At 29.2% G+C, this 461,373-nt stretch carries 490 protein-coding genes, 3 tRNA genes, 2 other RNA genes, 8 pseudogenes, 1 CRISPR repeat array, 4 riboswitches and 5 other annotated features (1 of these 513 cut by a window edge); of the genes and pseudogenes, 426 read left to right on the top strand and 77 right to left on the bottom strand.

Annotated elements, in window-relative coordinates; genetic code table 11:
- Positions 1-147: 147 nt before the first annotated feature.
- The 4 genes from lon to JWYL7_RS07235 all read left to right on the top strand — a co-directional run bounded on the left by lon (position 148) and on the right by JWYL7_RS07235 (position 5,811).
- On the top strand, positions 148-2,496 hold the full coding sequence (gene lon / locus JWYL7_RS07250) for an endopeptidase La (protein ID WP_066071085.1): 2,349 nt from the start codon (positions 148-150) through the stop codon (positions 2,494-2,496).
- The gene (gene yihA, locus JWYL7_RS07245) at positions 2,486-3,094 is read left to right on the top strand and encodes a ribosome biogenesis GTP-binding protein YihA/YsxC (protein WP_066071082.1); all 609 of its coding nucleotides are present in this window, start codon (positions 2,486-2,488) and stop codon (positions 3,092-3,094) included. The genes lon and yihA overlap by 11 nt, the downstream gene beginning before the upstream one ends.
- Positions 3,095-3,213: 119 nt before the next feature.
- Positions 3,214-4,332 (top strand): aminopeptidase, encoded by a 1,119-nt coding sequence (locus JWYL7_RS07240; RefSeq protein WP_066071079.1) that lies wholly within the window; start codon positions 3,214-3,216, stop codon positions 4,330-4,332.
- A 144-nt stretch (positions 4,333-4,476) separates the two neighbouring features.
- A complete protein-coding gene (locus JWYL7_RS07235; protein WP_066071076.1) occupies positions 4,477-5,811 on the top strand; it encodes an APC family permease in 1,335 nt (444 codons plus the stop codon).
- A 35-nt stretch (positions 5,812-5,846) separates the two neighbouring features.
- On the opposite strand, the gene JWYL7_RS07230 is transcribed toward JWYL7_RS07235, so the two are convergent.
- Positions 5,847-6,725 carry a hypothetical protein gene (locus JWYL7_RS07230; RefSeq protein ID WP_066071073.1) on the bottom strand — a complete coding sequence of 293 codons (879 nt, stop codon included), beginning with the start codon at positions 6,723-6,725 and terminating at the stop codon, positions 5,847-5,849.
- 217 nt (positions 6,726-6,942) lie between these two features.
- Here JWYL7_RS07230 and JWYL7_RS07225 point away from each other — a divergent pair, with 217 nt between their 5' ends.
- Positions 6,943-8,025 (top strand): PRK06851 family protein, encoded by a 1,083-nt coding sequence (locus JWYL7_RS07225; protein WP_066071070.1) that lies wholly within the window; start codon positions 6,943-6,945, stop codon positions 8,023-8,025.
- Between the two features lie 27 nt (positions 8,026-8,052).
- Here the strand turns inward: JWYL7_RS07225 and JWYL7_RS07220 are convergent, their stop codons facing one another.
- Entirely contained in the window at positions 8,053-8,535 is a 483-nt protein-coding gene (locus tag JWYL7_RS07220) for a hypothetical protein (protein WP_066071067.1), read from the bottom strand.
- Positions 8,536-8,645: 110 nt separating this feature from the next.
- Here JWYL7_RS07220 and JWYL7_RS07215 point away from each other — a divergent pair, with 110 nt between their 5' ends.
- The 18 genes from JWYL7_RS07215 to JWYL7_RS07135 all read left to right on the top strand — a co-directional run bounded on the left by JWYL7_RS07215 (position 8,646) and on the right by JWYL7_RS07135 (position 26,265).
- Positions 8,646-9,248, top strand: coding sequence for a hypothetical protein (locus tag JWYL7_RS07215; RefSeq protein WP_066071064.1), 603 nt, complete (start codon positions 8,646-8,648; stop codon positions 9,246-9,248).
- A 1-nt stretch (position 9,249) separates the two neighbouring features.
- Positions 9,250-9,444: a hypothetical protein gene (locus JWYL7_RS07210; protein WP_066071062.1), complete on the top strand. Its 195-nt coding sequence runs from the start codon at positions 9,250-9,252 to the stop codon at positions 9,442-9,444.
- A 46-nt stretch (positions 9,445-9,490) separates the two neighbouring features.
- Complete coding sequence (locus tag JWYL7_RS07205) at positions 9,491-11,290, top strand: heme NO-binding domain-containing protein (protein WP_066071059.1); 1,800 nt, start codon at positions 9,491-9,493, stop codon at positions 11,288-11,290.
- Between the two features lie 12 nt (positions 11,291-11,302).
- Positions 11,303-13,327 (top strand): methyl-accepting chemotaxis protein, encoded by a 2,025-nt coding sequence (locus tag JWYL7_RS07200; protein ID WP_066071057.1) that lies wholly within the window; start codon positions 11,303-11,305, stop codon positions 13,325-13,327.
- An 85-nt stretch (positions 13,328-13,412) separates the two neighbouring features.
- Entirely contained in the window at positions 13,413-14,108 is a 696-nt protein-coding gene (locus JWYL7_RS07195; RefSeq protein WP_066071054.1) for a DUF881 domain-containing protein, read from the top strand.
- Positions 14,109-14,123: 15 nt separating this feature from the next.
- The gene (gene pilM, locus JWYL7_RS07190; protein ID WP_066071051.1) at positions 14,124-15,026 is read left to right on the top strand and encodes a pilus assembly protein PilM; all 903 of its coding nucleotides are present in this window, start codon (positions 14,124-14,126) and stop codon (positions 15,024-15,026) included.
- A gap of 11 nt (positions 15,027-15,037) precedes the next feature.
- Positions 15,038-15,568, top strand: coding sequence for a PilN domain-containing protein (locus JWYL7_RS07185; protein WP_066071048.1), 531 nt, complete (start codon positions 15,038-15,040; stop codon positions 15,566-15,568).
- The gene (locus tag JWYL7_RS07180) at positions 15,561-16,136 is read left to right on the top strand and encodes a PolC-type DNA polymerase III family protein (protein ID WP_066071046.1); all 576 of its coding nucleotides are present in this window, start codon (positions 15,561-15,563) and stop codon (positions 16,134-16,136) included. Before JWYL7_RS07185 ends, JWYL7_RS07180 begins: the two co-directional genes overlap by 8 nt.
- Before the next feature lie 102 nt (positions 16,137-16,238).
- Positions 16,239-16,916: a hypothetical protein gene (locus JWYL7_RS07175; protein ID WP_066071043.1), complete on the top strand. Its 678-nt coding sequence runs from the start codon at positions 16,239-16,241 to the stop codon at positions 16,914-16,916.
- Between the two features lie 63 nt (positions 16,917-16,979).
- Positions 16,980-18,002 (top strand): YecA family protein, encoded by a 1,023-nt coding sequence (locus JWYL7_RS07170; RefSeq protein WP_153011570.1) that lies wholly within the window; start codon positions 16,980-16,982, stop codon positions 18,000-18,002.
- A gap of 26 nt (positions 18,003-18,028) precedes the next feature.
- Positions 18,029-18,397, top strand: a complete 369-nt coding sequence (locus tag JWYL7_RS07165; RefSeq protein WP_066071037.1) for a hypothetical protein — start codon at positions 18,029-18,031, stop codon at positions 18,395-18,397.
- Between the two features lie 54 nt (positions 18,398-18,451).
- On the top strand, positions 18,452-18,769 hold the full coding sequence (locus JWYL7_RS07160; protein ID WP_066071034.1) for a hypothetical protein: 318 nt from the start codon (positions 18,452-18,454) through the stop codon (positions 18,767-18,769).
- A 34-nt stretch (positions 18,770-18,803) separates the two neighbouring features.
- Positions 18,804-18,965 (top strand): aspartyl-phosphate phosphatase Spo0E family protein, encoded by a 162-nt coding sequence (locus JWYL7_RS10310; RefSeq protein WP_149683687.1) that lies wholly within the window; start codon positions 18,804-18,806, stop codon positions 18,963-18,965.
- Between the two features lie 124 nt (positions 18,966-19,089).
- Positions 19,090-20,613, top strand: a complete 1,524-nt coding sequence (locus tag JWYL7_RS07155) for a phosphoenolpyruvate carboxykinase (ATP) (RefSeq protein WP_066071031.1) — start codon at positions 19,090-19,092, stop codon at positions 20,611-20,613.
- A gap of 86 nt (positions 20,614-20,699) precedes the next feature.
- Entirely contained in the window at positions 20,700-22,295 is a 1,596-nt protein-coding gene (locus tag JWYL7_RS07150; RefSeq protein ID WP_066071028.1) for an NAD(P)/FAD-dependent oxidoreductase, read from the top strand.
- 108 nt (positions 22,296-22,403) lie between these two features.
- The gene (locus JWYL7_RS07145; protein ID WP_066071024.1) at positions 22,404-24,029 is read left to right on the top strand and encodes a Na/Pi cotransporter family protein; all 1,626 of its coding nucleotides are present in this window, start codon (positions 22,404-22,406) and stop codon (positions 24,027-24,029) included.
- Positions 24,030-24,079: 50 nt separating this feature from the next.
- On the top strand, positions 24,080-24,901 hold the full coding sequence (locus tag JWYL7_RS07140) for a carbon-nitrogen hydrolase family protein (protein ID WP_066071019.1): 822 nt from the start codon (positions 24,080-24,082) through the stop codon (positions 24,899-24,901).
- 11 nt (positions 24,902-24,912) lie between these two features.
- Positions 24,913-26,265, top strand: coding sequence for a glucose-6-phosphate isomerase (locus tag JWYL7_RS07135; protein WP_066071017.1), 1,353 nt, complete (start codon positions 24,913-24,915; stop codon positions 26,263-26,265).
- A gap of 15 nt (positions 26,266-26,280) precedes the next feature.
- On the opposite strand, the gene JWYL7_RS07130 is transcribed toward JWYL7_RS07135, so the two are convergent.
- A complete protein-coding gene (locus JWYL7_RS07130) occupies positions 26,281-27,144 on the bottom strand; it encodes a patatin-like phospholipase family protein (protein WP_066071014.1) in 864 nt (287 codons plus the stop codon).
- Positions 27,145-27,249: 105 nt separating this feature from the next.
- Between JWYL7_RS07130 and JWYL7_RS07125 the strand changes: the two genes are divergently transcribed.
- Both JWYL7_RS07125 and brnQ read left to right on the top strand, forming a co-directional pair.
- Positions 27,250-27,531 (top strand): DUF2325 domain-containing protein, encoded by a 282-nt coding sequence (locus JWYL7_RS07125; RefSeq protein WP_066071010.1) that lies wholly within the window; start codon positions 27,250-27,252, stop codon positions 27,529-27,531.
- Positions 27,532-27,653: 122 nt separating this feature from the next.
- Entirely contained in the window at positions 27,654-28,940 is a 1,287-nt protein-coding gene (brnQ, locus tag JWYL7_RS07120; RefSeq protein ID WP_066071007.1) for a branched-chain amino acid transport system II carrier protein, read from the top strand.
- A 28-nt stretch (positions 28,941-28,968) separates the two neighbouring features.
- Here brnQ and JWYL7_RS07115 read toward each other — a convergent pair whose 3' ends face one another.
- Entirely contained in the window at positions 28,969-29,769 is an 801-nt protein-coding gene (locus JWYL7_RS07115) for an ABC transporter permease (protein WP_066071004.1), read from the bottom strand.
- On the bottom strand, positions 29,747-30,508 hold the full coding sequence (locus JWYL7_RS07110; RefSeq protein WP_066071001.1) for an ABC transporter ATP-binding protein: 762 nt from the start codon (positions 30,506-30,508) through the stop codon (positions 29,747-29,749). Before JWYL7_RS07110 ends, JWYL7_RS07115 begins: the two co-directional genes overlap by 23 nt.
- A 134-nt stretch (positions 30,509-30,642) precedes the next feature.
- On the opposite strand from JWYL7_RS07110, the gene JWYL7_RS07105 reads away from it, so the two are divergent.
- Positions 30,643-31,158 carry a GNAT family N-acetyltransferase gene (locus JWYL7_RS07105; protein ID WP_066070998.1) on the top strand — a complete coding sequence of 172 codons (516 nt, stop codon included), beginning with the start codon at positions 30,643-30,645 and terminating at the stop codon, positions 31,156-31,158.
- 28 nt (positions 31,159-31,186) lie between these two features.
- Here JWYL7_RS07105 and JWYL7_RS07100 read toward each other — a convergent pair whose 3' ends face one another.
- Positions 31,187-32,545 (bottom strand): NCS2 family permease, encoded by a 1,359-nt coding sequence (locus JWYL7_RS07100; RefSeq protein WP_066070995.1) that lies wholly within the window; start codon positions 32,543-32,545, stop codon positions 31,187-31,189.
- A 17-nt stretch (positions 32,546-32,562) separates the two neighbouring features.
- Positions 32,563-32,664, bottom strand: a riboswitch (purine riboswitch).
- A 193-nt stretch (positions 32,665-32,857) separates the two neighbouring features.
- On the opposite strand from JWYL7_RS07100, the gene JWYL7_RS07095 reads away from it, so the two are divergent.
- The 7 genes from JWYL7_RS07095 (at position 32,858) to JWYL7_RS07070 (ending at position 37,274) form a co-directional block, all read left to right on the top strand.
- On the top strand, positions 32,858-34,006 hold the full coding sequence (locus JWYL7_RS07095) for a 5-(carboxyamino)imidazole ribonucleotide synthase (RefSeq protein ID WP_066070992.1): 1,149 nt from the start codon (positions 32,858-32,860) through the stop codon (positions 34,004-34,006).
- A gap of 12 nt (positions 34,007-34,018) precedes the next feature.
- Positions 34,019-34,492 carry a 5-(carboxyamino)imidazole ribonucleotide mutase gene (gene purE, locus JWYL7_RS07090; protein WP_066070989.1) on the top strand — a complete coding sequence of 158 codons (474 nt, stop codon included), beginning with the start codon at positions 34,019-34,021 and terminating at the stop codon, positions 34,490-34,492.
- Positions 34,493-34,624: 132 nt separating this feature from the next.
- The gene (locus tag JWYL7_RS07085; RefSeq protein ID WP_066070986.1) at positions 34,625-35,158 is read left to right on the top strand and encodes a PTS sugar transporter subunit IIA; all 534 of its coding nucleotides are present in this window, start codon (positions 34,625-34,627) and stop codon (positions 35,156-35,158) included.
- Between the two features lie 80 nt (positions 35,159-35,238).
- On the top strand, positions 35,239-35,613 hold the full coding sequence (locus JWYL7_RS07080) for a NusG domain II-containing protein (protein ID WP_066070982.1): 375 nt from the start codon (positions 35,239-35,241) through the stop codon (positions 35,611-35,613).
- A 9-nt stretch (positions 35,614-35,622) separates the two neighbouring features.
- Positions 35,623-36,156 carry a Gx transporter family protein gene (locus tag JWYL7_RS07075; RefSeq protein ID WP_066070979.1) on the top strand — a complete coding sequence of 178 codons (534 nt, stop codon included), beginning with the start codon at positions 35,623-35,625 and terminating at the stop codon, positions 36,154-36,156.
- Positions 36,157-36,208: 52 nt separating this feature from the next.
- Entirely contained in the window at positions 36,209-36,370 is a 162-nt protein-coding gene (locus JWYL7_RS10185; protein WP_331721829.1) for an aspartyl-phosphate phosphatase Spo0E family protein, read from the top strand.
- A 91-nt stretch (positions 36,371-36,461) separates the two neighbouring features.
- Positions 36,462-37,274: a mechanosensitive ion channel family protein gene (locus JWYL7_RS07070; protein ID WP_066070976.1), complete on the top strand. Its 813-nt coding sequence runs from the start codon at positions 36,462-36,464 to the stop codon at positions 37,272-37,274.
- An 18-nt stretch (positions 37,275-37,292) separates the two neighbouring features.
- Here JWYL7_RS07070 and proC read toward each other — a convergent pair whose 3' ends face one another.
- Complete coding sequence (proC, locus tag JWYL7_RS07065; protein WP_066070974.1) at positions 37,293-38,105, bottom strand: pyrroline-5-carboxylate reductase; 813 nt, start codon at positions 38,103-38,105, stop codon at positions 37,293-37,295.
- 97 nt (positions 38,106-38,202) lie between these two features.
- Between proC and JWYL7_RS07060 the strand changes: the two genes are divergently transcribed.
- From JWYL7_RS07060 to gdhA, 9 genes are all read left to right on the top strand, one after another.
- The gene (locus JWYL7_RS07060; protein WP_066070971.1) at positions 38,203-38,868 is read left to right on the top strand and encodes an MgtC/SapB family protein; all 666 of its coding nucleotides are present in this window, start codon (positions 38,203-38,205) and stop codon (positions 38,866-38,868) included.
- A gap of 31 nt (positions 38,869-38,899) precedes the next feature.
- Positions 38,900-40,684 carry an oligoendopeptidase F gene (gene pepF, locus JWYL7_RS07055; protein ID WP_066070968.1) on the top strand — a complete coding sequence of 595 codons (1,785 nt, stop codon included), beginning with the start codon at positions 38,900-38,902 and terminating at the stop codon, positions 40,682-40,684.
- 138 nt (positions 40,685-40,822) lie between these two features.
- Positions 40,823-42,118, top strand: a complete 1,296-nt coding sequence (locus tag JWYL7_RS07050; protein WP_066070965.1) for a sensor histidine kinase — start codon at positions 40,823-40,825, stop codon at positions 42,116-42,118.
- Positions 42,099-42,329, top strand: a complete 231-nt coding sequence (locus tag JWYL7_RS10800; RefSeq protein ID WP_331722120.1) for a response regulator — start codon at positions 42,099-42,101, stop codon at positions 42,327-42,329. The genes JWYL7_RS07050 and JWYL7_RS10800 overlap by 20 nt, the downstream gene beginning before the upstream one ends.
- Before the next feature lie 2 nt (positions 42,330-42,331).
- The gene (locus JWYL7_RS07045) at positions 42,332-42,931 is read left to right on the top strand and encodes a response regulator (RefSeq protein ID WP_331722119.1); all 600 of its coding nucleotides are present in this window, start codon (positions 42,332-42,334) and stop codon (positions 42,929-42,931) included.
- Between the two features lie 116 nt (positions 42,932-43,047).
- Positions 43,048-44,316, top strand: a complete 1,269-nt coding sequence (locus tag JWYL7_RS07040) for a dicarboxylate/amino acid:cation symporter (protein WP_066070962.1) — start codon at positions 43,048-43,050, stop codon at positions 44,314-44,316.
- Between the two features lie 74 nt (positions 44,317-44,390).
- Positions 44,391-45,125: a metal ABC transporter ATP-binding protein gene (locus JWYL7_RS07035; RefSeq protein WP_066070959.1), complete on the top strand. Its 735-nt coding sequence runs from the start codon at positions 44,391-44,393 to the stop codon at positions 45,123-45,125.
- A gap of 10 nt (positions 45,126-45,135) precedes the next feature.
- Positions 45,136-45,960, top strand: a complete 825-nt coding sequence (locus tag JWYL7_RS07030) for a metal ABC transporter permease (RefSeq protein WP_066070956.1) — start codon at positions 45,136-45,138, stop codon at positions 45,958-45,960.
- Between the two features lie 94 nt (positions 45,961-46,054).
- Positions 46,055-47,389, top strand: coding sequence for an NADP-specific glutamate dehydrogenase (gdhA, locus tag JWYL7_RS07025; protein WP_066070954.1), 1,335 nt, complete (start codon positions 46,055-46,057; stop codon positions 47,387-47,389).
- A 29-nt stretch (positions 47,390-47,418) separates the two neighbouring features.
- Here gdhA and JWYL7_RS07020 read toward each other — a convergent pair whose 3' ends face one another.
- Positions 47,419-48,423, bottom strand: a complete 1,005-nt coding sequence (locus JWYL7_RS07020; RefSeq protein WP_066070951.1) for an ABC transporter substrate-binding protein — start codon at positions 48,421-48,423, stop codon at positions 47,419-47,421.
- A 131-nt stretch (positions 48,424-48,554) separates the two neighbouring features.
- Between JWYL7_RS07020 and JWYL7_RS07015 the strand changes: the two genes are divergently transcribed.
- The 4 genes from JWYL7_RS07015 to JWYL7_RS07000 all read left to right on the top strand — a co-directional run bounded on the left by JWYL7_RS07015 (position 48,555) and on the right by JWYL7_RS07000 (position 51,811).
- Positions 48,555-49,247, top strand: a complete 693-nt coding sequence (locus tag JWYL7_RS07015) for an MBL fold metallo-hydrolase (protein WP_066070948.1) — start codon at positions 48,555-48,557, stop codon at positions 49,245-49,247.
- A gap of 68 nt (positions 49,248-49,315) precedes the next feature.
- The gene (locus tag JWYL7_RS07010; RefSeq protein ID WP_066070946.1) at positions 49,316-49,660 is read left to right on the top strand and encodes a hypothetical protein; all 345 of its coding nucleotides are present in this window, start codon (positions 49,316-49,318) and stop codon (positions 49,658-49,660) included.
- 43 nt (positions 49,661-49,703) lie between these two features.
- Complete coding sequence (locus JWYL7_RS07005) at positions 49,704-50,573, top strand: FUSC family protein (protein ID WP_066070944.1); 870 nt, start codon at positions 49,704-49,706, stop codon at positions 50,571-50,573.
- A gap of 14 nt (positions 50,574-50,587) precedes the next feature.
- On the top strand, positions 50,588-51,811 hold the full coding sequence (locus JWYL7_RS07000) for a BaiN/RdsA family NAD(P)/FAD-dependent oxidoreductase (protein ID WP_066070941.1): 1,224 nt from the start codon (positions 50,588-50,590) through the stop codon (positions 51,809-51,811).
- Positions 51,812-51,838: 27 nt separating this feature from the next.
- Here JWYL7_RS07000 and JWYL7_RS06995 read toward each other — a convergent pair whose 3' ends face one another.
- Positions 51,839-52,726, bottom strand: coding sequence for a LysM peptidoglycan-binding domain-containing protein (locus JWYL7_RS06995; protein ID WP_066070938.1), 888 nt, complete (start codon positions 52,724-52,726; stop codon positions 51,839-51,841).
- A 108-nt stretch (positions 52,727-52,834) separates the two neighbouring features.
- Positions 52,835-53,051: a binding site (T-box leader), on the top strand.
- A gap of 37 nt (positions 53,052-53,088) precedes the next feature.
- Between JWYL7_RS06995 and JWYL7_RS06990 the strand changes: the two genes are divergently transcribed.
- The 5 genes from JWYL7_RS06990 to argH all read left to right on the top strand — a co-directional run bounded on the left by JWYL7_RS06990 (position 53,089) and on the right by argH (position 61,124).
- Entirely contained in the window at positions 53,089-55,758 is a 2,670-nt protein-coding gene (locus JWYL7_RS06990; RefSeq protein ID WP_066070936.1) for a valine--tRNA ligase, read from the top strand.
- Between the two features lie 22 nt (positions 55,759-55,780).
- Positions 55,781-57,100 (top strand): bifunctional folylpolyglutamate synthase/dihydrofolate synthase, encoded by a 1,320-nt coding sequence (locus tag JWYL7_RS06985; RefSeq protein ID WP_066070933.1) that lies wholly within the window; start codon positions 55,781-55,783, stop codon positions 57,098-57,100.
- Positions 57,101-57,214: 114 nt separating this feature from the next.
- Positions 57,215-58,222 (top strand): peptidoglycan-binding domain-containing protein, encoded by a 1,008-nt coding sequence (locus JWYL7_RS06980; RefSeq protein WP_066070930.1) that lies wholly within the window; start codon positions 57,215-57,217, stop codon positions 58,220-58,222.
- A gap of 104 nt (positions 58,223-58,326) precedes the next feature.
- Positions 58,327-58,537, top strand: a binding site (T-box leader).
- Positions 58,538-58,590: 53 nt separating this feature from the next.
- Positions 58,591-59,814, top strand: coding sequence for an argininosuccinate synthase (locus JWYL7_RS06975; RefSeq protein ID WP_066070927.1), 1,224 nt, complete (start codon positions 58,591-58,593; stop codon positions 59,812-59,814).
- Positions 59,811-61,124, top strand: a complete 1,314-nt coding sequence (gene argH / locus JWYL7_RS06970; protein WP_066070925.1) for an argininosuccinate lyase — start codon at positions 59,811-59,813, stop codon at positions 61,122-61,124. Before JWYL7_RS06975 ends, argH begins: the two co-directional genes overlap by 4 nt.
- A gap of 22 nt (positions 61,125-61,146) precedes the next feature.
- Here the strand turns inward: argH and JWYL7_RS06965 are convergent, their stop codons facing one another.
- Entirely contained in the window at positions 61,147-61,407 is a 261-nt protein-coding gene (locus JWYL7_RS06965) for a TIGR03905 family TSCPD domain-containing protein (RefSeq protein ID WP_066070922.1), read from the bottom strand.
- Between the two features lie 119 nt (positions 61,408-61,526).
- On the opposite strand from JWYL7_RS06965, the gene JWYL7_RS06960 reads away from it, so the two are divergent.
- Positions 61,527-62,390 (top strand): YncE family protein, encoded by an 864-nt coding sequence (locus JWYL7_RS06960; protein WP_066070919.1) that lies wholly within the window; start codon positions 61,527-61,529, stop codon positions 62,388-62,390.
- A 26-nt stretch (positions 62,391-62,416) separates the two neighbouring features.
- Here JWYL7_RS06960 and JWYL7_RS06955 read toward each other — a convergent pair whose 3' ends face one another.
- From JWYL7_RS06955 to JWYL7_RS10580, 3 genes are all read right to left on the bottom strand, one after another.
- A complete protein-coding gene (locus JWYL7_RS06955; protein WP_066070916.1) occupies positions 62,417-62,950 on the bottom strand; it encodes a DUF4364 family protein in 534 nt (177 codons plus the stop codon).
- 98 nt (positions 62,951-63,048) lie between these two features.
- Positions 63,049-63,252, bottom strand: a complete 204-nt coding sequence (locus tag JWYL7_RS06950) for an alpha/beta-type small acid-soluble spore protein (protein ID WP_066070911.1) — start codon at positions 63,250-63,252, stop codon at positions 63,049-63,051.
- Between the two features lie 229 nt (positions 63,253-63,481).
- The gene (locus JWYL7_RS10580; protein WP_161937491.1) at positions 63,482-63,646 is read right to left on the bottom strand and encodes a hypothetical protein; all 165 of its coding nucleotides are present in this window, start codon (positions 63,644-63,646) and stop codon (positions 63,482-63,484) included.
- Positions 63,647-63,762: 116 nt separating this feature from the next.
- On the opposite strand from JWYL7_RS10580, the gene pdaB reads away from it, so the two are divergent.
- From pdaB to JWYL7_RS06895, 9 genes and pseudogenes are all read left to right on the top strand, one after another.
- Complete coding sequence (gene pdaB, locus JWYL7_RS06945) at positions 63,763-64,527, top strand: polysaccharide deacetylase family sporulation protein PdaB (RefSeq protein ID WP_066070910.1); 765 nt, start codon at positions 63,763-63,765, stop codon at positions 64,525-64,527.
- Between the two features lie 71 nt (positions 64,528-64,598).
- Positions 64,599-66,347 carry a sigma-54 dependent transcriptional regulator PrdR gene (gene prdR / locus JWYL7_RS06940; protein ID WP_066070907.1) on the top strand — a complete coding sequence of 583 codons (1,749 nt, stop codon included), beginning with the start codon at positions 64,599-64,601 and terminating at the stop codon, positions 66,345-66,347.
- Positions 66,348-66,582: 235 nt separating this feature from the next.
- The gene (gene prdC / locus JWYL7_RS06935) at positions 66,583-67,866 is read left to right on the top strand and encodes a proline reductase-associated electron transfer protein PrdC (RefSeq protein ID WP_331721830.1); all 1,284 of its coding nucleotides are present in this window, start codon (positions 66,583-66,585) and stop codon (positions 67,864-67,866) included.
- A gap of 13 nt (positions 67,867-67,879) precedes the next feature.
- Positions 67,880-69,772: a D-proline reductase (dithiol) proprotein PrdA gene (gene prdA / locus JWYL7_RS06930; protein ID WP_066070900.1), complete on the top strand. Its 1,893-nt coding sequence runs from the start codon at positions 67,880-67,882 to the stop codon at positions 69,770-69,772.
- Positions 69,773-69,778: 6 nt separating this feature from the next.
- Positions 69,779-70,039, top strand: coding sequence for a CBO2463/CBO2479 domain-containing protein (locus tag JWYL7_RS06925; RefSeq protein ID WP_416386112.1), 261 nt, complete (start codon positions 69,779-69,781; stop codon positions 70,037-70,039).
- A 13-nt stretch (positions 70,040-70,052) separates the two neighbouring features.
- A complete protein-coding gene (gene prdB, locus JWYL7_RS10305) occupies positions 70,053-70,778 on the top strand; it encodes a D-proline reductase (dithiol) protein PrdB (protein ID WP_083528326.1) in 726 nt (241 codons plus the stop codon).
- 52 nt (positions 70,779-70,830) lie between these two features.
- A pseudogene (gene prdD, locus JWYL7_RS10965) lies at positions 70,831-72,081 on the top strand (proline reductase cluster protein PrdD).
- A complete protein-coding gene (locus tag JWYL7_RS06900; RefSeq protein WP_066070880.1) occupies positions 72,078-73,085 on the top strand; it encodes a proline racemase in 1,008 nt (335 codons plus the stop codon). The pseudogene prdD and the gene JWYL7_RS06900 overlap by 4 nt, the downstream one beginning before the upstream one ends.
- 99 nt (positions 73,086-73,184) lie before the next feature.
- Positions 73,185-74,066, top strand: a complete 882-nt coding sequence (locus JWYL7_RS06895) for a sulfite exporter TauE/SafE family protein (protein ID WP_066070877.1) — start codon at positions 73,185-73,187, stop codon at positions 74,064-74,066.
- A gap of 29 nt (positions 74,067-74,095) precedes the next feature.
- On the opposite strand, the gene JWYL7_RS06890 is transcribed toward JWYL7_RS06895, so the two are convergent.
- Complete coding sequence (locus JWYL7_RS06890) at positions 74,096-75,268, bottom strand: CD0519/CD1768 family membrane protein (RefSeq protein WP_066072436.1); 1,173 nt, start codon at positions 75,266-75,268, stop codon at positions 74,096-74,098.
- A gap of 155 nt (positions 75,269-75,423) precedes the next feature.
- Between JWYL7_RS06890 and JWYL7_RS06885 the strand changes: the two genes are divergently transcribed.
- The 6 genes from JWYL7_RS06885 (at position 75,424) to hpt (ending at position 80,742) form a co-directional block, all read left to right on the top strand.
- On the top strand, positions 75,424-76,062 hold the full coding sequence (locus tag JWYL7_RS06885; protein ID WP_066070874.1) for a single-stranded DNA-binding protein: 639 nt from the start codon (positions 75,424-75,426) through the stop codon (positions 76,060-76,062).
- 111 nt (positions 76,063-76,173) lie between these two features.
- Entirely contained in the window at positions 76,174-76,683 is a 510-nt protein-coding gene (locus JWYL7_RS06880) for a class I SAM-dependent methyltransferase (RefSeq protein ID WP_149683689.1), read from the top strand.
- Positions 76,684-76,790: 107 nt separating this feature from the next.
- Entirely contained in the window at positions 76,791-76,934 is a 144-nt protein-coding gene (locus JWYL7_RS10700; RefSeq protein WP_169794329.1) for a hypothetical protein, read from the top strand.
- Entirely contained in the window at positions 76,934-78,706 is a 1,773-nt protein-coding gene (locus tag JWYL7_RS06875; protein ID WP_066070867.1) for a sigma-54 interaction domain-containing protein, read from the top strand. Before JWYL7_RS10700 ends, JWYL7_RS06875 begins: the two co-directional genes overlap by 1 nt.
- 145 nt (positions 78,707-78,851) lie before the next feature.
- The gene (locus JWYL7_RS06870; RefSeq protein WP_066070864.1) at positions 78,852-80,138 is read left to right on the top strand and encodes an L-cysteine desulfidase family protein; all 1,287 of its coding nucleotides are present in this window, start codon (positions 78,852-78,854) and stop codon (positions 80,136-80,138) included.
- 64 nt (positions 80,139-80,202) lie between these two features.
- Positions 80,203-80,742: a hypoxanthine phosphoribosyltransferase gene (gene hpt / locus JWYL7_RS06865; protein WP_066070860.1), complete on the top strand. Its 540-nt coding sequence runs from the start codon at positions 80,203-80,205 to the stop codon at positions 80,740-80,742.
- A gap of 22 nt (positions 80,743-80,764) precedes the next feature.
- Here hpt and dapD read toward each other — a convergent pair whose 3' ends face one another.
- The 4 genes from dapD to JWYL7_RS06845 are packed head-to-tail and all read right to left on the bottom strand — an operon-like array spanning position 80,765 to position 84,146.
- Positions 80,765-81,472: a 2,3,4,5-tetrahydropyridine-2,6-dicarboxylate N-acetyltransferase gene (dapD, locus tag JWYL7_RS06860; RefSeq protein WP_066070857.1), complete on the bottom strand. Its 708-nt coding sequence runs from the start codon at positions 81,470-81,472 to the stop codon at positions 80,765-80,767.
- A gap of 15 nt (positions 81,473-81,487) precedes the next feature.
- The gene (dapB, locus tag JWYL7_RS06855; protein WP_066070854.1) at positions 81,488-82,240 is read right to left on the bottom strand and encodes a 4-hydroxy-tetrahydrodipicolinate reductase; all 753 of its coding nucleotides are present in this window, start codon (positions 82,238-82,240) and stop codon (positions 81,488-81,490) included.
- Between the two features lie 10 nt (positions 82,241-82,250).
- The gene (gene dapA / locus JWYL7_RS06850; protein WP_066070851.1) at positions 82,251-83,132 is read right to left on the bottom strand and encodes a 4-hydroxy-tetrahydrodipicolinate synthase; all 882 of its coding nucleotides are present in this window, start codon (positions 83,130-83,132) and stop codon (positions 82,251-82,253) included.
- 15 nt (positions 83,133-83,147) lie between these two features.
- The gene (locus JWYL7_RS06845; protein ID WP_066070848.1) at positions 83,148-84,146 is read right to left on the bottom strand and encodes an aspartate-semialdehyde dehydrogenase; all 999 of its coding nucleotides are present in this window, start codon (positions 84,144-84,146) and stop codon (positions 83,148-83,150) included.
- Positions 84,147-84,286: 140 nt separating this feature from the next.
- Here JWYL7_RS06845 and JWYL7_RS06840 point away from each other — a divergent pair, with 140 nt between their 5' ends.
- The 7 genes from JWYL7_RS06840 to megL all read left to right on the top strand — a co-directional run bounded on the left by JWYL7_RS06840 (position 84,287) and on the right by megL (position 91,424).
- Complete coding sequence (locus tag JWYL7_RS06840) at positions 84,287-85,435, top strand: M20 metallopeptidase family protein (RefSeq protein ID WP_066070844.1); 1,149 nt, start codon at positions 84,287-84,289, stop codon at positions 85,433-85,435.
- Positions 85,413-86,291, top strand: a complete 879-nt coding sequence (locus JWYL7_RS06835) for a type II CAAX endopeptidase family protein (protein WP_066070841.1) — start codon at positions 85,413-85,415, stop codon at positions 86,289-86,291. Before JWYL7_RS06840 ends, JWYL7_RS06835 begins: the two co-directional genes overlap by 23 nt.
- 376 nt (positions 86,292-86,667) lie before the next feature.
- Positions 86,668-86,868: an alpha/beta-type small acid-soluble spore protein gene (locus JWYL7_RS06830; RefSeq protein ID WP_066070839.1), complete on the top strand. Its 201-nt coding sequence runs from the start codon at positions 86,668-86,670 to the stop codon at positions 86,866-86,868.
- Positions 86,855-87,598 carry a class I SAM-dependent DNA methyltransferase gene (locus tag JWYL7_RS06825; protein WP_066070835.1) on the top strand — a complete coding sequence of 248 codons (744 nt, stop codon included), beginning with the start codon at positions 86,855-86,857 and terminating at the stop codon, positions 87,596-87,598. The genes JWYL7_RS06830 and JWYL7_RS06825 overlap by 14 nt, the downstream gene beginning before the upstream one ends.
- A gap of 16 nt (positions 87,599-87,614) precedes the next feature.
- Entirely contained in the window at positions 87,615-88,493 is an 879-nt protein-coding gene (gene hslO, locus JWYL7_RS06820; protein ID WP_066070831.1) for an Hsp33 family molecular chaperone HslO, read from the top strand.
- Positions 88,494-88,497: 4 nt separating this feature from the next.
- Complete coding sequence (locus JWYL7_RS06815) at positions 88,498-90,066, top strand: sigma 54-interacting transcriptional regulator (protein WP_066070828.1); 1,569 nt, start codon at positions 88,498-88,500, stop codon at positions 90,064-90,066.
- 164 nt (positions 90,067-90,230) lie between these two features.
- Entirely contained in the window at positions 90,231-91,424 is a 1,194-nt protein-coding gene (gene megL / locus JWYL7_RS06810; RefSeq protein ID WP_066070825.1) for a methionine gamma-lyase, read from the top strand.
- A 32-nt stretch (positions 91,425-91,456) separates the two neighbouring features.
- Here megL and safA read toward each other — a convergent pair whose 3' ends face one another.
- Positions 91,457-92,083, bottom strand: a complete 627-nt coding sequence (safA, locus tag JWYL7_RS06805; protein ID WP_083528324.1) for a SafA/ExsA family spore coat assembly protein — start codon at positions 92,081-92,083, stop codon at positions 91,457-91,459.
- Between the two features lie 208 nt (positions 92,084-92,291).
- Here safA and JWYL7_RS06800 point away from each other — a divergent pair.
- The 17 genes and pseudogenes from JWYL7_RS06800 to ssrA all read left to right on the top strand — a co-directional run.
- Positions 92,292-92,653 (top strand): annotated as a pseudogene (locus tag JWYL7_RS06800) (IS607 family transposase); the annotation flags it as partial.
- Between the two features lie 167 nt (positions 92,654-92,820).
- Positions 92,821-93,873, top strand: coding sequence for an RNA-guided endonuclease InsQ/TnpB family protein (locus tag JWYL7_RS06795; protein WP_331721832.1), 1,053 nt, complete (start codon positions 92,821-92,823; stop codon positions 93,871-93,873).
- Between the two features lie 120 nt (positions 93,874-93,993).
- On the top strand, positions 93,994-95,301 hold the full coding sequence (gene rpoN / locus JWYL7_RS06790) for an RNA polymerase factor sigma-54 (RefSeq protein WP_066072430.1): 1,308 nt from the start codon (positions 93,994-93,996) through the stop codon (positions 95,299-95,301).
- 135 nt (positions 95,302-95,436) lie between these two features.
- Positions 95,437-96,459, top strand: a complete 1,023-nt coding sequence (locus tag JWYL7_RS06785) for a sugar-binding transcriptional regulator (protein WP_066070822.1) — start codon at positions 95,437-95,439, stop codon at positions 96,457-96,459.
- A gap of 47 nt (positions 96,460-96,506) precedes the next feature.
- The gene (gap, locus tag JWYL7_RS06780) at positions 96,507-97,511 is read left to right on the top strand and encodes a type I glyceraldehyde-3-phosphate dehydrogenase (RefSeq protein WP_066070818.1); all 1,005 of its coding nucleotides are present in this window, start codon (positions 96,507-96,509) and stop codon (positions 97,509-97,511) included.
- A 91-nt stretch (positions 97,512-97,602) separates the two neighbouring features.
- Positions 97,603-98,802, top strand: coding sequence for a phosphoglycerate kinase (locus JWYL7_RS06775; RefSeq protein ID WP_066070815.1), 1,200 nt, complete (start codon positions 97,603-97,605; stop codon positions 98,800-98,802).
- A gap of 12 nt (positions 98,803-98,814) precedes the next feature.
- Entirely contained in the window at positions 98,815-99,561 is a 747-nt protein-coding gene (gene tpiA / locus JWYL7_RS06770) for a triose-phosphate isomerase (protein ID WP_066070812.1), read from the top strand.
- Between the two features lie 12 nt (positions 99,562-99,573).
- Positions 99,574-101,100, top strand: coding sequence for a 2,3-bisphosphoglycerate-independent phosphoglycerate mutase (gene gpmI / locus JWYL7_RS06765; protein ID WP_066070809.1), 1,527 nt, complete (start codon positions 99,574-99,576; stop codon positions 101,098-101,100).
- 24 nt (positions 101,101-101,124) lie between these two features.
- Positions 101,125-102,417, top strand: coding sequence for a phosphopyruvate hydratase (gene eno / locus JWYL7_RS06760; protein ID WP_066070806.1), 1,293 nt, complete (start codon positions 101,125-101,127; stop codon positions 102,415-102,417).
- A gap of 135 nt (positions 102,418-102,552) precedes the next feature.
- Positions 102,553-102,780, top strand: coding sequence for a preprotein translocase subunit SecG (gene secG / locus JWYL7_RS06755; protein ID WP_066070804.1), 228 nt, complete (start codon positions 102,553-102,555; stop codon positions 102,778-102,780).
- Positions 102,781-102,838: 58 nt separating this feature from the next.
- Positions 102,839-104,857 carry a sodium-translocating pyrophosphatase gene (locus tag JWYL7_RS06750; protein WP_066070801.1) on the top strand — a complete coding sequence of 673 codons (2,019 nt, stop codon included), beginning with the start codon at positions 102,839-102,841 and terminating at the stop codon, positions 104,855-104,857.
- 130 nt (positions 104,858-104,987) lie between these two features.
- Positions 104,988-105,383 (top strand): PspC domain-containing protein, encoded by a 396-nt coding sequence (locus tag JWYL7_RS06745; protein WP_066070798.1) that lies wholly within the window; start codon positions 104,988-104,990, stop codon positions 105,381-105,383.
- Position 105,384: 1 nt separating this feature from the next.
- Positions 105,385-105,588, top strand: coding sequence for a LiaI-LiaF-like domain-containing protein (locus JWYL7_RS06740; RefSeq protein ID WP_066070794.1), 204 nt, complete (start codon positions 105,385-105,387; stop codon positions 105,586-105,588).
- Between the two features lie 44 nt (positions 105,589-105,632).
- On the top strand, positions 105,633-106,262 hold the full coding sequence (locus tag JWYL7_RS06735; protein WP_066070791.1) for a toast rack family protein: 630 nt from the start codon (positions 105,633-105,635) through the stop codon (positions 106,260-106,262).
- Positions 106,263-106,341: 79 nt separating this feature from the next.
- Positions 106,342-108,468, top strand: coding sequence for a ribonuclease R (gene rnr, locus JWYL7_RS06730; protein ID WP_066070788.1), 2,127 nt, complete (start codon positions 106,342-106,344; stop codon positions 108,466-108,468).
- A gap of 80 nt (positions 108,469-108,548) precedes the next feature.
- Positions 108,549-109,007, top strand: coding sequence for an SsrA-binding protein SmpB (gene smpB / locus JWYL7_RS06725; RefSeq protein ID WP_066070785.1), 459 nt, complete (start codon positions 108,549-108,551; stop codon positions 109,005-109,007).
- 6 nt (positions 109,008-109,013) lie between these two features.
- Positions 109,014-109,364, top strand: a transfer-messenger RNA (tmRNA) gene (ssrA, locus tag JWYL7_RS06720).
- Positions 109,365-109,436: 72 nt separating this feature from the next.
- Here ssrA and JWYL7_RS10575 read toward each other — a convergent pair.
- The gene (locus JWYL7_RS10575; RefSeq protein ID WP_161937490.1) at positions 109,437-109,604 is read right to left on the bottom strand and encodes a hypothetical protein; all 168 of its coding nucleotides are present in this window, start codon (positions 109,602-109,604) and stop codon (positions 109,437-109,439) included.
- A 366-nt stretch (positions 109,605-109,970) separates the two neighbouring features.
- On the opposite strand from JWYL7_RS10575, the pseudogene JWYL7_RS10930 reads away from it, so the two are divergent.
- From JWYL7_RS10930 to JWYL7_RS06690, 7 genes and pseudogenes are all read left to right on the top strand, one after another.
- Positions 109,971-110,159: pseudogene (locus tag JWYL7_RS10930) on the top strand (CZB domain-containing protein); the annotation flags it as partial.
- Positions 110,160-110,177: 18 nt separating this feature from the next.
- A complete protein-coding gene (locus JWYL7_RS06715; RefSeq protein WP_066070783.1) occupies positions 110,178-111,503 on the top strand; it encodes a methyl-accepting chemotaxis protein in 1,326 nt (441 codons plus the stop codon).
- A 147-nt stretch (positions 111,504-111,650) separates the two neighbouring features.
- A riboswitch (SAM riboswitch) is annotated at positions 111,651-111,754 on the top strand.
- 75 nt (positions 111,755-111,829) lie between these two features.
- Positions 111,830-113,170, top strand: coding sequence for a Na+/H+ antiporter NhaC family protein (locus JWYL7_RS06710; RefSeq protein WP_331721833.1), 1,341 nt, complete (start codon positions 111,830-111,832; stop codon positions 113,168-113,170).
- Positions 113,171-113,342: 172 nt separating this feature from the next.
- Positions 113,343-115,283 (top strand): diguanylate cyclase domain-containing protein, encoded by a 1,941-nt coding sequence (locus JWYL7_RS06705; protein WP_161937489.1) that lies wholly within the window; start codon positions 113,343-113,345, stop codon positions 115,281-115,283.
- Between the two features lie 42 nt (positions 115,284-115,325).
- Positions 115,326-116,078, top strand: coding sequence for an EFR1 family ferrodoxin (locus JWYL7_RS06700; protein WP_066070775.1), 753 nt, complete (start codon positions 115,326-115,328; stop codon positions 116,076-116,078).
- Positions 116,079-116,169: 91 nt separating this feature from the next.
- Positions 116,170-116,420: a binding site (T-box leader), on the top strand.
- Positions 116,421-116,474: 54 nt separating this feature from the next.
- The gene (gene asnA, locus JWYL7_RS06695; RefSeq protein ID WP_066070772.1) at positions 116,475-117,482 is read left to right on the top strand and encodes an aspartate--ammonia ligase; all 1,008 of its coding nucleotides are present in this window, start codon (positions 116,475-116,477) and stop codon (positions 117,480-117,482) included.
- A gap of 97 nt (positions 117,483-117,579) precedes the next feature.
- A complete protein-coding gene (locus tag JWYL7_RS06690; protein WP_066070769.1) occupies positions 117,580-117,831 on the top strand; it encodes a cysteine-rich small domain-containing protein in 252 nt (83 codons plus the stop codon).
- Between the two features lie 5 nt (positions 117,832-117,836).
- Here the strand turns inward: JWYL7_RS06690 and JWYL7_RS06685 are convergent, their stop codons facing one another.
- From JWYL7_RS06685 to JWYL7_RS06675, 3 genes are read right to left on the bottom strand one after another with little or no spacing between them, the layout of a single operon-like run.
- The gene (locus JWYL7_RS06685) at positions 117,837-118,883 is read right to left on the bottom strand and encodes a flavodoxin family protein (RefSeq protein ID WP_066070766.1); all 1,047 of its coding nucleotides are present in this window, start codon (positions 118,881-118,883) and stop codon (positions 117,837-117,839) included.
- A gap of 20 nt (positions 118,884-118,903) precedes the next feature.
- Positions 118,904-120,151, bottom strand: a complete 1,248-nt coding sequence (locus JWYL7_RS06680) for a Rossmann-fold NAD(P)-binding domain-containing protein (protein ID WP_066070763.1) — start codon at positions 120,149-120,151, stop codon at positions 118,904-118,906.
- A gap of 10 nt (positions 120,152-120,161) precedes the next feature.
- Complete coding sequence (locus JWYL7_RS06675; RefSeq protein WP_066070760.1) at positions 120,162-124,955, bottom strand: cytidyltransferase; 4,794 nt, start codon at positions 124,953-124,955, stop codon at positions 120,162-120,164.
- A 294-nt stretch (positions 124,956-125,249) separates the two neighbouring features.
- Here JWYL7_RS06675 and JWYL7_RS06670 point away from each other — a divergent pair, with 294 nt between their 5' ends.
- From JWYL7_RS06670 to JWYL7_RS06655, 4 genes are all read left to right on the top strand, one after another.
- Positions 125,250-126,497, top strand: a complete 1,248-nt coding sequence (locus tag JWYL7_RS06670) for an HlyC/CorC family transporter (RefSeq protein WP_149683691.1) — start codon at positions 125,250-125,252, stop codon at positions 126,495-126,497.
- A 74-nt stretch (positions 126,498-126,571) separates the two neighbouring features.
- The gene (gene pepT / locus JWYL7_RS06665) at positions 126,572-127,801 is read left to right on the top strand and encodes a peptidase T (RefSeq protein WP_066070753.1); all 1,230 of its coding nucleotides are present in this window, start codon (positions 126,572-126,574) and stop codon (positions 127,799-127,801) included.
- A 38-nt stretch (positions 127,802-127,839) separates the two neighbouring features.
- Positions 127,840-128,118 carry a hypothetical protein gene (locus JWYL7_RS06660; protein ID WP_066070750.1) on the top strand — a complete coding sequence of 93 codons (279 nt, stop codon included), beginning with the start codon at positions 127,840-127,842 and terminating at the stop codon, positions 128,116-128,118.
- Positions 128,119-128,201: 83 nt separating this feature from the next.
- Positions 128,202-129,485 (top strand): glycoside hydrolase family 18 protein, encoded by a 1,284-nt coding sequence (locus JWYL7_RS06655; protein ID WP_066070748.1) that lies wholly within the window; start codon positions 128,202-128,204, stop codon positions 129,483-129,485.
- A 14-nt stretch (positions 129,486-129,499) separates the two neighbouring features.
- Here JWYL7_RS06655 and splB read toward each other — a convergent pair whose 3' ends face one another.
- Together splB and JWYL7_RS06645 are read right to left on the bottom strand one after the other, a co-directional pair.
- Positions 129,500-130,510 (bottom strand): spore photoproduct lyase, encoded by a 1,011-nt coding sequence (splB, locus tag JWYL7_RS06650; RefSeq protein ID WP_066070745.1) that lies wholly within the window; start codon positions 130,508-130,510, stop codon positions 129,500-129,502.
- 4 nt (positions 130,511-130,514) lie between these two features.
- Positions 130,515-131,300, bottom strand: coding sequence for an NAD(P)/FAD-dependent oxidoreductase (locus JWYL7_RS06645; RefSeq protein ID WP_066070742.1), 786 nt, complete (start codon positions 131,298-131,300; stop codon positions 130,515-130,517).
- Positions 131,301-131,726: 426 nt separating this feature from the next.
- Between JWYL7_RS06645 and JWYL7_RS06640 the strand changes: the two genes are divergently transcribed.
- The 10 genes from JWYL7_RS06640 to JWYL7_RS06595 all read left to right on the top strand — a co-directional run bounded on the left by JWYL7_RS06640 (position 131,727) and on the right by JWYL7_RS06595 (position 140,996).
- On the top strand, positions 131,727-133,262 hold the full coding sequence (locus JWYL7_RS06640; RefSeq protein WP_066070739.1) for a glutathione ABC transporter substrate-binding protein: 1,536 nt from the start codon (positions 131,727-131,729) through the stop codon (positions 133,260-133,262).
- Positions 133,263-133,393: 131 nt separating this feature from the next.
- Positions 133,394-134,320, top strand: a complete 927-nt coding sequence (gene nikB / locus JWYL7_RS06635) for a nickel ABC transporter permease (RefSeq protein ID WP_066070737.1) — start codon at positions 133,394-133,396, stop codon at positions 134,318-134,320.
- Between the two features lie 27 nt (positions 134,321-134,347).
- On the top strand, positions 134,348-135,244 hold the full coding sequence (locus JWYL7_RS06630; protein ID WP_066070734.1) for an ABC transporter permease: 897 nt from the start codon (positions 134,348-134,350) through the stop codon (positions 135,242-135,244).
- Between the two features lie 28 nt (positions 135,245-135,272).
- Entirely contained in the window at positions 135,273-136,250 is a 978-nt protein-coding gene (locus tag JWYL7_RS06625) for an ABC transporter ATP-binding protein (protein ID WP_066070731.1), read from the top strand.
- 12 nt (positions 136,251-136,262) lie between these two features.
- Entirely contained in the window at positions 136,263-137,210 is a 948-nt protein-coding gene (locus JWYL7_RS06620) for an ABC transporter ATP-binding protein (protein ID WP_066070728.1), read from the top strand.
- Between the two features lie 56 nt (positions 137,211-137,266).
- Positions 137,267-138,628: an MATE family efflux transporter gene (locus tag JWYL7_RS06615; RefSeq protein WP_066070725.1), complete on the top strand. Its 1,362-nt coding sequence runs from the start codon at positions 137,267-137,269 to the stop codon at positions 138,626-138,628.
- 43 nt (positions 138,629-138,671) lie between these two features.
- Complete coding sequence (locus JWYL7_RS06610) at positions 138,672-139,514, top strand: patatin-like phospholipase family protein (protein WP_066070721.1); 843 nt, start codon at positions 138,672-138,674, stop codon at positions 139,512-139,514.
- A 68-nt stretch (positions 139,515-139,582) separates the two neighbouring features.
- On the top strand, positions 139,583-140,320 hold the full coding sequence (truA, locus tag JWYL7_RS06605) for a tRNA pseudouridine(38-40) synthase TruA (protein WP_066070718.1): 738 nt from the start codon (positions 139,583-139,585) through the stop codon (positions 140,318-140,320).
- 19 nt (positions 140,321-140,339) lie between these two features.
- Positions 140,340-140,579, top strand: a complete 240-nt coding sequence (locus tag JWYL7_RS06600) for a DUF1292 domain-containing protein (protein ID WP_066070715.1) — start codon at positions 140,340-140,342, stop codon at positions 140,577-140,579.
- A gap of 12 nt (positions 140,580-140,591) precedes the next feature.
- The gene (locus JWYL7_RS06595; protein WP_066070711.1) at positions 140,592-140,996 is read left to right on the top strand and encodes a DUF6762 family protein; all 405 of its coding nucleotides are present in this window, start codon (positions 140,592-140,594) and stop codon (positions 140,994-140,996) included.
- A gap of 14 nt (positions 140,997-141,010) precedes the next feature.
- Here JWYL7_RS06595 and yfcE read toward each other — a convergent pair whose 3' ends face one another.
- Together yfcE and JWYL7_RS06585 are read right to left on the bottom strand one after the other, a co-directional pair.
- Positions 141,011-141,556 carry a phosphodiesterase gene (gene yfcE, locus JWYL7_RS06590; protein ID WP_066070708.1) on the bottom strand — a complete coding sequence of 182 codons (546 nt, stop codon included), beginning with the start codon at positions 141,554-141,556 and terminating at the stop codon, positions 141,011-141,013.
- Positions 141,557-141,570: 14 nt separating this feature from the next.
- Positions 141,571-142,371 (bottom strand): NAD(+)/NADH kinase, encoded by an 801-nt coding sequence (locus JWYL7_RS06585; protein ID WP_066070705.1) that lies wholly within the window; start codon positions 142,369-142,371, stop codon positions 141,571-141,573.
- Between the two features lie 127 nt (positions 142,372-142,498).
- Between JWYL7_RS06585 and JWYL7_RS06580 the strand changes: the two genes are divergently transcribed.
- Complete coding sequence (locus JWYL7_RS06580) at positions 142,499-143,407, top strand: RluA family pseudouridine synthase (protein ID WP_066070702.1); 909 nt, start codon at positions 142,499-142,501, stop codon at positions 143,405-143,407.
- A 4-nt stretch (positions 143,408-143,411) separates the two neighbouring features.
- Positions 143,412-144,416, top strand: coding sequence for a nucleoid-associated protein (locus tag JWYL7_RS06575; RefSeq protein WP_066070697.1), 1,005 nt, complete (start codon positions 143,412-143,414; stop codon positions 144,414-144,416).
- Between the two features lie 20 nt (positions 144,417-144,436).
- Here JWYL7_RS06575 and acpP read toward each other — a convergent pair whose 3' ends face one another.
- Positions 144,437-144,664 carry an acyl carrier protein gene (gene acpP / locus JWYL7_RS06570; protein ID WP_066070694.1) on the bottom strand — a complete coding sequence of 76 codons (228 nt, stop codon included), beginning with the start codon at positions 144,662-144,664 and terminating at the stop codon, positions 144,437-144,439.
- Between the two features lie 234 nt (positions 144,665-144,898).
- On the opposite strand from acpP, the gene JWYL7_RS06565 reads away from it, so the two are divergent.
- The 12 genes from JWYL7_RS06565 to JWYL7_RS06530 all read left to right on the top strand — a co-directional run bounded on the left by JWYL7_RS06565 (position 144,899) and on the right by JWYL7_RS06530 (position 154,338).
- Positions 144,899-145,342, top strand: a complete 444-nt coding sequence (locus tag JWYL7_RS06565; protein WP_066070691.1) for a hypothetical protein — start codon at positions 144,899-144,901, stop codon at positions 145,340-145,342.
- A 32-nt stretch (positions 145,343-145,374) separates the two neighbouring features.
- Positions 145,375-145,566, top strand: a complete 192-nt coding sequence (locus tag JWYL7_RS06560; protein WP_066070688.1) for a hypothetical protein — start codon at positions 145,375-145,377, stop codon at positions 145,564-145,566.
- 146 nt (positions 145,567-145,712) lie between these two features.
- A complete protein-coding gene (locus tag JWYL7_RS10695) occupies positions 145,713-145,886 on the top strand; it encodes a hypothetical protein (protein ID WP_169794328.1) in 174 nt (57 codons plus the stop codon).
- 107 nt (positions 145,887-145,993) lie between these two features.
- Positions 145,994-146,167: a hypothetical protein gene (locus JWYL7_RS10690; RefSeq protein ID WP_169794327.1), complete on the top strand. Its 174-nt coding sequence runs from the start codon at positions 145,994-145,996 to the stop codon at positions 146,165-146,167.
- Between the two features lie 138 nt (positions 146,168-146,305).
- Complete coding sequence (locus JWYL7_RS10685) at positions 146,306-146,470, top strand: hypothetical protein (RefSeq protein WP_169794326.1); 165 nt, start codon at positions 146,306-146,308, stop codon at positions 146,468-146,470.
- Positions 146,471-146,498: 28 nt separating this feature from the next.
- Positions 146,499-146,663, top strand: a complete 165-nt coding sequence (locus JWYL7_RS10680) for a hypothetical protein (protein WP_169794325.1) — start codon at positions 146,499-146,501, stop codon at positions 146,661-146,663.
- Between the two features lie 159 nt (positions 146,664-146,822).
- Entirely contained in the window at positions 146,823-147,824 is a 1,002-nt protein-coding gene (locus JWYL7_RS06555; protein WP_066070685.1) for a LacI family DNA-binding transcriptional regulator, read from the top strand.
- Positions 147,825-147,936: 112 nt separating this feature from the next.
- Positions 147,937-149,463 (top strand): histidine ammonia-lyase, encoded by a 1,527-nt coding sequence (gene hutH, locus JWYL7_RS06550; protein ID WP_066070682.1) that lies wholly within the window; start codon positions 147,937-147,939, stop codon positions 149,461-149,463.
- A gap of 12 nt (positions 149,464-149,475) precedes the next feature.
- On the top strand, positions 149,476-151,506 hold the full coding sequence (hutU, locus tag JWYL7_RS06545; protein WP_066070679.1) for a urocanate hydratase: 2,031 nt from the start codon (positions 149,476-149,478) through the stop codon (positions 151,504-151,506).
- 16 nt (positions 151,507-151,522) lie between these two features.
- Complete coding sequence (gene ftcD / locus JWYL7_RS06540; RefSeq protein ID WP_066070676.1) at positions 151,523-152,419, top strand: glutamate formimidoyltransferase; 897 nt, start codon at positions 151,523-151,525, stop codon at positions 152,417-152,419.
- A gap of 7 nt (positions 152,420-152,426) precedes the next feature.
- A complete protein-coding gene (hutI, locus tag JWYL7_RS06535) occupies positions 152,427-153,686 on the top strand; it encodes an imidazolonepropionase (protein ID WP_066070673.1) in 1,260 nt (419 codons plus the stop codon).
- Between the two features lie 10 nt (positions 153,687-153,696).
- Positions 153,697-154,338, top strand: coding sequence for a cyclodeaminase/cyclohydrolase family protein (locus JWYL7_RS06530; protein ID WP_066070670.1), 642 nt, complete (start codon positions 153,697-153,699; stop codon positions 154,336-154,338).
- Between the two features lie 23 nt (positions 154,339-154,361).
- Here the strand turns inward: JWYL7_RS06530 and JWYL7_RS06525 are convergent, their stop codons facing one another.
- Positions 154,362-154,565, bottom strand: coding sequence for a hypothetical protein (locus JWYL7_RS06525; protein ID WP_066070667.1), 204 nt, complete (start codon positions 154,563-154,565; stop codon positions 154,362-154,364).
- A 115-nt stretch (positions 154,566-154,680) separates the two neighbouring features.
- Between JWYL7_RS06525 and JWYL7_RS06520 the strand changes: the two genes are divergently transcribed.
- The 7 genes from JWYL7_RS06520 (at position 154,681) to JWYL7_RS06490 (ending at position 159,487) form a co-directional block, all read left to right on the top strand.
- Positions 154,681-155,187: a hypothetical protein gene (locus JWYL7_RS06520; RefSeq protein ID WP_066070662.1), complete on the top strand. Its 507-nt coding sequence runs from the start codon at positions 154,681-154,683 to the stop codon at positions 155,185-155,187.
- 99 nt (positions 155,188-155,286) lie between these two features.
- Positions 155,287-155,469: non-coding RNA, 6S RNA (ssrS, locus tag JWYL7_RS06515), on the top strand.
- A 149-nt stretch (positions 155,470-155,618) separates the two neighbouring features.
- The gene (locus JWYL7_RS06510) at positions 155,619-156,467 is read left to right on the top strand and encodes a hypothetical protein (RefSeq protein WP_066070659.1); all 849 of its coding nucleotides are present in this window, start codon (positions 155,619-155,621) and stop codon (positions 156,465-156,467) included.
- Positions 156,468-156,508: 41 nt separating this feature from the next.
- Positions 156,509-156,979, top strand: coding sequence for a hypothetical protein (locus tag JWYL7_RS06505; protein ID WP_153011569.1), 471 nt, complete (start codon positions 156,509-156,511; stop codon positions 156,977-156,979).
- Positions 156,980-157,037: 58 nt separating this feature from the next.
- Positions 157,038-158,081 carry a hypothetical protein gene (locus JWYL7_RS06500; RefSeq protein ID WP_066070654.1) on the top strand — a complete coding sequence of 348 codons (1,044 nt, stop codon included), beginning with the start codon at positions 157,038-157,040 and terminating at the stop codon, positions 158,079-158,081.
- A 404-nt stretch (positions 158,082-158,485) separates the two neighbouring features.
- Positions 158,486-158,854, top strand: coding sequence for a hypothetical protein (locus tag JWYL7_RS06495; protein ID WP_066070651.1), 369 nt, complete (start codon positions 158,486-158,488; stop codon positions 158,852-158,854).
- A gap of 210 nt (positions 158,855-159,064) precedes the next feature.
- A complete protein-coding gene (locus JWYL7_RS06490; RefSeq protein ID WP_153011568.1) occupies positions 159,065-159,487 on the top strand; it encodes a hypothetical protein in 423 nt (140 codons plus the stop codon).
- Here the strand turns inward: JWYL7_RS06490 and JWYL7_RS06485 are convergent.
- Complete coding sequence (locus tag JWYL7_RS06485; RefSeq protein WP_066070645.1) at positions 159,484-160,809, bottom strand: oligosaccharide flippase family protein; 1,326 nt, start codon at positions 160,807-160,809, stop codon at positions 159,484-159,486. The two genes, JWYL7_RS06490 and JWYL7_RS06485, sit on opposite strands and share 4 nt — an antisense overlap.
- 116 nt (positions 160,810-160,925) lie before the next feature.
- On the opposite strand from JWYL7_RS06485, the gene JWYL7_RS06480 reads away from it, so the two are divergent.
- A complete protein-coding gene (locus JWYL7_RS06480; RefSeq protein ID WP_066070642.1) occupies positions 160,926-162,197 on the top strand; it encodes an amidohydrolase in 1,272 nt (423 codons plus the stop codon).
- 8 nt (positions 162,198-162,205) lie between these two features.
- On the opposite strand, the gene JWYL7_RS06475 is transcribed toward JWYL7_RS06480, so the two are convergent.
- Positions 162,206-163,006, bottom strand: a complete 801-nt coding sequence (locus JWYL7_RS06475) for a histidinol-phosphatase HisJ family protein (protein ID WP_066070640.1) — start codon at positions 163,004-163,006, stop codon at positions 162,206-162,208.
- Between the two features lie 259 nt (positions 163,007-163,265).
- Here JWYL7_RS06475 and JWYL7_RS10570 point away from each other — a divergent pair, with 259 nt between their 5' ends.
- The 7 genes from JWYL7_RS10570 to JWYL7_RS06450 all read left to right on the top strand — a co-directional run bounded on the left by JWYL7_RS10570 (position 163,266) and on the right by JWYL7_RS06450 (position 168,960).
- Entirely contained in the window at positions 163,266-163,436 is a 171-nt protein-coding gene (locus JWYL7_RS10570) for a hypothetical protein (protein WP_161937488.1), read from the top strand.
- A gap of 63 nt (positions 163,437-163,499) precedes the next feature.
- Entirely contained in the window at positions 163,500-164,933 is a 1,434-nt protein-coding gene (pdxR, locus tag JWYL7_RS06470) for a MocR-like pyridoxine biosynthesis transcription factor PdxR (protein ID WP_066070637.1), read from the top strand.
- A gap of 14 nt (positions 164,934-164,947) precedes the next feature.
- Positions 164,948-165,115: a DUF896 domain-containing protein gene (locus tag JWYL7_RS10175; RefSeq protein WP_072280196.1), complete on the top strand. Its 168-nt coding sequence runs from the start codon at positions 164,948-164,950 to the stop codon at positions 165,113-165,115.
- Between the two features lie 14 nt (positions 165,116-165,129).
- Positions 165,130-165,576, top strand: coding sequence for a chemotaxis protein CheW (locus JWYL7_RS06465; protein ID WP_066070634.1), 447 nt, complete (start codon positions 165,130-165,132; stop codon positions 165,574-165,576).
- A 116-nt stretch (positions 165,577-165,692) separates the two neighbouring features.
- The gene (locus tag JWYL7_RS06460; RefSeq protein WP_066070631.1) at positions 165,693-166,847 is read left to right on the top strand and encodes a sensor histidine kinase; all 1,155 of its coding nucleotides are present in this window, start codon (positions 165,693-165,695) and stop codon (positions 166,845-166,847) included.
- A complete protein-coding gene (locus JWYL7_RS06455) occupies positions 166,837-167,490 on the top strand; it encodes a response regulator (RefSeq protein ID WP_066070629.1) in 654 nt (217 codons plus the stop codon). Before JWYL7_RS06460 ends, JWYL7_RS06455 begins: the two co-directional genes overlap by 11 nt.
- Before the next feature lie 84 nt (positions 167,491-167,574).
- Positions 167,575-168,960, top strand: a complete 1,386-nt coding sequence (locus JWYL7_RS06450; RefSeq protein WP_066070625.1) for an aminopeptidase — start codon at positions 167,575-167,577, stop codon at positions 168,958-168,960.
- A gap of 27 nt (positions 168,961-168,987) precedes the next feature.
- On the opposite strand, the gene JWYL7_RS06445 is transcribed toward JWYL7_RS06450, so the two are convergent.
- Positions 168,988-169,887, bottom strand: a complete 900-nt coding sequence (locus JWYL7_RS06445; RefSeq protein WP_066070622.1) for a selenium metabolism-associated LysR family transcriptional regulator — start codon at positions 169,885-169,887, stop codon at positions 168,988-168,990.
- A 115-nt stretch (positions 169,888-170,002) separates the two neighbouring features.
- Between JWYL7_RS06445 and JWYL7_RS06440 the strand changes: the two genes are divergently transcribed.
- From JWYL7_RS06440 to JWYL7_RS06420, 5 genes are all read left to right on the top strand, one after another.
- Entirely contained in the window at positions 170,003-171,169 is a 1,167-nt protein-coding gene (locus JWYL7_RS06440) for an RNA/DNA-binding domain-containing protein (protein WP_066070620.1), read from the top strand.
- Between the two features lie 484 nt (positions 171,170-171,653).
- Positions 171,654-174,923 (top strand): helicase-related protein, encoded by a 3,270-nt coding sequence (locus tag JWYL7_RS06435; RefSeq protein WP_066070617.1) that lies wholly within the window; start codon positions 171,654-171,656, stop codon positions 174,921-174,923.
- Between the two features lie 11 nt (positions 174,924-174,934).
- Positions 174,935-175,660, top strand: a complete 726-nt coding sequence (locus JWYL7_RS06430; protein WP_066070614.1) for a DUF4391 domain-containing protein — start codon at positions 174,935-174,937, stop codon at positions 175,658-175,660.
- Positions 175,657-177,567 (top strand): site-specific DNA-methyltransferase, encoded by a 1,911-nt coding sequence (locus JWYL7_RS06425; RefSeq protein ID WP_066070611.1) that lies wholly within the window; start codon positions 175,657-175,659, stop codon positions 177,565-177,567. The genes JWYL7_RS06430 and JWYL7_RS06425 overlap by 4 nt, the downstream gene beginning before the upstream one ends.
- A gap of 16 nt (positions 177,568-177,583) precedes the next feature.
- Positions 177,584-180,583: a type III restriction-modification system endonuclease gene (locus tag JWYL7_RS06420; RefSeq protein ID WP_066070606.1), complete on the top strand. Its 3,000-nt coding sequence runs from the start codon at positions 177,584-177,586 to the stop codon at positions 180,581-180,583.
- 241 nt (positions 180,584-180,824) lie between these two features.
- Here JWYL7_RS06420 and JWYL7_RS06415 read toward each other — a convergent pair.
- Positions 180,825-180,910, bottom strand: a tRNA-Leu gene (locus JWYL7_RS06415).
- A gap of 141 nt (positions 180,911-181,051) precedes the next feature.
- Here JWYL7_RS06415 and polA point away from each other — a divergent pair.
- From polA to JWYL7_RS06385, 6 genes are all read left to right on the top strand, one after another.
- Positions 181,052-183,688 (top strand): DNA polymerase I, encoded by a 2,637-nt coding sequence (gene polA / locus JWYL7_RS06410; RefSeq protein WP_066070603.1) that lies wholly within the window; start codon positions 181,052-181,054, stop codon positions 183,686-183,688.
- A 9-nt stretch (positions 183,689-183,697) separates the two neighbouring features.
- Positions 183,698-184,294 carry a dephospho-CoA kinase gene (coaE, locus tag JWYL7_RS06405; RefSeq protein WP_066070599.1) on the top strand — a complete coding sequence of 199 codons (597 nt, stop codon included), beginning with the start codon at positions 183,698-183,700 and terminating at the stop codon, positions 184,292-184,294.
- Between the two features lie 43 nt (positions 184,295-184,337).
- Entirely contained in the window at positions 184,338-184,859 is a 522-nt protein-coding gene (locus JWYL7_RS06400; RefSeq protein ID WP_331722117.1) for a lytic transglycosylase domain-containing protein, read from the top strand.
- Between the two features lies 1 nt (position 184,860).
- Complete coding sequence (locus JWYL7_RS06395; RefSeq protein ID WP_066070594.1) at positions 184,861-186,375, top strand: ABC transporter substrate-binding protein; 1,515 nt, start codon at positions 184,861-184,863, stop codon at positions 186,373-186,375.
- A gap of 75 nt (positions 186,376-186,450) precedes the next feature.
- Positions 186,451-186,536: transfer RNA gene (locus JWYL7_RS06390), tRNA-Leu, on the top strand.
- A 54-nt stretch (positions 186,537-186,590) separates the two neighbouring features.
- A complete protein-coding gene (locus tag JWYL7_RS06385) occupies positions 186,591-187,115 on the top strand; it encodes a DUF2284 domain-containing protein (RefSeq protein ID WP_066070591.1) in 525 nt (174 codons plus the stop codon).
- A 45-nt stretch (positions 187,116-187,160) separates the two neighbouring features.
- Here JWYL7_RS06385 and JWYL7_RS06380 read toward each other — a convergent pair whose 3' ends face one another.
- Entirely contained in the window at positions 187,161-187,736 is a 576-nt protein-coding gene (locus tag JWYL7_RS06380) for a lytic transglycosylase domain-containing protein (RefSeq protein ID WP_066070588.1), read from the bottom strand.
- Between the two features lie 84 nt (positions 187,737-187,820).
- Here JWYL7_RS06380 and JWYL7_RS06375 point away from each other — a divergent pair, with 84 nt between their 5' ends.
- The 29 genes from JWYL7_RS06375 (at position 187,821) to JWYL7_RS06235 (ending at position 214,127) form a co-directional block, all read left to right on the top strand.
- A complete protein-coding gene (locus tag JWYL7_RS06375) occupies positions 187,821-188,594 on the top strand; it encodes an SPOR domain-containing protein (RefSeq protein ID WP_066070585.1) in 774 nt (257 codons plus the stop codon).
- A gap of 158 nt (positions 188,595-188,752) precedes the next feature.
- Positions 188,753-190,078: an electron transport complex subunit RsxC gene (gene rsxC / locus JWYL7_RS06370; RefSeq protein ID WP_149683693.1), complete on the top strand. Its 1,326-nt coding sequence runs from the start codon at positions 188,753-188,755 to the stop codon at positions 190,076-190,078.
- A 15-nt stretch (positions 190,079-190,093) separates the two neighbouring features.
- Positions 190,094-191,026, top strand: a complete 933-nt coding sequence (locus JWYL7_RS06365) for an RnfABCDGE type electron transport complex subunit D (RefSeq protein WP_066070578.1) — start codon at positions 190,094-190,096, stop codon at positions 191,024-191,026.
- Positions 191,026-191,583 (top strand): RnfABCDGE type electron transport complex subunit G, encoded by a 558-nt coding sequence (locus tag JWYL7_RS06360; RefSeq protein WP_066070575.1) that lies wholly within the window; start codon positions 191,026-191,028, stop codon positions 191,581-191,583. Before JWYL7_RS06365 ends, JWYL7_RS06360 begins: the two co-directional genes overlap by 1 nt.
- 15 nt (positions 191,584-191,598) lie before the next feature.
- Positions 191,599-192,195, top strand: a complete 597-nt coding sequence (rsxE, locus tag JWYL7_RS06355; RefSeq protein WP_066070573.1) for an electron transport complex subunit RsxE — start codon at positions 191,599-191,601, stop codon at positions 192,193-192,195.
- Positions 192,196-192,207: 12 nt separating this feature from the next.
- Positions 192,208-192,783, top strand: a complete 576-nt coding sequence (gene rsxA / locus JWYL7_RS06350) for an electron transport complex subunit RsxA (protein ID WP_066070569.1) — start codon at positions 192,208-192,210, stop codon at positions 192,781-192,783.
- A 14-nt stretch (positions 192,784-192,797) separates the two neighbouring features.
- On the top strand, positions 192,798-193,775 hold the full coding sequence (rnfB, locus tag JWYL7_RS06345) for an RnfABCDGE type electron transport complex subunit B (protein ID WP_066070564.1): 978 nt from the start codon (positions 192,798-192,800) through the stop codon (positions 193,773-193,775).
- Between the two features lie 99 nt (positions 193,776-193,874).
- Complete coding sequence (locus JWYL7_RS06340; protein ID WP_066070561.1) at positions 193,875-194,453, top strand: nucleoside triphosphate pyrophosphatase; 579 nt, start codon at positions 193,875-193,877, stop codon at positions 194,451-194,453.
- A gap of 36 nt (positions 194,454-194,489) precedes the next feature.
- Positions 194,490-195,167 (top strand): RadC family protein, encoded by a 678-nt coding sequence (radC, locus tag JWYL7_RS06335; RefSeq protein WP_066072427.1) that lies wholly within the window; start codon positions 194,490-194,492, stop codon positions 195,165-195,167.
- A 15-nt stretch (positions 195,168-195,182) separates the two neighbouring features.
- Complete coding sequence (locus JWYL7_RS06330; RefSeq protein WP_334292124.1) at positions 195,183-196,229, top strand: rod shape-determining protein; 1,047 nt, start codon at positions 195,183-195,185, stop codon at positions 196,227-196,229.
- A gap of 5 nt (positions 196,230-196,234) precedes the next feature.
- Positions 196,235-197,107 (top strand): rod shape-determining protein MreC, encoded by an 873-nt coding sequence (gene mreC, locus JWYL7_RS06325; RefSeq protein ID WP_066070555.1) that lies wholly within the window; start codon positions 196,235-196,237, stop codon positions 197,105-197,107.
- Between the two features lie 13 nt (positions 197,108-197,120).
- Complete coding sequence (gene mreD / locus JWYL7_RS06320) at positions 197,121-197,609, top strand: rod shape-determining protein MreD (RefSeq protein ID WP_066070552.1); 489 nt, start codon at positions 197,121-197,123, stop codon at positions 197,607-197,609.
- A gap of 11 nt (positions 197,610-197,620) precedes the next feature.
- On the top strand, positions 197,621-200,416 hold the full coding sequence (locus JWYL7_RS06315) for a penicillin-binding transpeptidase domain-containing protein (RefSeq protein WP_066072425.1): 2,796 nt from the start codon (positions 197,621-197,623) through the stop codon (positions 200,414-200,416).
- A gap of 60 nt (positions 200,417-200,476) precedes the next feature.
- On the top strand, positions 200,477-201,136 hold the full coding sequence (gene minC / locus JWYL7_RS06310; RefSeq protein WP_066070549.1) for a septum site-determining protein MinC: 660 nt from the start codon (positions 200,477-200,479) through the stop codon (positions 201,134-201,136).
- The gene (gene minD / locus JWYL7_RS06305) at positions 201,133-201,930 is read left to right on the top strand and encodes a septum site-determining protein MinD (protein WP_066070547.1); all 798 of its coding nucleotides are present in this window, start codon (positions 201,133-201,135) and stop codon (positions 201,928-201,930) included. The genes minC and minD overlap by 4 nt, the downstream gene beginning before the upstream one ends.
- Before the next feature lie 11 nt (positions 201,931-201,941).
- A complete protein-coding gene (minE, locus tag JWYL7_RS06300; RefSeq protein ID WP_066070545.1) occupies positions 201,942-202,226 on the top strand; it encodes a cell division topological specificity factor MinE in 285 nt (94 codons plus the stop codon).
- Between the two features lie 64 nt (positions 202,227-202,290).
- Complete coding sequence (gene mgsA, locus JWYL7_RS06295; RefSeq protein WP_066070542.1) at positions 202,291-202,701, top strand: methylglyoxal synthase; 411 nt, start codon at positions 202,291-202,293, stop codon at positions 202,699-202,701.
- Between the two features lie 109 nt (positions 202,702-202,810).
- Complete coding sequence (kal, locus tag JWYL7_RS06290; RefSeq protein ID WP_066070539.1) at positions 202,811-203,191, top strand: 3-aminobutyryl-CoA ammonia lyase; 381 nt, start codon at positions 202,811-202,813, stop codon at positions 203,189-203,191.
- A gap of 9 nt (positions 203,192-203,200) precedes the next feature.
- Positions 203,201-204,025, top strand: coding sequence for a 3-keto-5-aminohexanoate cleavage enzyme (gene kce, locus JWYL7_RS06285; RefSeq protein ID WP_066070536.1), 825 nt, complete (start codon positions 203,201-203,203; stop codon positions 204,023-204,025).
- Positions 204,026-204,029: 4 nt separating this feature from the next.
- A complete protein-coding gene (locus tag JWYL7_RS06280) occupies positions 204,030-204,683 on the top strand; it encodes a 3-oxoacid CoA-transferase subunit A (RefSeq protein WP_066070533.1) in 654 nt (217 codons plus the stop codon).
- Position 204,684: 1 nt separating this feature from the next.
- Positions 204,685-205,353, top strand: coding sequence for a 3-oxoacid CoA-transferase subunit B (locus JWYL7_RS06275; RefSeq protein WP_066070530.1), 669 nt, complete (start codon positions 204,685-204,687; stop codon positions 205,351-205,353).
- 2 nt (positions 205,354-205,355) lie between these two features.
- Entirely contained in the window at positions 205,356-206,393 is a 1,038-nt protein-coding gene (gene kdd, locus JWYL7_RS06270) for an L-erythro-3,5-diaminohexanoate dehydrogenase (protein ID WP_066070527.1), read from the top strand.
- A 13-nt stretch (positions 206,394-206,406) separates the two neighbouring features.
- Positions 206,407-207,660 (top strand): lysine 2,3-aminomutase, encoded by a 1,254-nt coding sequence (gene kamA, locus JWYL7_RS06265; RefSeq protein ID WP_066070524.1) that lies wholly within the window; start codon positions 206,407-206,409, stop codon positions 207,658-207,660.
- Complete coding sequence (gene kamB / locus JWYL7_RS06260) at positions 207,653-208,678, top strand: lysine 5,6-aminomutase reactivase subunit KamB (RefSeq protein ID WP_066070521.1); 1,026 nt, start codon at positions 207,653-207,655, stop codon at positions 208,676-208,678. Before kamA ends, kamB begins: the two co-directional genes overlap by 8 nt.
- Positions 208,671-210,146 (top strand): lysine 5,6-aminomutase reactivase ATPase KamC, encoded by a 1,476-nt coding sequence (gene kamC / locus JWYL7_RS06255; protein ID WP_331721835.1) that lies wholly within the window; start codon positions 208,671-208,673, stop codon positions 210,144-210,146. The genes kamB and kamC overlap by 8 nt, the downstream gene beginning before the upstream one ends.
- A gap of 1 nt (position 210,147) precedes the next feature.
- Positions 210,148-211,704 (top strand): lysine 5,6-aminomutase subunit alpha, encoded by a 1,557-nt coding sequence (kamD, locus tag JWYL7_RS06250; protein WP_066070518.1) that lies wholly within the window; start codon positions 210,148-210,150, stop codon positions 211,702-211,704.
- A complete protein-coding gene (gene kamE, locus JWYL7_RS06245; RefSeq protein ID WP_066070515.1) occupies positions 211,704-212,492 on the top strand; it encodes a lysine 5,6-aminomutase subunit beta in 789 nt (262 codons plus the stop codon). The genes kamD and kamE overlap by 1 nt, the downstream gene beginning before the upstream one ends.
- A 12-nt stretch (positions 212,493-212,504) precedes the next feature.
- Positions 212,505-213,269 (top strand): enoyl-CoA hydratase-related protein, encoded by a 765-nt coding sequence (locus JWYL7_RS06240; protein WP_066070514.1) that lies wholly within the window; start codon positions 212,505-212,507, stop codon positions 213,267-213,269.
- 15 nt (positions 213,270-213,284) lie between these two features.
- Positions 213,285-214,127: a 3-hydroxybutyryl-CoA dehydrogenase gene (locus tag JWYL7_RS06235; RefSeq protein ID WP_066070512.1), complete on the top strand. Its 843-nt coding sequence runs from the start codon at positions 213,285-213,287 to the stop codon at positions 214,125-214,127.
- A 23-nt stretch (positions 214,128-214,150) separates the two neighbouring features.
- On the opposite strand, the pseudogene JWYL7_RS10300 reads toward JWYL7_RS06235, so the two are convergent.
- Positions 214,151-215,529 (bottom strand): annotated as a pseudogene (locus JWYL7_RS10300) (IS1182 family transposase).
- Positions 215,530-215,895: 366 nt separating this feature from the next.
- On the bottom strand, positions 215,896-217,077 hold the full coding sequence (locus tag JWYL7_RS06225) for an FprA family A-type flavoprotein (RefSeq protein ID WP_072280193.1): 1,182 nt from the start codon (positions 217,075-217,077) through the stop codon (positions 215,896-215,898).
- A 164-nt stretch (positions 217,078-217,241) separates the two neighbouring features.
- Here JWYL7_RS06225 and JWYL7_RS06220 point away from each other — a divergent pair, with 164 nt between their 5' ends.
- The 5 genes from JWYL7_RS06220 (at position 217,242) to JWYL7_RS06200 (ending at position 222,597) form a co-directional block, all read left to right on the top strand.
- Positions 217,242-217,529, top strand: coding sequence for a hypothetical protein (locus tag JWYL7_RS06220; protein ID WP_066070507.1), 288 nt, complete (start codon positions 217,242-217,244; stop codon positions 217,527-217,529).
- A complete protein-coding gene (locus tag JWYL7_RS06215) occupies positions 217,507-219,357 on the top strand; it encodes a TIGR03960 family B12-binding radical SAM protein (protein WP_066070502.1) in 1,851 nt (616 codons plus the stop codon). Before JWYL7_RS06220 ends, JWYL7_RS06215 begins: the two co-directional genes overlap by 23 nt.
- 165 nt (positions 219,358-219,522) lie before the next feature.
- On the top strand, positions 219,523-220,320 hold the full coding sequence (locus tag JWYL7_RS06210; protein WP_066070499.1) for an RNA-guided endonuclease InsQ/TnpB family protein: 798 nt from the start codon (positions 219,523-219,525) through the stop codon (positions 220,318-220,320).
- A gap of 184 nt (positions 220,321-220,504) precedes the next feature.
- Complete coding sequence (locus tag JWYL7_RS06205; RefSeq protein ID WP_066070496.1) at positions 220,505-221,194, top strand: TIGR03936 family radical SAM-associated protein; 690 nt, start codon at positions 220,505-220,507, stop codon at positions 221,192-221,194.
- Positions 221,195-221,205: 11 nt separating this feature from the next.
- Positions 221,206-222,597 (top strand): Rne/Rng family ribonuclease, encoded by a 1,392-nt coding sequence (locus tag JWYL7_RS06200; RefSeq protein ID WP_066070493.1) that lies wholly within the window; start codon positions 221,206-221,208, stop codon positions 222,595-222,597.
- 15 nt (positions 222,598-222,612) lie between these two features.
- Here JWYL7_RS06200 and JWYL7_RS06195 read toward each other — a convergent pair whose 3' ends face one another.
- Positions 222,613-222,792 carry a DUF1540 domain-containing protein gene (locus tag JWYL7_RS06195; RefSeq protein ID WP_066070490.1) on the bottom strand — a complete coding sequence of 60 codons (180 nt, stop codon included), beginning with the start codon at positions 222,790-222,792 and terminating at the stop codon, positions 222,613-222,615.
- Positions 222,793-222,997: 205 nt separating this feature from the next.
- On the opposite strand from JWYL7_RS06195, the gene rplU reads away from it, so the two are divergent.
- The 6 genes from rplU (at position 222,998) to yhbY (ending at position 226,200) form a co-directional block, all read left to right on the top strand.
- Positions 222,998-223,309, top strand: coding sequence for a 50S ribosomal protein L21 (gene rplU / locus JWYL7_RS06190; protein WP_066070488.1), 312 nt, complete (start codon positions 222,998-223,000; stop codon positions 223,307-223,309).
- 4 nt (positions 223,310-223,313) lie between these two features.
- Positions 223,314-223,646, top strand: a complete 333-nt coding sequence (locus tag JWYL7_RS06185) for a ribosomal-processing cysteine protease Prp (protein WP_066070485.1) — start codon at positions 223,314-223,316, stop codon at positions 223,644-223,646.
- A gap of 5 nt (positions 223,647-223,651) precedes the next feature.
- On the top strand, positions 223,652-223,942 hold the full coding sequence (rpmA, locus tag JWYL7_RS06180; RefSeq protein WP_066072419.1) for a 50S ribosomal protein L27: 291 nt from the start codon (positions 223,652-223,654) through the stop codon (positions 223,940-223,942).
- Between the two features lie 109 nt (positions 223,943-224,051).
- Positions 224,052-224,603 (top strand): Spo0B domain-containing protein, encoded by a 552-nt coding sequence (locus JWYL7_RS06175; RefSeq protein WP_066070482.1) that lies wholly within the window; start codon positions 224,052-224,054, stop codon positions 224,601-224,603.
- 11 nt (positions 224,604-224,614) lie between these two features.
- Entirely contained in the window at positions 224,615-225,892 is a 1,278-nt protein-coding gene (gene obgE / locus JWYL7_RS06170) for a GTPase ObgE (protein ID WP_066070478.1), read from the top strand.
- A 14-nt stretch (positions 225,893-225,906) separates the two neighbouring features.
- Entirely contained in the window at positions 225,907-226,200 is a 294-nt protein-coding gene (gene yhbY / locus JWYL7_RS06165) for a ribosome assembly RNA-binding protein YhbY (RefSeq protein ID WP_066070475.1), read from the top strand.
- 16 nt (positions 226,201-226,216) lie between these two features.
- On the opposite strand, the gene JWYL7_RS06160 is transcribed toward yhbY, so the two are convergent.
- Together JWYL7_RS06160 and recX are read right to left on the bottom strand one after the other, a co-directional pair.
- Entirely contained in the window at positions 226,217-227,149 is a 933-nt protein-coding gene (locus JWYL7_RS06160) for a M14 family metallopeptidase (RefSeq protein ID WP_066070472.1), read from the bottom strand.
- A gap of 61 nt (positions 227,150-227,210) precedes the next feature.
- A complete protein-coding gene (gene recX, locus JWYL7_RS06155; RefSeq protein ID WP_066070469.1) occupies positions 227,211-227,849 on the bottom strand; it encodes a recombination regulator RecX in 639 nt (212 codons plus the stop codon).
- A 176-nt stretch (positions 227,850-228,025) separates the two neighbouring features.
- Here recX and nadD point away from each other — a divergent pair, with 176 nt between their 5' ends.
- The 12 genes from nadD (at position 228,026) to sdaAA (ending at position 239,814) form a co-directional block, all read left to right on the top strand.
- The gene (nadD, locus tag JWYL7_RS06150; RefSeq protein ID WP_083528313.1) at positions 228,026-228,712 is read left to right on the top strand and encodes a nicotinate-nucleotide adenylyltransferase; all 687 of its coding nucleotides are present in this window, start codon (positions 228,026-228,028) and stop codon (positions 228,710-228,712) included.
- A 4-nt stretch (positions 228,713-228,716) separates the two neighbouring features.
- Positions 228,717-229,289, top strand: a complete 573-nt coding sequence (gene yqeK, locus JWYL7_RS06145; RefSeq protein ID WP_066070466.1) for a bis(5'-nucleosyl)-tetraphosphatase (symmetrical) YqeK — start codon at positions 228,717-228,719, stop codon at positions 229,287-229,289.
- Between the two features lie 11 nt (positions 229,290-229,300).
- Positions 229,301-230,206 carry an LCP family protein gene (locus JWYL7_RS06140; protein ID WP_331721897.1) on the top strand — a complete coding sequence of 302 codons (906 nt, stop codon included), beginning with the start codon at positions 229,301-229,303 and terminating at the stop codon, positions 230,204-230,206.
- A gap of 13 nt (positions 230,207-230,219) precedes the next feature.
- On the top strand, positions 230,220-230,573 hold the full coding sequence (gene rsfS / locus JWYL7_RS06135; protein ID WP_083528311.1) for a ribosome silencing factor: 354 nt from the start codon (positions 230,220-230,222) through the stop codon (positions 230,571-230,573).
- Between the two features lie 169 nt (positions 230,574-230,742).
- Entirely contained in the window at positions 230,743-233,157 is a 2,415-nt protein-coding gene (gene leuS, locus JWYL7_RS06130; protein ID WP_066070463.1) for a leucine--tRNA ligase, read from the top strand.
- Positions 233,158-233,200: 43 nt separating this feature from the next.
- Positions 233,201-233,884 carry a DUF554 domain-containing protein gene (locus JWYL7_RS06125; RefSeq protein WP_066070461.1) on the top strand — a complete coding sequence of 228 codons (684 nt, stop codon included), beginning with the start codon at positions 233,201-233,203 and terminating at the stop codon, positions 233,882-233,884.
- A gap of 49 nt (positions 233,885-233,933) precedes the next feature.
- Positions 233,934-234,043: riboswitch (TPP riboswitch) on the top strand.
- Positions 234,044-234,136: 93 nt separating this feature from the next.
- Positions 234,137-234,661, top strand: coding sequence for an energy-coupled thiamine transporter ThiT (gene thiT / locus JWYL7_RS06120; protein WP_066070458.1), 525 nt, complete (start codon positions 234,137-234,139; stop codon positions 234,659-234,661).
- A 67-nt stretch (positions 234,662-234,728) separates the two neighbouring features.
- Positions 234,729-234,898: riboswitch (Lysine riboswitch) on the top strand.
- A 159-nt stretch (positions 234,899-235,057) separates the two neighbouring features.
- Positions 235,058-236,350, top strand: coding sequence for a diaminopimelate decarboxylase (gene lysA / locus JWYL7_RS06115; RefSeq protein WP_066070455.1), 1,293 nt, complete (start codon positions 235,058-235,060; stop codon positions 236,348-236,350).
- Positions 236,351-236,537: 187 nt separating this feature from the next.
- A complete protein-coding gene (gene ilvA / locus JWYL7_RS06110) occupies positions 236,538-237,761 on the top strand; it encodes a threonine ammonia-lyase (RefSeq protein ID WP_066070452.1) in 1,224 nt (407 codons plus the stop codon).
- A gap of 31 nt (positions 237,762-237,792) precedes the next feature.
- Positions 237,793-238,176 carry a RidA family protein gene (locus JWYL7_RS06105; RefSeq protein WP_066070449.1) on the top strand — a complete coding sequence of 128 codons (384 nt, stop codon included), beginning with the start codon at positions 237,793-237,795 and terminating at the stop codon, positions 238,174-238,176.
- A gap of 67 nt (positions 238,177-238,243) precedes the next feature.
- Complete coding sequence (gene sdaAB / locus JWYL7_RS06100; RefSeq protein ID WP_066070446.1) at positions 238,244-238,918, top strand: L-serine ammonia-lyase, iron-sulfur-dependent subunit beta; 675 nt, start codon at positions 238,244-238,246, stop codon at positions 238,916-238,918.
- Between the two features lie 23 nt (positions 238,919-238,941).
- Positions 238,942-239,814, top strand: coding sequence for an L-serine ammonia-lyase, iron-sulfur-dependent, subunit alpha (gene sdaAA / locus JWYL7_RS06095; RefSeq protein ID WP_066070443.1), 873 nt, complete (start codon positions 238,942-238,944; stop codon positions 239,812-239,814).
- Positions 239,815-239,836: 22 nt separating this feature from the next.
- Here the strand turns inward: sdaAA and JWYL7_RS06090 are convergent, their stop codons facing one another.
- Complete coding sequence (locus JWYL7_RS06090) at positions 239,837-241,075, bottom strand: D-alanyl-D-alanine carboxypeptidase family protein (RefSeq protein ID WP_066070439.1); 1,239 nt, start codon at positions 241,073-241,075, stop codon at positions 239,837-239,839.
- A gap of 50 nt (positions 241,076-241,125) precedes the next feature.
- Here JWYL7_RS06090 and JWYL7_RS06085 point away from each other — a divergent pair, with 50 nt between their 5' ends.
- The 7 genes from JWYL7_RS06085 to JWYL7_RS06055 all read left to right on the top strand — a co-directional run bounded on the left by JWYL7_RS06085 (position 241,126) and on the right by JWYL7_RS06055 (position 249,181).
- On the top strand, positions 241,126-241,716 hold the full coding sequence (locus JWYL7_RS06085) for a helix-hairpin-helix domain-containing protein (RefSeq protein WP_066070437.1): 591 nt from the start codon (positions 241,126-241,128) through the stop codon (positions 241,714-241,716).
- A 104-nt stretch (positions 241,717-241,820) separates the two neighbouring features.
- A complete protein-coding gene (selD, locus tag JWYL7_RS06080) occupies positions 241,821-242,831 on the top strand; it encodes a selenide, water dikinase SelD (protein WP_149683748.1) in 1,011 nt (336 codons plus the stop codon).
- 106 nt (positions 242,832-242,937) lie between these two features.
- On the top strand, positions 242,938-244,341 hold the full coding sequence (gene selA, locus JWYL7_RS06075; protein ID WP_066070433.1) for an L-seryl-tRNA(Sec) selenium transferase: 1,404 nt from the start codon (positions 242,938-242,940) through the stop codon (positions 244,339-244,341).
- Between the two features lie 13 nt (positions 244,342-244,354).
- Entirely contained in the window at positions 244,355-246,235 is a 1,881-nt protein-coding gene (gene selB, locus JWYL7_RS06070; protein ID WP_066070431.1) for a selenocysteine-specific translation elongation factor, read from the top strand.
- Between the two features lie 9 nt (positions 246,236-246,244).
- A complete protein-coding gene (locus JWYL7_RS06065) occupies positions 246,245-246,928 on the top strand; it encodes a response regulator transcription factor (RefSeq protein WP_066070426.1) in 684 nt (227 codons plus the stop codon).
- 25 nt (positions 246,929-246,953) lie between these two features.
- On the top strand, positions 246,954-248,273 hold the full coding sequence (locus tag JWYL7_RS06060; RefSeq protein WP_066070422.1) for a sensor histidine kinase: 1,320 nt from the start codon (positions 246,954-246,956) through the stop codon (positions 248,271-248,273).
- An 11-nt stretch (positions 248,274-248,284) separates the two neighbouring features.
- Positions 248,285-249,181, top strand: coding sequence for a GerMN domain-containing protein (locus tag JWYL7_RS06055; RefSeq protein ID WP_066070419.1), 897 nt, complete (start codon positions 248,285-248,287; stop codon positions 249,179-249,181).
- Between the two features lie 26 nt (positions 249,182-249,207).
- On the opposite strand, the gene JWYL7_RS06050 is transcribed toward JWYL7_RS06055, so the two are convergent.
- Complete coding sequence (locus JWYL7_RS06050; protein WP_066070416.1) at positions 249,208-250,296, bottom strand: nucleoside hydrolase; 1,089 nt, start codon at positions 250,294-250,296, stop codon at positions 249,208-249,210.
- 165 nt (positions 250,297-250,461) lie between these two features.
- On the opposite strand from JWYL7_RS06050, the gene JWYL7_RS06045 reads away from it, so the two are divergent.
- Positions 250,462-250,558, top strand: a tRNA-Sec gene (locus JWYL7_RS06045).
- Between the two features lie 15 nt (positions 250,559-250,573).
- Here the strand turns inward: JWYL7_RS06045 and JWYL7_RS06040 are convergent.
- Entirely contained in the window at positions 250,574-251,383 is an 810-nt protein-coding gene (locus JWYL7_RS06040; RefSeq protein ID WP_066070412.1) for a hypothetical protein, read from the bottom strand.
- 231 nt (positions 251,384-251,614) lie between these two features.
- Here JWYL7_RS06040 and JWYL7_RS06035 point away from each other — a divergent pair, with 231 nt between their 5' ends.
- On the top strand, positions 251,615-252,646 hold the full coding sequence (locus tag JWYL7_RS06035) for a sodium:calcium antiporter (RefSeq protein WP_331721896.1): 1,032 nt from the start codon (positions 251,615-251,617) through the stop codon (positions 252,644-252,646).
- Between the two features lie 18 nt (positions 252,647-252,664).
- Here the strand turns inward: JWYL7_RS06035 and JWYL7_RS06030 are convergent, their stop codons facing one another.
- Positions 252,665-252,880, bottom strand: coding sequence for a DUF3006 domain-containing protein (locus JWYL7_RS06030; RefSeq protein ID WP_072280191.1), 216 nt, complete (start codon positions 252,878-252,880; stop codon positions 252,665-252,667).
- Between the two features lie 4 nt (positions 252,881-252,884).
- Positions 252,885-253,763 (bottom strand): ComEC/Rec2 family competence protein, encoded by an 879-nt coding sequence (locus tag JWYL7_RS06025; protein WP_066070409.1) that lies wholly within the window; start codon positions 253,761-253,763, stop codon positions 252,885-252,887.
- Between the two features lie 199 nt (positions 253,764-253,962).
- On the opposite strand from JWYL7_RS06025, the gene JWYL7_RS06020 reads away from it, so the two are divergent.
- The 7 genes from JWYL7_RS06020 (at position 253,963) to holA (ending at position 259,927) form a co-directional block, all read left to right on the top strand.
- Complete coding sequence (locus JWYL7_RS06020; protein ID WP_066070406.1) at positions 253,963-254,793, top strand: DUF2156 domain-containing protein; 831 nt, start codon at positions 253,963-253,965, stop codon at positions 254,791-254,793.
- 1 nt (position 254,794) lies between these two features.
- Entirely contained in the window at positions 254,795-255,952 is a 1,158-nt protein-coding gene (locus JWYL7_RS06015) for a GNAT family N-acetyltransferase (protein ID WP_066070403.1), read from the top strand.
- A 56-nt stretch (positions 255,953-256,008) separates the two neighbouring features.
- On the top strand, positions 256,009-256,245 hold the full coding sequence (locus tag JWYL7_RS06010) for a phage holin family protein (RefSeq protein ID WP_066070399.1): 237 nt from the start codon (positions 256,009-256,011) through the stop codon (positions 256,243-256,245).
- 80 nt (positions 256,246-256,325) lie between these two features.
- Entirely contained in the window at positions 256,326-256,835 is a 510-nt protein-coding gene (locus JWYL7_RS06005; protein WP_066070395.1) for an ECF transporter S component, read from the top strand.
- A gap of 87 nt (positions 256,836-256,922) precedes the next feature.
- A complete protein-coding gene (locus tag JWYL7_RS06000) occupies positions 256,923-257,660 on the top strand; it encodes an MBL fold metallo-hydrolase (protein ID WP_066070393.1) in 738 nt (245 codons plus the stop codon).
- On the top strand, positions 257,650-258,945 hold the full coding sequence (locus JWYL7_RS05995) for a ComEC/Rec2 family competence protein (protein WP_066070391.1): 1,296 nt from the start codon (positions 257,650-257,652) through the stop codon (positions 258,943-258,945). The genes JWYL7_RS06000 and JWYL7_RS05995 overlap by 11 nt, the downstream gene beginning before the upstream one ends.
- Positions 258,923-259,927 carry a DNA polymerase III subunit delta gene (gene holA, locus JWYL7_RS05990; protein ID WP_331722116.1) on the top strand — a complete coding sequence of 335 codons (1,005 nt, stop codon included), beginning with the start codon at positions 258,923-258,925 and terminating at the stop codon, positions 259,925-259,927. The genes JWYL7_RS05995 and holA overlap by 23 nt, the downstream gene beginning before the upstream one ends.
- Before the next feature lie 53 nt (positions 259,928-259,980).
- Here the strand turns inward: holA and rpsT are convergent, their stop codons facing one another.
- Positions 259,981-260,253, bottom strand: a complete 273-nt coding sequence (gene rpsT, locus JWYL7_RS05985) for a 30S ribosomal protein S20 (protein WP_066070384.1) — start codon at positions 260,251-260,253, stop codon at positions 259,981-259,983.
- A gap of 247 nt (positions 260,254-260,500) precedes the next feature.
- Between rpsT and gpr the strand changes: the two genes are divergently transcribed.
- The 45 genes from gpr (at position 260,501) to JWYL7_RS05760 (ending at position 298,718) form a co-directional block, all read left to right on the top strand.
- Complete coding sequence (gpr, locus tag JWYL7_RS05980) at positions 260,501-261,454, top strand: GPR endopeptidase (RefSeq protein ID WP_331721895.1); 954 nt, start codon at positions 260,501-260,503, stop codon at positions 261,452-261,454.
- A gap of 48 nt (positions 261,455-261,502) precedes the next feature.
- The gene (gene spoIIP / locus JWYL7_RS05975) at positions 261,503-262,516 is read left to right on the top strand and encodes a stage II sporulation protein P (RefSeq protein ID WP_066070381.1); all 1,014 of its coding nucleotides are present in this window, start codon (positions 261,503-261,505) and stop codon (positions 262,514-262,516) included.
- A gap of 4 nt (positions 262,517-262,520) precedes the next feature.
- Positions 262,521-262,730 (top strand): hypothetical protein, encoded by a 210-nt coding sequence (locus tag JWYL7_RS05970; protein ID WP_066070378.1) that lies wholly within the window; start codon positions 262,521-262,523, stop codon positions 262,728-262,730.
- A 101-nt stretch (positions 262,731-262,831) separates the two neighbouring features.
- Positions 262,832-264,634, top strand: a complete 1,803-nt coding sequence (gene lepA / locus JWYL7_RS05965; RefSeq protein WP_066070375.1) for a translation elongation factor 4 — start codon at positions 262,832-262,834, stop codon at positions 264,632-264,634.
- 42 nt (positions 264,635-264,676) lie between these two features.
- Complete coding sequence (gene hemW, locus JWYL7_RS05960) at positions 264,677-265,804, top strand: radical SAM family heme chaperone HemW (RefSeq protein WP_066070372.1); 1,128 nt, start codon at positions 264,677-264,679, stop codon at positions 265,802-265,804.
- A gap of 93 nt (positions 265,805-265,897) precedes the next feature.
- On the top strand, positions 265,898-266,929 hold the full coding sequence (gene hrcA / locus JWYL7_RS05955) for a heat-inducible transcriptional repressor HrcA (RefSeq protein ID WP_066070369.1): 1,032 nt from the start codon (positions 265,898-265,900) through the stop codon (positions 266,927-266,929).
- 3 nt (positions 266,930-266,932) lie between these two features.
- Positions 266,933-267,475 (top strand): nucleotide exchange factor GrpE, encoded by a 543-nt coding sequence (gene grpE, locus JWYL7_RS10795; protein ID WP_083528304.1) that lies wholly within the window; start codon positions 266,933-266,935, stop codon positions 267,473-267,475.
- Between the two features lie 21 nt (positions 267,476-267,496).
- Positions 267,497-269,326 carry a molecular chaperone DnaK gene (dnaK, locus tag JWYL7_RS05945; RefSeq protein ID WP_066070362.1) on the top strand — a complete coding sequence of 610 codons (1,830 nt, stop codon included), beginning with the start codon at positions 267,497-267,499 and terminating at the stop codon, positions 269,324-269,326.
- A gap of 57 nt (positions 269,327-269,383) precedes the next feature.
- A complete protein-coding gene (gene dnaJ, locus JWYL7_RS05940; RefSeq protein WP_066070359.1) occupies positions 269,384-270,532 on the top strand; it encodes a molecular chaperone DnaJ in 1,149 nt (382 codons plus the stop codon).
- A 178-nt stretch (positions 270,533-270,710) separates the two neighbouring features.
- Positions 270,711-271,652 carry a 50S ribosomal protein L11 methyltransferase gene (prmA, locus tag JWYL7_RS05935; protein ID WP_066070356.1) on the top strand — a complete coding sequence of 314 codons (942 nt, stop codon included), beginning with the start codon at positions 270,711-270,713 and terminating at the stop codon, positions 271,650-271,652.
- Between the two features lies 1 nt (position 271,653).
- Positions 271,654-272,406: an RsmE family RNA methyltransferase gene (locus tag JWYL7_RS05930; RefSeq protein ID WP_066070351.1), complete on the top strand. Its 753-nt coding sequence runs from the start codon at positions 271,654-271,656 to the stop codon at positions 272,404-272,406.
- A 1-nt stretch (position 272,407) separates the two neighbouring features.
- A complete protein-coding gene (mtaB, locus tag JWYL7_RS05925) occupies positions 272,408-273,700 on the top strand; it encodes a tRNA (N(6)-L-threonylcarbamoyladenosine(37)-C(2))-methylthiotransferase MtaB (RefSeq protein ID WP_066072394.1) in 1,293 nt (430 codons plus the stop codon).
- A 41-nt stretch (positions 273,701-273,741) separates the two neighbouring features.
- Entirely contained in the window at positions 273,742-274,077 is a 336-nt protein-coding gene (locus JWYL7_RS05920; RefSeq protein WP_066070348.1) for a histidine triad nucleotide-binding protein, read from the top strand.
- 134 nt (positions 274,078-274,211) lie between these two features.
- On the top strand, positions 274,212-274,388 hold the full coding sequence (gene rpsU / locus JWYL7_RS05915; protein ID WP_066070345.1) for a 30S ribosomal protein S21: 177 nt from the start codon (positions 274,212-274,214) through the stop codon (positions 274,386-274,388).
- Positions 274,389-274,403: 15 nt separating this feature from the next.
- Positions 274,404-274,847, top strand: coding sequence for a GatB/YqeY domain-containing protein (locus tag JWYL7_RS05910; RefSeq protein ID WP_066070342.1), 444 nt, complete (start codon positions 274,404-274,406; stop codon positions 274,845-274,847).
- Between the two features lie 77 nt (positions 274,848-274,924).
- Positions 274,925-275,329 (top strand): secondary thiamine-phosphate synthase enzyme YjbQ, encoded by a 405-nt coding sequence (locus JWYL7_RS05905; RefSeq protein WP_066070339.1) that lies wholly within the window; start codon positions 274,925-274,927, stop codon positions 275,327-275,329.
- Between the two features lie 68 nt (positions 275,330-275,397).
- Positions 275,398-276,246, top strand: a complete 849-nt coding sequence (aroE, locus tag JWYL7_RS05900) for a shikimate dehydrogenase (RefSeq protein ID WP_066070335.1) — start codon at positions 275,398-275,400, stop codon at positions 276,244-276,246.
- A 3-nt stretch (positions 276,247-276,249) separates the two neighbouring features.
- On the top strand, positions 276,250-276,963 hold the full coding sequence (locus JWYL7_RS05895) for a prepilin-type N-terminal cleavage/methylation domain-containing protein (RefSeq protein ID WP_066070332.1): 714 nt from the start codon (positions 276,250-276,252) through the stop codon (positions 276,961-276,963).
- A gap of 4 nt (positions 276,964-276,967) precedes the next feature.
- Positions 276,968-278,065, top strand: a complete 1,098-nt coding sequence (locus JWYL7_RS05890) for a hypothetical protein (protein ID WP_066070329.1) — start codon at positions 276,968-276,970, stop codon at positions 278,063-278,065.
- A gap of 39 nt (positions 278,066-278,104) precedes the next feature.
- Complete coding sequence (locus JWYL7_RS05885) at positions 278,105-278,518, top strand: pilus assembly FimT family protein (RefSeq protein ID WP_153011567.1); 414 nt, start codon at positions 278,105-278,107, stop codon at positions 278,516-278,518.
- On the top strand, positions 278,505-279,005 hold the full coding sequence (locus tag JWYL7_RS05880) for a PilW family protein (protein ID WP_066070323.1): 501 nt from the start codon (positions 278,505-278,507) through the stop codon (positions 279,003-279,005). Before JWYL7_RS05885 ends, JWYL7_RS05880 begins: the two co-directional genes overlap by 14 nt.
- Positions 279,006-279,021: 16 nt before the next feature.
- Positions 279,022-279,534, top strand: coding sequence for a shikimate kinase (locus tag JWYL7_RS05875; protein ID WP_066070321.1), 513 nt, complete (start codon positions 279,022-279,024; stop codon positions 279,532-279,534).
- A 39-nt stretch (positions 279,535-279,573) separates the two neighbouring features.
- Entirely contained in the window at positions 279,574-280,014 is a 441-nt protein-coding gene (aroQ, locus tag JWYL7_RS05870; protein WP_066070318.1) for a type II 3-dehydroquinate dehydratase, read from the top strand.
- 2 nt (positions 280,015-280,016) lie between these two features.
- Positions 280,017-281,084 (top strand): M24 family metallopeptidase, encoded by a 1,068-nt coding sequence (locus JWYL7_RS05865; protein ID WP_072280189.1) that lies wholly within the window; start codon positions 280,017-280,019, stop codon positions 281,082-281,084.
- Positions 281,085-281,109: 25 nt separating this feature from the next.
- Entirely contained in the window at positions 281,110-281,667 is a 558-nt protein-coding gene (gene efp / locus JWYL7_RS05860; RefSeq protein ID WP_066070315.1) for an elongation factor P, read from the top strand.
- Between the two features lie 147 nt (positions 281,668-281,814).
- Entirely contained in the window at positions 281,815-282,243 is a 429-nt protein-coding gene (locus JWYL7_RS05855) for a CD1247 N-terminal domain-containing protein (protein WP_066070313.1), read from the top strand.
- 73 nt (positions 282,244-282,316) lie between these two features.
- The gene (gene rnc / locus JWYL7_RS05850) at positions 282,317-283,012 is read left to right on the top strand and encodes a ribonuclease III (protein ID WP_331721893.1); all 696 of its coding nucleotides are present in this window, start codon (positions 282,317-282,319) and stop codon (positions 283,010-283,012) included.
- Positions 283,009-284,073 carry an elongator complex protein 3 gene (locus JWYL7_RS05845; protein ID WP_066070309.1) on the top strand — a complete coding sequence of 355 codons (1,065 nt, stop codon included), beginning with the start codon at positions 283,009-283,011 and terminating at the stop codon, positions 284,071-284,073. The genes rnc and JWYL7_RS05845 overlap by 4 nt, the downstream gene beginning before the upstream one ends.
- Positions 284,074-284,089: 16 nt before the next feature.
- Positions 284,090-287,650 (top strand): chromosome segregation protein SMC, encoded by a 3,561-nt coding sequence (gene smc, locus JWYL7_RS05840; RefSeq protein ID WP_066070306.1) that lies wholly within the window; start codon positions 284,090-284,092, stop codon positions 287,648-287,650.
- Between the two features lie 184 nt (positions 287,651-287,834).
- On the top strand, positions 287,835-288,062 hold the full coding sequence (locus JWYL7_RS10675) for a helix-turn-helix domain-containing protein (RefSeq protein ID WP_066070303.1): 228 nt from the start codon (positions 287,835-287,837) through the stop codon (positions 288,060-288,062).
- Positions 288,002-288,754, top strand: a complete 753-nt coding sequence (locus JWYL7_RS05830; RefSeq protein ID WP_072280188.1) for an RNA-guided endonuclease InsQ/TnpB family protein — start codon at positions 288,002-288,004, stop codon at positions 288,752-288,754. The genes JWYL7_RS10675 and JWYL7_RS05830 overlap by 61 nt, the downstream gene beginning before the upstream one ends.
- 186 nt (positions 288,755-288,940) lie before the next feature.
- Positions 288,941-289,972: a signal recognition particle-docking protein FtsY gene (ftsY, locus tag JWYL7_RS05825; RefSeq protein ID WP_072280187.1), complete on the top strand. Its 1,032-nt coding sequence runs from the start codon at positions 288,941-288,943 to the stop codon at positions 289,970-289,972.
- Between the two features lie 117 nt (positions 289,973-290,089).
- The gene (gene ylxM / locus JWYL7_RS05820) at positions 290,090-290,431 is read left to right on the top strand and encodes a YlxM family DNA-binding protein (RefSeq protein ID WP_416386124.1); all 342 of its coding nucleotides are present in this window, start codon (positions 290,090-290,092) and stop codon (positions 290,429-290,431) included.
- Positions 290,428-291,777 carry a signal recognition particle protein gene (ffh, locus tag JWYL7_RS05815; RefSeq protein WP_066070294.1) on the top strand — a complete coding sequence of 450 codons (1,350 nt, stop codon included), beginning with the start codon at positions 290,428-290,430 and terminating at the stop codon, positions 291,775-291,777. The genes ylxM and ffh overlap by 4 nt, the downstream gene beginning before the upstream one ends.
- Positions 291,778-291,804: 27 nt before the next feature.
- The gene (gene rpsP / locus JWYL7_RS05810; RefSeq protein WP_066070291.1) at positions 291,805-292,077 is read left to right on the top strand and encodes a 30S ribosomal protein S16; all 273 of its coding nucleotides are present in this window, start codon (positions 291,805-291,807) and stop codon (positions 292,075-292,077) included.
- Between the two features lie 26 nt (positions 292,078-292,103).
- Positions 292,104-292,331 carry a KH domain-containing protein gene (locus JWYL7_RS05805; protein ID WP_066070288.1) on the top strand — a complete coding sequence of 76 codons (228 nt, stop codon included), beginning with the start codon at positions 292,104-292,106 and terminating at the stop codon, positions 292,329-292,331.
- Positions 292,332-292,362: 31 nt separating this feature from the next.
- Entirely contained in the window at positions 292,363-292,893 is a 531-nt protein-coding gene (gene rimM / locus JWYL7_RS05800; protein WP_331722115.1) for a ribosome maturation factor RimM, read from the top strand.
- The gene (trmD, locus tag JWYL7_RS05795; protein ID WP_066070281.1) at positions 292,893-293,600 is read left to right on the top strand and encodes a tRNA (guanosine(37)-N1)-methyltransferase TrmD; all 708 of its coding nucleotides are present in this window, start codon (positions 292,893-292,895) and stop codon (positions 293,598-293,600) included. The genes rimM and trmD overlap by 1 nt, the downstream gene beginning before the upstream one ends.
- Before the next feature lie 126 nt (positions 293,601-293,726).
- Positions 293,727-294,086, top strand: a complete 360-nt coding sequence (gene rplS / locus JWYL7_RS05790) for a 50S ribosomal protein L19 (RefSeq protein WP_066070278.1) — start codon at positions 293,727-293,729, stop codon at positions 294,084-294,086.
- Positions 294,087-294,145: 59 nt separating this feature from the next.
- Complete coding sequence (gene ylqF, locus JWYL7_RS05785) at positions 294,146-295,060, top strand: ribosome biogenesis GTPase YlqF (protein ID WP_066070275.1); 915 nt, start codon at positions 294,146-294,148, stop codon at positions 295,058-295,060.
- Between the two features lie 44 nt (positions 295,061-295,104).
- On the top strand, positions 295,105-295,905 hold the full coding sequence (rnhB, locus tag JWYL7_RS05780) for a ribonuclease HII (protein WP_066070272.1): 801 nt from the start codon (positions 295,105-295,107) through the stop codon (positions 295,903-295,905).
- On the top strand, positions 295,886-297,034 hold the full coding sequence (locus tag JWYL7_RS05775) for a coiled-coil domain-containing protein (protein WP_066070269.1): 1,149 nt from the start codon (positions 295,886-295,888) through the stop codon (positions 297,032-297,034). Before rnhB ends, JWYL7_RS05775 begins: the two co-directional genes overlap by 20 nt.
- Before the next feature lie 4 nt (positions 297,035-297,038).
- Positions 297,039-297,314, top strand: coding sequence for an EscU/YscU/HrcU family type III secretion system export apparatus switch protein (locus tag JWYL7_RS05770; protein ID WP_083528302.1), 276 nt, complete (start codon positions 297,039-297,041; stop codon positions 297,312-297,314).
- Positions 297,298-297,651, top strand: coding sequence for a YraN family protein (locus JWYL7_RS05765; protein ID WP_334292123.1), 354 nt, complete (start codon positions 297,298-297,300; stop codon positions 297,649-297,651). The genes JWYL7_RS05770 and JWYL7_RS05765 overlap by 17 nt, the downstream gene beginning before the upstream one ends.
- An 11-nt stretch (positions 297,652-297,662) precedes the next feature.
- Positions 297,663-298,718 carry a YifB family Mg chelatase-like AAA ATPase gene (locus JWYL7_RS05760; protein WP_066070257.1) on the top strand — a complete coding sequence of 352 codons (1,056 nt, stop codon included), beginning with the start codon at positions 297,663-297,665 and terminating at the stop codon, positions 298,716-298,718.
- A 1-nt stretch (position 298,719) separates the two neighbouring features.
- Here the strand turns inward: JWYL7_RS05760 and JWYL7_RS05755 are convergent, their stop codons facing one another.
- The 5 genes from JWYL7_RS05755 to JWYL7_RS05735 form a co-directional block, all read right to left on the bottom strand.
- Positions 298,720-300,294 carry a recombinase family protein gene (locus JWYL7_RS05755; protein WP_066070254.1) on the bottom strand — a complete coding sequence of 525 codons (1,575 nt, stop codon included), beginning with the start codon at positions 300,292-300,294 and terminating at the stop codon, positions 298,720-298,722.
- Positions 300,295-300,382: 88 nt separating this feature from the next.
- Positions 300,383-300,844: a hypothetical protein gene (locus tag JWYL7_RS05750; protein WP_066070251.1), complete on the bottom strand. Its 462-nt coding sequence runs from the start codon at positions 300,842-300,844 to the stop codon at positions 300,383-300,385.
- Positions 300,845-300,888: 44 nt separating this feature from the next.
- Positions 300,889-302,121: a 3'-5' exonuclease gene (locus JWYL7_RS05745; RefSeq protein ID WP_066070248.1), complete on the bottom strand. Its 1,233-nt coding sequence runs from the start codon at positions 302,119-302,121 to the stop codon at positions 300,889-300,891.
- 10 nt (positions 302,122-302,131) lie between these two features.
- Positions 302,132-302,569, bottom strand: coding sequence for an ImmA/IrrE family metallo-endopeptidase (locus JWYL7_RS05740; protein ID WP_072280186.1), 438 nt, complete (start codon positions 302,567-302,569; stop codon positions 302,132-302,134).
- Between the two features lie 13 nt (positions 302,570-302,582).
- Entirely contained in the window at positions 302,583-303,002 is a 420-nt protein-coding gene (locus JWYL7_RS05735; protein WP_066070244.1) for a helix-turn-helix domain-containing protein, read from the bottom strand.
- A 164-nt stretch (positions 303,003-303,166) separates the two neighbouring features.
- On the opposite strand from JWYL7_RS05735, the gene JWYL7_RS05730 reads away from it, so the two are divergent.
- The 50 genes and pseudogenes from JWYL7_RS05730 to JWYL7_RS05525 all read left to right on the top strand — a co-directional run bounded on the left by JWYL7_RS05730 (position 303,167) and on the right by JWYL7_RS05525 (position 335,455).
- Entirely contained in the window at positions 303,167-303,400 is a 234-nt protein-coding gene (locus JWYL7_RS05730; protein ID WP_066070241.1) for a helix-turn-helix transcriptional regulator, read from the top strand.
- 57 nt (positions 303,401-303,457) lie between these two features.
- Complete coding sequence (locus JWYL7_RS10790) at positions 303,458-303,598, top strand: BRO-N domain-containing protein (protein ID WP_331721905.1); 141 nt, start codon at positions 303,458-303,460, stop codon at positions 303,596-303,598.
- Positions 303,599-303,682: 84 nt separating this feature from the next.
- Positions 303,683-303,838, top strand: coding sequence for a phage antirepressor KilAC domain-containing protein (locus JWYL7_RS10785; protein WP_331721906.1), 156 nt, complete (start codon positions 303,683-303,685; stop codon positions 303,836-303,838).
- Between the two features lie 11 nt (positions 303,839-303,849).
- A complete protein-coding gene (locus tag JWYL7_RS10560; RefSeq protein WP_161937487.1) occupies positions 303,850-304,011 on the top strand; it encodes a hypothetical protein in 162 nt (53 codons plus the stop codon).
- The gene (locus JWYL7_RS10555) at positions 303,986-304,147 is read left to right on the top strand and encodes a hypothetical protein (RefSeq protein ID WP_161937486.1); all 162 of its coding nucleotides are present in this window, start codon (positions 303,986-303,988) and stop codon (positions 304,145-304,147) included. The genes JWYL7_RS10560 and JWYL7_RS10555 overlap by 26 nt, the downstream gene beginning before the upstream one ends.
- Positions 304,132-304,296 carry a hypothetical protein gene (locus tag JWYL7_RS10550; protein WP_331722114.1) on the top strand — a complete coding sequence of 55 codons (165 nt, stop codon included), beginning with the start codon at positions 304,132-304,134 and terminating at the stop codon, positions 304,294-304,296. Before JWYL7_RS10555 ends, JWYL7_RS10550 begins: the two co-directional genes overlap by 16 nt.
- A gap of 20 nt (positions 304,297-304,316) precedes the next feature.
- Positions 304,317-305,123 carry a phage recombination protein Bet gene (bet, locus tag JWYL7_RS05725; RefSeq protein WP_066070238.1) on the top strand — a complete coding sequence of 269 codons (807 nt, stop codon included), beginning with the start codon at positions 304,317-304,319 and terminating at the stop codon, positions 305,121-305,123.
- 54 nt (positions 305,124-305,177) lie between these two features.
- The gene (locus JWYL7_RS10625) at positions 305,178-305,930 is read left to right on the top strand and encodes a helix-turn-helix domain-containing protein (RefSeq protein ID WP_066070235.1); all 753 of its coding nucleotides are present in this window, start codon (positions 305,178-305,180) and stop codon (positions 305,928-305,930) included.
- Positions 305,917-306,309, top strand: a complete 393-nt coding sequence (locus JWYL7_RS05715) for a hypothetical protein (protein ID WP_066070232.1) — start codon at positions 305,917-305,919, stop codon at positions 306,307-306,309. The genes JWYL7_RS10625 and JWYL7_RS05715 overlap by 14 nt, the downstream gene beginning before the upstream one ends.
- Positions 306,310-306,323: 14 nt before the next feature.
- The gene (locus JWYL7_RS05710) at positions 306,324-306,698 is read left to right on the top strand and encodes a single-stranded DNA-binding protein (protein ID WP_066070229.1); all 375 of its coding nucleotides are present in this window, start codon (positions 306,324-306,326) and stop codon (positions 306,696-306,698) included.
- 13 nt (positions 306,699-306,711) lie between these two features.
- A complete protein-coding gene (locus JWYL7_RS10545; RefSeq protein ID WP_161937484.1) occupies positions 306,712-306,873 on the top strand; it encodes a hypothetical protein in 162 nt (53 codons plus the stop codon).
- Positions 306,839-307,189, top strand: coding sequence for a MazG nucleotide pyrophosphohydrolase domain-containing protein (locus JWYL7_RS05705; RefSeq protein ID WP_066070226.1), 351 nt, complete (start codon positions 306,839-306,841; stop codon positions 307,187-307,189). Before JWYL7_RS10545 ends, JWYL7_RS05705 begins: the two co-directional genes overlap by 35 nt.
- Positions 307,173-307,589: a RusA family crossover junction endodeoxyribonuclease gene (locus JWYL7_RS05700; protein WP_066070221.1), complete on the top strand. Its 417-nt coding sequence runs from the start codon at positions 307,173-307,175 to the stop codon at positions 307,587-307,589. Before JWYL7_RS05705 ends, JWYL7_RS05700 begins: the two co-directional genes overlap by 17 nt.
- A gap of 60 nt (positions 307,590-307,649) precedes the next feature.
- Positions 307,650-307,901 (top strand): hypothetical protein, encoded by a 252-nt coding sequence (locus JWYL7_RS05695; protein ID WP_066070216.1) that lies wholly within the window; start codon positions 307,650-307,652, stop codon positions 307,899-307,901.
- Positions 307,885-308,385 carry a DUF5651 domain-containing protein gene (locus JWYL7_RS05690; protein ID WP_066070213.1) on the top strand — a complete coding sequence of 167 codons (501 nt, stop codon included), beginning with the start codon at positions 307,885-307,887 and terminating at the stop codon, positions 308,383-308,385. Before JWYL7_RS05695 ends, JWYL7_RS05690 begins: the two co-directional genes overlap by 17 nt.
- 13 nt (positions 308,386-308,398) lie before the next feature.
- Positions 308,399-309,034: an FAD-dependent thymidylate synthase gene (gene thyX / locus JWYL7_RS05685; RefSeq protein ID WP_066070210.1), complete on the top strand. Its 636-nt coding sequence runs from the start codon at positions 308,399-308,401 to the stop codon at positions 309,032-309,034.
- Positions 309,028-309,375 carry a hypothetical protein gene (locus tag JWYL7_RS05680; RefSeq protein ID WP_066070207.1) on the top strand — a complete coding sequence of 116 codons (348 nt, stop codon included), beginning with the start codon at positions 309,028-309,030 and terminating at the stop codon, positions 309,373-309,375. Before thyX ends, JWYL7_RS05680 begins: the two co-directional genes overlap by 7 nt.
- Before the next feature lie 11 nt (positions 309,376-309,386).
- A complete protein-coding gene (locus JWYL7_RS05675; protein ID WP_066070206.1) occupies positions 309,387-309,839 on the top strand; it encodes a DUF722 domain-containing protein in 453 nt (150 codons plus the stop codon).
- Positions 309,814-310,563 carry a hypothetical protein gene (locus JWYL7_RS05670; RefSeq protein WP_066070203.1) on the top strand — a complete coding sequence of 250 codons (750 nt, stop codon included), beginning with the start codon at positions 309,814-309,816 and terminating at the stop codon, positions 310,561-310,563. The genes JWYL7_RS05675 and JWYL7_RS05670 overlap by 26 nt, the downstream gene beginning before the upstream one ends.
- On the top strand, positions 310,535-310,981 hold the full coding sequence (locus tag JWYL7_RS05665) for a hypothetical protein (protein ID WP_066070200.1): 447 nt from the start codon (positions 310,535-310,537) through the stop codon (positions 310,979-310,981). The genes JWYL7_RS05670 and JWYL7_RS05665 overlap by 29 nt, the downstream gene beginning before the upstream one ends.
- Entirely contained in the window at positions 310,974-311,801 is an 828-nt protein-coding gene (locus JWYL7_RS05660; protein WP_066070197.1) for a hypothetical protein, read from the top strand. Before JWYL7_RS05665 ends, JWYL7_RS05660 begins: the two co-directional genes overlap by 8 nt.
- Positions 311,798-312,574 (top strand): phosphoadenosine phosphosulfate reductase family protein, encoded by a 777-nt coding sequence (locus tag JWYL7_RS05655; RefSeq protein WP_066070195.1) that lies wholly within the window; start codon positions 311,798-311,800, stop codon positions 312,572-312,574. The genes JWYL7_RS05660 and JWYL7_RS05655 overlap by 4 nt, the downstream gene beginning before the upstream one ends.
- 69 nt (positions 312,575-312,643) lie before the next feature.
- A complete protein-coding gene (locus tag JWYL7_RS05650; protein WP_066070192.1) occupies positions 312,644-312,844 on the top strand; it encodes a hypothetical protein in 201 nt (66 codons plus the stop codon).
- A gap of 49 nt (positions 312,845-312,893) precedes the next feature.
- Positions 312,894-314,195: a DUF3440 domain-containing protein gene (locus tag JWYL7_RS05645; protein WP_072280185.1), complete on the top strand. Its 1,302-nt coding sequence runs from the start codon at positions 312,894-312,896 to the stop codon at positions 314,193-314,195.
- Entirely contained in the window at positions 314,185-314,859 is a 675-nt protein-coding gene (locus JWYL7_RS05640; protein ID WP_066070186.1) for an IbrB-like domain-containing protein, read from the top strand. Before JWYL7_RS05645 ends, JWYL7_RS05640 begins: the two co-directional genes overlap by 11 nt.
- A complete protein-coding gene (locus tag JWYL7_RS05635; RefSeq protein WP_066070183.1) occupies positions 314,852-315,523 on the top strand; it encodes a hypothetical protein in 672 nt (223 codons plus the stop codon). The genes JWYL7_RS05640 and JWYL7_RS05635 overlap by 8 nt, the downstream gene beginning before the upstream one ends.
- Before the next feature lie 188 nt (positions 315,524-315,711).
- A complete protein-coding gene (locus JWYL7_RS10670; protein ID WP_169794324.1) occupies positions 315,712-315,876 on the top strand; it encodes a hypothetical protein in 165 nt (54 codons plus the stop codon).
- Between the two features lie 10 nt (positions 315,877-315,886).
- The gene (locus tag JWYL7_RS05630) at positions 315,887-316,255 is read left to right on the top strand and encodes an HNH endonuclease (protein WP_066070181.1); all 369 of its coding nucleotides are present in this window, start codon (positions 315,887-315,889) and stop codon (positions 316,253-316,255) included.
- Between the two features lie 96 nt (positions 316,256-316,351).
- Positions 316,352-316,816 (top strand): phage terminase small subunit P27 family, encoded by a 465-nt coding sequence (locus JWYL7_RS05625; RefSeq protein WP_066070178.1) that lies wholly within the window; start codon positions 316,352-316,354, stop codon positions 316,814-316,816.
- Entirely contained in the window at positions 316,813-318,510 is a 1,698-nt protein-coding gene (locus JWYL7_RS05620; RefSeq protein WP_066070175.1) for a terminase large subunit, read from the top strand. Before JWYL7_RS05625 ends, JWYL7_RS05620 begins: the two co-directional genes overlap by 4 nt.
- Before the next feature lie 13 nt (positions 318,511-318,523).
- Positions 318,524-319,807 carry a phage portal protein gene (locus JWYL7_RS05615; RefSeq protein ID WP_066070172.1) on the top strand — a complete coding sequence of 428 codons (1,284 nt, stop codon included), beginning with the start codon at positions 318,524-318,526 and terminating at the stop codon, positions 319,805-319,807.
- Positions 319,770-320,495, top strand: coding sequence for a head maturation protease, ClpP-related (locus JWYL7_RS05610; protein WP_066070169.1), 726 nt, complete (start codon positions 319,770-319,772; stop codon positions 320,493-320,495). The genes JWYL7_RS05615 and JWYL7_RS05610 overlap by 38 nt, the downstream gene beginning before the upstream one ends.
- The gene (locus tag JWYL7_RS05605; RefSeq protein ID WP_066070166.1) at positions 320,492-321,592 is read left to right on the top strand and encodes a phage major capsid protein; all 1,101 of its coding nucleotides are present in this window, start codon (positions 320,492-320,494) and stop codon (positions 321,590-321,592) included. The genes JWYL7_RS05610 and JWYL7_RS05605 overlap by 4 nt, the downstream gene beginning before the upstream one ends.
- A gap of 44 nt (positions 321,593-321,636) precedes the next feature.
- Positions 321,637-321,933, top strand: coding sequence for a head-tail connector protein (locus JWYL7_RS05600; RefSeq protein ID WP_066070163.1), 297 nt, complete (start codon positions 321,637-321,639; stop codon positions 321,931-321,933).
- Positions 321,934-321,946: 13 nt separating this feature from the next.
- Positions 321,947-322,267: a phage head closure protein gene (locus JWYL7_RS05595; protein WP_149683754.1), complete on the top strand. Its 321-nt coding sequence runs from the start codon at positions 321,947-321,949 to the stop codon at positions 322,265-322,267.
- A complete protein-coding gene (locus tag JWYL7_RS05590; protein ID WP_066070157.1) occupies positions 322,267-322,671 on the top strand; it encodes an HK97-gp10 family putative phage morphogenesis protein in 405 nt (134 codons plus the stop codon). Before JWYL7_RS05595 ends, JWYL7_RS05590 begins: the two co-directional genes overlap by 1 nt.
- Entirely contained in the window at positions 322,661-323,050 is a 390-nt protein-coding gene (locus tag JWYL7_RS05585) for a DUF3168 domain-containing protein (RefSeq protein WP_066070152.1), read from the top strand. The genes JWYL7_RS05590 and JWYL7_RS05585 overlap by 11 nt, the downstream gene beginning before the upstream one ends.
- Positions 323,043-323,420 (top strand): phage tail tube protein, encoded by a 378-nt coding sequence (locus tag JWYL7_RS05580; protein WP_066070149.1) that lies wholly within the window; start codon positions 323,043-323,045, stop codon positions 323,418-323,420. The genes JWYL7_RS05585 and JWYL7_RS05580 overlap by 8 nt, the downstream gene beginning before the upstream one ends.
- 7 nt (positions 323,421-323,427) lie before the next feature.
- On the top strand, positions 323,428-323,730 hold the full coding sequence (locus JWYL7_RS05575) for a hypothetical protein (RefSeq protein ID WP_066070146.1): 303 nt from the start codon (positions 323,428-323,430) through the stop codon (positions 323,728-323,730).
- A gap of 38 nt (positions 323,731-323,768) precedes the next feature.
- Positions 323,769-324,023, top strand: coding sequence for a hypothetical protein (locus tag JWYL7_RS05570; RefSeq protein WP_066070142.1), 255 nt, complete (start codon positions 323,769-323,771; stop codon positions 324,021-324,023).
- A gap of 18 nt (positions 324,024-324,041) precedes the next feature.
- Entirely contained in the window at positions 324,042-325,853 is a 1,812-nt protein-coding gene (locus tag JWYL7_RS05565) for a phage tail tape measure protein (RefSeq protein WP_066070139.1), read from the top strand.
- Positions 325,847-326,542: a distal tail protein Dit gene (locus JWYL7_RS05560; protein WP_066070136.1), complete on the top strand. Its 696-nt coding sequence runs from the start codon at positions 325,847-325,849 to the stop codon at positions 326,540-326,542. Before JWYL7_RS05565 ends, JWYL7_RS05560 begins: the two co-directional genes overlap by 7 nt.
- A 20-nt stretch (positions 326,543-326,562) precedes the next feature.
- Positions 326,563-330,105, top strand: coding sequence for a phage tail spike protein (locus tag JWYL7_RS05555; RefSeq protein WP_066070134.1), 3,543 nt, complete (start codon positions 326,563-326,565; stop codon positions 330,103-330,105).
- Positions 330,105-332,435, top strand: coding sequence for a DUF859 family phage minor structural protein (locus tag JWYL7_RS05550; protein ID WP_066070131.1), 2,331 nt, complete (start codon positions 330,105-330,107; stop codon positions 332,433-332,435). The genes JWYL7_RS05555 and JWYL7_RS05550 overlap by 1 nt, the downstream gene beginning before the upstream one ends.
- Before the next feature lie 19 nt (positions 332,436-332,454).
- Positions 332,455-332,877 (top strand): phage holin family protein, encoded by a 423-nt coding sequence (locus JWYL7_RS05545; RefSeq protein ID WP_066070128.1) that lies wholly within the window; start codon positions 332,455-332,457, stop codon positions 332,875-332,877.
- A complete protein-coding gene (locus JWYL7_RS05540; RefSeq protein ID WP_331721908.1) occupies positions 332,874-333,566 on the top strand; it encodes an N-acetylmuramoyl-L-alanine amidase in 693 nt (230 codons plus the stop codon). Before JWYL7_RS05545 ends, JWYL7_RS05540 begins: the two co-directional genes overlap by 4 nt.
- Before the next feature lie 262 nt (positions 333,567-333,828).
- The gene (locus JWYL7_RS05535) at positions 333,829-334,263 is read left to right on the top strand and encodes a hypothetical protein (RefSeq protein WP_066070123.1); all 435 of its coding nucleotides are present in this window, start codon (positions 333,829-333,831) and stop codon (positions 334,261-334,263) included.
- A gap of 60 nt (positions 334,264-334,323) precedes the next feature.
- Entirely contained in the window at positions 334,324-334,920 is a 597-nt protein-coding gene (locus JWYL7_RS05530; RefSeq protein WP_066070120.1) for a helix-turn-helix domain-containing protein, read from the top strand.
- A gap of 64 nt (positions 334,921-334,984) precedes the next feature.
- Positions 334,985-335,104: pseudogene (locus tag JWYL7_RS10780) on the top strand (ATP-binding protein); the annotation flags it as partial.
- Positions 335,096-335,455, top strand: a complete 360-nt coding sequence (locus tag JWYL7_RS05525) for a magnesium chelatase subunit ChlI family protein (protein WP_331721909.1) — start codon at positions 335,096-335,098, stop codon at positions 335,453-335,455. The pseudogene JWYL7_RS10780 and the gene JWYL7_RS05525, both read left to right, overlap by 9 nt.
- 30 nt (positions 335,456-335,485) lie before the next feature.
- Here JWYL7_RS05525 and JWYL7_RS05520 read toward each other — a convergent pair whose 3' ends face one another.
- Positions 335,486-336,217 (bottom strand): hypothetical protein, encoded by a 732-nt coding sequence (locus tag JWYL7_RS05520; protein WP_066070114.1) that lies wholly within the window; start codon positions 336,215-336,217, stop codon positions 335,486-335,488.
- 230 nt (positions 336,218-336,447) lie between these two features.
- Here JWYL7_RS05520 and JWYL7_RS05515 point away from each other — a divergent pair, with 230 nt between their 5' ends.
- Complete coding sequence (locus JWYL7_RS05515; RefSeq protein ID WP_072280183.1) at positions 336,448-337,668, top strand: IS5/IS1182 family transposase; 1,221 nt, start codon at positions 336,448-336,450, stop codon at positions 337,666-337,668.
- Between the two features lie 888 nt (positions 337,669-338,556).
- On the opposite strand, the gene JWYL7_RS05510 is transcribed toward JWYL7_RS05515, so the two are convergent.
- The gene (locus JWYL7_RS05510) at positions 338,557-339,372 is read right to left on the bottom strand and encodes a DUF169 domain-containing protein (protein ID WP_066070108.1); all 816 of its coding nucleotides are present in this window, start codon (positions 339,370-339,372) and stop codon (positions 338,557-338,559) included.
- A 28-nt stretch (positions 339,373-339,400) separates the two neighbouring features.
- Positions 339,401-340,348, bottom strand: coding sequence for a TDT family transporter (locus JWYL7_RS05505; protein ID WP_066070105.1), 948 nt, complete (start codon positions 340,346-340,348; stop codon positions 339,401-339,403).
- Positions 340,349-340,440: 92 nt separating this feature from the next.
- On the opposite strand from JWYL7_RS05505, the gene JWYL7_RS05500 reads away from it, so the two are divergent.
- The 9 genes and pseudogenes from JWYL7_RS05500 (at position 340,441) to JWYL7_RS05460 (ending at position 352,529) form a co-directional block, all read left to right on the top strand.
- The gene (locus JWYL7_RS05500) at positions 340,441-340,959 is read left to right on the top strand and encodes a transposase (protein WP_083528297.1); all 519 of its coding nucleotides are present in this window, start codon (positions 340,441-340,443) and stop codon (positions 340,957-340,959) included.
- A gap of 69 nt (positions 340,960-341,028) precedes the next feature.
- Positions 341,029-342,284, top strand: a protein-coding gene (locus tag JWYL7_RS05490; RefSeq protein ID WP_432264168.1) for an IS3 family transposase whose coding sequence is annotated in 2 segments (ribosomal slippage) — positions 341,029-341,323 and positions 341,323-342,284 — 1,257 coding nt in all. Because the reading frame shifts where the segments join, the coding sequence is not laid out codon by codon here.
- A gap of 82 nt (positions 342,285-342,366) precedes the next feature.
- Complete coding sequence (locus JWYL7_RS10405; RefSeq protein ID WP_149683779.1) at positions 342,367-342,591, top strand: hypothetical protein; 225 nt, start codon at positions 342,367-342,369, stop codon at positions 342,589-342,591.
- A 45-nt stretch (positions 342,592-342,636) separates the two neighbouring features.
- Positions 342,637-343,374, top strand: a complete 738-nt coding sequence (locus tag JWYL7_RS05485; RefSeq protein WP_066070096.1) for a DUF8727 domain-containing protein — start codon at positions 342,637-342,639, stop codon at positions 343,372-343,374.
- Positions 343,349-345,697 carry a DUF2357 domain-containing protein gene (locus tag JWYL7_RS05480; protein WP_066070093.1) on the top strand — a complete coding sequence of 783 codons (2,349 nt, stop codon included), beginning with the start codon at positions 343,349-343,351 and terminating at the stop codon, positions 345,695-345,697. Before JWYL7_RS05485 ends, JWYL7_RS05480 begins: the two co-directional genes overlap by 26 nt.
- A gap of 153 nt (positions 345,698-345,850) precedes the next feature.
- On the top strand, positions 345,851-347,728 hold the full coding sequence (htpG, locus tag JWYL7_RS05475) for a molecular chaperone HtpG (protein WP_066070090.1): 1,878 nt from the start codon (positions 345,851-345,853) through the stop codon (positions 347,726-347,728).
- Positions 347,729-348,084: 356 nt separating this feature from the next.
- Positions 348,085-349,418: pseudogene (locus JWYL7_RS10290) on the top strand (IS1182 family transposase).
- A gap of 890 nt (positions 349,419-350,308) precedes the next feature.
- Positions 350,309-351,319 (top strand): ThiF family adenylyltransferase, encoded by a 1,011-nt coding sequence (locus tag JWYL7_RS05465; RefSeq protein WP_331722113.1) that lies wholly within the window; start codon positions 350,309-350,311, stop codon positions 351,317-351,319.
- Positions 351,225-352,529, top strand: a complete 1,305-nt coding sequence (locus JWYL7_RS05460) for an MFS transporter (RefSeq protein WP_066070085.1) — start codon at positions 351,225-351,227, stop codon at positions 352,527-352,529. The genes JWYL7_RS05465 and JWYL7_RS05460 overlap by 95 nt, the downstream gene beginning before the upstream one ends.
- 407 nt (positions 352,530-352,936) lie before the next feature.
- Here JWYL7_RS05460 and JWYL7_RS10665 read toward each other — a convergent pair whose 3' ends face one another.
- Together JWYL7_RS10665 and JWYL7_RS10660 are read right to left on the bottom strand one after the other, a co-directional pair.
- Positions 352,937-353,500 carry a hypothetical protein gene (locus tag JWYL7_RS10665; RefSeq protein WP_331722138.1) on the bottom strand — a complete coding sequence of 188 codons (564 nt, stop codon included), beginning with the start codon at positions 353,498-353,500 and terminating at the stop codon, positions 352,937-352,939.
- Between the two features lie 7 nt (positions 353,501-353,507).
- Positions 353,508-354,098 carry an IS5/IS1182 family transposase gene (locus JWYL7_RS10660; RefSeq protein WP_072280178.1) on the bottom strand — a complete coding sequence of 197 codons (591 nt, stop codon included), beginning with the start codon at positions 354,096-354,098 and terminating at the stop codon, positions 353,508-353,510.
- Between the two features lie 182 nt (positions 354,099-354,280).
- Between JWYL7_RS10660 and JWYL7_RS05445 the strand changes: the two genes are divergently transcribed.
- The 19 genes and pseudogenes from JWYL7_RS05445 to JWYL7_RS05360 all read left to right on the top strand — a co-directional run bounded on the left by JWYL7_RS05445 (position 354,281) and on the right by JWYL7_RS05360 (position 373,468).
- Complete coding sequence (locus tag JWYL7_RS05445) at positions 354,281-354,745, top strand: hypothetical protein (protein ID WP_066070079.1); 465 nt, start codon at positions 354,281-354,283, stop codon at positions 354,743-354,745.
- Positions 354,746-354,767: 22 nt separating this feature from the next.
- Positions 354,768-355,652 carry a hypothetical protein gene (locus JWYL7_RS05440; protein WP_066070076.1) on the top strand — a complete coding sequence of 295 codons (885 nt, stop codon included), beginning with the start codon at positions 354,768-354,770 and terminating at the stop codon, positions 355,650-355,652.
- 707 nt (positions 355,653-356,359) lie between these two features.
- The gene (tnpA, locus tag JWYL7_RS05435; protein ID WP_083528295.1) at positions 356,360-356,671 is read left to right on the top strand and encodes an IS66 family insertion sequence element accessory protein TnpA; all 312 of its coding nucleotides are present in this window, start codon (positions 356,360-356,362) and stop codon (positions 356,669-356,671) included.
- On the top strand, positions 356,665-357,015 hold the full coding sequence (gene tnpB / locus JWYL7_RS05430) for an IS66 family insertion sequence element accessory protein TnpB (RefSeq protein ID WP_066070073.1): 351 nt from the start codon (positions 356,665-356,667) through the stop codon (positions 357,013-357,015). The genes tnpA and tnpB overlap by 7 nt, the downstream gene beginning before the upstream one ends.
- 152 nt (positions 357,016-357,167) lie before the next feature.
- A complete protein-coding gene (locus JWYL7_RS10280) occupies positions 357,168-357,923 on the top strand; it encodes an IS66 family transposase (RefSeq protein ID WP_066070070.1) in 756 nt (251 codons plus the stop codon).
- Positions 357,917-358,321 (top strand): IS66 family transposase, encoded by a 405-nt coding sequence (locus tag JWYL7_RS10275; RefSeq protein ID WP_066070067.1) that lies wholly within the window; start codon positions 357,917-357,919, stop codon positions 358,319-358,321. Before JWYL7_RS10280 ends, JWYL7_RS10275 begins: the two co-directional genes overlap by 7 nt.
- A 176-nt stretch (positions 358,322-358,497) precedes the next feature.
- Positions 358,498-358,752 (top strand): annotated as a pseudogene (locus JWYL7_RS10270) (IS66 family transposase); the annotation flags it as partial.
- Positions 358,753-358,982: 230 nt separating this feature from the next.
- Positions 358,983-359,939 (top strand): helix-turn-helix transcriptional regulator, encoded by a 957-nt coding sequence (locus tag JWYL7_RS05415; RefSeq protein ID WP_331721925.1) that lies wholly within the window; start codon positions 358,983-358,985, stop codon positions 359,937-359,939.
- A gap of 67 nt (positions 359,940-360,006) precedes the next feature.
- Complete coding sequence (cas6, locus tag JWYL7_RS05410; protein ID WP_066070061.1) at positions 360,007-360,741, top strand: CRISPR-associated endoribonuclease Cas6; 735 nt, start codon at positions 360,007-360,009, stop codon at positions 360,739-360,741.
- An 11-nt stretch (positions 360,742-360,752) separates the two neighbouring features.
- Positions 360,753-362,546 (top strand): type I-B CRISPR-associated protein Cas8b1/Cst1, encoded by a 1,794-nt coding sequence (gene cas8a1 / locus JWYL7_RS05405; protein WP_066070058.1) that lies wholly within the window; start codon positions 360,753-360,755, stop codon positions 362,544-362,546.
- A gap of 2 nt (positions 362,547-362,548) precedes the next feature.
- Positions 362,549-363,469 carry a type I-B CRISPR-associated protein Cas7/Cst2/DevR gene (gene cas7i, locus JWYL7_RS05400; protein ID WP_066070055.1) on the top strand — a complete coding sequence of 307 codons (921 nt, stop codon included), beginning with the start codon at positions 362,549-362,551 and terminating at the stop codon, positions 363,467-363,469.
- A 2-nt stretch (positions 363,470-363,471) separates the two neighbouring features.
- Entirely contained in the window at positions 363,472-364,146 is a 675-nt protein-coding gene (gene cas5b / locus JWYL7_RS05395; RefSeq protein ID WP_066070052.1) for a type I-B CRISPR-associated protein Cas5b, read from the top strand.
- Between the two features lie 103 nt (positions 364,147-364,249).
- Positions 364,250-366,541: a CRISPR-associated helicase/endonuclease Cas3 gene (locus JWYL7_RS05390; RefSeq protein ID WP_066070049.1), complete on the top strand. Its 2,292-nt coding sequence runs from the start codon at positions 364,250-364,252 to the stop codon at positions 366,539-366,541.
- A gap of 25 nt (positions 366,542-366,566) precedes the next feature.
- A complete protein-coding gene (gene cas4, locus JWYL7_RS05385; RefSeq protein WP_066070046.1) occupies positions 366,567-367,082 on the top strand; it encodes a CRISPR-associated protein Cas4 in 516 nt (171 codons plus the stop codon).
- Positions 367,083-367,084: 2 nt separating this feature from the next.
- Entirely contained in the window at positions 367,085-368,071 is a 987-nt protein-coding gene (cas1b, locus tag JWYL7_RS05380; RefSeq protein ID WP_066070042.1) for a type I-B CRISPR-associated endonuclease Cas1b, read from the top strand.
- A 1-nt stretch (position 368,072) separates the two neighbouring features.
- A complete protein-coding gene (gene cas2, locus JWYL7_RS05375) occupies positions 368,073-368,336 on the top strand; it encodes a CRISPR-associated endonuclease Cas2 (RefSeq protein WP_066070038.1) in 264 nt (87 codons plus the stop codon).
- Between the two features lie 195 nt (positions 368,337-368,531).
- Positions 368,532-370,163: a CRISPR direct-repeat array (repeat unit 29 nt; unit sequence GTTTTATATTAACTATGTGAGATGTAAAT).
- A gap of 118 nt (positions 370,164-370,281) precedes the next feature.
- A pseudogene (locus JWYL7_RS10400) lies at positions 370,282-371,418 on the top strand (IS3 family transposase).
- 110 nt (positions 371,419-371,528) lie between these two features.
- Positions 371,529-371,807: a DUF4352 domain-containing protein gene (locus JWYL7_RS10135; protein WP_083528291.1), complete on the top strand. Its 279-nt coding sequence runs from the start codon at positions 371,529-371,531 to the stop codon at positions 371,805-371,807.
- Between the two features lie 197 nt (positions 371,808-372,004).
- On the top strand, positions 372,005-373,468 hold the full coding sequence (locus tag JWYL7_RS05360) for a protein adenylyltransferase SelO (protein WP_066070033.1): 1,464 nt from the start codon (positions 372,005-372,007) through the stop codon (positions 373,466-373,468).
- 20 nt (positions 373,469-373,488) lie between these two features.
- Here the strand turns inward: JWYL7_RS05360 and JWYL7_RS10540 are convergent, their stop codons facing one another.
- Entirely contained in the window at positions 373,489-373,656 is a 168-nt protein-coding gene (locus JWYL7_RS10540) for a hypothetical protein (protein WP_161937483.1), read from the bottom strand.
- 111 nt (positions 373,657-373,767) lie between these two features.
- Here JWYL7_RS10540 and JWYL7_RS10535 point away from each other — a divergent pair, with 111 nt between their 5' ends.
- The 6 genes from JWYL7_RS10535 (at position 373,768) to JWYL7_RS05335 (ending at position 379,705) form a co-directional block, all read left to right on the top strand.
- A complete protein-coding gene (locus JWYL7_RS10535) occupies positions 373,768-373,938 on the top strand; it encodes a hypothetical protein (protein WP_161937482.1) in 171 nt (56 codons plus the stop codon).
- Between the two features lie 122 nt (positions 373,939-374,060).
- On the top strand, positions 374,061-374,255 hold the full coding sequence (locus tag JWYL7_RS05355) for a hypothetical protein (RefSeq protein ID WP_066070030.1): 195 nt from the start codon (positions 374,061-374,063) through the stop codon (positions 374,253-374,255).
- A gap of 11 nt (positions 374,256-374,266) precedes the next feature.
- Positions 374,267-375,358, top strand: a complete 1,092-nt coding sequence (gene dprA / locus JWYL7_RS05350; protein WP_066070028.1) for a DNA-processing protein DprA — start codon at positions 374,267-374,269, stop codon at positions 375,356-375,358.
- Between the two features lie 29 nt (positions 375,359-375,387).
- Positions 375,388-377,454, top strand: a complete 2,067-nt coding sequence (topA, locus tag JWYL7_RS05345) for a type I DNA topoisomerase (protein ID WP_066070025.1) — start codon at positions 375,388-375,390, stop codon at positions 377,452-377,454.
- Between the two features lie 130 nt (positions 377,455-377,584).
- Positions 377,585-378,364, top strand: coding sequence for a GTP-sensing pleiotropic transcriptional regulator CodY (codY, locus tag JWYL7_RS05340; RefSeq protein ID WP_066070022.1), 780 nt, complete (start codon positions 377,585-377,587; stop codon positions 378,362-378,364).
- Between the two features lie 78 nt (positions 378,365-378,442).
- Positions 378,443-379,705 (top strand): replication-associated recombination protein A, encoded by a 1,263-nt coding sequence (locus JWYL7_RS05335; RefSeq protein ID WP_066070019.1) that lies wholly within the window; start codon positions 378,443-378,445, stop codon positions 379,703-379,705.
- Positions 379,706-379,746: 41 nt separating this feature from the next.
- On the opposite strand, the gene JWYL7_RS05330 is transcribed toward JWYL7_RS05335, so the two are convergent.
- Together JWYL7_RS05330 and JWYL7_RS05325 are read right to left on the bottom strand one after the other, a co-directional pair.
- Positions 379,747-380,025 (bottom strand): spore coat protein, encoded by a 279-nt coding sequence (locus JWYL7_RS05330; protein ID WP_149683718.1) that lies wholly within the window; start codon positions 380,023-380,025, stop codon positions 379,747-379,749.
- Between the two features lie 20 nt (positions 380,026-380,045).
- The gene (locus JWYL7_RS05325) at positions 380,046-380,258 is read right to left on the bottom strand and encodes a ferritin family protein (RefSeq protein ID WP_066070014.1); all 213 of its coding nucleotides are present in this window, start codon (positions 380,256-380,258) and stop codon (positions 380,046-380,048) included.
- 126 nt (positions 380,259-380,384) lie between these two features.
- Between JWYL7_RS05325 and JWYL7_RS05320 the strand changes: the two genes are divergently transcribed.
- Positions 380,385-381,464: an alanine/ornithine racemase family PLP-dependent enzyme gene (locus tag JWYL7_RS05320; protein ID WP_066070012.1), complete on the top strand. Its 1,080-nt coding sequence runs from the start codon at positions 380,385-380,387 to the stop codon at positions 381,462-381,464.
- On the opposite strand, the gene JWYL7_RS05315 is transcribed toward JWYL7_RS05320, so the two are convergent.
- Entirely contained in the window at positions 381,426-381,983 is a 558-nt protein-coding gene (locus JWYL7_RS05315; RefSeq protein WP_066070008.1) for a DUF2238 domain-containing protein, read from the bottom strand. The genes JWYL7_RS05320 and JWYL7_RS05315 overlap by 39 nt on opposite strands.
- Before the next feature lie 105 nt (positions 381,984-382,088).
- On the opposite strand from JWYL7_RS05315, the gene JWYL7_RS05310 reads away from it, so the two are divergent.
- The 13 genes from JWYL7_RS05310 (at position 382,089) to JWYL7_RS05250 (ending at position 396,983) form a co-directional block, all read left to right on the top strand.
- Positions 382,089-385,517: a pyruvate carboxylase gene (locus tag JWYL7_RS05310; protein ID WP_066070004.1), complete on the top strand. Its 3,429-nt coding sequence runs from the start codon at positions 382,089-382,091 to the stop codon at positions 385,515-385,517.
- A 163-nt stretch (positions 385,518-385,680) separates the two neighbouring features.
- Complete coding sequence (locus JWYL7_RS05305) at positions 385,681-386,112, top strand: RrF2 family transcriptional regulator (RefSeq protein ID WP_083528287.1); 432 nt, start codon at positions 385,681-385,683, stop codon at positions 386,110-386,112.
- Positions 386,113-386,125: 13 nt separating this feature from the next.
- Complete coding sequence (nifS, locus tag JWYL7_RS05300; RefSeq protein ID WP_066069998.1) at positions 386,126-387,313, top strand: cysteine desulfurase NifS; 1,188 nt, start codon at positions 386,126-386,128, stop codon at positions 387,311-387,313.
- A 1-nt stretch (position 387,314) separates the two neighbouring features.
- On the top strand, positions 387,315-387,755 hold the full coding sequence (gene nifU / locus JWYL7_RS05295) for a Fe-S cluster assembly scaffold protein NifU (RefSeq protein ID WP_066069995.1): 441 nt from the start codon (positions 387,315-387,317) through the stop codon (positions 387,753-387,755).
- A gap of 75 nt (positions 387,756-387,830) precedes the next feature.
- A complete protein-coding gene (mnmA, locus tag JWYL7_RS05290; RefSeq protein ID WP_066069992.1) occupies positions 387,831-388,916 on the top strand; it encodes a tRNA 2-thiouridine(34) synthase MnmA in 1,086 nt (361 codons plus the stop codon).
- 75 nt (positions 388,917-388,991) lie between these two features.
- Positions 388,992-389,174, top strand: coding sequence for a hypothetical protein (locus JWYL7_RS05285; protein WP_066069988.1), 183 nt, complete (start codon positions 388,992-388,994; stop codon positions 389,172-389,174).
- A 59-nt stretch (positions 389,175-389,233) separates the two neighbouring features.
- Positions 389,234-389,451, top strand: a binding site (T-box leader).
- Between the two features lie 52 nt (positions 389,452-389,503).
- On the top strand, positions 389,504-392,146 hold the full coding sequence (gene alaS, locus JWYL7_RS05280) for an alanine--tRNA ligase (protein ID WP_066069985.1): 2,643 nt from the start codon (positions 389,504-389,506) through the stop codon (positions 392,144-392,146).
- Between the two features lie 89 nt (positions 392,147-392,235).
- Positions 392,236-392,493, top strand: coding sequence for an IreB family regulatory phosphoprotein (locus JWYL7_RS05275; RefSeq protein ID WP_066069982.1), 258 nt, complete (start codon positions 392,236-392,238; stop codon positions 392,491-392,493).
- 9 nt (positions 392,494-392,502) lie between these two features.
- Positions 392,503-394,653, top strand: coding sequence for a hypothetical protein (locus JWYL7_RS05270; RefSeq protein ID WP_066069979.1), 2,151 nt, complete (start codon positions 392,503-392,505; stop codon positions 394,651-394,653).
- Positions 394,654-394,681: 28 nt separating this feature from the next.
- Positions 394,682-395,632, top strand: coding sequence for an aldo/keto reductase (locus JWYL7_RS05265; protein ID WP_066069976.1), 951 nt, complete (start codon positions 394,682-394,684; stop codon positions 395,630-395,632).
- Positions 395,633-395,641: 9 nt separating this feature from the next.
- The gene (ruvX, locus tag JWYL7_RS05260) at positions 395,642-396,061 is read left to right on the top strand and encodes a Holliday junction resolvase RuvX (protein ID WP_066069973.1); all 420 of its coding nucleotides are present in this window, start codon (positions 395,642-395,644) and stop codon (positions 396,059-396,061) included.
- 69 nt (positions 396,062-396,130) lie between these two features.
- Positions 396,131-396,394, top strand: coding sequence for a DUF1292 domain-containing protein (locus JWYL7_RS05255; RefSeq protein WP_066069970.1), 264 nt, complete (start codon positions 396,131-396,133; stop codon positions 396,392-396,394).
- Between the two features lie 154 nt (positions 396,395-396,548).
- A complete protein-coding gene (locus tag JWYL7_RS05250) occupies positions 396,549-396,983 on the top strand; it encodes a Fur family transcriptional regulator (RefSeq protein WP_066069967.1) in 435 nt (144 codons plus the stop codon).
- A 23-nt stretch (positions 396,984-397,006) separates the two neighbouring features.
- On the opposite strand, the gene JWYL7_RS05245 is transcribed toward JWYL7_RS05250, so the two are convergent.
- Positions 397,007-397,744, bottom strand: a complete 738-nt coding sequence (locus JWYL7_RS05245) for a metal-dependent hydrolase (RefSeq protein WP_066069962.1) — start codon at positions 397,742-397,744, stop codon at positions 397,007-397,009.
- Between the two features lie 220 nt (positions 397,745-397,964).
- Here JWYL7_RS05245 and JWYL7_RS05240 point away from each other — a divergent pair, with 220 nt between their 5' ends.
- Both JWYL7_RS05240 and JWYL7_RS05235 read left to right on the top strand, forming a co-directional pair.
- Positions 397,965-399,629 (top strand): ribonuclease J, encoded by a 1,665-nt coding sequence (locus tag JWYL7_RS05240; RefSeq protein WP_066069959.1) that lies wholly within the window; start codon positions 397,965-397,967, stop codon positions 399,627-399,629.
- 123 nt (positions 399,630-399,752) lie between these two features.
- Positions 399,753-400,895: a D-alanyl-D-alanine carboxypeptidase family protein gene (locus tag JWYL7_RS05235; protein WP_066069957.1), complete on the top strand. Its 1,143-nt coding sequence runs from the start codon at positions 399,753-399,755 to the stop codon at positions 400,893-400,895.
- Between the two features lie 23 nt (positions 400,896-400,918).
- On the opposite strand, the gene JWYL7_RS05230 is transcribed toward JWYL7_RS05235, so the two are convergent.
- Complete coding sequence (locus tag JWYL7_RS05230) at positions 400,919-401,800, bottom strand: nucleoside hydrolase (protein ID WP_066069954.1); 882 nt, start codon at positions 401,798-401,800, stop codon at positions 400,919-400,921.
- A 311-nt stretch (positions 401,801-402,111) separates the two neighbouring features.
- Between JWYL7_RS05230 and JWYL7_RS05225 the strand changes: the two genes are divergently transcribed.
- The 10 genes from JWYL7_RS05225 to JWYL7_RS05180 are packed head-to-tail and all read left to right on the top strand — an operon-like array spanning position 402,112 to position 409,945.
- Positions 402,112-402,795 carry a YeeE/YedE thiosulfate transporter family protein gene (locus JWYL7_RS05225; protein ID WP_066069951.1) on the top strand — a complete coding sequence of 228 codons (684 nt, stop codon included), beginning with the start codon at positions 402,112-402,114 and terminating at the stop codon, positions 402,793-402,795.
- 17 nt (positions 402,796-402,812) lie between these two features.
- Positions 402,813-403,037 carry a sulfurtransferase TusA family protein gene (locus JWYL7_RS05220; protein WP_066069948.1) on the top strand — a complete coding sequence of 75 codons (225 nt, stop codon included), beginning with the start codon at positions 402,813-402,815 and terminating at the stop codon, positions 403,035-403,037.
- 13 nt (positions 403,038-403,050) lie between these two features.
- Positions 403,051-403,572: a YeeE/YedE thiosulfate transporter family protein gene (locus JWYL7_RS05215; RefSeq protein WP_066069945.1), complete on the top strand. Its 522-nt coding sequence runs from the start codon at positions 403,051-403,053 to the stop codon at positions 403,570-403,572.
- Between the two features lie 55 nt (positions 403,573-403,627).
- The gene (locus JWYL7_RS05210; protein ID WP_066069942.1) at positions 403,628-404,863 is read left to right on the top strand and encodes an ABC transporter substrate-binding protein; all 1,236 of its coding nucleotides are present in this window, start codon (positions 403,628-403,630) and stop codon (positions 404,861-404,863) included.
- Between the two features lie 4 nt (positions 404,864-404,867).
- Positions 404,868-405,725 (top strand): ABC transporter permease, encoded by an 858-nt coding sequence (locus JWYL7_RS05205; RefSeq protein WP_066069939.1) that lies wholly within the window; start codon positions 404,868-404,870, stop codon positions 405,723-405,725.
- Between the two features lie 5 nt (positions 405,726-405,730).
- A complete protein-coding gene (locus JWYL7_RS05200) occupies positions 405,731-406,540 on the top strand; it encodes an ABC transporter permease (protein ID WP_066069936.1) in 810 nt (269 codons plus the stop codon).
- Between the two features lie 14 nt (positions 406,541-406,554).
- Positions 406,555-407,589 (top strand): ABC transporter ATP-binding protein, encoded by a 1,035-nt coding sequence (locus JWYL7_RS05195; protein ID WP_066069933.1) that lies wholly within the window; start codon positions 406,555-406,557, stop codon positions 407,587-407,589.
- Between the two features lies 1 nt (position 407,590).
- On the top strand, positions 407,591-408,265 hold the full coding sequence (locus JWYL7_RS05190) for a TIGR04283 family arsenosugar biosynthesis glycosyltransferase (protein WP_066069930.1): 675 nt from the start codon (positions 407,591-407,593) through the stop codon (positions 408,263-408,265).
- Entirely contained in the window at positions 408,265-408,966 is a 702-nt protein-coding gene (locus tag JWYL7_RS05185) for a TIGR04282 family arsenosugar biosynthesis glycosyltransferase (RefSeq protein WP_066069928.1), read from the top strand. The genes JWYL7_RS05190 and JWYL7_RS05185 overlap by 1 nt, the downstream gene beginning before the upstream one ends.
- A complete protein-coding gene (locus JWYL7_RS05180) occupies positions 408,944-409,945 on the top strand; it encodes a phosphotransferase (RefSeq protein WP_066069925.1) in 1,002 nt (333 codons plus the stop codon). The genes JWYL7_RS05185 and JWYL7_RS05180 overlap by 23 nt, the downstream gene beginning before the upstream one ends.
- A gap of 356 nt (positions 409,946-410,301) precedes the next feature.
- Here the strand turns inward: JWYL7_RS05180 and JWYL7_RS05170 are convergent, their stop codons facing one another.
- The gene (locus JWYL7_RS05170) at positions 410,302-411,189 is read right to left on the bottom strand and encodes a LysR family transcriptional regulator (protein ID WP_066069920.1); all 888 of its coding nucleotides are present in this window, start codon (positions 411,187-411,189) and stop codon (positions 410,302-410,304) included.
- A 342-nt stretch (positions 411,190-411,531) separates the two neighbouring features.
- Here JWYL7_RS05170 and JWYL7_RS05165 point away from each other — a divergent pair, with 342 nt between their 5' ends.
- The 5 genes from JWYL7_RS05165 (at position 411,532) to scpB (ending at position 415,240) form a co-directional block, all read left to right on the top strand.
- Positions 411,532-412,494: a sulfurtransferase gene (locus JWYL7_RS05165; protein ID WP_066069918.1), complete on the top strand. Its 963-nt coding sequence runs from the start codon at positions 411,532-411,534 to the stop codon at positions 412,492-412,494.
- 47 nt (positions 412,495-412,541) lie between these two features.
- Positions 412,542-413,243, top strand: a complete 702-nt coding sequence (locus tag JWYL7_RS05160) for a TVP38/TMEM64 family protein (RefSeq protein ID WP_066069915.1) — start codon at positions 412,542-412,544, stop codon at positions 413,241-413,243.
- Between the two features lie 146 nt (positions 413,244-413,389).
- A complete protein-coding gene (locus JWYL7_RS05155; RefSeq protein ID WP_066069912.1) occupies positions 413,390-413,989 on the top strand; it encodes a site-2 protease family protein in 600 nt (199 codons plus the stop codon).
- Positions 413,990-413,999: 10 nt separating this feature from the next.
- Positions 414,000-414,701, top strand: a complete 702-nt coding sequence (locus tag JWYL7_RS05150; RefSeq protein WP_066069909.1) for a segregation and condensation protein A — start codon at positions 414,000-414,002, stop codon at positions 414,699-414,701.
- 5 nt (positions 414,702-414,706) lie between these two features.
- Entirely contained in the window at positions 414,707-415,240 is a 534-nt protein-coding gene (gene scpB / locus JWYL7_RS05145) for an SMC-Scp complex subunit ScpB (protein ID WP_066069906.1), read from the top strand.
- Between the two features lie 24 nt (positions 415,241-415,264).
- Here scpB and speB read toward each other — a convergent pair whose 3' ends face one another.
- The 4 genes from speB to JWYL7_RS05125 form a co-directional block, all read right to left on the bottom strand.
- Complete coding sequence (gene speB / locus JWYL7_RS05140) at positions 415,265-416,113, bottom strand: agmatinase (protein WP_066069903.1); 849 nt, start codon at positions 416,111-416,113, stop codon at positions 415,265-415,267.
- Positions 416,100-416,957, bottom strand: coding sequence for a polyamine aminopropyltransferase (gene speE, locus JWYL7_RS05135; RefSeq protein WP_066069900.1), 858 nt, complete (start codon positions 416,955-416,957; stop codon positions 416,100-416,102). Before speE ends, speB begins: the two co-directional genes overlap by 14 nt.
- 99 nt (positions 416,958-417,056) lie before the next feature.
- A complete protein-coding gene (gene speD, locus JWYL7_RS05130; protein WP_066069897.1) occupies positions 417,057-417,470 on the bottom strand; it encodes an adenosylmethionine decarboxylase in 414 nt (137 codons plus the stop codon).
- Positions 417,471-417,495: 25 nt separating this feature from the next.
- Entirely contained in the window at positions 417,496-418,035 is a 540-nt protein-coding gene (locus JWYL7_RS05125; RefSeq protein WP_066069894.1) for a helix-turn-helix domain-containing protein, read from the bottom strand.
- Between the two features lie 194 nt (positions 418,036-418,229).
- Here JWYL7_RS05125 and JWYL7_RS05120 point away from each other — a divergent pair, with 194 nt between their 5' ends.
- The 8 genes from JWYL7_RS05120 to JWYL7_RS05085 all read left to right on the top strand — a co-directional run bounded on the left by JWYL7_RS05120 (position 418,230) and on the right by JWYL7_RS05085 (position 424,462).
- Positions 418,230-418,847: a hypothetical protein gene (locus JWYL7_RS05120; RefSeq protein ID WP_066069891.1), complete on the top strand. Its 618-nt coding sequence runs from the start codon at positions 418,230-418,232 to the stop codon at positions 418,845-418,847.
- Positions 418,834-419,262, top strand: coding sequence for a GerW family sporulation protein (gene ytfJ / locus JWYL7_RS05115; protein ID WP_066069888.1), 429 nt, complete (start codon positions 418,834-418,836; stop codon positions 419,260-419,262). The genes JWYL7_RS05120 and ytfJ overlap by 14 nt, the downstream gene beginning before the upstream one ends.
- A gap of 93 nt (positions 419,263-419,355) precedes the next feature.
- Entirely contained in the window at positions 419,356-420,306 is a 951-nt protein-coding gene (locus JWYL7_RS05110) for a sulfide/dihydroorotate dehydrogenase-like FAD/NAD-binding protein (RefSeq protein ID WP_066069885.1), read from the top strand.
- Positions 420,303-421,583, top strand: coding sequence for an FAD-dependent oxidoreductase (locus JWYL7_RS05105; RefSeq protein WP_066069882.1), 1,281 nt, complete (start codon positions 420,303-420,305; stop codon positions 421,581-421,583). Before JWYL7_RS05110 ends, JWYL7_RS05105 begins: the two co-directional genes overlap by 4 nt.
- A 719-nt stretch (positions 421,584-422,302) precedes the next feature.
- Positions 422,303-422,617, top strand: a complete 315-nt coding sequence (gene trxA, locus JWYL7_RS05100) for a thioredoxin (RefSeq protein WP_066069879.1) — start codon at positions 422,303-422,305, stop codon at positions 422,615-422,617.
- A gap of 12 nt (positions 422,618-422,629) precedes the next feature.
- The gene (locus JWYL7_RS05095) at positions 422,630-423,490 is read left to right on the top strand and encodes an NAD(P)/FAD-dependent oxidoreductase (protein ID WP_066069875.1); all 861 of its coding nucleotides are present in this window, start codon (positions 422,630-422,632) and stop codon (positions 423,488-423,490) included.
- 184 nt (positions 423,491-423,674) lie between these two features.
- A complete protein-coding gene (locus tag JWYL7_RS05090; RefSeq protein ID WP_066069873.1) occupies positions 423,675-424,013 on the top strand; it encodes a YtrH family sporulation protein in 339 nt (112 codons plus the stop codon).
- Complete coding sequence (locus JWYL7_RS05085) at positions 424,001-424,462, top strand: sporulation membrane protein YtrI (protein WP_066069870.1); 462 nt, start codon at positions 424,001-424,003, stop codon at positions 424,460-424,462. The genes JWYL7_RS05090 and JWYL7_RS05085 overlap by 13 nt, the downstream gene beginning before the upstream one ends.
- A 26-nt stretch (positions 424,463-424,488) precedes the next feature.
- Here the strand turns inward: JWYL7_RS05085 and JWYL7_RS05080 are convergent, their stop codons facing one another.
- Positions 424,489-425,502: an asparaginase gene (locus JWYL7_RS05080; RefSeq protein WP_066069867.1), complete on the bottom strand. Its 1,014-nt coding sequence runs from the start codon at positions 425,500-425,502 to the stop codon at positions 424,489-424,491.
- 170 nt (positions 425,503-425,672) lie between these two features.
- Between JWYL7_RS05080 and JWYL7_RS05075 the strand changes: the two genes are divergently transcribed.
- The gene (locus JWYL7_RS05075; RefSeq protein WP_066069864.1) at positions 425,673-426,437 is read left to right on the top strand and encodes an exodeoxyribonuclease III; all 765 of its coding nucleotides are present in this window, start codon (positions 425,673-425,675) and stop codon (positions 426,435-426,437) included.
- Between the two features lie 43 nt (positions 426,438-426,480).
- Here the strand turns inward: JWYL7_RS05075 and JWYL7_RS10655 are convergent, their stop codons facing one another.
- Complete coding sequence (locus tag JWYL7_RS10655; protein WP_169794323.1) at positions 426,481-426,636, bottom strand: hypothetical protein; 156 nt, start codon at positions 426,634-426,636, stop codon at positions 426,481-426,483.
- Between the two features lie 201 nt (positions 426,637-426,837).
- Here JWYL7_RS10655 and JWYL7_RS05070 point away from each other — a divergent pair, with 201 nt between their 5' ends.
- The 3 genes from JWYL7_RS05070 to JWYL7_RS05060 are packed head-to-tail and all read left to right on the top strand — an operon-like array spanning position 426,838 to position 428,332.
- The gene (locus JWYL7_RS05070; protein ID WP_066069861.1) at positions 426,838-427,047 is read left to right on the top strand and encodes a hypothetical protein; all 210 of its coding nucleotides are present in this window, start codon (positions 426,838-426,840) and stop codon (positions 427,045-427,047) included.
- 4 nt (positions 427,048-427,051) lie between these two features.
- The gene (locus JWYL7_RS05065; protein ID WP_072280176.1) at positions 427,052-427,681 is read left to right on the top strand and encodes a DNA-3-methyladenine glycosylase family protein; all 630 of its coding nucleotides are present in this window, start codon (positions 427,052-427,054) and stop codon (positions 427,679-427,681) included.
- A gap of 9 nt (positions 427,682-427,690) precedes the next feature.
- Complete coding sequence (locus tag JWYL7_RS05060) at positions 427,691-428,332, top strand: cyclase family protein (protein WP_066069858.1); 642 nt, start codon at positions 427,691-427,693, stop codon at positions 428,330-428,332.
- Between the two features lie 34 nt (positions 428,333-428,366).
- On the opposite strand, the gene JWYL7_RS05055 is transcribed toward JWYL7_RS05060, so the two are convergent.
- Positions 428,367-429,041, bottom strand: coding sequence for a uracil-DNA glycosylase (locus JWYL7_RS05055; RefSeq protein ID WP_066069855.1), 675 nt, complete (start codon positions 429,039-429,041; stop codon positions 428,367-428,369).
- 403 nt (positions 429,042-429,444) lie between these two features.
- Here JWYL7_RS05055 and JWYL7_RS05050 point away from each other — a divergent pair, with 403 nt between their 5' ends.
- A complete protein-coding gene (locus JWYL7_RS05050; RefSeq protein ID WP_066069850.1) occupies positions 429,445-430,833 on the top strand; it encodes a sucrose-specific PTS transporter subunit IIBC in 1,389 nt (462 codons plus the stop codon).
- Positions 430,834-430,861: 28 nt separating this feature from the next.
- Here the strand turns inward: JWYL7_RS05050 and JWYL7_RS05045 are convergent, their stop codons facing one another.
- Entirely contained in the window at positions 430,862-431,104 is a 243-nt protein-coding gene (locus JWYL7_RS05045) for a hypothetical protein (RefSeq protein ID WP_066069847.1), read from the bottom strand.
- Between the two features lie 148 nt (positions 431,105-431,252).
- Between JWYL7_RS05045 and JWYL7_RS05040 the strand changes: the two genes are divergently transcribed.
- From JWYL7_RS05040 to JWYL7_RS05035, 3 genes are all read left to right on the top strand, one after another.
- The gene (locus JWYL7_RS05040; protein WP_066069842.1) at positions 431,253-431,507 is read left to right on the top strand and encodes a hypothetical protein; all 255 of its coding nucleotides are present in this window, start codon (positions 431,253-431,255) and stop codon (positions 431,505-431,507) included.
- Positions 431,508-431,552: 45 nt separating this feature from the next.
- Complete coding sequence (locus tag JWYL7_RS10530; RefSeq protein ID WP_161937480.1) at positions 431,553-431,720, top strand: hypothetical protein; 168 nt, start codon at positions 431,553-431,555, stop codon at positions 431,718-431,720.
- Between the two features lie 89 nt (positions 431,721-431,809).
- Positions 431,810-432,007 (top strand): asparagine synthase, encoded by a 198-nt coding sequence (locus JWYL7_RS05035; protein WP_066069839.1) that lies wholly within the window; start codon positions 431,810-431,812, stop codon positions 432,005-432,007.
- A 31-nt stretch (positions 432,008-432,038) separates the two neighbouring features.
- Here the strand turns inward: JWYL7_RS05035 and JWYL7_RS05030 are convergent, their stop codons facing one another.
- Both JWYL7_RS05030 and JWYL7_RS05025 read right to left on the bottom strand, forming a co-directional pair.
- Positions 432,039-432,269 carry an alpha/beta-type small acid-soluble spore protein gene (locus JWYL7_RS05030; protein WP_066072379.1) on the bottom strand — a complete coding sequence of 77 codons (231 nt, stop codon included), beginning with the start codon at positions 432,267-432,269 and terminating at the stop codon, positions 432,039-432,041.
- Positions 432,270-432,283: 14 nt separating this feature from the next.
- On the bottom strand, positions 432,284-432,463 hold the full coding sequence (locus JWYL7_RS05025; RefSeq protein WP_066069836.1) for a hypothetical protein: 180 nt from the start codon (positions 432,461-432,463) through the stop codon (positions 432,284-432,286).
- A 180-nt stretch (positions 432,464-432,643) separates the two neighbouring features.
- On the opposite strand from JWYL7_RS05025, the gene JWYL7_RS05020 reads away from it, so the two are divergent.
- From JWYL7_RS05020 to JWYL7_RS05010, 3 genes are read left to right on the top strand one after another with little or no spacing between them, the layout of a single operon-like run.
- Positions 432,644-435,127: a heavy metal translocating P-type ATPase gene (locus JWYL7_RS05020; RefSeq protein ID WP_331722111.1), complete on the top strand. Its 2,484-nt coding sequence runs from the start codon at positions 432,644-432,646 to the stop codon at positions 435,125-435,127.
- 57 nt (positions 435,128-435,184) lie between these two features.
- Complete coding sequence (locus JWYL7_RS05015) at positions 435,185-435,844, top strand: TIGR01906 family membrane protein (protein WP_066069834.1); 660 nt, start codon at positions 435,185-435,187, stop codon at positions 435,842-435,844.
- A gap of 30 nt (positions 435,845-435,874) precedes the next feature.
- Positions 435,875-436,333, top strand: a complete 459-nt coding sequence (locus JWYL7_RS05010) for a spore coat protein (RefSeq protein WP_066069831.1) — start codon at positions 435,875-435,877, stop codon at positions 436,331-436,333.
- Positions 436,334-436,434: 101 nt separating this feature from the next.
- Here the strand turns inward: JWYL7_RS05010 and JWYL7_RS05005 are convergent, their stop codons facing one another.
- Entirely contained in the window at positions 436,435-436,617 is a 183-nt protein-coding gene (locus tag JWYL7_RS05005; RefSeq protein ID WP_066069828.1) for a hypothetical protein, read from the bottom strand.
- A 128-nt stretch (positions 436,618-436,745) separates the two neighbouring features.
- Here JWYL7_RS05005 and JWYL7_RS05000 point away from each other — a divergent pair, with 128 nt between their 5' ends.
- The 22 genes from JWYL7_RS05000 (at position 436,746) to JWYL7_RS04895 (ending at position 453,388) form a co-directional block, all read left to right on the top strand.
- Positions 436,746-437,450, top strand: coding sequence for a pseudouridine synthase (locus JWYL7_RS05000; protein ID WP_066069825.1), 705 nt, complete (start codon positions 436,746-436,748; stop codon positions 437,448-437,450).
- Between the two features lie 12 nt (positions 437,451-437,462).
- A complete protein-coding gene (locus tag JWYL7_RS04995; protein WP_066069822.1) occupies positions 437,463-437,906 on the top strand; it encodes an N-acetyltransferase in 444 nt (147 codons plus the stop codon).
- A gap of 89 nt (positions 437,907-437,995) precedes the next feature.
- Positions 437,996-439,393: an oxaloacetate decarboxylase subunit alpha gene (locus JWYL7_RS04990; protein WP_066069819.1), complete on the top strand. Its 1,398-nt coding sequence runs from the start codon at positions 437,996-437,998 to the stop codon at positions 439,391-439,393.
- A 12-nt stretch (positions 439,394-439,405) separates the two neighbouring features.
- A complete protein-coding gene (gene surE, locus JWYL7_RS04985) occupies positions 439,406-440,185 on the top strand; it encodes a 5'/3'-nucleotidase SurE (RefSeq protein ID WP_066069816.1) in 780 nt (259 codons plus the stop codon).
- Positions 440,186-440,326: 141 nt separating this feature from the next.
- Positions 440,327-440,521, top strand: a complete 195-nt coding sequence (locus JWYL7_RS04980; RefSeq protein ID WP_331721869.1) for a ferredoxin family protein — start codon at positions 440,327-440,329, stop codon at positions 440,519-440,521.
- 18 nt (positions 440,522-440,539) lie between these two features.
- On the top strand, positions 440,540-441,673 hold the full coding sequence (locus JWYL7_RS04975) for a 2-oxoacid:acceptor oxidoreductase subunit alpha (RefSeq protein ID WP_066069809.1): 1,134 nt from the start codon (positions 440,540-440,542) through the stop codon (positions 441,671-441,673).
- Positions 441,673-442,494, top strand: a complete 822-nt coding sequence (locus tag JWYL7_RS04970; protein ID WP_066069806.1) for a 2-oxoacid:ferredoxin oxidoreductase subunit beta — start codon at positions 441,673-441,675, stop codon at positions 442,492-442,494. Before JWYL7_RS04975 ends, JWYL7_RS04970 begins: the two co-directional genes overlap by 1 nt.
- A 2-nt stretch (positions 442,495-442,496) precedes the next feature.
- On the top strand, positions 442,497-443,036 hold the full coding sequence (locus tag JWYL7_RS04965) for a 2-oxoacid:acceptor oxidoreductase family protein (protein ID WP_066069803.1): 540 nt from the start codon (positions 442,497-442,499) through the stop codon (positions 443,034-443,036).
- 40 nt (positions 443,037-443,076) lie between these two features.
- Positions 443,077-443,940 (top strand): MurR/RpiR family transcriptional regulator, encoded by an 864-nt coding sequence (locus JWYL7_RS04960; RefSeq protein ID WP_066069800.1) that lies wholly within the window; start codon positions 443,077-443,079, stop codon positions 443,938-443,940.
- A gap of 50 nt (positions 443,941-443,990) precedes the next feature.
- Positions 443,991-444,599 carry a histidine phosphatase family protein gene (locus tag JWYL7_RS04955; protein WP_066069797.1) on the top strand — a complete coding sequence of 203 codons (609 nt, stop codon included), beginning with the start codon at positions 443,991-443,993 and terminating at the stop codon, positions 444,597-444,599.
- Positions 444,600-444,646: 47 nt separating this feature from the next.
- The gene (aroH, locus tag JWYL7_RS04950; protein WP_066069794.1) at positions 444,647-445,027 is read left to right on the top strand and encodes a chorismate mutase; all 381 of its coding nucleotides are present in this window, start codon (positions 444,647-444,649) and stop codon (positions 445,025-445,027) included.
- On the top strand, positions 445,024-445,677 hold the full coding sequence (gene cmk / locus JWYL7_RS04945; protein WP_066069791.1) for a (d)CMP kinase: 654 nt from the start codon (positions 445,024-445,026) through the stop codon (positions 445,675-445,677). The genes aroH and cmk overlap by 4 nt, the downstream gene beginning before the upstream one ends.
- 5 nt (positions 445,678-445,682) lie before the next feature.
- The gene (locus JWYL7_RS04940; protein WP_083528285.1) at positions 445,683-446,273 is read left to right on the top strand and encodes a lysophospholipid acyltransferase family protein; all 591 of its coding nucleotides are present in this window, start codon (positions 445,683-445,685) and stop codon (positions 446,271-446,273) included.
- 80 nt (positions 446,274-446,353) lie between these two features.
- The gene (locus JWYL7_RS04935) at positions 446,354-447,193 is read left to right on the top strand and encodes a 4-hydroxy-3-methylbut-2-enyl diphosphate reductase (RefSeq protein ID WP_072280173.1); all 840 of its coding nucleotides are present in this window, start codon (positions 446,354-446,356) and stop codon (positions 447,191-447,193) included.
- Between the two features lie 34 nt (positions 447,194-447,227).
- Positions 447,228-448,004, top strand: a complete 777-nt coding sequence (locus JWYL7_RS04930) for a CheR family methyltransferase (protein WP_066069788.1) — start codon at positions 447,228-447,230, stop codon at positions 448,002-448,004.
- A 126-nt stretch (positions 448,005-448,130) separates the two neighbouring features.
- Positions 448,131-448,571: an acetyl-CoA carboxylase biotin carboxyl carrier protein gene (accB, locus tag JWYL7_RS04925; RefSeq protein ID WP_066069786.1), complete on the top strand. Its 441-nt coding sequence runs from the start codon at positions 448,131-448,133 to the stop codon at positions 448,569-448,571.
- 16 nt (positions 448,572-448,587) lie between these two features.
- Positions 448,588-449,937: an acetyl-CoA carboxylase biotin carboxylase subunit gene (gene accC / locus JWYL7_RS04920; protein WP_066069783.1), complete on the top strand. Its 1,350-nt coding sequence runs from the start codon at positions 448,588-448,590 to the stop codon at positions 449,935-449,937.
- Between the two features lie 21 nt (positions 449,938-449,958).
- Positions 449,959-450,819 (top strand): acetyl-CoA carboxylase, carboxyltransferase subunit beta, encoded by an 861-nt coding sequence (accD, locus tag JWYL7_RS04915; protein WP_149683723.1) that lies wholly within the window; start codon positions 449,959-449,961, stop codon positions 450,817-450,819.
- 2 nt (positions 450,820-450,821) lie between these two features.
- Complete coding sequence (locus tag JWYL7_RS04910; protein ID WP_066069780.1) at positions 450,822-451,757, top strand: acetyl-CoA carboxylase carboxyltransferase subunit alpha; 936 nt, start codon at positions 450,822-450,824, stop codon at positions 451,755-451,757.
- A 101-nt stretch (positions 451,758-451,858) separates the two neighbouring features.
- On the top strand, positions 451,859-452,119 hold the full coding sequence (locus JWYL7_RS04905; protein ID WP_066069777.1) for a stage V sporulation protein S: 261 nt from the start codon (positions 451,859-451,861) through the stop codon (positions 452,117-452,119).
- 171 nt (positions 452,120-452,290) lie between these two features.
- Positions 452,291-453,154, top strand: coding sequence for a DMT family transporter (locus tag JWYL7_RS04900; RefSeq protein ID WP_066069774.1), 864 nt, complete (start codon positions 452,291-452,293; stop codon positions 453,152-453,154).
- 15 nt (positions 453,155-453,169) lie between these two features.
- Positions 453,170-453,388, top strand: coding sequence for a hypothetical protein (locus tag JWYL7_RS04895; protein WP_066069771.1), 219 nt, complete (start codon positions 453,170-453,172; stop codon positions 453,386-453,388).
- 80 nt (positions 453,389-453,468) lie between these two features.
- Here JWYL7_RS04895 and JWYL7_RS04890 read toward each other — a convergent pair whose 3' ends face one another.
- Positions 453,469-454,665, bottom strand: coding sequence for a pyridoxal phosphate-dependent aminotransferase (locus tag JWYL7_RS04890; protein ID WP_066069769.1), 1,197 nt, complete (start codon positions 454,663-454,665; stop codon positions 453,469-453,471).
- A gap of 178 nt (positions 454,666-454,843) precedes the next feature.
- On the opposite strand from JWYL7_RS04890, the gene JWYL7_RS04885 reads away from it, so the two are divergent.
- Both JWYL7_RS04885 and JWYL7_RS10130 read left to right on the top strand, forming a co-directional pair.
- Positions 454,844-455,677 (top strand): sulfurtransferase, encoded by an 834-nt coding sequence (locus tag JWYL7_RS04885; RefSeq protein WP_066069765.1) that lies wholly within the window; start codon positions 454,844-454,846, stop codon positions 455,675-455,677.
- Between the two features lie 46 nt (positions 455,678-455,723).
- The gene (locus JWYL7_RS10130) at positions 455,724-455,888 is read left to right on the top strand and encodes a CDIF630_02480 family spore surface protein (RefSeq protein WP_072280172.1); all 165 of its coding nucleotides are present in this window, start codon (positions 455,724-455,726) and stop codon (positions 455,886-455,888) included.
- 44 nt (positions 455,889-455,932) lie between these two features.
- Here the strand turns inward: JWYL7_RS10130 and JWYL7_RS04880 are convergent, their stop codons facing one another.
- Positions 455,933-456,376 (bottom strand): hypothetical protein, encoded by a 444-nt coding sequence (locus JWYL7_RS04880; protein WP_066069762.1) that lies wholly within the window; start codon positions 456,374-456,376, stop codon positions 455,933-455,935.
- Positions 456,377-456,702: 326 nt separating this feature from the next.
- Positions 456,703-456,951: a binding site (T-box leader), on the top strand.
- A 61-nt stretch (positions 456,952-457,012) separates the two neighbouring features.
- Here JWYL7_RS04880 and asnS point away from each other — a divergent pair.
- Both asnS and JWYL7_RS04870 read left to right on the top strand, forming a co-directional pair.
- Positions 457,013-458,404 carry an asparagine--tRNA ligase gene (gene asnS, locus JWYL7_RS04875; protein WP_066069759.1) on the top strand — a complete coding sequence of 464 codons (1,392 nt, stop codon included), beginning with the start codon at positions 457,013-457,015 and terminating at the stop codon, positions 458,402-458,404.
- 128 nt (positions 458,405-458,532) lie between these two features.
- Positions 458,533-459,015: a C-GCAxxG-C-C family protein gene (locus JWYL7_RS04870; protein WP_066069754.1), complete on the top strand. Its 483-nt coding sequence runs from the start codon at positions 458,533-458,535 to the stop codon at positions 459,013-459,015.
- Between the two features lie 15 nt (positions 459,016-459,030).
- Here JWYL7_RS04870 and JWYL7_RS04865 read toward each other — a convergent pair whose 3' ends face one another.
- The gene (locus tag JWYL7_RS04865) at positions 459,031-460,839 is read right to left on the bottom strand and encodes an NADH-dependent [FeFe] hydrogenase, group A6 (RefSeq protein WP_066069751.1); all 1,809 of its coding nucleotides are present in this window, start codon (positions 460,837-460,839) and stop codon (positions 459,031-459,033) included.
- Positions 460,840-460,853: 14 nt separating this feature from the next.
- Positions 460,854-461,373, bottom strand: partial view of an NADH-quinone oxidoreductase subunit NuoF gene (locus JWYL7_RS04860; protein ID WP_083528282.1) — the 3' portion only. The gene runs 1,379 nt beyond the window's last position; 520 of the gene's 1,899 nt are visible here — the last part of the coding sequence; the start codon falls outside the window, past its right edge — the gene reads right to left on this strand; the stop codon is at positions 460,854-460,856.

The raw sequence follows: 461,373 nt of genomic DNA, 5'->3' as shown, positions 1-461,373 counted from the left end.
ATATCATTATAAATAGAATCTATAATATTGAAAAAATTTTATGGGAAATATATAATAGTATAAGTATTTTATAACACATAGGAAATTATGAACTTTATCTTTATATACCTAATTTAAAAAAGTAGTCACAATTTAAGGAGTGATTTTATGCAAAGCTATACATTTAAGGAGCATACATTACCGCTTATACCTTTAAGAGGGCTTGCTGTATTTCCATATATGGTTATTCACTTTGATGTAGGAAGAGAAAAGTCTATAAACGCACTAGAAAATGCAATGGTAGATGAGCAATTAATATTTCTAACAACACAAAAAGAAGCAGAAATAGATATACCTACTGTAGATGATTTTTACCATGTAGGAACCATTTGCAAAATAAAGCAAATGCTAAAACTACCTGGAGATACTATAAGAGTATTAGTTGAAGGTATATCAAGAGCAAAAATTAAAGAAGTTATTCAAGAGGATCCATATTACAAAGTAACTATACAAGAAGCTGTATACGATAAAATAGAAATAGATAAAGAATTACAGGCATTAATGAGAACTGTGTTAGATACATTTGAAGAATACATAAATATAGGAAATAAAATATCTCCAGAAATATTATTAGCTTTATCTGATATGGAAGATCCAAATAGATTTGTAGACACTATGTGTGCAAACATACTGCTAAAACCTAGTCAAAAACAAGAAATATTAGAAATATTTGATCCAAAAGAAAGATTAGAAAAAATATATAAGATCCTTTTAGAAGAAATAGAAGTTTTAGAAATAGAAAAAAGAATAAGCATAAGAGTTAAAAAACAGATAAATAAAGTTCAAAAGGAATATTATTTAAGAGAACAACTAAAGGCTATTCAAAGAGAACTAGGAGAAGATGAAGAGACATTAGATGAAATAGAAGAATACAAAAATAAACTTAAAAAACTAAAATTAAAGCCAGAAATAAAAGAAAAAATATCAAAAGAAATAGACAGATTATCTAGAATGTCTCCTTCTTCAGCTGAGGGAGTTGTAGTAAGAAACTATATAGACACTATATTCTCGCTTCCTTGGGATAAAGAAACTAAAGAAAAACTTGATATAAAAGAAGGAAGAAAAATATTAGATGAAGACCACTATGGGCTTGAAAAAGTAAAAGAAAGAATACTAGAGTATCTTGCTATAAGAAAACTTTCTAAATCTATGAAGGGACCTATACTTTGTTTAGTTGGACCTCCAGGAGTAGGTAAAACATCTATAGCAAAATCTATAGCAAGAGCATTAAATAGAAAATTCGTCAGAGTATCACTTGGTGGAGTAAGAGACGAAGCTGAAATAAGAGGTCATAGAAGAACTTATGTAGGAGCTATACCTGGAAGAATAATAAATGCAATAAAAGAAGTAGGAAGTAAAAACCCTGTATTATTATTTGATGAAATAGATAAAATGGCATCAGATTTTAGAGGAGATCCTGCTTCTGCAATGCTTGAAGTTTTAGATCCAGAACAAAATAAAGAATTTACTGATCATTACTTAGAAATACCATTTGATTTATCTAAAGTTTTATTCGTAACTACTGCAAATAGCTTAAGTACTATACCAAGACCACTTCTTGATAGAATGGAAGTTATAGATATATCAGGATATACTGAAGAAGAAAAAGTTAAAATAGCAACAAGATATCTTCTTCCTAAGCAAATAAAAGAGCATGGATTAAAAGAAGATTTTCTAAAAATAAGTGAAGAAACAATAAAAGACATAATATCTTACTATACAAGAGAATCAGGAGTTAGAAATTTAGAAAGAAAAATAGGACAGGTATGCAGAAAAGCAGCTACAAGATATGTAGAAAATCCAAATCTAAAAATGATAAGAATAAATAAATCAAATCTTGAAAAATATCTTGGAAAACCTATATTTAAGTTCCAGTTAGCAAAAGAAAAACCAGAAATAGGTATAGTAACAGGACTTGCTTGGACTCCTGTTGGTGGAGATACTCTTTCAATAGAAGTTACTTGTATGAAGGGAACTGGAAAACTTGTATTGACAGGTCAGTTGGGAGATGTTATGAAAGAGTCTGCTCAAGCAGGAATATCTTATATAAGATCTAATTGCAACAAATACGATATAGATCCAAATTTCTATAAGGAAATGGATATACACATTCACATTCCAGAGGGAGCAATACCAAAAGATGGTCCTTCAGCTGGTATAACTATGTGTAGTGCTGTTATTTCAGCTTTATCACAAATTCCAGCTAATAATCTAGTAGCAATGACAGGTGAAGTTACTTTAAGAGGTAGAGTTTTAGCTGTTGGAGGAATAAAAGAAAAAGTTTTAGCTGCATATAGAGCAGGAATTAAAAAAGTTTTACTTCCTGAAGAAAATAAAAGAGATTTAGAAGAAATACCTGAGAATGTAAGGAAAAATATGGAATTTGTGTTAGTAGAGAGCATGGACCAAGTATTAGAACATGTATTAGTTAGGAATGGTGAAAAAAATGAAAATTAGACATGCACAACTAGTTGTAAGTGCTATAAATAAAGATCAATATCCAAATGAAGGTATGCCAGAGATTGCATTTGTAGGAAGATCAAATGTAGGAAAATCATCAACTATAAATTCTCTTTTAAATAGAAAATCATTTGCAAGAGTAAGCCAAACACCGGGAAAAACCAGAACAATAAATTTTTATCAAATCAACAAAGAGTTTTACTTTGTTGATTTGCCTGGGTATGGATATGCTAAGGTATCAAAGACAGAACAAGCTCAATGGGGAGCAATAATGGAGAGGTATTTAAAAGATAGAAAAGAGCTTTGTAATATATTTTTACTTGTAGATATAAGGCATGAACCAACAGATCAAGACAAACAAATGTATGACTGGATAAAATACTATGGATATGATTGTACGATTATAGCAACAAAATCAGATAAAATATCTAGAGGACATTATCAAAAGCATTTTTCTATGATAAGAAAAAAACTTAATCTATCAGATGAAAAAATAATACCTATATCATCTTTAAAGAAAACTGGCATACAAGAGCTTTGGGAAGAAATAATAGATATATATACAAAAAATGGATATACAATAACTGTTGAATAGACCTTTAAGGTCTATTTTTTTGGTTTGTCTTGTTTAAATTTTTTTAAAATTCTTTACATTCTTAAATATGTATAATATATTATACATATAAAAAAAATTATACGAAGGGAGAATAAAAGGTGTTAGATCCAAGAGTAACTCAATTAGCAAAAAACCTTATAAACTATTCTGTAGAACTAAAAGAAGGTGAAAAGATACTAATTGATGTTTTAGGGCTAGAGCTTCCATTAGTTAAAGAGCTAATAAAAGAAGCTTATAACGTTGGAGCATATCCATTCGTTTCTATAAAGGATTATAAGATTTTAAGAGAATTACTAAAGGGAGCTTCTAGAGAACAATATAAGTACATAGCAAAGTATGAATTAGAAAGAATGAAAGATATGGATGCTTACATAGCGATAAGAGCAGGGGATAACATAACAGAGCTTTCAGACGTTCCACAAGAAAAAATGAAAATATATATGGAAGAGTTTGTAGGACCTGTTCATATAAAAGAAAGAGTAGAAAACACTAAATGGTGCATATTAAGGTGGCCAAATGATGCTATGGCTCAATCAGCAGGAACTAGTACAGAAGCATTTGAAGATTTTTATTTTAATGTATGCAATTTAGATTATTCAAAAATGTCAAAAGCTATGGATAAGTTAGTTGATTTGATGGAAAGAACTGATAAAGTAAGAATTGTAGGACCAGGAACAGATCTTTCTTTTTCCATAAAAGGGATTTCAGTTGTAAAATGTGACGGTAAAATGAATATACCAGATGGAGAAGTATATACAGCTCCTGTGAAAGATTCAGTAAATGGAAAACTATCATATAATGCTCCTGCTGTATACAATGGGTTTACATTTGAAAATATAGTATTAGAATTTAAAGATGGAAAGATAATAAAAGCAACAGCTAATGATACAGAAAGAATAAATAAAATATTTGATACTGATGAAGGTGCAAGATATATAGGTGAATTTGCCATAGGGGTTAACCCATATATAGAAAAACCTATGAAAGATACATTGTTTGATGAAAAAATAAAGGGAAGTTTTCATTTTACTCCAGGAAATAGCTATAAAGATGCTTACAATGGAAATAATTCTTCTATTCATTGGGATTTAGTTTGCATTCAAACTCCAGAATTTGGAGGAGGAGAAATTTATTTTGATGATGTATTAATTAGAAAAGATGGAGAATTTGTGATAGATGATCTAAAAGAACTAAATCCTGAAAACCTTAAAAAATAGAGGAACTCTCCTCTATTTTTTAAGGTCAAGAAAACGTTATCAAAAACTATTAAAAATTAGTTGATTTAATTTTCTGATGATGTTAAAATAAATCAGGCTACTAAAACAGACAAAATATTAATATTTTCGACAAGGAGGACAAAAATGGAAAATAAAGAGCTAAAAAAAGATATAGGGTTTGTAACTGCTATATCTTTGGTTGTTGGTATGGTTATAGGCTCTGGAGTATTCTTTAAGCCTACAGATGTATTTAGTGCAACTAAAGCCCCTGGACTAGGTATAATAGCTTGGATATTAGGAGGGGTTATATCTATAGCAGCAGGTCTTACAGCTGCTGAAGTTTCTGCAAGTATAACAAAACCAGGTGGAATGATGACTTATCTTAAAGAAACTTATGGAGATATTTGGGGATACATGCTTGGATGGGCTCAAACAATAGTGTATTTCCCAGCTGTAATAGCAGCTCTTGGTATTATATTTGCAACTCAGGCAGTTAGCTTATTAGGAATAAATGATACATTAATAATACCTATAGCAATGATAACTATAATATTTTTAGTATTTATGAATTCATTAGGATCAAAGACAGGTGGAATCATTCAAACAATTTCTACAATAGGAAAGTTAATACCATTATTTGCAATAATAATTATAGGATTTACAAATGGTGATGGAACATCTGCAAGATTATTTCCAATAGTATCTAAGGAGCATAACTTCGTTACAGCACTTGGATCGGCACTTGTAGCTACAATGTTTGCTTATGATGGTTGGATAATGGTTGGAAATATAGCATCAGAAATGAAAAATCCAGGAAAAGACTTGCCTAAAGCTATAGTTGGTGGATTATCTTTAGTAATGGGAGTTTATGTTCTTATAAATATAGCATACCTTTATGTTCTTCCAGCAGATGTATTAGCAGCAACATCTACACCAGCTGCAGATGTTGCAAAAGTTATATTTGGTTCATCTGGTGGTAAAGTTATAACTATAGGTATATTAGTATCTATATTTGGAGCGTTAAATGGATATATACTAACAGGGCCAAGAGTTCCTTATGCTTTAGCACTTGAAAATAAATTACCTGGTAGTGAATGGTTGTCTAAACTACATCCAAGATTAGAAACACCAGTAAATGCAAGTATATGTCTTACACTACTTTCAATGGTTTATGCACTTTCAGGACAATTTGGAATGTTAACAGACTTATTAACATTTATAATATGGATATTCTATGTTATGACTTTTGTTGCAGTATTTGTTCTTAGAAAAAATAGACCAGAATTAAAAAGACCTTATAAAGTTCCTTTATATCCAGTAGTGCCTATGATAGCAATACTTGGAGGATTATATATCATAGTAAATACATTATTAACTCAGCCATTATATGCAGGATTAAGCTTAGGAGTTACTCTATTAGGACTTCCTGTTTATAATGCAAGAAAATCTAAATTTAAACAATTACAAGAAAATCAATAAGGAAAAACCGTCATCACAGTGTGATGACGGTTTTTTTATTGTAATGTATAACTGTAAGTTATGTATTGATCTGTATTCCAAGGTGTATAAAAAGAGATAGTAATTTTATTTAAATCGTTATTTTGGATATATTTTTTAGATTCTGAATTAGATTTTAATTTTTCATATAAAGATTCACTTATGTTTTGTAGATTATTTAAAATAGCGCTTTGGCTGTTCTTTTCATAAATGTCATATATGGGAATTTCTATATATAATTCTTTCGTGTTGGCAATAATTCCAAACTTTCTTAGTATAAAATTTTTATTTTCATGTACAAAATTATATACTATAGTTTGAGTTTCTAATTCTTCTGTAGATTGCTCTATATTAGCAATTTCAGATAAAAAAGTTTGACCTGTTGTGTATTCATAATTTGACATATTCTTGTTATCTATAAAATTAGTATAAAGTGTATTTAATTTTAAAAATCCATAAGTATCATTAATACATAACTGGAATATCTCTTTATTAATTTCATTTGATATATTTTCAGCCTCTTCTCTACTCATGTTTTCATGATTAATAGATAATTCAAGACTGATAAACAAATTATTAAATTGTTTTTTGTTTTGGTTTTCATACATCAATAGATTATCTTCATAAATATCTATTGTAATTAAATCTAGTAGTTTTTTATTATTAACATAATCTGCTATTTTTCCTTCAAAATAGTTACCTACATAATCCATAGGTATAGAATCTATTTTTTTCATCAGCTTTATTTGTTCAGATTGAGGTAATTTTCGAAAATCTGATAGATTTGGAAGGCCTTTAAAATCATCAGAGTCTTTTATATCTGTTTTATAATTTATACTGAAGATAAACAAAAGTAAAAGAAACATGAAAAATATAATTTTTGCTGTACTTTTCAAAAACAACTCCCCCCTTTATACATATATTTACAAATATTATATATTAATATACAATATTTGTAAATATATGTATTGTTTGTAAATAAGATCTTGAATCAAGAAAACTATGGTTGTTAAAGGTCAATCTTAAAGGATTTTGATACAAGCACATAATATAGCACACTCTAATACTATGAAATTAAGGAAAAATATTCAAGTATAAGAGGAGCTGATTGTAATGAGTGGCAAAGTTAAAAAAGTATTTCCAGGAGGAAATACATCAGAAGGCTTTTTTTCATTTTATGATTATATGATCGACAAAGATACTGCAAACAGAATATTTGTAATAAAAGGTGGGCCAGGAGTTGGAAAATCCTCGATGATGAAAAGAATAGGTCAGGAATTTGCTAAAAGAGGATATGATGTAGAGCTTCACTTTTGCTCATCAGATAACAATTCAATAGATGGAGTAGTAATACCTAAACTAAAAGTAGCACTAGTTGATGGAACGGCGCCTCATGTGATAGATCCTAAAAACCCTGGGGCTGTAGATGAAATAATAAATTTAGGGGAATATTGGGACCAAGATAAAATGGAACAGGTAAAAGAAGATGTATTAAAAACAACTAAACAAGTAAGTAGATATTTTTTAAGAGCGTATAAATTTTTACAATCTTGTAGACCAATAGTGCTAGATATACAAGAAAAATATAAAGAAGCAATGGATTATGGAAAAGTTAATTTTGAAACATCTAAACTAATAGAAGAAGTATTTGAAAACGTACCTTATAGATTAAAATTTGGAAAAGCAAGACATTTATTTGGAAGTGCAATAACTCCAAATGGACACGTAGAAATTACAGAATCTATATTACAGGGAATAGATAAGATATATTATATAAAAGGGGAAGTAGGAACAGGAAAATCTACTTTATTAGAAAGAATATATAATCAAGCACTATTAAGAGGAATAGATGTTGAAGTTTATCATGCGCCTTTAATTCCTCAAAAGTTAGAAACGGTTGTTATAGAAAGTTTAAAAGTTGCCTTTACAACAAGCAATTTATTCAAAGAAAATAACTATAAGACTATAGATTTAAATGAATATCTAGATAAAAATATAATCAAAAAATATGAAGAAGAAATAGAATACGACAAGAAAATACTCAATGAATTATTTAATAAAGGAATTGAAAATGTTAAAAATGCGAAAAAAGAACACGATGTATTAGAAAAATATTATGTTTCAAATATGGATTTTGAGGGTATAGAAAAATTAAGATACGATATAGTTGAAAGAATATTAAAATATGCAAAATAATATAAGAGACCTTTAAAGGTCTCTTATTTAAATAGAATCAGGATCTTTTTTGAAATAAACCCTTTTACTTTTTTCTTTAAACTCTTTTACAAGATTTTCTATTTTACTAATTTCATCTTTAAGATCATCAAATATTTCGTGAGGAACGTTGTAGTATAAGTACAAATCTTCAAAGTGTTTAAGTGATTCATTAAATCCTTTGTGAATTTCAATAAACTTTTCAAACATGCTAGATTTAGCAGCATTTCTGAATTGATCTACATCAAACTTTATCACCTGAATGAGTTCATCTTTAGTAGAAAAAGTTCCAAGAATCATAGGATATGGAGAAATTCTCTGAAGAAAATAATTGTCAGTATTGTTTATATGATAAACGTATTCTATTGAGGTTTGTTTTACATCAAATTTTACATATACCATAATTCCTCTAATAGCTTCTACATGGGCTCCCATTTGATTTAGCAGCATTTCGTGTTGACTCATTTCAGTTTTTAGATAGGTAAATTTCATATAAATCCCTCCATGTATGTATAAAAAGCGATAGTTTAATCTATATATCTATTATATTCCAAATTTTATTTCTTTCATATAAATTTTAACAAATAAAGGGGATGATTAAATTGAACGATATTCTATATGAAATAGAAAGACTCATAAAAGTAATAAAAGATATAAATAAGATAGAGCGAAAAATAAAATATATAAAGCGAAAAAATCTAAAAAAAGGTGAATACAGCTTAGCCGAAAAAATTATAGGATTTATATTAGTATTATTAAATATATTTGGTATATTAATCTTTTTTACAAATAGTAAAATGTTTATAGGAATAGATCTTGTACAGATATTTTTTTATAGTAACAATATTGTGTTAACTATTTTAATAATAATTTTAGTAGTTTTTTCGTCTATTGAAATTACTATATTCATGATAGAATACATAGGATTTAAACATATAAGAGATGAGATGAGAATTAGAAGATGGGAAAAAAAGTATAAATATAAATTAGAGTATATGAAAAATAAAAAAAATGAGCAAATCAAATTTTTAAAATCTGACAAAATTCCGCAAGATTACGTAAATATAAAGATGTTGTATTTTTTAAAATACAATATAAAACTCGAAAATTTAAAAAATGGAAAGAAAATTGTAGAAGCATATAAATACAATGTGATAAAATATTTATGGGTTAATATTTTGATTTTAAGAAATAGAGGTAGATAAAATGGTTTTTTTATTATCAATAGTAAATATAATTATAATTTTAGTCATGATAATAATACCAGTTTCAGCAGGATATTTTGTTATAAATTACTTAAAAAACAAAGAAGAAAGCAGGGATGAAATTTTAGGAAGAATTATAATGTTAGAAAAAAGGGTAAAAGAAATTGAAGATTATATAAATGATTCCGAAATATAAATAGGGGTATATTTATACAAAAAGCAAAATAGGGAGGAACATATATATGAAAGGTACAGTTGTTTCTACATGGCTTAAAACTTGTAGAAAATTGTATGGGGAAGATATAGTAGATAAAGCTATGGAAAGTGCAGGTATGTCTAAAGACAGAGTATTTTCCCCTATTGAAGATGTAAGTGATGATTTGATCAATAATATTGTTTTAAAAATATCAAACATTAAAAATATTAAGGTAACAGACCTTTGGAGAGAAATAGGAAAAGATAATATAATTACTTTTACAAGTGATTATCCTGCATTTTTTAGACATGATAATTTGTACCACTTTTTAAAGTCTATGAACGATGTTCATAAAATAGTTGTTAAAAGAATTCCAGGTTCAAAACCTCCAATACTAGATGTTGAAGTTATATCAAATGATGAGATAATTTTTACTTATAAATCAAAAAGAGGAATGTTTGATTACTTTTTAGGATTACTTGATGGTGCTGCAAAATACTACAATGAAAAAATAGATGTAAATGAAATTTCAAGGACAAGTGATGAGCTAAAAATAAAAATCAAGTTTGACAAAAATATATATAATAAGCAAACCTTTATTTTAAACAAAATGTTATCATTCTCAATCATAAAAAGTTTAGATATTAAAATAGCTATTTTATCTGTTTTATTATTTATATTAATAAGTATTCCAATTAGCTTTTTACCTAAACAAATATCAAGTTTTATATATCCTTTAGTAGTATTTATGTCTACGTTTTTATCTTCTAAAATGTTAAATAAACCTATCAATTTTATTATAGATCAAATACAAATGATAAAAGATAGAAACTACATAAATAATAATAAATTAGTAACATGTGATATTTATGAAAAATTAAATGAAATGCTAGAAGAATACAAAGATATTATAAGAAAAGATTTTGTTGGATTTAAGGGATTAACAGATGAAATGAATACATTCAGCAGTGTATTAAATCAAATATCTAACAAAATGGGATACACATCAGAAGAAATATCTAATGTTGTAGAACAAGTTGCAACAGCAGCTATTAATCAGGCAAATGAAACTGAAAGTGCAGTCTATCTTTTAAATCAAAATATAGATTCTATAAAAGAAGTTGCAAGAGTTGAAAATGAAAACAAAGAAGATCTTGAAAAATCTGTTAAAAGAATACAAAAAAGTTATGAAAATATGAAAGTTACTGCAGATAAACTAAATGATATACTGTTAAATTTTGAACAAGTAAAAGAAAACAGCATAGAGCTTCAGCAAAAAGGAAAGAACATAACAGATATAGTTTCTTTGGTATCTTCAATTGCATACCAAACAAATCTTTTAGCACTAAATGCATCGATAGAGGCAGCACGTGCTGGAGAAATGGGAAGGGGCTTTGCTGTTGTTGCTGAAGAGGTTAGAAAGTTAGCAGAGCAATCTCAAAAGGCTGTTGAAGATATAAATGGAAATTTAACAGAATTTATATCTGAAATTGACTCTTTAGTAGGATCTGTTGAAGAACAGTTTGAAGTTTTAAGAGAAGAAAATGATAAAATAAAAGGGGCAGTTGATGAAAGTAGCATAGCAAATGATACAATAAAACAAGTAGCTAATAAAATGATAGAAACAACTTCAAGACTTCAACAAGAGACAAATTCTATAGCATCTGTATATGAAAATATAGAATCATTAGCTGCAATAGCTGAGGAAAATTCAGCTTCATCTGAGGAAGTAAGCTCAAGTGTTACAACTTATGCAGAGGAAATTAAAAAGCTTACAAATAGCATAGCAGACTTTAAGAAAATAGCTGAAGATTTTGCAAAAGATATAGATATATATAGAATTTAAGGAGGATAACAAATGAAAAAGCTTTTAAGAAACAGACAATCTATAAAGATAAAAATACTTATAAATGTATTTATTACATTTTTTATAACTATGTCAATACTTACAGGAGCAAGTATATATTCAATAAATAAAAAAATGACTCATCAAATGGAAACTTTAAGTTTGTCTTTAATTGAAAGTATGGTATCTAGAATAGAAAATAATAGACAGGCATTAGATGCAATACAAGAACTTTTTGATCAAAAAATAGTAGTAGCTTCAAAACTAATAAATAGTTACCCAAATATGTCTAATGATGTTTTAAAAAGGCTAGCTAAAGAATTAGATGTTGCAGAAATAAATATATCAGATTCAAATGGAGTTATAATATATTCAAATTTAGATGAAAACATAAACTATAAATATCCTAGTGAACATGCAGTTTCGGATATATTATCTGGAAAAAGCAATAGTGTAATAGAAGATGTAAGACAAAGTACTGTAGATAATAACTACTATAAATATGGAGCTGCAAAGCTTAATAACGGTGGAGTAGTTCAGATAGGAATTTCAGCAGATACTATAAAAACAATTAGTGATTCAGTTGATGTTCAAAATATACTTGAAGATATAGCTTCAAGAGATAATATAGTTTATGCACTTGTAATAAGTAAAGATTTAAAGGCAATAGCTCACAGTAATAAAGACAGAATAGGAATACAGCTTGATGATGAAGGATCTAAAACTGCAGCAGTAGAAGGAAAGTCTTATTTTGATAAATTCTACTACGAGCCAGCAGGTGCTGTTGTATTTGATGCTCTTGTTCCGCTTTATAGAAATGGCGAGCATATAGGAGCTGTTAGTATAGGTATATCTACTAAAGATTTAACAGATGCTATAAAAGAGACTATTATAAATTCAATTATAGTTGCTTTGGTAATGTTTGCTTTAGGGTTTTTAGTTTTAATTTATTTATTAAATAGATTAACAAAACCTTTAAATGATCTTGTATATGCTGCTGATAAAATATCTAATGGAGATTTAACTGTAAATATAGACATAAAAAGCAATGATGAGGTAGGAAAAGTTGCAAATAGCTTTAATAATATGGTTGAAAAACTAAGAAGTATGACAGGAAAAATGAAAGATATAGCTATTAATATATCTTCATACAGCGAAGAATTGTTTTCGATTTCTCAACAGGCATCTTCAGTATCAGAACAAATAGCTATGTCTACTCAAGATATGGCACAAGGATCTGAAGAGCAAGCTCGTGCAACAGCAGATGTTTCTGAAAACATAAAAAATGTAGTATCTAATATAGAAAGTATAAATAAAGAAGTAGAAAATGTTGTTAATACAGCAGATGAAACAGGAAAATTAGCACAAGATGGAACAAGCAAAATGAATAATATGATAAATCAGATGAATACTATAAAAAATAGTGTAAATTATTCATCAGATGTAATACAAAACTTACAGGAAACTTCGCTTGAGATAGGAAATATAGTTGAGGTTATAAATAATATAGCAAACCAAACAAACTTACTAGCTTTAAATGCAGCTATAGAGGCAGCTCGTGCAGGAGAGGCAGGACGAGGATTTGCAGTTGTTGCTGAAGAAGTAAGAAAGCTAGCAGAGCAATCTATGAGATCTGCAGATTCTATAAAAGAATTAATAGCTAAAACTCAAGAAAATACTCAAAAAGCATTAGTATCTATAAATGAAGGTAATAGTCAAGCTCAAAGAGGAGAAGAAATAGTTAAACAAGTAGAGGCAGCATTAAACGAAATACTAGATGGATTTAATGATACTAAAGATAAATTATATTCAGTAAGTAAAAATGTAAAAGAAGCAAATGACAATGCACAGGTTATAATAAGTTCTGTAAGTAAGATAGAATCTATAGCTCAAGATGCAGCAGCTAATTCTGAGCAAATAGCAGCATCTACAGAGGAGCAAGCATCTTCTATAGATGAAATAGCAAAATCAATACAAATGCTTACAGATATGTCTAAGGAATTAGAGGATATGGTGTCTGGATTTAAACTAAATTAAAGGTCTACATATGTAGATCTTTAATTTTTATTTTTTATGTATTATATTTATATAGTATAAAGATAATATAAAAATAGGTGATGGTATGAAAAATAAATATATGTCGATAATAGTATTGTCTATCCTAACTGGAGTTTTAATAGGAATACAATTTAAAAGCGATTATCAAGAAAAGCTCCAATTATCTTTTGTTGATAGACAGTTTATAGGAGAGATAAATGCAGTTAAAAGAGAAAATATGGAACTTACGAAAAAACTTAATACATTAAATCAAAATCTTAAATTTCTAGAAAAAAATAAAATTTCAGATGAATCCAATCAAAAATTAAAAGAGCAGGTTGAAAGCCTAAAGACTATATTAGGATATAAAGATTTAAAAGGTCCAGGACTTATTATAAGAATTGATACAAAAGAAGATCTAAATCTAGCTTTTATGATGGAAGAAAGAAAAATATTGATAAGTTTAATAAATGAAGCAAGAATATACGGAGCAGAAGCAATATCTATAAACAATCAGATAATAACTCAATATACAGAAGTAACTTTAGCAGGAAACCATATAAATATAAATTCAGTTGCAGTAGATCAGCCTTATGAAATAAAAATAATAGGAAATATAGATAGATTAAGAAGCTATATAAATGAAAATAATGTTTTGATAGATACAATGATAAATATGTATGGACTAAATGTAAATATAACAGAACATAGAGAAATTATAATAAATAGACTAGAAAAAGAAAAGAAAATTAGACATATGCATATTGATGAAGATGTTTAAGTGTGAGGTGTAGGTGTGATAAACGACTTTATCTTGTCTATAGATATAGGAAGTAAAAATACGAAGTTAGTATTAGGAAAAAAGTATGGAAAGAAACTAACAATAAAAAAATGTATAAATATAAAAACTCCTGAAAATACATTTGAAGACGGAAATATATTAGACATCAAACTTATAACAGAAAATATAAAAAAGGTATTACAAACTGAAGGAATCAAGGCAAAATATGGTGTGTGTACAATACAAAGCACCTCTATATTATTAAAAGAAGTGTATTTGCCAGTTGTATCTAAAAGTAATCTTAATAAAATCTTAAAATATGAAATAAATCAGCAGATGAATATTAGTTTAAAAGATTATTCCATAGATTATAAAATTTTAGACAAAGTAATGCTAGACGGCAAATGTAAGTATAAAGTCTTAGTCGTAGCTGTATTAAAATCTATAATAAAAAATTATTTAGATTTATTAAATGAATTAAAGTTAAAACCACTAGCACTAGATACACACTTTAACTGTATATTAAAAATATTTTCTGATAGAGAATTTAAAGATAAAAGTGTAGCTGTAATTGATATGGGATATAACTTTTTTAATGTAGTTATATTGTGTAACAATAAATATGAATTTAGCTACATGATAAAATCAGTAGTAAAAGATATAAATTTACTAAATGATCAAAATGAAAATTTACAAAACTACATTGAAAAATGGAGTGAGGATATATTAAGAGTATTTAGATATTATATATATAAAAAGGCCGAAAATAAAATAGATTGTGTATTTATACATGGAGGATATTCTCAAGTTGAAAATATAGATCATTACATGGAAAATACTCTAGATTTACCTGTTTACAAAGAAAATTTAGATAATATGTTTTATTTAAATGCTTTAGGTGCATTGATAAGAAAGTAGGTAAGACTTTTATGGATCTAAACTTTTTTTTAGAGCATAGAAAACAAAATGAAAAGATAAAAAAATATACTTTAATAGTATGTTTAGTATTTGCTTTTTTATTTACATATTTTTACATATCTTTAGATAATAAGCATAAAAAAATACAAAGCGATATCTTTACTATAAAAGAAAATTTAAATAAATATAATATAGATGCCCTTAAAACAAAAATAGATAATCTAGAAAATTTAAAAAAATATGAAGAAGAAATAAACAAGATAAATGTGATAATACAAAACAAAAAAACATTAACAAAGCAAGTATTAAACGGTTTAATAGATATAGAAATAAAAGATATAATGATAGAAAAACTTACTATAAATGAAGATTTAATAAGCATAACTGGAAGAGGAACAAGCAAAACTTCAGTAGCAGTATTTAGTAAAAAATTAAAAGAAATAAAGTACATAAATTCTATAAACATAAAAAACATAACCGAAGACAATGGAAGCTATAAATTTTATATAACTTGTAAACTAGGAGATGTTTCAATTGAATAGTTTAATGTTAACTAGAAAAAAATTATTGTTTTTATTTACTTTTATTCTCGTAATAATAAGTATTCACAAGTTTATTTTTGAGATTAAGCTAAGAGAAATAGAAAATTCAAAGCAAACGTTAAAACAGTATAAGTTTGAGATGAAAAATGTTAAAGAAACATTTGAAAAATATAAAAATATAGATAAAGAATTAATTAAAATAAATGATGTTATTTATGAAAAAAGTGAAAAGTTGCTCGATTATATAGGCCAAGAAGAAATACTACTGATATTAAATGAGATAATAGAAAAGTCAAAATTAAATACAACTAAAATAGAGTTTTTAGAAGAAGAAAATATTTATATAAGTGAAGATGAAAGTTTATTAAATCCTAAAACTATAAATGTAAACATAACTTATTCAGATAAGTATGAAAGTTTATTAGACTTTATAGCATATGTGAATAACTATTCAAAAAGCATAACGATAGAAAATTTATCGATAGATATAGATGAATACGAAAATTTAACAGGAAAGATTATTCTTAAATTTTATTCTGTTTCAAAGATACATAAACAAAAAACCTAAACTTAGCTTTTAGGTTTTTCTTTTTTTGTTAAAAATCTAAAGGAAAAGTACATATAATTATAGAAATATAAATAAAGTAAACGGTTAGGACAGGTGGAATGTATGGGTATTGGAAAAGTCATATCTTTAGATGATACTATCGAAAAGATGAAATTAGACTATTTATATAATGGAAATGAAAGGTATTTAAAATTTATAAAGAGGTTGTACTCTATTGATTACAACAAATGGAGTTTGTATTTTTGGGAACTTTATATAGTAAAGCTTTTTGAAGAAGAAATAAGGGAAAGATTAAGTTATATAAAAGATATAAATAAAATAGCAAAAGAAATAGCAAATGATATAAAAGTTGAAAGAGAAAGAATTATAATTTTCAACTATGTACAAGGAGCTGTTTTAGGGTACAAAAGTTTAAGATTAAACAAAGAGATAACTAAAATATGTGAAAAGATATTAAATGAGAGAAAGAGCAAAAAAATACATATAAGTGAGATAATGAGAAATAAGTATATAAGAGTTTACAATGAACTTTTAGCAAGAGAAATAAGAGAAGCTAATGCTCAAAATCAGATTGATGAAACTTTAATTATGTATTGTAATGACAAAATTTATGATAAACTAACAAAGTATAATTTAAATTATGATCTAAACGCTGTTCAAAGTGAAATATATTTTATATTAAAAAAAGATTGCTTAGAAAAATATAAAGAAGGGGTATGGGATGGAGTAATATCTAGAGTTGTAAAGGATATAGATAAAAAATATAGAATAATATTGTAGTATGATATTAAAAAAAATGTTATAATCATTAATTGTTATGACTAAAGAAGAACTTACAAAGGAGTGAATTTTAATTTGATGGGGAGAAATGATCTTTGTAAATGTGGAAGTGGAAAAAAATATAAAAAATGTTGTCTAAACAAGGAAAAAAAACTAAATATATTAAGAAATAAAATTGAACTTTCACAAAAAGCTGAAACAGATCTTGTAGAAAAAATATATAATTATTCAAAGAATGAAAAATTTAATAATGAATACATAAAAGCAAGTGAAAAATTCTATGTAGTAAATGATATACCAGAAAATGAAAAATTTTATAAACTATTTTTAACATATTATTTGAACGATTATATAACTGAACACAATAAGCCAATAACTTTGATGTTTTATGAAGAAAATTTTAACAATCTAAATTTAGTTGAAAAAGAAATACTAAAAGAAAGACTTATGTCTTATATAAGTGTATATGAAGTTATAAATGTAGATGAAGATAAAGTTTTAATGAAAGATCTATTATGTGAAGATGAAGTAGTTATAGAAGATATAAATGTGATAGAAAACGTAAATGCAGGAGAAATACTGCTTGGAAGAGTTGTTAAAATAGCTAATGTAAATAGATTTTTAGATATAGTAATATCTATATCTAAAAAAACTAGCGACTTATTGATAAAAGATATATTAAATGTTTATAATAAAACTAAAGAAAGTTATAAAGATATAAAAGAATTTCTAATTTATAATAGACTTATGATGTATAAATACATGCAACAGCTAATAGACCCGAAAGTATTAGAAAAATTTAGACAACAAAAAGATAAGGTCAATGAAGATTTATGTAGTGTAGAAAAAATCATATGTGATAGCCTAGAAAGTGAATATATCGAAGAAGGAATAAAAGTATGGAGAAATTATAAACTTAAGTCTAAAGATATAAAAGGAAACGAAAATAGTTGGGCTGCAGCTATTGAATACCACATAAAAAAAGAAAATAAAGTCAATATAACACAAGCTGTTCTAGCTGAAAAATATAAAATCGGTGTTAGTACTTTAGGAAAAAGATATAAAGAACTTAAACAGTATATATAAAATAAAAAGTAAAGGAAGGTATAAAAATGAGCTTAATACTAGGAAAACAAGTAGCAGTTACCACTAATTATATAAAATCTAACCCAGCTATACCTATATATAAAGGCGGAGAAGATGTTAAAAATTTATTTGCTTACATATACCATATAGAAATAGGATATAGTGAAGAAAACAAAGAGAAAATAAAAAATTATCTAATTATAGATTACAAGGAATATAAATTAAGCGAAGAAGACAAAAACGAACTTATAAGCAAGGCTAAAGAATACTCATGTTCAAATGGTATACAAAATGTAGAGATTTTTTTAATAGACAATGAAGAAGCTGAAACATTTGTTGAAAAATTATTTGACAATATGAAGATAATAAGAGGATTAACTCAAAAAAGAGTTTAATTCTCTTTTTTGTTTGTATGATATAATATATTTATATTTAAAGGTGGTGATAAAATGAGATTTATAGGTTTAGAAGAAATTCATCCATATAAAAATCTATATCAGTTTAAAATATTTGAATACGATGATGAAATAAATTTATCAGAAAAAGGAAAGTATATATGTGATTTAAAAGTATTTAAACTGGATATAAATGATTCATACATAAAAAAGGGGTTTAAAGAAACTTATTATGTACTATTACAAAATATAAACAAAGATATAAAATTAACTGCTGATGAGATAAAAAAAGGCATACAAAACTTTATAAAAGAAGAAATAATAGATATAAAAGATGAAGATGTATGCATATTTAAACTAGATGAAATATAGTAAGTTTCTATCGAACACCATAGGAGGTGTAAATATGATAGAGGTATTAAAATTAAAGCTAGATATAGAAAAACTAAGAGAAAAACTAAATAATTTAATAGTAGATAAAGATTATAATTTAGATAGTGATGAAGTGATAAAATTAAGTCAGGAACTAGACAAGCTTTTAAGTTTATATGAAAAAATAAAAAGGTGATTAAATCACCTTTTATTTTTTTGAAAAATTTTCTTAAAAGTACTATACAAATAAAATAAATATGATATACTATTTAATGTAATGAGACGATTAGTATATAACAAAAGGGTGGAGGTAATAAAAAATGCTACGTTTTTTAAAGGAAGATATCTTTAAAAATGTTATAGTAAATCCAAGTGTTGAAGAACTAAGAAGTATGAGTAAAGACATGGAAATAACAACTGAGTTTGGTAGCCCTTGCTATATAACAAATGTAAGAAATAGAAGTGCTAAAAACTCTTTTATAGTGGATGATGTTTGCTTAGGTGTAGATCAACAAGGTATAAAAAGAGAAAAGGCAGATGAAATTATTGATAAGGTAAATAAATATTTATTAGATACAGAGCTAGTTAGGATAGATAGAAAGATGGGAATGCATGATAAATTTTCATTCAATTGTAGATTATATATAACTAAAAAGTATAGCAGAATAGGATATATGTGGCATAATACATTATTTGATCCAGTAGATACAGAAAATCCAGATTTAGTAAGTGTATATGTTCCAGAGTGGCCAGAAAGAATTATTATCGTATATCCTGAAGAAGGAGTAACTTATATATTAGGAACAGATTATTTTGGAGAATCTAAGAAATCGTTTTTAAGAATGGCTATGTACAAAGTTAAAAAGATGGGTGGAATAGGTCTTCACGCAGGAAGTAAAATACTTAGGGTAAAAGATAAAAGTAATAATTTGAAAGATGTTGGCTTTATAATGTTTGGACTGAGTGGAACAGGAAAAACAACACTTACTATACACGATCATGATTTAAAAGGAGAAGAAAAAGCTATAATAAGACAAGATGATGTAATATTTATGGATGAAAATGGATATTGTGCAGGAACTGAAAATGGATTTTTCATAAAAACAGAGGGGCTTGATGAAAGTCAAAAGGTTTTATATAAAGCTGCTACAAGTAAAAATTCTATATTTGAAAATGTTAAAGTATATGAAGATGGGAAAGTTGATTTTAATGATACACAACTTACATCAAATGGTAGAGGAGTAGTTTTAAGAGAAGAAATAGAAAATACAGATGATAGTATAGACTTAAAAAAGGCAAATAGGCTTATATTTATAACTAGAAGAAAAGATATAGTTCCTCCTGTTGCTAAACTTACACCATCTCAAGCAGCTACATTCTTTATGCTAGGTGAGTCTATAGAAACATCTGCAGGGGATCCAACAAAAGCAGGTCAATCTAAAAGATGTGTGGGAACTAATCCATTCATAATAGGTTTAGAAGCAGAGGAAGGAAATAGAATATATCAAATATTAAATCAAAATCCTGATATGGAGTGCTTTATATTAAATACAGGAAGTGTAGGAGCAAGTGAAAACTTTGAAGGAGAAAAAATAACTATAAAGGTATCTACAACTATAATGAGAGAGATTGCAAAAGACAATATCGAATGGGAAGTAGATAAGGATTGGGGATATCTAGTTCCAAAAAATATAGAAGGTATAGACATTGAAAAATATAATCCTAGGAAGTATTATTCAGATATTGAATATAAAAATCTTGTAAATAAACTAAAAGAAGAAAGAAAAAATTGGATACTAAGATTTGAGACTTTAAGTGAAGAAATAGCAAGTACTATAGAATAAGCTGGGATTTCCCAGCTTTTATTTTTTTATTTTTCTTGATATAATTTATTGTATTTTGCACATCATTTAATTAAAGGAGTGGTACAGTGATAAGAATATCGAATATAAGAATGAATATAAATGAGGATATATCTGATATTAAAAAATATATTCTAAAAAAACTAAATATAAACAAAGAGCAATTAATTGATTACAAAATATATAAAGAATCGATAGATGCAAGAAGAAAAGGAAAGATAGATTTTATTTATACAGTAGATGTAAAAGTTTTTGATGAAGAAAATATATTGAAAAAAATAAAAGATGCAGATGTAAGAAAAACTCCAGATCTTGAATATAAAGATGTTCCAAGTGGAAATAAAAAAATAAAACAAAGGCCTATAGTTATAGGTATGGGACCTGCAGGAATGTTTGCAGCGTTAATATTAGCACAAAGAGGATATGCCCCTATAGTTTTAGAAAGAGGAAAAGATGTAGATGAGAGAACTAAAGATGTGAATATTTTTTGGAAAGAGGGAAATTTAAATAAAAATTCTAATGTTCAATTTGGAGAAGGTGGAGCAGGAACGTTTTCTGATGGAAAGTTGACAACTAGAATAAAGGATTTAAGATGTAGAAAAGTTTTACAAGAGTTAGTCCAAAGTGGAGCTCCTGATGAGATACTATACTCTCATAAGCCTCATGTTGGAACTGATATACTAAAAGATGTAGTAAAAAACATAAGAAATAGAATAATTGAGCTAGGAGGTAGTGTAAGATTTAACTGTAAAGTTACAGATTTTATCATAGAAGATAATTGTATAAAAGGAGTTGTAGTAAACGAAGGTGAAGTTATAAAGTCAGATATAATAGTACTAGCTATAGGGCATAGTGCAAGAGATACATATCAAGTGTTGTATGAAAAAGGAGTTAAGATAATTCAAAAGCCATTTGCGATAGGAGCAAGAATAGAGCATCCTCAAATCCTTATCAATAAATCTCAGTACAAAGAATTTTATAACCATCCAAGACTTGGAGCAGCAGATTACAGATTAATATACCATGCTCAAAATAAAAGAACTGCATATACATTTTGTATGTGTCCGGGAGGAAGTGTTATTGCATCATCATCAGATGAGAAGTTGGTAGTAACAAATGGAATGAGCGAACATAAAAGGGATAAAGAAAATGCAAATAGTGCGCTACTTGTTAATATAGTTCCTGAAGATTTTGGCAGTGATCATCCTCTTGCAGGGGTATATTTTCAGGAAAAATATGAAAAATTAGCCTTCAAATTAGGTGGAAGTAATTACTATGCTCCTGTTCAATTAGTAGGAGACTTTTTGAAAGAAAGAAAGTCAAATGATTTGGGAAAGGTATATCCAAGTTATACTCCTGGATTTAAACTAACAAATTTAAGGGAATGTCTTCCTGATTTTGTAGTAGATACGATGAAAGAAGCTATACTTAACTTAGATAAAAAACTTAATGGATTTGCCTTATATGATGCTATTTTAACAGGAGTTGAAACAAGATCATCTGCACCTATAAGAATAGTAAGAGATGAAAAAACTTTTGAATCAGTAAACACAAAAGGACTTTATCCTTGTGGTGAAGGGGCAGGATATGCAGGAGGAATAGTATCAGCGGCAGTTGATGGAATAAAAATAGCGGAAAGCATAATAAGTGAGTATACTTTCTAATAAACTTTACAAGCTCTTAACAAATTTAACATAAACTTAACACATAAAATTTAATATTTTGATAAAATTAGACAGGATGTGACTATAATACCTAAAGGGAGGATATTTATGGCTTTACAAATATTACTTGGAGTATTAGGAGGCCTTGGGTTATTTCTTTATGGAATGAACTTAATGGCAGAGGGTCTTCAAAAAGTTGCAGGAAGCAAACTTAAAAGAATAATTGAGCTTCTAACAAAAAATACTTTGACAGGAATAATAGTAGGGGCATTTGTTACTGCTGTAGTTCAAAGTAGTAGTGCAACTACTGTTATGGTAGTTGGATTTGTAAACGCAGGTATAATGAATTTAACTCAAGCAGTAGGACTTATAATGGGAGCTAATATAGGAACAACTATAACAGCTCAGCTTGTGGCATTTAAACTTGAAGATATAGCACCAATAGTAGTTGGACTAGGTATGATGCTTTATCTATTTAGTAACAAGCCAAAAACAAAACAAGTAGCTGAAGTACTGATAGGATTTGGTATATTATTTATTGGTATGGGATATTTAAGTAAGGCAGTTAAGCCACTAAGAGAAGTACAAGCATTTAAAGATTTACTAGTAAGTTTTGGTCATAATCCAATACTTGGAATACTTATGGGATTTGCACTTACTGTTATGGTTCAAAGTAGCTCAGCGTCAATGGGTATACTTTTGGCTTTAGCATCTCAAGGACTAGTTCCGCTTACATCAGCACTTCCTATTTTATATGGACAAAATATAGGAACTTGTGTTACAGCATTAATATCTAGTATAGGAGCAAATAAAAATGCAAAAAGAGCTGCTTTAATTCACTTAATATTTAATATTATAGGAACAGTACTGTTTGCAACTATATTAGTTATACCTATAAGAACACTGGTTGTATCACTAAGTCCAAATGATGTAGTAAGACAAATAGCAAATACACATACACTGTTTAACTTTATAAATGTTATAATTCAATTCCCATTTGCTGCACTTTTAGTTAAGGCTGTAATGCTTATTCTTCCAGAAGAAGAAGGAGAAAAAGATATAAATAAGGTTACAAAATATCTTGATGATAGAATACTTCAAACTCCATCAATTGCTCTTGAAAATGGAATAAGAGAATGTCTTCGTATGGGTAAATTAGCTAGAAATTCACTTGAAAGTGCTATGGATGGATTTTTCAATAAATCAGAAGAAAAGGTAAAAGAGACTTTTGAAAAAGAAAGAATAGTTAATGAATTAGAAAAAGCTATAATAAACTATATGATAAAACTTTCAAATACAGCTATGTCTCACAGAAATAGAGAGATGATAAATGGATTATTCCATACAGTAAATGATATAGAAAGAGTAGGAGATCACGCAGATAATATAGCAGAACTTGCTTTAGTTGCCATAGAAAAAGATCTTCCTTTCTCTGAAGAAGCTATACAAGATTTAAAGAAAATGTATACTAAAGTTTTAGATACTTATAAATATTCATTAGAATGTATGAAAACAGGAAATATAGATTTAGCATTTAATGTAATAAAAATGGAAGAACAAGTAGATATAATGGAAAAGACTTGTAGAACAAATCATATATATAGATTAAATACAAGTTCATGTAATGCAGAATCTGGGGTAATATTCTTAGATTTAATAAGTAATATGGAAAGAATAGCAGATCATGCTTCAAATATAGCAAGAGCTGTTATAGATGCTAGTAAATATGAATAAAGTTAAGGGATAGCTAATTGGCTATCTCTTTTTGCAAAGGGGGATAACGCATGTTTAAAATAGCACTTTGTCAAATAAAAGTAGAAGATGATAAATACAAAAATCTAAATAAAGCAATAAGTTACATAAAGGAAGCTAAAGAAAATAAAGCAGACTTAGTTTGTTTTGGAGAAATGTTTATATGCCCGTATAGAAAGTCATTATTTAAAAGTTATGCACAAGAAGAAAAAAATAGCTATATTCTAAACGAGTTATCTATAGCAGCTAAAGAAAATAATATATATATAGTTGCAGGGTCTATCCCTGAAAAAGAAAATGACAAATATTACAATACATCATATGTATTTGATAAACAAGGAAATATTATAGCAAAGCATAGAAAAGTTCATTTATATGATGTAGAAATAGATGGAAAAATTACAAATAAGGAATCAGATATATTTTCATATGGAAACAATATAACAGTATTTGATACACAGTATTGCAAAATAGGCCTTAGCATATGTTATGACATTAGATTTCCTGAAATTTTTAGAATAATGGAGCAAAAAGGAGCAAAACTTATAATAATTCCTGCTGCATTTAATACTATAACAGGTCCTATGCACTGGGATATACTTTTGAAAAGTAGAGCAATAGATAATCAGGTCTATATAGCAGGTGTAAGTTGTGCTAGAGATTGTAAAGAATCTTATGTTGTATATGGTCATAGCAAAGTAATAGATCCCCTTGGAAATACAGTAGGTTCTTTAGATGAAAAAGAAGGAATACTTTACAGCGATATAAATTTAGATTATATTAGTAAGGTAAGAAAACAGCTTCCGATACTAAATCATAAAAGATCAGATCTATATGAAACAAAGATTAAATAGGAGGAACTAATATGGAAAAATTAACTTTTGACTACTCAAAAGCGAGTAAATTTGTAAAAGATCATGAAGTAGAGTATATAGCGCCACTTGTAAAACAAGCTCATGATATGCTTCATGAAAAAAAGGGTCCAGGAAATGACTTTTTAGGATGGCTTAATCTTCCTTTAGATTACGATAAAGAAGAATTTGAAAGAATAAAAAAAGCAGCTCAAAAGATAAAAGATACTTGCGATGTACTTCTTGTAATAGGTATAGGAGGATCTTACTTAGGAGCAAGAGCTGCAATAGAAATGCTTGGTCATACATTTAGAAACAATCTTTCTAAAGAAGAAAGAAAAGGACCAGAAATTTACTTTGTTGGGCATAATATAAGCTCTACATATATGATGGATCTGTTAGATATTATAAAAGATAAAGATGTATGTATAAATGTAATATCAAAATCAGGAACAACAACAGAGCCTGCAATAGCATTTAGAATATTCAAAGAGTATTTAGAAAATAAATATGGAAAAGAGGAAGCTAAAAATAGAATATTCGCTACAACAGATAAAGAAAAAGGAGCACTTAAAAAACTTGCTGATGCACAAGGTTATGAAACTTTTGTAATTCCAGATGATGTAGGGGGAAGATTCTCAGTTTTAACTGCTGTAGGATTACTGCCAATAGCTGTTTCTGGAGCTGATATAGACAAAATAATGCAAGGAGCGCAAGATGCTCTAAAAGAATATTCAAACCCAGATTTAAAACAAAACTATTGCTATCAATATGCTGCTGTTAGAAACATTCTTCACAATAAGGGTAAAAATATAGAGCTTATGGTAAACTATGAGCCTTCACTACACTATATCGCAGAGTGGTGGAAACAACTTTATGGAGAAAGTGAAGGAAAAGATCAAAAGGGAATATTCCCAGCGTCAGTAGATTTTTCAACAGATTTACATTCTATGGGACAATATATACAAGATGGAAGAAGAGATCTATTTGAGACAGTATTAAATGTTGAAAACTGCACAAGAGATATAATTTTAAAACAAGAAAATGAAGATTTAGATGGTTTAAATTACTTAGCGTCAAAGACAGTAGACTTTGTAAATAAAAAAGCATTTGAAGGTACATTGCTTGCTCATACAGATGGAAATGTTCCAAACTTAATAATAAATATACCACATCTTAACGAATATCACTTTGGATATTTAATATATTTCTTTGAAAAAGCTTGTGCTATAAGTGGATATATTTTAGGAGTTAATCCATTTGATCAACCTGGAGTTGAAGATTATAAAAGAAATATGTTTGCTTTACTTGGAAAACCAGGGTACGAAGAACAAAGAAAAGAATTAGAAAAAAGACTTGAAAAGTAGTAAGGGTTATCCTTGCTACTTTTTCAAGAAATTTAATATATCATTTATATGTCTTTTAGCTGCAATCTCGCCCCTATATATACATTCATTTATTTTTTCTTTATCTAAAAGTCCTACATCCCAAATTTCAGGATTCATAACATATGAAATATTAGAATATTTATTATATCTTAGTTTTGTTATTTCATACATCATTATATCTAAAGACTGGCCTAAAACTTCAAATCCGTTGTCAACATCTTCTCTGAGCATACCGTTATAACCTAAATTCACTCCTAATACCTTATCAGCACCCATGTGTATTAAAACTTCTAGCGGAAGATTATCTAATACACCACCATCTACAAGTCTTACGAGATTGTCGTTTATATTTATCATCTTTGGTTTGAAAATTAAAGGTATAGAACAACTTGCTCTAACAGCATCTGAAATAGCAATATCTGTAATTAGCTCATAGTTTACAGCTATGTCAAATATTTGCTTAGAGCAAAATACTATCTTTTTACAATTGTTAATATCTACAGCTGTAACAGCAAGAGGAATTCTAGTTTCGTACATTTTTTTGTTGTTCATTAACTTATTGAGGCTTTCTTCTAATTTATCCCCATTTAGTATCCCTGTTATTTTGCTTTTTTTGAAAAATAATATAGCTTTTATTAAACCAAAGTAATCTATATCTATAAAGTCGTTAAATAGATAAGTAGAATTTTCTATTTCTTCTACTGAATATCCAAGAGCATATAAAGATGCTACAATACTACCGCTACTTGTTCCAGCTATAAAGTCAGGTCTTATTCCATAGCTTTCTAAAACTTTAAGAACCCCTATATGAGCAGCCCCTCTTACTCCTCCACCAGATAGAGCTAATCCTATTTTCATAAAAACACCCCTTAGACAATATATTCAAAAAGTATTGACTTTGTTATATTGGTAATATATAATCTAATTAATAATAATTATCAATATCATTGAAGGAGGATAATTATGAGTATAGTTATATTTGGTGGACATGATAGAATGGAGAGAATTTACATAGATGAAGCTAAAAAAGTTGGTATAAAAGCTAAAGTTTATACTTATGGAAGAAATGATATAGATAAGTCAGTAGGAAAAAGTGATGGGATCTTAATATTTACAGATACAATATCTCATAAAATAGCAAGTACAGTTTCAAAAGAAGCTAAAAAAAGAAATATACCAGTTATAGTATGTCATAATAGTAGTAAAAGCTCTTTCAAAAAAACGATACAAGGACTTAAAAGTTAAATTTTACGAATAATTTATTTATTTCATATATTCCGGATATTACTAAACCTATTGATAAAATATTATCTAAAGTTTAAAATCAAACTTGAAGGTAGGTTTAAGATAGCCGGAGGTGAAAACTTGTGATAAAGAAAATATCAGATGTAGTGATTGTGGGCTTTGCTTTATTTGCTATGTTTTTCGGCGCAGGAAACTTGATATTCCCCCCTTTTTTAGGATTTATAAGTGGAGATAGATGGTTGGTTACATTTGTAGGGTTCTTTTTAACAGGAATATGTATGCCACTGCTTGGAATAGTAGCTGTATCTAAGGCAGGTGGAAGACTATCTGACTTAGCAGATAAAGTAAGTCCAACTTTTAGTAAGATTTTAGGAACTATTATAATGCTTGCACTAGGTCCGCTTCTTGCAATACCTAGAACTGGTGCAACTACATTTGAAATGGGTATAAAGCCTATATTTCCTAACTTTAGTCCAATAGTTGCATCGATAATATACTTTTTTATAACTTATATTTTAGTTATAAAGCCCTCATCTGTTATAGATACAATAGGAAAGTTTTTAACACCTACTTTATTAATAATATTATCTGTAATTATATTTAAAGGAGCTACAAACCCTATTGGAGATCTTGTTAATACAGGAATAGAAAACCCTTTTTCAACAGGATTTACAGAAGGATATCAAACTATGGATGCACTAGGGTCTATAGTAATAGGAGGAATAATAATAAAGACCTTAGTATCTAAAGGATATACTAAAAAAGATGAGCAAATAAAACTTGCCGTAATGTCTGCAATAGTTGCAGCCTTAGGACTTACATTTGTATATGGTGGACTTATGTATTTAGGTTCAACTGCAAGTGAAATGTTTGATTTTGATATTTCTAAAACAGAATTAACAATTCAAATTACAAATGCTATATTAGGAAATGCAGGAAAAGTAGCTATAGGAATTGCTGTATCGTTAGCTTGTCTAACTACATCAATAGGGCTTACAGCAACTTGTGGAGAGTTTTTTAATAGTCTAACAAATGGTAAATTAAGTTATAAATCTATAGTAACTGTGATAATAGTATTTAGTACAATAATTTCTAATTTTGGAGTAGAAAAAATAGTAGGGCTTGCCATACCTTTACTAGTTACTGTTTATCCTGTTGTTATAATATTAATAATAATGAATTTATTTGATAGATATATACCTAATAAAGCAGTATATCCAGGAGCAGTTATAGGTGCTGTATGCATAAGTATATTTGAAGCGTTGTCGGCTGCTGGGGTCAGAGTATACAGTATTCTCGATATAATAAAGAGACTTCCTCTGTCGGATCAAGGTTTTTCTTGGATAGCTCCTGCTTTACTTGGTGCTTTATTTACTGGTATAGTAGGTAGAAAAAAACATAATTATTAAACTAAGAAAGGATGCTTTGTGCATCCTTTTAGTATTTTTGAATCTTTTTTTCTATTATGTTTACAAATTGATACATAAAAAGTGCACATACTGCAAGTATTATAACACCCATCATTACAAGATCTAGCTTGAAAACTTGACCTCCATAAACTATCAAGTATCCTATGCCGTATCTAGAAACTAAAAATTCTCCAACTATTACACCAACCCAAGAAAGACCTATATTAATTTTGATAATATTGATTATATTACCTATGTTAGAAGGAAGAATTAATTTAACTAATATTTGATATTTGTTTGCTCCAAAGCTTTTTAGCATTTTAATTTTTTCTTCATCTACTGTCTTAAAGTAGTTATATGCTGAAAGGATAGTAACTATTATAGATATGGTTACAGCTATAACAATTATCCCATTTACTCCAGCTCCTGCCCAGACAATTATTATAGGAGCAAGTGCTGTTTTAGGAAGTGCATTTAATACAACAAGGAAAGGATCTAGAATTTCTGCAAGAAGGTCATTCCACCAAAGAATAATTGCTATAATTATTCCTCCTAGTGTACCTAATGTAAATCCCATAACCGTCTCGTAAAAGGAAATTCCTATGTGCTTAAATATTTCTCCGGTTTTAAAAAACCTTATCATCAAAGTCAATATAGCAGAAGGTTTACTAAACAAAAATTGATCAATAATCTTTAGATTAGCCAAAACCTCCCAAAGAACAAGAAATGCAATCAATATAGAAATTCTGTATATATTTATTTTAATTTTTCTTAGTTTTATAGAATTTATATACTCTATATATTCTTTAGAGTAGTCTTGTTTTATCATCTATCTCCAGCTCCTTCCATATCATATTAAAATAATCTTTAAATTCAGGAGCTTCTCTAGCTGACATAGGAGTTTTAACTTCATTTACACTCAAAATTATATCGTGAATACTTTTTATAGTAGCAGGTCTTTTGGATAAAACAGCTATTTTATCACCCATAGATATAGCTTCTGATATATCGTGAGTTACAATTATAGTAGTTTTATTTTCTCTTCTTATTATTTTAGTTATATCATCGCAAACTAAAAGTCTTGTTTGATAATCAAGAGCAGAAAAAGGTTCATCTAAAAGAAGTATATCTGGATTAACTGCAAGTGTTCTGATAAGAGCAACCCTTTGTCTCATTCCACCAGATAACTGTCTAGGGTAGCTATCTTTAAATTCCCAAAGTCCATATGTTTTTAAAAGGTGTTCTATCCTTTTTATTGATTCATTGGTTAGTTTTTTTTGTATTTCAAGACCGATTTTGATGTTGTCCATTATAGTTCTCCATTCTAAAAGGCAATCTCTTTGAAACATATATCCTATTTTTCCACTAATATTAACTTGCCCCTTAGTAGGTTTTAAAAGGCCTGATAATATATTCATAATTGTGGACTTTCCACAGCCAGAAGGACCTACAAGAGCTAAAATTTCCCCTTTTTTTACAGTTAAGTTTATATCTTTTAAAACTTCAAGCTCTCCGTTTAAAGTGTAGTATGTCATTGAAAGATCTTTTATTTCTACTATAAAGCTCACAATCTCACCTCCTGTTATTTTAGGAAATCTTATATTTATACTATTAAAAATTAGGATATTTTGTACCATATTAGAAGGTTTTTAATACTTTTATGTAGAACTTTAAAAGACTTAAATCTTAAGGGGGATATGTTATGGTAAGGCTAATAAAACCTGATACTAGTTTTAAAAGTGAATTTTTAGATATGATATCAGAATGGAAAGAGTCAGGCGAGGAACTTATTCCTTGGAGTTTGAATTTTAATACAACTGATTTTAATGAAATGGTAGAGAAAATAAATGGATATAGTAATGGTATAGGACTTAAAGATGGTTTTGTAGAATGTTCAACTTATTGGTTAATAAATGAAAACAACAAAATTCTAGGTGCTATTGATATTAGGCATAGGCTCAACGAAAAATTACTTTATAGAGGCGGACATATAGGGTATGGTATAAGGCCTAGTGAAAGAAAAAAAGGATATGCTACACAAATGTTATCCTTAGCACTTAATATATGCAAAACTATAGGTATACCAAAAGTTTTAATAACTTGTGATAAAAATAATATTGGATCTAGTAAAGTAATACTCAATAATGGTGGAATTTTAGATTCTGAAGAAATAGAAAATGGAGAGGTTTTCCAAAGATACTGGATTGATCTAAGTTAAATTTTAAAAAGGGCAGATCTGCCCTTTTTTATCCAAGTATTATTTTTATTAAGAACATAAAAGATACTATATACATAACTTTAGATACTTCTCTTTGTCTTCCTGTCAATAACTTAAGTATAACATAGCTTAACATACCAAACACGATACCTTCAGCTATACTATAAGTAAGAGGCATCATTATTATAGTCAAAAATACTGGGATAGCTTCAGTAAAATCATCAAAGTCTATTTCCTTAACAGGAGAAATCATAAATAGACCAACTAATATTAATGCAGGTGCAGTAGCAGCTGCTGGAATCATTATGAAAAGTGGAGATAAAAATAAAGCTATTGCAAACATCATAGCTGTAGATAAAGCAGTAAGGCCTGTTCTACCGCCATCTGCAACTCCTGAAGCACTCTCAACATAAGTTGTAACTGTACTAGTTCCTAAAAAAGCTCCTATTGTAGTTCCTATTGCATCTGCAAATAAAGCTTGTTTTGCATTTGGAATATTACCGTCTTTATCTAACATATTAGTTTTAGTAGCAACTCCAACTAAAGTTCCTACAGTATCAAACATATCAACAAATAAGAAAGTAAATAATATTACAAGCATATCTATAGAAAATATATTTGACCATTCAAATTTAAACATTATAGGACTTAAAGATGGAGGAGTGCTTATAAATTTTAAACCTTCAGGAAGTGTAGTAACTCCCATAGGGATTCCTAAAACTGTTGTAATTAATATACCTAAAAGTAAAGCTCCTTTAACATTTTTTGCTAATAAAAATCCTGTTATTATAATTCCTATTATAGCTAAAAGACCTGATCCAGAAGATATATGTCCAATAGTTAATGGTATTCCATCTAACTTTCCATCTCCAACGTGAAACATTCCGCTTACAACTATTCCTGAATTAAAAAGTCCTAAAAACGCTATAAATAGTCCTATACCAGCAGAAACTGCTTTTTTTATGCCTATAGGAATCGAGTTTATTATAGCTTCTCTTACATTAAAGAAAGAAAGAATTATAAATATTATACCTTCTAAGAATACTGCAGTTAAAGCCATCTCCCATGAATAACCCATTCCTAAAACTACCGTAAAAGCAAAGAATGCATTAGGTCCCATGGCAGGAGCTAAAGCAAATGGAAGGTTTGCATAAAGTGCCATTATAAGAGTTGCTACAACTGAAGATAAGGCAGTTGCAGTAAATAATGCTCCAAAGTCCATACCTGTAGCAGATAATATGCTAGGGTTAACTATTAAGATATAAGCCATTGTCATAAATGTTGTCATACCTGCTAGTATTTCAGTTTTAGCATCTGTATTATGCTTACTTAGCTCGAAAGTTCTTTCTAAAATAGAAGTTTTAATACGTTGTTTAACAAGTTCCATTATGTATCCTCCTTTTGACTAATAAGTATTTAGTCCATAGCAAGGCGATTTACGGTCGCCTAGTAGAAACTTCGCATCCTTATTATGCGAATTATATGGAACTTTGCCGTTTGACATATAGATGATAATATAGGAAAGGTTATAAGTCAATACAAAAAATAAAAAATATAAATAAAAGTTCGGTTAAATACGAACTAAAATAAAAATATAAACAATAAAGTTGACTACATATAATTATGAATGTTAATATTTAATATATAGGTTATCTTAAAGTATTGTAACTATGTTACTAGAATAAAGAGAGGGATATTTATGCTAAATAAAAAGGTAGGGATAATAGGTGGTGGACAGCTTGGGAAGATGCTTATAATTGAAGCATTGAAAATGGGGGTATACACTGTAATTTTAGATCCTGATCCTAAATGTCCTGCAAGTTATATAGCTAATGAACATATCATAGCAAGCTTTTATGATGAGAATGCTTTAAGAGAATTAGCTAGCAAAGTTGATGTTGTAACTTATGAATTTGAACACATAAATGCAAATATACTTAAGAATTTAGAAAATGAGGGATTTAGAATATATCCTAGTCCTAATACTCTTTGTATAATTCAAAACAAGTATAGTCAAAAAAAATATTTCAAAGAAAATAATATTCCTGTAGGAGATTTTAGAGAAATTAAGTGTATAGATGATATAGAAAAAGTATCTAAAGAATTTGGATATCCTGTTATGTTAAAGAGTGCACTTGGTGGATACGATGGAAAAGGCAACAGTTTGATTAAAAGTCAAAATGAAATAGATATTTTTTATAAAGAGCTTGGTGAAGGAAAAATTCCTTTATATATAGAAAAATATATTCCTTACAAAAAAGAAGTTTCTGTTATATGTTGTAAAGGAATTAATAACGATATAAAGATATATCCAGTAGGAGAAAATGTTCATAAAGATAGTATACTGTTTGAGACATCTGTTCCTGCTGATATAACGAAGGATGAATATGAAAAATCGATAAATATTTCTAAGGATATACTGAATTTATTTGATGATATTGGAATATTTTGTATAGAAATGTTTATAACCAAAGATGGAGATGTTTTAGTCAATGAGGTTGCGCCAAGGCCTCATAACTCGGGTCATTATTCTATAGAAGGGTGCGTAACTTCGCAATTTGAAAATCATTTAAGGAGTGTATTAGGCATACCCCTTGGAGATGTGAGTTTAGTTAGGCCAGTTGTTATGAGAAATATTTTAGGAGAAGATGGATATAAAGGAAAACCTACAGTAGTTGGAGTTTGCAATGCTCTATCTATAGAAGGTGTAAGTCTTCACATATATGGAAAAAGTGAAACAAATCCAAAAAGAAAAATGGGACATGTTACTGCTATAGCTGATACATTAGATGATGCAAGAAATAAAGTAAGTAGTGCTTATAATTTTATAAAAGTTATTTCAAAATAAGGGGGGATTTATATGAAAATAGGGATAATAATGGGAAGTGATTCGGATTTACCTGTGATGAAAGAGGCTGCTCAGATTTTAAATGAGCTTCAAGTAGACTATGAGATGACAATTGTTTCAGCTCACAGAACTCCTGATAGACTATATGAATATGCTAAAAGTGCACATAAAAGAGGGATAAAAGTTATAATAGCAGGTGCTGGAGGAGCTGCACATCTTCCGGGTATGGTAGCATCTCTTACTTGCATTCCTGTTATAGGGGTTCCTGTAAAAACTGAAAGTTTAGGAGGGTTAGATTCTTTATATTCTATAGTTCAAATGCCTCCTGGAGTTCCTGTTGCAACAGTTAGTATAAATGGTGCTAAAAATGCTGGTATACTGGCAGCTCAAATTATAGCTATTCAAGATGAAAAGATTTATAAAAATCTTGAAAACTATAAAAAAGAACTAGAAAATATGGTTTTGGAAAAAGCTATGAAAATGTAAAGCAAAATCTTGTTAAATTTCTAAAGGTATGTTAATATATAAAATGTATTTTACGTGTTACTGATTCGATCAGGCATGAGTAAGGTTTAATGCTTTACTCATGCTTTATTTATTTAGAAAGGAGAATTTGACATGAAAAAATTACTAGAAAGCATCAAAAATATGTTCTCTGCTAAAGATTCTTCTGAAATTCAAAGTGAAAAACAAGTAGAGAAAAGTGAGTTTTTATCTCCTATAAGTGGAAAAATATTAAGTATTGAAGATGTTCCTGATAAGGTGTTTTCTCAAAGAATTATGGGAGATGGATTTGCGATTGATCCTTCATCAGGAGAAGTAGTATCTCCTGTAAATGGAGAAGTAAGCACATTATTCCATACAAAACATGCAATAGGATTAACTGCAGATGATGGAACAGAAGTACTTATCCACTTTGGAATTGACACAGTTAATATGGGTGGAGAAGGTTTTGAGGCTTTAGTAAGTGAAGGAGATAAAGTAAAAGCAGGTCAGCTTATATTAAAAGTAGACATCGATAAAATAAAAGATAAGGTACCTTCTTTAATTACTCCTGTAATTTTCACAAACTTACCAGAAGGTAAAAAAATTGAAGCTAAAATAGGAGCAGAAGTTAAAGCTTCACAAAAAGATATAGTATCTATAGTATAGAAAAAGACCTACATATTGTCAGGTCTTTTTCTTTTTCTTTTTATAAAGTATAATAGGAATAAAAGTTAGGGAGGAGCTTTATGAAAAAAGGAGATATAGTTTTAGTAATATTAATTTTATTTATATCACTAGGCATGCTATTTGTTATGAACAACCAAAAAGATGATGAAAACGAAAAATATATACAAATAGTTGTTGATGGAAATGTTTATAAAACTATACATTTAAAGGATAAAAACTATTCCCAACAGATAAAAGTAAATACAGTTTATGGAGAAAACACTGTATTAGTTCATGATTTTGGAGTAAGTGTAACTAGTTCAAATTGTAAAGATCAAATATGTGTTAAAACAGGACATATAACAAAGAAAGGTCAGATAATTGCATGTCTTCCTCATAGATTATATGTAAAAATAACAGGAAAACAAGAAAAAGTAGATGTTATATCTTACTAGGAGGATTTTATGAATAAGACTAAAAAGATGATTATACTTTCCCTTTTTGTAGCAAAAGCTATAGCACTTTACATATTTGAATCTTATATTCCCAATCCTTTTTTATTTTTATCTCCTGGGGCTAAGCTGGGTATTTCAAATATCGTAACTTTAATTTGTCTTGAGTTATTTGGATTTAAAGATACGTTGATAATAGTTTTTTTGAGAATTTTAATTTCTAGTTTTTGGGGGTCGTTGTCTTCGTTTTTATTTAGTATAACAGGTTCAGTTTTAAGTTTGTTAATCATGAATTTGTTAATAAAATATAAAAAAGAAAACTTGAGTATAATTGGGGTTAGTATGGCTGGAAGTATATTTCATAATATAGGTCAATTACTTGTAGCATCTTTTATTATAAAAGATATAAACATATTCATGTACTTGCCTGTACTTTTTATATCATCTATTCCAACAGGAATGTTCGTTGGTGTAGTTTGTAAGTTATTTATAGACAAATATAAAAATATGTTAAAACGTTTTCAAGTGCTAAGTATTGACAAATAATACGATCGTTTGATAAACTTTTATTAAAGAATATTAGAAAATGGTGGTAAGTATGACGAAAATAGAAGAAATAAGGAGAGAAATAGAGGATTTAAGAGAAGAAATCAATAGATATGTTCAATACCCAGATATTTTTAAGGAAGAGCTAGAAAGTACTAGTATGAAAATCGATTCTTTAATAAATGAATATCTAAAATTAAGTCATACAAACTAAAAGAGAAGGTAATCCTTCTCTTTTTTTTTGTATATATATCTTATTAAAGGGCAACAATGTATCTTGAAAATATTTTTTGTAGGGGATAATCATGTTAAGATTAATAAAGAGCATTTTTATAATAGTTATATCGTTTTTGTCTATAAGGTTTATAAAATATATAACAAAGAAAGTATTTGATGTAACTAAATTTGATATTCAGTATGAAAAGACTATAAGAAGTATTATAGTTTCTGTTTCTTATTATTTAGCTTTTTTTTCAGCAATAATCCTTATATTAAGAGAGTATGGAATGTTAGATTTAAGTAAGTCGACTATGCTAACAGGAGCAGGTATAATAGGTCTTGTGGCTGGTTTTGGAACGCAAAGTTTAATAAAGGATATATTAAATGGTTTTTTCATTTTGTTTGAAAAACAAATGAGGGTAGGGGATTTTGTAGTTATTAATGAAATGTTTAGAGGAACTGTGGAAGAGATAGGACTTAGAAGTACAAGTATTAGGGATTGGAGTTTAAGAAGGATTCATATTCCAAATAGCGAAATAAAGTCTATTGTAAACTATAATAGAAAAAGAATGAGGGTTATAGTTCACGTTTATGTATCTTATGAAACAGATCCTCATTTAGTTATAGATACATTAAAAGAGGTTTGTGATGCTCTTAATGAAAAATATAGTGAATTTTTATGTAAAAATATAATGAATGAACCAGCTAATCCATTTGACGTTTATGGAATAACAGATATAGATGAAAAAAACATAGGAGCAAAGTACACAATAACAGGTGTGGTTGAACCGTTCAAATATTGGTCGGCTCTAAAAGATGCAAGGCTTGAAATACTAGTTAAGTTTAGAGAAAAAGGGATAAAAATAGCTTATCCAAGAAGAATAAATATGAATGATTAATCTTCTTGGATAATAAATTTACATATTTTTAGACATTGATAAAGCCTTTTGTGTGCACTTTTCCATACATGATATAATAGCAGATCTAAAGCCTCTTTTTTCAAGTTCATATATCGCTTCAATAGTAGTGCCTCCTGGAGAACACACTTTGTCCTTTAAAACAGCTGGGTGTTCATTGGTTTCAAGAACCATTTTAGCAGCTCCCAAAACAGACTGTGCAGCTAATTTATATGCTTTATCTCTAGGCAAACCTTTTAAAACAGCTCCATCAGCTAAAGCTTCTATCAACATATATACATAAGCAGGAGACGAACCACTTATAGAAGGGATAATATCCATTAAAGACTCATCAATAACTTCTGCTTTTCCAAAGCTTTCGAATAATTTTAAGATAAGCTCTTTTTCGTTATCATCTAAAAGGTCATTAAAAGAGATAGCACTCATTCCTTCTTTGACTAAAGAAGGTGTATTTGGCATAGTTCTAACTACTTTAATTTTTCTTTGGAAACATTTTTCTGTAAAAGAAATGTCTATTCCAGCTGCTATTGTAACTATTATGGCATCATCTTTTACAAAATCTTTTATCTTTTTGATTACAAGTTTATACTTGTCGGGCTTTACTGATAGAAAAATAATATCTGAAAATGTAGCTACATCTACGTTGTTGTTAGTAGTTAATATGTTATATTTATCTTTAGTTGTTTTTAGTTTTTCACTATCAATATCGCTTGCTATTATATTGTCAAAAGAAATCAAATCAGATGTTATAAGTCCGCCTATAATAGCTTGAGCCATATTTCCACAACCTATAAAGCCTATTTTTTTATTCACGCTAATACCCCCATTATTAGTTTTTATACATTATATCATAAAATTCAGTCAATTTTAGATGAATAGTTAATATAATTAGAAAAAAGGGGTGATACTTTTGAGTAGGGCGGATATTATATATAGACTAATTCTTGCAATGATTATAGGTGGAATAGTGGGTATAGAAAGAGAAAAATCCAATCAGTGGGCAGGATTTAGGACGCATGTTTTAGTAGCCGTAGGATCATGTGTTGCAGCTATGACATCTTTGCTTTTGTTTAACGATTACAAAGATGTTATAAATCTAGATCCAGGACGTATACCTGCACAAGTATTATCTGGAATAGGTTTTTTAGGAGCGGGAGCTATTTTAAAGACTCAAAGCAGTGTAAGAGGATTAACTACTGCAGCAGGAATTTGGGTAATTGCATGCGTTGGTCTTGCTATAGGATATGGATACTATTACCTGAGTTTTATGGTTTTAATATTTTTATTTATTACTTTATATACTTTAAGAAAAATAGAAAAAATAATAGTAATAAAGAAAACTTCTGACTTTTATGTATACACAAGCAATATATCGGAAACTTTATCTAGAATAGTACAAATACTTGAAAAAAATAAAATTATAATAAAAAATATGCAAATTTTAGAATCGGAAAGTTGTGAAAAAATTTGGGCTATAAATATAACAGTAGTTTATAGTGATAAAATATCTATAAAGAAAATTCTTAAGAAAATATTAGATTCTGAATATGTTGTTAAAGTAGACTATATAGAGTAAAATATACTATATTAGAAAATGGAGGATATTTATGGGAAAAAAGAGAAGTGAGATAAACAAAGAATATAAATGGGATTTAGACAGTATGTATAAAGATGATGAGCATCTTAAGAAAGATTTTGATAAAGTACGAGATATGCTAAAAAATCTAAAACAGTACAAGGGAAAACTTAAATGTAGTAAAGAAAACTTGTACAACGCTTTGAGTGTATATGAAGATATATTAAGGCTTTCTCAACACATATATGTTTACACTCATATGAAACAGCATGAAGATAACACTGACACAAAAAATCAAGCCTTAGCTGGTAAGGCTGAAATGTTATCTACCGAAGTATCTACTGAAACATCGTTTATTGTTCCTGAAATTATAAAAATAAGTGATGAAATAATAAATGATTACATGAAATGTGATAAATTAAAAAAGTATGACAAATTTATCGAAGAAATTCTTAGAAAAAAGCCATATACTTTATCAGAAAGAGAAGAAGAAATTTTATCATCTTCATTAGATGTTTCAAACACTATAGAAACTACATTCGAAATGTTATCGTTTGCAGATATGAAATTTCCAGAAATTGAAGATGAAAACAGAAAAAAAGTTCAAATAACTCATGCAAATTACTCTACTTTTATGCAAAGTAAAAACAGAGATGTTAGAAAAAAAGCTTTTGAAAGTATGTATGAAACTTATAAAAAATATAAAAATACATTTGCATCAACACTATCAGGAGCCATAAAAAGAGAAGTATTTTATTCAAAGATAAGAGGATATAAATCTGCTCTAGAGGCATCTTTGTTTCAAGATAACATAACTACTCTTGTTTATGAAAACTTAATAGATGCAGTAAATGAAAACTTAAATCTTTTGCATGAGTATTTGAGGTTGAAAAAGGAATTTTTAAATTTAGATAATCTTCATATGTATGATTTATATGTTCCTTTGGTAGAAAATTTTGATATGAAAATAACTTACGAGCAAGCTAAGCAAATTTTACTTGAAGCATTTAAACCTTTAGGAGATGAATATATATCGTTAGTAAAGAAATGTTTTGATGAAAGATGGATAGATGTTTATGAAAATGAAGGAAAGAAAAGTGGAGCATATTCTTGGGGAAGTTATGACTCTTATCCATTTATACTTATGAATTATAAAGATGACTTATCTTCTTTGTTTACAGTAGCACACGAAATAGGGCATTCTATTCACAGTTATTATTCAAAGAAAAATCAACCTTTTATATATTCAAGGTATAAAATATTTGTAGCTGAAGTTGCATCTACACTCAATGAACAACTACTTATGGATTATATGCTGAAAAATGCTACTACTAAAGAAGAAAAATTATATTTACTAAATTATTACTTAGAACAATTTAGAACAACAGTATATAGACAAACCATGTTTGCAGAATTTGAAAAAATAACTCACGAAAAAATAGAAAATAAGCAGTCGTTAACATCTGAGCAATTTTGTCAGATATATTACGATCTTAATTTAAAATATCACGGAAAAGATATGATAGTTGATGAAAATATACAGTTTGAATGGGCAAGAGTACCTCACTTTTATTCTAACTTTTATGTATATAAATACGCTACAGGATTTTCAGCTGCATCTTTCTTGAGTTTTAAAATTTTAAATAATGAAGAAAAAGCAGTAGAAAAATATATAGAGTTCTTAAAAAGTGGAGGATCTGATTATCCTCTTAATCAGCTTAAAAAAGCTGGGGTTGATATGGAAGATAAAAATTCAATTTACACATCTTTAAAGGTATTTGCAGATCTTATAGAAAAGTTAAGAAAAGAAAAGTAATCAAAAACACCTATAAATTTATAGGTGTTTCAGTTTGTAGACAATTCAAATGGAAAAGATAAAATATTAAATTTAAAGGAAAAAATATTGAGAATATAGAAATAGATAAATAGCATAAATGTAGATTAGGTGATTTATATGGAAAAGGTAAGAAAAATATTATTTGTAGCTGTTTTTACAGCATTAGTATCACAAATATACATAAACTTGTTTATAAATAATTTTAGAATATCGTTTGCTATAATATTTTTTCCCATATTTCTTATAAACTACAAAAATATAAATATTATAACAACATCTACGGTTACAGCTTTTGTAGTGTTTATTTTTAGAAGTATTTTGAGTCTAAACGCTTATTTAGATTACAAAAGTGCGTTTGAATTAAATTATCCTTTGATATTTTTTTATATAACATATGGAATAATATTTTATTTTCTAAATGTAAGGCATGAAAAAGATATAACAAAAGTTATAATAGGTATTTGGACTTGTGATTTTGTTTCAAATTTTCTTGAGGTGCTAATCAGAATTGAAAATATAAACGATGTAGATGTTTTTAATGTGTTTAGATTGCTTGCTTTAATAGCTTTTATAAGAGTTGTATTTGTGTTTTTAATAATTACATTAGGCAAACATTATAAATTGTTGTTAATGAAGGAAGAGCACGAAGAAAGGTATAGAAAACTTATCCTTTTAACTTCTAGTTTAGAGTCAGAAATATATTTAATGAATAAAAATATAGAAAATATAGAAAATGTCATGAACAAAGCATTCAAACTTTATAAGGAGTTAGAAGATGAAAAATCAAACCTTGCATTATCTATAGCTAAGGACATACACGAAATAAAAAAAGACTATATAAGAGTAATAAGAGGGATACAAGATCTAAAGGTAAACAAAATGGAATACACTAAAATGAGTTTAAAAGATATATTTTATATTCTTGAAGATAGTACAAATAAGTTTATATCTGCTGAAGAAAAAGAAATAGACATAATATTTAAAAGAGAAGGAGATTTTTATACAAAACATCACTATACTTTAATATCAATACTTAGAAATCTTATTCAAAACTCTATTGAGTCTATAGAATGTGCTAAGCGAAAGGGTACTATAATGGTAAAACATTTTTCTGATGAGAGCAATCATTGTTTTATAGTTTATGATAATGGAGTAGGTATTAAAAAAAAGGATATAGATTACATATTTAATCCTGGCTTTTCAACCAAATTTGATAATAAAACAGGAGATATAAACAGGGGGCTTGGGCTAACTTTAGTAAAAGATATAGTAAAAGATAAATTTAAAGGCCAAATAATAGTAAACTCAGAATATGAAGATGGAACTATATTTGAAATCAAAATTCCTAAGGAAAGTATAGAATACAAACATTCACATGTGGGAGATGATGAAGATGAAGTTTTATATAGTTGATGATGATGTAACTATAATAAAAATATTAGAAAATATAATAGATGACAAAAACTTAGGACAAGTTGTAGGAAGTTCAATAGATCCTTTAGAGTGTATTGAAGATATTATTTTAAAAAATCCTGATATAGTTATAGTAGATTTGCTTATGCCTAAAAGTGATGGAATAGAAGTTGTAAATAATATAAAAAAAGAAAAAATGATATTAAGATAATTATGATATCTCAAGTTTCGTCTAAAAACTTAATAGAACAGGCATATTCAAGTGGGATAGAATTTTTTATAAGCAAGCCTATAAATATAGTTGAAGTTGTAAAGGTAATAGAAAATGTACTTGAAAAAATAAAGATGGAAGAAACATTAGGAAGAATAAAAAGTATGTTTAGCGATTTAGATATAAATAAAAGTGAGAAATTAAAATCAAATGAAATAGAAAAAATAAGATTTATATTATCAAAACTTGGAATATTAGGAGAGATAGGAAGTAAAGATATAATAAACATTTGTCAATATTTATTAGACAATAAAGAAAGAATGTTTAATTATAAGGTAAGTGAAATATGTGAAAAATTAAGTGATAATCCTAAAGCTATGGAACAAAGAATAAGAAGAGCTTTAAATAAAGGATTAACTAATATAGCAAGTTTAGGTATAGAAGATTATATGAATGATGATTTTATTCAATATTCAAATTCACTATATAACTTTGAAGATGTAAGATTAGAAATGGATTATATAAGGGGGAAAAATAGCTATGGAGGAAAAGTTAATATAAAAAAATTTATAGAAGGGATACTTTTACACAGTGAATGTTAATTAAAGCTCAAAATCAAAATACTGAAAAGTTTGAAAATTGTTTTGAATTTTTCTGATTTTTTTTGTATCATCGTAGCTATAATGAAGAAAATAAAAATTCAAAAGGGGAGGATGTTATGAAAAAGAAGGTGGGTCTTACGTCTAAGATCTTCGCAGGTCTTATACTCGGAGCTATATTTGGTATAATACTTAGTAAAGTTCCAGGGGGATTTGTTAAGGATACTCTTCTTATAGGAGGTATATTAAAATTATTTGCAAGAGTATTCGTAAATGGTATAAGAATGCTTGTTGTTCCACTTGTATTTGTTTCTTTAGTTTGTGGATCGGCAGCTATTGGAGATGTAAAAAAACTAGGAAGAGTTGGGGCAAAAACTTTAGGTTTTTATATGGCAACAACAGCAGTAGCTATAACGCTTGCTTTGATACTAGGAAATGTTATAAATCCTGGAGTAGGGCTTGATTTATCTAATGTTATGACTAGCGAGCCTACAATAGGTCAGGCAAGTCCTTTAGTTGATATAATAATTGATATGGTTCCAGTAAACCCTATAGCTTCTATGGCAGAAGGAGCTATGCTTCAGATTATAGTATTTGCACTTTTAACTGGTATTAGTATAGCTTTAGTTGGGGAAAAAGCTAAACCACTAATAAATATATTTGACTCTTTAAATGAAGTAATTATGAAAATGGTATCTGTAGTTATGCTATTTGCTCCATATGGGGTATTTGCACTTATAGCTAACACTTTTGCAACAGTTGGATTTGATGCTATGTGGCCGCTTGCAAAATATATGATAGGTGTAATATTAGCGCTATTGATTCATGCTACAGTAGTTTATATGGGTGTTTTAAGTATATTTGGAAAACTAAATCCTGTAGTATTCTTTAAAAAGTTTGCTCCAACTATGAGTGTTGCGTTTTCAACTTCATCAAGTAATGCAACATTACCTCTTACGATAGAAACAGCAGAGGAAAAACTAGGTGTTTCAAATAGTGTAGCGTCATTCACATTACCTCTTGGAGCTACTATAAATATGGATGGAACGGCTATAATGCAAGGTATAGCAGTAGTATTTATATCTCAAGTTTATGGAATTGATTTAACTATTCAATCTTTCTTAACTGTAATAGTAACAGCTACATTAGCATCTGTTGGTACAGCAGGAGTTCCAGGGGTTGGACTTATAACTTTATCGATGGTTTTACAATCAATAGGATTACCAGTTGAAGGGATAGCGCTTATAATAGGAATAGATAGATTGCTAGATATGTGCAGAACAGTTGTTAATATAACAGGGGATACTGTTTGTACACTAGTTGTAGCTAAATCAGAAGGAGAGTTTGATGAAAGTATATATTATTCAGAAACTAAAACAACTGCATAGGTTGTTTAAGGGGAGTGGAAATCCACTCTCTTTTTTTGTATAATTTGATATAACTTAAAAGTGAGGTGTTATTTATGAAGTCTATATTTCAGGTAAGAAATTTAAGTTTTAGTTATGATGGTGTAAGTGTTATAGATAACATAAGTTTTGATATAGAAAAAGGAGATTATTTTGCATTAATAGGGCCTAATGGATCAGGAAAAACTACTCTTTTAAAACTTCTTTTGGGAATATTAACGCCTACAAGTGGAAAAATTATGTATTTAGGAGAGGATATAAAGTTTTCAAAATATAAAAATAAAATAGGGTATGTATCTCAAAAGGCTAATTCTTTTAATGAAAGTTTTCCAGCTACAGTTGAAGAAATAATATTATTTACTTTAAAATCTATACATAATCTGAGTAGTAAGCAGTTAATAGAAAAAACTCATGAAGTACTAAACAAGGTTAATATGATAGAATATAAAGATAGATTAATTGGAAATTTATCAGGAGGTCAGCAGCAAAGGGTTTTTATAGCTAAGGCTTTAAGCAAAGATCCTTCTATATTGTTTTTAGATGAGCCTACTGTTGGTGTAGATTATAGATCTGAAGAAGAGTTTTATAATATAATGCAAAACCTAAATAAAGAAGGAGTAACTATATTTATTGTTTCTCATGATATAGGTAGTGTGATAAATAAAGTTAACAAAGTTGCATGTATTGGTAATAAAAAAATACACATACATAAAAGTACACAGTTTGTAGATATAGAAAACAATTTAAGAAGTATATATGGTGAGAATATAGATTTTTTTAATCGAAACTAGGGAGGGGTATATGCTAGATTTTTTACATTTTGATTTTATGCAAAGAGCATTAATAGCAGGAGTAATAATAGGATTTGTAGCGCCTTTAATAGGTGTTTTTGTAGTTTTAAGAAAAATGTCACTTATAGGAGAGAGTTTATCACACCTTGCGTTGTCTGGAGTAGCTGTATCTGTACTTTTTGATATAAATCCAGTTATAGGTGCTATGGCATTTTGTATATTTGGATCACTAGGGATTCAAGCTTTAAAAGAAAATTATAGAAAGTTTGAAGATATATCTTTATCTGTTATAATGTCTGCAGGAATGGCTCTTGCAGTGGTTTTGATAGGAATATCTAAAAATAGAGCTGTAAATTTTATGAGCTATTTGTTTGGAAGTATAGGATCTATATCTAACTTTGACATAATTGTAATGATTTTTTTATCTTTAGTTATTATAGTTTTTCTAAAATTATATTTTTATAAGCTTTTTTATATATCATTTGATGAGGAAGGTGCTAGAGTATCAGGAATAAGTGTCAAAACTATAAATACAATATTTATAGTATTAGTATCTTTAGTAATAGTTATATGTATGAGGATAGTAGGTATTTTACTTATATCATCTATGCTTGTTATTCCTATAGCATCTGCTATGAGAATATCTAAAAGTTTCAGGAGTACATTGATATTATCATTTTTGTTTAGTCAAGTATCAGTATTATCTGGTATAATTTTATCTTATTATTATGATTTAGCTTCTGGTGGAATTATAGTTTTAATTAATATATTTATACTTTTAGCTTGTATTGTTCATAAAAAGGTATCTGTTTGTTATAAAAAAAACTGTTCCTAGGTCAATCTTTAGAAAATTATGTATTGAAAAATATACTACAAGTTGTATAATTACAGATAAGGGTACACTTTAAAAAAGTTAAGGGGGAAAAACCATGTCTTTAGTGCAAGAGATTTTAGAACAAGTGAAAAAGAGAAATCCAGGTGAAACTGAGTTTCATCAAGCTGTAGAAGAAGTTTTAATTTCAATTGAACCTGTTTTAAAAAAACACCCAGAATACATAGAAGCAGGAATACTTGAAAGGATAGTAGAGCCAGAAAGACAAGTAATATTTAGAGTTCCTTGGGTTGATGATAGTGGTAAAGTTCGCGTTAATAGAGGATTTAGAGTACAGTTTAATAGTGCAATAGGGCCTTATAAAGGAGGAATTAGATTCCATCCTTCTGTATACTTAGGTATAATAAAATTCTTAGGATTTGAACAGATATTCAAAAACTCTTTAACAGGTCTTCCGATAGGTGGAGGTAAGGGAGGATCTGATTTTGATCCTAAAGGAAAATCTGACGCAGAGATAATGAGATTTTGTCAAAGTTTTATGACAGAGCTTTATAGACATATAGGACAAGATATAGATGTTCCAGCAGGGGATATCGGTGTTGGAGCTAGAGAAATAGGATATATGTATGGTCAATATAAGAGAATAAAAAATGCTTATGAGGCAGGAGTTTTAACAGGAAAAGGACTTACATATGGAGGTTCTTTAGTTAGAAAACAAGCAACAGGTTATGGTCTTATCTATTTTGTTAGAGAAATGCTTAAAGAACATGGACATAGTCTAGAAGGAAAAGAAGTAGTAATATCTGGATCAGGAAATGTTGCTATATATGCTTGTGAAAAAGCTCAAAGTTATGGAGCTAAAGTTGTAGCAATGTCTGATTCAAGTGGATACATATATGATGAAGAAGGAATAAATTTAGACACTATAAAACAAATAAAAGAAGTAGAAAGAAAAAGAATTAGTGAGTATGTAAAATATCATCCTCAAGCTCAATACCACGAAGGAAGAGGTCTTTGGAATATTAAATGTGATATAGCTTTACCATGTGCTACTCAAAACGATATAGATGTTGAAGATGCAAAAGCTCTTATAGCTAATAAGGTTATAGCAGTAGGAGAAGGAGCTAATATGCCTTGTACAAATGAAGCATTAAATTTACTTATAGAAAACAATATATTAGTTGCTCCTGCTAAAGCTGCTAATGCAGGTGGAGTTGCAACTTCAGCATTAGAAATGTCTCAAAATAGTATGAGACTTGCTTGGACTTTTGAAGAAGTTGATGAAAAATTAGATCAAATAATGGTTAATATATTCAATTCAGCTAAACAAGCTGCTAAAGAGTACGGATTTGAAGGAAATTATGTAGTAGGAGCTAATATAGCAGGATTTTTAAAAGTTGCTGAAGCTATGATGGCTCAAGGAGTAGTATAAAAAACCAAAAGGGGTATCCCTTTTGGTTTTTATTTTATGTTTTCAACTGAGTTTTTAGCAAACTCTGTAGTAACTATTTTTTCATAAGGTGCTCTTTTATCTAGCTCACCTGCAAGCTGCATAATATCCATTAGATGCTCTAGACTTTCTTTTTCAAGAATAGGAGTTTTTGACCAAGTGTCTTGATGTTTATATCTTTTTACAACTTCAGTTAATGATTCTAAATCGATTTCAGGGAAAAAGTTAGATATAGAATTTGCTATAGCTTCAGGAGAATTACTGTTAACCCATAATTGAGCTTTGTATATAGCATTTGTAAATCTTTGGATTATATCTGGATTTTTTTCTATATAAGATTTTGTAGCTGAATAACAAGTATATGGTATATATCCAGATTCTTTACCAATAGATGCTACTATATATCCGTTGCTTTGTTTTTCAAGTGCTGATGCAGTAGGTTCAAATAATGTTACATAATCACCTTCTCCACCTACAAAAGCTCCTGCCATAGCAGCGAATTGAATATCAGTTCTAACTATTACATCTTTACCTATTTCAAGGCCTTTATTCTTTAAAACATATTCAAGAGTCATAAGAGGCATTCCGCCTTTTCTTCCTCCGATTATAGTTTTGCCTTTTAGCTTATCAAATGAAAAGTTATCGTCTTTTTCTCTACCAACAAGAAAAGAACCATCTCTTTGAGTTAATTGAGCAAAGTTTATAGCGTAATCTTCTCTTCCTTGATTATAAACATATATAGATGCTTCTGGACCCATAAAGCCTATATCTACTTCTCCAGATAAAAGAGCAGCCATAGTTTTATCAGCACCTTGAGTGTTTATAAGTTCAACATCAAGTCCTTCTTCTTCAAAGAATCCTTCAGAAATAGCTACATATTGAGGAGCATAAAAAATAGAATGGGTAACTTCTGCTAGTTTGATTTTTGTAAGATTACTAGATTTACATCCTGTAAAAACAAAAGATAAAGAAAACAACAAGCAAAGTGTAAAAATGAGTTTTTTAGACAGCTTCACAAATATCCCCCCAAAAATACAATTTATTTACCTGTATTAATATATTCATAAGTTACAATTTGTGTTAAAAAGGTTATAATTTATATAGAAAAAATATATAATACTAAGATGGATTAAATGTGGAGGGAATTATGAGCTTAAAAATAACATTTATATATAATAGTGGATTTAAGGTTAAGCTTGGAAAGAATTTATTTATATTCGATTATTATATGGATAAATCAAATTGTATAAATACACAAGAATTTGAGGAAAATGAGAATGTATACATATTTTCAAGTCATTTTCACTATGACCACTTTAATACAGAAATACTAAATTGGAAAAAATATAACAAAAATACATATTACATATTTAGTAGTGATATAAAAGTAGATGAAAAAGATATTTATTTCCTAAATCCATATGAAAAAATAGATATTAATGATATAAAAATAAAAACATACGGATCTACTGATGAGGGAGTTTCTTTTTTAGTTAAAGTAGAAAATATAAACATATTCCATGCCGGAGATTTAAATTGTTGGTACTGGAAAGAAGATAGCGAGGAAAATAGAAAGTATGCAAAGAAAATATTTAAGGAAGAAATACAAAAAATAAAAGAAGATGAAATAGATATAGCATTTTTTCCAGTAGATCCAAGGTTAGAAGAATATAGCACTTTGGGAGGGCAATATTTTATCGAAAACGTAAATCCTAAGGTTTTTATTCCTATGCATTTTGGAGAAGATTTTGATATTACTTTTAAGTTTAAAGAGATTTTCAAAGATAAACCTACAAAAATTATAAGCATAGAAAAATTTGGTCAAGAGATAGTATTATAAAAAGTAATAACATAATAGTAGTTTTTACATATTATAAAATTGAGCTAAAATATAAGGGGGAATTAGGTATGTACAACTACTATTATGATAATTATTTAAATTATTGCATGAAAAGATATAAAGATATGTGTCCACAACTATATCATAAAGTTCAACGAATAACAGTTAGAGTTTGTCAAGAAGACGATAGAAATATGTATGTATTTCCTAATGAAGATGTAGTAGAAAATATGGTTGACAGAATATATGAATGTTATACTAATGAAAATAAAACTAGAGATGACGAAGTTGATCTAGATGAAGAATACAGATCAAGAAGAGGCATTCTTAGAGATTTTATGAGATTTATTTTGCTTAGAAATTTAGTAGATAGAAGATGTAGATATTTTGGAAGAAGATGTTACTACTATTAAAGCTTGGGTTTCCAAGCTTTAATAGTTAATGGAGTGATTTAGATTGAAAATAGGAATGAGAACTATAAAAACAGGAATAGCAGTGTTTTTGTGTGTTTTAATATTTAAACTATTTAATATGGGATCAGCTATGTATGCTGTTTTGGCTGCTGTTATATCTATGCAAAATACAGTAATTTATTCTTTTAAGGCAGGAAAAAACAGAATGCTAGGAACATTTATAGGAGCTTTAGTTGGTCTTATATGTGCCCTTATAAAACCTGAAAGTGCTATTTTATCAGGTATAGGAGTTATGATAGTAATACATATAGCTAATTTACTTAAAAGCAAGGAAACTCTCCCTATAGCAGCTGTTGTTTTTTCTGCTATTATGTTAAAACTAGAACAAGAAAGTGCAATTGTATATAGCCTAAGTAGAATAATAGATACATTTATAGGTATAGTAATAGCAATATCAGTAAATTACTTTATATCTCCACCTAAGTATTTTGAAAAAATAGATAGTAAATATAAAAAAGTTATAGATGATACACTTAATATAGTAAAAATGAGCATTTGTTATAATCAAACTATAAATTCAAGCTTAATAATTGAAGATATACAAACATTGGAAAAGCTCATACATACATATATACAAGAATTTAGATTTAGAAAAAGTGAAAAGATAGAAATTGAAAAAATAAAAGAATCATTAAATGAATGCAAAAAAGTTTTGCTTAATTTACAGATTTTAGATTCTTTTAAAAATAAAGAGCAGCTTGATGAGGAAAATATTAAAAATTTAGCTAAAGTTTATAATTGTAGGCTTAGTTACAAAGAAAAAGATGAAACTAAAGAAAGTGTAGTGTACAATTATCATATTAAAAATATAATAAAATCCATTAATAAACTTAACAGTTTAAGTATAAGATAGAGGTGAAACAATAGATGAAAAAGGTAGTTGTAATAGGAGGCGGAGCTGCTGGAATGATGGCAGCAGGAACAGCAGCAAGTAGAGGATTAGATGTTACTTTAATTGAAAAAAACAACATTTTAGGAAAAAAGATATTAATAACTGGAAAAGGAAGATGTAATATAACTAATAGTACTGATATTGAAGGTTTTATAAAAAATACTCCTGTTAATGGAAAATTTTTATATAGCGCTTTTTATACATTTACAAATGAGGATACAATTAGATTTTTTAATAACTTAGGTGTTCAGACGAAGGTAGAAAGAGGCGGAAGAATATTTCCAATTTCGGACAAGTCAAAGGATGTAGTAATAGCTTTAGAAAAATATATGAAAAAAAATAACGTAAAGATAATAAATGATAAAGTAACTGAAGTTGTTTCAAAAGACAACAAAATATCACATGTTCAATTAAGTAATGGACAACAGATATATTGTGATAGTGTCATAATAGCAACTGGAGGAGCTTCGTATCCTGCAACAGGGTCAACAGGAGATGGATATAAGTTTGCAAAAGAAAATGGACATACAATAGTTCCTCTAAAGCCTTCTTTAGTTCCGTTAGAAACAAAAGAAGAGTGGGTAAAAGACCTTCAAGGATTGTCTTTAAAAAATGTATCTATAAAGGTGTTTAATAAGAAAGATAAAAAAGTATATGAAGATTTTGGAGAAATGATATTTACTCATTTTGGAGTTTCAGGACCTATAATATTATCTGCAAGTTCATATATGAAAAAGATAGAAGAAGAAAATTATAGACTAGTTATAGACCTAAAGCCAGCTTTAAGTTATGAACAACTTGATAAGAGAGTTCAAAGTGATTTTAGCAAATATATAAATAAAATATATGCAAATTCATTAAATGATTTGCTTCCTAAAAAGCTAATTCCAGTTATAATACAGTTATCCGGAATACCTAAAGATAAGGTTGTAAATGAAATTACAAAAAAAGAAAGATTAGATCTTGTACATTTACTAAAAAACTTAACAGTAAATATAAAAAGCTATAGACCTTTAAAAGATGCAATAATAACATCAGGAGGAGTTAAGGTAAGTGAAATAAATCCAAGTACTATGGAATCGAAGCTAGTAAAAGGGCTTTATTTTGCTGGAGAAGTAATAGATGTTGATGCTTATACAGGTGGATTTAATCTTCAAATAGCATTTTCAACAGGATATCTAGCAGGTCTTAACTGCTAAAAAATAAAGGTGGAATTTAATTCCACCTTATATCATATTTATTTCATTAAATTTGTTTCTAGGGATAAATTCTTCTGTTCCAGTATTGAATATAAAAATCCTATCATATAGTAAAACTTCACCAGCTTCATTTTTTTCTCCAGTAGGACTAGGTATAGCCCAATTCAAAGACATTATCTCACTAGATTCAGGTAAAATAAAACTGCTAGATTCAAGACTTGGCTCGGTATATGCTCTAGTATTATTTAATATTATGTGAATTCTTCTATTACTGCGTGCAAGCTCTATTCTTCTTAAAACTATTCTAGATAATGTAGATATAGTTTCGTCAGTGCTTTGAGCAAGCTCTAACAATACATTTATAACATTAGAGTTTGAAGGAGCTATCCGTCCAAGTGAAATCATAGAATATAAAATAACTGTTTTGCAAGGGTTTTGTATAAGATTTAATAGATAAGGAATAGCTGAATATCCTAAAGATTCCCATATAAAAGATCCTTTATAGTATATGTTGTGTATATCTTCTTCGGTTATTTCATCACACGATAAAGCTGTATCTTCCCACAGTTTTTTCAAATTATTAGGATTCATAATATAATCTCCCATTAATAGTTCAGAACCTGCAAAAATTATATTTGGATTAGCTAATCTATTAACAAAAGCTATTGTTGTTATAGGTAAATTGAATTCTTTAGAAAGACATGAAAGGGTATCGCCAGGTTGAACAACATAATATGGACCTTGACCTTGAGATTTTGGAAGAATTATATCTTCTTTAGGAATTATTAAAACTTGCCCTTGATACAGAAAGTTTGGATTACAAATTACATTAGCTTCTTTTATTTTTTCAGTGCTTGTATTGAATTTTGTTGCAATCTTAGAAAGAGTATCTCCTCTTTGAACATAATATAACATGTTATATCACCTCAAAATATACTATTCAAAGACTAAAAGATATGTTAAAGAGTTATTTACAAAAATAAAAAAAATATATATAATGAAAAATAAATATAACTAAATATAAAAAAGACTATGAAGAAGAGGAGTACATGGTATTCGCCAAAAAGAGAGGAAAGTCCGCGGCTGAAAGGCTTTCTTGGAAAGAAATCATGGAAGGTAGCTTCTGAGTTTCTAAGTTGAAATATCAGTAGACTTAGACGGATATTCCGTTAAAATAAATGAGTGCCAGAAATTTCTGGAAATAAGGTGGTACCGCGAAACAAAGCCCTTCGTCCTTAACAAGATGATGGGCTTTTATATTTTCAGGAGGTGTATATATGCTTGAAAAGAATTTAGCAAAAACATATAATCCTAAGGATTTCGAAGAAAGAATATACGCACAGTGGATGGAAAATGGATATTTTAGTGCAAATGTTAATGAGAATAAAAAGGCATTTACTATAATGCTTCCACCACCTAATATAACAGGACAGCTTCATATGGGACATGCCCTTGATCACACTCTTCAAGATATACTTATAAGATTTAAGAGAATGCAAGGCTTTGAAACTCTTTGGCAACCTGGAACAGATCATGCCAGTATAGCAACAGAAGTAAAAGTTGTTGAACATATACAAAAAGAAGAAGGAAAAAGTAAATACGAAATTGGTAGAGAAGAGTTTTTAAAAAGAGCATGGGCATGGAGAGATGAATATGGAAGAAGAATAGTAGATCAAATGAAAAAATTAGGAGATTCATGTGATTGGGATAAAGAAAGATTTACTATGGATGAAGGTTGTAGTGAGGCAGTTACTGAATTTTTCGTAAGATTATATAACGATGGACACATATATAGAGGAAACAGAATAATAAACTGGTGTCCTGATTGTAAAACATCTTTATCAGATGCAGAAGTAGAACACGAAGAGAAAAATGGAAATTTATACCACATGAAATATCCTATAAAGGATAGTAAAGAATTTATTGAAATAGCTACAACAAGACCTGAAACTATGCTTGGAGATACAGCTGTAGCAGTAAATCCTAATGATGAAAGATATAAACATTTAATAGGAAAATCAGTAATACTTCCGATAGTAGAAAGAGAAATACCTATAGTTGCTGATGATTATGTAGATATGGAATTTGGTAGTGGAGCTGTAAAAATAACTCCAGCACACGATCCAAATGACTTTGAAATAGCTCAAAGACATAATCTTCCTAGTATAAATGTTATGAACGAAGATGGAACTATGAATGAAAACAGTGGTAAATATGAAGGTTTAGATAGATATGAGTGTAGAAAAGTTTTAGTAAAGGACCTAGAAGATTTGGGTTATTTAATAAAAATAAAAGATCACACTCATAACGTAGGACACTGCTACAGATGTAATACTATAGTAGAGCCTAGACTTTCTAAGCAGTGGTTTGTAAAAATGGATGAGTTAGCAAAGCCAGCTATAAAAGCATTAGAAAATGGCGATTTAAAACTAGTTCCAGAAAGGTTTAATAAAATATATCTTAATTGGCTAGAAAATATAAAAGATTGGTGTATATCAAGACAATTATGGTGGGGTCATAGAATACCAGCTTATTATTGTTTAGAATGTGAAGAAACAATAGTATCTAAAAATGAGCCTAAAAATTGTCCAAAATGTAGTAGCACCAATCTAAAACAAGACGAAGATGTTTTAGATACATGGTTTAGTTCTGCTTTATGGCCTTTTTCGACACTAGGATGGCCGAATAATACAAAAGAATTAGATTATTTTTACCCAACAGATGTATTAGTTACAGGATATGACATAATCTTTTTCTGGGTTATAAGAATGGTGTTTGCAGGAATTTATTGTACTGGAAAAGTTCCTTTTAAATATGTATTTATTCACGGGCTTGTTAGGGATTCACAAGGAAGAAAGATGAGTAAATCTTTGGGAAATGGAATAGATCCATTAGAAATAATTGAAAATTATGGAGCAGACGCTTTAAGATTTACACTTGCTACAGGAAATTCCCCGGGAAATGACATGAGATTTTATATTGAAAGAGTAGAAGCTTCTAGAAATTTTGCGAATAAACTATGGAATGCGTCTAGATTTGTATTAATGAACGTAGACGAGGAATTAATAAAGAGTGTACAAAGAAAAGATGTAGAAAATCATCTAACTTTAGCTGATAAGTGGATAATCTCAAGAATGAATAATCTTGTAAAAGAAATGACTGAAAATATGGAAAAGTTTGAGCTTGGAATAGGAGTTCAAAAGATATATGATTTCATATGGTCAGAATACTGTGATTGGTATATAGAAATGGTTAAACCAAGACTTTATGGTCAAGATATAGACACTAAAAAATCAGCTCTTTATACATTAATTTATGTTCTAGAAAATGTATTAAAACTTCTTCATCCGTTTATGCCATTTATAACAGAAGAAATATACAAATATTTACCAACAGTTAATGAAAGTATAATGATTTCTAGTTGGCCTAAATACAAACTTGAAGATGAGATGAAAAATGAAGAAGAAAAAATGAATCTATTAATGGAAGCTATAAGAAGTATAAGAAATATAAGAGCTGAAATGAATGTTCCGCCTTCTAAGAAAGCGAAAATAATGTTAGTTCCAAGCAATGAAAAATTAAGTACGGTTCAAGAAGGAAAAGAATATTTCCAAACACTTGCTAGTGCATCTTTTGTAGAAATATTAGAAAATAACTCTAAAGTTCCAGAGGATGCTATGTCTGCTGTAGTAGAGGGACTAGAAATTTATATACCACTTGATGAACTTGTTGATTTTGAAAAAGAGATACAAAGACTAGAAAAAGAAATGGAAAAAATAGAATCAGAACTAAAGAGAGTAAATGGAAAGCTTTCAAATAAAGGTTTCTTAGATAAAGCTCCTGAAAAACTTGTACAAGAAGAAAAAGCTAAGAAAGAAAAATATGAGGAAATGAAAAAGTCAGTATTAGAAAGATTACAAAACCTAAAGTCAAAATTGAATTCTTAATATAGAATAGGAGAGATATAAGGTGAAGTACGCACAAGCTTTAGACTTTATTTATGGTGCATCTAGATTCGGTATAAAATTAGGGCTTGATAATATAACTAAACTTTTAGATTTGCTTGGAAATCCTCACAAAAATCTCAAAGTAATACATGTTGCAGGGACAAATGGAAAGGGATCAACATCATCATTTATAACATCAATACTTAAAAATGCTGGATATACTGTAGGGTTATTTACATCACCTCATCTTGAAGAGTTTACAGAAAGAATAAGGATAAATGGAGAAAATATAAAACAAGAAGACTTAGCTAGAATAACTTGTATAGTAAAAGATAAAATAGATGAGATGATAAATAAAGGGTATAATCATCCTACACAATTTGAGATAATAACAGCTATTGCGCTTTATTACTACAACGAAAAAAATGTAGATTTTGTAGTTTTAGAAGTAGGAATGGGAGGAAGATTTGATTCAACAAATGTAATTGAAAATCCTTTACTTTGTGTTATAACCCCTATAAGCATGGATCATAAAGATGAATTAGGTGATACAATAGAAAAAATAGCATATCACAAAGCTGGAATAATAAAACATGGTTGCGATGTTGTAGTTTATCCTCAAGAAAAAGAAGCTCAAAAAGTAATAATGGAAGAAGTAAATGACAAAAATGCTTGTGTGTACATTGCTGATATAGAAAACAAAGAAATTATAGAAAGCTCTATAGACGGGCAAGTATTTAATTTTAAACTAGGCAATGAATACTATAAAAATGTTAATATAAAACTTTTAGGAGATCATCAAGTAAATAATGCTATAGTAGCAGTTTCATCAGTAGATATACTAAGAAAAAAGCATGGTATAAAAATAGATAATGATCATATATATAATGGATTAAGAGAAACAAGATGGGCAGGAAGAATAGAAATATTAGTTAAAGAACCTACTGTAATAATAGATGGAGCTCATAATGAAGATGGAGCGTATTCTCTAGCTAAAGCAATGGATAAATATTTTAGTGATAAAAATATAACTTTTGTATTAGGTATGTTAAAAGATAAAGATGCTGATAAAGTTATAGAAATTCTAATGCCAAAAACAAGTAGAATAATAACAACAAGACCTAATAGCGATAGATCTCTTAGCGCATATGAATTAAAAGAAAAAATAGATACTAAAACAGGAAAACAAGCCATTGCTATAGAAAATATAAAAGATGCAATAGAATACGCAGTAGATACTAGCAAAGAAAATGATGTAGTAATATGTGCTGGATCTTTATATATGATAGGAGAAGTTAGAAGTTTAATAAAAGATAATAAGAAAAAGAAACTGTCTTTTTAGGCAGTTTCTTTTTCTCTTTTGAAGATTTTATGGTTATGTCAAATATTTCTTTGAAAATATATGAATATTTTTGATATAATTAAAGTAACTTACTTTACATAGGGGAGGAATATGATGAATAAACATATGAGAAAAAAGATTATAGCAACAGTTATAGGGGTGGGGATTTTTGTTAGTCCGTTTAATATACAAAGTATAAATGCAAATACAATTATTCCTAATACGGTGATTATGAGAGTTGGAAATAGAAGCAACGAGGTATCACTGCTTCAGACTAGATTAAAAGAACTTGGATATTTTAATCACAATGTAACAGGATACTTCGGAACTATTACAAAAGCTGCAGTTCAAAATTTCCAAAGAGACAATAGGATAGCTGCTGATGGAATAGTTGGTCCTCAAACTATAAACCTTTTAAATAATAATAGGACACCAGGTGTATCATTAGCTCCGGTATCAAGATCAACTACTATATCAAGAGTAATAAGAATGGGCATGAGTGGAGAAGAAGTATCAAATCTTCAAAGGAGATTAAAAGAACTTGGATATTTTAATCATAATATAACAGGATATTTTGGAACTATTACAAAAGCTGCAGTTCAAAACTTCCAAAGAGATAGTGGAATAGCTGCTGATGGAATAGTTGGCCCTCAAACTATAAATGCATTAAATTCACCTCAAACTTTGGTATCGAGGGGAAGTGTTGTGGACAGGTCTACTGCCCAAATGACATGGTTTGATAGAATAACTCATATAATTCCAAGAGGAACTACATTCACAGTTACTGATGTATATACAGGTAGACAGTTTAATGTTAGAAGAACTTATGGAACTAATCATGCTGATTGCGAGACTGTAACACAACAAGATACACAAATAATGTTGTCTGTTTATGGTGGAACTTGGTCTTGGAATAGAAGACCTATAATAGTTGAAGTAAACGGAATGAGAATACCTGCATCTATGGCTGGAATGCCTCATGGTAGTCAATTTATACACGACAACGGAATGAATGGACATTTTGATATTCACTTTTTAGGAAGTAGGACTCATGGAACTAATAGAGTAGATCCATGGCATCAAGACACAATAAAAATAGCCGAAAGACATTTAAATAGATAAATATCTCAATTTTTTTCTTGACACATAAAGTTAGAATAATTAAAATATACAATAATAAATTTAAATTAAATGTGTAATACTAAATACAAAAATATAAGATACAATAAAATCCTATGACAGGAAGAGTAATTATAGTGTATGTTTCAGCGAGCTAGAGTTGGTGGGAGTCTAGTAACAAAGCTATAATGAAAAGAGCCCTAGAGGATATCTTTTGAAATAGTAGTAGGAAGATACGTTAGCCGCGTTAAAGGCATAAAGTGGGTATATTATTATGCCAAAAAGGGTGGCAACACGGGAAAAACTCTCGTCTCTTAATTTTAAGAGGCGAGAGTTTTTATTATACAAAATATAAATGGGAGGGATAATGTATGAAAGAAAAAGTTGTTTTGGCATATTCAGGAGGATTAGATACATCAATAATAATACCATGGCTTAAAGAAAACTATGATTTTGAGATAATTGCAGTGTGTGTAGATGTAGGTCAAGGAGAAGAGATGAAAGATATAAAGTCAAAAGCTATAAAATCAGGTGCACATAAGGTTTATATAGAAGATGTGAAAGAGGAGTTTGTAACTGATTATGTTTATAAAGCCTTAAAGGCAGGAGCTATATATGAATATAAATATTTACTAGGTACATCTTTAGCGAGACCTTTAATTGCAAAAAAACTTGTTGATATAGCACATAAAGAAGGAGCTAAATATATTTGTCATGGATGTACAGGTAAAGGAAATGATCAAGTTCGTTTTGAAGTAGGAATTGCAGCTATAGACTCTAGTATAAAAGTAATTGCCCCTTGGAGAATATGGGATATAAAATCAAGAGAAGATGCAATAGATTATGCAAAGTTAATGAATATAGAAGTTGCAGTTACTAAGGAAAAAATATATTCAAGAGATAAAAACTTGTTACATGTAAGTCATGAAGGAGGAGATTTAGAAGATCCTAAAAACGAACACAATCCAGATATACTTTATATGATGACAACTCCTTTAGAAAAAGCTAAAAATGAACCAACTTATGTTGAGATATACTTTGAAAAAGGTATACCAACAATGGTCAATGGTAATAAACTAAGTCCTGTTGAGATATTGCAGGCATTAAACAAAATTGGTGGAGAAAATGGAATAGGGGTTGTAGATTTATTAGAAAATAGACTTGTAGGAATGAAATCAAGAGGTGTTTACGAAACTCCAGGAGGAACTATTTTATTTCAGGCATTAAGAGAACTAGAATACTTAACTTTAGATAGAGATACACTTCACTACAAACAAGCAATTTCTCAAAAATATGCACAGCTTGTTTATGATGGACTATGGTTTGGTAAATTAAGAGAAGCTTTAGATTCATTTATAGATAAAATACATGAAACTGTTACAGGAAGTGTTAAGCTTAAGCTTTACAAAGGAAATATAATAATAGCGGGAATGAAATCTCCTTTTGCGCTATACGATGAAGAAATATCATCTTTTGGAGGAACTGATTTATATAATCATAAAGATGCACAAGGTTTTATAAATCTATTTAGCTTACCATTTAAAATAAAAGCCCTAAAAAATCAAAAAAGAATACAAGAAGGTGAAAATATATGAAGTTATGGGGTGGAAGATTTAAGGTAGATGAAAGCAAGTTAATGGAGGATTTTAATTCATCTCTTAAGTTTGATAAGGTTTTATATTTTCAAGATATTAAAGGTAGCATAGCACATGTTAAGATGCTAACTAAATGTAATATTTTAACAGATGAAGAATGTAAAGTTTTAATTGATGGATTAAACGCTATACTTAATGATATAGAAAGTGGAAATTTATTAATAGAAGGAGATTATGAGGATATACACAGTTTTGTAGAGATTAATCTTACTAAAAGAGTAGGAGAAGTTGGAAAAAAGCTTCATACAGCCAGAAGTAGAAATGATCAAGTGGCAGTAGATATGAAAATGTATTCAAAAGATAAGGCATATGAAGTTATTGAAAATATTAAACAATTACAAGCTGTAATGTTAAGAATTGGAGAAGAAAATAATGTATTAATGCCGGGATATACACATCTTCAAAGAGCTCAAGTAGTAACTTTTAAACATCATATTATGGCATATTATAATATGTTTGACAGAGATATTAAGAGAATATTAAATGCGATTGATATTTTAGATGAAAGCCCTTTAGGATGTTGTGCACTTGCTGGAACGACATATTCTATAGATAGAGATTACACATCAAGAGAGCTTGGGTTTAAAAGACCCGTAGAAAATTTCTTAGATGGTGTAAATGATAGGGATTATATTATAGAACTTACATGCGCATACTCTATAATAATGATGCATTTAAGTAGATTAAGTGAGGAGCTTATTTTATGGAGTACTAAAGAGTTTGATTTTATAAAAATGAGTGATGAATACTCAACTGGAAGTAGTATAATGCCACAAAAAAAGAATCCTGATGGTGCAGAATTGATTAGAGGTAAAACAGGAAGGGTTTATGGATCGTTAATGTCAATACTTACTACAATGAAAGCACTTCCTTTGGCTTACAATAAAGATATGCAAGAAGATAAAGAGCAGTTTTTCGATTCTATAAACACTGTACTTAGTTGCTTAAAAATAATGACTAGAATGTTAGATACGATGGAAGTTAAAAAAACTAATATGATAAAAGCAGTTAAAACTGGTTTTTTAAATGCTACAGAAGTTGCTGATTATCTTGTAAATAAAGGAATGACTTTTAGACAAGCACACGAAATAGTAGGATTGATTGTATTATATTGTGAAAGCAATAATATATGCATAGAAGAATTACAGCTAGATAAGCTAAAACAGTTTAGCGATCTATTTGAGGAAGATATATATGAATTTATAGAGTATACAAATATATTAGATAAAGGAATAAAAAAAGAAATATAGGGCTTAAAATTAAGCCCTGTATTTATTCATTTGTTTTTGTTTTAACCTTATACTCAGCTAGTGCTTTTGACAGTTGGTCAGGACATGAAGTTTTTCTTTTTCCACAATTTATTCCTTTAAGCTTATTTATTATATCGTCTATATGACTTCCTTCAACAAGAGCTTTAATTCCAACTAAACTTCCAGGACATCCTCCAACAAATTCTACAGACTTTACTATGTCATTTTCGATTTCGAAAATTATTTCTTTAGCACAAACTCCAGAAGTTTTAAATTTTGCCATACTTAATACCTCCTAAAATATTTATATAATTTATATTATCATATACATAAAAACTTATAAAGTAACTAATTATTATTAAATAAATATAATGTAATAGGTTATACTTAAGGGGGATTGATATGATAGGGTATGTTTCTAATTTTCAAGATGGATCGATATCTATAATAGATTTAAAATATCTTAAAGAAAAAGAAAGGATATATTTAGGGTTATTTATACACCCTCATCATTTTTGTTTAGATAAAGATAATCAAAATATGTATATACCTAATAGCATAGATGGCACTTTATATATACTAGATTTAAACACAAAAACTATAAAAGACAATATTTGCATAGGAAGTAATTTAAGTCAGGTCGTTTTATATAATGATCAAGAGCTTTTTATAGCTAATGAAGATTCAAACAGTATATATATATTTGATATAAAAAGTCTAACTCCTATAGGTATAATAGGTGTAGATAATATGCCACATGGAATGATTTTAGATGAAAAAAGTAGTAAGTTGTATGTTCCTTGTGACAATACAATATTAATTATAGATTGTTTTGAAAAAGCTATATATAAAAAGAAAATAATAGGATATAATCCGTGGCATCTTAAAATAGATGAAAAAACAATATATATTATAACAAAGTATGGAAAATTAGTAGGGATGGATATTGAAAAATTTGAAGTAATATTTGTCTTAGATAGTTTTAAAGCTGCAGTAGAAATTGCCATAAATAGTGAAAAAGATGAACTATATATTACGGATCTTTGTGATAAAAGTGTAACTATAATAAATAAAAAAACATATAAAATAATAGAAAAAATAATGATAACAGGAAATCCATTAGGAATAGATATATCTAAGGATAATAAATATGCATTTATATCAGATATAAAAGAAAATAATATAAAAGTTTTAGATATATCTAAAAGGAAAGTAATTAAAAATATAGGAGTTGGAAAAGAGCCTACTACAATAGTATGTAAATAGGCTATTTTTTTGCATATATATTTAATTTAAGGTTTTTTAATTAGAAGTTGAATTATTTCTCCGTAAATATCAGGCGCATTCTTTTTCCAATTATCACAAATAAGCTTAGCTTGTTTGTTAGAAGGTACATTTAAATCTATATTAATAAGTTCGATATGTTTTTCTATAACTTTTAAATTAACAACAAATTCATCAGGACCTTTCTTATAAAAATTAGATTTTATTTGGGTTTCTTTTAATATATTTTCTTTGTTTTCTAAAACGTATTTGTCGATTTTTTCTTTCATATCTTCAGGAATTCTTGAAATAAAATATTCTAAAGCTTCTATACTTTTTTCGGTTAAAGAATAATAATCTTTTCCTTCTTCATTTAAGATTTTTATAAAGTTAGATTGAACTAACTCAGAGATAAACTGCTGAAGAGAAAAATAATCAACAAATTCATTTTCCATTATTACCTGCGTAATTTGAGAATTGGTTAAAGGAATTTCCATTTTATCTAAAATGTATAATATCAATAATTTATTGACTGCCAATTCTTCAGATGATCTTAAAAACATACATCATCATCCTCCGTTAAGTTTATGTATACATATATATTAAACTATTTTTTGAAAAAAATAAAGAGGTCGCAGGTTGCGACCTCTTTACTTAGTTGTTATTTTCCAGACATTTGTCTTTCAGCCATCTCAACTAATTTCTTAGTCATGTATCCACCTACATAACCATTTTGTCTAGCTGTTAAGTTACCTTTGTCAACAGTATCATAGTTTGATATACCAAGTTCTGCTGCTGTTTCTAATTTCATTTGGTTAAGTGCTGCTTGTGCCTCAGGAACTACTTTTTTGTTTCTACTTGCCATAGTAAATTCCTCCCTTAGTTGATAACTTTTAATTTCAACATCTTTATGATGTTGTAGTATTAATTTAACCAATTATAGAAAATATATGTTGGTAAATGTTAAGTATAGATAATATATATGGAATATAAGGAATAATATAGTATAAAATTCAATCGAATAACACAGCAAGATTATGTTATGCATATATATTTTTTTTATACACAAAAAGATAGGGATTTTCCCTATCTTTTTATGAAAATTTCTTATGAATTCTTATTTTTTTATCTTTTCTAATTCCTTCTTGAATAGGATGAGCTTCTCTTAAGAAATGTCTAGGTTCTAATTTATTAGTAATTCTAGCAAATTCTACTTGTTTTCCTTTTACATTAGTGAACTGACTTTTTATATCAGACATAAAATCACCTCCATTAGTAATTTGCCCATTTTAAAATCTTAATCTTCTAGTAATTTTTTGAAAGATTTTTAAATAGTATTAGTATAGACATAAATTTAGATTAAGGAGGGATTATATTGAAAATATTCATCATACCAATAAAAAAAGCAATTATATCGTTGATATTACTTGTTTTGGCAATTATAGTTTTAATAGGTTGTTTATATATGGTAAAAGATACAATGGCTTTAGTTCCAGAAAAAAAAGTTCCTATATATAGCGTAGAAACTAGAGAAAAGAAAGTAGCTATAAGCTTTGATGCTGCATGGGGAGAAACTTATACAAAGGATATATTAGATATATTAGATAAATATAATGTAAAAACAACTTTTTTCTTGGTAGGATTTTGGGTTGATAGATATCCAGAAATGGTTAAACAAATTCATGAAAGAGGTCATGAAATAGGAAATCACTCAACAACCCATCCTAAGATGTCACTTTTAAGTAAAGAACAGATAATAAAAGAGCTTGAAACAACATCATCAAAAATAGAAAAAATAACAGGAAAAAGAACTACTTTATTTAGACCACCGTTTGGAGATTATAACAATACGTTAATAGATACAGCTTCAGAACTTGGATATTATACAATACAGTGGGATGTAGATTCACTTGATTGGAAAGAAATGGGTGTAAATCATGTTGTTGATAGAGTTATAAAAAACGTAACAAATGGATCTATAGTTTTATTTCACAATAATGCTAAATATGTAAGAGAATACTTACCTTTAGTTATTGAAAGATTACAATCTCAGGGATATGAAATTGTTCCTATATCACAGCTTATATACAAAGATAATTATACAATAGATTCTACAGGAAAACAAAAAAGTAACAACTAATTTTAAAATACCTATGCTTATATGTTAATATATAAGCATAGGTATTTATCATTTATAAGGGTGTGGTGTATATGTTTTTGTTTCCAAGAAGAACTTTAGTAAAGGATATTATGTCTAAAAATATGATTGTCCTAAAAGAAGATGATATTTTAGAAAAAGCCATAAATTTAATGCTTGAAAATAATCTAAAAGATGTTTTTATACAAAATGAAAATAAAGATTTAGTAGGGTTAATATCTTTAACAGATATATCTAAATTAAATATTGAAATGTTAGATAAAAAAAGTAAAGTATCAAATTTTATGACTAAAGAGTTAATAGTTGTAAACAAATACGACAATATATTAAAATGCAGAGATACAATGCTTGAACACAAAATAGGACGCCTACCTGTTGTTGAAGATAAAAAAATTATAGGAGTAGTAAGAGATGAGCAAATAAGAGATTATTTTTATATGAAAATAGAAGAAATAGGAGAAAAATTAAACCATGTTATTAATAGTATACACGAGGCACTTACTGTTATAGATGAAAATGGAAAAGTTGTTATATGGAATAAAAATGCTGAAAAGCTATATGGAGTAAAGAGAGAAGAAATAATAGGAAAAGATATGGATATATTTTTTCCAAATGCTATAATGCTTGAAGTTTTGAAGACTTGTAAGCCTATAGAAAATATATATCATTCACCGAGAAAAGATACTTATGTAGTTGTAAGTGCTAAGCCTATTTATTTAAATAACAAATTAGTAGGGGTTGTTTCCACTGATAAGGATATAACCGATGTTAAAAATTTGACTATGCAGCTAGATAAAGCTAATAGTTCAGTTAAATTTTTACAAGAAGAAGTTAAGAAATTATCTAAAGGTAATTTTGATGAAATAATTGGAAAAAGTGAAAAACTTATAAAAGTTATAGATGTAGCAAGACAAGTAGCTAAAACTAGTGCAAGTATTTTTATACAAGGAGAAAGTGGAACTGGAAAAGAAATATTTGCTAGAGCTATACATAAACACAGCGAAAAAGAAGGTTTGTTTGTTCCTGTAAACTGTAGCGCAATTCCTTCAGAATTATTTGAAAGTGAGTTTTTTGGATATGAGGCAGGAGCATTTACAGGAGCTAGTAAAAAAGGGAAGATGGGTATATTTGAGCTTGCAAACAATGGAACTGTATTTTTAGATGAAATAGCAGATCTTCCAATGTATATGCAAGCTAAACTTCTTAGGGTTCTTCAAGAAGGAGAAGTAAGGAAAGTAGGTAGCGAAAAGACTATAAAAATAAATGTAAGAGTAATATCAGCAACCAATAAAGACTTAAAAAAAATGGTTGAAAATGGTGAATTTAGAGAAGATCTTTACTATAGGTTAAACGTTGTTCAAATAGATCTTCCACCTTTAAGAGAGAGAAAAGGCGATATAGGTATTCTTGTAACAGAATTTTTAAAAGATTTATCAGCAAAGAATAATAAACAAATTTATAAAATAGACAATGAAGTAGTAGATATTTTACAAAAATATGAATGGAAAGGTAATATAAGAGAGCTTAAAAACACAATAGAACATATGGTTGTATTATGTACAGAAGGAGTAATAACTAAAGACTTAATACCAAATTATATATTAGAGAATATAGAAAATAAATCGATCAAAGAAGAATATCCTCTTGACTTAAATGAAGCTGTAAAAAAAATAGAAATATATAACATAAATAAAGCATTAGAATTAGCAAATGGAAATAAAGCTAAAGCAGCAAAACTTTTGAATATACCAAGAAGTACCTTATATTATAAGATGGAGCTTTATAAAATAAAGTGTCAGTAATTTGGACTGCGTCTAAATACTGACACTTTTATATTTTTCTAAATTACTATATTATAACAAAAACACTGACTAAAAATTGACATATTTATTTAAAAAACTTTGTTTTAATACTATGCGATATAGGAAATAAATATTATTGATAGATGTAATTGCAACTATTATAAAAATTTATATCTATAATATTTTTTTTGGCATTATACTTGCTTAAATTATATATTGGATAGGAGGTGAGAAGGTGAAGATAGTTATAAAACTAAGACAGCATATAGGATCTCCTTGTAAACCTATAGTTGATATTGGACAAGAAGTTAAAAAGGGTCAATTAATAGCAACTCCTGAAAAATTAGGAGCTAATATACACTCTAGTGTATATGGAAAAGTGGTTGATATAAATGAAAATGAAATAATAATAGAATCTTTCAAAGATCAACCTGATGAATATGTAAAAATAAAAGAAACAAACTTTTATTTAGAAGCAGTAAAAGAAGCTGGAATAGTTGGAGCAGGAGGAGCTGGTTTTCCAACTCATATAAAACTTGATGTAAATTTAAAAGATGGATGCGTTATAGCTAATGCAGCTGAATGCGAGCCTATATTAAGTCATAATATATATCTTTTAGAGCAAAATCCTGAAATAGTAGTGAGGGGATTAAAGTATGCAATGCAAATTACAAATGCATCTAAAGGGTATATAGCTATAAAACCAAAACACAAAAAGGCTATCATAGCTTTGGGAAAAATATGCAAAAATGAAGAAAATATAAATATAAAATTCTTAAGTGATATGTATCCTGCAGGAGATGAAAGGGTAATAGTAAGGGAAACTCTAGGCATTGAGCTTGAACCTGGGCAGTTACCTATTTCTGCTAATGCTGTAGTTTGTAATGTAGAAACTTTAAAAAATATAGCATTAGCAATAGAAGAAAGAAGACCTGTTATAACTAAGGATATAACTGTAGGTGGAAGAGTAAAAAATTCTGCAGAAGGTAAAGTGTTTTTAGATGTTCCTATTGGAATGCCTATAAGTTATTTTATTCAAGAGTGTGGTGGATATGAAAATCCACATGGAGAAATAATTTTAGGAGGACCATTTACAGGAAAGCAAGGTAATGAAGATGCACCAGTAGACAAAACATTAGGAGGAATACTTGTAGCTATGCCTTATCCGAATGAGAAAAGGAAAATAGGAGTAATAGCTTGTGAGTGTGGTGCAGATGAACAAAGATTAGAAGAGATAGCTAAAGGTATGGGTGGACAGATAGTAGCAAAGGAAAAATGTAAGAGAATGGTACTAGTTAATGGAAGGTATAGATGCGATAAACCAGGAATATGTCCAGGCCAGGCCGAAAAGGTATTATCTCTAAAAAAACAAGGAGCTGAGGTAATAATAACGGGTACATGTGAGGACTGAACTAACACAGTAATGAATGTAGCTCCTAGGTTGGGAGTGCCAGTTTATCACAGTACCGATCACGTATTAAGAGCCTCAGGTCATAGATTATATAGAAGAAAAAAATAAGGAGGGGTTTTTTATGGCTATTACGCAAGAAACAGCAAAAGCTCATGCTAATGATCCTGCGGTATCTTGCTGTAGGTTTGAAGCTGGTACTGTGATTGAAGCATCAAACTTAGAAGATCCAGCAATATTTGATGATTTAGTAGACTCAGGACTTTTACAAATACCTGAAAACTGCCTTACTATAGGCCAAGTAATAGGTGGAAAACTTAAAAAAACTATAGACGCTTTAACACCTTTAACTGAAGATGTAGTGGAAATTGCATCAAAACCAGAAGAAAAAAGAGATAGTGTAAAAAAAGATGTAAAACAAGAAGTAAAAGCTAATACTCAAGATACAAACATTAATGTATCTCAAACAACAAATAATTTAGGAGTAATTAAGATACACATAGGAGAAGGAAAAGATATAAATTTAGAGATTCCTTTGAGTGTATCTTCTATTCAGAATAGTCCGCAAAATTTCGCTAACGCAAGTGAAGAAAAAGTTGAGGTAAAACAAGAAGTAAAAACAGAAAAAACTGAGGAAAAATGTGAAAACAAAGCTATAAGAAAGCTTGTAAAAAAATATTACAAAATAGATAAAGTAGAGTTTGGAAAAGAAACAAAAATTGAAGGAACAACTCTATATATAAGAGAAGATATTGCTAAAGATGCTGTAGAAAGTGAAGACTTAGTAGTAGACCTAAAAGTAGATATAATAACTCCTGATAAGTACAATACTTATAGCGAAACTATAATGGATGTTCAGCCTATAGCAACTAAAGAAGAAGGAGAGCTTGGAACAGGAACAACTAGAGTATTAGATGGAGTTGTAATGCTTGTAACAGGAATAGATGAAGCTGGAGTTCAAATAGGAGAGTTTGGATCTTCAGAAGGTGAGTTAGATAGAAATATAATGTGGAATAGACCAGGATCTCCTGATAAAGGAGAAATATTTATAAAAACAGAAGTAGTTATAAAGAAAAATACAAATATGGAAAGACCAGGTCCTTTAGCAGCTCATAAAGCTTCAGATTTTATAACTCAAGAAATAAGAGAAGCTTTAAAGAAAGTAGACGACTCTTTAACTGTAAAAACAGAAGAGCTTGTTCAATATAGAAGACCTGGAAAGAAAAAAATAGTTATAGTTAAAGAAATAATGGGTCAAGGAGCGATGCATGACAATTTAATACTTCCTGTTGAACCAGTAGGTACTTTAGGAGCTAAGCCAAATGTTGACCTTGGAAATGTTCCAGTTGTATTATCTCCACTTGAAGTGTTAGATGGTGGAATTCATGCATTAACTTGTATAGGACCTGCATCAAAAGAAACATCAAGACATTACTTTAGAGAGCCGTTAGTAATAGAAGCTATGAATGATGAAGAAATAGACTTAGTAGGTGTAATTTTCGTAGGATCTCCTCAAGTAAATGCAGAGAAATTCTACGTTTCTAAGAGATTAGGAATGTTAGTTGAAGCAATGGATGTAGATGGAGCTATAATAACTACAGAAGGATTTGGAAATAACCATATAGATTTTGCAAGCCATCACGAGCAAATAGGCTCAAGAGGAGTTGCAGTTGTAGGAATGACATTTGCTGCTGTTCAGGGAGCATTAGTTGTAGGAAATGAATATATGAAATACATGATAGATAACAACAAGTCTAAGCAAGGAATAGAAAACGAGATATTAGCTAATAACACTTTATGTAAAGAAGATGCTATAAGAGCACTTGCAATGGTAAAAGCAGTAATAGCAGGTGAAGAAGTGAAAGAACCTGAAAGAAAATGGAATCCAAATGTTAAATTAAACAACATAGAAATGATAGAAAAAGCTATGAATACAAAGATAGAATTAGTAGAAAATGAGCAAGTTTTACCTAAGAGTAAAAAAAGAATGGAAATATATGAAAAAGAAGAAAACTAAAAATAGGTGATAGCCTTGGAAAAATTAAGATATGCATCTACAGAAAGATATGTAGAAGGTGTAATTGTAGAAATAAATGATGGAGCAGTTGGAATAGATTTAAAGGGAAGAATAGGATATTTAAAAGTTCCTAAAAGAATGCTTATAACAGACCATGAACTAAAACTTGGTCAAGAAGTTGGATTTTTAATGAGTTACCCTGAAGTATTAGGAGATGAAATAAACGAGAAGTATATGCAAAACTTAAACCGAAAAAAAGATGAATAAAGGAGGTAAAAATATGGCACTTACAGTTGTAAAAGGACTGCAGTCAGAAATATTTGTTCCGATAACGCCGCCGCCAGTTTGGACTCCAGTAACTAAGGAGTTAAAAGACATGACGGTTGCGCTTGCAACAGCTGCAGGAGTACACCTTAAAAGCGACAAAAGATTTAACCTAGCAGGAGATTTTACTTATAGAGTAATTCCTGGAGATGCAAAAGCAGAAGATTTGATGGTATCACATGGTGGATACGACAATGCTGATGTTAATAAAGATATTAACTGTATGTTTCCTTTAACAAGACTTCAAGAATTAGCTCAAGAAGGATTTATAAAAGCTGTTGCTCCAGAAAATTTTGGATTCATGGGTGGTGGTGGAGACCAGCAAAAATTTACAGAAGAAACAGGTCCAGAAATAGCTAGAAGATTAAAAGAAGAGGGAGTAGACGCTGTACTCCTTACAGCTGGCTGAGGTACTTGCCACCGCTCTGCCGTGATTGTGCAGAGAGCAATTGAGGAAGCTGGAATACCTACAATAATAATAGCAGCTCTTCCTCCAGTAGTAAGACAAAATGGAACTCCAAGAGCAGTTGCTCCACTAGTTCCAATGGGTGCTAATGCAGGTGAGCCAAACAATAAGGAAATGCAAACTGCAATAGTAAAAGATACTTTAAAACAATTAATAGAAATACAAACACCAGGTAAAATAGTGCCACTTCCATATGAATACGTAGCTAAAGTATAGTAATTTTCCCGCTTCATCTTTGAAGCGGGAAAATTTTAAAGAAGGTGATTGTATGGAAAAAGAGATAATACTCAGAAGGCTTGTTATAAAAGCTTTTCATATAGAAGAAGTAGCACTTGGTGATAAATTATCCATAAACGACAAAAAATTGGTATTAGACGAGAAAATAGCAAAAGACATATGTAAAAATGAAGACTTAATAGAAAATATAAATATAAATATTATACCTCCGAGAAACCATGACATATATGTAAACAGTATAATGGATATAATTCCTATATCGACCAAGGTATTAGGAAATTTAGGAGAAGGAATAACTCATACATTAACTGGAGTATATGTAATGTTAACTGGGGCAGATGTTGATAAAGTTCAAATGGCCGAATTTGGATCATCTGAAGGAATACTAAGGGAAAAATTAAAACTAAATAAAGCAGGAACTCCAGGAGAAAATGATTATATAATCCATTTTGATGTAACTTTAAAATCAGGAGCAATGTCTAGTAGAGAATATCCACTTGCAGCACATAGAGCTTGTGATCTATTTATTCAAAAAATAAGAGATGAGTTGAAAAAGCTAGAAGCAAAATATGCAGACTCAGTACATGAATATTTTGATAAAATAAGGCCAAATGGGAAAAAAGTTTTGATAATAAAGCAAGTGGCAGGCCAAGGTACAATGTATGATAATATGTTATTACCATCAGAACCGAGCGGATTTGCTGGAGGTAAATCTATAATAGATATAGGAAATGTTCCGATTATATTATCTCCAAATGAATATAGAGATGGTGCTATAAGAGCAATGACTTAAGGAGGTATATTTATGGGAATAGGGCCATCAACAAAGGAAACTACTTTACATCATTTTAGAGATCCATTGCTTGATGTAGTTTCTAATGATAAGGATATAGATTTACTAGGGGTTATGATAGTTGGAACGCCTCAAGACAATAAAGATAAGTATTTTGTAGGAAAAAGAGCGGCTGTATGGGCAGAAGCATTGAGAGCAAACGGAGTTATAATTTCTGTAGATGGATGGGGAAACTCTCATGTTGATTATGCAAATACAATAGAAGAAATAGGAAAAAGAAATATACCTGTAGTTGGATTGAGTTTTATAGGAAAGCAGGCTAAGTTTGTTGTAACTAACAAGTATATGGATACTATAGTAGATTTTAATAAATCAAAAGAAGGCATAGAAACTCAAGTTGTAGGCGAAAACAATGTAGATTTATTAGATGCTAAGAAGGCATTGGCGTTTTTGAAACTTAAAATGAGAAAAAAGGGGGAAGTAAAATGATAGCTATAAAAAGCATCCATGCTATAGATTCTCATACTATGGGTGAACCTACAAGAATAATAATAGGTGGAGTACCAAATATACCTGGAAAAACAATGGCTGAGAAAAAACAATATTTAGAAGAAAATATGGATAACTTAAGAACAGCTGTTATGCTAGAGCCAAGAGGACACAATGACATGTTTGGATCTATAATTACTGCTCCAGTAAATGAAGAGGCAGATTTTGGAATAATATTTATGGATGGAGGAGGATATCTAAACATGTGTGGGCACGGCTCAATAGGAGCTGTAACTGTTGCTATCGAAACAGGAATGGTAAAATGTGTAGAGCCTATAACAGATGTTACTATGGACACACCTGCAGGATTAGTTAAAGCAAAGGCAAAAGTAGAAAATGGAAAAGTAAAAGAAGTATCTATAATAAATGTTCCTGCTTTTCATTATAAAAAAGATGTAGAAATAGATGTTCCTGAAATAGGAAAAGTAAAACTTGATATATCTTTTGGAGGAAGTTTCTTTGCTATATTAGATGCAAAGCAATTAGGATTAAAGGTAGAGCCAAAAAACGCTCAAAAACTTACACAGATAGGTCTTAAAATAAGAGATATAGTTAATGAAAAAGTAGAAATATCTCATCCAGTTTTAAAACATATAAAAACTGTCGATTTAGTTGAAATATATGATGATCCAACTCATCCTCAAGCAAATTATAAAAATGTAGTAGTGTTTGGCCAAGGGCAAGTAGATAGATCACCTTGCGGAACAGGGACATCTGCTAAAATGGCAACTTTATATTCAAAGGGTGAGCTAAAGCAAGGAGAATTATTTGTATATGAAAGCATACTTGGAACTATATTCAAGGGAAGAATAGTTAAAACGGATAAAATAGGACCTTATGAAGCTATAATACCTGAAATAACGGGATCGGCCTATATAACAGGATTTAACCATTTTGTTATAGATCCAGAAGATCCAGTTAAATACGGATTTATATTAAAATAAGTCTGATTTTTAACAAAAAAATAATAGCATTATAATATTATGTTGAATATAATATTATAAATGGTATAATTAAACATATTTTAATAAGGAGGTATTATAATGATACAAATTATATTAGGAGTTTTAGGAGTTTTAACTCTCTGGTTTTCAGTTGTATTCATAAAAGATTTTCTAGCAAACAAAGATAATTTAGAAAACAATTCATGGGCTAAAGTCTTAGGAATTGGATTTATAACGGACTTTTTCGATACATTAGGGATAGGTTCATTTGCTCCTACGACTGCACTTTTAAAAGGATTAAAGCAGACAAAAGATAGGGTTATACCAGGAACGTTAAATGTTTCACACACAATACCAGTAGTTCTTGAAGCTTTCATATTTATAACAGTTATAAATGTAGAACCAGTAACTTTAATAAGTATGTTATTAGCTGCTACAATAGGAGCTTGGATAGGGGCAGGAGTTGTGTCTAAGCTTCCAGAAAGAACTGTACAATATGTAATGGGGATAGCTTTATTTGTAACTGCATTTTTAATGTTTTCATCTAAAATGGGCTGGATGCCAGGTGGAGGAGAAGCTATAGGACTTACTGGAGCAAAACTTGCAATAGCAGTTGTAGCTAACTTTATATTAGGAGCTTTAATGACTGCCGGAATAGGACTTTATGCACCTTGTATGGCGCTTGTATACTTCTTAGGAATGTCTCCAAGAGTTGCTTTCCCTATAATGATGGGATCTTGTGCATTTTTGATGCCAGTTGCATCTGTTAAGTTTGTTAAAGAAGGAGCATACGATAGAAAAGCTTCTATGGGTATAACAATAGGTGGAGTTATAGGAGTTATTATAGCAGCGTATATAGTTAAAGAACTACCTCTTGAAACATTAAGATGGTTAGTTATAGGGGTTATATTATATACTTCAATAACAATGTTAAGAGCAGCATCAAAAAACAAAGAATTACCAGAAAAACCTGCTGAGTAAAGAATAAGCTGTTGGTATATACCAACAGCTTATTTTAATAATAAATATATATAATGAGCAGATATTCCCGCAAACAATCCACCGAAAGTATGAGCTAATATAGCGCTATTAGTAAGCTTTCTACATTTTAATGCATCCATCATTCCAACATGCGTACTTAAATATCCACTCCAGCACATACCCATAGCAGTAAATACTGCAATTTCACTAGGACCAGCAATACCTTCGTTTATAAATCTTGGAACTAAGGATATAGCAGCTCCTACAGCACCTAAAGAAGTGATAGGGAATGCAATAGCCTCCGAAGATGTAAATCCAAATAAAGGATTTAATATAAACATAAATTTTTTTCCAATCTCAGGTAAAAGTCCTACTCCTTCATAAGCTACTCCTTTATAAACTTGAATACCAGATTCAGGATCTATAGAAGGTCCAAATGTTAGTATCATAACAAATGTACATATAAATAAAACACCAGGTATTATAGCAAGTCCCATTTCAACTCCTGTTTTTCCGCCTTCTAAAATAGCATCTAAAACCCTTTGGAATAAATTATCATTTTTTATTTCTCTGTATTTAAATACTTCAGGATCATAATCAGATGTATCATCAATATTTGAAACATCTTTAAAATGCTCTTTAGTTAAATAAATCATAAGTCTAACACTTATTATACTTCCTATAATAGCTCCTACATTTCCGATTATAGCAGCTTTAACAAACTCTTTTCCTTGAGACATCATAAATGTAGTAACTATAAGTCCCATACCAAATGAAGTTCCAAGATTGCAAAGAGCAGGTAGTTCGTAATTTTTAAAATATCTTTTAAATGTTTTATCATTAGCTAATGATATTATTGCTGGATTATCTGATAAATAGGTTGTAATAGCACCTATTATAGCAGCACCAGGAAGATTATAAAGTGGTTTCATAAGAAATGCAAACATATAATTAATTAATGATATAACACCAAATTCTGATAGTAAATTAGCTAGAGCACCTGCTAATACAGCAATTGCCATTATAAACAAAACTGTATTTAACAAAAGATCGTGTGCTGTATACATTATAACTTTAAACATAATTCCTAGCCCCATCTTTTGAGATATATATGCAAATATACCTATGAAGACGAGCAAAAATGCAAACGTTTCCAAGTTGACCGCTTTAACCTTCCTTTTTTCTAAGTGCTTGTCTGATATCAATTTGCATACCACCTTTCTAAATAAATTCCAATAAGATTTTATCAGGGGAATAATAAAATATCAATCAAAAAATTAAAATAATTTAGAATAAAATAATAGTTCTTATAATATAATTATCATAGGTAACACATAAGAAAGTTGGGGGGATTGAAATGAACAAGATAAAAGAAACTACAAATATTGTAAACTTATGCGGAGAAATAAACTCAAATTTAGAATTTAGTCATGAAGTTTTCGGAGAAAAATTTTATAACTGCACAATCAAAGTTAAAAGGTTAAGTGAAACATATGATATTCTTCCGATAACTATATCTGAAAGACTTCTTACAGATTTAGATCTTGAAATTGGAAAAAAGGTTAACGTAACAGGACAGATAAGATCTTATAACAAGTTTTCAGATGGTAAAAATAAGCTTATAATAACAGTATTTATAAAAGAAATATCTGAAAACTGTGAAGAAGTAAAAGATCCAAATACTATCTTTTTAGATGGTTATATATGCAAAGATCCTGTGTATAGAAGTACTCCTTTAGGTAGAGAAATAACAGATTTATTAATAGCTGTAAACAGATCATATAATAAGTCTGATTATATTCCTTCTATAGCATGGGGGAGAAATGCTAAGTTTTCAAAGAATCTACAAGTAGGAGATAGAATTCAAATATTTGGAAGAATACAAAGTAGAGAATATGAGAAAAAATTAGAAGATGGAACAGTGGAAAATAGAGTAGCGTATGAGATATCTATATCTAGAATGAAAAAAATGCCTGAAAATAACGCAAAAGAATAATAGTATATAATTTCCTTGTTGAATTATATTGATGATTGGAATTATATTTATTATAATATTTACATAGTTTAGTACAAAAGAGAAAGTAGTAGGTGGATTAAATTGGATTGTATGTATACGGACGAATATATTAGTATAAATGGAAGTATATGTCCAAGTAAAAAGGAAAATAATATCTATAATTTTTTGAAAGTCATAAATCCTAGTGTAGGAGAGAAAGTTTTATTAGTTGGAGATATAGGTAATTATGGGAAATATCTAAATAAGCTAGGAGTTGAAGTTACTATATTCTGGATAGAAAAAGAAATAGACACTTTGGCTTTAGCTAAAAATTGTAGCTGTAATGTTATCAAAGGAAATCTAGAATATATGCCGTTCAAGGATGAATACTTTGATAAAGTCATATTCTTAAATGCTTTTAACTCTTTTGATGATGAACAAAGAGTGTTTGATGAGATTTGTAGGGTATTAAGAAAAAATGGAAATATAGTAATACAAGAAAGAGATCCAAAGAGTTTAGAAGTTAGGCTTACTACTTTAAAGAGAAAAACATTAGGGTATAAATGTAAGTTTTACTATCCAAACGAAATAGATAGCGTAATGCAAAAAATGGATGTGTAGGTATATTAAAAACAGTAGATAAAAATAGTTTTATTTATATAGGAACAAAGTTAAAAAACACTATAGACTAGGAAAATTCCTAGTCTTTTTTTGCAAAGGAGGAGTTTATGAGGATATATTATGATTATGTTTTAGTAGCATTTTTATTTGTAATACTAGTATCTATACAATATTCTATAAACAAGGTAATAGTTCTTTTGAAGGATATAAAAAGTTTACTTTCTCAGTCAAGGCTAAAGGATAGGATATGATGGTTGGGTTAAGTTTTATAAAAGAAGATATAGAAAACATAGCAAATGTTATATCTACAGTTTTAAATGTAGATGTAACAATAGTAGATGATAATTTAATAAGAATAGCTGGTACAGGACAATATAAAGAAAAAGTTGGAGAAAGGGTAAGTGAAAAGTCTGCATTTGGAGTTTCTTTATCTACAGGTAAAAGTTTTATAATAGAAAATCCTAGACAAGACCATATTTGCAATCTTTGTGAAATTAAGGAAAGTTGTAATGAATTTGCAGAAGTATCTTCTCCTATTAAAATCGAAGACAAAATATATGGAGTAATAGGCCTTATAGCTTTTAGTATCGAGCAAAAGAATAATTTACTAGAAAATAAAACGAAACTTATGGACTTTTTGAATAAAATGGCAGACTTAATATGTAGCAAAATTCTTGCAGAAATGAAGTCTTATCAACTCAAACTTGAAGCTACAAGATTACAAATGTTGTTAAATAATATGGACAAAGGAGTAGTATCCATAGACAAATTTGGAAATATAAATAAATGGAATGAAAAGTTTGTTCAAATATTTAAACTGAAAAGTAATATAGAAAATAAAAGCATATTTAAAATTCTAGATTTTATAACACTAGAAGATATAAAGAATCTAAAAAAACATAAAGTTATTTCTTTTAACTTTAACAAAGAAAGTTATATTTTTAGTGGGATTTGCAATATTAATCCAATAATAGTAGATGAAACTATAAAAGGGTACGTACTTTATTTTACGGACAAGCTATCTACAATAAAAGATTTTAATAAAATAACTACAGGAGAGTATAATGTAAGATTTAGTAATATAATAGGAATTAGCGATGCTATAAAAAATGTAAAAAGAAAAGCAGATATAGCTTCAAAGTCTTTTTCTACAGTCCTTATAACAGGAGAAAGTGGTACAGGGAAAGAATTATTAGCAAGAGCTATACACAACAATAGCGAAAGGTCTAAAAATTCATTTATAGCTATAAATTGTGCAGCAATACCTGATACCCTGTTAGAAAGTGAGCTATTTGGATATGAAGAAGGTGCTTTTACAGGGGCTAAAAAAGGTGGAAAAATAGGAAAATTTGAACTTGCTAACAAAGGGACATTGTTTTTAGATGAGATAGGAGATATGAGTATTCATCTTCAAGGAAAACTTTTAAGAGTTTTACAAGAAAGAGAAATAGACAAGGTTGGAGGTAGTAAAGCTATACAGATAGATGTAAGGATAATAGCTGCTACTAATAAAGACCTTGAAAAGATGGTTAAAAATGGAGAATTCAGAGAAGATTTGTATTATAGATTAAATGTATTGCCTATAAAAATTCCGCCTTTAAGAGAAAGAAAAGAAGATATATATTCTCTTGTAGAACATATTATAACTAAATATTCTAAAAAACTAAACAAACATGTTTCATCGATAGATTCTCAAGCTATGAATAAAATATTGGAATATCCTTGGTATGGGAATGTCAGAGAACTAGAAAATGTTATAGAGTACGGGATAAATATGTGCAATACAGATACAATAAAACTTACAGATCTTCCTGAAAAATTAAAATGTGAATATAAATATAATGAAGATAATTATGAAGACACTATAACTCCTTTAAGTGAGCTTGAGAAAAAAGAAATAATAAAAGCACTTAATAAATTTAAAAAATTTAAGAAAGATAAGGAAAAAGCAGCTCATGCTCTTGGAATATCTAGAGCAACTTTATATAGAAAGTTAAAAGAATACAAAATAGTCTCAGATTGATACAGCTGTATCAACTTGAGACTATTTTTTTTCGTTTTGAGACAATGTTTTATTGCTAGGGTATATATATTGCTACTTAAGGCATTTAACTTTGGCATAGTTATTGCTAATAGATATTTATATAAAGTTATAGGGAGGAGATAAAATGAAAGAAAAGTTAATAAAGATATTAAAAGAAGAAGTTAAGGTGGCAGTTGGTTGTACAGAACCTGTAGCAGTAGCATTAGCTTGTGCCAAAGCGAAAGAGCTTTTAGATGATGAGTTTGTTTGTTGTGATATACTTGTAAGTTCAAATGTATATAAAAACGGTATGTGTGTAGGTATTCCTAAAACAGAAAAAATAGGACTAAAAATAGCAGCAAGTATGGGATTAGTAGGAGAAAAATCTATTGATAATCTTAGAGTGCTTGAAAATATAGAAAAAGAGGATATACTAAAAGCAGAAAAATTATCTGAAAAAGGAATTATAAAAATAAATCCTATAAATACAAAAGAGAAAGTTTATGTACAGGTTAATTTAAAAGGATATAAAAATGAATCAAAGGTTATAATAATGGGAAAACATGACCAATTTGTGCATCTTCAAGTAAATGATAAAATAATTATTTCAAATGATATTGATCTTCAAATAGATAATACTCAAAGTGAAAGTGAAATAGCACATATGAAAATAAGTGATCTTTTAGAAAAAATTGAAGAATTAGATTTTGAAGATATAAAGTTTTTATTAGAAGGAATAAATATGAATCAAGCTATAGCTGATTTTGCTATTGAAAATAAAATTGGAGCAGGAGTGGGATATGGAATTAAAAAGGCTATAGATGACAAGATATTATGTGATGATCTTATGAATAGAGCTATAATGATAACTGCAGCGGCGTCTGATGCTAGAATGAGTGGAATAAATATGCCTGTTATGAGTTCAAATGGAAGTGGAAATCACGGTATTACAGCTATATTACCTATAAGTGCATATAATTATTTATATCCTCAAGAAGATGAAAAGTTAGCAAAAGCTTTAGCTATAAGCCATTTGATTACAACATATATAAAAAATTATACAGGAAGGTTATCAGCTGTATGTGGATGTGGAGTAGCGGCTTCTACTGGTGCTGCAGCTGCAATTGCATATCTTATGGGATGTGATTATAGGAAGATAGAGGGATGTATAGATAATATGGTTGCAAATTTAAGTGGAATGATATGTGATGGGGCAAAAGCAGGCTGTGCATTAAAGCTTGCATCAGCAGCAGGAGCAGCAGTTCAGAGTGCTCTTATGGCAAAATATAACTGTATAGTTCCGCCTCTTAATGGAATAATAGGTAAAACTGTAGAAGAAAGCATAAAGAATTTAGGTAAGGTAAGTAGTGAAGGAATGGAGATAACAGACCAAGTAATAATAAATGTTATGGAAAGAATGAATAGTAATTAATTAATTGACAATATTCTACTTTTTAATTAAAATAAAGTATAAAATTATAAAATGGAGGTAAGTCATGGATATAGAAAAAAAGAAATGGGAAGTTCTATGTTCTGAAGAAGACATAGCTAATAGACTTAAACAGTTAGGACAACAGATATCAGAAGATTATAAAGGAAAAAACTTAATGGTAATTTCTCTTTTAAAAGGAAGTTTTATATTCACGGCTGATTTAGTAAGAAATATAACTATTCCTGTTAAAATAGGATTTATGACAACTTCAAGCTACGGACACGGAAAAGAAACTTCTGGTGTTGTAAGTATGCTTGCTGATGTTACTGACGATATAAAAGGATATGATGTTTTAGTTGTAGATGATATCACTGATTCTGGACTTACGATGAAATATGTTCTTGATCACTTAAAAACTAAAAATCCAGCAAGTGTAAAATCTTGTGTTCTTTTAGACAAGCCAAGTAGAAGAAAAGTAGAACTTGTACCTGATTATGTAGGTTTTACTATAGAAGATAAATTCGTTGTTGGATATGGATTAAACTATGGTGATTACTATAGAAATGTACCTTATGTGTTTGTTGTAACAGATGAAGATAGATAAAGGTGGCGTATGCCACCTTTTTTTATCCTCTCAAATCTTCTAGTAATTTAGTTTTTTCTTTTGTTTTATCATCTTTCATTTTTATTATTTTAGCTGGAGAGCCTGCGACAACAGCATTTTCAGGAACATCACTAGTTACAACAGCTCCTGCAGCAACAACAGCTCCTTTACCTACTCTTACTCCTTCTAGAATTACTGCGTTAGCTCCTATTAAAACATCATCTTCTATAACTACAGGTGTAGCAGAAGGTGGTTCTAAAACTCCTGCAACAACAGCTCCTGCACCTAGATGAACATTTTTTCCAAGCTTTCCTCTAGCTCCTACAACGGCATTCATATCTACCATTGTATTTTCTCCTATTTCTGCTCCTATATTTATTACTGCTCCCATCATTATAACTGCATTTTTTCCTATAGAAACCATATCTCTTATTATAGCGCCAGGTTCTATTCTAGCTTGAGTATTTAAAGGATTATACATAGGAATAGCAGAATTTCTTCTGTCGTATTCTAAATGATAGTCAATGATTGAATCTTTGTTTTCATCGAGTAATACCTGAACTTGATCATATTCTCCAAAAATCGTATATAGATTTTCATCACCAAATATCTTAAGATCAGTATATTTTTGAGTATCTATTTTTCCTTTTAGATAAACTTTTACTGGAGTTTTTTTCTTTACGTTCTTTATATATTTTGCTATTTCGTATGGATCAGTCATATTCATCATTAGCAAAAATCCTCCTTACAATTTTATTATATCTTTCATATTATAATAACCATTTTCCTTACTTACAATAAACTTAGCAGCTTTTTTAGCACCTTCGGCAAATATTTCCTTAGACAAAGCAATGTGATTAATCTCTACTATTTCATCAGGCCCAGCGAATATAGTAGAGTGTTCACCTACTATAGTTCCACCTCTAACAGCGTGAATACCTATTTCAGATTTATTTCGCTTAGCATCTTTGCCGAATCTTCCGTAATTAAAATCAACTTGATTGTCTAAAGTTTCTTTTATTTCCTTTGCTATCATTAAAGCAGTACCGCTTGGAGCGTCTACTTTCTTATTGTGATGTTTTTCTACTATTTCTATATCAAAACCATAAAGGGCCTTTGTAGTTGTTTTAACTAAATCTAAAACAAGATTAACTCCAACAGACATATTAGAGCTGTGGAATATTGGAATCTCTTTTGAATGACTTACTATCTTGTTTATCTGATCATCTGAATATCCAGTTGTAGCTATAACAAGAGCAGTTTTGTTTGATTTTGCATAAGATAGTAGATCATCTAAAGATTCAGGTCTTGAAAAATCTATTATAACATCTACCTTTTCTTTTATATCTAAAGCACTAGTGTAAACAGGGAAGCCTAAAGAGTTATCCGTTTTTGTGTCAACACCTGCTACTAGATTTAAATCAGGATCCCTACTAATAGAATCTATTAAAACCATTCCCATTTTTCCGAGGCATCCATTTAAAGCTACATTAATCATAAAAAACCTCCTAGGATAATTTAAATCCATAATTAATTAATTCTCTTTTTAAAACTTCTAAATTGTTCTCGCTCATTTCTGTTAAAGGTAATCTAAGTTCACCCATATCAAAACCTAAAAGGTTCATAGCTGTTTTAACAGGAATAGGATTTACTTCTATAAATAGGGCATCTATTAAAGGTTTCATATCTAATTGAAGTTTTCTTGATCCTTCAATATCTCCTTCAAAGAATTTATAAACTAAATCATGAGTATCTCTTGGGCATATATTTGCAACAACTGAAATAACACCAACTCCACCTAAAGATAATAAAGGAAGTATCATATCATCATTTCCTGAATATATAGCAAAATCTTTAGGGCAAACCCTAGCTATTTCAGCAACTTGAGCTATATTTCCGCTGGCTTCTTTAACACCAACTATATTCTTGATCTTAGCAATTTCTGAAAGAGTATTAGGAGCTATATTTACCCCAGTTCTTCCAGGAACGTTGTAAACTATTATAGGTATGTTTACAGAGTTTGCAATAGATTCAAAGTGAGCTATAAGGCCTTTTTGAGTAGCCTTATTATAATATGGAGTTATAACTAAAAGTCCATCAGCACCTAATTTTTCAGCTTCTTTGCTAAGATAAATAGAGTGAGCAGTATCATTAGATCCAGTTCCTGCTATAACAGGAATTCTTTTATTTGTCTTTTCGATTACAAACTTAATGGTTGCCAACTTTTCTTCATCAGTCATAGTAGATGCTTCTCCTGTAGTTCCACAAACTATGAAAGCATCAGTTTTTTCTTTGATATGAAACTCAATTACTTTCTCAAGAGCATCAAAATCAATTTTTCCATCCTTGAAAGGAGTAACAAGAGCAACACCAGAACCTTTAAATAACATAAAAAACCATCCTTTCTAAATTAAATTATATTTTAATATATACTCAGCAATTTGAACTGCATTAGTAGCTGCTCCCTTTCTTATGTTATCAGCTACTATCCACATGTTAATTCCATTTTCTAAACTAAAATCTCTTCTTATTCTTCCTACAAAAACCTCATCTTTGCCATTAGCAATAGAAGCTAAAGGATATTTATTTAAAGAAGGATCATCAACAACTACAACACCATCTGCATTTTCTAAAGTATCGAATATTTCTTTCATATCGAATGGTTTTTCAAGCTCTACATTTACAGACTCACTATGGCAATTAAATACAGGTACTCTTACAGTTGTAGCAGTTACCTTTAAAGAACAATCATTTAATATTTTCATAGTTTCGTTTATCATTTTCATTTCTTCTTTTGTGTATCCATTTTCTAGAAAAACATCTATATGAGGAAGACAGTTATTTGCTATTTGATGAGGATAAAATTTGTTTTCATTTCCTCTTAAACCTTCTTCAAGATCATTAATACCATTTATACCAGAACCTGAAACAGCTTGGTAAGTAGAATATACTATTCTTTTTATCTTAAATTTATCATGAAGAGGTTTTAAAGCAACAACTGCCTGAATTGTTGAGCAGTTAGGATTTGCAATTATTCCATTGTGTTTTTTTATATCTTCGGGATTTACCTCTGGAACAACTAAAGGAACATCCTTATCCATTCTAAATGCACTACTATTATCAACAACTATAACTCCTTTTTGCTTAGCTATTGGAGCATATTTTAAGCTTACCTGCCCACCAGCAGAGAATAAAGCTATATCTATATCTTTATCAAAAGAGTTTTCGTTTAATTCTTCAACTATATATTCTTTTCCTTTAAATGTTAAAGTTGATCCTGCTGATTTTTTAGAAGAAAAAAGATATAAGTTATTTACAGGAAAATCTCTATCCTCTAAAACTTTTAAAAAAGTTCTTCCTACCATCCCAGTAGCTCCAACTATGGCTATATTCGTCTTTTTCAATTTATATACCTCCTTTAAAAAATGTATTATAATATAACTATGTATTCATATATAGTACCATTCATTATAAGTATATTCAATATTTAGGAATAAGTGAACATTATTTATTTAATATTTTATTGTGTTAAGGAGAGATATATATGTTTTTAAAAGAATTAGATATAGAAAAAAAGGTTACAAATCACAGAAAAATATTAAACTCTATAGCAGAAATAGGAATGAAAGAATTTAAAACATCTAAATATATAAAGGATTATTTAAAACAAATAAATGTTGAGTATGAAGAATTTTTAGATACAGCTGTAGTAGGAGTAATAAAAGGAAAAATTGGCAAAAAAACTATAGCTTTTAGAGCAGATATGGATGGTTTGAATATAGATGGACATGTAAAACACTTATGTGGTCATGATGGTCATATGAGTATACTATTAGGATTGATAGAATATCTTAATGCAAATAAAGAAAACTTAAACGAAAATGTAGTATTTATATTTCAGCCAGCTGAAGAATCGCCAGGAGGGGCTTTACCCCTTATAAAAGAAGGAGTTTTAGAAAAGTATAAAGTCAATGAGATATATGGCCTTCACATATATCCTGAAATAAGTGAAGGAGTTGTTGGGGTAAGACCAAAGCATTTTTTGGCTCAAACAGGAGAAGTTGATATAGAAATAACAGGTAAAAGTGGACATGGAGCTATGCCTGAAAATGCAGTGGATTCAATAGTTATTGCATCAAACTTTATAAATACAATCCAAAGTATAATATCTAGAAATATAAGACCTTTAGATGAAGCTGTTTTAACTATAGGTAAAATAGAAGGTGGAAGCAGGAGAAATGTAATAGCTGAAAAGGTAATTCTTCAGGGAACAATAAGAGCTTTTAAAGAAGAAGTTTATAAAAAAGTAAAAGAAAGGTTAACTCAGATAGCTAAAGGATTTGAAGAAAGTTTTGATTGTAAAATAAAAATAAAAATAAAAGATGATTATCCTGCTGTTTATAATGATGAGAATTTATTCGAAGAAATGAAAAAAGCTATAGGAGATGAAAATATACAGATACTTGAACCACTTATGATATCAGAAGATTTTTCATATTATCAAAAACAAATACCTGGATTATTCTTTATGTTAGGTTCTAGAAATGAACAAAAAGGATTTGTAAATGGTCTTCATAATATAAATTTTGATTTTGATAATACAGTTTTATTAAATGGAATATACATTTATATAAAAATACTTATTCATAAAGGAGTGTTGTCTGATCATAATGAAAAAAACTATAAAATCTAATCTTATTTACCTATTTTTAGCATGTCTTTTCTTGACAGTAGGGGCATTTTTTCAAAGAAAAGATTTAAATTTAGGTCTGCTTATAACAGAATATGGAATAATTCTTATTCCTGCAGTTTTGTTTTCAGTTCTTTTTAAGGGTGACAAAACTTTAAAAGAGTTTTTAAGGTTTAATAAGATAGACCTTAAAACTTTTATTTCATCTTTGTTCATACCTTTGTTTGCTTATCCTATAGCTGTTTTAGGAAATTTAATTGTTATATTTATATTAGATGTTTTTGGGATAAAATATTTTAATTATCTACCGTCGGCATCAAGTTCAAGCGAATATCTTTGGTTTTTAGTATTATTAGCTCTTACTCCAGGGATATGCGAAGAAGTTTTATTTAGAGGGTTTTTTATTAGAATGAATGAAGAAAGGGGATTTGAATTTTCTGTAATATATTCTTCGTTTTTATTTGCTTTATTTCACTTTAATATATTTAACTTTATGGGACCTTTCATAATAGGTATAATATATGGATACTTAACGATAAAAACAAACTCTATCTATCCAGCTATAATAGGACATAGTATTAATAATTTTATAGCTACAACACTTTTATATGTATTTTCAACTAATGACCCTGGTGTAGAAAATGTTTCGTTATCAGCACACCAAGTTTTATTTCAAATTTTATTCTGGTTAGGGGTAGCTTTAATATCATTTATAATAATTAAATTTTTATTTAATATAGTACAAAATAATATGGAAAATGAAGATAAAAAATATGAAAAAAGCAATATATTAGAGTATGTGCCTATATTGATATGTATAATTATGTATATTTATGTTGCTTATTCATACATTGGATGAAAAAATAAAGTCTTCCTTCAAATTTGAAGGAAGACTTTATTTTTAGTATATATGTTAAGGGGGAGTGGGAAAATATTATAACTTTATTTTAGCATTAATTTTAAAAACGTCAATAGTTATTATGCAATTTTGACGAAAAATATCGAAAAAATTTACAAACTATAGTTATTAATTTATTAAGGTATATAATTTCCTATGTGTTATAACAAAGCCTTTCTTTAGAAATATTTTAAAAAGAAGTCTTTGTTGAAACACATTACGGAAATTATAACTTTTTCATAATTTATTAAGGTATATAATTTCCTATGTGTTATAAAAAGGAGCTTATCTGTAAAAAATTAAAAGTAAGTATAATAAAATAAGGAGGAATTTTGAGATGAGTAAAAACAAAAAGAAGAAAATACTAACAGAAAATGATATAATGAAATACGAAATAGCTCAGGAGCTTGGGCTTATGGATAAAGTTCAAAAGTATGGATGGGGTGGCCTTACTGCTAAAGAGGCAGGCAAAATAGGTGGAATAATGACATCTAAAAAGAAGAAAAAGAGTAAAGGAGTAGAAAATGAAACAGTATGAGGAATTTGCTTTTATATACGATGAGCTTATGGATGATGTAGATTATGATGGATGGGTTGACTATATAGAAAAAATTTATAAAAGTGAAAATTTAAAAGTAAATACAATATTAGAGCTTGCCTGTGGTACGGGTAATTTAACTACTAGGTTAGCTAAAAGAGGATATGCTATAGTAGGTATAGATATATCTGAAGAAATGCTAAGTGTAGCAAGAGAAAAAGCAGAAAAAGAAAATTTAGATATAGTTTTTTTAAACCAAGATATGACACAATTAGATTTTGATGTGTATAATATAGACTGTGTTTTGTGTGGTTGTGATGGTTTTAATTATATTTTAGATAAACAAGACCTTTTAAATATTTTCAAAAAGGTAAAAAATATATTAAAAGATGAAGGCTTGTTTATATTTGATATAAGTTCTTATTTTAAATTGTCTACAATACTTAGCAACAATACATTTGCAGAAAATAGAGATGATTTAGCTTATATATGGGAAAATTATTTTGACGAAGAAGATAATATACTGCAAATGGATTTAGCTTTTTTTGTAAAAGAAAAAAATTATTTTAAAAGATTCGAAGAAGTCCATTACCAAAGAGCATATAAGAATGAAGAAATAATAAAACTGCTAAAAAAAGCAGGTTTTGATAAAATAAAGATATATAAGGATTTTACATTTTCTGAAGATGATGAAAGTTCAGAGAGAGTTTTTTTTATAGCTAAAAAATAAAAAGGGAGATGATAAAATGGATTACATAGTTAGAGCAACAGATAAAGATAACAAGATAAGAATATTTGCAGCTCTTACAACGGATATGGTAGAAATGGCAAGAAAAACACATAATACAACTCCTGTTGCAACTGCTGCACTTGGAAGAACGCTAACAGCAACATCTATTATGGGTACTATGATGAAGTCGGATAAGGATAAATTAACTATTACTATAAAGGGTAATGGACCTATAGGAAGTATAGTAGCTGTTTCAAATTCAAAAGGAGTAGTAAAAGGATATGTATCAAATCCTGATGTAGATGTTCCTTTAAAATATGAAGGTAAATTAGACGTTTCTGCAGCAGTTGGTAAAGAAGGAAGTTTAACTGTAATAAAAGATCTTGGACTAAAAAAACCTTACATAGGCAAATATGAATTAGTTAGTGGAGAAATAGCTGAAGATTTTACAGCTTATTTTGCTCACTCTGAACAACAACCATCTGCTGTAGCTTTAGGAGTTTTAGTGGATGTTGATTACTCAGTTAAAGCAGCAGGTGGATTTATAGTTCAATTAATGCCAGATGCTAGCGAGGAAGTTATAACTACACTAGAAAATAATTTATCTAAAATGGAGCCTATATCTACTCTCATAGATAAAGGAAAAACACCAGAAGATATAATAGCTATAGTGTTAGACGGACTTGAATATAACATATTAGAAAAACATAATGTTAAATTTGAATGTGACTGTAGTAGAGAAAGAATAGAAAAAGCTCTTATAACGCTTGGAGAAAATACATTGAGTGAGATTTTACATGAAGATAAAAAGGCTGAAGTTGTATGCCATTTTTGTAACGAAAAATATCAATTTAGTGAGAAGCAGTTAAAAAACATAATAGAAAACATGGGGTAGTTGTATGGGCTGTCTTAGATTAGAGATAACAACGCAAGATAGGATAGGAATGGCCTTTGATATATTAAGAGAAATTTTTTCAATAAATATAAGTATATCGTCAACAGAAGTTTTTACTAAAAAAGTTTATATAAAAATAGATCATATAGATAAAGACAAAAAAGATACATTAATAGAAAATATAAAAAAATTAAATGGTGTAATAAATATAAAAGAAATAAATCTTATGCCAAGTGAAGAACACGAAAGAAGAATATTAGCTTTTATAGATTCTGTAGAAGAAGGAATAATAGCTATAAATGAATCTGGAAAAATAGAAATATTTAATAATTACTGTGAAAACATATTTAACTATTCTAAAGATGAGTTAATAGGAAAACACATAACTAATCTTCTTTCGAGTGATGCTCCTATAATAAGACTTTTAAAAGAAGGAAAAAGCTACAATAACCTAGAGATGAAAATAAAGACAAAAAGAGGAGAAAGTCACTACTTGACAACAGGAAGAGCTATTAAAGATGATTACGGAAATATACTAGGTGCAGTAGCGTCTATAAAAGATATGAAAAAAGTTATAGAGCTAGCAAATATAGTTTCTTCAAGTGATGAAGATGTATTTAAAAATGTAATAGGAAATAGCAAGGAAATAAATAAAGTAAAAGAATTAATAACTATGATATCAAGCTCAGATTCAACAGTTTTACTAAGAGGAGAAAGTGGGACTGGAAAAGAAGTTTTTGCAAAAACTATACATCTTTTAAGTAACAGAAAAGATAAGCCTTTTGTACCGGTAAACTGTGCAGCACTTCCTGAAGAATTATTAGAAAGTGAGCTTTTTGGATATGAAGAAGGTTCTTTTACAGGAGCTATAAAGGGTGGAAAAAAAGGGCTTTTCAAAGAAGCTGATGGAGGCAGCATATTTTTAGATGAAATTGGGGAATTATCAATAGTTCTTCAAGCTAAACTTCTTAGAGCTGTCCAAGAAGGAAAAATAAGAAAAATAGGAAGTGTAAACGAAGAAAGTATTAATGTTAGGATAATTGCAGCAACAAATAAAAATTTAGAAGAAATGATAAAACAGGGTAAATTTAGAGAAGATTTATATTACAGATTAAATGTAATACCAGTTTACTTACCACCTTTAAGAAAAAGAAAAGAAGATATACCTTTGTTAGTAAACTTTTTTATAGATAAATTAAATAAAAAACTAAATAAAGCAATTATAGGTTTTGATATAGATTTTATAAATAAGCTTATGGAATACAGTTGGCCGGGTAATATAAGAGAATTAGAAAATGTAGTAGAAAGAGCTATGAATTTGTGTGATAAAGATATATTGACAAAGAGACATTTGGTTATAGACTTTAAAGAAGATATAAACAATGACTACATAAATGAACAGGTAAGTTTTAAAGAAACTACTTTAAGTGAGATGGTTGAGGCAACTGAAAAAAGTGTAATTTTAAAAACGCTAAAGAAGTATAAAACTATAAGAAAAAGTGCAAAAATTTTAGGTGTTTCTCACACCACATTGGTAAATAAAATAAAAAAATATAATATAAAGTGGAAATAAAAATTTACATATGGAAATAAACATTTACAAAAACAGAAAAAGTGGAAAGTTTAATTTCCACTTTTTCTGTTTTTTTGTAATAGATAAGAAGACTACTCAGGTTAAAAATTTGGCATACAAATTGCTATTTTATAAAATTGAAAATATGTTTAGGGGGCGATAAAATGAAAGATATAAAAAATAAAGGTTTTGCAACAAAAGCAATACATGCAGGTTATGTAAAAGACCCAGTTTCAGGATCTTTAGCAACACCTATATACCAAACATCTACTTTTATATTTGATAGTGCAGAGCAAGGAGGAAGAAGATTTGCACTAGAAGAAGGTGGATACATATATACAAGACTTGGAAATCCTACATTGACACAGTTAGAAGAAAAGTTAGCTTGTTTAGAAGGTGCAGAGGCTGCTATGGCTGTTGGATCTGGAATGGGTGCTATAACATCAGCACTTTGGACAGCTTTAAAAGCAGGAGATCATATGATAGCAGATAAGACATTATATGGTTGTACATATGCATATTTAAGTCATGGTCTTACTAGATATGGAGTAGAGGTAACTTTTGTTGATACATCTAATCCTAATAATATAAAAAATGCAATGAAAGAAAACACTAAAGTTGTGTATATAGAAACTCCAGCAAATCCTAATCTTAAAATTGTTGATATAAAGGCTATAAGTGATATAACTCATCAAAAGAAAGATTGTATACTTATTGTAGATAATACATTCTGTACGCCATATCTTCAAAGACCTATAGAGTTAGGAGCTGATGTAGTAGTTCATTCTGCAACTAAATATCTAAACGGTCATGGAGATGTTATTGCTGGATTTGTAGCAGGAAAACAAGAGTTTATAACTCAGGTTAGATTATTTGGAGTAAAGGATATGACAGGATCTGTTTTAAGTCCGTTTGATGCATATTTAATACTTAGAGGAATGAAAACTTTAGAATTAAGAATGCAAAGACACTGTGAAAATGCTTATAAAGTAGCCAAGTTTTTAGAGTCTCATCCTGCTGTAGAAACTGTATATTATCCAGGACTTGAAAGTCATCCGCAACATGAACTTGCTAAAAAGCAAATGGATGGATTTGGAGGACTTATAGCATTTGAAGTTAAAGGTGGAGTAGAAGCTGGTAAGAAATTATTAAACTCTCTAGATTTATGTAAACTAGCTGTAAGTTTAGGAGATACAGAAACTTTAATTCAACATCCAGCATCTATGACTCACTCTCCATACACAAGAGAAGAAAGGTTAGAAGCAGGAATAAGTGATGGTCTTGTTAGATTATCAGTAGGGCTTGAAAATGTTGAAGATATAATACAAGATTTAAAACAAGGATTAGATAGACTATAACAAAACAAAAAAACTCCCATAAGGGAGTTTTTTTATGGTCTTATAAACATTTGAGTCCAATAAGGTACACCAGATTTGTTAACTGCATACCCAACACCAATTTGTGTAAAGTTTGTTGATAAAATATTTCTTCTATGCCCTTCTGAGTTCATCCAAGCATTTACTACTTGCTGAGCTGTTCTTTGTCCATAAGCTATATTTTCTCCTGCTGCTGAAAACTTAATTCCAAAACTTCTTATCATGTCAAATGGGCTTCCATAAACTGGGGAGTTATGTGAAAAATAATTATTATCTATCATATCTTGAGATTTATATCTAGCAACCCTAGATAACTCCCAGTTGTGAGAAAGAGGTGGCAAGTTTCTTTTAGATCTTTCTAAATTAACAAGTCTTATAACCTCTTGCTCTATAGCCTTTACATCATCTATATTTGGAATAGTTATCTTATCTCCAGGATAAATTAAATCTGGATTTTTTATGTGAGGGTTTGCGTTTATAAGCTCTGATAGACCTACTTGATATCTTACAGCTATTTTCCACATACTATCTCCGCTTACAACAGTATATACGGTATCAGCAAAACTTACACCTAAAAATCCAACAGATAAAAATATAGCAATAGCACTAAAATATGTTTTTTTCAAGAGATTTTTTATCATATATTACCTCCACATTTAAAATTTTGTCTAGATAAATTGTTCCCAAAAGATAAATATATATATGTTGGAATATATATCATAAGATAAAAATATATGGTTATATAAAAAACTATTGATATAGAATTAAACGTAAACAAAATAATGAAAAATATTAAAATTTTAAATAAAATATATTTTTAATTAATTAAATAAATATATTTTATAATACAAGAGAGCCGACTTGGAAAATCAAATCCAGATGTTAAAACAGTTTTGTTTTAGTAATGGATATTGCATATCAAGAGTGTTTTCAGATATAGAAAGTGGGATTAGCTTTGAGAAAAGAAAAAATTTTTTCAAGATGCTTGATGATGTAATTGCAGGTAAAGTAGAAAGAGTTATAATATCTTATAAAGATAGATTAAGTAGAGTAGGTTTTGAGTTATTCTTTAAAAAATATAATTGTGAGATAATAGTTATGAGTGAGGTAGGCTGTGAAAAATTAGATAGTGAAGAAATATTTGAAGAAATAGAAGTTTACTTCAGTGTTATTCTATGAAGTTATACTCTAAAAGAAAAGGAAGTGAATGAGGAAGGTGCAAGTTAATCGTGTAGAAAGGCACATAATACATCCTAAAAATCTTTATTATAAAATGTTAGATGAATTTTGTTTTAAATCTAAAAGCCTTTATAACTTTGCAAATTATCAGATAAGGAAATTGTTTATTAGTGATAATAAATATATCTGATATAATCAAATGGATAAACTATTAAAAAAAGAAGGAATGGATTTTGATTATAGGAATATGCCCACTGCCCAATCAGCACAACAAACATTAAGATTGTTAGATAAGAATTGGAAGTCTTTTTTTAATTCTATAAAAGACTGGAGTAAACATAAAGAAAAATATAAAGGTAAGCCTAAATTACCGAATTATTTACCTAAAAACGGAAGGTTTCAATTAATACTAACAAATTGTAATTGTAAATTAAAAGATAATCAAATTCATTTTCCTAAATGTTTTAATGGTTTTAAATTAAATACAAAAGTAACTAATTTACAACAAGTCAGGATACTACCAAGAAACAATCATATTATTATCGAAGTAGTATACAGACTAGAAATACCTGAAACTAAAAAAGATAACGGTAGGTTTATTAGTATTGATCTTGGTTTAGATAACTTTGCAACCATAAGTAATAATGTAGGTGCAAAACCTATAATTCTGAATGGTAAGGGTCTAAAATCAATAAATCAATACTACAACAAAAAAATAAGCCATTATCGTCAAATAGCAAAAAGAATGAATAGCCTTGATTACACTAAAAGAATGAATAAATTAACGGTTAAAAGAAATAACAAAGTAAATGATTTTATTCACAAAGCAAGTAAATATGTAGTAAATTATGCTTTATCATTAAATGTTAACACAATAATTATAGGCAATAACAAAGACTGGAAACGAGAAAGCAAAATGAGTAAAAAAGTTAATCAATCATTTGTAGGAATACCACATAAAGAATTTATAAATAAGATAATGTATAAAGCAGAAAATGCAGGAATTAAAGTAGTACTTATAGAGGAAAGTTATACAAGTGGAACATCATTTTTAGATAACGAATTGCCTGTTAAAGAAAAATATAATAAGTCAAGACGAATCCATAGAGGGTTATTTAGGTCTAATAAGGGTACTTTAATAAATGCAGATTTAAATGGAGCATATCAAATAATGAAAAAAGTATTCCCCAATGCATTTTCGGAGGGGATAGAGGGTGTAGGGTTACACCCAATCAGAGTAAACATAGCTTAGGCTAAGTTGACTGATAAATAATTTTATTAAAATTTTAAATCTATCTTATGAATTTTAATAAAATTAATAACCTAATCAACTCATGATATAAAAAATAAAAAAGGGTGAAATGTAGTGGAAATGAGATTTAATTTAGATATAAGGCAAACCCAAAAATTAGTACTTACAAAACAGCTAAAACAGTCTTTAGAAATCTTAACTATGACTACAAGTGAGCTTGAAGAAAAAATAATAAAAGAAAATGAAGAAAATCCAGTAATAACTGTAGAAAAAAATGAGAACATAGATTGGTTAAGATATATACAAAAAAATAAAAAAGATATAATTCAAAACGAAATATCTGAAACAATAAATTTAGAAAATATGATTAAATATCAAATGACGTTATATGACTATTTAAAAGATCAAGTAAGATACATAAACTTAGATAAAAAAGATAAAAAAATAATACACTACATAATAGATTCTATAGACGAAGATGGATATCTTAGAGTAGATATAAAAGATATTCAAAAAGATTTAAGAATAGATGAAAAAACTTTACTAAAAAACTTAAAAGTAGTTCAAACTCTTGAGCCCTCGGGTGTAGGAGCAAGAAATTTAAAAGAATGTCTTTTAATTCAATTAAAAGAGCTTAGAAATAATGAAGATATAATCGAAAATATAATAAAAGAAGATCTAGACTTATTAGCTAAGAAAAAATACAAAGACCTTTGCAGAAAATACAAAATAAAAGAAGAAAAGTTATTTGATATATGTAAAATAATAAAAAATTTAGAACCAAAGCCTGGAAGAAAATTTTCAAGTTATACAAACAATTACATACAGCCAGATGTAATAGTTGAAAAAGTAGGAAGTGACCTTTTAGTATATATAAATGACAAACATATACCTACAATAACAATAAATAAGTTTTATGAAGAAATTTTAAAAAATACAAAGGACGAGAATGCAAAAGAATATATAAAAGAAAAATTAAATAGAGCAGTAACTCTTATAAAAAATATAGAAAATAGAAAAAACACAATATTAAAAATATCTGAAGAAATAGTAAATATTCAAAAAGAATTTTTTACTAAGGGAAAAAGATATTTAAAGCCTATGATATTAAAAGACATAGCAAATAAACTAAACATTCATGAATCTACAGTTAGTAGAGCAGTAAATGGAAAATATATACTAACTCCATATGGTTTGTTTGAACTTAAGTACTTTTTTAGTTCAGGATTGAATGAAGCTATAGCATCTACTAGTATAAAGGATATGATAAAGGAAATAATAGACAGTGAAAACAAGCAAAAGCCTTATAGTGATCAACAAATAGTGGATATTTTAAAAAACAAAAATATAAATGTGTCTAGAAGAACAGTAGCAAAATATAGAGAGGAAATGGGAATACTATCTTCATCAAGGAGAAAAAGTTTGTAAAATTTAATAAAAATGGCTTGAAAAAAAATAATTGTTAGTATAGAATTAAAAATGTGGGACGTGAAAGTGATATAGGGATTGAAAACGTCCCGCAAGAATACTAAACTGGGATAAGTAATGCCCCAGGAGGAAGAAATGAAAGAGCTAGTAGAAATTCAGAAAAAATTAGTTCCAGAAGTCTTAGATTTAATTCAAAGAAGATATTTTATACTAAGACAAGTATATTTAAACGAGCCAATAGGAAGAAGAGCATTGGCTAACCTATTGGGACTGAGCGAGAGAACTATAAGATCAGAGGTAGAATTTTTAAAAAATCAGGAACTTATAGATGTTCAAGTATCGGGAATGAGAATTAATGAAAATGGATTAGAGGTACTTGAAAAGCTAAAAAAACTTATGGATGATATTATGGGTATTTCTCAGTTAGAAGATACAATAAGAGAAAAACTAAATATCAAAAAAGTTATAATAGTTCCTGGAGATAGCGATGAGGATAAATCTGTAATTAAAGATATTGGAAAATGTACATATAAATACTTAATGGGTATATTAAAAGAAAGTGTAATAATAGGAGTAACAGGCGGCAATACTATGTTTGAATTTGCTCAGTGCCTGCCAGAGTGTAAAAAAGAAAAAAATGTTTTAATAGTTCCTGCCAGAGGTGGATTAGGAAAAGAAGTAGAGATACAGTCAAATACAATAGCTGCAACAGTTGCAAAAAAACTTTGTGGAAATTATAGGCTTTTGCATGTTCCAGACAATGTAGGAAAAGATATACTTGAAAGTTTGATGAGTGAACCAGATATTAATAAAACTCTTGAATATATAAAAAATGTAGACATATTAATATTTGGTATAGGAAGAGCCGAGGAAATGGCAAAAAGAAGAAAAATGGAAGAAGATATCATAGAATATATAAGTTCAAAAGGTGCAGTTGGTGAAGCTTTTGGCCACTACTTCAATAGAGATGGACAAACAATTTACCAAACAAGCACAATAGGAATAACAGTTGAAGACTTCAAAAAAATAAAAGATGCTATAGGGATAGCAGGTGGAACAAAGAAAGCAGAGGCTATAATAGCAATATCTAAAATAAAGAAAGATTTGGTTTTAATAACAGATCAAGGTGCAGCAAATAAAATTCTTGAATTAATTTAGTTTATATTTAAAGTTAATATAAAAAATAAAAAATAGGAGGAATGATCATGATTAAAGTTGCTATCAATGGTTTTGGAAGAATAGGAAGATTAGCATTAAGATTAATGCTAGACAAGCCTGAGTTTGAGGTTGTTGCTATAAACGACCTAACAGATGCAAAAACATTAGCGCATCTTTTTAAATACGACTCAGCTCAAGGACGTTTTAACGGAGAAATAGAAGTTAAAGAAGGAGCTTTCGTTGTAAACGGTAAAGAAATAAAAGTAACAGCTGAAAGAAATCCAGAAAACTTACCATGGGCAGAATTAGGAATAGATGTAGTTTTAGAATGTACAGGATTCTTTACTTCTAAAGAAAAAGCAGAAGCTCACATAAAAGCTGGAGCTAAAAAAGTTGTTATATCAGCTCCTGCAACAGGAGATCTTAAAACAGTTGTATTCAACGTAAACCACGATATACTAGATGGTTCAGAAACAGTTATATCAGGAGCTTCTTGTACTACAAACTGCTTAGCTCCAATGGCTAAAGTTTTACATGAAAACTTTGGAATAACAAAAGGATTCATGACTACTATCCATGCTTATACAAATGACCAAAATACATTAGATGCACCACATGGAAAAGGTGACCTTCGTCGTGCAAGAGCTGCAGCTTCTAATATAGTTCCAAACTCTACAGGAGCAGCTAAAGCTATAGGATTAGTTATACCTGAATTAAAAGGAAAATTAGACGGAGGAGCTCAAAGAGTTCCAGTTATAACTGGTTCTTTAACAGAACTTGTTTGTACATTAGAAAAGAAAGTAACTGCAGAAGAAGTAAACGAAGCTATGAAAAAAGCAGCTAACGAATCTTTCGGATACACAGAAGAGCCACTAGTATCTTCAGATATAATAGGAATTCACTACGGTTCATTATTTGATGCAACTCAAACAAAAGTTATGGAAGTAAATGGAGAGCAATTAGTTAAAGTTGCAGCTTGGTACGACAACGAAATGTCATATACAGCTCAATTAATAAGAACTTTACAATACTTTGTAAATGTTTCTAAATAATTATTGAAAATTATTTAAAAAATAAATTGGTCCGGGTTTTGTAGTTGTCACTACGGGACCGGACCTATTTTTTACGAAAGGAGCATGAAAAATGTCGATGTTTAATAAAAAAACAATAGAAGATATAGATGTTAAAGATAAAAAAGTTTTAGTTAGATGTGATTTTAACGTACCTTTAAAAGATGGAGTTATAACTGACGAAAACAGACTTATAGGAGCTCTTCCTACAATTCAATATCTAGTAGAAAAAGGAGCTAAAGTTATCCTTTGTTCTCACCTTGGTAAGCCAAAAGGAGAAGCAAAACCAGAACTTTCATTAGCACCTGTTGCTAAAAGACTTTCAGAGCTTTTAGGTAAAGAAGTTTACTTTGCAAAAGATGACAATGTAGTTGGGGAAAATGCTAAAAAAGCAGTAGAAAACATGAAAAGCGGAGACGTTGTTTTACTTGAAAACACAAGATACAGAAAAGAAGAAACTAAAAATGAAGACAATTTCTCTCAAGAACTTGCTTCACTTGCAGAAATATTTGTAAATGATGCATTCGGTACAGCTCACAGAGCACACTGTTCAACTGTTGGAGTTACTAAGTATCTTGAAACTGCTGTATGTGGATATTTAATTCAAAAAGAACTTAAATTCTTAGGAGAAGCAGTTGAAAATCCTCAAAGACCATTTGTTGCTATACTAGGTGGAGCGAAAGTTTCAGATAAGATAAACGTTATAAATAATTTACTAGAAAAAGTAGATACACTTATAATAGGTGGAGGAATGGCTTACACATTCTTAAAATCTCAAGGATTTGAAGTAGGAAATTCTTTAGTTGAAGAAGATAGATTAGATTATGCAAGAGAAATGATTCAAAAAGCTAAAGATAAAGGTGTAAACTTATTACTTCCAGTAGACCATATAATAGCTGATAAGTTTGCTCAAGATGCAGAGCCTGTAACAACAGAAAATGAAAATATAAAAGAAGGTTACATGGGTCTAGATATAGGACCAAAAACTAGCGAAAACTACGCTAATGCTGTTAAAAATGCAAAAACAGTTATATGGAACGGACCAATGGGAGTTTTTGAATTTGAAAACTTTGCAAATGGAACAAAAGCAGTTGCTAAAGCTATGGCAGAAAGTGATGCTATAACTGTTATCGGTGGAGGAGATAGTGCTGCAGCTGTAAATCAATTAGGATTCGGAGATAAAATGACTCACATATCTACAGGTGGAGGAGCTTCTTTAGAGTTCTTAGAAGGAATACAGCTTCCAGGTATAGTTGCTTTAAATGATAAATAAGGGGTGTAAACAATGAGAAAACCAATAATAGCAGGAAACTGGAAAATGCACAAAACTATAAATGAAGCTTTACAATTTATAGATGAAGTTAAAGACAAAATAAAAAATACAGATGTGGAAGCTGTTATATGTGCTCCTTTTACTATGCTTTACGAAATGAAAAAAGCTACTAAAGGAACTAATATAAAAATAGGAGCTCAAAACATGCACTTTGAAGAAAGTGGAGCTTTCACTGGTGAAGTATCTGCTTTAATGTTAAAAGAATTAGAAATAGACTATGTTATAATAGGACATTCTGAAAGAAGACAATATTTTAACGAAACTGATGAGACTGTAAATAAGAAAGTAATAAAAGCATTAGAGCACGGAATAATTCCTATAGTATGTGTTGGTGAAACTTTACAAGAAAGAGAAGAAGATAAAACAAAAAATGTAGTAAAAGATCAAGTTAAAGCAGCTTTTGAAAATGTATCAAGTGAAGATGCTAAAAAAGTTGTAATAGCGTATGAACCTATTTGGGCTATAGGAACAGGAAAAACTGCAAGTAGTAAAGATGCTAATGACGTGATATCTTATATAAGAGAAGTTATAAAAGATATATATAGCGAAGATGTATCAGAAGAAGTTAGAATACAGTACGGTGGAAGCGTAAAGCCAAGTAATGTAGAAGAAATAATGAATGAAGAAGATATAGATGGTGCTTTAGTTGGAGGAGCTAGCTTAAATCCAGCAGATTACGTAGAACTGGTTAACTTTTAAGGAGTGATATATATGAAAAAACCTGTAGCCTTAGTAATCCTTGATGGCTGGGGTGTTAGTAATTCTACAGTAGGAAATGCTATAAAATCAGCAAAAACTCCAAATTTTGATAAATATATCTCTACTTATCCTAATACTACTATAAAGACAAGTGGTATGGATGTTGGACTTCCTCACGGACAAATGGGAAATTCGGAAGTTGGACATCTTAATATAGGCTCAGGTAGAATAGTTTATCAAGAACTTACAAGAATAACAAAATCAATAGAAGATAAAGACTTTTTCACAAATGAAGCTTTATCAAAAGCGATAGAAAATGCAAAAAAAGAGGGTAGAAACCTTCATGTTATGGGACTTTTATCAGACGGTGGAGTTCATAGCCATATAGATCATTTAAAAGGAATACTTCAGTTTGCAAAACAAGAAGGATTAAAAGATGTATATGTTCACGCATTTTTAGATGGAAGAGATACTCCACCAGCTAGTGCTTGTCAATATGTAGAAGAAATAGAAAACTACATGAAAGAAATAGGTATAGGAAAAATAGCTACTGTATCAGGTAGATATTATGCAATGGATAGAGATAAAAGATGGGAAAGAACTGAACTTGCTTATAATGCTATGGTTTATGGAAAGGGGCAAGTTTCAGATAGTGCACTAGGGGCTGTAAAATCTTCTTATGAAAAAGGAGAAAATGACGAGTTTGTACTTCCTACTGTAATAATGGAAGGATCAGATCCTATTGCTACTATAAAAGAAAATGATTCTATAATATTCTTTAACTTTAGACCTGATAGAGCTAGACAGATAACAAGAGCACTAGTTGATCAAGATTTTTCTGGATTTGACAGAAAATATTTTGAAACAGTATTTGTGTGTATGACACAATATGATATAACTATTCAGAATGTAGATATAGCATTTAGACCTGAAAAAATTACTAACACACTTGGAGAATACCTAAGCAAAAAAGGTATAAAACAGCTTAGAATAGCAGAAACTGAAAAATATGCTCATGTAACTTTCTTCTTTAATGGTGGAGTAGAAGAAGCGAGTGAAGGAGAAGATAGAAAGCTTATCCCATCTCCTAAAGTAGCAACTTATGATTTAAAACCTGAAATGTCAGCATTTGAAGTTACAGATGAGCTTATAAAACTTATAGATGAAGATAAATATGACTTTATAGTACTAAACTATGCAAATCCTGATATGGTAGGACATACAGGAGTAATGGATGCTGCTATAAAAGCAGTTGAAACTGTAGATACTTGCTTAGGAAAAGTAGTAGAAAAGATAGTTTCACTAGGTGGAAGTGCTATAATTACTGCTGACCATGGTAATGTTGAAGAAATGTTAGACGAAAATGGTCAAGTTGTTACAGCACACTCTACAAATGAAGTTCCATGTATAGTTATAACAGATAAAAATATTGCTTTAAGAGAAGGTGGAAGACTTTCAGATCTAGCACCTACAGTACTAGATATTATGGGATTTGAAAAGCCTTTAGAAATGACAGGACAAAGCCTAATATTAAAATAAACCTATATTGAAAGGAGAATAAATATGACAATAATTCAAGACGTATTCGCTAGAGAAATATTAGATTCAAGAGGTAACCCAACTGTTGAGGTAGAAGTTATACTAGAAGACGGAGTAATGGGAAGAGCTGCTGTTCCATCAGGAGCATCTACAGGAGCTTTTGAAGCAGTTGAATTAAGAGATGGAGAAAAAGATAGATATTTAGGAAAAGGAGTTCAAAACGCTGTTAAAAACGTAAATGATATAATAGCTCCAGAACTTGTTGGAATGGATGCTTTAGACCAAGTAGGAATAGACAAACTATTAATAGAGCTTGATGGAACTAAAAACAAAGGAAAATTAGGAGCAAATGCAATACTAGGAGTTTCTATGGCTGTTGCTAAGGCTGCTGCTGAAGCTTTAGGAATGCCACTTTTCCAATATATTGGTGGAGTTAATGCAAAACAACTTCCAGTACCAATGATGAACATATTAAATGGTGGAGCTCATGCTGATAACAACGTAGATATCCAAGAGTTTATGATAATGCCTGTTGGAGCAGAGTCATTTGCACAAGCTTTAAGAATGGGAGCAGAAATATTCCACAATTTAAAAACAGTTTTAAAAGGAAAAGGATTAAATACAGCTGTAGGTGATGAGGGAGGATTTGCTCCAAACTTAGGTTCAAACACAGAAGCGCTAGAAGTTATAGTAGAAGCTATCAAAAAAGCAGGATATGAGCCAGGAAAAGATGTTAAACTTGCACTTGACGTTGCTGCTACAGAGTTATACGACAAAGAGAAAAAAGTTTATGTTTTAGCAGGAGAAGGAAGAGAATTAACTTCAGCTGAAATGGTAGATTTCTATGCTGAATTAGTATCAAAATTCCCAGTTATATCTATAGAAGACGGATTAGATGAAGAAGATTGGGAAGGATGGAAATTACTTACTGAGAAATTAGGAAATAAAGTTCAGTTAGTAGGAGACGACTTATTCGTTACAAATACTGAAAGATTAAGAAAAGGTATAGAAAATAAAACTGCTAATGCTATATTAATAAAACTTAACCAAATAGGTACAATAACTGAAACTTTAGATGCTATAGAAATGGCAAAAAGAGCTGGATATACAGCTGTTATTTCTCACAGATCTGGAGAAACAGAAGATGCTACAATAGCTGACTTAGCAGTTGCAGTTAATGCAGGACAAATCAAAACTGGTGCTCCATCTAGAACAGATAGAGTTGCTAAGTACAACCAATTACTAAGAATTGAAGAAATAATAGGAGAAGTAGCTCAATATCCAGGAATGGAAGCATTCTACAACATTAAAAAATAGTTAGAATACATTATTAAAGATAAGGGCAGAATAAAGCAGTGTAAAATGCTTTGTTTTGCCTTGTTTTTCTGTTGATTTATGTGTTTTGATATGTTAAAATAGGTATGTTGATTTTGAGTAAAGGGGGGAAGAAAAGTGAAAACATTCTTGATGGTTTTACAGTTAGTAGTAAGTATAGTTTTAATAGTGAGCGTTTTACTTCAATCAGGAAAGGGTTCTGGAATGGCAGAAGCATTTGGAGGAGGATCAAACCAAATGTCTTCTACTAGGTTAAAAAGTACAGACAATATTCTTGCAAAAGTTACAGGTATCTGTGCGACTTTATTTATATTAATAGCAGTATCACTTTTGGCTATACAATAGTGAACTATCCCCAAGTGGGATTATTATAAAAATAAAATAATGTAAAGGAGGAAACGGTATGAACTACACAATTTTAGCACCTGTAGTTGGTATTGTTGCTTTATTATTTGCTTATATGTTAACAAGCAAAATAAATAAAGTTGACATTGGCAACGACAGAATGAAAGAAATATCTTCTTACATACACGAAGGTGCTATGGCATTTTTAACTAGAGAGTATAAAACTCTTGTACCATTCATTGCCATTTTATTTGTTGTCTTAACAGTTGGAATTAATGTAATGACAGCAATTTGTTTCTTAGCAGGAGCTTTATTCTCAACACTTGCAGGTTTCTTTGGAATGAAAGTTGCTACAAAAGCAAACGTTAGAACTGCAAATGCTGCTAAAGAAGGTGGAATGAATAAGGCTTTAGACGTTGCTTTCTCTGGTGGAGCAGTAATGGGTATGTCAGTTGTTGGTCTTGGATTATTAGGAGTAGGGTTATTATACTTTATTCTTACTAACTTTATGGCATATGATCCAAATCAAGCAGCTAACATATTAACAGGTTTTGGACTTGGAGCTTCATCACTAGCACTATTTGGACGTGTTGGTGGAGGTATATATACAAAAGCAGCAGACGTTGGAGCAGACCTTGTTGGTAAGGTTGAAGCAGGTATACCAGAAGATGACCCAAGAAACCCTGCTGTTATAGCTGATAACGTTGGAGACAACGTTGGAGATGTTGCTGGTATGGGTGCAGACCTTTTTGAATCATATGTAGGATCTATAATATCAGCAGTTACTTTAGGATTAATAGCTTATGGAGTAAATGGAGCTGCTTTCCCTCTAGCTTTAGCAGCTGTAGGAATAGTTGCTTCTATAATAGGTACATTCTTTGTTAAAGGTGATGAAAATTCAGATCCTCACAAAGCTTTAAAAATGGGAACTTATGTATCAGGAGCATTAACAGTTGTTGTTGCATTTGTTTTATCAAGACAATTATTAGGAAATCTTCAAGGTTTCTTAGCAATAGTTATAGGACTTGCAGTAGGTATGATAATAGGTCAATTAACAGAAGTATATACATCAGGAGATTATTCTCACGTTAAAAAAATAGCTGATCAATCAGAAACTGGACCAGCTACAACAATTATATCAGGACTTGCTGTAGGTATGATTTCTACTGCATGGCCAATAATAGTTTTAGCAGTAGGTATATTACTAGCTTATGGAGTTGCAGGACTTTATGGTATAGCAATAGCAGCAGTTGGAATGCTTGCTACTGCAGGTATGACAGTTGCGGTTGATGCTTACGGACCAATAGCAGATAATGCTGGTGGTATAGCAGAAATGTGTGAACTTCCAAAAGAAGTTAGAAAAGTTACTGACAAACTAGATGCTGTTGGTAATACTACAGCTGCAATAGGTAAAGGATTTGCAATAGGATCAGCTGCTTTAACAGCTCTTGCATTATTTGCATCTTATACTGCAGCAGCTAATTTATCTTCAATAAATTTAACAAGCCCTGCTGTTATAGCTGGTATGTTAATAGGAGGAATGCTTCCATTCTTATTCTCAGCTATAACTATGGAAGCTGTTGGTAAAGCTGCTTTCCAAATGATAGAAGAAGTTAGAAGACAGTTTAGAGAAATACCAGGAATAATGGAAGGTAAAGGAAAACCTGACTACGCTAAATGCGTTGATATATCAACAGGAGCGGCACTAAAAGAAATGACAGTTCCAGGACTTTTAGCAGTATTATCTCCGTTAGCTACAGGATTATTACTTGGAACTGAAGCATTAGGAGGATTACTTGCTGGATCATTAGTATCTGGAGTTCTTATGGCTATAATGATGGCTAATGCTGGTGGAGCATGGGATAATGCTAAGAAATATATAGAAGAAGGACATCATGGAGGAAAAGGTAGCGATCCTCACAAAGCTGCAGTTGTTGGAGATACTGTAGGGGATCCATTCAAAGATACTTCAGGTCCATCTATAAACATATTAATTAAGCTTATGACTATAGTTGCATTAGTATTTGCTCCATTATTTGTTCAATATGGTGGAATATTACTAAGATTCTTTGAATAAAAAATAAAGCTTCTCGGTTGTTTAAAACTGAGAAGCTTTTTTATTTTAAGAAATGTAGTATAATAGTATTAATATAAGTAGAATATATTGGAAAAGTAACATATAGTTAATATAGAAAGGGGCGATATATATGCAAAAACAGATATATAAATCAAATCAAAACAAAATTATAGGTGGAGTATGTGGTGGTATAGCAGAATACTTTGAAATAGATCCTACATTAGTTAGACTTTTTTGGGTTTTAATTTCTAGCATGGGAGTAGGGGTAGGAGCATATATTATATGTCTTATCATAATGCCTGAAAGAAAAGATTCTAGTGTATTTATACAAGAAAAAGAGTATAAAAAGGAATATGATGGTCAAAATGATAAAAACAGGGTATTAATTGGAGGAGTATTAATTCTTTTAGGTATGGGGTTTTTGTTGAAAAGATATGTAGTTTGGATAGATTTTAAAAATTTAGTTCCGTTTATAATGATACTTGTAGGAGCATTTCTTATATTAAAAAAGGAAGGAGATAATTGATGTGAATAAAAACAATTTATCTTCAGGTATATTTTTTATTATTTTAGGTGTATTTTTAGTTTTGAAAAATATGAATGTAATTACATGGTCTATATTACCTGCTTTTTTTGATCTTTGGCCACTTATACTGATACTAATAGGAATAAATATAATTTTTAATAAAAATAAAATAATAATTATTGTAAGTTTAATTTTATTTTTTTAATTTTACTAGTTTATGGGTATATACAAGAACAAAAATATTTACAAATGAATTTAGTAGGAAATGAAAATATAGTTTTAGGTAAGCAAATAGATACAGAAACTGCAAATTTAGACTTAAAACTTAAAGCGTCTGATTTAAATATAAAATCCACAGAAGATGATCTTATAAAGGTGTATGCGCCAAAGCAAAGATTAGAATATAATGTAGATTTTAGTGATAAAAAAGCATTTGTATCCTTTTTTGAAAAAGAAGAACTAGATATTTATAATAAAATACAGCAAAAAGATTATGATTTTTATCTTAATAAAGATATTTTATGGAATATAGATGCAAAAATAGGTGTAGTAAATTCTACAGTAGATATTAGCAATTTAAAAATAAAAAGACTTAATATAGATTCAGGAGCAGGAAATCTAAAAATAATATTAGGAGATAAAAATGATATAAGCGATATTAATGTAAAAATGGGGGCCGGAAATGTAGAGATAATTATACCAGATAACTTAGGTGTAAAGATAGATACAAAGGGACTTATTAAAGATATCAATTTTCCAAATAGCGATTGGGAAAAAATAGATAATTATTACTTATCTCCAAATTACAAAGAATTTGATAAAAAAGTAAATTTAGAAATAGTAATGGGAGCAGGGAATATTAAAGTATATCAGAGATAATATAAGTTTTCTTAAAAATGGATAAAATATCTATATTAGATATATTTTCAAATAAATACTCTTATTAGGAGGAAGAAAAATGGATTTACAATTAAAAAATTCACTACTTGAATTTATGAAGGAAAAAGCTTACAATCCTTTAAGTGCACAAGAATTAGCAGATATATTCGATATACACCCTTCAGAAAGAGCAATGTTTTTTAATATGCTAGATGAAATGGAACAAGATGGATATATTTACAAAACAAAGAAGAATAAATATGGACTTCCGAGCAAAATGAACTTATTTGTAGGAAGGCTTTTAACACATCAAAGAGGCTATGGATTTGTAATTTCTACTGAAGAAGGTATTGAAGATTTATTTATTCCAGCAAATTGTATGAATGGTGCTCTTCACAATGATAAAGTAATAGCTAGAATAATCCAAATCCCTGAAGAAGGAAAAAGAGCTGAAGGAGAAATAATAAGAATAATAGAAAGAGCTACAAAGACTGTAGTTGGAACATTTGAAAAAAGCAAAAACTTTGGATTCGTAGTTCCAGACAACAAAAGATTTGGAATGGATATATATATACCAAAAGATTTAAGTATGAATGCACAAGATGGATATAAAGTTGTTTGTGAAATAACTCAGTGGCCTAAAAAAGGAAGAAATCCTGAGGGAAAGATTATAGAAATCCTAGGAAAGAAAGATGAAAAGGGTGTAGATATTCTATCGATAATAAGACAGCACGACCTTCCTGAAGAATTTCCAATTAAAGTATTAGCAGAAGTTGATAGAATAGATGAAAATATACCAAATGAAGAAATAAAAAGAAGATTAGATCTAAGAGATAAAGTTATATTCACAATAGATGGAGCAGATGCAAAAGACCTAGATGATGCTGTATCTATAGATATTCTAGAAAATGGTAACTATAAATTAGGAGTTCATATAGCAGATGTAACTCATTATGTAAAAGAAAACTCTAAGCTTGATAAAGAAGCTTTAAAAAGAGGAACATCTGTATATTTAGTTGATAGAGTTATTCCAATGCTTCCTAAGAAGCTTTCAAATGGAGTGTGTAGTTTAAATCCTAATGTAGATAGGCTGACATTATCTATATTTATGGAAATAGATAAAAGTGGTAATGTAGTAGATTATGATATAGCTGAAACTGTTATAAATTCAAAGGCTAGGATGGTCTACACAGATGTATCTGATATATTAGAAAAAGAAGACAAAGAGTTAATAGAAAAGTATAAAGAATTAGTCCCTCACTTTAAGAATATGGAAAAACTAGCTAAAATACTTATGGAGAGAAGATATAAAAGAGGGGCTGTAGATTTTGATTTTCCAGAAGCTAAGATAATACTAGATAAAAATGGAAATGTTGAAGATGTAGTAAAATATGAAAGAAGAATAGCAAATAAAATAATAGAAGAATTCATGCTTATAAGCAATGAAACAATAGCAGAACATTTTTATTGGCTGTCTATACCTTTTGTATATAGAGTTCACGAAACACCACACATAGAAAAAATGGAAAATTTCAACAAATTTATATCAGCATTTGGATATTTTATAAAGGGGGATCTTGAAAACATACAGCCTAAATCTTTACAAATTTTACTTGAAGAAGTAAAAGGAAAGAAAGAAGAAAGGGCTATAAGCACCATAATGTTAAGATCTTTAAAACAGGCAAGATATTCTCCAGAATGCATAGGACACTTTGGTCTTGCTGCAAAATATTATTCTCACTTTACATCTCCAATAAGAAGATATCCAGACCTTCAAATACACAGAATAATTAAGGAATTTTTGAATAAAAAATTATCAGATTCAAGAATTCAATCTTTAAAAGGTATAGTTGCATATTCATCTGAGCAATCATCTTTAAGAGAAAGAGCTGCAGAAGATGCAGAAAGAGATGTTGAGGATCTTAAAAAAGCAGAATATATGGCAGGTAAAATTGGAGAAGAATTTGAAGGAGTAGTATCAAGTGTTACCTCTTTTGGAATATTTATAGAGCTAGACAACACTATAGAAGGTTTGATAAGATTATCTTCGTTAGATGATGATTACTATATATTTGATGCAGACAATTATGTATTAAGAGGAGAAAATACTAAAAAGACATATACTATAGGAGATATAGTTAAGGTAAAAGTTTCTAAAGTTAATGTAGAGTTTAAAGAAATTGAATTTTCAATAGTTCAAGACTAGGCCCCCCTAGTCTTGACAGTTTAAATTTATTGTGATAGGATATATGGTACAGTAAAGCTTTGAAAGTAGAGGGTTGATCTATGAGTGATGGAGTAAAAATTTTAGCACAAAACAGAAAAGCTAAACATAACTTTTTCATAGAAGAAACATATGAAGCAGGTATAGAGCTTAAAGGAACAGAAGTAAAATCTATAAGAGCAGGTAAAGTTAATCTAGGAGAAGGCTTTGCATCTATAGATAATGGAGAAGTATTCCTAAAACAAGTTCATGTAAGCCCTTATGAGCAAGGGAACATATTCAATGTAGATCCTCTTAGAACTAGAAAGCTTTTACTTCACAAGCATGAAATAAGAAAGTTAATAGGAGCAGTAAAAGAAAAAGGTTATTCACTAATTCCTCTTAGCATGTATCTGAAAAGAGGAAAAGTAAAGGTTTCTATAGCACTTGCAAAAGGTAAGAAACTATATGATAAGAGAGAAACAATTGCTAAAAGAGATGCACAAAGACGTATTCAAAGAGAATTAACAGGTAAATATTAATAACATGGGGGCGTAAAGGTTTCGACGGGGGTTTGGAACCTGAAGTAGCGAGCCGTGTTTCTCTGGTCCACGTAAAAAACTGGGGATTAAATATAAACGCAAACGATAATTACGCTTTAGCAGCTTAATAACAGCTGCTCGTCCTACCTAGCTGCCCACAAGCTAGACTAGGGCGTCGACTCGGTGGGGAACTATCTTTAGGGAGTCTCGACTAAAGATGGACTAATTGAGACTGGCCGATCTTAAAGCCTTCTATTGGGCGTTATGTGAGGCGAGATTCTAAAACAATAGATACGCTCGTAGAAGCTTCAGGGAAAGAACTTTCGGACAGGGGTTCGACTCCCCTCGCCTCCACCAATATACCAATAAAAAAGACTGCAAGTTTGCAGTCTTTTTTATATGTTTATAAATTTCTCATAGAAACTATTTTTAGCTTCCAGCATTTCTTTTGTTTTTTCTTTCTCTCCAATATCCATTGACAAATGTTCCATCTTTTCTTTTGTATCCTTTTACCCAATGAGGACTGACAAATTCTTTTTCATTATTATTTGCAAATCCTGAGCCTATATTATATATCTTAAATGCAACTAATCCCAAACTTAATTATTGCGTCTATATTTTCAATTGAAACTTAGATTTTATACAAAAACGATGGATTTTTATATTTTTTAGATTTATAATAGATGTTATCGCCTAAATTTTTCATTTTTTTGTTTTAAGTATTCTTTTAAGGGTAAATCTGAATTGTGACACTAACTATTGCAAAGGGAGGATGATAAAATGCAGCTAACTATACGTAATAAAATATTGTCTGGATTTGCTGTAGTCTTGGTTATTATGCTTGTAAGTGGTCTTATATCGATAAATTCCATGAAAAATGTCTCGGATACAAAGTCCAAAGCACAAAAAGCAACATAACAAAGACTATTCTTTGAAGAAGTAAAAGCAGGTCATAACTCGTGGATAAAAGAACTTGCTAATTATTTCGTACTTAAAAATTCTTTTAATGGGCAATTAGATCATACTAAGTGTAAGTTAGGGCATTGGTATTATGATTATATTAATTCTGAAGAATTTAAAACACTTCCAGACAACATTCAGCAGCTATTAAAAGAATTAGAAGAGCCTCATATACTTTTACATAATTCAGCTACTAAAATTTTAGACATAATGCAGACAAAAGACAATGAAACAGGACAATTAGATGATGCTATAGATATATACAACAATGAAACATTGACACATATAGAAAAAATCGAAGATATATTAAATGCACTTGGGGATTACTACGAACATAATAGAGAAATGTTGAACAATGAATCAGATGCAATTAAAACAACATCAAATATAATAATAATATTTAGTATAATAGTAGCATTGATATTAGGCATTGTTATTACAATACTTATTTCACAAAGTATTAATAAACCATTGGTAGTATTAAATAAAAGATTAAAAGAAATAGCAGATGGGGATTTTACCCAAAGTATTAATGTCCATTCTAAAGATGAACTTGGACAAATAGCTAAATCAGTAGATGAGATTGTAAAGTCTATTAGAAATATAGTAGTAAATATAAAACAAAAATCTACTGAGTTAACATCGAACTCTGAATCTTTAGCGGCAACATCTCAACAAATGTCGGCAGCATCTCAAGAACTTGCATCAACAATGCAGCAAGTTGCAGATGGAGCTAGTAATCAAGCACAAGATTTACAAGATATTGTAAACTCATTAGAAGATTTAACATATAATATAGATAATGTATATACAGAACTTGAACGCGTAAAGGTTGAAACAGAAAATACAGAAAGTAAGGCAAATATAGGAAAACAAGAAATGGATATACTCATTAAATCTATTCAAAGTATAAAAAATTCATTTGAATTAGTAATTGGAAAGGTAGAAACATTAACTAAATCTGTTAAAGAAATAAGTGGTATTACAGAAATAATATCAGCAATATCAGAACAAACCAACTTACTTGCACTTAATGCAGCTATAGAAGCAGCAAGAGCAGGAGAACATGGAAAAGGGTTTTCGGTAGTTGCAGAAGAGGTTAGAAAATTAGCTGAACAATCAAGACAGTCTACTGAAAAAATAACTAATTTAGTTTTTTCTATAACTAAAGATACTGAAGATGTAATACATACTTCAAAAGATGTAGAAAAGTCAGTAAAAGAGCAAACATCATCAGTTGAAAGTACTGTAAAATCGTTTGAGGATATACTTGTATCAGTAGAAAATATAGCACCACTTATGAAAAAGACGTATATCGCTATGGATAAAATCGTAAGATCGAAAGATAAAGTTATAGAAAGAGTAGAAGAAGTAAGTGCTGTAACAGAAGAAAATACTGCAGCAACAGAAGAAGTAACAGCATCATCAGAAGAGCTTACTGCATCAAGTCAAGAGGTAGCAACAACAGCCCAAAGTTTAAGTGAGATAGCTTTAAGTTTAATGGAAGCTGTAAACAGATTTAAAGTTAACATTTAAGGATGATAACTTAAAAACTAGCGTAATACTTAGACTAAATATTAATATAAAAATTATTTTTTTCTATTGACTTGTTACTAAGCAGTGAGTATAATAAGATCTATAATGAAATTTAATTCTGAATTTTAAAACAAAATAAAAAGATTTCTCTTATCAAGAGAGGCGGAGGGACTGGCCCAATGAAGCCCGGCAACCACGATTTATTTCGAAGGTGCCAATTCCAGCAACATGAAAATGTTGAAAGATAAGAGGTATACCATTGTTTGTGTGCCTCTTTCTTTAGAAAGAGGTTTTTTAATTTTAAATTTTTAATGGGGGTGGTAGATGTGAAAGAACAAAAAAATCTATCAAAAGGTGTATCTTTAATTCCTTTTCTAGTCTTTATCCTAGTATACCTTGGAAGTGGAGTTTATTTACAAACAAAAGGGGTTGAACTGGCATTTTACCAGTTTCCTGCACCTGTTGCAGCATTTATAGGAATTATTTTTGCTTTCTTACTTTTGAAAGGAAGTATAAATGAAAAATTTGATACATTCATAAATGGTTGTGGGAATCCTAATATAATTACTATGTGTATTATATATTTACTAGCAGGTGCATTTGCTACAGTTTCTAAAGTTATAGGTGGTGTAGATTCTACTGTTAATTTAAGTTTAACATATATACACCCAAATTATATAATAGCAGGATTGTTTTTAATATCTTCTTTTATATCTTTAGCAACTGGTACTTCAGTGGGTTCAATAGTTGCTGTTGGGCCTATAGCAGTAGGTTTAGCACAAAGAGCAGGATTGTCTTTACCGCTTACATTAGCTTCTTTATTAGGTGGAGCTATGTTTGGAGATAATTTATCAGTAATTTCAGATACAACAATTGCTGCAACAAAAACGCAAGGTTGTGAAATGAAAGATAAATTCAGAGTAAATTTAATTATAGCTTTACCTGCAGCTATAATTACATTAATATTGCTTATTATCTTTGGAAGACCAGAAACAATACCTAATATACAAGCTTATGATTTTAACTTTATAAAGATATTACCGTATTTACTGGTATTAATATTATCATTAATTGGAGTAAATGTTTTTGTTGTTTTAACTATGGGTATTTTTTTATCAGGATTAATAGGATTATACTATGGTGAACTAACTCTTTTGACGTTATGCCAACAAATATTTGAAGGATTTAAAGGTATGACTGACATATTTATACTTTCTATGCTTACTGGTGGATTAGCTGAACTTACATCAAAGGCTGGAGGAATACAATTCTTAATGGAAAAGACACAAAAACTAATCAGAGGAAGAAAATCTGCACAGCTAGGAATTGCAGCCTTAGTATCTTTAACAGATGCAGCTGTTGCCAATAATACGGTAGCAATTATTATCAATGGTTCAATAGCCAATGAATTGAGTAGAAAGTATGAAATTGATCCAAAAAGATCTGCATCTATATTAGATATATTCTCGTGTATTGTTCAAGGAATAATTCCTTATGGCGCACAAATGCTTATATTAGTTAGTTTTTCTAATGGATTAGTGTCTCCTTTTGATGTAATTCCTTTAGCATGGTATATACATTTATTAGCAATTTGTGCAATAATATCTATCTTTATACCGTTTTCATATAGAGTAAACAAAGAAAATCCAATAAATTACAATAATTAAATATCATATAGTATTTAGGCAAGTATATAATTATATACTTGCTTTTTTGTTTTCCTAATACTTATTCACAAAATCATACAGCTTCTAATACTATAAATTATAATTAATATAAATGGGAAGTGGTAAGGTGAGTATAAGAACTAAAGGGTTGATCGGCATTTTTATTGTTGTTATGTTTAACTTTATTATAGTACATTTGACACAAATAGTTATTATTAACCCTAAATTTGAACAGCATTCTAGGGATGTTGCAGTTAAAGTTATGAAGAAAAATATAGATTTATTGGAAACAGAAACAGAAAATTTAATTGACTTAACACAAGATTATGCAATGTGGAATGATACTTATGATTATGTTGATGGTAAAAAAGAAAATTATATCTATGATACTTACCATGAAACAAGTTTAAATAATTTAAATTTATCCCTAGTAACAATAATAGATAAAAAAGGAAAGATACTGTTTGCAAAGTTTAAAAACGATGAAAATATTTGGTTGGATATAGAAGAAAACTCTGTAGTCGATTTTATAAAAAAGGAAAAAATAAATGAAAATTTTCATGGCTTTTTTAATATTGATGAGGAAATTTTTTTATTGGTAGGTCAACAAATTTTTAGGACAGATGGATCAGGAGATGCTAATGGCTTTGTTATATTTGGTAAAAGATTGTCTGATTTTAAAATATTTGACGAAAATAATTTAACCTTCATATCTTTAGATAGTCTAAAAGAAAATGAATTTAAAGACATTACAAGTTTATTTTATCTAGACAAAATAAGTTATAAGGATAATATATTTGTCATAAATGAAGAATCTAAAAATTATATGGGTGTATATATGATTATAAAAGATATAAAAGAAGAGACTATTGGATTTTCAAAGCTAACATCAGCTAGAGAGGTCGAAAATTTTGTAAAAAGAGTTTATTCGATAGTAATGCTTATTTTTGCCTTATTAGGTGTAGTTGCTATAGCTAGTTTAAATATGGGATTTAATATTCTTGTTGCAAGACCTATTAAAAAACTAAAAGAGAACATATATATATTCAAAAAACAAATGAAGAACATTAAGAATTTTGAACTTTATGATAGAGACGATGAGATATCGGATTTAGCAAAGAGTATAGATGAATTTAAAGAAGAAATAATTTTAAGACATAACGAACTTTTGCAGATAAATAAAGACTTAGAGATTAAAATAAAAGAAAGGACTCTAGAATTAGAAGAAAAAAATAGAGAACTTTTGCTTTCAGATAAAATAATTTCACAGACATTAGAAGCAATTATAGTTTTAGATGACAATAAAAATATAGTTAAAATAAATAAAGCTCTAGAGAATATTACAGGGTATTCTAATCATGAACTATTAGGTAACAATATAAATGTTTTAAATATAATTTCACAAGATAATAAAAATATAGATGAGATATTAGATGATACTTTAAGTTATGGATGTTGGAAAGGAGAAGTTTATGGAGTAAATAAATATAAAATTAAAATACCATTTATAACATCTATAATATCTTTAACAAATAAAGAACAAGTATATTTCATAATAATATTAACAGACATAACTGAAATAAAAAATGCACAGGAAAAGCTTAAAAAGATGGCATATTATGACTCGTTAACATCTCTTCCAAACAGGGTTTTATTTTATAAAAATCTTAATAACTCTATAAAAAGAGCTCAAAAACATAATACAAAATTTGCACTTTTATTTTTAGATATTGATAGGTTTAAAATAGTAAATGATACATTAGGTCATGAAATGGGAGATAAACTCTTAGTAGAAGTTTCAAAAAGATTCAAAGAAAATATAAAAATAGAAGATGCTGTTTATAGATTAGGTGGGGATGAGTTTACTATCATACTAGATGACATAAATGATGAAAGCAGTGTTAAAGATATAGCTATTAATTTAATAATGGATATATCACTTCCATTTTATATAGATAATAATGAGGTTAGAGTTGGTCTAAGTATAGGTATAGCTATTTATCCAACAGACGATACTACAATAGAGGGACTTATACGAAAAGCTGATGCAGCATTGTATGAAGTAAAGGAAACTAAAAAAGGAACATTTAAATTTTTTTCAAATGATATATAACAGAAATATTAATACTTGCTTAACGAGGAAGGTGTAAAGGGCATGAGGGGTGCAGTTGTATATTTTTCTGGAACGGGTAATACAGAGTATGTTGCTAAGTTGTTTCAAAATGAATTAAATAACAGAGGGTATGAAATTACTTTAATTGATGTTAGTAAAACAATAGATTTTAGAGACGATTATTCTTTCTTTGTATTTGGAAGCTGTATACATGCTGAGATGTTTCCAATTGTATTTATGGATTGGGTAAAAAAGAATATAAAACAAGGAAATAACAGAAAATGTATAGTTTTTTCAACTCAAGCAGCAAATACAGCAGCAGGAGCTAATGTATTTGCTGATGAGCTTAAAGATAAAGGATTTGATATTAGAGCAGTTGAACATATAACCATGCCAAATAATTATTATTTAGTTGGTTTTGGAAAGGATAGTCAAGAGAAAAAAGATATACTAAAACAACAAGCGAAACAGATAGTAAAAAAAGTAGCGGATGACTTTGTTGAGGGAAAAATGAGTATAAAAACATCTACTAAGTTTAGAAATACATTTGGGAAAATGGCATATTTTATGTTCTTAAAATATTCAAAAACATGGGCGAAAAAAAAGATAAGTGTAGATACAAAGCTTTGTATAAAATGTATGAAGTGCATAAAGGATTGCCCAACTGAAAATATTTACTTTGAAGATGAGATAAAATTTAAAGATAAATGTATATCATGTCAAAGATGTTTACATTCGTGTCCAGTAAATGCGTTCAAATATAAAGGAAAGCATTTTGAAAAATATACGATATAGTTAATTTCAAAATATAGTGAAAATATTCTGAAATTACTATTGACATTCTTTAAATATTATCTTAAAATATATTTTATAATTTTCTAAAAATTTAAAGGCAATGAGGGGAAGAGTAGATACAAGGAGGTAGTTACAGCGAGCTGGTGGTGGTGAAAGACCAGTACGAAGCCTGTATTGAAGAACATCCCTAAGCTCCCAACCGAAATCTTTATAGAAAGTAGACTTGGGCGGAAATCTCTACCGTTATCAAGGAGAACAGTATCGAAATTATTTCTGTACTGGAAAAGAGGGCTTTTACCAATTTGGGTGGCACCGCGGAAGATATAACCTTTCGTCCCATTATTATAGGGATGAAAGGTTTTTTGTATTTCTTTTTAAAAAAAGGGAGGGGTATTTATGGAATTGAAAGTTTTAGATGAATACAAAGAATATTTAAGTTTAATGGAAACTGAAATTGCTATAAAAAGAATAAAGGATTATTTTGAAGTAGCACTTTCCCAGAAGTTAAATTTAACTAGAGTATCTGCACCTTTGTTTGTAGAAAAATCTACAGGACTTAACGATTATTTAAATGGTATTGAAAGGACTGTATCATTTGATGCATTAGATGTAGATGGAGAAAAACTTGAAATTGTTCAGTCGCTTGCGAAATGGAAAAGATACGCATTAAAAAGATACGGCTTTAGACCTGGGGAAGGTTTATATACAGATATGAATGCTATAAGAAGAGATGAAAAGTTAGATCCAATTCATTCGATATATGTAGATCAATGGGATTGGGAAAAAATTATTTTAAAAGAACAAAGAACAGTAAGAACTTTAAAACAGATAGTTACAGATATATATAGCGTATTTAAACAAACAGAATTGTATGTATATAGTCTTTATCCTCATATAAAACCTATATTGCCAAAAAAGATTACATTTATAACTTCTCAAGAGCTTGAAGATATGTATCCATCGTTAACACCAAAAGAAAGAGAGTATAAGGCAGCTAAAAAATATGGAGCGTTTTTCTTGATGCAAATAGGAGACATCTTAAAGTCTGGAAAAAAACATGATGGTCGTTCTCCAGATTATGATGATTGGAAGTTAAATGGAGATATTATATTTTATTATCCTGTTTTAGATTGTGCATTAGAGCTTTCATCAATGGGTATTAGAGTAGATAAAGATTCATTAATAGAGCAAGTTAAAAAATGTGGATGCACAGAAAGATTAAAATGGCCGTTTCATCAAATGGTACTAAATGAGGAACTTCCTTTTACAGTAGGAGGAGGTATTGGTCAATCTAGAATATGTATGTTTTTTCTAAGAAAAATGCATATAGGAGAAGTTCAATCTTCTGTTTGGCCAAAAGAAGTGTTGCAAGAGTGCAATAGAATGGGTATTACATTACTTTAGATAGTTTTATAACACATAGGAAATTATGTAGTTCTAGTTTATTAAAATATAATATATATATTGTAACAATTATAGATTTTAATAAGGGGGGATTTATTTGAAAAACTGCTATAAATTTTTTCAAAACAAAGAATGTGAGTATTTTCCTTGTCACAAGGTAAAAAATTTAGATAACTTTAATTGTCTGTTTTGTTTTTGTCCTTTATATTTCCTAAATGAATGTGGTGGAAACTTTGAAATGACAAATGGAATAAAAAATTGCACGAATTGTTTAATACCTCATTCAGACAATGGATATGAATATATAATACAAAAAATATCTAAAAAGATAAGTGAAACTAAAAAATAAGGTGATTACACCTTATTTTTTAGTATATTTTTGGCAAATAATAAGGCCTTTTCTTCTATTTTACTAACATCAAGTATACTTTTTGGATCATTAGCTGTTTCCATAAGACAAAAGTAAGGTGGGAGCCTAAAACCCTTATTTATATTTAATCCACCTATTAGTTGTTTTGCAACACAATCACTTCCAGAATTTCCAGATACTATGATTGAAAATAATAATTTATCATAAAAATTCATCTTTTTATAAAGAACAGTTAATCTATTTATTACTGCCATTAATTTTGCTGAGATAGCATCGTTATAATTAGGGCACAACCACACTATATAATCGCTGTTTTCAATTGCAGGAAATAAATCTTCAACTACTGTTCCTTCATAAAAACATTTATTTTGATTACTATACATTTTACAAGTTTTAAATGAACATCCTTTACAGTCAACTATAGTTCCATTTTCAACATAAAACTCATCAACAAAGCAGTCTGTAAGATGTTTTTTCACCATATTCCAAAGAAGAAGAGTATTAGATGTTTTATAAGAGCTAGAATGAATTGCTAATATTTTTGGATTTTTTATAGTTAAAGGAGAGTCGATTAAGAAAGATTTTCCTAACTCTTTACAAAGATAAAAGCAAATTTCCTCAAGTGACATATCTAGTGTTTTTTGCCAAGTCTTAAAATTGCTTAAATCAGAGGTAGCTTCAACTAAAGGATGCCCCTTAAATGAGCATCCTAGTTGATTAGCTAAGAAAGCTATATTTTTAGCTGCACTTTTTGTATATAAAGAGCTATTTGACTTGATAAGCATTATAGCACTTGATCTTTCAAGACAGTCTAATCCTCTTTTATATAGTGTAGAAAAGATTTCAAAAAGCTCTATGTTAAATCCACAATCATCAAGCTCAACAGCAAAGATTATCTTTTTACCCTTTAGATCAGGAATATCAAAAGAATTATTAATTAGGTAATAGTTAGCAGTTAAAGTTGCATTTTCAACCATTTTTTCTAGAAAATTTGAAGGCTTTCCAGGCATAATCAAATATAAATCATTCATAAGATTATCTCCCTTAGATTTTATAAAATATTTTTTAGATTATCATAAGATTCTTTTATTCTATTCATCAATTCATCAGGTAAATTTAAAACTTCAAGTTCTATCCCAGATGGATTAAGTCTATTTTTAGATCCCATAAATACGCCACCCATATATGTAGAGCTATAATGCCACTTTCCTTTTATTGTAGATATTATAGATAAAGCTCCTGAAGATAAAGCAGGGGCAACATATGGTTTAAATCCAGTTTTTCTAACATCTATATTTGCATTTAGAGCTTTTTCTGTTAAGTATTTAGATAAAGCATCGTCATAGTTGTAAATACTATCAGCTATTACAAGGCCATTTCCGTGAGGCCCAAAAGCTCTACCTTCTTTTGCATAATGAATGGTACTAAAACTTTTTTTAGAATAATAAAGAGCACGAGCGTTCATAACGCCTAGTCCATATCCTCTTATTTGGTTTGAAGCTAGACCGTTAAAGTCTAAATTATTGTTGCAATCTTTATTACTCTCTAAAAATGCAACCTTACACAATAGATCAACAGGATCTGATACAACTGCAAATATTCCTTTGAATTTACTTTCTCTAGCTTTTTTGGCATAGAAACTTACTATTTTTGAGTTTTCTTCAAATTGAACCATTCTCACATCTTTTACATTATCTCCTACCTTAGGAACATTTTTAGAAGCACAAAAAACAAACATATCACAATTGAAAATATCTTCTTCGTTTATAATTTGAATATCAGGATAATTGTTTTCATTAAATGGATCTATGATTTGGTTTGCTTCATATTCCCATCTTAAAAGTCCATTTAGATCCGTTTGATATATTCCTATTTTTGAAATACAATCGCCACCTAAAAGGCGCAGTCCGGTAAGGAGTGTTCCACCTACATCTCCTAAACCAACTATATTTATATTCCATTTTTGAGGAAAATTTATATTTAATGCATCTTTCCAGTTTTTATATTCTGTATTAACAGATATAACTTTTCTTTCTTTAATTTTTGACAGCATCCACTTAGGAAGTGTATTAAATTGATTATGTCTTCTTTGATGAATAAGGTAAATATCTTCTTTTTCTAAAAACATCAAAGAAGGATGGGATACACAAAAGCTTCTTCTAGAATACAAAGGATCTATTTTATTTAGTGCAAATATGTATCCTCTGTATTTTCTTGCGTAATCTTCGGATACAAGCTCTAAATCTTCATATTTTTCCTTTGAAATAAGTATTTTGTCATTTAATTTGTAATAAAACATAAAAACCCCCCTAAATCATATTTATAATATCCTCCATACGGTTAAGAAGCTGTAAATGTTCTTTTAAATAGTAAGAAGGATTTAGATTAAGATTATAATTAATATCCTTTCCTATATCAGGATATCTAGGATAAATAAATACTTCACCTAAATTGTTTAAAGTTAAAGTTCTATTATTTATATTTAGATATTCATTTTCTATAGAACTTAAAATATCTATAGAATTTTCCAAGCAAGTTTTTGATAAAGTATAAAGAGATTTTGCTGTAGCGTTTTTTATAAAGTAAGGAGTAGTATACGGAAGTATTAGGTTAATAGATGGAATTAAATTTCTTGAAGGATAAAAACCTCTCCATAAAGTATCTCCTCCTATAAATGGATACATAACATTTTCATTAAACCATACTCTAAGATTAGGTATATAATATACACTGTCTACATCTCTATTTTGTTTTATCATTAAATCTTTTCCCTTTTTAGATAAAATTCCTACTATAATTTTCTTAACATTTATATTTTGATTTTTCAATATAGGATCTAAAGCATTAATTCTATATCCTTTATTTAGAATATCATCTACTAATATTACAGGTCTATCAAAAGAAGCTACAGTTTTTACTTGGTTTTCTAAGCTAAGATAATATGGAAAAGCTTCTATCCAGAAATTTTTAGTATCAGGAGAAAATAATTTTTCTGTGTGAAGTGATTTAGTTACTGTATTAGGAATAACAGTTTTGTTTAAAACATTTCCAAAAGGCACACAAATATATTCTCCTAAAGTTTTAGGATTAGTAGGGTATGAAGGAACATTGTTTTCCATACAAATTTTCTTAACTAATTTTTTATTTAATATATTTAAATCAAATGATAATAATAAGTTTCCTGGATATAATGAAGCTATTGATTTTTGAAGTTTTTTTCGTGAATTATTAATAACTGTCCTAACATTTGTATTAGTTTTAAAAGGACTTTTAATAAAAGATTCAACATCTAAATTAAGTATACAAGGGTTTGTCATATCTACACCAAATAAAAACTCATTATCTTTTTCTAATTTGTAAAAGCCGTAAAGTCTTAAAATTTCTTCAATTTCAGTGTTTAAATTCTGGTTTATTTCATTTTTATAAAATGCAAACTCAAATTCATTTTCAACACAAAAACACAAAGTTTCTGTAAGGATTATTTGGTTTAAATCTGAGTAAAAATTATCTATCGAGAAAATTCCATTCATAACTACTGTTTTTTTGTTTTGATAACTATCTTCTTCTTTGAACAAGCAAAAGCCTAATATATCATCATTTTCTGTAATTAATAAAACTTTGGAATTTTTATTTTGTAAAAAGTTTTTTATCTTTTTCATATAGGTCATATTTTTAAGGAATTTCTCACACAAAATATAAATTAAATCATCGTCTATAAAGTCTAGAATTTGTATCTCAAGAGAAGTGACCTCCATTAAATCTTTGTATCTTGCTTCTTTTTGATAAAGTCCTTTTTCGTAGATATAATTTTGAGCTAAAGGATCTATAAGATCAGATATATCTCTATTTTTATCTATATAATCCCTAATTTGAGAAGAACTTATATCTTCATACTGAGGTTTTAAATTTAAAGTTAATACATCGCCTTTAATATTTTTAAGAGCAACATTAAATTTATCATCAAAGTCATCAGGACTATCGCTATTTCTTCGTTCGAATATTATATGGTTAAAGTTGTGGATAGAATTTGGACATATTTGTCTTTTATAAGCAGAAGCGTTTAATATAACGTCACTTCCTACAACTATATACAACTTATAATCTGAAAAAGTATCTTTAAGCTTTTCTAAATCTTTAGGATTTGCTATATTAATAGGAAAATCTTCAGGATAAATATATATGTTAAGCTCATCAGCTACTGACATATTTATTAAGTTTCTTCTAAACATATTTGGTTGAGTTTTCTTAGACCAAGAAAACTCATCTACAGCTAAATAAACTTCAAATCCTAAAGATTCAATATTTTTAGCTATTTCTTTGTGGCTTAAGGAAAAAGGGTCGAATGTTCCTGGGAAAAAAGCTACCTTTTCAGGTATATCTAACTTAATACTATCTATATCACATATAAATCTATATATATTGTTAAGTCCTACAGATATAGAAAGAAAATCTGCATAATTTTCATTGTCAGATGCTAACAAAGTAAGCATTTTTTTTGCTATTAATCCAAATATGACTTTTTTGTTTTCTATATCTAAATTATTACATCCGAAGATATCTTTAGATATAACTTTAAATGAAAATTGTTTTATATCATTACTGTAATTAGCAAGACCATTTAGTAAAATTCCAAGAAGCTTATTTAATCTTTCTTTGTATGATTTTTGTTTTTCAGAAAATCTATTTTTATAATGAAAATAGTGTCTTATGGCAACACCTACAGTTTTTAAAAGCAAAAAGTTAAGAGTTGATTGAGATCTTTTAACTTTAAATTTAATATCATCTATTAGCTCATCAAGGTCTGAAGGTTGAAGATAAAGTATAACCTGACCTAAATAGTGTGGTATATACTTACTAAACTGATATCCTTCTATCTCAAGAGATCTTAAAAGTTCTATTGCAATATCATTTCTTTGTTCTAGTGATAGATAAGGCATAAGTTTAATAAGAGCCATGCCTGCACTATTTCTAACCCCTTCAACTCCACTAACTTTTAATAAGTTAGAAAAATGTATTGCTGTATATGTCATATTGATTTTATTTTTTAAAGCACTTTCTAAAAGTAAGTCTATGTTTATTTTTTTTATTATCCAAGGAGTAGATGTTTTTAGATTGTTTAAATAAAGTTTTGAAATTTCACGTGAATTGTCTATAAAAAAGTTTGTATTATTTTTTAAATAAATAGAGTTTAATATTTTACTTGTAATAAAATCTTCACTATATATGTGTGATTTTTGTTTAGATATTAGGGTATTTTTTAAATTTTCTATAAATTCACTGTTTTTATCGACTTTATAAAGAAGAGTATATGCTGTATAAAGTGCTGTAAGCCTTAAATTATCATTTTTATGTTTTATCATATTTAGAATGTAATCAAGAAAAATATTTTTAAACGTTTCGTCATACTGTATAGGTATATGTTTTATACAATTTAGAAGATAAAGTTGGGTACTAGGGTTTTTGTATAATCCGTTTTCATAATATTTCGATATTACAGATATATATCCTCCTATTTGGTCTTTTTTACAGTTTGAAAAAAGGCTTCCTATCATATTGCTCAAGTTATATCCTATCCATTTTTGATGAAGTGGTATTATTTTGTGGTCTGGATTTATAAATAAATCTAAATAATAATCTAAAAGCTCAAAACTTGTTATTATTTGGGTATCTATAGTTTCATCTTTTGGAATTTCTTTTCTATAATCTTCATCGAATATAGATATGATAGTTCCTATAAGCTCACTACAATCTCTTCTTATATCGTCTTCGTGGTTTATTAATTGTTCATATAAAAATTTTAACATTATAAGTTTTTGGTTTTGAGTAAGATATGTACAATACTCATTAAAAGCTTGAAGGTATTCTCGAAGATTTTTTTTGTACTTTGAGCTTCTTGCCATTTCTAAGATAGAGTTTAAAGAAGCTTCATTTCTTAGCTTATACATTAGATTTATATTGTGTTTTATGGACATATATTTTATATTTTTTATTATGTCATCTCCGTGCATTAGAGGATAGTACGATTTATTTTTAGGTTTTATATTTATATTTTCGTTTATATCTACATTTACACCTATACTTATCATATAATCTTCAAAGTCTTTTAGTTTTGAGTATACTTTTTTATATCTTTTTTCTTTTTCGCTATCTACATTATCAAGTTTATTTAAGATAACATCGAAAGCTTCATCTAAGCTAAAAATGTGCATTTTAAATTTATTATCTTTATCTTTTTTATTTTTTACTCTAAAGTCGCAATAAATTAGTATTAGTGACTCTAAAGATAAATTTTCAAGTTCTAAGTCCCAAACAGAATGATTTAGCGCTATATGACCTATATAAGTTATATTATGTCTTTTAAACCATTGATCAGTATAATAATAATGTAAATAAGCAACTCTACTTGACTCACAAGATTTGCAACCAAATTTTCCTATATCATGACCTGCACATGCTCCTGATACTCTTGCAAGATCTATTGGAACATTTAATTGTTTTAGCTGTCTTGATATAAAAAGAGCTAGACTGTGAACACCACATATGTGATCTAAAGTATTATGTCCTAAAACTTCTTGATTTAGTTTCATCATTTCATATATGTATTCATCTTCAAACGCTCTTTTAAATACTCTGTATTCTGATATATCTTCTAAAGAAGATTCTTCTTCAAAAGTTAGAAAATTAAGAGGATATTTGCTTTGCCAAGAGGGAGAATCAGATATTTTCTCAAATTCACAAAAAATTTTAAGTATATTCAAATACACATGGCATGCAGCATAAAGACTTTTGGGAATATTATCTAAATTTAAACTCAATGCGCTCGGAAAGGATTTAGATAGTGCTACGTTGTATATAAATGTTAACCACTGATCAAAGCTTATGTCTTTATGTATTTTGTTTAATAAGTCTATACATAAAGATAACACTTTAGAGCAAGAATAATCTTTTTCGATTATTATACAGTCAATTTTATTTATAAAATCGGAATCGTTTAAGTGATCTGTTAACATTGTTTTATCAAGTGAAAAGTAATCTAAAAAATTATCGTTTAATAGTGAAGATAAGATAGTATTATGAATTTGGGTAGAAACACTGCTTATCACAGTACACCTCCTAGAATCTATGTTAAATAAATTATATATTAGATGCATTAATTTGGAAATACGATTAGACACAGAATTATTTTTTTTCATACTTAAAAAATTATACTAAAATAAAGCAAAATACTTATTTTAAAGTTGTTGTAAATTATACTAGATTATTTTTTAAAGTAACTACATATTAATAAAGTAAGCAAAACATAGTCAAATTACATAAAATAACTTTTACTATAGAAAAATATAACAATCATGGTATAATAAAATTAACATTTATATTTAACAGGAGTGTGATATATTTTGGATCTTGGTAGTTTGTGGCAGTTTGTAGTGTTAGCAATACTTTTATTTTTATCTTCGTTCTTTTCAGCATCAGAAACTGCTCTTATGTCACTGAGTAAGATAAGAATACGACATATGGTAGAAGAAGATATACCAGGAGCAAAGTTAGTAGAAAAACTAATATCAAATCCAAGTAAGTTATTAGGTGCAATACTTATAGGGAACAATGCAGTAAATATCGGAGCTTCAGCACTAGCGACATCACTTGCTATCAAATATTATGGTCAAAGTCGAGGTGTTGGAATAGCTACTATTGCTATGACGATATTTGTTTTAATATTTGGAGAGATTACTCCAAAATCTTTAGCCGCTCAAAATTCTGAAGAAACATCACTGAAAATATGTAAAACAATAAACTTTATAGTAATTATACTTAGTCCTATTGTAACTATATTAACTTATATAACTAACTTTATAATAAAACTTTTAGGAGGAAAAGCTAATATAAATCAACCTTTTATTACAGAAGAAGAACTTAAAACAATAGTTGATGTAAGTCATGAAGAGGGAGTATTAGAAGTTGAAGAAAAAGAAATGATATATAACGTATTTGAATTTGGAGACTTACAGGCTAAAGATGTTATGGTTCAAAGAACTGATATTGTAGCTATAGATAAAAATACGACATATGATGAGATAATAGATATTTTTAAAGAAGAACAATTTTCACGTATGCCTGTTTATGATGAACAGATAGATAATATAATAGGAATTTTGAATGTTAAGGATATAATGTTTATAGATAAAGATAAATTTAAGCTTAGCGACTATATGAGAGAACCTGTATTTACCTATGAATTTAAAAAAATAACAGATTTATTTAGAGAATTAAGAAGTATGAGGGCTCATATGGCTATAGTGTTAGATGAGTATGGAGGAACATCAGGAATAGTAACTATGGAAGATCTTATTGAAGAAATAGTTGGAGATATAGAAGATGAGTATGATGAGGAAGAAGAAGAAATAATAGTGATAAAAGAAGATGAGTATATTGTAGATGGAAGTACAAAAATAAATGTAGTAAATGATATGATAGGAGTAAGAATAGAATCTGAAGATTTTGATTCGATAGGAGGCTTTATAATAGGAGAATTAGGAAGGCTTCCAGAACAAGGAGAGACTTTACAAAGAGATAACATAAAATTTACAGTAGAAAGCATAGATAAAAATAGAATCCAAAAGGTAAGAATAATAACAGGTGCCTAAATCTTGGGCATCTTTTTCTTTTTTACAAAACATGTTATAATTGAAAACGATACCAAAGACTAGGAGGTTTTGTGATGGATAAAGTGATAGAAAGATTTATAAGATATGTAAAATATGATACAAGATCTGATGAAAAATCGAGTTCATGTCCAAGTACACCGTCTCAAATAGATTTTGCAAAAATTTTGGTCGATGAACTAGTATCGATAGGAATGAGTAATGTAACTTTAGATGAAAATGGATATGTAATGGCAACATTACAGTCAAATACCGATAAAAATGTAGAGCCTATAGGTTTTATAGCTCATATGGATACAAGTCCTGATATGTCAGGTAAAAATGTTAATCCTAAAATAATAAAAAATTATGATGGTAAAGATATAGTGCTTAATGAAGAAAAAAATATTATTTTATCTGTAAAAGATTCTCCTGAACTTTTAAATTATATAGGACAAGATATTATAACAACTGATGGAACTACTCTTTTAGGAGCAGATGATAAGGCTGGAATTGCAGAAATAATTACAGCTATGGAATATTTAATAAATAATCCTCAAATAAAGCATGGTCAAATAAATGTGGCGTTTACACCTGATGAAGAAATAGGAAGAGGAGCCGATAAATTTGATGTAGAAAAATTCGGAGCAAAATATGCATATACAGTAGATGGAGGAGAAATTGGAGAGTTAGAGTATGAAAATTTTAATGCAGCTGTAGCAAAAATAAAAATCCAAGGTAAAAATGTTCATCCTGGAAGAGCTAAAAATAAAATGAAAAATGCGATACTTATAGCTATGGAATTGAATTCACTTTTCCCAGAAAATGAAATACCTAGCAAAACAGAAGGGTATGAAGGATTTTACCATCTAAATGATATAAATGGAAATGTTGAAGAGTGTGAAATGATATACATAATAAGAGAGTTTGATATGGATAAATTTAATGAAAGAAAAGAATTTATGAAAAAGAGTGTAGACAAAATAAATGAAAAATATGGACAAGATACTGTAACAGTTGATATAAAGGATCAATATTATAATATGAAAGAAAAAGTAGAGCCTGTAAAATTTATTGTAGATATAGCAAAAGAAGCTATGGAAGAAATAGGTATAACTCCAAAAATAACTCCTATAAGGGGAGGCACTGATGGGGCAAGACTTTCTTTTATGGGCCTTCCAACTCCAAATATATTTACAGGTGGGCATAATTTCCATGGAAAGTATGAATATATTCCTACCTTTGCTATGGATAAAGCTGTAAAACTTATAGTTAAGATATGTCAAAAATATGAACAAATCTCATAGTATATACTATGAGATTTTTCTTTTTTGGAGGTGATAAGGTGAAAGATAAAGATAAAATAATTAGAGAAATAGAACAAGATATAATATATTTAAGTAAAGTTATAGATAAATTAACAGAAAAAGCAGGAGTTAACACTAAAATAGCAATCTTAGAGTTTCAACTTATGAAAGAAAAATTAAGAAAAAGATTAATCGAGATAAAAAATTCAGATCATGACCTTTTTCAAGAAGATCCTATAGAAGATATAAAAGATTCTCTAAACGACATTTGGGTCAAACTGAAAAAAAGATTTGATAAATTTATGGATGAAATATAAAAAAATCTCTTTTATTTCTAGAATGTAGCTATATTTAATATATTTCATATATTAAATTAAAGGAAATGAGGGAGGTGATTTTTTTGATTATTCATGTCGTAAGACCTGGAGAAAGTGTATACTCAATTTCTAAAATGTATAATGTACCATATCTAAAAATAATTAATGACAATGAATTGACACAACCAGATAGACTAGTAGTAGGCCAAACATTAGTAATATTAGATGCACATAAAAAACATGTAGTAAAAATAGGAGAGTCATTATATAGGATATCGAGAATGTATAATGTCAGTATAGAAGATATATTGTCAATAAATCCAGAAATTAAAAATAAAAATGTAATATATCCAAATCAAATAATAAAAATACCTTTTAAAAAATATGAAAAGCAGGATATAGAAGTCAATGGATATGCACTTTCTAATATAAATATGGATGTTTTAAAGAAAACTTTGCCTAATCTTACTTATCTAGCTATATTTAGTTATGAGGTAAGAGAAGATGGAACACTGAAAAATATAAACGATGAAGAAATAATAAAAGCTGCTAAGGCTGAAAATGTAGCTCCTTTAATGGTTATTACAAATTTAGATGAAACTGGAGGATTTAGTAGCAATCTAGCAAGAACTATACTATCAAATGAAGATATACAGGATAAATTATTAAATAATGTATTAGAAATACTAAAAAACAAAGGATATAGCGGCCTTGATATAGACTTTGAATTTATATATCCAGAAGATAGGGAAAAGTATAATCAATTTTTAATAAAAACAGTAAATAAACTTAAGATTTTAGGATATTCTGTAACAACAGCATTAGCTCCAAAAGTTTCAGGGGATCAAAAAGGGCTTTTATATGAAGCTCATGATTATCCAGTACATGGAAGGTATGCAGATCATGTTGTTATTATGACATATGAATGGGGATACACATTCAGTGAGCCTATGGCTGTTGCTCCTGTTAATGAGGTAAGAAGAGTTATAAATTATGCAGCAAGTGTAATTCCGCCTGAAAAAATACTTATGGGAATTCCAAACTATGGATATGATTGGCTTTTACCTTATGAACAAGGAAGGCCAGCTAGAGCAATATCAAATACTGAAGCAGTAGATATAGCAAGAAGATATAATGCAGCTATTAGATTTGATGAAAGATCAAAAACACCATATTTTAATTACTATGATGAAAATAGAAATCTTCATGAAGTATGGTTTGAAGATGCAAGAAGTATATATGAAAAACTACAAGTTGTAAAAGATTACAATCTGGGGGGAGTAAGCTACTGGACTATAGGTAGATATTTCCCGCAAAACTGGTTAGTTTTAAATTCTTTATTTAATGTGAAAAAAGTGCTAGGTTAATTCTTAGCACTTTTTTATGTGAAATATTCAATAACAGCATTTTTAAAATTTTTATTTATTAAATCAGACATATATGTTTTTATCTCTTCGCTGTCGTCTTTTGTATATATATATTTAAATTTTCCGTAAGGGCCCCACTTTAACTGTCTTTTATCTTCATTTAAATCTAGCAAAGTATTTGGAAACCTATTTAAAATAAGTTCTTTGGCTGTAGATGTAAATCTATGCTGAATAAGCTCAAAACTTATTTTATCTTTATAATCTTTAAAGGCAACACTTAAATTTTCTATAAGGTTTTTATATTCTTTTTTCCAGTTAGGATATATCATTATAGGAGCTATTATAAATCCTATTGGATATCCTGAATTTGCAACTTTTTTAGCAGCTAATATTCTATTTTTGAGACTAGAAGTATTCTTTTCGAAGTTATTTATTACATATTCAGAATTTAAACTAAATCTAAATGTAGTATGCCTTTTATGATCTATATTCAAGAAAGAATCTACATTATCAAATTTTGTAACTAATCTTAATCTGCCATGGTCACTATTTGAAAAAAACTCTATACATCTTTTTAGATTTCCTGTTATGTGATCTAAAGCAACAGGATCTGTTATACTTGCGCATTCAAAAGTTGTGATATCAGGTAAATGTTTATTTATATGCTCTTGAATTACTTTTAATATATCTTCAATATTTACAAAAATTTTAATATAAGGTTTTTCGCCTTGTGTCGTTTGCAGGTAGCAATACTCACATTTACCTGGACATGAGCTAGAAAGAGAAAATTGATAATTAGCTGAAGGTTTACATGAAGGTAACTTTTTTTGTGAATTTATAGTTAAAAACACAGTTTTCTTAGATTTATCATAGTTTTCGATAAAAGATTTTTCGTTTATTGATACAGACCTAGAATTTATTATATTGATATTGTGATTTTTTAGATATTCAACAGCTTTTAATCCACACTCGTAGTTTAAAGCTTTAGGATTTACATAAACAGTATCAGGAAAAAATAATTTCACCAAATCACCTTCCAAATTTGAATAAATCTATGTTTGGATTTTGTTTTTCAAGATATAAATCTGTTATTAATTTGCCTGAAATTATAGCATACAATATTCCGTTAGATCCAAAATTCATAGAAAAATAATAATTAGGAAAATCTTTATGTTCACCGATATAAGGTAGTCCATCATCAGTAACAGCAAATAATCCACTAAATTTATATTCAACTTCTAAGTTTTTTATATTTGGAAACATATTTTTAAGTTTTTCCAAAAGCTTTTCGTATTTTTTGTCATCGCTAGAAAAATTATTTATAATGTTATTTATCAGTCCAAATTTTTCATCTTGTCCACCTATAATTATTCTGTTATCAGAAGTTGTTCTAAGGTAGGTGTAAGGGTTATTGTCGTCTCGTATTATGCATTTTTTATACCATCCATCGAAGCTATTTACAGGTTTAGTCACTATCGTAAAGGTTTTATAAAACTTTGCGATATCATCATTTATAAAGTTTACACCTTCATATCCAGCTGCTATTACAACTTTTTTAGCCTTTATTTTAAAATTATTTTTTGTATATAAAATTACATAATCATTATAGTTTTCTATATTCACAACTTTAGTATTTTCGAATACTCTAAGACCATTTTTTACAGATTTACAAATAAGGTTGTGAGTAAATTTATAAGGGTTTATCTGGCTGGATCCAGACTTAGAGTATATACCAGCCTCAACAGGGAAAGAAAACATATCTTTTGCAGCTAAATTATCTATAAATTCTACATTAAATCCGTTTGATTTTCTCATTATAAATATAATTTGAAAAAACTAAATAATGAAATAAAAAAATAAAAATTATTCATATGTAATATTTTTACATGGAATAAAATTCAATAAAAATAAAGAGGAATTTTTTCTCAAATGTATAATAAATATAAAAATAACAGAATAATATGGTATAAAAAACTTTTTCAAAAAAGAATATTTAAATGTTAAAAAAATGTAAACAGGGCAAAAAAGCTGAAAAATCAATAATCTAAACAATATGATGTGAATAAATTGTAAAAAAAGTGTTGCAAAGTTAAGAAAATTTATTTAATATAGTATTAACAGAACAGAGGGTGATAAGTACATAGCATAGTTTTCAGAAAATTCACCTTATTAAGAAGTTAGAAAAGGCTGTAAAAAGCAATAGCTTTTTTATAAATTTTAGTAAAAAAGGGAGGAAAGAAAATGCTGAAAAACAAGAAATTCACTTCACTTCTAGCTGCTTTGATGGTATTCGCTCTTGTTTTAACAGGATGCGGACAAGGCGCTACAGATCAAGGTGGGGGAGCAGAAGGAAAAGACAGCATCGTAGTTGCACAAGGTGCAGATGCTAAAACTTTAGACCCGCATGGGACAAATGACCAACCATCTTCAAGGGTTATGAAACAAATTTACAACACTTTAGTTACAGCTAATGAAGACATGGAAATAGTTGAAGGATTAGCTGAAAAGTGGGAAGCAGTTGATGAAAAAACTTGGGAATTTACTTTAAGACAAGGAGTTAAATTCCACAATGGAGAAGAATTAAAAGCAAGTGATGTTAAGTTTACACTTGAAAGAATGCTTGGTTCAGATCAAGTTTCTCACATAGTAGAAGCTATAGAATCTGTAGAAGCTCCAGAAGATTATAAAGTAGTTATAAAATTAAAAGAGCCATTTGCTCCAATACTTTTCCACTTATCTCATACTGCTGCATCTATATTAAATGAAAAAGCAGTAAAAGAAGCTGGAGATGACTATGGACAAAGACCAGTAGGAACAGGTCCGTTCAAATTTGTATCTTGGCAATCAGGAGACAGAATTGAACTTGAAGCTTTCGAAGATTACTTTGAAGGAGCTCCTCAAATTAAGAAAGTTACTTTCAGAAATATAACTGAAGGAACAAGTAGAACAATAGCACTTGAAACAGGAGAAGTTGATATAGCATACGATATTGAAGCAATAGACAAAGAAAAAGTAATAAGCAATGATAAGTTAGACTTAATAGAAGAGCCATCATTATCATTATCTTATATAGGCTTTAATACTCAAAAAGAGCCTTTCAACAAAAAAGAAGTAAGACAGGCAATAAGCCATGCTATAAATAGAGATGACATAATAGCTGTAGTTTTAAATGGTGCTGGAGAAAAAGCAGGTGCACCAATAGGACCAAGAGTATTTGGACACAATCCAAATATTAAGCCTCATGAGTATAATGTAGAAAAAGCTAAAGAATTATTAAAACAAGCTGGATATGAAAATGGATTCAAAACTACTATCTGGACAAATGATAGCCCAGCGAGAATCCAAATAGCTCAAATTGTTCAAGCTCAATTAAAAGAAATAGGAATAGATGTAGCTATTGAAACATTAGAGTGGGGAAGCTACCTTGACAGAACTGCAAGAGGAGAGCATGATATGTTCATCCTTGGATGGGTTACTGTAACAGGAGATGCTGACTATGGTCTGTATGCTTTATACCACAGCTCAGCAAAAGGTGGAGCAGGTAACAGATCATTCTTTGAAAATGCTAAAGTAGATGAATTATTAGAAAAAGGTAGAACAACTGTAGATGCTTCTGAAAGAGAAAAAATCTACTATGAAGTTCAAGAAATCATAGTTGATGAAACTCCAATAGCTAATCTTACTTATGGTAACCACAATGTTGGTATCCAAAAAGGTGTAAAAGGATTTAGATTACATCCAGCTGGACACCACAGATTATATGGTGTAAGTTTTTAATTAAATAATAATAAAAAGTGAGACCGATTGGTCTCACTTTTAGTATATAAAGATTATTTTAAGAAAATGTAATATTTTGATGAAGAATTTAAAAAAATGTAACAAATCGCAAAAATGGAGGGAGGAAGAACATGTATAAGTATATATTACGTAGATTGCTAATGCTTATTCCAGTAATGCTTGGAGTAACATTCATAGTATTTTCAATTATGTACATGACACCTGGAGATCCAGCTCAAATGATGCTAGGAGAAAGTGCACCAGAAGCAGCTGTTCAAGCTTTAAGAGAAGAAATGGGACTTAACGATCCATTTTTAGTTCAGTATGGAAGATTTGTTAAAAATGCTGCAATGGGACAATTTGGAAGATCTTATATAACAAAGAGAGAAGTTTTCTCTGAAATCCTTAGTAGATTCCCAGCAACACTTCAACTTGCTGTGTCAGGAGTATTAGTTGCAGTAATTATAGGTATACCTGTTGGTATAATATCAGCTACTAAGCAATATTCTTTATTTGATAGTGTAAGTATGATAGCTGCACTACTTGGAGTTTCGATGCCTAACTTCTGGCAAGGATTAATGCTTATATTACTATTTTCAGTTAATTTACAAATGCTACCATCTGGTGGTTATGGAAGTTTTGAACACTTTATATTACCAGCTCTTACACTTGGTACAAGTTCAGCTGCTATAATAACTCGTATGACTCGTTCTTCTATGCTTGAGGTAATACGTCAAGATTATATAAGAACAGCTAGAGCTAAAGGGGTTGCAGAAAATACAGTTATAAATAAACATGCTCTTAAAAATGCACTTATACCAATTATAACTGTTGTAGGTTTACAGTTTGGTTATCTACTTGGAGGAGCGGTTTTAACAGAAACTGTTTTCTCTTGGCCAGGAATAGGAAGATTACTTGTTGAAGCTATAAGACAAAAAGATACTCCAATGGTTCAAGCGACAGTTGTTTTCATAGCAGTTACATTTAGTATAGTAAACTTAGGTGTTGATATATTATATTCATTTGTTGATCCAAGAATAAAATCACAGTATAAGTAAGCTATATAGAAAAGGAGGTTTGAAAAAATGGATAACGTAGTTAACGGACAAACTATAGAAACTACTAAGACTAAAAAGAGAAGTATATGGGCTGAAGTAGGAAGAAGAATGGTTAAAAATAAAATGGCTATGGTAGGATTAGGAATACTTTTAGTTTTAATAATCCTTGCTATATTTGCCGATGTTATAGCTCCATATGAAGAAGTAGCAATAAAGCAAAATCTTGCTAATAGATTACAAGGGCCAAGTGCTCAGCATATATTAGGAACGGATGAGTTTGGAAGAGATATATTTGCAAGAATAATTCACGGAGCAAGAGTATCTTTACAAGTAGGACTTGTTGCTGTTGGTATATCTATATTAATAGGTGGTAGTTTAGGTGCAATAGCGGCATATTATGGGGGAACTTTAGATAACTTGATCATGAGATTTATGGATATACTACTTGCTGTTCCAAGTATATTACTTGCAATTGCAATAGTTTCAGCTTTAGGACCAAGTTTATTTAACTTAATGCTTGCTATAGGTATATCTTCTGTACCATCATATGCAAGAATAGTTAGAGCGTCAGTATTATCTATAAGAGACCAAGAATTTATAGAAGCTGCAAGAGCTATAGGAGCAAACGATTTTATAATTATAACAAGACACATAATACCTAATGCATTAGCTCCAGTTATAGTGCAAGGAACACTAGGGGTTGCAGGAGCTATACTTTCAACAGCTGGACTTAGCTTTATAGGTCTTGGTATCCAACCACCAGCACCAGAGTGGGGATCAATGCTTGCAGGAGGAAGAGCATATCTTAGAGATGCGTGGCATGTAACAACATTCCCAGGACTTGTAATAATGATTACAATACTTGCACTGAATTTATTAGGTGATGGATTAAGGGATGCATTAGACCCTAAATTAAAGCAATAGTAAATATAGCTTGAAGGGAGTGTATACAATGAGCGATAAATTATTAGATGTGAAAAATCTAACCATTCATTATATAACTGAAGACGGAACGGTTAAGGCTGTAAATGGTGTAGATATAGAACTAAAAAAAGGTGAGACTTTAGGATTAGTTGGAGAAACAGGAGCTGGAAAGACTACTACAGCTTTAGGAATTATGAGATTAGTTCCAAATCCTCCAGGAAAAATATTAAGTGGAGAAATATATTTTGAAGGTAATGATATATTAAAGATTTCTGAAGCAGACATGAGAAAGATCAGAGGAAATAAAATATCTATGATTTTCCAAGATCCTATGACTTCTTTAAATCCTGTTATGACAGTTGGAGAGCAAATAGCAGAAGTTATAGAAATACACGAAGGATTAAATAAAAAAGATGCAATAGAAAAAGCTAAAAAAATGCTTGAACTTGTTGGTATACCAGGAGCAAGACATGTTGACTATCCACACCAATTCTCAGGTGGTATGAAGCAAAGGGTTGTAATAGCTATAGCTTTAGCGTGTAATCCTCAGCTTCTTATAGCTGATGAGCCAACAACTGCTCTTGATGTTACAATTCAGGCTCAGGTTCTTGATATGATGAAAAAACTTAAAGAAGAATTTGAAACTGCTATGATACTAATTACACATGACCTTGGAGTTGTTGCTGAGGTATGTGATAAAGTAGCTATAATGTATGCTGGAGAAGTTATAGAATCAGCTTCTATAGAAGATTTATTTAACAATCCAAAACATCCATATACAATAGGATTATTTGGATCTATACCTAACTTAGAAGAGGAAGTTGAGCGTTTAAATCCTATAAAAGGATTAATGCCTGACCCAACGAATTTACCATCTGGATGTCCTTTCCATCCAAGATGTCCTAAAGCTACGGAATTATGTAAAACGCAAGTTCCTAAAAATACAGATCTAGGAAACGGTCATAAAGTAAGATGTTTAATCTATGAAGGACTTGTAGAAGCATAGGAGGTGGAAAAAATGGCAGAAAAATTACTAGAGGTAAGAAATCTTAAAAAATATTTTAAAGTAAAAAACGGAATGTTACATGCAGTAGATAATGTAAACTTCTTTATAAATAAAGGAGAAACTTTAGGAGTAGTTGGAGAGTCTGGTTGTGGAAAATCTACTACAGGTAGAGTTGTTTTAAGATTACTTGAAGCTACAGATGGAGAAATACTATTTGAAGGAAAAAATATAAGAGAATACAATCGCAATCAGTTAAGAGAACTAAGAAAAGAAATGCAAATAGTATTTCAAGATCCATATGCATCATTAAACCCTAGAATGACAGTAAGTGAAATAATAGCAGAACCTCTTAAAATACACAAGTTAGTAAACAGCAAGCAAGAATTAGATAAAAAGGTATCTAAACTTATGGAAACTGTTGGACTTGCTGAAAGATTATATAATTCATACCCACATGAATTAGATGGAGGTAGAAGACAAAGAATAGGTATAGCAAGAGCTTTAGCTGTTGATCCAAAGTTTATAGTGTGTGATGAGCCAGTTTCAGCACTTGACGTTTCTATTCAGGCTCAGATTCTAAATCTAATGCAAGATCTTCAACAAGAATTTGGATTAACTTACATGTTCATAACTCATGACTTATCAGTAGTAAAACATATATCTGATAATATCGCAGTTATGTACCTTGGACAAGTAGTTGAGTTTGCATCAGCAAGAGAATTATTCAAAAATCCAGTTCATCCATATACAAAAGCGTTACTTTCAGCAATACCAGTACCGAGCTTAAAACATAAGAGAGAAAGAATATTACTAAAGGGAGAGTTAACATCTCCTATAAATCCAGAACCAGGATGTAGATTTGCAAAGAGATGTCCTCATGCTCATGATAAGTGTAAGGAGGATCAACCTTTAAAAGATATAGGAAATGGACATTTTGTAGCATGTAATCTAGCTTATTAAAGGTTAAAAGACAAGGAGTTAATCCTTGTCTTATTTTCTTTGAAGTAGGTGATTAAATGAATGATAAAAGTTATATGTTAGAAAATGAAAGAATAAGCAAGGTATTGATAAATTTATCGATACCAGCTACTGTAGCTATGATGGTAAATGCTTTATATAATATAGTAGATGCTATATTTATAGGAAGAGGGGTTGGAACTCTTGCTATAGGAGCTTTAGCAGTAGTTTTTCCTATACAGATTTTAATAATGGGATTTGCTCAAATGATAGGAATAGGTGCAGCATCTTTAATATCTAGAAGCTTAGGTGCAAAGGATAATGAAAGAGTTTATCAAGCAGTAGGGAATGCTTATGTTTTGGCAGTATTTATTGGGCTTAGTATAACATTTATAGGTCTTTTATTTATAGAAAACCTTTTATTTATCTTTGGAGCAACTCAGAATATACTTCCGTATGCTAAAGATTATATGTCTATAATTTTAATAGGAACTATATTTCATATGTTTGCAGTTTGTTCAAACAATTTAATAAGATCTGAAGGCAATGCGAAAGTTGCTATGTTTACTATGATTATAGGAACAGGTCTTAATATAATCTTAGATCCTATATTTATTTTTGTATTTAAATTAGGTGTGAAAGGAGCAGCTATTGCAACAGTTCTTTCTCAAATTGCATCCTTTTTATTTATAGTTAGATATTTATATACTGGGAAAAGCAATCTAAAAATAAAAATGAAGTATCTGAAAATAGAAAAAGAAATTTGCCTAGAAATAGTATCGGTAGGACTATCTGCTTTTATAAGACAGGTAAGCGGAAGTGTTGTTGCTATAGTTTTAAATAATTCACTTAGAATATATGGATTAGATATAGCAATATCTACTTTTGGAATAGTAAACAGAATAATTATGTTTTTATTTATGCCTTTATTTGGAGTAATCCAGGGAATGCAACCTATAGCAGGATTCAATTACGGTGCAAATAAAATAGACAGAGTAAAGCAGGTTATAAAATTATCTATAATAAGTACGACTATTATGGCTTTTATTGGAACTTTATTTGGTCAATTATTTCCCGAAAATATAATTACAGTTTTCACCAAAGATACGCAATTGATAAAAAATGGTGCTAGTGTACTTAGGATAGTTATATCTATGGTTCCTATTATAGGATTTCAAATAGTTGGAGCAGCTTTATTTCAATCACTAGGAAAAGCTATACCATCTATAATTTTATCGCTTCTTAGGCAAATAATATTTTTTATACCATTAGTATTAATACTTCCAAGGATATATAATCTTGGCCTTTTAGGAATTTGGTTAGCCTTTCCGATATCAGACTTATTATCTACAATAGTTACAGCAATTTTTCTAAAAAAGGAAATTTCAAAATTAGAAAAAGTTGAGTATACAAATAAATAAATATGTCAATAATCTTACCAAAATATTTTTTGAAGGTGAGGTTATGAATGGTATAGGATTAGTTTTACAAGGTGGGGGAATGAGAGGAATATATACATCAGGAGTATTGGATTTTTTTATGGAAAAAGGCATTTATTTTCCATATACAATAGGGGTTTCAGCAGGAGCTTGTAATGGTAGTATGTATATATCAAGGCAGATGGGACTTGCAAAGAGAATGTATCTAGACTACATAGATGATCCAAGATATATAAATTATGCTAATATACTCAAAAGAAAAAGTGTATTGGGAATGGATTTTATATTTGGTGAAATACCTAAAAGCTTAAACCCATTTGATCTTGAGACATTCAAAAACTCAAAAGATAAATTTTTAATAGTAACAACTGATTGTGATACAGGTAAACCTGTATACTTTGATAAAGATGATTGTCAAGACATATTTACTATTATAAAGGCTTCTAGTAGTATACCATTTATAACAGATCCTGTTGATTTTTTAGATATGAAATTAATAGATGGTGGAATATCTGATCCCATACCAATAAAAAAATCAATACAAGATGGAAATGATTTAAATGTAGTTGTTTTAACTGACTCAAGGTATATGAGAAAACCTAATAACATAAAAAGAGCTGTTTATAAAATGTGTGAAAGACAAATAAAAATTACTGACCATATTCTTAATATGCATAGAATAAACAATGAAACTATAGATTATATAAATGACTTAGAAAAAGAAAAAAAAGCTGTCGTAATAAAACCAAGTAAAAATATAAAAATGGGGATAGTAAATAAAAATAAATCAAAACTTAAAGAATTATACGAGTTAGGATACGAAGATGCTAAAAACAGTTATTTGAAAATAAAAAAGATTTATAGTTAATGATACTTGATAAATAGTTTATATAATAATAAAATAACTAATGACAATTAATAGAAAAGGAGCATTACATGAGAAATATAAAACTTAGCATCAAATATGATGGATCTAGATACAAGGGATGGCAAAAACTTGGAAAAACGGATATGACTATACAGACAAAAATAGAAAATGTTTTGTCTAAAATGACTGGAGAAAATATAGAATTAATAGGATCAGGAAGAACAGATGCAGGAGTTCATGCAATCTGTCAGGTTGCAAATTTTAAAACAAGCACTACTATGTCACTTCAAAGTATGCTAGATTATATGTACAAGTACCTTCCAGAAGATATTGTTGTGTTTGATATAGAAGAAGTAAATGAAAGATTTCATTCACGATATAATGCAAAATCAAAGAAATATGTATATAAGATATGGAATGACAAATATCATAATCCATTTTTCAGGAAATATTACGAGCATATAGATAAGCAGTTAGATATACAACTAATGAGACAAGGGGCTTCTTTTTTGATAGGAGAGCATGATTTTTCAAGTTTTAAATCGAGTAAATCACAGAAAAAATCTAGTATAAGAACAATATATTCTATAGATATTCAAAAGGAAGATTGTTTAATTTATATAACTATTCATGGAAATGGATTTTTACATAATATGGTTAGGATTATAGTAGGAACTTTAATAGAAGTGGGACTTTCTATAAAAAAACCAGAAGATGTAAAATATATACTTGAAAAAAAAGATAGATCACTAGCAGGGCCTACTGCATCTGCGAAGGGATTATATCTTTTAGATGTAGAATATTAAAATTAAAGGAGGATAAAAAATGGCAGATAAGTTAGTTTTTTTAGATGAACAAGGAGAAAAAATAGAGTTAGAGTTAATAGAAACTTTAGAGGTAGAAGGAGAAACATATTGTTTATTTGCACAAAACCAAGATGATGAAGATGCTTATGTATATAAAAAAATCGTAGAAGATGGAAAAGAAAAGTATGTTGTTATAGAAGATGAAGAAGAATTTGAAAGAGTTTTAGAACACTATAATTCTTACTTTGATGAAGAATAAGGAGAGGATTTTGTGGAAAACTTTAAGTTAGTACTTATGGAAAAAGAAAAAGATACAGGGTTTTTATATAAAGAAAGAGAAGTATATTCTATAAATACAAATCTTGTAGAAAATATATATGTAGTAGACGAAGATGGTAAAGAAGTAGTACATTTAATAGTTACAACTGATAAAAATGTGAGTGATTGGGAATTTTCTGCAATTTTCGACTACTATGATGTAGATGTTTTTCAAGAGATTAATGTATCAGTAAAAGAAATACATGATAAATATAATCCAGCCTGGGAAATAAAGTTTGAATTTATAGACTGCAGAGAAGAAATGGAAAATCTATTAAATAAAATACTAGATATACACAAAAAAGAACTAGATAGTGTATATGAACAGATAAAAGATAAAGAAGAAGAATATAAATAAGAGCCAAAAGGCTCTTATTTTATACTTAAGGTATTTATAGTTTCTAATGAATTTATATCTATTAAATTAATAGTATTGTTTTCAATTATTGCAACAGAGTGGGAGTCATCTTTAGGAATAGATGTACTTCCTGGATTTAAAACAACTAGATTTTCATCTTTATAAAGCTCTTTTATGTGAGTGTGGCCAGATATAAAAATATCAGCGTTATAGTTTTTTGCCATTTGAATAAATTCATTTTTATCTTTTTTATATCCATGACACATAAATATTTTTAAGTTTTCAAATTGTAAAAACACATAAGGAGTTTGGATAGGGTGATTTATAACCATTTGGTCAACATCACTGTCGCAGTTACCACAAGTAAATATTATGTTATTTAGAGAATTTATTTTCTTTGAAAGATCTAAAGGAGCATATCCATCTGGAAGTGGATTTCTAGGCCCGTGATATAGTATATCTCCTCCATGAAGTATATAATCGCAATCTTTTAGTACATCTAAAGCTTTTTCAAAATACTTTAAACTTCCATGAGTATCACTCATTACTCCTATTTTCATACTAATTCCTCCTATTATAAAAATTTTTCAGCTACTTTACTCCAAAATTCTCCGTTTTTAAGTTTGAGCAACTTAACACTTATTTCAGAAGTTTGAATAACTATTTTTACAATTTCATTAAATCTATATTCTATTCCATCAGTAACTATAAGAATAGAGTTTTCAAACCTGTATTCAGGGGAAACTTCAACTATAGAATCACTAGAAAGAATTATACTAGAAGTAAAAGATCTATAAGCATTTGTATTTATAGGGGCTAGTGGAGTTATTTGCATTAATTTAAGTTTAGGATCAACTATACTACCACCAGCAGAGTAGTTATAAGCAGTAGATCCTACAGGAGTAGATATTAAAACTCCATCTCCACTGAATCTTTCTATAAAATTATTATCTACGCTTATATTAAGGTGAACAGTTCGAGATTTATCTCCTTTTATAACTATTTCATTTATACCAAGAGTTTCTATACAGCTTTTTCGTGTGCATATAGAAGCTTCTATGGGGTTTATGTATTGTATAAAATATTCGTTATTTATATACGCATTTATAAATTCATCTATTTCATGTGTTTGGATATCTTGAAAAAAACCTAAGTGACCAGTATTAATTCCAACTATAGGAATATCAGGAAATCCAAATTCTCTTACAGTTTTTAGAAAAGACCCATCGCCACCTATACAAATTATAAGTTGTGCATCGTAGCTGAAAGTATCTGGAACATAAAAGCCTAGTTTGGTCAGTTTTTCTTTTAGTTTCTTAGCAGTTTCGATAGATTCTGAGTAATCGTTATATGTTATATTTATTATTTTTTTCATAAAAATCTCTCCTTGTTACCTACCATAAATATATTATATCACAAAACAAAAATCAAATAGCTTGCTTATTAAAAATATAAATAATATAATACTTTTGATAAGTTTACTAAGAGGAAGGTGTAAAATTTTGTTGGTAAAAAATGAGCAAAAACATGATTTGATAGTATATAAAGTAAAGCAAGGAGGAAAAACTTTAAAACAAGTTCTTGTAGATGAACTTAATATGTCTATAAGATTTTTATCTAAGTTAAAAAAAGATAAAAGTATATTTGTAAATAACCAGTTTCAAAGATACGATTATATATTAAAAGATAATGATATAATAAAAATACAAATTATTGAGGAAAGTAGCAACTTTGAGCCTGAGAACATAGATATTCAGATATTATATGAAGACTTTGATATTTTAGTGATAAATAAGCCTTCTAATATAGTTGTTCATCCAACAAAAAGTCATCCAAACAATACTATTGCAAATGCATTAGCTTACTACTTTAAAACAAAAGGAGAAAATGTTAGGATAAGATTTGTAAATAGATTAGATATGAATACTTCAGGACTTTTAATAGTAGCCAAAAATTCTTATGCTCACCATATATTGTCTGAAGATATGAAACAAAATAAAGTTACAAAAAAATATCTAGCAGTTGTAAAAGGCGTTGTAAAAGAAGATTTTAAAACTATAAATGCTCCTATATATAGGGAAACTGACGATAGTATATTAAGAAGTGTAGATGAAAGAGGGCAAAAGAGCATAACTCATTTAAAAACAGTACAAAGATTAAAAGATTCTACAATTGTTGAGCTTTTACTTGAGACAGGAAGAACACATCAAATAAGAGTTCATCTAAGTTATATAGGATATCCTATAATAGGAGATGAGCTTTACGGTTATGTTGATGAAGATTTAATAAAAAGACAAGCTCTTCATGCTATAGAGCTTGAATTTTTACAGCCTAGAACAAAAGAAAAAATACACATTACAGCACAAATACCAGATGATATGCAAAATTTAATAAATAAATTAAGGAAGTGATATAATGCAAATACATAAATTTGTAATTCATGTATTGGATAAAAATAATCCTACTCCTATTTTAAATGATTTTGAAGGAGAAATAGACGAGCAAGTTAGTATATTTTTTGAAAAACATATAAAAAGAGGATTAAAAGATGATGATAATAAAAAAGCAAAATTTTTAGACGATACAATAAAAAATCTTTGTGAAGAAATAATATATGACAACACTACCTTTTTAGAAAATTCAAAACAAATAGCTATAAGACTATTTGAATCTATAAACAAAAGCAAAAATTCTACATCATGTGATTTAGCTATATGCCTGTATTCAATAGAAGAAAATTATTACTTGGCAATCCTAGCTTTAGACTATAAAAAGGCATATACGCATTTTATAGAATTTGTAGAAGACAAATTTAAAATTAAGATAGTAGAAAATGAAGTAGCCCTACCTAGTTTATCTCAAAGACTTAAAAGATGTGCTTTTGTAGGACTATCAGGAAAAAATGATGAGTATGATCTTATAGTTTTAGATAAAGATGCTATAAAAGAAGGATCAGAAGAAAATTTCTTTTTATCAAATTTTTTAAAATGTCAAATAGTCTTAGATGACAAGGATAAAACTAAAATATTTAAAAGTTCATCAGAAAAATGGATACAATCTAGTCTTCAAGATGAGATTGAACTTGCACAGGTGTTTAGAGAAAACTTAACCCAAACATTAAAAGACAGTGAAAAAGTAGATATACAAGAATTTATATGCAAAGTAACTGATGATGATATCTTAAAGGAAAGTTTTATAAATTACATGTCTGATGAGGGAATACAAGAAGAAAGTTTTAATATAGACAAAAAGTGGGTAAGCAAAAAGCTTAAAACAAAAACTATAAAAACAGATACAGGATTTGAAATAAAAGCTAACTTAGAAGAATTTGAAGATTATTTTAAATACCAAACAAAGAAAAATTCTGATGGAAGTATAGATATTATAATAAAAAATGTTAAATTTTATGAAGAAAAATAGATAAGAGGGTGTTTACCCTCTTATTTATTGCTTTGAATATAATCACATATATCTCCTATATTTTTAAACTTCTCTGCTTCTTCATCTGGAATTTCAACATCAAATTCATCTTCAAGAGCCATAATTATTTCAACAGCATCTAAAGAATCTGCTTCTAAATCATTCATTAAAGAAGTACTTCTTGTAATAGATTCAACATCTTCAATACCAAGTTGTTCAGCGATTATTTCTCTTACTCTTTCAAACATTATGTATTACCTCCCTAAACTATAGCTTAAATTTAATTGTAGTTTAATATATGTTGATAAATTTTTCAATTATTTTTTCAAAATTTTTCTAAAAATATACTTAAATTCTAACATAAGATATTTTTATCAAAAAAATATAAATTTATAACTAAAAATTTTTCAATTTATTTAGCTAGTAATAATCATGGACAAATTGAATATATATATAGTGTAATAGGACAAAGGAGGAGAAAAATGAAAAAAACTATAAGTCTTTTTATGCTATATATATTGTTGTTTTTTTTATTATTAGGTTTTTCTCAAAATTCTATATTAAGTTCGATAAATGAAATAAGAGCATATAATAGAGAAATCAATTTTATAGTAGATGATTATAATAAAAATTTAGTAAACAAAGATAATTCAAAAGAGTATATAAATAGAGTTGAAAATATAAAAAATGGATTTAAGAATACAAAAAGACCTAGTATACTAAACAATTACTTTACTTTAAGAATAGACTCACTTAGGTATTTGACAATGCTGTTTGAAAACATAGATGATAAAGAATATATAAATTTTTATATAAATAAATATAACGAATATAACAACTTGTCGGAAACTGAAATAAAAAGATTGCTTAAAAGTACATTTATTAGAGTAACATATATTAATGCTCCTACATATTATAAAAAATAGCAGTGGCTAAATATAAAGTAGGAGGTAGATATATGTTAGATAAGCTTAATTTTTTAAGAGGCGGCTTGTTTTGTGATGACGACAATGAACTTTTAATACTAATAATAATTCTATTGTTTTTATGTTGTGGAAATAAATGTAATATAGGTAAGTTTTGTTGTGATGATAGCAATTTTATATGGATATTGTTAATAGTTATATTGCTCTTAGGTTGTGATGATTAAAAAGGGAAGCTAATTTGCTTCCCTTTCTTTTTTAAAAAAAGTTTTTAAACCTTTAACACTTAAAACTGCTTTTGCATAGTATATATCAGAAGCTACACATAAAGTGTAGCGTTCAAATTAAAGTTAAGGTATGAGGAGGTCAGATTATGAGTTGTAAACCTAAGTTCTTTAAAGATTTTGATGGCTGGTGGATAATAGTACTATTATTCTTATTCTTAGCGTTCCAAGATTGTACAGATATATCCATTGAAGATTGGATCCCATTCTTAATTATATTACTAATTCTATGCAGCTGTGATGAACTAGGAGATTGCTGTTAGTAAAAAGGGCTGAAAAGCCCTTTAAATTTTTTATAACACATTATAGATGATATTCATATTATAAAGAAGAAGGGATACCTTCTAAAAATTAATAAGGAGGTCAAATTATGAGTTGCAAAAAAAAGAAATTTAAAGGTCTTGACGAGTGGTGGATAATAGTACTATTTTTCTTATTCTTAGTATTTGAAGATACACTAGATGATATATGCATGGAAGACTGGATCCCATTCTTAATCATACTATTAATTATATGCAGCTGTGATGATTTAGGAGGATGCTAAAAAATGGGGGCTAATTAGCCCCTTTAAAATAAAAAAATAAAAATATAAGAGCACATATAACACATTTATATATATCTGCATAGTATAAATTAAAGAAGGTTTACCTTCCAAAAACTTACTTATCAAGGAGGTTACATTATGGGTTGTGGATTTTTAAAGGATTTTGAAAATTGGTGGATAATAGTTCTATTTATTCTTTTCTTAGTATTCCAAGATTGTCTAGACGACATATGCTTAGAAGACTGGATTCCATTCCTAATTATATTACTAATAGTATGCTGCTGTGATGTATTTGACTGCTAATATTAAGTATTAGTTAGGAGGTAAGAATATGAGTCATTTCTTCAAAAACTTTGATGGTTGGTGGATAATAGTATTATTTTTCTTATTCTTAGTATTCCAAGATTGTCTAGACGATATATGCTTAGAAGATTGGATTCCATTCTTAATTATACTATTAATACTATGCAGCTGTGAAGAGTTAGGAGATTGCTAGAAAAAGGGGCTGAAAAGGCCCTTTTTGCATATGAAAATATCAAAAATGAATAAAAATTCTTTTATTTTATTTATATTAGTGATATAATTAATTTTTGACAATTAAGGGAATATAACAACTTGATTAAGGAAAAGATTTACATAAGAAAGGAGTGAGATAATGTCAGTTACAATAAAAGATGTTGCAAAAAGAGCAGGAGTATCTATATCAACAGTATCTAGAGTTATAAACAATTCAAAGCCTGTAAGTAATGAAATAAGACAAAGAGTAATGTCTGTGATAAAAGAAACAGGATATGTTCCAAACCCTGTAGCTAGAAGCTTAGTTACAAAGAAAAGCCAGCTAATAGGTGTAATTGTTCCAGATATATCAAACTTTTTCATAGGAGAACTTCTGAACGGAATAGAAGAGGTTGGAAAAATATATGAATACGACATTCTTCTTTGTAATAGTTATGGAGAGATAGAAGAAGAATTAAAATATATAAACCTACTAAAATCAAAACAAGTTGCTGGAATAATATTTGTAACATGGAAAATGAGTCAGGAACATGTAGATGCAATAAAAGAAGGAAATCTACCTTCAGTATATATAAGTAAGAATGCTCATAATTTTGATGTTTATTCCGTAAGTATAGATAACAAAACTGCAGCGTATGAGATGACTAAGTATCTAATAGAAAAAGGTCATAGACAAATAGGTTTTATAAGATCTTCGATAGAAGATGATATAATAGATTCTGAAAGATTTAAAGGTTATAAAGATGCACTAGAAGATAATAACATACAAATAGATAATGAAATAATAAAAGAAGGCGATACAACAAGCGAATCTGGATATTATCTTATGAATGAAATACTAAATATAAAAAAACCAGATGCTATATTTGCAACAAGCGATGAAGTTGCAATAGGTGCTATAAACTGTATTTTAGATAAAGGCTATAAGGTTCCTGATGATATATCCGTAGTGGGATTTGATGATATAAAATTGGCATCTTTATATAGACCAAGCCTTACTACTGTAAAGCAACCTATATATGATATGGGAGCAGTTTCTATAAGAATGATAGTAAAAATGATAGATGGTGAAGAAATAGAAGATAAACATACATATCTACCATATGAATTGGTAGAAAGACAAAGTGTCAAAAAGAGGTAGGGATTTCCTGCTTCTTTTTTTTGTTCGTATTAAATTGTAATTGACTTGAAGGAAAAATACGAAAAATATAGAATATTTAAAATTAACAACCATTTAATACAGGGGGATAGCTATGAATAAAGTAATAATAACAGGTAATGATCTAACTATTGAAGATATTGTAAAAGTATCTAGAGATTATTACCAAGTAGAGTTATCAGATGAGGCCATAAAAAACGTTGAAAAATCAAGATACCTTGTAGACAAACTAGTACAAGAAGAAAAGATAGTATACGGAATTACAACAGGGTTTGGAAAATTTTCTGATGTAACAATATCAAAAGAAGAAACAAAAATGCTTCAGAGAAATTTAATAATAAGTCACGCGTGTGGCGTTGGAAATTGTTTTCCTGAGGATATAGTAAGGGCTATTATGCTACTTAGGATAAATGCACTTTCAAAAGGAAACTCAGGAGTTAGACTTCAAACATTAAATACTTTAATACAGATGTTAAATAAACGTGTTCATCCTATAATACCAGAAAAAGGATCTTTAGGATCATCTGGGGATTTAGCTCCTTTATCACATATGGTGCTTGTTATGATAGGTGAAGGAGAAGCTATGTATGAAGGTGAAAGATTAAGTGGAAAAGAAGCTTTACAAAGGGCAGGAATTTCACCTATAGATCTTACATCAAAGGAAGGACTTGCATTAATAAATGGAACACAGGCAATGACAGCAGTAGGAGCTTTAACTGTTTATGACGCTATTAATCTTTCGAAAATAGCAGATATAGCTGCATCGCTTACTATGGAAGCTCTAAATGGTATTGTTACAGCATTTGATGAAAAAGTACATAGAGTAAGGCCTCACAAGGGGCAAATTAATACAGCTAAGAATATGCTAAGAATTCTTCAAGGAAGTAATATGACAACTGAGCAGGGGCAAATTAGAGTTCAAGATGCATATGTGTTAAGATGTATACCTCAAATTCACGGAGCAAGCAAAGATGCAATTGAATATGTAAAAGAAAAAATAAATATAGAAATAAATTCAGCTACAGACAACCCATTAATATTTCCTGATGAAAGTCAAATTATATCAGGAGGAAACTTCCACGGTCAGCCTATGGCACTAAGTTTTGACTTTTTAGGTATAGCTATTGCAGAGCTTGCAAACGTTTCTGAAAGAAGATTAGAAAGATTAGTTAATCCAGCGCTAAGTAATCTTCCAGCATTTTTAACTCAAAATGGAGGAATTAACTCTGGATTTATGATAGTTCAATACTCTGCAGCTTCATTAGTTTCAGAAAACAAAGTATTAGCTCACCCTGCTTCTGTAGATTCTATACCTTCTTCTGCAAATCAAGAAGATCATGTTTCTATGGGAACAATAGCAGCTAGAAAAGCAAGAGAAATACTTGAAAATACTAGATCTGTTATTGCCATGGAAATACTAGCAGCTTGTCAAGCAATAGATTTAGCGGGAAACAAAGGGTTAGGTGAAGGAAGTAAAATCGCATATGAGATAGTTAGAAAACATACCGATACAATAAAAGATGATATAGTTATGTATAAAGAAATAAATAAATGCGAAGAAATAGTTAGATCTAATATGTTAGTTAAGGAAATAGAAAAAGTTATAGGAACTTTAAACTAGGGAGGGGAAAATATGATATCAAATATCGATATATCAAAAGCTATGACTATAAAACTTGATAATACTTTACCTGATATGCCAAAGTTTGTAGAAGGAATTAGAAGAGCTCCGAAAAGAGAGTTAAATTTAACAAAAGATGAAATAAAACTTGCTCTTAAAAATGCATTAAGATATGTACCTGAAGAGCTACACGAAACATTAGCACCTGAATTTTTAGATGAACTTTTAACAAGAGGGAGAATATATGGATATAGATTTAGACCAGAAGGAAATATAAAGGCAAAACCTATAGATGAATATAAGGGAAATTGCATAGAAGGAAAAGCATTTCAAGTTATGATAGATAATAACTTAGATTTTGATATAGCCCTTTATCCATATGAACTTGTTACATATGGAGAAACAGGACAGGTTTGTCAAAACTGGATGCAATATAGATTAATAAAAAAATATCTAGAAGAAATGACAAATGAACAGACTTTAGTTATAAGCTCTGGTCATCCTGTTGGATTATTTAAATCTAGTATTGAAGCACCTAGAGTTATAGTAACAAATGGGCTTATGATAGGAATGTTTGATGATTTAGATAATTTTAATAGAGCATCAGCTTTAGGTGTTGCAAACTACGGACAAATGACTGCTGGAGGATGGATGTATATAGGTCCTCAAGGTATAGTTCATGGAACTTATAATACTTTATTAAATGCTGGAAGATTAGTACTAGGTATACCTGAAGATGGTGATTTAAGCGGAAAATTATTTGTAACTTCAGGTCTTGGTGGAATGAGTGGTGCTCAAGGAAAAGCTATAGAAATAGCTAACGGAGTAGGAATAATAGCAGAAGTAGATTATTCTAGAATTCAAACTAGATACTCACAAGGATGGGTAAGTAAAATAGTACAAAGTCCTAAAGAAGCTTTTGAAATTGCAAAGGAGTATATGGACAAAAAAGAAAAATGTGCAATAGCATATTATGGAAATGTAGTTGATCTTTTAGAATATGCAGTTGAAAACAATGTTCACATAGATCTTTTATCAGATCAAACTTCATGTCATGCAGTATATGAAGGTGGTTATTGTCCTCAAGGATTAACATTTGAAGAAAGAACACAACTTCTAGCTCAAGATAAAAATAAATTCAAACAATTAGTAGATAGATCCCTTGTTCGTCACTATGAACTTATAAAAACTTTACATGAAAGAGGAACTTACTTCTTTGATTATGGAAATAGCTTTATGAAAGCTGTATATGATGCAGGAGTAAAGGAAATAGCTAAAAATGGAGTAAATGAAAAAGATGGTTTTATATTCCCATCTTATGTTGAAGATATTTTAGGGCCTCAATTATTTGATTACGGTTATGGACCTTTTAGATGGATATGTTTAAGTGGTAAATACGAAGATTTATTAAAGACTGATAAAGCAGCTATGGAATGTATCGACCCAAATAGAAGATATCAAGATAGAGACAATTATATATGGATAAAAGATGCTGATAAAAACAAACTAGTTGTAGGTACTCAAGCAAGAATACTTTACCAAGATGCTATGGGAAGAACAAAAATAGCACTTAAATTCAATGAAATGGTAAGAAATGGAGAAATAGGACCTGTAATGCTTGGAAGAGATCATCATGATACAGGAGGAACTGACTCACCTTTTAGAGAAACTTCAAATATCAAAGATGGAAGTAATATAATGGCAGAAATGGCAACTCACTGTTTTGCTGGTAATGCTGCAAGAGGAATGAGTTTAATAGCTCTTCATAATGGTGGAGGAGTAGGAATAGGTAAGTCTATAAATGGTGGATTTGGTATGGTATTAGATGGAAGTGAAAGAGTAGATGAAATACTAAAAAGAGCTATGCCTTGGGATACTATGTGTGGAGTTTCAAGACGTGCTTGGGCAAGAAATGAAAATTCTATAACTACTTGTATGGAGTATAATGAAATGAATAAAGGTAAAGATCATATAACTCTTCCATATATAGCAAGTGATAGTTTAGTATCTGACTTAGTTGATAAAGCACTTGAAAATAAATAGTGAAAGGGGTATTCTTATGAAAAAAGTAGTTCAATGTGTGCCAAATTTTAGTGAAGGTAGAGATTTAGACAAAATTGAAAGAATAGTTCAACCTTTTAGAGGAAAAGAAGGTGTAAAACTTATAAATTATGAACCAGATAAGGATTATAATAGAGTTGTAGTAACAGTTCTTGGTGAGCCTGAAGCTGTTAAAAATGCTGTTGTAGAGGCTATAGGGGTTGCCACTAAAGAAATAGATATGACAAAACATTCAGGACAACATTCAAGAATGGGAGCATCTGATGTAGTTCCGTTTATTCCTGTGAAAAATATGACTGTTGAAGAAGCAGTACAATTATCTAAAGAGGTAGCAAAGGAAATAAGCGAAAGATATAATATACCAGTATTTTTATATGAAAAGTCAGCTACAAAACCAGAAAGAGAAAATTTAGCTACAATAAGAAAAGGACAATTTGAGGGAATGCCAGAAAAATTAAAAGATCCTAACTGGAAACCAGATTTTGGTCCTGATACTATTCACCCAACAGCAGGTGTTACAGCTGTAGGAGCTAGAATGCCTTTAGTTGCATACAATATAAACCTTGGAACAACAAATATCGAAATAGCAAATAAAATAGCAAAAGCAATAAGACATTCAAGTGGAGGATTTAGATATTGTAAAGCAGGAGCTGTTGAAATGCCAGAAAAGGGTATAGTTCAAGTTACAATGAATTTGACAGATTATACAAAAACAGCTATATACAGAGTTTTTGAAACAGTAAAAATGGAAGCTAAAAGATATGGAGTGCCTGTTTTAGGTAGTGAAATAATAGGTCTTGTTCCTATGGAAGCTTTAGTAGATTGTGCTTGTTATTACTTAGGGCTTGAAGGGTTCTCAATGGATAAAGTATTAGAAACTAGTTTAATGGAGTAGATGAAAAATGAAAGCTGATTTAATTATAAAAAACATAGGAAATTTAGTTACTATGAGAGGCGATAATAAGCCTAGAACAAAAGAAAAAATGAGAGATATACAGATATTAAAAAATGCATATGTAGCTATTAAAGATGGGAAATTTGTAGATTTAGGAGAAGGTTTTAACGATAAGTTAGTAGATAGTAATACACAAATACATGATGCAAAGGGGTTAACTGTAACCCCTGGGCTTATAGATGCTCATACTCACTTAGTTCATGGGGGTTCTAGAGAAAATGAGTTTGCTCTTAAACTAAGTGGGGTTTCATACCTTGATATATTAAAAAGTGGTGGTGGAATATTAAGCACTGTAAAAGCAACAAAAAATGCATCTTTTGATGAATTGTATGAAAAGGCTAAGAAAAGTTTAGATATAATGCTTTCTTATGGAACTACAACAGTTGAAGCAAAAAGTGGATATGGCCTTGAGTTAGATACTGAAATAAAACAGCTTAAGGTAGCTCAAAAGTTAAACCAAGATCATCCAGTAGACATAGTGTCTACATTTTTAGGAGCACATGCTATTCCTTTAGAATATAAAGATAATCCAGATGAGTATGTAGATGAAGTTATAAATATGCTCCCTAAGATTAAAGAGCTTAAGTTAGCTGAATTTTGCGATGTATTTTGTGAAGATAATGTATTTAGTGTAGAGCAAACTAGAAGGATATTAAATGAAGCTAAAAAGCTAGGTTTTAAAATAAAAATTCATGCAGACGAAATAGTATCGCTAGGTGGAGCAGAACTATCAGCACAGTTAGGAGCAATATCAGCAGATCATTTAATGGCAGCAAGTGAAAAAGGAATGGAAGATATGGCAAAAAACAATGTAATAGCTAACATATTGCCAGGAACATCTTTTAACTTAATGAAAAACTATGCAAATGCCAGAAAAATGATAGACTTAGGAGTAGCTGTATCTTTATCTACTGATTATAATCCAGGAAGTTGTCCTACTGAAAATATTCAATTAATAATGCAGCTAGGTTCTTTAGGATTAAAAATGACTCCAAGCGAAGTTTTAACTGCTGTTACAATAAACGCAGCTTTTGCTATAGATAAAGCTGATGAAGTAGGATCTATAGAAGTAGGTAAAAAAGCAGACCTTGTTATATTTGATGCTCCTAATATAGATTATATAATGTATCATTTTGGAATAAATCATGTGTATAGAGTTTATAAAGAAGGTAAGCTTGTTGTAGAAAAAGGAAATGTAATATACTAAGGAGGTAAAAATGAGGTTAGTTGATTTGACAATTAAAGATTTTTCGGATCAAGTTGATTCGTCATCTCCAGCTCCAGGAGGTGGATCTGTTTCAGCTCTTTCATCAAACTTAGGAGTAAGTTTATCTAGGATGATGGCAAATTTAAGTTTTGGAAAGAAAAAATATGAAGCTTTAGATGAAGCTATAAAAGAAGAATTTAAATCAAGATTTGAAAAGTTAGGAAATATTAGAGATGAGTTTTTAAATCTTATAGATGAAGATACAAAATCTTTTAATGAGGTTATGAAAGCATTTAAACTTCCTAAAGAAACTGAAGAGGAAAAGAAAATAAGAAAAGAAGCTATACAACAAGCTACTATAAAATCTACGCAAGTTCCTTTAAAAACTGCGAAACTTTCGCTTGAGGCTTTGAGGTTAATGGAATACTTTATAGAGTATGGAAATCAAAATGCTATAACTGATTTAGGAGTTGGAAGTCTTCTTGTATACTCTGGACTTGAAGGAGCTATTTTAAATGTTAAAGTAAACCTATTAGGTATAGATGATCAGGAGTTAGTAAACAATATGAACAAAGAATGCCAAGACATTTTAGAGGAAGGCAAAAAAATAAATGATAATATATTAAATCAAGTTCATGAAAGATTAAAATAAAATAATCCCCTGATTTTAGGGGATTATTTACTTAATTTTTTCATTATTTGATCTAATTTTTTTCTTTGGTTTTCATTAAGTAAAGTTTTTAATTTTTCGATTATTTTAGCTTGATCCTCAGAATTTTTACCAGTGCTCATTTTTTTTAACTCCTCTAAAAGCTCATCTTCAGATTTACCCTGATATTTATCTTTTATTGATTTTAGTTTTTCTTTGTCTACTTTCATAAGACACCTCCTCTTTTTATATGTATATGAAATAATTCTTAAAAAAGTAACCGATTTTATAAAAACAACATAATATATAGAATGAATAATATTATTTAGTAGGGGGTGTTTTGTATTGGATGAAAAAATAATATTATTAGGATTAGCAGTATTGCTTTTAAAGGATAGTAATTTGAAAAATGAAAAAGACAATAAATTTAGAGGAATCATAAATTTAGATGATGACGCAATGGAAAGGAGCATAGAGCTTTTATCAAGAAGTAAAAAATATTTAGATAAAGAAGAGAGAATACTTTTGGGCAAAGCGGAAAACATATTAGAACTTGTACATAGGATAAGAAAGTTAAATAATATAGAACAAGATGAGGAAAGTGTTGATAAAATAGAATTTTTCAGAAGTATGGATAAAAAAGATAAAAAAAATATGATGATAAAGGAAATGATAGAAGTTTTTCCTAAAGAGACAAAGGATACTTTGAGTAAAGCATTAGATATGAGAGAAAAAATATCTCTTTTAAAAAGCCTTATTCAATCAGATGATGGAGAAGGCTTACTAAGTTCAAAAAACTTAGGAAATATGAAAATGCTAGGTCAGTTCCTTGGTAATAGCAGCGAAGAATAAATGTAAAAAGTATGTAAAAAAATTATAAATTGGAATGTAAAAACAGTTTTAAAAGAAATGAAATTGGTATATAATAATAACAAACAAGTTAATAAGAATTTCGTCCTGGGGTATTCGTAGAAGCTTATGTAAATTCAACCTACAAATTGTATACGGGAGCTTGAGTTCTACACTAGATGGCAAGCCACACAGGGTATGTGGAAGTCAGAAGGTGTAGACAGAGCACCCACCTAGGTGAACCTGGGTGTGAATTTGATGAGCTAACGGTACCTCGGGTTAAAAGAGACTCTATATAGAGTCTCTTTTTATAATGCAAAAAAATCTATATACTCTACTAAATTGTGAACAAGTCATATTTTTAAAAACAAAATATTATTTCAAAGTTTAGAATATATATTTATATATACGCTTGGTTGTGTGGGGGGCTACACATGAACGAAGAAAAATATATAGTAAATAAAGATGAAAGTACATATTTATTTTATATAGATGATAAAAATTTACATATGCAAATTATCAAGGAAGAACAAAAATTAGAAAATTATATTATTGAACAAAATGTAGAATGTTTTTGTGCAGATATAAACGAAGATACAATTCATATAATATGTATAAATTCTTATGGAAATCTAATACATCTACAGTATTTAGATAGCGGTACAAAAAAAGATGTTTTAACGGTGCTTGATATACAACACAATAAATTTAATGGTATAAAAATGTGTATTGACAACTTCAACATAGATATATTTATAGTTGTTCTCAATATAAAAGCAAATAATTATAATTTAATTCATTACTCTATTAATAATATTGATTTAGAAAAGTACAAATTAGGAGAAGTTGTATATGATGAGTATAGTTCATATAAAATTGATATTGATAGTAAAAACAATATACATTTAATATATAGAGCTTATAACAATAGCAAAATTCAACTTTATTATAGAATGTTTAATAAAGTTTATAAAAGATGGCTTGTTCCTGAAAAAATAAGTGATAGAAATTTAGATACTACTAATATAAATATTCTGTGTGATTCTAATAATTATGTACATTTGTTTTGGACTACTACAACAACACTAAATTATGTATATAAAAAAGTAGATGACAGTTTGATTTCAAACTGGAATAGACATCTTGATTTTAAACAAATGTATGATGGAGTTTACAATACTATGTTAATTCAGGTAGGTAATGACATAAGGTTATTTTGGACACATCATAAGACATTATATTGTGCACAGACTGAAATTGGAAAAAATTATGGGAAAATATAGAAGTAGTAGCTCGAGATTTAGATCTAGATCTAGTAAAGTCAGTGTATATAGGGAATAGATATAAATCTTTTGAAAATGTAAGACTAAAAAACATATATACCTATGATAAAAGGTGCATATCAATTCCTGGTTTGGATATTGAAAAAGATTTACTTAAACGAGATGAAGGATATAAACAATATATAAAAGATCTACATAGAGAACAATTTATCGAATGGATTAAATATGTGTCATATCAAATAAAAGAAAGCGAGATAAATTTGGATATTTTGGACTATGAACAAACTATTTCGAAGGAATATATCTTTCGTAAGATAGATAAGCTTGATAAAGATGTCGACGAAATTAAATATTCTTTTTATCAAGACTTAGAAAATTTAAAAAAGGACTACAATGATTTAAATGAAAAGATACAAATTTTATTTGCAAGCCAAAAAAATAAAGGAATTAGTTCGTATTATAAAAAAATAAAAAAATATATTAAAGATTTATTGGTAAGACATAATAATTAAATATATATTTATTGTGATACATATATATTATTATCAAGTCGAAAAAGGGGAATAGTTTATGAATAAAAAAGTTATTATAAATGGATATAATAATGATATTTCAACCATTTTTTATGAAGATAATTGTATATATATAAATTCTAAAGATGATAATAATATATTAATGACTGGAGTTAAAAACTATGATGTGAGTATAGATTGCAGGGGCAATGTTTATATTGTATGCATAACAGATGAAGAACTATACTATTTGACATATTTTAATAATAGATGGAGCAAGACAGTTTTGAAAAGATTAGGGAAAATAAGCCTAGTAGATTATATAAAAGTAATAAGTGTAGAAGAAAATACACATATATTCTATACTTTAGAAAGCAAGTTAGGTGAATCCTCCAAAATTGTTCACTTGTACAAAAATAATATAAACTGGAAAATTGATTATTTAAAAAGTAGAACACTAGTAAAAGGTGAAAATACATATTTTATAGATAATGTTGAGAATGATATATTTGTATTATCGAAACTAGAAAAAGGAGATAAAATTGAGTTATCACTACTTGTGTATTCAGACTTAAAGAAACAATGGAGTTTACCCTTGAATTTAGGATTGACAATCAACAATATAAAGATAAAAAATTTTTTTATAGATTCTAAAAGATGTATTCATATAATATATTCTGAAGACGGAAAAAACACATATTATGCATATAAAGATATACATGAATGTAAAAACTGGAAAATAAACTTGATTGAAGGTAGTACAGATTTAGAGTTTAAAATATTTGAAATAAATGATGAAGTTATAATTATATATAAATATTGTAATAGCTATGTAAAAATTAAAAATAAACATTCTTTTGAAAAAACAATAACAGACATAGCTTATACCCAAGGTAGTTCAGATATTAGATACATAAAAAAGGAATTTAAAAATAAATTTATTGATACATATGAAGATTTAATAAATAGAAAAGTTCATATTTTAGGTGTAAATGATTCTAGCCAATCAAAACGAGGTACATTTGAGAAATTGATGATATTGACTTGGTCAGGGAATAATTTAGGGAATTCTGAACAAACTGTTGGTTGTATAGCTCCTTGATCGCAAAAACCTGTAGATAAAACACAAAGTTGAACAGGAACTTTAACTTTCTTTTCGCAAGTTATACATAAAGTAAGAATACCATTAAATGTTATATCTGTAGTTTTTTGAGATGAGTTGACTGATTTATTTACTTGAGATTCTTCGTCTGAATGTGGTTTAGGACATTCTTGAGAAAAACCATTTATTCCTCCTATTACATCAAAGTTACATATAACTGCACAAAATTCTGCTAAAAAAGGCTTCATAGCTGCTGCAGTTGAAGGTATACATAAGTTAGCTGTTAGGAATTCTTTAGGGATATTCTCTAAGTCTGTCATTATAGAACCATTAAGAGTGCCAATTTTTCCATCTGTATATTTAACTTTAATAAATATATCACACTTTATCTTTCCTTTGAAGATATGATTTTATTTTATATAAAAGATAGCAATCTGTGTATAAAAGAGTTTAGATATACTAATAAAACTATAAAAGAAAGAAAAATTCTAGAAAATGTTTTGGGAAATGATTATTGTATAAAAATAGATACGAAAGATAAATTTTATGGAATAGCTAGTTGTAAGGGTGGAAAGGTTGTGTATATGTATGAAGATGAGAATTTTAATTTGATAACCAAAAATTTGTTCGATTATGATGATGAAAAATATTTAGTGAAAAATTTATATATAAAAAAATATGAAAAAAATATTCATATAATGTATTATGTTCAAGATACAAACAATAGAAAAATATGGCATATAGCGAGTCACTATTACGATGGAAATAATTAGATTGAAAATAATGTAGATATAATATATGTATATCCTATTATAAATCCATTTATAGTAATTGAAAAAGACGATAATGTAAGTATATTTTATTTTAATAATGTAGAAGGTAATGAAGAAATATTTTGGAGTAGATTTAATACAGCTTTAAAAATATGGAATAATCCTGTTCAAATTACACATACATCAAATAAAAAGATATATTTGTCAGCATTGTGTGATGAAATAAATATGTATAATATTACATGGTCTGAATTTGTAAACGAAAATCTAGTTGTAAGATATATGAGTGGATATTTAACTGAAAATTCTTTTAATGTTATGAATAATTTATATTTATCCGAGTATTCTAATTGCTCGTTCCCAACACTTATAAAAACAAACAATGTGTTATGGAATATGTGGATTCAGATGGATAAAATTTATAGCAGTTATTCTTTAGATTATGGAAAAACGTGGAGTAATCCAAAAGAAGATTATAAAAGTACTCAAGAAAATATAATAAGATATAAATTTGTTACAAACAACAAAGAGGATATTAAAAAATACAGGTTAGATGCAGCATTTGGAACATATTGCTGTGGAATATCTTTTGTAGGTTTTACAGATATACATGAAAAAAAAGATGGATTTTAATATACCCATCTTTTTTTTTCGTTATATAAAGTTATTAAATGAAGTATACATACTACAAAATTACATAGTATAAATCCATAAATAAATCCATATATATTTATATTTTTTATAGGAACTAAAGTATAAATGCAAATTAATTCTATTAAAAGTCCTAATATATTATTAAATGTCGACATATATTCTTTACCTATGCCGTGAAGGATTCCTGAAAGTGTGTGATTTAATATCATAAAAAATCCACCTATAGATAGAATTTGAAGATATCTACCGGCAAGCTCATTTTTATAAACAAAATTACAAACATTATCTCCGAATAATATAAAAAAGATAAAAGACAATGTAGCTATTACAAGTGATAAGGCTAAAGAAAAATTAATTTTTTTATTTATCAATGAATAATTTTTTTTAGGTAGCTCTTGGGATAAACTAGGAATTAAATTTATAACTAGTGCAGATATTATAACAAAAGGTAAAAACAAAAATGGAAAGACCATTCCAGAGATTATACCATACATACTTAAAGCTTTATTATAAGACATTCCGCTTAAAACAAGTTTTTTAGGTATAAGTATAGAGTTAAAAAACTTAATAAACTCAACAAATATTCTATTAAATGTTATGGGAAAAGATATTTTTATTATTGTTTTTATATTAGATAAAAAGTCAGTAAACTTTACATGATGATCCATTTTAAAATCGTGTTCGTTTATAAGATTAACAGTTATAAAAAATATGTTTACTATTTCTCCTAAAGAAATAGCTAAAATAGCTATTAGTATATAAGTGTTAGAATTTTTTATATATAAAAATAGAGATATAACAAATAAAATTCTAAAAATTTGTTCTAAGAGCTGACCTATAGCACAGATCCATACTTTTTTTAATCCGTAGAAATATCCCCTTAAAATATTAGATATAGTTATCAATGAAACAGCTGGAGTTATTAATAATATTATTATTTGATATTTATCAGAATGAAGCATTTTAATGCTTAGAAATTTACTGTTTAAAATTACAATTATACTTATAAAAATAGAAATAATAAAAGACAAATATAAAGTAGATATTAAAAAATTATTCATTGAATTTTTATTTCCTAAAGCTTTTTCTTTAGAAACTAAACAACTAAGAGCAACAGGGATTCCTGTTGTGGTGATAGATATACACATAGTAAGAAAATGAAATACTAAATGAAAAAGTCCTAAAAAGTGAGTACCCATGGTATTAGATAGAAATATTTTATATAAAAATCCTAATAATCTTATAAAAACATTAGATACAGTTAAAACAACTGTTGAATATAAAAGATTCGGAATTTTCAATACATCACCTCCTGTTTAAATTTATTCTTTAAAAAATAAAAATATTACATGTTGAAAAAAGACGAATTTTGTTTTAAAATTGTTTAAATTCAATGAGAAGAAAGGGAGTTGTTTTCATGAAGATTTTAATAAAAGACGTAGATATAATTCAGTATAATGAAGAAATTGAAGTTAAAAAGTCTGTTTTTGTTGGCATTGAAAATGACACTATAAAATTTATTTCCGAAAAAAAATTAGAAAATTTTAACCCAGATTATGAAATAGATGGTAAAAACAAATTGCTTTTGCCAGGATTCATAAATTCACACACACATCTTCCGATGAGTTTACTTAGAAATGTAGGATCGGATACGTCTTTGATGGATTGGCTTTACAACCATATATTCCCTAAAGAGAAAACATTGACTAAAGAGCACATATATTACGGATCTATTCTTACACTTGCTGAAATGATAAAATGTGGAACGACTGGGATAAATGATATGTATTTTTTATCTGAAAATGTATGTAAAGCAGCATATGATTCAGGAATAAGAGCTAGCATAGGAGTTAGTATAAATGGAGATATTCTTTCGGAAAATATAAAACAAGAGATAAAACAGGTTTATAGTAAATATCACAATTTAGATAATGGAAGAATTCAAGTTGCAATAGCTCCACACGCAATGTACACATGCTCAAAAGAATTTTTAATAGATTCTCTAGAACTTGCAAAACAATTGAATGTAAGTATTCATACTCATATAGCAGAAACTAAAACTGAATACGACTATAGTATAGAAAAGTATGGAGTAAGTCCTGTTAAGTATTTTGATGAATTAGGATATTTTGATATAAAGGTTATGGCAGCCCACTGTGTTCATTTAGATGATGAAGATATAGATATAATCTCAAATAAAAAAGTTATATGTTTACACAACCCAAGTTCAAACCTAAAACTTGCAAGTGGATTTTCTCCTATTCATAAAATAATTGCAAAACAAGGAATAGTTACAATAGGAACTGATGGGTGTGCAAGTAATAACAATGTAAATATTATAGAAGAAATGCATATAGCATCTTTGATTCATAAAGGATACAATATGGATCCAATGCTAGTAAAGGCTAGTGAAGTTTTGAAAATGGCAACACAAAATGGAAAGCATATATTTGGAATTGATAATATGGGTAACATAAGAGAAGGGTATAAAGCGGATTTAGTAATGATAGATATGAACAAGCCTCATTTATATCCTAATTTCGATACTGTATCTAATATAGTTTATTCAGCACAAGGCAGTGATGTTGATACTGTTATTGTTGATGGAAAGATACTTATGGAAAAAAGACAGTTAAAAACGATAGATTTAGAAAAGCTTTATTTTGAAATAAATAAATTAATAAGCTAGGGAAATTCCTAGCTTATTTTTATAAAATTAGGCTTCATTTTAGTAAAGGTAGATACATATTTAAAACCTATTTCTTTTAATAATTCGTATACATAATCAAATTTATAACATAAATGCTGCACACAGTGAGCATCAGATCCAGTAGTTATTATTGTTCCACCTAATTTTTTATATAATTTTAATATATCTACTGTTGGAGAGGTGCTATTAAGTCCATACCTAAAACCAGATGAATTTACCTCAATTCCTTTACCTTTGTCTATTATATTTTTAAGTATTTCTATTAATATATCTTCGAAAATAGAGTCATTTAAAGGGCTTTGGAATGATCCATATCTTTTTATAATATCTAAATGTCCAACAACAGAGTAATTATCAAAATTTTTTACTATATTTAACACATCAAGATAATATTTTTCATATGCTTGTTGTTGAGAAATTCCCTTGAATAAATCTCCGTTATAAAGATCTTTTTTCTCAGCTGTATGAATAGAGCAAATAACAAAGTCAAAAGGAAAGCTTGATATACTTTCATTGCATTTTTCAATTATATGAGGTTGAAGCCCTATCTCTATTCCAGTTTTGATTTTAATATTATCTTTATATTTCGAAGATAGATGTTTTAATCTTTCAAAATATTTTTCAAGATCTATATCAAAATCAATACTCACATCTGGATAATCGTAGTCTATGTGATCAGTAAAACAAATTTCTGATACATTAAGCTCAATAGCTTTATTTATAGTGTCAATCATATCAGTTTTACAATCAGATGAGAAATTAGAGTGTACATGATAATCGAAAAACATTACTAAACCTCCTCGTATTATATATATATAAAGTATACCATATGCAAAAGTTAAAAATATATATTAAATCCATGAATATGGACAAACTAGATATTGCAGAATGGAATCAAAAATTTGAAAAAAACCGTGAAAAATGAATAATGATTTATTCCTTAATTCAATTGACAAACAAATGAAAAAATCATATAATAATATTGTAAGAAAGAACATATAATATAATCATAAAGATAAATAAATTTAAAAATAAGGAGGGGTTAGCATGCTAGATTTAATAAGAAAAGATGTTGATGTTTTAGATGATATTGAAATAGAAAATATATTCTTTGAAGGAAGAAAATGTGGCGTAGTATCTTGTATACATTGCGTAGGAGGTATATGTTTTAAGGAAAAATGCGAAATGTACGAAAAAACTTTAATACAAGAAGGTTAAGAATTTAAACCTTATCTTAATGAAACTGACATTAAGATAAGGTTTTTTGTTATAATATTATAGGTGATAGAATTGGAAAATATAGAATTTAAATTAGATGATAATTTGCCTAAGTATTTGCAAATCTACAATAATATAAAGGATATGATACAGCAAGGAAAACTAAAGAAAAATCAAAAGCTTATTCCTATAAGAAAGTTATCTAAAATATTAGGTGTTAACACTAGTACGATAGTTAAGGCATATGATTTATTAGAATATGAAGGGTATGTATATAAAGTTGCAGGAAGTGGATGTTATGTAAAAGAAGTGAAAAAAGAAGAAAGTTATCAAATTCATGATTACAAAAGGCAAGGTATAACATTTGACAGTGCAACCCCATCTTTAGATATTTTTCCTATAGAAGATTTTAAAAAAGCTATAAATATGTGTTTAGAAAAAGAAGGGGCTAAGATATTTGATTATGAAGATGGACTTGGAAATTTAAAACTGAGAAGTTCCATTTGCGATTATTTAAAAGATTTAAAAATATACTCACATATAAATAAGATACAAATAATATCTGGAGCTCAGCAAGGTATAGACTTAATATGTAAAGCTATCTTAAGTTATGGAGATTTTGCGTTTGTTGAAATGCCAACTTATAGTGGAGCTATTGAGGTGTTTAAAACTAAAGGAGTTAAAGCAATTCAGATTCCTATGCTTGAAGATGGAATAGATATAGGAATACTAAAGAAAAAGCTAGAAAAATTAAGGCCTAAACTACTATATTTAATGCCTAACTATCAAAATCCAACAGGAATATCTTATAGCAAGCAAAAAAAAGAAAAAATTATAGATCTTGCTAAAGAGTATGATTTTTATATTATAGAAGATGACTTTTTGAGCGATTTTAAATTTGATTCAGATGATAATTATACATTAAGGCATTATGACAAATATAACAAAGTTATATACATAAAAAGTTTTTCAAAACTTCTTATGCCAGGATTAAGGATAGGTTTTATGGAAGTTCCATCTAACCTTATCACAAAGCTTTCTATTGCTAAGCATTCAAGTGATATATCGACCTCAGGGTTAGTTCAAGGAGCCCTTTATTACTATATAAAATATTTTGATTGGAAAACTCACCTTATGAACTTAGAAAAAATTTATAAAATAAGATTTGACAAAGCCAAATATTTGATAGAAAATAATCTTAAAGGCCCATTAGAGTATATAAAACCAAAAGGAGGAATAAATTTTTTCTTAGGTCTTCCTAGGGGATATTCTTCTTGTGATTTTAGAGATTACTTATCAAATTATGGTGTGTTTATTTTGCCAGGAGGACACTTTTTTGAAAATGAAATAGAAAGTAGGTTTTTTAGGATAAATATAGCATCTACAAATGAGGATGAAATAGAAAAAGGCATACAAATAATAAGTTCTAAGTTAAGTGAATTCTTAGATAAATATAAAAACAATTTAGATTTTAAATTAAATGAAATTTATTTTTAGAAGAGGTGAAAAAAATGTTACCTAAAGAAAAAATAGATAGAATAAATTACTTAGCTAGAAAATCAAAAGCAGAAGGTTTAACAGAAATAGAAAAGAAAGAGCAAGAAAGATTAAGAAAAGAGTATCTAAAAGCTTTTAGAGAAGATTTTAAAAAGAGGCTTGAAAATATAGAAATAGTTTAATAAGGGGGATTATTATGGCGGAAAAAAAATATGTAATCTTTAAACTAAACAAAGAAGAATATGGTGTTGATATAATGACAGTGAAGGAAGTAAGTGAATTTAAAGAAGCTACAAAGGTTCCTAACACACCAAGCTTTGTTGAAGGAATTATAAATATAAGAGGAGATGTAACTCCTATAATAAACTTAAAGAAAAGATTTAATCTTAAAGAAAATGAAAATGAAGCTTCTAGAATAATAGTTGTGAATATAAAAGATAAATTAGTAGGTTTTTTAGTAGATGATGCATCACAAGTTGTGTCTATTGATGAAAACTCTATAGACCCTCCACCAGAGATAGTATCTGGAGTAGATAAAAAATATATACAAGGAATAGGAAAACTTGGAGATAAAATGATTATAATATTAGATCTTGAAAAAGTATTAAGTGAAGAGGAAAAAGAAGTATTGATGAGTGTATAAGAAGAATGCTAAGCATTCTTCTTTTTTTGACAAAAATAGATACTAAGTAATATATTAATATAGATATATATATAGTATAATTTCTGTGAAAAACTTATGAGATAAAGAGGGATAGAATGGAAAAAGAAGTGAACTTAGAAAATATGAATAAAATTATAGAGAATATAGTTAGTTCTATAAAAAGTGGTCAAGATGAAATGTTTTGTATATATGAAAGTGTAAAAGAAGAAACAGAAAAAATAGAGCTTGAACTTTCTGAGCTAAAAGAAAAAGTTAAGATAATAATAAATGAGGTTTCTATCCTAGAAAAAGAAGAAAAAAGATTTAGAAACAAATTATTTATAGTAAGTAAAGATTTTAACAAATATACTGAAGATGATATAAAAAATGCATACCAAGAAGCAACACATGCTCAAATGAGGCTTATTCTTAAAAGAGAAGAAGAGAAAAGTTTGATAAAAGCAAGAAATGACTTAGAGGTAAGATTAAAAAGAAATATGCAAATAGCACAAAAAGCTGAAAATTATATGTATAAGATGAAATCTGTTATGGACTTTTTAATTGGAGACTTAAAAAATGTATCTGAAAAACTTAGTGCGTTGGAAGATAAAAACCAGATAGGAATGAATATAATAAAAGCTCAAGAAGAAGAAAGAAGAAAAATAGTAAGAGATATACACGATGGACCAGCTCAGAGTCTAGCTTCTTTAGTTATAAGATCTGAGGTATTAGAAAAGATTATGGATAAGGATATAACTCTTTTGAAAGAAGAAATAAAAGACATAAAAGGCATAATAAGAAATACTTTGAAAGATATAAGAAAGATAATGTATGATATTAGTCCGTCTTCTCTAGATGATCTAGGATTAATTCCAACTATCAAAAGGGTTATTTCAGATATAATATATGATAAAAAAATTAATATAGAATTTGTAGTTTTGAATAATGAAAAAATAAATAATCCTTTAGTTAAGATAACTGTATTTAGGGTTATTCAAGAATGTTTGAATAATATATGTAAACATTCAAGAGCAAATAATGTGTTGATAAAAATAGATATAAATAAAAAAAATATATGCGCTGTTGTACAGGATGATGGAATAGGACTTGAGGAATGTGAAAAGTTAATTTCTAAAGATTCATTTGGTATACGATTTATGAAAGAGAGAATCTCACTTTTAGATGGAAAATTAGATATTCAATCTAAAATAGGACAAGGCACAAAGATAATATTTATAGTTCCTAATAAGGAGGTAGAGTATGAAAACTAAAATTAATGTACTTATAGTAGATGATCACGCTTTAATGAGAGAAGGACTAAAGAGAATACTAGAACTTGAAGATAATATAAATGTAGTAGATACAGCAAGTGATGGCCTTGATGCAATTGAAAAGTTTAAAAAGCTTGATATAGATGTTATTCTTTTAGATATAAATATGCCAAAATTAAATGGTATAGAAACATTAAGAAAGCTAAAAAATATGGACTCTTCTATAAAAGTTATAATGCTTACGATATATGATGAAAGAGAGTATTTGTTAGAAACTTTAAATATAGGAGCAAATGGATATATTTTAAAGGATTTAGACTCATCTAGTTTAGTTTCAGCTATAATAAATGTAAATAATGGAGGGGTATATGTTCATCCTAATTTAGCAGGTGAACTGTTTAAAGAAATAAACGCACAGAAAACTAAAGACAAAAAAGAGGGAATAGATAGTTTGACAAGAAGAGAATATGAAGTTATGTGCTGTATAGCTGAAGGCCTTAGTAACAAGCAGATATCACAAAAGCTAGTTATAAGTGAAAAAACAGTTAAAAACCATGTCTCTAGTATACTTAGAAAATTAAAACTAGATGATAGAACAAAGGTTGCTATATACGCTTATAAGAATAATGTAAAGAAAATTTAAGAGTTAATATTTTCTTTTATATTCTGAAAATTGTGATATACTAAAAATAGTACATAAAAATTTTACTATATGGAGGAATAGAAAATGAAAATAACTCATGATTTCAAAAATGCTTGGAAAAGTCTAGGTAGTAATGAGATCGAAAAAGTAATGAGCTATGGGAAAGAATACATGAGCTTTTTAGACAACGGAAAAACAGAAAGAGAATGTGTAAAAGAGATAGTACGTATGGCTAAAGAAAATGGATTTATTTCTTTACAAGAAGCACTTAAAAATGGAAAAATAAATGAAGGTGATAAAATATACGCTGAAAATAAGGGCAAATCTGTTGCATTATTTGTAATAGGAAAAGAAAGTTTAGAAAAGGGTATGAAAATAGTAGGAGCCCATGTAGATGCGCCAAGATTAGACTTAAAAGCAGTTCCTCTTTATGAAGATGGAAATTTAGCTTTATTAAAAACTCATTATTATGGTGGGATTAAAAAATACCAGTGGACAGCTATTCCTTTAAGTTTACATGGAATAATTCATAAGGCTGATGGAACGAAGGTAGAAATAGTTATAGGAGAAGATGAAAACGATCCTGTATTTTATATAACAGATCTACTTCCACATCTTGCAAAAGATCAGTACGAGAAAAAATTAGGTGAAGGTATTACTGGTGAAGGGTTAAATATTTTAATAGGCCATATGCCAAGTGAAGATCAAGAAAAAGAACAAGTTAAATTCAATGTTTTAAAGCTTTTAAATGATAAATATGGTATAACAGAAGAAGACTTTACTATGGCTGAAATAGAAGTTGTTCCAGCTGGAAAATCAAGAGATGTAGGGCTAGATAGATCTATGATTGCAGCTCATGGACATGATGATAGAGTTTGTTCGTTTGCTGCATTAAAGGCTATATTAGAAACTGAAAATCCAAAATATACCTCAGTTGCTTTATTTGTTGACAAGGAAGAAGTAGGATCTATGGGTAATACTGGTATGGAGTCTAGATTTTTTGAAAATACAGTAGCAGAACTTATAAATTTACAAGAAGACTACTGTGATTTAAAACTTAGAAGATCTTTAGCAAATTCAATGGTTTTATCAGGAGATGTAACTGCAGGATTTGATCCTAATTTTCCTGATGTTTTAGATAAAAGAAATGCAGCTTTCATAGGTCATGGCGTAGTTGTTACTAAGTATACAGGAGTTAGAGGGAAAGCTGGATCTAATGATGCTAATGCAGAGTTTCTAGCGTATATAAGAAAGATATTCAATGAAAATAATATAACGTGGCAAGTTGGAGAGTTAGGAAAAGTAGACCAAGGTGGAGGTGGTACTATAGCATATATTTTAGCAAACTACGGAGCTGAAGTAGTAGATTGTGGAGTTCCTATGCTTAGTATGCATTCTCCTGTAGAACTTGTTAGTAAAGTTGATTGTTACGAAACGTATAAAGCATATAAGGTATTTTATAATGCATAGGAAATTATAAGGGAGTGTAATACTCCCTTATAAACTGAAAAAATCTATAACATGATCTATAAATTTTTTTTCAAGAGGTGTAAAAGGTTTAGTTTTAGTATATGCAAGATAAAACCTTCTTTTAAGATTTAAATCTTTTATTTTGTAAGATTTTAACAGATTAAAATTAATTTCATCTATAATAGCTTTATTTGAAATTATAGAAACTCCTAATCCATGCATTACCATTTTCTTAACAGTTTCTGAATTTTCTGCATGAGCTATAATGTTAAAGCTATCTAAAGATATATTATGTTTGTCTAGCTGTGATACTATAAGGTTTCTAGTAGAAGAACCTTCTTTTCTCATTATGAGTTTTTCTTTTTTTATATCCTCTATGTTTATATACCCGTTTTGATGATTGATTTTATAGTTATAAGGGGCTATTAAAACTAGTTCATCGCCTATTAAATCTATATAATCTATCTGGCAACTTTGAACTTTTCCTCCTACAAATCCAAAATTTATATTGTTTTGTATTATAGACTCTATTATATCGTGAGAATCACATTGATTTAATATGTACTTAACATATGGAAAATCACAACTAAATGATTTTAATATTTCAGGGACTATATATGAACTAGGAATAGAACTTGATGAAATCTCTATTACTCCTTCTATTTTTCCAGAATATTCCCCTAAACTATAAAGAGCTTTTTGTTTTATACTCATTATCTCGAGTGCATAATCGTATAATATTTTTCCTGATTTTGTAAGAGATATCCCTTTGTTATTCCTGTTTATAAGAACTGTTCCAAGTTCATTTTCAAGGTTTTGTATATGGTTACTTACTGTAGGTTGCGTTAAAAATAGTTCTTTTGCAGCCTTTGAAAAACTTTTATATTTTGCTACGTATACAAGTGTTTCTAGTTGCTTAAAATCCATAAAGTCTTCCCCCTGTTTAAAGATTATCCTCTATTTTTTATTATAACACATAGTTATAAAAACTTAAAAAATATCATAATTTAATGTAAATAAGCTCTTTAGGAGAGGATTAAAGATGTATAGACTCAAAATAGACTCGTTAATAAAACAAAATGAAGGTCCTAAACTAGATTATAAACTCAAGTTAAGTTTAGATACAGAATCAGAAAAAAAAGAATTAGCAAAAGATATAGCAGCTATTGCCAATACTAACGGTGGGAGAGGTTATATAATATTTGGTATAGAAGATAAGACTAAAAAGGTTGTAGGAGTACAAAAAGATAATGATATAGAAGAAAAAATACAGCAAGTTATTGCAAACAGAATAGATCCACCAATTCCAATAAGAATGGAGTATATAGAGTATAAAAATAAAATTTTAGGGATACTAACCATATTTAAAAGTAGACACAGACCTCACCAGATAAGACAAAATGGAGCATTTTATATAAGGAGAGGATCAACAACTGATGTGGCTAGAAGGTATGAAATAGCAAATATGTTTAAGGAAAATGCAATAATATCTTCTGAAATGATGCCTATTTATAATAGTTTTATAGATGAAATAGATGAAAAGTTAGTTTATAAGTATTGCCAAAAAATAAATATAAAAGAAGAAATATCAATAAAATTACTCGAAAACCTTGGGATATGTGTAAAGACGGAAGAAGCTAAATATCATCCAACTTTAGGAGGTTTATTAGTATTTGGTAAATATCCTCAAAAACATATATTAGGATCATCTGTACGAGTTACTCTTGACTTAGAAAATGAGTCTATTATAAAAGTTTTTCAAGGGAATATAATATACATTTTAGATGAGGTAGAAAGTTACATAAAATATATTTTTCAAAGTTATGATTATCCATTAGAAGGTTTTCTTGAGTGTGTAAGAAATAGTTTAGTTCATAGAGACTATTTTGATTTAAATAGAGAAACAAATATATATATAGGTAAAAATAAGGTTGAAGTTAGCAATCCAGGAACATTAACTTACGGGGATACTTTAAATTCGATACTAAGAGAAAAAAATCCATCAAGAAGAAATGCTTGGATTCATCAAAGACTAATAATTATGGATGATAAGATGAGGTTTTTAGGTAGTGGTATGGGAATAGGTAAGATAAAAGAAGCATTCAAAGATATAGGAGGAGCTAAGTTTTATAATATTTATAATAGAAATTTATTTAGGGTTGTCCTTCCTGGAATAGAATATAACAAAGTCCTTCTTTCAAAAAAATAATAAAGAAGACTTTGCTCTAATGCATTGTAGAAATTATAACTTTTTATTAAAGTAAAAAGCTAGACTGTTGACAAATTCAACTCAGGAAAGTTTTTTTGAAAATTTTTCAAAAAGCTTTCTTTATTTTTATGCTAAAATATAAATTAAGGATAAAGCGTCCTCTAATGGAATGAGCGGCCTTTAAATTTCACCTTGAGATTTCTATAATCTCCATACATCCTGAATTCTAGAAACTTTGAAACTCGCAAGCTCAAACATTCAAAGTTTCTATAGCCTTCAGGATGTATGTCGATAAGAAATCTTTCAAGGTTCATTAAATCAGGCCTATCCATTCCATTTAGAGTCCGCTGTGATGAATAGAGAATACCAGGAGTCTTTAAGTTAGGTCATACCCAAGATGCAGAAAAACCTGCAGACAGACCTAGGGATAAGAAGAAGTCAGTGAATAAAGACATAGACAAATTAGTGTCGGAGGATTGAGTATATGAAATCACCTAAGGTTTTGGATAATAAAAAGTATAGGGTAGTTGATGAATTAAAGACTGAACTTCGCAAAGGTTCAAAGTTATCAGTTATATCAGCTTACTTTACTATCTATGCTTATGCCGAACTTAAAAAAGAACTTAGCAAGATAGAAAATATGAGGTTCATATTTACTGAACCTACTTTCGTACATAAGGACCAAGAACTTATAAGGGAATATTACATAGAGCGCAACCCTGAAAAAAAGATATCTGGCAATGAATTTGAAATAAAGCTTAGAAATGAAATGAAGCAGGCAGCCATAGCCAAGGAATGTGCCGAGTGGCTAGAAAAGAAAGCAGAAATAAAATCTTTAAGACAAGCAAATCCTGCTCAGCCAAGGCTAGTTTACATAGAAAATTCTGAAGATAATATTTCAATAAATGGAACTGTTGACTTTACTTCTGATGGCCTGGGTATTACTCCTTCCAACAGATTGGATAGCAATATGTGTTTATATGGTAAGGACTATACTATTGGTTTTTTACAAGCTTTTAATGAACTGTGGGAGGATGATACTGCTGTTCAAGATGTAAAAGATAAGGTTCTTGAGCAAATGCGTATCCTATATAAAGAAAATACTCCAGAGTTTATCTACTTTGTAACTCTTTATAATATATTCTATGATTATCTTGATGAACTAACAGAGGATAGCATTGTTAAAAGTCACACAGGTTTTAAAGAGACCCAAATCTGGAATAAGCTTTATAAGTTTCAGAAAGACGCTGTTATAGGAGCCATCGACAAAATTGAGAAGTACAATGGTTGTATTATAGCTGACAGTGTGGGACTTGGAAAAACTTTTACTGCATTGGCTGTAATTAAATACTACGAACTCAGGAATGATAGAGTTCTTGTACTAGCACCTAAGAAACTTCGTGAAAACTGGACTATTTATACCCTAAACGATAAACGTAATATTTTTTCAGCTGACAGATTTAATTATGATGTTCTTAACCACACTGACCTTAGCAGGACAAGCGGTTACTCTGGTGAGATTAACCTTGCAACTTTAAACTGGTCTAATTATGACCTTGTGGTAATAGATGAGAGCCACAACTTTAGGAACAACCCATCAGTCAAAGGGCGTATAACTCGTTATCAGCGATTTATGAATGATATTATAAAAGCTGGCGTTAAAACAAAGGTGCTCATGCTATCGGCAACCCCTGTAAACAATAGGATGAATGATATTAAAAACCAAATAGCCTTTATAACTGAAGGCAGGGATGATGCCTTTAAGAACGTTGGTCTGGATAGTATTGAATTTATCCTTAGAAAGGCACAGACTGTGTTCAACAGATGGTCTGAACTACCTGAACATGAAAGAACAACTGAAACCTTTGTCAACATGATGGATGTAGATTATTTCAAACTACTAGATACCGTAACAATTGCTCGCTCTAGAAAGCATATAGAAAAGTATTATAACTTAGAGGAGATAGGTAAGTTTCCCACAAGGCTACCACCTGAAAACAGATATCCAATAATTGATGCCAAAGGAGAGTTCCCGCCTATAGAGGAAATCAATAGACTTATTAAGAAACTGACCCTGTGTGTCTACTCACCTTTGGCTTATGTGCTTCCTGAAAAAAGAGCTGCCTATGAAGAAAAATACGATATGGTAGTAGGTTCAAATAATAGTGTTTTTAGACAGACAGATAGGGAGCAAAGTCTTGTCGGTCTTATGCGTGTTGGTATATTAAAAAGGTTGGAAAGTTCTATCAAATCCTTTGCTTTAACCGTTGAGAACATCCTCTATAAAATAGAAAAGGCCATCGAAGCCGTAGAACAAATGCAATTTGACTATGATGCAAAATTGGACATCAATAATATTGATATAGACGACCCAGAGTTTGACAATCTCATGTTTGGTAACAACGTAAAGGTATTACTTAAAGATATGGACCTAATAAAGTGGAAGCAAGACTTGTTGTTAGATAAGGACAAGCTGGAAACCATTTTATTGGAAGCTATGAATGTTACACCTGATAGAGATGCAAAGCTACTAGAACTTAAAACCATTATAGAAAACAAAATTAAAAATCCAATAAATCCTGAAAACAGAAAGGTTATCGTATTTACAGCCTTTGCAGACACAGCCCGATATTTATATGAAAATCTAGCCGACCACTTTGCAAAAAGAGGCATTTATTCGGCTATTGTAACAGGTAGTGGTGATAATTATTCTAATTTACCTATACCAAAGGGAATTAAAAAGTCTATTAAGATGTCAGATATAAATACTGTATTGACCTTGTTTTCTCCTATATCAAAGGAATGCTCTAAGGTATATCCTGAAGTCAATGAATATATAGATATACTTATTGCAACGGACTGTATATCTGAAGGACAGAACCTTCAGGACTGCGATTATCTAATAAATTATGATATTCATTGGAACCCAGTTAGAATTATACAAAGATTTGGGCGTATTGACCGTATAGGTTCGCAAAACCAATCTATTAAGCTGGTAAACTTCTGGGCTACCAAGGACTTAGACGAGTATATAAACCTCCAACAGCGTGTCAGAGGCAGGATGGTTTTATTAGATGTGTCTGCCACAGGTGAGGAGAATATTATAGAAACAGACTCTGGCAAAGAGATGAGAGACCTCGAATACCGTAAGAAGCAGCTTGAAAGGCTTCAGAAAGAGGTTGTGGACTTAGAAGATATATCGGGAGGCATATCGATAACAGATCTGACCTTTAATGATTTTAAGATTGAACTTATGGAATATATGAAAAAGAACAGAAAGCTTTTGGATGAAGCACCAAATGGAATGTATGCTGTTGCAAAGATAGACGAAAGCGTAAAAGATATTATAAAGCCAGGAGTGATTTTTACCCTTAGACAAGTCAAAGGGAAACAGCAAAGCAAAGAGCAGAATCCTCTATTTCCTTATTATATGGTTTATATTGCAGATGATGGGGAAGTAAAGCTATCTTTCCTTCATGCCAAGAAGATATTGGATTACTATAAAAAGCTATGCTCCGGACAAAAAGAAGTATTTAAAGAGTTGGTAGAGGAGTTTAATAAAGAGACCAATGATGGTCGTAAAATGAAACATTATTCCGATTTGTTGGAAGCTTCCATTGAAAACATATTAGGCAAGAAGCAGGAGATTGGAGTGGCCAGCCTCTTTAGCAAAGGCGGCACCACCATGCCGAAAAGAACCTTTGATGGTATTGAGGATTTTGAACTGATTACATTTTTGGTCATAAAGGGTTAGGGGGAGTAGCCATGGATGATTACAATTTTTTGAACATCCCTGATAGCTGCTTTATTGGTAGTACAATATACAAAAAGCTCTTTTATGAAAATGCAAATTTATCTACTACTGATAAATCTTTGTTTACAGATACCATAAACAAGATAATATGGCTTTATTGTCTTAAACCTGAAACAATAAACATACCGGCCTATAAGGATGAAGTAAGAGAATATCCGGAAATTGAAGTTATAGAAGTTATTTTAAATAAAGAATATGGGCTTAACAGAATAGCTGAGATTATTATGAGGACTATCCCCTACCCTATGCTGCTAATATTTAAGCTGGAAGATAAAATACAGTTTTATGTAGCTCATCAGAGGATCAACCAAAGTGATAGCAGTAGAAATACCATTGATGAACTTGTTTTCACTGATTGGCTAGAGAGCAAAAGTGTTTTATTCAATAAACTTGATATAAAGAAAATGAGGTTTACTAACCTTTATACACTTTATAGTGATATTGTAGATGCTATCAGTATTTTTAATCTATCATCTATTATGCCTACAGACAATAATATAACAGGTAAAGAGGCAAGGGAAATTGCGGCTAAGATAGAAGAAATAGAACAAAAAACTATAAGTCTACGGTCTAAACTAAAAAAGGAAACCCAGTTTAATCGCAAGATGGAGCTGAATATTGAGATAAAGAGATTGGAACAGAACAAAAATAAATTGCTTGGAGGAGATAAAGAATGAAAGAGACTAATCTTACGGGTAAGACCCCTGATATAGCAGAAGAAAATATTCAAAAATTGAAACAGCTATTCCCAGAAGTCTTTACAGAAGGGAAAATAGACTTTGAAAAACTGCAACAAGTATTAGGCGAATATGTAGAAGATAGCAACGAACGCTACAACTTCACTTGGAATGGTAAAGGACGAGCCTTGCGTTTATCTCAAACACCTTCATTAGGAACATTAAGACCGTGTAAAGAAGAAAGTAAAAACTGGGATACAACAGAAAACCTTTATATAGAAGGCGATAACCTAGAAGTATTAAAGCTTTTACAAAAAAGCTATTATGGTAAGGTTAAAATGATATATATTGACCCACCTTACAACACAGGAAAAGATTTTGTTTATAACGATGATTTCCATGATAGTCTTGAAAACTACAAGAGAATTACAGGACAAGTGGATGGCAATGGTAAGGCAATAAGCACAAATGCAGAAACTAGCGGTCGTTATCATACCAACTGGCTGAATATGATGTATCCGAGATTAAGGTTAGCTAGAAACTTGCTTACAGACGATGGTGTCATTTTTATTAGCATTGATGATAATGAAGTTGATAATCTTAAAAAGATTTGTAATGAGGTGTTTGGAGAAGATAATTTTATCGCAATGCTACCTACGGTTATGAATTTAAAAGGAAATCAAGATGAGTTTGCATTTGCTGGAACCCATGAATATACAATTGTATACTCTAAAAAACGGGATGAAGCTTTATTTAATGAGTTTGCAATAGAAGATGAGGAGTTAAATGAATGGGAACAAGATGAATATGGTTATTTTAAAAAAGGAGCAAACCTAAAAGCAACAGGAGTCAATGCTCCTAGAGAAAAAAGACCGAACCTTTGGTTTCCGATTTATGTTTCTAAAGATAAATGGAGTCTAGAATATTTTGAAGGTAGCGAAGAAATTTATCCTTTGACTGATGGAAAAGAAATGTCATGGCGTTGGAGTAAAAATAAATTTATAAATGAACATTACAATGTAATAGTTTCTTACGATAATGGCAATGTAAGTATATACAAAAAACAAAGACCATCAGTTGGAGATATTCCATCTAAAAAGCCAAAGACATTGTTTTATAAAGCTGAATATAGCAGTGGAAATGGAACAAATGAAGTAAAGGAATTATTAGGAGAACGAATTTTTTCTAATCCAAAACCTATTAATTTACTAAAAGATTTTTGTGAAATAGGTTGTACGAAAGACGGTATAATCCTCGACTTATTCGCTGGCTCATCTACCACCGCTCACGCTGTCATGCAACTTAACGCGAAAGATGGCGGCGAGCGTAAATTTATTATGGTTCAGCTTCCAGAGCCAACTGATGAAAAATCTGAAGCCTATAAAGCAGGTTATAAAAACATATGTGAGATAGGCAAAGAGCGTATCCGCCGTGCAGGAGAAAAAATCAAAGAAAAATATAAAGATAAAGGGAATATAGAAAACCTTGATATCGGCTTTAAGGTGTTTAAGCTTGACACTTCTAATATCCGAAAATGGCAGCCGGACTATGATAATTTAGAGCAATCTTTATTAGATTATGTAGACAACTTTGTAGAAGGTAGGACTGAACTTGATGTTGTCTATGAGATAATGCTTAAATACGGTCTTGACTTAACCTATCCAGTTGATGAGTTTACAATTGCACAGAAAAAGGTTTATTCTATTGGCTATGGCATGCTTATGATTTGCCTTGATAATGAGATTACAACAGAGGTTGCTAAGGGTATTTTAGCAAAAATAAAAGAATTATCACCTGAAAGTAGCAGAGTTGTATTTAAGGATAATGGGTTTAAGTCAGACAGTAACAAGACCAATATCAAGGAAATTCTTAAATCTGGCGGAATTGAAGAATTTATAACTATATAGGGAGGTATGGTCTAAAATGAAGTTGAAATTTGATAGAAACTTAGAATATCAACAGCAGGCCATAGCTTCCGTTGTGGATTTGTTTAGAGGCCAAACGCCTATGCATACTAATTTTACCGTATCAGCTTATAATGGACAAATAGGCCTGTTTGATACAGAAAACGGTATAGGCAACAGGCTTGAACTGGATGAAGAAGAGATTCTTAAAAATTTGCAAGAAGTCCAGCTTAGGAATGGCCTGCCACAGACAAAGTTTCTAAAAGCCAGCGAGTATGATTTTGATATAGAGATGGAAACGGGTACTGGAAAGACTTATGTTTACTTAAGGACCATCTTTGAACTCCATAAAAACTATGGGTTTTCCAAGTTTATTATTGTTGTTCCCAGTATTGCCATTAAAGAAGGTGTGTATAATACCTTACAGATTACAGAGGAACATTTTAAGGAATTATATGATAATACAATTTATAATTACTTTATATATGACAGTAGCAATCTTGAACAGGTTAGAAGCTTTGCCGTAAGCAATAATATAGAGATAATGGTTATCAACATAGATGCCTTTAGAAGGAGCTTTACAGACCCTAGCAAGGAAACCAAGGCTAACATCATTCATAGAACAAACGATAAGTTAAACGGTATGAAGCCTATTGAGCTTATTCAGGAAACTAGACCTATTGTTATTATAGATGAGCCACAATCGGTAGACACTACTCCTAAGGCCAAAGAGGCTATAAAGTCCCTTAATCCTTTATGTACATTACGTTACTCTGCAACCCATGTAGAAAAGCATAATTTAGTTTACAAACTAGATGCAGTAGATAGTTATAATTTAGGTTTGGTAAAGCAGATAGAAGTTGCGGGATTTGCAACTAAAGACTACCACAATAAGGCATACTTGAAGCTTTTATCTGTAAACAATAAGAAATCTCCTATAACAGCAAGAATAGAGATGGATGTCAAAGATAGAAAAGGTGTGGTTAAGCGAAAACCAGTAACAGTCAGATGTGGAGATGACCTTTATGATAAATCCGGAGGGCGCGATGTCTATGAAGGATATATTGTTAGTGAGATTTATTGTGAAGAAGGAAATGAATATGTTGCCTTTACAAGCAAGCCAGATATTCTGCGTATAGGTAAACCTTTAGGAGATGTGGACGATATAGCCATAAAAGAACAACAAATTAGAAAGACTATAGAGGAACACTTAAATAAAGAACTTGTATTAAATAAGCTAGGAATAAAAGTTTTAAGTTTGTTCTTTATAGACCGTGTGGCAAATTATCGCTACTATGATGAAGATGGAAATCCTCAGAAGGGTATATATGCACAGCTTTTTGAAAAGCACTATAATGATTTGATAAGACGGCCTAAGTATAATACCCTGTTTAAGGATATTGATTTAGATACTGCTGCCGAAGAAGTACATAATGGCTATTTTTCTACAGATAAAAAAGGTGCGAAATCAACTGATAAAGACTCAGTATTAAAGGACACCAGCGGTAAAACACAAGCTGACGAAGATGCTTATAACTTGATTATGAAGGACAAGGAACAGCTCTTATCTTTTGACACCAAACTTAGATTTATTTTCTCTCACTCAGCTCTTCGTGAAGGCTGGGATAACCCCAATGTGTTTCAGATATGTACATTAAATGAAACTAAGAGCGAGGTTAAAAAGAGACAGGAGATTGGCCGTGGCTTACGCCTTTGTGTAAATCAGGATGGAGAGCGTCAGTATGGCTCATTTATCAATACCTTGACAGTTATAGCTAATGAAAGCTATGAGGAATTTGCAGAGGCTCTACAGAAAGAATATGAAACTGAAAGCGGCATAAGATTTGGCATTATTGAAACTCATTTATTTGCCAATATTCCGGTAAAACAAGAGGATGGAAGCATAAAGTATTTAGGACAGAAAGCTTCTGAGGCTATATTTAAAGGATTTTTAGATAATGGATATATTGATGAAGATGGTAAAGTACAAGACAAGCTGAAGGTTGCTATAAAAGACAATAGTTTAGTTGTACCAGAAGAATATGAATCTGTAAAAACAGAGATTACGGAACTTACTAGAAAAGTATGTAGTGGGCTTAATATCAAAAATAATAGAGATAAAAAGACCATTAAACTAAATAAACAGGTCTACCTTGACCCTGAGTTTAAAGAGCTATGGGATAGGATAAAATACAAAACTACCTATTCTGTTGATTTTGATAGTGAAAAGCTAATCGATGAATGTTGTAGAGAGATGCAGAAAAGCTTATTTATAAGTTCACCAAAGCTTATATATACGAAAGCAGGACTTGATATTAGTGCCGGCGGTGTTGTGGCGGAAGAATCAGATAGATATGCTGTTGCATTGGATAACCAGCGGGAAAATTTGCCTGATATTATTGCTTATCTTCAAAATGAAACCAATTTAACCAGAAAAACCATTGTGGAGATACTGATAAGAAGCAAGACTCTGCACCTTTTTAAGAAGAACCCTCAAAAGTATATGGAGCAGGTAGCGCAAATTATCACTGCTAAAATGAGGTTAATGATAGTTGATGGCATAAAATACACGAAGATAGGTAACGACGAATATTACGCACAAGAACTCTTTGAAAGTGAGGAGCTTACTGGCTACCTGAACAAAAACATGATAGAAAGTAAAAAGTCAGTATACGAATATGTTGTATATGATAGCGCTAACGAAGAAAGCTTTGCTAAAAGCTTTGAGAACAACAAAAGTATTAAGTTATATGCAAAACTTCCGAGTTGGTTTACTATACCTACTCCATTAGGCAGCTATAATCCAGACTGGGCGGTACTAATTGACGTAGATGGTAAAGATAAACTCTACTTTGTATTGGAAACCAAGGCTAATACTATGTTTGATGCACTAAGACCAACAGAGAGTGCTAAAATTAAATGCGGAAAGAGACACTTTGAGGCTCTAGGTAATGAAGTAGCATTTGAAGATATTGATAGTTTTGAAGGATTTATAGAGAATAAAGTAGTAGTAAGTTAGGGCTTTTAATAAGAATTGAAAGGATAGATAAAAAAACAACTGTAAACATATAATAATTATTAAGAACATGGTATATCTAAATGATATGCCATGTTTTGTATTTAAAATACCACCAGTTATAACCTGGATGTATTTTGAATATAAAAATAAATGTTGGATATACGGACTTTCATACAATCCAACATTTATTATAGAATCAATAAAAAAAACCCCATAAAGGGGTGTTATGAAGTCAAATATTTGGTGCCGGTGGTGGGACTTGAACCCACACGGTATTGCTACCAACGGATTTTGAGTCCGCCCCGTCTGCCATTCCAGCACACCGGCGATACATATGTATATTAGCATAAATGGTAAGAAATTTCAAGAAAAAAATGTAATTTAATGGCCTTTTTAGGTAGGGATTTTTCTGTTATAATCTAGGTTAGCTAATACGCAAAAGAAAAATATAATCAGGAGTTGTTAATTATGAAAAAAACACTTGTTATTATAGATGGAAATAGTCTTGTAAATAGAGCTTTTTATGCTTTGCCAGATCTTATGAATAAAAATGGTCTTCATACTAATGCTATATATGGATTTACTAATATGTTGTTTAAGATATTAAATGAATATAAACCTGAGTATATAAGTGTTGCATTTGACAAAAAGGCACCAACTTTTAGACATATAGAGTATAAGGAATATAAGCTAGGAAGAAAAAAAATGCCTAGTGAATTATTAGAGCAAATTGAGCCTTTAAAGGAATTATTAGATGCTCTTAAAATCCATAGATTAGAAATAGAGGGCTTTGAAGCCGATGATATAATAGGGACTATATCTAAAATAGGAGAAGAAAAAGGGCTTAAGGTTATTATTGTTACAGGAGATAAGGATGCTATACAATTAGCATCTGAAAATACTACTGTTTTAATAACTAAAAAGGGTCTTACAGATCTAGAAAGTTATGATTATGATGAGGTTTTAAAAAAATATGAGTTAACACCTAAACAATTCATTGATCTTAAAGGACTTATGGGAGATAAATCTGACAATATACCAGGAGTTGCTGGTATAGGAGAAAAAACTGGAATAAAACTTTTAAAAGAATTCGAAAGTATTGAAAATATACTACAAAACACAGAAAAACTTAGCAAAAGTATAAAAACTAAAATAGAACAACATTTTCAAGATGCAATAATGAGTAAAAAACTAGCAACCATAGTAAGGGATATACCTTTAGATATAGATATACAAGATTTAAAAGTATGTGAATATGACACAAAGAAAGTGTTAGATTTATTTAATGAGTATGGATTTAACTCTTTAATATCGAAACTAAAACCACAAGAAGAAAGCAAAGATACAAACTTAAATCTATTAAGTATAGATGAAAATATAGATGAATTAATAAACAAAATAAAAAAAGAAAAATATTTTGCACTAAAGACTGTAAAGAAAGATTCAAATCTAATTGATAAAAATATAATATACTTATTTATTACTTTAGATGGAGAAAACATATACTATACAAATCAAGAAGCAACAATACTTAAAATGAAAGAAATATTCACATCAGATGATATAAAAAAATATGGATATGATTTAAAACAAGACTATATAAACTTAAGACCTTATGAAATAGAAATGAGTAATCTAAATTTTGATATAAAAATTGCTGAATACTTAATAGATACAACGAATTCTAACTATACTCATGACCAAATAAGTGCAAAATATCTAGGAAAAAAAATACAATCAGAAGAAGAATTACTTGGAAAAGGAAAAAATATCAAAAAATATGAGCAGATAGATGAAGACCTATTGAAAAAATATTTTGCAGATATTTTAAACTTAGTTATAAATGTAAGACAGCCTATGGAAGAAAAAATATACAATTACAATATGGATAAATTATTTTTTGAAGTAGAAATGCCTTTAGTACAAGTTTTAGGCTCTATGGAATATGAAGGATTTAAAATAGATATACAAAAACTAAAAGAATTAGATGATGAATATACAAAAATAATACAAAAGCTAGAAAATGATATATATGATTTAGCTTCAGAAAAGTTTAATATAAACTCTCCTAAACAGCTTGGGATAATTCTTTTTGAAAAATTAAACCTTCCAGTAATAAAAAAGACAAAAACAGGATACTCAACAGATAGTGAGGTTTTAGAAAGTCTTAAAAAATATCATCCTATAATAGAAAAAATTTCTGAATATAGGCAGATAACTAAATTAAAAACAACATATGTAGACGGTTTACTTAACATAGTTAATACAAAAACAGGAAGAATACACTCTTCATTTAATCAAACTATAACAAGTACTGGAAGAATATCTTCTACTGAACCTAATCTTCAGAATATACCTATAAGATTAGAATTGGGAAGAAATTTAAGAAAAGTATTTATATCAGAAGAAGGATATAAACTGTTAGATGCAGACTATTCTCAAATAGAGCTTAGAGTATTAGCTCATATATCTGAAGATGATAATCTAATAGATGCATTCTTAAAAGGAGAAGATATTCATACTATGACAGCATCTAAGGTATTTAACATAGAAATAGATAAAGTAACAAGACAAATGAGAGATGCTGCTAAAGCAGTTAATTTTGGGATAGTTTATGGAATAAGCGATTTTGGTCTTTCTCAGAACCTAAATATATCTGTAAAAAAGGCAAAAGAATATATAGACAGCTATTTTGAAAAATATTCAAAAGTAAAAGAATATATGGACAATATTATACAAAAATCTAAAAAAGATGGATATGTTACTACAATTTTAAATAGAAGAAGATATATTCCAGAGATAAATTCTAAAAATTTTGTAGTTCAAAACTTAGGAAAACGACTTGCTATGAATACGCCTATCCAAGGAAGTGCTGCAGATATAATAAAAGTAGCTATGGTAAATGTTTATAGAAGGTTAAAAGAGAATAACTTAAAATCGAAATTAATTCTTCAAGTTCACGATGAATTGATAGTTGAAGTATTAGAAGATGAAATAGAAAAAGTAACAACTATATTAAAAGAAGAAATGATGAATGCACTTGAGTTAAAAGTTCCTTTAAGTATAGATTTAAACTTAGGAAAATCTTGGTACGATACAAAGTAGGTGGATAATATGAAGGTAATAGGTCTTACAGGTTCGATTGGAAGTGGAAAAAGCACAGTATCTAATTTACTTATAGAAAAGGGATTTAAAATAATAGATGCAGATAAGATAGCAAAAGAAATATTAAATAAAGGAACGGATGCATTTTTTGAAGTAATACAATTTTTTGGAGAAGAAATATTAGATGAAAATAAAGATATAGATAGAAAAAAATTAGCAAGTATAGTTTTCTCTGATGATGAAAAGTTAAGAAAATTAAACGCTATAACTCATCCTAAAATAAAAAAAGCGATAAAAGACAAGATAGATTATTATAGGGAAAAAAATATCGATAAAATCTTTTTGGATGCTCCGCTTCTTATAGAAGCTAATCTTACTTATATGGTAGATTTTGTACTTTTGATAATATGTAATTATGATATTCAGGTAAAAAGGATAATGAATAGAGATAATATTACTAAAGAAGAAGCAAAACAAAGAATAAAAGCTCAGATGAGTGTTGAAGAAAAGAAAAAATATGCAGACTACATAATAGATAATTCATATACAATAGACAAACTAAAAGACGATGTAGAAATGTTTTTAGCATATTTGGAAGGAGTATAAAACTTTTATGATGTATAAAAAAAAATATTCTTTATGGATATTTGTGATAATAATTATATTAGTATTTTTCATATTAAATAATAAATTTTTATTAAAGGTTATGTATCCTATTCATTATCATGAGTATGTATACGAATATTCTAAAGAATATAATCTCGACCCTTATCTAGTATTTGCAATAATAAGAACAGAAAGCAAATTCTTTCCGTATGCAAAGTCTAGAAAAGGAGCTAAAGGGCTTATGCAAATAGCACCTATAACAGAAAATTGGGCAAAAGAAGAACTAAATAAAACAAAGGTAAACATATATGATCCTAAAACTAATATACATATAGGCTGTTGGTATTTAAATAAACTATTTAATCAATTTAATGATTTAGACCTTGTTATTGCAGCTTATAATGGAGGATCTGGTAATGTAGATAGATGGCTAACAGATGAAAGGTATAGTTATAATGGAATTAATTTAACTAATATACCTTTTAAAGAAACAAAAGAATACGTAAAAAAAGTAAAAGAAAGTTTTACTATTTACAAAAAGCTGTACCAAGGAAGAGGAGAATAATATGAAAAGTGTTAAGTTTATAGTGTTGTTGATTTTATCTATATCCTTGCTATTTGGATGTGCAAGTGTAGAAAATGAACAAGAAAATATACAACAGATAAATGAGGAAAAATCTCCTAAAAAAGGAGGAAGTATAAATATATCTGTCACTAGATTTGATAATTTAAATCCTCTTTTGAATAATGATAAATCATTAGATCATGCTTTGAAATTGATTTACGATAGCTTATTTACGTTAGATGAAAATTACAATATAGTTCCAAAACTTGTAAACGGTTATGAACTTTCAAATTATAATACTAAATTAAATATAACCTTAAAAGATAATATAAAATGGCATGATGGAGCAAATTTAACATCAGAAGATGTTAAATTTACAATCGAGTTTTTAAAGAAAAATAATAGTCCTTATAGCTTTATGGTAGAAAATATACAAAATGTAAACATAATAGATAACAAAAACTTAGAAATAATATTTACAAAGCCTTATGCATTTGCAGTTGAAAATTTAATTTTTCCTATAATTCCTAGACATATAGAAATTGTAGACGGAAACAGTCTAATAGGAAATGGAATGTATAAAGTAGCTGGCTATGAAAAAAGAAGATATATAAAATTAATTAGAAATGAAGATTATTATTCAAAAAAGCCCTATATAGATGAAATAAATATTTTGATAGTTCCAGATACAGAATCTCAAGAAAATATGCTTTTATCATTTGAAACTCATATAAACAAAGCAGATGAAGTTATAAGTGGAAAATTTCCTTCTTCAACGTTTAATATACATGATTATACAGGAAGAGACTATGAATTTTTAGCGCTAAATTTTAATAGCGAATATATTAAGGATATCAATTTCAGAAAAGCGCTAGCTTACTCAATAAATAAAAATAAGATCTTAAATGATATATATTTAAATAAAGGAAAGATGGTATCCTTACCAATTTATCCTGAATCTAAATACTATGATAAAGCAATGTCTGATTATGACTATGATATAGATAAGGCTAGGGAGTATATAAAAATTACAGAATTTGAGGATATTAACCTAAAACTTTTAGTAAACAAAAAAGAAACTACAAGGCTAAAAATTGCCTATGTTATAAAGGAATCTTTAAAACAGATAGGTGTAGAAGTTGAAATAATAGAGGTAGACGAAGAAGGAATAAATCATATGATAAATTCTGGAAATTATGATCTAGCTTTACTGGGATGGACACTCCCGACAATTCCGGATGTTTCATTTATGTTTCAAGGAAGAGAAAGTTTGATTAACTACAGTGACGAAAAAATAAATGAATTACTATCAAATCTTAGACAGTCAACGACTGAACAAGAAAAAATTAAAAATTATAGACAGGTTCAAAAACACGTAAAAGACAATATACCTTATATAGGTTTGGTATTAAAAGATTCTCATGTAGTTTTAAATAAAAATATAAAAGGCAATTTAAATTCTACACATTTTAATATATATAATGGAATTGAAAATTTATATTTGATAACTGATTAATAAGGGTAGATTTTTCTACCCTTAAAAATATATTGACTTAAAATGTAAAATAATTTAAAATTATAGAGTAGATATGCAGGAGTGGTGGAATGGCAGACACGCTATCTTGAGGGGGTAGTGAGAGTATTCTCGTGCGGGTTCAAGTCCCGCCTCCTGCACCAAATTGATAAGGAGTAGAATTATCTACTTCTTATTTTTGTATAAAGAGGTGAAAAATGCATAGTATATTAGATATATCAAAAAAGTATAATATAGATGCACATGTTATAAAAGTTGACGATATAGTTGTTGAAAATAGAGTTTACCTAAAATGTGCTTACGGATGCAAAGACTTTGGGAAAAGATTAAATTGTCCTCCGAATATAATAAGTATAGATGAGTTTAGAAAAATATTAAAAGAATACGAAAAGGCTTTAATTTTAATAGAAAAATGCAATATAAGTGAAAATAGCGATATAAATGATTCTTGGGATATTTTAAGAAAAGAATCATTTAAGAAGATGATTCAGATAGAAAAAGCAGCATTTAATCAAGGATATCATTTTGCTCATTTGTTAAGAGCAGGATCTTGTAATGAGTGTGAAAAATGTGAAGACATATGTAAAAAACCTCACCTTAGGAGATTTTCTCCAGAGTCTGTAGGGATAAACTTAACTAAAACACTAAAAAATATCTCCATTGAAATAGACTACAAAGATACTAACAAAATAAATATAATAGGAATCTTATTATTATACTAAAAAAGTGAGCATTAGCTCACTTTTTTCTTTTAATGAAAACTTATACTAATCAAAAACTTTACTGTTGTAGTAACTTAAAACTTTCTGGACATAATTTTGAGTTTCTCTAAAAGGTGGTATTCCTTTATATCTGTCAACATTCCCAGGCCCAGCGTTATATGAAGCTAAAGCTAAAGATAGATCATCATATCTATTGATAAGAGATTTTAGATATCTTGTTCCAGCAAATATATTTTCTTTAATATCATATGGATCTTTAACTCCTAGATACTCAGCAGTCAAAGGCATAAGTTGCATAAGCCCCATAGCTCCTTTTGGAGATGTAGCATTAGGATTAAAGTTAGATTCAACTTTTATAATAGATTTAATTAGGTTTTCATCAATGTTATATTCTAAAGATGCTTGTTTAATAATTGTATCAATATCGCTTATATCTTTTTTATATTCTGTTAAAGTATTTGGTGTTGGATTAGATATAGTTATAGATTTTTCAGATAATATATCATCGAATTTATTCAGATCATTTAATTTTTGAATAGGGTGTTTTCTAATTTTTACAGGTATTCTGCTTTCGATTTCATTCAATTTATTTAGATATATTTGTCGAACTAAATTATTCATAATATATACCTCTTTCAAATAGTAATAATTTATATAAGAATATTATATAAATTGTATAAAAAATAGTAAAGTGGGGGAGAACGAATGAGAAGAAGAAAAAATTACAAAATACCAAAAATATGGATATTATTGTTTTTGCCAGTGGTTCTAGTTATAGTTTCTCTTAGTCTTCATAAAAAAATAGCTTACAAAAATCCAATAGGCTCATTTTCAAATAATAACACATACGTAATAAAATCACTAGATGTATATTCAATACAGGTAGGAGCATTATCAGATGAGGGTCAAGCTGTTATAGTACAAAGGGACTTAGAAGAAAATCAAGTAGCTAATTTTATAATAAAACAAGACGGCATAAATAAAATAAACAGCTACATATTTATGGACAAAGAACATACTAGAGCTTTATTAGATGGGATAAGAGAAAACTATTCAGATGCTTTCTTAGTTAGTAGAAAAATTCCAGCCGTTAGCTTAGCTTATGACAAAGAGCACTCTTATTTAAAGCAAATAGGAGAGCAAATAAGTCAAATTTTAGATAACTTTAAACAAGAATCTAACTTTTGGTATATGCACAAGGAAGGAAAAGCAAATAACGATGACTACACGAAGATTATAGACGAAAGAAAAAAAATACTAAATAATCTTGAAAATAGTATAAAGAATATAGAAATTGACAATAATGAAACAAGTAAGCTTCGAGATAATTTGTTAATATTCATTAACAATATTAGAGAAAAAAATGACTTGATACAAGAATATATTGAAAAAAAGGATATGTTTTCTTGTGAAAAATTATACATAAATTGTGTATTTGATTACGCAAAATTCATTGAAAGTTTAAAAGAAGGAGCTTAAGGGCTCTTTTTTTTTGAATAAACTTTACAGAAAATGTTAAAAAAATAATTTAAAGGACTTTTTGGAAAGTCTGTAGTATACTATATTATACAGTAATTAAAATAATTATATTTTCTAAATAGATCTTAATGAATAAATATACAAGGAGGTAAACTTATATTATGTTTTCTACATTTAGAGGAGGAGTTCACCCACCACATAGAAAAAAGTATACAGAACACATACCTATAAAAAGAGCTAGTGATCCTAAAGTTGCATATATTCCACTTCAGCAACATATAGGAGCTGCATGTACTCCGATTGTAAATGTTGGAGATACAGTAAAGGTAGGTCAAAAAATAGGTCAGCCTCAAGGATTTGTTTCAGCACCAGTTCATTCATCTATATCTGGAAAAGTAAAAGCCATAAAGGAACATCCAACTCCTGGGGGTAACACTTTGTGCATAATAATTGAAAACGATTTCAAGAATGAAATACATGAAAGTGTAAAAAGTAAAGGAGATATACAAACTCTAACTAAAGAAGAAATATTAGAAATAATAAAAGAAGGTGGAATAGTTGGTATGGGGGGAGCAGGTTTTCCAACTCATGTAAAACTTTCACCACCAAAAGAGAAAAAAATAGATACGGTTATATTAAATGGAGCAGAATGTGAACCATATTTGACAGCAGATCACAGAATAATGCTTGAAAACTCAGAAGATATAGTATACGGATTGAAAGCTATAATGAAAGTTTTAGATGTTAATAAAGGATATATAGGTATAGAAGACAATAAAATGGATGCAATAGAAGCTATGAAAAAAGCTGTTAAGGATGAAAAAAATATTGAGGTTGTTCCTCTTAAAACAAAATATCCTCAAGGAGCAGAAAAGCAACTAATATATGCTTGTATAAAAAAAGAAGTTCCATCAGGAGGACTTCCTATGGATGTTGGTGTTGTTGTAAATAATGTAGGAACAGCGGCACAAATAGCGAAAACTATAAAAACAGGAATGCCTCTTATAGAAAGGGTAACAACAGTTACAGGAAGTTGTATTAAAAATCCTCAAAATTTGATTATAAAGATAGGAACTTTGTTTAAAGATATAATCGATGAGTGTGGAGGATTTAAAGAAGAAGTTGGAAAAGTTATAATGGGAGGACCTATGATGGGGCTTGCGCAGTATACATTAGATGTTCCTGTTATAAAGGGTGCTTCTGGTATACTTTGCCTAAATAAAAAAGAAGCGACTATTCCTAAAAGTAAAAGTTGCATAAGATGTGGTAAATGTGTGTATATATGCCCTGCAAATCTTCAACCACTTTATATAAGTGCACATTCTTTAAAATACAATTTTGATAAATCAGAAGAATATAAAGCTTTAGATTGTATAGAGTGCGGATCTTGTTCGTTTATATGTCCATCAAAACGACCGCTTCTTCAATCTATTAGAGTTGCTAAAAGAGAAATAATAGCTAAAAAAAGAAAGCAAAGTAAGTAGTAAGGAGGAAGGGTAATGGATACAAAATTTATAATCTCATCTTCTCCTCATTTAAGATCAAATGAAGATGTATCTATAATAATGAGGGATGTTGTAATAGCACTTATTCCAGCAACAGTATTATCTTTGTATTATTTTAGATTAGGAGCTTTAATAGCTATATTATCTGGAGTAATAGGAGCTGTATTAACTGAAGCACTAATACAAAAGCTTATGGGAAAAGAGATTACTATAAATGATTATTCTGCAGTTATAACAGGTCTTTTAGTTGCTTTTAATGTTCCTGCTTCAGCACCTTGGTGGATACCTTTTGTAGGTTCAGTTTTTGCAATTAGTGTTGTAAAACAATTATTTGGAGGATTAGGGCATAACTTTATGAATCCAGCTTTAGCAGCTCGTGCAATGCTTTTAGCGTCTTGGCCGGTTGAAATGACCAATTGGGTAACACCTGGAGTTGATGCAGTTTCTACAGCTACACCTTTAGCAATGCTTAAAACATCAGAAAATTTACCAAGCATATTTGACTTATTTATAGGAAATATAGGTGGATGTGTAGGGGAAACATCAGCATTAGCGTTAATAATAGGAGGAATATATCTTTTATATAGAAAGGTAATTACTTATGAGATACCTACTTACTATATAGGTACTGTAGCAGTTTTAACATTTTTATTAGGTGGTTTTGATTTTAATATAGTTGTTTATCACTTGTTTGCAGGTGGACTTATGATAGGTGCTTTTTATATGGCAACTGATTATGCGTCTTCTCCAATGACTAAAAAAGGACAAATAATATATGCAATAGGATGTGGTATCTTAACAACAGTAATAAGATTTTATGGTGGATATCCAGAAGGAGTATCTTATTCTATATTGTTAATGAATGTAGCAACTCCTCTTATAGATAAATATACTAATCCTAGAGTTTTTGGGGAGGTATCAAAATAATGAAAGATATTTTAAAGCTTGGAGTAATTCTTTTAATAATAACATCTATATCTGGTGTAGTTTTAGGTTTTACAAACAACTTAACTTTACCTTATATTCAAAGACAAGCTCAAGAAGCAAATAATCTTGCTCGTCAAGAAGTATTGCCAGGAGCTAATGAATTTGAAAAGGTTGATATAGATATACAATCTTCATTAGTTAAGGAGATATATAAAGGATTAAATGGTAATGATGTTGTAGGCTATACAATAAAAACTACTCCAAAAGGTTATTCAGGAGAAATTGAAGTTATAGTTGGTATAGGAATAGATGGAACTATCCATGGGGTTAATATAGGAAATCATAGCGAAACACCTGGTCTAGGAGCAAAAGCTAGTGAAGAGGAGTTTAAAGGTCAGTATAAAAACAAGAAAGCAAATGAAAATATAGAGGTTATAAAAAGTGGAATACCAAAAGAAGATGAAGTAATATCCATAGCTGGAGCTACTATAACTTCACAGGCAGTTACTGATGGAGTTAATGAATCTATTAGAATATTTAATGAAGTTTTAAAGTAGCCAGGAGGTGTTTAAATGAGTTTGTTTAAATTGGTAAAAAATGGAATAGTAAAAGAAAATCCTATATTTGTTCATGTATTAGGAATGTGTCCAACTCTTGCTGTTACAACATCAGCACAAAATGGAATGGGAATGGGCCTTGCAACAACTACTGTTTTACTTTGTTCAAACTTTGTAATATCTCTTATTAGAAAACTAATACCTTCAAAAATAAGAATACCAGCATTTATAGTAGTAATAGCTACATTTGTAACTATGGTAGGAATGTTACTTAAGGCATACTTGCCAGCACTTGATAGATCGCTTGGAATATTCATTCCGTTAATAGTAGTTAACTGTTTGATATTAGCAAGAGCAGAAAGTTTTGCTTCAAAGAATACACCTATTCCATCTATATTTGACGGAATTGGAATGGGTATAGGATTTACGATCTCCTTGACTATATTAGGAGCTGTAAGAGAACTTTTAGGAGCTGGATCTGTATTTGGAATAAACTTAATGCCAAATGTATATAAACCTGCTTTAATAATGATTTTACCTCCAGGAGCGTTTTTAGCTTTAGGTCTTTTACTTGCAATCTTTAATAAAATATCTGTTAAGAAAGCTAGTTAGGAGGTTTAATGTATGGGAAACATATTTGTAATATTATTAAGTTCTATACTCGTTAATAACTTCGTTTTGTCTAGATTTTTGGGGATATGTCCATTTCTTGGAGTTTCAAAAAAGGTAGAAACATCTTTAGGAATGGGAATGGCTGTTACGTTTGTTATGACACTTGCATCTATAATAACTTATTTTGTTCAAAAATTGCTTGTATTTTTAGGAATAGAGTTTTTACAGACAATAGCATTTATATTAGTTATAGCTTCATTAGTTCAGTTTGTAGAAATGGTAATACAAAAGGTAAGTCCAACGTTATACCAAGCACTAGGAGTGTATCTACCACTTATAACTACTAACTGTGCTGTTTTAGGTGTTGCTATTTTAAATATTCAAAGTGATTTCAATTTAATAGAAACAATATTTCACGGCATAGGTGCAGCTATAGGTTTTACTCTTGCGATAGTATTATTTGCAGGAATAAGAGAAAGACTTGAAATTGCAGATGTACCTGAATTGTTTAAAGGATTTCCTATAGCTTTAATTAGTGCAGGACTTATGTCAATAGCATTTTTAGGATTTACAGGATTAGTCAAGTAAAGTGAGGTGAGACAATGTCTAGCTTAATATTAAATTCAGTAATAAGTCTAGGTGCTATGGGCCTTTTATTTGGAAGTGGGCTTGCTTATGCATCGAAAAAGTTTGCAGTAGAGGTAGACCCTAGAGTAGAAAAAATAAATGAAGTTTTACCAGGAGCAAATTGTGGAGGTTGTGGTTATCCTGGGTGTAGCGGACTTGCAGTTGCAATAGTAAATGGGGATGCTCCTATAACAGCTTGTCCAGTTGGCGGATCGGATTTAGCTGATAAAATAGGAGACATTATGGGAATAAGAGCACAAGTTGGAGAAAGAAAAATAGCAAAAGTAATATGCAAAGGAACGTGCAATAACACGAAAGATAAAGCACAATATGAAGGAATAAAAGATTGTAGGGCAGCAACTATGATATTAGCAGGGCCAAAGTCATGTCAGTATGGATGTTTAGGATTTGGAACTTGTGTTAATGTATGTCAATTCGGAGCAATAACAATACAAGATTCAATAGCTGTTATACACAAAGATAAGTGTGTATCTTGCGGAAAGTGCATAGAAGTATGTCCAAAAGCAGTAATTAGATGGGCACCATATGATCAAGATGTAATAGTAGAATGTAATAGTAAAGAATTTGGTAAAGATGTAAAATCAAAGTGTAGTGTTGGTTGTATAGGTTGTAAATTATGTGTTAAATCTTGTCCTTTTGAGGCAATAACTTTTGAAAATAATTTAGCTCAAATAGATTATTCAAAATGTACTCAGTGTATGATATGTGTTGAGAAATGCCCAACTAATGCTATTAGTGGAGATATAAATAAAAGAAAAAAGGCTACAATAGATGATCAAAAATGCATAGGATGCACAATATGTAAGAAAAAATGTCCAGTAGATGCAATAGAAGGTGAGCTTAAATCAAAACACAAAGTAAACGAGCAAAAGTGTGTAGGATGCTTAGAATGTGTTAAAAAATGTCCTAAACAAGCTATAAATTTTGAGTAATAAGGTAAATATATAAGGTGTGGTAACTTCCACACCTTATTGTATTTTATTTTAGTAAGTGGTAAACTATACTATGGTAAAAAAGTAGAGGTGAATAAAATGGGTATAGTATTAGCATCATCTTCACCTAGAAGAATGGAATTGCTTTCTAATTTAAAAATAGATTTCAAAGTGCTAAAGAGTGATATAAAAGAAACTATAAATAAAGGAGAAGATCCAAAAGTAGTAGCAACTAGCATATCACTTCAGAAAGCATTAGATGTAGCTTCAAAGGTTGATAAAGATGATATAGTAATAGGGGCAGATACTATAGTAGTATGCCAAAATGAGATATTAGGAAAACCAGAAGATGAAAAACAGGCATATGAGATGTTGAAAAAATTGTCCGGGAAATATCACACTGTTATGACAGGAATAAGCATAATAAGACTTTCAGACAATAAAAAAATAGTTGACTGTGTATCTACAAATGTTAAGATGAAAGAGTTAGACGATAACAAAATAAATAGATATATACAAACTAAAGAACCACTAGACAAGGCAGGAGCCTATGGGATACAAGGATTTGGAGCTTTACTTGTAGAAAAAATAGAAGGAGATTATTTTAATGTCGTAGGCCTTCCAATAGGAACATTAGATGAAATTTTATATAGACATTTTGATATAAATATTATATAAAATTTAGGAGGGCTTATTGTGTCGAATATTCCTAAAATGACTATAAAGAATTTAGTAAAGGAAGAAAGACCCAGAGAAAAAATGGTTTTAAAAGGAGCTAAATATTTATCTAATGCAGAGTTATTAGCAATACTTCTTAGAACCGGAACAAAAGATATGTCAGCGTTAGAGCTTGCTAACTATATAATAAATAAAGAAAAAGAAGGTATAAAAAGTTTAGCTTCTATAACGGTTGAAGAAATGAGTCAGATAAAAGGAATAGGAACAGCAAAGGCATGTCAAATAATTGCAGCATTAGAGCTTGGAAGACGAGTAGCTAAATCTTGTAAAATGGACAAATTTAAGATCACTTCACCAGAAGGTATAGCAAATATATATATGGAAGATTTTAGATACCTCAAAAAAGAAATATTCAAAATACTTTTGTTAAATACAAAAAATGAAATAATAAATGATGTAGAAATTTCAGTTGGATCTTTAAATTCATCTATCGTTCATCCAAGAGAGGTATTTATAGAAGCTATAAAAAGAAGTTCAAACAAGATAATTCTTGTACATAATCACCCGTCTGGAAATCCTGAGCCGAGCAAAGAAGATATACTTATTACTAATAGGCTTGTAGAAGGTGGGAAAATATTAGGTATAGAGGTTATAGATCATATAATATTTGGTGATGGAATTTACTTTAGTTTTAAAGAGAAAACTTTAATGTAGGAAGGAGAAGAGATGATGAAACTAAAGCCTAAGAAAATGAATTTGTTTGGAGTAATATCTAAAGATATGGGAATAGATTTAGGTACAGCAAATACTTTAGTATATGTAAGAGGAAAAGGAATAGTTTTAAGAGAACCATCTGTTGTTGCAGTAAGAGATGATAATAAAGAGGTTTTAGCAGTTGGAGAAGAAGCTAAGCGTATGATAGGGAGAACTCCTGGAAATATAATTGCTATAAGACCTATGAAAGATGGAGTTATAGCAGATTTTGATATAACACAAAGCATGCTTAGATATTTCATAAAAAAGGCATATCCTAAAAAGTCGCTAATAAGTCCAAGAATTGCTGTTTGTGTTCCTTATGGAGTTACAGAGGTAGAAAAAAGAGCTATAGAAGAAGCAGCTAAACAGGCTGGAGCAAGAGATGCCTACCTTATAGAAGAACCTATGGCAGCTGCAATAGGTGCTGGAATAAGAGTTGAAGAGCCAGATGGAAATATGGTAGTAGACATAGGTGGAGGAACAAGCGAGATAGCAGTTATATCTTTAGGAGGAATAGTTACAGCAAAATCTATAAGAATTGGTGGAGACGAGTTTGATGAAGCTATTGTTAATTATGTAAAAAAAGAATATAATTTAATGATAGGAGAAAGAACTGCAGAAGAAGTTAAGATAAAGATAGGATCAGCATTCAAATACGAAAAAGAAGAAAAAATGAGTATAAGAGGAAGAGATTTGATATCAGGTCTTCCAAAAACAATAGAAATAACATCTAGCGAAATAAGGGAAGCTTTAAAAGAACCAGTAACAAGTATAGTAGATGGAATAAAGGCTACATTAGAAAAAACGCCACCAGAGCTTGCAGCAGATATAATAGAAAATGGAATTATGTTAACAGGTGGAGGAGCTCTTTTAAGAGGTCTTGATAGGTTGATAAAGGAAGAAACAGGAATGCCTGTTCATGTTGCCGACAATCCTTTAGATTGTGTTGGGATAGGTACAGGAAAATCAGTTGAAGACAAAGAAATTTTTGACAAAGTTCTTATGCATAACAAAAGGTGATATGTATGAGTAGAAGGAAAAGAAAAAAGAAAAAAACAAATACAGAAGTGATAGCATTTATTTTAATTGCTATCACTCTAATTGTAATTATAGGGATATCTTCACTTAGAGGAACAAACAATTTTATATCTAGTTTAATTATGGATATTTCATCTCCTATATCAAGAGGAGTCAATAAAGTATTTACTGTTGCAGAAAAAAATATAATAGGCATTATGAATTACAAAAAAAACCTAGAAATAATAGACAATATGAAAAAGGAAAATCAAGAGCTAAGACAAAAGATAATAGAAATAGATCTAAAAAGAAGTGAACTTGAAAGTTTATCAAATCTTAGAAGAGCTTTAAACTTTGTTGAAGATCCTTATGAAAAAAAGTATATAGGAGCTAAAGTAGTATCTAGAAATGACGGAAACTGGTATACAAGCTTTACTATTGCAGCTGGAAAAAGTGATGGGGTTACAAAAAATAGTATAGTTGTATCAGGAGATGGTCTAGTAGGTATTGTTTACGAAGTTTCAAATAATTATTCAAAAGCAATGTCAATACTTAACAATAAAACTGCTGTAAGTTTTGAAATACTTAGAAAGTCAGAGTATACAGGAGTATTAAGTCAAAATATATCAATAGATTTAGGTGAAGAATTTGAAGAAGGATACCTAAAGGGTTATTTATTTGATTCTAAATATGAAGTTGTAGCAGGAGATGTACTTATAACTTCTGGTGTAGGATTATATCCAAAAGGAATACCTATAGGTCAGGTAGACAAAGTTATAGAAGATAGAAATAACTTATTAAAATATATAAAGGTAAAACCTTATGCAAATCTTAAAAAATTAGATAAAGTACTAGTAGTTCCACCACGAAAAATAAATTAATAGGTGATAAATGATGAGAAATTTACTAGTTTTACTCTTAGGGGTAGTTATACTAATACTTGAAAATAGTATATTTAACTATATGAATATATTTAAAGTTTCAATAAATTTTTTATTAATATATATGGTGTTTGTTTCTTTGTCACTAGACAAAAAACAAGGAGCTTTTACAGGTTTAATTCTTGGAATAATAAAAGATATATCTGTAGGTAAGTTCTTAGGACTAAATGCATTTATATTATTTGTAGTAGGTTATGTCTTAGGAATACTAAAGGATAAGGTATTTAAAGAAAATATTTTTACAGTTTTAGTTTTGGTTATTTTTTCGACAATATTTGATAATAGTTTACAGTTTTTATTGAGTAGTTATTTTTTAGCAGGTAAGCCTTTGTATTTGTTTGTTTATAGAGGAATTTTTCTTATTCCTCTACTTAATTTAATATTTAGCCTATTACTTTATAGGCCTTTAAAGAGATTTATAAAAATAATAGAAAGTGTTTAGCGGTGATAAATATGAAAAAGAAAAAAATAGAAGATAGATTTGATGGTTTGAATTTAGCTTTTATAATAATACTTTCTATAATAACTTTGAGACTAGGATATATAACTACAATTAAAGGTGAAGAATATGCAACACAGGCAGAGAATAAAGTTTTCAAAAGAATACCTATAGAAGCACAAAGAGGAGAAATAAGAGATAGGTATGGAAGATTACTTGCAGGAAATAGGCCTTCTTTTACAGTACAAATTTATAAAGATCAAATCGATAGAAATACTATAAATCAAACAGCTAAAAAACTAATAGATATACTAGAGCGTAATGGCGAAAAGTATATAGATGAGTTTCCTATAATAATAGAAAATGGAGAGTATATTTTCACATATGATATAGCAATAAGGGAGTGGAAAGAAAGAAACGAGATTCCTTTAAATTACAATGCAGAGCAAAGTTTTTATTATTTAGTAGAAAGATATACAAAGGAAGGAAAAATAAGTCCAAGTCCAGATGCAGATAAATTTGAACTTCAAAGAATTTTAAATGAACAAGCATATTATCCTCCTATAAGGGTATCTACGTGGGAGTTTACAGAACAGGCTAAAAAAAGAGAATGGCTTTATAGGTATAGAATAACTGATGAAGATATTACTGCAAAAGAAACATTTGAAAGATTAAGAGAGCGTTTTGAAATAGATAGTAGTTTGAGTGATTATGAAGCTAGGAAAATTTTAGTTGTAAGAGATTTATTATTATCAACAGGATACCTTCAATATCAGCCTATAAAAATAGCCCTAGATGTATCGAAAGATACAGTTGCAAAAATAGAGGAGATGGCAATTTCTCTTAGAGGTGTAGGTATAGAAGTAGAGCCTATAAGGTATTATCCAAATGGGAATGTAGCATCTCATATACTAGGGCAGATTGGTAAGATATCTCAACAAGAAGAAATAGAAAGATATATAAACCAAAGAGGATATAGTATTACTGATATGATAGGTAAAACAGGAATAGAAAGAACTTTTGAAGATGTTCTTCAGGGAAAAAAAGGATATAAGAAAGTTCAAGTTGATGCACATGGAAGGTTGGTAAGAAGAATAGAAACTCAAAACCCAGTTCCAGGAGATACAGTATATTTAACTATAGATTTAGATGTACAAAAAGCTGCAGAAGAGTCGTTAAAAAAAGTATTAGAAACTATAAGAGCAGGTGGAGTTTATCAAAGTCCATTTGGAAATGTTACATTAAGAGGGAATAAGGTATATAAAAATGCAAACTCAGGAGCAGTAGTTGCATTAGATGTAAAAACGGGAGAAGTATTAGCATTAGCTAGTTATCCTGATTATGATCCGAATCTTTTTGCAACTGGAATTAGTAGAGAAGATATGAATAAACTTTTACCTGAAAACCCAAATGACCCACTAGCACCAAAACCTCTTTACAATATAGCTACACTTACAGCTGTTCAGCCAGGATCTACATTTAAGATGATAACAGGGCTTGCAGCTGTTGAAAATGGTTTAAGTCCTAATTATACAATATACGATAAAGGATATATAATGCTAGGGAACAGGTCGTTTGGATGTTGGATATGGAATGATAGAAAGGGAAGCCATGGGCATACAGATTTGTTTAAAGCAATACAAGAATCTTGTAACTATTATTTTTACTCTGTAAGTACAGGTTATGATTACAGTAAAAATAAGCCATTACCTGTTAAGATGAATGTTGAAGAAGTTTTAAGATATGCAAGAATGTTTGGTTTAGATTCAAGAACAGGAATACAAATAGAAGAAATAGCAGGTAAAGTACCAAGTCCAGATGAAAAGTTAAGAGTAACAAAAAGGGCATTAAGAGCTAGGTTGATAAGAGATATGAAACTTTCTTTTGAAGATATAACCCAAAGTAAAAATACAAAAGAATACGAAAAAAGAATAGATGAAATAGTAAGCTGGACTGAAGAAAACCCTTCAAGAGGAGAAATAATAAGAAGACTTGCAGACCTTAAAGTGAAAGAAACTGAAATAAATAAAATAGCAGACTTAGTAAAATATAGTTATTTTAATCAAGCAGATTGGAAAACAGGAGATACATTTAACCTTTCTATAGGACAAGGTCAGCACGCCTATACACCTTTACAAATGGCAAATTTCATAGCTACAATGGTAAATGGAGGATATTTAAATAAAGTTACAGTAGTAGATAGAGTAGTATCTCAAGACAAGTCAGAAGTTCAAAGGATAGAAAGAATTTCTGAGAAAATAAGCTTAAAAGACCCTAACAATCTAAATTATCTAAAACAAGGAATGTTAGATGTTACTCAAATCGGTACTGCAAAAGGAGTATTTGCTAATTTTCCTATAAAAACAGGTGGTAAAACTGGTACTGCACAAAGAAGTGGAAGAATACCTGCTAAAGATGAAAAACAATATCTCCTTTCTCACCTTTCAAGTTTTAGAGTAAGAGAAAAAGATGTTTTAGAACTTGCAGAAAAATTGCAAAAAGAAAGTACAGAAAAAAGAAGTGAAGACTACTATATAAGAAAAGCTATAAAAACATTAAATCCTTCTTTGAGTGATGATGACATAAATAGATTTAAAGATACCTATGATAACTTTGCGTGGTATGTAGCATATGCCCCACATGATGAACCTGAAATAGCGGTTGCAGTACTTTTATTTCAAGGGGGATCAGGAGGATATGCAGCACCAGTAGCAAGAGATGTAATGGCAGCTTATTTTGGACTTAACAAAGATGAAGAAAATGAAAATAAGAAAGAAATACTAAATCTTACAGAACAATTACAAAGATAAAGAAGGATTTAGTAAAAATATGAAGAATTTATATATAATAAGTCTTTTGGAGGCATAGTTATGGCTTTAGGTGAGGTAATAGAGCTTAAAAGTGTTAGAAAAGATATAATAGAATTTAAGGGAACCAAAAACGGTATATCTATAAATATAAAGCAAGGGTATGACTTTGAGACAATAAAAAACAACCTTATCGAAAGGATAGAAAAAAGTAAAAACTTTTTTAATGGAGCAAAAATTTCATCTATAAATTCAGATGAACTAACAGATATTGAAATTATTGAGCTAAAAGATATAATAACTACACATTTGAAATTGCAGTGGGTAGAAAATAAAGAAGAGGAAAAAGATAAGGTGTTTGAAGGGATAAAAGAAGGAAACACAAAAATTATAAAAACTACTTTAAGATCTGGAAGTAAAGTAGAATATAAAGGAAATGTAGTTATAATAGGAGATATAAATCCAGGTGCACAAGTAGTTGCATATGGGAATGTAATTATAATGGGATCTTTAAGGGGAGTTGTACATGCTGGAGCAAATGGAAATAAAGATGCATTTGTAGCAGCATACAACTTAGATCCTATGCAACTTAGAATAGCTAATTTAATAGCTATAGCACCTGAGGATCAAGCTGATAAACCTAATATACCTGAAATAGCATATATAAAAAACAATTCTATAATAATAGAACCATATTTAAGTAAGAATGGGGGAGGAAGATGAGCGAAGTTATAGTAATAACATCAGGAAAAGGTGGAGTAGGTAAAACTACTACTACTGCTAACTTAGGTACAGCACTAAGTTTAGCTGGAAAAAAAACAGTTGTTGTAGATGCTGATATAGGTCTTAGAAACTTAGATGTTGTAATGGGACTTGAAAACAGAATAGTATATGACATTGTAGATGTCGTAGAAGGGACTTGCAGGTTAAAGCAAGCTATAATAAAGGATAAAAGATTTGAAAATTTATACTTATTACCAGCTGCTCAAACTAGAGATAAAAATGCTATTTCTCCAGATCAAATGAAAAAGCTATGTGATGATTTGAGAGAATCATTTGAGTATGTTCTTATAGATTGTCCAGCAGGTATAGAGCAAGGTTTTAAAAATGCAATAGCTGGAGCAGATAAAGCTATAGTCGTAACAACTCCAGAAATTTCAGCTGTAAGAGATGCAGATAGAATTATAGGATTACTAGAAGCTAACGATCTAGAAAACCCTAAACTTGTAATAAATAGAATAAGACCAGAAATGGTAAAACGTGGAGATATGATGAATATGGACGATATAATAGATATACTAGCAATAGATCTTATAGGAATTGTTCCAGATGATGAGTCCATAGTTATATCTACAAATAAAGGAGAACCTGCAGTTGTTGATAGTAAGTCAGTAGCAGGACAAGCATATAAAAACATATGCAAAAGAATAATGGGAGAAGAAGTACCTTTTCTAGATATAGATACCCAAGAATCTTTCGTAAGCAAAATAAAGAAAATATTTGGACTTGCTAGATAGGGGTGATAAATGTGCTAGATTTATTTAAAATGTTTGGAAATGAATCAAAAACTAGTAAAAATGTTGCAAAAGAAAGGTTAAAACTAGTTTTAGTTCATGATAGAGCAAATTGTTCTCCTAGTTTTCTAGAAATGGTTAAAAGTGACATATTAAGAGTTATATCAGACTATATAGAAATAGATGAAAAAGGGTTAGAATTTAAAATGGCAAAGACGAGAAATCAAGAAGAAGGATCAGTTGCATCAGCATTAGTTGCAAATATTCCTATAAAAAAGGTAAAAGATAAGATGAGATAAAGGGAACACTTAGGGTTCCCTTTTCTAGATTAAATATCTAATCTAAAGATAAGGAGATGAACAGATGAACATAGCACTAATTGCCCATGATAATAAAAAAGAAGAAATGGTAAACTTTACTCTTGCGTACAAAGATATACTAAAGAAATATTCACTTTATGCAACTGGAACTACAGGCAAGAAAATACAAGATGCTACAGGTCTTAATATAAATAGATTTTTATCAGGGCCACTAGGTGGTGATCAACAAATCGGAGCTAAAATAGCGGAAGAAAACATGGATTTAGTCATTTTCTTAAGAGATCCATTAACTGCTCAATCACATGAGCCAGACATACAAGCACTTATTAGACTTTGTGATGTACATCAGGTTCCAATTGCTACGAATTTAGCGTCTGCAGAAATATTTATAAAAGCATTAGAAAGAGGAGAATTAAGCTGGAGAGATGTAAGAAAAAGAAACTTGTTTAAATAAGCTACTAATATTAGTAGCTTATTTTTTTTTAGAATAATTTGTCCACCGTAAACATATATTTTCTTGAAAAGAAAGTTAAATGTTTATACATAAAATTAGGGGGGAGTATATGAAATCAACTATTAGAGTTAGAATGAGTATGCATGATGCTCATTATGGTGGGAATTTAGTAGATGGTGCTAGAATACTTCAATTGTTTGGAGATGTAGCAACGGAACTTTTGATAAGAAATGACGGAGATGAAGGACTTTTTAGGGCTTATGATAATATAGAATTTTTAGCTCCAGTGTACGCAGGAGACTACATAGAAGTATGTGGAGAAATAGTACAAACAGGAAATACCTCAAGAAAAATGATATTTGAGGCCAAGAAAGTTATAACTTTAAGACCAGATATAAATGATTCAGCAGCAGATTTTTTAGATGAGCCTATCATTGTATGTAGAGCATCTGGAACATGTGTTGTTCCAAAGGATAAAAAAAGAAAGTAGGGGTGGATTATGGAAAAACTTATAATAACAGCTGCTATATGTGGAGCTGAGGTTACTAAAAAACATAATATAAATGTTCCGTATACAGTAGAAGAAATAGCAAAAGAAGCACAGTTAGCTTATGAAGCTGGTGCTAGTATAATACATCTTCATGTTAGAAATGATGATGGTACTCCAACACAAGATATAAATAGATTCAAACAATGTATAGATGCAATAAAAGAAAGATGTAAAGATGTTATAATACAGCCTTCTACAGGTGGAGCAGTAGGAATGAGCAATGAAGAAAGGTTACAACCTATATACTTAAAACCAGAAATGGCAACTTTAGACTGTGGAACGTGCAATTTTGGAGGAGACGATATATTTGTTAATACAGAAAATACAATAAAAGAATTTGGACAAAAGATGCTAAAGCTAGGAATAAAACCAGAGCTTGAAGTATTCGATAAAGGCATGATAGATATGGCAATTAGACTTCATAACAAAGGCTATATAAAGGCTCCGATGCATTATAACTTTGTACTAGGGGTAAACGGAGGAATTAGTGCAACAGCTAGAGATTTAGTATTTATGGCAGAAAGTATTCCAAAGGGATCAACATTTACGGTTACAGGGATCGGAAAAAATCAGTTTCCTATGGCAGCTTTATCAATAGTTATGGGAGGACATGTCAGAGTAGGGTTTGAGGATAACGTTTACATATCTAAAGGTGTTCTTGCAAAATCAAATGGAGAGTTAGTAGATAAGGTTGTAAAAATTTCAAGAGAACTAGGAAGAGAAATAGCATCTCCTCAGGAAGCAAGAAAAATACTTGGACTTAAGGAGTGTTGATCTTATGAACAAAATACGAAGTATAGATGAAATAAGAAAAATTCTAAAAGATGATATGACAATAATGGTAGGTGGTTTTTTAGGATGTGGAACTCCTGAAAAACTCATAGATTTGATAATAGAAGAAAATATAAAAAATATTACACTAATAGCAAACGATACAAGTTTTATAGATAAAGGCGTAGGAAGACTTATAGTAAATAATCAAGTAAAGAAAGTTATAGCATCACATATAGGAACAAATCCGTGCACAGGAAAACTTATGAATGAAGGGGTATTAGATGTAGAGCTTTGTCCTCAAGGTACATTAATAGAAAGAATAAGAGCTGGAGGATATGGACTTGGAGGAATACTTACTCAAACAGGGATTGGAACTAAAGTGGCACAGGGAAAAGAAAAAATAATAATTGATGAAAAAGAATATCTACTAGAACTTCCTCTTAAAGCAGATCTTGCACTGGTAAAAGGACATATTGTAGATGAGTTTGGAAATGTAACATATAAAGGAACAGCTAGAAACTTTAATCCAATAATAGCTACGGCAGCAGACATAGTAGTAGTAGAAGCTGAAAAGATAGTGAAAGTAGGAGATATAGACAAAGAGCTTATAGTAACACCAGGAGTATTTGTAGATTACGTAGTGAAAGGAGGAGAGTAGTTTGATTATAGAGGAAGGAAAAGCAAAAGAAATTATAGCCAAGAGAGTAGCAAAAGAGCTTAAAGATGGACAGTTAGTCAATTTAGGCATAGGTCTTCCTACGCTTGTTGCAAACTACATTCCTAAAGATATAAATGTAATTTTTCAATCGGAAAATGGAATGGTAGGTATGGGAAATTTGGCTAGAGGTGAAGAAGTAGATACAAATGTAACAAATGCTGGAGGTCAATATGTAACAGTTCTTCCTGAAGGTTCGTTCTTTGATAGTTGTATGTCATTTGGAATAATAAGGGGAGGACATGTAGATGTAACTGTTCTTGGAGCTTTAGAGGTAGATGAAAAAGGAAACCTAGCAAACTGGATAATACCAGGCAAGTTAGTACCTGGTATGGGGGGAGCTATGGATCTTGTAACAGGAGCTAAGAAAGTTATAGTTGCAATGTTACATACATCTAAGGGAAGACCAAAAATTTTTACAAGATGTAATTTACCTTTAACTGCTAAAGAAAAAGTAGATCTTATAATTACAGAACTTGGAGTAATGAAAGTTACTGAAGATGGATTAGTTTTAAATGAAATAAACAAAGATGTAACAATAGATCAAATCCAAAGTTTAACACAGGCTAAGTTAATAATACCAGATGATATTAAATTTATGGAGGTAGAGTAAGTATGAAAATAGGATGTAAATATGGAACACACAGGGTTATAGAACCTAAAAATGTTTTGCCACAGCCAGCTATTAAAATAGATAATGATATGAATATTTATGATAATGAAATATTAATAGATGTATGTGCTCTTAATATAGATTCTGCAAGTTTTACTCAAATAGAAGAAGCTTGTGATCATGATATAGAAAAAATAAAACAAATGATTTTAAATATAGTAAATGAAAGAGGAAAAATGCAAAACCCAGTAACTGGATCAGGTGGAATGTTAATAGGTGTAGTTGAAAAAATAGGAGAAAAATTAAGGGGAAAAATAGATTTAAAAGAAGGAGATAAAATAGCAACATTAGTTTCTTTATCTTTAACGCCTCTTAGAATAGATGAAATAATTGATATAAAGCCAGATATAGATAGAGTAGAAATAAAGGGGAAAGCAATATTATTCGAAAGTGGAATATATGCAGTTTTACCAGATGATTTAGAAGAAACTTTAGCATTAGCAGCTTTAGATGTAGCTGGAGCACCAGCACAAACTGCAAACCTTGTTAAAAAAGGTGATACAGTACTTATACTTGGTGCTGCAGGAAAATCAGGTATGCTTTGTTGTTACGAAGCTAAAAAAAGAGTAGGAAATAAAGGAAAGGTAATAGGACTTGTTAGAGATATAAAAAGCAAAGAGTTCTTAGAAAAAACTGATTTTTGCGATGAAATTGTAGTGGCAGATGCCCAAAATCCTTCTCAAGTTCTAAAAGAGGTTTTAAGAGTAAATAACAATGAAGAAGTAGATATATGTATAAATTGTGTAAACGTTCCTAATACAGAAATGTCTAGTATATTGCCTGTTAAAGATGAGGGAATAGTATACTTTTTCTCTATGGCTACAAGTTTTACAAAAGCAGCACTTGGTGCAGAAGGTGTAGGAAAAGACGTTACTATGATTATAGGAAATGGATATACAAAAGGCCATGCAGATATAACAATACAAGATTTAAGAGAATGTGAGACTTTAAGAAAAATATTTAAAGATCTTTATGCTTAAAGGGGAGATTGTAATGAGTAGAAGATTTAAGTTATTTAAAAATGTTTCTGATAGTGAGTGGAACGATTGGAAATGGCAGTTAAAAAATAGAATAGAAACTCTTGAAGATTTGAAAAAGTATATACCTTTAACTAAGGAAGAAGAAGAAGGAACAAAAGAATGTCTTAAAACATTAAGAATGGCTATAACACCTTATTACTTGTCGTTAATAGATCCTAATGATAAGTATGATCCTATAAGAAAACAAGCAATACCTACAAGTTTAGAGCTTATACAGTCTGAAGCAGATCTTTTAGATCCACTTCATGAAGATGAAGATTCTCCAACTCCAGGACTTACACATAGATACCCAGATAGAGCTTTACTTTTAGTTACAGATCAATGTTCTATGTATTGTAGACATTGTACAAGAAGAAGATTTGCAGGACATAATGATGACGTAGTGCCTACAGATCAAATAGATAAAGCTATTGAATATATAAAAGATACCCCTCAAATCAGAGATGTATTACTATCAGGAGGAGATGCACTTTTAATATCAGATGAGAAATTAGAATATATAATAAAAAAATTAAGACAAATTCCTCATGTTGAGATAATTAGAATAGGAACTAGAACACCTGTAGTTATGCCACAAAGGATAACAAAAGAACTTGTCGATATGCTAAAAAAATATCATCCTATTTGGATAAATGTTCACTTTAATCACCCAAATGAAATAACAGAAGAATCAAAAAGAGCATGTGAAATGTTAGCAGATGCAGGAATTCCTTTAGGAAATCAGTCTGTATTATTAAGAGGAGTAAATGATTGTGTTCATGTAATGAAAAAACTTGTAAATGAACTAGTAAAAATAAGAGTAAGACCTTATTATATATATCAATGTGATCTTTCTATGGGACTTGAACATTTTAGAACACCTGTATCGAAAGGAATAGAAATAATAGAAGGGTTAAGAGGTCATACTTCAGGATTTTGCGTTCCAACGTTTGTAGTAGATGCCCCAGGAGGCGGGGGAAAAACTCCTGTTATGCCTAATTATATAATTTCTCAAAGTCACGATAAAGTTATATTAAGAAACTTTGAAGGAGTAATTACAACGTATAAAGAGCCGACAAACTACAAAGTAGGATGCACATGCAGTGTATGTCGAAATGAAAAACAAGTAAATTTAGTAGGTGTAGCTTCTCTTTTAAATAATCAAAAGATGGCATTAGAACCAGAAGGGCTAGAAAGAAAATCAAGAGGAAAAAAGAAAGATGAATAATCTTATAGATACTATAAGAAATTATGAAAGCATATCAATTATAGGAATGGATAAGAACGTAGGTAAAACAACTACACTAAATTATATAATAAGTAAGACTAGGGGTAAATTAACCCTTGGTCTTACATCAATAGGAAGAGATGGAGAAGAAGATGATATAGTAACAAATACACCAAAACCGAGAATATATGTAGAAAAAGGAAGTATAGTAGCTACTGCAAAGAACTGTTTTTTAGATAGTGATGTAACAAAAGAAATATTAAAGACAACACAAATAAATACTCCTATGGGAAATGTAATAATATTTAGATGTCTAAGTGATGGATATGTTCAGCTAGCAGGACCTTCTCAAAACTATTTTGTAGAGAAAATATATAATGAGCTAAAGCAACTAGGAAGTGAATTGATAATAGTAGATGGAGCGCTATCAAGAAAAAGCTTAGCATCACCAAAAGTAACTAAAGCAACTATTCTTTGTACAGGAGCTTCAGTTTCTAGAAATTTAGATAAAGTTGTAGAAAAAACTGCATATGTAGTAGATTTATTTTCAACAGTTAAAGAAGATAGCTTTGATGTAATAAATATAGCAGATGACATACTAAAAACATGTAAAGTAGGAATTATTTACAAGGATTTATCTGTAAAAAAATTGAATGTGTGTACAGCTCTTAGTGCATCAAAAGAAATAATTGAAAACTTAGATGAATCTTCAAGGTATCTAGTTATAAATGGCATATTATCCGATTCTATTTTAGATGAAATAATAAAAAATACTCAAACCTTAGCAAATTTAACAATATTAGTAGAAGATGCTACAAAAATATTTGTATCTAAGGAAATATTAAATAAATTTATTAAAAAAGGTGGGCACATAAAAGTTATAAATAAGATAAATATCATAGGAGTAAGTATAAACCCTACATCGCCTTATGGATATGAGTTTAACAAGGATAAATTTTTAAATAGCTTAAAAACTAGTATAAACCTGCCTGTTTTTGATGTAGTTGGGGGTGGATAGTATTAAATTTTTAGACGATAAGCAACGAGATAGTGTAGGTTTAAATTTTATAATAGAAAATCTTAGAGTATGTACTCCATATGGAAGTTATGAAAAAAAAAATATAAAACCATTCAAAAGAAAAGATAAAAAATTATTACTTCAAGAATTAGATAACATAGAAAAAATAGTAAATAGCTTAAGTGTTAATAAAGATATATATTCTCAGATAGAAATGATTTTATCAAAAATAAAAGATATAAGTGGGAGTATAAAAAGATGTGAAAATTTACAAACATTAGATGAAGTAGAGCTTTATGAGATAAAATATTTTTCTATACAAGTAAATAAATTTATAAGTCTTTATGAAAACTTAAATTTAAACATAGATAATATTAAGTTTTATAAATTAGACAATATAATAAAACTTTTAGATCCAGAAAACAAAAATATTCCAACATTTTACATATACGAATCTTACAGTGAGAATTTAAAAAAAATCAGATACGAAAAAAGGTTAATAGAAGAAAAAATATTTAAAGAAGAAGATAAAGAAAAATTAAAAATTTTGAAAGATCAAAGAATGAAAATAGTTATACAAGAAGAAGAAGAAGAACTAAGAATAAGAAAGTTTCTTACAAGTGAAATTAAAAAAGAAATTTTATATCTAAAAACAAATATATCATCATTAGGAAAAATAGATTTGTTGATAGGAAAAGCTAAACTTTCATTAGAATACAATGGCGTAAAACCAATAATTATAGACGATATAAAAGTAGAATTAAAGGAAGCGTTTAATCCTTATATAAAACAACTTATAAATAAAAAGAATAAAGAGTTTACTCCAATTAGCATATCATTGTCAAAAGGGACAACAGTTATAACAGGTGCAAATATGTCAGGTAAGAGTGTTTCGCTCAAAACTACAGTTTTGAATTTAATTCTTGCTAATATGGGATTTTTTATATTCTGTAAATACGGAAAAATTCCTATACTAGATTTTATATACTATATTTCAGATGATATGCAGTCTATACATAAAGGGCTTAGTACATTTGGAGCAGAGATAATAAAACTTAATCAAATAATACAAAACGCAAAAATAGAAACTGGATTTATAGCACTAGATGAATTTGCAAGGGGAACAAACCCAAAAGAGGGATGTATACTTGCAAAATCTATATGTGAATATTTCAATAAATGTGATTCTATAGTTCTTTTATCAACTCATTATGATAATGTTGCAAACAGTGCTTTAGAACATTATCAGGTAGTAGGGCTTAAAAATGTAGATTTTAACTTGCTCAAAAGAAAAATAGATTTAAATAAAAGCTTTTCTGTTCAAATAATACAAGATCATATGGATTATAGATTAGAGAAAGTTTCATCTAAAAATGAAGTTCCAAAAGATGCGCTTAATATATCTATACTTTTGGGCCTTGAAAAAGAAGTTATAAATTTAATAAACAAGCATTATGAGGGGGATTAAAATGCAGGGGAAATTGAATTTAGATTGGGATACAGTTAAAAAGGCTAGACAACTTGCAAGAAATATAGCTGAAGATACTCAAAAATTTATAGATATGCACAGTACTGTTGCAGTAGAAAGAACTATATGTAGACTTTTAGGCATAGATGGTGTAGATGAGTATTCAGTTCCACTACCTAATGTAGTTGTAGATAGTATAAAAAAAGCAAATGCTCCTTCTGTAGGAGTTGCAAATTTTATAGGAAATGCTATGTTAAAACTAGGTCTTACTCCTCAGGAAATAGCTATAAAAATTTCTAAAAATGAGATTGATATAACTCAAATACCTATGGGGGATTTATTTGAAATAAAACTTGCAGTATCTAAGGTAGCAAGAGAAACTATAGATAAAATAAAGAAAAATAAAAAGCAAAGAGAATATTATTTAGAAAAATTTTCAGATAAAAAGGGACCGTATCTGTACGTTATAGTTGCAACAGGAAATATATACGAAGATATAATTCAAGCTAAAGCAGCAGCAAGACAAGGTGCAGATATAATAGCAGTTATAAGAACAACAGGTCAAAGTCTTTTAGATTATGTACCTTATGGAGCTACAACTGAAGGTTTTGGAGGAACATATGCTACACAAGAAAACTTTAGATTAATGAGAAAGGCATTAGATGAAGTAGGAAATGAGCTTGGAAGATATATAAGACTTTGTAATTATTGTTCTGGCCTTTGTATGCCAGAAATAGCTGCTATGGGTGCATTGGAAAGATTAGATGTAATGCTTAATGATGCTTTGTATGGAATATTATTTAGAGATATAAATATGAAAAGAACTATGATAGATCAATACTTCTCAAGAGTTATAAATGGATTTGCTGGAGTTATAATCAATACAGGAGAAGACAACTATTTAACTACAGCTGATGCTATAGAAGAAGCTCATACAGTACTTGCATCTCAATTTATAAATGAACAATTTGCTATTATTGCAGGATTAAAAGAAGAGCAAATGGGATTAGGGCACGCATTTGAAATAGATCCAGATCAGAAAAATGGCTTTTTACTCGAACTTGCCCAAGCACAAATGGCTAGAGAGATATTCCCTAAAGCTCCTTTAAAATATATGCCTCCAACTAAATTTATGACAGGAAATATTTTTAAAGGACATATACAAGATGCATTGTTTAATATGGTAACTATAATGACAAATCAAAAAATACACCTTTTAGGAATGCTAACAGAAGCTATACATACTCCTTTTATGTCGGATAGAGCCTTATCTATAGAAAATGCAAAATATATATTTAATAACATGCAAGATTTAGGAGAAGAAATTATATTTAAAGAAGATGGAATAATTCAACAAAGAGCAAATGAGGTATTAAATAAAGCTTATGATTTACTTTTAGAAATAGAAAAAGAAGGTTTATTTAAGACGTTAGAAAAAGGAAAATTTGCTGGAGTAAAAAGGTCAATAGATGGGGGAAAAGGATTAGATGGAGTATTTGAAAAAGATACATCTTATTTTAATCCATTTATAGAGCTTATGTTAGGGGGAGAAAAGTAATGGGCAGCGGACTTTATTCAACAGATAACAAGAAGATAGATAAAACATTTGATCTAACAAAGGTAACTCCATATGGAGATACTATGAATGATGGAAAAGTTCAAATAAGTTTTACACTTCCTGTAGAAAGTGGAGAAAAGGCAGTAGAAGCTGCAAAAAGACTTGCTAAGAAAATGGGGATAATAGATCCTTGTGTAGCTTACTTTTGTGAATTAGATAAGGGATACACATTCTTTATTATATATGGTAGTTTAATTCATTCAATAGATTATACTCAAATACATGTACAAAGTGTAGATGTTAATACAATGAGTATGGAAGAAGTAAACAAATATATAAAAGAAAATATAAAAAGAAAGATAGTAGTAATAGGTGCAAGTACAGGAAGTGATGCACATACAGTTGGTATAGATGCAATAATGAATATGAAGGGGTATGCAGGACATTATGGACTTGAAAGATATGAAATGATACAGGCTTATAATTTAGGAAGTCAAGTTCCAAATGAAGAATTTGTAAAAAAAGCTGTAGAATTAAAAGCAGATGTACTTTTAGTATCTCAAACAGTTACGCAAAAAGATATACACATAAAAAACTTAACTAATTTGGTTGAACTTTTAGAGGCAGAAGGAATAAGAGAAAAGGTAATTTTAATATGTGGTGGACCAAGAATTACTCATGAATTAGCTAAGGAATTAGGATATGATGCAGGATTTGGACCAGGCAAATATGCCGATGATGTAGCTACTTTTGCAGTTACTGAAATGGTAAAAAGAAATCTTGTATAAGGGGGATAGAAATTGAATATCTTTTACGAAAAAATAAGTAATAATATAGGCCTTTTAAAGATTAACAGGCCTAAGCATTTAAATAGTTTGAATAAACAAACATTAAAGGAACTTGATAATTTAATAGATGATTTAAAAAAAGACGATGATCTATTAGTTTTAATAATAACAGGTGAAGGAGAAAAAGCTTTTGTAGCAGGAGCAGATATAAAGGAAATGAAAGATATGACAAGTATAGAAGCTCTAGAATTTTCAAAGTATGGCAATGAAGTTTTTTTTAAGTTAGAAACTTTAAATAAAGTAGTTATAGCAGCTATAAATGGATTTTGTCTAGGCGGAGGGTTAGAATTAGCGTTAGCTTGTGATATTAGGATATCTAGTAAAGTTTCAAAGTTTGGTCAACCAGAAGTAAATTTAGGAATTATACCTGGATTTGGTGCAACTCAAAGATTAACAAATATCATAGGCATATCTAAAGCTAAACAGATGATATTTACAGGAGATATTATAGATGCAAGTGAGGCATTAAATCTAGGTATAGTAAATAGTATATCTGATGATCCTTTAAGCGATGCTATAAAAATAGCTAATAAAATAACAAGTAAGGGTTTTAAGGCTATAATTCAAGCAAAAAAGGCTATAAATTTATCATATAGCAAAGCACTACTTTTAGACTATGAATCTGAATGTTTTGCAAACTGCTTTAGTACTAAGGATCAAAAGGAAGGAATGAGTGCATTTATACAAAAAAGAATTCCACAGTTTGAAAACAAATAAGGGGGAGAAAATTTTATGAAAGTAGCTGTTATCGGTAGTGGAACTATGGGGTGTGGTATAGCTCAGGTTTTTATAGAAAATGAATTTGAAGTTATTTTAAAAGATATAGATGATGAATGTCTAAAAAGAGGAAAACAAATAATAGAAAAAAATCTAGACAAAAAGATTAGAAAAGGAAAGATGACATATGAAGATAAAAATAAAGTAATGAACAACTTAACTTTAACGAAAGATTTACAAGATTTAAAAAATGTAGATCTTGTAATAGAAGCAGTATCAGAAAATATGGATATAAAAAAAGAGATATTTAGACAGCTAGACAATATAGTAAATGATAAAGCTATATTTGCAACTAATACATCTACTTTGAGTATAACAGAGATGGCATTTGAAACTACTAGGCCAGATAGATTTATTGGTATGCACTTTTTTAATCCAGCTCAAGTTATGAAACTTGTAGAAGTTATAAGCACAGTATCAACATCTAATGAAATAGAAGATAAAATATTAAAGCTATGTAGAGATATTCAAAAAACACCAGTAAAAGTAAACGAATCTCCAGGATTTATAGTAAATAGGTTACTTATACCTATGATAAATGAAGCTATAGGAGTTTTAAGCGATAATGTAGCAACTAAAGAGGAAATAGATACAGCTATGAAATTAGGAGCTGCACATCCTATGGGGCCACTTGAACTTTCAGACCTAATAGGAAATGATGTAGTTTTAAATATAATGGAAATTTTATATAAAGAGTTTGGAGATGACAAGTATAGACCACATCCATTACTTAGAAAAATGGTTAGGGCAAATCAACTAGGACGAAAGACAAAAAAGGGATTTTATGAATATGAATAAAAACTGGCTAAACTTAGCCAGTTTCAGTTTGTAGACAAAACAATCTGCCCGAAAGGGCAAATTTTTAATCTTGCATATGATTTATCCCTTAATTTGGAAAAAACATATTTTATGCTAAGAAAAATTAAAAAAATGAGCTGGTTTTTGGAGTTTTTCCACTTCCAATTTGCCAGCTTTTTTAAATTTAGACATGCGAAAGCAAGCAGGGTCTGCATTCGCACTTTATCTATTCCTCTAAGGGTTGTATAACACAGTCCATGCTTTTCTTTTAAATCAGCAAACACTCTTTCGATAGTCTGTGATCTGAGTGCATATATACTTTTATTGTAAGTAGTATGTCTTAAATGCTCTGCTTCTTCTAGGTATTCTTCCCAAACATGCCTACATACTACCTTTTTATTATTTTTACTACAAGTGCATTTATGTAAAAACTCACATTTATAACAGTCATAGTATTCGTCATAAACAAAATCATGCTTTTTAAAAAAGCCTTTTTTAGTCATAGGTCGTTTATACGGCATAACTGGAGTAACATTATCATCTAGCAAAATTTTACATATATATGGTGTTTTATATCCTGAATCTACTGCAACAGCAGATATTTCTGTAAATTTTGATTTCACATTTTCATATAGTTCTTTAAATACTACACTATCGTGTACATTAGCTGCACTAACTATACTCGATAATACGAATCCTTTTTTATCACATGCCGCATGAACAGAATAAGCTAAAACTCTTTCTTTCTCTCCTTTATGAAACATACCACAATCAGGATCTACTATACTTTTTGTAATTAACTTTGTTTCTTGGTTTTGTTTTTTTTTAAAGGTTTTTGACCATGGATAGCTCTTGATTTTTCGATCTCTTCATCAAGAAGCTGTCTATATATTTTTGCTTCTTTAACAACTTCTTCTTTATAAGTTTTTTTCTTATTAGCACTTGCCTTTATGTGAGTTGAATCTATAAAAACTTCTTTCGGATCTACAAATCCAGCTTCAACAGCTTCGCTGAGTATTTTAGCAAATATCTCTTCAAATACATTCGAATTTTTAAATCTTCTAGCATAATTTTTACTAAATGTTGAAAAATGAGGTATCTCATCTTTTATTCCATATCCTAAGAACCATCTGTAAGCGATGTTCATATTTACTTCTCTTATTGTCTTTCTCATAGATCCAATACCAAACAGATATTGAATAAAAACTAGTTTGATAAGTACAACAGGATCTATGCTAGGTCTTCCTTTATCTTCAGAATACATTTCACTAACAAGTTCATATATAAAGTCAAAATTCATGACTGCATCAATTTTTCTTAGTAGATGATCTTTAGGAACAAGCTCATCAATAGAGAAAAAAACAAGTTGATCTCTATTTGTCATATCTTGCTTTCGCAACATAAAAATCACTCCAATATAAATGTGTATTTTTAGAGAGCGGACTCTAAATGGAATGGATAGGCCTGATTTAATGAACCTTGAAAGATTTCTTATCGACATACATCCTGAAGGCTATAGAAACTTTGAATGTTTGAGCTTGCGAGTTTCAAAGTTTCTAGAATTCAGGATGTATGGAGATTATAGAAATCTCAAGGTGAAATTTAAAGGCCGCTCATTCCATTAGAGGACGCTTTAGCCTTAATTTATATTTTAGCATAAAAATAAAGAAAGCTTTTTGAAAAATTTTCAAAAAAGCTTTCCTGAGTTGAATTTGTCAACAGTCTGAAACTGGTTAAACTTAGCCAGTTTTTATAACACAGTTGTTAGTTATATGTGTTTTGCAAAGTTTTTCCCAAACTCAAAGCATTTATCTAAAGTCTCTTGAGAAGGTGAAAACTTTTTACTAATTGGTTCTAGAGGAATTTTAAATCCCATTTGTTTTAAAATAGTATTAGCCATTTGAATTCCTTCACCGCTCCAACCAAATGATCCAAATACTCCTGCAACTTTGCCCATATTTGCCATAGGATCTATTACAGATAAAACATCCCACATAGGTTTTACCATAGTTCTATTTATAGTAGGAGATCCTAAAATTAATCCTTTTGAGCTATTTATTATGTTGTGAATTTTAGCTATATCTTCGCTTTCAGCATCTATAAATTCAACATGAACATTTTCAGACTCTAATCCTTCTTTTATTTTTTGAGCCATTAAAACTGTATTGTGGTAAGCTGATAGATAAATTAATGCTACTTGTCTTTGGTTTCTGTTTTTCACTTCTTCGCTTGACCATTCTAAGTATTTTTTCACATTATACATAGGATCTTCAGAAAGTATTGGACCATGAGATGTAAGTATTATATCTATATCTAGATCTTTTACTTTATCTATTGCATTTAAAACATGTTGAGCAAAAGGTCTAACAATACAATCATAGTAAAACTTTAAAGCCTCAGGATATTCAGGATCATTTACACTTTGAGGATCTACTTTGCTATAGTGAGATCCAAAACCATCACAAGTAAATAAAACCTTATCACTTTCACTGTATACAAACATAGAATCAGACCAGTGAAGGAATGGCGCAGTTATAAATTTAAGATTTCTGCTTCCAATATTCAATATTTGACCATCTTTTATTATGTTGCATTTAAATTCTTTATTTACTTGCTCTTTTAGAAATATACTAGCAGCTTGAGTACAGAAAACTTCAATGTTTGGATTAATTTCGAGTATATATTTTAAACTTCCAGAATGGTCAGGTTCTGTGTGATTTATTATAACATAGTCTATATCTTTTATATCGGTTAGTGTACTTAATTTTTCTATAAATTCATCTTTGAAATTAGCCTTTACAGTATCAATTAAAACTTTTTTTTCATCATTAATAAAATAAGAATTATAAGTTGTCCCATGTTCAGTTTCCATTATAATATCAAAAACTTTAAGATCGGCATCTATAACCCCAGTCCAAAAAATATTGTTTTTTATTTCAAAAGCTTTCACTTTACTACCTCCCATATTTTAATTTGTATATTAAACATATACCCACAATTATTAGGATTAATCATATATAAAAATTTTATAAGTATATTTATTCATATATTTTTCGTCTTAAAACAGTATTTTTTTCATATAATAAACTAAAAATATTAAGGGGGGAGTACAAGTTGGTTAAAAGAAGATTTTATCCAAGAGGCAAAAGAAAAATTGGTATAAGAAAAAATATGTCTTCAAAAAACATATATATAAATAAATTTTTGATACAACTTACAATTTCGTGTATAATTGTTCTGATGGTGCTAGGAATAAAAGCTAACATATTTAATACCCAAAAGTATTTAAACAATATAGTTTATATTTTAGAATATAATGAGGATTTTACTAGTTACATAAGTACAATAAAGAAAAAAACAGCGGAGGTATTTAAACTTTATGACGAAGATCAACTTAAATAATATACTACCTAAGGTTGAAAAACCTGCTAGATATCTAGGAAATGAACTAAATTCCTATCACAAAACTGTAGATGAGAATATGATAAGATTTGGATTTGCATTCCCAGATATATATGAAGTTGGAATGAGCCATCTAGGGCTTCATATAATGTATAATTTATTAAATTCAAAAGAAGATATATACTGTGAAAGAGTATTTGCACCAGCTTTAGACATGGAAGAATATATGAGAAATGAAAATATTCCTTTATTTGGTTTAGAATCAAGACAGCCTATAAGTGAGTTTGATTTTATAGGATTTACTCTTCAATATGAGTTATCATATACAAATATTCTTAATATGTTAGATCTTGGAAATATTCCTATATATTCAAAAGATAGAAAATTAGATGATCCTTTCGTAATCGTAGGAGGTCCGTGCGCTTATAATAGTGAGCCAATAGCAGATTTTGTAGATATAGTAGTTTTAGGTGAGGGTGAAGAAGCAACATTAGAGATATTACAAATATATAGAGAATGGAAAAAGAAAAAAACTTCAAGACAAGATTTTTTATATCAGTTAGCTAAGAAAGTAAAAGGTGTTTATATACCTTCTTTTTATGATTTTGAATACAATGAAGATGGTACAATAAAACAGTTTAAACCTTTAAAAGAAGATATACCACATAAAATACAAAAAAGAATTATAAGCAACTTAGATGAAAGTTATTTCCCGGAAAAAATAATAGTTCCTTATATAGAGGTAGTTCATGCAAGAGTAATGCTTGAACTTTTCAGAGGATGTACAAGAGGATGTAGATTCTGTCAAGCAGGAATGATCTATAGGCCTATTAGGGAAAGAAGTTTTGAAAAATTAAAGGATATAGCTCAAAAACTTGTTAAAAACACTGGATATGAAGAAATATCATTATCATCTTTAAGTACAAGCGACTATTCGCAGTTACAAGAATTAGCAGATTATTTAATAAATAGGTATGCAGAAGATGAAAAAATAGGTATATCTTTACCGTCTTTAAGATTAGACAATTTTTCATTAGAGCTTGCTAATAAAGTTCAAAAGGTTAGAAAATCTGGTCTTACGTTTGCACCTGAAGCAGGTACTCAAAGGCTTAGAGATGTTATAAATAAGGGTGTTACAGAAGATGATCTAAAAAATGCAGCTTACAAAGCTTTCGAAATGGGATGGAATAGTCTAAAGCTTTACTTTATGATAGGACTTCCAACAGAGACTTATGAAGATTTAGATGGAATAGCAAACCTTGCTTATAGTGTTATAGATATATATAGAAATGTTCACAATGGAAAACTTAAAAAACAGTTTGGTATAACAGTAAGCACATCTTCGTTTGTACCAAAGCCGTTTACTCCATTCCAATGGCATGGACAAGATGATATAGAAACACTAAGGCAAAAACAAATATATCTTACTAAAAAACTAAAAAATAGAAACATAACATATAATTACCATGACTCAAAGACTAGTTTCCTAGAAGCTGTAATTGCTAGAGGAGATAGAAGAATATCTAAAGTTATATACGATGCGTTTAAAAAGGGTTGTAAATTTGATGGATGGAGCGATAAATTTAAGTTTGATACATGGGTTGAATGTTTCAATGAAAATAACGTAGATATGAGTTTTTATGCAAATAGAAATAGAAGCTATGATGAAATACTTCCTTGGGATCACATAGATGTTGGAGTGAGTAAGAAATTTTTAATAAGAGAAAATGAAAAAGCAATAAAAGGAGAATTAACTTCTGACTGTAGATTATCTTGCAAAGCTTGTGGAGTGAATGTAGATATAGCAAGGGGGCGTGCAAACAGTTAAAAAATATTTATAAATTCATACAAAAACCTTATAATTTTTACAACATCATGTTATGGTTATTATGAGGTGATGGAAATGAAATATTATAGTATAGGTGAATTTGCTAAGTTGATAGGAAAAACAGAGCAAACAAATCTAAGAAAATGATTAAGGTGCTATTAGAAGATGATAAAAACTTACAAAGTTAAGCTTTTACCTAATAATAAACAACGAACAAAGCTATTTGAATGTGCTTCAGTTGCAAGATGGGCATATAACTTTGCGTTAGCAACACAGCAAGAAAGCTATAAAACCTGTATTGCATATAAAAACTTCTTTGAAGGTAGGGCAAGCTTTCCTAGGTTTAAGTCAAAAAAGAAAAGTAAGCCAAGTTTTTATCAAGATACAATAAGTACAGGACAAAAGTATAAAAACATAAATAAAACAAGTAAAGTTAAAAAACTTGAGAAAAGACAAAAAAAACTACAAAAAAAGCTATCTAAAAAATATGAATTAAACAAAATTCAAATGAACGGAGGTGAATACCGTTACAGAAAAACTAACAATATAAAAAAGTTAGAATTCCTTGTTTTAAAAATGAGAAGAAGGCTTAAAAACATAAGGCATAATTATATTCATCAGATAACTGCATCTTTGGTGAAAGCCAAGCCAGAGTATGTAGTTATGGAAAACTTAAATACTTGCGGGATGCTAAAAAATAGAAAATTATCTAAAGCAATACAAGAGCAGCTATTTTACGAATTTAAAAGACAAATGGAATATAAATGTGCCTTAAATGATATTAAATTTATACTTGCAGATACATTCTATCCTTCATCTAAAACTTGTAGCATATGTGGTGCTTTAAAAAACAAACTTTCTTTATCAGAAAGAAAATTTATATGCGATGAATGTGGCTATGAAATAGATAGAGACTTAAATGCAAGTATAAACCTAAAAAATTATGGTAAATCAATAGCATAGCACCTAAAGCTATTATTGATATGTACCGATTCGTTAGTCGGGAATTTAAGCCTTCGGAGTGTTAAATAAACAGGAGTAGATTTTTCGAAACTGGACACGATGAATAAGGAAGGAAACATAAACTTTTATAAGGTTTGATAAAAACTTTATAAAGTTTTATAAGTTTTCTGTAACGGATGTGTTAATGCCTTTAATAAGATGCAAATTTATAAAACAGAAAGATATGATATATATATCACATTTAGATGTATTAAGATTATTAGATAGAGCATTTAGAATAGCAGGGATAAAGATAAATTTTAGCCAAGGGTTTAATCCGCATCCTAAAATATCATTTGGACAAGCACTCTCACTAGGGGTAGCTAGCTTAGGAGAATATGTTGATATAGACATAGCTGAAAAAATAAAAGAAGATGTATTTATACAAAAAATAAACAGTGTTTTGCCAGATGGCCTTAAATTTGTACAAGCTAAATATATAGATGAAAATGCTCCTTCATTAATGAAGACTATAACTTGTGCAAGTTATATAATAGAACTTAAATTAAATAAAAAGTATACATTAGATGATATAAAATCTAGTGTAGATGAATTTATGAATAAAGATGAAATAATATTTACTAAAGAAAATAAAAAAGGAAAACTTGTAGATTTGAATATAAGGCCTATGATATATAAATTAAATGTAATTTCGTATGAAGATGATATAGTTAAACTAGATACATTAGTATCTTCTAGTTCGGAAAACAATTTAAAGGTAAATATACTAGTAGATAAATTACTTGAAACATCTGAAATAGAAGCAGATAATATATTTATAACAAGAAAAGACTTTTATACTTTTAAAAATGGAAAATTGGTTACACCTATTTAGGATGTGGTAGTTTGAGATCATTAATTATAAATTGTGGATCTATACAGCAAAAAATAGTTTATTTAAATAATAATCAAATAGAAGGAATATTTGTTGAAAATATTGATAATAAAAGCATAGCAGGCAATATATATAGAGGAAAAGTCGAAAAAATCTTAAAGGGAATGGAAGCAGCCTTCATAGATATAGGTACACAAAAAAGTGGATACTTACCACTAGCGAAAAATTCACAAATAAAACAAGGACAAGATATTTTAGTTCAAATTAAAAAAGAAGGGACTTTAACAAAGGGGCCTAAACTTACTACTGAAATAAGTATACCATCAAGAAATTTAGTTTTAGTTTGTAACGATAATAAGATAGGAATTTCAAACAAAATAAAATGTGAAGAAGAAAAAACTAGGTTAAAAGATATAATCTCTAAGATAAAACCAGATGATAAAGGAGTTATAATAAGAACTCAGGCAGTTGGAACAGAAAAAACAGACCTAGAAAATGAATTTAAAGATTTAATTAAGATTTGGGAAGATATAAAAATAAATTACAACTTAGGTATGGGCCCTAAACTTTTATTTGAAGATGTTGATATTATATCAAAAACGATAAGAGATACATTAAATGATCAATTAGATGAAATAGTAATAAATGATAATGAAAAATATCTACAAATAAAACAATTAATTAAAACAATAAATCCGTCATATGTATCAAAGGTAAAATATTTTGATGAGCCTATAGATATATTTGAGTATTACAATATAAATAATAAAATTAAGAATCTTTTAGATAAAAAAGTTTATTTAAAAGGTGGAGGATATATAGTAATAGACAAAACTGAAGCACTAACAGTCATAGATGTAAATACTGGAAAATTTACAGGAGATTTAGAACTAGATAAAACAGTATTTAAGGTTAATTGCGAAGCTGCACATGAGATAGTAAAACAAATAAGGCTAAGAGATATAAGTGGGATAATAATAGTAGATTTTATAGATATGCAAAGTGAAAAGTACAAACACAGCTTAATAGATATTTTATCTAAATCTTTATTAGAAATAGGAGCAAGTGTACAAGGACTTACAAATCTAGGGCTTGTTGAGATAGTAAGAAGAAAGACTAAAAATTCTTTGCAAGACTATTTCAAGATGAGTTGTCCAATCTGTAAGGGCAGTGGAAAAGTAGATTCGATTTATAGCGTTTTAGATTATATAGAAAAAGAAATAAAAAGAATAAAAAACCATACATCACTTAATAGTGTTACCTTTGAAATTCCATACTATTTATATGAAAATTTAACTGTGCACAGCTTAGATAGGATAGAAAAGCTCAAGAAAGAAAATAATATAAATATCACTTTAAAAGAGTGCAAAGATTCTGAGATAAAAGCAGTGTTAAGGGGATAAAACTATCCCCTTTTACTATCTTTTAACAAATGTAGCACAGTCTGTTTCTTCTGCAGTTGATGCGTTATGAGCTTTTATTTGAATTGATGGAGCTGTACAGTACTGAGAATTTTGATTGTACGCACAAGTTGAAACAGAACAAGAAACTCTACTTATAGTATTATTTGTCATAGTATTATTTTGAAAGTTTTGCATTTTAACATCCTCCTTTTAATATCTTTTAAGTGCATGTTTATTTTGTGAAGTTATATAATTTTTATACTAATATTAAAAATAAAATCAATTGACACATATACTATTTTTTGATATTATTTATATCTGTAGGTAGCCGCACAGATCAGGTTGAAAATCCTAATAAGGTACCTAGATTTGGCGAGACTGGATTGAGGAGGTGCGAAGAATGTACGCAATAATTGAGACAGGTGGAAAACAGTACAGAGTTCAAGAAGGAGATACTTTATTTGTTGAAAAGTTACAAGCTAATGAAGGAGATGTTGTAACTTTAGATAAAGTATTAGCTGTTTCAAAAGATGGAAATCTTGTTGTTGGAAACCCTGTAGTTGATGGAGCAAAAGTTGATGCTAAAGTTTTAGAGCAAGGCAAAGGAAAGAAAATAATAGTTTTCAAGTACAAGCCTAAAAAAGACTACAGAAGAAAACAAGGACACCGTCAACCATATACTAAGATAGTTATAGAAAAAATAAACGCATAAGTATATGATTAAGGCAGTTATAAGGAGAGATTCAAAAGGACAGATATTTGAGTTTGAGATAAAAGGTCATGCAAATTATGCTCAACACGGAGAAGACATAGTTTGTGCTGCAGTTTCGGCTTTATCTCAAACAGTTATAATCGGACTTTGCGATTATTTAAATATAAAATGTGATTTTAAAATTGATAGCGGATATCTACACTGTAAACTTCCTTTTGAATTAGATAAGCAAAAAAGGCTTCAAGCCGATGCAGTGCTTGAGACTATGGTTCTCGGCATAAAAAATATAAAAGAAGGGTACCCTTCTTTTGTAAAGTTATATGAGAAGGAGGTGTAGTTATGATATTAAGAATAGACCTTCAATTATTTGCAAGTAAAAAAGGAGTAGGTTCTTCTAAAAACGGACGTGACTCTATAGCAAAAAGATTAGGAGTTAAAAGATTTGATGGACAACTAGTTACTGCTGGAAGTATAATAGTAAGACAAAGAGGAACTAAAATACATCCAGGAAATAACGTAGGAAGAGGCGGAGACGATACGTTATTTGCTTTAGTAGACGGAGTTGTTAAATTCGAAAGAAAAGATAAGAAAAGAAAGCAAGTTAGCATATATCCAGTTGCTGTTAATGAATAATAAAATGGAGTGTCTTAAGACACTCCTTTTCTAATGCATGCTAAATAAAAAGGAAAACCCCTTTGTCATGTAGAATATATAATAGGTTGGTCGTTAGGGGGTATATAAATTGAATAAAGACTATGAAATTAAACTACATTATTGGGAATTGATAGAAAAAATATTAAGAGAACAAAGACATGATTTTTTAAATGAAATTCAAATTATATATGGATACATAAGACTAAACAAAATGGATAAAGCTATTGAATATATAAATAAATGTAGCAAAAACGCTAAAATAATCAGCAAATTATCAAATCTAAACTGTCTTGAGCTTTATCTTATGCTATGTGATAAGTTTAAGGAAGCTAGTAATCTTGGAATTAGTATAGATTTTGACGTTTATAGCTGTTGTAGTAAGGAAGATATAGTAGATAAAAATTTAGATGTTATTGTATCTTCTTTTGAAAAAATTATAAATATAATAATACAGTGTATGTATACTAATTTATATTTTGAGGAACAAATATTTTATATACAGGAAGATAAAGATAGATTTATATTTAAGACAGAAATATATGATGATAGTGTTATGTCTAAATTAAGAAGCAGTCTTGAAAATTTTAACGGAGTGTTTTTTAAGGATAGATGTATTATTTATGAAGCTCATTTAAGCTAGAGGGTGATATTATGTTTATAGATAAGGCAAGGATATTCGTAAAAGGCGGAAAAGGTGGAAATGGAGCAGTAGCATTTAGAAGAGAAAAGTATGTACCAGCAGGAGGACCTGATGGAGGAGATGGTGGAAGAGGAGGAAGTGTTATATTTGAAGTTGATGAAGGTCTTAGAACTTTGATGGACTTTAAATATAAAACTAAATACGTAGCTTCATCAGGAGAAGATGGAAAAAGTAAAAGTAAGCATGGAAAGTCAGGAGAAGACTTAGTTCTTAAAGTGCCACCTGGAACTATTATAAGAGATGAAGAAACTAATCTTGTTATAGCAGATCTTAAAAATCACAAAGATAAAGCTGTAGTTGCAAGAGGTGGCAAAGGAGGACGAGGTAATAATCACTTTACAACATCTGTAAGACAAGCTCCTACATTTGCAGAAGCAGGAAGAGAAGGAGAAGAAAGATGGATAATATTAGAGCTTAAACTAATAGCTGATGTAGGGTTATTAGGATTTCCTAATGTAGGTAAGTCAACTTTCTTATCTATTGTAACAAGTGCAAAGCCTAAAATTGCAAATTATCATTTTACAACTTTAACTCCAAATCTTGGGGTAGTTCAGACTAAATATGGGGATAGTTTTGTTCTTGCAGATATACCTGGACTAATAGAGGGAGCAAGCGAAGGAGTAGGTCTTGGCCATGATTTTTTAAGGCACGTTGAAAGAACTAAAGTTTTAATTCATATAGTAGATATATCTGGAATGGAAGGGAGAGATCCGATAGATGACTTTGAGAAAATAAATGATGAATTAAAAAAATATAATCAAAAATTGGCTTCAAGACCTCAGGTAGTAGTAGCTAATAAAATTGATTTATTAGATTCTAAGGACGATTATGAAATATTTAAACAAGAAATCGAATCTAGAGGATATAAAGTTTTTGCAATGTCTGCAGCTACTAGAGAAGGTGTAGATGATGTAATTAATTATGTTGCTAACTTATTAAAAGAAGTAGAAGATATACAAATTATATCTGAAGAAGAAATGATGAAAGAAGACTTAAAAGAAAATGTTGTTGAAGAAATAACAGTTAGATTAGAAGATGGAGTTTATATAGTAGAAGGCAAAGAATTACAAAGACTTCTTTATTCTATAAACTTTGAAGATATGGAATCTTTACAGTATTTCCAAAAGATCATGGAAAAGAAAGGAATATTCGATAAATTGAGACAATTAGGAGTACAGGATGGAGATTTAGTTAAGATATATGATCTAGAATTTGAATATTATGAGTAATTGGAGGCGTAAAAATGTTGACTGGAAAGCAAAGAGCATATTTAAAATCTTTAGCTAACGGAATAAAACCTATAACTCAAATAGGAAAAGAAGGAGTAACTGATGCCTTCTTAAAGCAATTAGATGATGCTTTAAGAGCTAGAGAACTAGTAAAGGTACATGTATTAGAAAATAGTGGTCTTGATGTAAAAGAAACTGCAAATGAAGTTGCAAGACTTGTAAGAGGTGAATTTGTTCAAGCTATAGGCTCAAAGTTTACTATATACAAAAAAAACAGAGAAAAACAAATAATACAGTTTCCTAAATAAGTCAAAAACTACCCAATTAAAGAGGGTAGTTTTTTGTTGTAACTAAAGAAGCCAAAATTAATAACTCTTCATTATCGCTATATATTTTGTCAAATTGAGATATAGGAAGAGGATTTTTCCCTTTACCTACTTCTATTGTATATCCGGGTTTTCTATATTTTTCTATAAACCAATCTTTGAATCCACCAACAGATGAAATCCCTTGAGCTTGATCTAAATAATAATTACTACATTTTGATAGTATATTAGCGATTTTTTTAGATCTTTCATCAGCTAGATTCATATAATTCCAATATATAACTTCACCTTGACTATGATAAGCAAGAACAAGTTCAAAGTTATGTTTTCTACAAAAATTAGCTAAAGCTTTAGTTTCAGGTTCAGATTCAGGATACTCACCAGAATACCTAGTAGGTCCTGGACCATGTATGTTATACTTAGATTCATATTTTTTAGAAAGATGCCAAGAAGCATCATAATTGTGATTTAGATCAACTCCTCGTATATTAGAACTCCAGTTTTTAGAAAAATCATTATTACCTTTGTTCCATTTAATTAAATCTTCATAATATGGATTATCTTTTTTAAGTCCATTAATAACTAAATCTATTCCATCAGGATTTACCATAGGAACTATATATATACTACTTTGATTGTATATATCCTTTATATTATATTTTTTTATAGTTTTATTATTTGAGTATGCATAACAAAAGCTTTCTATAAATTTCATTAAAACAGGGGTAGTTATCCATTCAAGAGCATGATGAGCTGCATTATAAAAGACTTTGTTTGGGCCTTTTCCGATTTTAATACAGTATAAATTTCTTCCAAGTACACTTTTTCCTAAAATAAATACTTTTAAAAAATCATATTTGTTTTTTAAATTATATATATCTTTTTCAAGAATTTCATAAGTGTAATTAGTTTTTGTATTAACTATATTCAAAAAAATCACCTCACTTAGCTTTATAATATTATTGTATAGTGAAAGGTGATTTGTGATAATCTTATTCATATAAATCATATTTTAAAAGTTTTTTGATAACTCTTTTAGTTATCTCAAAATCAAAACCTTTATATGAAAGATGATAGGCTAATTTTTTATACACTTTATTTTTATCAGTATCTTTAATTTTTTCGAGTTTTTTCTTAGCAAGATACATAGCATTTTCAAATTCAACATCTTCATCTACCATTTCGCAAAGTGTTTTAGAGATAGTTTTTTCATCTATACCTTTATTTACAAGGTTATATTTAATTTTGTTTTTTCCATATTTATTTAAATTTATATTATCTGAGACTATTCTTTTAGCTAAATCTTCATCATTTAAAAAATTATATTCTTTCAAGAAATTTATAACTTTATCTATAATTTCAGCTTCAAAATCTTTTTTTAAAAGTTTTTGTCTTATGTTTTTTTCGCTTTGAGAAGATGATGACAAAATTTTCAAAGCAGTATCCTTTGCTTTAAGATACATTTCGTTGCTTATTAAATTTAATAGATTTGAACTATCTATTTCTTTACCAACCTTAAGGTTTAAAGAATAAATTATTTCTGCGTATACTCCCATAAAAAATTTATCATCTATGTAAATGTTTACTCTTTCTTTATTTTTTTGAAATTCTAGTTTTGTTATTTTATTCATAATATATCTCCTTTTCCTTGGTATATGTTTCAAGTATAAAACAAACAATACTATTATATTTGTCAAGATTATAGTATATTATAAAAGCGCAGTAAAGATTGTTTATTTACTTTTATTTAATAAAAAAATGTTGTATAATGTCATAAGTTAGTAGATTGCAAAAGAGGTGTTTTTTTGTGTCGGATATAGATAGTAGCTTAAAAAACGCTCTAAAAGTTAACAAGGAAAAAGGGTTAAATACCTTAAAAGACAAAAACTTGTTGAAAAAAATAGGTATTATGGGTGGTACATTTAATCCAATTCACTATGGACACTTATCTACAGCAGAACATATAAGAGAAAAGTTTGAACTTGATAAAATAATTTTTATACCTTCATCAGATCCACCACATAAAAATTATAGCTTAGTTATAGATAAAATACATCGATACAATATGTGTGTTTTAGGAACATATACTAATTCAAATTTTTACGTATCTGATATAGAGATTCAAAGAGGTGGAAAATCTTATACTGTAGATACTTTAACTGAGATTAAACAAATTTATACTCACTCTAAAGTTTATTTTATAACAGGAGCAGATGCTCTTTGTGAAATAGAAACTTGGAAAGATGTTTCAGGATTGTTTCAAAAAGCGATATTTATAGGAGCTACAAGACCAGGTTTTATTTTTGAAAAAGTAAAAGATCAAGTATCTTATTTTATACAAAAATACAATGCACAAATATTTTTTGAGAAAGTTCCTTTGTTAGATATATCTTCTACTGAGCTTAGAGAAAAAATAAAAAATTTTCAAACAATAAAATATTTATTACCTGAAGATGTGGAAAAATATATAGATAAATATAAGTTGTATAGGTGAGAAGATGAATATAAAGCAAATGCAAGATATTTTAAAAAATATGATAACACAAGAAAGAATGATTCATTCTATAGGAGTTTCTGATACTGCTAAAAAACTTGCTAAAATATATGGAGAAGATATATATAAAGCTCAAATAGCTGGATTACTTCACGATTGTGCAAAGTGTTTAGATAAAGAACAAATGATGTATTATGTGAAAAAATATAATATTTATCTTGATCAAATACAAATAAAGGAACCTGAACTAGCACATGGTATTATAGGGGCTTATGTATGTAAAGATGTATTTAAAATAGACGATGAAGATATACTATCTTCTATAATTTATCACACTACAGGCAAGGAAGATATGACCAAACTTGAAAAGATAATTTATATAGCTGACTTTATAGAGCCAAATAGAGATTATCCAGGAGTAGATAAACTAAGAGATGTAGCATTTAATGAAGGATTAGATAAATCGCTTTTAATGGCTTTTGACAACACAATAAAATATGTAATTTCAATAAAAAAAGTTATCCATCCTATAACTGTAAAAGCTAGAAATTATATATTAGATAAGTTAGTAGATTAGGGGTGAAGATATTGAAACATTTCTTTAAAATATTTATGCTTTCGTTTGTAACGTTTACTATGATATTTGGTACAGGATTATACATGATAATAAAAAATGAAGATTCTTCTTTAGGATATTCTGAAGAATCTTTAGAAATGGAATCTAGAAAAAAAGATGAAATAGTAAATGTACTTTTATTAGGCGTAGATAGTATGGATGGAAAAAATGAAAAAGGAATAAGAACAGATACCATAATGGTATTAAGTTTAAATCCTAAAGAAAATAAGGCATCTATACTTTCGATACCTAGAGATACTAGAGTGAGAATAAGAGGAAGAAGAGGATATGATAAAATAAATCATGCTCATGCTTACGGTGGAGTTGATCTAGCTGTTAAAACAGTAAAAGATTTATTAGGAATACCTATTCATCATTATGTAAAAGTTGATTATCAAGCTTTATTTAAAACAGTTGATGATGTAGGAGGAGTAGAAGTATATGTTCCAATGGATATGAAGTATACAGATACAAGTGCTGATCCACCTCTTTATATAGACCTAAAAAAAGGTACCCAAGTTTTAGATGGAAATAAAGCTATGCAATTTTTAAGATACAGAAAAGGATACCCAGATCAAGATTTAGGAAGAATAAGAGCACAGCAACAATTTATGGATGCTCTTATAAAAAAGGTACTAAGTCCTTCTTCTATAGTTAGAATTCCTAATTATATAGAAACTCTTCACAAATATGTAGATACAGATTTAAGAAAAAGAGATATGATATCTTTAGCTCTTGCTGCTAGTAAAATAAATCCAAATGAAATAGAAAAAGCGACACTACCTGGTCAGCCAATGATGATAAGTGGGGTAGCTTATTATAAATATGATGAAGAAAAAACAAAAGAATTAGTAAAAAATTTTTACTACAACTATTAAAGGAGGTAGCTTAATGGTGGATAATGTAGAACAATTAGTGAAAAAAGTATACGAAGCTATAGATGACAAAAAAGGAGAAGATATAGCTGTGTTAGAACTTAAAAATATAACATCTATAGCTGATTATTTCATAATAGCAAGTGCAACTTCTGAAAGACAGGTTAAAGCGATAGCTGATAATGTTGAGGAAAAACTTCAAGAAGAAGGAGTATTTGTAAAAAGAAAAGATGGACAAAATAGTTGTAGATGGATCTTGTTAGATTATGGTGATTTTATGGTTCATATATTTCACTCAGAAGAAAGAGCATTTTATGATCTTGAAAGACTTTGGAAAGACGCTCCTTACAAAGATATTCAATCTTTATAAAATGTATTGATATAAAATTTTTATTTTAATATAATAATATTTACAAGATAGTTGGAGTATTTTCAAGAGAAAGACTCTTTGATGATTGATGTAAGTCATTAGAGTTGATAACTCCTTATCCCTGATAATGGGATCGGGAGTTTTTTGATTAATTATTAGGAGGTGTCTTATGTCAAATTATAATTTTGCTCAAATAGAGAAAAAATGGCAAAAGGTGTGGGAAGAGAAAAAAGCATTTAGAGTAGTAGAAAATGATAAGCCTAAATACTATGTTCTTGAGATGTTTCCATATCCATCAGGGAAAATACATATGGGCCACGTTAGAAACTATTCTATAGGAGATGTTGTGGCTAGATTTATGAAAATGAGGGGATATAATGTTCTTCACCCTATGGGTTGGGACGCATTTGGGCTTCCAGCAGAAAATGCAGCAATAAAAAATCAAGCAAAACCTGATAAGTGGACAATCGAAAATATAAAAGATATGAAAGAGCAGTTTAAATTATTGGGATTTTCTTATGATTGGGACAGAGAAGTTGCAACTTGTCTTCCGGATTATTATAAGTGGACGCAATATCTTTTTATTAAATTTTTTGAAAAAGGCCTTGCTTACAAAAAAAGATCATTTGTTAACTGGTGTCCTTCTTGTGAAACAGTTTTAGCAAACGAACAAGTAGTAAGTGGCTTATGTGAAAGATGTGATTCTTTAGTTACAAAGAGAGACTTAGAGCAGTGGTATTTAAAGATAACAGATTATGCCCAAGAGCTTTTAGATGATATTGATAAGCTTGAGGGATGGCCAGAAAAAGTAAAACTAATGCAAAAAAATTGGATTGGTAAAAGTATAGGAGCAGAAGTAGAGTTTGAGATAGAGGATTTTGATAAAAAATTAAAAATATTTACAACAAGACCTGATACTATATGTGGAGTAACTTATATGGTTCTTGCTCCTGAACATGAATATGTAAAACAGATGGTTAAGGGAACGGAATACGAAGAAAAGGTTAATGAATTTGTAAGTAAAGTTCAACATATGAGTGAAATAGAAAGATCCTCAACAGAACTTGAAAAAGAGGGATTATTTATAGGTAAATATGCTATAAACCCAATAACAGGTAAAAGAGTACCTATATATATAGCAAATTATGTAATGGTAGACTATGGAACAGGAGCTATAATGGCTGTTCCAGCTCATGATGATAGAGATTATGATTTTGCTAAAAAATATAATCTAGATATAATTGAAGTTATAAATGAAGATGGAATAATGATAAATTCAGGAGAGTTTGATAACCTAACTAGCCAAGAAGCATTTGATAAAATTGTACAAAAACTACAAGAGATGGGAATAGGTAAGAAAACAGTAAATTACAGACTTAGAGACTGGCTTATATCAAGACAAAGATATTGGGGATGTCCTATACCTATAATATATTGTGATGATTGTGGAGCTGTTCCTGTAAATGAACAAGATCTTCCAGTTGTTTTACCTAAGGATGTAATGTTTACAGGAAAGGGACAATCACCTCTTGCCACTTCTAAGGAATTTGCACAAGCACCTTGTCCTAAGTGTGGCAAAAAGGGAAGAAGAGATTTAGACACTATGGATACTTTTATAGATTCGTCTTGGTATTTCTTAAGATATATAGATCCAAAAAATGATAAAGAGCCTTTTTCTAAAGAATTAGTTAATAAATGGATGCAGGTAGATCAATACATAGGTGGAGTAGAACACGCTATATTACATCTTTTATACTCAAGATTCTTTACAAAAGTATTAAGAGACTTAGGAATGTTAGATTTTGATGAGCCATTTAGCAACTTACTAACACAAGGTATGGTTTTAAAAGATGGAGCGAAAATGTCAAAATCTAAAGGAAACATTGTAAGTCCTCTAGAGATAATAGAAAAATATGGTGCAGATACAGCAAGACTATTTGTACTGTTTGCAGCTCCACCAGAAAGAGATTTAGAATGGTCAGATCAAGGTGTAGAAGGATGTTTTAGATTTATAAATAGGGTATATAGACTAGTAGATGAGCTTAAAAATGTAGTTTGTGTAGATTCTAAAACAGAGGAATTAAGCAAAGAAGATAAAAAAATTAGATATTCAATCCATAGCACATTAAAGAAGGTAACTGAAGATATATCAGGAAGATTTAACTTTAATACAGCAATATCTTCTTTAATGGAACTAGTTAATGATATGTACAAATATAAAGAATTAGAAGATAGAAATCCTTCAATACTAAAAGAAGGATTAGAAATTATTATAACTATATTAGCTCCATTTGTACCACATGTTGCTGAAGAACTATGGCAAATTATAGGAAAACAAGGAAGTATTCATGATATCGAGTGGCCATCTTATGATGAGACAGCTCTAGTAAAAGATGAAATAGAAGTTGTAGTTCAAATAAATGGAAAAGTAAAAGGAAAACTAAACTTGCCTGCTGATATATCAAAAGAAGATATGGAAAAATTAGCTTTACAAGACGATAAAATAAGTGAGATGATAAAAGAAAAACAAATAGTAAAAGTAATAGGTGTACCTAAAAAATTAGTTAATATAGTTGTAAAATAAGGGAGCATAAATGCTCCTTTATTTCTATAATAGGGGTGAAAAAATGTTAGGAACAATTGTAAATGCAGTAGCTATAGTAATAGGAAGTATCATAGGACAGCTTATAAAAAAACTGAGTCCTGATAAGTTTAATGATACTTTAATGAAAGGGTTAGCTTTAAGTGTAATATTTATAGGAATATCAGGGGCGATGAAATCATCGAACATAATACTTTTGATATTTTCAATAGCTATAGGGGCTATAATAGGAGAGATACTAGATATAGATGCATTATTAAATAAATTTGGAAATCATATAGAAAAAAGATTTAATGTAGGAAGAATATCCCAAGGGTTTATAACAGCAACTCTTATTTACTGTGTAGGGGCTATGGCTATTGTAGGATCTATAGAAAGCGGACTTACAGGAAATCATGCTACTTTATATGCAAAATCAACTATAGATGGACTAACTGCGATAATATTTTCGTCTTCATTAGGAATAGGTGTTATGTTTTCAGCTATATCAGTAATTATATATCAAGGAATTATAACCATAGGAGCATCTTTTTTGAAAAATATATTAATAGACTCTACTATAACACAAATGAGTGCTGTTGGAAGTTTGCTTATAATGGGTATAGGGTTTAATATGTTAGGAGATTTCAAGATAAAATTGGCAAACTTGCTTCCAGCAATATTTATACCTTTAGTATATCAATTAATAATAACTCTTTTTAATATATAATATATATTGATCAAAGTACAAACTTTTGGTAAAATAATTAATGAAAACAAAATATCAAAAGGGGAGCTGGATTAATCTGGCTGAGAGGGAGTTGTGTTACTCCGACCCTAGAACCTGATCTGGGTAATGCCAGCGTAGGAAGTATAGAAATTGTAATGACTATATTTAGTGCTGCATTTATCGAGTGCAGCACTTTTATTTTGTGAAAATTTCTATATCTTCCTAAATTTAAAACTAAAGGGAGGTATTAAAATGAAGAATTTATCAACTAAAATGTTAGTTGAAGCAGGTGTTATGATAGCGCTTGCACAAATCCTAAGCTACATAAAAATATTTGAGGCACCTTATGGGGGATCGGTTACAGCTGCTAGTATGGTTCCTATAATTGTTTATTCAATTAGGTGGGGTATAAAGCCAGGACTTTTAGTTGGGGTTGTGTATGGAATACTACAATTTATATTAGGTCCTAAGTATTCCTATCATATATTATCGATACTGTTTGATTATATAGTTGCTTTCGGAGTATTAGGGCTTTCAGGCTTATTAAGAAAAAGTACTAAAGGAATGTTTTTAGGTGTATTTTTAGGAATATTCTTAAGGTTTATATCTCATGTTATTTCTGGAGCTATAGTATGGGGAATATATGCACCAGAAGGAACAAATCCTTGGATTTACTCTATAATTTATAATGGATCATATTTGTTACCAGAACTTATAATATCTTATATAGTTTTTGGATTTATATATAGACCGATCAAAAATTTAGCAACCTCATAAAAATATATTGCAATGATATATTAGAATGTAGTATAATAGACTTTATAAAAATTTAATAGGAAATTAAACCTTGTGTAGAGGTGCTGCAATTAAGAGTAACTTTATTTAGCAGGCATGCGATGATGTAAAGTGAAAGGAATTGTGGCCGAAGGAAATAAGCTGCGAACTTATTTCCTGGCTGTATGTAGAATATGCATATGGCTGTCATTGAGTATTCAATGGAGAGCTACAAAGGTTTTGTTTAAGGTGTATATGTGTAAAATATATAGTATTTGAGCATATACTTACAATTCTTATCTAGATAAGAATGTAACTTAGGCAAACCCTTTGTTACATTCTTTTTTTATTACAAAAAATAGAAAAGTTTTAGCCAAATAATTTACAGAGGTGATCAAAATGAGATTGTTTGGAGATTATAATATTAAAAATAATCAACTTTATTTAGGAAAATATAAAATATCTGATTTAGGAGATATTTATGAAACACCGCTATACATATACGATGAGAATCTAATAAGGGAAAATATAAGAAAATGTAAAGATCACTTTGGAGAAAATGGAAAAAACATAGTAGCATATGCAGGGAAGGCATTTTTAGTTCCATATATGTGCAAAATCTTAAAAGAAGAAAAAGTAAGTTTAGATGTCGTATCAGGTGGAGAGTTGTATATTGCATATACATCAGGATTTCCTATGGAAAATGTATTGTTTCATGGGAACAATAAAAGTGAACAAGAAATATCTATGGGAATAGATTTAGGTGTTGGTAGATTTGTAGTTGACAATTTTAGAGAGCTACAACTTATTGAAAAAATAGCTATGCAAAAAAACAAGAAAGTTAAGGTGCTTTTGAGGGTAACACCTGGTATTGAAGTTAACACTCATAAGTATATTAAGACAGGATCCGTAGATACAAAGTTTGGATTTTCTATGATTGAAAATGAATATATTAAAGCAGTTGAAAAGTCAATAAAATCACAAAATATAGATCTTGTAGGAATACATTGCCATATTGGTTCTCAAATATTTGATCCTAAAGCATATGAATATTTAAGTTATACTATGATGGATATAGCAAAGACTATATTAGAACAGTTTGGGTATCAAATAAAAGAATTAGATTTAGGCGGAGGATTTGGAGTTTATTATAATGAAAATGATAAGTCAAAAGAAATACAAGAATACACTAGCGTTATATTACAATCAATAAAGAAAAGAGCTAATGAACTTAATATGACTGTACCAACTTTGATTATAGAGCCAGGGAGATTTATAGTTGCAAACTCAGGTATAACAGTATATAAAGTAGGAGCTATAAAGAAAATACCTAATGTAAGAAAGTACGTAGCTGTTGATGGAGGAATGCCAGATAATATAAGGCCAGCACTTTATGATGCTAAATATGAATTTGTTGTAGCTAACAAAGTATATGGACACAAAGTAGAAAATGTAACAATAGCTGGTAAGTGCTGTGAGAGTGGAGATATTTTAATAAAAGATGTATACTTGCCTATACTTGAAGAAGGAGATACTATTGCGGTACTTTCTACAGGAGCGTATGGATATTCTATGGCAAGCAATTATAATATGGCTTTAAAGCCTGCAGTAATATTTGTTAATAATGACGATATTAAATTAGTTTGCAAAAGACAGACGTTTAATGATTTACTTACAAGTTATGTAATTTAAACTGCAATTGTGTAGAAGGTATAGTCTAAGTATTAAGCTGGTGAGTGTACTCGCCAGCTTTTTTATGCATATAAAATTATGTACTTTAATAAATTTTAATTTTTCGAAAAAACATTTTCCTGTTGAATTATATCCATAAAGTGTATAAAATAAAACTAGGATATTATTTTACAAGGAGTGTAAAAAAGTGACAAATATAACGTTAAAAGATATCGAAAAGGCAAGAGAAGTATTAAATGGTGTTGTACATAAAACAGATTTAGTTGAATGTGGTTATCTAAGTAAAATGAGTAAAGCAAGAGTGTTTTTAAAGCTTGAAAACCTTCAAAAGACAGGATCTTTCAAAATAAGAGGAGCTTATAATAAAATAGCAAACTTAAGTGAAGAAGAAAAGGCAAGAGGAGTTATAGCATCAAGTGCAGGAAATCATGCACAAGGGGTTGCTTTAGGTGCAAAAATGAATAAAATAAAGGCTACTATAGTTATGCCATCAACAGCACCTTTAGCAAAAGTTACTGCTACTAAATCATATGGTGCCGAAGTTGTATTGAATGGAACAGTGTATGATGATGCTTATGCAAAAGCTTGTGAAATACAAAGTCAAACAGGAGCAACTTTCCTACATCCTTTTGATGATCCATATGTAATAGCAGGTCAAGGAACTATAGCTCTTGAGATATTTGAAGATTTAGATAAAGTAGATGTTATATTAGTACCAGTAGGAGGAGGCGGAATAATAGCTGGAATAGCTGTTGCTGCAAAATCAATCAACCCAAATGTTAAAATTATTGGTGTAGAAGCTTCAAATGCAGCATCAATGAAAGCATCCTTAGACAATAATGAAGTTGTAACGCTTTGTTCAGCTACTACTATTGCAGATGGAATAGCTGTTAAAACTCCTGGAAATTTAACATTTGAAATAGCAAAAAAATATGTTGATGAAATAGTTACAGTAAGTGAAGATGAAATAGCTCAAGCTGTTTTATTTTTAATGGAAAGGGGTAAAATAGTAGCAGAAGGATCAGGAGCAGTATCTACTGCTGCTATACTTAGTGGAAAAGTAAAAGAAGAAGGAAAAAATATAGTTGCTATAGTCTCTGGTGGGAATATAGATGTAAATATGGTATGGAGAATAATAGATAATGCATTAATAAAAGAAGGAAGAAGATTTTCGTTTAGAACAATGATAGAAGATAAACCAGGTGGTTTATCAAATCTTACAAAGTTAATTTATGATATGAATGCAAATATATTAACAGTTAATACTATAAAACATTCTAGCAGTTTTAAATTAGGAGTTCAGGGTGTTGAAATAGTTCTAGAAACATTTAATAAAGATCATATAAAGGAGATAAAAGAAAAACTTGAAAGTAATGGATATATAGTTGATGCATGTTTAAGTTTAATATAATTTATAGATACATAAAGGAGGATTTAAAAAAATGGAAAAACAAATAATACATACTGAGAATGCACCAAAAGCAATAGGACCATACTCTCAGGCAATAAAGGCTGGAAATATGCTGTTTATATCAGGACAAGTTCCGTTTGATCCTGTAACTATGGAAATAGTTTCACAAGATGTTCAAGAGCAAACAAAGAGAGTTTTAGAAAACTTAAAAGCTATTTTAGAGGCTGCAAATGCTTCTTTTGATAACGTTGTAAAAACTACAGTATTTATAAAAGATATGGACGATTTTGCAAAGATAAATGAAGTTTATGCTGAGTATTTCAAAGACAACAAGCCTGCTAGGGCATGTGTTGAGGTAGCTAGACTTCCTAGAGATGTTAAGGTTGAAATAGAAGCAATTGCTATAGTAGAATAAAACCTAAAAATGACCAAGACTTCTTGGTCATTTTTTAGATAATCTAAATATTGAAAGAGGCGATTATATGAAAAATTATAGCATATTTGACATTGTAGGGCCTAATATGATAGGGCCATCAAGTTCACATACAGCAGGAGCTGCAAGGCTTGGAAGAGTAGGGTACAAGATAGCTTCGGAAGAAATAGTAAAAGTTGTTTTTTATCTTCATGGATCTTTTGCTCAGACATATAAAGGTCATGGAACAGATAAGGCTTTAATAGGTGGAATATTAGGCTTTGCTCCAGATGATGAAAGAATAAGAGATTCTTTTGATATAGCAAAAGAAAAAGGTTTAGAATTTGAATTTATTCCAACTGATCTAGGGGATGAACATCCAAATACAGTTAAGATGATAATAACTACAATAAGTGGAAAAACTATAGAAATAGTAGGTGCTTCTATAGGTGGAGGAAATATAAAAATTACACAAATGAATGGTTTAAAACTAGAATTTACAGGGGCTTACCCTACACTTATAGTAAAACAAAGAGATCTACCAGGGGCTGCAGCACATATAACAAGATGTTTGTCAAACAGAAATGTAAATATAGCGTTTATGAGTATATATAGACAAGAAAAAGGAAACGAAGCATTCACAATAATAGAAGCTGATGATGATATTAATGAACATATTGTTGAAGATATATTAAAGAATAAAGATTTAATAAAAGATGCTTTTATAATAAAAGGTCTTGAGTAGACCTAAAAAGAAGGGTGACTAGTATGAATTTTACAAGCGGAAAAGATTTATTAAAGCTTTGCCAGCAATACAACAAAAAGATTTATGAAATATGTATAGAAAGAGAAATTGAGCTTACGAAAAAGACAAAACAAGAAATAATACAAAGAATGTCGTATAGCTTAGATATAATGAAAAACTCTATAAATAAAAGCTTAACGGAAGATATAAAGTCAGTAGGAGGGCTTATAGGTGGTGAGGCAAAGCTTGTAAGAAATAGACTTAAGACAAACAAATCAGTGTGTGGACCTCTTATGACAAAGGCAATTAGTGCTGCAATGGGAGTTCTTGAGGTTAATGCATCAATGGGACTTGTAGTTGCAGCTCCAACTGCAGGATCGTGTGGAATTCTTCCAGCAGGAATAATAACTGTAGGAGAAGAATTTAAAATTAGTGATGAAGAAATGTTAAATGCAATATTCACTGCTGCAGCAATTGGAATAATAATAACAAAAAATGCAACAGTTGCAGGAGCTGAAGGTGGATGTCAGGCAGAAACAGGTTCTGCTGCAGCTATGACAGCAGCAGGAATAGTTGAGATGATGGGTGGAACGTGTGAGCAGGCCCTTCATGCTGCGTCTATGGCTTTAAGTAATGTTATGGGACTTGTATGTGATCCAATAGCAGGTCTTGTTGAAGCACCTTGCCAAACTAGAAATTCAATAGGAGTTGCTAATGCGTTAATATCTGCTGAAATGGCACTTGCTGGAGTTAAAAGTGTAATACCTTTTGATGAAGTTGTTGAAGCGATGTATAAAGTAGGAAAGAGTTTACCGTATGAGTTAAGAGAAACAGCTTTAGGCGGGGTTGCAGCAACGTGTACAGGTTGTGAGATAACTAAAAAGATATTTGGGTAGAGCATATCACTTGATATGCTCTTTATTTTATCCTTTTTATACATATAAAGACTATAAGTGAAAATAATATTAGTTTAGTTATTATACTCAAATGGGTAGATGTATTTAAATTGTAATATTTGACTAAAATAGGAGTAGCATCACTTAAAGCTATTAAATTAGTTTCATAAATAAGGCTATTATCTTTATAAATTTGTATTTTACCTATTATATCGTTATATTTTATAGGAGCAGATAAGTTTGGATCTAACACTATATTTGTATGAATTTTAGATAAATTTTCATCTTTTCTAAGTAAAACTTTACAATCATCAGAAGGACCATATTTTATCGTATTTTCCTTAGATAGTGGAATAAGTTTATTTCCTATTATTTGTTCTTTAGAGAAAATATTTTCTAATTTATAGTTTTCAAGGCCATAGTCTATTAGTTTTCTACTATCTATATAAATATTCTTACCTTCTGCTTTTAAAACTACAGAAATAACTCTAGTATTGTTTATTTGTCCACTACTTATTAGACATTGCCTAGCTACATTTGTATAACCTGTTTTTATACCATCAATTACATCATATTTTATATTTACAGTTTTACCTTTATAATCAATAGTGTGTCTTCCACCTTCGCCCCATAAAAATCTATTAGAGTTTCTAAAAACTCTCTCATTAGGGGTTTGAGGAGTAGGAGGAATTCTAAGATAAGGTGTTTTTACGATTTCTCTGAATACTTCGTATTTCATAGCCTCTTTAGCAAATAGTGCTAAATCATATGCACTAGAGTAATGTTTTGGATCAGGAAGACCATTTGGATTTGTAAAGTGACTATTTTTACATCCAAGTTCTAAAGCTCTTTTATTCATAAGATGTGCAAATTCTTCTACAGATCCAGACACATGATTTGCTAAAGCAACAGCTGCATCATTAGCAGATTTTATTAAAAGACATTCTAAAAGCTGTCTTACTGTGAAAGATTCACCTTTTTTGAGATACATACTACTTCCATCTATATAGCCTAAATCGTAATCGATTTTGACTATATCATCTAATTTAGCATTCTCTAAAACTAATAAAGCTGTTACTACTTTTGTAGTAGATGCAGGGTACATCCTTTTATGTGCATTTTTTTCAAATAGTATTGTGCCTGTTTCATACTCTATAAGTATTCCAGCTTCTGCAGATATATACAACGGTGTCTGACCATAAGCAAAATTTATATCGAATAAAAACAGTAAAGATAAAACAATTGATAAAAGTTTATACATAGCTACCTCCATAAGATCAAGATTATTTTAACGATAAAGGAGATGATAACTTGAAGCTAAATATAAGAAATACTATGATATTTTCATTTCTTTTATTACTTGTTTTTACTGGTATAATATTAAATAGTAAAAAAACAGTTTATATAGTCAGTCCTGAGGAAAATATTAAGCAACAAGAAAACTATGTTCAGGCAGATGAAAAGTATATAGAAGATAAACAAATAATGGTTTATATTAGTGGAGAAATAAAAATGCCTGGTGTTGTTACTGTAAAACAAGGGGATAGGCTTATAAATGCTGTTGAAAAATTAGGAGGGTTAACGGAAAATGCAGATTATAATAGAGTAAATTTAGCTATGAAATTAGATGATGGAATGCACATAATAATACCCAAAATTGGAGAAGAAGTGAGCGTTCAAACTAATAATTTCACAAATAATAATTCAAACAAAATAAATATAAATACTGCTAGTGAAGCACAACTTAAAACTCTTCCAGGAGTAGGAGATTCTATAGCTAAAAAAATAGTATCTTATAGAGAAGAAAATAGTGGATTTAAATCTATAGAAGAGATAAAAAATGTATCAGGAATAGGAGATAAAAAATTTGAAGAAATAAAAGAGCTTATTAGTATAAACTAGGCATATTAAGATGTTGTAAATAGGCTTTTTAATATGGTATTATTAAGCATAAGATAGACAAAAGAGGAGTGAATGTTTTGGGGAGAGAGATAAAACTTACAAAGATGACAACATCAGCAGGTTGAGCAGCTAAAATTGGGCCAGAGGTTTTGGCTAGTGTATTAGAGGCTTTACCTAAAATAAAAGATAATAATTTGTTAGTTGGATTAGATACATCTGATGATGCAGCTGTATACAGATTAAATGATGATATGGCTTTGATACAGACTTTAGACTTTTTTACTCCTGTTGTAGATGATCCATATATGTTTGGACAAATAGCAGCAGCAAATTCTCTTTCAGATGTGTATGCTATGGGAGGAAAACCTATAGTAGCTATGAATATAGTTTGTTTTCCATCTTGTCAAGATATGAATATACTTAAGGAAATTTTACGAGGTGGATTAGATAAGGTAAAAGAAGCAGGAGCTTTATTAGTTGGTGGACACTCTATAGATGATAAAGAACCTAAATATGGTCTTTCTGTATCTGGAATAGTTCATCCACAGAGGGTACTTTCAAATTCAAATAGTAAAGAAGGAGATTTATTAGTTTTAACTAAACCAATAGGAATTGGAATACTAAATACCGCTATAAAGGAAAATTTATGTGATAAAAAAGTAGAACAAGAAGCAGTTAAAATAATGTCTCATCTAAACAAGTATGCTGCCCTTAGTTTTGATAAAATAACTGTAAACGCTGTAACGGATATAACAGGATTTGGACTATTGGGCCATGCATTAGAAATGGCTAAAGGATCTAATGTAACTCTTCAAATAAATTCTAAAGAAGTTCCAATTATAAAAGAGGCATTAGAATTTGCTAGCATGGGGATAATTCCAGCAGGAATGTATAGAAATAGAAATTATATATCAAAATATGTAAGTGATAATAACGTAGCTGAAAATGTAATGGATGTACTATATGATCCACAGACATCAGGTGGACTTTTAATTTCTGTAAAAGAAGAGAATGCATACAAACTTGTAGATGAAATTATAAACAATGGAGCACTAGATGCAAAAATAATTGGAAGAGTATTGAAAAAACAAGATAAATATATAGAAGTTATATAAAGAAGTCAAAGTGACTTCTTTTCTCATTTACATAGGAGTTTATGTAAAATTTTTGGTCAATTATGCTATAATTGTAGTAGGAAGGATTTACAAAGGAGAGATAATTATGGATAAAAAACATCTATTTTCTAAGCTGCCTTCAGTAGACGAGATGCTAAAACAAGAACGTATAATATATCTACTTAAAGAATATCCAAGAGTGTTAATCTTAGACAGTATAAGAGAAACTATAGATAAGTATAGAAAAGAGATTGTTTCTCTTTCTGAAGATAATATAGATAAATTTTCTATAGACAAAGAAAGTATGATTGATCAAGTTAATAAACTTGTCAAATTAAAAAGTTCATTATCTTTAAGGAAAGTTATAAATGCAACTGGAGTTGTTATACACACAAATTTAGGAAGGTCTTTAATAGCAGATAAAATAAAAGACAAGGTATGGCAAATAGCTTCAAGATATTCTAATTTAGAATATGACTTAGAGTTAGGTCAAAGGGGATCTAGATATTCTCACTTAGAGAATATAATAAAAACTATTACAGGAGCAGAAGATGTTTTAGTTGTAAACAATAACGCTGCAGCAGTACTTTTAGTGTTGAGTACTTTGTGTAAAGATAAGGAAGCTATAGTTTCAAGAGGTGAACTTGTAGAAGTAGGGGGATCTTTTAGAATACCAAAAGTTATGGAGCAAAGTGGAGCGAAACTTATAGAAGTTGGAAGTACAAACAAGACATATATAAAAGATTACGAAGAAGCCATAAACGAAAATACGGCAGCACTTTTAAAAGTACATACCAGCAATTATAGAATATTAGGATTTACCCATAATGTAGATATAAAAGAACTATCGGAGCTTGGTAGAAAATATAATATTCCAGTTGTAGAAGATTTAGGAAGTGGACTATTTATAGATCTTTCTAAATATGGATTTACTTATGAACCAACAGTAATAGATTCATTAAAAGGTGGAGCAGATATAGTTACATTTAGTGGAGATAAGATACTAGGAGGACCTCAAGCGGGCATAATAGTAGGAAAAAAAGAGTACATACAAAAAATGAAAAAAAATCAGTTAACTAGAGCTCTTAGAGTAGATAAATTTACTATTGCTGCTTTAGAGGCTACATTTATGATGTATTTAGATGAAGATATGGCCATCAATAATATACCTACTTTAAAAATGTTAACTTATTCATTACAAGAATTACAAGTTAAAGCTAATAACTTATATGAAAAAATAAACTCTAAGAACTTAAATATAGATATCAATATAGAAAGTGGATACTCTCAAGTTGGAGGAGGGTCTATGCCGCTTGAAAAAATACCTACTAAATTAGTAACAATAGTTCCAAGAAATATTAGTGTAGTTGAACTAGAGAAAAGACTAAGGCTTTCTGATAATCACATAATAGGAAGGATTTTTGAAGATAAATATATATTAGATGTAAGAACTATATTTGAAGATGAATTTGATATAGTAGCGGATACAATACAAAGTGTTTTAGAATAAGGGGGATAATTTTATGAAAAATGTTATAATAGGTACAGCAGGACATATAGACCATGGAAAAACAACATTAATAAAAGCTCTTACTGGAAAAGATACAGATAGGCTAAAGGAAGAAAAGAAAAGAGGTATATCAATAGACCTTGGATTTGCTTATTTTGATCTTCCAAGTGGAAAAAGAGCAGGAATTATAGATGTTCCAGGACATGAAAAATTTATAAAAAATATGCTAGCTGGAGTATCTGGAATGGATGTTGTTTTATTTGTTGTGGCAGCGGATGAAGGAGTTATGCCCCAGACTATAGAGCATTTAGATATTCTTAACTTTATTGAAATAAACAATGGAATAATTGTAATTACTAAGTGTGATTTAGTAGATGATGATTTTTTAATGTTAGTAAAAGAAGATATAAAAGAGAAAGTTAAGGGTACATTTCTTGAAGATGCTAAAATAATAGAGGTTGATTCTGTAAGTAAAAGGGGAATTGATGAACTTATATATAATATAGATATACTTACTGAAAATGTAGAGGAGAAAAACTTAAATTCATATCCTAGAATGCATATAGATAGGGTATTTACAATGAAAGGATTTGGAACAGTAGTTACAGGAACTTTAATAGAAGGAAAGATAAATTTAGATGATGAGGTAGTTATTTATCCTAAGGATATAAAAACTAAAATAAGAGGAATTCAAGTTCATGGAAAAGCTGTTAAAACTGCGTATGCAGGACAAAGATCAGCTATAAATTTATCAAATGTAAAGGTTGAAGAGTTAGAAAGAGGAGATATTCTAGCTTATCCTAATTGTATGCAAGAGTCTATGATGATAGATGTAAAAGTAAAGCTTACAAGATATTCAAATGTAAATGTTAATTATTGGGATAGAGTGAGATTATATCATGGAACAAGAGAAATTCTAGCAAGAATAGTACCCCTAGATAGAGAGGAATTAACTTGTGAACAAGAAGGGTATTGTCAGTTAAGGCTTGATGATACTATAGTGGCTAAGAAAGGGGATAGATTTGTAATAAGATCATATTCTCCAATGAAAACAATAGGTGGAGGAATTATTTTAGACCCAAATCCTAAAAAACATAAAAGATTTGATAAGAAGGTAATAGATAGTTTAAAACTTAAGGAAAAAGGAGATTTAAAGGAAATAATAAATCAGACTATTAAAAGATATTCAAAAGAATATCCAGATATAAAGACTATTTTAAAATATACAGGAGAAAATGAAGAAGTTGTAAATGAAAATATATTACAGCTTATGAAAGATAAAACTATACTTTGTATTAATAAAATTTATATTCACAAGGAACACTATGAAATGCTTAAAGAAAAAACTATTAAACTATTAAATAGTTTTCATAAAGAATATCCTTTAAAGGAAGGTATTATAAAAGAAGAATTAAGATCAAAAGTTGAAGCAAGTCTTAAAACAAAAGACTTTGATGCTTTATTAGAATTATTTTTAGAAGATAAGTTAATAAATATAAAAAACAATTTAGTATCTACTTGGGGATTTGAAGTAAAATTTACAAACGAAGATATAAAGATAAAAAAGGAAATAGAGCAAAAGCTCTTATCAGATGGATTTACTCCTAGAAATATAAAAGATATTACTTTAAATAATCCTCGTTATGAACAAGTTTTACAGGCATTAGATAATAACACTGTAGTAATACTTGATGATAATTTAGCTTATCATAAAAAGTATTATGATAAGGCTCTTAATTTGCTGAAAGATCATATAAACAAAAATGGCCATATAACTTTATCTGAGTTTAAAGAATTAATGGGAGTTAGCAGAAAATATTCTATTGCTTTATTAGAATATTTTGACAAGATTAAGATAACAAAAAGAATAGAAGACAAAAGAGTATTAAGTTAGGTGATAATTATGAAAATAAAACTACTTATAGTTGATGATGAAACATTATTAATAAAGGGAATGAGATATGGCTTAGGTGATGAATATGAAATTGACGAAGCATATGATGGGCAGGAAGCTGTAAAAAAATCAAGGAATAAAGAATATGACATTATAATATTAGATTTAATGCTCCCTAAAAAGGATGGACTTGAAGTATGTAAAGAAATAAGAACTTTTTCTCAAGTACCAATAATAATGTTAACTGCAAAGGGAGAAGACATGACAAAAGTTATGGGATTAGAATTTGGTGCTGATGATTACATGACAAAACCGTTTAACTTACTTGAATTAAAAGCAAGAATTAAGGCTATACTTAGAAGAACTAAAAAGATAGATGAAAATGCAAATCATTCAGAATTTGAAATAGGAGAATTTAAGGTTAACACTCTGGGGAGAAAAATAATTAGAAATGGAGAAGATATTAATTTAACAGGAAAAGAGTTTGATTTATTTTTATTCTTGGCAACAAATAAAAACAAAGTATTTTCAAGAGAGGCCTTACTAGAAAAAATATGGGGATATGACTATTATGGAGACTTAAGAACTGTAGATGTTCATATCAGAAGATTAAGAGAAAAAATAGAGTACAACTCATCAAATCCAAAATATATTCTTACTAAATGGGGAGCTGGTTATTATTTTAAAGACTAAGCTTAGAGTTTTTTCTACTTTTATTATGTTAGTTACAGTAATATTTATTTTTAGTGCATACATGTTATTTGAGATAATAGAAAAAAGATATAAAGATGAAGCTATAGAGTCTATAGATTTTCAATTTGAATTGATACAAAGAGATATAACAGATTTTAAAAGTATAAAAGACAAAGATTTAATTGATACAGTGCAGTATTACAATACAATTAGTAAAAGAACTGATATAAAATTGGTAGATACTTTTAGATTTGTTATAAGTGATGATGCAAACAAGGTAAGAATAGAAGAAAAAATATTTGAATATACAAAGAAAGATGGATACTTTTTAGATAGGTATCTAAATAAGATAATAAAGGTTTATCCTATATATTTAAATAAAAGCTTACAGGGATATATATATGCAGAGTATAAAGCTTATGAATTAAATAATATAAAACTAATATTTGCGTTTTTTGTAGTTATGAATATATTCATATTGATTTTAACTGTTGCATATACATATAATTCTGTAGTGGATCCTATAAAAAAAGTAAATACTGCTTTTGAGAATATATATAGAGGAAATCTATATGAAAGTGTAGATGTTGAAGGCGGGGGAGAATTATCTAGGCTTTGTTCAAACTTTAATACAATGAGTAAAATTCTAAGCAAAATAGAACAGCAAAGGAGAGAATTTATTCATAATGTATCTCATGAATTAAAGACTCCATTAAGTTCTATAAAACTTTTGATAGAATCTTTAAAATATGGAACGTATGAAGATTTAAATATATACAAGGAGTTTTTTAAAGACATATATGGAGAAGTAGAAAGAATGAAACAAATAATAGATGATTTGATGATAATAGTTGATATAGATGAAAAAAAGTCTAAATTAAATTTAGAACTAGCACATATAAACTACTTAATAGATAAGGTTATAAATAGAATGCATCTTAAAGCTAAAAGTAAGAACATAAATATTATATACAAAGAGATAGATAATATTCAAATTAAGCTGGACATTATAAAAATAGATAGAGTTATAACTAATATATTAGATAATGCTATAAAGTATAGCAATGAAAATGGTAATATATATATATACTTATACAATGAAGAAAACTATGCAGTAATAAAAGTAAAGGATGAAGGAGTAGGTATACCAGAGGAAGATTTATCAAGAATCTTTGAAAGGTTTTATAGAGTTGATAAAGCTCGATCGAGGGAAACTGGTGGAAGTGGATTAGGACTTTTTATAGCTAAACAACTAGTAGATTTACATGAAGGAGAAATATTAGTGGAAAGTAAACTAAAGCAAGGAAGTATATTTTATGTAAAAATACCTGTAGATTTGATTTAGGAGGATAAAACATGAAAAAATTAAATATATTTATATTTCTTCTAACTTTTATATTTGTAACAACTGGTTGCAATGTAACAGCTAAAAATGTTAAGAAAGAAGAGATAAAGCTTTATTATGCAAACTCAGATAATACTAGAATCCAGTGGGTTACAAGACCTATTAATTATTCAAATGAAGATGAAAAATACGCAAATGCACTAAAAGAACTTATAAATGGTCCATATTCATCAGATTCAACTAGAAATATAAGTGAAAATACAAAAGTACTAGTCCTTCAGAAAAATGATGATATAATTCATGTAGATTTTTCTAAAGAGTTTTTATCTCCTTCAACAGATATATCTCAGACAATAGCTATAATAACAGTAACAAATACATTAACTCAGTTTGATGAAGTTAAAGGAGTAAGGATAACAGTTGAGGGAAAAGCAATGATTTCACCTCAGGGACAGCCATATGATGTTTTAACAGAGTTTGATTTATCAGAAAGTAGAAAAGTTAATATAAAAATTTATCTCCCTGATGAAAATGCCCAGTATTTAATTCCTAAAATAAAAGAAATAGAAATAAAAGAAGGAGAAAGTATTGGTGAGAAAATAATATATGAATTAATTGAGGAATCAAATTCTCAAGATTATAATGTAATTCCAAAAGGGACTGAATTAATAGCTTATTCTGAAGAAAATAAAATAGCAATTGTAAATTTTAGTCACGATTTTGTAAATAATCATTCTGGAGGTACTGCAGGAGAAACAATGACTATTTACTCTATAGTAAACTCTTTAACAGAACTTGAAAATATAACTGGAGTTTTATTTTTAATAGAAGGACAAAGAAGAGAAGATTTTGGTCACTTTAGTTTTAATGAACCATTTAGAAGAGCTGAAAATTTAATAAAACCATAGATAAAAACGATTAGGAATTTAAGTTCCTAATCGTTTTTGGTTATATGAGGTCTTGATACTTCTTTTATAAATAATTTGATAAAATTTTCCCAATCAAGATCATATTGAACTTTTATTTTTTTTGCTCCCTCAGCTCCAGGCCACACTTTATCCCATCCAACAGATGTTCCATAATTTATACCATGATTTATATCTACATCAACATAAAGATCTACTGTTTTGACTAGATCAGGATATATAAGACTTATAATAGCAACTTGATCATACATAAGATCAATAAATTCAGGATCTTTTTCAAACTCTGGACCCATCGTTTGTTTTAGTAAAGAAGTAACTGGAGTATCAACAGAAACTACTTTTTCATACCAAGTTTCACTTCCTTTAGTTTTTCTTGACACATTAAGAGGTGATAGAGTAACAGGAATTCCAGAGCGAAGAACCACTCTAGCAGCTTCTGGATCTACCCAAAAATTAAATTCAGCATTTGGAGTTGCATTTCCAGCACCATCGGGTAGTGTGGCTATAGCACCTCCCATAACTATTATTTCTTTCACACTTTTAGCAAAGTTTGGATGTTGCCGAATAGCTTTTGCTACATTAGTAAGTGGGCCTATAGCTACGATTGTTATTTCTTGAGGCCTGTTTATTACAGTGTTGACCATAAAATCAACTGCGCTTTGTTTTTCAGGCTTCTTCTTAGGAAATCCACCTATTGGCATTGTAGGAGGATCATCAGACCACCATTTGCCCCATGTGGATTTGGCAAAATCACTTACTTCATGAACTAATGGCATATTAGATCCAACAAATACTGGAACATCTTCTCTTTTTACTATTTCTAAGAATCTAAGAACATCTACAGTAGCTTGCTCTAAACTATTATTTCCAGCGACAGTTGTAATTCCCAGTACATTAATTTTAGGAGAATTTAGAGCTACTATAGTTGCTAGAGCATCATCTTGTGGTGGCATAGAAAAGTCTGTGTCTAAAATGATATCATAAACTTTATCAGAAACAATATTCATAGTTGGTGTTGTCCTACTTTCTAAGTTAAAACTTAGTATAGACAAGCTTAAGAAAACTGAAGCTATTGCAAGCATTAATATTTTTTTCATGCTAATCTCCTCGTATAAAATATTGTTTTAGTTAGTTTTTGCTTTGATTAGATAATTATTTATGAAAAATATAGAAAAATATATAAATATTGATAAATATAGTAAAAAAATATTGAACAAAAAGGAGATATGTGGTATATTATCAACAAAGAGAATTTAAACTATGGGGGTAGATGGGTGCTGGTGTGCCCTCTGGTCTTCAAAACCAGCGCGGGGGGTTAGGAGCCTCCTGGGTGGGTTCGATTCCCACATACTCCCGCCAGTGAAAAAGAGCAACCTAAATCTTAGGTTGCTCTTTTTTGATATCCGTTTTTTCCTTTAGCACAAAAGATTTGCGCTGTTGATCCCATACGTATAAATGTTTTTCAGTTTTTTCACTTTCTTTCTTGAAATTTTCATCTTTAGGAAAAGAAGCTGACTCAGCTTTATATCTAGAAGTTGTAACAATATATAAAATTTTGAAAGGGTCTTCATCTAAGTAATCTATAGATGCAACTATTTTAGTTTTATTCCACAGGTTATCAGGAGCATTCTTATCTACCCATATAGCTTTGTAGATTTCTTCATAATCAACAGATTGTTTGAACACACTTTTGTAGACATTATCGTCATAAAGATATATTTGTATAAAATTATCTATAAAAAATGCTCCAAATCTTTCATCGATAACTTGCTCAATTGCAAGAAAGTTGTTTAGAAAGGTTACATTTTTTACAGGAACAAGGTTAGTTATTTTATTTTTATATAAATATGTTGTATTGTTGAGTTTTTCATAAATGGCTATTAATGCACTGTCTTTAGATAAATTAAGTGCAAACAAAATCTCTTCTTTTTTATCTGAATCATTTATATTTTTATAAATTTTCATATCTATGTAGTCTACATATTCTAACCATTTATCATATCCAGTTGCATTGAGAATAGATGTAATTATTTGTTTTTTTAATTGTTGTTTTTCATATACATTTTCACTATTCAGATAAGAATCAACAATTCCTATAGGAATTATGTTGCTATAGGATCTAAACGCTAAAGTAAAGATGTTGATTAAAAGCAATAAAGATAGAATACAGATTATTTTTTTCAACAAATCACCCCCATATAACTATTAATATGAGAGTACTTCAGATTTAATATCTTTTTCTTAAAGCATATAATTTCCTATGCGCTATAAAAAATAACTAAATAAAGTATGAATACAGTTATATTAAAATCTTTTTCAACATATTAAATATTATGACTAAATAATATTCAAAAGGATGTGAATAGTTATGAGTGCATTTTAGATAAATATCATAATAATTTGGGGGGATAAATATTGTTTGATTGGATAGATAATTACATACAAGCAATTATCATTTTAATAATTATGTCTTTTATAATAAATAAGGCAGCAGATAAACTAGGAGATGCATTAAGAGCTTTAGCTTATAAACTTAAGATACCAAACACTGTAAGAGGTGCAATTTTTGATGCCGCTAGTTCTTCATTTCCTGAATTTTCAACAGCGATGATAGCAGTATTGATATATAAAGATTTTGGAAATATAGCTATACCAACTATAGCCGGATCAGGAATGTTTAATATTTTATTAATACCAATGTTAAGTATATTAGCATATAAAGGAAAAGATAGACTTAAAGCACAGAAAAATGGAATATATAGAGATATGTTTTTTTACACAGCTTCGATTCTAACTTTATGTTTCTTTACATATATGGGAGAACTTACAGTTTTTGCAGGAATGATATTAGTTTGTATATATGTATGTTATATAATGGTTCTTTATATAGAAACTATTAGTTATAGAAAAAAAATAAGAGGGTATATGTTTAGAGAAGAAAATGATATAGATGATTGTTGTCAGATGAATCATTTTCAGATAATAATGACTATATTTATAACAAGTATAATAATATGGATAAGTTGCGAAGCTATAATTAAATGTGCTCTTGTAATATCTAATATATTTAATATACCTAAATTTTTAGTTTCAGTTATTATATTAGCAGCATGTACATCTATACCAGATACGCTTTTATCTGTGAAATCAGCTAGAAAAGGTGACGTTGATGGAGCTATATCAAATGCAGTAGGTTCAAATATATTTAATATATGTATGTGTCTTGGTGTACCTATAGTAGCATCAGGAAAAAATTTATCTATAAGTCTTGGGCAAAGTTTAGTTACATATGAATTTTTGTTAGTAGCTATGGTTGTAACTTCTTGTATTTTTCTTAAGAAAGAAGGAATTGATAAAAAAGATGGCTATTTGATGCTTATTGTATATGTAATATTTTTAGTATATGTAACAGCTGTTGCGTATAATTTAATACCTATGCATTTATAAGCCTGTCAAGTGACAGGCTTATTCAAACAGTTCATCCATCAAATTGTCTATTTCTTCTCTTAGTTTTTTATATGCGTTATAATCTATTTCAATAGTTCCATCGCGCGATAGTACTACAACGTCTCCTTCTTTGCAATCATTAGGGAGAAGTTTTTTATGGATATTCATAAAAGTTTTATTTTCAAGTTCTATTACAGCTAATTCTCCTTCGAATCTATCTATTATTCCTTTCATTATATCACCTACCTTTGTAATAATTATAAGATCCAGGGTTTTTATCTGTCCATATTGTTTTTCCATCGCTAAAAAAAACTATAGATCCTTGTTCGTCAGTTCTATAAAGAGGTATATTATATTTTTTTAAAAGATCTAAAACTTCTTTGTGAGGATGAGAGTATTGATTTTTATATTTGCATGAAACTACTGCAACATCAGGTAATACTGATAGTAAAAATTGTTCACTAGTAGATGAAGAACTTCCGTGATGTCCTAGTTTTAATACATTAGATTTTAAATTTTCACCTGATTTTATCATATCTATTTCATTTTCAATTTCAGCATCTCCTGTAAACAAAAAGCTTTTATCTTTATAAGTTGCTTTTAAAACAACAGAATAAAGATTATTGTTATTTGTATATTCTCTGCTTGGATTTAACATTTTAAAATAAACATGATCTCCTAAATAAAAATCAATCCCATATTTTGCTTCCTTTATTTTGAGTCCTTTACTTTTAGCAGCTAATAAAACATCCTTAAAAGTTTTTGTTGTATGAGATTTTTTAGGCATGTAAAAGTCACCTATTTCAAAATTGTGAATAATATAGTCTAGGCCTCCTATATGATCTGCATCTGGGTGAGTTCCAATTAAAATATCTATTTTGTTTATATTATGTTTTTTTAGATAGTTATAAACTGTTTTTCCAGAATTATTATCTCCTGCATCTATTAGCATTGTTTTTTTATCAGGAGTTATAATAAGGGTACAATCTCCTTGACCTACATCTATAAAGTGAACACTTAATATAGAATTGTTAGAATTTCTAAAGACAGCTATATCTTCGCAACCTACAAAGAAAATACAAGAAAAAACAATTAACAATATTATTATATCTTTCAATTAAATCACCTCACATTAAATTATATATAAATTTGTTTTACTTTTAAATAAAAAGGTAACATATATAGTGGTGGTTGATAAGGATTTGATATTATTTTAATATTATGATATACTAATGAAGTAATATAAAAGGAGGTAGATTAGTATTTTTTCGAAAGTAGATATAAGTTCAAAGGAAATTTTAGACCCATATTTTAAAATGGTCAGTTACGAAGCTTGTGAGTATTGTTTTACAACCATATATATGTGGCAACATTTATACAATACAGTATATTATAAAGAAGATGATTTTGCTGTATTAATAGGTGAATATGAAGATCATAAATTTACAGTAATACCTCTAGCAAAAAGAGAGAATCTAGGAAAGGCTTTTGATTTTATAAGAAGTTATTTTAAAGAAAATGATATAAAGTTTCAATTAAGAGCAGTAACAGAAGAATTTGTACAATTTTTAAAAGAAAATTATCAAGATAAGTTTAAATATATAGAAGAAAGAGATTACTTTGATTATGTATATCTAGCAGAAGACTTAAGGACTTTAAGTGGAAGAAAGTATCATAAAAAAAGAAATCATATAAATGCATTTATGAAAGAATACGAAAATAGATATTATTATAAATCGCTTAATAAAGAAGATTTTGATGAGTGTTTATTTTTATTAGATAAATGGATGGAAAACAAAGAAGATATATCAAACTTTGAAAATGAAAAAATAGCTATAAGAAAAATATTTGAAAACTATGATAAACTTCAAGTGAAAATAGGAGGAATATATATAGATAATAAACTTGAGGCTTTTTCTATAGGAGAATATTTAAATGATAATATGGCAGTTATTCATATCGAGAAAGCAAACTCTGAGATAAGAGGACTTTATCCTATGATAAATAAATTATTTCTTCAAAATGAATTTCCTGATGTAGAATTTGTAAACAGGGAAGAGGATTTAGGTATAGATGGGCTTAGACATGCTAAGATGTCATATTATCCATACAAATTAATTTCTAAATATACTGTTTTGGAGGAATAATATGAATGTTAGAAAAGCTAAAAAAGAAGACATAGAGCATATAAAATATATGTGGCAGTATTGTTTTAATGATCCTGAAGGATTTTTTAATTATTATTTTAGTAAAAAATATAAAGAAGAAAACACTTTAGTTATAGAAGATAAAGAAATACTATCTTCGCTTCAAATGAATCAGTACAAGATATGCTTAAATAAAAAAATATACAATACATCATATATTGTTGGAGTATCTACAGTTGCCCATGCTAGAGGCAAAGGATTTATGAAAGTGCTTATGAAAGAAACTTTAAGGGAATTATATAATAAAAATCAACTAGTATCTATACTTATGCCAATTGATTATAGACTTTATAGGCCTTATGGATATGAACAATGTTATGATCAGTTAGAATATAACCTAGATATTTATGAACTTAGAGAGTTTAAAACAGCGGGAGATTTTCAAAAAGCTACAAAACAGGATATAAACAGTTTAATAGATATATATAATTTCAGCATGCAAAATAAAAACGGATTTATAGTAAGAGATGATGAGTATTTTTACAATTTATTTGATGAAGTATCATCTGAAAATGGGCACATATATCTTCATAAGACAGATACTGGATTTGATGGATATATAATATATTTCATTTTAGAAGATAAAATTTTAGTAAGAGAAATATTTTATAAAAATATAAAAACATTAAAGTCGTTCTTAAAATTTATATATAATCACAATACTCAATGTAAGAGCGTAACTATTCAATGCCCATTAGATGATAAAATAAAAAATATTTTACCAAATATAAAACATCTTAAGTTAAATATAAAGCCGTTTATGATGGGTAGAGTAATTAACTTTAAAGAATTTGTTAAAACATTAGAAGTTGATAATCTAAATTATACCCTTAGAATAAAACTTGAAGACAATTATATACAAGAAAACAATAAAACTTTTAAGATAATTATAGACAGTGGAAAAATTATAGTAAATGAAACTGATGAAAAATATGATATAAAGATTGACATAAATTCTTTAAGTCAGCTAGCATTTTCGTATCTAAGTGTATATGACCTAGATGCTTTAGAGAAAATACAATACCAAAAACAAGAACACTTAAATATATTGAATAATTTATTTAGGCCAAAAATAAATTATATAAATGAATATGTATAAGACCTTAAGGTCTTTTTTTTTATGGTTGAATATTATAAGGTATAGGAGGTGATACTATGGAATGTTATTCTAACCCTTTAGTTATTTCCATTATAATAGGATTTATTGAAGTTGCAAAAACAGCAGGATTCCCTAAAAAGTATGCTCCGTTGTTATCTCTTTTTATAGGTATAGTTATATCGATTTTTTATGATACATCTATAGATGTTAAAGAAAGAATTTTAAAGGGAATAATAGCGGGTTTAACATCTAGTGGATTGTTTTCAGGGTATAAGTCTCTTACAAGAAAGTGAAATTGTATCGATACAATTTCTATTGTAGTAGCACAATCTCCCTGATATAATTTTCCTATAAAAAGTAAAGGGGGGTTATTATGGAAAAAACTAAATCACTAACTATTATAGGACTTATGACGGCACTTGTATGTATAGGTACTATGGTAATACAAATTCCAATGCCAGCTACAGATGGATTTATAAATATAGGAGATAGTGCAATATTTATTGCTTCTATATTATTCGGACCTACAGTAGGATTAATAGCAGGAGGTGTAGGATCAGCTCTTGCAGATTTATTAACTGGATATGCTCATTGGGCTTTATTTACTCTAATAATAAAGGGATTTGAAGGGTTTGTTGTTGGATATTTAATGAGGAATTCTTTGAATAAGGCAAAAATGATATTGTCAACATCAGTAGGAGCTTTAGTAATGGTAGTTGGATATTTCTTTGCAGGCGGAATACTTAAGGGAAGCTTACTTATATCTTTGCAGTCTGTTCCTGGTAATATAGTTCAGGGTGTTAGTAGTATAATAATAGGAGTTCCAATTGCTATAGCAATTGCAAATACAAAATATTTCAAAAGCAATGTAAAACAAAATTAAGCTATGCTAATTTTTTAGCATAGCTTTTATTAATTTAAAGATAATGAGCAATAATATTAATAAATAGTCAGTAAAGGAGTGTAGATTATGAAATTAACTGTTATAGGTTGTTTTGGACCATATCCTAAAGCGGGAGGAGCTTGCTCAGGATACTTAATAGAATGGGAAAAAAATAAACTTCTTTTAGATTTAGGAAATGGGGTTTTAAGTAGATATTTAGAGCTAGGACACAAAGTAGAAGACCTTACAGGAATAATAATATCACATTTTCATGCAGATCATATGAGTGACTTACTAATTTTAAGATATTTACTTCAAGTAAAAATGATAAACAATCAAATCAAAAAGCCAATACCTATTTATTGTCCATCAACTCCAAGTAAATTTTATGAAGAGGTAAAATATAAAAACGTATATAGTATAAACACAATACGAGATAAACAAAACCTTACGCTAAATGGATTAAATATAAAATTTTATAAAACAAACCATCCAGTAGAATGTTATTTAACAAGTATACATTATAAAGATAAAAAATTTGTGTATACAGGTGATACTGATTACTTTAGCGATATAGAAAAAATAGTTCAAAAAAGCGATTTATTGCTTTGTGAAGGAGGAATGCTCCAAAGTCAAAAAACAAAAAATACACCTCATTTATCTGCAAAAGAAGCTGCCCAAATTGCTAATACTGGAAAAGTTAGATCTTTAATATTAACGCATATATACCCTGAAAATAATATAGAAGATATACTAAAAGAAGCTAAAAAGTATTACTCAGGACAAATTCAAATAGCATCAGAGAAGATGGTTTATGATATTTAAGTTAAGAAGACCAGTTTTGGCAATACTGGGATTGACTTTGATATTTACCATCATATACACAAAACATTTTAAAGATAATTTATCCCTTCACAACGATGAACATATAAAATTAGAGGGGGTAGTTTTGGATTTAAGCTTTAAACAAAATCATATACAGTATATTGTAGCAGACTTTTTAATAAAAGATTTTAATAAAACAAATGTAGATATAGGAGATAAAGTTCAAGTATACGGCAAATTTAAAAGTTTAGATAATTATAATTTAAATGATTTTGACTATGGGTTATATCTAAGAGCTAAGGGCTACAATGGAGTTATTATAGCAAAAGATATAACTAAAAAAGGCAAAAATAATATATATTATCATATACATAAAACTAAAACTACAATATCTGAAAAGATTGATCTTTTATATAATGAAAATTCTCCAATTGTAAAGGCTCTCATATTAGGAGATAAAAGCTATATACAAAAAAGCATTATAAATAGCTTTACTATTACAGGAACTTCACATGTAATGGCTTTATCAGGATTACATGTAGGAATAATAGCATCTACAATTCATTTTTTAACTAGATGGGTAAACAAATATTTAAGGTTTGTTATTCTTTTGATTACATTAATATTTTATTGTTTTATAGTTGGACTTACACCATCTATAATAAGAGCTACATTATTTATAATAATTTTTTACATAGCTACTTTTATAGAAAGAGAATATGATACGATATGCGCTATAAGTTTTGTAGCTATTTTACTTATTATCAATAATCCGTTTATTATATACAATATAAGTTTTCAGCTTTCTTTTTTAGCTGTTTTATCTATATCTTGTTTTTATCATAAAGTAAATAGATATTTTAAATATCCATTAATATCTGTTACTATCTGTGCAACGATAATGACTTGGCCGATTATATATTATAATTACAAGATTTTTTCTGTTATATCTTTACTTGCAAACTTACTAGTGGTTTGGGCAGTAGGTGTTATTATAAACTTAGCTCTTTTAAGTTTGTTTTTTAGTATTTTAAGTACAAATTTAGCTTTTTTAATTTCAAATGCAAATACTTTATTCATAAAGTATATTGTAACTGTTGTAAAATACTTATCTGAAATTGAATATTCTCATATAAATTTTGAAAATACTAGTTTATCCTTTATGGTTTTATATTATATAATTGTTGTAAGTTATCTTATATTAAGTGAAATATATACAGTAAAGGAGCAGAAAAATGCAGTACAAGGATATAATAAAAGACATGAAAAAAGGAGTATATCATAAATTGTATTTATTTTATGGTAAGGAGTCTTATCTTTTAGATAATGTAATTAAAGTATCAAAGGAAAGTTTAAACGAAAGCTTTTTAGAGTTTAACTTTTCAATAATAGATGGGAAAGAAATAAACTTACAAGATCTTATAAATGCTGTAGAGACTCTTCCTTTTATGGATGAGAAAAAAATTATAATATTAAAGGATTTTGAATTAATAAAAGGAAAAAAGAAGCTTTTTTCTCAAGAAGATGAAAAAAAGTTTATAGATTATCTTGAAAATATACCAAACACATCTATCATCATATTTATAGTTTATGGGGACATAGATAAAAAGAAAAGTATCGTAAAAACTATTCAAGAAAATGGAGTAGTTTTAAATTGTGACAAACTAACAGGAAATGAACTTGTAAAATGGGTGCACAAAAAATTTAAAGAAAATAAAATACAGATAAACCAAACAGATTTAATGTACTTTTTAACCATTCAAGATTATGAAAATAAAAATAGTTCAAAAACACTTTCAGATTTAGAAAATGAAATAAATAAGATAGCCTTTTTTGTTGGAAAAGATAACAAAGTCACAAAAGAAATAATAGATAAGCTAAGCCCAAGAAAGATAGATAATGATATATTCAGATTAATTGATGCTATAGAGGCGAAAAATGCAACATTAGCAATAAAAACCCTTAGGGATATGATATTAGATGGTCAGTCTCATTTTATGATATTATCAATGATTGCAAGACAGTTTAAAATAGTACTTCAATGCAAAGAGCTTAGAATGAAAGGATATTCATCAAAACTTATATCTCAAAAGCTAGGGATACATCCATATGTTGCTACTAAGGCTTTAAGATATTCACAATCTTTTGATGATGAAAGGTTAATAAATATATTAAACGATTGTTTAGAGATAGATTTTTCTATAAAAAATGGTCTATTAAATGATACCTTAGCATTAGATGTTTTAATTACAAATTTATGTACATAAAAAAGCCCAGCGAATTAAGCTGGGCTTTAATTGACACGGTCCGATTCAAATAATTAAGCTTGAGCTATAGCAGCATTTAATTTCTTAGCTAACTTAGAAACTTTTCTAGCAGCTGCATTTTTGTGAAGAGTTCCTTTAGCTGCAACTTGAGATATTTTCTTCTCAGCAAATCTGAATTTTTCTTTAGCTTCCTCTATGTTTCCAGCTATTAAAGCTTCTTCAAATCTTCTTATAGCTGTTTTAACTTGAGATTTTCTAGCTCTATTTAATTCAGTTTTCTTAGCTATAACTCTGATTCTTTTCTTAGCTGATTTGATGTTTGCCAACTTGTTCACCCCCTTGTAAGCGAGATATGTTTCTTCAACGTCAACAAAGTAGATTTTATCAGAAAAAAAAATAAAAATCAAGAAAAATATGCATTAATTTAAGCAACTAACTACACCAAAGGATTGTTACCAATATCTAAAATAAATATACACTAAAATTGATATTAAATAATATTAATAATTTAATAAAATTTGGATTTTTTGGTCAAAATAATAAATATATTATACATACTAAGGAGGGGTATCTGTGATAAATAGAAATATAAGAACAGATTTAGCTATAGAAGCTAGAGAACTATATAGCGAAGATAAAAATGTAGAAATACCTGGAGTAAAAGTAGATCAAAAAAATTGTGGAGACTATACTGTAACAAAGGTAGATATTTTCAGTGAAGAAGGCAAAAACATAATGGGAAAAGAAAAAGGTGTTTATATAACTATTGAATCAAAACTTATAAGTTTTGATGATGATGATGCAAGAAATACAATAATAGATGCTGTTCACACTGAATTATCAGAAATTTTAGGAGATTTTAAGAATAAAAAAGCTTTAGTAATAGGACTTGGAAACTGGAATATAACATCAGATTCTTTAGGACCTAAGGTAGTATCTAGAATACTTGTTACAAGACACTTATTTGAAGCTTATAACAAAGAATATGATGATACTTTAAATGAAGTTGCAGCTTTAAGCCCAGGTGTTATGGGAATAACAGGTATTGAAACTAGCGAAATAGTAAAATCTTTAGTTGATATGATAAAACCAGATGTAGTTATAGCAGTAGATGCACTAGCTTCAAGAAAACTAGAAAGAGTAAATAATACTGTTCAAATATCTACAGCAGGAATTTCGCCTGGAGCAGGAATTGGAAATATGAGAAAAGCTCTTAATAGAGAGTATTTAAATGTTCCTATAATAGCCATAGGAGTTCCTACAGTTGTAGATGCAGCTACATTGACATCAGATGTTATTGATTGTACTATAGACAATTTAATGCAAGAAACACAAAAAGGAAAAGATTTTTATAAGATGTTAAAATCTTTAAGAGAAGAAGAAAAATATTCATTAATAAAAGACGTACTAGAACCTTATGGACAAAATGTAGTAGTAACTCCTAAAGACATAGATGAGATAATAGATAATGTATCTTATATAATAAGTAGTGCTATAAATAAATCTTTACATCCAGGAATAAATTGAAATTTCTCCTCATACAAATATATAAATGGGACAAGAGGAGGTTAACTAATGAAAAGAAAAAATATAACACATATATTAACTTTAGGAATATTGTTTGCATATCTTTTTTCATTTACAAGCTTTGCTATAGGACAAGGTCAAGAAGATTTTCTAAAATATCTTTTAAGAAAGACTTATCCAGAAGTAACTTTAGAAGGAGAAAATAGAGGATTATTATCAATAGGGTTTGGGCTTTTGAATAGAAGAAATGATAACAACAATGTAGCTAACGATAGTCAATCCTCTATAAAGATAACTGTATTAGAAGATGATGAAAAACCTACTTTAATTGATAATATACAAACTGTTACATCAGATGAAAATAAACAAACAAATCAAAGCCAAAATGAAAATACAAATGCATCTGTTCCAGATAAAATAGATTTACAAAAAGGAAAGCCTCAAATACTCATATACCATACTCATGGAACAGAAAGCTATGAACCTGAAAGAACAGGAAATTATCATTCTCTAAACAAAAAATACAATGTAATGTCTGTAGGAGGAGCACTTAAAGAACACTTAGAAAAGAGAGGATATGTAGTTTTACACAATATGGACTATCATGACTATCCTTCTTTTAATGGATCGTATACTAGGTCTTTACAGACAGCAAGAAAGATATTACAAGAAAATCCTAGTATAAAGGTAGTGTTAGATGTACACAGGGATGGAATGGTAGCAAAAGATGATGAAACTAGAAATAGAATAAGACAACAAAACACAGTAAAAATAAATGGAGAAGATGTAGCTAAATTTATGTTAGTAGTAGGTCCTGAAAGTCCAAACAGAAAAGAAGTAGAGAATTTTGCAAGATATATAACTAAGGTAGCTAACGAAAAATATCCTGGTATAGCAAGAAATGTTTTAGTTAAGCCTTATGGTAGATTTAATCAATTTCTTTCTAACAACTATGCTTTATTAGAAGTAGGAACAAATTTTAATACTATAGACGAGGTTATTAGAACTACTAAATACTTAGCGGAAATTTTAGATGAAGTTATAAAGAGTACAAATAGGTGATAGTATGGGAAGATTGGAAAGAACGCTAGAAAAAAAGAAAAACAAAAAAGCCAAAAGAGTTGGGTATTGCATATTTATATTGATTATTTTTATGCTAATATTAGGCGTAAATATAGTTGACTATAGGATAAATACCTTCATGGGAAATTATAATAGAGCGTTAATACTAAGAGTGTATGATTTTACAAAAGGTTTATCTTTGCTGCAAAGATAAACCTTTTTTCATCTGTAATCTTTATTGTATTGAAATATAGGTTATTACATTATAAAATAAGATAGTTAGTATTATTTGTGCAAAGGAGGAAAATAGTCTTTATGAATAGACAAAGCAGAATACGTAATTTTAGTATAATAGCACATATAGATCATGGTAAATCTACTTTAGCAGATAGATTGATACAAGAAACAGGTCTTGTTAGTGAAAGAGAAATGAAAGAACAGCTTCTTGATAATATGGATCTTGAAAGAGAAAGAGGAATAACTATAAAACTTCAAAACGTAAGACTTACTTATAAGGCTAGCGATGGAAATGAATACTATTTAAACTTAATAGATACTCCAGGACATGTTGATTTTAACTATGAAGTATCTAGAAGTTTAGCAGCTTGTGAAGGAGCTATACTAGTTGTTGATGCAGCTCAAGGAGTAGAAGCTCAAACACTTGCAAATGTATATCTTGCATTAGATCAAGATCTTGAAATAATTCCTGTAATAAATAAAATAGATCTTCCAAGTGCTAGACCAGACGAAATAAAAGCAGAAATAGAAGAAGTTATAGGTCTTGATGCTCAGCAAGCTCCTTTAATATCTGCTAAGGAAGGAATAAATATAAAAGATGTACTAGAAGCAATAGTAAAATATGTACCAGCACCTAGTGGCGATGAACAATCTCCTTTAAAGGCTTTAATATTTGATTCATATTACGATAGCTACAAAGGAGTAGTAGCATATATAAGAGTATTTGATGGAACTATAAAAAAAGGTATGAAAATAAAAATGATGAATACTCAAAAAGTATTTGAAGTTACAGAAGTTGGAATAATGGTTCCGGGACAAAAGCCAGTAGATGAATTAAAAGCTGGTGAGGTTGGTTATGTTGCTGCTAGTATAAAAGACATAAAAAGTTGTCAAGTTGGAGATACTATAACAGATGCACAAAATCCAACTGATAGTCCACTTCCTGGATATAAAAAAGCTACTCCGATGGTTTATTGCGGTATATATCCAGCGGAAGGAGAAAAATATGAAAACATAAGAGATGCATTAGATAAATTAAAAGTAAATGATGCATCTTTAGAGTATGAACCTGAAACATCAGCTGCTTTAGGGTTTGGTTTTAGATGTGGATTTTTAGGACTGCTTCATATGGAAATAATTCAAGAAAGATTAGAAAGAGAATTTGATTTAAATATAATTACAACAGCTCCATCTGTTATATATAGAGTAACTAAAAACAATGGAGAAGTTTTGATGATTCAAAATCCAACAAATCTTCCACCACAGACAGAAATAAGCATGATCGAAGAACCTATAGTAAAGGCAGATATAATAGTTCCAAAAGATTATGTAGGAGCAGTTATGGAACTTGCTCAAGAAAGACGTGGAGAAATGGTAAATATGGAATATATAGATTCAAAGAGGGTAATACTTCACTATGAACTGCCTTTAAATGAAGTTGTATATGATTTCTTTGATGCATTAAAATCTAGAACTAGAGGATATGGTTCTTTAGATTATGAGTTTAAAGATTATAAACAGTCAAAGCTTGTTAAACTTGACATATTAATTAACAAAGAACAAGTTGATGCACTTTCATTCATAGTACATGAATCTAGAGCTTATGTAAGAGGAAAAGCTATGTGTGAAAAACTAAAAGAAGAAATACCAAGACATCAATTTGCTGTTCCTATACAAGCTGCAATAGGAAGCAAAGTTATAGCAAGAGAAACTATAAGTGCACTGAGAAAAGACGTTTTAGCTAAGTGTTATGGTGGAGACATTTCACGTAAGAGAAAACTACTTGAAAAACAAAAAGAAGGTAAAAAACGTATGAGACAAATAGGAAGTGTAGAAGTTCCACAAAAAGCATTTATGTCTGTTCTTAAAATAGATCAATAATGGTTAGGAAACTCCTAACCATTATTTTTTAGGAGGTGTGGTATGAGCATAGGCCTTTATATACATATACCTTTTTGCATCAGAAAGTGTAATTATTGTGATTTTGTATCATATGAAATAACAAGTGAAAAAAGAGAAAAATTTATAAAAAATATTATAAAAGAAATGAAATTATATTCTGATATAGATAAAGTAATATCAAGTATATTCATAGGTGGCGGAACTCCTACTATATTAAATGAAATAGAACTTGAGTATATTTTAAGCTCTATTGGAAAATACTTTAAAATAAAAAAAGATGCAGAAATAACCATAGAATCAAATCCAGGCACTTTATCTAAAGAGAAGCTAAAAGTTTTATACAGTCTAGGAGTAAACAGATTAAGTATAGGCCTTCAAGCATATCAAGATAAACATTTAAGATTGCTAGGAAGAATTCATACGTTTAAAGAATTTGAAGAAAATTTCCAAAATGCTGTTGAAGCAGGATTTGAAAATATAAATGTAGATTTAATGTTTTCTCTTCCTGATCAAACTATAAACGAGTGGGTTGAGACATTACAAAAAGTAGTAAGTTTAAATCCAAAACACATATCAGCATATTCTTTGATAATAGAAGAGGGAACAAAACTTTACGATATATATGAAAGTAACAAAATTAATATAGATGAAAATTTAGATAGGAAAATGTATTATTTTGCTAAAAAATATTTAAAAGAAAACGGATATAAACAATATGAAATATCTAATTTTGCTAAAGATGGTTATGAATGCAAACACAATATTATATATTGGAAAACTAAAGAATATATAGGACTTGGACCTTCTGCTCATTCATATTTAAACGGAATTAGATTTTCAAACTTTGCTTGTTTAGATAGATATTGTAAAGAATTAGAAAAGGGAAATAAGCCAATACAAGAAAAAATAAAACTTACAGAAAAGGAAAAGTTAGAAGAGACGATATTTATGGGACTTAGAATGAACGAAGGAATAGATATGGAAAAAATAAATAAAAAATTTGGAATTGATTTTATAAAAATATATGGAGAAACTATTAATAAACTAATAGAAAAGGGTTATATAAAGTTAAATAATAACAATATATCCTTAACAGACAAAGGCATAGATCTAAGTAACAAAGTATTTATAGAATTTTTACAAGACTGATATTGACAAATAGGATTAATAGTGGTATTTTTATATCAGAAGCTACTTAGCACTCGCGATCAAAGAGTGCTAACAGCAAAAGAGGTGATCTGCATGAGCTTAAGCGATAGAAGACTTAAAATATTAGAAGCTATAGTAAAAGATTATATTATGACAGCTGAAGCTGTTGGATCAAGAACTATATCAAAAAAGTATGATTTAGGAGTAAGTGCTGCTACTATAAGAAATGAAATGGCAGATCTAGAGGAAATGGGATATTTAATTCAACCTCATACTTCAGCTGGTAGAATACCATCTGAAAAAGGATATAGATTATATGTAGATACTTTGATGACTAGAGCTGATTTAGATCAAGTAGAGCAAGAGATAATAAAAAAGTGTATATTAAGTAACGTAGGACAGATGAAAAATCTATTAGAAGAGACTGTAAAGCTTTTATCGAGATTAACAAATTATACAGCTATAGGTGTGACTCCTCAACTCGAAAAAACTAAAATAAAGCATATACAACTTGTTAAGATAGACTCTAATAATGTATTGTTAATTTTAGTTACAGATACTGGAGTAGTAAAAAACACAACTATAAACACACCTGTAGATCTGAGTGATGATAAACTTGATATAATATCTAAGATTTTAAGGGAAAAAATTGTAGGAAAAGACGTATATGAAATAGATGAAAACTTTATAAGATATATAAAATCAGAAATGGTAAATTATAGTAGAGTTATTGACAGCATATTCAAGGAATTATCATCAGGAACTTTAGATCCTACAGACTTTGAAGTTTTATTAAGTGGAGCTACAAATATATTTAACTTTCCAGAATTCAATGATATCGTAAAAGCTAAAGCTTTTTTAAATATGCTAGAACAAAAAGAAAAAATAGCTGAAATATTAAATACTAAAGGAATACAAAAAGATAATGTAAATATAGTAATCGGCACTAAAAGCTCGTGCGAGATTGCTAAGGATTGTAGTATAATAACTGCAATATATTCTGTAGGAGGAAAAACTATAGGTAAATTAGGAATAATAGGGCCTACAAGGATGGACTATTCGAAAGTTTATGCAAGCATAGATTATGTAGGAAAAATTTTAAACGATATATTTAACAAAGAATAAGGGGTGAAAAAATTGGTAGACAAAGAACAAGAGCAAGTAAAAGAAGAAGAACTTAAGGAAGAAGTCCAAAATAAAGACAATGAATCTGTTAAACAAAATGAAGAAAACAATCAACTCGAGCTTCAAGTTAATGATCTAAAAGATAGCCTTCAAAGGCTACAAGCTGATTTTATAAACTATAAAAGAAGAGTAGAAAAGGAAAAAGGAGAACTAAGTGTACTTGCAAATGAGAAAATAATAACAGAACTTCTTCCTGTTATAGATAATATGGAAAGAGCACTTGCATCTTGCAATGAACAAGAAAAGTCAAGCAGTATTTATCAGGGGGTTGAGCTTGTACTTAAACAGCTAACAGATACTTTACAAAAATTTGGACTTGAAGAAATAAAAGCTAAAGACGAAGCATTCAATCCAGATGTTCACTATGCAGTTATGCATGAAGAAGTAGAAGATAAAGAATCTGGTATTGTAGTTGAAGTTTATCAAAAGGGTTATAAATTATCTAGCAAAGTAATAAGACCATCAATGGTAAAAGTATCAAAATAATACTTAAAAGGAGGAATGGATATGAGTAAAGTAATTGGTATTGACTTAGGTACTACAAATTCTTGTGTCGCAGTATTAGAAGGTGGAGAACCTGTAGTTATAGCTAATGCTGAAGGGATGAGAACCACACCTTCTGTGGTTGCTTTTGGAAAAGATGGAGAAAGAATTGTAGGGGAGCCGGCTAAAAGACAGGCTGTTACAAACCCTGATAAAACTATAATATCAATTAAAAGACACATGGGAACAGATTATACTGTTAATATAGATGGAAAAGAGTATACACCTCAAGATATTTCTGCCATGATTTTACAAAAATTAAAAGCAGATGCAGAAAGCTATTTAGGACAAAAGGTTACTAAAGCAGTAATTACAGTTCCTGCGTATTTCACAGATGCTCAAAGACAAGCTACAAAAGATGCAGGAAGAATAGCAGGACTTGAAGTAGAGAGAATAATAAACGAACCTACTGCTGCTGCACTTGCATATGGACTTGATAAGGCAGATGTTGAACAAAAGATATTAGTATTTGACTTAGGTGGAGGTACATTTGACGTATCTATACTTGAAATAGGAGATGGAACTTTTGAAGTTTTAGCAACAAGTGGTAACAACCACTTAGGTGGAGACGATTTTGATGAAGCTATAATAAACTATATAGCTGATGAGTTTAAAAAACAAGAAGGTGTAGATCTAAGAGAAGACAAAATGAGTCTTCAAAGACTAAAAGAAGCAGCTGAAAAGGCTAAAAAAGAACTTTCAAGCGTTAGCACAACAAATATAAACTTACCATTTATAACAGCTACATCTACAGGGCCAAAGCATCTTAATATGGACCTTACAAGAGCTAAATTTAATGAGTTAACTGCTCATTTAGTAGAGAAAACAATAGAGCCTACAAAGAGAGCTTTAGAAGATTCAGGACTTACACCTAATGATATAGATAAGGTTATACTTGTTGGAGGTTCAACACGTATACCAGCTGTTCAAGAAGCTATCAAAAACTTTATAGGAAAAGAACCACACAAAGGAATAAACCCAGATGAGTGTGTTGCTATAGGTGCAGCTATTCAAGCTGGAGTTTTAACGGGAGAAGTTAAGGATATTCTTCTTTTAGACGTAACTCCGCTTTCTTTAGGAATAGAAACTTTAGGTGGAGTATTTACAAAATTAATAGAAAGAAATACAACTATACCAACTAAAAAATCACAGATATTCTCTACTGCTGCAGATAATCAAACTGCTGTTGATATTCACGTTCTTCAAGGAGAAAGATCTATGGCAGCAGATAACACTACATTAGGTAGATTCCAATTAACAGGAATAGCACCAGCGCCAAGAGGAGTACCTCAAATAGAAGTAACTTTTGATATAGATGCAAATGGTATAGTTAATGTTTCAGCTAAAGACCTTGGAACAGGAAAAGAGCAAAAAATAACAATAACATCTAGTACAAATCTTTCTGAAGAAGAAATTCAAAGAAAAATAAAAGAAGCTCAAATGCATGAAAAAGCTGATAAAGAGAGAAAAGAAAAGGTAGAAGCTATAAACCATGCTGAATCTACTATATATCAAATGGAAAAAACTTTAAATGAACTAGGAGATAAAGTAAGCTCTTCAGATAAAAAAGAAGTTGAAGATGCAATAAATAATCTAAAACAAATAAAAGACAAAGAGTCTGCGACAGCTCAAGAAATAAAAGATGCTACAGAAAATGCTATGAGCAAATTCCATAAAATATCAGAGCAATTATATAAAGCAACTCAACAGCAAGAATCTGAAGCTTCTTCAGATAAAAAAACTGATGAAAATGTAGTAGATGCAGATTATGAAGTAGTAGACGAAGATAAGTAATAAAAATTAGCTTGTGGCACTTGTCACAAGCTATTATTGTGAAAAGGTGGTGAGAGTGTGAAAAGAGATTATTATGAAGTTTTAGGAGTAAGTAAAAATGCAGATGAAAAAGAAATAAAAAAAGCGTATAGAAAACTAGCTATGAAATATCATCCAGATAAAAATCCTGGTGATAAAGAGGCAGAAGAAAGATTTAAAGAAATAAATGAGGCTTATGAGGTTCTTTCAGATTCTCAAAAAAGAGCTAACTACGATCAGTTTGGTCATGCAGGAGTAAATGGAGCAGGACATGGTTTTGGAGGTTTTTCAGATTTTGCTGGATCTGGTTTTGGAGGATTTGAAGATATTTTCTCAGATGTATTCTCGGATATATTTGGAGGAGGATTTGGCTCAAGAGTTAGAAAAACTGGGCCTCAAAGAGGTGCTGATATAAAATATAATATAGATATATCATTTGAAGAAGCAGCATTTGGAACAGAAAAAGAAATAAAAATAAATAGAGATGAGCAGTGTCAAGAATGTAGTGGAACAGGAGCTAAAAAAGGAACATCAAGAAAAACGTGTCCTGTATGTAATGGAACGGGAGAAATTAGAAATGCCCAAAGAACACCTTTTGGAACTATAATGAATGCAAGAACATGTCATAATTGCCATGGAGAAGGAACAGTAATAGAAAGTCCTTGTAGTAAATGTAATGGTTCTGGAAAAGTAAGAAGTACAAAGAAGATAAACATAAAAATACCTTTAGGAGTAGACGAAGGGTCTATAATAAAACTTTCAGGAGAGGGAGAACTAGGAAGTAAAGGCGGACCAAGAGGAGATTTATATGTAGTTATAAATGTAAGACCTCATAAATTATTTAAAAGAGATGGATACGATGTATACTGTGAGGTTCCTATAACATTTGTTCAAGCTGCACTAGGAGATGAAATAGAAGTTCCAACACTTGATGGAAGAGTAAAATACAAAATACCTGAGGGAACTCAAAGTGGTACAGTATTTAGGCTAAAAGAAAAAGGGGTACCTCGTTTAAGAGGAACTACTAGAGGAGATCAATATGTAAAAGTTATAGTTGAAGTTCCAAGAAAGCTTTCTGAAAGACAAAAAGAAATATTAAGACAGTTTGCTAAGGAAAGCGGAGAAGAAGTTCACGAACAAAGAAAAAATTTTTTCAATAAAATGAAAGATATAATAGGTGGTAAATAAAAAAATCTTCCTTTAGACTTTCTAAAGGAAGATTTTTTTCTAACTTATTTAAAGGAAAGGTTTTGTTGAAAAAGATGTTGTTATTTGTCTAAAAATAATACTTTTTAAATGGTAAAATTTAATAAGATAGGATATAATAATTAATACAGTAAAACGAGATTATATGAGGAGGTTTAATATGAAGTGGATTGAGATCACTATAAGAACAACTACTGAAGCTACGGAAGCTGTTACTAATATATTATACGAAAGTGGAGTAGGTGGAGTTGTAATAGAAGATTCATCAGATTTTCTATTTCAGGAAAAAAACGAAACAGACTGGGATTACATAGAAGAAGAAATTTTTAATAAAGGATATGAAGGATCGATAATAAAAGCGTACTTATCAGAAGAAAATAATGTAGTAGCACAGATAGAAATGATAAGAGAAAAAATAAAATTACTTCCTTCTTATGGATTAGATATAGGAGAAGGAAGTATAGAAATAACTCAAGTAGATGAAAAGGATTGGGCAAATGCTTGGAAACAATACTATAAACCTACTAAAGTTTCGGACAAAATAGTCATAAAACCTACTTGGGAAGATTATGATCCTAAAAATGATGAAATTATAATACAACTTGATCCAGGAATGGCTTTTGGTACGGGAACACATGAGACAACAAAGATGTGCATAATAGAACTTGAAAATGTATTAGACAAAGATAAGACAGTATTTGATATAGGATGTGGTAGTGGAATACTTTCTATAGCTGCTGCTAAGCTTGGTGCTAAGAAAGTTGTAGGAGTTGATCTTGATCCTGTTGCTGTTAAAGTATCTAAAGAAAATGTAAAAATTAACAATGTTGAAGAAATTGTAGATATAAGACACGGAAACTTAATGGATGTTATAGATGAAAAAGCTGATGTTATTGTTGCAAATATAATAGCAGACATAATAATACTTTTATCTAAAGATATAGGTAAATTCTTATATAGCGAAGGAGTATTTATATCATCAGGCATAATACTAGATAAAATAGAAGATGTAAAGAAAGCTTTAGAAGATAACAAATTCAAAATTTTAGATATAAAGACAATGGGAGAATGGGCTGTTATAGTATCTAAAAAGGGTGAATAGTATGGATAGGTTTTTTGTTGATGCTAGTAATATAGACATAGACAAGGGAATTTGTATTATAGAAGGTGAAGATGTAAAACACATATCTAAGGTATTAAGATATGGTGTAAAAGATAAAATAGAAGTATGTGACAAAAACAATAATGAATATATTTGTGAAATTATAGATATAACAAAAACTGATGTAACTTTAAAAATATTACAAAAGGTTAGTATTAATAGAGAGCCAAATGTAAAATTGACCGTTTATCAAGGTCTACCTAAAGGTCAAAAGTTAGATATTATTATCCAAAAGCTTACAGAAATAGGTGTAAGTGAGATTGTTTTAGTAACAACTAAAAGAAGTGTTGCTAAAATAGATGAAAAAAAGGAAGACAAAAAACTTGATAGATGGCAGAGAATAGCTTACGAAGCTGCAAAACAAAGTAAAAGAGGTATAATACCAAAGATAAAAGGTCCATTAACATTAAAACAGTCATTAGAAGATATGAAAAATAATGATATAAATATAGTAGCTTATGAAAATGAATCAGAGAATAAATTGAAAAATATTATAAAAAATATAAATGTATCATCTATAGGTATATTCATAGGCCCTGAAGGTGGATTTGATGAGGAAGAAATCGAAAAACTAAAAAGTGAAAACGTAAAATGTGTCGGCCTTGGACCTAGAATTTTAAGAACAGAAACAGCCTCAATTGTTTTAGCATCTATACTACTTTATGAACTTTCGGATTTAGGTGGTGATGAATAGATTGAAAAAAGTAGCATTTTATACTTTAGGATGTAAGGTCAACCAATATGAAACTGAAGCAATGGGTGAACTGTTTAAAAAATCAGGCTATGAAATTGTTGATAGTGAAAATTATGCAGATGTGTACGTTATAAATACATGTACTGTAACTAATATGAGCGATAGAAAGTCAAGACAGTACATAAGAAAGGTAAAAAAAATAAATCCTAAATCAGTAATAGCTGTTGTTGGTTGTTATTCTCAAACTGCACCTGAAGAAGTTTTAGAAATTGAAGGTGTAAATGTAGTAATGGGAACAAATGATAGGAAAAAAATAGTAGATATAGTAGAAAATATAGATAATAATGACAAAGTTAGTACAGTAGATGATATTATGAAGGTTAAACAATTTGAGGAAATGGAAATAAGAGAGTCAAGAGGAAAAACTAGAGCTTTTCTTAAAATACAGGAAGGTTGCGATAGATTTTGCTCTTATTGCATAATACCTTATGCTAGAGGGCCTGTAAGAAGTAGACTTTTAGATAATATAGTAAAAGAAGTAAAGAATCTTGCAAACAATGGATTTAATGAAATTGTTTTAACAGGTATTCATGTAGCTTCGTATGGAAAAGATCTGGGTAATGTAGGTTTAATAGATGTTTTAAAAGCTGTTCACAATATAGATAAGATAAAAAGAATAAGAATGAGTTCGGTAGAGCCACTTTTATTTACTGATGAATTTATAGAAACTATTTCAAAAATGGAAAAAATATGTCCTCACTTTCATTTATCTCTTCAAAGTGGATGTGATGAGACTTTAAAGAGAATGAACAGAAGATATACGACATCTGAATACAAAGATATAGTAGATAAGCTTAGAAAAAATATAAAAGATGTTTCTATAACTACAGATGTAATAGTTGGATTTCCAGGAGAAACACAAGAAGAGTTTAATCAGACATACACGTTTTTAGAAAATATAAAATTAACTCAAATGCATGTATTTAAGTATTCTCCAAGAAAAGGAACTAAAGCAGCTGAAATGAAAGATCAAGTAAGTCCTCAAGATAAGCAAATAAGAAGTGATAAATTAATGGATCTTTCTAAGAAAAATTTCAAAGAGTTCGCTAATAAATTTAAAGATAGACAATTAGAAGTTTTATTTGAACAAAAAAATGATGATGGGTATTACGAAGGATTAACTCCAAATTATATAAGAGTATTAGTAAAATCAAATGAAGATATACAAGGTAAGATACTAAAAGTTAAGATAACACAAATAAAAGATGAATTTGTAGAAGGAGTTTTAGTATAAGCGTAGAAATACTATTTTTAGTTGTTAAAGGGGGTGAGAAAGTGGAAAATTGTATCTTTTGCAAAATAGTAAAAGGAGAACTTCCAGCTCAAAAGGTATACGAAAGTGAAAAAGTATTAGCTTTTAAAGATATAAACCCAAAAGCTCCGGTGCATATATTGGTAATACCAAAGAAACACTATGATTCAATAATTGATATAAATGATGATGAAATGGATATAATATCACATATTCATGTTGCTATAAATAAAATAGCAAAAGACATGGGAGTTGACAAAACAGGATTTAGAATAGTAAATAATTGTGGAGAAGATGCATGTCAAGAGGTAAAACATGTACACTACCATATACTTGGAGGTAAGAAATTAAGAGCTTAGTTATAAAAAAAACTTGATAAAACATGTATATTAGTTTATAATATCTGAGTATGGTATTGACCCTGCAAACAACCTAGTTTATAACCTTGCTATAGTCGTAGCAGAATTGCTGGTACCGGAGGGAGGGAAAAGGAATGGCAGAAGTAAGATTAAGAGAAAATGAAACTTTAGATAGTGCTCTTAAAAGATTCAAGCGTCAGTGTGCTATGTCTGGAGTATTATCAGAGGTTAGAAAAAGAGAACATTACGATAAACCAAGCGTAAGACGTAAGAAGAAATCTGAAGCGGCAAGAAAAAACAAAAGAAGATAGTAAGAGGTGAAAAATATGTCGCTTAAAGCAAAGTTGATGGATGACCTAAAACTTGCTATGAAAAATAAAGACGACGTAAGAAAGTCTGTTGTCACTTTGTTAAGAGCTGCAATAAAGCAGCAAGAAGTAGACACTAGACAAGAACTTGATGATCAAGGCGTTATAGAGATAATATCTAAACAACTAAAACAAAGAAAAGACTCTTTAGAAGAATTTAAAAAGGCTAAAAGAGATGATTTGATTTCTCAAACAGAGTCAGAAATACAAGTACTTATGGAATACTTACCTGAACAATTGACAGAAGAAGAGATTGAGAAAATAGTTATAGAAACTATACATGAAGTTGAAGCTTCTTCGATTAAAGATATGGGTAAGGTAATGTCAGCATTAATGCCTAAAGTTAAGGGTAGAGCTGATGGAAAACTTGTAAATGAAATAGTAAAGAAAAACTTGCAATAGATTAAAGACTAAGGCATTAGCTTTAGTCTTTTATTTATACCTTTTTCAAAACAAATTTTCACAGGAGGTTTTACATTATGAAAAATTTTTATCAATTTTCATTATCTACAACAAATTCTCAACAATTTATAGATATAACACATCTATTAAGAGAAGCTATACACAAATCTAATATAAAAGATGGTATTGCGATTTGTTATTGTCCTCATACTACAGCAGGGATAACAATAAATGAAAAAGCAGACCCTGATGTTGTGAAAGATATATTAAATACTTTTAATAAAGCTTTTCCTGAAAGAGGAGATTATAAACACTTTGAAGGAAATTCTCATGCTCATATAAAATCTTCTTTAGTAGGGTGTGAAAAAACTATTATTATAAATAACGGAGAACTTGTTTTAGGAACATGGCAAAGTATTTATTTTTGTGAATTTGATGGGCCAAGACAAAGAAAAGTATATGTGAAAATAATACAAGGTTAATAATTCGAGTTTAAAAATTGCTATTTAAGGAAAAAATTATAGTATATTTCCTGTTGGGAGGAAAAAATATGATAGATGCTAATACAAAATTGATATGCTTGATGGGACATCCCGTTAAGCACAGCTTTTCACCTTACATACATAATTATTTATTTGATAAATACAATCTAAATTATAAATATGTGTGCTTTGATATAGAACAAACAGATATAAAACAAGCTATAAATTCAATTAAATACCTAAAAATGAAAGGAGCTAATATTACTATACCCTATAAAGAAAAAGTACTTGAGTACCTAGATGAAATATCGTTTGAAGCTAAAGTGATAGGAGCGGTAAATACAATAAAAAACGAAAATGGTAAACTTATAGGTTACAACACTGATGGAGTAGGATTTGTAAAATCAATACTTGATAAAAATTATAATATAAAAGGAAAAAAATTTTTAATATTAGGAGCAGGAGGCTCAGCAAAAAGTATAGCAGTTGAACTAGCCAAATATTCTCCTGAATTTATTCATATAAAAAATAGAAATATAGAAAATGCTGCTCAAGTTTGTAATACATTAAATGAAAACTTTAATATACTCACTAAATATAGTAGTTTACCGGTAAATAAAGAAGATATAGAAACAATAGATATATTAATAAATACAACACCTTTAGGTATGAGTCCAAATGATAATACATGTATTATTGATACAAATTTGAAAATTCAAAAAAGAATTTTAGTGTGCGATATTGTATATAATCCACAGGAAACAAAATTACTAAAATGGGCGAAAAGAAACAATATGGATACAATAAGTGGAATTTATATGTTAATAAATCAAGCTATAAAATCTTTTAATATTTGGACAGATATAAATGTAGAAAAAACAGATGAGAAAGAAATACAAAAAAGAGTAGGTGTTTAGTATTTGAAAAAATGTATTTTAGACAACAATGGAATAACTTTAATAGAAGTTATAGTATCTATATCTGTAATTAGTATTAGTTTTTTATCTTTAATGTCGCTATATACGAGTTCTTTTGTATATTCAATAAAGAGCAAGGATAGTTTTAAGGCAAATATAATTGCTAATAACTATATAGAAAACATGAAACATTGTGAATTAGAAACACTGTTAAATAAATATTCTAAAGCAAGTTTTATTGAAGATAACTATGAAATAAATACAAATGTAATATTTTATGAAGATTTTATAGATGAGTATATAGATAATATTTCTTCAGATTTACAGATAAATATAGATGAGTGTATTTTTATAAATAATGTAGAGTATAATCTTGAAAATATAAAGATTATTATAAACAAAGACTTAACGTATGAGATAAAACCTTTAAATATAAATGCAAGCTTAGACAACAAAAATATATATATTCTTCAGAAAAAAGATAGCAACATAACAATAAATATAAAAAACTACAATGAAGATTTAGTAAACGTATACTTAGTACTAGATAATAAAGTGAAAAATGAAATAGTTGTAAATGGATATAACTACTCTTTAACTAAAAATTTTAAAAGTATTGATAACAATAGATTATATAATATGTGCCAATTAAATGTCAGCGTAAGTAAAGATGCAAATGAAATATTAACTCTCAAAGCATATAGAAAAATAAGGTGATTTCGTGAAAAATCAAAAGGGGTATATACTAATTTCTACACTTATAATTTTTTCAGCTATGTTGATAATTGGATTTACAATTTTAGGAATATCTGTTTCTAATTATTATTCAAAGAATTTGAATCTAAAGTCTAAACAATGCTTTTATTTAGCAGAAAGTGGATTAGATTTTGCATATTTAAAAATAAGAAATGAAGTACAAAGTGCAATAGAGTATGCAAAAAATCAAACTGATAATTTTATAGAAAATTATCTAAAGCAAGAATTACTAAATAATAATGAATATATCCAAATAAATATTTTAAATAGTGATATATACTATTTTTTAGATAAAGAAAAAATAGAAAAAGTACTAGCAGATGAGTTTAATAAACATTATAGAGCATATTTCTTGGGAAATAGGAGAAATGAATTTATATCAAACATTAAAACTCTAACAAACGATGATGTACTAGTTCAAATAGAAAATAACTTAGTAGAGTTTAGAGATGGAAAAATAAGATTTACTTTATTATCTAAATATAGTTTAGATGACATACAAAAGGAAATAAGTTCACAAGTACATATAAGTATACCAGAATCATATATGAATTATAAAATAGATACAAGAAAAATAAAGAAAAATTTAATATATGAAAAAGGTATAATTGCTTTTAATCGAATACATCCAACGCGCTTTTTAAGCGAAGATAATATTTTGCAAGGTAATGTTATAAATATTGATGAGTATGTAAATTTAGAAAATAAAGTTAGTATAAGACAAGAAGATGAATGTATCTACATAGGGAAAGAAGATATAATACTAGATGAAAATATTAAAAGTGGAATTATAATAACACAAGGAAACATAACTATAAACACTAATAAGTTTAGCGGGATTTTAATATCTAAAGGCGATATTTATATTCAAAATGATTTTAATTTTATATATGACAATATAAAGAATATACAGTTGATACTAAAATACGATTTGTTTAAATATTTTAGGGAAGATAATTTACAAGAATTTATATTCTTAGAAACAATATCAGCTTCAGATGTATTAGGATATAAAGATGTAGATAGTTTAATAGAGTATAAAAATTGGGTTAGGAGGCGATAAAGTGGATAACAAAGGAATGTGACATTAGTCGAAGTTGTTATGTATATAGGGATATTAAGTATAGTTTTAGCTATACCATTATTTAAAGTTCAAATTAGAAATTACCAAATAGATTCATTTATAAGGCAACTAGCTCATGATATAAGATATGTAAGAGTTAAAAATATGAATTCTGATTATTCAACTTATATTTATTATAAAGATTATGAGGATAATGTAAAGTCTTATGTACTAAGAGAAAAAGGTCAAGATAAAAAAGAAGTTAAACTTCCTAAAAATACTATAATAAGTCATTCTGTTAAACAAATAAAATTTTCTTTATCCGGAGCTTTAACACAACAAGGAGAAACTATTGTAATTACAGATAAAGTTACAAATAAAAAACGTGAGCTAACTATAGTGCCATTTAGCGGAAGAGTTCTTATAAAGGAAGATATATATGATAAAGAATGATGGATTTTTGATAATTGAGCTTGTGATATATTTATTTATAACTAGTATAATCACAGTTTTGCTATTTAATATATTTAAATTTAGCATTAATACATTTAGTAAGACTGAGGCAAATGTAGAAATTCAGCAGCAGGCTCAGTTTTTAAAAGAGCTTATAGAAGATAGGGTACAAAGATCTAAGGGAATTGATAGTATAATAAATGTAAATGGCCAAAGAGTTAATGTAAGAAATTTTAAAAAAGGTCAAATAAGAGAAATAAGGCTTGCTCAAAATGATGGGTTAGTAGGTATATACATAGATAGTAAAAGTAAAAAGATGTTTTTAAGAACAGATATGAATTATAATGGATATGAGATTGGAAATTATGTAAATAAGATGGAAATAGAAAACGTCGAAAATGGAAAAGGTATAACATTTATACTTCAAATTCAGAAAAAAGATGAAATATTTGATTTAGAATTTACATCTTATTTTAGAAATAATTAAAGTAAGGATGATTGAGTTGAATAATATAGTTTTAGTTGGATTTATGGCAGTTGGAAAAAGTACAATAGGAAAAGAATTAAGTGATATTTTAAACAAAATATTTATAGATACGGATGAAGAAGTAGAAAAAATTGAAAAAAACAATATATACAATATATTTAAAGAAAAAGGAGAAAACTATTTTAGAAATTTAGAAACTAAAGTCCTACAAAAGGTCAAAAATCAAAACAATATAGTTTTATCAACAGGAGGGGGAATTGTAGGAAAAGATGAAAATATTACTATCTTAAAACAAATAGGAACAGTAATATGGCTTTGTGCAAACGAAGAAACTATACTAAAAAATTTAAAAAAATCTACAACAAAAAGACCTATATTAGAAACTGAAAATGTAAGAGAAAAGATACATGATTTAATACAAGTAAGATTTGAAAAATATAAAAAAGCGTCAGATATAATAATAACAGTAGACAACAAAACTGTAAAAGAAGTTGTTAGCGATATACTATTCAACTTAAATAAAATGTGATATTATATTTGTAGTAATTTTTTGTATAAGGAGCTTTTTATGGAAAAGATATTGGTTATAAATGGACCAAATTTAAACTTAATAGGTCAAAGGGAACAAGAAATCTATGGAAATTCTAGCATGAAAGATTTAGAACAAATGCTAAAAAAAGAAGCAGAAAGTCTTAATGTATCGATAGACTTTTTTCAAAGCAACCATGAAGGTTATATAATAGACAAGCTTCATAAGTCACAACACACTTATAGCGGAATAATACTAAACCCTGCAGCTTACACTCACTATAGTTATGCTATATATGACGCTATAAGGGCCATAAAAGTTCCAACAGTTGAGGTTCATATATCTAATATACATGCTAGAGAAGAGTTTAGACAAAAAAGTGTAACAGCAAAAGCTTGTATAGGGCAAATAAGTGGATTTGGTCTATATAGTTATGTTTTAGGACTTTATGCTCTTTTAAATCACAGGGGGAGGAAATAAAGGTGGAAAGCAGAATTCAAAAACTAAGAAATGTAATGAAAGATAAGAACTTAGAAGCTGTTATAATATACAAACCTCAAAACAGAAGATATATTTGTGGATTTACAGGATCGAGTGGATATGTTTTAATTACACAAGATAGACAAATATTTTTTACTGATTTTAGATACATACAACAAGCTAAAGATCAGTGCAAAGGATTTGAAATATTAGAAATATCAAAAGCTGAGCCTGTTACAAAATATATAAAAGAAATGAAAATAAGCACACTAGGATTTGAAGATGATTTTATGGATGTTAGTACTTATTTTAATTTCACAAAAGAACTTGAAAATACAAAAATGGTTCAGCTAGAGGGACTAATTTTACAATTAAGAAGTATAAAAGATGAAAATGAGATAAAAACTATATCTAAAGCTGCACAAATAGCAGATAAAGCATTTGAACATATATTAAAATTTATAAAGCCCGGTGTTAGTGAAAAAGAATTAGCGTTAGAGCTTGAATATTTCATGAAAAAGAATGGGGCTTTGGGTTTATCATTTGAACCTATAGTAGCATCAGGAAAAAGATCTTCACTTCCTCATGGCGTTGCTAGTGAAAAGATAATTGAAGAAGGAGATTTCTTGACATTAGATTTTGGTTGTATATATAATGGATATTGTTCAGATATGACTAGAACAGTAGTAGTAGGTCAAGCATCAGATGAGCAAAAGAAAATATATAACATAGTTTTAGAGGCTCAAATTAAGGCTTTAGAAGCTATAAGGCCAGGAATAACTGGACAAGAGTTAGATAAAATAGCTAGAGATTATATAACTGAAAAAGGTTATGGAAGTAACTTTGGACATGGGCTTGGACATGGTTTAGGACTTGAGGTTCATGAACTTCCACATGTTAACTCCCTTGGAAAGAATCCTCTACAGCCAGGAATGATTATAACTGATGAACCTGGAATTTATATACCTGATTTTGGCGGAGTAAGAATAGAGGACTTAATATTAGTTACAGATGATGGCTATAAAGTTTTATCTAATTCCCCTAAGGAATTAATACAGATAAGATACTAATACATATAATAATGGAGGGATATTAATGATTTCAGCAGGAGATTTCAGAAAAGGTGTTACTTTTGAAAAAGATGGAGAACCATGCTTAGTTGTTGACTTTCAACACGTTAAACCTGGAAAAGGAGCAGCTTTTGTAAGAACAAAGTATAAAAACTTAAAAACAGGAGCGATAAGAGAAGAAGCTTTTAACCCAGGAGATAAATTCCCTAAAGCAAATATAGATACAAGACAAATGCAATATCTATATAATGATGGAGAACTATATTACTTTATGGACAATGAAACTTATGATCAAATTCCTCTAAACTATAGCCAAGTAGAAGATGCTATAAAATTCTTAAAAGAAAATGATACTGCAACAATAAGATTCTATCAAGGACAAGCATTCCAAGTTGAGGCTCCAAACTTTGTTGAACTTGAAGTAATAGAAACAGAACCAGGAATCAAAGGAGATACAGCTTCAAATGTTACTAAATCAGCAACAGTAGAAACTGGAGCAGTTGTTCAAGTGCCACTATTTATAAATGTTGGAGATAAAATAAAAATAGATGCTAGAACAGGAGAATATTTATCAAGAGTTTAATTTGTGTTGTTTTGGGTATACTATAGTACGAAAAGTGTTAAATTTAATTAAATTAAATTTAACATGAAGGAATTGTAGTATATAAAGCAGAATAATATATTTAAATTAGGTGTCAAGTGCCTATATAAACAAAGGAGGTATATGCCAATGCAACACTTATATGAAAGAGTAGCATATCTTAAAGGGTTAGCTGAGGGTCTTGGAATTAATGAAGAAAAAAAAGAAGGTAAACTGCTAACTCATATTATCGACGTATTAGAAGATATGGCAGATGCAATTGTAGAATTAGATGAGCAACAACAGGAACTGTCTGAATACATAGAATCAGTAGATGAAGATCTAGCTGATGTTGAAGATGAACTTTACGAAGATGATCTAGATGATGAAGATGTACAATATTTAGAAATAGACTGCCCTACATGTGGCGAAGAAGTTGCAGTAGATGAGGATTTACTATATAATGAAGATGTTGATATAATTTGTCCATCATGCAAAGAGGTAGTAATAGCAAGTCATGACGATTGTTGTGATGAAGATTGTTGTTGTCACGATGATGATTGTGAAGATAAAGAATAACTACCATACATTATAAAAAGTGACTGCTTTTTGCAGTCACTTTTTATAATGTATGGCCTTAGGAGGTAAAATTATGAAAATTTCTATACACAAATTAGAACAACAAATAAACTATACATTTAAGAATAAAAGTTACATAATAGAGGCTTTAACACATAGTTCTTATGCAAATGAAAATAAACGATTTAATGTCAAACATAATGAAAGATTAGAATTTTTGGGAGATTCTGTATTAGGTATAGTAATAAGTCATCATTTATTTGAAGATAGAAAAGAATTGCCTGAAGGAGAATTAACAAAGTTAAGAGCTAATATTGTTTGTGAAGAGTCCTTAAACGAAGTAGCAGTAAGTATAAATTTAGGAGAATACTTGCTATTAGGAAAAGGCGAAGAAGCTACAGGGGGAAGAGAGAGAGTATCAATATTAGCAGATGCATTTGAAGCTGTGATAGGAGCTATTTACTTAGATGGTGGAATAGAAAGTGCAAAAAAATTTATAATGGATACAATGAAAGAAGTTATAGAAGATTCTATAAAAGGAAAAGTATTTAGAGACTATAAAACTCATCTTCAAGAAATGCTTCAAAGCAAAGAAAGTGAAAAAATAGTATATGAAGTATTAAAAGAAACAGGTCCAGATCACAACAAGAAATTTTTAGTTCAAGTTAAACAAGGAGATCAAATTTTAGGAACAGGTGAGGGAAAAACAAAAAAAGAAGCTGAACAAAGAGCTGCAAAACAAGCAATTCAAAGGATTGATATTGTATGACAAGAAAAATAATACCTATATTTGTACCTCATAGAGGATGTCCTCATGATTGTATTTTTTGTAATCAAAAGAAAATAACAGGAGTATCTACTGATATAACTTCAGAAAAAGTAAGAAACATTATAAATGAGTATTTAAAAACTATTAAAAAAGATGCTCATATTGAAATAGCTTTTTTTGGAGGAAGCTTTACAGCTATAGACATAAATATACAAGAAAGCTTGTTATCTGTAGCTAAAGAATATATAGATAAACAAATAGTTAAAGATATAAGGCTTTCTACAAGACCAGATTGTATAGATGAAAACATATTAAATATGTTAAAGAAAAACGGTGTAACTATAATAGAGCTTGGGGTACAGTCTTTAAGTGAAGATGTATTAGATGAAAGTTTAAGAGGACACACTTCAAAAGATGTTATAAAATCATCTCAACTTATAAAACAATGGGGATTTAAACTAGGACTTCAAATGATGGTAGGTCTTCCTAAAGATACACAAGAAAAATGCATATATACAGCAAAAGAATTTATAAAACTAAAACCTGATTTTGTAAGGATATATCCAACTTTGATAGTTAAAGATACAGGTTTAGAAAAGTTATATAAAGAAGGTAGATATACTCCTTTTGATATGGAAAAAACTATAGATATAGTAAAGAAGCTTTTAGTATTGTTTTATACTAATAATATCAATGTGATCCGAGTAGGCCTTCAAACTACAGAAAACATATCTTTAGGAAAAGAAATACTAAATGGTCCTTATCATCCTGCTTTAAGGGAATTAGTAGAATCTAGATTATATAGAGATTATATTGAACACCTCATAAATAGATATGATCTTAAAGATAATATTTTAATTTATACAGACAAAACAAATATCTCAAAAATAATAGGAAATAAAAAAGAAAATGTAATATACATATACGATAAATATAAAATAAAGATTAAAACTAAAGAAGATTTACTCGAAAGCAGCATAAAAATTGAAACTGGCAAAAAGAGTATAACTACAACTTTGAAAAACATATATAAAGATTTATACTATATTTATAACCTTTAAATAGGGGGGATTTTTTTTGTATTTAAAAAAGATAGAAATAAAAGGTTTTAAATCTTTTCCTAACAAAACAGAAATATTATTTGAAAAAGGAATAACCTCTATAGTAGGGCCTAATGGAAGTGGAAAAAGTAATATATCAGATGCAATAAGATGGGCATTAGGAGAGCAAAGTATAAAAAGCTTAAGAGGAGATAAGTTAGAAGATGTAATATTTGCTGGATCAGAAAATAAAAAAGCTATGTCTTTTTGTGAAGTATCTTTAACTATTGATAATACTGAAAAAATACTAGATATAGATTATTCAGAAGTAACTATAAAAAGAGTTGGCTATAAATCAGGGGAAAGTGAATTTTATATAAACAATAAACCTTGTAGATTAAAAGATATAAAAGAATTATTGCTCGATACAGGTATAGGTAAAGAAGGATACTCAATTATAGAACAAGGAAAAATAGATGAAATATTAAGTTCAAACCCTTCTAACAGAAGAAAGATATTTGAAGAAGCAGCTGGTATATCAAAATATAGATATAAAAAAGAAGAGGGAGAAAAAAACTTAAAAATAACAAAGGATAACCTAGATAGAATAACAGATATATATTATGAAATAGAAAAACAAATACAGCCTCTAGAAATTCAAAAAGAAAAAGCAATCAAGTATATAAACTTAAAAGAAGAGTTAAAAGTATTAGAGATAAATAGTTATTTAAATGAAATACAACAAGTAGACGTTCAACTAAAAGAGCTTATAGACCATAAAACAATTTTAAGTGATCAACTATCAGATCTTGAGAGTAAAAAATGTAATGAAGAAGAAAACATATCAAAAACAGAACAAACTCTATTAGATATAGACAGTAAGATAAACGAGCAAAATGAAATTATATATGATACTAAAAGTAAAATAGACAATAAAGCTTCTAAGATCAGCTTGCTTGAAGAAAAAATAAAAAATATTGAATCAAACAAGTCAAGACAAAAAGAAGAACTTAAAGTACTAAATGAAAATATAAAAAGAAACATAGATAATCTTGAGAAAATGAAGCTTAAGGATAAAGATTTAACAAAGACATTAGAGAGGTTAAATGATCAAAAGACAAGCATAGACAACACTATAAAAGAGTATATACAAGACCTTAAAGAAAAAGAAAATAAAATAGAAGAATTTAAGGATAAAATTATATATGTACTAGAAGAAAAGAACAAAAACAATGCTAAATTATCTAGCCTTAAAACTACATTAGAAAATATAAATGAAAGAAGAGAAGATGTAAAAAATGAAATAAAAGATATAAATGAAAAAATTAAAAATTCAACAGCAAAGCTGAGTGAATGTAAGACAAAAGAAAATGAATATAAAGCTAAATTGATACAGCTGAATATTCAAAAAGATAAATACAATAAAGAGTACGAATTAGTAAAAGATAATCTAGAAAATATAAAAGAGAGCATAAATGAAACAAATTTAAAAATAAATGAATATTCTTCAAAATTAAATATATTTTACGAAATGGAAAGACAATATGAGGGCTTTAATAAGGGTGTTAAAGAAGTTCTAAAAAATAAAAACCTAAGTGGAATATTAGGAGCCGTAGCTCAAGTAGTAAAGGTTGAAACAGAATATGAAACAGCAATAGAAATTGCATTAGGATCGTCTTTACAAAATATTATTACACAAGATGAACAAAATGCTAAACAAGCTATAGAGTATTTAAAAAGAAATAACTTAGGAAGAGTTACATTTCTTCCTTTAAGTATCATTAGCTCTAAAAAAATATCAGATAGTGAACTACCTAATATAAATGGAGTGTTGGCAATAGCTAGTGATGTAGTTGAGTATGATTCAAAATTCAAAGGAATTATACAATATTTACTAGGAAGGATAATAATAGCTAAAGATATAGATAGTGCTATCCAAATAGCTAGGGCCATGAATTTTAAATACAAAGTAGTTACTTTAGATGGTCAAGTATTAAATGCAGGAGGATCTTTAACAGGAGGATCAGTAAAACAATCTAGCAATTTATTATCAAGAAAAAGGTTGATAAATGAATTTGAAAATAAAATAAAAGATTTAAAAGAAGAATTAACACTTAAAAAAGATGAAAAAATTAAAAAAGAAAATTATCTAAAGCAAATAGATAACATGATAAATGAAATAGACAAAGATATAAAGGATACAGAAAAGCATATTCTTTTTATAGAATCAGAAATTTATAAGCTAAATGAAGAGTTTTCTAACCTTAAAAATACGCTTTTAAGACTAGAAAAAGAACAAAATGGATTAAAAGAAAATTATACTTATACAAATGAAATGATAAAAGATGTAATTTCTAAAATAGAATATGCTCAAATACAGAGCGAAGATATACAAAGAAAAATAAATGATATAAACAATGAAAAACTTCAAAAAGAAAACCTTTATAAAAGAGATATAAATATATATAATGAATTAAATTTACAGATAGTAAAACTTACAGAAAATATAAAAAGTATTAAAAGCGAAATTAAAAGGTTAGAAGATGAAAAAATAGAAATTGAAAAATCTATAAAAAATAAAGAAAGTGACATTAAATTAAGCGAGGATACAAAGCATAATTTAAGCGAAGAATTAATTTTAATAAAAGTAGAAAAGGAAGAACTACAAGAAAAACTACAAGATATAAATTCTAGACTTAAAAACTATAAATTGCAAAAGGAAAGTATATCTGTTAAATTAAAAAATCACAAAGAGAATGTAAAAGGTTTAGATTCTCAGATACTAGATTTAAAAGATAGTATTTATAAGCTTGATAGCAAAATAAACAAATTAGAGTTAAGTCAAGATAGCTATTTTAATAAGCTTTGGAATGAATATGAAATGGCTTATCACGAAGCTTTAAAAATAAAAAAAGATGATATAATAGCTGATAAAAGAAAAATTGATACCATAAAAAAAGAAATCAAAAACTTAGGAAATGTAAATATAGATTCTATAAAAGAGTATGAAGCTGTAAAACAAAGATATGATCTTTATAAAGAACAGAAAAATGACCTAGAAAGTTCTATTCATTCTATAGAAGCACTTATAAAAGATATGGAACAAAATATGAAAATAGAATTTAAAAAGAACTTTGAAAAACTAAATGAATCTTTCAAAGTAGTATTTAAAAAGCTATTTGGTGGGGGATATGGTGAGTTAAGACTTTTAGATAATAACAACATATTAGAGTCTGACATAGAAATAATAGCTAAGCCACCAGGAAAAAATTTAAAGAATATAAATCTTTTATCTGGTGGAGAAAAAGCACTGACAGCAATAGCTATTTTGTTTTCTATTCTTTTAAACAAGCCAACTCCTTTTTGTATCTTAGATGAGATAGAAGCACCATTAGATGATGCTAATATATATAGATATGCTCAATTTTTAAGAGAGCTATCTACAAAAACTCAATTCGTAACAATAACTCACAGAAGAGGAACTATGGAAGCTTCGGATTATATATATGGTGTGTCTATGCAGGAAAAGGGAATATCTAAATTAATAAGTTTAAAAATTGAACAAGCTCAATCTTTTATAGATGAAGAAGTTATATAGGAGGTGTGCAAACAGTTAAAAAATATTTATAAATTCATACAAAAACCTTATAATTTTTATAATATCATGTTATGATTATTATGAGGTGATGGAAATGAAATATTATAGTATAGGTGAATTTGCTAAGTTGATAGGAAAAACAGAGCAAACAAAGCTAAGAAAATGATTAAGGTGCTGGTAGAAGATGATTAAAACTTACAAAGTTAAGCTTTTACCTAATAATAAACAAAGAACAAAATTATTTGAGTGTGCTTCAGTTGCAAGATGGGCATATAACTTTGCGTTAGCAACACAGCAAGAAAATTATAAAAATGGTGGTAAGTTTTTAGGTGATTGTGAACTTAGAAAAAGATTAACAGAGTTAAAAAACAAAAAGAACACTCATGGCTTAATGACTATTCAAATAATATAACAAAACAAGCTATAAAAGATGCCTGTATTGCATATAAAAATTTCTTTGAAGGTAGAGCAAACTTTCCTAAGTTTAAGTCAAAAAAGAAAAGTAAACCAAGTTTTTATTTAGCTACAATAAGTACAGGACAAAAGTATAAAAACATAAATAAAACAAGTAAAGTTAAAAAACTTGAGAAAAGACAAAAAAAACTACAAAAAAAGCTATCTAAAAAATATGAATTAAACAAAATTCAAACAGAAGGAGGTGAAATCCGTTACAGAAAAACTAACAATATAAAAAAGTTAGAATTCCTTGTTTTGAAAATGAGAAGAAGGCTTAAAAACATAAGGCATAATTATATTCATCAGATAACTACATCTTTGGTGAAAGCCAAGCCAGAATATGTAGTTATGGAAAACTTAAATACTTGCGGGATGCTAAAAAATAGAAAATTATCTAAAGCAATACAAGAGCAGCTATTTTACGAATTTAAAAAACAAATGGAATATAAATGTGCCTTAAATGATATTAAATTTATACTTGCAGATACATTCTATCCTTCATCTAAAACTTGTAGTATATGTGGTGCTTTAAAAAACAAACTTTCTTTATCAGAAAGAACATTTATATGTGATGAATGTGGCTATGAAATAGATAGAGATTTAAATGCAAGTATAAACCTAAAAAATTATGGTAAATCAATAGCATAGCACCTAAAGCTATTATTGATATGTACCGATTCGTTAGTCGGGAATTTAAGCCTTCGGAGTGTTAAATAAACAGGAGTAGATTTTTCGAAACTGGACACGATGAACAAGGAAGGAAACGTAAACTTTTATAAGGTTTGACAAGAACTTTATAAAGTTTTATAAGTTTTCTGTAACGGTATTAATCTTATGATAAAGAAAATATTTGATAAATTTAATAAAAAAGAAAATGTAGAAGATATAAAAGAAGAAGTATTAGAACAAAATGAAAAAAAAAACGATGAAGAAATTACTGATGAAGAAACTAACAAAGTAAACTTATTTCAAAGATTAAAAGAAGGATTGTCAAAGACTAAAAAAGGTATTACAGAAAAAATAGATAATGTCCTTAAAAGTTATGGAAAAATAGATGAAGAATTGTTTGAAGAATTAGAAGAAATACTTATAACATCAGATGTAGGTGTAAACACAACTATGGATATAATAGATAATTTAAGACAAAGGGTAAAATCAAAAAAAATATCAGATCCCCTTATGGTAAAAGAAGAAATAAAAGATATAATTGCTGATATGCTTCAAGGAGAAGAAGAAAAATTAAATATAGACCCATCTCCTGCAATCATACTAGTGGTAGGAGTAAATGGAGTTGGTAAAACTACTACTATAGGTAAACTTGCTAATAAGTTCAAAAAAGAAGGAAAAAGTGTATTATTAGCAGCTGGAGATACTTTTAGAGCAGCTGCAATAGATCAGCTTGAAGTTTGGGCTCAAAGAGTAGGGACAGATATAATAAAACATTCAGAAGGAGCAGATCCAGGAGCTGTAATATATGATGCTATAAATGCTGCAAAATCTAGAAATACAGATATACTTATATGTGATACTGCTGGAAGACTTCACAACAAAAAGAACCTTATGAATGAATTAGGAAAAGTATTTAAAATAGTAGAAAGAGAATATCCAAATGCATCAAAAGAAATATTATTAGTAGTTGATGCAACAACAGGTCAAAATGCAATACAGCAGGCAAAAACATTTAAAGAAGTTGCAAATATTACAGGAATAGCTTTAACTAAATTAGATGGAACAGCTAAAGGAGGAGTTATACTAGCTGTAAAAAATGAACTTAATGTACCAGTTAAACTGATAGGTGTTGGAGAAAAAATGGAAGATCTTCAAGAATTTAATGCAAAAGATTTTGCAAATGCACTATTTGAATAAAAAAGGTTGACAAGATGTATTATATATTATAGAATACTTGTGTAAAGGTTAAAAACTTTACACAAGTATCGATGACTTTTAGGAAGTGATACTTTGGATATAGATAAACTTGTCAAAATGAATATACTAATAGACTTTTACGGAGAGCTTTTAACTGAAAAACAAAAACAAGTTATGCATCTTTACTATAATGAAGATTATTCATTAAGTGAGATAAGTGAGAATCTAAACATATCAAGACAAGCAGTTTATGACAATCTGAAAAGATCAGAAAAAATACTAAAAAGCTACGAGGAGAAATTAAAACTTGTAGAAAAATTTGAAGAAAAAAATGCTTATATTGAACAGATATATACAGGACTTGTTGAAATAGAAAATGAAATTATATCAAAACAATGTAGCGAATGTGTCCCTAAAATTAAAAAAATAAAAGAAATTTGTAGGGAGTTGTTGAAATGATTTTTGAAGGATTATCTGAAAAGCTACAAAATGCTTTAGGAAAATTAAAAGGAAAAGGAAAGTTAACAGAAAAAGATGTTAACGATGCAATGAGGGAAGTAAAACTTGCACTTCTTGAAGCAGACGTTAATTTTAAAGTTGTAAAAGACTTTATAAGCAAAGTTAAAGATAGATGTATAGGTCAGGAAGTTATGGAAAGCTTAACTCCTGCACAGCATGTTATAAAAATAGTAAATGAAGAGCTAACATCATTAATGGGAAGTGTGCAAAGCAAAATTAGTTTTGCATCTAAACCTCCTACAGTAATAATGTTAGTAGGACTGCAAGGGGCAGGTAAAACAACTACATGTGGTAAGTTAGCTTCATACTTAAAAAAACAAGGCAAAAAACCTTTGTTAGTTGCTTGTGATATATATAGACCAGCTGCTATAAAGCAGTTGCATGTAGTAGGATCTAAACTAGGCATACCTGTATTTGATATGGGTGATAAGCAAGATCCAGTTTATATAGCAAATTCAGGTTTAGAGGAAGCATCTAAAAAAGGAAATGATGTAGTAATAATAGATACAGCAGGTAGACTTCATATAGATGAAGATTTAATGGATGAACTTAAAAACGTTAAATCTAAAATAAAACCTCATGAAATACTACTTGTTATAGATGCTATGACAGGTCAAGATGCTGTTAACGTAGCTGAAAGTTTTAATAATGCGTTAGGAATAGATGGAGTAATACTTACAAAACTTGATGGAGATACTAGAGGAGGAGCTGCTCTTTCTGTAAGAGCCGTTACAAATAAACCTATCAAGTTTGTAGGTATGGGAGAAAAACTAGAAGAATTAGAACCGTTCCATCCAGATAGAATGGCATCTAGAATCCTAGGAATGGGAGATGTACTTAGCTTAATAGAAAAAGCCCAAGAGGCAATTGATATCAAAAAAGCTAAGGAAATGGAAGAAAAATTAAAAAGTCAACATTTTACATTCGAGGACTTTTTAGAACAATTAGAACAAGTTAAAAAATTAGGACCTTTAAATGAACTTATAGGAATGATTCCAGGACTATCAAATGCAAAAGAATTAAAAGATGTGGATTTTGATGACAAAGAACTAGTAAAAATACAAGCTATTATACAATCAATGACAAAAAAAGAAAGACAAAATCCTTCTATATTGAATGCAAGTAGAAAAAGAAGGATAGCAAATGGAAGTGGAACTAAGGTCCAAGATGTCAATAGATTATTAAAACAATTCGAACAAACAAGAAAGATGATGAAACAATTTGCAGATATTGAAAAAAGCATGAAAAAGGGAGGAAAATTCAAGTTTCCTTTCTTTGGAAGATAGATAAAAACTTCAGAGGAGGTGAAATAGATGGCAGTTAAAATAAGATTAAGAAGAATGGGTGCTAAGAAAAAGCCTTTTTACAGAATAGTAGTTGCTGACTCTCGTTCTCCAAGAGATGGTAGATTCATCGAAGAAATAGGATACTACAACCCTGTTTCAAATCCAAAAGAGATTAAAATAGATGATGAGAAAGCTGTTAAATGGTTAAATATAGGAGCTCAACCAACAGATACTGTTAAATCTTTATTTAAGAAAAACGGTATAATGGAAAAATTTGATGCTTCTAAAAAGGCTGAATAATCGTCCTTTTTCAGGAGGTGAGGGTTATGAGAGAGTTGGTAGAAAAAATAGCCAAATCTCTAGTTGACAACCCAGATGAAGTCATAGTTTCTCAAACAGAAGAGGACGATACACTAGTTATAAAGCTTAGTGTAGCACCTTCTGATATGGGGAAAATCATAGGTAAGCAGGGTAGAATAGCTAAAGCTATTAGAATTTTAGTAAAAACTGCTGCTATGAAAGAAAATAAAAAAGTTATAGTGGAAATAATATAAACAAAAGGATTAGGTTATGGCCTAATCCTTTTTGTATAAAACAAAAGTAGGTGATCTTATGCAAAAGTATTTTAAGGTAGGCCAGATAGTAAATACTCAAGGACTAAAAGGAGAAATGAGAGTATATCCACTAACTGATTATAAAGAAAGGTTTGAAGAAATACAGTGGGTATATATAGGAGATGACTTACAAACAAAATATTTTATAGAAAAAGTAAGATATAAAAATAACTTAGCAATAATTAAACTAAAAGGGATTGACAATATAAATGAAGTAGAAAAGCTAAGAAATAAATATCTAGTAATTCCAAGAGAAAATGCAAGAGAGCTTGAAGAAGACGCTTATTTTATAGCTGATTTAATAGGACTTAATGCATATACAGTAGATGGAAAATATTTAGGAGTATTAGAAGATGTAATGCAACCAGGAGCAAATGATGTTTATGTTATAAAAAGTGAAGATGGAAAAGAATATTTAATACCTGCAGTAAAACAGTTTGTTCCTGAAATAAATATAAATGAGAGAAAAATTATTATAGATCCAATAGAGGGAATGATATAATGAGATTTCACGTAATGACACTATTTCCAAGTATATTTGATGCTTATCTAAATGAAAGCATGATGAAAAAAGCCATAGAAAATAAAAAAATAAGTGTTGATATTTATAATATAAGAGATTTTTCTAAAAATAAGCATAAAAAAGTAGATGATTATCCATTTGGAGGGGGAGCGGGTATGGTTATGACTCCTCAGCCTATATATGATACATATGATCACATAGTAAAAAAAAATAATCTAAAAAATCCTAAAGTTGTATACTTAACTCCAAAAGGAAAAGTATTTAATCAAACAATAGCCAACTCGTTATCAAAAGAGGAAGATATAATACTACTATGTGGACATTACGAAGGTATAGATCAAAGAATAATTGATCTTATAGTAACAGATGAAATCTCTATTGGAGATTATGTTCTTACAGGAGGAGAGCTTCCAGCTCTTATACTAATTGATTGTATATCAAGACTAATACCAGGAGTTTTAGGAAAAGAAGAGTCATTTATGGAAGAATCATTTAAAGATAACCTTTTAGAGTATCCTCAATATACAAGACCTAGAGAATTCATGGGAATGAAAGTGCCAGATGTTTTACTATCAGGAAATCACAAACTTATAGATGAGTGGAGAAAGAATAAGTCTATACAAATAACTTCTGAAAGAAGACCTGATTTGATGAAAAAAGTAATAAAAAATGACAAAAACAAGTAATAAAATATCTACAAAGTATTGCAAATTTAAACCTTAAGTGATATAATTTACAATGTTGAAAAAATACGGACGTTCCTCTGTTATTATAAAATATTCAAGAACGTCTATGATCAGGAGGAGTTAGATATGGATATAATAAGAGCTATTGAAAATGAACAATTAAGAAATGATTTACCAGACTTTGGACCAGGAGATACTGTAAGAGTACACCTAAAAGTAAAAGAAGGAAAAAGAGAAAGAATTCAGGTTTTCGAAGGTGTAGTACTAAAAAGACAAGGTGGAGGAGCTAGAGAAACTTTCACTGTAAGAAAAATATCTTTCGGAGTTGGAGTAGAAAAAATATTACCTGTACACTCTCCAAAAATCGAGAAAATAGAAGTAACAAGAAGAGGAAAAGTTAGAAGAGCTAAACTTAACTATCTACGTGATAGAGTTGGTAAAAAAGCTAAAGTTAAAGAAGCTATGCTTCCTAGAGAAGTTAAATAGTTTAAAAATATTTGGGGCTGCTGGGCAGTCCCTTTTTAGTATGTAAGGATGTGGTTAGTATGAAAAAATATAATAAAAACAAAGAAACTGATCAAAAGATTCAAAATGAGGATAGAATGCATATAAACTGGTTTCCAGGTCATATGAAAAAAACAAGAGACCTATTAAAAGAAAATTTAAAGTTAGTAGATGTAGTTGTAGAACTTTTAGATAGTAGAATACCATATAGCAGTAAAAATCCAGAAATAGATAAAATTATTCAATCAAAACCAAGAGTAGTAGTTTTGAATAAAGCAGATTTAGCAGACGCTAATAAACTAAAACTTTGGGTTAAATATTACAAAGACCTTAATACAAAGGCTATCTGCGTAAATACACTTACAGGAGAAGGAATAAACGAGTTAATAGAAGAATGTAAAAATGTCACAAAAGAAAAAATGGAAGCACTAATAAAAAAGGGAAGAAAAGAAAGACCTATAAGAATGATGATAGTTGGAATTCCTAATGTAGGAAAATCATCTATAATAAACAGATTAACAGGAAGAAAAAGTGCTCAAACAGGAGATAGGCCGGGAATAACTAAAGGAAAACAATGGGTAAGACTAAAGGGAAATCTAGAACTTCTAGATACTCCTGGAATCTTATGGCCAAAATTTGAAGATGAACGCGTTGCATTAAACCTAGCTTTCACAAGAGCAATAAAAGATGAAATACTAGACATAGAAACACTTGCGCTTAAACTTATTGAAAAGTTAAGTGACATAGCTCCTGACAAATTAGTAGAAAGATACAAAATAGAACTAGGACAAACCCCTCTTGAAACTATGGAAAACATAGGAAGAAAAAGAGGATGCATCATATCTAAAAACGAATTAGATTATACTAGAATAGCAAACATAGTCCTAAATGAATTCAGAGAAGGAAAAATAGGAAATATAACGCTTGAAGTTCCATCAGATATAGAGAAAGAGTAATTCTTTCTCTTTTTTTTCAAAATTGATAAAGTTGGAGGAAAAATATGATAGAAAATATGAGTGTAAAACAAATAAATGAAATAGTAAGTAATTTAGAAATTAACGAGTACTTAAAATACATAGATATACTTAAAAATGACAAAAGAGCATCAGTGCAAAAGATAGCACTAAAACTTAGTAAAAAATTAGATGATATAAGAAAAGAAGAAATAAGACTTCAAAATATGAAGATATTTGAAAATGAAGCGTATAAAAGAGGATTTAGATATATTGGTGGGATAGATGAAGCTGGAAGAGGCCCTCTAGCAGGACCTGTAGTTGCAGCTGTAGTAGTATTAAGTGAAGATACAATAATAAAAGGAATAAACGACTCAAAGAAATTAAGCCTAAAAAAAAGACAAGAACTATTCGATATAATAAAAGAAAAGGCTATAGACTATGGAATAGGGATTGTAGACAATAACGAGATAGATAAATTAAATATTCTAAATGCAACATATGAGGCTATGAAAAAAGCTTTATTCAATTTAAAAAATACACCTGATTATTTACTTATAGATGCTCTCACCATACCAAACATAAATATACCTCAAAAACCTATAATAGAAGGTGATAGAAAATCTATTTCAATATCAGCAGCAAGTATACTTGCTAAAGTAACAAGAGATAAGATCATGGAAGAATATGACAAATTATATCCGCAGTATAAATTTGCAAAACATAAAGGATATGGAACAAAAGAGCATTATGAAGCCATAAAAATATATGGAATAACACCTATACACAGAAAAACATTTTTAAAATCTATATTAAATGGTGAGTTAGATGAAAATCACAAATTATAATTTAATTTTAGAGAATATAAAATCAGAAATTATCGATATAAAAAGTGAAAAAAGAGATGATAGTACAATAAATAAAAATCAAATAAAGGAAGATATAACCCTAAAAATAGAACAAACTATAAAAGAGCTTAATATTCCAAATACATCTGAAAACAAGCAAATTATAAAGGAAATGATAGAACAAGAAATAACAGTAAACAATGAAAATTTCAAAATAATAAAAGAAAACTTATCTTCATATAAAGCATTATTAAACTTTACAGAAAAAGAAGTAGAAATATTAAATCAAAACATAGAAAACATACAAGATAAAGAAATAAGGGAGTTATTAAAAGATATATATATAAACAAAAACGGCAAAAATCTACTAACTATATTATCAGATATAAAAGATATGGATTTAGACCAAACAGATTTTATATTTTTGTTTAAAAACAACCTAAAGCTAAACTACAACAACATAAAAAACATGGATGAATTTTTTAAAAAAGGCGATAATCTAGAAAAGATATTAGATAAATTATATAAAATTGTATCATCAAAAGAAGGCAATGCTAAGGTAGAACTAAACACAATTATAAAAAAAATCACAACAGATATATCTAAAAATGCAAATTTAAACTTAGAAAAAATAAAACACGAGTTAAATACATTAACGAAAAAAATATCAGATAGCAAAAATACATATACAAATTTAAACAAAGATTTAGAAAATATAAATGAAAAGTTAAATTTTTTAAACAAATTAACCAATGAATCTATGTATTTTCAAGTTCCATTTACATATAACGACTATAAAAATTTAGCTCAGATAATAATAAAACATAAACAAAATAAAAGTAAAAAAGTCAAAGATGATATAAGTATATTTGTATCATTAAATACCTATAATCTAGGTAAAGTAGAAACTTTAATATTTTATAAAAAGCATAAATTAGAAATATTATTTTTATCAGAACACAATAATGTCATAGATATATTTAAAGCTAACGAAACTAGTCTAATAAAAAGCATAAACTCAATTGGGATAAAGAATATAGATATAAGATATAAGGTTAAAACATCTAAACAAGATGATTTAGATATATTTAGAAAAACAAACTATACAAGTTTTGATGCATGGGTGTGATTTTATGAAAAAAAAGAAATTAGCAGCAGCTTTAAAGTACGATATAAATAAAGATAACGCTCCTAAAGTTATAGCAAAGGGAAAGGGGTTAGTAGCAGAAAATATAATAAAAACTGCAAAAGAAAATAATATAACTATATATGAAGATGATCAGTTAGCAAAAAAGCTACAAACTCTACAAATACAGGAAGAAATACCAGTAGAACTATATGAAGCAGTAGCTAATATATTAGCATTTATATCGAAAATAGATACAAAGAAGGGTGAAAGGATTGAATAATGTTCAAAAGGGTAAATTAGGAGAAAAAATAGCAAATAAGTATCTTTTAAGTAAAGGATTTAAAATACTAGATAAAAACTATAAAACAAGATATGGAGAAATAGACTTAATAGCTCAAAAAAAAGAAAAAATAACATTTGTAGAAGTAAAACTTAGAAGCAATCTAAATTATGGATATCCTTGCGAAGCTGTAAATTTTAAAAAACAAAATAAAATAAGGAATGTAGCAACTGAATACATAAATAAAAACAAACTAGAAAACTTAGAATACAGTTTTGATGTTATTGAAGTTTACTTAAAAGATAAAAAGATAAATCATATAAAAAACGCTTTTTAGGAGATGATATTTTGTTTTTTAAAGTAAGTAGTGCAGGAATATTGGGAATAGATGGATTTATTGTAGATGTAGAAGTAGATTTAAGTAGAGGAATACCAGCATTTAATATAGTAGGTCTTCCAGATACATCTATAAAAGAAGCCAAAGAAAGAATAAGGTCAGCTATACAAAATAGTGGATATGAATTTGTAAATAAAAGAATAGTAATAAATTTATCTCCAGCAGATATAAGAAAAGAAGGATCGCACTTTGATCTTGCAATGGCAGTTGGAATACTTAGTAATCAATATATAAATAATATAGATTCTTTAAAAGATACATTATTTTTAGGAGAGTTATCTTTAGATGGAAAGTTAAAAAAAGTAAATGGAATTTTACCTATAATAATAAAGGCAAAGAAAAGAAACTATAAAAGAGTCATATTGCCAACGGATAATTTAATAGAAGCATCTTTTATAGAAGAAATAGATATTTATGGTTTTGATTTTTTAGATGAGGTAGTTAAGTTTTTAAATAAAGAACTAGATAAAAATCCATACAAGCAAGATAAAAAAATACATACATCAAATATTGAAAATCTAGATATGTCAGATATAAAGGGAAACTACTTAGCTAAAAGAGCAATAGAAATAGCCTGTGCTGGAGGACATAACATATTAATGATAGGCCCTCCTGGGTCAGGAAAAACTATGATAGCTAAAAGAATACAAACAATACTTCCAGACTTATCTTTAGATGATGCAATAGAGATTAGTAAGATATACAGTGCAGCAGGACTTATAGATAAAAATGAAGGAATAATAAATAAAAGACCATTCAGATCACCACATCATACTACTACCAAGACAGCCTTGATAGGTGGTGGAGCTGATGCAAGACCAGGAGAAGTTGTTTTAGCACATAAAGGAGTATTGTTTTTAGACGAACTATTAGAATTTGACAAGAAGATATTAGAAACATTAAGACAACCAATAGAAGATAAATATGTAACTATTTCAAGAGTAAAGATGAACTTAAAATATCCATCAGATTTTCTATTAGTTGCCGCCATGAATCCCTGTCCGTGAGTTAAACAGTACAATCAAAATTATATTCTATTTTGATATTTATCTTAGCTTTTCCGTTTTCATCAAATATAGTATTTACTTTTATAGTACCTACTAATGTTTCTATTATTTCTCTTTTAAGCTCGAATGTAACTTCGTTAGTTTCAAGCTTATACTTCATATCAGACAAAAATTCTCTTATTTTGTCTGTGTTTTTATTTTTGGATCTAACATTTAATATTTCCTTTTCTAACTCTAATAACCTTTCTTGAAGTTGTATTTTGTCTTTGTTTATATTTTCAAATTGTTTTTCCACGTCTAAAGAAGTTATTATATTTTTTCTAAACAAATTTAAGATAGATTCTTTTTCTGTTTCTATATTGTCTAATCTACTCTTTATTATATCTATTTCACTTTCTAAGTTATTTAATGTATATATATTATTATTATTATTAGATGTATCAAGAAAATTTAAAACTTTGCCTGGATTATTTATAAAATTTACAACATCTTCCCACACAACTTTATTTAAAAAATCACTTCGTATATTTTTAGCTTTACATCTGCCATAGCCAGGTCCTTTATATTTTGTTTTGCCAGTGCAAATGTAGTATTCATGTTTAGTACTAAAACTGCCATGATAGGTGCTATTACATAATTCACACCTTATTAGACCTCTTAACAAGTAATTTCTTTTAGAATTTTTCATAGATAAAATTTGATTGTTTTTTAAAACTTCTTGGCATTTATCCCATAGATCTTCCGATACTATAGCTGGGACTTTTCTTTCGATTACATCTCTTTGTTTTTTAGATCTTTTACCGTAATAATGCACTCCTTTATAAGTGGTATTTTTAATCATTCTACCTATGTTGTTAGGAAGCCATACTCCAGCTGTATTAGCTTTTCTTTTACCTTTTAAAATTTGCCTGTCATCTTTTTGATAATGAGTAGGTATTTTAAGTGAATTAAGATAATCAGCAACTTTCATTGTAGAATATTTTTTATTGCCTACAAGATCAAATATAAGCTGAACAACTTCCTTTTCAGACATCTCTAAATCTCCGATACGCTCATCATTTACAACTAAATAACCTTGGCTATCTACTATATATCCATACGGAACTATACCACCAAGCCATTTTCCTTCTCTAGCAGCTCTATTAGCCCCATGCCACATCCTTTCAAGTATTGTTTCTCTTTCTAGATCGGCAACTCCTGCTAGCATAGTAATCATAAATCTACCACTTGGATTACTTGTATCAAATGGTTCAGTCATACTTTTGATTTGCACTCCTAATTGTTCAAGTTGATAAATAGAATTTAGTGTAACACGAGCAGATCTTCCTAATCTATCGAGCTTATATATAAGTAGAGTATCAAATTTTTTATTTATAGCATCTTCTATAAGTTGTATTCCTACAGGTCTTTCATGAAGTGGAATAGTCCCAGAAACTCCATCTTCTTTATATATTTTATATAAATTCAATTGATGTAGATCAACATATTTCATAGCAAATTCAATTTGACTTTCGATAGTGCCACGTTCTGCTTGATCTTCTGAACTAACTCTACAATATACTGCAACATTATTCATACACGCTGACCTCCTTAAAGTTACTAGTTCCGAATATATGTTTGGTAATAGTTGGAAATAAACAGAGCAGTTTTTCTGCTCTTTATAATTATATATCTATTTGTTTATGACTACCTTTGAGTATAAATTTATTAACGTACCATGATTTAATATCGTTTACTTTACTTAAAGAACTTATCCCTATATTAATATCATAATAGTCGTATAACTCTCCATAATAGTCTTTATTAGGACCTTTTTCTAAAACATCATTATAAAAATTGACCCACCAGCCAAAACGTCTGATTAAGGTATCCGCAAATTCTTTAGCAGTTTTTTCATTAGTAGAATCACTCAATACTGCAGTAAGAACTATTTTACTCTCTTCTTCTGAAACTTGTATATGGACATCTTTAACATATTCATATTCTTTTAATTCATTTATTGTACTTTCTACAGCTTCATCAAAAATTAATTTAGGTATTTCTTTTTTATTAGATTCGCACCCAACAATTCCAACAAGGATAATTCCACATAGTAATAAAATTAATCTTTTTTTCATTGTTTTCACTTTAATCTCCTCCCAAAATATCTGTTTTGAAGTATAGAAGTTTTTCATTCAACAATTTTATAACTAAATTCTTTATACTCTTTTTCTGCATTTACTAATGATTCAATATCCCACATGTAATCTAATTCAAAGAATTTTATAGCTTCTTCAAATGTTGTTACTTTATAACCTTTATTCCTTAGGGTATCAACACAAGATTTGGTTCTATTTAAATAGTTGAAAATAATTGCAAATTTTACATTTTTACTAGCCGCCTTGTAATGTCTACCGTTATTCTTTTTACAAATCTCAGAAATTTTTTCTTCCAATTTACAAAAGTCTTCGCTTGTTCCAAATTTTTCATTCATTCCTGATTTATGTGTGATAAAACACATATAAATATCTTCATCTATTTGGTCGAAAATAGGAATTTGAGAATTATATTCATTTATTTTCTTTTTCGAATAGTCTAAATATATTTGAGCTGTAACTAATGTATCGTTGTAAGCTCTATGGCTACTTAGATTAATGTTTAGGTGCTCTTTTATTGTAGTTAGCTTATGATTTGTTAGGTTTGGGTATATTTCTCTAGCAATTTTAACTGTGTCTATAAAATTATTTTCTATAGAATCTTCACCAAAGTTATTTAAAACAGCGTATTTTAAAAATCTAGCATCAAAAGGTGCATTATGGGCTACTATAGGCAAATCACCAATGAACTGGAGTAAGCTAGGTAAAACTTCTTTTATCGTTGGTTTGTCATTTACCATATCATCTGTTATTCCATTGATTTTAGTTATTTTTTTCGGTATTGTAATTTCAGGGTTTACAAGAGTAACGAATTCATCAACTAAAGATCTATCTATGTATTTAAGTGCAGCAATTTCTATAATTTTATCAGTATTAGGATCTAGACCAGTTGTTTCAAAATCTAGTACAACAAAATTTTTATATACTTTATCCGAATAAACTGGACTATTAATTTCTTTAGAAATTATGTACCCCTCTTGTATTGCAGGTTCTGTAGTAAAATCTTCTGTTTCTGTATATATTTCTGTATCTTTTTGTATTTCGTTTTTCTCATATACAGTATCAATAGTATTGTTTATTTCTTTTTGATATTTAAATAATTTATTCGCTAATTTAAAACCTATTTTATAAGATACATATAAAAGAATACCTACGATTAAAATACCTATAAAAGGATTTTCAATTATTGGCATAATAAAAATTCCAAGCATCAAAAAAGTAAATAGTGTAAAAAAAATACCTGTTAATATTCTAAAAAAATTCAACATAAATATCCCCCTATTTTTTTGTCTTATATTCCACTAATTCTTTAGGTACATCAAAATATAATGCTATTTGCTCAACAGTCATATTTTTAAAAATATGTTTATCTATCTCGTTTTCATCAATAAGAAGCTCTGCAGCAAATCTATTAGCTTCAATTTCATAACGTCCTCTAGGGAAAAGTGTATATTCATGAAGAAATATTTTTGAATTGCTAGAATGAAACAATGCATGTGCTAATTCGTGTGCAATAACTACTTGTTGCATAGAATATGTAAGATTAGAATTAACGACAATAAACTTTTTCCCTAGAGCTTTTTTAAAAAATCCCATAGTTTTTTCAAAAGGTCTTTTTAAAATGACTATTCCCATCTCCCGAGCTAACTTTTCAGGGTTGCGTGTGTCGTATTTTTGTATTAAATGCTTAACTCTGATACGGATATTCTTGATCATAAGACACCACCCATTATTTCTTTTTCTTTCTCATTGCTTTAGCCATCCAGAAGATTTCATTCATAGTTTCAAGGATAGCTTTTTTATCTTCTTCTGATGCTTCATCATTCATAAAGAAAGCTTCATTAACTGCTTTTATGTAATCAAGGTATTGTTTTTTATCTCTTGCTGTTATTTTGTGAGGATAATCTGGAGTAGGTTCGATATTTGACAATTCTTCTTGTTTTTTTATATCTGATTTTCCAAGCAGATAATCAACAGAAACATTAAAGATATTAGCTAATTTTTGTATAAATTCTATATTAGGAACTCTTAGACCATTTTCATATCTTGATAAAGTGGCTTTAGTAGTATTTGACATATCAGCTAGTTTATCTAATGTTAGGTTTTTCTCTTTCCTTAATTCCTTCATCCTTTCCTGAAAAGTTGCCATATTAACACCTCCTTTACTATATTATAGCTTAGGTTACCAATAATTAAAGACAAGTTACCAAAAACGAAAAATAAATTTTAAAATTCTATTGACATGTTACCAAAAATAAAATATACTACAATTGAGAAAGTTACCAAATGGCAACTTAATAGGAGGTAAATACAATGAAGAAAAAAACGAACTATAAATTAAAAGCTTTACGTGTTGAGCATAGATATAAACAAATTGACTTAGCTAGAAAAATTGGGATGTCAGCGTCTACTTATGTAAAAAAAGAAAATGGCTATTGTGAGTTTACAGCCTCGGAAATGCAAAAAATATGCTCAATATTTAATAAGACAGCAGAAGAAATTTTTTTTACAGACAAAGTTACCGATTGTATGACAGAAACAGTATAAATAGGTAATATAGCTTATGCAAAGAAAACTTAAACATACAAAGGATGGAGGGTTAAAATGAATGATTTAATAATTTTTCAAAACGAAGAATTTGGAAAGATAAGAATGGTTGAAATTGACTGTAAGCCTTATGCAGTAGCGTGTGATGTAGCGAAGGCTCTCGGATATTCAATTCCACACAAGGCTGTAAGGGGATAATTGTAAGGGGGTTCTAACTTGGAACATCCTTACAGAAGGTGGCAAACAAAGTGTTTTAATTATCCCTGAAGGCGACATTATAGCATGGAATTAGGAATGTTTGAAGTAAAAGAAACAACTATAACACACGCAGATGGGCATATAAGTATAAGCAAGGCACCAAAAGTAACAGGTAAAGGACAAATATATTTTATAAATAAGTTTAAATCTCCTGCTTTATCTAAGGCAGCAAGTGAATAAGGGGGATGTGTATGAGAAATGTAGATATAACAATAACGAGAATTTACAACAAAAACGAAGAAAAAATGAAAAAAGCAATAGATATACTTATAAAAGCTGCAATAAACGGCTTGATAGAAACTGGTGAAATAAAGGAAGGTGTAGACTATGGACAAGCATATGAGCGAAGCTAAAGAAGAATTAAAATGGGCAGTCAGAGAATTAAACTACTGGTTATATAACGATCCAAATCCTGATCCAACGCTATACAGATGCATTATAACAGTAGTAAGACAAATGGAAAAAATCTTATTGTGGACGGAGGGTTAAGAAATATGAAATATCTAAAACTAGCTTTTAGTGGAAAAGTGAGGGAGTTAGCTGCATATTTAGAGAATGCAGCTAACAATGAAAAACACTGTAAGGTAGTAACTTACAGTCGAAAGAATAAAAAATCTATTGTAATTATAACGCAATAGGAAAAGGAGGTAAAGAAAAAATGGAAGTTGCAATTTATGAAACCGAACACGGAAAAGTTGAATTAACTCCAGACATTATTAAAAGATATTTAGTATCTGGAGATTCCGAAAGAGTAACAGATCAAGAAGTAATGATGTTTTTAAATATTTGCAAATATCAGAAACTAAATCCTTTTTTAAGAGAAGCATACTTAATAAAGTTTGGTAATTCTCCAGCTAATATTGTAGTTGGTAAAGATACATTTACAAAAAGAGCATATAGAAATCCAAGGTACAACGGAATAAAAGCAGGTATAGTGATACTAAACAGACAAGGAGAATCAATATATCGAGAAGGTAGCTTAAAAGCTCCAGGAGAGCAACTAATAGGTGGCTGGGCAGAAGTATATCTAAAAGACACAGATATACCAGTTAGGGCAGAGGTAAGCATGGAAGAATACGCAAAAAAACAAGCTACGTGGAATACAATGCCTGCAACAATGATACGAAAAGTAGCATTAGTACAAGCATTAAGGGAAGCATTTCCCGAAGATTTGCAAGGCTTGTATGATCAAGCGGAAATGCCAAACGTTCCAGATAAACTTCCAGAAAAAGAAGTAATTCCTGGTGGAGCTACTAAGCAACAAAAAATAGAAATTGTGAAATTAGCAGAATTAAAAGGCTTATATGACAGTGCTATAAAAGATACTAGTAAACTAGAAGAATTTTGCAAAAACAATGGTTATGATCTTAAAAAACTTAAATATGAAGAAGTAGGAGAAGTTATGAAACTTCTATCTGAATATGAACAAGAAGAAGTGATAGAAGCTGAAATAGTTGAGGAATGAAAGGTGAATTAAAAGAAAGGTGGGGGCTGTAAATGAAAAAAATGAGGTGCTGTTATGAGCATTGAAGTAAGACGTGAATGGCACTATACAATAGTTGAAAATCATGTGCTTAAATCAGACATTAGTCCTCATGCAAAGTTACTTTATGTAATTCTTTGTATGTATTCCAACAAGGAAAAAGAATGTTTCCCAAGTTATGAAACATTACTAATCAATACAGGCATAAAATCAAGAGCGACATTAGCAAAAGCAATTAAACAGCTCAAAGACGTTGGGATACTAGAGGTAATAAATAGGCAAAAAGAAAATGCAAGCAATATCTATATTATAAAAGATAACCCAGTTCAAAATTTAAACAAGGCTAGTTCAATAAATGAACTAGGGCTAGTTCAAAATTTAAACAAGGCTAGTTCACCAAATGAACACGAACTAAAAACATACAACAAAAACCAAAAAAAACTAAAACTATATAACAACAAAGAAAGTGTTGTTGATCTAAAAATAAAAAAAGTTAAAGAGATAATAAAAGAAGATCTGACTGATAAAGAAATAAGTTCTATATTAAAAGCAGCAAAAAATGATATAGAGCTTATAAAAGAAAAATATGAAATTGCAAAGAAAAACAATTATAAAAACTTAGTTGCTTTTCTCATAAAAGCAATAAAGGACAATTACGCAGCACCAATTTCAAATAAAGTTACAAAATTTCATAATTTTGAACAGAGAACATCACGATATACTGCTGATGAACTTGAAAGAATAATTCTGGATAATCAAAAAAGGTGGGAGAAGTGTGAGGTTAAGTGAAAAAGAAAAGGAATATATTAAAAAAAATTACAAAAAACTTGGAACTGTGCAAATAGCGAAAGACCTCGGCAGACCTATTAGCACTATCAGCCAATATGCCGGGAAAATAGGAATAAGAGAAAAAAGAGCCTATTACAATTGCGGGGAAGTTAAACCGGATTTAAAAAAAATACCGGTATACAAGCTCGAAAAGGGTAAATGGTATGAAGTTACAAAAATGACAATAGAAGCAAAAGGAAATACAAAACAAAGAGAAGTGAAAAGACTCAAATATATAGACGAAACAAAAAGGTACTATATATTTGAACACGAGTTAGGATTTAAGGAGTGTATTTTAAAAAATACACCCGAAGAGGAATTAAAAATTAAAAAAATATAAAGGAGGTTGAGACAATGAATAATGTTGCTTTAGTTGGAAGATTAACAAAAGATCCGGACCTTAAATACATCCCAGGAGGAACAGCAGTTGCCACTTTTTCTATAGCTGTAAATAGAGAGTTTACAAGCAAAGAAGGAAAAAGAGAAGTTGATTTTATAAATATAGAGGTTTGGAACAAACAAGCAGAAAACTGTGCAAATTATCTATCAAAAGGCAGTTTAGTAAGTGTTCAAGGTGCTTTAAGAGTAGACAGATACGAAACGTCAACAGGAGAAAAAAGAACTATTGCAAAAGTTAAAGCTACTAGAGTTGAATTTTTAGGATCTAAAAAAACAAATGAACTTGAAAGTTTTACAGAGGTTGATTTTGAAGAAACACCGTTCGCATAAAGGAGATGTGAAAATGTTTGATAAATTAATTTTAGATAATCTAGATTATGTAGTTGAAGAATATTTCAAAAGTAGAGATCTAAGAGAAATACTAGCAGAAACAGAAAAATACATCAAAGCACTTGAGGAGGAAATAGCAAATGAAGGAGTTAATAAAAAAATGTCACATGAATAGTGCAAATAAAGGATTTTGGGAAGACGTAAGGGCAATAGAAGTTTTATATCAAAATTGCATCATAGATAAAAAATTCAAAGAAAGTATGATCAATAATGCTATAGCTACAAGATTAGCTTTAATACAAAGTGAAGTATCAGAAGCGTTAGAGGAATTAAGAAAAGGCGATATGGAAAATTTTAAAGAAGAATTAGCAGATATTTGCATTAGGATATTTGATTTAAGTGGCGGACTAAAAATAGATCTAGAAGAAAAAATACTAGAGAAAATGAAAAAAAATGAATCAAGGGGTTACAAGCATGGAAAGAAGTTTTAAGCGTGTCGAATTAGTTATACCTGGAGAACCAGTAGCAAAAGGCAGACCAAGAGTTGGTAAAGGATTTACATATACACCTAAAAAGACCGTTATTTACGAAAATTTCGTCAAGGAATGCTACATTATCACAAACACAAATAAAAAACTCACAGGGGCAATTTTTTGTGAAATAAAGGCATATTTTCAGATACCTAAATCTAAAAGTAAAAAAATAAAAGAAAAAATGAAAGCTGGAGAAGAAAGGCCGACCAAAAAACCAGACCTTGATAATTTGGCAAAATCTATTTTAGATAGCTTAAATCAAATTGCTTATGACGATGACAGTCAAGTTGTCGAGTTAAAGATGAGTAAATTTTATTCAGACAATCCACGTGTCGAAGTTATTTTGCAAGAAATTTAGGGTTTAAAACTTTATTTGAAAATAAAAAAACAAAATAAATTCAAAAAGAGGAGGATCTTATTGAATAGAAAATATAGAAGAATGAGAGACAAAGAATTAAGAAAAAAACTCACACAAGAGCAATATGAAGATTTGAGATCAAAAGCACAAGAAGAACATGCAGAAAGAAAAGCATACGAAATATTTAGCACCTTGTGTGAAAAATTAAGAAAAGTAATGAGAGATAACAAAATTTCAGAACAAAGAATAGAAAAAATATTCACAGATTTTTTAGAAGAAATAAAGGGGGAGAAAAATGAAAAATTATCTTAATAGAGAAGAAGCGAACGATTTTATGTTAACTGGAGTTTTGCTTGATACTGTCTCTAGAATAAGAACAGAGTGGAGTGGAAGAAATTTTATAACTAAAGAAGAACACAAAAATCTAAAACTTGCTGAAACATATTTAACAAAATATTATAAAGCAGTTTTAGAAAGACTTGGAAAGAAAGAAGCTGAAAAGGTATTTAAAAGACTTGGAGATTTTGAACTAAAAATAATGGATAGATATATGCTTAATCGTTTGAGAGGTCAATGGGAGAACGAACTTCAAGTTGCTCACCTTAAACGAGAAGAATTTGAAGATTGGTGCGAACAGATCATGCACATTAAATGTAAAAATTGCTCTTTAGATTACAACAACTGCAATTTGTATGATGTGTTTGAAGAAAATCTAGTACCAGATAGCGGATATAATCTACATAATTGCAGATTTGCATATAAAGAAATGAAAGTTAAGAAAAAGAAGAAAAAATAAGGAGTTGTTGAGTATGAAAATAACATTACTAAACTATACAGGAGTAGAAATTTTAGCAAAAGCCGTTAGTTTGCCATATCAGACAAAAGAGAGTGTTAAAGCAGTAAAGAATGTTTTTAAAATGAATCATAGATCTATCGCAAGACATGGACAAGCAGTATTTGAAATAAAAGATGTAAGCCAAAGCCTTTTAAGACAGATAAGTAGACATCCACACATAAATTTGACTGTAAAATCTACTAGATATTGCAATTTTGAAGATTCAAAACCATATATTCCTTATATTTTAGATGAAAAAGAACAAAAAGAATATGTTGAAGATTACAAAAAAATAATGCGAATATACAAAAAGTGGAAAGAAAAAGAAGGGGATAAAAAAGAGGTAGACGTAGCTAAACAATTCCTACCACTTGCATCTACTACAGATTTAATTCTAAGTGGCAATTATCAAGCTCTTTATGAGTTTTGCCAGCTTAGAAATTGTGTAAGAGCTGAAATGGAAATAAGAAAGCTATCGAATGAAATGACAAGATTATTAAAACTAACCGTTCCAGCTATATTTGAAGATCTTGGTTGTAGAGGTGACGAATATAAAATATGTCCTGAAAGGCATGGAAATTGCGGAAAATATGAGGTGAAAAAATGGTAACACCTTCACAAATGCAAGAAAAATTATTAAATTTACTAAATAATCTAGCAACAGCAAATGAAGAATATTTAAGCAAATACATAGAGTACATAAACAGCTACAATAAAAATAAAGTTGAATATTCAAAAGCTTTCTTAGAAAACAAAATAAAACTTGGAAAAGCTACAGTAGCAGAAATAGAAGCAAAAACAATACTAGACACGCAAAAATATAAATTAGACGCAGACATAAAAGAAGCACACTACAAAGCACATAAAGAGAAATTAGAAGCTATAAAAACAGAAATAGACACTATAAGAAGCCTATTGAGCTTCAGTAAAAGCGAAATAGAAAGGAGTTAGAATAAAGATTAATGAAGATTATAGATATTCTTAAAGAATATATCATAATAGAAACAAGGATAAAAGACCTCCAGTTCAAGCTCAAGGAGCTGGATGAGTATGAAAACCTAGGAGTAAGTGCAATAGATTACTCAAAACATAAAAGTGCAACATATAAATTTAGCAGTATAGTAGAAGATCAAGCAATTAGCATAGCAGAAAAGAAAGCACTAATGAACGCAGAAATAATACATCTTGAAACTTTAAAGAAAAGAATAGACAACGCCGTAAATTCTTTAACAGAAGAAGAAGCAGCTGTTGTAAGAAAAAAATTCATTGAAGGCAACAAATGGTACAAAGTTGCAATAGAAATATACAAAAGTGAAAGATGTTCAAAACAGATAGGTCAACGAGCACTGGAAAAATTAGAAAAAATATTATTTGGAAGTGAGGTGAAATATGGTAAATACAGAAATAATCTATAAAGCTTTCAATAAACCTGATTTAGAAGCATTGCAAATAGTTCAAATAGAAGGACACTGTAAAATATGTGGAAAAAAAATAACAGAAGGAGTAAAAGAAAAAAATGTATTATCTGCGAATTTTACAAATTGGAGCGAATTGAAAAGAATTGATAGCAATTATATATGTAAAGCTTGCACATTTTGCATGAAGAATGCAGATTTAAGAAAGAACAGTTTTGTAGCAGATTCAAAACATTTATATCTACTAAAAAAGAATGATTTGGAGGAATATCTGTTTAATCTCGAAAAATATATTGAAGCTGAATTTGTGGTAGGAATTACGCGAAGTTTCAAGAAACATAACAGTTTCAGATGCATTGTTAATTCGAATCCAAAACGATTTTACATAAGAGAAGAAGACAGAGAATATCTATTTGACGCAGAAAAGCTCAAAACAATATATGAAATGCTGAACGAAGCGTATCTACAATTTTCAAAAGAAGAGCTGCTTTCAGGACAGTACAAGATGATTTCAATAGAGCAATTTGGTTTAGAGAAGTTTCAGCAATATGAAGAAGTATTCAAACAATACAGAGGTTCAGCACAATTTGAATTGCTTGTATATATGATGAATTCAGAAAAACGAAACGAATATATACAAGCAAAAATAAAGACAGAAAAAGAAATTAAAAAAAAGAAAAAAGGAGAGAAAAGTAATGTTAAAAATCACAAGAGAAAATACTAGATATGCAGCTATCGCTACTATAACAAATCTTTGGAGTTGTATGGATTGGGATAAAATAGATAGCAGGAGAGTTGCAGGAATATGGGATGAAGTTACATCAAAGGTTAAGGCTGCTGCAACGACAACAAACAACTATGAAAAATTTGTGGAAAAGTTAGCAAGGAAGATTGATGTCAGAAGTCTCAAATGTAGAGAGATAAATGACATAATCAATGAAACAGAGGAATTCAAGAAAGCAGTTTTAAAAATGATTAGAGAGGAGACTTTAGGTATAATGCTTGAAGTCAGACTAAACAGACAAATACAAAGAGAAATAAGAGAGCATGAACAAGAGAGACAAAAGGAAGAAAAAGAGCTTAAAGAAAAACTGAATAAACAAGTAGGTTTCACAGAGAAGGGAGCGATTATAAATGAATAAGAATGTAAAAACAAATATAAGAATGAGGTTGTTAAGTCCTTTATCTCATTTTGGAGATGAGAGAATGGGAACGATGCAGATCATGAGGACGATGAAGATATTCTATAATGATGAAATGATAGATGTGCCTGTGTTTTCAGGAAATGCATTGAGAGGAGAATTAAGAAGAATAGCAATGAAAGACTATTTAGAAAGAATAGGTATTGCTGAAGAAGGAATATCAGCGAAATTATATTATATGCTTTTTACTGGAGGAGCATTAACAAGCGGTACAAGGTACAACGAAATAGGAGAAAAAAGAAGAATGAGAGAAATGTGCCCACCACTTAGTTTGTTTGGAACAGCCATAGGAGACCAAATACCAGAAGGGAAAATGAAGGTAGGCATATCATATCCTATATGCCAAGAAACAGCGGATTATACAGGTATAGAAAGCAATTTATCATTCTACGATATGCTTGAAGATGTATTCTACACAAGAAGAGATGATTTAAAATCAAAGGAATACAACATTACAGAAGAGGAAAAACACGAAAATCCAATACAAATGAAATATGAAATGCAATGTTTGAGTGCTGGAACAGAACTATATACTGAGATAGTATTAGAAAATGCAACAGAGGCAGAAGAAGCTTGTTTAAATGCTATATTAGAAAAGTTCAAAGAAATGCCATACATAGGTGGGAAAAGTGCAGCAGGACATGGAAAGGTAGATATAAAATATGATGCGCTTACAAATTCTGATATATATTATGATTATTTAGAACAAAGAAAAGAGGAAATGAGAAATTGGATCAGAGAGGTTGAACAGAAAATATGAGTTTATTAGAAAAATTAAAGCCTTCATATATAGCATATTCAGAAACAAAAACGCATAAACAAAGAGTACAAAAAGCGAAAGACTTAATACAAAAGATCCTTCAAAAACATAAAAAACCTTATGTAGCATTTAGTGGAGGAAAAGATAGTTTATGTCTATTGCATTTAGTTTATAAACAAAATCCAAATATAGATGTAATGTTCCATGATAGCGGAGTAGAACTACCTGAAAGTTATATACAAATACAAAAAATAAAAGAGACATGGGGAATAAATTTACATGTTATAAAAAGTCCCGTTAATACATTAGATGTGTATAAAAGAAAAAAGGGAATATTTATAGGAGCAGCAGAAGATATAGCGTTCAATGAAGTAATGGGAATGCCAATTAAAAAATGGTCAAAAAATAACGGAAATGACTTAGCTTTTATCGGGTTAAGAAAAGAAGAAAGTAAAAAAAGACGAATTATGCTTTGTAAAAATGGGAAATACTTCTACTGTAAATCATTTGATATATATGAGTGTTTCCCATTAGCTGATTGGAAAAAAGAAGATGTTTGGGCGTATATATTTTCTAATTATCCACTCGAAAATTTAATTCACCCAGCTTATTTTAAAGATAGATTAGTAAAAGATCCTGGAGATATAAGAGTTTCTTGGTATTGTGATCCTACAGCTGCTAGATTTGGATACTTTTTGTGGATTAAAATATATTATCCGGATCTATATAACCAATTAACACATATATTTCCAGAAATCAAAACATTTACATAATTTTTTTTTAGAGAAATATTGATAACAATGCTAACAATGTGATATAATAAATAGTGGAGGTGAAAAAAGATGAAAAAACAATTCAATACAAGAATAGACAACGAAACAGCAAAGTTAATACAACTTTACTATTCTTGCATGGAAGCGAAAACAAATATGAAAATAAATAAAGGTGATATAAACAGACAAATAATTAACGTTGGCATAAAAACGTTAATTAAACAAAATGGTGGGCTTGAGAAAGTCAAAAAGGAGGTTGAGTTAAAATAAATTCACATAATATAAACTAAATAAAATGAAAACAGGTGGAGGTGAAAAAATGAAAAAGTATACGGAAAAAAATGTATTAGATGCAGCGTTTGAAAGAATAGAGTTTGCATTTAATGAATTTGATAATATATATTTTAGTATAAGCGGAGGTAAAGACAGCTCTGTAATGCTACAATTAGCTGCCGTTGTAGCAAGAAAAATGAATAAGAAGTTTGATGTTTTATATATAGACTTAGAAGCACAGTATAAAGCAACAATTGAACATATAGAAGAACTAATAAAAGAAACTGAAGATGTAGTAAAAAATTTTTATTGGGTTTGCCTTCCAATTTCTCTTAGAAATGCAGTTTCGATTATACAGCCTAAGTGGATATACTGGGATAAAAACGATAAAGACAAGTGGGTAAGGGATATGCCAAAATATGACTATGTTATCAATGAAGATAATTGTCCGTGGGAATGGTTTGTAGAAGGTATGGAATTTGAGGATTTTATTATATATTTTGCCGAATGGTACCAAAAAGAACATAGCGGTTTAACAGGTGCAGGCATAGGGATAAGGTCTGATGAAAGTCTTAATAGATTTAGAACAATTGTATCTGATAAAAAAGTAAAATATAAAAACAAAAATTGGACTACACAAATAAAAATAGGTAAAGACAAATTCTTAGATGTATTCAATTTTTATCCAATATACGATTGGAGAACCGAAGATATTTGGGGAGCTGTTAGCAAATTAGATTTAAAATTCAATCAAATCTATGAGCTTATGTATAAAAACGGTCTCACGATATACGAGCAAAGATTATGCCAGCCATACGGTGATGATCAAAGAAATGGATTAGACCAGTTTCGGGCACTAGAGCCCGAAACTTGGGAAAGAGTTGTTAATAGAGTGCATGGAGTTAATTTTGGAAACATATATTGCAGAACATCACTTTTAGGGAACATCAAAACTGAAAAACCGGATTTAATGACGTGGCAACAATACACTGTTTTTTTACTTGAAACAATAGGATTATATTCTCCGGAATTGAGAGATCATTATTACAGAAAAATTAAAACTTTTCTAAAATGGTATGAAGAAAAAGAAGGCATTCTATTACAAAACATACCAGACGAAGCCGACTTAAAATTAGAAAGTAGCAAAAAGGTGGCTTCTTGGAGAAGAATTGCAAGAGCTATAGAAAGAAATGATTTTTGGATGAAAAGACTTAGTTTTGGTCAAACAAAATCAGATATAGAAACATTATACAGATTAAAAGAAAAATATGCAAACTTAATAAAATCAGAAAACACAAACGACAAACATCTTAAAAAAATAGCGGAGGAGTGGGAAAATGAACACTAGAATAGCGGAATTGATATTAGAACTCAAAAAAGAAATTGAAAAAATTAAAAATTTAGATGAAAAAGTAAAAATGATCAATCTTATAAAAATTAACATAGGACACATATCTCCGTTCGAAGAACCCGTCGATGTAGTGAAATGGGTAAAAGCAGAAGAAGTTCAAGCAAATGCTTACAATCCAAATAAAGTAGCAAGTCCCGAAATGCAACTATTGCATACATCAATTAAACTAGACGGTTATACACAGCCGATAGTAGCGTATAGATTACCTGACGGTAAATATGAGGTTGTAGATGGGTTTCACAGAAGTAGAGTAGGAAAAGAATATGAAGATATAAAGAAAAGGTTAAAAGGATATTTGCCACTAGTTGTAATAGATAAACCTATAGATGAAAGAATGGGCAGTACAATAAGACATAATAGCGCGAGAGGTACACATCAAATAAGAAGCATGAGTGACATAATAATAGAACTAACGAAAGAAGGTTGGAAAGATGAAGAGATATGCGAAAAATTAGGAATGGAATTAGATGAAGTAATCAGACTAAAACAAATTAGTGGGCTTAAAGAAGCATTTGCTAATCATGAATTCAGCAAAAGTTGGGAAGAATTTAAAAAAAAACATTGCGAACAGAAAGAAGAAGAAGGTGAAAAGTGTGTTTAAAAATCTAAAAATAACATTCAAAATGTCAACACCGATAGCAACAATAGGATATATCTACTTAGATTCAATATTATCGGCAGCTAAAGCAAAAGAGATTTTAAAAGATGAATTCTATAATAATAAAATAGCTGGAACGAAAGAAATGATAGATGAAATGTTATCTAAGATATTAGACAAAAAATATGATGTATATTGCGCAAGTGTAGGAATAGGAGAAAATAGAGAATTTGTAACAAGCTGGACGAAAAAATGGCATGATAAAAATGATGATATAGTAAAGATTGAAGGGAAAAAGCAAAGAGTAGATATTGGAGCAGGACATTTCAAAAATTACCATATGCCAATTATACTTAAAAGTTACAAAGAAGTAATATTTTACGCAAGAGGTGATAAGGAAGAAATAGAAAGACTATTAAAGAACAATATATTTTATGTAGGGAAAAAAGGAAGCCAGGGATATGGAAGGATAAGAGAAATTATAGTTGAAGAGATAGAGCAGGATTGGAGTATATTAAAAGAAGGCAAGTTGATACGACCAATACCAGCTAAGTATTGCAAAGAACTTAATTTAGAAGGGTTTGATTTTCAAAGACTTCCAATTATTCCGCCTTATTGGCGCAAAGATCATAATGAACTTTGTGTAATGCCTGGAGAATTGCACTAAAAATGCACGAAAAATACACTTTTTAAACTTGTATATATTGTATAATATTAATAGAGATTTTCTCCCCTATTTCATTTAGAGCTTTTCTAGCTCTTATTTTTTTTCTTGAAATTTGATTTCCCCCTTGAAGCACTTAATAACATTTACTGTTATTAAGTGCTTATTTTTTACAGAAAGGAGCGGGAGATGTGAAAATAGGAGAATATATCAAGCAAAAACAAAATAAAGAATACAAGAAGTTGATCAAAAAAAGAGAAGAAAAACTTTCGTTTAGCGAAATAGAAGAACTGATGGGAGTACATACACATATTTACAAAAGAGGTAAAGGCGGAGCAAAAAAGCAGATAAGATAAGGTGAAACTTATGTTAAAAAAAACTTGTAAATGCGGAACGATAATATCTTACGAAAAACAACATTGCAACAAGTGCTTGGCAGAAATAGAGAAAAAAAGAAAAGAACATCAAAAGAAGTACGATCAAGAAATCAGATATAAAAGAGACAAGAAATATCACGTCTTTTATAAAAGTGATGAATGGAAAAGGGTTAAAACATTAGCTTTAGTTAGAGACAAAGGCTTGTGTCAATGGTGTTTGAAAGAAGGAAGGGTAAGATCAGCTGACGTAGTGCACCACATCCAAGAGATTAAAAAGATGTGGGAGAAAAGATTGAGTTTAGATAATTTAGTGAGTTTGTGTCATGAGTGTCATAATAGGCATCATAACAAAAGGTAAGGGGTGTTCTAAAAATTTTTGCTGTATTTCTCAGAACCGCGTGACCACCTTCGCTCAAAAAAAAACTGTAAAATGGAATTTTTAGGAGGTGAGATTATGGCAAGACCTTGCAAAAGTGCAAAAGTTATAGATAAATACAGTCAAACTAAGTTCGAGATTCAAGCAAGGATAGAAGCAGAGGAAAAGCTAAGGGGCACAGCTGATAAAATAATCCCTCCTAAACACTTAAACAGTAATCAGAAAAAAATATTTAAGAAAATAGTAGAAATGTTGAAAGCAAGTGAAATACTAGGAAATCCAGATGTATATATTCTAGCTCAAACAGCTATAGCTATAGACAGATTGCAAGAAATAGAAAAATTTATAAACGAAGATACAACTAGAATGTTTGATAAAAATGTAATGTCAGCCAAGGATAAATATACAAAAGACTTTTTCAGATGTTGTAATGAATTAAGCTTATCACCGCAAAGTAGAGCTAAGCTTGGAAATATAAATTTACAAGCAAAACAACAGCAAGAAGATCCACTACTTAAAGTATTGCGTGGTGGAGCTGAATGATGTTACTTGAAAAAGCTCAAAGATATGCTATAGATGTTGTGAGTGGCAAAGAAATCACTACAAAAGAAGTAAAAAAGCAATGTGAGTGCTTTCTTGAGGACTTAGAAAAACAGAAGAATGAAGATTTTCCTTACTACTTTGATGAAGGGGAAATATTTAAGATAGAAGGTATATTAAGACTTTTAAATTTTGCGACTGGATTAGGAGTAGTAGGGAAACCAATATTAGAAGGCTTATGGGATTTTCAAGCCTTTTTTTTATGCAATATTTTCGGCTGGAGATTTAAAAGTGATAAGAAAAAATATAGATACAGAGATGTAACATTATTTATTCCGAGAAAAAATGCAAAGACATTTATATGTGCGTTAATTATTATAATTCTTATGCTAACCGAAGATAATTATTCTGAATTTTATTCGATATGTCTTGATAGAGAGCTTGCAGGAGAAGTTAAAAAGGCAATGATACAGATTATACAAGCAAGTCCAGCAATAGAAAAGTATTTTAAAATCTCTAATACACTAAGCGGGAAAATAGTATGTAAACTTACAAATAGTTTCTATCAAGCAAGAACAGCAGAAGCAAGTAGAAATAATGCAATTAGACCATCTGCATTTATAGCTGATGAGGTTGGAGCATTTAGAGATTACTCAAATATAAATGCTATGAAGTCAGGACAATTGTCAGTAAAAAATCCTTTAAGGTTTAAATTGACAACAGCTTATGCTATTAAAGACAGTATAATGCTTGAGGAATTAGACTACATTAAGAAGGTTTATAGTGGCGTTATAGATGATGATAGAATGTTTGCATTACTTTATTTTGCAGAAGAAGAGCACTTATGGGACGATATAGGGCTATATCAAGCTAATCCTTTGAGAATAGAGGAAAACTACAACGAAATAATAGATAACAGAAAAGCTGCACTTGAAAAACCTTCTGAAAGAGTTGAGTTTCTTACAAAACATATGAATGTATTTGTTGATAGCACACATGAAAAAAAATATATTGACTTTTTATATTGGAAAAAATGTGAGGTTGAGAGTATAGACCTTGAAGGAAAAGAGGTTGTAGTTGGAGTTGACTTATCTTTAACTACAGACCTTACAGCAGTTTCAATAATGTATAAAGAAAATGGAATATATTATTTAATATCTCACGGTTTTTTACCAGACGGCAGTTTAGCAAATAGACGTGAAAAATTTGATTATAGAGAAGCAGCAAGGCAAGGATACTGCACAATAACAAAAGGAATGATAGTGAATTACACACAAGTTGAGGAATACATCAGAAACATAGAAAACAAATACAATTGCAAAATAAAATGCATTGTATCAGATCCATACAATGCTATGCAGATGATGGAAAGTCTATCAAATGATTATGAAGTAATTTTGTTAAAACAAACATATAGCAACCTATCTCCACCCATAAAACAGTTTAGAGACGATGTCTACACAGGTAAAATCAAATATGCTAAAAACAAACTTTTAGACTGGTGTATGAGCAACACAACAACGATTAAAGGAAGAACAACAGATGATATTCTCTTAGCGAAAGAGAATCAGAACAAAACGAGAATAGACTTAGTAGTTGCAAGCATATTCAGTTACACTCAACTATATCTAAAGAATGATAGTGTAGATATAAATAAATATGCAGACATTGAGTTTTTAACTCAATTATGGAGTTAAAGGAGGTGAAAGTATGGAGTTTTGGAACAGATTTAAAAACTTGTTTAAAACTAAGAACGAAGTAGTAAACATTGACAATCCTGCGCTTTTAGAATGGCTAGGAATAGAAACAAACGATTTAAAAGGTAAAAATGCATTAAAGCAGGCTACAGTTTATGCTTGTGTTAAAATTTTAAGCGATTCTATAGCAAAACTACCTTTAAAAGTTTATCAAGAAAATGAAGGAATAAGAAAAGCAAAAGATCATTATATATATCCTTTACTTAAACTTCGACCAAATCCTTATATGAGTGCTATAGACTTTTGGAAATGTGTCGAAACACAAAGGAATATATATGGAAATGCTTATGTTTGGGTAGAATACGCTAAACGTGGTAAAAACGCAGGGAAAATAATAGGGTTATATCCTATAGATACAACAAAAGTTCAAATGTATGTTGATGAAAAAGGCGTAATAAATAGTCAGAATAAGATTTATTATGTTGTAACAGATAATTTAGGCAATCAATATAAAGTTATGCCTGATGAAATGCTGCATTTCAAAGGATTTACCTATGATGGAATAGTAGGTATAAGTCCTATCGAATATCTAAAAATGCTTATTGAAAATGCAGGTAGTTCAACAGAGTTTTTAAACAACTCATTCAAAAATGGTATGCAAGTAAAAGGTATAGTCCACTACATTGGAGACTTAAATCTAGAAGCTGAAAGAAAGTTTAGAGAGAAATTTGAACAAATGGCAAATGGACTTAAAAACGCAAATAAAGTTGCACTATTACCTATAGGTTATAGGTTTGAACCTATTAGCTTGACTATGGCTGATGCTCAATTCATTGAAAATACACAATTGACAATCAAACAGATAGCAACAGCATTTGGAATAAAAAATCATCAGCTAAATGACCTTGATAGAGCAACACACACAAACATAGTTGAGCAACAAAGAGAATTCTATGTTGATACCTTGCTCCCAATTTTAACAATGTACGAGCAAGAACTCACATATAAACTATTCCTTCAAAGAGAAATAGAGCAAGGATACTACGTAAAATTCAACGTAGACGCAATACTAAGAAGCGACATTAAGACAAGATATGAAGCATACAGAGTAGGTATACAAAGTGGTTTTATTACTCCAAATGAAGCTAGAGCAATGGAAGAAAAAGAACCGTTTGAAGGTGGCGACAAATTGCTTGTAAATGGAAATATGATACCTGTAGAAATGGCAGGAGAGCAATATAAGAAAGGGGGTGGAAAAGATGAAAAATTTTTGGAATCTGAACAAAGTTCAGAATAATGAAGGTGAACTTTTTATTTATGGGCCAATATCAGATGAAAGCTGGTGGGGTGACGAAGTAATTCCAAAGCAATTTAAAGATGAGTTGGACTCTTTAGGAGAAATTGACGTTCTGAATATCTACATCAACAGTCCAGGTGGAGATGTTTTTGCAGGTCAAACAATTTACTCAATATTAAAAAGGCACAAATCTAAGAAAGTAGTACACGTAGATGGATTAGCGGCAAGCATAGCTTCAATAATAGCAATGGCTGGAGATACAGTTATAATGCCACAAAATGCAATGATGATGATACACAACCCTTGGACTGTTGCCATGGGCAATGCAAATGATTTTAGAAAACTTGCAGATGACTTAGATAAGATAAGAGAAAGTCTTATAGCAGCATATCAAGGAAAATCTAATCTTGACAGAGAAAAATTAATTGAGCTTATGAATGCTGAAACGTGGCTAACAGCAGAAGAAGCTCTAAATTACGGTTTAATTGATGAGGTTGAAGAAAAGAAGGAAATAGCTGCAAGTATCGATAAGAATTTTACAAAGATGTATAAAAATATACCTAGAAATTTAATAAAAGAAGAAAAAACAGAACAAAAACAAGACTTAGCAATAGTTGATAAAGAAAATCTAAAAAATGAATTATCTAAGTCTATTTTATTTTTAGAAACAAGGAGGAATGAAAAATGACTAAAGAATTAAGAGAGGTATATGCAAAACTTGAAGAAACACAAACGCAAGCAAAAGCTTTGTTAGAAAAAGAAAATGTTACATCAGATGAAATTAACGCAAAAACAGAAGAAATTAAGGCTTTAAAAGCTAAAATAACCGCATTAGAAGAAATGGAAAATCAAATGAAAGAAGATACTGGAGGTGTAATTCCTATGAATCAAATAACAGAAGTAAAAGATCATGTTAAGGAATTTATTAATGCAGCAAGAAACAGATTTAGAAATGCAATGAGTGTAGGAAGTAATCAAGACGGAGGTTATACAGTTCCGGAAGACATCCAAACTAAAGTAAATGAGTTTAGAACATCAAAAGATGCATTACAAAACTTAATTACAGTCGAAAAAGTAACAGCGCCGACTGGCGAAAGAACATTCAAAACTAGAGCACAACAAACAGGATTTGTTGAAGTGTCAGAAGGTGGAGATATTCCTGAAAAGACAACACCTCAGTTTACAAGATTACCGTATGCTGTTAAAAAATACGCAGGTTTCATGAAAGTGACAAATGAATTACTGAAAGATAGCGACGAAGCTATACAAAACTTATTAGTGAGATGGATAGGAGACGAATCAAGAGTTACAAGGAATAAACTTATATTAGCTGCACTTGGAACTAAATCAAAAACAGCTATTGCTAGTACAGACGATATAAAAGATATTCTTAATGTTCAACTTGATCCAGCGTTTAGATATACATCATTAATCGTTACAAACCAAGACGGATTTAACTGGTTAGATAAATTAAAAGATGAAGATGGAAATTATTTATTACAACCTTCAGTATCAGCACCAACTGGAAAACAATTATTTGGAGTTCCAGTTGTAATGGTTTCAAATAAAGATTTACCAACGAATGAAGGTAAAGCACCTATGATTATAGGAGACTTAAAAGAAGCCGTAGTAATGTTTGAAAGAGAAGGAATAACAATAGCTGCATCTGACGTAGCAGGTGATGCATACTTAACAGATATTACCCTATTCAGAGCAATAGAAAGAGAAGATGTTAAAATCAAAGACGCAGAAGCATATGTATACGGAGAGATTGCATTATCTTAATAGGTGGATTATCCCACCTATTATTTTTAAGGTGGTGAATAATTGTGATATTAACAGTTGATGAAGTTAAAGATTTTCTTAAAATAGATCATGAATATGACAATCAGTTAATTTACAGCTTAATAATAGCAGCAGAAAATTATATAAAAAATGCAACAGGCATAGAATTTGATGATTCTAATGAGCTTGCAAAACTTGCAGTAAAAATATTAGTTTCACATTGGTATGAAAATAGAGAAATAAACACAGATAAATCAAGCAAATTATCATTTAGCATAGATGCTATATTAACACAACTCAAATATTGCTACGAAAGCAATATAAAAATAGAGGATGATTAACATGTTTAGCCAAATGAATAAACGGATTAAGATAATGAAATTTAAAGGCATACCCGATGGAGCAGGTGGTTATTTTGATGATTGGAAAATAGAAGAAGGCTGGGAAGAAGTAGCAACAGTCTGGGCTGCTATAGAACCTCTAAGAGGTAGAGAATTTTTCCAAGCACAACAAGCGCAAGCAGAAGTAACGCATAAAGTGACAATCAGATATAGAAAAGATGTAGATAAATCTCAAATTATAAAGTACGCAGATCGAAGATTGGATATTGATTATATAATAAATATCGACGAAGAAAACAAATATTTAGAAATATTCTGCACGGAGAGAATATAATGAGTATTACTGTTGAAGTTAAAAATCTAGAAAAAACATTAAAAAAAATGGCTCTATATAGCAAAGAAAAAGAAATAGAAATAGATTCTATTGTCAAGAAAACAGCAAAGGGGATAGCTAGCAAAGCAAAAAGTCTAGTTCCAGTTAAAACAGGTAACCTTAAAAGTTCAATAAAGCCAAAGTATTTTAGAAAAAAAGGTCCTTCGGCTACAGTGTTTCCACGAGGAAAAAAGGGTGCTCATAGGCATTTGTTAGAATATGGAACAAAACAAAGAAGACATAAAAGCGGTAAAAGCACTGGGAGAGTGAATCCAAGACTTTTCATGACACCTGCACATAGAAGTTATGAAAATGTTTATCTTAGCGAGATTAAGAAAGTAGTTGATAAAATTGATGTTATATAATTTGCAAAGAAAAATATTTGAAATGCTTAACATTGAAGAAATAAAAAATATTGCAAATACTTACGATTACATTCCAGAAGATGCAAAACTCCCTTATATTGTAATTGGGGAAGACAGATCTATAGACTATAACACAAAAACAGCAAAAGGAAAAGAAATAACAACAACAATACATATCTGGTGTGATAAAAGAGGTAGTTTGCAAACTAAAAAACTATTAGGACTTATAGAAAAGGCATTAGTCAAGGATTTTCAAATAGAAAATTATATATATGAATACAAAACTACTGAATTTATGAGTGTAGAAAGAGAAACAATAGAACTTCTACACGGAACAATACAAATTATATATAGAGCGTGGGAGGTACAAAATGGCTAAAGGAATAGATTTTATAATCAAAATAGGATCAAAAGTTTTAGGCGGACAAAGAGGTGCGACTCTAAATAGAAGCGCATCAGTAATAGATACTACAACAAAATTAAGCGAAGGGTGGAAAGAAAATGAAGCATCACTCAAAGAATGGTCTATATCTGCAGATGGACTTCTAGTAGAAGATGATGCGGCTTATCTTGATCTTGAAACAGCATTTATACAAGGAGACACAGTTGAAGTTGAGATTTTAACTTCAACTGGCTCAAAATATAAAGGTACTTGTATAATAACTGATTTTCCTCTAGAAATGCCGTATGATGACAATGTTACTTATTCATTAACACTACAAGGAACAGGACCAATTGTAAAGGAGTAGAGATACTATGAAAAAATGTGTTGCAATAGAATTAGATAAAATGAGAAATTTGAGATTTGGAGTGAATGCATTTTGTCAAATTAGAGATATGTTAGGAAAGCCTTTAACAAGTCTGACTGAATATACAGAATTTAATGAATTAAGAGTTTTGTTTTATTGTGGTTTAATTTGGGAAGATAAAGAACTTACACTAGAAAAAACCGGCAACATAATGGATGAAGGAATAGAAAAACACGGACTAGACTATATAGTTGAGAAACTATCAGAAGCTATAGAACTAGCATTACCAAACAACTCAAAAAAAAAGTAAGTGATAATTACAACATAACAGAAACGGATATGCTTAAAATGGCTCTAAACTACTTAAGCATATCCGTTTTTGAATTTTACGATATGACTTATAGAGAAATACAATTAACACTTGAAGGAGCTATTGAACGTTTTGAAAATAACATTGAAGCATATGCCGTGGCCGCTCAAGTTGGATATGTAAATGCAAGAACAGGAAAAAAATATAAGGTATTCAAGAAAAGCAATGTAAATGAAATAGACTCAGATACTAAAAAAGAACATTTATCAGAACTGAAACAAATATTCGCTTAAGTTAAAGGAGGTGGAAAAATGAGTTTATTAGTAAAAATAGGTGCAGATCTTAGTTCGTTTGAAAAACAAATGAAAAAAGCTACTAGAGAAATAAGTTATATAGGGCAGACTTTACAGAACGCAGGAAAAACAATGACTACACGTCTAACTTTACCAATTCTAGGAGTAGGTGCCGCAGTGGTTAAGACAAGCGCTGATTTTGAAAGCAGTATGTCAAAAGTTCAAGCAATAACTGGTGCAACAGGACAAGACTTCAAACATCTTCAAGAAACTGCTAAAAAATTAGGAGCAACAACGATGTTTTCTGCTAAACAATCTGCTGAAGCAATGACATATTTAGGAATGGCTGGATATGATACTAATCAGATTATAGCAGCTATGCCGGGACTTCTTGATTTAGCAGCAGCAAGTGGAGCAGATTTAGCAACAACGGCAGATATTGTATCTGATGCAATGACAGCATTCGGAATGAGTGCCGACAAAACAAGTAAATTTGCTGATCTATTGGCAAGTGTATCGAGTAAAGCAAATACAAACGTAGAAATGTTAGGAGAATCATTTAAGTATGTAGCACCAGTTGCAGGTGCTTTAGGATACAAAGTTGAAGATGTATCCCTTGCGCTAGGTCTCATGGCAAATGCTGGTATAAAAGGATCGCAAGCAGGTACAACTTTAAGGAGTGCTATAACAAGATTAACAAAGCCGACTGCACAAGCTAGTAAATTAATGCATGAGCTTGGGCTAGAGATAACAGATGCAGAAGGTAATATGTTACCTTTTAGAGACATTATCGAACAACTAAGAGGAAAGTTTAGCAACTTAACAGCAGAACAACAAGCACAATACGCAGCAACAATCTTTGGGCAAGAAGCAATGTCGGGCATGTTGGCAATTATTAATGCTACGGATGAAGATTATAAGAAACTAATTCAAGCAACTTCAAATTACACAGGCGAAGCTAAAAAAATGGCCGATACAATGCAAAACAATCTTCAAGGGCAATTGACAAAGCTAAAAAGTGCGCTAGAAGGTATTGCAATACAGCTCGGCGAAACATTAATACCTATAATTTCTAAAGTAGTTGACAAGATAATCGTTTGGGTGGATTGGTTTGCGAATTTAGACGATAGCACAAAAGAGCTCATACTTAAAATAGCACTAGTAGTAGCAGCAATAGGACCTCTTTTAATCGTAGTAGGGAAAGCTATAACTTTATTTGGACAACTAAAAGCAGCAGCACTCATTTTAGGTCCGGTTATTGCAGGGATTTCAGCACCTGTCTCAATTACAATCGGAGTAATAGGAGGATTAATAGCAATCGGGGTAGCACTTTGGAAAAACTGGGATACTATAGTAGCTAAAGCAGCAGCTATGAAAGGTGCTGTGATAAGCGTTTGGAACGGAATGTATTCAGGAATTAAAAGCATTATAAATAAGATAATATCTGCAATGAACGGAATGATAAACGGGCTTAACAGAGTAAAATTTGACATCCCAAACTGGATACCTGGACTTGGTGGAAAATCTTTTGGATTAAATATTCCACGCATTCCTATGCTTGCTAAAGGAGGAAAAGCTATAGGTCCAACTCTTGCGATGATAGGAGAAGGAGCAGATGAGGAAGCAGTGTTACCGCTAAATAGAAAGATTTTCAGTGAAATAGCAAAAGGTATTAGCAGTCAAATCAAACAAGCGGATTCTAACTTATTACAAAGCCCAATCATAACTATTCAAAATATGACAGTCAGAAACGATAACGATATTGAACTAATCGCTAGAAAACTACATTCTATGAGCAATAATAGATTGAGGGGGGTTGGAGCTTGGTAGGATTTGTTTTTAACGGAGTACATTCAAGTTACTATAATATAACAGCACGTACAGATAACAGAAATTTAAAACCTTCCTTGAGAGTTTCTGAGGAAATTATTTTAGGTAAGGATGGAAGTTATAAGTTCGAAAACGGGTATAACGATAGAGTTATATCCGTTACCTGTTTTTTAAAACATAAAGATATCTATCAAAGGCGTGAAATTGGAAGGCATGTAGCAAAATGGTTGAGCGGAAAAGGAGAACTTAAATTTGATGATGAACCTAATAAGTTCTACAAAGCAAGAATAGATAAAGAAATAGATTTAACAATAGACGTTGCAATAGATATATTCACTGTCGATTTCGTTTGTGAGCCTTTTGCATATTCAGAATTTAAAATAGCTAACATCAGCGGAATAGGAAGTATACAAAACAACGGAACACAAGAAGTAGGATTTATAGCAGAGCTGAATTTAAGTCCAAGAACAACAATAAATGTAAATGGAAAATCATTCACTGTTACAAATATTGATCAAAAAACTTACGTAGATACAGATAAGATGATCTGTTATACGATAAACAATAATAAAAAAACAAACAAAATGTTAGATTTTATAGGAAATTTCCCAAAATTATCGCTCGGTAATAACCAGGTTACAGTTTCTGGGGGGGAAACTGTTATAAAGTACAGAGAAATGTACTTATAAGGATAAGAAGGTGATGCTAATTGAACTACGCAAAAATTTTCAATTCACAAGGAAAGACGTTAGTTATACTCGATAATTTTGTAACAGCAAAAATAAAAAAGCAAATCAACGGAGAATATATATTTGAATTTACTACTATACTTGAAGAACTTAAAACAGAATATATACATCACAATAACTACATAGAAGTTGATAATCAATTTTTTCAAATAGCAAAATACGAGAAAGAAAGAACTTCAGAAAACAAACTTTTTATACATGTTTTATGTGAACAAGTAAGCTACAAATTGATTGACTATATAGTGCCTCAATTTATATTTACAAATGCAACAGCACAAGCTTTAGTTACTGAACTACTGAAAGACACAGAGTTCAACTTAGTATGTACAGACGTAACGAAAAGAATAGATATTAATATAACAACAGAAAAAAACAAAAGAGAATTACTACATCATTTGGCTAAAAGATTTGACGCAGAAATTAATTATGATAAATACAATATATATTTTTTAAAGAAAATAGGCAGAAATGACGGACTTCAATTCAGACTCTCTAAAAATCTGAAAGGTATAAAAAAGCTAGTAGACAACATACAAAGAGATACACTAGGAAACCCGTATATTACTTACGAGGTAGATCTTTTAGATCTCAGCGAAATAGACGAATTTAAAGATATAGAAAAGTTTGAACTAGGTGACGAGATTAGAGTCATAGACGAAGACTTAGACATAGATGTCAACGCTAGAATCGTAGAAATTGAATATAACCCAATTCGAAGACGTAATACAAGAGTAGTTTTAAGCAACTTAATTCAGACATTCGCAGATCTGACTCACAAGATTAGAGAAGAAATAGAACAAAACAATTCAAAGTTACAAGTCGTTGAATCGAAAATCATAGCGAACGAAGGCATAATTGAAAATCTAATAGCAACAAAAGCAGATATAGCTGACTTAAACACTGCGAGTGCTAGAATTGACAACTTGGAAGTAAACAAGGCAAATGTATCAGATTTAACTGCTGTTAATGCTCAAATTAATAATTTACAAGTAAACAAAGCAAATGTTGCAGACATACAAGCAACAAACGCAAGGATAGATAACTTAAGAGTAACAACTACTATGATAGACGATTTGGCAGTGACAACTGCAAAAATAGGGGATGGTCAAATAACAAGTGCGAAAATAGAAGATGGTAGTATTACCAACGCTAAAATAGCAAATAGTGCGATAACTAATGCAAAAATTGCAAACGCTACAATACAAGGTGCTAAAATAGCAAATGCTACAATTGATACAGCTAATATAAAAGATAGTGCAATTACAAATGCTAAAATAGCTAATGGGTCAATTGATACTGCAAAAATAGCAAATGCAAGTATAACAACTGCAAAAATAACTACGGGTGCAATTACAACTGCTTTAATAGAATCGGGTGCTGTAGGAACAGCTCAAATAGCCGACGGCTCAATAACAGACGCAAAAATTGTTAGTCTTACAGCAAACAAAATAACATCAGGTACAATAGATGCAAGTCGAGTAAATGTAATAAATTTAAAAGCCGACAATATAGTTGCGGGGGCTTTAACAATAGACGGAGATAATTTAATTCATAATACAAATTTTATAAACAATACTTCATACTGGACGATTAGCGCTAATAAGTGGGTTAGAGATACAAGTTTTTTATACGACAATACTGTAACAATGAAGTCGGAAGTTACAGGAGAAACTACAAATAAATGGTATGGATTATTTAGTGAATTTATACCTGCAACAGAAGGGCGAAGATTTGTAGCAAGTGTATATTCATATACAACTAATAAAAGCTCAATAGACGCTGGGGCAGCAGTTGAATTAGAATGGTATAATAATGATAATTCAAGAATTGCTAAAACTGGTGCATCAATATTACCTGCAAATAATAATGTTTGGCAAAGATTTCATGTGAGTGGTACAGCCCCTGCAGGAACAACAAAAGTAAGAGTAAGATTTCATTTAGTAAAAAATGGTATAATTTGGATAGCAAAGCCTATGTTACAGCGAGGTAGTATAGCAAGCGAATGGAAATTACACACAGACGAACAAATTTCAACAGGTGCTATTACAAGTGATAAAATAGCAGATAATTCTATAACAGAAAATAAAATACCTGCCGACACTATAAAAAATACACATATTTCAGCTAACGCTATAACAGGTGATAAAATTGTAGCAGGCACTATAACAGGTGGTAAAATAGCCTCAAATACAATCACTGCTAATAATATAGCCTCAAATACAATCACTGCAGGAAGCGCAATAATAGCTGATGGAGCTATTACAAACGCAAAAATAGCAAACTTGGACGCAGCTAAAATAACGTCGGGGTTCATTAGTGCTGATAGAATACAAGCAAGAAGTATATCAGTGGATAAACTATCAAGTAATGTTGGAAGCTCTCTTGATATTAGTTCAAACATAGCAATAACTCAAAGAGTAACTTCCGAAACTTTTAATGCTGGCATAGCTGAGGCTAAAGCTCATGCTGATGCAAGAGTTGATGGGATTGAGATTGGTGGGAGGAATTTATTAAGGAATAGTAATTTTCAAACTGGTGATTTAACACGTTGGGCAAATTGGGGTACTTGTCAAAGAGAAATTGTTGAAATTAACGGTAAATATTGGGTGCATCTTACTCAAAATGATACAGCAGATTGGAGAGGCATACAACAAACTGTAAGGTATTTTGAAAAAAATACTCCGTTTACAATATCATTTACAGCATTTAAAACAGATTTATATGAAGGTGGTGCAAGAGTTTTATTTCATCAAGTAGGAGCAGATGGAAATAATCCACAACCTAGATCTGAGTTTCCACTTACTAATGAGCCAAAACGATATACTTTCTCATTTACATCTACTGATTTGGATAAGGATAGTTTTAATGTAATGATAGGTGGAGAACCTCGTAAACCATTTGATATTTATATTACTGATATAAAATTTGAAAAAGGCAACAAAGCAACAGATTGGACTCCTGCTCCTGAAGATGTAGATGAAGAAATTCAAGCGGTAAGGACTTATACAGATACTCAGTTTAAAGATGCAATAGAGCACACAAACATAACAGCATCCGAGGTAGTTACTAATATGCAAAGTGAGATATCGCAAACCTCTGACGCTATAATTGGAACAGTAAGTTCTCAGTTAATAGATTTAAGAGATGACTTGACAACTGCGTACAGGTCTGAAATAAAATCAACTGCACAAAGTCTTAATTTAGAATTTAGTCAAATGACAGGGAAATTGAGCGACGTTGAGGGTGATTTGAGTAATGTAAAATCTTATTTTAATTTTAGTCAACAAGGACTTACAATAGGTAAATCAACAAGTCCGTTGCAAATAAGTATTTCAAATGAACAGATGAGTTTTTTAGATAACGGGCAAGTTGCTGCATATGTGAATGGGCAAAAAATGTATATCAAATCACTTCATGTGCTAAATTCAGCTGTGATAGGTTCTCACATTATAGAAAAATACAATGATGATATGACTTTCTTTAAATGGGTAGGTGGTAATTAATGTCAGTTTTAAGTGGAACGCTAACAAATAATTTCGGAACAGGCTACTCTATACAAATAGAGTGGTCTGCTAATCAAAATATAACAAATAACACTAGTACAATCACAGCTAACTTTTTCTTAATAAGTCGCGGGAGCAGTTATACGATAAACTCTAGTGTTGGAAAAACAGTAAGGATAACAATAGATGGTACCACTTATTCAACTAGTAGTGCAAATATCAGCTTGAGCGGTAATCAAAAAAAGTTGTTGTTTACTGCAAGTAGAACAATATCGCATAACGCAGACGGAACGAGAACTTTTGGTATAAGCGGTAATGTTGATTTGAATGTAACTTTATCGGGAACGTATTATGGAACAGTATCAATAGCAAATCAAAATTTTACCCTACAGCCGATACCGAGGGCGAGTACAATAACCACTTACAACAACTTCACAATAGGGGATAGTATTCCAATTTCGTTGAATAGACACTCAACATCATTCACACACACTTTGGAGTTTAAGGTTGGAAATACGACTATTGCAACAAGAACTGGGATTGGTGCTAGTACTACTGTAAATCTATCTACTGCCGAACAAGACGCTATTTATCGGTTAATACCAAACTCTACAACTGCAACCGTAACACTATTTGTTACAACGTTTAGCGGTAGTACTAAAATTGGGGATACAGTTTCACAAAGTAGGACCGCAACAGTGGCGAGTTCAATAGTACCGACGTTTAATACTATAACGCATAGTGAGAATGTAAGTGTTGTTGCAACTGAAATAGGTGGATATGTACAAAATTTATCAAGACTTAATTTAGCTATAACAGGTGCAACTGGTTCGAAATTTTCAACTATAACTAGTTATAGAATTACAGTCGATGGCGTGAGTTATAACAGTCAAACTGCTACGAGTAATATTATCACAAGTAGTGGTGCTGTTACGATAACAGGCACCGTTACAGATAGCAGGGGTAGAACCTCTACTAAAAGTGTAAGCATAAACGTATTACCTTATTCGACACCTTTTATACAAACGTTTAGCGTGCAGAGATGTAATGCTGACGGAACACCAAACCCGTTAGGTAACCACGCTTTGGTAACTAGGAGTGCAACTGTATCTTGGTTAAATAACAAAAACACATTAAATTACAGGATACTTTCTAGGCAGAGAGGGACCACAACTTGGAGTACAAGAGTAGACCAAACGATAACAACAGACCTGACTGGGACAAACATTTTAACTGGTTATGATATCGACAAAGCATATGATTTTAGACTTGAAATAATAGATAAATTCAATACAACAATATCATATGCTATTTTGTCGACTGGTGAAATGGCGTTGAGTATTAGCAAGACTGGAATTGGCGTGGGTAAAATATGGCAACAAGGCTCCTTGGATGTACAGGGAGAAAGTTATTTTAATGGTAATATTAATGTAAATGGTTCTATAAATAATGCGAATATAGACGCTAGTAGAATTACATCTGGCAGATTAAATATAAACAGAATACCGCTTGGGACTACCTCATCTACTGTTGCCGTCGGAAATCATACTCATAATTCTCTATTAAATGCAAACTTTGTTCAATCAACAGGACGTTCATCGTCTTGGGGGTCCACAAACGGAACTTCAACTGGTGCATTTAATGCAGTGATGGGAACTGGTGCTTCTGCAACTTGGTTACTATCGGGTACCAGTAACGGTGTTTTTAGGGCAGGTATTCAAGCATTGGACGCAGATGGAACATTAAGGTTCTATTCTGGGACAAATTATTTCGTATTTCATAATGGTGTTGTCAACTCACCGAACGGTTTTGCGTGGAATGGAGAGAGTTTGGATGATAGGTATTATAGAAATGGTGCTGGAAGTGCTAATTTGGCACTAGAAAGTACTGCCTTACGTACTAATGGGATTGTATCCAATAATGCTTCGAGTGGGCTTTATATTGGTGTGGCAGATACGGGTGAGGTAAGAGTAACTAATAGAAATGGTTGGAATGCGGGTGGTACTATAACATACAGACCTATAAGGGCATCGTCATTCCCGACGGGTTCGTCTATAAAGTGGAAAACGAACGTTGAAGAATTAGATATAGATACTGAAAAAATTGTAAAAGACGCTAAATTATTCAAGTATAATTTAAAAGATGAATTTGAAAATGGAATTGATAGAAAAAAATATGGTTTTGTAATAGAAAATGGTTGTCCCAAGGAAATCTTATTTGACGATGAAGCAATAGACACGTATAACACTGTCTCTATTTTGTGGAGTGCAGTGCAAAAGTTAATGGCGAGAGTAGAAGAGTTAGAAAACAAAATAAAAGAAACAGAGTAATAAATAAGGGAGGGTGCAAATGGATAAAAAAGACATAATCAATGCTATTACATCAGGAGTAGGAAGCATATTAACATACTTGATAGGGAGATGGGATACAACAGTACAAATATTAGCGATATTAATGATATGTGATTATGTTACGGGAATTATGAAAGCATACAGACAGCAAGAACTATCTAGTAGTATCGGCTTCAAAGGTCTTAATAAAAAAATAGCTATATTTATAGCACTTATATTAGCACATCAACTAGATCTTGTGTCTGGAATGGAAGTACCGCTTTTTAGAACAGCAACAACATATTTTTACATAAGTAACGAAGGAATAAGTATATGCGAAAACTTAGACTCATTAGGTTTGCCTTTGCCGGATTTTATTAGAAATACGTTGTTAAAAGTAAAAGAAAAAAACAATAAAATAAATAAGGAGGAGATATTGTGAAAATTTTCTTAGACGCAGGACATGGGGGAACCGATCCGGGTGCGACTTACAAAGGAAGGCTAGAAAAAAACGATGTATTACAAATTACAAGAGCAGTTGCTGAAGAGCTGAAAAGACATAACGTGCAAGTAATAGAAAGTAGAACAACAGATACTACTTTAACACTTGCACAAAGAACAGACCTAGCAAACAGAAGCAACTCAAATTACTTCATATCTATTCACAGAAATGCTTTTAAGCCTGAACAAGCACAGGGTGTAGAAACATTTGTATTCACAAATGCAAGTCAACAATCAAGACAATTGGCAAACAGAGTACAGGAGAAGTTAGTTGGAGTAGGATTTAGAAATAGAGGGATTAAAACAGCTAATTTTCATGTATTAAGACAAACAAAAATGCCTGCTGTTTTGATAGAAATTGGATTTATAGATAACTCTCAAGATAATAAGTTATTTGATACTAAAAAAGATGAAATAGTAAAAGCTATAACAACAGCTATATTAGAGCAGATAGGAGTTCAATATAGAGAGAAAACTGTACAAACACAGCAAGTACAACAAATAGATAATTCTAACATATTATACAGAGTTATGGCAGGTTCTTTCAGTAGTAGAGAAAACGCTGAAAGACAAGTTGATAGATTAAAACAAGCAGGATTTGAAGCAACTATAATGACTTTTGAGAGGTAGCATTTGGCTACCTCTTTTTTTATTCTTCGCAAGGAAGCCTTGCGATTAACCGTTGGAACAACGGGGATAGCCTACTAAATATTCGCTCGGTAGAGCGAAGTTCGTAGGAATCTCCCACTTCTAAGCGAAGCGAAAGTGGGAGTAGTTCAATGCAAAAAAAATAAAAAATTTTTTAAAAAAAGTATTGCATAAAAGTACGCTTTTAGCGTATAATATAATCAAGAAAACAAAAAAATAAAAAAAAAGAAAGGGGAAATCAAAAATGAAAGGAACAGCAAAACAAATAAAGTGGGCTGAAGATATTAAAAAGGAGATGGAGAAAATAATAAACAAATTAGAAGAAGTTAAAGAAGAAGTAATAGCAAAAAAGAATGCAGAAAATCCGGAAAAAGATTACACAAATAGTATAAACAAAAAAATAGAAAAAATAAAAAATTTACTTGAAAATGATGACTCAACTTTTTTTATAAACAATTTCAAAGAAATAACAGAAGCTGAAAAAGAGATTCAGAAAATCGAAAAAATATATGAAGAAAACAAAGAAAAAATCGAAAATGATTTTGAACTTTCGATTGAGTATAAATATAGAAAAAAAGAGATGATTTTAAAAAAATTAGAAGCGTTCAAACAAGGATGCTTTGACAACGGTATAGTTTTAGGTCAACTGTACAGTACACTAAAAGAAAAAGAAGTTTAAAAAAAAAAGAGTTTTGCAGTTCTCTTAAAAAACTGCAAAATAAAAAAAGGAGATGATTTTATGCTAAATAAAAAAGAAAAATTATTTAAAAATATAAAAGACATGAGATCAATAACAATAGTTGGTAAAAGTACGCAGGAGCTAAAAACTGCGTACTTCAGTAAAAATCCAAATGCTATATTAGAGATATTAGGAAAATATAATATAGATAATAAATTATACAGCTACAAAGATACTGCTATCTCTGTTTATTTTACAAGAGATCAACAAACAGTTTTTATATTTGTCAAAATAAAAGGAGGGATAATGAGATTTGGAGATGGTGAAGTTGTAGAAACACCGCATCTCCAAGATCCAGTAGAAGAAATCAAAAAAATAATAGATAATTTACTTGAAGAAGTATACGACTTCTATCAAGTAAGTATTCCTTTAGCATTTGCTGAAAAAATAGCAACAGGAGAAGGACTTAGTTTTAGTGATATGCTAATGCTAATTCCTTGTTCTCAAACCGATCTAAGTAAACAGATCGGAAGAGAAAAAACAACTATCAGCGATTACAAAGCTGGTAGAAAAAAACCGAGCATAGAAGTCTTCGCAAAACTGGTAGAACTTTATCCGTTCCTGCCATGGCGCAGTTATCTAAAATCATTAATATAAGAGCCTTTCGGCTCTTTTTTGTTTTTTAAAATAGTTGCACTGTTAAACACAGACTTGTCCATGTGGGTATTATAAGGATTTAACAAGAGAATGTAAATGCAAGACAAGTCAGGTACAAAGATACTTAAATAAAATATCAGGGCCAATGCTTGATAGGTTTGATATATTTATTGAAATGACACCTTTAGATTATGAAGACTTTGACAGTCAAACTAATATAGAATCATCTAGTGAAATAAAGAAAAGAGTAGATGCTGCAAGATATATACAAGGAGAAAGATATAAAAATAGCAATATAAAAACTAATAACCAACTCAGTACAAAAGATATAGACAAATATTGTTATCTTGATAAAACTTGCAAAGATTTTGCAAAACAGATTCTTCAAAAATACAAACTAAGCTCACGAAGTTATTACAAACTACTAAAAACTGCACGAACAATAGCAGACCTAGACAGTAGTGAGAATATAAATATAAATCATTTAGCTGAAGCCCTATCTTTCAGAAAAGCATACTTTACTTATTGGGGATAATTAAATCCCTTACTGATATTAGTAAGGGATTTAATACCGACTAATAAATCTAACCTCTTCTTTGTCGTTAATTAGTACAAATTCAATATCTTTAGTAATATAAGAAGCAGAACCTGGCTTTTCTATAATATTATCATTTATATCCCCTGAGAAAACAGCCTCAATCTTCTTTTTTTCTTTACCTTGTAAAACAAATATCTTATCAGATTTAAGATCCAATTCTTTAGCTACAAGCTCTTTTTCAACAATTAACTCTTCATAGTAATCAGGCATTATTATCTTAAGGTAGAACTGTTGTGGTATGTTGCTACAGTTTTCTAATTCTAATGTATAACGTATAAATTCACCACCATCACCTACTTGTATTTTTAATGTATTAGGCTCATTTCTATTGTAATATATTGAGTTTAGATCAGATGACATACTCTTAATAAGCTTAATACTAAAATTATTCAAAGGAATAGTAAGTTGAAGAATTAATATAAGAGCAATAATCTTTGAAGCATCCTTTTTAAATATCTTAGATTGTATTCCTGAAAGTCCTACAATAATCAATATTATGCACAAAATACCTCCATAATAAAAAGTTCCTCCCATAAAATCTGTTGGCTTAAATATTCTATTAATAAGAGGAGTTGGATCGTTATTAGTATTAAACATTAGAATAACTGCACTTATAATTAGCAAAATAGATAATGTATATCTATTTCTTTTTGATAAATTCATTCTAACACCAACCTTTCTTAATATAAGTATATTCATATACTTCAACACATTACATATAAATCCTCTAAAAGTTAAAGTATAGTTGAAAAAATGAAAAATTATTCTTTAAAAAGGATTTATATAGATTAATAAAGAATTGAGTAAATTTCATAATTTTAAACCATTGATTTTACTAAATTTTTTCTCAAAGCAAAAAGGGTTTCACCCCATAAATGTCGAATATATTAAGTGACAGCAAAATAATCCGAAAGGAGTGAAACCACTTAATATGTATATTCGACAAACAACTCTTTTTTTCCTTTGAAGAAATTATTAAATTTCAGCAACAAACTAGATTAGAATTAATTTTAGAACAAATTGATGTCTCAAAGCTTGCTAATGAACTAAGAAAATCCGATAATTCTAGGGGTCCAAAGGGATATGAACCCGAATGTTTGATTTATTCTTTAATAGCTATGCAAGTTGAAAAAATTAATTCTATCAAAGATTTAGTCATTAAACTTAAAGAAAACCCTGTACTACGATACAGCTGTGGTTTTGATGTTCTTGGTGAAGTGCCATCTGAATCTACTTTTAGTAGGTTCATTGATAAGCTGTCAAATTCTGAACATCTTGAACAAATATTTTATGATCTAGTTATTAAAGCTAAAGAACTAGATATTATTGATGGAGAGCATATCTCCATTGATTCCACAAAATTAGATTCATATGAGGCTGCTAAACCTAAAAAAGATATTACTGATGATGGAACTAATCCTAACTGGGGAATGAAAAAGGATACCAATGGCAACAATATACGCTGGTTCGGCTGGAAACTACATATATTATGTGATTCCAAAAGCGAACTACCATTGGATATATTAGTTACACCAGCTAGTAATTATGATGGAACGATGGCTTTACCTTTAATTGAGCAATTTTTTAAAAACTATAAAGATACCTTTAAACCTAAATATTATGCTATGGATTCTGCCTATGATCTTGATTATGTCTACAAGGCCATAATCAACGAATATCAAGGCATTCCAATAATAGCTTACAATCCAAGGGGTAGCTATGCTCCACCTGAAGGATTAGATGAAGATTTTAATCCTATTTGTTCAGGAGGTTACAAGTTAGTTTACTGGGGCAAAGATGGAAATTATTTAAAATTTAGATGCCCTCATGCCCTAGGACGGTGTGATTGTCCACACGGGATGAACTGGTGCTCAAGCTCTAATTACGGCTATACCCTTAAAGTAAACTATAAAGAAAATCCAAGGTATTATGGTTATCCTTTACGATACACAGATGATTGGAAAAAGCAATATGATAAAAGAACCTCCATAGAAAGGTGTTTTAGTAGATTAAAATGCTACCTAAACCTCGATAATGTAAGGTCTAAAGGTATTAAAAAAGTCAAGGTCCACGCAATATTAAATTGCATAGCACTAATATCAGGTACCATAGCAATAAACACAATGAAATCTTTGAGTAAAGCAGCTTAACAAACTATATAAATATACTAAGAATTGAGGATTTTACTGTTGAAAATATTAATAATAATTTCAAAATCCCATTTATTAATGGGCTAATTCTTTATACTCTTTTTTAACCTTGATTAAAAAAGTTAATTATGCAATTTCCTCAATTAAATTATAAGGTTGAAAACTATGAAGTATTTGGATAGAAGAATACATGGGCTACTTCTACGCTCAATATTAGGAGACGATTGGAAAGAAAAAAGTTTTTAGAAGCAAATCTATTATGTGTTGAATGCATAAAAGTTAATAGAATAATAGTATAGTTGAAGCCATAGTAGTAAATCGCATTATTCCCCATAGAGGAGATATGAAGCTGGAAATTCCAAGAGATAGAAGCTGCGAATGAGGATGTTGCCCTTCTTGCAAGCCAGAATTTAATCAAGAAATGGACTCAAAGGTACAGAAATGGGATTCCATTTTAAACCAGCTAACCATATTCTTTGAAGGAAGATTAGAGAAACACCTTTAAAGCTAGCTAATATCCATAAATTCTTAAAAATCTACCTTGAAAGCTAGGATAAAGAAGAGATACAGGATTTAAAACAGCCTGTAAGACTGGATTAAAGCCTGTATCTCAAGAAAAACAAAGAATCTTATTTAAGATATATCTACACTATATCTATAAATGAGCATATCTCTAGATAGTTAAGACTATTGCCAAAACTAAACATTTTAATGCATAAAATAAAATAGTTTTGGCAAGTATAAAACCAAGATAATAAAATTGTAATTTTTATCCAGTCAGATAATTCTTGTCGGATTAGTGCATGGGATTTATTTAAAATACAAAATTAATTAGACCCTCTAAGATAAGATAAAGGAACTCCTGCTTTTAAACAGGAGTTCTTTGTATTATTTACTTAATTCTTCAATTTCTATTTTTCCACCGCTATATGACCCATCATCATAGTTTTGACCGAATATGATTCCGCTAGCATCTAATCCACGAGCCTTTAATCTTTCTACGATACCTTTCTTATTTTTATCTCTTTCAAAAGGATTAGTTGTTTCAATAACACCTTGTACAACTTCGTACCATTTAGCAAAAGGAATACCAATTCCTATTTCATTAGCTTGCCAATTAGCAACTAATCGAGTTCCTGGACATAATAAAGAGATATTGATATCTTGAGTGTTGTAAGGGTATGTTGTTAAATCCTGACATACTGCTTGTAGTCCAACAGTTCTCAAGTTATTTGTATAGCCATTAAAGTAGCCATGTCCTTGAATCATTCTCATAACATTGTAGGAACTACTTACTACAATTACAACATCTGGTGCTTCAGTATAGTTTTCAAGAGGCATAACTGCAACTCCTGCAAGCTGTTCTTTTAAGAAAAGCATATTATCATTAATACTTTTTGATGTTTCCACATCCTTGTAAATATGTTTGCTGAATCTACCTTTTCCATTAGCAATTGGTTCTGGCACTTCTGTAAAATGTAATGCAAAGGCTCCATTTGGGCATGCTTGATTTGCTTTTGTTAATTTCATAGCCTGCCCCCTACTAGCAAGTTGTACAGAGTTACAATATGTGACTTTGCGATCTTTTTGAGGAACTTCAAAGTTATCAAATTCATCTTTATTAAAGAAAAACTTAACTCCCACTGGTTTACGGTCTAAATCTAAATATGATTCGATTAATTCCACACTGCTTTTAATATCCATTATATCTCCTCCATGTTTTTACTTTTAATTACTTACTTGTTTGTGGTTCTACTTTTTCTGTTTCAAATAAGAATCTTAAAAATCTAATTAATACATAAATACATGCTACTACAGCAACTATTTCTTCTATAGTTACCAATGTTGGAAGGAATGAAATAGGACTTCCTACTTTAGTTAAGAATCCATTAGTAAGCTTTAATCCTAATCCGCTTATAACTAATGGGAATGTATATCCAGAGTAACTTGGGTAAAATTTTAGCTTTAGTATCTTTGGTAAATAAAGTATTACTCCCCAATATAAAACTTGAGCAACTATTAGTAAGGCATAAACAAGGGTTATATTTTTCACTTCAAATGAGTTCATATATCCAGCTAAGCATATACTTGCAGGTGCTGAAAGGATTCCAATTGTTGGGATTGTTGGTTCAGGCATTTCTTTCACCACAAAAACTCTCTTTAAAACAATTACAAGCAATACCACAAAAGTAGCTAAAGCAAACCAAAATATAATTCTTCCTATTGATTGCATTCCAACTGCACCAGATGTAACGCTAGCTGCTGCAATTCCCACATAAGGGATAAACCAGCTAGGGAAGACCTTTTTAATACTATAATTATTATTTAGTACAAATTTTTGAGTAAAAGATATCATAAGAACTATATGCAGAATTAGTCCAGCGAACCAAAACAAACTAGCGATTCCACCACTAAAAGGTTTAATGTATGTTGCTAAAAGCATCATTGTCATTGAAAATGTAGGGAATACACTTGCAATAACTGGGTTTTGAAGAGCTTCTTTAACACCTTTTGGAAGCATGATAATTTTTAATAAAACTAATACAAAGATAATACCTGAGATTAACCCAAACAAGCTTCTAAGGCTTTCACTATGGGATTGGATTAAGTTTCCTAATGCTGCAAATCCAAGCATAAGACCTGTAATTGGTAATGGTAATTTTTTCAATAAATCTTTCATATAAAACCCCTCTCTATATTTTTTCTACATATAGAATACCATAATGAAATATTTAAGTTAAATTGATATAGTTTATACTAAAGTAAGTTTGTATTAATTTATTTAATAACTACATAGGAATAGATTATATATCACTTCTTGAAAATGGTATTATTAGAGTTTTTATAGATGATTTTGCATTTAAGAAGCGATATTCTTATGGAACTATTATGGTTGATCTTGATTCCCACAGAATAATTGATATACTTAATTCTAGAGATAAAGAGCCAGCTATAGAATGGTTAAGGAATTATCCAAATATTGAGATTGTATCTAGATATGGTTCACAAATTTATGCTTCTGCTATAACAGAAGCTCATCCCAAAGCTATTCAAATCGGTTATAGATTTCATCTTTTAAAAGGCTTGTCCGAAGCAGTGGAAAAATATATGTTTCGGTTATTTCCTCCTCGTGTCGAAATACCCGCTACAGCAACAATAAGAACACCCGAAATGCAGGCCTTACTAGATACAAGAAATCGTGCACAACAAATATATTTTACCAGAACTAAATATAAAGGGGGATTAACTATAAATGAAATTGCACTTTTAATGCATTCCTCACTCTATTAAGCCCCCTAACCAATTTGGACAATCGCACACTAATTTAGTAAAATAAAAATTAATAGGAGGTTGTCTAAATTGAAAGGGAAAGGTAAAAGGTATCCAGAAGAATTTAAGCGTCAAATTGTTAAGGAAGTAGAAGAAACAGGCAATGCTTCTTTAGTTGCAAGAAGACACGATTTAGTTCCTGGCACTGTTACTCGCTGGGTTAGGGAGTCAAAGAAGCAAAATGGATTAATTCCAAGTTCTAATTATTCCAATAATATTAATGCTAAATCTTTAGAAGAAGAAAATGAACAATTGAAAAAATTACTAGGTGAAAAAGATTTAGAAATAGCCATTCTTAGAGACCTTTTAAAAAAAACGAACCCACAATAGAAGATAAAGTTAACATTGCAAAGAAATGGATTGATCTAGGATATACCGCAGTTATTGTCCTTAAAATTGTAGGCTTAAGTAGGTCTACCTATTATTACAACATTAAAAAAAGAGCTAAATCTGAAGATGTAAATGAAGATATTATAACGAATAAAGGTGGTAGACCAATTCCTGGTTATTCTTTTGATAAAGATGGCAACCGCATTTGTGATGAACAAATAAAAGAATATATATTAGAAATCATAGAAACAGAGGGATTGTACTATGGTTATTACAAAATAACTGTGTTATTAAGGAGAAAATTTAATTTAATCATAAATAAGAAAAAAGTATATAGATTATGTAAAGAACTTGAAATCTTAAGGTCTCAAAGAAAAATTAAAGCTAAGCATCCTAGAAAAATAGCTAAAAATAGAGAAATAACATGGCCAAACTCCCTGTGGGAAACAGATGTTAAATACGGTTATATACATGGTGAAGATAGATTCTTCTATATAGCTTCCTTTTTAAATGTATATGATAGAAATGTAGTAGAGTACCACATAGGTTTATCCTGTAAAACCGAGGACATAATTATAGCCCTTAAAAGAGCATTGATGAAGCGAGGGCTTTATAATAAAGAAACTAACTTAGTTATAAGGTCAGATAATGGTCCACAATTTATCAGCAATAAATTTCAAGATACTTGCAAGGAACTAAAACTAGAACACGAAAGAATACCATTTAAGACTCCAAATAAAAATGCCCATATTGAGGCTTTTCATAGACTATTAGAAGATGAATGTTTGTCAAGGTCCGAATTTAATAGTTACGCTGAGGCTTATGAAGCAGTATCTGAATATATTAAATTCTACAATAAAACTAGAATCCATAGCTCACTAGGATATATTTCACCAACAGAATTTTATTATAAAACCTTAGAAGGTACAGCAAAATCACTAGTAGTAAAACTTTGATATTTTGCCCTCAAATAACTACACATTAATATTTAGCTGAAATCAAGGGCCCGCCTTAGCGGGGGCGTAGCCTTTACCCTTGATGAAGGTAAATATTAATGTAAAATCAGACAAGGTCAAAATAAAATACTATGATATTGAAAGTATTAGTGAGTTTTTGTCCAAAATTAAGGGGTCAATCCGTGCTAATAATAGATTCAGTATGATAAGTGTAAGACCAGACTGGAATGACAGCACAGATCTAATAGGATACAAAAATTTAAATGATGATTTTGTAGAAGGAAGCTTAACAAAGATAATAAAATAAGCAAATGAAAATAAGGACAAGCCATACTTTGTATGCTTAGATGAAATGAATTTAGCTAGAGTTGAATATTATTTTAGTGATTATCTAAGTGTTATAGAAAGTAGAGAAAAGTTAGAAGATGAAATAATTACAGATAATATAATACATGACCTTTATATACCAGATAATCTATATATAATAGGAACTGTAAATATGGATGATACTACATTTCAGTTTAGTAGAAAAGTATTAGATAGAGCAAATACGATAGAATTTTCTGATGTAGATTTATCTAATTTATTTGTTGAATTAAATGATGAAAAAATACATCCAATCCTTTTAAATAATGATTTTTTAAAAACAACATACCTAAAAGCTACAGATATAGAAGAAAAATACAGAGATTATGCAAGAGGTATAAATAACAAAATAATAAAGCTAAATAATATTCTTAAAAAATCCCAAAAGCAATTTGCTTACAGAGTAAGGGATGAGATTTTATTTTATATGATAGAAAATAAAAAAGCACAGCTGCTTGATGAAAATGAGGCTTTTGATTATCAAATAATGCAAAAGATACTTCCAGCTATAAATGGAAGTGAGACAAGCATAAGAGATATATTGATAGAGTTATTTAACTTTGTTTGTGAGGATTACGTAATAGATAGTGATGTGGACTATATAGAAAAAGCAGAAAAGTATTTAAGAGATAATAACAATATAAAATACAGAAAATCTGCAAATAAAATAATATATATGTTAAAAGGATATGTAAACGATGGGTATGTTAGCTACTGGTACTAAAACTATACTTCAAATAGAAACAGAAGATTTTTGTATCTACGTATCTGGTAAAACAGAAAATGAAAAATTTAAAGCTATAAACTCTAATTTAAATATGAGTTCTTATGTGTCTGTTAAATCTGATGTATATATTCCAAGTGTAAAAACTATAGATGATGATGACTACCTAGTAGAAAACAATACTAATTCAATGAGACCTAGCTTTTTTGAAGATGGTACATATAATATATATTTAGAAAACAAGAGTGATAAAATATTTGATATTTACCATAATGACAAAGAAATAAGACAAAGTATGGTTTTATATGGAAAAAACATAATAGGAAATATTAAATTCAATGGAGATATAGGATATTGTGAGTTTAAAATAAAAAATAAAAATGTAGAAGTTATGAATTTTATTATAGAAGTTTTTCCATCAAAACTAGATTATATAAAAGACTATAAAGAAATGTTAAGAGAAGTTAATGAAGAAATTACATCGTTAGTATTTGATTTTTTAGGAAAGACTTTCAAAAGTGTAGATTTTAAAGAAACTAAAAATCAAAGTAATGTAGAATTTTTAGCTATATTACGTAGTATATACACAAAATTAGAAAGAGCAATAAATAGAATACAAAAGCATCCAAAACATGGAGTTTTCAATAATTACTATCTTAAAGATAAAGATAAGTGTAAAAGAATATCTACTAAGGAAACTATAAAACATTTAAGAAAAAATCCAAGTTCAACTAAAGCTATTGAAGTCAAGAAGGTAACTACTTTAGATATATATGAAAATCAATATATAAAGTATATGATAAAGAATATAATTAAAAGAATTAGAGAACTTAAAAGGAGTATATATAAAAAATATCAGATCCAAGAAGATTATTATAGGTTATTAGATAATTTTGAAGGTAGATTAACTAGTTATTTAAATACTTTTTTTAGGGATATATCTGATTTAAATAACAATAAGTCTATGACATTAGTATTCAAGATGGCTAGTGGGTACAAAGAAATATATTTTTATTATACATTACTCCAAAAGGGACTTGATGTGTATGAAGGACTATATAATATCACTCCAAAAAAACTTTGGAATTTATATGAAATATGGTGTTATATAAAGTTACATAATATTTTAAGGGAGATAGGTTACAATTCATACACACAATCTATTATACAGGCAACTTCAAATGGAATAACTCTATCTTTAATGCAAAATAAAGAATCTAAGGGAATTTATCAAAATAAAGAAGGAAAGAAAATAGAGCTTTGGTATAATAAATGTTATTCTAATCTTCCCACTACTAATCAAAAGCCAGATACCGTACTTTGTTTAAGAGATAATTCTAGAAAAGATAGGATATATATATTTGATGCAAAGTACAGGCTGCATATAGATGATAATAATATAATTGGGCCTATGGAAGAAGATATAAATGTTATGCACAGATACAGAGATTCTATAGTCAGTGAGATGGAAGATAGTATGCAGTTTAGATACAATACGTTTGGAGCGTATGTAATGTTTCCTTATTCTGATGAAGAAAAGTTTAAAGAGCATAAGTTCTACAAAAGCATAGAAAAGGTAAATATAGGAGCATTCCCTATGCTTCCAGGAAGTACATCTCTTATAAGAAAGCATTTATGTAATATATTAAATTTATCATATATAGAAGCAAAAAATACAAATCCTATATTTGATGAAAGTGAAGATTATTATAAATTCAAAAATGAAAATGTAATGATAGTAAATGTAAAAGATATAGATCACTTACAAAGTTATAAAAATAATAAATTTTATCATATTCCAGTGTCTACGTTATCCAATGTAAGAATAGGTATAGAGTACTTAGCGTTTTACCAGCCTAAAAAATCTTTTGGTAATGAAAGTGGTATACATTATTATGCTAAGATAAAAAAATACTATAAGTACAAGCGAAAACAATGCACAGAACTATCTTGCAATAAAAGTAAAGAAGATCTAGATTATTATAGATTTGAAACTGAAGAGTGGCAAAAAATAGGGCCCATAGCTCCTGTTGAATATGGAACAAGAAATGTAAGTTATACTACATTGTATCTACTTAACAAAGCAGATACAATGCATGAGTTAAAATTAAAAAGCAGGGTAGAAATAGATACATATAAGATACTTAAAGAAGTAAGTAAGATAAAAAATGTATCTTTAATAAAACAAGACAGTAAGTTTAAGATAGGAAATGATTTTGTACAAGTAACTGATAAAAATAATATTATACTTAATGGCCAAAAATTAAGTCTAGATAATTTAAAATCAGCCTTACTAGAGAGTAATATAGCTCAAGAAAGATAGTTTTATAAGAAAAAATCTAAAAAAGAAATATATTGACATAAAGATTGGAAATATGATATATAAAAATTAGTTACTAGCACTCGTTAAAAATGAGTGCTAAACACATTCTATCAAAATTCTCACTTAATACGAACTAGGGAGGGTGAGCTTTAAGTGGAAAAGAAACAGTTTAAGGCAGAAGCTAAGAGATTACTAGATATAGTTGTAAACTCAATTTATACGAATAGGGAAATTTTTTTAAGAGAACTTATTTCTAATGCAAGTGATGCTATTGATAAGGTTTATTATAAAACGCTAACAGATGATTCGCTAGTTTTTAAAAAAGAAGATTATTATATAAAAATAGTACCAGATAAGAAAAATAGAACACTAAAAATTATCGATACTGGTATAGGTATGACAAAAGAAGAACTTGATGAAAATCTTGGAACAATAGCAAAGAGTGGATCATTACAATTTAAAAAAGAAAACGAGTTAAAAGATGGATATGATATAATAGGTCAATTTGGAGTAGGATTTTATTCAGCATTTTTAGTAGCTGACAAAGTTACAGTTATAACTAAAGCGTTTGGTAGTGATAAAGCTTATAAATGGGAATCAAATGGAGTAGAAGAATACAGTATTGATGAGTGTCAAAAAGATGATTTTGGTACAGAAATTATACTTAACATAAAAGAAAATACAGAAGATGAAAACTTCGATGAATACTTAGATGAATATAATTTAAGACATATTATTAAAAAATATTCAGATTTTATAAGATATCCAATTAAGATGGATATAAGCAAAAGAAGGCTTAAAGATGGTAGTGAAAATGAGTACGAAGAGTACGTGGAAGAAGAAATTATAAACAGTATGGTTCCTATATGGAGAAAAAATAAAAATGAACTTACAGAAGAAGATTATAATAACTTTTATTTTGAAAAGCATTATGGATTTGACAAACCAATAAAGCATATACATCTTAGCATTGATGGAACAGTAAGTTATAATGCTATTTTATACATTCCAGAAAAAGCTTCATATGATTTTTATACAAAAGAGTATGAAAAAGGATTAGATTTATATTCAAATGGTGTTTTAATAATGAATAGATGCCCTGATTTACTTGTAGATTATTTTGCTTTTGTAAAAGGGGTAGTAGATTCGCCTGATTTGTCTTTGAATATATCTAGAGAGATATTACAACATGATAGACAGCTAAAATTTATAGCTAAAAATATAAAAAATAAAATTAAAAAAGAGCTAGAAAATATGTTAAAAAATGAAAGAGATAAGTATGAAATTTTCTATAAATCATTTGGAAGACAACTAAAATATGGTGTATATAGCGATTTTGGAGCTCATAAAGAAGATTTACAAGATCTATTAATGTTTTATTCTTCAAAAGAAAAGAAAATGGTTACATTAAATGAGTATGTTTCTAGAATGCCTAAAGAGCAAAAATATATTTATTATGCATCAGGTGAATCAATAGAAAAAATAGATAAGCTTCCTCAAACAGAGGTTATAAAAGATAAAGGATATGAAATATTATACTTTACAGATGATATAGATGAGTTTGCTATAAAGATGATGATGACATATAAAGATAAAGAATTTAAATCTGTATCAAGTTCTGATCTAGGTATAGAAAATGAAGAAGATAACCAAACTAAAACTGATGAAAAAGAAAACAAAAAACTATTTGAAGCTATGGAAGAAATTCTAAAAGAAAAAGTAAAAAGTGTTAGATCATCTAAAAAGTTAAAATCTCATCCGGTGTGTTTATCTAATGATGGAGATATTACGATCGAAATGGAAAAAATATTAAATTCTATGCCTACAGATCAAAAGGTGAAAGCAGATAAGGTGCTAGAAATAAATATAAATCATGAAGTGTTTAAGTCTTTAAAAGAAGCTTATGAAAATGATAAAGATAAATTTAAATTATATACAGATATATTATATAATCAAGCACTTCTTATAGAAGGATTACCTATATCAGATCCAGTAGAATTTACAAACAATATATGCAAGATGATGAGATAAGATTTATTAAAGAGCAGAAAAATTTTCTGCTCCAGACTGTTGACAAATTCAACTCAGGAAAGCTTTTTTGAAAATTTTTCAAAAAGCTTTCTTTATTTTTATGCTAAAATATAAATTAAGGCTAAAGCGTCCTCTAATGGAATGAGCGGCATTTAAATTTCACCTTGAGATTTCTATAATCTCCATACATCCTGAATTCTAGAAACTTTGAAACTCGCAAGCTCAAACATTCAAAGTTTCTATAGCCTTCAGGATGTATGTCGATAAGAAATCTTTCAAGGTTCATTAAATCAGGCCTATCCATTCCATTTAGAGTCCGCTCTCTAAAAATACACATTTATATTGGAGTGATTTTTATGTTGCGAAAGCAAGATATGACAAATAGAGATCAACTTGTTTTTTTCTCTATTGATGAGCTTGTTCCTAAAGATCATCTACTAAGAAAAATTGATGCAGTCATGAATTTTGACTTTATATATGAACTTGTTAGTGAAATGTATTCTGAAGATAAAGGAAGACCTAGCATAGATCCTGTTGTACTTATCAAACTAGTTTTTATTCAATATCTGTTTGGTATTGGATCTATGAGAAAGACAATAAGAGAAGTAAATATGAACATCGCTTACAGATGGTTCTTAGGATATGGAATAAAAGATGAGATACCTCATTTTTCAACATTTAGTAAAAATTATGCTAGAAGATTTAAAAATTCGAATGTATTTGAAGAGATATTTGCTAAAATACTCAGCGAAGCTGTTGAAGCTGGATTTGTAGATCCGAAAGAAGTTTTTATAGATTCAACTCACATAAAGGCAAGTGCTAATAAGAAAAAAACTTATAAAGAAGAAGTTGTTAAAGAAGCAAAAATATATAGACAGCTTCTTGATGAAGAGATCGAAAAATCAAGAGCTATCCATGGTCAAAAACCTTTAAAAAAAAACAAAACCAAGAAACAAAGTTAATTACAAAAAGTATAGTAGATCCTGATTGTGGTATGTTTCATAAAGGAGAGAAAGAAAGAGTTTTAGCTTATTCTGTTCATGCGGCATGTGATAAAAAAGGATTCGTATTATCGAGTATAGTTAGTGCAGCTAATGTACACGATAGTGTAGTATTTAAAGAACTATATGAAAATGTGAAATCAAAATTTACAGAAATATCTGCTGTTGCAGTAGATTCAGGATATAAAACACCATATATATGTAAAATTTTGCTAGATGATAATGTTACTCCAGTTATGCCGTATAAACGACCTATGACTAAAAAAGGCTTTTTTAAAAAGCATGATTTTGTTTATGACGAATACTATGACTGTTATATATGTCCAAAGGAAGAGATTTTAACCTATTCAACTACGAATAGGGAAGGTTACAAAGAATATGTATCAAATCCGCAAGTTTGTTTAAAATGTGAGTTTTTACATAAATGCACTTGTAGTAAAAATAATAAAAAGGTAGTATGTAGGCATGTTTGGGAAGAATACCTAGAAGAAGCAGAGCATTTAAGACATACTACTTACAATAAAAGTATATATGCACTCAGATCACAGACTATCGAAAGAGTGTTTGCTGATTTAAAAGAAAAGCATGGACTGTGTTATACAACCCTTAGAGGAATAGATAAAGTGCGAATGCAGACCCTGCTTGCTTTCGCATGTCTAAATTTAAAAAAGCTGGCAAATTGGAAGTGAAAAAACTCCAAAAACCAGCTCATTTTTTCAATTTTTCTTAGCATAAAATATGTTTTTTCCAAATTAAGGGATAAATCATATACAAGATTAAAAATTTGCCCTTTCGGGCAGATTGTTTTGTCTACAAACTGCAAAATGCCTATAGTTTAATTTTAAACTATAGGCATTTTTGTTTTTGTAAGATCAAATTGAAGAAATTTACCAGAATATTATACATCGATAAAAATTAGATACATTAGTATTTAAATCTGAGTTGATTAGTAAAAAATAAATAATTGAAATTAATATGAAATATGCAGAATGATGTAGAAAAAAATGGAAAAAATATTATTGACGATATATATATATATATATATAATTGATATTAACAATAATATGATGACAAATGTATACTTAAAATAAGTAATTTTGTAGGAATTTTATGTTAAATATTGAGGCAGTAAAAAATTTAAATTACATAATCTTTAGAGCTAAATCAATTATGGCAATAACTTGCTTTCTTTTTAAAAGTTGCATTTTGTTCTTGTGATTCAAAACCACAACAACTTTAGATGAGGTGGCAAGTTATTTACATAAAAACTAAGTAAGATTAAAGGTTTATTGTCTTAGGTATATAAAAATCCTTGACAGTACCTTGTTATAGTAGGAGGTGTTATTATGAGATTAATAATAAGAAACTAATAATTATATGACAAAATTTTATTCAGTATAATTGTAAAAGAAAAGTACAATAATAGGATTATTATTGTACTTTTAATGTTTGATATTAAATAAATGTTGCTTAGAAGATATATTCAAATTGTAAGGGGGAATGTATAATGAGATATAAAACTAGTTTTATATCTGTAGCCGGAAAAACTAAAACTGAAAATATTTTGGGTGCTGGAACAATGCAATATGATGTTAATGATTTTGAGTTTGAAAAGTCACTTAGAATATTATCATTTTTAAAAGATGCACGCACCGAAGAAGAGTGTAAAACTTTTTTGTATAGAGAACAAATTCCAGAGGAATTTTTTAGAAGATTGATTAGACACAAGATGATTACAAATTATGAAAAAAATTTTGTTAAGAAAGATGAAATGCACTTTAAAAATAGTTTATATCTTGAAACTGTAGTTTCAAATCCGGATACTACTGAAAAAAATTTTAATAAGTCAATAATCATAATTGTAGGTTGTGGAGGTATTGGTAACTTTATGAGTTATAGTTTAGGGTCTTTTAATCCTAAAAAGATTATATTAATAGATGGTGATAGAATTGAAAAAAGTAATTTAAATAGACAATTCATGTTCAATGAATCAGATATAGGTGAATATAAATCAAAAGTATTGGCTCGGGAACTAAAAAGAAGAAATTCAACTTTGAATGTTATAGAAATAAGTCAATATGTTACTGAAAATATTTTAGATTCTTTGTTAAAAGATTTGGAAAAAGAAGATGTACCTTTGGGTATTTTATCCGGTGATACTGATCAAGCATTACTTGCAACTACTAGGTCTTTTGCTAGATATAGTATCCCCTTTTTAAACGTTGGGTATCTAAATGATATTTCTGTGATAGGCCCATTTTATATCCCAAGAATTTCTGCTTGTCCATTGTGCAACAATACATTTTCTATAAAAATTGATTGTAACAATGACATTATTAGCAGAGAAGTAGATGAACTAAATAAAAGAAGTTCTGCACCATCGGCTTTTAATAATAATGCATTAGCTGCAAGTATGGCAACATCTGATATAATTCAATACATGGATGGGAATTATCAACAAATAAAATCATTAAATGCTCGATTTGGAGTAAATAATGTTACCTTTGAAACGTATAAAATTGATACATATATTGATAAAAATTGTGAATATTGTGGATGTAATGAAAATAGTAGTAGAGCCACGTATTAAAAAAAATATATATGTCTATTACGTTTCATTGGTACTTCTTACAGTTGCTATTTCATTACCACATTCTGTATTGACAGTTTTATTATTGTCTAAAGAAGTAACGTTACCTCAAATAATGATAATACAAGCAGGCTATAGTTTTGCTGTTTTCATCAGCGAATATCCTAGTGGGTTAATATCAGATATTTATCCTAAAAAATTAGTATTTGTATATTCTAAGTTTTTTCTATTAGTGATGTTTTTTCTTGTTATTTATATGAATAGTTTTTGGATGTTGTTTATAGCTTGGTTTATGTATGGCATTTCATCTGCACTTGATACAGGAACAATAGATGCAGAAATAATCAATAATCTTAGACTATCTGAAGGATATATAGATAAGTTTATAAGTAATGCAAATAGATTGAACTTCATATCATTATTAATTGGTAGTTCTATAGGATCTTTTATTTATTATAAAATAGGAATTAGATTTTACTGGGTAAGTATACTACTTACTATTACTTCAATTATTTGTGTTACTTTTTTTTATAAAGGAGAAAGTATTACAAATACAACAATTTCTTTATCTGAAATGCTTAAGAAAATGATTATACAAACTAGAGAAGGAATTAAGGAAATCAGAGGAAAAGAATCTCTAAAATTAATGATTACTTTGACATTTGTAGAACAATTTTTCTTTCAAGCACATTTTCAATTATGGCAAGCTTTATTTTTAAGTAAAGGAATTAATGAATATAATTTTTATATATTTTATATAGTTTTTCAAATTTTAAGCATTTTTGCGTATAGTATTCCTGTTTCGAAATTATCTCATAAAAATCTAGGAAAGCATTTTAGTATTCTAATTATATTACTCATATTTTCTTTAAGTTTACTAAACACTACAAATAAAGTTTTATTTATTTTTGTTTATATAACCTATGTGTTTATTTTCACAGTGCTCGACTTCATCAGCAAATATATATTTGCCAAAAATGTTTCTAGCGAGCGTATTTCTTCATTAACTTCTTTAAAATCTAGTTGTGGAAGAGTTGGAGCTTTGTTATCTATGGCGGGATGTGGAATAATTTTAAAACTAACGAGTGTATCAAATGCTATTATTATTAATTTTGCTTTTGCAATGGTTATGACTACTTTAATTGCCATAAAGTATTTAATTAATACAAAAAATAAAGCACATTGTATTGAAAACAAAGCATCTAAATAAGTTATGTTTAACATTGTTTATACTTGAAAGTGGTCAAAAAATGAAAGAAAAAGCTAGGATGTAGTATTTGATCCGCAGGCAATGGTGAATTGAACATCTTTGTATGCGGAGTTTTTATTATAGAACCAATTTTTATTCTGGGCATTTTTGTTTTTGTAAGATCAAATTGAAGAAATTCACCAAATTATGTAGGAAATTTACATTTAAAACAGAATATATAAAAGTATACAAATAGATATGAGCATAATTAAATAAAAAATAAAACAACAAAAGTTAAATTATTACAATTTTTACTAAGAATAGCTTAACTATCTAAAATGGAAGTTAAATAGAAATGAAAGAAACAAAAAAAGGGCAGACTATCCCCTTGATAAAATTGATGCTTAAAATTTTTAATATAAATTGGGTTAAGCTGTTCTTTTTAATCCCGATAGGGATTTGTATTTATCAACACAGCCAGATTTTATAGCAGCAATTGCAATAGATAAAAGACAAATATGTCCGATTGTATTTAGATTAGAAACAGAGTCAATATTTTTAACAAAAGCTTGCTCAGTATTTAGATTTTTCCATCTAGAATTGTATCTTTCAGATTCAGTTCTAAGACTGTATATTTTCTTGAAAAATATAGAATCACGATTTATAGAAGATCTATAATCAGTGCCAATACTTATGTATTTTACACAACCTCTGTTTTTCTTACCGTTAAAGAATTTTTCGTGGTTACATGGACATAAAGAATCATCTTTAGAAGTTCTAAAAGGACAGCAAAACTTTTGTTTAATATAGGAATCAAAATATTGTTTGCCATCTTTATGCATTGCTAATCCAGCATAGCACATTATATTACCTGTGGATGTTAATTTATTAGATTTTCTTTTGCGTTTATTTAATGCAATGAAAGCATGACCTTTAAGGGTATTACGAATAAAATCATGATTTTGCTTTGAATCATAGCCCTTATCAGCGATAATATAACTACCTTTTTTTCTTTGAATTATTGGGTTTATCTTCTAGAACTTGAACATTCATAGAGTTATTAGCAGTATGAACACCTAATTTACAATCTTTATCAGAAGAAGGATGGTTGTTTTTAGAAAACTTGTTATTTGCGAAGCATTTAGGATTATTAAATTTAGTGTTAGCTTTAACAGGTGTTGCATCAACTGATATAAAGTTGTTGTCAATAAATCCTAGTTCTTTAAGAATATTAACTTGATTTTTCATGATTTCCTTAAGATAAGAGTTAGATAATTTTTTAATAAATCTCTGAAAAACTGAATATGAAGGCAAAGACTTAAGAATATTAAAACCACAAAGCTGAGCAATGATTAGATTATTTTCTAAAAAATCTTTTAGGTCAGTAATTTTGGCGAACTTCTCACATTTCATAACAATAAAGGCTCTAAAAAGAGCATGGCGAGAATAACCATTAGGACCATATTTAGAAGGAATCTTATCTGGTAATATAGATAAATCAAGGTTATCAAAGATTTTGGTATAAAAATTGATAAGCTTTTGAGAAGTAAAAAGTTCAATTATATTAAATATTTCTTGACGTTGGTACATAGAGATTTCCTCCTTATTGTTTTTGTATTATGTGTGGTTATATAATATAATTCGACAAAAAGAGAGGAAATCCTATGACATAAATTTGAGTGATAAAAAAATTGTGGCCCTATCGGGCTAGTAAAATCAAGGTCTTTGAGTTATGCTCAAGGCTATAATACTAATAGAAAGGAGGTGTAACATTGAAAAATAAAATTATGGTATTTATAGGAGTGTTAACAATACTTATTGTAGCTATATATACATATTATCATTTTTCTAATTCTTCAAACATCATAATGAACTTTGGTGAATCTAATAATTGGAGAATTGAAGCTTTTATGCAAAATAATAAGGATATATATATATTTAGACCTACTTTATATCCGAAGTTTTATCCAGATAATAGTTTAGAATTAGAAGTTATATGGAACCTAGATGAGAAACTATCAATTGATCATGTTAATTCGCCTGAATTAACTAGTATCTACTCATTTAGTGAGACCCAAGCAAAGCATCTTCCAGATATACCATTGCAGAACTTTAATTTTTTAAATGGTAATAGGAAAGAAATCCTTAGATTGTTATCTCAAAGTTCGATTGAAATAGTATGGAGACAAGGGGATGGCGAGATCCAAAAAGAAACAATAAAAATAAATTACAAATAATACATTAAAGGGGTAGAAAAAAATGAAAAGAATATTATCGTTGGTAGTTATTTTAGTTTTACTATCGAATACATTTGTCTTTGCTGTAACTGGAGCAAAATATGAGTTGCCAGAGAAAAAACAAGGTTACTTCGATTTAGATATTGAAATGTATCAAAAAGACTATAGTCTAAATAATCCACAAGTTATTTACATTCAAAAGCCTGATGGTAGGAAATATGAAGGTAGAGATTTAGAAGAGTTATTCTCAAAGAACAATACGCAAAGTAAAAGTGATGATGACTTCACAATACTACAGATACCAATAGATCCAGGAACTACTAGAATTGTTACGGGGAACGCTAGTGTTAGTTCATGGGTAATTAGAGATTCTATATCTAAGCGAACTTGGAATCTTTTAAAAGGTTTAACATTAGCAGTAATTGGTTTTATTATTAATCCAGTGGGTGGATTTATACTAGGTGCTGGAGATGCAGTAATAAGCAATGCTGTAACAAATTCACATCAAGTAGAAAGTGTTTCTCAGTTTAATAACAGAACATTAAGAAAGATTGGAGAGGCCTATGATGGAAGTAAATGGGTTCCGTTAGCAGAGTTCCAAAGATGGGAAGAATACTGGCAAAAATATACATATACATACGATAGCCAAGGTAGGGAAACTAATTCATTCAGGTATGTATCTTTTCCTGGTGCTTCTGGAAGAATTATATTGCCAAATACGCCAACAAAAACACAACAGTATGTACATTATAATGATAATTTAAGGCTTTCTTCTATAACATATGAACGATGGCTTATGAAACTTGGGTATTACGTTTATAAATTTAATGAGTCGGGTGCTAATACATCAGTAAATAATTCAACTTGGTGGCAGAATTATGTAAATAGTAAAACAATACAACCATAAGCTCCGCCAAACAAAACTATATAGTGCTTAGATTAAACGCCTAATGGACTAACCCTATATTGCTTACGCACTACTCCCTGTCAAGTAGACCGTAGGATTAATAAATACTCAATTAAGCGACTAGACCCCGATATTCCATTGGGCTATGGTCGTTTTAGTTTTTCTTGCTTTCAGTATGGATCAAACTTTGTATTGTCAGGGATGGTTATTTTTTCGTCCCAAATATGGGAAGGAGTATCTGTTAAGGTGGATTAGCGTTAACCTATATACATAGATTTGGTTAATCGTTCATAAAGTATGGCACTATAGAAATATTGTACTTATGAGGTAATGAAATTAAAAATTGGAAATTTAAGCTATGTTGAGTAATTCAAAGTGAAATAAGCCGAATTGAAAGGTTGGGCATAAGAAAATTAGATTAAACTACTGGTAACCTGAGGCTTGGAGTATTGCAGTTAGGAGAATGTTCTGTAAATTTCAACAAAAAGTTTAATATAAATTATGAATATAACTATTAGTATTCATAATTTTTTATGCTTACTAAAAATTTCAAAAGGGTGTGGTTAGTACAATGAATCCACAATTAATTTATATTTATATTAAAGATATTGGCAGGTGTTTTGTAAGCGTCAAAGAATCTCCGCCTATACTTCAACTATCAGCTTTGTTAAACTACAGATAATAAACTTCTAAGGAGTGTGATCTGTTTGGCTAATAAAGCGGTAGCTGTTGATTGGGAGGATATCTTATCGAAGTTCGCTACATACAAAGGGACAATCAAATCCTTCTGTAAAGAGAATAATATAAGTCCTCATCAATTCTATTATCAGAGAAAGGCAGCGAAAAAGAGAGTTACCCCTGTATTCCATGCTATTGATTTTAAAGAAGATGCTATTCCATCTAATTCGAGTTTAACCTCAAGCATTAAAATAGAAATAGGCAAGGCTAAGATTCATATACCAAGTCATGATAGAGCAGCTCTAACAAATATTCTTGGAATGATTATGGAATCATGTTAAATATAGACCAGGTAGATAAGGTATATTTGGCTTGTGGGATAACTGATCTTAGGAAAAACATAGATGGATTGAGTTTGATAGTACAGACCCAGTTTAAGCTAGATCCTTTTGAAAAAGCCCTGTTTGTTTTTTGCAATAAGCAGATGAATAAGCTTAAGATATTGCATTTTGATGATGGTTTTTGGCTATACTACCATCGATTAGAAAGAAGTAAGTTTAAGTGGCCTATGTCAAAGGCAGAAGCTCTTAAGGTTTCCAAAGAAGAATTAAAATGGCTACTAAAGGGGTATGAAGTAAGAACTGGTTCAAAATTCAAACCTATTGAAGCGAGAAATTGTTTTTAAAAAAGATACCATAAAACCACATGAAATGTTTAAATTTCAATGGATTTATGGTATAATTATTTTATGAAAAAAAAGAAAATGAGGATAGAAAAATGAGTCACTTAAACTTATAAAACCAGCTTGACGAAAAAACTAAAGAGTTGATTTTAAAGATGGAAGAAGAGCTTGAATCCAAGGATCAAGAAATAGCCACCTTAAAAAATGAACTGGCATATCTAAAAAATCAAATTCTTAATAAAAATAGAAGAATATTTGGTTCTTCCACTGAACAGACAAGTGCTATGCAACTATCATTCTTTGATGAAGCTGAAAATCATAGCAACTTAAAAGCTGAAGAGCCTACTGTTGAAGAGATTACCTACAAGAGAACTAAGCCCTCTCAAAATACAGGGAAGAAAGATAACTTAGCCAATCTAGAAAAAGTAGTTATTGAGCATAAATTAGATGAAGACCAACAATCCTGTAAGGACTGCTCAAGTGACTTAGTAGTTATAGGTACTAAGTCTAAAGAAATTCTCAAGTACATGCCAGCGAAGCTATATGTAGAAGAGCATATAACCTACAGCTACGCTTGTAAAACCTGTGAAGAGAATAATGAACAGGCTAATATAGTAACTACAAAGGCTCCAAGAACCCTGCTCCATAAAAGCATGGCCTCTAACGAGCTTCTTAGTCATGTAATCAATTTAAAATATCATTATGCTATGCCTTTATATAGGCAAGAAAGCTATTTCAAAATGATGGGTGCCCACCTTTCAAGGCAAACCCTTTCAAATTGGATTATTGCCACAGCCATAGAGCTACAGCCAATCTACCAGCTACTTAAGGAAGAACTCCTAAAACGAGACTATATCCAGGCTGACGAAACAGTGGTAAAAGTCTTAGATGATAAGGGGAAAGAGTGGTAAAAGTCTTAGATGATAAGGGGAAAGAGTCAAAGAAACAAAAATACATGTGGCTCTATAAGTCCCCAGATAAAGATAGTCCTATCGTCATTTATGACTATCAAAAGACAAGGTCGGGGTCTTGCCCTAAAGGATTTTTGAGTGGGTTTTCCGGAAACCTCCAGACTGATGGCTACGCCGGTTATAACAAGGTTGAAAATATAAAAAGAATATACTGCCTTGCCCACATTAGAAGAAAGTTCCACGATATAATAGTACATTTAGATGAAGAAGCCCTAAAGACTTCAAGAGCATTAATAGGGTTTAATTATTGTGCCAAACTTTATGATATAGAAAAGAATCTCAGAGATAAGCATAGTGAAGAAGAAAATTACTATGAACTTCGTAAAAAAGGAAGGTAGGAATTATCCGAGCCAAGTATAGAAGAGTTTATAAAATATGTAGATGAAGAGATTGAAAATGTAGTTCCAAGAAGTCCCCTTGGAGCAGCTTTAGCATACACAAAACCCCTTTTGCCAAGTCTAAAAGCTATTTTAGAAGATGGATCATTAGAGATAGATAACAAAACTCAGCGGAACGCTCTATAAAACCCTTTGTAATGGGGAGAAAAAATTGGTTATTCTCAGCTTCAACCAAAGGTGCAGAGTCCAGTGCCTTATTATATAGTCTAATAGAAACCGCTAAAAATAATGATTTAGTTGTTGAAAAGTACCTGCTATACTTAATCGATAGCTACTCAAACATAGATCCCAACGATAAGGAAAGTTTACTAAAAATATTACCTAATTCAAAGGATCTGCCTGAGGATTTAAAAATTAAAACCAAGCAATAAAAAAGATAATCCAGTAGAGCAGGTAACTAACCTCTACTGGATTTATTGTATCAAGTATTGTTTTTTATTTCTATACGTCGATTCTTTGACGCTTACGATTTTTTATTATAGAACCAATTTTTATTCTGGGCATTTTTGTTTTTGTAAGATCAAATTGAAGAAATTTACCAAATTATGTAGGAAATTTACATTTAAAACAGAATATATAAAAGTATACAAACTATAAAGGGGTGATTCTAGTTGGGAAAATAAGCAACGTAATAAAAATGTTAATCCTTCTTCAATCAAGAGGAAAGATGAAAATACAAGAACTTGCAGATGAAATAGAAGTTTCTCAGAAACAGATAAGAAATTATAGACAAGATTTAGAGCAAGAGGGCATTTATATAGAATCAGAACCAGGACCTTATGGTGGCTATAAATTATTAAGCAATAATAATTTATTAGGCTTAAATTTATCTATCGATGAAATAAGTGTATTAGATATTGTTCTAAGACATCTTGAATACAACAAATACATATATATACAAGAATTTAAGTACATAGTAGATAAAATAAGAGCTACCACCAATATGAAAAAAAGTTTAGACAATAGCATGGATTATTTTGTAAAAGAAGCAAAAGAAAGCTTAAGTATGCAAGAAAATAAACAAAAGATTAAAGATATAAATGTTGCAGTTATTACAAGAAAGAAACTCAAGATAAAGTATTATTCTTTAACCTCTGGATTAAAAGATAGAGTAATACACCCTTACGGACTTTATCAGTATAAAGGAGATATGTATTTAGCAGCATATTGCGAAAATAGAAAAAAAGTTATAGATTTTAAGGTTTGTAGAATAAAAGAGTATGAGATATGTGATGTGAAATTTAAAATTCAAAGCAACTTTAGTTGGAAATCATACATGAATAACTGTATTGGAATTTATAAAGATAATCAAGAAATCGAGTTAAAACTTAGAATAAAATATCCTATTTCATATATAGTAGCAGAAAAAATATGGGTAGATAATCAAGAAATAATTGAAACTGAAGACAAATCCATAATATTTAAAGCAAAGATGAGAGGTTTAACAGAAATAAAAAGTTGGATATTAAGTATGGGAACTAATGTAGAAGTACTAGAGCCTCAGAGTCTAAGAGATGAAATAAAACAAGAAATAGAAAAAATTCAGAAAATATATTAAAAATTTTATAATGTGCACTAAATACTTCCACAATAGTGGTTATAATTTAGGTGTAGGAGGTGAGCCAATGAGATTAAGTTGTGAGTTTAAATGTGATAGATTTCCTATTACTTATCATATGATGATTGTAAGTTTAATAAAAGATGCTCTTAAGAAAAGTAATGAAAATTATTTTAAAAATATCTATCTATACGATGAAGAAAAAGCAAACAAAAGGCCTAAACACTTTTGCTTTTCAGTTTATATGAAAGATTTTAAAAAACAAGATGATATATTCATTATAAATGACGAAGTTATTGTAAATATAAGCACTCCAGATTATGAGTTTTTTGTAAATCTTTATAATGGCCTTTTAAAAATAAAAGAATTCAAATACAAGGATTTTACTATTAACAACGTGAGAATGAGCATTTTAAAAGAAAAAGACATAAATGAAACTAGTATATTATTTAATACATTATCACCAATTTGTATAAAAGATAAGAACAATAAACCTATAGATATAAATGACGAGAGATTTGAAGAAGAACTAAATTACATAGTAGATAAAACTCTACTAAGTTATAGAGGATATGGACTTAAAAAAAAACTTAGATTTATACCTTGTAAGTTTAAAAAAGTTGTAGTTAAACAAGATATCCAAAAATTTAAGAAAAATACAGATAAAAAATATTACTATGTGAATGCATATTCTGGAGTTTTTAAATTAAATGGAAACGTACAAGATCTAAAAGATATATACTTACTAGGACTTGGATTTAAAAGATCACAAGGATTTGGAATGATAGAAGTTTTAAGTTAGGAGGTGAGAATTTGAAAATAAAAGTTTACTCAGGTGATTGGTTTTACAATATGGGAATTATAGGTTTTTTAAATATAGCCTATAAAGCAGGTAAAAAAGAAGAAATTATTTTAAAGGACAATTATATAGAATTTGAATCTAGTTTTTTGGAGAATTTTCATCATTATTATTTTGCGTACTTTATGGAAGAATATAATGTTTACAACAGAGTTAAAAGCAATATACAAATGACATTAAATTATACAAAATCTAACATAGATAAAATAAAAGATAATATCCCCAAAATTAGGAAAGTGCTGAAAGATCAAGCTGACAAAGTAAAAAAAATAGATAAAGAACTTTATGAAGAAATTGATGAAAAATTAAAGCAAATAAGTCAAATAAAGAAAAAAGAACAAATTGAAGAATTAGAACTACTTGTAAATGAATGTTTAGAAATGTTATCGAAACAACACATAAATGAAAAATTAACATTAAATTTATATAAGTTCATAATAGGAGATAATTATTTTGGACAAGTAAGTTATTTTAATGTAGCTAAATCAAAATTAGGATTTGAAGAGCTAAAAGAAACAATGTATAAGGATTATTTGAGTGGAATTATTGAATATGGGAATTTTACAGATTTGCTTTTTGGGGATGATTTCGAAAAATTTAAAATCTATATTGAAGAAAAAGTAAAAAGTAAAAATGTTTCTAAAAACTTATTAAGTTTACTCAAAGATATTAACAAAAATTTTATTAAAAAAAATAAAACTATTGATGAAATTAAGGGGTATTTAGATGAAGATTCCATTAAGAGTTGTGAAATGTGTGGTGAGTATAAAGGAATAGTAAGTGATTATACGGAAAGTAATTTTGCACCACTTGCAGTAAGTAGTAACAATGCTAGAAATATGTTTTGGGAGTTTAATACAGATTATCCAATATGCGACATTTGTAAGCTTATATTATTTTGTACACCAGCAGGATCTATTTATATGAAAAAAAATTATATTACTGATGCAGAAAATGAATTTTATGGATTTATAAATATGGATACTTCAGTAGAAGAACTTTATTCAAGCAATATAATGCTAAGGAAAAAACAAAATAAAGATAATCCATTTAATGAATTAATTGTTGATATGATAAGTGAGAACGTACAAAGAAGTGAGTGGAAGCTTAAAAATATATTGTTTGTAGAATTTAAAGCAAGTGTTAATGCTAAGAAATGCTCTATGAATTATTTTAATATGCCAGGATATTTAGCAAAGTTCTTTGTAAAAGAACATAAATCACTTTCATCTATTTCTAACAATAAATTTAAGGCAGCTATAGTTGATATTGTTATTAAAAATAAGGACTTAAAATATTTGATAAATAACACATTAAGACAGAAAGTTAAAGATAGCATGCAAGAAAATAAAAAATCATATATAAGTGCATACGATTGTTATAAAGCCGTAAGTATAAGATATTTAATTAATTGTTATAAGGGAGGTAAGAAGGATATGGATGACAAAAAATTGAAGGCAATATATTACTCGGGAAGAGCTATACATGATTATTTTGTAGATAACAATGCTGAAAATAAAATAAATTCAATAGCTTATAAGCTTTTGAACACATCCAAAGTTAGAAACAAAAAAGATTTTATGGATATTATTTTAAGAACATTTATGGCAGCACAAATGAGTGTACCTCAATTATTTCTAGATATAATGTCAGAAAATCAGTTAGATTTTGAATCAATTGCTTATACTTTTGTATCAGGCTTGATTTCTGAAAAATATGAAGGAACGAAAAAAGAGGAGGTAAATTAACAATGAATAGTAAATTAAAAGCGTTAACATTTTCAATAGTATTACAAGCACAAAGTCTAAATTATGGAGAAGGAATAGCTAATATATCTGAACTAAAAAAACTTACAAGATCAGATGGAAATATGTATACTTTTGCATCGAGACAGTGTCTTAGATTTGATATTGTAAGATTAGCAGCAGAGCTATTTGGATGGAACCTTCAAGTAGTTGATAAAAGTAAAGGTACTGTTCAGTTTAGAGATGATGTTACTATTGAAGACTCTGAAGAAATGGACTTATTTGGATATATGAAAACTAATAAAAAAGAAACAGAAAATAAAGGAGGATCTCTTACTAGGGAAGCTACAGTGAGATTAAGCAATGCTATTTCTCTAGAGCCATATAGAAGTGATATGGATTTTTTAAATAATAAAGGCATGGCCGATAGAATAGGAGAACATCCTAACCTTGCAAATGTAGAGCAACACTTAAGTTTTTATACGTATACTGTAACTATTGATTTATCGAAAGTTGGTAAAGACAAAGATATTGAACTTGATAACAAGATTAAGGCACAAAGAGTCATTCAGCTTTTAGAGGTAATAAAAATATTAAATAGAAATATAAGAGGAAGACAAGAAAATTTAGGACCTTTATTTGTAATCGGTGGAATGTATGAAGTTGCAAATCCATTTTTCTTAGGAAGGATTAACTTAAAGTCAAATCAGACTGGATATGAAATTAATACAGATGCCATAAAAAGTGTAGTTAACTCTAAATTTTTAGGTAAAGAAATAAAACAAAATACTTATGTAGGATTTGTAGATGGTATTTTTAACAATAAGCAAGAATTTGTTGAATTAATGAATGATAAAGTTGTTTCAGTTGATGAATTCTTTGAAAACTTAATCAAGGGTGTTAAAGAGTATTACGAGGTGCAATGATTATGAAGGTGCTTAAATTAGAGTTGTTTCAAGAAACAGCTTGCTATAAAAAACCTTTTGCGATGAAAATATCTGAAACATATCCTTTACCACCATATTCTACTATATCAGGTATGATGCACAAAATACTCAAAGCAGATGAATACATACCTATGAACATTAGTGTTCAAGGAGAGTATGAAAGTATAATAAATAATTATCAGACTACTTATTTCTATAAGCAAGAAGAAGTAACTAAAATGCCTATGAATTCTCATTTGCTTTTTAATGTTAAGCTCATAATTCATATCAAAGCACAAGAAGAGATTTTAGATAAAATATTTAATGAAATAGTTAATCTTGATGAATTTTTAAGTTTAGGTAGAAAAGAGGATTTGGTTAGACTTGATAGTATAAAGTTTGTCAATATATACGAACTAAGAATAGACCCAGAAAATGAAGATGAAGAAGATAATGTAATTCCGTATTACAAATTAAAGTATCCAGTTTTTATTCCTAAAAGTAATATTATAGGTGATATAAACGGTATTAGCTACAGATTAAATAAATTTTATGATCTAAAACATGGATTAAGAAACTGGAACAAAGTAGATGTTTTATATGTAGAAAGTGATGAAATGTTAGATAGAGGACAGGTTTTTATAGATTGTGACAATGATATAATATTTTGGAGCTAGATATTAACTGAAATTCAAGAGATTAAGATGCAATGAAAAGCATTAAACATTTTAAAATTGTATTCTTAATCTCTAACTTTTTTAAAATGAAGGTGATACTAGTATGATATATGCAAAATCAGATCCAGTTGAAACATTAAGAGAGCATACAGATAAAGCTCATGAACAACTAGATTTATTAAAAAGAGCATACGGTGAAAAAATAACTCAAGTAGTCGATGTGTGTAAAGATAATTTTTGGGAAATAATGCATGTTTGTGTTGAATTTCATGATGTAGGTAAAGTTTTTATTCCGTTTCAAAACGTTATAAGAGAGAAGGTAGGTAGAGAAAAATTAAAAACAGAGTTTAAAAATACTATTCCTCATAGTTATATTTCACCCGCAGTAATAAGTTTTAAAAAACTTAATATAGAAGATGAACAGTTAAGAAAAGTTATTGTTCAATCAATAGGATATCATCATGAGAGAGATATAATAATTGACAAAGAGTTAATAGAATTAATTGAACAAGTTATTGAAAATGAGTTAAATAGTAATGTTGAGGAAATACAAAAAGAAATTAAACTACCGATTAGAAAAAAAATGAATGCAGGCTATTTGAAAAAGCTTCAAAACAGGATAAGCGAAAAAGAAGAATATTATTATTCATATGTTTTAGTTAAGGGACTACTCCACAGAATAGATCACTCTGCTTCAGCACATGAAAAAATTGAACTTGATTTTGATAAAAATGTAGGAGAATATGTAGAAAAGTTTATTATGAGTAATTACAATGGATTAAGAGATGTACAAAAGTTTGCAAAACAAAATAAAGACAAAAATATTATATTAATAGCTTCAACAGGTATGGGGAAGACGGAAACAGCTTTACTTTGGATAGATAATCATAAGGCATTCTTTACACTTCCTCTTAGAGTAAGTATAAATGCATTGTTTGATAGAGTTAGTAAAACTGATGAAGAAGGAATCAACTACCCCTATGCAGGACTGCTTCATTCAACTAGTATTGATTATTTAGAGGAGAATGAATATGAAGGATTTTACGAAATATATGATCAATCAAAACTATTGTCTAAAAAATTAACTTTTTCAACTATTGATCAAATATTTAAATTTCCATTTAAGTACAGAGGTTATGAAAAAATATATGCTACACTTGCTTATTCGAAGGTTGTTATAGATGAAATTCAGGCTTATTCGCCTAAAATAGCTGCAGTTTTGATAAAAGGCATAGAATTACTTCATAAAATAGGTGCTAATTTTATGATAATGACAGCTACAATGCCATCTTTATATATAGATGAATTGAAAAAAAGAGGAATTTTTGATGAGAATTTAATTATGGCTCAATATAATACTGAAATAGTAAGACACAAAATAAGTTTAATAAATAAATGTATATATGATGACATTGATAAAATAATTGAAAAGGCTCAAGATAAAAAAGTTCTTGTAATAATGAATACTGTAAATGGAGCAGTTGAATTATTTAATATGATGACAGAAAAAGAAAATAATATGGATATTTATTTACTACATTCAATGTTTATTCAACAACATAGAACTATACTTGAAAGTCAAATTAAAGATTTTGCAAAGGAAAGTAAAAGTGGACTATGGATCACTACACAACTTGTAGAAGCATCTTTAGATGTAGACTTTGACTTTTTATACACAGAATTATCTACACTAGACAGTTTATTTCAAAGGTTAGGTAGGTGTAATAGAAAAGGTAAAAAGTTAATTGATGAATCTAATATTTTAATTTATACACAAAATGTAAATGGAATAGGAACAATATATGATAAAGATATCTTCAGAAATAGCTTAGAACTTTTGAATGAATTTGTAACAAATAATCCAGATGGCCTAATTGAAGAAGTCAAGAAAGTAGAGTTGGTAAGCGAATTGTATTCAACGAAAAGATTACAAAACAGCAAATTTTTAAAAGAGTTTACTACAGCTTTAGAAATATTAGACCATATGGATTCATATAATCTTACTTCAAATGAAGCACAAGGAATTTTAAGAGAAATAGAAAGTTATACCGTAATACCAAGAGATATTTACGATGAAGTTGTATATGGCTTGATAAGCGAATATGAAGAGTTAGAAAGTCAGTTAAATCAAGCATATAGAATGAAAAATAAAGATATAATTGATGAAATAAAAAATAAAAGAAGATTACTAAAAAGAAAGATAATAAAAAATACAGTTGCAGTTCCAACATATAAAGTTAAGAATAATCTAACACGAATAAATGTAAATGGGTTGAAAGATTTATTTATTTTGGAATACAAATATGAATTTAAAGAAAAACAGCTAGAAAAAGATAAAAAACAGTATACAGGTAGAGGTATATTATTTGGACAAGAGTTAAGCCAGTTCATATAGCTGCCAATTAAATAAGGGGTGAAATATGAATTTAGATTTTGAAAAGCTAAAAGTCCAAGGGGTAAAGGTAAACTATTACTATATATGCAAGCGAAAACTTTGGTTATTTGATAAAGGTATTACTATGGAACATAACAGTGATAGAGTATTAAGCGGGAAACTTATCCATGAAAAATCATATCAAAGGGCTAAGGCTAAAGAGGTTATGATAGATGATATCTTAAAGATAGATATTATTCAGGGGGATTATATAAGAGAAACAAAAATAAGCAGCAAAATGCCACAAGCGGATAAAATGCAAATTATATATTACCTTTATTATTTAAAAAATCTAGGAATAACTAAAAAAGGATCAATCAATTATGTCAAAGAAAAGAAAGTAGAAGAAGTTGAACTTACAGAACAAGATGAAAAAAATATAGAAAAAACATTAATTGAAATAAATAATATTACAAAGCTTAAAAAGCCGCCTAAATTAGAAAAGCTACCTATATGTACTAAATGTGCATACTATGAATTTTGTTTTGCAAAGGAGATATAGCTGTGAATAGAGATTATTATATCTTTAGCAGTGGAAGGCTAAAACGAAAGGATAATACCGTATACTTTATAGATGAGTGTGAAAATAAAAGAGCTTTACCAATAGAACAGACAGATAATATTCATATATATGGAGAAGTAGACCTAAATACAAAACTACTCAACTATCTAGCTCAATATGGTGTTATGCTTAATTTTTATAACTATTATGGGTATTATTCTGGGACATACTACCCAAGAAAAAAGAATGTATCAGGGTTTACAGTAGTACATCAATCATATTTTTATATTGATTATGATAAAAGGCTAGAGCTTGCAAAAGCATTTGTTGAAAGTTCTATACATCATATATTAAGAAACATGAGAAAGCATAAGGAAAAAATAAATGTGAATTTGATAGAAGAAATAGAATTTGAAAAAGAAAATATAGATAGAGCAAAAGAAATAGATGAACTTATGGGAGTTGAAGGGCGGATACGAAAAAAATACTATTCTTCATTCAATGATATATTAAGAAATGGGTTTATATTTGAAAAAAGAGAAAAAAGACCTCCAACAGATCCAGTTAACGCATTGATTTCTTTTGGCAACAGTATAATGTACACTACAGTATTAAGTGAAATATATAAAACACAATTAGATCCTACAATAAGTTTTTTACATGAACCATCGACTAAAAGGTTTTCTTTAAGTTTAGATATTTCAGAGATATTTAAACCACTTATAGTTGATTCTATAATTTTTTATCTTATAAATAATAGAATTATAAGCAAGGATGACTTTAAGATTGAAGAAGGAGTATGTTTTCTAAATGACAATGGAAAAAAGAAGTTTCTTTCAGAATTCGAACGAAAAATGAGTACAACGATAAAACATAGACATCTTAAAAGAAAAGTATCTTACAGAACATTTATAAGATTAGAATGCTATAAACTCATAAAACAATTTATAGGAGACGAGAAGTATAAACCCTTGAAAGCGTGGTGGTAATATGTATATAATTTTAACATATGATGTAGAAATTAAAAGGGTAAACAAAGTTAGAAAACACTTAAAGAAATACTTAACTTGGACTCAAAATTCTGTATTTGAAGGAGAAATTACAGAAGGTAGATTGCATAAGTGTTTGAATGAAATTGAAAAAATAGTAAATAAAGATGAAGACTCTGTGTATATCTATAGAGTGAATACGCAGAAATTCATAAAGAAAGAAGTAATTGGAAAAACCAAGAGTTTTGATGATATGTTTTTATAAATGAATATATATTGCATTAAACCTAGTTTAATATGAAGTGCTTACTAAATGTTGAAATACACACATCTATAGCATGTTGATACCATTTATCATCTACACTACTGAAGGTTTAATGCAGATTTTTAAAAAAATAAAACTTTGTAATTGTTTCTGAAGGAAGTTATATCAATATCCTGAGAGATTTTATATTTTAGTGTTTTATATTAACTATGTGAGATGTAAATCAAAATAGCGACAGTGTTATACGTGTCTATTGCTTCATGTTTTATATTAACTATGTGAGATGTAAATAAGTTTGCTAGATTTTTATCTGCTGACATATATGCTTTGTTTTATATTAACTATGTGAGATGTAAATTAAGCGAAGGGGGAATTTGCTATGAAATATGGTTATGCGTTTTATATTAACTATGTGAGATGTAAATGGAGCATACTGGGTAGGAGAAGGACAGAGAATTCAAACGTTTTATATTAACTATGTGAGATGTAAATTAGCTCTGGATTGTGCTTGTAGGAAGTTTGCTTGTTTAGTTTTATATTAACTATGTGAGATGTAAATTAGCATTTTATCAACTGCTTGTGCTAAATCGTGTGGGTTTTATATTAACTATGTGAGATGTAAATTGCAAAAGTGCAAAAGTTATAGATAAATACAGTCAAACTGTTTTATATTAACTATGTGAGATGTAAATCGTGTCGAAGTTATTTTGCAAGAAATTTAGGGTTTAAAAGTTTTATATTAACTATGTGAGATGTAAATATTTCATGTTATTCCCCCTTTACACAAGTTTTGGTAAGTTTTATATTAACTATGTGAGATGTAAATGCTGTAATAGCATTGATTATGTCTTTTTTCTCCATTTGGTTTTATATTAACTATGTGAGATGTAAATTGTTTATTAGTTGCATCGCTATCTTTTGTATCATCGTTTTATATTAACTATGTGAGATGTAAATGTACATCCAGCGAGCCTTGTTGCCATATTTTACCCACGTTTTATATTAACTATGTGAGATGTAAATTTTTGAGTTGCTTATGCAGGACAGATCTATTCTTGACAGGTTTTATATTAACTATGTGAGATGTAAATTATTATTTTCTTATACTTGCCTGTTCGGCTAATTTACTGTTCTATATTAACTATGTGAGATGTAAATTGTAATGGCTTTTAATTGCCTTGTCCATAGTTAACTATGTTCTATATTAACTATGTGAGATGTAAATTAAATGTACTGGAAAGATATAAAGAAAAAAATGGCATAGTTCTATATTAACTATGTGAGATGTAAATGGCAGGGAGTTGCTTGAACAATATAACACAATAGAAAAGTTCTATATTAACTATGTGAGATGTAAATGCTATATTTGAAGATCTTGGTTGTAGAGGTGACGAAGTTCTATATTAACTATGTGAGATGTAAATGAAGAATATCAGAAAATCTACAGCTAACAGAGACAGCAGGTTCTATATTAACTATGTGAGATGTAAATTTCCAGACACAAGATCTAGTTGATTTGCTAATATAAGTTTTATATTAACTATGTGAGATGTAAATTTCACATATGCAGCAACTTGCCCGTTATCTAAAAAACGTTTTATATTAACTATGTGAGATGTAAATTTTTTTTTAATGTTTTTTCTAGATTTTTAACTTCAACAGGTTTTATATTAACTATGTGAGATGTAAATAATGAAGCTAGAGCAATGGAAGAAAAAGAACCGTTTGAAGGTTTTATATTAACTATGTGAGATGTAAATTTTACATTTATTGTTGTGCTTGGACTTAAATTCAGCTCGTTTTATATTAACTATGTGAGATGTAAATCTTTTTAGAACAGCAACAACATATTTTTACATAAGTAAGTTTTATTGGTGTTAGTATATTAGTGTAGACACAAAAAGCCGAACACCTTAAAATATAAAAAGGGAAGGAAGTGTCTACAATGGCAAAAGGGCAAAAGTATTATACAGAAGAATTTAGAAAGACAATTGTAGAGCTCTATAACTCTGGTAAGAGTTTGGCAGAGCTTAGCAGCGAATATGGCATATCAAAATCAACAATCAATGGATGGATTAAGAAAGCTAAACCAATAACTGTGGATAAAGATACAACTATAACATCAGAGGAGTATCAGGCAATGTTAAAGAAGATGGCAAGGCTTGAGGAGGAAAATGAAATATTAAAAAAAGCCATGGCCATATTCGCAAAGAAGTAACCTCTATTTTTGAGTTTATAAATGATCATAAAGAAGAGCATGATATCACGCTAATGTGTGAAGTGTTAAAGGTTTCAAGAAGCTCTTTTTATAAGTATCTAAACAAAACCGAAAGCAAAAGAAGCGTAGAAAACAAGATGTACGAGGAAGAAATACTGAAGATCTATAAAGATAGTAAAGGTTGCTCCCAAAATACATAAAGTGCTTCGTGAAGAAAGAGGACATGCCATAAGCCTTAAGAGAATCCAAGGGATTATGAAAAAACTAAATATAAAATCCATAATTATCAAAAAATTCAGACCTCACTCTTCCAAAAGTAAAATAGAGGCTAAAGAAAACGTTTTGAAAAGAGATTTTTCAACAACTACAATAAATGAAAAATGGGTTACTGATATAACTTATATTTATACACTTAAAGACGGATGGTGCTATCTTGCTTCAGTTTTGGATCTTCATACAAAGAAAATTATTGGCTATGCTTTTTCAAAGACTATGGATACAGAACTAGCTATAAAGGCTGTAGAAAATGCCTACATAACTCAAAAACCAAAGAATACTGTTATACTCCACAGTGATTTGGGCTCCCAATATACAAGCTCTAAATTTGATGATTATCTTAATGAACATAATATAGTTCATTCCTTTAGCGGCAAGGGATGTCCCTATGACAATGCTTGTATAGAATCCTTTCATGCTACACTAAAAAAGGAAGAAGTAAACTTAGCTACATACTATGACTTTGATGCTGCAAGGCTAGCTATATTTGAATATATAGAATCCTGGTACAACAGAAAAAGGCTTCATAGCAGTATCGGTTATATGACTCCTCAACAGCTTGAAGATGCTTTAAGAAAAACTGCATAAAAATTTGAGTTTTTGTGTCTACTATATTGACATAAATCCACATTGCTTCAGCAGATTGTTTAGCAGGTTTTATATTAACTATGTGAGATGTAAATGAAGAGGTTTCTTTAATTATTATTATAAGTGTTACTAACAATGATAAAGAAGCAAGAACATTAGATACTTCATTATTCAAACTTACTGACAGCGAAGGAAGGACATATGATCCAGATGCTACTGCTGATATTTATGTTAATGGGCAAAATATGTTTTTCTTAGATAAAATAAATCCTAATTTAACTAAAACAGGATATATAGTATTTGATTTAGCAGATCCTAACGCAGAATATATTTTAAATGTTACAGGTGGAATGTTTTCAAGAGAAAAAGAAGCAATAAGTCTTAAGTAATATAATAAGGGCAGAACTTTCTGCTCTTTTATAACACATAGGAAATTATGTACTTTAATAAATTGTGAGAAAGTTATAATTTCCGTCATGTGTTCCAACAAAGTCTTTTTTTAAAATCTTTCAAAGAAAAACTTTGTTACTAAACAACAATTTTGTAAATACTAATATAGAAAATATAAAATTAAAAGAGGGATATGATGAAGGATATAAATATGGGTTGGAATTTTGATAATAGCTATGCGCGTTTACCTAAAGTGTTTTTCAGTAGAGTTAATCTAGAAACTGTACCATCACCAGAAATTGCAGTTATTAATCGCGACTTAGCAATATCTCTTGGACTAAATCCAGATGAGCTACAAAGCAAAGAAGGTGCATATATACTTTCGGGTAATGAGATTCCAAAAGGAGCTTTACCTATTGCTCAAGCTTATGCAGGACACCAATTTGGGTACTTTACCATGTTAGGTGATGGTAGAGCAGTACTAATAGGAGAACAAATTACTCCAAAAGGTGAAAGGTTTGATATTCAGCTTAAAGGTTCAGGCAAAACTCCCTACTCTAGAAGGGGAGATGGAAAAGCAGCACTTGGACCTATGCTTAGAGAATATATAATTAGTGAAGCAATGTATGCTCTTGGAATACCTACTACTCGAAGTTTAGCTGTAGTTACAACAGGAGAAACAATAATTAGAGAAACTAAGCAGCCAGGTGCAATTTTGACTAGAGTTGCTTCAAGTCATATTAGAGTTGGAACGTTTGAATATATTTCGAAATGGGGAAGTATTGATGAGCTTAGAGAGTTAGCTGATTACACAATCAAAAGACATTTTTCATATGTTAAAGATGATAACAATCCATATCTTTCACTACTAAAGGAAGTTATAAAGAGACAGGCTCTTCTTATTGCTAAATGGCAATTAGTTGGATTTATACATGGAGTTATGAATACTGATAATATGGCTATTAGTGGTGAAACTATTGATTATGGTCCATGTGCTTTTATGGATACTTATGATCCAGAAACGGTATTTAGCTCTATTGATACTTATGGTAGATATGCTTATAAAAATCAACCATCTATTGGAGCTTGGAATTTAGCACAATTTGCTCAAACACTACTACCATTGATAGATGATAATTATGATAAAGCAGTTAAATTAGCACAAGATGAAATTTTAAATTTTATAAGATTGTATAAGTCAAGTTGGATATCTGGTATGAGAGCAAAACTTGGAATATTTAATGAAGAAGTAGAAGATGAAAATCTAATTAACGAAATACTTAATATTATGGAAAAATACAAAGCAGATTATACTAATACTTTTTTAGATTTAACGTTTGACAAATTAGAAGATACACCTATGTTTAAAAGTTTAGAATTTATTAATTGGTATAAAATGTGGCAGGCTAGGTTGAAAAGTCAAAAAGAATCAAAAAAGCTATCTAAAAAGCTTATGCAAGATAACAATCCTGCAGTAATACCTCGTAATCACAGAGTAGAACAGGCACTAGAAGCTGCTGTAAAACAAGGCGATTATACTGTTATGAACAAACTAATAGATATTTTATCAAAACCATATGCTCACACTGATGATCAAATAGAATATTCCAAGCCTCCTCCTAAATCATCTTGTCGCTACAGAACATTTTGTGGGACTTAATAATAAAGGAGTCTAAAATTTTAGACTCCTTTATTATTCTTAGTTTTATTATTCTTTTTTAAAGATTTGAGGTCATGAAAGTTAACATCATAAAAGTCAGCTGAAGTTTCTTTGTCTATATAACTATTATTTCCATTTGTTTTAACTACTTTAACAGATTTATTTTTAAAATAATTTATCTCAGGCATATAATCTCTCCTTTTTCTTTATCTTTCTTTTATTTTATACAATTTGAAAAATTAAATAAGCAGAATATATAACATATAACAGGAAAAAATAATACAAAAAGGAGTGATATGGTGAAAGAAGATATAACTAAAAAACTTGAAAAAGCAGGTATAAAAGATGAAAAAAATATAAGTATTGAGGATATTAAATCAGCAGTTGCTGATGTTATAGTTGAAACAGAAGAAGAAATGAAAAAGCAAACTGAAATTTTAAATAAAATAAAATGGATGTATAATAGATAGCTAAAAAGTAAAAGTCTATACTCTAGGGTATAGACTTTTATAACAGATAGGAAATTGAATGTATATCTGTAACTAAATTCTGTAAATAATATCATTATAAAAATATACTTAGGAGGTAAGAGATGGAAATAATAGATGAGACAATCCAATACATACTTTTTTCTTCCATATCTAAAATATTAAATGATTTTTTAGACAATCCTTGTGAAGATATAGATTATCTAGAAAACTTGATAAATTATTACACTGAAAACTACGGGAAAAATTCACAGTGTCTAGTTGCTAAATTAGAAATGATAAAAAGCAAAGCCAACTGACGGAGGATAATATGGATAGATCTGATACATATCTTTTGCTGTGGCATATAAAGGGTATAGGGTATAAAACAATAAGAAAATTAGAAGAATATTTAGACTTTCAAATAGAAAACATATGGAATATAAATGTAAGTGAAATTCATAAAATTCCAAATATCAGTTCAAAAATAAAAGAAAGTATAGTACAATATAGGAGTTTGTGTTATTTAGATAAGATAAAAGAAGATCTATTAAAAAATAATATACAATATATAACGATAGATGATGATAAATACCCCAAAAAACTTAAAAATATCTACGATCCTCCATATGTAATTTTTATAAGCGGAAATGAAAAAATATTAGATGAATTTTCTATTGCTATGGTAGGATCAAGAAAAGCAACAGGGTATGGGATATGGTGTGCTAAAAAAATAAGTGAAGAATTATCAAATTTAGGTATAAATATTGTAAGTGGTTTAGCGATAGGAATAGATTATTATAGTCATGTAGGAGCACTAAATGGAAAAGCTAATACAATAGCTGTTTTAGGTTCATCGATAGATAGACCCTATCCAAAAGAAAATATAAAGCTTATGAGGAAGATAATAGAAAATAAAGGGGCTGTAATTTCTGAATATCCACTGAATTCAATGCCAAAACCAGCATATTTTCCTATGAGAAACAGAATCATAAGCGGTATAGCTGATGGAGTATTAGTTGTAGAAGCAGCACAAAAAAGTGGAGCATTAATAACTGTTGATTATGCTTTAGAACAAGGTAAAAATGTATTTGCTATACCAGGAAATATAAATTCATTTATGAGCAGTGGATGTAATAAAATTATCAAAGAAGGTGCAAAACTTGTAACTTCTACAGAGGATATAATTTGCGAATATGATATAACTTTACATAAAAATTTGACTGATAAAAACAATTTAAATATTGAAAGTGATGAAAATATAATTATTAGTATTCTAAAAAAGTATGGAAGTTTGCATGTTGACACGATCTTACAGCATACAAATATGAATATAAAGGATATATTAGGAATATTAAATATACTAGAGATAAAAGGAGAAGTTTTAGAGATAGGAAATAAAATATACACAATAAATACATAATTATACAGAAAAATTCGGGGGTGTATTTTATGGCAAAAAATTTAGTTATAGTTGAATCACCAGCTAAAGCCAAAACAATAGAGAAGTTTTTGGGGAAAAACTATGTTGTAAAAGCTTCTGTAGGGCATATAAGGGACTTGCCTAAAAGTAAGTTAGGTGTAGATATAGAAAATAATTTTCAACCACAGTATATAAACATAAGGGGAAAGGGAACTGTAATAAATGAACTTAAAAAAGAAGGCAAGAAAGCTGAAAAAATATTTCTAGCAACAGACCCTGATAGAGAAGGAGAAGCTATATCATGGCATTTAGCTCACATATTAAACTTAGATGAATGTGAAAAGTGTAGAATAGAGTTTAATGAAATAACAAAAGATTCTATAAAAAAGGCAATAAAAAGTCCTAGAGCTATAAATAAAAATCTAGTAGATGCACAACAAGCTAGAAGAATATTAGACAGACTTTTAGGATATAAAATAAGTCCTTTGCTGTGGAAAAAAGTTAGAAAAGGTCTAAGTGCTGGTAGAGTTCAATCGGTAGCAACTAGATTAATATGTGATAGAGAAGAAGAAATAAAAAACTTTGTTCCTCAAGAGTATTGGAGTATAAATTTATTATGTGAAACTTTAAATAACGATAAAGTTGAATTTAAATTTTACGGACAAGGGGATAATAAGCTAGAAATAAACAATCAACAACAGGTTGATGAAATATTAGAAAATATAAAAGGAAAAGACCTAGAAATTACTGATGTTATTACAAAAGAAAGAAAAAGAAGTGCTCCTAAACCGTTTACAACAAGTATGCTTCAACAAGAATCATCAAATAAACTAGGTTTTCCTACAAAGAAAACGATGTTAATAGCTCAGCAATTATATGAAGGTATAGATGTAAAAGGCGAAGGAACAGTAGGTTTAATATCTTACATAAGAACAGATTCTCAAAGAATTTCACAAGAAGCAGCTGAAAAAGCAAAAGAATATATAATAGATGAATTAGGAGATAAATACTACAAAGGAATTTCAAACAAATCATCTAATAAAAAGAAAATTCAAGATGCTCATGAAGCAATAAGACCTACATCGATACAAAGAACTCCAGATAAAATAAAAGACTCTTTAAGCAAAGAGCAATATCAGCTATATAAGCTTATATGGGAAAGATTTATAGCAAGTTTAATGGAAGATGCTATATATGACTCTTATTCTATAACTGGACAAATAGGCAACTATACTTTTAAGGCTAGTGGTTCAAAATTAAAATTTGATGGATTTTTAAGAGTATATACATTTGCAAGTGCAGAAGAAAAAATGTTACCACATATAGAAAAAGGATGGGCGTTAAAGGTAGAAGATACTATACCAAAGCAACACTTTACACAGCCACCAGCAAGATATACAGAAGCAACATTAGTTAAAACATTAGAAGAATTAGGAATAGGTAGACCAAGTACTTATGCTCCTACTATTGCCACTATCTTAGCTAGAGAATATGTAGTAAAACAAGGAAATAGTTTTTATCCTACTGAAATTGGGATTTTAGTTACCGAAATAATGAAACAAAACTTTGAAAAATTTGTAGATATTGACTTTACTGCAGAAATGGAAAATATGCTAGATGAAGTAGAAGAAGGGAATATGAAATGGAAAGATGTAGTTGAAAATGTTTATAGTTCTCTAAAAGATGCTATTGAAAAAGCAGAACAGTCAATAGACAAAGTATCCGTTGAGGAAGAAACAGGAGAAACTTGTGAAAAATGTGGCTCTCCTATGGTTATAAAGTATGGAAGATTTGGAAAGTTTATATCTTGTAAAAATTATCCAGAATGCAAAAACACAAAACCAATACTTAATAAAGTGGGAATAACTTGTCCTAAATGTAAACAAGGTGAAATAATAGTAAGAAAAACTAAAAAGGGAAAAATATTTTATGGATGTTCTAATTATCCAGCCTGCAATTTTGTATCTTGGAATAAGCCAACAGGAGAAGTTTGTCCAGCATGCGGTGAATATTTAGTTCACAAAGAAAATAAAAAAACAAGTAAAATAGTATGCCCAAATAAAGATTGTAATTTTGAAAAAAAAGTCGAAATTTAACAGAAATTTGTTGATAAATTATTTGAAATATGATAATATTTCTTTTGTGTCTTGTATACTATAAAAAATATTATAAAAATTCTAAAAATTATAATATATATGTTATAATAAACTCAAAGGAGGAATTCGCATGGCTGGATCATTATTAGAAAGAACTCGAAAAGTTAACTCCATACTTCAAAACTCAGGAAGTAATCCAGTTTCTTTCTCTGAATTAAGTCAGACATTAAAAGAGGTATTAAGTTCAAATGTATATATAGTAAATACAAAAGGAAAAGTATTAGGAGTAAGTTTAACTCATGTACTAGATAGCCCTACTTTTGTAGATGAAGAAACAGGAGAAGAAAAGCTTCCTAAAGAATATAATGATAATATTATGAAAATAACAGAAACAATAGAGAATGTAACAAAAGAAAAACTTTTAGAAATATTTAAAAATGATGTTCAAAGTTATAATAAATTTGTTACGATAGTACCTATAATGGGAAGTGGAAAAAGGCTAGGAACTTTAGTTCTTTCAAGATACGAAAGTATGTTTACTGAAGAAGATTTAGTTTTGGCAGAGTATAGTGCAACTGTAGTAGGACTTGAAATATTAAGGGCTAAAAGTGAAGAAATGGAAGAAGAAATGAGAAAAAAAGCAGTAGTTCAAATGGCTATAGGCACTTTATCATATTCAGAACTTGAAGCTGTAGAGCACATTTTCTCAGAATTAGAAGGTAATGAAGGTTTATTAGTTGCTAGTAAAATAGCAGATAGAGTTGGAATTACAAGATCAGTTATAGTAAATGCTTTAAGAAAATTTGAAAGTGCAGGAGTAATAGAATCTAGATCTTTAGGAATGAAAGGTACTCACATAAAAATATTAAATGATAAACTGTTAGAAGAACTTGAAAAAATGAAAAAATAATTTAAAAAACTACCTTTTTAAAAGGTAGTTTTTTCTGACTTTGTTTGAATAAGTTTTGAATGGAAAGAAGTTGATAAAATGAAGCCTTTAGCAGATAAGGTAAGACCAAACTGTATAGAGGATATAGTTGGACAAGACCATCTATTAGGAGAAAATGGAATATTAAGAAATATGATAAAAAATGGATATATATCAAATATGATATTTTTCGGACCTCCAGGAACAGGAAAAACAACAGTTGCAAATATTATTTCAAACAAAACTAACAAAAAAATTTACAAATTAAATGCAACAACAGCATCGCTTGAAGATATAAAAGAAATAACAAATGAAATAAATAATTTAATAAATTACAATGGAATTATTTTATATGTAGATGAAATACAATATTTCAATAAAAAACAACAACAATACCTTTTAGACTTTATTGAAAAAGGAAAAATAACTTTAATAGCCAGTACGACTGAAAATCCATATCATTATATACATAAAGCTATATTAAGCAGAGTAAATATATTTGAATTTAAGCTTCTTGAAAAAAATGATATCTTAAAAGCTTTAAATAGAGCAATTAATATATTCAAAAAAGATCTTTCTGCTCAAATAGAGCTTGAAAATGGTATATTAGAATATATTTCAACAATAAGCAGTGGTGATTTAAGAAAAGCATTAAATATTCTTGAAACATGTATATACTCTTGTATACCAAATGAGGAAGGTATTATTCGTGTAAGTTATAATTTAGTTAGAGAAAATTTCAATTCTTGTTTTATAAATATAGATAAAGGTCAAGATTATCATTACAATATAATAAGTGCGTTTCAAAAATCTATAAGGGGAAGTGATCCTGATGCTGCTATGCATTATCTTGCAAGACTTATAGAGGCTAAGGATTTGGTTTCTATATGTAGAAGACTTTTAGTTATAGCTTGTGAAGATATAGGCATGGCTTACCCGAGTGCAATATCAATAGTAAAATCTTGTGTTGATTCAGCAAGAGAATTAGGATTTCCTGAGGCTAGAATTCCTCTAGCACAAGCAACACTAGTTTTAGCTACTGCACCTAAATCAAATTCAACATTAAAAGCTATAGATCTTGCGCTTGAAGATGTAAAAACTAAGGACATAGGAGATATACCTAATCATCTAAGAGATGCTCATTATATCGGAGCTAGCAATCTTGGGAGGGGAATAGATTATAAATATCCTCATGATTATAAAAATAATTATGTAGATCAGCAATATTTGCCTGATAGTTTGAAAGATAAGAAATACTACATTGCAGGAAAAAATAAAATGGAACAAAAAATAAATGAATATCAGATAAATTTAAGAAAATAACAAGAAAGTAGACTAATGTTTGTCTACTTTCTTTTTGTTTTCTATTTTAATTCACTTTCCATTTGAGTTGCCATTGATTTGGCTTCATTTACATCAGAGTCTAAAGCATCTTTAGTTTTATACCATCCTTTTTGCTTCATAGCATCAAATACTTTGTATTGGATATCTTGAACATTTTTATAATTATTTATTAAAGTATTTCTCAGATTTTGGCAAGAAGATTCTGTTATACCTGTACTATATGCTGAAATAACTTGCTTTTCAGAAGCTAATAAATCATTCATAAGCTCTTTTTCAGTAAAACTACCTGTACTTGTCATATTCATCCCTCCTAAATTTTTTACTGATGTGAGTCAAGATATGATTTTAAACTATTAAAATTTCTTTTGTGAACATCAGCAGCTTCATTGCACAAAGATTTTAAAGATGGGTCTGTACAATAATCAGCGTATTGTCTAAATTTTTTATTCATCATACATTCATAATTAAGTTGATCTTGAATAACCTTTAAATTATTGCTTTCTATTTGTTTGTTTCCTAAATTAAAATTCATATTTTTACCTCCTAAAATTAAGAGTTTGTGATCACTCACAGTTGTTATTATTGCCTAGCTTAAAGTTGAATATAAGAGGAATTTTTTGAATAAATTTTAAAAGAAAAATATAGGAGGTGAAAATATTTGTATCCGCTGTTAGAAATCAATCTAGGTAAAATATACCAAAATGCTAGGTATATTGTAAAATTTTGTGAAAGTAAAAATATTGATGTGGCATTTGTAGTTAAAGGATTTAATGCAATACCTGAAGTTGTAAATCTTATATCACAATCAGGATGTAAATATATAGCTGATTCGAGAATAGAACATATAAAAAAGTTAGTAAAAAATAATATAAATTCAAAGTTTATGTTACTTAGAATACCAATGCTTAGCGAAATAAAAGATTTAGTTAAATACGTAAATATAAGTTTAAATTCAGAAATAAAAACATTAATTGAAATAGAAAAAGAGTGTTTAATACAAAACAAAGAACATAATGTTATATTAATGTATGATGTAGGAGATTTAAGAGAAGGAATTTTTGAAGATGAGGAATTGATACAAACTGCACTATACATAGAAAAAAATCTAAAAAAAGTAAAACTTTATGGAATAGGAACAAATGTAGGTTGTTATGGAGGAGTGGTTCCAACAAAAGAAAATATAGGGAAATTAGAAAAAGTTGCTATACAAATAGAAGAAAAAATAGGAAGAAAACTAAATATAATATCAGGAGGAGCAACAACATCTTTGACATTACTTATTAAAGATGAAATGCCAAAAAAAATAAATAATTTAAGAATAGGAGAAGGGATGATATTAGGAAGGGATTTAAAAGATCTTTGGGGATATGACATCAAAGAAATACACAAAGATGCATTTATATTAAAGGCTCAGGTTGTAGAAGTAAAACAAAAACCATCAAAACCTATAGGAAAATTATTCGTAGATGCTTTCGGGAAAATACCAGAGTTTAAAGATTATGGAATAAGAAAAAGAGCATTACTTGCAATAGGAAAAGCTGACTTTGTTTTTTGTGATCAGCTCATACCTAGATTGCAAGGAATAAAAATTCTAGGAGGAAGTTCAGATCATTTGATACTAGATATAAATGATTGTAAAGAAGATATACAAGTAGGAGATATATTAGAGTTTGAAATATGCTATGGTCCTATGTTATATTTAACTAATTCTTCTTGTGTTAGAAAAGTTTTTGTATAGATAAAAAAAGTAAGCTAAAAGACTACCTACATTATTAGCTATAATGTCTAACATAGTATCGTCAAGTCCTTTCTGACTTTTGGTTTTGAGAGTAAGATCTAAAAAATACTCAAAAATCTCAAAAGATGTTCCTAGACAGCATCCTAATGAATATATAAATATGAATGTGAATAATTTATTAGTATGTTTTATATCTATAAAAGATAAAACAAATAAAGTAATGCAAAATGTTCCGTAAACATGCAAAAATTTATCCCACCAACTTATAGTTTCATAAAACTTTATATACTTTCCTAAAAAACAATGAAAAGTAGATAAAATAAGAATCAACTCTAGCGAAGCAAATTTAACTTTTATTTTCTTAACCTTTAAAATCCAAAAGATAAGTATATTTAAAGTAAGTACAACAAAAGCACCAATAGTTTCTGTGTTTTCACCTAAAATAAAAAGGCCAACCAACGAGTAAAAAATGAGAAAAAAACAAGCAAATCTTATAACATTTGATATATTTTTAGGCATAATAATCACCTCAAATAAGCATTAAAAATATTTTTTCATAAGATATAAGAAATTATGTATTGTAGATAAATTATGATTTAAATTTGTGTGTTGGGTAGGAGGGTTATGGTGATAAAGAATTTTAAAAAGGTATTAGTTGCAAATAGGGGAGAAATTGCTATAAGGATTTTTAGAGCTTGCCATGAGCTTGGAATTAGAACTGTTGGAGTATATTCAAAAGAAGATAAATATAGTCTTTTTAGAAGTAAAGCAGATGAATCTTACTTAATAGGAGAAAATAAAGGGCCTATAGAAGCATACTTGAGCATGGAAGAAATAATTGATATAGCTAAGAGGAAAAATGTAGATGCTATTCATCCAGGATATGGATTTTTATCTGAAAATCATGAATTCGCAAAAATGTGTGAAGAAAATGGAATAACTTTTATAGGGCCATCGTATGAATCTATGCAAAAAATTGGAGATAAAATAAACTCTAAAAAAATAGCAAAACAAATCAAAGTTCCGGTAATACCTGGAGTTGATTATCCGATTGAAGATATTTCTAAGGCAAAACAAATATGCTCACAAATAGGATACCCTGTTATTTTGAAAGCCTCAAATGGAGGCGGTGGAAGGGGTATGAGAATAATATATAAAGAAGAAGATCTAGAACTTGAATTTGACAGAGCATTAAGTGAGGCTGAAAAAGCTTTTGGGAAAGCAGTTATATTTATAGAAAAATATTTAGATAACCCTAAGCATATAGAAGTTCAGATATTAGGAGATAAATATGGAAATATAGTTCATCTTTATGAAAGAGATTGTTCAGTTCAAAGAAGACATCAAAAAATTATAGAATATGCACCTGCATTTTCGGTAAGTCAACAGATAAAAAATAAAATATATGAAGATGCTTTAAGGCTTGCTAAACAATCAGGATACTATAATGCAGGTACAGTAGAGTTTTTAGTAGATAGGCAAGGAAATTATTATTTTATAGAGATGAATCCAAGAATACAAGTAGAACATACCGTAACTGAAATGGTCACAGGAATAGATATAGTTCAATCACAAATACTCATAGCGCAAGGCTATTCTTTAGATAGTGATAAGATAAATATAAAATCTCAAGAAGATATAAAAGTTAATGGATACTCAATACAATGTAGAATAACAACAGAAGATCCTAAAAATAATTTTATGCCAGATACGGGTAAAATAAATTTATATAGGACTGGGTCAGGTTTTGGAATAAGACTCGATGGAGGAAATGGATTTACAGGAGTACATATAACTCCATATTATGATAGCTTGCTTGTTAAAACTATTTCATGGGACAGAAGCTTTGATGGAGCTATAAGAAAATCTTTAAGGTCTATAAGTGAGCTTAGGATAAGAGGGGTTAAAACAAATGTAGGATTTTTAATAAATGTATTGAATCACCCTGTATTTAAAAGTGGAAATTTTCATACAAACTTTTTAGATCAAACTCCGGAATTATTTGATATAAAAGAAGGAAAAGATAGAGCAACAAAGATATTAAAATTTATAGGAAATATAACAGTTAATGAAAACAAAGGAGAAAAGATAGATTTTAAACCTATGAAAGTAAATAATGTAAAAATAGACACTTGTATAAAAGGATCAAAAGATATTTTAAATGAATTAGGAACTGAAAAGTTTATAGAATATATAAAGAAAGAAAATAAACTTTTTATAACAGATACGACTATGAGAGATGCTCATCAGTCTCTTCTTGCAACTAGATTTAGAACTATAGATTTACTCAAAATATCAACACATGTTAACAATTATATGAATGACTTGTTTTCTATTGAAATGTGGGGAGGAGCAACATTTGATGTTTGCTATAGATTTTTAAAAGAATCTCCTTGGATAAGACTTAGAAAATTAAGAGAAAGAATACCTAATATATTATTTCAAATGTTGCTTAGAGCATCAAATGGAGTAGGATATAAAAACTATCCAGATAACGTAATAAAAGAATTTATAAAACAATCAGCACAAGAAGGTATAGATATATTTAGAATATTTGATAGCTTAAACTGGATAGAAAATATGAAAGTTCCAATTTATGAAGCACTAAATACAGGCAAGATAGTTGAAGGAACTATATGTTATAGTGGAGATATACTAGATAAAACTAGAAATAAATATACATTGAATTATTATATAAAAATGGCAAAAGAGCTAGAAAAATTAGGAGTTCATATTTTAGCTATAAAAGATATGGCTGGACTTTTAAAGCCGTATGCAGCATATGAACTTGTAAAGGCATTAAAACAAGAAATATCAATACCTATACATTTGCATACACATGATACAAGTGGAAATGGAATAGCTTCTCTTTTAATGGCAAGTGAAGCAGGTGTAGATATTGTAGATTGTGCTATAGAATCTATGTCAGGATTAACAAGTCAACCTTCTTTAAATAGCTTAGTTTATGCACTAAAAAATACGCCAAGAGATACAAAAATAAACTTAGATAATATAAAACAAATAAATGAGTATTACAAAGATTTAAGACAGGTATATTATAAATTTGAAAGCAAACTTAAAACTTCATATGCAGATATATATAAATATGAAATACCAGGTGGGCAATATACAAATCTAAAACCACAATTAGAAGCATTAGGTTTGTCTGATAAGTTTGAACAGGTAAAAGAAAAATATAAGGAAGCTAATGAGATTTTAGGAGATATAATAAAAGTTACTCCATCATCAAAAGTTGTAGGGGATTTAGCAGTATTTATGGTTAAAAATAAATTAAATAAAGAAAATATTATAGAAAAAGGAGAAAGTTTGTCATTTCCTGATTCAGTAGTAGATTATTTCAAAGGAATGATAGGTCAACCAGAAGGAGGATTTCCAGAAAAGCTTCAGCAAATAGTACTGAAAAAGGAAAAACCTATAAATATGAGGCCAGGAAAACTTTTGAAAGATGTAGATTTTGATCAATTAAAGAAAGAAATTGATAGTCAATATAAAATGTCTAGTAATATATTAAACGTATTGAGTTATTCTCTTTACAATAAAGTATACAAGGAATATCTTGAGCATTTAAGGGAGTATTCAGATGTATCTATGTTAGATAGTGATGTATTTTTCTATGGTCTAAGAAAAGGAGAAGAATGTGAAGTTGAAATTGAAGATGGAAAATTACTTACTATAAAATTAATAGAAATATCAGACACAAAGGAAGATGGCTACAAAACTTTAACCTTTGAAGTTAATGGGATGAGAAGAGAAATAGAAATAAAAGATAAGAATTTTGTTAGTGCACAAAGAAATATATTAAAGGCAGATTTTAACAACAAAAATCATGTAGGAGCAAGCATACCTGGAAAAGTTATAAAAATATTAGTAAAGGAAAACAAACAAGTGAAGGAAAATCAACCTTTGATAGTAATTGAGTCAATGAAGATTGAAACAACCATACTATCAAAAGCAAATGGAATTGTAGATAAAATATATGTATCAGAACAAGAGCTAGTTTCAGATAAACAGCTTTTAATTACTATAAAATAGCATGTTTTTTACATGCTATTTTTCTGTTTTTGTTTGTCTAAAAAGTATAATAAAAGAGATTATATGGAAAAATAAGTCTAGTTAATGTTGACAAAACATATAGGATATAATATACTTACATTATAATCCATAGTTGAGTACTAGGATTTAGGAAGGTGATATTTTGAAACTATCGACTAAGGGTAGGTACGGGCTTAAAGCCATGTTCGAATTGGCTTTAAATCAAGAAAACTCTCCAGTACCTTTGAAATATATAGCAAACAAGCAAGATTTATCTGATCAGTATCTAGAGCAAATATTTTCATCACTCAGAAAAGCTGGGCTTATCAAAAGCGTCAGAGGAGCACAAGGGGGATATCTCTTATCTAAAGATGCTAGTAAGATAACAGTAGGAGAAATAATAAGAGTATTAGAAGGTCCTATTGCTCCAGCAGAGTGTGTTTTAGATACACAAGCAGATTGTGAAAGATCAGATTACTGTGTAACAAAAGGAATTTGGGAAAAGATAAAAGACAGTATAGACTCTGTTATAGATTCTGTAACATTACAAGACATGGTAAATGATTACAAGAGAAAAACTAATAAAGAAGAATAGGAGATGGAGTGTCATGGAAAAAAGAAAAGTATATATGGATTATGCTGCTACTACTCCGATGAAAAAAGAAGTATTAGATGCTATGATGCCTTATTATACTGAATTGTTTGGAAATGCTTCAAGTATACATTGTTTCGGACGAGAAGTTAAAAGTGCTTTAGAAACTGCAAGAGAAGAAGTTGCAAAACTTATAAATGCTAATACTTCTGAAATATATTTCACAGCAGGAGGAACAGAGGCTGATAACTGGGCTATAAAAGGCTATGCGTTTGCAAACAAAGAAAGGGGAAATCATATAATAACAACTAAAATAGAGCATCATGCAGTACTTCATACTTGTGAGTATTTAGAGAAGTATCATGGATTTGAAGTAACATACTTAGATGTAGATAAAGACGGAATTGTAGATCTTAAACAGCTTAGAGAATCTATAAAAGATACAACAATACTTATATCAGTAATGTTTGCAAACAATGAAATAGGAACTATACAACCTATAAAAGAAATTGCACAGATAGCAAAAGAAAAGGGCATAGCTTTTCATACTGATGCAGTTCAGGCAGTAGGGAATGTAAAAGTAGATGTAAAAGAATTAGACATAGATTTAATGGCAATGTCTTCTCACAAAATATATGGTCCTAAAGGAGTAGGGGCTTTATATGTTAAAAAAGGTATAAAACTTCATCCTTTAGTTCACGGAGGAGCACAAGAAAAGAAAAGAAGAGCAGGAACAGAGAATATAGCAGGAATAGTTGGTTTTGGAAAAGCAGCTCAGATAGCAAGAATTAATTTAGACAATCATATAGAAAAACTTACAAGTTTAAGAGAAAAACTTATAAATGGAGTATTAGATAAAATTCCATATACAAGATTAAATGGACATAGAACAAATAGATTACCGGGAAATGCTAATTTTTCGTTTGAGTTTATAGAAGGAGAAGCGTTACTTTTAAGCTTAGATATGTTAGGTATTGCAGGTTCAAGTGGTTCAGCCTGCACATCAGGTTCGCTTGATCCATCACACGTTCTTATGGCTATAGGGTTATCTCATGAGATAGCACATGGTTCTTTAAGGTTATCTCTTGGAGATATGAACACAGAAGAAGATGTAGATTATGTATTAGATAATCTACCAAAAATAGTTGAAAGACTTAGAATGATGTCGCCGCTTTATGAAAAGGTAACAAAGGGAGGAAATTAAAATGTATACAGAAAAAGTAATGGATCATTTTATGAATCCACGAAATGTAGGAGAAATAGAAGATGCAGATGGCGTTGGACAAGTAGGAAATGCAAAATGTGGAGATATAATGAAAATTTATCTAAAAATAGAAGATAATATCATAAAAGATGTTAAATTTAAAACTTTCGGATGTGGATCAGCTATAGCAACTTCAAGCATGGCAACAGAAATGATAAAAGGAAAAACTATACAAGAAGCTTTAGAGCTTACGAATAAAGCTGTTGCAGATGCTTTAGATGGATTACCACCTGCTAAAATGCACTGTTCAGTTTTAGCAGAACAAGCAGTAAAGTCAGCTTTATTAGATTATGCAAAGAAAAATAATGTTTATATACAAGGACTAGAGAACATAAAAATAGATGATGAACATGATCATCATCACGAAGAAGATGAAGAATAATTCTTTACCCGGGGAATAATGCCCGGGTTTTAATTTTAAAATAAAAACATAAAATAAATGTACGAGGTGATAAACTTGAAAAAAAGAGTTATGATAGGAATGAGTGGAGGTGTAGATAGCTCTGTTGCAGCATACTTATTAAAAGAACAAGGATATGATGTAATAGGAGTTACTATGCAAATTTGGCAAAATGAAGACGACGATGTTATAGAAAATGAAGGAGGATGTTGCTCGTTATCAGCTGTAGAAGATGCGCGAAAAGTTGCTGATAAAATAGGAATTCCTTTTTATGTTATGAATTTTAAAGATATATTTAAAGAGAAAGTTATAGATTACTTCATAGATGAATACTTAGTAGGAAGAACGCCTAATCCTTGTATAGCGTGTAATAAACATATAAAATTCGATGAATTTTTAAAAAGAGCAAAAAAGGTTGGATGTGACTATGTAGCAACAGGTCATTATGCAAAAATTGAGTTTGATGAAACTTTAAACAGATACCTTTTGAAAAAGTCGATAACAGATGAAAAAGATCAAACATATGCACTTTACAATATGACACAATATCAACTTTCTCATACACTAATGCCTTTAGGCTATTACACTAAAGATAAGATAAGACAAATTGCTAAAGAAATAGGGTTAGATGTAGCTAATAAACCAGATAGTCAAGAGATATGTTTTGTAAAAGATAACGATTATGCTAGATATGTAAAGGAACATTCTAAAGTAAAAATAAAAGAAGGAAACTTTGTAGATAAAAATGGAAAAATATTAGGAAAACATAAGGGTATAATAAATTATACAATCGGACAAAGAAAAGGTTTAGGAATAGCACTAGGAAAACCTATGTTTGTAGTTGATATAATTCCAGAGAAAAATTTAGTAGTATTAGGAGAACACGATGAAGTATTCAGTAATGAACTAATAGCATCTGATGTAAATATAATTTTATTTGATGAAATAAAAGAGCCTATAAAAGTAAAGGCTAAGATAAGATATTCAGCTCCACCTAAAGAAGCTACTGTATTTAATGAGGGAAATGGAAAAATCAGAATAGTATTTGATCAAATGCAAAGAGCTATTACTCCTGGACAGTCTGTAGTTATGTACAAAGATGATATAGTAGTAGGTGGAGGTATAATAGAAAAAAGATTATAATTTTGCAAAAATTAGCTAGTATATATTAATTTGATAAGTAAAAACTAATCATAAAAGTATGAAAGGGGTGCTTTTATGAGAAGAAATGGAAGTATGACTAACGCTGCCATAATAGGAGGCATACTAGGAGCTACAGCTTCAGCTTATGCTTTATCAAGAATGAATGTTATGCAAAGAAGGAGAGTTTATAGAACAGGAAGAAATATAGCTAGATTTGCAAACAAAGTTATGGATAGAATGGACAATGGATGGTTTTAAGTAAAATTATTGACAGACTACGTTTTGTTGTATAAAATGTAGAATATGGTTATATAATGACAAAAACTGTGAAAAGAACTAGTAAATTAACTGATTCTTATAGAGAAGGGATCCAAGGCTGGAAGATTCCTAGATAGGTTAATTGAAGCTCTCTTGGAGTTGCAACTTTGAATCAAGTAGGAGTTGCCGGATTATTTCCGTTACAATAAGGTTTAACCTAAGATGCTAATTTTTAGCAAATAGGGTGGTACCGCGAGATTAATCCCTCGTCCCTATGTTCTCCATAGAGACTAGGGATTTTATTATGTACATAAAAAGGAGGAAAATATATGAATAAACTTGGTTTGAACGAAATAAGAAAAAGATTTCTTAACTTTTTTGAATCAAAAGATCACTTAGTAAGACCTAGTTATTCCTTAGTTCCACAAGATGATGCAAGTTTATTGTTGATAAATGCAGGAATGGCACCACTAAAAAACTATTTTATGGGTAAAGAAAAACCACCTAAAAACAGAATGGCTACATGTCAAAAATGTATAAGAACTGGTGATATAGAAAATGTAGGAGTAACATCAAGACATGCTACTTTCTTTGAAATGCTAGGCAACTTTTCTTTTGGAGATTACTTTAAGAGAGAATCTATACATTGGGGATGGGAATTTATAACAGAGCATTTAGAAATTCCTAAAGAAAAATTGTGGGTATCGATATATGAAAATGATGATGAAGCTTTTGAAATATGGAATAAAGAAATCGGCGTTGAAGCTGAAAAAATAGTTAGACTAGGAAAAGATGATAATTTCTGGGAAATAGGAACAGGGCCGTGTGGACCATGTTCAGAAATTTACTTTGATAGAGGAGAAAAATATGGTTGCAAAAGTGAAGATTGCAAGCCTGGATGTGATTGCGATAGATATGTAGAGTTTTGGAATCATGTATTTACTCAGTTTGATAAAGATGAACAAGGAAATTATAACCCTCTACCAAATCCTAATATAGATACTGGTATGGGACTTGAGAGAATAGCTTGCCTTATGCAAGGAGTAGACACGATATTTGATATAGATACAATAAAGCATATACTACAAGGTGTTATACAAATAGCTAATATAAAGTACAATGAAGATAATAAAAAAGACATATCTATAAGAGTAATTACAGACCATATAAGAGCTGTTACATTCTTAGTATCTGATGGCGTTCTTCCATCTAATGAGGGAAGAGGATATGTTTTAAGAAGGCTTTTAAGAAGAGCTGCAAGACATGGTAAATTACTAGGAGTTAAAGGAGCATTTTTATATCAATTAGCAGATAGAGTAATTGATGTAAGTAAAGAAGCTTATCCTGAACTTGTACAAAAAAGTGATTACATAAAAAAAGTTATAAAAATAGAAGAAGACAAATTCCAAGAAACTATAGATCAAGGTATGGATATATTAAAACAATATATAGATGAGCTTAAAGATAACAACGAAAAAATACTATCTGGAGAAAAAGCATTCAAACTTTACGATACTTTTGGGTTCCCAATAGACTTAACAAAAGAAATTTTAATTGAAGAAGGACTAGATATAGATAAAGATGAATTTGAAAAAGAAATGGAAAAACAAAGAAATAGAGCAAGAGTTGCAAGACAAAATGAAGGAGCACAAGGTTGGAAAGAAGATGCTTTTTCTAAGTTGAATATTAGTGAAAAAGTAGAGTTTATAGGGTACGAAGATCTAAAGGCAAAAAGCAATGTATTAGCCATAGTAATAGACGATGAAATAGTGAATGAAGCAATACAAGGCAAAAGTGCTATAATAATAACTCAAAAAACACCTTTTTATCCTGAAGGTGGTGGACAGGTAGGAGATAAGGGAGTTATTATAAGTGATAACTTTAAAGCAAAAGTAGTAAATACTAAAAAAGCAGTAAATGACATAATTTATCATGAAGTAGAAATAGAAAGTGGTATTATAAAAGTAAATGATGAAGTTGAGTTATGTGTTTGTAAAGATGAAAGAGAAAATACAGCAAGAAACCACTCGGCAACACATCTTCTTCATAAAGCTTTAAAAGATATACTAGGAGATCATGTTCAACAGTCTGGATCTTTAGTTACTCCAGATAGGTTAAGATTTGACTTTACTCATTTTGAGCCTATATCAAAAGAAGATTTATCAGCTATAGAAAGTCTTGTAAACAAAACTATATTAAGCGGACTTAAAGTATCTGCTAAAGAAATGGATATAAATGATGCTAAAAAAGTTGGAGCTACAGCGCTTTTTGGAGAAAAATATAAAGATTTAGTTAGAGTAGTTTTTATGGGAGATTATTCAATAGAGCTTTGTGGAGGAACACATGTAGAGAATACAGGACAGATAGGCTTGTTTAAAATTTTATCAGAATCAGGTATAGCTTCAGGAATAAGGAGAATAGAGGCTATAACAGGTTTAAATGTGTACGAGTATATAAATAAACAAAATGAAACTATATCAAAAGTATGTTCAGTATTAAAGACTAAGGAAGATAACTTAATAAATAAAGCTGAATCTGTAGTTGAAGAAATAAAAGAATTAAATAAAGAGGTAAGTTCTCTAAAAACGAAACTATCTATGCTTTCAGTAGATGAAATATTAAGCAAAAAAGAATCTGTAAAAGGAATAAATGTTGTTGCTGGAAAGTTTGATAATATGGATATGGATACCCTAAGAAATATGGCAGATACATTAAGAGATAAGTTAGTATCTGGAGTTATAGTTTTAGGAGCAGTTAATGATAATAAAGTAAATTTTGTAGCAACTGCAACTAAAGATGTGATAGAAAAAGGAGTTCATGCAGGAAATCTTATAAAAGAAGTTGCCAAAATCGCAGGTGGAGGCGGTGGCGGAAAACCAAATATGGCCCAAGCAGGTGGAAAAGATATTACAAAAATAGATAAAGCAATAGATTATTCAAAACAAGTGTTGCAAAATCAAATAAAAGGGTAAAACTAATAACAGAGTCGTCTTAGATGAAGACTTTGTTACTTTATACATATATGCTATAATATATGCAAACAATAAAAGGGGTGTTGTTTATGGAAAAAGATTTAGAATTAACAATGATGTTTGAGTCACCAGAAAAAGAAGACCTTACTCCTAAAGATATAATACTTAACGTTTATCACGCTTTAAAAGAAAAAGGCTACAACCCTGTTAACCAATTAATAGGATACATATTATCAGGAGATCCAAGTTATATAACTAGTTATAAAGATGCAAGAACGATGATAAGAAAAATAGAAAGAGATGAAATATTAGAAGAAATATTAAAAAAATACTTAGAAGGAAAGTAGGTAGATCAGTTGAAAAAAAGATTTTTCGGATTATTTTTGGCAATTTTGTTTATACTTAATGTTTTTACTAGTTTTTCTTATGCAGATACAAATGGAAAAGTAATATTAGTTGTTATAAATAGAACTTCTTTAGAAAATATGCTCAGTATAGACAGAATAAAACAAGAACTAAATGATAGAGGATATATAGGCCTTATGAATATAAGAGGTTCTAGGGGAACATCGGATGTAAGGTCTTATGCAACTATAGGATCAGGAACTAGAGCATATATAAATTATAGAAGCTTAGACTTTCAAACACTAGATGAACAAAGTAAGAAAATTTATGAAAGAAGAACAGGAAAAAAAGCAAAATATATAAACAACCTTAACATCAATACTTTAAGATCTGAAAGTTTAGCTGGAGAATACTCAGCAGTTTTAGGAGCACTTGGAACAGAGTTGAAAAACAATGACTTAAGGGTTTCTGTTATAGGAAATGCAGACACAGATACAGAACAAAGAAGAGAAATATGTCTAATAGGCATGGATGAAAATGGACAAATAGAAAACGGAAACATTGATTTTATAAATATAGATGATAACACTATGCCTTTTGGGATAAAAACTGATTATAAAAGACTTATAGCTGATACTAAAAAATTCTATGATAAAAGTGATCTGTTAGTAGTTGAATTAGGAGACACTTACAGATTAGATCTTTATAGAAACAATTTAAATTTAAACTCTTACAATAAAATGAAAGAAAAAATATACGATAACATAAGTGGTTACCTAGATGAGCTTTTTAATATCGCAAGTGAAAATGATAGAATATATATATTAAGTCCTTATCCTACTTTAGAGCATTTTAGAGCAGGATACAGACTTTCTCCGGTCATTGTGTTTGAAAAAGATTCAAAAGGAATTCTTGCATCTTCAACAACTAGAAGGAAAGGGCTTATAGGAAATGTAGATATCCCAGTAGATATATTAGAGTATTTTGGTAAAGAATCTCCAGCAATGATTGGAAGAACTATACAGAAAATATCTAAAGACAATAATATAGATTTTTTAAATTATGAATATGAAAAAATAGTATCTACATATAACATAAGAATTCCAACTTTATATACTTATGCTGTTTTTCAAATGATAGTATGGATAATTGCGCTTTTAGCAATATTCATGAAAAAGAAAATACCAAAGCAGTTATTTAATGCATTTGTAGCAATTTTGAAATTTACTTTAGTTATACCATTTGTTCTTTTAATAGAGCCTATTTTAAACCTAAATAGTGAGCTAAGCATAATATTAGCAGCAATAGGATTATCATTTGTAGCATTTTATATAGTGCATAAATTTGTAAAAGATGATTTAAATAAAATAACTATATTAAGTAGTATTACTTTCTTAGGAATTTTAATAGATGCAGCTACAGGACAAAATATGATAAAAAATTCTCTATTAGGATACGACCCTATAATTGGAGCAAGATACTATGGGATTGGTAATGAGTATATGGGAGTTTTGATAGGATCAATAATACTTTCTCTATCTTCTTTACTAGAAAAAAATAAAATATCAAAACTAGTATTAAGCTTAGTACTGTTTATGTGTATATTTATATTAGGTCATCCTAAAATGGGAGCTAATGTAGGTGGAACAATAACTGCAGTATTTGCGTTCACATTTTTAATTTTAAAAGTTTATGATGTGAAAGTAGATATAAAGAAAATTATCCTAATATTAACTTTAGTAGTTTTAGTAGTTGGTACTATGGCATTTATAGATATTAACTTTTCAAAAAGTCAATCACACCTAGGAGGAGCTATACAAGATATAATTACTACAGGACCTATTATAATAATACAAATCATAAGAAGAAAGATAGAAATGAATTTAAGACTTATAGGAGTGTCTATATGGAGTAAAGTACTTATATTAGGGGTTATTATAGTAGGTATACTATTTAATAAACCATCTGGAATACTCAAAAAACTATGTGATATATATCCAAATATAGAAAAAGGATGGCAAGCTATAATAGCTGGTAGTATCGTAGGTTTTTTAGTAAATGATTCAGGAGTTGTAGCTGCAGCTACAAGTATTTTGTATGTTATAGTCCCAGTACTTTTGCTTATAATGAAAGATATAGATAAGTTAAAAAGCCAGGAATAAACCTGGCTAGTTTTTTGGAGTGATTAGAATGAGATATAACGTATTAGGAAAAACAGGACTTAAAGTGTCTAATATATGCTTTGGAGCATTAACTATAGGCCCTTTGCAAAAGAATATGACTAAAGAAGAAGGATCAAAAGTTATATTAGAAGCACTTGAAAGGGGTATAAATTTTATAGATACAGCTCAACTTTATGGGACGTATCCTCATATTAAACAAGCTTTAAAGTCATATAAAAGAGAGAATGTAGTTATAATAACAAAGTCATATGCATACTCAAAAGAAACTGCACAAGAAAGTCTAAAAGAAGCTTTAAAAGAAATGGGAACAGATTATGTAGATGGATTTTTGCTGCATGAACAAGAAAGTGAACATACAATAAGGGGTCACTATGAAGCGTTAGAATTTTTTATAAAGATGAAGGAAAAAGGATATATAAGATCAGTTGGGATATCTACTCATAATGTATCAGGAGTAAAAGATGCAATAAAATTTAAAGAAATAGATGTAATACATCCAATAGTAAATAAACAAGGAATAGGAATACATGATGGAACTATAGATGAAATGATCGAAGCTATAAGACAAGCAAAAAAAAATAATATAGGAATATATGCTATGAAACCATTAGGTGGAGGGAATTTAATATATTCTTATGATGAAGCTATGGATTTTGTTTTATCTTTAGATATCATAGATTCAATAGCAATAGGAATGCAATCTAAAGAAGAAGTTATAGCTAATATACTTAAAGTAGAGGGAAAAATAATTCCAGATGATATAAAGAGAAAGTTAAACAATAAAAAAAGACATCTTCAAATAGCAAGCTGGTGTATAGGTTGTAATGCATGCGTTCAAAAATGTAGTCACAAAGCACTTAAGATAGTAAATGAAAAAGCTGTTGTAGATCCAGACAAATGCGTACTTTGTGGATATTGCTCAAAATATTGTAAAGATTTTTGCATTAAAGTGATTTAGGAGGATAATATGAAAAGGATTATGGCTTTAGATGTAGGAGATGCAACTATAGGAGTTGCAGTTAGTGACCTTATGAAAATAACAGCACAAGGAGTAAAAACAATAAAAAGACAAGGTATAAATAAAGACTTAGAAGAAATTGAAAAAATAATAAAAGAAAAAGACGTAGAAAAAATAATAATAGGATTTCCAAAGAATATGAATGGAACAGTAGGCCCTCAAGGAGAAAAAGTAATTAAGTTTTGTGAAAAGCTAAAAAAAAAGGTAAATATTAGTATAGAGCTTTGGGATGAAAGATTGACTACTGTTGCTGCACAAAGATCTTTACTTGAAGCAGATATTAGTAGACAAAAAAGAAAAAAAGTTATAGATATGATTGCAGCTACATTTATATTGCAAAGTTATTTAGATATGATAGGAAATAAGTAAATTTTATATGTTAAAAGTGATATATTTAGTATATAATATTATTAAATAATTATTTTAAGAGGTGAAACTATGGAACAAAACATAATAACTTTAGTAGATGAAGAAGGAAAAGAAACTGAATTTGAAGTAATAATGACACTAGAGGCTGAAGGTAACGAATATGCTATACTTATGCCACTAGAAGACAATGAAAATGAAGAAGCTTATATATTTAAAATTGTAGAGCAAGAAGATGGACAATATACTATTATTCCTATAGAAAGTGATGAGGAATATGAAACTGTTTTATCAACTTATGAAACTTTAATGCAAGAAGAAGGTTTAGAAGAATAATAAGCTGCTGTTTGGCAGTTTATTTTTTCGTTTTCAAAAGAAATATTTTATCATTAATAAAGATTTTGATTAACATATTTGTTGACATAATTTGTATCTTGGATTAAAATATTAAATGAAAAGAATTATTATTTGAAAAAATGCAGGTGAAGTTATGGAAAATTGTCTTGAAACTATAAAGGATAAACTAAAAGAAGAAGGTTTTAAGCTCACTCCCCAGAGAAGATCTATAGTTGAAACTATGATCGATTCTAAAGGAAAACACCTAAGCAGCGAAGAAATATATGATTTAGTTAAACAAAAATGTCCAGAAATAGGGCTTGCAACTGTATATAGAACACTTCAGTTGCTAGATGAGGTAGGAGTAGTATTAAAGTTGAACTTAGACGATGGCTGTACAAGGTATGAAGTTAATGTTGATGATGAAAATCACAATCATCACCATCTGATATGCAAAAAATGTATGAAAGTTATAGAGGTAAAAGAAGATCTTTTAGAAGTACTAGAAGAGAAAATAGAAAAAAGTTATAATTTTAAAATTTACGATCACGATTTAAAATTCTTTGGTATATGTAGTGAATGTAAATAACCCATGGAAATGGCCATGGGTTTTTAAAATAATTTAAGAGAATAAAAAACAATACCTACGAATATTAGTACATATAAGATTTCGAAAAAATTGCCAATTGCACTTCCTACCTTTATAAATCCCAAAGATATTTTTTTATTAGAAATTGGATAAAATATAGGTATACCCATTTTTGTAAATATATCACCTAAAAGTAGGTGAGAAGCATATGATAAAGTTCCGTAAAAAGCTAGATTATCAGAGTTAAGTATTTTTTGAACTTCATATAAAACATAATATATAAAAGCTATACCTAAAATACTATGAGTAAATCCTCTGTGTTTTAACCAAGGAGCTATACCTATAAACATACAAATAATTATAAAAGAATTTGGCGCTTTTACGTAATATAGTGAAAAGCAAAGAACTACAAATAAAAAGGTAAGAAGAGATTTTCTTAAAAATGAATGGTTTAATTTAGTTTCGACTAATATTATAATAAAAAAGCTAATAATAAGATTAAATAGTAAATTTTTATTTATATAAGTTAATATAGATAAAACTAGCATGTTAATCAAATAGATAAGATACCTGTATAAAGCTTTTGATACTGATGGTTTTAATACTAGATTAGATAAAGTAGAATTAGGTTCATCAATATCAGGTAAAACAGAACATATACAAACAAATATAAATTCTAAAGGACTTAAAGGTTTATTAGTTATTATGGATGCTTGAATGCAAGAAAGAATACCAACGGCTACATGTGTTTTACCTTTCATAAAAACCTCCTAATATAGTGTAACACTTTGAGCATATCAAAAAAAGACAAGATTGTCAAAGTATGTATTAATTTAAAGTTTAAAATACTATTTTATGATGAATGAAATTATGGTAGAATAAATAATATTGTTGGTAATAGTTGGGCGGATTATATTATTACCTGTACGATTAATTGGACGGGTTTTATACATAAATTAACTATAAGGAGTTGGTAAAAATATGACACGAGGAAGTTCAAAACTAAGAGTGATACCTCTTGGCGGACTGAATGAAATAGGGAAAAACATGACTTTAATAGAGTACAAAAATGAAATAATAGTTATAGATTGTGGTCTGAGTTTCCCTGAAGATGAAATGTTAGGTATTGATATAGTTATACCTGATATAACTTATTTACTTAAAAATAAGGAAAAAGTAAAAGGAATTTTTATAACTCATGGACATGAAGATCACATAGGAGCGATTCCTTATGTCCTAAAGAAACTAAATGTTCCTATTTATGCTACAAAACTTTCGTTAGGTTTAATTGAAGTAAAATTAAAAGAACACAAATTTAATAATGCTCAATTAATAAAGGTAGATGCTGGACAAAAAATAAGCTTTAATAATATGGAAATAGAGTTTATAAGAGTTAACCACAGTATACCAGATGCTTGTTCTATAGCTGTAACTACAGATATAGGAACTATATTCCATACAGGAGATTTTAAAATAGATTATACCCCTATAGATGAAGATGTTATGGATTTTCATAGAATAGCAGAAATAGGGAAAAAAGGTGTTCTTCTGATGATGGCTGACAGTACAAATGTAGAGAGAAATGGATCTACAATGTCAGAAAGAACTGTAGGTGATACCTTAGACAAAATATTTATGAATGCTCAAGGAAGAATAATAATAGCTACTTTTGCATCGAATATTCATAGAGTACAGCAAATAATAAACTCAGCTCAAAAGTATAACAGAAAAGTAGCAGTATCAGGAAGATCAATGGTTAATGTTGTAAATGTAGCAACAGATCTTGGATATTTGACTATGCCTGATGACATTCTTATAGATCTAAATGAAATAAAAAACTATAAAGATAACGAGATAGTAATAGTAACTACAGGGTCTCAAGGTGAACCTATGTCAGCTCTTTCTAGAATGGCATCTTCAGAGCATAAAAAGATGGAAATTATACCAGGAGATCTAGTTGTTATATCAGCCCACCCTATACCAGGAAATGAAAAAACGGTATCAAGAGTTATAAACCAACTTTTTGAAAAAGGTGCAGATGTAATATATGATGATTTAGCAGATGTTCACGTTTCAGGTCATGCATGTAAAGAAGAGCTAAAACTAATGCATAGATTAGTTAAACCAAAATATTTTGTTCCAGTTCATGGAGAATTTAGACACTTAAAACAACACGGTGAATTAGCAGTATCATTAGGTATGCCTGAAGAAAATGTATTTATTATGTCTAGTGGTTCAGTTCTTGAACTTGATAGAAACAGTGCAAAAATAGTAGGAACAGTGCCTTCAGGAAGAATCCTAGTAGATGGATTAGGTGTTGGAGATGTAGGAAATATAGTTTTAAGAGATAGAAAACATCTTTCTGAAGATGGACTTATGGTAGTAGTAGTAACTATATCTAAAGAAGATGGAAAAGTTTTAGCAGGTCCAGATATAATATCAAGAGGATTTGTGTATGTAAGGGAGTCAGAAGATCTAATCGAAAAAGCAAAATTAGTTGTAAAAGAGGCTCTTTCTCAATGTGAGCAAAAACAGATAAGAGAATGGGCTCAGTTAAAAAGTACAATAAAGGATGAACTTAAAAACTATTTATATGAAAAAACAAAGAGAAATCCGATGATATTACCTATAATAATGGAAGTATAAATGGAAAAAAAAAGTCCTAATCACAAAGATTAGGACTTTTTATTTTTTTTTACAATTCAATACTTGTATAATAAGTTTTTCAGAGTGAAAAGATATATTTAAAAAAGTAATGAGGTGGAAAATATGAAAAAAACGTTAAGTATTTTTTTAATTTGCCTTTTGGTATTTATAAATATACCTATAGCATCAGCAAATGAAGCTATAAATATTACTGCAACATCTGCAATACTCATAGATGGAAAAAGTGGACAGATAATATATGAAAAAAATGCTCATGAAAAACTTCCACCTGCAAGTGTTACAAAGATAATGACTTTGCTTTTAATTATGGAAGCATTAGATGAAGGTAGAATTAAATTAGATGATAAAGTTACTATAAGTGAAAAGGCAGCTAATATGGGTGGAAGTCAGCTTTATCTAGAACCAGGAGAAGTTAAGGATGTAGAGACTTTGATTAAGGGAATAGCAGTGGCTTCAGGAAACGATGCATCGGTAGCAATGGCAGAATTTATATATGGAAGTGAAGAAGTATTTGTTAACAAGATGAATGAAAGAGCTAAAGAATTAGGAATGACAAATACTAATTTTGTAAATACTAATGGCCTTCCAGTAGAAAATCATTATACTACAGCATACGATATAGCATTAATGTCAAAAGAATTGCTAAAACATGAGTCTATACACAAGTACTTAACTATATGGATGGAAGAAATAATAGTTGGAAAAAATCAAAAGAAGTTTGGACTTGTAAATACTAACAAATTAATAAGATTTTATAAAGGAGCAAACGGAATAAAGACGGGATTTACAGCTGAAGCTAAGTACTGTCTTTCCGCCTCAGCACAAAGAGATAATTTGTTATTAATTGCAGTTGTTTTAGGATCACCTACATCTAAAGAAAGATTTAGTGATGCTTCTACTTTACTAAATTACGGATTTGCAAACTATGAAAGTATAAAAGTTTACGATAAAGGTGAAATAGTGGAAAAAATACAAATGGATAAATCAGATGATGTAAATATAGAAGCAGTATGTAAAGATCCTATATATTTATTAAATAAAAAAGGAGATAAACAAGAGATAGAAAAAAGAATAAATGTAGACAAAAATATTAAATTACCTATATCAAAAGGACAAAAACTAGGACAGGTAGAAATATATAAAGGAGATAAACTAATTGCAAAATCAGATTTAGTATCAAATAAAGATCATAAAAAAGCAGGATACTTTAAAATACTAACTAGAGTTGTAAAAAATCTGATATAACTAAAAAGGTATAAGCTTTAAGCTTATACCTTTTTAGTTATATTTACATTTGCCCATGCCTTAAATATTATTTCATTAAAAAGGTCTATATCTTTTATCTTTGAAGGTATATTTACAGTGTATCCACAAGGTGATGAACTAATCTTTAAATATCCTCTACTCAAATCATCCTCCGTAGATACTATGCTTACGAAGTTATCTTCGAATAATTCAGGGTTTGTTATATAAACAGCAGATACTATATCCCAATTATAAAAACCTTTAATTTCGAATTCTTTCATAACATGGTTAAACCAATATTTTGTTTTATCGTTAATGTATTTATATATAGGAATATTGCTATTAGTTAATCTTTCGTATTCTTTTTCTCCAAAGAAAGCTTGAAGACATATATGAGCATCTAAAGTTGTTACCTTAATTCCAGAAGATAACACTTTCAAACTAGCTTTAGGATCACATGAAAAATTAAGTTCATCTAAATTTTTGCCATTTATTATTAAAGGTTTAGTAATTCCACCCATAAGAACTATTTGTTTTAAGTTTTTAAAAAAGTTATTATCAATTTCATAGGCTCCGTATAAATTTGTTAAAGATCCAGTAGCTAAAAGAGTTATTTCGTTTTTATGCTCAGCTGCTGCTTTAGCTAAAAATTCGGCAGCTTCACTTTTTCTATTTGATTTACAAGCACTACCTTTATATAATGGTATATGAGATATATTTAGATCTTTAAACATTTCAATAGTATTATTATGGACTGTATCGATAGTGCTATTACCATATGTAGTTGTAATACCTAGTATTTTTACATCGCTTCTTCCTAATAAATAAAGAAGTGCTAAGCCGTCGTCAACATCACAACCTTCAACACCCATAGTGTTATCAAAATCAAATATTATTTTAATCATAGTACAAACTCCTTTATATAATATATTTTTCTTATAACACATAGGAAATTATGCACTTTAATAAATTGTAATAAAGTTATAATTTCCGTAATGTGTTAGAGCAAAGTCTTTTGTATTAATTTTTCAAAGAAGACTTTGTTCATTAAGATTTTAACATATAGATTATATTGAACAATATCTAAATATATAAAACATAATTATCTAATATAATAATACTCTATACTTATAAAAACTAGTTTAATGTATAATTAAAATAAGAAACTTTTGATTATAATTTAACATAATCAAGTTTCTAAGAAGAGGAGTACTTTATGTCTACAGATAAAATACAACAACTCAAAAATACAAGAAAAAAACAAACCAAACCCAAAAAGAACCAAGTATATTATGCTTTAGTTGTTCTAGCTATAGCAATATATATCTATGCAACCTTTTTGAAGAATAATGCATATTATAGTAGATTCTGGATAATAGGTCTTTTGATTGGATTTACACTTCAAAGATCAAGATTTTGTTTTAGCGCAAGCTTTAGAGATCCTGTTCTTGTAGGAAGTACATCTATTTTAAAGGCAATAATAATAGCTTTTATTATAAGTACTATAGGTTTTTCTGTAATACAAAAGCAGTATGTAATGAATGATATAAACAATATACCCGGACAAATATATCCTGTTGGAATACACACTTTTATAGGAGCATTACTATTTGGTATTGGAATGGTAATAGCAGGAGGATGTGCATCAGGGATTCTTATGAGAATTGGTGAAGGATTTATGCTTCAGATATTTGTTTTAGTTGGATTTATAATAGGGGCTATGACAGCTGTTGTAAACTTTGAGTTTTGGGATAAAACAATAATTTCAAAATCTCCACAGATATATATACCTAAATATCTAGGTTTTCCTAATGCAAGTATTTTACAAATAATAGTTTTGATTATTTTATATATTGCAATTAGTTTATATCATAATAAAAATAACATTATGAAAATGTAGCATCAGGAGGAGAAAGTATGGCTCAAATCAAATTGGATTGCATGTACGAAGCCTGTCCAATTCCTTTAATCAAGGCACATAAAGCTCTTGAAAAAATGAAAAAAGGAGATATATTAATACTACAGACAGATCATTCGTGTTCTATTGTAAATGTAGTTGAGTGGGCAAAAAAGCAAAATCTTAGTGTAGACTATGTAGAGATAGCAGAAGGTGAATGGGAAATATATATAGAAAAAAGTTAGTAGGGGTGATACGTTGAGTCTATATAATAAAATATTTAAAAAACCATGGCCTTATTGGGTAGGAGGTATAATATTAGGAATCCTTAATGTAGTTTTACTGTGGATTACAGGTAAGGCATGGAAAATAACTACAGGATTTGTATATTGGGGGGCATATATATTAGAAAAAATAGGCTTTAACCCTTCTTCATGGTATTATTTTAATAGTGCATATATTACAGAGTTAGATGCTTCATCAAACTTTATAAATAACTATTATACAGTAATAAATATTGCCATTATACTTGGGGCTTTGATATCAGTATTATTGGCGAAAGAATTTAAAATAAAAAAGATTAAAAATAAAAAACAACTTATAGTAGGACTTATAGGTGGGTTTTTAATGGGGTATGGAAGTAGGCTAAGTTTTGGATGCAATATAGGAGCATATTTTAGTGCTATACCATCTTTTTCAGTTCATGGATGGGTGTTTGCTATTGCTATGTTTATAGGAGCTTATATAGGTTCTAAAATATTATATAAATATATTTTATAAGCTTATATAGGTTCTAAAATATTATATAAATATATTTTATAAGGAGGTTAAACTTATGAAGAAAATAATTTCTGTAATTTTGACTATATTTTTATCTTTTAGTTTGATTGGATGTAGTCAAAATGATCAAAAAATATCAGACAGCTTAGAAGAAAAAGATTGGGAAAGTATTTTAGAAAGTAGTAGAGGAACTACTGTTAATTTTTATGGTTGGGGTGGATCTGACAGTGTAAATAAATGGTTAGATACATATGTTGCTCCTAGATTAAAGGAAGAGTACGATATAACTTTAAACAGGGTTCCGATGAATATTGATGATATTTTAAACAAACTTTTAGGAGAAAAACAGTTAGATGTAAAGCAAGGAACAATAGATGTTGTATGGATAAATGGAGAAAACTTTTATACAGCTAAGACAAATGGCCTTTTATATGGTCCGTTTACAGAAAAACTTCCAAACTTTAATAAATATGTAGATAAAGATTCAGTTGAGGTAAAATATGATTTCGGATTTGAAGTAGAAGGATATGAGGCACCTTATGGAAAAGCACAATTTGTAATGATTTATGATAAAGATAGAGTAACATCAGTGCCTAGAAATCATCAAGAGTTACTACAACTTGTAAAAGAAAATCCAGGCAAATTCACATACCCAGCTCCACCAGACTTTACTGGAAGTGCATTTGTAAGAAATATAATATATGATATAGTTGGGTATGAACAATTTATGAATTTAGAGCCAGATAAAGAACTTATAAGAGAGAAAATTCAACCAGCTATAGATTTCTTAAAAGAGATAAAACCTTATCTTTGGAGAGAAGGAAAAACATATCCTGCTACTATAGCACAACTTGATAATATGTATAGTGACAAAGAAGTATTTATGACTATGACTTATAATCCAAACTCAGTTGCAGCAGGAATACAAGCAGGAAGATTTCCACAAACAAGTGCTTCTTTTGTATTTGATAAAGGGACTATAGGAAATACACACTTTTTAGCAATACCATTTAACTCTACAAATAAAGAAGGGGCTTTAGCTGTTATAAACTTTATATTAAGTCCGAAGGTACAAGCTTCTAAATATGACCCTGAAAACTGGGGAGATCTATCAGTATTAGATAATAGTAGATTAAGTGATGAAGAAAGAAAAATGTTTGAAGATATAAAAGTTGGAAAAGGCGTAGTTTCTTTAGATGAATTATTAAGTCATAGATTACCAGAGATGCCGGCTAATTTAGTTCCTATAATAGAAGAAATCTGGCTAGAAAGCATACCAGAGGGTGAGTAAAAAATTGAAGGAAAAATTAAAACCATATTTATTAATAATGCCAGCTACAAGTATCCTACTTGGGATATTTGTAGCTGCTGTAATTATTATCTTAATTCAAAGTTTAGGCTATTTTCCGGCAGTTGGACTAGATAAGTTTACATTTATGTATTATACAAAGTTATTTACGGATCCTACTTTTATTTCTTCTTTGAAATTCAGTTTTTATATATCTTTCGTATCATCTACAATAGCAACTATACTAGGAGTTTTACTTGCATATTTAATAGTAGAAAGTACTCATAAAAATTTCATAAAAAATACATTATATAAACTTCCTATAATAGTGCCTCATTCAGTTGGGGTAATATTAATTTATAGTTTATTAGCTCAGAGTGGATTAGTTGCTAGAGTGTTATATTTTTTTGGATTTATTAGTAGTAAATCTGATTTTCCAGCTCTTATATATGACAGAAATGGCATTGGAATAATAATAGTATATTTATGGAAAAGTATTCCTTTCATAGCTCTTACGGTTTATACTATATTAAGCAATATAAATGAAAAATTATCTCAAGTAGCATCAAACCTAGGAGCTAGAAAGAAAGATATATTTTGGCATATATTATTGCCACTTTCTACACCAACTATAATTTCTTCATTCATAATTATATTTGCTTTTTCATTTGGATCATTCGAAGTACCGTTTTTGCTAGGACCAACTACTCCGAAAGCTTTACCTGTTAGAGCTTATGTTGAATATATTAATCCAGACCTAACAAATAGACCATACTCTATGGTAATAAATATGACTCTTACAATAGTTTGTGTAATTTCAGTTTTAATTTACGAAAAAATATTCAGAACAATTCATAAAAGGTGAAAATAATGAAGGTTACAAGATCGATTATTATAAATTTTTCTATGTATTTAATAATATCTTTGCTTATAGTTCCATTATTAATTTTATTTGTATGGAGTTTTGCAAGTAACTGGCCATGGCCATATATATTTCCTAGAAATTTTAGTTTAAGAGGAGTGGAATATTTTCTAAGTCCTACGAGTAATTCAATTAAAATACTAGGATTTAGTGTATGGATATCTTTAATAGTTACAATAATAACTCTTCTTATAAGTATACCTGCAGCAAAAGCACTTGCACTTTATGATTTCAAAGGAAAGAGATTTTTAAATTTGATGGTACTTTTTCCGTTTATAGTACCCCAAATATCTGTTGCTATGGGAATACATTTAGTATTTATTAGACTAGGTATAGCAAATACATGTTTGGGAGTTATATTAGTCCATCTAGTACCATGCATTCCTTATGCAATCAGGATACTCACAGGCATATTTGAGATAATAGGTGAAAATATGGAGATACAGGCTAAGGTGTTAGGAGCAAGTTCTGTTCAAGTGTTTTTAAACATTACACTACCTTTAATAGCTCCTGGTATTATATCTGCAGGAAGTCTTGTATTTATAGTTTCATTTAGTCAGTATTTTATTACTTTTCTAATTGGTGGAGGAAGAATAATAACATTTCCTATGGTAATGTTTCCGTTTATACAAAGCGGAGATAGAATGATGGCTTCAGTATATAGTCTAGTATTTATACTTACAACATTATTTGTTCTATTTGTTGTTGAGAAGATGATAAAAAATTATTACAAAGAAGGAAACAACTTTTATATATAAGAAGGAGCTTGAATATGTCTAAAATAGATTTAGTAAATATAAGCAAAACATTTGATAATAAAAAAATTCTTGACAATATCAACTTTACTGTAAAGGAAGGCGAATTAGTCTCTCTCTTAGGGCCATCAGGATGTGGCAAAAGTACAACATTAAAAATAATAGCTGGTATAATCAAGCCAGAAGACGGAGATATTTTGTTTAATGATAAATCAGTAATAAATATCCCTGTTGAAAAAAGGGGAGCTATAATAGTATTTCAAGACTATTTATTGTTTCCACATATGACAGTAGAAGAAAATATATCTTTCGGCCTGAAAATGGCAAAAGTTAAAAAAGAAAAAAGAATCGAAAAAGTGAAAGAATTACTAGAACTAGTTCACTTAAATGGATATGAAAAGAAATATCCAAGTGAGCTTTCAGGCGGACAAAAGCAAAGAGTTGCAATAGCTAGAGCATTAGCTGTAGATCCTAAGGTACTTTTATTAGATGAACCTTTTTCTAACTTAGATATAAATTTAAGAGATACAATGAGAGAGTTTGTAAGTAACATACAAAGAAAGCTAAAAATAACGACTATATTAGTAACACATGATAAAGAAGAAGCTTTGATGATGTCAGATAAAATAGCAGTTATGCTAAATGGAAAAATAAAGCAATTTGCAACACCTTACGAAGTTTACACAAACCCTGCTTCTAAGGAAGTAGCTGACTTTTTCGGAGAAAAGAATTATATAGATGGAAAAATAAATAACAGCCACTTTGTTACAGAATTCGGAAATATACCTATATATTCTAGGACAAGTTCAAATCTACATGCTATGATTAGACCTGAAGATGTTAAGATATTTCCTAGGGAATATAACAACGGACCTGTAGGAAAAATAATCAAAAAGAAATTTGCTGGAGAGAAGATATATTACGATATAAAAATAAAAGATAAAGTTATAAAATGTTCTACAGATTCTATAAATAAGTTTGATATAGATAGCCAAGTATGTATTTGTGTAGATCTTGAAAAAGCTATCTTGTATGAAAAGACGGAGGAATAAGATGGTATCTATAATAATCCCTGTTTTGAACGAGGAAAAATCAATTGAAAAACTACTAAAACAATTAACAGATCTTAAATTAGATAAAGAAATAATAGTAGTAGATGGAGGTAGTAGTGATAATACAGTATGTATTTCTAAAAAATATGCTAAAGTTATAAAAAGTCAAAAAGGAAGAGCTACACAAATGAACTCAGGAGCAAAGGTTTCTAAAGGAGATATTTTGTGGTTTGTTCATTCTGATTCAAATATAAACAAAGAATCGTTAAGTTATATAAAAAAAGCTATAAATCAGGGTTATATAGGAGGAGGTTTTTCTTTATATTTTAGTGATAATAACTCTTTATTTATGAAGTATATAGCTTTGACATCAAACTTAAGAGCCAAACTTTTAGGACTTTATTTTGGTGATCAAGGAATATTTATAAGAAAAGATGTATTTGAAAAAGTAGGAGGTTTTCCTAAAATAGAAATAATGGAAGATTTCCAATTTTCAATAGATATAAAAAAATATGGAAAGATGAAGCTATTAAAAATCCCAATAGGAACATCAGCAAGAAGATTTGAAAAAGGTGGATATCTAAAAACATTTATACTTATGCAAAAAATGAAGATACTTTATATGCTTGGAGTAAAACCATCTAAACTTAGTAAAATGTATAGGGAGGCTAGATAATGAAAGCTTTAATATTAATGACAAGAGTCCCTATCCCAGGAAAAACAAAAACTAGACTTATGGAAATCTTATCTGCAAATGAATGTGCACAAATACACACAAACTTTTTATTAGATATATTTAATGTATTACACACTTTAAAAGAAGATATTGATATATATTTAAGCTATACACCTAAAGAGGAATTTGACCTTATGAAACATATAGTTCCTAAATATATAAATACTTTTCCTCAAAGAGGAGATACTCTAGGAGATAAAATGGCAAATTCTATTGAATATCTTTTAAATAAAGGATACTCAAAAGTTGTATTGATAGGATCTGATATACCAGATATTAAAGATACAGATATAAAAAATGCATTCGATATATTAAATACAAAAGATGTAGTAATAGGCCCAACGTATGATGGAGGATACTACTTAATAGGAATGAAAAAAATATATAGATCAATATTTAGCGATGATATAAAATGGGGATACAAGACAGTATTAGAAGGAACACTTGACATATTAAATAAGTTAAATATAAATGTAGGTATTAATACTAAACTTAAAGATATAGATACAAAAGAGGATCTTATAGATTTTTTTGAAAGAATGAACCAGCACGATGATAAAAATATATTACCTAAAAACACTATAAATTTCTTAAAAAAATATTGGAGTGATAATTGGGATGTTAAAAGATATATTAAGTAGTCAGATAAAACATTATATAAAAGACAAAAACATAAACAACTACATAAATTTACAAAGTAACTTTAATGTCGAATTTTTAGCTCAAGGGGAGTATAATGTAAATTTTCTTATTTACGACAAGTATAACAAATATGTATTTAGAGTAAATACAAAGAGTCAGCTCCAAATAGAAAATCAAATAAAGTATGAATATGATGCACTAAAAAAGCTTGAAATAAGCAAAGTAACTCCTAAAGTTTACTATCTTGATGACACTAAAAGTTATATAAATTATGGGATATTAATAATGGAATATCTTAAAGGGCGACCTTTAGATTACAGTAAAGATTTAAACAAAGCAGCTAAGATATTTTCTAAAATACACTCAATAGACACAAATAATGGTAATTATTCTAACTTTATCAAGGAAGAAAATATATTAAGTGATAGGATAAAAGAGGCTAAGAGGCTGTTAAAAATATACTTTGATAGTGACATAGTCAATACAGAGCAAAAAAAATTTTTCTATAATTTTATACAGTGGGCAGAAAAAAATAGGTACAAAGAAAATTATTTCAAAGATAATGTATGGATGGTTATAAATAACACTGAAGTAAACTCACATAATTTTATAATAGGAGATGAAAATTCTTTTTTAATAGATTGGGAAAAACCTGTTATAAGTGATCCTTGCCAAGATATAACTCAATTTCTTGCGCCTACTACGACACTTTGGAAAGCTAACTATATTTTAAGTAAAGAAGAAAAAGAAATGTTTTTTAAGGTATACAAGGACTATTTAAATGAAGATAAACAAATAGAAGAAAGAGTACACATATACACTCCATATTTATATCTAAGGGCACTTTCTTGGTGTGCCTATGCATTTATAGAATATCAAGATCCAAATAAAGATATAAAGAATATGGATACATTTAAAAAAATAAAAGAATATCTAGATATAAACTTTATGAACAACTTGTTGAAAGATTATATCTAGATAGAAATAGAAAAAGATAAAGTAACATTAGGAGTTATATTGATTTTTAGGTATAAGGCTTTAGAACTAGTTCTAGTTCCTTGAGAAAATGTTAGTGAAAATGGAATATTAGCCTTAACGAGTAAATTGATTATAATATTTAGGTGACAAAATTTTATACCATCACAATTGAAAAGAAGTTTGAAAAGTTCAGAACCGAGTAAAACTTCTAAATCTTTATTTAGATTACTCAAATTACCCATTTTGTTACCTCGCTCCATAAAAAAGTCATATTATATAATATGACTTTTTTATTATTTTGTATATAAATTTAGATAATGATTGTAAAAAAAGACCATAACAAAATGTTATGGTCTTTAACAAAAACCTCTTCTTGATGACTTTATAAAGTTTATAAAATCACTTTCAAAAGGAGTTAAGCAATAGTCTTTCCTATAGGCAATATAAAATTCACAGATTAAATCTAGATTTTCTATTTTAATTTCTTTTAATATGCCTTCCTTAAGTTCTCTTTTAATACTAAGTTCAGGAATAAAAGATATACCTTTTCCAGAAATAACAGAAGATTTAATAGCTTCCATAGAATTAAGTTCATAAATTACATTTAACTTATCTATAGGTAAAAGAGGATCAATATATTTTATTACAGTATCCCTAACACCCGATCCTTGCTCTCTGAAAATTAAAGGAAGTTTTGTAAGTTCATCTAAAGAAATACTATCTTTCATAAGAGGTAAAGATGTAACGAGAAGTAATCTATCTTTAGTGATTTTTATTGTTTCTATATTCTTTTCGTGTATATCTCCATGAATAATTCCTATATTTATATTTCTATTTATCAGATTTTCTATAACTTCTTTTGTATTACTAATTTCCATATTTATTTCAATATCTTTATGATCTTGTTTAAACACATATATACTACAAGGAAGAGCATACTCACCTATTGCTTTACAGGATCCTATCAAAAGGTTCTTTCTATTTACCTTTAAGTTTTCCAAATCTCTATCTATGTTTTCTTGTAAAGATAAAATAGTACTAGCATAATCAAAAACTATTTTACCTGCCTCAGTAAGCTCAACTCCCTTGTTACTTCTGTTTAAAAGAGTTATTCCTAGTTCTTTTTCAAGAGATTGTATTTGAACACTAAGACCAGGTTGAGTAAGGTGCAAAACCTTAGCAGCCTTAGAAATACTATTTAACTTTACAGTAACAAAGAAAGATTTTAGATATTGTAAGTTCATACCATCACCTATAACAAAGATTATTTTATATAGCTGAATATCATTATAACATACTTTATATAAACTTAACAAATAATTATAACGAAATAAGTCGTATGTAGAATTTTTAACGATGATAATTTATTGTTATGTACTATAAGTATTATTTATTATAAATTAGATATTTCTTATAATATAATGATAGAGTAAAGGGGTTGACAAAATTATCATTTTGATAAATAATAGTATCAGGTAGGGTGAGCTTGTACATAGTCTATCACAGTATATTAAGATTTATTATTGGGACTTATATCCCGATAAAGATAAACAATTAACAAACAGTAATTATAAGGAGGGTAAAAGATGAAAAAGATTTTAGCACTAGTATTGACTTTACTTGTTACACTTGGTGCAGTAGGATGTAATAAAGTAGAAGTAAAATCAGAAGAAGAACTTAAAGAACAAAAAAGAAAATATGCTGACTACCACAACCCAGATGTACTTATAAGTGCACTTGAAGCTAAAGAATTAATGGAAAGTGGAGAAAAAGTAGTAGTTGTAGATATTAGACCTACTGCTGAATATGTTCTAGGACATATACCTGGGGCTATAGATATATGGAGACCTTCATATGAAAGTAAAAACTATCCGTTTGGTGGTATGGCAGCAGAAAGAGAAGAAATGGAGAAATTCCTAGGAAGTATAGGAATTGATAATGAAACTTTAATACTTGCATATGATGCAAAAGGAGATTACGATGCAGCAAGACTTTGGTGGATACTAGATATGTATGGTTATGATAATATAAAATTAATAGACGGTGGACTAGATGGATGGAAAGCAGCAGGACTATCAACAAGAACTGGTGCAAGACCAGCTGTAACACCAACAGAATTTAAATTCCCTAATCCAGAAAATAAAAGCAAACTTGCTACTTTAGAAGATGTAAAAGCAGCTATAAATGATCCAAATGTAATAATACTTGATACTCGTTCACTAGAGGAAGCAACAGGTGAAAAACGTCTAGGAGATGCTAAGAGAGCAGGAAGAATTCCAACATCTGTATGGGTTGAGTATGTAAATGCTCTAAATCCAGATGATAATACTTTCAAAACTGCACAAGAACTAAAAGCTTTATTTGAAGAAAACGGAATAACTCCAGATAAAACTATAATAGCATACTGTCAATCTGCTGTTAGATCAGCACACACTACTTTCGTACTAACTCAACTTTTAGGATATGAAAATGTTAAGAACTACGATGGTTCTTGGCTTGAGTGGAGTATGAATGAAGATTTAGAAATAGAAACAGGAGCATTAAAATAATTTAATAGGGGCATTGCCCCTATTTTTCTAAATATAGGAGGGGAAAAATGAAAGGTAAAGAAAAACAACAAACAAAATCTGGAAAAGGAAAATTAATAGGTATTATAGCTGTTTTTGCTATAGTTATAATTTTAATGAAACAATTTGGTCTATTTGAATACATTAGTATAGAAAACCTTCAAAATTTAAAAAATTGGATAAATAGTTTTGGAATTATGGGTCCTATTATATATATTATACTTTATACAATAGCTGCACTATTTTTCTTACCAGGCCTTCCAATAGCACTTTTAGCAGGTTTCGCATTTGGCCCTGTGATGGGAGCATTATGGGCTGCAACAGGAGCTACTTTAGGAGCTACAGCAGCTTTCTTAGTAGCTAGATACGCAGCAAGAGGTATGGTAGAAAAATGGGTTGAAGGAAATGAACAGTTCAAAAAAATAGATGAAGGCGTTGAAAAACAAGGTTGGAGAATGTTAATGATTACTAGATTAGTACCTGCTTTCCCTTATAATGTTCAAAACTTCGTATATGGACTTACAAAAATAAATTTATTAACTTATATAATAGTTTCATTTATATGCATGTTACCAGGAGCTGCAGCTTTTACTTTTATGGCAGGATCTATAGCAAGTGGAGAAGGAGATATGAAAAAAACATTCATGTATTTAGCTATAGGAGCTATATTCTTTGTTATAATTTCTTTAATACCAGGATGGATACAAAAGAAAAAGAACTTAGATTTATAAAAAAGCTATGCAAAAAGCCTTCTATTATTAAATAGAGGGCTTTTTTCTATATATAACACATAGGAAATTATGTACTTTTTAATATATAACAAAATGATATATTCTGATATAATAGTTATTGTTAAAGTTTAAAGGAGAGGTGAAAATTGATTATTAATATTATTGAACAGATTCCAGGCATATTAATAGCAATTTCAGTACATGAATTTGGTCATGCTCTTATGGCCTACATGTTAGGAGATGATACAGCTAAAAGGTATGGAAGATTAACTCTTGATCCATTTAAACATATAGATGCAATTGGAATGATAGTAATGTTTATAGCAAGATTTGGTTGGGCAAAACCTGTACCTGTAGATGAAAGAAATTTTAAGGTTAATAAAAGATTAGGCATATTTTTAGTTTCAATTTCAGGACCGATATTTAATATAATTACTGCGATATTGATTATTTATATTTTCAAGTTACAATATATATTTTTAAATATATATGCTCTTAACAGAATAATACCACATATATATAGATTTAATATTATATTTGCATGTTTTAATTTAATTCCTATTCCTCCTTTGGATGGTTCAAAAATATTGCTATCAATTCTTCCAAATAGATTAATTAAATACTACTATAAATACGAAGAAATAGGGAATATAGTACTTTTACTTTTAATATTTACAAACAACATAAGTTTATTAATCATGCCTATATATACTTTTATAAATAGTATAGTTGTTTTATTTGTGTAGGAGGGGGTTTATGAAATATAATATAACCTTAAAATCATATGAAGGACCTTTGGATCTTTTGTATGACTTAATTTCTAAAAATAAAATAGATATATATGAAATATCTATTGCTGAAATAACAGACCAATATATAAATTATATAAAAGAAATGGAAAAAATGGATCTAGAGTTAACAAGTGAATTTATAATGATGGCATCAAGGCTAGTTCAAATGAAATCAAGGTATTTATTGTTTAAAAAGAGCGAAGAAGATCAAGTTGATCCAAGAAAAGAATTAATAGAAACTTTAATAGTATATAAACAATTCAAAAATGCATCAGAATTTTTAAAGAGCAGACAAAATGAAGGAGATAAACTATTCTTTAGAAAAAAAGAAGAATTATTTGAAGAAGAAAAAATTGATTTGCAAAATCTTAATATACAAATGTTATCTAGTATCTTTCCAACATTTATAAAGAAAGAAATAAAAAAGGAGTCATCATTTCCTAAAGTATACAAATTTCAAACAATATCATTAGAAGAACAAATAGATTATGTCAGATTTAAGGTAAATAAGGAAGGAAAATTATCTTTTAAAGAACTTATAAAAAAAGAAACAAAAGAAGAGATAATAGTTACATTCTTATCTATATTAGAATTAATAAAAGCAAATGAAATAACAGTAAATCAAGATACACTTTTTTCTGACATTTTAATAAAGAAAGTAGAGTGATATGTATGAATATAAGAAATATTATAGAATCTATATTGTTTGCATTTGCAGATCCTATAAGCCCAAAAGATATAAAAAACATATTAAATGATGATATAACTATAAGTGATATAAGAAAAGAAATAGAATTTTTAATGAAAGAGTATAAAAAAAATAATAGAGGAATACAAATAATAAGGCTTGATGATAAATATCAAATGTGTACAAATAAAGAATACGAAAGTTATATAAAAAAAATACTTCAGCCTAAGAAAAAAAAGACACTAACACAGGCAGCACTTGAAACATTAGCTATAATAGCATATAAACAACCTATAACAAAAGTAGAGATAGAAGATATAAGAGGTGTAAAATCTGATAAGGCAATAAATACATTAATAGAAAATAACTTGATAAAAGAAGCAGGAAGATTAGATAAAATAGGAAAGCCTATACTTTACAAAACAACTGATGAGTTCTTAAAAGTATTTGGACTTCAAAGTCTAAAAGATCTTCCTGAACTTGAAAGTTTCAAAGAAGAAGAAAAGGAGGCTTACTAAGCCTCCTTCTTTGTTAACAAAATCCTACAGGCAAAGTAGCATCTCGCGAATAACTTTGCAAGCAACAGCAGTAGATACACCTGTTGGATCATAATCTGGTGCAAGTTCAACAACATCAGCACCAACTATTTTTAAGTTAGACATAAGTTCAATAGCTTCAATCATTTCTTTAAAGTCAATTCCGCCAGGCTCAGGAGTACCTGTTCCAGGGAATATAGAAGGGTCAAGAATATCAAGATCTATAGTTACATATACAGGCTTATCTTTGATTTTTTGGACAACATCTTTTAAAGTAGAAGTATCAAATTTATTTAGATAAGTATGACCCTCATTAGCCCAATCAAATTCCTTTTTAAGACCTGATCTAATACCAAATTGGTATATTCTATTATCGCCAAGTAAATCCCAAGCTCTTTTTATAACAGTAGCATGAGATAAAGGCTCTCCCATATAATCTTCTCTAAGGTCAGTATGAGCATCAAAATGAAGTATAACAAGATCAGGATATTTTTCATAAAGAGCTTTGATAGTAGATATAGAAACTAAATGTTCTCCACCTATCATAAGAGGTTTTTTGTTAGCATCTATTATTTGTTTAGAATATTCATATATAATATCTAAAGCTCTGTTTTTATTTCCAAAAGGAAGTTCAAGATCTCCTGAATCGCAAACCTTTTTATCTAATAGGTCTTTATCAAGATAAGGGCTATAAGTTTCAAGTCCGTAAGATTCAACTCTTACTCTGTAACCAGCAAATCTTGATCCAGGTCTGAAAGAACATGTTCCATCAAATGGAGCACCAAACATTACTACATCAGCATCATCAAATGAATGTTCACAACCTATAAAACTGTAGCTATTAAATAGTTCCATTTTCGAAAAACTCCTTTACAAAGTTTGGTAGAGCAAAAGATCCTACGTGAAGATCTGTATTATAGTATTTAGTTTTTATATTTAAACTATTCCACTTTTCAGCATTTAAATCCTTTACAGGGTCATATTTTTTAGAAGCAAATCCAAATAACCAGTATCCAGACGGATAAGTAGGTATACACGCTTGATATACTTTAACTATAGGGAATATCTTTCTTAATTTAGAATTTGCTTTTAAAGCAGCTTCTTTAGTATCGTGATAGAATACAGATTCATTTTGATTAACAAGTATTCCATCTTCTTTTAATATTCTAAAGCAATTTTTATAAAAAGCAGTAGTAAATAACCCTTCACCAGGTCCTATTGGATCCGTAGAGTCTATAATAATAAGATCATATGTATTGTCTTTTGAATCTTCAACAAACTTAACCCCGTCTTCATATAAAAGGTTAACTCTAGGATTTTCAAGTTCACAAGATATAGTTGGGAAAAACTCTTTTGCAGCATCGCAAACAAGCTTATCTATCTCAACCATATCTACATGTTCGATATGCTCATATCTCATAAGCTCTCTTACAGTTCCGCCATCTCCACCGCCGATAACTAATACCTTTTTGATATTAGGATTTACAGCCATTGGAACATGAACAATCATATCGTGATAAACAAATTCATCTTTTTCTGTAACCATAACAAGACCATCTAAAGTCATAAGTTTTCCATATTCATATGTATCTAAAACATCTAGTTTTTGAAACTCGCTTTGTCCACTAAATAAATGTTCCTTAACTTTAAGAGAAAAATTAACACTATTTGTATGCTTTTCTGTATACCATAGTTCCATATAAAAACCTCCTAAACTAAAGTTTACTATACAAAACCTGTACCAAAAAGGGTACAGGTTTAATTTTCTCAAAATAACTAAATAATATCCAAAAATATATTAAACAGTAGCTTTGAAACTAGTTGGATTTATATCTTCCTTAGAGTAAAGTTTTATTTTATCAACAATACCTCTTGGAACTTCTGTAGTTTCAGAAACTTCAGCTTTTAATTTATCCTTCATATATTGGAAAGCAACCCAAGGATTAACTTCATCTCCACAAGTAAAGAAGTCAACAGCAGCGTATCCGTACTCTGGCCAAGTGTGAATAGTTAAATGAGATTCTTGGATTACAACAACTCCACTAACTCCCCAAGGATTGAAAAGGTGGAAATTACTAGTAACAACAGTAGCTTTAGACTCTTCAGCAGCCTCTATCATAAACTTTTCGATTAACTTATGGTCATTTAAAAGCTCCTTGTCACAGTTATAAAATTCAGCTAAAATATGTCTTCCTAATTGTTCGATTTTCATATCAAATTCTCCTTTCTTATATTTATTAAAAAGATGGAGGGCTTGAAACCCATAACACAGTAGCAATCTTATTTGAATTATTCACTATATAATGCTCCTTGTGAGGAGTAAAATAAAAGCTTTCGCCTTTTTTAACTTTAAACTTTTTACCACCAATATGCAAAGTGATAGTGCCTTTTATTACATAACCAAATTCTTCGCCGTTGTGAGGTCTATCTATACTAGTTGAGCCACTTGGTTCAATATCTATCAGTATAGATTCCATTATATGCTTTTGAGAATTTGGAATAAGCCAATGTATAGTGTGCTTTAAATCTTCATTTGAAGACTCATATATGTCATCTTTTGTATAAACTACTTTTTCCTCAACTGATTCATTAAAAAAAGATTTAAGATCAGTTCCTAGTGCTTCTAAAATATCCATCAAAGTAGCAATCGAAGGAGAAGTTATATCTCTTTCAATTTTAGATATAAAACCTTTAGTAAGATCGCATCTTTGAGCTAATTCTTCTTGAGTTAGTTCGTTAAGTATTCTAAGCTGTTTAATTTTTTCTCCAATTTTCAAAAAAATCACTCCTAGTAAAAGGTAAAAAAATAAACATACAGTAAACTAAAAGTTGATTATAAGTATCATTTCCTAAAAGTAAACTTTTTGTTTACCATTTATAATATAAACTAAAATGAAAAAAAGTCAATACTTTGAGTAAAAAAATTTTTAAGCTTGATTATATTTAATATGTTTAGGAAATAATAAGTTATATGAATAATTACATAATCTTAATTTTAGCCTTATCTATTTTAGTTTTTATCTTTATTAATTCTAAGATAAAAATGAGTATAAAAATATTGAAAAATGGGGAAAATGACGAAGTAGTCATAAATATAACTGCACTGTTTGGACTTTTAAGATACAAAAAAGAAATTCCATTTATAGATTTAGATGCAAGTAAGGAGGGTATAAGTCTAAAAACATCTAAGGTAACATCTTTTGAAGGCAAATCAATAAGTACAAAAAAAGAAAGACTAAATATAACTACATTAATAGAAAATCAAACAAAATATAAAGAAATATTTAGCTACTTTATAAAGAAAATACAAGTAACCCAGTTGATAAGTCAAATACATATAGGAAGTAGCAATGTATTTGTTACTACTATAGCTTTTAACTTTATTCACTTTATATATGCACTTTTATACACAAATATAGATGCAAAATATCTACTTCTTAGAGTTCACCCTTCATTTGACAAAGATGAATTTAAAGTTTATTTCAAAACTGCATTTAATATAAAAATTAAAAATTTTTTATATCTAATAAAGTATTATAAGATATTTAGTGATAATAGAAAGGTTGGTGTAGAAAATGAACAATACTAATCCTATAGAAGATTTAATGAAGACTACTATGGAAAATATGAAAAACATGATTGATGTAAATACTGTAATAGGCGATCCTATAGAAACATCTAATGGAACAATAATAATACCTATATCAAAAGTATCATTTGGATTTGCATCAGGTGGTGGAGAATATATAAAAGGAAAAAGAGAAAAATTAGAAGAAATAGCTAAAGAGTCTTATCCTTTTGCAGGTGGAACAGGAGCTGGAATATCAGTTCAGCCAGTAGGATTTATGATAGTAAGTGATAATGAAACAAAATTAATTCCAGTAGATCAAAATATAACAATGGTAGATACAGTTTTAAATACTCTTCCTAAAGTTATGGAAAAAATTCAGAGTATTTTAGATAAGGGTAAGCAAAACAATAAAGATGAAGAGGGTATACACTAAACTGCTAATTTAGCAGTTTTTTTATTTGTAACAAAACTATCAATATATAAATAAAATATACTAGTGATATTTTTATAAGGGGAAGGGATTAATATGAAACCTAATGAATGTGTTGATGTAGGAAGTGAGTACTGTCCTTGTTATTTAGCTCAAACTCAAGATTGCATATTATGTTCACATTTGCAAGGACAAAACACATGTGAATGTTTATGGCAGGGGGTATGCGTATACGAAAGATTTATAAGAAATAACAAAAAAGCACAGGAGTTCAAAAAAGATATACTAGTAGACATTAAAGATTCATATGAAATACTAGACAATGTATATCTTATAGAAGCCTATATACCACAAGAACTAGGCGAAGAACTAATAAATCCAGGTTCGTATGTTTTTTTAAGAGGTGGAGAAAAAGTTGAAGAAAAATTTAACATACCTATATCGGTTACAGATGTAGATTTAAAAGAAAATATACTAAAAGTTGTAGTAGCAATAAGAGGACCTAAAACAAAAGAAATTTTGAAAAGTAAAAAGATGTATATAAGAGCACCGTATAAAAATGGGATATTTGGTCTTAAATATTTAAAAATAATGAGAAATTCTAAAGTGGTCTTAATATCATCAGGAATAGCACAAGTAACCTTAATTAAAGTTATAAAACAGCTGACTAAAAACAACAACGATATAACTGTGATAATAGACCAAAATAAAAGAAAAGTAGAATATATACAAAATTATATAATTCAAAATGAAAATATAAAATTTATGTATTTAGATTTAAATAAACAGGAAGATATATTAAAGCAAGAACTAAGAAATGGAGTGAAGCTAGTTTATAGTGCTGGTTCAAATACATTTAATAAAAAAATTATGAATATTGTAGATAGCGTAGATGAAAATATATATTTAGTAATTAGTAATAACAATTTAATGTGTTGCGGAGAAGGAATTTGTGGGGCGTGCTCAGTTAAAATAAAAGATCAAATTATAAAAACTTGCAAAACCCAAATTGAGCCTAGATTATATCTAAAGGAGGCTTTGAAATGAAAAAGATAGTAGTTATAGGTGGAGGTTGGGCAGGGTGTGCAACTGCTATATCTGCTAAAAAAGCAGGTGCAAATGTCACATTAATAGAAAGAACTGATATGCTTTTAGGACTTGGTAATGTAGGTGGAATAATGAGAAATAACGGAAGATATACAGCATCTGAAGAGTGTATATTACTCGGAGGACGAGAAATTTTTGAAATAACAGATATGTGCTCAAGGCACAAAAACATAGATTTTCCAGGACATAAACATGCAAGTTTATACGATGTAAATATAATAGAAGCATTCGTAAGAAGAAAACTTGAAGATATGAATATAAAGATACTTTTTAAAAGTAGAGTAGTAGATGTAAATCTTAATGGATCTAAAATAGAAGCAGTAGTATTAGAAGATGGAAAAACAATAAAAGCAGATAGTTTTATAGAAACAACAGGATCAACAGGCTCAATGGGTAATTGTTTAAAATATGGAAACGGATGTGCAATGTGTGTATTAAGATGTCCATCGTTTGGACCAAGAGTTAGCATAACTCAAAAATGTGGACTTAAAGATATTATAGGAAAAAGAAATGATGGAAGTTATGGAGCTTTTAGTGGATCAGTAAAATTAAATAAAGAATCATTAAGCGAAGAAATAAGAAATGAGTTAAATAAAAACGGTTTAGTGGTAGTTCCACTTCCTAAAGAAGAAATAAATCATGGGAAACTAGATATTAAGGTATGTCAACAATATGCATTAGATGAATTTGCTAAAAATCTTATATTACTAGACACAGGTCATGCAAAACTTATGGTACCTTTTTATCCTCTTGAAAAACTAAGAAAAATAAAAGGTTTTGAAAATGCTAGATATGAAGATCCGTATTCAGGAGGAATAGGAAATTCTATAAGATATTTATCTGTTGCAAAAAGAGATAATAGTTTAAAAGTTAAAGGAATAGATAACTTATTTGTAGCAGGAGAAAAAAGTGGATTTTATGTAGGTCATACAGAAGCTATAGTTACAGGATATCTAGCAGGTCACAACAGTGTAAGAAACTGTATCGGAATACCACTTCTTAATCTTCCAAGAAACATAGCCATAGGCGATTTAATAGCTTATGGAAATGAAATTTTAAATAATGAAGAATCAGACAAAGTTAAAATAACATTTGCAGGATCTATATATTTTGAAAGAATGAAAAAACTAGGGTTATATACTTTAGATAAAGATTATCTAAGAGAAAAAATATCAAAGCTTGGGCTTATTAATATTTATGATGAGAAGATAGTATAACAAATAGGAGTAGAACTGTAAAGTCTACTCCTTAGACTGTTGACAAATTCAACTCAGGAAAGCTTTTTTGAAAATTTTTCAAAAAGCTTTCTTTATTTTTATGCTAAAATATAAATTAAGGATAAAGCGTCCTCTAATGGAATGAGCGGCCTTTAAATTTCACCTTGAGATTTCTATAATCTCCATACATCCTGAATTCTAGAAACTTTGAAACTCGCAAGCTCAAACATTCAAAGTTTCTATAGCCTTCAGGATGTATGTCGATAAGAAATCTTTCAAGGTTCATTAAATCAGGCCTATCCATTCCATTTAGAGTCCGCTTTATAAAAATCCACATTCTACTTACAATAAAAGTATATATGCACTAAGATCACAAGACTATCGAAAGAGTAGTTGCTGATTTAAAAGAAAAGCATGGACTGCGTTATACAACCCTTTTTCAATTTTTCTTAGCATAAAATATGATTTTTCCAAATTAAGGGATAAATCATATGCAAGATTAAAAATTTGCCCTTTCGGGCAGATTGTTTTGTCTACAAACTGACACAATAGCTTTGGCTATTGTGTTTTTTCTATATAAAATTAGGTTATAATACCGTGTAGTTGGTGTAACTCTTTTTCGAAATATCCATATATTATTATATAACGATATTGACATATTTATATTCAAAGAGTACAATAATAATTGTAAAAGATAAATAAATGAGGAGGTAGATGTTATGGTTAAGATTATAACAGGCAATCAGTTCCAAAGTGAAGTTGAAAATTACGAAGGGTTAGCTGTAGTCGATTTTTTTGCTAATTGGTGTGGACCTTGTAAAATGTTAGCACCTGTGTTTGAGAGTTTAAGTGAAGAAATGCAAAATGTTAAATTTTTAAAGGTAGATATAGATAAAGATATACAATTAGCCCAAAGATTTAATATAACTAGTGTACCGACTATGATAGTATTTAAAAATGGAAAAGTAGTTGATACTATAATGGGATTTAGACCTAAAGAAATGATAAAATCTCAAATAGAATCAAACTTATAAAATGGTGATCAGATGAGATATGATATAGCTATAATAGGAAGTGGACCTGCTGGGCTCTCAGCAGCAATAAACGCAAAGGTAAGGAATAAAAATATAATACTGTTTGGAAGCTCCAATTTAAGTGATAAAATAGTTAGAGCACCAGTAATTGATAACTACTTAGGAATTTATAATGTAAATGGAGAAGGTTTAAAGAATGCTTTTAGATCTCATATTGAAAGCATGGATATAAAGATAAATGAAGAAAGAGCAACTAATGTATATGCAATGGGAGAGTATTTTGTAGTAGCTGCAAATGATAAAATGTATGAAGCTACTACTGTTATACTTGCAACAGGTATAGAATATACAAAACCTATAAAAGGGGAAGAAGAATTTTTAGGAAAAGGTGTAGGTTATTGTGCAACTTGTGATGCATCTTTGTATAGAGGTAAAAAAGTTGCTATAATAGGCTATAATGTTGAAGCAGAACAAGAAGCAAACTTCCTAGTAGAAATAGCTTCTAATGTTTATTACATTCCTATTTATAAAGGAAATTATAGTTTAGATAAAAATATACAAATAATAAAAGATACTCCTTTGGAAGTTAAAGGTAAAGAGTATGTAGATAGACTCGTTTTAAAAAAGTCTGAGATAGATGTTGATGGGGTATTCTTTATTAAAGATAGCATATCACCTAAATATTTAGTTCCAGGGCTAGAAATGGAAAAAGGTCATATAAAGGTAGATAAAAATATGCACACAAATATAAAAGGGTGTTTTGCTGCAGGAGATTGCACAGGTAAACCTTATCAATATTTAAAAGCTGCAGGCGAAGGACAGATAGCAGCTTTGAGTGCAGTTTCATATCTAGATACTAAAAAAAATAACTAAGTTTTTATGATATGCTCCTATGAGAGTAAACAGATTTTAAAATCTGTTTATAAAATGGGAGCATATTGTTTTTTTAATACATATGAAATTATACACTTTGTTTTTTTAAGATTAGCTATCTTTTAGTAATTATATATTAAACCTTGGAATAGTATATATAGAACTAAATTTATAGGTGATGCATATGACTATCTTTATTTCAAATCTTATTTACAGTTTTTTGATATCTTTTGGAGTCATCATAGGTGCAGCGTTATTTGCAGGTGTAGCAGCGGTGATTAATAATCACCCTCCTGTTAAGACAATGTTTGATGTAGCTAGCTCTATAAAAATTTGGGCAGTAGTTGTAGCTTTAGGAGGAACATTTTCATCTTTTGAGATAATAGAGCAAGGTTTATTTAAAGGAGAAATAAAATCTGTTATAAAACAAATGGGATATATAATTTTTGCGTTTGTAGGAGCTAATTTAGGATATAATTTTATCAAATTAATAAGATGGTGTTCGCAGATATGGATGTCTTAAGACAAAAAATAAAGTATATGTTGTTTTTATTAACAGGAGTTGTAATAGGATATATAGTAGGAGTTTTAAGTATAACTATATTAGTTAGTTATAGAATAGATAAATATCATCAGGAAATAACTTATTTAAATAATGTTATTGAAGATAAGGATGTAAAATTAAAAAAGCTTGAGGAAGTTATAAATGATAGGAAATTTATAGTTAAGGATATTGAAATAATATTAGTGTATGATGGAGATGACATAGATAAATTAAAGCTACAAAAATACATAAAAGAAAAATATAATATGCTTTTAGGAAAAGAGGTGAAAACAATAGATACAGATTTAGTATCAGAGATAATAGATAAAAGAATAATGAAAATAGATGAAAAAGAATATAAATTATCATTAGAAAAATTAATATTAAGTGAAATTGTTAAGTTATGGATTAAAATAGATCAAATATAAAGACCTATCGAAATAGGTCTTTATATTTATATATGTCTATTCAAACGAAAAGCAGGCTTTAAAACACCGATGACTTCTTTGCGATGATTTTTAAGTTCAGGCATATGTCTAAATTGAAGTTTACTAAGTTCAGTGTTTGATAAGATATTTAGCTGTTTTAATACCTCTATGATAACAGGATCTATTGCCCTAAAGCTACCATCGTCTATTTTAATGCAGATCCCAATGCCTTTATCAACAATACCTACACAATAAATAGCTTCTGCTCCTAATTTTGCTATCACTTTTCCGTTTGTAACTTGCATTAAAATGGTATCAAGCCTATTTGTTCCTGCAACATAGAAAGGATATTTAGTCATAGCTGAAACTATAGTTTTTATAGAATTACATCTTTCTTTGGAAAATAATCCGTCAGGTTTAGACAACCTTGCATAAGCTAATGCCATTTTATCTATACCCATCCCAAAAACAGGAACTCCGCAGCCATCTATAGCTATAGCTATATCATCTTTTTTTATACTACACATTTGGGATATAATATTTAACATTTCTTGTTGTATGGGGTGATTTGTAGATATATAATCTTTAATATTTATATTTTTTAAAATTGAAAGGCCTAACATTGCACAGTGTTTTCCAGAGCAAGCGTTGTGAAGTGCTGTATAATTGTTTTGAGATTTTAAAATATCTTCAGATGCCTTCTTTGACATAGGAACACAAGTTCCGCAATCAAGATCTTGTATGGTTAGGTTAAGTTTATATAATATGTTGTTAACCATGTTTACATGTTCTTTTTCTCCATTATGAGAAGAAGTCATTACAGATAGTTCTTCTAAAGTTATATTAAATTTTTCAATTCCTCCTGATTCTATAAAAGGAATGACTTGAAAAGGTTTTGCGGCAGATCTAAAAAAAGTAAATCTATCAAAATCTCCAACTGAGTATAATAATTTTCCTTCTCTATCTACAATAGCTATATCACCATAGTGTCTACTTTCTATATATTCTCCCCTAGTAACATTCACCAAAATTTCAGACATAAAAAAACCCCTTTTTTTTAGTACTTTACACTAGATTATCATATATTATTATTTTGAAAAAGTTATATTATTTTACTAATATCTTATGTAAAGACTAATTGTATTGTAAAAGATAAATTGTAATGTTAATATATAAATGAATATTATCAAAGTTATTTGGAGGATAAAAAATGAAGTTGATTTCTTGGAATGTAAATGGACTTAGGGCATGTGTAAAGAAAGGTTTTTTAGAATACTTTAATGAAATGGATGCGGATATATTTTGTATTCAAGAAACAAAGCTACAACAAGGTCAAATAGATCTAGATTTGCCAGGATATAATCAGTACTGGAATTACGCTATTAAAAAAGGCTATTCGGGAACAGCTGTATTTACAAAAATGAAACCTTTAACTGTTAAGTATGGAATAGGAATTAAAGATCATGATCAAGAAGGCAGAGTTATAACTTTAGAGTTTGAAAAATTTTATTTAGTTAATGTGTATACTCCAAATTCCCAAAGGGAGCTTGCAAGACTTGATTATAGAATGGAATGGGAAGATGTATTTAGAAATTATATCAAAGAGTTAGATTCAAAAAAACCAGTTATTTTATGTGGTGATCTGAATGTAGCTCATAAGGAAATAGATCTAAAAAATCCTAATTCAAATAGAAAAAGTGCTGGATTTACAGATGAAGAAAGATCAAAAATTACACAGTTACTGGCCAGTGGATTTATAGATACTTATAGATATTTTTATCCAGACAAACAAGATGTTTATACATGGTGGTCGTATATGGGTCGAGCAAGAGAAAAAAATGTAGGTTGGAGAATAGACTACTTTATAGTATCGGAAAGATTAAAGGATGCTCTAAAGGATGCTCAGATACATTCTGACATCTACGGAAGTGACCATTGTCCAGTCGTTTTGGAAATATATGGATGCAAGTTATAATTTTAAAGCACCACATGAGATTATCTGTGGTGCTTTTGAATATCTATTCTTTATCGTGTAAAGTATTTTTAGCAGTGCAAGTCCATTGGTTGTTTGTTTCTGTTTTTTTATTATTGTGTTTAGAATTTTTGTTTTTCAAGACATCTTCTGGGGTTGATATCCATTGATTATCTGTACTTGATTTGAGTTTTTTGTTCATACAATATCCTCCTTTCATACTATATTTTTAGTTTTAACTAATAGGAGTTTTAAATTCTATGAAATATATTCAAGTTTATAACAAGATTGGTAAGGATATATAATTTTTAAAAATACAGATAATTCAATTAAGTTTGAATATATTTCCTAGGGAATATTAATATTATATTTATAGAGTAATTAATATGAAAGGAGACAGTGTATGAAGTTTGGTATAAGAACTCCGAGTTTGAAAAAAAGATTATCAGCAAGAACAAGTGTAAAAAGACAAATAGTTCATAGGGCTGGATTAAAAATGCCTAGAGGATATGGTTGGATAACAAATCCTAAAAGATATATGTATAATAAAATTTACAATAAAACAACATTTGATTTGTTTAAACTGATAAATAAATTATTAAAGAAAAGGTGAATAGATGGGTAAGATATTAAGATTCGACTTGAACAGTAAAGAAACTATATATATACAATCTAAAGATAAGAAATTAGATAAATTAGTAAAGCAGGTAGGAAGTTGTCATGTACAATTACAAGAAGATTATTATATATCTTTGGTCAAAAGTATTATAGGTCAGCAACTATCTTTAAAAGCAGCAGATACTATATGGAATAGGTTTTGTGAGCTTTGTAAAGATATTACACCAGAAAATATAATTTTATTGTCAGATGATAGGTGTAGAGAAATAGGAATATCAAAATATAAAATTTGCTATATCAAGGATTTATCTTTTAAAATTATAAACAAAAGTATTGATTTACAAAATATTAACAATTATGAAGATGAAGAAGTAATAAATATACTAACTCAAGTAAAGGGCATAGGCAGATGGACTGCACAGATGTTTTTGATATTTTCTTTAGGAAGGCTAAATGTATTTTCAGCTAAAGATTTAGGACTAAGAAAAGCTGTTGGTATGCTTTATTGTCTAGATACTATACCTGGTGAAAAAGAAGTTTTAAATTTTAGTCAAAAGTTTGCTCCTTACAAAACTGTACTTTCTTTATATCTTTGGGAGGCTTTAAATAAAAATTTATTTGAAAAATAGGGGGATTTTATGAAAATAATAGACTTAACACATTCAATTAACAGTAATATGCCCGTATTTCCTGGAACAGAAAGACCTATATTTGAAATAGCTAATACTCTAGAAAAAGATGGTTTTATAGAAAATAAAATAACTATGTATTCTCATACTGGTACTCATATAGATGCACCAGCGCATATGATTAAAGATGGATTGTTCTTAGATGAGTATCCGGCAGATCACTTTTACGGAAGTGCATATATTGTAGATTTAACAAATATAAAGTCAAAAATTGTTGATGTTGAAGAAATTAAACATCATGAAGAAAAGATAAAATGTGTAGATTTCGTAATATTAAAAACGGGTTGGAGCAAAACTTGGGGAGAAGATGAATACTTTATAGATTTTCCAACATTAAGTGTAGATGCTGCTATATATCTTTCTAAGTTTAATTTAAAAGGGATAGGAGTTGATACCATTTCTGTAGATGATATTACTTCTTCTTCATTTGATATTCATAAAATTCTTTTAGGTAGAAAATTTATACTAATAGAAAACTTAACGAATTTAGAACTTGTAGATGATAACACTTTTATATTTATGTGTATGCCCCTTAAAACAGAAAGAGCAGATGGTTCTCCTACTAGAGCTATCGCTTTAATAAATGATTAAAAGATAAAAGTCTTCTACCTTCAAATAGAAGACTTTATATGTTTTCTATCTGCCAATCTATAGGTTGTTTATTTACTGATAGTAAAAATTCATTTGTTTTAGAAAATGCCTTACTACCAAAGAAGCCTTTGTTAGCAGATAAAGGACTTGGATGTGGAGATTTTATGATTTTATGAATAGGATTAGTTATAAAAGTCTCTTTTTGTTGAGCATTATTCCCCCACAAAATAAATACTATAGAATCTTGTTTTTTATTGAGTTGGCAAATGATTTTATTTGTGAAATTTTCCCATCCTATATTTTTATGAGAGTTAGGTTTTCCTTCAACTACGGTTAAAACTGCATTAAGAAGCAAAACACCTTGGTCTGCCCATTTTTTAAGGTATCCATTATTAGGTATATAACATCCTATATCATCTCTTAGTTCTTTAAAAATATTCAAAAGAGATGGAGGGATTGCTACTGAAGGATTTACAGAAAAACTTAAACCGTGAGCTTGATTAGGTCCGTGATATGGATCTTGACCTATTATAACAACTTTAACCTCTTTATAAGGGGTATAGTGTAGGGCGTTGAATATATCTTCTGGTTTAGGATAAACAGTTTTAGTTTTATATTCATTTATCAAAAACCTTCTCAATTTAATGTAATAATCTTTTTTGAATTCTTCTTCTAAGTATAAACTCCAATCATTTTTTAAAATACTCATAAATATCACCCATTTAAATTATATCACATTTATTTTGGGTAACTTATTCATTTTTTATAACATATAGGAAATTATGTGCTTTAATAAATTATGGGAAAGTTATAACTTATGTAATGTATTTAGACAAAGTTTTTTTAAAAAATATTTAAAATAAAGGATTTGTTCTAATATATAGATTATATTTTTATGTAGAAAACCTATACTTAATATTAAAAAAATTATTGACAAGAAACATATTTTTATATAAAATCATAGTAAAGGAAAACGATATATCGTAGGATTGTGACTGGTAATGCAGGCAAGACCTAAATTGGAAGATGAGCATTTTGCTTGTCTATCCATTTAGGTCTTTTTTGTTTTTAAATTGGGCGCTCAATAAAAATATATAGAAAGGAAGATGTGTATGGATATTAAACAATTAACTAAGAATGATATTAAACAGTTGGCTGAAGATATCATTCACTTAGTTGGTGGAAAAGAAAATATAGAAAGTGCAGTTCACTGTGCTACTAGACTTAGAATGGTTTTAAGAGATGATAAAAAAGCAAATAAAGAAAAATTAGAGCAGCTTTCTGAAGTTAAAGGATGTTTTTCAACAGCAGGTCAATTTCAGATAATACTAGGCCAAGGGCTTGTAAACAAGGTTTATCAAGAGATGGTAAATGAGGGATATATAAGTTTATCATCAGAAGATGAGTCTAAAAATGCAGCTATGAAAAAATTAAATCCAATTCAAAAGTTTGCAAGAGTTTTATCAAATATATTTGTTCCAATAATACCTGCTATAGTAGCTAGTGGTCTTTTGATGGGACTTTTAGGTATGTCTACAAGGTTTGGTTGGATTGAGGGAAATACTGGGCTATTCACTCTTTTAGATATGTTTTCTAATGCAGCGTTTGTATTTTTACCTATATTGATAGCATTTAGTGCAGCTAAGGAATTTGGAGCAAATCCATATTTAGCAGCTGCTTTAGGTGGGATTTTGATACATCCAGCTTTACAAAATGCATGGACAGTTGGATCAGGAATAGAAAAAACCATAGATGTATTTGGTATGGAAATTGGAATGGTTGGATATCAAGGAACTGTTTTACCTATATTAATAGCTGTATATATAATGGGAATTATAGAGAAGAATTTGAGAAAGATAATTCCAAACTCATTAGATATACTTTTAACTCCATTTTTGACTTTAATGATAAGTGGATTTATATCTTTGATAGCTATAGGTCCTTTAGGTAGATTTATAGGAGATGGAATATCTTTTGTTCTTACAAATGTTTATGATAAAGCAGGTGTTTTATCAGGATTATTATTTGGAGGGGTTTATTCTTCTATAGTTATAACAGGAGTTCATCATAGTTTTCATGCTATAGAGGCCGGATTGCTTTCAAGTGTAGGCGTGAACTTTTTACTTCCTATTTGGTCTATGGCTAATGTAGCACAAGGAGGAGCAGCTACAGCAGTATATTTTAAAACTAAAAATACAAAAATTAAATCTATAGCTTTACCAGCAGCTACATCTTGTTTATTAGGTATTACAGAAGCTGCAATTTTTGGGGTAAACCTAAGATTAGGGAAACCTTTTATAGCAGCTGCTATAGGAGGAGCTATAGGTGGTGCATATGTTGTTTTAACTAAAGTTGGGATGACTGCTTTAGGAGCAACAGGTATTCCAGGAGTAGCTATAACAGATATAAATTCTATGTTTAATTATATAGTAGGAATGATTCTAGCATTTGCAGGTGCATTTGTAGCAACCTATATAATAGGATTTAAAGATTTAGATTAAGATCTCTTAGATGTCTAAGAGATCTTTTTTATGCTTCCATATGGTTAACTTTTATTCCATCTAGAGAAGAAAGTTCATTTAACATATTATTTATTCTGCTTTTTTCTCCTCTAATATTTAATGTTATCAATCCTGTGTTTATTTCTTGAGGATCGTGCATTCCGAATCTAGCTAATATCATATCTCCATTTTTTGTTAGAACTTCTTGAAGTTTTGTAGCAGAATCTGTTCTTTGATCTACTCTAATACTTACAACACTTAAATTATCCATAAAATACCTCCTTGATTAAAAATAATTACATCTAGATTGTTTACAAAGATATCAAATTTTATTCATATGCTGATTTAAATTGTTCTATATAAATTTAAAATACATATATTTAATCTTAAAGCACAAGTGTTAATGAGGAGGTAATTTTATGAAAAGTATTAATCTGATGTATAAAATCGATAAATTTGTAAAGGAAATTAGTATTGTTAGAAAAATCAATAAAATAAATCGATTGTCTATTGTGGTAAGTGATCAAAGTGACATTGATAAAGAAAGTCTTCATAAGTATTTAAAACAAACTAACAGTAATTTGATAGGAGAATGGACATTAATTGAAGTTAAAAAAGACAAAATACCTTTAGAAAGTGCTATAGTAACTGATATTAAATGTGATTATGAATAAAAGATTGCTGTATGGAAAATATATAAAAAAAGGAGAGTGATACTTATGAAGAAAAAATTTGCAAAAGGAAAATATGAAGAAGCTGTTGAACAAGCAAAAGAACTATTAGATAAAGGAGAAGGAATGCAAAGTATAATGGATGCTACGGGATTAACTAGAGATGATGTAACAAAAATACAAAACAAAATAAAAATGGAATTAGATGATAAATAATACTAAGTTTATATTTATTACATGGGATACAAAATATAAATTAGAGAAATATAAGAATACCTTAACAATATAAGAGGAGGTATTCACTAATGCGTGAAGGTTTAATTCCAACTGCTTTAGGAACTGTTGTAACAGCAACAGGGACAGCCTTAAGAGTAAGAAATATGAAAAAGAGAGACTTAAAAAGAAAAAATCTTATGCCTATGCTAGAGGCAGGAATCATAGGTTTGGGGTTAGCTCATATAATATTAGGATCTATTGATCTTGCACAAAATAAAAAGCATTAGATAAAAAATAGAAGAACCCAGTTCGGTTCTTCTATTTTTTATGACTTTGATTTATTAAAAGTTTTTCTCCTATTTCCACTAACTTTTTCGTCATGTATCCACCTACATATCCAGCTACTAGACCATTTTGTCTAGAAGATATATTACCTTTATCTATTGTATCATCATTTAGAATTCCTAATTCGTTTGCTATTTCGTATTTCATCTGCTTTAGTGCTTTTGAAGCATTAGGGTCAAGAGGTTTTTTGCTCAAAGTGCTCACCACCTAATTTATTTTTACTTGTCATCAAAATCACGAGCATTATAATGAGAATTTTTTCTGTTATGTTTAAGTTTAGAATCTAAATCATTAAAATTAACACTAAACTCCTTTCCAGCTTCTAAATGAGCTTTTTGAAATGGAATTCTTGGATTTGTAGCTCTAGAGCTTGTCGGAGTTTTTCCTTTCTTAGCCATTTTAAGTCCTCCTTATAAAATTTGTTCTTTTTAATTAATTTAACCAATACTAAAAGATGATATAAGGAACAACTTAGAAATGATTATAAAATTTTCAAATTAATATATAGACTTTCATTTCGTAATAGTGTATACTGGTATAGGGTATATGTTTAAAATATAAAATTGTTTTAAATACGGGTGAGAAAGGGTGATAATGTGAGAAAAGATAATCTATCAATTTTAGGAATGACATGTGCATCGTGTGCTAAAGGAATAGAAAAAGAGTTAAGAAACGTAACTGGAATAGTTGATGCAACTGTAAACTTTGCAACAGAAAAATTAACTATAAATTATGATGAAGATAAAATAAGTATTGAACAAATAAAAAGTAAAATAATAAATTTAGGATACGATGTTAAAGACTATAATAAAAGCAAACAAATTAGTATACCTATACAAGGTATGTCTTGTTCGTCTTGCGCAAAGGCTTTAGAAAATGAAATACGAAAAATATATGGAGTAGAAAAAGTACATGTAAATTTTGCAACAGAAAAAGCTAATATTACCTACGAATCAGATAAAGTGAGATTATCCAAAATAAAACAGATAATAATAAATGCTGGATATAAACCTTTAGATATTGAAAAAAATGATAGTATTGATGATGATAAAAAAAGAAAAGAAAAAGAAATAAAATTGTTTTGGTATAAATTTATTGTGTCAATAATATTTACAACACCTTTATTTTATATCTCAATGGTTCCTATGATTCCATGGATAAATGCTCCATTACCTATATGGATAAGTCATAAGCATGGTGCTTTGAACAATGCTATAGCTCAGATTATACTTACAACTCCAGTGGTAATAGCTGGATATAAATTCTATACAGTTGGATTCAAAGCTATATTAAGAAAAAGTCCTAATATGGATTCTCTAATAGCTATTGGTACATCAGCAGCTATTATATATAGTTCTTATGCGACATATAGAATAATAATTGGAGATACACATTATGTTCATAACTTATATTTTGAAACAGCGGCTATGATAGTGACTCTTGTTCTTTTAGGTAAAGCTTTAGAAGCAGTATCTAAAGGAAAGACATCAGAAGCTATAAAAAAACTTATGGGTCTAGCACCAAAGACTGCAACAGTTATACACGGAAGTGATGAAATTGAGATACCTATAGAAGAAGTTGAGGTGGGAGATATAATTTTAGTTAGACCGGGAGAAAAAATTCCTGTGGATGGTCAAATTATAGAAGGGTCAACTTCTATAGACGAATCTATGATTACAGGAGAAAGTATTCCTATTGAAAAAACTATAGGAGATAAAGTTGTTGGTGCAAGTATAAACAAGCATGGTTTAATAAAAGTTAAAGCTACAAAAGTAGGAGAGGATACAGCTTTATCTCAAATTATAAAACTAGTTGAAGATGCTCAAGGATCTAAGGCTCCGATAGCTCAATTAGGTGATATAGTATCAAGTTATTTTGTTCCTGTAGTATTTTTTATAGCTGTAATATCAGGTATTAGTTGGTATTTAACTGGTCAAGATATAGTATTTTCGCTTAAGATATTTATATCTGTGCTTGTTATAGCATGTCCATGCGCATTAGGGCTTGCAACTCCTACAGCTATAATGGTAGGAACGGGTAAAGGTGCTGAGTATGGAATATTAATAAAAAGTGGAGAAGCTCTTGAAATAACTCACAAAGTCGATACTATAGTATTTGATAAAACAGGTACAATAACAGAAGGTAGACCTACAGTTACAGATATAATAACAGTAGATTGGATAGATGAAAAAGACTTATTGCAACTGGTTGCATCAGCTGAGAAGGGTTCAGAGCATCCTCTAGGTGAAGCTATAGTTAAATATGCAACTGAAAATAATATTCAACTTTTGAATGTAAATGAATTTAAAGCTGTACCAGGACACGGAATAGAGGCTAATGTAAGTGGAAGGAATATAATTTTAGGAAATAAGAAGTTTATGAAAGATAAAAATGTAGATATAAATAAGATAGAAGAAAAAGCTGAAAAATTAGCTCAAGAAGGAAAAACTCCTATGTATGTAGCTTTAAATGGGAAAGTAGCAGGTATAATAGCTGTAGCAGATATAATTAAACATAATAGTAAAGAGGCTATAAGGAAACTTAAAAATATGGGAATTGAAGTTATAATGTTAACTGGAGACAATTATAAAACTGCTAAAGCTATAGCGTCACAGGTTGGAATAGATAAAGTTTTAGCAGAGGTTATTCCTCAAGAGAAAGCAAATGAAATTAAAAAACTTCAAAATCAAGGTAAAAAGGTAGCTATGGTAGGAGATGGAATAAATGATGCACCAGCCTTAGCACAAGCAGATATAGGCATTGCAATAGGTTCAGGTACAGATATTGCGATAGAATCTGCAGATATAGTTCTTATTAAGAGTGATATTGATGATGTTATCACTGCTATACAGTTAAGTAAAAACACTATAAGAAATATTAAACAAAATTTATTTTGGGCTTTTGCCTATAATGTAGCAGGTATACCATTAGCTGCAGGAGTGTTATATGCTTTTGGAGGGCCACAGTTAAATCCAATGTTTGCTGCTGCAGCAATGTCTTTAAGCTCTGTATCTGTATTAATGAATGCATTAAGGTTAAAAAGCTTTAAGCCTAGCGTATAAACCTAAAAGCCATATATGGCTTTTAGGTTTAATTTTAAAATTAGGAGTGATGTATATTTGTTTAGATTTAAAAATATAATATCTTCTTTATTTTTGATTATGATAGTAGTTATACTATCAGTTAAGTTGGTTGTGTTTTTTAAGCCTTTGTATTATTTTAGTATTGATTATTTAGACATACATAAAACTTCAGGAATGGATAAAGAAGAAATAAAAGATAATTATGATTATATAATAAATTATCTAACAAGTCATAAGGAAAAACAATTCAATCTTCCAACACTTCATTCATCAGAGTATGGAAAAATTCATTTTAAAGAAGTAAAAGATATATTTAACGCTTTAGACAAAATATTACTTTTATCTTTATTTGTATTTTTTGTATTAATGATAAATCACCACAAAAGTAAGGATTATTTATTCATTACTTATTCAGCAAAAGCTTTATTGGTAGCACCATTAATTCTTGTTATGCTATTTTTAGTTGATTTCAACTCAGCTTTTACAATATTTCACAAATTAATATTTAACAATGACTATTGGCAATTTAATCCTTCTACAGATCCTGTAATAAATATACTACCACAACAGTTTTTCTTTTATTGTGGAACATCTATCATGTTTACAATAATTATATTCAGTATACTATTACAGTTATTCTACAGTAAATTAATCAAGAAAAAATTTGAATATATTCAAATAAAAAGGCAAAACTAATTATAAAAATATGTAGGAGGGTACGTATAGATGATACAACTAAGTCAAAAAGAAAAGATGATGCTTCAAGATCAAAAACACCATGAAGAAATGTGTATTCAAAAGTATACAGAATATGCTAATAAAGCTCAAGATCCGCAACTAAAACAGTTATTTATGTATCACGCAGACCAAGAAAGACAACACCTTAATACAATAAATCAAATACTCAATGGACAAGTACCTAACATGCAGCAAAATCAACAAAGTCAATCTAATGCACAATTTATATTTGATCAATCTTTAAATTATAGCCAAGATGATATTAAGTTTTGTGAAGACTTATTGATGACTGAAAAGTATGTTTCATCTACATACAATACAACTATTTTTGAATGCGTAGATACTAATGTAAGGAAAGCTTTAAATCATATACAAAAAGAAGAACAAGAACACGGAGAACATATATTCAATTATTTGAAAAGTAAAAATATGTATAACGTTCAATAGAGCCTAAGGCTCTATTTTATTTTATCCTATAAAAATAATTCCTAGTAGAAATAAATACTAACAAAAAATAAGGCTGATTTAACAGCCTTTAAAACTCAACTTTATTCTTTCTTATTCTTCTTTCTTTTTGATATAGGCCTACTAGTATTTTGGCTAACAGATCCTGTTTGACTTGGATGTTCACTAGGTTTTAGACTAAGCTCTTCAGCAAATTCAAGTTTTTTATTAGGCGTTTTTCTACCATTTTTATTGTACTGATTATTTTGATTATTTTTATTTGCCATATAAAATCCTCCTTCTCGAATATTTAGTATTAATGTAACCAAATAAATTAAATATTATTTAAAACAGTTGTAAATATATATAAACTGGTATAAATTAATATATATATTAAGTACTAAGGAGAGATTAGATGAGACTAAATAAATACATAGCACTTTGTGGAGTCGCTTCTAGAAGAAGAGCAGATGAGTTAATATTATCAGGTACAGTAAAAGTTAACGGAAAAGTTGTAAACACTATGGGTATAGATATAGATGAAAATAAAGATATAGTAGAAGTAAATGGAAAAGTTATAAAATTAGAAAACAAAAAGATATATATATTATTAAATAAACCTGAGGGATACGTAACTACTGTAAAAGATCAATTCAATAGGAAAAGTGTACTAGATCTAATAGATATTCCAGAAAGAGTATACCCTGTAGGTAGACTAGACTACAATACATCAGGCTTACTACTTCTTACTAATGATGGAGATATTGCCTTTAAGCTTACACATCCTAAACATAAAATATATAAAACATACATAGCAAAAATAAAAGGACATCCCACAATTGAAGATATAAATAGATTTGAAAAAGGAATAAAAATTGATAATTATGTTACTGCACCAGCTAAATTTAAAATTTTAGAAAAGAGTGTAAATTTTTCAGTAGTAGAAATTGTTATTTATGAAGGGAAAAATAGACAAATAAGAAAGATGTGCGAAGCAATAGGACACCCAGTCATAAGTCTTAAACGAATTTCTATAGGAAATATCACTTTATCTAATCTTAAAAAAGGCCAGTGGAGATATCTAAATAATGATGAAATAAGGTATATAAAATCATTATAAGAGGTGATTTTGGTGTTAAAAATAGTTAAGGTAAACGAAAAAGATATAGATAAACTAAATACATTATTAAAAAAAAGCATAGAAACAGATATGTTAGATAGCTCATTAGTTATTTATGACAATGAAGAAATTTTAGGATATGCTAGCTACAAACAAAAAGGAAATATAGCCTACCTAAATGATTTTTTCATTTTTAATGAAACTATGAATAACATATTAAAAGATGGATTAATAAAATCGCTACTCAACCTAGCGGATATAAATGGGATAAAACTATTTCTGGTAGAGAAAAATGAAGATGAACTTTTCTTAAAAAAGATAGGATTTAAAGACTTATCAGAAAGTGAATTAATTTTAGATAAAGATATACAAATAAATAAGTACCTATGCGCTATTTTACCAGATTTTTTTGATAGTGCTTGCCACAGTAAGAATAATAACAAAAAGTATATATAGGAAAAAAGTTGATAGTTTACAAAATTATGTAGTATAATCAAAGAAAGTATTCTTAGGACAACGTTTTACAAAACGAAGGAGGTATTCCTATGGGTAAAGTTAAAATAACAGAAACAATATTCAGAGATGCGCATCAATCGCTTATAGCAACTAGACTAAAAACAGAAGAGATGTTACCTATAGCTCAAAAACTTGATGCTGTTGGATTCAATGCTCTCGAAGTTTGGGGTGGAGCTACCTTTGATGCGTGCCTAAGATTTTTAAATGAGGATCCTTGGGAAAGACTTAGAAAACTTAGAAAAGAAATAAAAAATACAAAACTTCAAATGCTTTTAAGAGGTCAAAACCTTTTAGGATATAAACATTATCCAGATGATATAGTTGAAAAATTCATAAAAAAATCAATAGAAAATGGTATAGATATAATTAGGGTATTTGATGCTTTAAATGATATAAGAAATCTTGAAACATCTATAAATACTATAAAAAAAGAAAACGCTCATTGTCAGGCTACTATTTCTTATACAACTAGCCCAGTACATAATATACCTTATTATATAAAATTAGCTAAAGATATGGAAAGTTTAGGTGTAGATTCTATATGTATAAAAGATATGGCTGGTGTTATCACTCCATTTGATGCTTATGAACTCATATCGAGCTTAAAAAAAGAAATAAATGTTCCTTTAGAATTACATACTCATTACACAAGTGGAGTTGCTTCTATGACATTATTAAAAGCAATAGAAGCAGGAGTAGATATAGTAGATACAGCTATATCACCATTTGCTCTTGGAACTTCTCAGCCTCCAACAGAACCACTTGTTGCAAGTTTGAAAGGCACTGAATATGACACAGGATTAGATTTAAATTTACTAAGTGAAATCGCTGAATATTTTAAAGATATAAGAGAAAAATACATAAAAGAAGGTTTATTAAATCATAAGGTAATGGCTATAGACCCTAAAGCTTTAATCTATCAGGTTCCAGGGGGAATGCTATCTAACTTATTATCACAACTAAAAGCTCAAAACGCTGAAGATAAGTACGAAGATGTTCTGAAAGAAGTACCAAAAGTTAGAGAAGATCTGGGATATCCACCTTTAGTAACTCCTCTAAGCCAAATGGTTGGAACTCAAGCTGTATTTAATGTGATATTAGGTGAAAGGTATAAAATGGTTCCAAAAGAAATAAAAGACTATGTTAAGGGACTATATGGTAAACCTCCTGTTCCTATAAAAGACGAGATAAAAAGAAAAATAATAGGAGATGAAAATGTTATTACTCAAAGACCTGCAGATCTACTAGAACCTCAATTTGAAACTTTCAAAAAAGAAATCAGCGAGTATTATCAATCAGATGAAGATGTTTTATCTTATGCTTTATTCCCTCAGGTAGCAAAGAAATATTTTGAGGACAGATGGGCTAGTCAATTCAGAATTGAACCTAGCTTATATGATGAAGCTCAAAAAACTCATCCAGTATAAAAGGTGATAAAAATGAATATTTTAATAACTAATGATGATGGAATATTTTCTGATGGAATAATTGAGTTAGCAAAAAAACTAAGTCAAGTAGCAAATGTGTATGTAGTAGCTCCTGATTCAGAAAAAAGTGCCATAGGTCATGCAATAACTATTCACAGTCCTCTTATGGTTAAAAAGAAAAAACTTGGTGATACAAATATAAATGCATATGCTGTAAGCGGAACTCCTGCAGATTGCGTTAAACTTGGAATAGAAGAGTTATTGAAAGATATAAACATAGATTTGGTTTTAAGTGGTATAAACAATGGTCCAAATTTAGGAACCGATGTTATTTATTCGGGTACAGTATCAGGAGCTATGGAAGGTTTAGTTCAAAACAAACCGTCTATCGCTGTGTCCTACGATGGAAGAGACATAACTAGACTTGAATATGCTAAGGCTGCTGAATATGTTGCTATATTTATTAGTAAAATAAAGGATAACTTGAAACTGCTAGATGAGTGTATGATTAATATTAATATACCAGATATTAGACATATAAATATAAAGGGATTTAAGATAACTCAGCTAGGAATAAGAAGATATGAAAATACTTTTGAAAAAAGAATTGATCCAAGAGGAAATGTCTACTACTGGTTAGGAGGAAAAACTGTAGAGTTGCCTCAGCATGAAAACAGTGATGTTGTAGCATTAAAAAATGGTTTTATTTCTGTTACACCATTAAAATACGATATTACCGATTATGACAAAATATACAGAATAATGCAAGATATAGAGTCTCTAGATAGCTAGAGGCTTTATTTTTTTGAAACATTTTTTTCAAAATGAAATTAATATTATAATTTATGAAACTTTAATTGCAAAAACCTTTTCCTTTTGGTATTATATATTTGAAAGTAATATTTGGTTAGATAAGGAAGGGAGATGGGTTTTTTGAACAAAAAACTTATAATTAAACCTGAATGGTGTAAAGGTTGTAAAATATGTGTAGAATTTTGTCCTAAAGATGTTTTAGATATAAAACAAGAGAAAGTATACATACAAGATATAGAAAAATGCATTAAATGTGGATTGTGTGAAATTAGATGTCCAGACTATGCTATATATTTAGAAAATGAGCAGATATAGATTAAGGGGGTAAAATATATGTCTAGAAATATAAAGTTACTACAAGGAAATGAGGCGTGTGTTGAGGGAGCTATATATGCAGGGATGAGATTTTATGCAGGTTACCCTATAACTCCTTCAACTGAAATAGCTGAAGTTTCTTCTGTTTTACTACCAAGAATCGGTGGAAAATTTATACAAATGGAAGATGAAATAGCTGGAATGGCTGCTGCTATAGGAGGATCTTTAGCAGGGTTAAAATCGATGACAGCTACAAGTGGTCCAGGACTTTCTTTAAAGTTAGAAAATCTAGGATATGCTTATATGACAGAAATTCCTGTTGTTGTAGTTGATGTTCAAAGAAGTGGACCAAGTACAGGATTGCCAACGGCTCCTTCTCAAGGAGATGTTATGCAAGCTAGATGGGGAACTCATGGAGACCATCCAGTTATAGCTTTATCTCCAATTTCAGTTAGAGATACATTTGATATGACTGTTAAAGCTTTTAATTTTGCAGAAAAGTATAGAATGCCAGTTATATTATTATTAGACGAAGTAATTGGACACATGAGAGAAAAAATTGAAATTCCAGAGCCGGGAGAATTAGAAGTAATAGATAGAAAAAAACCTACTTGCCCACCTGAAGAGTATAAAGCTTATGAGTATACTGACGACTTAGTTCCGCCTATGGCCAACTTCGGTAAAGGGTATAGATATAATGTTACAGGTCTTTTCCACGATGAAACTGGATTCCCTACTAACAACACTAAAGAGGCTGAAAGACAATTAGATAGATTAATGAAAAAAGTATCTAACAATATCGATGATATAGTAATTTATGAGGAATATTTATTAGATGATGCTGAAATTATGTTCATAAGTTATGGGTGTATGGCTAGATCCACAAAGGAAGCTGTAAACTTATTAAGAAAAGAGGGAATAAAGGCTGGATTATTTATTGCTAAGACTATATGGCCATTCCCTGAGAAACAAGTCAAAGTTTTAAGTGAAAAAATTAACACAATATTTGTAACTGAAATGAATTTAGGTCAGATTGTTCTAGAAGTAGAAAGAATAGCATCAAAAGATGCTAAAGTTTATGGGGTTAATAAATCAAATGGCGAATACATTACTCCAGAAGAAATTATAAATAAAGTTAAGGGGGTATTATAGTGTCAAGCAAAGTTGTACAAAAAACATTTAGAACAGATAGGCTTCCTCATATATGGTGCCCAGGTTGTGGTCATGGAATTTTAATGAGAGCAATTTCTGTTGCAATAGATGAGCTGAATTTAGATAAAAATAAAGTTTGTATAGTTTCAGGAATTGGTTGTTCATCAAGAGCTGCTGGATATATGGATTTTAATACTTTGCACACTACTCACGGAAGAGCTTTAGCGTTTGCTACAGGATTAAAACTTGCAAATCCTGAATTGCACGTAATTGTAATCTCTGGGGATGGAGATGCTACAGCTATAGGCGGAAACCACTTGATACATGCAGCAAGAAGAAATATAGATATAACTACAATTATATTCAATAATAATATTTATGGTATGACAGGTGGACAATTTTCTCCTTCTACTCCAACAGGAGACAAAGCAACCACTGCTCCATATGGAAATATAGATAAGCCTTTTGATATTTGTAATTTGGGTGCAGCTTCAGGAGCTACATATGTTGCAAGAGCTACAGCATATCATGCTAAGCAAATGATTGATTACGTTAAAAAAGGAATAGCTCATAAAGGATTTTCTCTAATTGAAGGGGTTAGTGTTTGTCCTACTTACTATGGAAGAAAAAATAAAAAGGGAAGTGCAGTTAATATTATGAATGATCTTAAAGATATGTTTGTAGATATAAAACTTAAAGATAAACTTCCTAAGGAAAAATTAGAAGGTAAATTATTTATGGGGGAATTTAAAAATGTAGTTGAACCTGAATATACAGAAGAATATCAAAAAATTATTGATAGATTTAAAAAGGGGAGATAGTTATGAAAAAAGAGTTAAGGTTAAGTGGCTCTGGTGGACAAGGATTAATCCTTGCTGGAATAATATTAGCTGAAGCAGCTATAAACTATGATTTAAATGCAGTACAAACACAATCTTATGGACCGGAAGCTAGAGGAGGAGCTAGTAAAGCTGAAGTTATAATAAGTAAAGAGGAAATAAATTATCCTAAAGTAAGAAAGCCTGACTTACTACTTTGTTTGACACAAAAATCCTATAATGAATATGTAAAAGATTTGAAGGAAGATGGAATATTGATAGTTGACTCATCCATAAAAATAGATTACAATACTATAACAGGAAAAATTTACAGCATTCCTATAATTGAAACAGCAGTTAAAAAAGTAGGTAGATCTATGGTTGCTAATATAGTTGCTTTAGGAGCTATAGGAGAAGTTTTAGGGATTATTCCTTTTGAACAACTTAAAGCTGCTGTTATTAATAGAGTTCCAGAAGGAACTGAAGATCTAAATACATTAGCTCTTGAACAAGGTGCTGTATTAATAAGGGAATATATGGAGTAATGTATTAGTAGGTCCTAAGGTAGCAAAGGGGTTTTATTTAATGTTAGAAAATAAAAATGATTTGATATTTACAATAAAACAAAAATTTTCTCAACTTAGTAAAGGTCAAAAACTTATAGCACAGTTTATCCTAGAAAACTATGATAAAGCGGCTTTTATGACAGCTTGTAAATTAGGAGAAACTGTAGGAGTAAGTGAATCAACTGTTGTAAGATTTGCCAATGCTCTTGGATTCGATGGATATCCTAAGCTTCAAAAAGCATTACAAGAGCTTATAAAAACTAAGTTGACAACTGTTCAGAGAGTTGAAATGTCTAAAGAGTATTCTGATGATTGGAATATCCTTAGAAAGGTATTAAAATCAGATATTGAAAATATAAAAGGTACGTTAGATGAAATAGATATAAATTCATTTCAATATCTTGTAAATCAAACTCTTAATGCTCGAAGAATTTATATTGTAGGATTAAGGAGTTCAACGGCTATAGCTGAATATCTTGGATTTTACTTAAATTTGATATTAGATAATGTTAAAGTAGTTGGATATGGAATAAGTGATTTGTTTGAACAGATTTTAAATGTAGGAAAAGACGATTTAGTAATAGGTATTAGTTTTCCAAGATATTCGAAAAAAACTTTAGAACTTTTTAAATATGCTAAGGGTCAAGGTGCAACTTTAGTATCGCTAACAGACAGTGTATTATCACCTATAGCTACATTGTCTGATGAGACTATAATAATTAAGAGTAATATGGCATCTTTTGTAGACTCTTTGGTTGCTCCTTTGAGTTTTGCAAATGCTCTTATAATAGCTGTAGGAATGAGGAAGAAAGATGAAATAACTAAATATTTTGATAAGCTAGAATATATTTGGAAGGAATATAGCATATATGATGAGAAATAGGGTAGCTCCTATTTCTTTTTTTCTTTATAGTTAGTTAAAGGAGGGTTATCATGAATACATTTTTTATAGTAAGACATGGTGAAACAGAATGGAACATATCAGGGAAAACGCAAGGTCAAGGAGATTCTAAACTAACAGACAAAGGAAGAGAGCAAGCATATAAACTAGGAAAAAAGCTTTTAGACTACAATATAGATTTTATTTATAGTAGTGATCTAGGAAGAACAAAGGAAACCTCACAAATACTTGCTGACATACTAGGAGTGAAGGTAGCATATCTAGAAACCTTAAGGGAAATAAATTTTGGAAAATGGGAAGGATTAACTATAGATGAAATAAAAAGTGAGTATGAAAAAATTTATACGATTTGGAGAAATGAGCCACACAACGCAATTATCCCAGATGGTGAAAATTTATCAGTTTTGAAAGAAAGAATTTATAACGAAATTATAAATTTGAATAAAAAGCATAAATCATCTAATATTCTGATAGTATCTCATAGTATGAGTATAAAGGTATTGCTCTTGAGTTTATTAGGATCAGATTTAAGCAACATATATAGGATAAAACAAGATAATACAGCTTTGAATATAGTTCAATTTAAAGACTATGGGCCTGTTATTGTAAAATTAAACGACACAGGACATTTACAATACTAGAATAAAATATATAAATTTGATATAATACTGCAAGATGGTGATAAAATATGAGGATATTAGCTATAAGAGGAGCTACTACAGTAAATCAAAATACTAAAGAAGAGATTTTATTACAGACACAGATTCTTGTTGAAAAAATAATAAAGTTAAATCAAATTAAAGAAGAAGATATTATAAGTATAATTTTTACCATGACAAATGATTTAGATGCTGCGTACCCTTCTGAAGCTATAAGGGAAAATATGAAAATATTAAATACCCCTATGTTAAATTTTGAAGAAAAGTATGTAAAAGGAAGTCTAGACAAATGTATTAGAGTTTTAATGCATATAAATTCTAACAAAAGCAAGAAAGACATAATACATGTTTATCTAAATGAAGCTAAAAACTTAAGAACAGATCTAGCAACAAGGAGTGAAATTGAATGAGAAAAATTGTAATAGCAGTAGATGGTCCTGCTGGGGCAGGAAAAAGTACAGTTGCAAAAATCATAGCTAATAAACTAGGTATAAATTATATAGATACAGGGGCTATGTATAGAGCAATAACATATAAAGCTTTAGAAAAAGGCATAGATATTAATGATAATGACAGATTAATAAATTTATGTAAAAGCACAGAAATAGATTTTCAAGATGAAAATATATATCTTGATGGAAAAATAGTTAACGAAGAAATAAGACAGTTACAAGTTTCTAGCAATGTTTCAAGAGTTGCTCAGATAAAAGAAGTTCGAGAAATAATGGTATATCTTCAAAGAAAAATGGCTGATAGATACTCAGTTATAATGGATGGCAGAGATATAGGGTCATATGTATTTCCTAATGCGGATTATAAGTTCTTTTTAACTGCTAGCGTACAGGAAAGAGCTAATAGAAGATATATGGAATTAAAAAACAAGGGATATGATGTTACTATAGAAGATATAATTAAAGATATAGAAACTAGAGATAAAATCGATTCAGAAAGAGAATTTGCACCTCTTGTAAAGGCAAAAGATGCAATTGAGGTAAATACTAGCAATAAATCTATAGATGAAGTTGTTCATGAAATTCTTAACTGTATAAAGATGGGGTGATTGTCTTGATTCTTTATGATGTAGTAAGAGCTGTTTTAAAACCTGTATTCAAATTTTTATACAAGATAGAGATTATAGGATTAGATAAAGTACCTCAAAATGAGCATATAATATTTGCATCGAATCATAAGAGTTTGTTAGATCCAGTGTTTATAGGAATCTATATGCCAAGAAAAGTACACTACATGGCTAAAAAAGAGCTGTTTAAGAACAAATTCTTTGGATATATACTTAAAAATTTAGGGGTATTCCCTGTTGATAGATCTAAAGCAGACATATCAACTATAAAGACAGCTCTAAGAATTCTAAAAGACGGAAAGGCTATAGGTATATTTCCAGAGGGAACTAGAACTAAAGGTGAAGGATTAGGAAAAGCTAAAGCTGGAACAGCTATGCTTGCTATAAAAGGAAAATGTAAGGTAGTTCCAGTTTCTATTGTATCTAAGTATAAAATTTTTAGGAAAACTATAATTAAAATAAATGACCCATTAGATTTTGAAGATTATTATGACAACAAACTAACATCTTCGGATTATGAGATACTAAGCCAAAAGGTTCTTGATATAATAGCTCAAGATATAGATAACTTTTCTTAAGTACAATGAATTTATTGTTTTTACAAAATATACAAGTTTTGTTTGGATATTAAAAATATCTCAGGTTTGGAGGAGTTAAATTGGAGATTAAAATAGCTAAATATGCGGGGTTTTGTTTTGGTGTAGAGAGAGCTATGAATATGGCGTGGGAATGCCTCAAAAAAAACTCTAACATATATTCTTTAGGACCACTTATACATAATGAACAAGCAGTTAAAAAATACGAACAGGCAGGCCTTAAAATAATTGAAAACTTAGAACAAGTTTCGACTGGTGATACAGTAATAATAAGATCCCACGGAGTTCCTATTGATATATACGATAAAGCAAAAGAAAGAGGTTTAGACATTATTGACCTGACTTGTCCTTATGTAAAAAAAATACAAAATATAGCAAAACGATATTATGATAAGGGATATAAAATAGTTATAATAGGAGATCCTGATCACCCAGAAGTTATTGGTATTAATGGATGGTGTAATAATGAAGCAATAGTAATAAAAAAATTAGAGGATTTAAATAAAATTAGCAGAAATATTAGTTATTGTATTGTTGCTCAAACTACTATGAACCTAAAAGTTTATAATGAAATATGTGAATCTTTAAAAGAAATTACTGATAATGCTATTTTCTACAATACTATCTGTTCAGCAACAAAAGAAAGACAAGAATCTGCTATTAATACAGCTAAAGAAGTAGATGTTATGATAGTTATAGGCGGAATGCATAGTTCTAATACTCAAAAGCTTGTTCAAGTATGCAAACAATTTTGTAAAACTTACCATATCGAAACTATAGATGATCTAAATATTGATGAGATTAGAAATTATAAATCTATAGGAATTACAGCAGGTGCATCTACTCCAGACTGGATAATAAATGAAGTTGTAGAAAATATACGAGATTATTTTAATAAATAAAGCTATATTCATATAATACAGGGGGTAATTATTTATGACAGGATATGAATCTTTTAAGCAAAAAATATATAGAAAAACGGGTATTAATTTGTCTTTATACAAAGAAAAACAGATGAAAAGAAGACTAGAGTCTTTAGTATCTAGAAATGGATTTAGCAATTTTGATGATTATTTCAATGAAATAGATAAAAATAAATTGTTGTTTGATGAATTTATAAATTATATGACTATAAATGTATCTGAATTTTATAGAAATTCAGAACAATGGAATGTTTTAGAAAAAAACATAATTCCATCTTTAATTAAGAGCGGAACTAACTTAAAGGTATGGAGTGCAGCATGCTCAACTGGAGAAGAACCCTACTCACTAGTTATGCTTTTAAGTAAATTTATGCCTCTTAATAAAATAAATATACTGGCTACGGATATAGATAAAGAGGCCATGAATAAAGCTAAGAACGGAATCTATTTAGAAAAAAGTTTAAAAAATTTACCTAGTGAATTTATATCTAAGTTTTTCGATAAGTTAGGAAATAATACATATTCTATAAAAGAAGATATAAAAAATAGAGTAACATTCAAACAACACAATCTACTTGAAGAATCTTTTCCAGATTCTTGTGATTTGATTGTTTGTAGAAATGTTATGATTTACTTTACAGAAGAGGCCAAAGCTAATATTTATCATAAGTTTAGTCAATCTCTAAAAGAAAGTGGAGTATTGTTTGTTGGAAGTACTGAACAGATAATAATGCCACATAGATATAATCTAAAACCTATTAGGACTTTTTTTTATGGAAGAGCCAGCTAAATAATAAAAGGTTGTCGAGTTATATTAATATAATTCGACAACCTTTTTTGTTGTTATTATGCTGTGATGTATGGTATAATCATAACATATGATATTAGCACCAGGTATAAATAGGAGGGGTTAATAATGAATTCAAAGGAAATAAAGGATTTAATTTTGACTTTAAATGAAACTAATATAAATAAATTTGAAATACAGTATGAAAATTTTAAAATGACCATAGAAAAAAGTAATTCAAATGAACATTTAAAACTAGAAAGACTAGAAGAGAAAGTGTTTCTAGATAATAACGTAGTTAACGAAAATATAGATACTGACGAGAATGTTTATATAGTTAAAGCACCTATAATGGGAACTTTTTATAAAGCTCCTTCTCCAGATTCTTCTCCATATGTTCAATTAGGAACAAAAGTTAAGAAAGGAGATGTTTTATGTATTCTTGAAGCTATGAAGCTTATGAATGAAATTGAAAGTGAAGTAGAAGGAGAAATAATAAAAATTCTAGTAGAAAATGAACAGCTGGTAGAATATAATCAACCTTTATTTGAAATACGATTAAGCAAATAGTGAAGGGAGTGAGTATATGATAAATAAAGTGCTTATAGCAAATAGAGGAGAAATAGCGGTAAGAATTATAAGAACGTGCAAAGAATTAGGAATAAAAACTGTTGCTATATACTCTGAAATAGATAAAGATTCTCTTCATGTATATATGGCAGATGAATCTATATGTATTGGACCTAATAACGTAAGTAAAAGTTATAACAATATGGACGGTATAATATATATTGCATTAAAAACTAAATGCGATGCTATTCATCCAGGGTTTGGATTCTTATCCGAAAATGCAGAGTTTGCTAAAAAATGTGAAGAAAATAATATAATATTTATAGGGCCTAGATATGAACATATAGAAAAAATGGGAGATAAGTCTAAAGCTAGACAAACTATGATAAATGCAAATGTTCCAGTAGTTCCTGGTTCAAAAGGAACTATAAAAGATATAAATGATGCTATAAAAATAGCAAATACAATTGGATATCCAGTACTTATTAAAGCTTGTGCTGGTGGTGGTGGAAAAGGCATGAGAGTTGCATACTCGCAAGATGATTTAATTGTAAATTTTAATCTAGCAAGAGGTGAGGCTTTATCTTCTTTTGGAAATGATGAAATGTATTTAGAAAAGTATATAGAAAATCCAAGACATATAGAAGTCCAAATATTTGGAGATAGTTTTGGAAACGTAATTCATCTTGGTGGTAGAGATTGTACGATGCAAAGGAGAAACCAAAAACTTATTGAAGAAAGTCTCACGAGTTATTTAGATGATGAAACCCAAAATAACTTATATACTGCAGCTATAAATGCAGCAAAATCTGTAGGGTATCTTGGGGCAGGTACAGTTGAGTTTATAGTAGACGATAACAAAAATTTCTACTTTATAGAGATGAATACAAGAATACAAGTAGAACATCCTGTAACAGAAATGATAACGGGAATAGATCTTATAAAGTTACAACTATTAATAGCTTCAGGTAATGCTATACCATATAAACAAGAAGATGTAATGTTTAATGGTCATGCTATTGAATGTAGGATTAATGCTGAAGATCCAGATAATAATTTTAGACCATGTCCAGGCAAAATAAACTATATTCATATTCCAGGAGGGATTGGAGTTAGATGGGACAGCTATATATATAGTGGATATACAATTCCACCTGTTTATGATTCAATGATAGGAAAGTTAATAATATGGGGAAAAAACAGGGTAGAAGCTATAAATAGAATGAAAAGAGCTTTAGACGAGCTAACTATAGAAGGCATCATTACGAACAAAGATTTTCAAAAAAAACTTATATCTTGTGCAGAATTTAATAATGATACTCACTATACTAAATTCATAGAAAATAAATATAAAGTGAGTAACTAAAAATCAGGCAGGTGATATCTTTTGATAAAGAAGTTATTAAATAAAAATAAAGAATATGCAAATTTATCTATGGTAAACAACTTTCAAAACAATAGTTTGGATGAAAAATTTTGGATGAATTGTCCTGAATGTAAAAAAAATATCTTTAAAAAAGATGTAGAAGAAAATTTGTATATATGTCCAAAGTGCGATTATCATCTTAAATTACCTGCACGCCAGAGAATAGATTTGCTAATTGATACAGGTACATTTACTGAATTTGATAAAAACTTATATTCAAAGAATATATTAAATTTTCCTGAATACGAAAACAAGCTTAATTTATATAAAGACAAAACTAATGAAAATGATGCTGTAATAACAGGAACAGGAAAAATTAATGGTTTAAATGCAACAATTTGTGTCATGAATACGGATTTTATGATGGGAAGCATGGGTGCTGTAGTAGGAGAAAAAATTACTAGAGCAGCCACTTACTCTATAGAAAATAAAATCCCGTTTATAATAATTTCATCTTCTGGCGGTGCAAGGATGCAAGAAGGTATAATATCTTTAATGCAAATGGCAAAGACTGCTCAAGAGTTAAGAAGGCTGAGTGAATATAAAATTCCATATATATCAATACTAACAGATCCAACTACTGGAGGAGTAACAGCTAGTTTTGCAATGTTAGGAGATATAATTATAGCTGAGCCTAAAGCGCTTATAGGTTTTGCCGGTCCTAGAGTTATTGAGCAGACTATAAAACAAACTTTGCCTGATGGATTTCAAAGAGCAGAATTTTTACTAGAAAAAGGATTTGTAGATATTATAGTAAATAGAAAAGATATGAAAAATATGCTCTTTAGAATCATAAAAATGCACGGATACCAGGAGGCGTAGATATGATGCAAATAGACAAACCTATATTGGAACTTGAAAGTAAAATCCAAGAACTTAAAAAATTATCCCAAGATAACAATATAGATCTATCAACAGAAATAGATATTCTGACAAGAAAACTTGAAAATATGAAAACTCAAATATATGAAAATTTAACACCTTGGCAGAAAGTAAATCTTACTAGAAGTAATGATAGACCTACTAGCAAAGACTATATTTTAAACATTTGTTCAGACTTTATAGAATTACATGGAGATAGATGTTTTAGAGATGATCTATCCATAATAGGAGGAATAGGTCTTATAGATGATATTTGTGTAACTATTATAGGACATCAAAAAGGGAAAACAGTGAAAGAAAATATAGCAAGAAATTTTGGTATGCCACATCCTGAAGGATATAGAAAAGCCTTACGACTAATGAAACAAGCTGATAAATTTAACAGACCAATAATCACTTTCATAGATACTCCTGGAGCATATTGTGGAATAGGAGCAGAAGAAAGAGGGCAGGGAGAAGCTATAGCGCGTAATTTACTAGAAATGTCTTCTCTTGGTGTTCCTATAATATCTATAGTTATAGGAGAGGGAGGAAGTGGGGGAGCTTTAGCTCTTGGTGTATGTAATAAACTTGCAATGTTAGAACATTCTATTTATTCTGTTATATCACCTGAAGGTTTATCTAGTATATTATGGAAAGATGTATCTAAAGCTAGTCAGGCAGCATCTATAATGAAGTTAACTAGTAATGATTTGTATGAATTAGAAGTAGTTGATAAAATAATAAAAGAACCTTTAGGAGGAGCTCAAAAAGATGTAAAATCTACATCTGAAAGCATAAAAAAATACATAATAGAACAAATCAGATCCTATCAAAACTTAACAAGAGAAGAAATAATAGATGATAGATATAAAAAATTTAGAAAAATTGGATATTAATATTAAATAAAAGAGGAATTTGGATTATTACGTAGAATATATATATTAAACCTATTATATAGTTCTAGAAAAAAATATTATATTAAAGGGGGCTTATTAAAATGGAAGTACTAAAAGTTTCAACAAAATCTAATCCAAATTCTGTAGCTGGTGCTTTAGCAGGGGTTTTAAGAGAAAAAGGATCAGCTGAAATACAAGCAATTGGGGCTGGAGCTTTAAATCAAGCAGTTAAAGCTGTTGCTATAGCTAGAGGATTCGTTGCGCCTAGCGGAATGGATTTAATATGCATTCCAGCATTTACAGATGTTGAAATAGATGGCGAAGAAAGAACAGCTATAAAACTTATTGTTGAACCAAGATAATATGGTATATACTAAATAAAAAGGTAGCTTTTAAAGCTACCTTTTATGTTGTTTATGTTAGTGCATAAACAACACTATTTAAGAATTTATTTTAAACACTCCTCTATTTGAATGGAGGATTTTTTTATTTATAATATAATAGTATTACAAATAAAAAATGGAGTGATATTTATGGATGATAAAATTAAAGGCATGTTGTTTATGATATCATCAGCATTTTTCTTTTCTTTAATGGCTGCAGCTGTAAAATTATCTGGTGATATACCCTTGTTTCAAAAAGTTTTTTTTAGAAATTTCATTAGTTTATTTATAGCCTTGTATGTTGTAAAGAAAGAAAATGTTAGTTTGTTTGGAAAAAAAGAAAATCAAACTTTTTTGTTGGCAAGATCTATATTTGGACTTTTGGGGGTAATACTTCACTTTTTTGCTATAAACAATCTACTTTTGGCGGATGCGTCAATATTAAATAAATTATCACCTTTTTTTGTTACAATATTTGCTATTATATTTCTTAAAGAAAAATTCAATAAAATTCAAATACCTGCATTTATTATGGTAATACTAGGTGCAATTTTTATAATAAAGCCTACATTTAAATTCACATTTATTCCAGCTATATCAGGCTTTCTATCTGCCATATTTGCAGCAGCAGCATATACAATCTTAAGAATTTTAAGAGACAAAGAACATTCTTCGACTATAGTTTTTTATTTTTCTTTTGTATCTATTCTAGTTATGTTACCGTTAATGATGTTAAACTATAAAAATCCAAGCCTATCTCAGTGGATATGGTTATTGGCAACAGGTATATTCGCTGCTATTGCCCAAATTAGTATTACTATGGCTTATAGATATGCTCCAGCATCTGAGGTGTCAATTTATGATTACACTAACATTATTTTTTCATCTATACTCGGATTTTTGTTATGGTCAGAAATTCCAGATTTTTATAGTGTTTTAGGAGGGATTTTAATAATTATTGCAGGATATATAGTTTTTATATATAATAAAAAAACAAAAGAAGATGTTGGTTAAAAGGAGGTTAAAAGAATGGATGATATCTTAAAAAAGTATAATTGTCTTAGTAATAATGAAAAGATTGAATTTATAAAAAAAATAATACCTTCATTAGAGGAGTTAATAAAAGAAGATAAAGAACAACTAGTAGTTGAATTTTATCCTATATTAAATACAATTCTTGAAAAGTACGGATTAAACATTCAAGATATTATGTTTATGCTACAAATGTTTAGTAATAAACAACAGTAATAGATAAACAAAGTCTTTCCTTTAAATAGAATAATACGTACTAAAAAAACGAGCTTATAAGCTCGTTTTTTTAGTACGTATTATTTGTTAAGATTTCTATAAGTTTCAAGTCCTTTTTTAAGGATATCCATTGCTTTAGTTAAATCATCTTCATTTAGTATATAAGCAATTCTAACTTCATCTTTTCCAAGACCAGGAGTAGAGTAAAATCCTTCAGATGGAGCCATCATAACAGTTTCTCCATCTACATCAAAATCTTTAAGCATCCATATAACAAAGTCTTCTGCATTTTCAACTGGAAGCTTTACATTTACATAAAAAGCACCTTTAGGCTCTTTGCATATAACTCCTTCCATTTCGCAAAGTTTTTTGTATACTAAATCCCTTCTTCTCTTATATTCTGCGTTAACTTCTTCAAAGTAAGATTTAGGTGTTTTATATAATTCTATAGATCCTATTTGTTCTAATGTAGGTACACATAGTCTTCCTTGACATAATTTTAATATTTGTTGCATAAGTTCCTTGTTTTTAGAAGCTATAGATCCTATTCTAGCACCACAAGCACTATAACGTTTAGAAACACTATCAACAATAATTACTCTATCTTGTATTTCTTTTATATTTCCAAAACTAGTATACTCTAATCCATCATAAACAAACTCTCTATACACTTCATCTGCTATAATGAATAGATCATGTTGTTTAGCTATTGAAGCTAACATTTCTATTTCTTCTCTTGTATAAACAACTCCTGTTGGATTTCCAGGATTTGATAAAACAATTCCTCTAGTCTTATTTGTGATAACGCTTTCTATCTCGTTTCTAGAAGGTAAATGGAAACCGTTTTCTGCTTTCGTAGTTATAGGAATAATATTTACATCAACAGCTGATGCAAAGCCGTTATAGTTTGTATAGAACGGTTCTGGAGATAGAATTTCATCACCAGCATCTGCTATGGCTATTATAGCAAACATTAATGCTTCACTACCACCATTAGTTATAAGAATTTCATCTTGATCAAAGTCCATATCATAGTTTTTATAATATTCCCTTATTGCATCTATAAGCTCCGGCATACCTTGAGAAAATGAATACTCTAGTACTTCTTCATTAAAATTTTTTACTGCATCAAAGAAAGACTGAGGAGTTTTTATATCAGGTTGACCTATGTTAAGATGATAAACTTTTTTTCCATCTGCTTTTGCTTTTGTAGCATAAGGAACAAGTTTTCTAATAGGAGAAGCTTGCATATTAACTATTCTGTTTGAAAATTTCATATGATAAACCCCCTTAACTATGTAATATTTCCCTTCTATTAAATAATATCATAATTTTCAAAAAAAATCATCCTAAATAAAAAAATATATTATACAAATAATATTGTATTATCTAGTATGTATTTATATAAATTGATAAAATATTAAATATATAACATAATAGAAGGGAGTTGTTTTTTTGAGTAATTTAGTTAGCATAGATTGGTTATACAACAATATCGATAACAAAAATTTAGTAATAGTAGATTGTAGATTTGATCTACAATCAGAAAGTTATGGAATAGATAATTATAAAAGGGGTCATATTAAAAATGCATTTTTCATGGACGTTAACAAAGATTTATCATCAATCCCACAAGAGCATGGTGGCAGACATCCTCTTCCTGATATAAATGAGTTTAAACTTAAAATTGAGAATATCGGAATAGACAACAGCAGTATAGTTGTAGCGTACGATGATGGTGATTTAGCAGGAGCCGCTAGATTTTGGTGGTTACTTAAATATTTGGGTCACGATAAAGCTTATGTGTTAAATGGTGGAATTAAAAAATGGATACATCAAGGGTATGAAATTGTAACAGATGTGACTATAAAAGAAAAAACAAATTATCAAGTAAATGTAAAAAAAGATATTTTGTGTGACATGTACGAAGTAAAATCAAAACTGAATAATCCTAAAACTGTTATTATCGATTCTAGATCATATGATAGATATACAGGAGAGTTTGAACCTATTGATAAAATTGGTGGACACATACCATCGGCTAAAAATGTATTTTGGCAGGAAGTTTTAAAAGATAATGAACTAAAAGAAAAGCATGAGCTAAATAAAATATTTGAATTTGCAAAGAAATATGATGAAATTATAGTGTATTGTGGATCGGGGATAACAGGATGTGTAAATTTTTTAGTAATGAGAGAAATTGGCTTAAATCCTAAGTTGTATGCTGGAAGTTGGAGTGATTGGATAAGCTATGAAGATAATCAAATAAGTAAGGGTAGCAATGAATAGCTATATTCACTTTTGGTTAATACTAACTAAAAGGGGTGATAGCAAAATGAATAAAAGTAAAAAGCATTCTAACTGTACACCAATTGAATGTCAAGAAACAGCTGCATGGGCAGACATCAAAAAAACTATACCTGAATCAAAGGTGCCTATTCCTAGCCAAAGCGCTGTTGTAGAGGCAAAAGAGTGGGTAGAAGATGAAAATCAAAAATAGAAAAACAAAAGAGAAAGCAATTTTGCTTTCTCTTTTGTTTACGACTATTCAAAAATGATTGCTACCTTTTCAGAAGGATTAAAATATAATCTTATAAATTCATTTTTTCTTACTTTATTCTCATCAAAGCCATTTTTTATAGTCAATTTAATAGGAAGTTTTCCGTTTTTAAGAAGTAATTCATAATAATTTCCTTTTTTCTGAACATGTATTACCTTACCTTCATAGTATTTTAAATCTTGAAGTTTATCTCTGTATTTTTTTATATAGAAAAATCCAAATACCAAAACTGCTAGTAAGATAACTGTTGTTATTGTAAAATTAAGCTTTAAAATCCTCGATAGAATAAATGTTGAAATAAGTAAAACTAATGGAAGAATTGATCTCTTAAGTATTAACATTCCGAATATCTTTGCAGCTTTTTTTTGTGTTTCATCCATGTTTTTTATATCTAACTTTCTTACTTGTTCTTTAATCTCTTTCTTCATAATCAACATCTCCTAATATAAATTAATATTATTATTGTTTATATTTGTGATAACTTCTTACGTATTACTTCACATTTTCATACCTCCCTTTTTTAAACGATTATATACAAATATAATAATTATTATTAGTTTGCAAATAATAATAGAATCAATATGTAAATAACATAAAAATATTTTACCATCTATTTGTAATAAAATAAACTATTAATTATTCAATAGTAACTTAGTTTGAATATTTTTGAAAGTTTTGTGTATATTATAGATAAAATAGATTTGACATTAACTATCTTAAATATTATAATATCTATTATTAAAAATTTAATACATGAAAAACTATGAAGAGAAGAGTAAATATAGGAGGTAGTCCTAGCGAGTCGACGATGGTGGAAGGTCGATACGAAACCTATATCGAATAACATCTCGGAGTTTCTAACCGAAATCTAAATTAGAGAGTAGGCTTAGACGGGTTTACACCGTTATGATGTAAACAGTGTAAAAAGTACTTGCACTGGTATGAGGTGGTCAGTTTTGACAATTAGGGTGGCACCGCGAAAGTATAGTCTTTCGTCCCTTATACGTGGGATGATAGACTTTTTTTTATTCACTAAATTAAAATAACAAGAGGAGGAATGCATAATGGAGAGTTTATCTGTTAGAGAAATTTTTAGAAACTCAAATTCCTATTTTGATCAAACAATCAAAGTGTCTGGATGGATAAGAACATCTAGACTTTCAAAAACATTTGGATTTATAGAGTTAAATGATGGAACTTTTTTTAAAAACATACAAATAGTATTTGATGATACTTTACACAACTTTAAAGAAATCTCTAAACTACCTATAAGTTCGGCTATTACAGTAGAGGGTAAGCTAGAAGAGACTCCTGGTTCAAAACAACCATTTGAAATTAAAGCTACAACGATAAACATAGAAGCTCTATCTTCTTCAGACTATCCATTACAGAAAAAAAGACATTCATTAGAATTTTTAAGGTCTATAGCTCATTTAAGACCTAGAAGTAATACTTTTTCTGCTGTTTTTAGAGTACGTTCTTTAGTTGCCTATGCTATACATAAATTTTTCCAAGAAAGAGACTTTGTATATACTCATACTCCTATAATAACAGGAAGTGATTGTGAAGGGGCAGGACAAATGTTTAGAGTAACTACTTTTGATATGAATAGTGTCCCTTTAAAAGATGATAATACTGTAGATTTTTCAAAAGATTTCTTTGGAAAAGAAACTAATTTAACAGTTAGTGGTCAATTAGAGGCTGAAGCATATGCATTAGCATTTAGAAAAGTCTACACTTTTGGACCTACATTTAGAGCAGAAAATTCAAATACATCAAGACATGCCTCTGAGTTTTGGATGATTGAACCTGAAATAGCATTTGCTGATCTTGAAGAAAATATGGCTTTAGCTGAAGATATGTTAAAGTATATAATTCAATATGTTCTTAATAATGCTCCTGAAGAAATGGAATTTTTCAATAATTTTATAGATAATACACTATTAGATAGATTAAATAACATAGTAAACTCTGAATTTGGAAAAATAACGTATACAGAAGCCATAGATTTATTGAAAAAATCAGGTGAAAACTTTGAGTATCCTGTAGAATGGGGATGTGATCTTCAAACAGAACATGAAAGATATTTAACAGAAAAAATATTTAAAAAACCTGTATTCGTAACTGATTATCCTAAAGATATAAAAGCATTTTATATGAGATTGAATGATGATAACAAAACAGTTGCAGCTATGGATTTATTAGTTCCTGGTGTAGGAGAAATTATTGGGGGAAGTCAAAGGGAAGAAAGGCTCGAAATTTTAGAAAAAAGAATGGAAGAGATGGGATTAAACAAAGAAGATTACTGGTGGTATTTAGAACTTAGAAAATACGGAGGAGTAAAGCATTCAGGTTATGGACTTGGATTTGAAAGAGCTATTATGTATATAACAGGTATGAGCAATATAAGAGATGTTATACCTTTCCCAAGAACTCCTAAATCAGCTGAGTTTTAATAAAAGCAAAACCACCTATATGCATCGCATATAGGTGGTTTTTATAATGTTTATAAAATTTTTTTATTATTATCTTATACTAACTTAATGTTATAATCGAATTAGCATATATAGGAAGGGGTATAGAGTTGGAAACAAATAATCAAAAACTTATACAAGAAGCAAGAACGCTTGCAGAAAACTACTACAAAGATGGAAAATATCTTTGTTCTGAAGCAATTTTAGCAGCTATCAATAAAGTATTAGAATGCGGCCTTCCTGACAATTATATAAGTTTAGTTTCTGGTTTTCCAGTAGGAATGGGTGGGTCAGGATGTAGCTGTGGAGCTTTAACAGGAGCACAAGCTGCTATTGGATTAGTTCATGGAAGGAAAAAAGCTGGAGGAAGCAACGCTAAAATTATGAAATTATCACAACAGTTGCATGATGAATTTAAGAAAAAATATAAAAGTGCATGTTGTAGAGTGCTTATAAAAGATTACAAGTTTGGTTCAAAGGAACATAAAGAAAGATGTACAAATGTAACTGCAGATACTTGTGAAATGGCTATGAGAATAATTTTAGAGAATCAAGGAATATTATCTAGAATACTAAACGTAAAAAAGAAGTAGATTAAGTCTTAAGACTTAATCTACTTCTTTTAAGTAAGGGTGTTTTCCTCTTGGAGTAAATGTTGTGTGTAAATATTTATGAGAAATTTCTGACAATGGTTTACCTAAAAATTCTTCGTATATTTGATGAATTCTAGGATTTTCATGTGATCGCCTAATTGATTTATTTTTATCTATATTATATAGAGTGTCAGATCTGTTATGTCTATAACCTAGAGAAATATGATTATGATCCTTTCCACCTAAAATTGGTTGTCCACCACCACCAACACATCCTCCAGGACAAGCCATAACTTCCATATAATCAAACTTTTTCTCACCACTTTTAAACATTTCTAATGCCTTTTTAGCATTACCAGTACCATGTGCTATTGCTATAGTAATAGTTTTATCTTTTAAAGTTACTTGACTATACTTTAATCCACTTTGTCCTCTAGCTTCCTCAAAATCAGGAACATCCATTTCTTCACCTGTTAATAATTTGTGTGCTGTACGAATGGCAGCTTCTAAAACTCCTCCAGTAGCTCCGAATATTGTTCCTGCACCACTGAACTGGTCAAATGGTTCATCATAATTATCTTCTGGTAAGTTTTTAAAATCAAGTCCTAGTTGTCTAATCATTTTTCCAAGCTCTCTAGTAGTTAAAACAAAATCTACATTTCTATATCCGTCAGAAGTCATCTCTGGTCTAGCTGCTTCATATTTCTTAGCTGTACATGGCATTATAGCGACATTAACTATTTTAGAAGGATCAATATTGTATTTTTTAGCATACCATGTTTTTGTGAGGGCTCCACACATTTCGTGAGGTGATTTAGTAGTAGACAAATTAGGTAAAAATTCAGGATAAAAATGTTCTGCAAATTTTACCCAACCAGGACAACAAGATGATAGTAAAGGAAGTTTTTCTGGTGTATGGATAAGTCTTTCTATGAGTTCACTTCCTTCTTCCATTATAGTTAAATCTGCAGTTACATCTGTAGCAAAGACTTTATCAAATCCAATTCGTCTAAGAGCTGAAACAAGCTTTCCACCTACAAACGAACCTATAGGCATATCAAAAATTTCACCGATTGTAACCTGAATGGAAGGGGCAGTCTGAGCTACTACAAATTTATCTGGATCGGATAAAACTTTCCAAACATCATCTATATCTTCCTTTTCGTTTAATGATGCAGTTGGACATGCTAATATACATTGTCCACACATTATACAAGTTACATCATTCATATCTTTGTGAAATGCCGGTGAAATTACAGTATCTAATCCTCTATTTATAGCTGAGTAGACATTACATTCTTGTATTTTGCTGCATATAGCCATGCAACGTCGACAATTTACACATTTATTATAATCTCTTTGAATAGCTGGATTATTGTTATGAAATCCATAATCTTTCATTTCTCCTGTATAAGGAATATTTCTAATTCCAAGTTTATCTGATAAATTTTGCAGCTCACAGTTTAAATTTCTAGCACACGTTAAACATTCTCTGTGATGATTTGATAAAAGTAATGTTACAGCTGTTTTTCTAGCATCTAATACTCTCTTAGTATTAGTTTTTATTCTTAAACCTTCTTTAACAGGATATACGCATGAAGCCTGAAGATTTCTTAATCCATCAATTTCAACCATACAAACTCTACAAGCGCCGATTTCATTTATATCTTTTAGATAACATAAACTAGGAATTTCGATGTTGACCATTCTAGCAGCCTCAAGAACTGTAATTCCATCCGGTACTTCGTAATCAATTCCATCTATGTTTATGCTAACCTTTCTTTGCTTAATTTCTCTTTCTTTGTCTTCTCTTATATTTTCCATTTTCATCACCACCTTTATCTTTTATATATAGCATCTACAGGACATTTAGGTATACATGCACCACATTTTATACAGATATCTTGCCTTATGTGGAAAGGAGGTTTTTTATTTTCACCTTCAATGGCATTTACTGGACAGATTCTAGCACAAATACCACATGCTATACATTTTTCATCAGAAATTACTATTTTAAGTAGATCATTACATACCCCGGCTGGACATCTTTTTTCTTTAACATGAGATATGTATTCATCTTTGAAGTATTTAAGCGTACTTAATATAGGGTTAGGAGCTGTTTGTCCTAATCCACATAAAGATGAATCTTTTATATTAAGAGAAAGTTCTTCTAGAATTTTGAGATCTTCCATTTCACCTTTACCTTTGGTTATTTTTTCTAAAATCTCTAGTAATCTTTTAGTTCCAACCCTACAAGGAATACATTTTCCGCATGATTCATCTTGAGCAAATTCCAAATAAAAGCGAGCTATATCAACCATACAGTCACTCTCATCCATAACTATAAGGCCTCCAGAT

Source organism: Alkalithermobacter thermoalcaliphilus JW-YL-7 = DSM 7308, assembly GCA_001584565.1.
In the GTDB taxonomy this organism is placed as follows: domain Bacteria; phylum Bacillota; class Clostridia; order Peptostreptococcales; family Peptostreptococcaceae; genus Alkalithermobacter; species Alkalithermobacter thermoalcaliphilus.
This window is presented reverse-complemented; position numbering and strand designations above follow the sequence as displayed.

Bases quoted from the DNA above. Each gene is read 5' to 3' on its own strand.
- lon (WP_066071085.1), top strand. From the start codon at position 148: ATGCAAAGCTATACATTTAAGGAGCATACATTACCGCTTATACCTTTA.
- yihA (WP_066071082.1), top strand. From the start codon at position 2,486: ATGAAAATTAGACATGCACAACTAGTTGTAAGTGCTATAAATAAAGAT.
- JWYL7_RS07235 (WP_066071076.1), top strand. From the start codon at position 4,477: ATGGAAAATAAAGAGCTAAAAAAAGATATAGGGTTTGTAACTGCTATA.
- JWYL7_RS07225 (WP_066071070.1), top strand. From the start codon at position 6,943: ATGAGTGGCAAAGTTAAAAAAGTATTTCCAGGAGGAAATACATCAGAA.
- JWYL7_RS07220 (WP_066071067.1), bottom strand. From the start codon at position 8,535: ATGAAATTTACCTATCTAAAAACTGAAATGAGTCAACACGAAATGCTG.
- JWYL7_RS07210 (WP_066071062.1), top strand. From the start codon at position 9,250: ATGGTTTTTTTATTATCAATAGTAAATATAATTATAATTTTAGTCATG.
- JWYL7_RS07205 (WP_066071059.1), top strand. From the start codon at position 9,491: ATGAAAGGTACAGTTGTTTCTACATGGCTTAAAACTTGTAGAAAATTG.
- JWYL7_RS07200 (WP_066071057.1), top strand. From the start codon at position 11,303: ATGAAAAAGCTTTTAAGAAACAGACAATCTATAAAGATAAAAATACTT.
- JWYL7_RS07195 (WP_066071054.1), top strand. From the start codon at position 13,413: ATGAAAAATAAATATATGTCGATAATAGTATTGTCTATCCTAACTGGA.
- JWYL7_RS07185 (WP_066071048.1), top strand. From the start codon at position 15,038: ATGGATCTAAACTTTTTTTTAGAGCATAGAAAACAAAATGAAAAGATA.
- JWYL7_RS07175 (WP_066071043.1), top strand. From the start codon at position 16,239: ATGGGTATTGGAAAAGTCATATCTTTAGATGATACTATCGAAAAGATG.
- JWYL7_RS07165 (WP_066071037.1), top strand. From the start codon at position 18,029: ATGAGCTTAATACTAGGAAAACAAGTAGCAGTTACCACTAATTATATA.
- JWYL7_RS07160 (WP_066071034.1), top strand. From the start codon at position 18,452: ATGAGATTTATAGGTTTAGAAGAAATTCATCCATATAAAAATCTATAT.
- JWYL7_RS10310 (WP_149683687.1), top strand. From the start codon at position 18,804: ATGATAGAGGTATTAAAATTAAAGCTAGATATAGAAAAACTAAGAGAA.
- JWYL7_RS07155 (WP_066071031.1), top strand. From the start codon at position 19,090: ATGCTACGTTTTTTAAAGGAAGATATCTTTAAAAATGTTATAGTAAAT.
- JWYL7_RS07145 (WP_066071024.1), top strand. From the start codon at position 22,404: ATGGCTTTACAAATATTACTTGGAGTATTAGGAGGCCTTGGGTTATTT.
- JWYL7_RS07140 (WP_066071019.1), top strand. From the start codon at position 24,080: ATGTTTAAAATAGCACTTTGTCAAATAAAAGTAGAAGATGATAAATAC.
- JWYL7_RS07135 (WP_066071017.1), top strand. From the start codon at position 24,913: ATGGAAAAATTAACTTTTGACTACTCAAAAGCGAGTAAATTTGTAAAA.
- JWYL7_RS07130 (WP_066071014.1), bottom strand. From the start codon at position 27,144: ATGAAAATAGGATTAGCTCTATCTGGTGGAGGAGTAAGAGGGGCTGCT.
- JWYL7_RS07125 (WP_066071010.1), top strand. From the start codon at position 27,250: ATGAGTATAGTTATATTTGGTGGACATGATAGAATGGAGAGAATTTAC.
- JWYL7_RS07115 (WP_066071004.1), bottom strand. From the start codon at position 29,769: ATGATAAAACAAGACTACTCTAAAGAATATATAGAGTATATAAATTCT.
- JWYL7_RS07105 (WP_066070998.1), top strand. From the start codon at position 30,643: ATGGTAAGGCTAATAAAACCTGATACTAGTTTTAAAAGTGAATTTTTA.
- JWYL7_RS07100 (WP_066070995.1), bottom strand. From the start codon at position 32,545: ATGGAACTTGTTAAACAACGTATTAAAACTTCTATTTTAGAAAGAACT.
- JWYL7_RS07095 (WP_066070992.1), top strand. From the start codon at position 32,858: ATGCTAAATAAAAAGGTAGGGATAATAGGTGGTGGACAGCTTGGGAAG.
- purE (WP_066070989.1), top strand. From the start codon at position 34,019: ATGAAAATAGGGATAATAATGGGAAGTGATTCGGATTTACCTGTGATG.
- JWYL7_RS07085 (WP_066070986.1), top strand. From the start codon at position 34,625: ATGAAAAAATTACTAGAAAGCATCAAAAATATGTTCTCTGCTAAAGAT.
- JWYL7_RS07080 (WP_066070982.1), top strand. From the start codon at position 35,239: ATGAAAAAAGGAGATATAGTTTTAGTAATATTAATTTTATTTATATCA.
- JWYL7_RS07075 (WP_066070979.1), top strand. From the start codon at position 35,623: ATGAATAAGACTAAAAAGATGATTATACTTTCCCTTTTTGTAGCAAAA.
- JWYL7_RS10185 (WP_331721829.1), top strand. From the start codon at position 36,209: ATGACGAAAATAGAAGAAATAAGGAGAGAAATAGAGGATTTAAGAGAA.
- JWYL7_RS07070 (WP_066070976.1), top strand. From the start codon at position 36,462: ATGTTAAGATTAATAAAGAGCATTTTTATAATAGTTATATCGTTTTTG.
- pepF (WP_066070968.1), top strand. From the start codon at position 38,900: ATGGGAAAAAAGAGAAGTGAGATAAACAAAGAATATAAATGGGATTTA.
- JWYL7_RS07050 (WP_066070965.1), top strand. From the start codon at position 40,823: ATGGAAAAGGTAAGAAAAATATTATTTGTAGCTGTTTTTACAGCATTA.
- JWYL7_RS10800 (WP_331722120.1), top strand. From the start codon at position 42,099: ATGAAGTTTTATATAGTTGATGATGATGTAACTATAATAAAAATATTA.
- JWYL7_RS07045 (WP_331722119.1), top strand. From the start codon at position 42,332: ATGATATCTCAAGTTTCGTCTAAAAACTTAATAGAACAGGCATATTCA.
- JWYL7_RS07040 (WP_066070962.1), top strand. From the start codon at position 43,048: ATGAAAAAGAAGGTGGGTCTTACGTCTAAGATCTTCGCAGGTCTTATA.
- JWYL7_RS07035 (WP_066070959.1), top strand. From the start codon at position 44,391: ATGAAGTCTATATTTCAGGTAAGAAATTTAAGTTTTAGTTATGATGGT.
- JWYL7_RS07030 (WP_066070956.1), top strand. From the start codon at position 45,136: ATGCTAGATTTTTTACATTTTGATTTTATGCAAAGAGCATTAATAGCA.
- gdhA (WP_066070954.1), top strand. From the start codon at position 46,055: ATGTCTTTAGTGCAAGAGATTTTAGAACAAGTGAAAAAGAGAAATCCA.
- JWYL7_RS07015 (WP_066070948.1), top strand. From the start codon at position 48,555: ATGAGCTTAAAAATAACATTTATATATAATAGTGGATTTAAGGTTAAG.
- JWYL7_RS07010 (WP_066070946.1), top strand. From the start codon at position 49,316: ATGTACAACTACTATTATGATAATTATTTAAATTATTGCATGAAAAGA.
- JWYL7_RS07000 (WP_066070941.1), top strand. From the start codon at position 50,588: ATGAAAAAGGTAGTTGTAATAGGAGGCGGAGCTGCTGGAATGATGGCA.
- JWYL7_RS06995 (WP_066070938.1), bottom strand. From the start codon at position 52,726: ATGTTATATTATGTTCAAAGAGGAGATACTCTTTCTAAGATTGCAACA.
- JWYL7_RS06990 (WP_066070936.1), top strand. From the start codon at position 53,089: ATGCTTGAAAAGAATTTAGCAAAAACATATAATCCTAAGGATTTCGAA.
- JWYL7_RS06980 (WP_066070930.1), top strand. From the start codon at position 57,215: ATGAATAAACATATGAGAAAAAAGATTATAGCAACAGTTATAGGGGTG.
- JWYL7_RS06975 (WP_066070927.1), top strand. From the start codon at position 58,591: ATGAAAGAAAAAGTTGTTTTGGCATATTCAGGAGGATTAGATACATCA.
- argH (WP_066070925.1), top strand. From the start codon at position 59,811: ATGAAGTTATGGGGTGGAAGATTTAAGGTAGATGAAAGCAAGTTAATG.
- JWYL7_RS06965 (WP_066070922.1), bottom strand. From the start codon at position 61,407: ATGGCAAAATTTAAAACTTCTGGAGTTTGTGCTAAAGAAATAATTTTC.
- JWYL7_RS06960 (WP_066070919.1), top strand. From the start codon at position 61,527: ATGATAGGGTATGTTTCTAATTTTCAAGATGGATCGATATCTATAATA.
- JWYL7_RS06955 (WP_066070916.1), bottom strand. From the start codon at position 62,950: ATGTTTTTAAGATCATCTGAAGAATTGGCAGTCAATAAATTATTGATA.
- JWYL7_RS06950 (WP_066070911.1), bottom strand. From the start codon at position 63,252: ATGGCAAGTAGAAACAAAAAAGTAGTTCCTGAGGCACAAGCAGCACTT.
- JWYL7_RS10580 (WP_161937491.1), bottom strand. From the start codon at position 63,646: ATGTCTGATATAAAAAGTCAGTTCACTAATGTAAAAGGAAAACAAGTA.
- prdR (WP_066070907.1), top strand. From the start codon at position 64,599: ATGTTTTTGTTTCCAAGAAGAACTTTAGTAAAGGATATTATGTCTAAA.
- prdA (WP_066070900.1), top strand. From the start codon at position 67,880: ATGGCTATTACGCAAGAAACAGCAAAAGCTCATGCTAATGATCCTGCG.
- JWYL7_RS06900 (WP_066070880.1), top strand. From the start codon at position 72,078: ATGATAGCTATAAAAAGCATCCATGCTATAGATTCTCATACTATGGGT.
- JWYL7_RS06895 (WP_066070877.1), top strand. From the start codon at position 73,185: ATGATACAAATTATATTAGGAGTTTTAGGAGTTTTAACTCTCTGGTTT.
- JWYL7_RS06885 (WP_066070874.1), top strand. From the start codon at position 75,424: ATGAACAAGATAAAAGAAACTACAAATATTGTAAACTTATGCGGAGAA.
- JWYL7_RS06880 (WP_149683689.1), top strand. From the start codon at position 76,174: ATGTATACGGACGAATATATTAGTATAAATGGAAGTATATGTCCAAGT.
- JWYL7_RS10700 (WP_169794329.1), top strand. From the start codon at position 76,791: ATGAGGATATATTATGATTATGTTTTAGTAGCATTTTTATTTGTAATA.
- JWYL7_RS06875 (WP_066070867.1), top strand. From the start codon at position 76,934: ATGGTTGGGTTAAGTTTTATAAAAGAAGATATAGAAAACATAGCAAAT.
- JWYL7_RS06870 (WP_066070864.1), top strand. From the start codon at position 78,852: ATGAAAGAAAAGTTAATAAAGATATTAAAAGAAGAAGTTAAGGTGGCA.
- hpt (WP_066070860.1), top strand. From the start codon at position 80,203: ATGGATATAGAAAAAAAGAAATGGGAAGTTCTATGTTCTGAAGAAGAC.
- dapD (WP_066070857.1), bottom strand. From the start codon at position 81,472: ATGATGAATATGACTGATCCATACGAAATAGCAAAATATATAAAGAAC.
- dapB (WP_066070854.1), bottom strand. From the start codon at position 82,240: ATGATTAATGTAGCTTTAAATGGATGCCTCGGAAAAATGGGAATGGTT.
- dapA (WP_066070851.1), bottom strand. From the start codon at position 83,132: ATGTTATTTAAAGGTTCTGGTGTTGCTCTTGTTACTCCTTTCAAGGAT.
- JWYL7_RS06840 (WP_066070844.1), top strand. From the start codon at position 84,287: ATGTTTTTAAAAGAATTAGATATAGAAAAAAAGGTTACAAATCACAGA.
- JWYL7_RS06835 (WP_066070841.1), top strand. From the start codon at position 85,413: ATGAAAAAAACTATAAAATCTAATCTTATTTACCTATTTTTAGCATGT.
- JWYL7_RS06830 (WP_066070839.1), top strand. From the start codon at position 86,668: ATGAGTAAAAACAAAAAGAAGAAAATACTAACAGAAAATGATATAATG.
- JWYL7_RS06825 (WP_066070835.1), top strand. From the start codon at position 86,855: ATGAAACAGTATGAGGAATTTGCTTTTATATACGATGAGCTTATGGAT.
- hslO (WP_066070831.1), top strand. From the start codon at position 87,615: ATGGATTACATAGTTAGAGCAACAGATAAAGATAACAAGATAAGAATA.
- JWYL7_RS06815 (WP_066070828.1), top strand. From the start codon at position 88,498: ATGGGCTGTCTTAGATTAGAGATAACAACGCAAGATAGGATAGGAATG.
- megL (WP_066070825.1), top strand. From the start codon at position 90,231: ATGAAAGATATAAAAAATAAAGGTTTTGCAACAAAAGCAATACATGCA.
- safA (WP_083528324.1), bottom strand. From the start codon at position 92,083: ATGATAAAAAATCTCTTGAAAAAAACATATTTTAGTGCTATTGCTATA.
- JWYL7_RS06795 (WP_331721832.1), top strand. From the start codon at position 92,821: ATGGATAAACTATTAAAAAAAGAAGGAATGGATTTTGATTATAGGAAT.
- rpoN (WP_066072430.1), top strand. From the start codon at position 93,994: ATGAGATTTAATTTAGATATAAGGCAAACCCAAAAATTAGTACTTACA.
- JWYL7_RS06785 (WP_066070822.1), top strand. From the start codon at position 95,437: ATGAAAGAGCTAGTAGAAATTCAGAAAAAATTAGTTCCAGAAGTCTTA.
- gap (WP_066070818.1), top strand. From the start codon at position 96,507: ATGATTAAAGTTGCTATCAATGGTTTTGGAAGAATAGGAAGATTAGCA.
- JWYL7_RS06775 (WP_066070815.1), top strand. From the start codon at position 97,603: ATGTCGATGTTTAATAAAAAAACAATAGAAGATATAGATGTTAAAGAT.
- tpiA (WP_066070812.1), top strand. From the start codon at position 98,815: ATGAGAAAACCAATAATAGCAGGAAACTGGAAAATGCACAAAACTATA.
- gpmI (WP_066070809.1), top strand. From the start codon at position 99,574: ATGAAAAAACCTGTAGCCTTAGTAATCCTTGATGGCTGGGGTGTTAGT.
- eno (WP_066070806.1), top strand. From the start codon at position 101,125: ATGACAATAATTCAAGACGTATTCGCTAGAGAAATATTAGATTCAAGA.
- JWYL7_RS06750 (WP_066070801.1), top strand. From the start codon at position 102,839: ATGAACTACACAATTTTAGCACCTGTAGTTGGTATTGTTGCTTTATTA.
- JWYL7_RS06745 (WP_066070798.1), top strand. From the start codon at position 104,988: ATGCAAAAACAGATATATAAATCAAATCAAAACAAAATTATAGGTGGA.
- JWYL7_RS06735 (WP_066070791.1), top strand. From the start codon at position 105,633: ATGAATTTAGTAGGAAATGAAAATATAGTTTTAGGTAAGCAAATAGAT.
- rnr (WP_066070788.1), top strand. From the start codon at position 106,342: ATGGATTTACAATTAAAAAATTCACTACTTGAATTTATGAAGGAAAAA.
- smpB (WP_066070785.1), top strand. From the start codon at position 108,549: ATGAGTGATGGAGTAAAAATTTTAGCACAAAACAGAAAAGCTAAACAT.
- JWYL7_RS06715 (WP_066070783.1), top strand. From the start codon at position 110,178: ATGCAGACAAAAGACAATGAAACAGGACAATTAGATGATGCTATAGAT.
- JWYL7_RS06705 (WP_161937489.1), top strand. From the start codon at position 113,343: ATGTTTAACTTTATTATAGTACATTTGACACAAATAGTTATTATTAAC.
- JWYL7_RS06700 (WP_066070775.1), top strand. From the start codon at position 115,326: ATGAGGGGTGCAGTTGTATATTTTTCTGGAACGGGTAATACAGAGTAT.
- asnA (WP_066070772.1), top strand. From the start codon at position 116,475: ATGGAATTGAAAGTTTTAGATGAATACAAAGAATATTTAAGTTTAATG.
- JWYL7_RS06685 (WP_066070766.1), bottom strand. From the start codon at position 118,883: ATGAATGATTTATATTTGATTATGCCTGGAAAGCCTTCAAATTTTCTA.
- JWYL7_RS06680 (WP_066070763.1), bottom strand. From the start codon at position 120,151: ATGTTTTATTACAAATTAAATGACAAAATACTTATTTCAAAGGAAAAA.
- pepT (WP_066070753.1), top strand. From the start codon at position 126,572: ATGGATAAAGTGATAGAAAGATTTATAAGATATGTAAAATATGATACA.
- JWYL7_RS06645 (WP_066070742.1), bottom strand. From the start codon at position 131,300: ATGAGAAAATCAAACGGATTTAATGTAGAATTTATAGATAATTTAGCT.
- JWYL7_RS06640 (WP_066070739.1), top strand. From the start codon at position 131,727: ATGCTGAAAAACAAGAAATTCACTTCACTTCTAGCTGCTTTGATGGTA.
- nikB (WP_066070737.1), top strand. From the start codon at position 133,394: ATGTATAAGTATATATTACGTAGATTGCTAATGCTTATTCCAGTAATG.
- JWYL7_RS06630 (WP_066070734.1), top strand. From the start codon at position 134,348: ATGGATAACGTAGTTAACGGACAAACTATAGAAACTACTAAGACTAAA.
- JWYL7_RS06625 (WP_066070731.1), top strand. From the start codon at position 135,273: ATGAGCGATAAATTATTAGATGTGAAAAATCTAACCATTCATTATATA.
- JWYL7_RS06620 (WP_066070728.1), top strand. From the start codon at position 136,263: ATGGCAGAAAAATTACTAGAGGTAAGAAATCTTAAAAAATATTTTAAA.
- JWYL7_RS06615 (WP_066070725.1), top strand. From the start codon at position 137,267: ATGAATGATAAAAGTTATATGTTAGAAAATGAAAGAATAAGCAAGGTA.
- JWYL7_RS06610 (WP_066070721.1), top strand. From the start codon at position 138,672: ATGAATGGTATAGGATTAGTTTTACAAGGTGGGGGAATGAGAGGAATA.
- truA (WP_066070718.1), top strand. From the start codon at position 139,583: ATGAGAAATATAAAACTTAGCATCAAATATGATGGATCTAGATACAAG.
- JWYL7_RS06600 (WP_066070715.1), top strand. From the start codon at position 140,340: ATGGCAGATAAGTTAGTTTTTTTAGATGAACAAGGAGAAAAAATAGAG.
- yfcE (WP_066070708.1), bottom strand. From the start codon at position 141,556: ATGAAAATAGGAGTAATGAGTGATACTCATGGAAGTTTAAAGTATTTT.
- JWYL7_RS06585 (WP_066070705.1), bottom strand. From the start codon at position 142,371: ATGAAAAAAATAATAAATATAACATATAACGATTACTCAGAATCTATC.
- JWYL7_RS06575 (WP_066070697.1), top strand. From the start codon at position 143,412: ATGCAAATACATAAATTTGTAATTCATGTATTGGATAAAAATAATCCT.
- acpP (WP_066070694.1), bottom strand. From the start codon at position 144,664: ATGTTTGAAAGAGTAAGAGAAATAATCGCTGAACAACTTGGTATTGAA.
- JWYL7_RS06565 (WP_066070691.1), top strand. From the start codon at position 144,899: ATGAAAAAAACTATAAGTCTTTTTATGCTATATATATTGTTGTTTTTT.
- JWYL7_RS06560 (WP_066070688.1), top strand. From the start codon at position 145,375: ATGTTAGATAAGCTTAATTTTTTAAGAGGCGGCTTGTTTTGTGATGAC.
- JWYL7_RS10695 (WP_169794328.1), top strand. From the start codon at position 145,713: ATGAGTTGTAAACCTAAGTTCTTTAAAGATTTTGATGGCTGGTGGATA.
- JWYL7_RS10690 (WP_169794327.1), top strand. From the start codon at position 145,994: ATGAGTTGCAAAAAAAAGAAATTTAAAGGTCTTGACGAGTGGTGGATA.
- JWYL7_RS10685 (WP_169794326.1), top strand. From the start codon at position 146,306: ATGGGTTGTGGATTTTTAAAGGATTTTGAAAATTGGTGGATAATAGTT.
- JWYL7_RS10680 (WP_169794325.1), top strand. From the start codon at position 146,499: ATGAGTCATTTCTTCAAAAACTTTGATGGTTGGTGGATAATAGTATTA.
- JWYL7_RS06555 (WP_066070685.1), top strand. From the start codon at position 146,823: ATGTCAGTTACAATAAAAGATGTTGCAAAAAGAGCAGGAGTATCTATA.
- hutH (WP_066070682.1), top strand. From the start codon at position 147,937: ATGAATAAAGTAATAATAACAGGTAATGATCTAACTATTGAAGATATT.
- hutU (WP_066070679.1), top strand. From the start codon at position 149,476: ATGATATCAAATATCGATATATCAAAAGCTATGACTATAAAACTTGAT.
- ftcD (WP_066070676.1), top strand. From the start codon at position 151,523: ATGAAAAAAGTAGTTCAATGTGTGCCAAATTTTAGTGAAGGTAGAGAT.
- hutI (WP_066070673.1), top strand. From the start codon at position 152,427: ATGAAAGCTGATTTAATTATAAAAAACATAGGAAATTTAGTTACTATG.
- JWYL7_RS06530 (WP_066070670.1), top strand. From the start codon at position 153,697: ATGAGGTTAGTTGATTTGACAATTAAAGATTTTTCGGATCAAGTTGAT.
- JWYL7_RS06525 (WP_066070667.1), bottom strand. From the start codon at position 154,565: ATGAAAGTAGACAAAGAAAAACTAAAATCAATAAAAGATAAATATCAG.
- JWYL7_RS06510 (WP_066070659.1), top strand. From the start codon at position 155,619: ATGAACGAAGAAAAATATATAGTAAATAAAGATGAAAGTACATATTTA.
- JWYL7_RS06500 (WP_066070654.1), top strand. From the start codon at position 157,038: ATGAATAAAAAAGTTATTATAAATGGATATAATAATGATATTTCAACC.
- JWYL7_RS06495 (WP_066070651.1), top strand. From the start codon at position 158,486: ATGATTTTATTTTATATAAAAGATAGCAATCTGTGTATAAAAGAGTTT.
- JWYL7_RS06480 (WP_066070642.1), top strand. From the start codon at position 160,926: ATGAAGATTTTAATAAAAGACGTAGATATAATTCAGTATAATGAAGAA.
- JWYL7_RS06475 (WP_066070640.1), bottom strand. From the start codon at position 163,006: ATGTTTTTCGATTATCATGTACACTCTAATTTCTCATCTGATTGTAAA.
- JWYL7_RS10570 (WP_161937488.1), top strand. From the start codon at position 163,266: ATGCTAGATTTAATAAGAAAAGATGTTGATGTTTTAGATGATATTGAA.
- JWYL7_RS10175 (WP_072280196.1), top strand. From the start codon at position 164,948: ATGTTACCTAAAGAAAAAATAGATAGAATAAATTACTTAGCTAGAAAA.
- JWYL7_RS06465 (WP_066070634.1), top strand. From the start codon at position 165,130: ATGGCGGAAAAAAAATATGTAATCTTTAAACTAAACAAAGAAGAATAT.
- JWYL7_RS06460 (WP_066070631.1), top strand. From the start codon at position 165,693: ATGGAAAAAGAAGTGAACTTAGAAAATATGAATAAAATTATAGAGAAT.
- JWYL7_RS06455 (WP_066070629.1), top strand. From the start codon at position 166,837: ATGAAAACTAAAATTAATGTACTTATAGTAGATGATCACGCTTTAATG.
- JWYL7_RS06450 (WP_066070625.1), top strand. From the start codon at position 167,575: ATGAAAATAACTCATGATTTCAAAAATGCTTGGAAAAGTCTAGGTAGT.
- JWYL7_RS06445 (WP_066070622.1), bottom strand. From the start codon at position 169,887: ATGGATTTTAAGCAACTAGAAACACTTGTATACGTAGCAAAATATAAA.
- JWYL7_RS06440 (WP_066070620.1), top strand. From the start codon at position 170,003: ATGTATAGACTCAAAATAGACTCGTTAATAAAACAAAATGAAGGTCCT.
- JWYL7_RS06435 (WP_066070617.1), top strand. From the start codon at position 171,654: ATGAAATCACCTAAGGTTTTGGATAATAAAAAGTATAGGGTAGTTGAT.
- JWYL7_RS06430 (WP_066070614.1), top strand. From the start codon at position 174,935: ATGGATGATTACAATTTTTTGAACATCCCTGATAGCTGCTTTATTGGT.
- JWYL7_RS06425 (WP_066070611.1), top strand. From the start codon at position 175,657: ATGAAAGAGACTAATCTTACGGGTAAGACCCCTGATATAGCAGAAGAA.
- JWYL7_RS06420 (WP_066070606.1), top strand. From the start codon at position 177,584: ATGAAGTTGAAATTTGATAGAAACTTAGAATATCAACAGCAGGCCATA.
- polA (WP_066070603.1), top strand. From the start codon at position 181,052: ATGAAAAAAACACTTGTTATTATAGATGGAAATAGTCTTGTAAATAGA.
- coaE (WP_066070599.1), top strand. From the start codon at position 183,698: ATGAAGGTAATAGGTCTTACAGGTTCGATTGGAAGTGGAAAAAGCACA.
- JWYL7_RS06395 (WP_066070594.1), top strand. From the start codon at position 184,861: ATGAAAAGTGTTAAGTTTATAGTGTTGTTGATTTTATCTATATCCTTG.
- JWYL7_RS06385 (WP_066070591.1), top strand. From the start codon at position 186,591: ATGCATAGTATATTAGATATATCAAAAAAGTATAATATAGATGCACAT.
- JWYL7_RS06380 (WP_066070588.1), bottom strand. From the start codon at position 187,736: ATGAATAATTTAGTTCGACAAATATATCTAAATAAATTGAATGAAATC.
- JWYL7_RS06375 (WP_066070585.1), top strand. From the start codon at position 187,821: ATGAGAAGAAGAAAAAATTACAAAATACCAAAAATATGGATATTATTG.
- JWYL7_RS06365 (WP_066070578.1), top strand. From the start codon at position 190,094: ATGGATACAAAATTTATAATCTCATCTTCTCCTCATTTAAGATCAAAT.
- JWYL7_RS06360 (WP_066070575.1), top strand. From the start codon at position 191,026: ATGAAAGATATTTTAAAGCTTGGAGTAATTCTTTTAATAATAACATCT.
- rsxE (WP_066070573.1), top strand. From the start codon at position 191,599: ATGAGTTTGTTTAAATTGGTAAAAAATGGAATAGTAAAAGAAAATCCT.
- rsxA (WP_066070569.1), top strand. From the start codon at position 192,208: ATGGGAAACATATTTGTAATATTATTAAGTTCTATACTCGTTAATAAC.
- rnfB (WP_066070564.1), top strand. From the start codon at position 192,798: ATGTCTAGCTTAATATTAAATTCAGTAATAAGTCTAGGTGCTATGGGC.
- JWYL7_RS06340 (WP_066070561.1), top strand. From the start codon at position 193,875: ATGGGTATAGTATTAGCATCATCTTCACCTAGAAGAATGGAATTGCTT.
- radC (WP_066072427.1), top strand. From the start codon at position 194,490: ATGACTATAAAGAATTTAGTAAAGGAAGAAAGACCCAGAGAAAAAATG.
- JWYL7_RS06330 (WP_334292124.1), top strand. From the start codon at position 195,183: ATGAAACTAAAGCCTAAGAAAATGAATTTGTTTGGAGTAATATCTAAA.
- mreC (WP_066070555.1), top strand. From the start codon at position 196,235: ATGAGTAGAAGGAAAAGAAAAAAGAAAAAAACAAATACAGAAGTGATA.
- mreD (WP_066070552.1), top strand. From the start codon at position 197,121: ATGAGAAATTTACTAGTTTTACTCTTAGGGGTAGTTATACTAATACTT.
- JWYL7_RS06315 (WP_066072425.1), top strand. From the start codon at position 197,621: ATGAAAAAGAAAAAAATAGAAGATAGATTTGATGGTTTGAATTTAGCT.
- minC (WP_066070549.1), top strand. From the start codon at position 200,477: ATGGCTTTAGGTGAGGTAATAGAGCTTAAAAGTGTTAGAAAAGATATA.
- minD (WP_066070547.1), top strand. From the start codon at position 201,133: ATGAGCGAAGTTATAGTAATAACATCAGGAAAAGGTGGAGTAGGTAAA.
- mgsA (WP_066070542.1), top strand. From the start codon at position 202,291: ATGAACATAGCACTAATTGCCCATGATAATAAAAAAGAAGAAATGGTA.
- kal (WP_066070539.1), top strand. From the start codon at position 202,811: ATGAAATCAACTATTAGAGTTAGAATGAGTATGCATGATGCTCATTAT.
- kce (WP_066070536.1), top strand. From the start codon at position 203,201: ATGGAAAAACTTATAATAACAGCTGCTATATGTGGAGCTGAGGTTACT.
- JWYL7_RS06280 (WP_066070533.1), top strand. From the start codon at position 204,030: ATGAACAAAATACGAAGTATAGATGAAATAAGAAAAATTCTAAAAGAT.
- kdd (WP_066070527.1), top strand. From the start codon at position 205,356: ATGAAAATAGGATGTAAATATGGAACACACAGGGTTATAGAACCTAAA.
- kamA (WP_066070524.1), top strand. From the start codon at position 206,407: ATGAGTAGAAGATTTAAGTTATTTAAAAATGTTTCTGATAGTGAGTGG.
- kamB (WP_066070521.1), top strand. From the start codon at position 207,653: ATGAATAATCTTATAGATACTATAAGAAATTATGAAAGCATATCAATT.
- kamD (WP_066070518.1), top strand. From the start codon at position 210,148: ATGCAGGGGAAATTGAATTTAGATTGGGATACAGTTAAAAAGGCTAGA.
- kamE (WP_066070515.1), top strand. From the start codon at position 211,704: ATGGGCAGCGGACTTTATTCAACAGATAACAAGAAGATAGATAAAACA.
- JWYL7_RS06235 (WP_066070512.1), top strand. From the start codon at position 213,285: ATGAAAGTAGCTGTTATCGGTAGTGGAACTATGGGGTGTGGTATAGCT.
- JWYL7_RS06215 (WP_066070502.1), top strand. From the start codon at position 217,507: ATGACGAAGATCAACTTAAATAATATACTACCTAAGGTTGAAAAACCT.
- JWYL7_RS06210 (WP_066070499.1), top strand. From the start codon at position 219,523: ATGATAAAAACTTACAAAGTTAAGCTTTTACCTAATAATAAACAACGA.
- JWYL7_RS06205 (WP_066070496.1), top strand. From the start codon at position 220,505: ATGCCTTTAATAAGATGCAAATTTATAAAACAGAAAGATATGATATAT.
- JWYL7_RS06195 (WP_066070490.1), bottom strand. From the start codon at position 222,792: ATGCAAAACTTTCAAAATAATACTATGACAAATAATACTATAAGTAGA.
- rplU (WP_066070488.1), top strand. From the start codon at position 222,998: ATGTACGCAATAATTGAGACAGGTGGAAAACAGTACAGAGTTCAAGAA.
- JWYL7_RS06185 (WP_066070485.1), top strand. From the start codon at position 223,314: ATGATTAAGGCAGTTATAAGGAGAGATTCAAAAGGACAGATATTTGAG.
- obgE (WP_066070478.1), top strand. From the start codon at position 224,615: ATGTTTATAGATAAGGCAAGGATATTCGTAAAAGGCGGAAAAGGTGGA.
- yhbY (WP_066070475.1), top strand. From the start codon at position 225,907: ATGTTGACTGGAAAGCAAAGAGCATATTTAAAATCTTTAGCTAACGGA.
- recX (WP_066070469.1), bottom strand. From the start codon at position 227,849: ATGAATAAAATAACAAAACTAGAATTTCAAAAAAATAAAGAAAGAGTA.
- yqeK (WP_066070466.1), top strand. From the start codon at position 228,717: ATGAATATAAAGCAAATGCAAGATATTTTAAAAAATATGATAACACAA.
- rsfS (WP_083528311.1), top strand. From the start codon at position 230,220: ATGGTGGATAATGTAGAACAATTAGTGAAAAAAGTATACGAAGCTATA.
- leuS (WP_066070463.1), top strand. From the start codon at position 230,743: ATGTCAAATTATAATTTTGCTCAAATAGAGAAAAAATGGCAAAAGGTG.
- JWYL7_RS06125 (WP_066070461.1), top strand. From the start codon at position 233,201: ATGTTAGGAACAATTGTAAATGCAGTAGCTATAGTAATAGGAAGTATC.
- thiT (WP_066070458.1), top strand. From the start codon at position 234,137: ATGAAGAATTTATCAACTAAAATGTTAGTTGAAGCAGGTGTTATGATA.
- lysA (WP_066070455.1), top strand. From the start codon at position 235,058: ATGAGATTGTTTGGAGATTATAATATTAAAAATAATCAACTTTATTTA.
- JWYL7_RS06105 (WP_066070449.1), top strand. From the start codon at position 237,793: ATGGAAAAACAAATAATACATACTGAGAATGCACCAAAAGCAATAGGA.
- sdaAB (WP_066070446.1), top strand. From the start codon at position 238,244: ATGAAAAATTATAGCATATTTGACATTGTAGGGCCTAATATGATAGGG.
- sdaAA (WP_066070443.1), top strand. From the start codon at position 238,942: ATGAATTTTACAAGCGGAAAAGATTTATTAAAGCTTTGCCAGCAATAC.
- JWYL7_RS06090 (WP_066070439.1), bottom strand. From the start codon at position 241,075: ATGTATAAACTTTTATCAATTGTTTTATCTTTACTGTTTTTATTCGAT.
- selA (WP_066070433.1), top strand. From the start codon at position 242,938: ATGGATAAAAAACATCTATTTTCTAAGCTGCCTTCAGTAGACGAGATG.
- selB (WP_066070431.1), top strand. From the start codon at position 244,355: ATGAAAAATGTTATAATAGGTACAGCAGGACATATAGACCATGGAAAA.
- JWYL7_RS06065 (WP_066070426.1), top strand. From the start codon at position 246,245: ATGAAAATAAAACTACTTATAGTTGATGATGAAACATTATTAATAAAG.
- JWYL7_RS06060 (WP_066070422.1), top strand. From the start codon at position 246,954: ATGTTAGTTACAGTAATATTTATTTTTAGTGCATACATGTTATTTGAG.
- JWYL7_RS06055 (WP_066070419.1), top strand. From the start codon at position 248,285: ATGAAAAAATTAAATATATTTATATTTCTTCTAACTTTTATATTTGTA.
- JWYL7_RS06050 (WP_066070416.1), bottom strand. From the start codon at position 250,296: ATGAAAAAAATATTAATGCTTGCAATAGCTTCAGTTTTCTTAAGCTTG.
- JWYL7_RS06030 (WP_072280191.1), bottom strand. From the start codon at position 252,880: ATGAAAGGAATAATAGATAGATTCGAAGGAGAATTAGCTGTAATAGAA.
- JWYL7_RS06020 (WP_066070406.1), top strand. From the start codon at position 253,963: ATGGTCAGTTACGAAGCTTGTGAGTATTGTTTTACAACCATATATATG.
- JWYL7_RS06015 (WP_066070403.1), top strand. From the start codon at position 254,795: ATGAATGTTAGAAAAGCTAAAAAAGAAGACATAGAGCATATAAAATAT.
- JWYL7_RS06010 (WP_066070399.1), top strand. From the start codon at position 256,009: ATGGAATGTTATTCTAACCCTTTAGTTATTTCCATTATAATAGGATTT.
- JWYL7_RS06005 (WP_066070395.1), top strand. From the start codon at position 256,326: ATGGAAAAAACTAAATCACTAACTATTATAGGACTTATGACGGCACTT.
- JWYL7_RS06000 (WP_066070393.1), top strand. From the start codon at position 256,923: ATGAAATTAACTGTTATAGGTTGTTTTGGACCATATCCTAAAGCGGGA.
- JWYL7_RS05995 (WP_066070391.1), top strand. From the start codon at position 257,650: ATGATATTTAAGTTAAGAAGACCAGTTTTGGCAATACTGGGATTGACT.
- holA (WP_331722116.1), top strand. From the start codon at position 258,923: ATGAAAAAAGGAGTATATCATAAATTGTATTTATTTTATGGTAAGGAG.
- spoIIP (WP_066070381.1), top strand. From the start codon at position 261,503: ATGAAAAGAAAAAATATAACACATATATTAACTTTAGGAATATTGTTT.
- JWYL7_RS05970 (WP_066070378.1), top strand. From the start codon at position 262,521: ATGGGAAGATTGGAAAGAACGCTAGAAAAAAAGAAAAACAAAAAAGCC.
- lepA (WP_066070375.1), top strand. From the start codon at position 262,832: ATGAATAGACAAAGCAGAATACGTAATTTTAGTATAATAGCACATATA.
- hemW (WP_066070372.1), top strand. From the start codon at position 264,677: ATGAGCATAGGCCTTTATATACATATACCTTTTTGCATCAGAAAGTGT.
- hrcA (WP_066070369.1), top strand. From the start codon at position 265,898: ATGAGCTTAAGCGATAGAAGACTTAAAATATTAGAAGCTATAGTAAAA.
- dnaK (WP_066070362.1), top strand. From the start codon at position 267,497: ATGAGTAAAGTAATTGGTATTGACTTAGGTACTACAAATTCTTGTGTC.
- prmA (WP_066070356.1), top strand. From the start codon at position 270,711: ATGAAGTGGATTGAGATCACTATAAGAACAACTACTGAAGCTACGGAA.
- JWYL7_RS05930 (WP_066070351.1), top strand. From the start codon at position 271,654: ATGGATAGGTTTTTTGTTGATGCTAGTAATATAGACATAGACAAGGGA.
- rpsU (WP_066070345.1), top strand. From the start codon at position 274,212: ATGGCAGAAGTAAGATTAAGAGAAAATGAAACTTTAGATAGTGCTCTT.
- JWYL7_RS05910 (WP_066070342.1), top strand. From the start codon at position 274,404: ATGTCGCTTAAAGCAAAGTTGATGGATGACCTAAAACTTGCTATGAAA.
- JWYL7_RS05905 (WP_066070339.1), top strand. From the start codon at position 274,925: ATGAAAAATTTTTATCAATTTTCATTATCTACAACAAATTCTCAACAA.
- aroE (WP_066070335.1), top strand. From the start codon at position 275,398: ATGATAGATGCTAATACAAAATTGATATGCTTGATGGGACATCCCGTT.
- JWYL7_RS05885 (WP_153011567.1), top strand. From the start codon at position 278,105: ATGTATATAGGGATATTAAGTATAGTTTTAGCTATACCATTATTTAAA.
- JWYL7_RS05880 (WP_066070323.1), top strand. From the start codon at position 278,505: ATGATAAAGAATGATGGATTTTTGATAATTGAGCTTGTGATATATTTA.
- aroQ (WP_066070318.1), top strand. From the start codon at position 279,574: ATGGAAAAGATATTGGTTATAAATGGACCAAATTTAAACTTAATAGGT.
- efp (WP_066070315.1), top strand. From the start codon at position 281,110: ATGATTTCAGCAGGAGATTTCAGAAAAGGTGTTACTTTTGAAAAAGAT.
- JWYL7_RS05855 (WP_066070313.1), top strand. From the start codon at position 281,815: ATGCAACACTTATATGAAAGAGTAGCATATCTTAAAGGGTTAGCTGAG.
- rnc (WP_331721893.1), top strand. From the start codon at position 282,317: ATGAAAATTTCTATACACAAATTAGAACAACAAATAAACTATACATTT.
- JWYL7_RS05845 (WP_066070309.1), top strand. From the start codon at position 283,009: ATGACAAGAAAAATAATACCTATATTTGTACCTCATAGAGGATGTCCT.
- JWYL7_RS10675 (WP_066070303.1), top strand. From the start codon at position 287,835: ATGATTAAAACTTACAAAGTTAAGCTTTTACCTAATAATAAACAAAGA.
- ftsY (WP_072280187.1), top strand. From the start codon at position 288,941: ATGATAAAGAAAATATTTGATAAATTTAATAAAAAAGAAAATGTAGAA.
- ylxM (WP_416386124.1), top strand. From the start codon at position 290,090: ATGAATATACTAATAGACTTTTACGGAGAGCTTTTAACTGAAAAACAA.
- ffh (WP_066070294.1), top strand. From the start codon at position 290,428: ATGATTTTTGAAGGATTATCTGAAAAGCTACAAAATGCTTTAGGAAAA.
- rpsP (WP_066070291.1), top strand. From the start codon at position 291,805: ATGGCAGTTAAAATAAGATTAAGAAGAATGGGTGCTAAGAAAAAGCCT.
- JWYL7_RS05805 (WP_066070288.1), top strand. From the start codon at position 292,104: ATGAGAGAGTTGGTAGAAAAAATAGCCAAATCTCTAGTTGACAACCCA.
- trmD (WP_066070281.1), top strand. From the start codon at position 292,893: ATGAGATTTCACGTAATGACACTATTTCCAAGTATATTTGATGCTTAT.
- rplS (WP_066070278.1), top strand. From the start codon at position 293,727: ATGGATATAATAAGAGCTATTGAAAATGAACAATTAAGAAATGATTTA.
- ylqF (WP_066070275.1), top strand. From the start codon at position 294,146: ATGAAAAAATATAATAAAAACAAAGAAACTGATCAAAAGATTCAAAAT.
- rnhB (WP_066070272.1), top strand. From the start codon at position 295,105: ATGATAGAAAATATGAGTGTAAAACAAATAAATGAAATAGTAAGTAAT.
- JWYL7_RS05775 (WP_066070269.1), top strand. From the start codon at position 295,886: ATGAAAATCACAAATTATAATTTAATTTTAGAGAATATAAAATCAGAA.
- JWYL7_RS05770 (WP_083528302.1), top strand. From the start codon at position 297,039: ATGAAAAAAAAGAAATTAGCAGCAGCTTTAAAGTACGATATAAATAAA.
- JWYL7_RS05755 (WP_066070254.1), bottom strand. From the start codon at position 300,294: ATGAATAATGTTGCAGTATATTGTAGAGTTAGTTCAGAAGATCAAGCA.
- JWYL7_RS05745 (WP_066070248.1), bottom strand. From the start codon at position 302,121: ATGTTGAATTTTTTTAGAATATTAACAGGTATTTTTTTTACACTATTT.
- JWYL7_RS05740 (WP_072280186.1), bottom strand. From the start codon at position 302,569: ATGATCAAGAATATCCGTATCAGAGTTAAGCATTTAATACAAAAATAC.
- JWYL7_RS05735 (WP_066070244.1), bottom strand. From the start codon at position 303,002: ATGGCAACTTTTCAGGAAAGGATGAAGGAATTAAGGAAAGAGAAAAAC.
- JWYL7_RS05730 (WP_066070241.1), top strand. From the start codon at position 303,167: ATGAAGAAAAAAACGAACTATAAATTAAAAGCTTTACGTGTTGAGCAT.
- JWYL7_RS10790 (WP_331721905.1), top strand. From the start codon at position 303,458: ATGAATGATTTAATAATTTTTCAAAACGAAGAATTTGGAAAGATAAGA.
- JWYL7_RS10785 (WP_331721906.1), top strand. From the start codon at position 303,683: ATGGAATTAGGAATGTTTGAAGTAAAAGAAACAACTATAACACACGCA.
- JWYL7_RS10560 (WP_161937487.1), top strand. From the start codon at position 303,850: ATGAGAAATGTAGATATAACAATAACGAGAATTTACAACAAAAACGAA.
- JWYL7_RS10555 (WP_161937486.1), top strand. From the start codon at position 303,986: ATGGACAAGCATATGAGCGAAGCTAAAGAAGAATTAAAATGGGCAGTC.
- bet (WP_066070238.1), top strand. From the start codon at position 304,317: ATGGAAGTTGCAATTTATGAAACCGAACACGGAAAAGTTGAATTAACT.
- JWYL7_RS10625 (WP_066070235.1), top strand. From the start codon at position 305,178: ATGAGCATTGAAGTAAGACGTGAATGGCACTATACAATAGTTGAAAAT.
- JWYL7_RS05710 (WP_066070229.1), top strand. From the start codon at position 306,324: ATGAATAATGTTGCTTTAGTTGGAAGATTAACAAAAGATCCGGACCTT.
- JWYL7_RS10545 (WP_161937484.1), top strand. From the start codon at position 306,712: ATGTTTGATAAATTAATTTTAGATAATCTAGATTATGTAGTTGAAGAA.
- JWYL7_RS05705 (WP_066070226.1), top strand. From the start codon at position 306,839: ATGAAGGAGTTAATAAAAAAATGTCACATGAATAGTGCAAATAAAGGA.
- JWYL7_RS05700 (WP_066070221.1), top strand. From the start codon at position 307,173: ATGGAAAGAAGTTTTAAGCGTGTCGAATTAGTTATACCTGGAGAACCA.
- JWYL7_RS05690 (WP_066070213.1), top strand. From the start codon at position 307,885: ATGAAAAATTATCTTAATAGAGAAGAAGCGAACGATTTTATGTTAACT.
- thyX (WP_066070210.1), top strand. From the start codon at position 308,399: ATGAAAATAACATTACTAAACTATACAGGAGTAGAAATTTTAGCAAAA.
- JWYL7_RS05680 (WP_066070207.1), top strand. From the start codon at position 309,028: ATGGTAACACCTTCACAAATGCAAGAAAAATTATTAAATTTACTAAAT.
- JWYL7_RS05675 (WP_066070206.1), top strand. From the start codon at position 309,387: ATGAAGATTATAGATATTCTTAAAGAATATATCATAATAGAAACAAGG.
- JWYL7_RS05670 (WP_066070203.1), top strand. From the start codon at position 309,814: ATGGTAAATACAGAAATAATCTATAAAGCTTTCAATAAACCTGATTTA.
- JWYL7_RS05665 (WP_066070200.1), top strand. From the start codon at position 310,535: ATGTTAAAAATCACAAGAGAAAATACTAGATATGCAGCTATCGCTACT.
- JWYL7_RS05660 (WP_066070197.1), top strand. From the start codon at position 310,974: ATGAATAAGAATGTAAAAACAAATATAAGAATGAGGTTGTTAAGTCCT.
- JWYL7_RS05655 (WP_066070195.1), top strand. From the start codon at position 311,798: ATGAGTTTATTAGAAAAATTAAAGCCTTCATATATAGCATATTCAGAA.
- JWYL7_RS05650 (WP_066070192.1), top strand. From the start codon at position 312,644: ATGAAAAAACAATTCAATACAAGAATAGACAACGAAACAGCAAAGTTA.
- JWYL7_RS05645 (WP_072280185.1), top strand. From the start codon at position 312,894: ATGAAAAAGTATACGGAAAAAAATGTATTAGATGCAGCGTTTGAAAGA.
- JWYL7_RS05640 (WP_066070186.1), top strand. From the start codon at position 314,185: ATGAACACTAGAATAGCGGAATTGATATTAGAACTCAAAAAAGAAATT.
- JWYL7_RS05630 (WP_066070181.1), top strand. From the start codon at position 315,887: ATGTTAAAAAAAACTTGTAAATGCGGAACGATAATATCTTACGAAAAA.
- JWYL7_RS05625 (WP_066070178.1), top strand. From the start codon at position 316,352: ATGGCAAGACCTTGCAAAAGTGCAAAAGTTATAGATAAATACAGTCAA.
- JWYL7_RS05620 (WP_066070175.1), top strand. From the start codon at position 316,813: ATGATGTTACTTGAAAAAGCTCAAAGATATGCTATAGATGTTGTGAGT.
- JWYL7_RS05615 (WP_066070172.1), top strand. From the start codon at position 318,524: ATGGAGTTTTGGAACAGATTTAAAAACTTGTTTAAAACTAAGAACGAA.
- JWYL7_RS05610 (WP_066070169.1), top strand. From the start codon at position 319,770: ATGAAAAATTTTTGGAATCTGAACAAAGTTCAGAATAATGAAGGTGAA.
- JWYL7_RS05605 (WP_066070166.1), top strand. From the start codon at position 320,492: ATGACTAAAGAATTAAGAGAGGTATATGCAAAACTTGAAGAAACACAA.
- JWYL7_RS05595 (WP_149683754.1), top strand. From the start codon at position 321,947: ATGAATAAACGGATTAAGATAATGAAATTTAAAGGCATACCCGATGGA.
- JWYL7_RS05590 (WP_066070157.1), top strand. From the start codon at position 322,267: ATGAGTATTACTGTTGAAGTTAAAAATCTAGAAAAAACATTAAAAAAA.
- JWYL7_RS05585 (WP_066070152.1), top strand. From the start codon at position 322,661: ATGTTATATAATTTGCAAAGAAAAATATTTGAAATGCTTAACATTGAA.
- JWYL7_RS05580 (WP_066070149.1), top strand. From the start codon at position 323,043: ATGGCTAAAGGAATAGATTTTATAATCAAAATAGGATCAAAAGTTTTA.
- JWYL7_RS05575 (WP_066070146.1), top strand. From the start codon at position 323,428: ATGAAAAAATGTGTTGCAATAGAATTAGATAAAATGAGAAATTTGAGA.
- JWYL7_RS05570 (WP_066070142.1), top strand. From the start codon at position 323,769: ATGGCTCTAAACTACTTAAGCATATCCGTTTTTGAATTTTACGATATG.
- JWYL7_RS05565 (WP_066070139.1), top strand. From the start codon at position 324,042: ATGAGTTTATTAGTAAAAATAGGTGCAGATCTTAGTTCGTTTGAAAAA.
- JWYL7_RS05550 (WP_066070131.1), top strand. From the start codon at position 330,105: ATGTCAGTTTTAAGTGGAACGCTAACAAATAATTTCGGAACAGGCTAC.
- JWYL7_RS05545 (WP_066070128.1), top strand. From the start codon at position 332,455: ATGGATAAAAAAGACATAATCAATGCTATTACATCAGGAGTAGGAAGC.
- JWYL7_RS05535 (WP_066070123.1), top strand. From the start codon at position 333,829: ATGAAAGGAACAGCAAAACAAATAAAGTGGGCTGAAGATATTAAAAAG.
- JWYL7_RS05530 (WP_066070120.1), top strand. From the start codon at position 334,324: ATGCTAAATAAAAAAGAAAAATTATTTAAAAATATAAAAGACATGAGA.
- JWYL7_RS05525 (WP_331721909.1), top strand. From the start codon at position 335,096: ATGACACCTTTAGATTATGAAGACTTTGACAGTCAAACTAATATAGAA.
- JWYL7_RS05520 (WP_066070114.1), bottom strand. From the start codon at position 336,217: ATGAATATACTTATATTAAGAAAGGTTGGTGTTAGAATGAATTTATCA.
- JWYL7_RS05510 (WP_066070108.1), bottom strand. From the start codon at position 339,372: ATGGATATTAAAAGCAGTGTGGAATTAATCGAATCATATTTAGATTTA.
- JWYL7_RS05505 (WP_066070105.1), bottom strand. From the start codon at position 340,348: ATGAAAGATTTATTGAAAAAATTACCATTACCAATTACAGGTCTTATG.
- JWYL7_RS10405 (WP_149683779.1), top strand. From the start codon at position 342,367: ATGAAGGTAAATATTAATGTAAAATCAGACAAGGTCAAAATAAAATAC.
- JWYL7_RS05485 (WP_066070096.1), top strand. From the start codon at position 342,637: ATGAATTTAGCTAGAGTTGAATATTATTTTAGTGATTATCTAAGTGTT.
- JWYL7_RS05480 (WP_066070093.1), top strand. From the start codon at position 343,349: ATGGGTATGTTAGCTACTGGTACTAAAACTATACTTCAAATAGAAACA.
- JWYL7_RS05465 (WP_331722113.1), top strand. From the start codon at position 350,309: ATGCAATATGATGTTAATGATTTTGAGTTTGAAAAGTCACTTAGAATA.
- JWYL7_RS05460 (WP_066070085.1), top strand. From the start codon at position 351,225: ATGTTACCTTTGAAACGTATAAAATTGATACATATATTGATAAAAATT.
- JWYL7_RS10660 (WP_072280178.1), bottom strand. From the start codon at position 354,098: ATGTACCAACGTCAAGAAATATTTAATATAATTGAACTTTTTACTTCT.
- JWYL7_RS05440 (WP_066070076.1), top strand. From the start codon at position 354,768: ATGAAAAGAATATTATCGTTGGTAGTTATTTTAGTTTTACTATCGAAT.
- tnpB (WP_066070073.1), top strand. From the start codon at position 356,665: ATGTTAAATATAGACCAGGTAGATAAGGTATATTTGGCTTGTGGGATA.
- JWYL7_RS10280 (WP_066070070.1), top strand. From the start codon at position 357,168: ATGGAAGAAGAGCTTGAATCCAAGGATCAAGAAATAGCCACCTTAAAA.
- cas6 (WP_066070061.1), top strand. From the start codon at position 360,007: ATGAGATTAAGTTGTGAGTTTAAATGTGATAGATTTCCTATTACTTAT.
- cas7i (WP_066070055.1), top strand. From the start codon at position 362,549: ATGAATAGTAAATTAAAAGCGTTAACATTTTCAATAGTATTACAAGCA.
- cas5b (WP_066070052.1), top strand. From the start codon at position 363,472: ATGAAGGTGCTTAAATTAGAGTTGTTTCAAGAAACAGCTTGCTATAAA.
- JWYL7_RS05390 (WP_066070049.1), top strand. From the start codon at position 364,250: ATGATATATGCAAAATCAGATCCAGTTGAAACATTAAGAGAGCATACA.
- cas4 (WP_066070046.1), top strand. From the start codon at position 366,567: ATGAATTTAGATTTTGAAAAGCTAAAAGTCCAAGGGGTAAAGGTAAAC.
- cas2 (WP_066070038.1), top strand. From the start codon at position 368,073: ATGTATATAATTTTAACATATGATGTAGAAATTAAAAGGGTAAACAAA.
- JWYL7_RS05360 (WP_066070033.1), top strand. From the start codon at position 372,005: ATGAAGGATATAAATATGGGTTGGAATTTTGATAATAGCTATGCGCGT.
- JWYL7_RS10540 (WP_161937483.1), bottom strand. From the start codon at position 373,656: ATGCCTGAGATAAATTATTTTAAAAATAAATCTGTTAAAGTAGTTAAA.
- JWYL7_RS05355 (WP_066070030.1), top strand. From the start codon at position 374,061: ATGGAAATAATAGATGAGACAATCCAATACATACTTTTTTCTTCCATA.
- dprA (WP_066070028.1), top strand. From the start codon at position 374,267: ATGGATAGATCTGATACATATCTTTTGCTGTGGCATATAAAGGGTATA.
- topA (WP_066070025.1), top strand. From the start codon at position 375,388: ATGGCAAAAAATTTAGTTATAGTTGAATCACCAGCTAAAGCCAAAACA.
- codY (WP_066070022.1), top strand. From the start codon at position 377,585: ATGGCTGGATCATTATTAGAAAGAACTCGAAAAGTTAACTCCATACTT.
- JWYL7_RS05335 (WP_066070019.1), top strand. From the start codon at position 378,443: ATGAAGCCTTTAGCAGATAAGGTAAGACCAAACTGTATAGAGGATATA.
- JWYL7_RS05330 (WP_149683718.1), bottom strand. From the start codon at position 380,025: ATGACAAGTACAGGTAGTTTTACTGAAAAAGAGCTTATGAATGATTTA.
- JWYL7_RS05325 (WP_066070014.1), bottom strand. From the start codon at position 380,258: ATGAATTTTAATTTAGGAAACAAACAAATAGAAAGCAATAATTTAAAG.
- JWYL7_RS05315 (WP_066070008.1), bottom strand. From the start codon at position 381,983: ATGCCTAAAAATATATCAAATGTTATAAGATTTGCTTGTTTTTTTCTC.
- JWYL7_RS05310 (WP_066070004.1), top strand. From the start codon at position 382,089: ATGGTGATAAAGAATTTTAAAAAGGTATTAGTTGCAAATAGGGGAGAA.
- nifS (WP_066069998.1), top strand. From the start codon at position 386,126: ATGGAAAAAAGAAAAGTATATATGGATTATGCTGCTACTACTCCGATG.
- nifU (WP_066069995.1), top strand. From the start codon at position 387,315: ATGTATACAGAAAAAGTAATGGATCATTTTATGAATCCACGAAATGTA.
- JWYL7_RS05285 (WP_066069988.1), top strand. From the start codon at position 388,992: ATGAGAAGAAATGGAAGTATGACTAACGCTGCCATAATAGGAGGCATA.
- alaS (WP_066069985.1), top strand. From the start codon at position 389,504: ATGAATAAACTTGGTTTGAACGAAATAAGAAAAAGATTTCTTAACTTT.
- JWYL7_RS05275 (WP_066069982.1), top strand. From the start codon at position 392,236: ATGGAAAAAGATTTAGAATTAACAATGATGTTTGAGTCACCAGAAAAA.
- JWYL7_RS05265 (WP_066069976.1), top strand. From the start codon at position 394,682: ATGAGATATAACGTATTAGGAAAAACAGGACTTAAAGTGTCTAATATA.
- ruvX (WP_066069973.1), top strand. From the start codon at position 395,642: ATGAAAAGGATTATGGCTTTAGATGTAGGAGATGCAACTATAGGAGTT.
- JWYL7_RS05255 (WP_066069970.1), top strand. From the start codon at position 396,131: ATGGAACAAAACATAATAACTTTAGTAGATGAAGAAGGAAAAGAAACT.
- JWYL7_RS05250 (WP_066069967.1), top strand. From the start codon at position 396,549: ATGGAAAATTGTCTTGAAACTATAAAGGATAAACTAAAAGAAGAAGGT.
- JWYL7_RS05245 (WP_066069962.1), bottom strand. From the start codon at position 397,744: ATGAAAGGTAAAACACATGTAGCCGTTGGTATTCTTTCTTGCATTCAA.
- JWYL7_RS05240 (WP_066069959.1), top strand. From the start codon at position 397,965: ATGACACGAGGAAGTTCAAAACTAAGAGTGATACCTCTTGGCGGACTG.
- JWYL7_RS05235 (WP_066069957.1), top strand. From the start codon at position 399,753: ATGAAAAAAACGTTAAGTATTTTTTTAATTTGCCTTTTGGTATTTATA.
- JWYL7_RS05230 (WP_066069954.1), bottom strand. From the start codon at position 401,800: ATGATTAAAATAATATTTGATTTTGATAACACTATGGGTGTTGAAGGT.
- JWYL7_RS05225 (WP_066069951.1), top strand. From the start codon at position 402,112: ATGTCTACAGATAAAATACAACAACTCAAAAATACAAGAAAAAAACAA.
- JWYL7_RS05220 (WP_066069948.1), top strand. From the start codon at position 402,813: ATGGCTCAAATCAAATTGGATTGCATGTACGAAGCCTGTCCAATTCCT.
- JWYL7_RS05210 (WP_066069942.1), top strand. From the start codon at position 403,628: ATGAAGAAAATAATTTCTGTAATTTTGACTATATTTTTATCTTTTAGT.
- JWYL7_RS05200 (WP_066069936.1), top strand. From the start codon at position 405,731: ATGAAGGTTACAAGATCGATTATTATAAATTTTTCTATGTATTTAATA.
- JWYL7_RS05195 (WP_066069933.1), top strand. From the start codon at position 406,555: ATGTCTAAAATAGATTTAGTAAATATAAGCAAAACATTTGATAATAAA.
- JWYL7_RS05190 (WP_066069930.1), top strand. From the start codon at position 407,591: ATGGTATCTATAATAATCCCTGTTTTGAACGAGGAAAAATCAATTGAA.
- JWYL7_RS05185 (WP_066069928.1), top strand. From the start codon at position 408,265: ATGAAAGCTTTAATATTAATGACAAGAGTCCCTATCCCAGGAAAAACA.
- JWYL7_RS05180 (WP_066069925.1), top strand. From the start codon at position 408,944: ATGTTAAAAGATATATTAAGTAGTCAGATAAAACATTATATAAAAGAC.
- JWYL7_RS05170 (WP_066069920.1), bottom strand. From the start codon at position 411,189: ATGAACTTACAATATCTAAAATCTTTCTTTGTTACTGTAAAGTTAAAT.
- JWYL7_RS05165 (WP_066069918.1), top strand. From the start codon at position 411,532: ATGAAAAAGATTTTAGCACTAGTATTGACTTTACTTGTTACACTTGGT.
- JWYL7_RS05160 (WP_066069915.1), top strand. From the start codon at position 412,542: ATGAAAGGTAAAGAAAAACAACAAACAAAATCTGGAAAAGGAAAATTA.
- JWYL7_RS05150 (WP_066069909.1), top strand. From the start codon at position 414,000: ATGAAATATAATATAACCTTAAAATCATATGAAGGACCTTTGGATCTT.
- scpB (WP_066069906.1), top strand. From the start codon at position 414,707: ATGAATATAAGAAATATTATAGAATCTATATTGTTTGCATTTGCAGAT.
- speB (WP_066069903.1), bottom strand. From the start codon at position 416,113: ATGGAACTATTTAATAGCTACAGTTTTATAGGTTGTGAACATTCATTT.
- speE (WP_066069900.1), bottom strand. From the start codon at position 416,957: ATGGAACTATGGTATACAGAAAAGCATACAAATAGTGTTAATTTTTCT.
- speD (WP_066069897.1), bottom strand. From the start codon at position 417,470: ATGAAAATCGAACAATTAGGAAGACATATTTTAGCTGAATTTTATAAC.
- JWYL7_RS05120 (WP_066069891.1), top strand. From the start codon at position 418,230: ATGAATAATTACATAATCTTAATTTTAGCCTTATCTATTTTAGTTTTT.
- ytfJ (WP_066069888.1), top strand. From the start codon at position 418,834: ATGAACAATACTAATCCTATAGAAGATTTAATGAAGACTACTATGGAA.
- JWYL7_RS05110 (WP_066069885.1), top strand. From the start codon at position 419,356: ATGAAACCTAATGAATGTGTTGATGTAGGAAGTGAGTACTGTCCTTGT.
- JWYL7_RS05105 (WP_066069882.1), top strand. From the start codon at position 420,303: ATGAAAAAGATAGTAGTTATAGGTGGAGGTTGGGCAGGGTGTGCAACT.
- trxA (WP_066069879.1), top strand. From the start codon at position 422,303: ATGGTTAAGATTATAACAGGCAATCAGTTCCAAAGTGAAGTTGAAAAT.
- JWYL7_RS05095 (WP_066069875.1), top strand. From the start codon at position 422,630: ATGAGATATGATATAGCTATAATAGGAAGTGGACCTGCTGGGCTCTCA.
- JWYL7_RS05090 (WP_066069873.1), top strand. From the start codon at position 423,675: ATGACTATCTTTATTTCAAATCTTATTTACAGTTTTTTGATATCTTTT.
- JWYL7_RS05085 (WP_066069870.1), top strand. From the start codon at position 424,001: ATGGATGTCTTAAGACAAAAAATAAAGTATATGTTGTTTTTATTAACA.
- JWYL7_RS05080 (WP_066069867.1), bottom strand. From the start codon at position 425,502: ATGTCTGAAATTTTGGTGAATGTTACTAGGGGAGAATATATAGAAAGT.
- JWYL7_RS05075 (WP_066069864.1), top strand. From the start codon at position 425,673: ATGAAGTTGATTTCTTGGAATGTAAATGGACTTAGGGCATGTGTAAAG.
- JWYL7_RS10655 (WP_169794323.1), bottom strand. From the start codon at position 426,636: ATGAACAAAAAACTCAAATCAAGTACAGATAATCAATGGATATCAACC.
- JWYL7_RS05070 (WP_066069861.1), top strand. From the start codon at position 426,838: ATGAAGTTTGGTATAAGAACTCCGAGTTTGAAAAAAAGATTATCAGCA.
- JWYL7_RS05065 (WP_072280176.1), top strand. From the start codon at position 427,052: ATGGGTAAGATATTAAGATTCGACTTGAACAGTAAAGAAACTATATAT.
- JWYL7_RS05060 (WP_066069858.1), top strand. From the start codon at position 427,691: ATGAAAATAATAGACTTAACACATTCAATTAACAGTAATATGCCCGTA.
- JWYL7_RS05055 (WP_066069855.1), bottom strand. From the start codon at position 429,041: ATGAGTATTTTAAAAAATGATTGGAGTTTATACTTAGAAGAAGAATTC.
- JWYL7_RS05050 (WP_066069850.1), top strand. From the start codon at position 429,445: ATGGATATTAAACAATTAACTAAGAATGATATTAAACAGTTGGCTGAA.
- JWYL7_RS05045 (WP_066069847.1), bottom strand. From the start codon at position 431,104: ATGGATAATTTAAGTGTTGTAAGTATTAGAGTAGATCAAAGAACAGAT.
- JWYL7_RS05040 (WP_066069842.1), top strand. From the start codon at position 431,253: ATGAAAAGTATTAATCTGATGTATAAAATCGATAAATTTGTAAAGGAA.
- JWYL7_RS10530 (WP_161937480.1), top strand. From the start codon at position 431,553: ATGAAGAAAAAATTTGCAAAAGGAAAATATGAAGAAGCTGTTGAACAA.
- JWYL7_RS05035 (WP_066069839.1), top strand. From the start codon at position 431,810: ATGCGTGAAGGTTTAATTCCAACTGCTTTAGGAACTGTTGTAACAGCA.
- JWYL7_RS05025 (WP_066069836.1), bottom strand. From the start codon at position 432,463: ATGGCTAAGAAAGGAAAAACTCCGACAAGCTCTAGAGCTACAAATCCA.
- JWYL7_RS05010 (WP_066069831.1), top strand. From the start codon at position 435,875: ATGATACAACTAAGTCAAAAAGAAAAGATGATGCTTCAAGATCAAAAA.
- JWYL7_RS05005 (WP_066069828.1), bottom strand. From the start codon at position 436,617: ATGGCAAATAAAAATAATCAAAATAATCAGTACAATAAAAATGGTAGA.
- JWYL7_RS05000 (WP_066069825.1), top strand. From the start codon at position 436,746: ATGAGACTAAATAAATACATAGCACTTTGTGGAGTCGCTTCTAGAAGA.
- JWYL7_RS04990 (WP_066069819.1), top strand. From the start codon at position 437,996: ATGGGTAAAGTTAAAATAACAGAAACAATATTCAGAGATGCGCATCAA.
- surE (WP_066069816.1), top strand. From the start codon at position 439,406: ATGAATATTTTAATAACTAATGATGATGGAATATTTTCTGATGGAATA.
- JWYL7_RS04975 (WP_066069809.1), top strand. From the start codon at position 440,540: ATGTCTAGAAATATAAAGTTACTACAAGGAAATGAGGCGTGTGTTGAG.
- JWYL7_RS04965 (WP_066069803.1), top strand. From the start codon at position 442,497: ATGAAAAAAGAGTTAAGGTTAAGTGGCTCTGGTGGACAAGGATTAATC.
- JWYL7_RS04960 (WP_066069800.1), top strand. From the start codon at position 443,077: ATGTTAGAAAATAAAAATGATTTGATATTTACAATAAAACAAAAATTT.
- JWYL7_RS04955 (WP_066069797.1), top strand. From the start codon at position 443,991: ATGAATACATTTTTTATAGTAAGACATGGTGAAACAGAATGGAACATA.
- aroH (WP_066069794.1), top strand. From the start codon at position 444,647: ATGAGGATATTAGCTATAAGAGGAGCTACTACAGTAAATCAAAATACT.
- cmk (WP_066069791.1), top strand. From the start codon at position 445,024: ATGAGAAAAATTGTAATAGCAGTAGATGGTCCTGCTGGGGCAGGAAAA.
- JWYL7_RS04930 (WP_066069788.1), top strand. From the start codon at position 447,228: ATGACAGGATATGAATCTTTTAAGCAAAAAATATATAGAAAAACGGGT.
- accB (WP_066069786.1), top strand. From the start codon at position 448,131: ATGAATTCAAAGGAAATAAAGGATTTAATTTTGACTTTAAATGAAACT.
- accC (WP_066069783.1), top strand. From the start codon at position 448,588: ATGATAAATAAAGTGCTTATAGCAAATAGAGGAGAAATAGCGGTAAGA.
- JWYL7_RS04910 (WP_066069780.1), top strand. From the start codon at position 450,822: ATGATGCAAATAGACAAACCTATATTGGAACTTGAAAGTAAAATCCAA.
- JWYL7_RS04905 (WP_066069777.1), top strand. From the start codon at position 451,859: ATGGAAGTACTAAAAGTTTCAACAAAATCTAATCCAAATTCTGTAGCT.
- JWYL7_RS04900 (WP_066069774.1), top strand. From the start codon at position 452,291: ATGGATGATAAAATTAAAGGCATGTTGTTTATGATATCATCAGCATTT.
- JWYL7_RS04895 (WP_066069771.1), top strand. From the start codon at position 453,170: ATGGATGATATCTTAAAAAAGTATAATTGTCTTAGTAATAATGAAAAG.
- JWYL7_RS04890 (WP_066069769.1), bottom strand. From the start codon at position 454,665: ATGAAATTTTCAAACAGAATAGTTAATATGCAAGCTTCTCCTATTAGA.
- JWYL7_RS10130 (WP_072280172.1), top strand. From the start codon at position 455,724: ATGAATAAAAGTAAAAAGCATTCTAACTGTACACCAATTGAATGTCAA.
- JWYL7_RS04880 (WP_066069762.1), bottom strand. From the start codon at position 456,376: ATGAAGAAAGAGATTAAAGAACAAGTAAGAAAGTTAGATATAAAAAAC.
- asnS (WP_066069759.1), top strand. From the start codon at position 457,013: ATGGAGAGTTTATCTGTTAGAGAAATTTTTAGAAACTCAAATTCCTAT.
- JWYL7_RS04865 (WP_066069751.1), bottom strand. From the start codon at position 460,839: ATGGAAAATATAAGAGAAGACAAAGAAAGAGAAATTAAGCAAAGAAAG.